Origin of the sequence: Methanofollis ethanolicus, assembly GCF_001571385.1 — an archaeon.
Taxonomy (GTDB): Archaea; Halobacteriota; Methanomicrobia; order Methanomicrobiales; family Methanofollaceae; genus Methanofollis; species Methanofollis ethanolicus.
This window is the reverse complement of the sequence record NZ_BCNW01000001.1, coordinates 1,114,863-1,570,683: the sequence shown is the minus strand read 5'-3', so window position 1 is coordinate 1,570,683 and position 455,821 is coordinate 1,114,863. Positions and strand designations below refer to the sequence as shown.

Genomic DNA, 455,821 nt, shown 5'->3' with positions numbered 1-455,821 from the left:
AAACGACCCTCCAGATCATGGAGATGATTGCCGAAGTCTACGTAACGGCCTTCGTTGCAGGACCAATTGCGATCATTATCATGCTGGTCGCACAGAACCTCTCAGGAAGAGGGCAGATGGGAGGCATCATGCCGCTGATGTACATCGGCCTTCCCCTCGGGGCAATCGCCCTGATCGTGATACTCTACTACCTGCTGCCGAGCGACACCCTGACGATCTCGCACCGCGAAGTCCGAGAGTCGGAGTTTACCGACGAGATCATCGAAAAAAGAACAGAGGATGAATATAACCCGGATTTTGTAAAAAACCTCGAGACACGGAAAAAGTGGCTGAAAGCCAGGGAGATCCTGAGACATCCATTCCGGTTTTACATCTCCGACTACCAGATAGGACTCTTCATCGGCATGCTCCTCTCCCTGATCGTCGCGTGGCAGTACCTGAGCGGAGGCCTTGCGGACCTCTTCCCCGCGTTTCCGCTCGAGATGTTCATCTGCCTCTTCGTCATCGCCCTTACGATCCCGGTTATCCTTGCCTACGAATCCCGCAAGATCTACATGAACAGAGTAGAAGCGCAGATGCCCGAGTTTCTCCGCGATATTGCTGATATGAAAGATGTCGGAATGACGCTCCAGAGCGCGATCGATATGGTGTCCACCTCAAAGATCGGAGTTCTCTCATCCGAACTGAAGATCGCTTCCGATGAGATGAAGTGGGGATACAGTACTTCAAGCGCACTTATACGCATGGAGGAGAGGATCGGTCTTGTCTCCGTCAAACGTGCCGTCTCGCTCATTGTAAAGGCAAGCGAGATCACGGATCACCTCAGGGACATCCTGACAATCGCCATCGGGGACCTGGAGCACTATCTGAAGATGAAACTGAAGCGTTTCAACGTATCGTTCGTGTATCTCGCGGTCATATACCTCTCGTTCGGGATTTATCTCTATTGCTCGTATCAGTTGAACGATGCATTCGTGGCAAGTTTCCGGGAGATGGATGTCACCTTCGACATAACCGGAAACCTGCAGGACATGTTCAGGGTGGGGATCATCATCGGGGGGTTCTCGGGGATCATGGCGGGCCAGCTGAGCGCGAACAACATCCTCGCCGGACTGAAGCATACCGTCGTCTTCCTTCTCGCCTCGATCGTGCTCTTCGTGTACATTCTGTGACGACCAGGAGGTGTGTAAAACAATGATCAGAACAGAGAAAACCAGATTGAACGGTACACTGCATCTCGATATGCCGCCGTGCGGCGGGATCTACGCTGCCTCAGCGGAACGTAGACACAGACGGGAGGACGCTGTCTCATCCGTCGTCGCACTGATGCTGCTTTTAGCGGTGATTGCAACATTCATTTCGCTGTACGCCACGAGTTACGTCCCAGGGCTCAAGGAACAGTCGGAGATCAACCAGATTAACTCCGTAAAAGAAACATTCATGGAGTCCTCAAACGACATCAGGCATATCGCCTCTGAAAAAATACCCGCATCGTACGGCCACCTGATACCCCTGGGGGCAGGAGATATCCTGATGAGCCCCGAAAAATCCAGCGGAACGCTCACTGTCACCGATCTCGGTGCGTTCGCAGAGATCCGCACCACACCTACCGGGGCGCCGATTGCAACCTGCCGCATGGTGAGCATCGCATTCGAACCGTCCTACACGTTCTGGGAAGACCAGGGGTATACCTGGCAGTACGGCTATATCAACGTCACGAAGAAAGGGAAGACAGTGCCGCTCACGGAGTTCACCATGGATGATGTATGTGCGAGTGGGAAGTTTTCCACGTTCGCCGATTCGTTCGTCACGTTCAACAAGAAAGGGGAGTTCAACGCCAGTTCGGGAAAAGAAGAACTCTCTTCCCTTACGGTCGATCTGGTGACCATCGTACCCGGCAACCCGTCGTTTGTCAGCGGAAACAGCCCCACAACTCTCCAGATACTCGCCGACGTCCGTGAAGCCGATCCCATACATACACATCACCTGAATTTCACCTTCATCAACAGCACCGACACCGTGATGACGGAATTTTCAAAGCATCTGGCAAAAGAGACAGAATCAAACCTGAATAAGTTTCATACGGACTACGATAACGTTCTCATGCCCAAAACCACCCGGGGAATCAACGGCAGAGACATCATAACGCTTGACATCGACGGCTCATCCCCCCCCGTGGCGGTAACCATCAGGACGGTGAACATATCCGTCTCGGCATCGTGACCGGAACTGAAGAGCCTTGAGTCGAGGATGTTGACCATACCTGGCCCCCGCATAACAGAGATATGGAGGACAAGATCACCATCTGAACGGTCCGCTCTCTGCCCTCCCGACTCCCTCGCATTTTCAGGGAGTGACCGAAGAGAGTCAAGAAACCAGAAGGTTTCGCTGGACGAGCGCCAGCGAGTTTGAGAAGATGTTTGATCTTCGAGATGCGAACGAGGTGAGCATGAGAAAGCCGTCAGGCTTTCGAGGAGCCCCCACTGCGAGCGTGCGGGAAGGCGTATCGATCAAAAACGCCCCGGAACAATTTTCATAGGAACTTCCGGAATGATCAGAACGGAAGATTTTGACATCATTGTTTCAGACTATGAGATGACAGCGCGAACGGGATCAGATCCCCTCTTTGAGCCTGAGAAGTGCCTGCAGCACTATATCCTGAAAGGCTAGTGGTGGGAAAAACCGGTTTGAACTTAACATCAGTGAATCCCGCGGCATCAAGTTCCCTTCATAGCGTTGATCCCCTTGACGGGAGAGGCGTCGATTTTCCCCACGGCGCCGATCCATTGTCTCTCGCCGGTTTCATTTGTCTCTACTGTTGTGTCGTTGCCTGGATACCAAAGAGATGTGGTGCAGATCTCTTTCGGAGGTGCCATTGGTGGTTCCTCCCGACGATCTCCCGGACGCGTGCGCACCCATGCCCTGGAAGATCAGCAGCGGCACCAGAAAGGATGCAATGCTGGTTTCTTCATGGGTTATTACATCTTTGTGCGTCATCGAAAGATCCAGGTATGGTGTCCGTAGTCTCTGCATAACAGAGTATTTCGACATCCTTTCCAGACGTCTTGCCCTGCTTTTTCACACTGAATATCGGAAAACCGGTCTCCATTCCCGGAACAGGTGTGCCCGGGCAGATGGCGGCATCGCACCTCCCGGGTTCCAGTACAATTTTTCGTAGGTCTACATTCTCATTCACGAAATCACCAGTACTATGCTTTGTTTCATCTTCTCATAATTCAGGGCAGGGAAAGCGATTTTCATACCTGCTGGGATCGAAATCGCCATTCTGACCTGTGCATTCAATATAAGTATCGGTATTGATGAAAGATGCCCGAAAAATATTCTAAAATTTTTCCTTTTCAAAATTATTCTGGAAGGAATCAGAAGAGGTACAAAGATATTTTCCATCGCCATATTTTTGGAAATAAGATCTGAACCGAATATCTTTCGAGTGAGATTCTTCACTCCCGTGTCCTCTTATTTTACTGTGCGAGGCGGCTTTTCCTTACGAAACGATATCCAGAAAAAGGTGAGTCGATGAAAGGAACAGAAAGACCCGCAACCCATGTAATCCCTGAACAGAGAGAGGCGAAACTATGAAAAAAATACCTGAAGTGAAAGATGATTTCGGAGAACTGTACGGGAAACTGCTTACGAATCAGGAGACAGATCTTTTTATTGCGGCAATAAAACTGGGGATCTTTCAGGAACTTTCTGACTGGAAAAGTCCAGAAGATCTGGCCGAACGGTTGCATCTCAATCAAAAAAACACCGCGGTTTTTCTGAATTCACTGGCGTCGCTGGACGTGATCGAGAAAAAAGGCGGCCTGTTCAGGAATTCACCGGCTGCAGCCGAATTTCTTGCAGAAAATAACGACGTCTATCTGGGGGATTTCTTTTTGTCATGCTACAGATGGTACAGCATGTCCCCCGATGATATCTGCGATCTTGTACGGGACGGCCCTGGAGAGAGATGCGTCTCTGATCTGGAATCCGAGGAGACCTGGAGGGAACAGGCGAGGTTGTCGGTGAATTACCAGCGTGCTGGAATGGCGCAACTGGCAGTACGTCTCGTGTCCTCGCTGCCTGAGTATCCGTCGTTCAGGAGGATGCTCGATCTCGGGTGCGGCCCTGGACTTTGTGGTACGTCGATTGCCATGAGTCATCCTTCCATGAAGGCGGTTCTCTTCGACCGACCGACTGTTGCCGGGGTCGCCGAAGAAGTGGTGGAAGAATACGGAATGGGCGACAGTGTTGCAGTCCTCGGGGGAGATTACATCGACGGCCCTATCGGCGGAGAATATGACCCGGTCTGGGCCTCGATGACGCTCAATTTTGCCGGAGATCGACTGAAAGAGGTGATAAAAAAGATCCATGATTCCCTTAACCCTGGAGGAGTTTTCGTCAGTTTTTCTGACGGGAAAACAAATGAGGGAACAAAACCGAAAGAGATGGTGATCGGAACCCTGATGTTCGCACTTTCTGGAGACGACATGGGGCTGAATGAAGGAGTCATCGCCGGTGCCATGATCGAAGCGGGTTTTGCATCGGTACAGAGCAGAACCGTGATGACGCCTATAGGGGAGGTTATGGTGGATATCGCAAGAAAGCGTCCTTGAAACCAGTATTAATATAATCGGGAGTATTAACGGATGGTAGATATGCTTAACAAATTCTTTCAGAATACCCGGAAACCGCGAGGCAGGCCCGGGAAATTAATGTTGATCTGTATGAACTCAGGGCACGCAAAACTGGCCTCATGGGGATTTTCACACCTCCACGTAAATGCCAATTCACATATTTTAGATATTGGCTGTGGTGGTGGGGCCAATATTGCAAAAATGCTAAAGGATTCGCCCGGCAGCATCGTGGACGGTATAGATTATTCAGAGGAAAGCGTTGCCTTCAGCCAAAAAATAAATGCGTTCGAGCTCGGGAAGCGATGTAATATCCGGCAGGGTGATGTATCGTGCCTGCCATATCCCGATCGGTCCTTAAATCTTGTTACTGCCTTTGAGACCATTTATTTTTGGCCGGATCTGGATGCCGCCTTCAAAGAGATAAAGCGGGTTCTTCAGCCGGGCGGCACTTTTTTTGTTTGCTGTGAGCTGGATAATCCCGATAATACCACATGGACGGATCGTATAGATGGTATGACAATCTATCGCGGTGAGGATTTAAAAAAACGTCTTTTACAAATTGGTTTTCAAAGTGTGGATTTACACAGGCATGAAAAAGGATGGATGTGTTTAGAGGCGGTTTATTAATTACTGACACATCACCGGATATGGCCCGGGTATCATGTATTAAGAAAGTCTGTTTGCCGGATGCCAAAAACCTGTATTTTATGCTGTTTCCTGGGCAGCCATAATAACCCGAACACTCACTTTAATTCCAGCAGCGACGTACCGCGAGGAAAAGTACTTGGAATGGCATGACCACCATGTTTGAGATCATCCTCTCACCGCAGGTTCGAGTATCTCAATGAGTCTTTTCATCATAAAGCAGATAGGCGGCCATTTTATCACCGTGGCACTCTTCCTCCCTGATCTGTACCCCGCGGTAAATGCGGTCATGCCGTCGATGAGCATAAACAGTTCGGTATCCCAGTTCGCATCCTTCATTACCTGCCCGGATTCCTCTGCCATCTCCTCAAACAGGCCGGCCAGATCGCTGCTCATCGCTTCCACCCGCAGGCCCTCATATGTGAATTTTTCCCTTTCATGGGAGAGGATGGTGAGTTTCACCTGTTTTTTTGCAGCCTTCAACTCCCTGAGAAGGGGACGGAGAGGTCGGGTGTCCTTTATTATGACGATGATGTCGTGCCCGGCGTACCTGATCAGCATTTTCTCCCTGCTCAGGATGCCCCGCTCACTGTGGATCGACCAGAAAGGCGACGGTGGTTTTGCCTCATAATTGAGATGTTTGAGTTCTTCGATCGTCTCGTCGAGTGAGGTGCAGTACCCCTCTTTTATTGCAGCAAATACATCAGCCGGATTTTCGGCCAGATAAAATGTCGGGGATCCTTCTTCCACGCCGACAAAACCTCGATCGCTCAGGGCATTCAGAACCGTATAGATACGTCCCTGGGGGACTCCCGAGATCTCGCAGATCTCCCTTGCGGTACCCATGCCCAGACCGACAATCGCTACGTAGGTCTTTGCTTCGTATTCGGTGAATCCATGTTTTTTCAGGTTGTCGATGAGCGCCTGCGACATTACAACCCACATGAGTTGTATTGAATTGAATACTTTGTGCTGGCAATCATTTCTCTGCTCTGTCACCCTGACGACCATATTCAGGATGGCTCTGGAGGAATATGATGAAAAAATCGGATACAGAAACTCCGGAAGGACGTGATCGGAATACCCGGAGGACGGTGATGATCGTCGCCCTCCTCGGGATGTACATGTCTGTGCTGGACGGCGTGATCATCTCGATCGCTCTTCCCACGATCACCTCGTACTTCAATGCGGATATCGCCTGCTCGCAATGGACGATGACCGGCTACCTTGTCGCCATAACCGCGGCAATGCTGATCTTTGCCAGGCTGTCGGATTCCATCGGGAAGAACAGAATGTTTCTTGCAGGGATGGCGGTTTTTACCATCAGTTCGCTCGGCTGCGCCCTTGCGCCGACTCTTCCCGTACTCATCGGGTTGCGGGTCGTCCAGGGCATCGGCGCCGCCATGTCGGTCTCGATCGTGATGGCGATCATCTTTGAACTCTATCCATTCTCCGAACATGGAAAGGCGATGGGTCTCCTCGGGTCGACCATCGCACTTGCAAGCCTGAGCGGCCCGATCCTTGGCGGGTTATTGCTCGATTTCTTCAGCTGGCATGCGATCTTCATGATCAATGTACCGATCGGCATCGTGCTCGTCTTATTCGGTCTCTCCTCGATGGACCTGGAAAAACCGGAAAAATCCGGGAAGGACAGGATGGACTGGATCGGGGCGGGAAGTTTTGCGGCTGCCATTGCATCGTCGATGCTCTTCCTCGGTTTCGTTGCAGAAGGAACGAGGACTGGTGCAGAGATCGCTGCAACGTTGTGCGCATGTATCATCTCCCTCGCTCTCTTCATCAGAACCGAACGTCGACATCCCCGTCCCCTGCTCGATCTTTCGATCTTTTCGGAACGTCTGTTCGTCGTGCCGCTGCTCTGCATGGCCCTTGTATTCACCGCCTATATGGTGTTAAGTATCTCGATGCCTTTCTATCTGGAAGGCGTCATGGCCTTCTCCCCTCTTCAGGTTGGACTGGTATTCGTGCTAATTGCAACGATCCTGACAGCCGGTGCCCCCATTGTCGGGAAGATCTATGATCGGCACCCCTGGAAATATTTTACCGGGATCGGGCTCTTCGTCGGGGCAATTGGTCTCTTCGCGTTTGCTTATTTTGCACATGCCGTGGACCTGAGTTTGTTGATCGTCGCCCTGCTTATCTTTGCAATTGGTTTTACTCTCTTCCAGGGTCCAATCAATGCCGAGATCATGCACGGTCTGCCGATAGACAAATCAGCGATCGCCTCGGCCATGAACAGTACAGGAAGACAGTTTGCAATGGCGCTTGGATCATCAGCGGCTTCGATTATCTTTGCGTTTCAGTTGCGGCAGGCAGGTTATACCAGTATCGTGACCAATGCAGCCCCATCTCTTATTGTGGACGCAACCACGGTTGCAATGACAGTCGCCGCACTACTCTGTTTTGCAGGGGTGATTTTGCAGGTACTGAAGAGAGATATCGGCGGGGAGATACAGGATGGAAAGATCAAAGCAGGAAAAGATGTATGCCCGGAATTTCAGGGCCATGATCTCCTGTAGTTGTAATGAAGGAGTTTGCAATCGTGTATCAGGAGGAAAGAATCAATGACGAAGGTATTTGAAAAAATTTTGATAGCAACGGACGGCTCGGTGAAAAACCAGCCTGCAGTGAAGAAAGGCCTGGAACTGGCCTGTGAACTCGGATCAGTTGTCTATGCCATATATGTGGTTGACGAGACTACCTTTCGATCGGTGGAGGCCGGAGCATCTTCAGGGGATCTGTATATAAATCTGAAGGAAGAGGGTGAAAAAGCCCTTGAATACGTAAAAGAAGTTGCAAATGGAAAAGATGTGGAGACTCATATATTGCCTGGCATGCCTGCCCGTGAGATCGCGGATTTCGCCGCAGATAACGATATTGACCTGATCGTTGTAGGTTCCCGTGGACGAAGCGAACTTGAGAAACTGATCCCGGGAAGTGTTGCCGAAGGCGTCATACAGATGGCGGAATGCATGATTCTTCTGGTAAAGAAGGACGAGACTCCATGAGCATATCCCAAAACTCTTATTCATTCTCCCAATCTCTGCATAGGGGCCCGGGAGAAAATTTCATGATTGGGTCAATGTCTTCTCGAATTCCATAAAATGCAGTGCGAAACCACCGCCTTCCCCTACCTCTCTGCCGGGGGACTGACGCCCCCAGGCCCCCGAAACAGGATAGGGTCGGGGAAGAGAGAGATCCTGATGAAGGAGATTGCCCTCCACCCCCTATCGCAATGATGGGGGGTGCGAGCGTTAGCGAGCATGAGAAGACGAAGTCTTCGAGGGCGGGGGGTGAAACACCCCGGACAAGACGCCAGAACAGGATTTTTCAGAACCAAATATCGATCATTCCATAGACGGGACATAGGGTAGGATCAGTTTTGGGATGACCTCCATGTTAACTGAAAAAGAAAATTTCCAGAGTGATGGATAGATGAAAGAGAAAAGACGTGAAGATATGTCCGATTGTGCGTTCAGAATAATGAAATTCTCATTTTTCAATATCAGGGATCCTCTTTGTCCTCCCGTTCGCCTGCTTGAAAAGTTCGAGATCGAACCGGGCATGACGGTCGTGGACTACGGATGCGGACCGGGAAGTTACGCAAAAGCGGCCTCTCAACTCGTGGGTAAAAAGGGCCATGTTTACGCAGTTGATATTCATCCTCTTGCGATTGAATCCGTATCCGCGCTTATTAAAGAGGGCGGCCTTACAAACGTAAGTGCAATCCTTTCTGAAAGATATGACTCTAACCTTGATGATCATATCGCCGATCTCGTCTATGCACTTGATATGATTCACATGATCAGGGATGCGGATACTTTTTTCAGGGAACTCAAACGAATTGCCAAACCCGGCGGGATACTGATTATTAACGACGGTCGACAGTCAAGAGAAGAAACGCTGGAAGACATACGGCAGTCAGGAATCTGGTCGGTTGAAGAGGAGAACAGAGACTTTCTGCGATGCCGTCCTGCCGACGGATCATGAGCCCATCCCAAAACTCTCGTTCATTCCCCCTTTCCCGACATGCTGGATTCAGGAGAAAAATCTCCTGTTCGGGTCGATGACTATCCAGATTCCATGATAAATTGTGCGGACCCCCGCTTTCTTCACAATCTGAACCGGGGGACTGCCTCGAAGACTTCGTCTTCTCATGCTCACTTCGTTCACACCTCAAAGGTCTTTGACCTTCTTGTCTCCCCCTGATCCCCGAAAATAGGATAGAATAGGAGAAGGATGAACCCTGCATATCGAAGGAGACTGCCATCCGCTCCCTATCGTAATGGTGGAGAACCGGGGAGGAAAACCTCCGGAAGTATTCATCCTCCCATCATTTTTTTCTTCACCTCAAGATAGAATGTTCAAAAATGTCTTGATTCACAATAATACAAATAGCGTACTCACGAGTACGCTTTGAGGTGCATCACTCAGAGTTCTGTTCATGTGTCCGACACAAAATTTATCAGTTGTCATCCCCTATGCCCGGCCGTAGGGGCGGCATATTTCACGCTCCATTCACCATAACCCCCCAGATATGAAGGAGGGACAGAATGAAAGATGAATCTAAAGATAAAGGAGCACATCGCTTTCTGGCGATCTCTATCGTCATCCCACTTCTGCTCATGCTGGCCGGGACGGCCGCGGCGACGGGCATGCCAGGCGTCCTCTGGGAGAGGACATTCGACACAGGGCTGAACGACTTTGGCAACGGCCTCCAGGAAACCGGCGATGGCGGTTTTGTCCTTACCGGGAAAGAGCAGAACTGCACGACGAGCGACATGCTCCTGCTGAGGACGGACAGAAACGGTACCGTCCTCTGGAACAGGACCTATGACTATGGCATCTACGATACGGCGAACGCCGTGAGAGTCACACCTGACGGCGGATACATCCTGGCAGGCTATGGACAGACAGAGATCGGGGGCGCAAAGACCGACGGCATGATGATGGTCAGGACAAACAGTGCGGGGACGCCCCTCTGGACAGGGCCGACAGGAAACATCAGCCCGACCTGGGAGGAGGCGAAGGACGTCCGGGTCTGCGACGACGGCGGGTTCATCCTGACAGGACGGGACAACCCGGAGAGCGGACCGGGCGCGGCATACCTGGTCAGGACCAACGAGACCGGCGAGGTGGAGTGGTCGGCACGCTTCCTGAGGATGTATGACGACGCCGGGTACTCGGTCCTCCAGACCGAGGACGGAGGGTACCTGGTCGCGGGCACATCTGCCGACCCGGTCAACGGGACCGTGGACGCATTCCTGAGAAAGACGAACGAGACCGGCGTTCTCCTCTGGGAGCAATACTATGCAGCGCGCGATCTGCAATGGCCCGCACAGGGAGCAAAGGGAGACTTCCAGGCCGTGAAGGTGCTCCAGACCGCCGACGGCGGATACGCCCTCGCGGGCAAGACCGTCTTCGAGCGGCCTGAGACAGCGGGCGCAGCACTGATCAAGACCGACGCCGAGGGCGAGGCCGCATGGTCGCGGTTCTACAACACCACCTGCACACAGGCTTTCTGGGCCGAGGACTTTGTCGAAACCTCCGACCGGGGCTTTGTCCTTGCATGCCACTTCGACCCGGTGGCAAACCCCCAGAACGTCATCTACCTCATCAGGACAGATGCAGAAGGAGAGATCACATGGCAGGACTTCTATTCCCTCGGCCTGCTTGAGAACGACCCGCACGCGATCATCCTGACCGAAGACGGGGGATACGCGATCGGCGGGGAGAGCGGGATCTGCAAGGGACCGACCCTCTTCACCGGATGCTCTCTCGACGCTTTCATCCTCAAGCTCGGAAAGGAACCGCCCGGACCTCCGCCGTCGCAACCCTTCTATGCAGACTTCGCGGCCTTCCCGCGGAGCGGCACCGCACCCCTGACCGTGCAGTTCATCGACCGCTCTGCCGGCGGGCCGACGACCTGGTCCTGGAACTTCGGGGACGGGGCAAAGTCGAATGAGCGTTACCCCGTCCACACCTTCACCAGGGCTGGGACGTACACCGTATCCCTGACCATCTCTGACGGGACGAGGAGCGACACCGAGACAAAGACCGGGTATATCACCGTCAGCGAGGAGCAACTGAAAGCGAACCTCTCCTTCATTCCCGCGGAGTCCGCATTCCCTGAAGGGGAGAACAGGACCTTCGACGTGGTGATGGACAGGGCGGACAAGGGAGTCGCCTTCTACTCGCTGGCCATCGACCTCACCAACCGCCGCGTGGGCGAGATCGTGAAGGTCGAGATGCCCGAATGGCTGGGTACCAGGTTCATGGTCTCGCCGGTGCCTGCCGACTCGATTGTCGTCTCCGGAATCCGGGGCGGCACCGATCCGGGAACAGAAAATATCACCCTCTGCAGGGTCACGGTGCGCGGGGACGCCGGCGGGCAGAGCGACCTCGTCCTCGGCGGTGCGCAGGTCGTGGGACCCGGACTTGAGGACTATGTCCTCGACACCGGGAAGGCGCGCCTCACGGTGACGGCCACACCGGCTGCACTCGGCGCGAACTTCACGGCCGAACCCCTGAACGGCACCGCCCCTCTGGAGGTGGCCTTCACCGACACCTCGACGGGGACGCCCATCTCCTGGGCCTGGGCCTTCGGGGACGGGAATGTCTCCACAGAGCCCGACCCGACACACACCTACGAGACACCAGGGCTGTACACGGTGAACCTGACAGTCTCTGACGGAACGGCATTCTCCTCCCTGGAGAGAACCGACTACATCAATGTCTCGGCACCGCTCAGGGCAAACTTCACGGCCGAACCCCTGAACGGCACGGCCCCGCTGGAGGTGAACTTCACCGACACCTCGACAGGCACGCCCATCTCCTGGGCCTGGGTCTTCGGGGACGGGAATGTCTCCACAGACCCCGACCCGACGCACACCTACGAGTCGCCGGGGCTGTACACGGTGAACCTGACGGTCTCCGACATCGACGAGATGGACACGGAAACCAGGGTCGATCTCATCAACGTCACAGCACCATAGGGGCCGGAAAGCCGGCCCCCCAATTTTTTTGTCGTTATTCTCCAGATGAGGGCCGGACAGGCGCTCTCCCGGCGGGGAGACAGCCCATTCCGCGGAGACACACGGCCGGAGACCGTCGGGCATTCACCTGTCCAGAGATTTAAAAGTCTGGGAAGACCAACGGGTAGTAGGTATCTGCATACCATTTCATCATGGGAGCATCAGCAATGGGAAAGGGAAAAGTTGTACTCGCCTATTCTGGCGGTCTTGACACGTCTATCTGCATCCCGCTCCTCAAGGAGCACTACGGCTACGACGAGGTCGTCACCGTCGTCGTCGATGTCGGCCAGCCTGCACATGAGATCGAGGAGGGGTCGAAGAAGGGTGAGCGGCTCGCCGACCACCACTACACCATCGACGCGAAGGACGCCTTCGTCAAAGAGCACATCTTCCGCGCGATCAAGGCGAACGGGAACTACGAGGGCTACCCGATGGGCACCGCCCTCGCCCGCCCCCTGATCGCCGAGGAGATCGTTAAGATCGCGAAGAAGGAGAACGCCGTCGCCATCGCCCATGGCTGCACGGGCAAGGGCAACGACCAGCTCCGCTTCGACTTCATCTTCCGCGCGAACGGTTTCGAGGTCGTCGCCCCGATCAGGGAGATGAACCTCACCCGCGAGTGGGAGATCGAGTACGCCGAGGAGCACGGCGTCCCGGTGCCGGTGAAGAAGGAAAAGCCCTGGTCCATCGACGAGAACTTCTGGTCCCGGAGCATCGAGGGCGGCAAGCTGGAAGACCCCGCCTTCCACCCGCCTGAAGAGATCTATGCCTGGACCGTCTCCCCGAAGGACGCACCGGACGAGCCCGAGACGATCACGATCGGCTTCGAGCAGGGCGTGCCCGTCTCCCTCAACGGGAAGGCGATGAAGGGCGGCGACCTGATCCGCGAGCTCAACGCCATCGCAGGCCGCCACGGCGTCGGCAGGAACGACATGATGGAGGACCGCATCCTCGGTCTCAAGGCCCGCGAGAACTACGAGCACCCGGCGGCGACCGTCCTCTTGGCAGCCCACCACGACCTCGAAAGGCTGGTGCTGACCAGGCAGGAACTCTCCTTCAAGCACGGCGTCGACGAGAAGTGGTCTGAACTCGCCTACATGGGCCTGGTCCACGAGCCCCTCTATGCCGCCCTCAACGCCTTCATCGACACGACCCAGGAGCGCGTCACAGGCCAGGTGGACTGCGTCCTCTTCAAGGGAAGCGTCCATGTAGCCGGGCGGAGTTCGCCGATGGCCCTCTATTCGAGCGACCTGGTCTCCTTCGACTCCCACACCATCGACCAGTGCGATGCAGTTGGCGTCTCGAAGTACTTCGGCATGCAGGCCCGCCTGCTGAAGCAGATCAGGAAGGAATAATTTTCTTTTTTTTTGAAGGGGGGTCAAGGGAGAAGAAGATTGGGTTTTCCCAATGTCTCCTGTCATCATCCCTACTTCATCAGATTGCGAGTTTTGGATCTTAGTTCACAGGCAATTTGACTTGATCAGAGATTTACGCGATGTTAGCCCTGTTTTTGGAGGATTAATTCCAAAGCCCTTTGCATAGTTTTGGTTTGCCTCTTCGAATAATGATAGATCCCCTTCAAAGAACGTAGAACCCTCAGCATTCTGCTTGAGATCTGCTAGAAAGATATAGACATGTGATGGGAGAGGAAAAATGGGATAATGTCCCTGATAGCGAAGCAAATTTTGGCGAAGGTATAGATGCCGGGACTGCAATGGACCCGGCGTCGATGAACAAAATTCACCTTTTTCGATCGCTTCTTCTATTGATCCGGTCAGGTATGCAAGCCCAAAGATATACTCGAATATATCTAGAGATTCGAAGAAGACAGCTCTGTTTGGGATCAGGACTTGCATGATCTCATACATCACCAGATATGGATAATCCTGATACCTCGTTTCAGTCCCGAATCTCTTCTGCGTGATATTGGTAATCCACTCTTGACAACATCCAATGACATTCCAGATGTTTATATCCAGATAGTACCGCACCTTCTCCCGTAAAGCTCCCTCGTATTGGTATTTCATTGGTCTACGAACGATCGCCTCCAGCGTGTTGAAATGTCTGGTGCGGACAGCAACGACGCCTGAAGCGTAGATTACAAGTAGAGCAGGGTAATGCCGTAAACGAAGTAGACCCTTAGTATCCACAAACCCAAGAGTAATAGGAGGCACATTGATTAACCGCTCGATCGTATCTTTGACGAGATCTGTAAACGTATCGTCATCATACTGCGCCACCGTGGCGACCATCGCTGCCAGAGGTGCGGCAACATCTTCATGTTCCCTGAGTATTGTCGTGTAGAACTCCTTACCATCAATGGTGTCGGTCTTATATCGACTTCTGTCGGCAAGGAACGCAAGCACACGATCGGTCTCTTCGTTGATGAGATCGGGAAGGAAGAGTTCAGGTTTTGTTTCTCTGAGGGCATCTTTGACCTTTTTCATCGCCGCTGTGGCAGAGAGGGTACTTCTGGGTTCATACCGTGAAAACCTCTCAATGATCACTTCGAGGGTTTTAAAGAATTCGTCCGCACTGTCAATATTGATCCCATTGGGTAAGAGAGCCTGGCAAACCTCAGGAGGAACTCTCCTCTCGTTTTTCCAGCTCCAGAACACTGGATACCGACGAGGGATGTCTGCGGCACAGAGGATCCGGGAGAGGTGCGTGTCATAAATCCCTGACCACCCACAGATCACAAGGCCATACTCTCCAAAAATCCTTCTCAGATAATCCTCAATTGCTGGAGGATAGTTCTTGAGATCCTCAGGCGTGATCCGGAGCGTGCCTCGCTCAAAATCTCCGTTGACCTTTAAAACCCGACATCTGTCCGGGAAGACTGACATCTGCTTTATGTCCGATTCCTCGGTAATGACCTCATAAGGAACTTTTTCTGCCTTCAGCGCCTCTTCCATGAGCGTGTCAAAGTTGGTGGTAATGATGAGCGAGATCATCGCAGACTTTACCAGTCTGGCAATGGCGCGATGGGCTTCAGTGGGGATCCCAGAGAGAGGATTCCTGTCATCATCAGTCTTATAGATGAATTTCTTCAGCCCATCTTTGCGGTTCTCTTCAGAAATGCCGAGTTCTCTCATGAGGCGCTGAAATGTCGCAGGTTCTCCAAAGGTATCCTTGAACCACGCAAGACACACCTTATTATTTTCTCCTCTCTCAATTTCCTCGCCCCTTCCTCTGGCAATAGCAAGGATCATATTCCCAGAGACATCACTTGCCGTCGGAAGGCCTGCAGCGACCGAGATCCCTGCCCCAAGAAGCAGGGCGTACCTCTTGGGGGAGGCATGCATAGCATACGCAACCGGGACAACCCCATCAGTGCTCATTTTCATCCTCCTTTGTGTCGTCATTTGCGTTATTCACTAACTGTCCAGGAATCACAGACCAACATGATGTCAGGGCGTTCCCGTTCAAACCCCCCTTTGACAGGAACCATTTTGGTGACGTCAACAAAATGGTCTGAAATATCATGTTTTGCGGTTTGAAAGGGTTTCCCCAGCAGAACCTGAAGATCCGGATATACCAGAACTCGAAACCACCAATATCGCGAATACAACCCTCAAAATACCGATGAAACCAGCGTACGATCTCATATTTTCATGGTTCGACAAGAGTATGATACTCAAACCCTTGATACATAATATCTTCGATTTATTTGTGAAAACAGATTGTTTCATCGCCTGGAAATACACTTGACCTCCAATGGCAATTGGGATCAGCAGGAACAATTTGGAAAGCAATCTGTTCTGATTAGCTGAACCCTCGAAACAGTACCGTCAAGCACAAAAAAAGAGAGACTCTCAGATCACAGCATCTTCTTCCCTGCCCCGTCCCCGGGGGAGCAGGTGAAGACGTCGGTGACCTTGAAGACGATCAGGGACTTCGCCGGGTACTTCTCCGACTTCGCCTTCACCATCGCCCGCATCTTCTCGTAGTCCGGGCCCGAGGTGAGGACCGCTGTGTCCCCCTTGACCTGGAGGCAGCCCTTCGTCTCCGGGCCCCAGAGGTATATCGCCGCCCTTGCGTTCTCCTGCAGGTTTGCCAGGCTTTTTTCCATGTAGTTGTCGGCGATCCAGATCGTCTCGTCGTCGACAAGCCAGACCGACTTCATCGGAACGACATTCGGCTCGCCGTCTTTCGAAGCAGTTGCAAACGGATAGACGGGCGCCTTCGAAAAGGCCTCTTTCATCTCAGGTGTCAACTTCACCATAGGAACCACACCCCTTTCTGGTCCTCATGCAGATGAACCTGACGGATGATAGGCAAAAAAAAGAAGAAACTCGGGCGCGAAATCAGGGGTTGAACAGGTGGATCCGCTCCCCCGCGCCCGGTCCGGGAGCACAGGAGTAGGCCTCCGTGATCTTCATGACGATCAGGCTCTTTGCAGGCGCCTGGGACATCTTGGCCAGGACGATCTCCCGCATCTTCTGGAAGTCGTCGCCCTCGGTAAAGATCGTCACGTCGCCCTTCAACTGGAAGCACCCCTTGATCTCCGGCCCCCAGACGTAGAGAGCGATATGCGGGTTCTCCTTCAGGTTTGCAAGGGTCTTTTTCATGAAATTGTCCGCGATCCAGATCGTCTCGTCGTCCATGAGCATGCAGAAACCGATCGGAACAACATTCGGGATGCCGTCTTTCGAGGCGGTCGCCACCGGGAAGACCCTGACCTTCGAAAAAGCCTCTTTCATCTCGTCTACCAGTTTGACCATGATGATCATATCTCTCTCACACTCAGCAGATATATACCTGCGTGTTACAAAAGTGTACTCTGGAATGCCAGATACAGAATTCTATAGCGGTGAAGACCCCACAGCCGCACCAGACGATCCTGTGCGTGAAATCAGGGACGAAGTGAGGGCACTCAGAGAAGAGGTGCGTGCCCTCTCTGAAGGACGCAGTCAGACCGGTTTCAACGGCCTCATCACCGCCATGCAGCGCGAATTCGGAAAGGTCGCCATCAACGCTCATCTGGAGAGCGCACGGGCAGGACTTGAACATGAACTGGACCGGGCATGCCCGGAGCGTGAGAAGTGCCTTGAAGTCTTTTTCCGCGAGATCATGGAGAGTGCCGGGACGATCACCGATGGCAGGGCCACCCGAGAAGCACTGGCAGGTTATCACCGCCGGATCCGGGACCTCAAAAAACAGGCACAACCAACCTGCACCCCCTGCTTCGAGGAGGCGACCCGGATCCTCGACAGGCAGGAAGAGATTGCCGGGTCTCTGGGGATCCTCAGGGACGAGGAGGACGACCCCTCCATCAGGTCGATATCGGTCGAGGAGACGGTGAAGAAGGTGCTCGAACCTACGGCAAGCATCCCGCGCCTCGGCATCCTGATGGAACTCGCCACGGACTCCCGCACCTTCTCGGGCCTCTCCGCGATCACCGGCCTGCGGGGAGGAAACCTTCTCTTCCACCTCGAAAAACTGGAAGGCGCGGGCCTGATCTCCCAGAGGTACGAACGGGGCGAGTACGAACTCACCGCTTCAGGATACCGTGTCCTGAGAGGCATCGCCCGGATCTCCGAATCCCTGCCGGGTTGCAGACAGAAGGGTGAACACACGGACAGAAAGATATAAACAATTCAGGAGGAGAGATAAGATCCATGTGCGCCCGTTTTCTGGACCGCTTTTTCAAACCAAAGCCGTATATCGTGGAAAGTATCCCGCCACCCTCGATCTCCCACGGCGCCGGGATGGTGGTCCCTGAATACAAGACCAAACCGTACTTCATCGTCGCATCGGTCGAGATGGGGAACACAACGACGAAATGTATCCTCACCGGCACCGACCTCGACACCGGCATGACCTATGTCATCAACAAGACGGTGAAGATGAGCCGCGACGTCAGGCCGCCAAAAGCCGGGGAAGATGTCTTCGGCGCAACCCTCGACGGCACAGAACTCACCCGCGAGTCTGTCACCGAACTGGTCCGGGACACCCTTATCGAGTGTCACAGAGAGGCGGGCCTCTCGATCAAGGACGACCTCGACTTTGTGGTGCGGAGCACCGGTGTCGTCGCCGCCATGGACTCTCCCGACCAGGTGGGCGATTTCGTGATCGCTCTCGCCAATGGCTGCCTTGCCGCGGGAGTCCCGCCAAAGAAGATGACGCCCCCGATGTCGAAGGAAAACCTCACGAAAAAACTGCAGCACTACAGTTTTGCCGACAAGGTCGTCTTTGTCGGGGCGGTCGCCGGCGTGATCCCCCCGGTCGGGAGTTCGGGGGTCGAGATGGTCGCCAACGAGATGGAGGGCGAACTCGCAATGGCCGGGATCAAGGAAGGTGCAAAGAGCACATCAGTGGATTTCCGCAACCCCTGTCTCTCGATAGACTTCGGGACGACTCTCGATGGGAGGATCACCTCCGACGTCGACCCGACGGCCGAGAACCCCTTTGCACATACCATCGGAAACTTCTGCGGCCTTGCAGGGGCGATCCCCGACTCCATCGTCAGGGGGACCGGCCAGGTCGAGGGGAGGACAGGCACGGCCCTCGACATGTTCGGCGACAAAAGTGTCATCGAGGGGCTGTCGCGGATCGGGAGGAGCGCGGCAACCGTCGAGGACTATGTGGAACAGGCACACCGTCACATCGACATCAGGATCGTCCCGCCCGACCGCGACCGTTTCGGCCGGGTGCCGGTCAGCGCGAAGGTCGCCCATGACTCGGGAGTCGCCCTGATCGGGTGCGATGTCGGGGTGAACGGGAGCGAAACCGGAGCACTCAATACGATCGGTGCAGAGATCTATGAGAAGTACGGCAAAGGACTGCTCGTCGATGTGATCGACCACGTCTGCGCCAGAATGGCCCTCAGGCTCATCGATGTTGCGGTCGAACACACCATGGTCCCGGAAAACGCCTCCATCGGTTTCACCGGACGGGCGGCGATATCAGGGAGAAAACCACAGTATATCCTTGACGGGATCACCGAGCGCGGCCTCTTCAAAGACCCAAAGAACCATGTAGTCTTTGTGGACGACGGGCTTGCACGCGGCGCCGCCCTGATGGGGCGGTGCATGAACTCCCTCGGCAAGCCGAAGAACCCCCTGGGCGGCGTGCGGGGCGGTCCGTGCATCATGGGCAGGCGTATTAAAATAGGAAAGTGAGGAATCCCATGGCAGAAGAAGAACTCTATGATCTGGTCATCCCGCCAGGTGTCCCGAGGAGTGTGATCCGGGACATCATCGGCAAGTACGACGTCGAACTGGTTGACAGCCCGCAAAGGCTCTCCTTTGCAAACATGGACGGCGACATGCGAAACCTCCTTGCCTTCCGTGGCAAACTGGACGTCATCCAGAAAGCGGAAAAGGACATGGTCGAGCAGGTCAAGGCTTTCATCGGCTCCGACTAATTCTTTTTTTTTTTGCAGGTAAGGGGTGCGGGGCTCGAATATCTGCAGCCCACGGTGCATCATAGATCTGCTTTAACGAGAAAATCAGGCTCTGGAGAAACTCTCTGAGTGAACACGGATCCACTGCCTTCCCCCATACCACACCCTCCGGGCGACTACCTCGAAAACCCACAGTTTTCTCGACTCCCTCCGGTCGTTCCCCCGGACCCCCGACGCAGGATTGGTCTGGGGAAGAGAGAAAGGAGATCTTAGGAGTAGACTGCCATCCCCGTCCTTATCTTAATGGCAGGGGGTCTGGGGGGCGGCAGCCCCCCGGAAGAGAGACAGGTACACTACCTTCCCCCCATTATAACCCAGGAGTTATCGTCCCCAGATCCCCTTCAGGATTGGCCCCGGGAAGACAGAGCAGAGATCCTGAGATGAGAGGTTGTCGTCCCACCCTCCTGTCATGAGCCAGACGGATACCGAGATATCTTTAATTTAAAAAAGAGACACCGAGGTCGCCACCCGGAGGCGCGGCCCCGTTCACCGGATTAGTTTGACGAGAAGTGCTTTCTGGGCGTGGAGGCGGTTCTCGGCCTGGTCCCAGACAATGCTCTGCGGCCCTTCCAGAACCTCTTCGGTGATCTCCTCGCCCCTGTGGGCGGGCAGGCAGTGCAGCACCACGGCGTCGGGTTCGGCACGCGCCACGACGTCGGAAGTGATCGTATAGCCCTGGAAAGCCCTGAGGCGCTCTTCCCGCTCGGCCTCGTTGCCCATCGAGACCCAGACATCAGTGTAGAGGGCGTGTGCGTCCTCTGCCGCCTCTTCAGGCGTGGCGAAGAAGGCGACCTTCGCGCCCCGCGCCCGGGCCTCTTCCAGGATCCCGGCGTCGGGGTTGTACCCCGGCGGGCACGCAATCCGCAGTTCCATACCCGTATAGGCCGCGGCGATGAGCATCGAGTTGCAGACATTGTTCCCGTCGCCGATCCAGGCAAGCCTCAGCCCTTCCAGAGAGGAGAAGCGCTCGCGCAGTGTCAGGAGGTCGGCAAGCACCTGGCAGGGGTGGGCAATGTCGGAGAGACCGTTGATGACCGGCACCGAGGAGTATTTTGCAAACTCTTCGATGGTGCTGTGCTTGTAGGCCCGGATCATGATGGCCGAGACGTACCTGGAGAGCACACGCGCCGTGTCCCTGAGCATTTCGCCCCGCCCGAGCTGGAGGTCATGGGGGTTGAGAAAGAGGGCATGGCCCCCGAGGTCGTGCATCCCGGCCTCGAAAGAGACACGCGTCCGCGTCGAGGCCTTCTCGAAGATCATGGCAAGACTCTTCCCGGCCAGGAGGGTGTGGGGAGTACCCTCTGCCCGGAGCGCCTTGAGTCTCCCGGCCTCGTCGAGGATATCCTCTATCTCGGTGGCGTCCGCGTCAAGAAGTGTCAGAAAATCCTTCTTCATCGTATTCCCTTCATGTGTGCAATCCTCCTGTCGAGGAGGGAGGTCTTGCCGATATCGTGCCTGTACCACACGCCGCCTTTCACCGCCGCCGCCGCCTTTTCGGCCTTTGTCTCGGCCTCTTCAAGGCTGTCTCCGAGCCCGACGAAGGCCATCGTCCGTGAGGTGAGAGTCGTCAGCTTCCCGTCCTTTTCGCCGACATTCGCATAATACAGCAGGGCGTCGCCATAGTCCCCGACCTCGATCGACGCTCCGGCGACCGGTGCGTCAGGATAGCCCTGAGGCACGAGGTACTTGCAGACCGTCGCCTGCTTTGCAAAGTCTACATGCGCGGGCGAGAGCGTCCCGTCGATGATCCGGCAGAGAACCTCAGCAAAGTCACTCCTGATGAGAGAGAGGACATTCATCGCCTCGGGGTCGCCGAAGCGCGAGTTGAACTCCACGACCTTCGGGCCGTCCCGCGTGTTCATGAACTGGCCGTACAGGATACCGCGGTACGGCTGGCCCTCGGCGATCATCGCCGCAACGGCGTTCCGCATGATCTCAAGGGCGTCGCGGTAGTCTGACGGTGTCACAAAGGGCAGGAGATGGTCTTCAAGGGAGTAGGTCCCCATTCCCCCTGTATTCGGGCCGGTATCCCCTTCGTACGCTCTCTTGTGGTCCTGCACAAGGGGCATCGGCACCAGATGGTTCCCGTCGACAAAGGCCTGGAGGGTGAACTCCTCGCCGATAAGCCGTTCCTCAAGGACGACGCCGCCGTGGAGGGTGCGGGCATATTTCTTCGCTCCCTCGCTGTCCACCTGCTCACCCATGACCTTGACTCCTTTTCCACCAGTCAGACCGATCGGTTTGACCACAAGGTCGCCGTCATAGGCGTCGATGTACTCGCAGGCCTCTCCGGGGTCCTGGAAGACGCGGTAGTGCGGACACCCGGCGATGCCGTGCTTCTCCATCATGGTACGGCAGAACGCCTTGTCCGTCTCAAGCCGTGCCGCCATCCGCGTCGGGCCGACACAGGGGACACCCTGTTCCTGAAGGGTGTCGGCAATGCCAGCCTCGAGTGGTGCCTCGGGCCCGATGATGGCAAAGTCGACATCGCTCTTCTTTGCAAAATCCGCGACAGCCCGTACATTGGTCTCTTTTTCGAGGAGAACGCCCTCAGAGAGAGACGCAATGCCGGGGTTGTGCCGCGCCATTGCTGTATAAAGTTTTACACCACTGTTGCAGGATAGGGCCCGTGCAATCGCGTGCTCCCGGCCGCCACCGCCCACAACAAGAATCTTCATGTCCATCATTATATGCCTCTCACCCATAAATGGTTACAGGTTCATCATCTCTGAGGCCGTCGTCAGCGGGACGAGGGGCACGCCCTCATGTGCAAATGCATCGGACGCCCCGCTCTCCCGGTCCACGACCGAGGCCACGGCAACGACCCGTGCTCCGGCATCCCTGAGCACCCTGACCCCGAAGAGTGCGGACCCTCCAGACGTCGTGACGTCCTCGACGAGGAGGACCGCTTTCCCCTTCACGTCACCGATGACGAGGTCGCTCTTGCCGTGATCCTTCTGCTCCTTCCTGATGATCGCGTACGGTTTCCCCGATGCAAGGGAGGTGGCGACCGCGAGAGGGACCGCACCCACCGCAACGCCCGCAACGACATCGAACGCGAACCCCTCTGCAAATGCCTCGCCGATCTGGCGGAGGAGGGCGGGGTCGGTGATCGCCGTCTTGATGTCGAGATAGTACGAACTCCGTGCCCCGGACGCCAGGACAAAGTCCCCGATCTCGAGGGCCCCATGCTCCCTGAGCATTTCTGCAATTTCCTTTACCATGGTACTTTCTTCACTCCGATGAGATATCCGATGATGTTTGCAGCACGGTGGAGGAGGGGCGTGAGGATGAGGATCCAGACAAAGACCCCGAGGGTTACGTTCTCCATGACCCAGCCGTACTGGAAGACGAGCAAGAGGCCGAGAGATCCGGCAACGAGGTCGTACTGATCGGCGATGAGCCATTCCTCCCCGCTCTCCTTTCCAAGCCGCCTTTTGATAAAACTCTTTACCATATCGCCAAGAAGCGCCCCGAAGGCAAGGAGGAACACTGTTATGAGCGTATGCTCGGGGAGAGAGGAGAGTCCGAAGGCGTCCCTCGCCACAATCTGAACGATACCGACGGCGACACCGCATGTGACCCCGAGGACAAAACCACGCCAGGTCTTCCCGTCGCCAAGGATCCTACGACCGTCGCTCCAGGTTTTCCCCATGTCCACCGGTGCACCGCCTCCAAGAGCGGCAGCGGCCGAATTAGGCACATAGGCAGGCAACATCACCCAGATCGCCACGACCAGACTTGATATCATCGAATCGATAATAATAATTATTCTCCCCACAATTTCTACTTAAGTTTAAATCTCAATTCGCTCTAAACATTGTGTCATCACTGTATGGCGCAGGTAACCAATATATGAAACGCTATTGTAAAGATATGCCGGTGGATGAGATATGCTTCTGAAAAAAACCAAGAGTCTTTGCCCTATTTGCAAAAGGGTGCTTGACGCAGACATTTGCGAGGAGGACGGGAAGGTCTGGATTTCCCGCACCTGCCCGGAGCATGGAGAGGCGAAACACCTCTACTGGTCGGATGTAGAGATGTACAGGCGTTTCGACGCATTCGAGGAGATCGGAAACGGTGTCTCCAACCCCCAGAGAGAAACCGCCCCTGACACCTGCCCGGCAAACTGCGGGATATGCTCCCGTCATCAATCGATGACCCTGCTCGCCAACATCGACCTGACGAACCGTTGCAACCTCAACTGCGACTTCTGCTTCGCCAATGCCCGGGCCTGTGGCTATATCTACGAGCCGTCGTTCGACGAGGTCGTCGAGATGATGAAGATGGTCAGGAGCGAAAAACCGGTCCCCGCCCCGGCCGTCCAGTTCTCGGGCGGCGAACCGACGATGCGCGACGACCTCTTCGATCTCGTCAGGAAGGCAAAGGAACTCGGCTTCTCGCAGGTCCAGATCGCAACGAACGGGATCAAGATCGCAAAAGATCCCGCATACGCGCAGGAACTCAGGGAAGCCGGCCTGAGCACGGTCTACCTGCACTTCGACGGCGTTACGCTGGAGACAAACCCAATCCTTCAGGCAAGCCTGAATGCCGTGAAAAATTGCGCGAAGGCCGCACTCGGCGTCGTGCTCGTCCCGACGATCATCAACGGGAGGAACGACCACGAGATCGGCGCCATCCTCAGGTTTGCCGCAGACCATGTGCAGGTCGTGCGGGGCGTCAACTTCCAGCCCGTGGCCTTCACCGGTGCCGCAAGCGAGGATGACATCAAAAGAGAGCGTATCACCATCCCCGACCTCGCCGAGAAGATAGAAGAGCAGACCGGCGGTATCATCAAGAAGAACTATCTCTACCCCGTTCCCTGCGTCGTCCCGATCTCCGACCTCGTCGAGACGTACACCGGAAAACCGCAGGTTAGGTTCACCACCCACCAGCACTGCGGCGCCGCGACCTATGTCTTCGTGACCGAGGAAGGTCTTGTCCCGATCAACGAGATGGTCGACGTCGACGGGTTCTTCGAGGCCATAAGGACGATGACCGACAGGATGAAAGACGGCGGGACCATCAACAAGTATCGTGCGCTCATCGAAGGCGTCAGGGACATGAGCGTCTCCGCATCGAGCGGCGAGCACGGCAGCGCGACGCAGTTCTGGACACTCCTCGGGAAGACGCTTGTTTCACAGAACTTCGACGCCCTGCGGGACTTCCACTGGAACGCCCTCTTCATCGGCACGATGCATTTCATGGACAACTACAACTACGATATCGACCGTGTCCAGCGCTGCTGCATCCACTATGCCACGCCAGACGGCAGACTGGTCCCCTTCTGCACCTACAACTCGGGGCCGGTGTACAGGGAAGAGGTCTGGAAGAAATTTTCCCGGCCCCTCCCGAAAGAGGAGTGAGTCAGGGGAAAGGCAGGTCGGTCCCGTCCCCCGTCTTCATCACCAGGGTCGCAATGGCAAGGTCCTGGATCGCAAGGCCTGTCGAGTCAAAGAGCGTGATCTCATCCTCTTTTTCCCTCTTTCTTCTCCCGCAGACAATGTCCCCGAGAGTGCCCGCGATCCTCTCCCCGGTGAAGAGTCCGGCGGAGACCGGCACATTGATCTCGCCGGAGTGAAGCGCCTGTTCGGGATCGTCCACAAAGACGCGTGAGCGGAGGAGTATAGCCGGGTCGAGTTCTTCCTTGCCGGGTGCGTCGGCACCGATGGCATTGATGTGCGTCCCCTCGTGGACCCACTCTGACCTGATGATCGGCGTCCTGACTGGCGTCGTCGTGACGATGACGTCGGCGTCGCAGGCCTTTTCCAGTGAGACGGCCTCACAGGTATGGCCCTCGCACCGGCGGCAGAAGGCCTCCGCATTCGCCGGGTTCCTGCTCCAGACTTTCACCTCCGTGATCTCCAGGACGTCGGCGATCGCGTCCACCTGGGCCGCGGCCTGCCTCCCGCTCCCGACGACGCCGAGGACGATCCGTCATTTCGGGGAGAGGTGGCGTGCAGCAACGGCGCCGGCCGCACCTGTCCGCAGGTCGGTAAGGGCCGTGGCATTCAGGACCGCCTCGGGCATACCCGTGGCGGGGTCGAGGATGACGGTGAGGGCCATCACCGTCGGCAGACCGATCATCGGGTTTTCCGGGTGGACATTGACGATTTTGACGCCCGCCATACCGATGCCCGGCAGGTACGCGGGCATCGTCCTGAAGTCCCCCTTCTCAAAGGTCACATAGATCTTCGCCGGCATCTGGATCCGTCCCTCTCCGTACTCCCTGAACGCCTCCTCAACGGCCAGGTTGACCTCGTGCGGAGGGGGGAGATCTTTTTGTGCAGGATAGTAGCGCATGGCCGGCAGATCGATCCGCCGGCATAAAATCCTTCTGCGACTCTTCACCTGCCGTGCCCGACTGACGATGGCAGACCGCAGGCGGAATGCTTATCATCTAAAGGGATATTTTAGGATCGGGGGATGTCGATGTCATATATCCACTACGCCCGGGGCCTTGCCGGCGCCTATTCCACTTTCCGGAATCGCCTTGCTGAAGACCTGGAATCGAACGGCATCAGTGTGCTCTTCGAGAGGGAAAAGGCCCTTTCGCCGATGACCATCAGTTGTGGGAAGGAAAAGGGGCAGATCGCGGTGAGACTCTCCGGCCCCGACCTTGAAGTCTCCTTCCAGGGCCAGGGGCTTACGACAGGAGAGGCGACACCGCTTGCCCTCCTCGTCGCCGAGAGGGTCACCGACATCGACGACGAGATGAGGGCGATGCTCGATGCCGGAGATGAAGGTCTGCCCGCCACGACAGATCTCGGCATGGAACTCCATGATATCTTCAGGGAACTCCTGACTGTCAGGGAGGAGATCGACCTTCTCAAGATCACGGGGGAAGATGTGGGGAGACCGGAAAGGCGAGTGGAAAGGGCTGAGAAGTTATACCAGGAAGCATCAGATGCCCTGAAAAAAGGAGAAACACTCACTGCCCGGGCGAAGATCCAGGCCATGCAGTTGATGGTCGAGAAAGCCGAGGCAAGTCTGGGCGAGATCGGCGGAGAAAAAATATAGATATCTTCATCCCCTCCCCCGCACGACTACTCTTACTGAGAGCGGCCGACATCGCCGCCCGACCGGGGATAGATCATGATTCGCATTGTACCCAAACCGACAGACACCCACGACGACAACTCGACTGCTGCGGTGCTCTCTGAACTCAAAAGGGCGGGAGCCGAATATGCCCTCCTTGACCTCGACGCCATCGACCCTCTCTCGGCGTCCATCGCCGGCGATCTCGTCTGGGTATGCGGCATGAAGCAGGATATTCACCAGTTCGAGTGCCTGGATATCCTCGCCCTTGAGAACCTCGTCGTCAACTCGCCCGACGCGATCGCGACCTGCGCAAGCAAGGTCAAGACGACGGCGCTTCTTCTCAAAAAAGGGATACCGTCACCTGAAACGCTCTTTACCGCGTCCCGGGAACTTGCCGCCGACTTCCTTGCACGGCATGGAAAAGCGGTCTCCAAACCGGTCTACGGTTATGACGGCATCGACGTCCGTCTCGTCACCACGCCCGACGAGTTCGGCGAAGCCCCCTATTATCTCCAGGAATATGTGCAAAACGACCGGGACTTCAGGGTCTTCGTCATCGAAGGAAAGGCAGTCGGTGCCATCTGCCGGCAGTCGGCCCACCTCACCCACAATATTCACCAGGGCGGGACGGGGACGCCGATCGAGATCGACCGGGAGATGCAGGAGGTCGCCGGCGGTGCGGCCGAGGCCGTCGGTGCCGATTACTGCGGCGTCGACCTGCTCGCCGAGAATGGGAGTTATACTGTCCTTGAAGTGAACGGCACGCCGAACTGGCACTGTATGGCTGCCCCTATTCCAAAAATGCTTGCCCGCCACCTGATCGAAAAGGAACGGGCGCTGAGGTCATAGACCGACCCGGGGGTTCGGGACATGCCCCCCCATTATAAAAAAATCAGGCAGAGGGCCCCTCACTGAAGGTGGGGGAGCAGTCACTGCTCAATACTCTTTTCAAGTTCCCGCTCGGTCTTCTCGGAGAGCTCCTTCATTCTGGCAGAGATGCGGGACGAGGCGTTATAGTCGATATCTTTCATCGCATTGGCGAGTTCCTGCCCGAGGACGAAGATCGCGTGTTTGTGTTCAAGTTTGCTCTTGTGGATCTGGGACGGGTTGATCTTGAGCGCGTAGTACTGCGGGAATTTCAGTTCGACATTCATCATCTCGAAATAATCCTTGATCTCGACAAGGATCTGATGCAGGGTAATCAGTTCTTCTTTATGCATGTCCAAACCCCGAAAGAGAAATAGGAAATTTTATTATAAATATATTTGCTCCGTTCTACGCCTTCCGAATTTTCATGAGCCTGAGAGATAAAGGCCTCTTCACGATATCCCTGAACTCCGGAGCGGCAATGAACTCCAGTCCTTTCGCAAGGAAGACATCGATGAGTTTCTGATCGACCGGGCGGTCGATGATCACGCCGGCCGTGTCCGAATCGACCTCTTCAACGGCGCGCTCGACATCGCCGGCCTTCGCCTCGCTCACCAGCGTATAATCCGAGGTCAGGAAACGTGCCATGCCCCTCCCTTCGACCTCCTGGATCTGCTGTTCGAGGGTCATGACAGGCTGTGCCGGGGGTATGCTCGCGGCCGCCTCTTCGGGCTCTTTCACCTCGCTGACAATGACCGGCATCGTCTCCTGAAGAGGGATCGCCTCTGCAGGGGCCTCTTCCTTTGTATCGGTCAGCTGGTCCCTGATGTACTCTGTCGGGACCTTGTTTCTCAGGGACTTGATGACCTCTTTCCGTGTCAGTTCCTCGACGCTCTTGCCCCGCGGACAGAAAGCGACATAGTCGACTTCAGCGACCTGAAGGAGTTCGCGCAGGATGAGGTCGCCGCCGCGGTCGCCGTCGAAGAAGGCCGTAGCCGTCTTGATCTCACAGAGTTTCGTAATAACTGCCGGGACCTTCGTCCCCTCCACGGCAACGGCATTCTTGATCCCGTACCTGAGAAGGTTGATCACGTCGGCCCGCCCCTCCACGACGATGATCGCATCCGAGTCGAGCACATTCGGGCCTGCAGGCACCCGTTCCTCGCCGAGGACACTGATCTTCTCGATCCGCAGCGACTCCCTGACAGTGTCGAGCAGTTCGGTGGAGTCGATCGCCGACTCATCAAAGTGGGTGATCAGCAGTTCCTTTGCCCTTTCCACGATCTGTTTCCTCTTCGTCACGCGGATGTCCTCGATCCGCTCGACTGTGGCATGCGCGACGCAGGGGCCGACCCGGTCGATCGTCTCCAGGGACGCCGCAAGGATCGCCGTCTCTGCACGGTCGAGGGAGGATGAGATGAGGATCTCTCCCCGGGTCTCACCCTTCTTACTCACGATATGGACATCTATCCTGCCGACCCGCCCGGTCCGCTGGAGATCGCGGAGGTCAAGGTCTTCGCCGAGCAACCCTTCAGTCTGGCCAAATATGGCACCGACTACGTCGGGTTTCTCGACCACCCCCTCTGCGTGGAGATTAATGTGAATGAGATACTTGGTCGTATCTGATGAATACATGATAAGCCTCCGGAATCTGTCATATGAGAAATACGATGACGGCCCATAGACAATGGTAGTAGATATATCCCGGAGTACTTATATATCCACCTTTGGGTCTGCGCGCACCATTGGGGATGAATCCAGAGAATTATACGGGAAGAAGAGAGGATAAACGCTGTATTGCCTGATCTCTTGATATGCCCCTCACCTCGACCCGCTTGATCGTCGAGGTGGCACCGGAAACAATGCCGACTGCAGACTTCGGAACGCCGATCGTCTCCGCAACCAGAGCGACGATGGCACGGTTTGCCTTCCCTCCCACTGCCTGAGCGGCGACCTGACAGATAAGGGCATGCCTCCAGGGGTTGTAGCCTGCAGGAAAAGAGTCATTCTTACTCCCGGCAGAGACGTCGAGAGTGAGCACGACACAATTGTCCGGGCCTGTTACTGCGTCGTCAAGAGAGATCACGGGAATCACCGGTGTTGCCCGGTGCTAACGACCATGGATCATCAGTGGCATGTGCCGTTCTTCACCTGGTCTTAAACCCTCGCACCGGGCGCGCCTGTCGCACATCCGGGTTGTCCCGCAGCTCATATCCAGGCTCTGCCAATCGATCGCCCGGGGACCTATGGATGTGCATGTATCGGCCTCTATAGTTTGGCGGTCAGCGTATATAGCCCTTGCCCGGGACCCAGGACCCGGCGGTGCCGGTGGCGATCTCGCCGTCCCGCACGACACAGGCGCCTCCCATGACGACGATCTCCGGGAAGACAGCCTCCATGCCCTCGTATGGCGTCCAGGTACATTTTGTATGGAGGGCGTCGGGATCGATCTTCGTCGTCTTTGCAGGATACAGGGCAAAGTCGGCCCTCTCGCCAGGCAGGAAACCGGCGGCAGGGGTGCCGAGGATCTGTGCGGGGTTTATGGCGGTCTTCTCGATGACCGATGCAAGGGAGAGCCGGCCCTCCCGCACCGCGGCCATGAGAAGGGGCACCATCGTCTCGACGCCCGGCATGCCCGAAGGAGCGTCGGCGAAGGGCGCGGCCTTTTCTCCGGCGGTGTGCGGGGCATGGTCAGAGGCGACGACGTCGATCCTCTCCCACCTACTCCAGAGACGTCGGCGCTCCTCTTCCGACCTGAGGGGAGGGTTCACCCGTGCATGGGTGTCGTCGGGTGTGAAACATTCCCGCGAGAGGAAGAGGTGGTGCGGCGTCACCTCGACGGTGCCGGCGGCGGCATCGACGGCGGCGGCCGTGCTCATGTGACAGAAGTGGACCCGCCCGCCTGGAGGGAGGAGGGATGAAACCGCCCTGACGGCCCGGACCTCGGTATCGGCAGGCCTCAGGCGGTCGTGGTCGGCAAGGGTCGCGGGTGTGCCGGGCAGGGGATCCTCGGCATGGACCGTGGCCAGGGCGCCGAGATCACGGAGAGTGAGAAACGCGTCCTTCAGGACATCTTCAGGGACGGCCGCGCCGTAACTGGACGGGCCGGCAAAGATCTCGCCGAAAGCCATCGCCCCTTCCTGCCAGAGCCCCACAAGGTCGGCGCCGGAGACGACACCGGCATTGATCGCGAAATGGCAGAGGGCATGGTCGCGGGCCTCGCTGACACGGGCGCGGAATGCCTCGCGTGTCGTGAGGGGGGGCACGGTGTTCGGTTGGTCGACGACGACTGTCACGCCGCCAGAGAGGGCGCTCGCGGTCCCGCTTGCCCAGTCCTCCTTCGCTCCCTGCGTGGCGCCGCCCCGGAGATGGGTGTGCATGTCCACGGCCGCGGGGACGCAGAGAAGGCCGGAGGCGTCGATCACCGCGTCGGCCCTCCCCGCGGCGCCGACATGGACGACCCTCCCCTCGCCCAGGGTGAGGTCCGCCACCCTGCCGCCCGGCAGGGTAACGCCCTTCAGGACGACCGTCTCCTCTTCTTTCATATCAGCAGACTCTGGGGACCGGGTCGCCGACCGGCGGTTCGATGAAACGTTCGCCACCGATCGAGGTCTTCATGACGACAGAGGAACCCTCGGTGACGCGGCCGATGACCGCGGCGTCTCTCCCATAGTGGTGCGACTTCAGGGCGGCAAGGACCGCGTCGACATCGCCGGGGGCGACGCCCATGACAACCTTCCCCTCGTTCGCGACCTCCAGGGGGTCGATGCCGAGCATGGCGGCGGCGCTCCTGACGTTCTTTCTGATCGGGAGGGCTTCTTCGTCGATCTCGACATGGACCCCGCTCTTTCTCGCCATCTCGTTGATCGCATTGGCAAATCCGCCGCGGGTCGGGTCCTTCATCGCGTGGATATCGCCGGCGGCAAGGGCGCGCTCGACCATGCCCCAGAGGGGGGCGGCGTCGGAGAGGATCTGCTCGCCGAGGTCGAAACCATCGCGGTGGGAGAGGATCGCAAGTCCGTGGTCGCCGATGGTGCCGGAGACGATGATCACATCGCCCGGTTTCAGGCCATTGTCCCTGACGATGTGGTTTGCGACGCCGACGCCCGCAGTGTTGATGACAATCCCGTCGAGGGCGCCCTTCTCCAGCACCTTGGTGTCGCCGGTCACGATCGATGCGCCGACCTCGCCGAGCGCCTCGTCCATGGAGGCAACGATCCGTTCCAGGTCGGAGACCTCAAAGCCCTCCTCGATGACCATGCCGCAGGAGAGGGCGATCGGGCGCCCGCCCATCATCGCAAGGTCGTTGATGGTTCCGGAGACGGCGATCCTGCCGATGTCCCCGCCGGGGAAGAATATCGGGTGGATGACGTGGTTGTCCGTCGTAAACACGATCTGCTGGTCGCCGACCGGGAACACCGCCCCATCGTCCAGGGACTCAAGACCGATACCGCCGGCATTGTTGTGGGTGAATTTCGTGAGCACCTTGAGAAGTTCGCCCATCACCTCGCCGCCGGCGCCGTGCATCATATTGACTTTCATGAATCGTTCACTTCTATCTCGATGTTGGTGACTACAATCTCTTTCCCCTCGACAATGTGCGGGAGACCTCCGCACGTGGGGCAGACGAACTTCTCGTCGCCCTCATAGCCACAGTCGCAGCGGGTGCGCACCTTCACGGTCCGGCACTCCATAGAGACACCTGCAAAGACAGGGTCGTCCTCCGCGATGACCTCAAAGAGAAACTTCACCTGTTCGGGGTTGACCATCGCAAATTCGCCGACGTCGACCTTGACCGCCTTCACCTGCGTTGCATGGTTCTCGACGGCAGCGCGCTGGGCTGTGGCAAAGATGTCGTACGCGATGCTGTATTCGTGCATTATTCTTCCATCGCTGCGTAGACTTCTTTAAAGAGTTCTCTTGTCGATAGGCCCTCCTCACGGCTGAGTTTCTGGATAGCAAAGCCGACATGGACGAGGACGAACTCGCCTACTTTGACGTCGACGAGATCAAGCCTTACCTCCTGCCTGAGGTCGCCGTAGTCGACGACACCGATGTTGTCGTCCTTGATCTCGATTACTTCGGCAGGAACTGCAACACACATTCAGCATTCCCTCTGGTAAGGTGTAGGGTGCTGATCATAAAAACACCTTCTGAAGTGACATGGCCGGGATCAAAGGGAAAATTCACGGTTGGACGGTGAAAAGAAGCCCAGGTAGGCAGAAATAGGGAGATGTTCCGGAATGAGGTTGATCAGTCCATGGCAGATCACAGATTTGCCTGAACCGGAAAATGCCCCGCACTTTCTACCGTCTTGACACGGTTGTCCACGCTCAGGATAAGGGCAGGGAAAGATAGAGCAGAAAACCCTGAGAGGGAGATTGCCATCCACACCTATCCTGTACCGGGGGTCCGGGGGCGGTAGTCCCCCGGCACGGGACACCGATCAACCGCCTTCCCCCATACTGTTCGCCGGGGGACAAAGCCCCCGGACAGTGAAAATCAAAGATTTTCTCGAACTTGCTATCGCTCGTTCCCCGCTCAGGATTGATTCGGGGAAGAGAGAACAGGAGGTTCTGTGGAGGAGATAGCCACTTCATTCATCTAAGAGTCGAAAAAAATTATTCCCCGCAGAGGAAGCGGCGGTAGGCCTCGGGGATCTCTTCGGCAGACTCGGCGACCGCACGGTCGAGGTCGGCAAGGTTCTGGAGGATCTGGTCGAGGTGGGCCTTCTGCACCCGGAGAATGGTGGCCGCGTCCTCGGGTCTGACTTTTCCCGAGTCCAGCAGGGCGGCGGTGTGGTCGATCTCCTGCGCGACGCCGCCGAGCGGCACCTTCATCCTCAGGGCGGCCTCCGCGACATAGGCGACAAGGGCACGTTCGGCCTTCCTCTGGGGGGTGAGGTCGTGGACAAGACAGGAGTAGCCGGACACGACACCGCGTTCATCACGTAGGGGGGAGATGCCGACCGAAACCTCGTGGATCATGCCATCTGTTCTAACGATCTCGGACTCGAAGCGCCGTCCCGCCCTGCCGCCGACGACAGCCTGTGCCGTCTCCTCCCACGTCCTGAAGAGGGGACCGGGGACAAAGTGCGAGACCGGCAGGCCAATAGCCTCGTCGGGCGTGATGCCGAGGAGACCGACGGCTGCAGTGTTCAAGGAGGTGACCCGGCCCTCCGCAGAGGCGCCGATGATGGCGTCCTCGGTCGTCTCAAGGATCGATGCAAGCCTGGACCTCAACTCGTCGATTCTCTTGATGTCGGAGACGTCGGTGATGATATGGATGGCCCCTATGACGCCGTGCTCAGGGTGGAGGATAGGGTCGATCAAGACCCTGAACCACCGGCCAAACATCCAGAGGGTGTATCTCTCCCTCTTTCCCGAGGTCTTCGACCTGACAAAGGGACAGCCCGCGATGAATGTAGGGGCCTGGTGGATCACGGCAGAACAGGGCTTCCCGACAACCTCTCCGGCAGCGACGCCAAGAACGTTGCCCGTGGCCCGGTTTGCCCGGAGAATGATACCCTCACGGTCCTGAATGAAGACAGGGTCTTCTATGGCGTCAAATATCCGTTGCCAGAGTAACCCCAGGTCAGAAAAGCCAAGGGCCCCTGAAGCGGCGCCGGCCCTCCCCTCATCAGTTTTCTCCATACGATCGTCCCTCCATAGATTATCTGGAAACCATTATTATAACTTTGGATTTCTGTTTGTTTTGATTTATTCTTAAAGAGATAATATATGCCATCATACTTGAGATAAAGAGAGAGATGCGGAATTGATCCGGAAAAATCCCTCGCCCGGCGGAGAGGACACCCCGGTCTACAGAAAAGCCGCGCCGCCGTGAAAGATGGAGGCAGAACCGGCACTCCGGTTCTACCCCGGATCGGGTTTACCGGACGGGAATCTCAATGCCCCGTGCCTGGGGCTTTTTGTACGGAACGTCCACGGTCAACAGTCCGTTGTGATAGGATGCCTTCGCTTTTTCATAATCGATCGGGCAGCAGGTGGCATAAGAGCCCGCATACCTGGTCCCCTCCTTCGATGCCTGGACAAAGAAACTGTCGTCGTGCATCCTGAGCGTGATGTCCTTCTTGTCGACACCGGGCAATTCTATTTCGATATGGAGATTTTCATGGTTTTCGTCCGGCATGGCATACACCGCCGGCGCGATCCTGATCTCGGTCATGATACCGTCCCCACGCCAGGGAGGGAATCATGTCATATATATCCTATCCCGAAGAGGCGATGAAGAGAGGTTCTATCCCTCTGCTCCTGCAGGGGTTGCCGCGGGCATCAGCACCCGTTGCAGCAGCCGTGCCTCTGCAGGATCTGGTCCAGGGCCCAGGACGCCCACCACCTGACGTCGGCGTCATCGTCCTTTAACACCTTTCCGAGTGCAACCTCGGCTTTGCAGTGCCCGATGGCGCCGAGAGTATAGGCCGCCCACATTCTGGTGGCGGCGTCAGCCGCAGAGAGCGCGGCGATGAGACCGTCGATGGCCGGCGTCCCGATCGCGGAGAGCCCCCACGAAGCGGCCATCCGCAGGTCGCGGTCGTCCTCGGCGAAGAGCCCGATGAAGGCCCCGACTGCCTCCTCCCCCATCAGCATGCCAATGGCAAGGGCTGCGTCCTCCCTGACCTTTTGCGATTCCCCGTGAAAGAGAAGGGCGGTGAGGCTGTCAAGGTCGTTGTCGACGGCGCATTCGAGCACTTCAGGGGAGGGTACAACATCGATCTCGACAGGAAGGGTGTCATCCGAGAACTCGGGTCCGGCGGAATTGTCCATGCATGTCTGTAGGCAGGGAGGGTATAAGAGAGGCTCGGGCCTGTCTTTCCGACAGCCTGCATCAGATGAGCACGGTGACAGGGGTGCTCTGCCAGGTATCACCAGTCATGCTGTCCCGGTTCCTCATCAAGGAGGATTCCGTGCGCGTATATCCGCAAGAGCCGCGGCAGGGAGGAAAAATTCCCGATCATGTAGAGAGAACGGCACAATATGTAATGTCAACTTAACACAAAGATCGATCAGGCATTTATTATGAGTATATTTCTCATCGTCTTCTGGTTCATCATGACAGCCTTCTGGGCCGTCCGTATCGAAGACAAAACACTGAAGTTCAACCACCCCGGCCTCATCGTCCTCGGCGCCGTCTTCTCGGCGGTCGCCCTGTACGTCAGGACGCCGGCATTGGTCCTGATGAATATCCTTCTCTACCTCGCGGTCTCCCTTGCAGTGAGCGGGATAGCCGCGTCGTACATCCACGGCGCCGAAAAGATGCGCGTCGTCGGCGGGACCATCCTGACCCTGGCCATCCTCGGCATCCCGATGCTCACTGCGGGGGCGCAGGTCATCGGCGCACAGGACCTCGCCGCCATACCGCAGGTCAAGACCGTGGACAATGTCACCGACCTCATCGATACAGACCACATCAGACTGACCTCGGCCAAGACCGCCCTCTGGAGGGCGGACAAGGTCATCGGAAACCTGGGATACAAGGTCGGTGTCTTCACACCCGACGTCCAGTTCCTCAGGGGCGAACTGGTCTGGCTTGTCCCCCTGGACTACACCACCCTGGACAAGGCCCTCATCTATGCCGGCGAGGGCACGGACGGCTATGTCATCGTCTCGTCGGAGAACCCGAAGGCAGAACCCAGACGAGTCACCGGCCTTCAGATGCACTACACCCCGCATGCGATCCTGGAGTACGACCTGACCCGTCATATCTGGGAGGACTACCCCACATATGTCATCCACCAGCCCGTATTCCAGCTCGACGAGGAGGGCAGCCCCCGCTGGGTCACCCTCCTCTCCCGGCCCGCGCTCTACGGCATCATTGGCGAGACTCCGGAGGGCATCGTCGTCACAGACCCGGTCACCGGCACCAACGAGTTCTTCGACCTCGGCACACAACCCGCATGGATCCAGAGGGTCTACGACGAGGACCTCACCGAGACCTACCTTGGCTGGTGGGGCACGTATTCGGATGGCTGGGTCAACTCCTGGTGGGGCCAGCGCAACCTGAAGTACCCGACAGGCGAGGTGTACGTCGAGCACGGCGAGGCCGGGGCGACCCTCTCCTCAGGCGACCCCGACGTCTACCTTGTCCAGGGCACCGACGGCAACCAGTACTGGTTCACCGCTATCACGACGCCGGGCAAGGACTCCTCGATGGTCGGTTACGTCCTCTGCGACGTCCAGGACGGCACCTTCACCTTCTACAACGCCCCCGGCTACTACAATGACTACGGCGCCGCGGCCAATGTCCAGCAGCACCAGAAGGTGGCGATGGCCACGGGCCTCGAGGTCGTGCAGCCGATCATGTACGTCCTCGACGGCCATGAGGTCTGGATCATCCCGGTCATCTCCCAGACAGGCGAGGTGATGGAGATCGGACTGGTCGTGGCCCACGGCGGCGAGACCTTTATCGGCACCAGCCTGGACGACGTCCTCTCCCAGTGGCGGGGGACCGCCGTCGAGACGCCAGACACAGATGAGGGCGAGGTCACGGTCCAGGAGATCGAGGAGATCAGGAAACTCCTCGACAGGCTTGAAGCGCGGCTGAAGGCGCAGAACAGGACATAACCTTTTTTTATACTCTTTCTTCGTGCACGCCGCGTCGGCTCCGGATCCGCCACGGCCGGCCGGATTCTGCCGCACGCACCCCTGCCTGCTGACGCACTCTTATATCCTATCCGATGACACGCGATCTGATCCAGAAGAGGATCAGAGGCCCCTTCCCCCCAGGGAGGCCTCCTCAGAGTGACCGGGAACTATGTTTGCAATCCGTTTTTACCGAATCTACGATATCGGAAAAGAGATCGACCTCGCCTCCCTCGAACAGGCTCTCTCGGAGAGCATGACCATCAGCCGGGCGCGGTTCGTCCGGGTGAAGCCACGGGCGATCATCATCAAGCATGCCCCCCTCCTGCTCAGGCTCGATCCCGTGACCCTTGAGCAGGACGGAAAGACCTACACCTTCCGCATCGACGCACGGGTGTACGATATCGGTGCGATCAGCATCTGCCTCATCCACGAAGAGTTCGAGGGCACCCCGCGGGAACTGGAGGAGACTGCCCTCCGCTTCGCAGGACAGAGAGGCCTGGACACCGCCTTCACCGCCACCATCGCCCGTCTCCTTGCGACCCTCAAACCGGCGATCGGCGCGAGGACGGTCGACGAGGAGTTCTACGAGGACTATGCCATCTTCATCACCCACGCCCTCGACGACTCCCTCGACCCGACACGGATACTGCTCGGGGATACGGTGGCATTCTCCGCGGAGACGCGGCAGGAGACGCTCAAAAATGCCCTCAGTTACAGCGAGGACGACCGGGCGATCCTCACACGGGACAGTGCCATCCTCGTCAACACGGAACCGCCCTCAGACCTGATCGAGCTGATCGAGTACGCCAATGTGCAGCTCCTCGAACTGCGCTTCTACGACGGCGAACTGACGCGCCAGATGGAGAAGATGTACGACGACATCGAGATGGCCGACCGCCTGTATTTCTTCTACCGGATCAGGCAGTACCGCGCGATCATGATGGGGCTGATGCAGACGCAGGCCGAGATCTCGGAGATCACGGAAAAAGTCAACAACCTGATCAAGGTGACCGAGGACGTCTACTATGGCCGCATCTATGCGATGAGCCTGCGGGTCATGAACTGCCAGCAGTGGAGCGACAGTGTCGGCAGGAAGATCGCCATCATCCGCCAGACATACGCGATGCTCTCCGATGGGGTAAACCTCCAGCACTCGAATTACCTCGAGTGGGTGGTGATCATCCTGATCGCCCTGGAGGTCCTGCTCTTCGTCGTCCCCATGGTCCCCCACTGAACCGTCAGGCAGGCAGGGGCGGCGCAGCGAGGCCCAGGCGGGCGGGCAGTCTCCCGGTCCATGCCCGGATCGCCCCCCAGTCCCGGGCGTCCTCGGTCTTCGCCTCGTCATATCGCATGAATAGGCCGAGCACCGGGATATAGGAGGGGTTCATCCTCCCGGCAAATATCCCCATCTCCCCCCTGATGGGGACGCGAGCGGTGATGGGCTCCATCGCTGCCTCCACCTTTTTGCAGTTCTCGTCGGTCAGATCCTTGCAGCTCATGCCGACGGCAAAAGCCGCGACCGGTTTTTCCTGGAGGAAGGCGGCGAAGCGGTCGACAAACTGCTTTGCCTCCTTCAGGATCTTTCCCATATAGATAGGCGAACCGATGACGACGGCGTCGTATCCGGCGACTGACGTCACCGTCCCGGCAGGCACGGCCTCGACAACGAGGCCATCCTCCCTGAGGGTGACGGCGATGGCGTCGGCGATCTCCCGCGTGGTCTCGTGCTTTGTCGCATACGCGACGAGGATGCGTGGCGGCATGCGGGAGAATTGGCGCCCTGCCATATATGTGTGGCGGCACGCGACCCCGCGTCTTTCAGGCCTCTTTTTCCGAACAATAGCGCGTGATGGCGGAGATAAAGTCGGGGCCGTATTTTTCCAACCTGACCACGCCAACACCGGCGATGTTCCCAAAGTTTTCCCTGTCGGAAGGGCGGAGACGGGCCATCTCGATCAGGGTTCTGTCGGGGAAGACAACGGAGGGCGGCACACCGTCGCGGGTTGCGATCGATGTCCGCAGCGCCTTCAACACGATGAACAGTTCCCTATCCCCGGCACTCAGGGCTTCGTCGACTCGCCTCTTCTTCGCGCCGCCTGCAGGCGCCGGGAGCATGACACGTACCTCTCCCCCCATGACCGCGGCGCTCGTCTCTGTCAGGCAGATGGCAGGAGATCTGTCGTCCGTCCGCCCCAGGTACCCCTGCCGGACCAGATCCTGAACCCATATCCGATACTGCTTTTTGCTCTGCTCAGTACCTGTTGCATAGGTAGGGAGGAGGTCAAAGCAGTTCTCTCTGACTTTTGCGTTCTTCGAACCTCTCAACACGTCGGCAATGAGATCGACCCCGAAGTGCGCCGGCAATTGCCCGACACATCCGAGGATCTTTCTCGCGTATTCTGTGCCGTCGATCATCTCCACAAGACGGTCGCAGGTGTCGCACATGCCGCAGTTTTCCCGGGCATATTCCTCCCCGAAGTAGTTCAGCAGGTATTTCCGCCGGCATCCGGTCGTCTCACAATAGTCGACGAGGTCCTGCAATTTACGAACCGCAATGCGGATGTGACGCTCGTCCTGTCCGCCGTGCTCGAGCATGGACCTGACCCTGCCATACTCTTCCGGGTCGTAGAAGAGGACGCACTCGCTCTCCCGGCCGTCCCGTCCTGCACGGCCCGTCTCCTGGTAGTAGGACTCGACGGTCTTTGGCAGGTCGTAGTGGACGACATAGCGGACGTCGGGTTTGTCGATGCCCATGCCAAAGGCCACGGTGGCACAGACGATCTGCACGCGGCCGGAGAGAAAATCGTCCTGGACCTTCTCCCTGACACCTGTCGAGAGACTGGCATGGTAGGCGAGCGCGTTGTACCTGTATTTCCTGAGTTCCCGGGCGATCTCTTCAGTTTCTTTCTTGGTGAAGCAGTAGACGATCCCTGATTCTTTCCTGTGCCGATTGATGACAGAGAGGAGGAGAGCCACCGGTTTCTCCTTCGGGACGACGCTGTACCGGAGGTTTGTGCGGTTAAAACTGCCGACGAATTCACGGGGCTCCGAGAGGCCAAGCTGCCGGGCGATATCTTTCCTGACCTCGGGGATGGCGGTGGCCGTCAACGCAACGATGGGGACGTCCGGGAAATATTTTTTCAGGCGGGAAAGTTGCCGGTAATCGGGCCTGAAGTTGTGGCCCCATTCGGAGATACAGTGCGCCTCGTCGATGGCAATGAGGCGGACGGGATACTGGCCGAGGGATTTCAGGAAACCTGACTGCATGCATTTCTCCGGGGAGATGAAGAGCAACCTGAGGGCGTTGTCTGCCATCTGCCTCTCGATCTCTGTCCTCTCCTGGTACGTGAGAGTGCCGGTGTAGGCGGCCGCGGGGATCCCCCGCAGGTTCAGGTCGTCGACCTGGTCCTTCATGAGCGAGATGAGGGGGGAGACGACAAGGGTCAGGCCGCCGAGGTACAGGGCGGGCACCTGGTAGCAGAGGGACTTCCCGCCCCCTGTCGCCATGATCCCCACCGTGTCCCGCCCCTCCAGGACTGATGTGATGATCTCCCGCTGGTGCGGGAGAAAAGAGGTATAGCCCCAGTATTTTTTCAGGAGTGCGTCGATGGCGGCCATGACATTTCTCTTCTTAGTGGGGGGAGAGGGGTGTTGAAGGTTGGGTTCGGGTGGTGAATGTGTGTCATCGCCTCTGTTTCATCAGGTTATTTCTTTCCCTCATTCCAGAGGCTGCACACTTCGTTGAAGATGAATTCCCTTGTATGCAGCAATCTGTTGCACATTCAGCACCAGGCTATGATTCCACCCAACCATCTCTCCCGATACCTTTTTCCAACCAGGAACTATATTGCCACTCCATGACTCGCTGGCTTGCCACCTCCACCCGTGAGAATGCAGAGATCGTGATAAAAAAACAGATCTGGGGTGTCCCGAAGAGTGACATCAGCCAGATCAACAGGATCAGGCCCGGCGACACCCTGCTCCTCTATGTCGGGCACGAGGAGATCGATAGGGACATCACCCTCCCGCCCGCGATCACCGGGTGCTTCGAGATCGTCTCCAGCGTCTATGAGGACACAGAGCCAATCTTCACCGCCCCCAGAAAACTCGGGAACGAGGTCTTCCCCCTGCGGTTCAGACTGAAAACGATCACGATCTTCGACCCACCCGTGGAGTTCACACCCCTGATCCCTCGCCTGAAATTCATCGCCGACAAAAAGCAGTGGTCAGAGCACATCAAGGGGCAGGCGATGCGGGCGATCACCGAGGAAGACCATGCAATCATCATGAAAGCGGCTATGAAAGCAGCAGAGGCGCCGCGGGGCTGAAAACCCGCTTGTTTCCCATCCTCAGATTCTCATAGAGCATATCCCAGAACTCTCGTTCATTCCCCCCATCTCTGCATGCAGGGATCGGGAGAGAATATCATGTTCGGGTCGATATCTTCCTGAATTCCCTGAAGAATCGTGCGAAACCACTGCCTTCCCCGACCTCTCTGCCGGAGAACTGATGCCCCCGGACCCCTGAAACAGGATAGGGTCGGGGAAGAGAGATCCTGATGAAGGAGATTGCCATCCCCCCTCTCGCAATGATGGGGGGATCGGGGGGTGAAACCCCCCGGACAAGACGCCAGAACAGGATTTTTCAGAACCGAATGTGCGTCCTTTCATCGGCGTGCATGAAGGTTCGGATCAGTTTTGGGATGGCCTCATACTGAAGGTATCTCCAGAGCCCGATCGGGACAATATCCGGCCCCGCTCCCTTCCTCTCCCCGGCACACGGGAGGGCCGGGAGGGGAGGACATTACCTTCAATCATATCGGTGCCCTGAGGGCGTTGAGTCCTGTCGGATTTCATCCTGTTTTTCCCGCGGACCCCGGTATGGCCCGGATCGCCGGATCTCCCTGGTATGGCCCGGAATAGGACGTGGTATCCCCTGTTTGGGGGCATATCCGGGCGTATTTGACCCGGGCCGTGTCCTGCGGGCCCACACCCGCGCGCTCTGATATGCAGGCACCGCAGGGACAGGATCCGGAGGATGTACCATGAAAACCCCTGAAGCGGTTTTCAAAGAACCGCCTGAAACTTCGTTTCATGAGCGATTCTCCAGGGTCGCCATAACACAGAGAGTCACACAGGGGCAGGTATGACAGGAAAAGAAACCGACAAGAACAAAGAGCGCCGGGGGGGAGATTTGAACTCCCGAGGTGCGAGCACCAGCGGCTTTCAAGGCCGCCGCCTTCCCGGACTAGACTACCCCGGCACGCCAGTACCTATTGTACTGCCACTTAAAAAAAGATGCTGTGGTAAAGGGGTTCAGATCTTCCTGAAAAGGAGGAAGACTGCACCGAGGGCAAGAAGCACAAGGCCGAGGGGCACCGGGCTCTGGGCCGTCGTCGGGACAGGGTCGCCGAACTTGCCCGCCACCGTGGCATCGACCGAGATCTTCTTGATATTCTCGGCCGCGACCGTCACTGTTCCGGTCTCGGTGTAGAGTTGAGGGGTGACCTTCACATAGACGGTGCCGCCTGTCGTCTGGAGTGTGACGCTCTCCGGCGCCGTGGTGCCCTGACTGTTCACCAGCGACCTCTCGCCCTTTTCGTCGATGTACTCGAGCACCCAGTCGATCCCGGTGGAGGTGCTGATCGTCACCGGGCCGCCGAGGGTATCAACGGCAAAATATGCCGGGTTCCCGCGGGAGGCCGGGGCCGAAGCCGAATAGGTGGGCCCGGACGTCTGCGTCACCGCCGGCGTGACCGGTGCCTCGCCACCCTTCACGGTGAACTGAGTCGTCCAGACATAACTGGCGTTGTCAGCAATCTCGGCCGTATAGGTGCCTCCCGTGCGGATGGGGATAGACGCAGAGAAAACGCCCGCATCAGTCTCGATCCACTTCGGGCCATAAACAGTCTCTTTCTCCGCGTCGGTCACGGTGAGCCTGAGACCGGCATCACCATACTTTGCAAGCGTGCCTGCCACTTCGAGGATCCCGTCATAGTTCTGCGTCTTCGGGGAGGTGACGGTAAGTTCATCATTCCTGTTCACGATCTTGAAGATTTTAACTTTCTTTGAACTGCCGCCAAAGATGTTCTCGCCACGTGACTGGACCTCCACCGAATAGGTGCCAGACCTGAGATTTTCGGTCTCGAAGGTCACCGTAAAAGTCCCGTCGCCCTGGATCACGACGGCCTGACGCTCGACCTCGCTCTTAGAAGATGTCGTGTCATAGAGGACGATGTCGACGACATAGCCGGGCTTCACCGCAATGGTCGTCCCGGTCGCCTCGAGGGTCTGGCCTGCGTTGATGAAATCGGGGGTTGTAATCTCGATGAATGCCGCCGCTGCCGGAGCTGCAAGGCAACAGAGGAGGCAGAGCAGGGAGAGTGCAATCCTCATCATAGATATTTTCATAATAGTATAGATCAACGAAATAAGTGTTAATGTTATCTATACAATCTATCAAGCCATTGGCAGCGTGGAAAGGAAAAGACCGTTATGAGGATGATATCCTCGATTCCCTGACCGTAATCTTTAAAAGTGGGGGATGCTCATACCGGCGTTGCCTGATGTGCGGTTACCGTTTTGAAGGTTATTTCGGGGCTCAAACTGAGGAGGTCCTTGCCGCTCTCAGGGGACAACTCGCCTGGGTGCAGGAGAACTTCGACCTCTCGCAGGTTGGGATGGTGAAGATCTTCACGTCGGGCAGTTTCCTGGACCCCATCGAGGTGCCGCCGGCTTTCAGGGAAGAGATCGCGCGGGCCTTTGCCGGGAAGGTTGTCGTCGTCGAGACGCGGCCCGAGTACGTGGAGACCGACGCACTCGCGGAGATGGTTGAGGCTCTCGGTTCCCCCATCCATGTGGCAATGGGGCTTGAGACGACAGATGACGCCATCAGGGAGAAGTCGATCAGAAAGGGCTTCAGCTTCGCCGACTTCATCGAGGCATCGAAGAGAGCGAAGGCGGCGGGCGCGGGAGTGAAGGCCTACCTCCTCTTAAAGCCGCTCTTCCTCACCGAGAAGGAGGCGATCGAGGACATGAAGACCTCCATCATGGACGTGGCGCCGCACTGTGGCATGATCTCGATGAACGCCTGCACCGTCCAGAAAAGGACAGAACTCGAGCATCTCTGGAAGGAGCAGGCCTACCGCCCGCCGTACCTCTGGAGCATCCTTGAAGTGCTTGGAAATGTCGATCCCGGCGTCCCGGTCTTCTGCGACCCGGTCGGAGGCGGCCATGCCAGGGGCCCGCACAACTGCGGGAAGTGCGACCGCGATATCATCGACGGCATCAACGAGTACGCTCTCACCGGCGACGTGGAACTGATCCGCGCCCTCGCAGAGATCGAATGCGCGTGCAAAAAAGAGTGGGAATATGTCCTCGGGCACGAGAAGCCCTGGTCTATGCCCCTCACTCGTTGATTTTTTCCGAGAGTTCGTCCAGTTTTTTCGCAAGCATCGGGAAGAAAGTGCCCGCATCGGAGACGATGCCGATCGCCTGCGAGGTGCCGCGGTCCATCAGCTTGGTCAGGGAGGCCGGGTTGATATCGACGCAGAGTGTCTTCACGCTCGATGGGAGACAGTTCCCGACGGCCACTGAGTGGAGGAGGGTCGCCACCATCAGCACCATCTTCGCGCCCTTGAGATGTTTTCTCATTGCGTCCTGCGCCTCCATGACATCGGTGATCACGTCAGGGAGGGGACCGTCGTCGCGGATCGAACCGGCAAGGACGAAGGGGATGTTGTTCCTGACGCACTCGTACATCACGCCGCCGGTGACGATGCCCTGTTCAACAGCGTTTTTAATCGATCCTGCCCGCAAAATTTCTGAGATGGCAATGATGTGATGCTTGTGCCCGTCGGTAACGAGCTTGGCGGTCTTGATGTCCATGCCGAGAGAGGTGCCGAAGAGGTTCGACTCGATGTCATGGGTCGCGAGGGCATTCCCGGCGAAGAGGGCGTCGATGTAGCCGTCATGGACGAGTTTCGCAAGGGCCGGGCCGCCGCCGGTGTGGATGATCGCCGGACCACCCACAAGGACGATCTTCCCGCCTGACCTTTTAATTTCAAAGATTTCGGTAGCGATCTGTCCAATCAAAGTCTCGGATGGGCGTTCAGGCGATACCGTCCCTTGCATGAACTCAAATTCGCTCTTTTCCCGCGGGCGTTCGGGGTAGTCCACCTTAACGCCGTCCTCGCCGACGACGACGAGGTCGCCCTTTTTCAGTTTGAAGATGGGCAGGCACTGTGCACGTTTCCTGTCCGTGTCCACGACAAGGAGGCAGTCCATCTCAATGTCATCGACAGGGATCCACTCGCCCTTGTATTTGACCCAGGTCGGGTGGTTGGTCGTCGAGTAGAACCCCTTCGGGACGATCCGATCTCCTGCAGCAGGAACCAGGGTCGCATCATCCACTACCGGGAGATGCGCACCAAGACGGTAGAGTTCGCTGAGGATCGCCTCAAGCTGCGTTTCGTCGGCAGCACTCACCTTCAGGCAGGCATAACTCGTGTCGGTCTTTTTCTTCCCTACGTCGAAGGTAAGAATCTCGAAGTTCCCGCCCATATCCATGATCCGGTCGAAGACAAGGGTCATGATACCTGAATCGATAATATGCCCTTCCAGTTCTATCTCCCGGGAGATCTGCATAATAATACTATCATCTGCGGCGGTTAATATGATTTCCTTTCTGGCATTTGCGGGGAATCCGGGTGAATTCAGGCAGAATGCCGCTTTTTTCCGGCGCAGATAAAACGCACCGCACGGGCAAGGTCGTCCTGTGTATTGACATTGAAGCCGAGCGCGGGTTCATCGAGGAGGAGGCGGGATTCTTCCTGTTCTTCCTCGATCCGCGCGCCGAGGAGGATGTTCACCCCGGCAGGACAGGCAGGGACGCCGTCGACCGTCTCCAGGTAAGCGGTGCGAAGAGACGAACCGCGGCAGCGGGCCGCCGGCACCCAGGCGGAGAGGGCGTCGGTGCCCGCAGAGAGGTACGCCTCCTGTATCCTCTCCACGATCTCTCTCCTGATACAGGGGATGTCGGAGACCGAGGTGAAGACCGGCCCCTCTTCGCCGAGTGCGGTCACCGCTTCGACGATATCTGCGACATATCCGCGCGCCCCGGCGGCATAGAGATCGATCCCCTGCGCCCGGCACCAGTTTCGGGTGTAGGGGGTCTGGGATGAGGAGACGACCATAACCTCGCACCCCGCGGCGGCGAAGGCGTCGATAACATAGGCGACCATCGGCCGCCCGCAGATGGTCACGAGAGGTTTTTCTCCCATATTAAGGCGGGAGCCCTGACCCCCGGCAAGGATCAGGGCAAGCATGCCGCGAGTGCCTCCACAAGGCGCGTGTTCTCGTCACGCCTCCGCACCGCAACCCTGATCATCCCGGGCAGGCCGAAAGAGGTGCAGTCACGGACAAGGATACCATAAGAGAGGAGGAGGCGTTCGGTAAGCCCGTCGGCAGGACAGGGAAGAGGGACCAGGATATAGTTTGCCGTGGACGGCAGGGGGGAGAGACCGAGGTCGCGGAGTCGTCCTGCAAGCCAGGCCCTCTCGGCCCGGATGAGCCTCCGGGATTCGTCAAGATCAGCATACCTGTCCAGCGCGGCCAGGGCAAAACTCTCGGCATAGGCATTCACCGTCCAGGGGAGGCGGCGCGCCTCGATCTCCGCGACAAGGTCCGGGTCGCCGAAGCCGAAACCGAACCTGATGCCGGGGACGGCAAAGGACTTGGTGATCGAGCGCGAGATGAAGAGCGCGGGATCTCTGACATCAGAGACGCTCGCGGTCGGATCGGCAAGTTCGATGAAGGCCTCGTCGACAAAGAGCCTCTGGTTGGGCTCGAGGGTGTCGAGGATCGCAAGCACCGCTTCCCGCGCGGTGAGCGCACCGTCAGGGTTGTTCGGGTTGCAGAGGAACCTGACAGCCGCGCCGGCCGCATCGCCGGTCACTCTGCCCCCACAGAGTCTGACTGCCATCTCATATTCCCCGAAGGTCGGAGGCCTGATCGCGCCGCTCTCGCCGGGCCTGATCGCGGCGACACAGAACGCGCGGATCACCTCGACAGACCCGTTCCCCACCGTGATCTCCGCGGGGTCACGGTGAAACACCTGCCCGATCGCCTCTTTCAGGGTTTCATATCTGTCATCGGGGTAGGACGCAATCGCCTCTTCCGGGATGGAGAAGGGGACCTGCGGAGGGAAAGGGTTGATGCTTGCACTAAAATCAAGAATATTTTCTCTCGAATGCCGCCTGTGCCACCAGAGTCTGCCGCCGTGTTCGGTCCGGCGGGGGTACGTCCCTGACATATTGACAAATATCACGCAAATTTGGCATTCCATGGCATATAAGAATACGCTTTCAGAAAAAATCAATTGAGAATCTTTTTATAGGATGCTCGTATTAGTTCATTCATCTGGTGCAGGATCAGACATAGAGCATCCCCCCGTCTGGCATGAGACAGACAAAAGTCTGACAAGTGTCAGACCTCAAGAGGCGGAAGATGGAGCGGATCACGATCAGACTCCCCAAACAGCAGGTCGATATGCTGCAAAGGCTTGTTGACGGCGGCGAATTTCCCACCGTGTCAGAGGCGGTACGACACGCGGTACGGGAACTCGTCGAAAAGCGTGGAGACCGGGTAATGAGGGAGAGCGACCAGGTGTCATTCAAGGTTTAGGAGGCACACGATGCAAACAATCATCAACGAGGCAATGAAAAACGCTGAACGCGAGAAAACGCTGAATAGTCAGGACGGTATCATCGGTGACGAGGACGATTTCCTCGGCCAGCCGCGCATCGTCATCGTCGGTTGCGGAGGCGCCGGCAACAACACCATCAATCGACTCTACCACATGCAGGTCTGTGGAGCCGAGACGATTGCGATCAACACCGACAAGCAGCACCTCGACATGATCCAGGCCGACAAGCGCATCCTCATCGGCAAATCGCTCACCAAGGGCCTTGGCGCAGGCGGATTCCCCGACGTCGGCAAGAGGGCCGCGGAGATGGCGCGCCCCACCCTGGAAAAACTCCTTGAGACCGCCGACCTCTGTTTCATCACGGCAGGCATGGGTGGCGGTACCGGCACAGGCGTTGCCCCCGTCGTTGCGCAGATTGCCAAGGAGCAGGGCGCCATCGTCGTCGGCATGGTCAGTTACCCCTTCCAGGTCGAGAAGGCACGCCTGCTCCGCGCGGAGGACGGCCTCCAGCAACTCGCCAGTTACGCCGACTCGGTGATTGTCCTCGACAACAACCGGCTCATCAACTATGTCCCCAACCTGCCCCTCGGCCAGGCCTTCTCGGTGATGGACCAGCTCATCGCCGAGACGGTGAAGGGCATCTCCGAGACGATCACCCAGCCTTCCCTCATCAACATCGACTACGCAGACGTGCGGGCGATCATGAGCAAGGGCGGCGTCGCCTGCATGCTCGTCGGCGAGAGCAAACAGCAGAACAAGGCCGAGAGCGTCGTCCACGAGTGCCTCTCCCACCCCCTGCTGGACATCGACTACCGCGGCGCCACGGGCAGCCTCATCCACATCACCGGCGGCAGCGACCTCACCCTCCAGGACGCCGAAGAGATCGCAAGTTCCCTCACCTACGAACTCGACCCCCACGCTGACGTCATCTGGGGCGCACGCGTGAACAACGACTACGAAGGCAAGGTCAGGGTCATGGCAATCATGACCGGCGTCAAGAGCGCCCAGATCCTCGGCGGCAGGCAGAGTAACTTCGTCCCCGCGAGCAAGCCCGCACCCATGCCGAGCGGCAGGTCGGCAGCCCCCCAGCGGAGTTTCGCACGGGACCAGACGAGCGGTCACCTCATCGATTTCCTCTGATATTTTCTTTTTTTCACGTACACCATGTCCGGGCCATCCATCACAACCGGCCGGATCGGTTCATCTCTCAAAAGACACACCAAAAAAATACGCCTGAACCGGCGCAGGTCCTGCGAAATGCTTAATACCAAAGATGACGCAAACTATTAGAAATCCTGGTATATCCACCGCGGATCTCCACGGTGCGGCAGGTGCGTCGGCATAGCCGGATGCGCCAGAGGGTATAGGAGTTGAATATCATGAACAGCGCTACGAACACAGATATCAGAGAAGCAGTCTCTGTTCTGGACGGCACTTTTATTGTATCATTTCTCTCTGGTTCCTCCCATTCTGCGGCATCTCCCGTGCATCATCAGACCCGGTGGCCTATACGGCGGTATCAGAACTCAAGGATTGGTAAAGCATGTTGGATGAACTGATCGAAAAGAGAAAAAAATCACTTTCCGAGTCTGAACAGCATAAAAATCGGCGCAACGAGCTTAACGCCCTTGCGAGCACCCATGCCCGTGAGCGGAACCAGCTCAACACCCAGACCCGGGAGTTTGTCGAGGAGGCCCAGAAAAATAAGGAACTCCGGGACCAGTCCAATAATGAGGTCCACCGGCTGAAGGACGAGCGGAACAAACTCAACGCCAAGGCCAACGAGTACTTCGAAGAGATCGAGTCCTTCAAGAAGGATCACTCCGCCTTCCAGAAGAATGCAAGCATCAAAGAAATCCAGCGCCAGATCGAGGCGATGGAGTTCCGCCAGCAGACCGAGGTCTTCTCCACCGACAAAGAGAGAGAGCTGATCGACAAGATCAAGCACATGAAGGCCACCATCAAGGAGCAGGAGGACGAACTTGAGCAGAACAAGGACCTCAAGACCAAACTCCAGAGCGCCCGTGACCTTCGTAAGGAAGCCTCAGACATCCATGACAGGGTGACCGAAGTTGCAGAACTCGCGCAGAAACACCACGACATGATGGTCGAGTTCTACCGGAAGGCCGACCAGTCCCGTGAGGCCGCCGACACCGAGCACAAGGCCTTTGTCGAGGCGCAGGAGGCCGCTGACGAGGAACACAAGGCATTCATCACCTGCCAGAAGGAACTCCGTGACTATGACAAAGTCATCTCCGGTCTCCGCAACAAGAAGAAGAAGACAAAGGTCACCAAGGAGCAGCGTGAGGTCAGGCAGGAGGCCGAGCGCATCTTCCAGCTCTTCAAGGGCGGGGAGAAACTCACGACCGAGGACATCCTCCTTCTGCAGCGGTCCAAACTCCTTTAATACTTTTTTTTGTGTATGCACAACCATTTATTAGTTTGAGTGTAATTTTCTAATCAGATGGCTGAGGGCACTACACTAATCCTGTGCATCGACCGGGACGACGACCTCGGGTACAAGGCAGGTCTTGCAAGTCCGGTAGTCGGACGGGAGGCGTGCCTGAACGCGGCCAGCGCACTTGCACTCGCCGACCCCGAAGATTCAGACGTCAACGCCATTTTTCAGGCGGTAAAAACCTATGACGAACTGAAAGAGAGGGGCGAAGAGGTCGAAGTTGCGATCCTCACCGGTAACCACATGCATATGCTCGAAGGGGACCGGAAGATCGCCGCAGACCTCGACGACGTGATCGCGCGGACCGATGCAGAGGCCTGTGTCCTCATCTCCGATGGGGCTGAAGACGAATATATCCTCCCTATCGTCCAGTCCAGGCTCTCCGTGACGAGCATCAGGAGGGTGATCGTCACCCAGATGCCGAACCTCGAAGGGACTTACTATATCATCAAAAAACTCCTCGACGACCCGAAGATCTCGCGGATGGTCCTGATCCCTCTCGGCCTTGCGATGCTCATCTACGCCACCGCCTACCTCATCGGCTACCCCGAGGGGGCGACGATCGTCGTCGTGGGCGCACTCGGTATTTATCTCCTCCTCAAAGGGCTCGGTTTCGACGAGTTCTTCAGTTACTCGGTCAATTCCCTGCAGGTCGCCCTGAGAAGGGGCAAGATCACCTTCGTCTCTTATATCACGGCGATCCTCTTTTTCATCGTCGGGGTGATCATCGGACTGTACAGTCTGCTCGTCTATTACACGGAGGAGGGGATACTGCTCTACCTGCTGACCTTCTTCTACGGCGGGATCGGGTGGTTCACGGCGGCAGGGATCATCGCCTCGGTCGGAAGGATCATCGACGTCTACATGAATGAAATCGAAGACCTGGGGAGGGTGATCGTCCTCCCCTTTTTCATCAGCGCCATCGGCATCATCGTCTACGGCACGAGCATCTACATGCTCTCCCTCTCGCACATTGAAAAATTCCCGTACCCAGAGTTCAACGGGCTCAATGTTGCGATGTACGCCATGGTCGGCGGTCTGTTCCTCGCCTTTGTCGGCGTCTACATCCAGTCCCTCATCAACCGCTGGATCGAGAAAAAAGGAGAGAATACTGCGATTACACCCTGAGGCACTATCCTTCATTCATTTTCCCTATCACTGCAGAATCTTTTATTTTCAGATCGATTATCCCCTGATTCCATGAAGATCGGTTCAGGCCGGTTAGCGGAGGACGAGGTTCCCGGTCTCCGCAACCTCGCCGTCGCCCTCGTTGCAGGAGACGGTCCGGTGGCAGGTGCCCGGGACTCTCCTCGACTCCAGCCCGAACACCATCCCCAGTCTGCAGGAGCACATCTGCGGCGCCTCGGTACTCACAACCCCGCCATGAATCGTAGAATTCACCCAGGCGGCAGGTACGGGTGGAGATGCAGATCGATACGTAGCAGGCGGTGCCGGGAGAGCGCCGCGACCAGCAACCGGCCCCGGAGGTCACGCAGTCGAGGTTTGTCGCGACGACGATCCGGTCGTGGCGGTCAGGTTTGTCGGCCAGACCGCCCGCCTGCACGGTATCGATCACTTTCCGGCCGGCAGCAGGAGGTTTGAGCAAGCCGGAGGCTTCCATCACCAGCGTAAAAAAAAGGATGAGGTCATCCCAGAACTGATCCTACCCTCTGTCCCGTCTATGGAATGATCGGTATGTGGTTCTGAAAAATCCTGTTCTGGCGTCTTGTCCGGGGGGTTTCACCCCCCGACCCCCCTCATTGCGATAGGGGGTGGATGGCAATCTCCTTCATCAGGATCTCTCTCTTCCCCGACCCTATCCTGTTTCGGGGGTCCGGGGACGTCAGTCCCCCGGCAGAGATCTGGGAGAAGACGGTGGTTTCGCACTGCATTTCATGGAATTCGAGAAGACATTGACCCAATCATGAAATTTTCTCCCGGGCACCTATGCAGAGATTGGGAGAATGAATAAGAGTTTTGGGATATGCTCGATCTTAAAAAAATGCAACGAGGGTTCAGGACTTGAAATATCCCATACCCTCGGGGAACACCGCCGTGTTCTGGAACTCCCGCCTGTCCTGGGGCGACGCAACGATCAGAGAGGGGATCTTCACCGGGAATTCATGCTCGGGGAACCAGAATGTCCCGCGGCCATAGTCCAGGCCGACACCAGGGACCGTCAGGACGGCATGGTCCATCGTGATCTCTTCGATAGTCGCTCCCTCGAAATTCACGACTTCAAGCACCTTCTCACGAAGGTCGCTCATGCCAAGGAGGTGGACGAGGATCTGGACGCCGTCATCGACGGTATAGGTGACATTGACCTTCGCATCGTGGTTATCGAGCTGGATCTCGACGCTCTGAACCGTGAGGTAACTGTACTTGGTATCGTCCGCCGCCGCGACAGGCACGACGATAACGAAGAGCAGGAAAAGCATCGCAAGGCCGTGCGCCAGGAACTTCATACTTAGGATCTTGAAACGGGATCATATATGCTTTCTGGTCGGGGAAAAAAGAGTATAATTTCTTTCATTTTGGATTTTGCGAGAGAATAATCTCGATACTGGACACATTCGTCTTGCCTGTGTCCGTATCGATCATCTCCGTCGAGGTGAGGATCTCCTTTTTGTTTACGCCTTCCAGGAACCGGTTGATCGCGATCTCGGCGGTGTCGACAGCCCGGGAGATCGCCTTCCCCCGCGCCTTGATTGCCACTTCATCCGCGCCATTGTTGAACTGGGTCACAACTGCGAGTACATAGTTCATGACCGGTTTGTTTCCGACGAATACTGTGTTGTCCTTTAACATAGTCCACCTCTGTTCGTGGTCTATCAGAGATACTTCTCCTTATAGATTAACTCAGCGTTTAGTACCGATGCCCCGGCAGCCCCACGGATAGTGTTGTGGCCCAGAGCTGCAAAACGGAGGCCTTCCCGGAGCCTTCCCACCGAAACAGTCATGCCATTACCGCGGTTGCGGTCAAGTCTCACCTGCGGGCGGTCGGGCTGATCGAGGTACTCGACCGACCGTGCCGGCTGAGTCGGGAGACCGGAGAAAGGTGCCCGGTATTCCCGGTATGCCTTCCGGACCTCGTCAAGCGGACGGTCGATATCCACCCAGACCGAGAGGGTGTGGCCGTCGATGACAGGCACACGGTTGCAGCAGGCACTCACCGAGAAGGTGGCCGGCTCCACTTCGGAACCATTGAAGGTGCCCATGATCTTCCTCGGTTCGCTGGCCATCTTCTCCTCCTCCCCCTTGATATAGGGGATGACGTTATCGTAGATCGCCATGCCGGCCACGCCCTCGAAACCGGCGCCCGAGATCGCCTGCATCGTCGCCACGAAGACCTTTGAAAAGTTGAACTGCCGCAGGGGCTCAAGGGCGAGGGTGAGCATGATCGTCGAGCAGTTCGGGTTGGTCACGATAAAACCGTCCCGCCCATGATCGTGCTGGAGATCGATCATGCCCAGATGGTCGGGGTTCACTTCGGCGATGACCAGCGGGACATCGGAGTCCATCCGGTGCGAACTGGCGTTGGAACAGACGCCGACACCGGCCGCCGCAACCCCCTCTTCGATACCCTTCGCGATATCTGCCGGCAGGGCTGAAAAAACGATATCGCAGTCTCGGACCGCCTCGACGGTGGTCGGACTGACGATAACATCGGCAGCCGAATCAGGGAAAGGCACATCCAGCCGCCAGTTGACAGCGTCGCCGTACCGCTTTCCGGCACTGCGCTCTGAAGCCGTCAGGGTCTGGAGGTTGAACCAGGGATGATCAGAGAGCAACTGTACAAACCTCTGGCCGACGGCTCCGGTAGCACCGAGAACTCCAACATTTATCATAGGTAACTCTACCTATATGCAACAGTTTATTAAAAGATTCCTTTTCCTCCTCTAGCCGCCTCTATTTTCGGTATCCGGAGAGTAGAGGGCAAAAAATACAGTATAAAGGAGCGGGAGAAAGACTTCCAGACACGAGAGGCACGCACGCAGACTCAGGAAGATACGGCGAGCAGAGACACTATCTCAGAACAGAAAGGAGAAAGAGAATAATGGGGTATATTTATTCCATGTGGATGGCGCCCGCAGGGCAGACGTCAACACATGTGCCGCAATCGGTGCAGGCGTCCTTGTTCACGACGGCGATACCGTCTTCCATCGAGATCGCCTCTGACGGGCATTCATCCACACAGGTCTCACAACCAACGCAGAGATCAGGGTCAACAACTGCAACCATGGTAATTACTCCTCTTTACTATTCTGTAAAAATAGTGAAATATCTTTCGATAAAGTCACTCTCAAGGCAGCCCGAGAACGTCTGTCATCGAATAGATACCAGGGGCCTTTCCCTTCACCCATGAAGCCGCCCTGACAGCGCCGCTCGCAAAGACCGCACGGTCGTAGGCGCGGTGCGAGAGTTCGATCACCTCATAGTTCCCGGCAAAGAGAACTGCATGGTCGCCGACGATGTCGCCGCCCCGGATGACGTGGACGCCGATCTCGTCTTTCCGTTCGGTCATGCCCTCGCGGCCATACTGATGGGGGCGGCTGCCGAGTTCCTCGTCGAGGATTCCGAGGATCGTCTTCGCGGTCCCGCTCGGGGCGTCCTTCTTGTAGCGGTGGTGGGCCTCTGTCACCTCGACATCATATCCTTCGTTGAGGAGACGGGCGGCCTCCCTGATCAGGCGCCAGAAGATGTTCACGCCGACGGAGAAGTTGCTCGATATGACGGCGGGCACATGCCCCTCGACCGCCACCCGGATCTCCTCCTGCTGTTCAGGTGTGAATCCGGTCGTGCCGACGATGAGCGCAACGCCGTTGGCGGCGGCCGCCTTGATGTTCCCAACGGCGGCGTTTGCCACGGTGAAATCAATAAGGACGTCGGGCTTCGTCGCCTTCAGAAATGAGTCGATATTTTTCGCTTCGACAACAGGCGCACCATAGAAGGTCCCGGCATGGACATCGATGCCGCCGACCAGTTCGAGGTCAGGCGCCTCGGAGACGAGACGGCCGAGGATCGTGCCCATCCGCCCGAGGGCTCCGGATATGACAACTCTAATCATAGTGCCCGAGCACCTCCGCAAGTTTTTCCGTCTTTGCTGGGTCGAGTTCGTCGAGAGGGAGTCTGACCGGCCCGGCGGCCATGCCGCGGAGTTCGGCGGCTTTTTTCACCGGGATCGGGTTCGTATCGATGAACATCGCCCTGAAGAGCGGAGAGAGGCGGTAATGGATACGCCGCGCTTCTTCCAGATCACCCTTTTTCACGGCCTCGTACAGGCCGACCATCAGTGCCGGTTCGATGTTCGCGGCCACAGAGATCACGCCGCTCCCGCCAAGGGTGAGGATGGGCAGAGTCAGGGCGTCGTCACCGGAGAGCACCTCGAAGTCCTTGTCCTGCGTATCCTCGATGATCCGCGAGACCTGTTCCAGGTTCCCGCTCGCCTCCTTGATCCCGACGATGTTCGGATTGTCGGCGAGTTCGACGACAAGGTCGGGCAGGATGTTCTGTCCGGTCCTGCCGGGAACATTGTAGAGGACGACCGGAATATCGAGTTCGGCAAGGGCGGAAAAATGTTTCACAAGACCGGAACGATTCGGCTTGTTGTAGTACGGGCTGATGACCAGTGCGCCGTCGGCACCGATGTCCCGCGCCGCCTTCGTAAACCTGATGGCCTCGGCGGTGTTGTTCGACCCGGTCCCTGCAAGCACCGGCACCCGGCCGTTCACCGCATCGACCGTCGCACCGATCACCTGCTCGTGCTCTTCAAACGTGAGTGTCGCAGATTCGCCCGTCGATCCGCAGGGAACAATTCCATGGACACCCCGGGCGATCAAAAACTCAATATTCGAACGGAGCCCCTCAAGATCAAGGCGGTGATCCGGGGTCCGCCTAAAAGGGGTAATGACTGCTGGAAACACTCCCTCAAACATGAGGTAGTGTTTACGCAGATACTCTTTTAGTATTTTGCTTTCTCGTGATGTAACCGCTGACCCTGTTCCGCACGCGCTTCGATTCGATGACCGAAACTTCGGCAACGATCTGCTTGTTTTCCGCGAAGTCGCCGGTAAAGCGACCGGGGTTTTTGTTCCGGATCTCGTTACCAAGGCTCTTAATATACGTCGGCTTTATTCCCATTCGCACCTATCCCTGAGATTTGTATTTTTAATGCGTCTTGACAGTTTAAGAATATTATGTGCGACCTCGTCCGGACCCTCGCCGAGGATCCGGACCATCGGTTCCTTGCCTGAGGTGCCGCGGTCATAAATCACGTCTGGAACGCCGGTCTTGCAGCACGAGGCGACGCCCCAGTCCATCGTCCTGATGCCGGGCGGCTCCTGGTCGCGGTCGAAGTACCTGATATCGAGCATCATCTCCTCAAGTTCATGGAGGATGGGCTCGGCAAACCTGATGTTCGCGGCAGCACGCACCCGCGAGTCGTAGCGCATCGCGGTCAGGACGATCCGCGCTACATGGTCGCTTGCGCCGAAGGCGACCTCCCCGACAGGGTGGACTGCCTTGCCGAGGCGGACGATCCGGCCCCTCACTGCTACGACGTCCTCTGGCCCGCGCGCCTTCTCCAGGGCATACGCAATATTCGTGCCGACTTCTGGGACGAGGCAGGGGTCCATCCCCTCGCACAGCAGGTCGACGGCCGCAGAGAGAGCCCTGATCACCTGGTCCCGTTCTTCCTGGCTCATGGCAGATCCTCTCGCACCGCGGGGAGATAATCCTAACGCAGGCCGAGTTCGTCCTTCCGTGCGACGAGAGAGGCGATGGCGATGCGATAGAACTCCTCAGGCTCGACGAGACCGTTCACCGCGGCGATCCTCTCCCTTTCGCACCCGGCGGCAAAGGCCTTCTCCTTCAGTTTTTTCTTCACGGTCTTCGGGGTGACGTCGGTGATCGACCCCCCTTTGACGCGGGCGCAGGCAATGAGAAAGCCACTGATGCTGTCTGCGGACTGGAGAGCGAGGTCGAGCCTTTCTGTGTACGGGCCGTAGAGGAAGAGGATATGGTTGTGCCGTTCGACTGCCAGACAGACCACCTCGGGTAGGCCCTCCTGCCTGAGGAGAGCGGCACCCTCGATACCGTGCCTGTTCATGTCGCCGCCGACGGCCTCGTAGTCGATGTCATGGAGGATACCGATCACCTCCCAGAGGTCCGCGTCCTCCCCGAAGGTTTCGGCAAGGCCGCGGAGGACTGCCGCCGTGGCGATGCAGTGCATGCGAAGCGAGTCAGATGCCACATGCCGATTGAGGAGGGTCAGTGCTTCGTCCCTGTCCATGCGGAGAGTGGGGCCCTGCCCGGAAAAAGATAGCGGAGAAGAAGAGATATAGAGGAAGGGAAAGAACAGGTGAGTATATGGACGCACGTATACTGGATGTGCTGACCGGAGCCGCGAGCCTGCTCGTCTTCATCGTCCTCCTCATTGCCCTGCCAGGAATGTTTCAGGGCATCGATCCGGGAAACAACAACCTGATCGGACTCGCCTATATCGTCGCCCTCGTGCTCTTCCTCATCACGATGAGCGGCGCAGGCTATGTCATCAACGAGAAGATTTCCTGACCGTATACAGATTCTGCTTCTTTTTCCATTTGTAGTACGAGAGGGGGTGGCTCACCTTCTCGCAGGCCTCGTCGCGGCGAACGCAGAGGCCGTGCGTCCGCATCGTCGCACACGACGGGGCGGTGTATTCGGTCCCGGCCCGGCCGGAGATATGCTCTACCTGGTACATCGTCATCGAGAGGTCGAAGTCGGGTGCCCTCTGGAAGACTTCGACGATCTGGGTCGTCGACAGCCCGATGTTGTGGAGGAAGGCGGTGAGGGCGAACCTGCCGACATGGGGGAGGTTGGTACCGGCGGTGACCGCCTTGATGAGGGTCGCAATGCAGGGCGGGAAAGAGGACTCGTCCACCTCACCGAACTCATCGAGGGCGCGCTGCTGGAGAGCCGCGGCGATCTCATCGGTATAGGGCCGTAAAATTCTGCAGACTTCCTCGGGGACGATGAGCGGAAGCCTCTCCCTGATGATCGCACGGATCCGCTCCTCGACCAGTTCCTGCATCTCCTCGGGCAGGAGAGAGACATGGCCGTTTTCGACTCGCCGGTTGACGAGACGCCAGCGCTCGTCATTGAGCGGGCCGATCAGCCCGACATAGGCAACCACCGGCAGGGTGGGCCGCTCAAGGTCGATCCCGACCCTTTCGGCGATACGGACCATCCGCTCCCTGTCCTCCCGCACGAACCAGGAGTATGCGCGCCGCGCCTCGAACTGCGAGAGCCTTTCGATGAGCATCCTGTCGTTGATGCAGGAGACGAGCATCCGTGCGAGGACATAGGTGAAGATGTCTTCCTTTGCGTCCCTGCCATAGACCCCGCACTCTTCGGGATTTTTCTGGGCAAGCGTGTCCCTGACCCGCCGGGAGGCGTGTTCAAGGAGGGACTTGCCCAGTTCAGACCTGAGGATCAGATCGAGGGTGCCGGACTCGTTCCTGACGTAGTCCTGTGCCTCCTCTAAAAAGGGATATCTGGCCAGGTCCTGGACATCGACCATGTTCAGTCAGCTTCGATGCGCGGCGCGAGCAGGTACTCGACATGCCCCTTCCCGCCGGCGAGGTCAAAGGCTACCTTCACCGGGTGGTCGATGCCCAGGGCGACGCGGACTTTCTCTGAGCGGCCCATGACCTTGCCCATATCCTTGAGATAGTCGAGGGAGAAGAGCGAGCGCGCTTCGGCAGGCTGAAGAGAGATGAGCTGATCGCGCCCGAGTTCGAGCTTGATGTGGTCGGTGTCGCCTTCAGCCATCATGTAAAATATCTCGGCCTTCGGGTCGATGCCAAGGGCGATCTTGTCTGAAATGACGTCCGCGGCCTTGATCGCGGTGGAGAGCGCGCTGCCGGTGAGTTCGACCTTGCCGGGGAGTTCGATGGCGGGGGGGTTCGGGTCTTTCCGGATTGTATTGATGTCAAGGAGCGTGACAGAATACTGGTAGCTCCCGAACGCGAGTTCCAGCCGGCGGCTGCCCTCAGGGAGGTTCAGAGATAAAATATCGCCTTTCCCCATCATCCCGAGGATATTTTTCATCTTTGCAATATCGATCCCGAGTTCGTCGGGAGTCGCCTCGTAGGTCTCGAAAGCGTCCTTGCCAAGGTCCAGAGAGACCATGGCGACATTCGCGGTGTCGACGGCGCAGGTTTTCACCCCGTTTCCATCGACGTGGAGCCGGCATTCGGTCACCAGCGCGGCCAGGGCGTCGATCGACTCCCGGAAGGTATCTGCATCAATCGTTGCTTTTAACATTACAAACCCCTTATAAGACTCTATTATACATTATATCATGATATTTTTTATTCTATCCGGTATCCCAACAGAGCCCTGAGGAGACGAGGCGAAAAAATCATGACATCACAATGGACACGGGACAAATACTATACCCGGGCAATGAGGGAGGGTTTCCGGGCACGGGCCGCCTACAAATTGCTGGAGATACAGAAGAGGCACACGGTGATCAGGGACGACGACAACGTCGTCGACCTCGGCGCCGCGCCGGGCAGCTGGCTGCAGGTCCTCAAGACCTTTACCCAGGGGACGATCATCGGCGTCGACCTCAACGCGATCGCCCCGATGGAGGGCGTGAAGACGATTGTCGGAGACTTCACGACGCCGGAGGTGCAGGAAGAGGTGCGCGGCCTCGCCAGCGGGATTGTCTCGGTCGTGACCTGCGATGCCTCTCCGAAGCTTTCCGGGGCGACGAGTTACGACCAGGCGCGGGCGATCGCCCTCGGTGAGGATGCCCTCGCCTTTGCGGTCACGATCCTGAAAGACGGGGGGAACTTCATCTGCAAGTCCTTCCAGGGTGAAGACTTCCCCGAACTCTATGCCGAGGTGAAGAAGCACTTCCTCTCCGTGCGCACCTTCAGGCCGCTGGCATCCCGGCGCGGGAGCAAGGAGATCTACATCGTCGCCAAGAATTTCCGGAGGCAGAAGGATGGTGCTGAAGGATAACTTCGGCCGCCCGGTAACAAACCTGCGGATCAGCCTCACGCCGCGCTGCAACCTCAACTGCATTTACTGCCATGCCGAGGGCGAGGTGAAGCCGCGCGAGGAACTGAGCCTTGAGGAGATCAAGGAGATCCTCAGGGTCGCGGAGAAGATCGGGATCAAGAGCGTGAAGTTCACGGGGGGCGAGCCCCTCCTCAGGAAGGATATTCTCGATATCGTCCGGGCCGTGCCGCGCGGGATCGAGTCGTCGATGACGACAAACGGCACCCTCCTCCCCGGCCTTGCCCATGACCTGAAGGCGGCGGGGCTCGCAAGGGTGAATGTGAGCCTTGACACCCTCAGGCACGACAGGTACCTCCAGATCACGAAAAAAGACCTCCTTGACCATGTACTCGATGGGATCCGCGAGGCCGTCGACGCCGGCCTGACGCCGGTGAAGTTGAACACCGTCATCCTGAAGGGGTTGAACGAGGACGAGGTCCCGGACTTCCTCGCCTTCGTCAGGGACAGCGACGCACTCATCCTCCAGATCATCGAATTGATGGAGTTCAACAACTGCACGATGCACGGCGACGTGGACCGTCTGGAGAAAGAGATCGCTGAAAATTCGACCGAGGTCCTCACCCGGCGCATGCACCACCGGAAGAAGTACTGCGTGGACGGCGCCGAGGTCGAGGTGGTGCGGCCTCTCCACAACACCGAGTTCTGCGCTTTCTGCAACCGCCTGCGCGTGACGTCCGATGGCTACCTCAAGCCCTGTCTCCTGCGGACCGACAACCACGTCGATATCAGGGGAAAGAAGGGGGAGGAACTGGAGGCCCTCTTCGAGAAGGCCGTCCAGAACAGGGAACCTTTCTTTAAATAATTCCTGTTCTATGGGGTCGGTGGTGGGGGGACCGACGGCAGCGCCCGAAGACTTCCATTCTAGAGCGTTCTATAGATCTGGAAAGAATGCGATCTCTTCTGCACGAAAGATCGGTTTTTCGAATCCCTGTCCTGAAAGACCCTGGCGGGGGGCGGCCGCTCAAAAACCCACAGTTTTCTCATGCTTGCTTCTTTCTTACCCTGCTATTAGGGGCCATTAGGATAGGGAGGTGACAATCTCCCTCCTCAGGATCTCTGCTCTGTATTCCCCTGAACAACACCGGGCGATTTCGAGAAGACGGGGTCTTCGAGGTGCGACCGAAGGGAGCATAAGAACATTTTTGATTTTCGGGGTGACGCCCGAAAGGAGTCGAGAAGATCGAAGACCTTCTCTGTAGTCCCCCGGCACAGACATGCTCGATCAGAAATTCTCCCGACCTCATGACCTTTTTTCGGGAGTGCCTCGAAAAACAGGGGCACATAGAGACAGATGCTAGAATACAATGGTTTTTAGTGTGGACAGGCAAACTGCTCTGTATGATGAATGAACTTCTGGAAGACGAGCACTTCAGGGCCCTGCTAAAGTATTATGAGAAGTCCCTCATCCTTGAGGAACCGAGCGACTTCCACCCGACCCTGTCCTTCTACCTCATGGACGCCCTGGCGCATATCGAGTACACCCTGAGCACCTATGTCTTCAACACCCAGTCGCCGAAGAACATGATGCACCGTGAGTACCTCCGCTGGCGGCTTGACGAGGAGAAAAAGGACGAGCGCGCCCTCTTCCCGGGATTTATCATGTGGCTGAAGGAAAACCAGCCTGAGAAATTCGCAAAGCTCCCGATGGTCTGGAAGGGCGTGTACGACAGGGCAAACCCAGCCACCTACCAGAGTTTCAGGATTGTCCTTGACCCGGAGAGCAAAAAACCGGTGCCCGCGGCGTTCTTCTCCGACGCCATCGACGAGTTCTTCTCCAGACCGTTCTTCAACAGCATCTACAACGGCGGTTCACTGGCGACCCTCTTCGAGGAGTACAAAAAAAGCGTGAGCGCCTGAGACCATGGACGTTTCCGCTCTCTGCAGGGACCTCGTCAGGATCCGGAGCGAGAACCCTCCCGGCGACACCCGCGATGTCGCTGAGTACATCCATGCCTTTCTGCTGGAGAGCGGGATCGAGAGTGTCGTCGTCTCCCGGGATGGGCGGCGCTGCAACCTGATTGCACCCGGCCATAACCCGGGCCTCCTCCTTGTCGGCCACCTCGACGTTGTCCCGGCCATCCCGACAGGGTGGCGCCACCCCCCCTTCGAGGGCGTCGAGGAGGAGGGGTATATCTGGGGGCGGGGATCGAGCGACATGAAAGGGGGATGCGCGGCCCTTCTCACCGCCCTACGGCGTGTCGCCGGCGAAGGGGACGCACCCTCCTGTCAGGTCGTCTTTGTCTGCGACGAGGAGACCGGCGGGTGTCATGGCATGGAATATCTCCTTGCAAAGGACGTGCTTCGGCCCTGCGACACCCTCATCGCCGAACCAACGCCCCGCCTCTCCCCCTGCATCGGGCAGAAGGGACTGGCGCGGCTCTCCCTCTCCTTTTCCGGCGAACCCGGCCACAGTTCCCTGTACCCGGAGATCGGGCGGAGCGCGATCATGGAGGCGCACGCGCTCATCTCTTTTCTCCAGGAAATCCATGAACGAGAGTACCCGGTGAGCGGCGAGATGGAGGAGATCATCGCCCGGTCGTCCGGGGTGCTCGAAGGGATCTTCGGGACACAGGGACTCGACCGTGTCCTGCGCCGCGTGATGTTCAACCCCGGCGTCATCTCCGGTGGGGAGAAGGCAAATATCGTTGCCGAGCGCTGCGACCTCGACCTCGACCTGCGCATCCCGTGGGGGTGCACGACCGGGGAGGTCGTCTCAGAGATCGCGTCGCATGCGCCCTCAGCGAGGATGAAGGCGACCTCGACCTCCGAACCCTCCTTTACGCCGCCGTCTGCCACGATTGCCACGCGCATCTCTTCAGAGATCGGGCGCGTGTACGGGGAAGAGGCCGTCCCTATCTTCCAGTGGGCGGCGAGCGATGCCAGGCACCTGAGAAAGGCCGGGTTCCCGACAGTGGAGTACGGCCCGGGAGAGATAAAAACGATACATGGCATCGACGAGCGGGTTTCTATTCCTTCGCTCAAGTGCGCCGAAGAGATCTACAGAGGTCTCATTCTCTCGTATTGTTGATTTCATCCGGGTTGAGAAGTGAAGACGTTTTATATAGTACGAATTTTGATACCTGTTCTCGTAGATATAGGATCGTCCGGGACAACCTTATAAACCCATATATACCGGGAGCAAGTACTCGTATTTGATGAAGTCCCTCCACATGCTGCTCGCCCTCCTTGTCTGTGCCGCCCTCCTGGTGGCGGGATGTACCACCGCGGCCGGGGATGGGTCACAGGAAAAACCGTTCTGGGCGAAGGATACGCCCGCCCCCACGTCGACCACACCAACCCCGACTGTGGACAGCGAATATGTCAGTCCTGCGACGCCATATCCCACGACGACCAACCGCCCGAGTCCGCCGGCACAGCAGAACCCCACTGTCACGCCGGCAGCGTCCTCATATCTGGAAGTGATCCACGAGAAGGTTGTGCTGGACTATGGTCATCCCGCGGCTGCATGGGCAATCAATGTGACACAGGCACCCCTTGTTGTGAACTTCTCCGTTCAGCCGAAGATGACCACCCGGACGGTCGTCTATGAGAGCAGTTATGGAAGCCATAAGGAAGAGAAAAAGACGGTGACCACCATCAGCGACAGAAGTCGGCTTGAGGTGACCGTGCGCGACGGGGACGGGAATATTGTGGCACAGGACGGTTTTGCCGGCCTGTACTCCGTGGACGAATCAAAGAAAATCCTCGTCATGAGCCCGGGAAAATACCATCTGGACATCCGGGGCACAGATGTCACCGTCGATCTCTCCGCGATGATCGGGCAGACCGGGCAGACCACAGGGGAGGTCTGACCCCACTCCTGTCTGCGGGAGGGGAATGAATATATGGGAGAACTACCAATTTTATAGAGCACATCTGCAGTGTCCCGGTAGGGTAGTGGACATCCTAGAAGCCTGCGGAGCTTTTGACCCGGGTTCAAATCCCGGCCGGGGCGTTTTTTCTTTTTTCTCACATCACATCCCGACCGTCAGGTTTCTTCTACTCGGGAACTTTCTCTATCCCTCTGTCCGGGGAGAGATCGCAACCACACATTCATATGCACACATGTTCATATGATCATGCATGGATGACGACCTCTGCACGGTCAGGTGCATCCACCAGGATGCCGTCGAGGAGGCAAGGGAGCACCTCATCGACGACCAGACCAGCCAGGCCGTCGCCGGGATCTTCAAGCTCTTCGGTGACCCCACCAGGGTCAGGATCCTCTCGGCCCTGAACGGCAGGGAAATCTGCGTCTGCGATCTCTCGGCCCTGCTCGGGATGAGTCAGTCGGCGGTCTCCCATCAACTCCGCCTGCTGCGCGGGGCAAAGGTGGTGACCTTCAGGAGGGAGGGGAAGGTGGCCTACTATGCCCTTGCTGACGACCACGTGACCGACCTGCTCAGGGCGGGGGCCGCACATGCACAGGAGTGAGGGCGGCGGCTGCAGCTGTGCGGCCTGCGGCCATGCCCACCATGACGGGAAGGCAGCTGCCCCGTCCGGCAGCTGCAGAGACTGCTGAAAACCAGAAAAAACCTTTAGCCTTTCACCATGAGAATACGCTTTGAACGTCCCGACCCTGCCGCGATCAGGGAGAGGGGATACACCCCCGCGGACCTCCATGTCCACTCCTCGTACTCGGACGCACCAACGCCTGTGCGGGCACTCCTCGCACAGGCAGAAAGACTTGACATCGGCCTCGCCATCACCGACCACAACGAGGTCCGCGGCGTCGCGGAGGCGCTGGAGCGGCGGCCAGAGGCCCTCGTCGTACCCGGCATGGAGGTCAGCACCGCGGACGGGCCGCACATCCTCCTCTACTTCCCGATGCTCTCCGGCCTGCAGGACTTCTATGCCCGCGAGATCAGGGAGAGGAAGGGGAAGAGTCCGTACCTCGCGGTGCGCCTGACCGCGGAGGAACTGGTGGAGAGAGGAAAAAACTATGACTGCCTCATCACCGCGGCACATCCCTTCGGCTATTTTTTCCTCGACAAGGGCCTCCTGAAGTGCACGGCAAAGCATGCCATCGACCCCGCGGTGGCCGGGCAGGTCGACGCCCTCGAAGTGATCTGCGGGGGCATGGGTAGGGCCCTGAACAGGCAGGCGGCCGACGAGGCGGTCCGCACAGGCCAGGGGATGACCGGCGGTACCGATTCCCACCTCCTCGGCCACCTCGGCGGGGTTGTCACCTGCTGCCAGGCCGACACGGCCGAAGAGTTCATCGAAGAGATCAGGCGGAAGAGGAGCCATGTCATCGGCGAGGAGACAGGCGCGTTCGGCAAGGTCCTCACCGGCGGCGCGATCCTGGGAGAGTTCCTGCCGTACGCGGTCCCCTCCCTCCAGGTCCACTACGAGCAGAACATGCCCAGGCTGAAGCGCTATTTTACACGCCGGCGTGAATAGGGGTCAGAGGAGAGGCGAGAAGAGGCGGGAGACCGACTCCTTCACCTTGATGACCCGTCCGCGGGCTGCATAGACAGCAGAGGTGAGTTCGCTGCAGTTCCGGATGTCCGCAAGAAAGATCTCGTGGAGGCGCCCGGCCACCGCGGGGTCGTAGACGAAGGCGTTTGTCTCGAAGTTCAACCTGAAACTCCGTTCATCCCAGTTCGCGCTCCCCACTGAGGCCGCAAGGCCGTCGACGACGATCGTCTTTGCATGGATGAAGCCGCGCTCATAGGTGTACGCCCGCACCCCGGCCTCCAGCAGTTCCCCGATACACGAGTAACTCGCCCAGTACACGAAGGGGTGGTCTGGTTTGCAGGGGATCATGACCCGCACGTCCACACCGGAGAGGGCGGCGATCCGCAGGGCGTCGGCGACGCTCCCGTCGGGCACGAAGTACGGAGTCTGGAGATAGACCGACCTCTGTGCCGAGTTGATCAGTTTGAGATAGGCCCCCTTCCCCAGGTACTCGTCCCCGATATTGAAGCCGCCGACAAAGCCCACCCTGCCGTCGATGACCGCGATTTTCCTGTGGTTGCGGCAGTTCATCCTGGGGTTCAGGTACGGGACGACCGAGGGGAAGAAACGGGCGAGACGGCCGCCGGCACCGACAAAGGCGTCGAAGAAGTCGCGGGGCAGTCGCGCGCACCCCGGGCCGTCGACGAGGAGGCGGACCTCGACGCCCTGCTGCGCCTTCTCCGTGAGGGCGGCGCCGACGACCCGGCGCCCGAGGGCGTCGTCCCTGATGATGTAGTACTCGATATGGACGAAGTCCCGCACCCCGGCGATGGCATCGAGGAGGGCGGCAAATTTCTCCTCGCCGTCCGTGTAGACGGTCACCCTGTTGTTGACCGTGAGAAAGGCCCAGTTGTTCCGCATCAGCATCAGGACCATGCCCAGGTAGGTCTTCAGACGGGGATCCCTGAAGGAGATCTCCCCTTCGGCAAGGCTCTTCATCTGCGCGGCGATCAGGGCCTGGACACGGGCGTCGTCCTCAGCCTTCGCCTTGAAGAGGCGTTCCCGGTGATAATTGTGGCCGAGGAAGAGGACAGGGACAAAGAAGAGATCATAAAAGACGAGCATATCCCAAAACTCTCGTTCACTCCCTCCATCCGTGCATGGGAACTCGGGAGAAAAGATCCTGATCGGGTCGATGTCTTCCCGAATTTCATGAAGAATCGTGCGAAACCACCGCCTTCCCCCAGATCTCTGCCGGGGGACCGACGCCCCCGGACCCCCGAAACAGGATAGGGTCGGGGAAGAGAGACCCTGATGAAGGAGATTACCATCCACCCCCTATCGCAATGAGGGGGGGGATCGGGGGGTGAAACCCCCAGGACAAGACGCCAGAACAGGATTTTTCAGAACCGAATGTGCGTCCTTTCATCGGCGTGCATGAAGGTTCGGATCCGTTTTGGGATGACCGCGATGTCTATCATACTCCTCACCTCGCGCGATGCCGGGCTGTCATGCTCATGATTTCATCGGCCACCCGTGCCATTTGCTTCAAGCACCTCCCCCTATATTTGCTGGCCGGAGTATCAAGGGAGAGATACACGCATCATAATATAGACATACCGTTCCCCCTCTCTTCCTTCGGGCCGTCACGTCATGGCAGGGGGAGAGAACAGGAGCGGCGATATATATCCCCCTTAGTCGTCATATCCGACGATTCTTCTCAGGTCTCTGGCATACTCACTCTTTTCCCTGCTCTTCGGGAGAAGCTGGAGGACTTCAAGCGCTCTCTCATAGCGCTGGGCAGCGTAGGAGTCATCAAAAAGAGTGCTATCGACCTGCACAGGTTCCCCAGAACATCCGGGGGTGCACAAGACCCTGAGGACCTCTCTCTCCTCCTTCGAACCTGCGGTGACGACCTTGCCATGCATGCAGAAGGCTTCGATTGAAACGAACCGGCCATAGATGCCGCCGTCGCACCGCCACATACGATCTCCTGAGGACCGGAACGTCTGCATTGTCTCCTTCAATGCCTTGATCCTGCGGGCATAGTCTCCCCGTGAGATATATTCCTGGACCTCCAGCCTCTCCAGTTCCTCGTCGGTGACAAGAACCCGTATCCCGTCCAGGGGTCGTTTCCGGACATGGATGATATTGCGGCATGCCGGGCATTTTTTCGTTGCCATCGGCTTTTCCTTCAAATACGCATCGCAGTATGGGCACAGAGGTTCGACCTTCCCGAGGGCCTCCAGGCCGTGGGGTATTTCCGCAACGATGCTGTCGATCAGGAGGTCATAATCGACCGGACCTTCAGATTCCCGGAAAAAAGGCATTTCAGACCTGATGCCGCAAGGACTATGAAAATTTACCATGAGAAACACCTGCGGCATTTTTCATCCCGATGCCCGAGACTTTGTTTCATGAGCAGGTTTCCGGAATGTATGCAGGACGCCAACGACCCGGAAAAACTCGAACTGCTTTTCTCTCTTTCCATTCGATCCATACTCTCTCTCTTTGCACTGTCAAGGAGGACTGCCACACCCTCTCTGTTACGTACTGTCTTGCCTGACGACCTGCATCTCCTGCTCTGCCGATAAAAATCATCAGAAAATGATTCCAATTACCTTATTGCGATAGAATTAAAGATTACAGATTCTCAGGCCATAGACATTAAAGATTCTTTTCCATATTTTATTGTTATAACTGATATATGTTACGATTTTTAAATTTTGGCCCAACATCACACCGCTCATTTACAGCCCCTAAAAAGAATACAAATCGATCCCGGAGCCACCATGATGCATTTTTTGCATCCAGATGGACGGCAGATCTCCGGGAAGATGGTACCCTGGCCCGTCACATCGCCGCCAGTATCACGGCCATCAGGGCCATCCCGGCGATCAGTCCATAGATCGAGAGGTGTGCCTCCCCGTATTCCCGCGCTGCCGGGAGGAGTTCGTCAAGGGCGACAAAGACCATGATGCCCGCGACCACCGCGAAGATGGCGCCTGACAGTGCGGCACCCATATACGGGGAGAGGAGGAAGAAGGCGATCAGGGCGCCGACAGGTTCGGCAAGTCCGGAGAGGAGGGAGTAGCCGATGGCCTGCACCCTGCTCCCTGTCGCGTAGTAGATCGGTACGGAGACCGCAATGCCCTCCGGGATGTTGTGGATCGCGATCGCGACCGCGATCGCGACCCCGAGGCCGGGGTCGAGGAGTGCGCTGGAGAAGGTCGCCATGCCCTCGGGCATGTTATGGAGGGCGATCGCACCGGCGGTGACGATGCCTGTCCGATAGAGTCCGGCAGACCCGCACCCCCTCCCGGCCTGATCGCAGATCTCCTCCACCCGCCTGACTTCGTGGGGGTTCTGGGGAAAGGGGACGAGGCGGTCGAGCACGGCAACGGCGGTCATGCCACCAAGAAAGGCGGCCGCGGTCTGCCACACACCGAGGCCCTCCTGCGCGAGAGGGAGGAACTCCACAAAAGAGACATAGATCATGACCCCGGCCGAGAAGCCGAGACCCACCGAGAGCGCACGGGTGTTTGTCCGGTTGGTGAAGAGGGCGGCAAGGCTTCCGATGCCGGTCGAGAGGCCGGCGAGCAGGGTCAGGCCGAAGGCCACCCAGACAGAGGCGGGATCAATCATCATGCAGGCAGGGGACGATCGCCCGCACCGTTCTAATACTCATCGGTGGCGTTTCTCGAAGCGGGACTTTATGCAGAACGCTGAGAAGTGCTCAAGTGTTCCTGCAGGACAGCCCCCTTTGCCGAAGTATTCGACCAATATTCCGATCTGCTCGATGGTCTCAGGATGGAGTTCGTGTTCCATGAAACACGCATCCTTATCGGCGACGTCCTCGGGCACCTTGATGAGCATCAGGAAGGACTTGAGGGTGTCGTGCCGTGACTTGATCACCCGCGCGATCCTCTCCCCATCAGGCCTGAGGGTTACTCCCTCGTACCGCCTGTACTCCACAAGGCCCATGGCGTCGAGTTTCTGGAACATCTCCACGACGCTGGAGGGGCTGACGTCGAGCTCACCTGCGACGTCCTTCGTACGGGCATAGCCCTTTTCAAGGGAGACATTCAGGATCGCCTCCAGATAATCTTCGGCCTTTCTGGTGAGGGTTGTCACACCCTGTATATTGACCATACTCCATCAAAAATAGTTGGTCAGGCCTCCTGCCTCTGATTGAGGAGGAGCCAGCCGACAAGGAGAGCAAAGGGCAGCAGGACCACTGCCGGGCTGTACGGCGGCATAAAGCCGGCGACGAACCCTTCGAGCGAGTTGAAGAATGCCTCGCTCTCCTCTCCCGCCGGGATGCCGCCACAGATCATACCGAAGATATCACACCCGGCGATCAGGCCGACCATCGCCGCCCCGAGGACGGCGGTAGCGCGCTGGTCGAGGTTCCCAGGGCCGCGGGCGCCGGCGAGCAGGAAGAGTCCGCCGAGGGCGACGACCAGACCGCCCCATGCCCAGCGGAAGAAGTCGCCGCCGGTGATCTCAAGGATGCCGATACTGACCGGCCCGGTGCCGCCTGCCCAGACAAGGACGTCGACAAGGCCGAGAACGAGTGCCGCCGCTCCGACGAGGGCGGCACCGATGGATGGGAGTGTATAGGACGATTTCATTTATGCCACCCCGAGGAGGATGCCGATGCCATGGATCGCCCCGCCATATGCGAAGACGACCACAGCAAGGACCGCAATGGCTGCCAGGAGCTGTTTCCAGCCCTCACGGAGCATGACCACGAAGGTGGCCACGCAGGGGAAGTAGATGGAGATGAGGACGACCGACGTGATCATCTGGTACGGCGTCATGGCGATGGTGGAGAGTTGTGCGACCGCAAGGTCCTTCCTGAGGAAGGCGGCGATCAGCGGCGCGACAGTCTCGGCCGGTACCCCGAACCAGGTGACGAAGAGGGGCGCCAGCAGAGTGGAGAGCGCCTGGATCACGCCGGCGAGGTACAGGAGATTGACGATGAGGATACCCAGCCATACGAAGGGGATCGCCTCCTTGAGGAAACCTTTTGTCCGGTTCCAGAGCTTCTTCCCCACGTTCTCGCATGTCGGCCAGCGGTACGGCGGGACGTCTATGAGGATCTCGGGGTTCTCCCCCGGGATCAGGCGGTCAAGGAGGAAACCGAAGATCCCGAAACCGAGCACGAGGTACAGCATCACCCAGCCCACCGATTCGGGGATGACGGCGAGCATGATGCCGAGTTGCGCACCGCACGGGACGAAGATTGCAAGGAGCGTCATCATCAGGAAACGCTGCTTCTTCGTCTCCAGCACCCTGGTCGCGGTGACGGCCGGGACATTGCACCCGAGGCCCAGGATCGTCGGGACGATCGCATAGCCGTGGAGCCCGATCTTGTGGAGGAAGGTGTCGGCCAGGACGGCGAGCCGCGGCAGATACCCCGAGTCCTCCAGGAGCGTCATGGTCAGGTAGAAGATGAGCACCGCCGGGAGGACGACGCCTATGGAGACGAAGAGTCCTGAGGTCAGGACGCCGAAGGCCTCGAAACAGTTGTCAGCAAGGGGGTCGCCGACGAAGAGGAAGTAGTGTATGCTGTCCGGGTCGGGCCAGACACTCTGGAGCCAGGGGAGCCAGTGGTTGTCGAAGAACTTGACCATGAAGCCGTCAGTGACCAGGTCGCCGGCGAACGAGCAGAAAATGCTCCAGAAGGCATACAGGACGGCAAGGGCGACCGGCAGGCCGGTGAGTGGTTTGACGGTGAGGTCGCCGAGGGCGTCGGCAAGGCCGCGGCGCGAGACGCCGGTCGAGACGACCTTGCGGGCGACCAGGTCGACGAGGTCCCAGCGCTGGTCTGCGGTGAGTCCCATCACTGGCACCCCCCGCACCCAGCGCAGCCTGAACACCCGCTCAGGCGGGCGGTCTCAGGCGACGAGCCGTTTGATCGTGCGGCGATCGCGTCGATATCAGCGGTTTGCGCCTTCCTGAGCGCTCCTGCCAGGTCCTTGATCCCCTCGCCTATCGTGGCCGAGGTCTGGACGACCGGGACGCCGAGGAGGTTCTGCAGGCGGCGGGCGTCGATTGCAATCGATTTCGCGCGGGCTGCGTCCATCATATTGAGGACGACGACCACCGGTGCGCCCCGCTCGATCACCTCGAAGCCCAGGTACAGCCCACGTTCCAGGCGTGTGGCGTCGAGGACGAGGAGGACGACGGCCTCAGGGTGTTCTTTCAGGATACGGACGGCCACGTCTTCGGCGGCGTCCCGCGGTTCGAGCGAGTAGGCGCCCGGCACGTCGATGATCTCGTAGGTCGTGCCGCCTTCGACGAGGGTGCCCCTCATGACGTCGACGGTCGTGCCCGGATAATTGGAGACGACGGCCTCGGCGCCGGTGAGTCTGTTGAAGAGAGCGCTCTTGCCGACATTGGGGTTACCGACCATCAGGACGGTATGGATATTCTGGTCCTTCTGATTCATGTGTGTTATTCTCCTGTGTATGTTAGACCTCGACCACAACCCGGGCGGCGATCTCAAGGCCCATGGCGACCTCGACCCCTTCCGCAAGGACGACCACCGGCCCCTTGATCGGTTGTCGGGTGATCATCTCCAGGCGTTTCCCTTTTCTGATTCCAAGGCAGTTTAAATCGTGACGGGAACCATGAAGTTCGATGACAAACCCGCTCTCGCCATATTCCATCTCTGTCAGTTTTTTCTGCGTCATACAACCTCTCGACGATAATCTGTGCCGCCATCCTCCTGCCGAGCACGACCTCGCCGTCGCCACTCTGGACGACGACGGGACCGAAGGTGGAGGAGACCATGGTGACGATACGACCGACCTGAACCCCGCGGAGGGCGAGGTGCTGGTGGAGTCCGTCCCGACCATGAATATCGATGATCCGTGCACGATCACCGGATGTGAGTTCAATCAGCTGCATGCAGGCTGTTCCTCGATAATAACGTGGATATTTCGAGTGATATGAGGCCTGCCCGAAAGATCTTCGGGATTGTTCAGGGAGCGAAACATCTTTCGGATTTCGATCATTTTTCCGAAAGAATTGATGGGTAAGAAAAACGGTCTGAGAGAGATACAGGCAAAAAAGGGTTCATCTGTCCTCCCGTACCGACACCGGGTGCGTGAAACATAAGGAGGGTGTGAAACACGGTATTGGTGTATGACCCCGGAGATCTATCGTCCCGACCACCATGGGACGTGCTTCCGGGCTCAATCCGAGGATATTGTGATAATTACCATGGTATTCCCCTGACATGCACGAGGCGCTGGTGAGGCCCGAGCAAAGGAGTATCACAGATTCCCGACGATCGTCACATGGTCTCACCCCCCGGCAGGGCGGCGATTCGATCCGGCGCCATGCCTGCCGTCTGCCCGAGAATCACCCAGAGGACTTCTGGAATGTCTTCGAGATCCCTCACCCCTCTGATCGAGGCGACAACGCTCATGCACCGTCCTCCGCGGGCATGTTCCATCTGCCCGGTTTCCCGGGCCACGTCTTTGCTGTGTTCATGTCTCTCCATCTATGGTCGGTCATTCGGGGGTGATGTACGTATCCCGAAAAATATTGGGAAATTTTGGCTTCGTTGAAATCCTCATGTTCAGGTTGATGTCTCTCTCCCTTCCATGAGAGCAGATACGGATCCTCCGCCTTCCCCCCTATGTCTGCCGGGGACTCCTCGAAAGCCTACGGCTTTCTCGAACTCGCTATCGCTCGTTGCCCCCGGACTCCCGGTTGCGATTAGCCTCGGGAAGAGAGAAAAGGACATCGTGAGGAGTGCCGTATCCCTGCCAATCCTCGCGCGGGGGTCCGGGGGCGTAGTCCCCCGGCGCGGGCACACAAGAAAAGGTTACCATGAGCATATCCCAAAACTCTCGTTCATTCCCCCCATCTCTGCATGCAGGGATCGGGAGAGACTATCATGATCGGGTCAATATCTTCCTGAATTCCCTGAAGAATCGTGCGAAACCACCGCCTTCCCCCACCTCTTCGCCGGGGGACTGACGCCCCCTGACCCCCGAAACAGGATAGGGTCGGGGAAGAGAGACCAGAGATCCTGATGAAGGAGATTGCCATCCGCCCCCTATCGCAATGATGGGGGTCGGGGGGTGAAACCCCCCGGACAAGACGCCAGAACAGGATTTTTCAGAACCGGATGTGAGTCCTTTCATCGGCGTGCATGAAGGTTCGGATCAGTTTTGGGATGACCTCCATGAAAATGATCTCGAAGAACGACTCTGCAGGTTCGCACGGGACTCTGACTCTCATTGAGCATCCTTTTTCAGAGATGGAATCTCCGCGCCTTCCCGGCCCTATCGCACTGCGGGGGTCCGGGGGCAACGAGAAGACCGAAGGTCTTCGAGGTAGTCCCCCGGCGCAAGCGTAGAGGAAGGCACGTCGATCAGCAGACCACAAAAAACAATTTTCATCGCGTATGCTTGAGTCCCCCGAGACTCATGCCCGATTCAACAAAGCCCTTTTTTGAATCGTTCATGAAACGAAACGTCAGGCAGTTCTTTGAAAACCACCCCGGTGGTTTTCACGGCAACTCCTCGCGTGAGAGTGCCCCTGGAGGAAATCGCTATCGATTCCTGTCCCTGACGACCAGGACGACACCGAAAAAAATGACACGCCTCTCTGCCGGGACACACCCTATCGGCCCCCCCCCACAGTCTGCACATTCAAATAGTAAGAGATTCAAAATATTTGAATAGGATATTATTTGAAGGACTGAGCATCATGGACACCATCGAAGAACTCAACCAGGAACTCGTAGAATTTTTCGACCGCTTTGCATCATGGGAGACGTCGGTCATCCAGTCGGGCCCCCTGACCGTCTCAGAGGCGCATGCGATCGAGATCATCGGCAACTACGGCCGGATGAAGATGAAAGACCTTGCCGAACGTCTCGGCGTGACCACCGGGACGACCACGGTCACCGTCGACCGCCTGGAGAAGGGGGGGTATGCCAGGCGGACGCCCTCGGAGCAGGACCGCCGCGCATACATCATCGAACTCACCCCCAGAGGCGAAGAGGCGTTCCTCGACCATCACCGCCATCATCTCCACCTGGCAGGCGAGATCGCCTCGGCCCTCAACGACATGGAGACCGGGGTCTTCATCTCGGCACTCAAAAAGATCAACAAACTGATGTGAGGGAGAAAGATGCAGAGACCATCATGGTGCACCGGGGAGACGGCCAGGATCGGCCTTGCCGCCTTCCTCCTCGCCGTCGCACTGATCGGCGGATACATCCAGGCCATCCCGTCCCTCCTCGTGACCGCCCTCACCATCGCCTCCCTCCTCCTCACCGCGACTCCCTTCGTCGTCGAGACGGTGCGGGGCCTCGCACGGAGAGAGCGGAATGTGGGCGAACTTGCCATCCTCGCCATCGTGGCGGCCGTCCTCATCGGTGAGTACACTGCCGCCGCCGAAGTCGGTCTGATCATGGCCATCGGTGAGATGGCAGAAGAGTTCTCCTTCAACCGCTCGAAGAGAGACATCGAGGCGATCGCCGTCGCAAACCCGAGCCACGCCCACCGCAAGGACGGAGACGAGTGGACCGAGGTGCGGACCGACGACCTCGTCGCAGGCGACGTGGTGCTGGTCAGGCCCGGCGACCTGGTCCCTGTCGACGGGACGGTCGTCGTCGGAAATTCGGGGATTGACGAGTCCAGGCTGACCGGCGAGAGCACGCCGGTGGAGAAAGGGACCGGCGGGAACGTCTATGCCGGAACCGTGAACCTCGACGGGACGCTGGAGGTGCTGGTGAGCAGGGCAGGCGAGGACTCGACCTACGGGAAGATCGTCACCCTCGTGAAAGAGGCCGGAGAATGCCGCCCGCCTGCCCGCCCCTTCATCGACCGCTTCGCCGCCGTCTATACGCCGGTCGTCCTCGCCGTCGCCGCGGCGGTCTGGGCCGTGACCGGCGACCTGCACCGGGCGATCACCCTCCTCATCGTCGCCTGCCCGTGTGCGCTCCTCCTCGCCACGCCCTCAGCGGTCCTGGCCGCGACCGGCGCCGCCGCGAAGAAGGGCGTCCTGGTCAAGGGCGGCGAATACCTCGAGGCCGCCGCACGGGTGGACACCTGCATCTTCGACAAGACCGGCACCCTCACCAGGGGAACCCCCGCCGTCACCGGGATGGTGCCAGCCGACGGCGTGGACGAACACACCCTCCTCGGGCTTGCTGCCGCGGCAGAGCGCGGCTCGCCCCACCCCTTCGCGCGGGCGGTCATGGCCGCCGCAGAGCGGGCCGGCATCGATGTCCCGGCGCAGAGCGAGGCCCGCCTCACCCACGGCATGGGCGTGGAGGCCCTGACCCTGGCTGGCACTGTGGTCATCGGCAATGCCCGGATGATGGAGCAGGCCGGGGTCGTCATTCCCCCTGCCGCCGCCGGGGCAGGGACGGCAATCGCACGCACCGGCGCCACGCCGTTGTACGTGGGCCGCGACGGTGAATTCGCCGGAGTCGTCAGGGTCGAGGACCAGGTCCGCCCTGAGGCGGCAAGGGTGGTCTCGGCCATCAGGGCTGAGGGGGCGGAGAAGGTCGTCATCCTCACCGGCGACCACGAGGCCGCGGCCATGAACGTCGCGGCGCAGATCGGCATCAGTGTCGGCGAGGTGAAGGCCGGACTCTTCCCTGCCGAAAAACTGGAGCATATCAAAGCCCTCCAGGACGAAGGGCACACCGTCTGCTTTGTCGGCGACGGCACCAACGACGGCCCCGCCCTCGCTCAGGCAGAGATCGGGGTGGCCATCGGGTCACGCGAGGACACCGTCGCCCTTGAAACTTCACACGTGGTCCTGATGCGCGGCGGGATCACCGCCCTCCCCTGGTTCCTCCGCCTCGGCCGGCGGACCAGCAGGACCATCACCGCCAACGTCGTCTTTGCCCTCGGGTTTGCGGCGGTGATGGCCGGGTGTGCCGCGGCAGGGCTCATCTCCCCGGCGACCGCCGCCATCGCCCATCAGGTCGGGACCCTCGTAGTCCTCGCAAACTCGGTGCGTCTTGCCGGGGCGGACCGGGGCTTCTCTGCCTGTGTGTCCGGGAAAACTTCGGATATCCCTACTCATCCAAACGATCGTCGGGACTCCTTCATCTAACCCGAAGCCCCAGATATCTTCTGCGCATCCAGGACAGGAGTCTGCCAGGACTCTCTATTCCCATTCCATTCCCTTCCATGCGCGATTTTCGGAGAATGATCGGACCATGCCAGGACCCCATACAATCGCATTTTTCAAGAAGGTCGACGCACTGCTCGGCGCCATCAGCCCGAACCACGATACCATGCTCCTGCGAGTCATTGCCGCCCTTATCCCGGCCCTCTGTTTTGCCGGCGACCTGATCTCTGGTTCCCCTCTCCTCGTCTCGATCGGGGTGGTCACCTATCTCTTCTGCCTGGTGCTGTACGCCGAAGGGCTGCTCAGGAGCGTCCTCATGATGCACCGCGTCAGTGCCGAACTCCTCATCGTCGCCGTGATGGTCGTCACCTTCCTCGACGGCCAACCTCTCAGCGGGGCGCTGGTCGCCTGGGTCGTCGGCCTGGGTCTCTTCATCGCCGCGTCCATCATCAAGAAGAACCGTACGCGGATCGAGGGACTGGTCAAAGAAGGAAAACAGACGGCACGGGTGCTTGACGGCGGCACCGTCAGGGAAGTCGGGGTACACGAGGTCTCTGCCAGCGACCTCGTGATCGTCCCGAAGGGGGCGATGGTCCCGGTCGACGGCGAGGTCACCGAGGGGTATTCCTCGGTCGATGAGTCCGCAGTCACCGGCGAACCCTACCCGGTCTTCAAAGAAGCGGGAAGCCAGGTCACCTCAGGCACCCTCAATCTCTCGGCACCTCTCCATGTCAGGGCAACACGGGATGGAGACGACACCTACCTTGCGGTGGTCACGCGAGAGATCCAGGGAAGCCTTGCCGAGAAGTCGCAGACACAGCGGCGTGCCGAGACAATGGTCCAGGTCTTCCTCATCGGGGTGACCGCGTATGCCGGGCTCCTCTACCTTGTCACCGGCAGCCTCGACCTCCCGGCGACCGCCCTCTCGGTGGCCTGTCCCTGTGCCTGGGCCCTGGCCACCCCGGCCGCCTTCGCAGCGACAATCGGACGCCTGGCCCGTGAGCATGTCCTCACCAGGGGCGGCGAACCCCTCGAGCGCCTGGTCGGGGCCGAGACCCTGGTGACCGACAAGACCGGCACCCTCACGCGGGCCGAACCAGACGTGGGGGGCCTCATCATGCTCAACGGCACCGACAGAAAGGACGTGCTGAGAAAGGCGGCCGCCGTCGAGGCCAGGTTTTCTCACCCGATCGCAACAGCGATCACGATCTATGCGGTGTCTGAGGGGACCGGCGCCCTGCCCGAGGTGATCAAGAGCGAAGAACTCCCCGGTCAGGGGGTACGGGCGGTCGTCAACGGGCAATCGGTCTTTGTCGGGAGCGGCGAAACCCTTCAGGCAGCCGGCATCACCCTGCCCCCCGTACAGTATGAAGGGAGGGCGGTCTGGCTTGCCGTCGAGGGCGAACCGCAGGGAGTCTTCGTGATCAGGGACGCTCTCCCGGAGACCGTGGGCGGGTTTGCCGACGCGGTGCGGACGTGCGGGATCAGCCGCGTGGTGCTGGCCACCGGCGACGGGGAAGAGGGAGAGGCGCGGCGGGTCGCCGCCGCGATCGGTGCCGACGAGTACCATGCCGGGTGCCGGCCTGAGGACAAGACCGCTCTGGTGAAGACGTTCCAGGTAAGCGGCCGCGTGGTGATGGTCGGCGACGGCGTCAACGACGCCCCGGCCCTCGCAGCGGCGGACGTCGGGATCGCTATCGGCGGCCACCGCAACCCGGGCCTCGTGGTGCGGTCGGCCGAGATCGTCGTCCTGGGCGACGACCCTGCCGCGGTCCCGGAGGTCCTGGCCGCAGGCAGGGCGATGAAACAGGTGATCAGGCAGAACTATGCCTGGGCAGTGGGCTTCAACACTATCGGCCTCGCTCTCGCGACCGCCGGTCTGCTCAATCCTGTCCTTGCGGCTGTCCTCCACCACGTCAGTTCTGTCTTCGTCGTAGGAAATGCCGCAAGGTTGTACTGGCCGGGAGGACGCCACACAGAAAACCCCAATAATCGCCCAGATTGCAAATCCTGAAATGTATAGGTGCGAATTTTCTCGCAGTCATGGGATCTTATATGTATCGAGGGGATTCACTCCTACTCATGCGATCTATGAAGGACACCATGCGAAAGGCCCTGCCCCTGGCGGGTACGGCCCTCGTCCTTGCCGCGTGTCTCCTTGCCGCCGGATGTACGGGGCAGGCACCTGGCGAGAAGGATAATGAAACTGTCCAGGGGATCGACCTGGACGGCACAACCTGGGACCTCGTCTCGTACGCACAGAACGGTTCGATGGTGAACGCCCTCGAAGAAACGCCGGTCACCCTTACCTTCGGCGAGAACACCACGGCCGGCGGTTCGGCCGGGTGCAACCGCTACTCCGCTTCATACACGGTGAACGGCACGGCGATCACCTTCGGCCCCGCAGTCTCGACGTTGATGTACTGCGGGAAACCGGGCGTGATGGAGCAGGAGAGCGCGTACCTCGGCCTCCTCGGCACGGTGAAGACTTATGAGGTCAGGGACGAGACCCTGACCTTCTTCGACGGGAACGGCACCGCTGTCCTGGTCTTCAAGAAGCATGTGCCGCCCGCACCCGAACCCATTGTCGGGACAGAATGGACCCTCGCGTCCTATCACACCGGCGATGCCATCAGTTCGGTCATCGCCGGCACGACCGTCACCGCCGTCTTCGGGGAGGACGGGAAGGTCACGGGTTCGGCCGGATGCAACCACTACTTCGGGTCGTACACCGTGGACGGTGCAGAGATGACGGTCGGCGCACTCGGGTCCACCGAGATGTACTGCGAGAAACCGGGCGTGATGGAGCAGGAGAGCACCTACCTCAGGCTTCTTGGAACGGTTGCCTCCTTCTCCATCGAGGGAGAGGAACTGACCCTGCTGGACGCAAACGGCACGAAGGTCCTGATGTTTGCAAAGGCCGCCCCTCCGGAACCGAAGCCCCTTGTCGGGACGAACTGGACCCTTGAGTCTCTCCACACCGGCGACGCCGTCAGTTCGGTCATCGCAGGGTCGGAGATCACCGCCATCTTCGGGGAGGACGGGAAGGTCGCCGGGTCTGCCGGGTGCAACCGCTACTTTGCCTCGTACAACCTCTCGGGGTCGTCCCTGACATTCGGCCCGGCAGGGTCTACGAAGATGACCTGCGCGGAGCCCGAGGGGATCATGAAGCAGGAGAGTACCTACCTTGGCCTCCTTGAAGCGGTGAAGAGTTATACCCTCGAGGGGGACCGCCTCTCCCTTCAGGATGAGAACGGTACGGCAGTCCTCGACTTCAGGGTGAAGGCCTGATAATACTCCCTTTTTTCATTCACCCCCTCCATCTTCCCTCCGTCTCATTTTTCTCTTCGATGAAGAGAAAGAACGGCACGTGTCCGACGATCCGACGTGTCAAAAAAGAGGAAAAATGTCTGTTTGCTCACCTGAGCACGAAAGACCCTGTCTGGATCGCCTTGCCGCTGTTCTTGTCGATGACCTTGTACTCCAGGGGGGCGTAGAGGTGGTTTCTCCCCTCTATGACCGGCATGGCCGAGAGGGGACAGATGCTTTGGTAGGACCACGTCAGTGGCCGTAGAACGGACCAACGACTGCCGCGAGCACGCGGCCATGACGATCATCACAGATCAAGGAGGGGATTTCCCCCTCCCGGCAGATCGTATCAGCACGACTAGAATATATGCTCAGGCTCCAGGTACCCGGAGGAGTACACCACGCCGGTCTTGAGATCAGAGAGAGTATATGCACTGCCGCCATCGATAGCGATTGCACCGCTTGCCCAGGTATCGATGGGATCGTCCGGGTCCCCGCGATCAACCTTGAAACCGAGTTGCGATGAAGGAGAATATGAAGGCGCCATGTAAAATTCACTGTAGATGATAAACCTCTCCCCTGGCTCCACGATCGGGTCTTTCAGTTCCTCAAGGGTCAGGCCGCTGCCGAATTTCTGCATCCGGTATCCGGTTGCATTTTTGGTAAGCGTAACACGAGATCTCCATGATCCTTTCAGGTAAGGGCTGCCCTCAACATATTCGAGGCTGACAGGGTCATCATAAGTCAGCGTAAACGCTCCCTGAGCGCCCGTACTACCGGTCATATAGAATTTCAGGTTCCGAAGGTCCAGGGTGCCGCCGCCGCTATTCTTAAAGACGACCCCGATCTGCTCAAATGTTCTTGGTTGACCTCCTCCGGAAGATATTCCGACCAGGTCCACCCGTGCGTCCGATCCCGTCTCGACATCGCCGGTAAGAGCGGTTGCAAAGGAACTGACGACCGCCGCAATGATGATCGTCACGACGAGCATCAGCATCACCCCAACGACCGGAGAAACTGCGTGTTCCCATTCCTGCATCTTCTGTATCACCATGTCGCCACCACATCCCTATCATACACCGTCTGACCGCTTGGCGTGTGGACGATCGTCACGTGGACGACAGACCCCTCCTGGAACCCGTATGCCGTCCGATCGGTCACGTCGAAGCCGAGGAACGGATTACGGTCCTTGAACCAGTACGGTTCGCCTGCCTTGAAGAGGCAGGTACCGAAGTACGGCTTACCTTTGCCAACCATCCCATATCCGGGAGTCAGGCAGCTTAAACCAGCACTTTCAAGATTATACCCGTTGACCTGAGGAATAAACGGATCCGAGTTCTCATCCCACTTGTCGGTCTGACCGATCGCACCGTCCAGCGTGTGCTTGATGACCTTCCCCGCATTCGCCAGAGGAACCCCGTTATAGGTCTCAGGGACCGTGTAGGTGGTAATGATCTTGAGGTCCGCGGAATTCAGCGTATCTCCGGAGACCATGGTCAGCACCACGCATTCGGGGGCAGGGCCGGGCGCATTAGTTTTCGCCCCGTTCCCAACTGCGTCCCCGGCACGTATGCTGATGTCGAATGCCGTAGTCGGTGCCGGTTCGGCCGAATCGCTCAGGCCACCTGAGAAACTGCTGACAAGAGCGGCGACGATGATCGTCACGACAAGCATGAGCATGACCCCGATCACGGGAGAGACCGCACTCTCTCTTTCGATGAAAAAGAGGAAGGGTCTCTCCGCTTCAGGGCTTATTCTCTCTCTGCACATTGTCATTCACCTATTCTGAAAGTAGCCTCACCGTATGATGAGCGTACCCCTCTGTATGGGCTTGCCGCTCAGTTGGTCGGTGATCGTGTAATCAAAGGGCACATTGGCCTGTACCTTGAACGTGCCGCCAGAACCCTCGGGAGACCAGGTGAGGAACCGTCCCTTCGTCGTATCGGCGGAGAGCGTGTTGTCGTAACAGTTGTCGGCGACAATCCTGAAAGAGTCACCAACGGTGATCAGTTCATCGCCTTTTCCCGGACGTGCGAAATAGGTGTCATTGCCGAAGGAATTTTTCAGCAGTTCCATCTTCGAAGTATCGACTGCCGCAGCAGTGCTGTTGAGTCGGGTGTTCATGTCGAAGTTAATCACGCTGTCCCCGTTTTTCAACTGGACGGTAATATCCCGCAGTGAAAAGGAATCCCCGCCCGAAAGACGGAATTCGATCCCATTGTTCGGCTTAAAGGAAGCAGGATGATCGGGAACCGAATTCGTCTTATCCGTATCCGTAATGCTGCATATGTACGATGCAGAAAGAGTAACCTGGGGTGCAAGCGTCTGGTCCTGCGCAACATTGCCGGAAAATGCACTCACCATCGCGGCGATGATGATCGTCACTACCAGCATCAGCATCACGCCGACGACCGGAGATACGGCTTCACCATCATGTACGCACTTTTCAATCATTGGACAATCACCCTGCCGCTGTAAAGACTCTTCTGGCTTGGGAGATGGATGATCTCGACATCAACAGCAGATCCTCTCCCAAAACCGAAGATTGCACAATTCTCCGGCGTCGTGACGTCAAAGCCGAGCACCGTCGTGGTACCTGCCGAACCTCCGGTACTGATGACGTCGCCTGAGGAGAACGTGTACTCGCCGAAGTTCGTGCCCGCTTCTCCGGGTTTACCGCGCGAGACATCGTTCAGGTACGGTATCTTCACAGAGGAAATCGCCTCACCATTGATGATCATATTGCTCACAGCCTTTGTCGAGGCCGTCACCTCGCCGCGCTGCATGGTCTTTTTTGTCGATGATGGAGGGGTGTAATAACTGATAATCCGCAGGTCGGATGTGGGGATACCGCTTCCGCCATGATGCTCGATCAACATGACATACTGGTTCTTGTCCGCTCCCCCATTGGATATCAGTTTCACGTCCATCGCCGCTGAGGGGGTGGTCTCGGTATTCCCAAAGGCATTCCCGGAAAAAACCGATACAAATGCGGCGATAATGATCGTCACCACCAGCATCAGCATCACGCCGATGACCGGGGATACCGCGTCGTACGTATCAGAACTCATTTTTTCTCTCTTCCTGATCTGCTTGTTCATAACACACTTCCTACAAGAGTGCCGGAGGAAATGACCGCTCCGGACTTTTTATCGCTGAGCGTGTACGTTGTCCTGCTGCTCACCTCAAACTCGCCGCTGGTGTACGGTGACCCTTCCATGCCACGGTCGGAGACGTACGCAACGCGTCCGTACCTGCTCGTACCGTCCTCGATGTAGCGGTCCGCGTGGATCACAAACCTGTCTCCGGCCTTGATTTTCGAATTGGCTACAGTCGGTGCTTTACTTGAGTCCCCGACACCGATCTTTTTCATGCGATACGTGAAACTAGACGAGAGACGGGCTTCATTCGGTACGGGGGTCTCACGATACTTCGAGGACGTTGCATCGGTATAGGAGATCGAGACCTCATCTCCCCCCGACAGCGTCGATTTCAGGTGAAGGTCTAGGTCCGAGAGCAGTAACGTCTCTCCACCCGTATTCTCGAATACCAGACCGATCTCCCCGAGGCCGCCGCTCTCTCCTTTTAACACCCCGACGTACTCGACCAGGGTTCCGGGTGCGGCGTCCGTGTCCGAGACAAAACCGGTAGAGAATACGCTCACCGTCGCGGCGATGATGATCGTGACGACGACCATCAGCATCACCCCGACGACTGGGGAGACTGCATCGTCTTTGCTTGAATTCACCACGGTACAATCACATCCCTGTCATAGAGGACCTTCCCGCTGCCGGTGTGGACGATCATGACGTTCACGGTAACCCCTTCACCAAACCCGTAGACGCTACGCACACCGGTTTCAAATCCAAGGAAGTTATCGCGGTCGAAGGAGAGGCGTCCCCCGGGCACAAGAGTAGCCGTCCCGAAGGTTTTTTCCGCAGTTCTCGTGGACACGATGCTGTCGTCATTGGTCACCTGCGGGGTGAACGGATAATCGGCGCTCAGGGTATCGAGGGCGTTATCTTTGGTCGGGGCGAGCGAACCGTCAATCGTGTGTTTGATGAGACACCCGCTCTTCTTCAGTTCACTGGTGCCCCACATCTCTGGAACGGTATAGGAACTGACGATCTTGAGGTCCTTCGTCGCCAGCGGATCGCCGCCGAGATGTTCAATCGTCACGTTCTTCTCGTTCGGACCGGCAAACATCATGATGGCCAGCGTTGCGGTCGGTGCCGTATCGCTGGAAGATCCCAGGCCCCCGGCAAAACTGCTGACAATCGCGGCGATGATGATCGTCACGACGAGCATCAGCATCACGCCGACGACCGGCGAGACGGCATCGTCCCCTGCACCGAAGCCCGGTTTTTTTCTGCCCCGCAGTAGGGGTGTACATATCCAGAATTGCAAAATCATGGCGTCGCTTCTCCCATAAACAAGTTAACCTAAACTATGACAATAAATTTGTAGTATGATATTTCATAGTCCCATATTTAATCTTTCTCTACTCTCGTGGCGCCATTCGAATTGTTTTGTTAAAATTATGCCAATCAATCACGCATATCGCTGTTGCATGGCGACATTGCATTGCGATGAAATAAAATAGCGTTAAATCAAATATTTTTGATATAGAGGAAAATTTCTGCCTCAGGGAGTCTCAAAAGTATGAATCAATATCGGCTCATAGCAGTCCTGTGCATGGCGCTCCTTCTCGTGGCTACGTTCGCTCAGCCGACTTCAGCGCGTTTTTCGACCCCAGAAGGATCCAACGCTGGAATAAGTCCGGGAGATACCGTTTTTCTGGGAGAAAGAAATGTGAACTTCTCGGCGTATTCCGACCCAATAAAAGGAGAACCGGTTCGTATCGTACGAATCGACGAGTCGGGGCAGCAGGTCGACCCTATTGCAATCACCGACAATGTTGCAAACTACATCCGCGGGAAATCAGGGCAGTATTATCCTGTTTACAGCGATGGAAACCGTAGTGGGAGCAAATACTGTCTGATACAGAACGCCGCCGACATTCTGGGCCAGATGAAGATACGCACCGTCGGGACAGACATCGAGCCCGATACAAATCCCAGTCAGCAGAACACCATCCCCTACCGGATGAGCATACAATTCCAGATGCCCGACCAGAATCTTCCCCTCAGCCAGTTCCGGGATTCATGGTATGAGTACGAACTCCAGGGCAATGTCAAAACAAGCAGCATAACCAATACCGCTGGAAATACGGTCTCTCTCAAAGGACTTTCCGTAAATCCCGCGACACCGGACAATACATATGTGTTCCGCCTCTCCGACCAGAGGGCAATCTCTTCGGGTAGCGATGCAACAATGGTGTTCCGGTTGACCCTGAACGATATGAATTACGAACTACCGTATTCTTTCAGGGTACAGGACTACCCGCTCGCACTCAAACTATCCGAAAGTTCCGTGCAGCGTAGCGACGATCTCATCCTCACCGTCCAGGGCACGCCCTTCATGCAGTATGACGTCACCCTGCCCGTTCCCGGGCCGGGAGAGGACTATCCCCTTTTCGAAGGGGGCGGGTGGGACGACCCCAAAATATCGGACTATCATGTCCGTGTCCACCCAGGGTGGGACGGCACGGTCAGGCTGAATATCCATATCCCGAAGAATGCCCCGACCACCAGTTACACCGCCTCTGCAACCGGTCCGGGTATCGTCCAGCCGGTGACAACGACATTCTACGTTGACACGAAGACCATGAACCTCATCTTTGATGAACCGGATGAGAACCAGTATGCCCTCGGCGATACAATCGAACTATCGGGAAAACTGACCAATATCGATAAAACATCTGCAACAACTCTCATTCCAATATATCTCTCCGTTACAGGACCCAATCTGCCTCCGAATGGTGCTCCTCTCACCAACCCGTCACAGGAAGTGGTGGACAGCGCACCGGATACATTCACCGTAACCTCATACAACCCGGTCCTTGGACTATGGAGTTATAGTTGGGATACCTCGAAGTTCGCCGGCGATGAAGGCACCTATACCGCCCATGCGAACCTCCAGCCGATAGGATATCTGAAAAGCAGTTATCCCGGTTCTCCAGGGTCCATTGACGGTGAGGTTCCGCCATCATGGGAGTACGAACTGAGCGCCCCGACCATTCACGCAAAGTTCGACGAAAAGACCGGAGGGGTGTTTGCCCGCGGGGATTATCTCTATTCCTGGTGGTATGGCCGGGGAAGCCCCGGCAAAACCAGTACACTAAGTTCCACCGGCCACATGAAGTGGTATATCTTCGGCCCCAATTTCCGGTATGCCGACTATAACTCTCGGTTCCCCCTCGGCGACGAAGGGTCGTACGGCATCACGCACTCGCGCAACTTCACCTACGACCTCACGCCGGGCGAATACTTCATCGTCTACCACCACCCCGGACACAACAACCAGTTCGACCTCCTCCCGGAGAACAACCTCTACTTCAGAGGAATACTGAACCAGATGTTCAATGCAGACGGCACGCTGAAAGCGAACCTGGGATCGCTCGATGCCAGAAACGCTGCCGACGCTCTGGTAAAGGCACTGGATTCCCCGACCATCGACGATACCTATGTGATGGACACCTTTACCGTCGAAGATCCCCTGATCAGGATCCGGTCGCCCGGCGACCTGGTCGTCGGAGATAAACTGGTCGTCGAGGGAGCCACCAACCTTGCCGGAAAGGGGACAACCGCCGACGGAACAGATATTGCCGATAAATTAACGCTGACGATCACCGCACTCAACCTCTACGAGGGAGGAAAGGCAAATACCGTCATGAATATCACGACCGATAATACCTATCCGGAAAAGTACGACCCTGCCACCGGAATCCGTCCATTCTCCTACGATCCCATCGACACCGCCTCCTGGTACCCCGGGCTGTACCAGATCACCGTCCTGTGCAAGGATGTCAGGTACAAGAGCACCAGCACCTTTGAACTCCTGGGCGAGGGCAGTCAGCGCACCACCACAGCCAACGATGCGCAAAACCCGTTCCCTCCACGGACCACGGCGACACCCGCCCCCGCGTCGTCTGTAGAGCCGACTTTTACTCCCACGTCCCTCCCTGCGACGCAATCTCCCGGCTTTGAGGCCCTCATCGCCGTTGCTGCGGTATTGGGCGTACTCATCACGAGGAGGAGGCGATAGCCGTGGACCTCGCTTTCGACGAGTCGCTGTTTAAGAAACTCATTGTCGTTCTTGTAATCGCCATCGTCGTCGTCGGCGCCGCTGCTACCCTCAGGTTCTCCGGCCTTCTCGGTAGCGACGGCGACACCCCGGATCCCCTCCCCGGTACTCCTGGGCCCGACACCAGACCAGATCCTTTCGAGGACAATCATGAGGATCAGGAAAAACAGATCGCCGGTCCGAAGTCCTATGCCTGGACCTATGGAAGGACGGGGATGACGATGGATCTCTACATCCCCAACTCTACTTACCAGCATTTTGTATCCTCGTCACACGGAACCTATGAAGACAAACTGCAGAGAATGGCGGAGTATGTCGTGACCGACGGTGACGACGGGATCATCAGTACCGTGGCAGAATGGTTCCTCGCCACGTCCCTGTCTCAGGGGTACGGCGACAGCGATGCCGTCGGCAATGTCCTTGCCTTTGTGGCGAGCCTCAAATACACCACAGACGAGGAGCGCCAGCAGAGCGACGCGTACCCGAACTACCCTGTCATAACTCTTGCCGCCCAGGAAGGGGACAGCGAGGACCACGCCATTCTTGCCGCCGCCATTCTCAAGAAGATGGGTTACGGCGTCTCCCTCCTGTGTTATCCGGCGACCCATGACAGGCGCACGATCATACCCGGGGCTACCGCCCTCGCCCTGACCACCGACGGCACGACTTCAGGGAGACTCTACCGGGCTGTTGCAGAGGTGCCGGCGGGCAGACTCGTCTACGATTCCAGGAACGGGACATGTCTCGTCACCCTTCCTGAAGGCGGCGATGCCGCATCAGGGTGGTACTCCGGCGACGCCGTCTGGCGCAACACCACATCCTCCGGTCACATCGATGTGCAGTATTATCCGGCGAACCAGACACTCGTCACAGGGACAGGCCTTCCCGACGCCCATACCATCGTCATAGAAGACGCCGTCTGGAACCAGCAGGTCATCGTCTCGACGGCCTGGACTGTAAATACCACGGAGAAAGGTATCCCACAGAGCGCATATGACGGAATGGTCCCGTACTTCAACGGCGGCGACGGCCTCTGGCTGGGATGGACTCTCTCGCGGGACGACCGTCTCGATGCCGACACCACCGTCGCCGGGAAACAACCCCTCGGGGAAGCGCCTCCATTTTCAGCGAACGAGAGTCTCACGGGGGCTCTTCGCGTCCCGGTCTTCGGACCCTCCTCACCATTGACGACCTGGCTGGAATCGGTGGAAGACTACTACACTGACACGTGGTACCCCGCCGGGATCACATGGACCTGCAATGACAAATGGCGGCTCCACGATAACATCCTTGAAATGCAGGACTCCCTTTTCGAGAAACCCGGGGCCTACTCTCTCCAGGGCGTCACCGATGTTATTGCCCCCGTCCCCTGGCGGGTCACGTACACGGTCCCAATCATGGACTCTGAGCGGTCTGAGAAAGATCTGACCCCGTACAGCGACGTCCGGTTCGCGCTCTACCGTATCGAAGACGGTACCGCCGTCTTTGACCGGACCTTCGGCTGGCAGACCATCTACGGCGCGGAACAGCGAAAGAACGAGGCCGTCTTCGGTGCCGGAGACTATGCACTGGCAGTCTTCGTCAGGAACTGCAAGGTGGACGTGGGCATTGAATATCACGGCAAACCGGCTGAAAAGACCTATCATGGGGGGATATGATGTTCGACTTCACCTCTCTCTTTGGAAAAAAGACAAAAGAGACCCCTTCGGAGAAAATTACCGCAGCAGAAGTTCCTGACCCCGGCCCTTTGATCCTGGACCTCCCCCCTGCAGACCCCGATAGAGAGATGGTCGAGCGCTACTGGCTTGTCCCTCCCTTCTCCTATGTCAACATCTTCCGCAGGGATCCTGCCGCTCTCGGGTACGAGATCGTCGAACCCCGCGTCACGGAAAAAGAACTGGTCGTCCTGGAAGAGACGTTTGAACAACTCAGGGCAACACTGATCTACGACACCGCCCGCAAGAGAGGCGAACTCGACCTCGATTCAGACCTCCTCAGGAAGGTGATCCGCTCCTTCGACCCGGAGATGCCTGACGAAAGAGTGGCGGTACTCGTATACTACCTGCGGCGCAACTTCCTCGGCTACGGAAAACTGGATCCGTTGATGAACGACGACAAGATCGAGGACATCACCTGCAATGGCCCTGATATCCCGATCTTTCTCTATCATCGGAAATATGCCAATATTCAGACAAACTGCATCTTTGACCGTGAAGAGTTGAACAAGTTCGTCCTCAAACTCGCCCAGAAGGCTGACAAACAGCTCTCCCTCTCGACCCCCCTCATCGATGCAGCCCTCCCCGAGGGGTCGCGTGCACAGATCACATACTCGGACATCATCTCTTCAAGGGGGAGTTCGTTCACCATCAGGAAGTTCAAGGCCGACCCCATGACCCCTGCCAACCTCATCGCCAACCACACCTATGACCTCGACCTGATGGCCCACATCTGGCTCGCGGTCGAGAACAGGAAGAGCATGATCATCTCGGGCGGGACGGCAAGCGGCAAGACCTCGACGATGAACGCTGTCTCGTTCTTCATACCGCCGGTGGCGAAGATCGTCTCTATCGAGGACACCCGTGAGATCCAGCTCCCGCATATCAACTGGTTGCCGATGCGGACGCGGGAAAGCGCCAATGTCAGCGGCACCGGCAACGTCGGCATGTTTCGCCTCCTCAAGGCGGCCCTGCGTCAGCGGCCAGAGTACATCATCGTCGGCGAGGTGCGAGGCGAGGAGGCGCAGACCCTTTTCCAGGCGATGAACACCGGGCATACCACCTACTCCACCGTTCACGCAGGAAACGTGCGGGAGACGGTGAACCGCCTGATCCATGACCCCATCAACGTACCGGTGGCCATGTTCAACGCTCTCGATCTGGTGCTGGTGCAGAGTCTTCTCTATGATGGCGGGAGGGGATTCCGCCGGTGCCTCTCGTTGAACGAGATCCGGGTCGTTGACGATGAAGTCCGCTGGGAACCGCTCTTTACCTGGGACCACAGGACAGATCGGTTCGTCAAGGTGTACGAGCAGTCGGCCGTCTTTGACGAGATAGCCTACCAGAACGGCTGGGATAAAGAGCAGCTTGAATCAGCTCTCGCTCATCGAAGAAACGCTCTTGAGGATATGGTCAGGAAAGGCGCGCTCTCCCCTTCGATGGTCGGGCAGATGATACAGGAAATGACGGTACAGGAACAGCAATGACAAAAACAGCAATGTCCGGTACCTTCAGGGATAAGATAGCACACTCATTGCTCTCGGCCCACATCCCGATCCCTGCCATGCGCTACCTGCAGTACGGTCTGCTCGTAACCCTGCTTGCAGGTTTTCTCTATATACTCTCGGTTCTCCTCCTCTCCCTCTTCGGGATCGAGGTCAACTTCCTCCCGGCCATCCCATACGGCATTACGGTTCTGATCGGCTTTATTGCCGTCATCGGGCTGTTGCTCCTCGGCATCTACCTCTACCCTCTCCTCCAGGCAGAGGGGCGTCGGACGCGGATCGAGGCCGACCTCCCCCACGCGGTCACCTACATGCAGGCCCTCTCGTCGACCTTCACGCTCTATGACATCTTCAGGGCGGTCTACGAGGCAGGAGACCTCTATGGCGAGGTCTCGAAAGAGTGCGGGCTCATCGTGCGGGACGTCGAACTCTTCGGGCTTGACCTCCTCACCGCAATGCGGAATGTCCAGGAGGTCACACCCTCGGCCAACTTCAAAGAACTGATCAACGACCTCACGCTGGTCTACCGGAGCGGAGGAAGCCTTGTCAGTTTCTTCAACTCCAAGTCCGAGACCTACCGTGAACTTGCACGGCAGGAGCAGGAGGCCCTCCTCCAGATCCTGGAGATGATAGCGGAGATCTACGTGACAGCGTTTGTTGCCGGCCCGATCGCGATCATCATCATGCTGGTGGCGCAGAACCTCACCGGACAGAGCCAGCTCGCCGGCATCATGCCGCTCATGTACCTCGGTCTCCCACTGGGAGCGATCTGTCTTATCTTCATCCTCCACGTCCTCCTCCCGCCCGACAACCTCGACGTCACGCACCGCGAGGTGAGGGACTCGGAGTTCAGTCCTGAGATCCTGGACCCCACGACCGGGGAAGAGCCAGACAAGAAGTTCCTCAAAAACCTTGAGTCCAGAAAACGCTGGTTGCGTCTTTGTGAGATCCTCCGCCATCCCGGAACGTTCTTCATCTCCGATTATACCGTCGGAGCGGTGATGGGGGGCGGGTTGCTCGTCGCCCTCTTTCTCAGTCTCCAGTTCGGTCACTTCAGGTCGGTTTTTCCCACGTATACGGCGGAGGTATTTCTATGTCTCGCCGTCATCGTGGCCGTGGTCCCGGTGATGATCGCATACGAGGTGCGCCGCCGATATGTCACGAAGATCGAGATGCAACTCCCGGAGTTCCTTGCCGAGATCGCGGATATGCGTGACATCGGCATGACGCTGCAGGGCGCCATCTTCATGATCTCCAACACCACGATGGGCGTCCTCTCCCGTGAGGTGAAGATCGCCGCCGAGGAACTCAGGCTCGGGTCAAGCGTCTCGGGTGCGCTCGTGCGGATGGAAGAGCGTATCGGCCTCGTTTCTGTGAAGAGAGCGATCTCGCTCCTGGTGCGGGCAAGCGAGGTGACCGATTACATCCGCGAGATCCTGACGATCGCAATCAACGACCTCCAGCACTATATCAAGATGAAGACAAAGAGGCTGAACGTCTCGTTCGTCTACCTGGCGGTGATCTATCTCTCATTCGGCATCTACCTCTACTCGGCCTACCAGTTGAATGTGGCGTTCATTTCGAGTTTCTCGGCGTACGACGTTACGTTCGACATCAGCGCAAACGTCAGGGAGATGTTCCACGTTGGCATCATCCTGGGGTTCTTCTCCGGGATCATGGCCGGACAACTCTCGTCGAACAGCATTCTCGCTGGATTCAAGCACATCTGCGTGATGCTTGCGGCGACGGTGGTTCTCTTCGTCTTCATCATATGAGGCAGGTAACCATGACAGACAGAATACAGCACGAGGAAGCGGTCTCTTCGGTCGTCGGCGAGATGATCATGATAGTACTGGTCATCATCCTTGTCGCTCTCTTTGCAACATCAGCGTTTTCCCTGCTCCCGGGCGACCGGGAGACGAGTATCGATATCGCTATAACGGGGGGATCGCCGGGTTCGGATACGATCAGTCTCTGGCACAAGGGGGGCGACTGGGTGGAGAAGAAAGACCTGAAGGTGGTCATCATCAGGAAGAACGGGGACAGAAAGGAGTACCGTCCCGATATCTACGATCACAAGGGCAACTGTACCGAAGCATTCGATCTCGGCGGGTCCCTGAAGGTAAACATGCCCGGCACCCCTCTCGCGGCCGGGGACACGGTACGCCTGGTCACGCCGAAGAGCGTCATCTGGTCAACAGGAGAAATAGGAGGGATCTGATATGAAAAAGGACGAGGCGGTCTCAACCGTGATCGCGCTGATGCTGGCCCTCGGTATCATCGCCACACTGATCGCGATCTACTCCGCGACATATCTTCCCGGGTTGAAACAACAGTCGGAGATCGAACACTCCCACGAAGTGGCGGACGCCTTTGTCAGGTTCGGTTCAGATATCGACTATGTTGTCTCCCATAAGACGAAGGCCCGGTTCGGTGAACCGTTCTCCCTTGGCGGGGGTGATGTCCTCTTGAGTCCGGTCAGATCGAGCGGGACGGTCGCCATAGAAGGGCAACCACTGGCAAACGTAACCGTCACCGGCATGGGGCAGACGAAGGGAACAGCATCCCTGGTGAACATCTCCTATACCCCCTCCTATACCACCTGGGAGCCGCAGGGTTATCTGTGGGAATACGGCTTCGTCGCCGTGACGAAGGACCGGAGGGCGACACCGCAGTCGTCGCGCTACACGACGATGAATGAAGCACGGGATAACAGCACCGACTTCCTCGGGTTGTTCATCGAAATGACCCACTCTGTCGACGGCATCGCGATCACGCTGGTGAATCTCACCCCGAAAAAAGACGAATCATTCATCACCGGGAGCGGAATAGCCACACTCCACCTGACCGCCCCCGAACCCCGGTCGGTTTCCCTGCCGGGGACAACAAAAATCGTCTTCGAAGACATCACCTCTGGCACTCAGATGCCCGGGATAGAGAATTATCTGAAAAAAATCTGCAATGAGATCAGGGGTACCGGTCTCGCTACATATACTGCCGAGGGATCGTTCCATACCCTTACGTTCGACCCCTCCGTGACCGTGACACTCAGGACCGTGAATGTCGAGGTGAACGTATGTTAAAAGTGGAGAAGGAGACGGCGGTCTCCCCCGTCATCGGCGTGATGCTCCTCCTTGCGATCGTGATCATCCTCGCCGCACTTGTCGCCTCCTTTGCCAGCGGTGCTGCCGACGCGAAGGAAAAAGCGCCCTCGGTTGACATCGCGGTGTACGCTGCAGGGAGCGAGAAGAATTTCACCCTCGTCTTCGAGCACCGGGGCGGAGACCCGCTACGGACCGGAGATCTCAGGATCAACACCTGGGTCCACCTGCCTGACGGTGGTCAGTGTCCTGCAACCCATGACCGGGATGTACTGAATACACTCTTCGGGACCGATATCTGGGCAGCGGGGTACAGTGCGAATACCGGGGACCGGAAGGCAACCGACGCATTCCTTGAACTTGACGGGAAGTTGCCCGATCGCATCAAAGAGTCGGCCGTTGTCGAAGTGGCGATCTACCACCTGCCGAGTGGTTCTCTCCTGCATAAGAGCAGTTTTCTCCTGAAGGAGCGGTGAATTGCATGAATGATAGTATGAATAATGATAATGCCGTGTCTGAGGTGATAGGCGTCATGCTTATGATCTCGGTCACGCTGATCATCGTGGGCCTGGTGGCGGTGTACGCCACCGGCGCGGCAGGTGAAAACGAGCAACCGGTCAGGGCAAATCTTGTCGCGTCGGGGGTGATCCTGGATGGAGATGGAGGTGTCGTCTTCGAGCACATGGCCGGCGACCCGCTTAACCTCGACCGACTGGAAGTAAGCCTGGGCATACGTGACGACCCTTCAAGCCATATTATTGTCAGGAATGAACCCGGCAAAAAGCAGTATATCCAGAAGTACTCGAAAAATGACAGTGATGTCCTCCTCGGAGACCGGTTCGTACTCTACGCTGATGGAAAGGACGATAACGGGCTCAACTGGCAGGGAGAAACCGGTGGAAAATTCACGATCCAGCCCGGCCACCACCTCACCTACCGCTTCATCGACCGGCGGACAGGTGCACCGATCTCGTCGGGTGAGATTGCGATCGATCTCTAGTTTATTCACGCCGGCCGTATGGCCGCAATCGCCCCGTAGTCGCCGTCTTCAAAGACGGCCGGGACGGTCCAGACGACATAGGCGCCGCACTCCCCTGCAAGGGGGTGCCAGGTGCCGCCGCCATCTCTTTTTCCCCGCACCGCCCCCTCAAGATACCCGGAGTCGGTCAGGAAACGGAGGATCGCACAGGGCGTCTCCGAGACGGGAGCACCGACAATCTCGTCCTCCCTCATACCAAAAAGAGCGCAGAAGTGTGCATTGACATGCCTGACCCTCAGGTCCGAACCGACCGTGACGGCAGGGTCAGGCAGGAAAGGAAAGAGTGTCGAGACAGGAAAGCGCACGGCGAGGCGGTAGACTCTGGCCGACCCGACGACCTGCATCTCGACTCTCCCGGCGACGACGAGCATGTTCAGGTACTTCGCGACAGAATTACGGTTGAGGTCGATCGTCCGGGAGATGTCGGAGATCGAGAGGCCATGGGTCTCCTCCTCCAGAAGACACAGTATCCTTTTTATTCCGTCATCGCACCCTGGAGACATCAGGAGTTGTTCCCTGTTCACCTGCATATCCATATAACTTTCATTATACTCACATAAATTGATTAACCTTATACGACGGAAATATGTCCATGCAGGAGATATAACATCCTCGATGCGCCGACGAAGACACCGGGGCCGCAGGGGCCCTTACTTCTTCAGGCCCGGTGCGTCTCCTCCCGCACCCGCCCTCTCGCGAGGGAGAAGAAGATCCCCGCAACACAGAGGCCTGCAAAGACCATGAAAGCCAGGTTCACGCTCGAAAGGAGTTGAGCGTGCTCGGCCGGGGTGATCGCCACCCTGCCGACGACGACCGAGATGATCATCATCACGACCCCCATCGAGAGCATCATGCCGACCTGGCGGGAAGTGGCAAGTGTGGCGGAGGCCACGCCGTAGAAGCGCCTCTCCACAGAACTCATGATGGCATTGGTGTTCGGCGAGGAGAAGAGAGCATAGCCCGTGCCGAGGACGACGAGGGAGAGAAGGATGTACAGGTACGGCGTCTCTTCGGTGAGGAAGGAGAGCATCGCAAGGCCGACGGCACTGATTGCCATCCCGACCGACGCAACGATGCGGGGCTCCACCCGATCGGAGAGGCGCCCGGCCGCGGGGGAGAGGACGGCCTGGACGACGGGTTGGGCCATCAAAACGAGCCCTGCCGTCTGGGGGTCGAGGCCGCGGTTGAACTGGAGGTACAGGGAGAGAAGAAAACCGACAGCGAATGTGGCGCTGTAGTTGATGAGGGCGGCGAGGTTGGAGAAGGTGAAGACATGGTTCTCCCGGAAGATCCGCACCTGAAGGACAGGGTTTTCCGTCCGCATCTCCAGCCTGACAAAGAGGGCGAGGCCGCCTGCCCCGAGAGCGAGGCATACCCACCCGAGAGCCGCCGGGAGGAGGGAGAGGCCGTACATCAGGGCAAGGAGGGTTGCCCCGTAGACGACCGAACCTGTCAGGTCGAAGGGTTCGTCGCGGGGCGTCGACCACTCGCCCCGCGACCGCAGGGTGAGGACGACGGCAAGGATACCGAGGAGGACGGCTGCCAGAAAGATACTCCGCCAGCCGAGGTGCTGGGTCAGCACCCCGCCGATGAAAGGGCCCATGGAGAGGCCCGTATAGACGGCGGCCACATTGATGCCGAGTACGCGGCCGCGCTCGCCGGCAGGGAAGATGGAGGTGAGCACCGCCACCGCGGTCACCGCGGTCATGGCGGTTCCGACCCCCTGGGCCATACGCAGCGCGACGAGGACGTGCACCGAGGGCGAGAGGCCGCACACGAGGGTCGAGAGGGTGAAGATGGTGATCCCGGCGAGGAAGATCTTCTTCATCCCATGGATATCGGCGAGTCGCCCGAAGGGGACGAGACAGATCGCCGAGGCAAGGAGATAGGTAGTCTGGACCCAGCCGAGCAGCACCGCATCTGCCATGAACTCCTCCCCGATGGCAGGAAGGGCGATGTTGATGGACGAACTCATGAAGGGCGTGAGGAACGCGGCGACTGTGGCGATGATGAGGATGTACCGCCGGTCACGGACGGGTATCTCCTGACAGGGAAGAAGACTCATATGAGGTCAGAAGACATTGGCCCTGACCGGATATGAATGCCGCGATAAAGTTGGCAGGGTAGCGGGAGTTTGTTCGAGCAGGAGGAGAAAGGGCGCCTTTCTACCACCCCTAAAAGAAGTGGAGTTGTGAATTGAGATCTGCTGGAGAAATATTCGATATGTTGAAACAATTGTATCTAGACAAAAAAGCATTAGAAGTCCCGCGTCTGAATTTCATCTCTAAAATTAATTTAATCAACGAAAGCAGATCAGATTCGGGATTGATAGCAATCGCACCCCCCGAAAAGAGTTACTTCCGGGAAGCATAACAAAAGTGTTATCTAACAAAAGCGTTACATAACTGATTCGAGCGACATGCTGCCAGTAGGAAGTCCCGCAACGGGGAATGATTTTATCGACAGGGAGATTGAAACCAAACTCATCCTTGATTATCTGGAAAAGGACCATATCCTGCTCATTGCCCCCCGCAGGTACGGAAAAACATCCGTCATGAAAAAAATAGAACACAAATTATCAGAGGATGATACCATCTGTATCTTTTTGGAAGTTGAAGACGTATCAACACCATCAAAATTACTAACAGAAATGATAATGGGTCTGGTATCATCAGAAAAATTGGAAAAAACAACAAAAATGATAACACGTATAAAAAAAGGATTTGGCTGGTTTAAGGATAATATCGAATCCCTTGAATTCGTTGAATTTAAAGCACAATTACGCCACAATATCGAATCTGATCTCCAGGAAGAATGGGACAATAAAGCATATCAGACGATGGAAATAGTTAAATCAACCAGCAAAAAAGTCGTCATCATTATTGACGAGTTCCCATATGCGCTCAAAAAAATGGAGGCGAAAGATAGGGAGGCGTTCTTAAGTTGGTTTAGAAAGGTAAGAATGACAATTCCCAATGTAAAGTTTGTTGTGGGCGGATCGGTCAGTATCGATAATATTGTGGATTCTGTGGGCGAATCAAAACTGATCAACGATTTTAAGCGAGTGAAAATATCCGGATTTAATAAAAAGATCGCATTGGGTGTTGTTGAAAGAACATTTGAAGAAGAAAAATGGAGTTATAGTCCGGAGTATGGGACCTATATCTTAGAGTGCATAGGCGATCCCTATATTCCCTATTTTCTCGCGATCTTTCTCAGTGCGATAAAAGATGAAACAATATATGGTGAAGAGATCTCTTCTGATTTGTTAAGAAGGATTTACGAGACCAAAATCCTGGGAAGCGAAGGGAAGCAGGGTTTTATTCATTACAAACAACGTCTAGCCACGGATTACCCCAAGATACAACAAAAAATTGCAAAGAGATTATTAGACAGTATATCACGAGTCGAAGTCTACCCTAGAGATCTGGCATACGAAATCTATAGAGAAGAATCTGGAAAGGATGATCTTGACGAATTCTGCAGTCTGCTCGCAGATCTTGCGCACGACTATTACATCGTCGAGACTCCGAGTGCAGATTTGAAATTCCACTCAAAACTCCTCAAAGATTGGTGGAGGATATACCATGGGTACTGAATCCCTTACGTTATTTCGTTTTTCTCCTGAAAAGATCCCCAAGGATAAGCTGCGGGAATTATTCGTAGGGAGAGAAAAGCAACTTGACAATCTGGTCAGAGATGTAGGCGAGGCCGCGAAAGAATACAAAACGAGATTTCATCTTATCATCGGCCCCAGAGGAATAGGAAAATCGCATTTTATGGTCATGGCATACTATGACCTGATAGAAAAATATGGTTCGACGGTCATCCCCATAAAATTTGCAGAAGAAGAATACTCAATTTATCGTGCATCTGATTTTTTTTTACGAGCACTTGACGAGTATAATAAAACATACAAAAAAGCCGACATAACAATTCCAACACACAAAGGCGAAGATTTTGTACTCGATTTCGCACTTGGCAAACTGGAAGAAATTTCCAGAACTGAAAAGAAACAATTTGTTTTCCTTATCGAGAACTTAAATGAAATTTTTCTGCAACTTGAAAAAAATGAAGTTGCAAAATTACGTTCAATTTTTCAAAAATATGATATCTTCTCCGTCGTTGCATCGGCTCCGATGATTTTTCCCGGCGTTTCTGAGCACGATGAACCGTTTTTCAATTTTTTCAGGATCGATCACCTCAGAGAGTTTTCTCTTGCGGAGAGCAAGCAATTCTTGAGGAGGATTGGCGAGGTAGAAAAAAACGAACAATTCCTTCAAAATTTTGAGAAATATGAGCCAAAACTTGAAGGGATATATCACCTCACTGGCGGTAGCCCAAGACTCGTCATAATCATCTATGAGATCATTAATAGTGGAAATATCGAAAATATCGAGACGATTTTTCTCAAGATGCTCGATGACTACACACCATATTACCAGAAAATATTCGAGATGTTGTCAGGGCAGCGGAGAATGATCTTCGATACTCTCATGCTTTCGCCGACGCCGCTGACCCCGAAGGATATCGCCGAGAAGACGCGTATCGATGTAAATACGATCAACACGCAACTTCGGAGACTGGACAATGACGGGTATATCAGGTCTCACCCGATGGGAAAACGGACTTCCTATGAGGTACGTGAAAGACTGTTCCGCCTCTGGAGAGAGATGAGACAGCCCTTCGGACGCAACAGGATATCTATCTTCATTGATTTTCTCTCTCTCTGGTACACTCCCGAGGAGAGAGAAAACATATTCAAGACAAAATTTGCCTTGTTAAAGGCAGGAGATACGTCAGTCCTCAGGGATGTAACGTACTTTTTCGATGCAATTCCCCCAGAACGAAAAATAGAACGCCTGAATGAGTATATATCAACAATTTATAAATTTGGCACAAAAGAAGACCTTGAATGTACATTTAACCGTTTGAAAAGAGAAGCAGAAAGATTGGACCCGAAACTGTCTATGTCTGTCCTTCATAATGAGGGAATAATTGCTTTACAATCTGATAATGGAGAAAAAGCATATACAGCAGCCGAATCATGTCTTGCTATCGATCCCAATGATACTAGGGGTCATTTTATAAAATCAATGGCCTGTTTGTTGCTGGGAAATCACGAAGACGCAATCGATTCGATGAGATGTGTGATTGAATCTTCATCGGGCGATCCTCGATTAAATACCTTCTTTGGAAACATGTTATTATTCGTAGGTAGAAAGGAAGAGGCTCTTGCTCAAGCAGATAAGGCCTTGAGTATTTCACCCAATAACATCGATGCTTTAACTCTCAAGGGCAATATATTAGACTACTTCAAAAAATACGAAGAAATAGTGGATATTGCCGAAAAAGTGCTCCATAATCAACCGGACAATATAGAAGCATTAACATTCAAAATACATGGGCTCTATTTCCTCGGAAAATCAAAAGAATGTCTGGAGACCATAGATTTGCTCTTGACAATACAGGCAGACAACAAGGATGCATTGTTTTTTAAAATGGTGGCACTGCATGATCTAGAGAAGTACGATGAATCACTGGCCTCAGCAGATGCCATACTCTCACTGAATCTCGATGACTGCGAAAAGAAAATTATTCTGGAAGTTCAACTGGTCGCCTTAATCAACCTCCAGAAATATTACGAGGCACTGGTTGTTGCCGATACGATCCTTGAAGATGATCCCGAATCTCTAGGCACGCTTGTTCTGAAACTTATGATAGTATATAATCTCGAAAAAAGAGAGGAAGCCGTCATACTGGCAGACCATCTCTATCCTGATGCGGACAAGATAAGTCCCGAAAGAGTATACCCCTATACTAATATCCTTCTATCACTCGGATTCGACGAGTACGGAGAAGGCAACTATGGATACGGCAAGAAGCATATCTCAAGAGCATATGAGATTGAATCGAAACGGCATGAAGAATTTGATTTGAAAGATGACACGATCGAGTCACTCAAAGAGATCATCGACACCGGCGATCCCGAACTCATCAGGATGGTGACCGATACCATCATCGAAGCGAAGGGAGAAAAAAACGAGGAATACCGCTGGTTCATAAAACCGATCACCGATGCGCTTATGATCATCGAGACCGGGGATACATCGCTCTACTACCGGATACTCCAGTCGGAGGAGAGAGATCTGGTTGCCGATATCGTAAAGAAAATTATGAAATCAGACGTTTTGATGCCTGATAGCAGCCGCGGCGGAGTATAGATCGGAGCTCCCAGCACAAAAATAACGACTCTGGAAAATGTCCCCACATTCAGTTGGGGAGCATTTCCTTCTCATTTATTTCTCTTCATTCGGCCGTATCGGGAAGATGTACGGCACGCCTTCACGCGTCTCGACCGCCGCCTCGACGCCGTAGACATCGGCGATCACCTCAGGCGTGAGGACGTCGGCGGGCGGTCCCCGCACATGGACCCGTCCGTGGTCGAGGACGATGAGATCGGTGCAGAACCGCGCCGCAAGGGAGAGGTCGTGGATCGCCATGACGACGAGACGGCCCTCCTCCTCTGCGAGACGGCGCACGACGTCGAGCACCTCCATCCCGTTCCGCAGGTCGAGGGCGCTCGTCGGTTCGTCGAGGAGGAGGAGAGGCGAACCCTGAGCAAGGGCGCGGGCGATCATCACCCGCTGGCGTTCGCCACCGGAGAGGGTGCCGACCTCCCTGAAGGCGAAGTCCTCGATGCCGAGGAGTTCCAGGGCCCGCACCACCTCGTCCTCGTCTTCCTTCCGTATCCGCCAGGAGATGTGGGGGCGGCGGCCCATCAGGACCGTCTCATAGACCGTTGCCCGTGAGTGGTTTGAAATGCCCTGCGGGACATAGGCGATCCTCCTCGCCACCTCGGGCCGCGGCAGGGCCATGATCTCCTCGCCGTCGAGGCCCACCGACCCCTCTGCCCTGAGGATGCCGTCGATGCACTTGATCAGGGTCGTCTTGCCCGACCCGTTCGGGCCGACGAGGCCGAGGACCGCGGGCCCCTCCGCGGCAAAGGTGATCCCGGAGAGGACCTGCCGGTCGCGGTACGAGAACGCGAGGTCTCTCACACGGAGGTGCACCATCAGGCCCCCCTCCCGCGCAGGAAGAGGAAGATGAAGAAGGGCACGCCGAGGAACGCCGTCATGATCCCGACAGGGAGGATCGTCGGCGCAAGGAGGGTCCGGGCAAGACTGTCGGCGCCGAGGAGGAGGAGGGCACCGACCAGGCCTGAGGCCGGGAGGAGGTAGCGGTGGTCTGCGCCGATGGCCATCCTGGTGATATGCGGCGCCACAAGCCCGATGAAACCGATGGTCCCGGTGAAGCAGATGATCGCGGCGGTGATGAGAGAGGCGATGAGCATGAAGATCGTCATCGATCTCTTCACCGGGACGCCGAGGCTCTCCGCGATGTCGTCCCCCTCGGCAAGGGCGTTGAGGTCCCATGCCCGCCAGATGAGATAGGGCGTGCAGATAGCGATGATGAGGGTGACGATGGCGAGACTTGCCCAGTCTGTCCGGCCGAGAGACCCGAACATCCAGAAGACGATCTCCTGCACCTCCTCGGACGTGCCGAGGTACTGGAGGAGGGAGGTGACCGCGGAGAAGAGGTACATCAGGGCGATGCCGGCAAGGATCATCGACTCGGCCCCGAGACCGCGGTACCGGGCCATCGCATAGATGATCCCGGCGGCAAGGAGTGCGAAGAGGAAGGCATTCACGATGATGAGGAGTTCCCCATCGACGAGGCCGGTGCCGAGGACGATCGCAATCGAGGCGCCGGTCGCGGCCGCCGAGGAGATGCCGAGTGTGAAGGGGCTTGCAAGGGGGTTCCGGAGGATGCCCTGCATCACCGTCCCGGCGGTGGCGAGGCCGAACCCTGCCATGACCGCAAAGAGGACGCGGTGGAGGCGGTAGTTCCAGACGATGCTCTCCGCCATGCCGGGTGCGGTGAAGAGGCCGGGAAAGAGGCCGGCAAGGATGGCCAGGTAGGCGTCCGCGACCGAGAGGTCGGCACTGCCGAGGGTGACGGCCACGCCTGCGAGGAGGACGAGGAGGACGAGGAGGACGGCATGGAAGAGGGCCCGCCTCCGCCGTGCGGCGGCGAACCCCTCCTGCAGGGTTCCGGTCTCCATCATACCGCCGGGTACGTGAATTGCAGCCCGATCAGGTCTGTCTCGAGGTGCTGGTACTCGTCCAGATAGGTCCTGTGAAGCGCTGCGGGATCGAGGTCGGCGAAACGCCCGGGGTAGGACCACTTCGCAAGATAGGCGATCCCGATGAAGTGCTCGGGGCCTCCGAAGATGTCGTTGTGGAGGAGGTAGACCCTCTTTTCCTTCACCGCGGTGAGACCGCTCCAGCCCGGCCTGTCGAGGAGAGCGGCATGGACCTCTGCAACCTTTCCGGGGTCCGTGTTCTGGTAACCGCCGTAGGCATAGGATCCCGCACCGATGAGTTTGACGATCACGTCGGGGTCGGCGGCGATGACCGCCTCGGGGTCGACCTCAGGGTACTCGGCGGCGAGAGAGGAGAAGACGTTCTTCCCGCCGGCACGGACGATCTTGTCCTCATATCCCGAACCGGCGGCGCCGGTCTTGTAGTCCTTCCAGTTCTCCAGGTACACCGTCGTCCTCTCCGCATCAGGGATATCCGATGTCCCGGCACCGATGGTATCGAGAGCCCCGGTGTAGAACCCGGCAAAGCGTTCGGCCTCGGCCTCGCGGCCAAAGATGGTGCCAAGGGCCCGAACCTCCTCGACATAGTTCTCCGGCCGGAAGCAGTCGAACCTGTAGACCCTGATCTCCGGGTTCGAAGCCTGGATTTTCTTCTGGATCTCGTCGCAGGCGTCCTTGCTGGTGGTGGCGTACAGGAAGACGGCGTCGGGGTGCAGGGAGACGACCGTCTCGTAGTCCGGCGACCAGACGCTCCCGACAACGGTGGTGTTCCTGTACTCGGGGAAGAACTCCGGTCTCTGCGCGGAGAACTTGTCGATGCCGACAATGCTCGAAGGCCCGATGCCGAGGGACCGCAACGTCTCCAGGGTCTCGCCGTTGAAGACGACGACGCGTGCGGGGGGCGTAACTGTCCTCTCACTCTTCAGATAGGTGGCGGCGGCGTCCTGCACGTCGGCAAGAGGGAGTGCGTCGGCGCCGCCCGCAAGGAAGGAGAGGACCATGCCGGCGAACTCGTCCCGCCCTGGGGCGCCGTCGCCGGGCACGAGCGCGGCCGCCGGCACGGCAAGGGCGAGGAGGAGGCAGAGGAGGAGATACACCCGCTTCATCGCCGGCACCTCCGGATCAGGGGGACGAACGCCAGCGCAAAGAGGACGGCAAGGGCGCCGGGACCGGGGGCCGCTGCCGCACCGCCGACGTCAAGGCGGGTGGGGGCGATTGTGCCGTTTGTCCGGGCACCAAAGTCCCACCACTCGCCCGTGATCTCTCCGCCGCCCGTCTGGGGCGCACGGATTCTATAGGTGACGGCGGTCTCGCCGAGGATGGCGAAGCAGACACGGTTTCCGTCCACCCGCGCCTGGTCCGCGGGGAGGGAACTGTTCACATAGACAAAGCCCGGCGGCAGGGTCTCGACGATACCGCCGGCCTCGCAACCGTTCAGGGAGAGAGTCACCGTCACCTCGGTACCCGGCGCGGGGGCGGCGGTGCCGACCTCGCGCACCGCGGCCTCCCTGCCCGCAAGGGCCGGGGCGGCGAGGGAGAGCAGACAGAGACAGAGGAGAAGTATTGCCACTTTTTTCATCGATCATCACCCGCAGGTAGTACTGCGTGAAATCTCTGTCACACCAGGTTAGATAATTTGTGGAATGCGAGCGATCACCCTCTCAGGAGATCTTCCCGACCGTGGCAAGGTACAGGACAAACCAGTCCCTCCCGTCGAGGCCGAGGAGAGCATTGAGGATATCGTCGTCAAAGGCACCGATGGCGCAGACCCCGCACCCGACCGCTTCCGCTGCGAGATAGAGGTTCTGGCAGGCATGTCCTGCCTCGATAAAGACATACCTGTACCCCCGCTCCCCGTATCTCCAGTTCATCCGGTAGATGTCGGCCGACCAGAGAAATGTGACGGCGCTCTCCGGGACCATCGACTGGGCCAGACAGGCGGCGGTGACCTCCGGGACGACCTCCGGTCCGGCATCCACCGTCACCAGACGATGGTCGAGGGCGGCATAGCGGTAGAGACCGGGGTCGAGGCCCTCCACCCTGTTGACGAGGAGGAAGGTCTCCAGGGCATGACGGGCACCGGCGGAGGGGACCGTCCGGAATGTCCAGGCAGTGCCCTCGACACCCCTCACCCCCTGCGTACACCAGAGAAGATATCCCAGTTCGGAAAGAGAGAGGGGGGAACGACTATAGGTCCGCACGCTCTGCCTGGTTGCGATCGCCTCCGTGAGGTCTATCCTGCGACGCGGGCACGTATCCGGTGAGGGGAGGTCGATACTCTCTCCCGGGGTGCTCCGCTCAAGGGACGGTTGCGGGAGCCCCAGATACTGGTCCGAAGGGTCAAGATACTGAAATTTTGTCTTTTCCATAAATTCCCGGCCTGTTCCTTTCATGACAGATCTCCGCACGGGAAGTGCACGTGACCGATATAAGATAGTGTGCCGGCGACGTGCCGTCGTGAAAAGAGTCATCATGCCGGGGGGCGAGGACTAGAGGAGGACTCGTGGAAAAATATGATCTGATCGTCGTCGGGGCGGGGCCTGCCGGACTTTTTGCCGCGGCCCGCGTCGGTGCCGGAGGGGGGACTGTCCTCCTCCTTGAGAAGAAGAAAAAGCCCGGGAGGAAACTGCTCGTCTCCGGGTCGGGGCAGTGCAATATCACCCACGCCGGGAGCGTCACGGAGTTCTTCACGCGCTACGGGAAGCATGGCCAGTTTCTCAAGCCGGCGCTCCGGGCCTTCACGAACGCCGACCTCATCGCGCATGTCACCGGGAGGGGCGTCCCCCTCACGACGGAAGAGGGGGGCAAGGTCTTCCCGACCTCGCGGAAAGCACAGGACGTCCTCGACCTCCTCCTCGCCGGGTACCGGGACGCGGGCGTGACGATACGGTGCGGGGAACCTGTCGTCGCCGTGGAAAAAACGGAGGACGGGTTTTCCGTCAGGACGGCGGCAGGCGAATACAGGTCGGCCCTCCTCCTCATCGCGACAGGCGGCGCCTCGTACCCGGCGACGGGTTCGACGGGCGACGGGTACGCATTTGCCGCGTCCCTCGGCCACACGATCGTTCGGACCGCCCCCGCACTCGCGCCGGTGACGGTCAGGGACTACCCCTTCGCCGACCTCGCCGGCATCTCCCTGCAGGGCGTGACCGTCTCCCTCTTCAGGGCCGGGAAAAAGATCGGCGACCAGAGGGGCGACCTCCTCTTCACCCACGAAGGACTCTCCGGCCCGGCCATCCTCGACCTCTCCCGCTTCATCGAACCGGGCGACACTCTCGTCGTCCCGGTCCTCCCGGAAGGGATGCGGGAGGAGATCACGGCGGCGCTGGCCGGGGGAGGCGGTGCGAGGGTCAGGGCGGTGCTCTCCCGTTACCCTGTCCCCGAACGTCTCCTCAAGAGGATCACCGACCTCTCCGAGGTCCCGCCGGAGACGACCTGCGCCCACCTCACGAAGGCGGCACGGACCTGCCTCCTCCAGCACCTCACCGCCTGCACCCTCACGGTCGACGCCCCGGGCGGATACGGCGTCGCCATGGTGACGCGGGGCGGTGTGGCCCTCGACGAGGTGGACCAGAAGACGATGGGATCGAAATGCGTCGACGGCCTCTACTTTGCCGGCGAAGTCCTCGATATCGACGGCGACTGCGGGGGGTTCAACATCCAGGCGGCATTCTCCACCGCCGCCCTCGCCGCCGGTGCGGTCCTGAGAAGGCTTTCTGAGATGAAGGAAGGATAGGTTCTGTAGTTCGATAGGTACAGAGCCTCAAAATTATTCACGAAGAGCATATCCCAAAACTCTCGTTCATTCCCCTTTCCCCGCATGCTGAACTCGTGAGAAAAGATCATGATCGGGTCGATGTCTTCCCGAATTTCATGAAGAATCGTGCGAAACCACCGCCTTCCCATCCCTCCTGCCGGGGGACTGACGCCCCCGGCCCCCCGAAACAGGATAGGGCCGGGGAAGAGAGAAGAGAGATCCTGATGACGGAGATTGCCCTCCATCCCCTATCGCAATGAGGGGGGATCGGGGGGTGAAACCCCCCGGACAGGACGCCAGAACAGGATTTTTCAGAACCGAATTGAGTCCTTTCATCGGCGTGCATGAGGGTTCGGATCAGTTTTGGGATGACCTCGAAGGAAAAACGACGCTCTTATCTATCCCCTCCTCCCATCCCCCTATCATGGCCCCGGCAATCCGGGCGAGGGGGATGACGGTGTCTTCCCCGGGAGACGACGATGTTTGAGAGAGTCCTCTTTGCAACAGACTTTTCCGATGACGCACGTGCGACGGCCGCACGCATCCCCGAGATACCGACGGCGCGGGACGTGATCCTGGTCCATGTCCGCGAAGCGGGGCGCACCCCGCGCCTCCCTCTCCTCTCCGGCCCTGTGTCCACGGTCGGGGAGGCGGAAACGGCGCTCGCACGGGAGAGGGCCACCCTCCTCGGGTGGGGTCTCGACGCCACCGACCACCTGGTCGAGGCCGCGGAGGGGGACATAACCGGCGCGATCCTCGACCTTGCCGGGAAGGAGCGGCCCTCTCTCATCGTCGTGGGTGCACGGGGCCGGAACATCATCAGCGGTTTATTCCTGGGCAGCGTCTCGGCAGGCATCCTGCGGAGGGCGCGGACCCATGTGCTCGTCGTCCACGCCCAAAAAATTGGCGGGGGAAAACTCTTCTCCCGCGTCCTCTGCCCGGTCGACTTCTCGAAGCCCTCCCTGCAGGTCGTCTCCCTGCTCCACCGTCTGAAAGTGCCTGAAGCGGTGCTCCTCCACGTGGTCACGAGCGCCGAGAGCGAAGCGGAGATGGACGCACGGATCAGGGACGCCGGGGATCGCCTCGCCGAACTGAAGGACCGCCTCGAAAGCGATGGTATAGGGGTGCAGACCCTCCTCAGGGTCGGGCCCGCGGCCGACGAGATCTGCGACGTCGCCGCGGGGGCGGGCGTCTCTCTGGTCCTGCTGCCGCGCCTCGGGCGGACTGACTATATCACGAACATTCCCATCGGGAGCACGGCCGCGGACGTCGCGAAAAGGGCGCGGGTGCCGGTCTGCGTCATCGTCCCGGCCCTGGACCTCGATATCGCGGTCAGGGAACTCGCCACCCACGAGTTCCCCCTGGTCGACGAGATCTGGACGCACTACCGCGGGCAGACGGCCGACCCCGCGACCGACCGGATCTTCGGCCTCTTTATCGAGGGCACCCTTGCGTCTGTGGCGCGGTGCCGCCGTCACCCCGACGGCTTCGAGGTCGACGGCGTCTTCACCCCGCCGGAGTTCAGGGGGCGGGGGTATGCGAAGAGAGTGGTCGCGGCGCTCGTCTCCTCCTGCGGTGGGGAGGCCCTGTACATGCACTCGACCCTCGACCTCGTCGGTTTCTACGGCGCCTTTGGCTTTGTAAAGATCCCGGAGAGCGGTCTCCCGACGACGATCAGGGATAGGTACGCCTTTGCCATGGGCGAGATGGCCGGGTCGAACGTGCAGCCGATGATGCGGCCTGCCGGCGGCGAGTCACCGTAACGCGTCCCTCGCCCTGCCGGAGAGAAGAACAACCCATATCTCCCGGCTTCACGCACTGATGAAGGTGAAAAAAACAGTCCCTCTTTCTCGCGGCATGAAGGTCGGCGTGCTCCTCCTCGCCGCCGCCGTCCTCATCGGCCTCTTCGTCTTCGCGGCGGTATCCCTCCTTCCCCAGGACGAGAGGAAAGAGATCGCCGTCATGACGACGGCAGACCTCCACGGCCACATCTTTCCCTATGCGAACGCAACGGGCGTGACCGTCGGCGGCATCGAGAGGATCGCGGGCGCAAAAGATGCGGTCGCACGGGACGTCGACGGATGGGTCCTCGTCTCGGCCGGCGACGACCTGACAGGCCCCCTGTACGCAACATACGGCGGCGAACCCGAACTGCGGTCCATGACCCTTGCCGGATACACCGCGGCCTGTCCGGGCAACCATGAGTTCGACTTCGGGGCGGCGCACTACCTGAACGCCACCCGCCACGCCGGGTTCCCCCTCCTCTCGGCCAATCTCAGGATCACCGACCCCGGCCTCGCAGCGGCGGTCAGGCCCTCCACTATCATCGAGGTCGACGGCGTACGCTGCGGGTTCTTCGGCCTGATCACCCCGGACCTCGCCGTCATCACCAGTCCCGGCCCCAACGTCACCGTCGACCCCGACTACGTGGGCGTGGCGAGAGAGGAGGTCAGGGTCCTCAGGGAGGACGGCGCCGGGATCGTCGTCGCCCTCTCCCACATGGGCACGGCCTGCGACGAAGACCTTGCCCGGCAGGTCGAAGGGATCGACCTCGTCGTCGGCGGGCACGACCACACCTATGTCTGCGAGAGCGTCGACGGACCGGGCGGGTGGACGACGGTCATCGTCCATGACGGCAGTCAGGGCGAGAGCCTCGGTGTCCTGAGGTTCGCGTTCACCGGCGACGGGATCGAGGACTGGCAGTGGGAGACGGTGCCGATGGACGGCGCCGTCGCGTCCGACCCGGCAGTCAGGGAGTACCTCGCACCCTTCAGGGCGGCGATGGAGAAGCAGGGCGAGGAGGCGATCGGTGAGAGCACGGTGGCAATCGACGCCGTGAAAGCGCACCTGCGCAGAGGGGAGATGCCCCTCGGCGACCTGATCGCCGATGCCGGACTTGCATGGTTCGGGGACGCCGACATCGCCGTCATCAACAGCGGCGGCATCCGGGGCGACCGCGTCTTCCCGGCAGGCCCGATCACCCACGGGATGATCTCCGAGGTCCTCCCCTTCGGGAACGAGGTCGTCATCGTCAGGATGAACGGGACCGAGGTCCGCCGCGTGCTTGAGATGAGCGCCTCAGCCCTCGGCCCCGATTTCAAGGGCATCCAGGAGTCCGGTTTCCTCCAGGTCGGCGGGGTGAGTGTGACCATCGACCCGGACAGGCCGGCATATGCCGCAATCTATGAGGGAAAAGAGGTGCAGGAGGTGCTGTGCGAGGGGTCGAGGGTCGGATCGATCCTTGTCCGTGAGGGCGACAGATGGGTGCCGGTCGAGGACGACAGGGAGTACACCGTCCTGGTCAACGACTACCTTGCAGAGGGAGGGGACGGGTATGCCCTCTTCGCCGCAATCCCCGATGAGAGGAAACTCAGGACAGGGATCACGGTCCTCGAAACCGTCGAGGCATATGTCAGGGCGCAGACGCCCCTCACTCCTGTCACGGAGGGGCGGATCGCCCTCGCCGACGGCGGGTCCCCCTCACCCGTGGTAGTTCCGGCGTGACTCTTCGAGGATCCCTCTTTTTTCTATCCTCTCCCCGGCACCGGCGCCGTGGAGGGTGCGGCTGCCGGTGTCCTGCCGCGCCGGGCAGAAGGGGCAGATCGAGTAGGGGACATCCCCCTCCTTCTCCCGCACAGGGCAATAGTACTCCCCGCCCTCCTCGTAGACCTCAAGGCCGCCGGGGAAGGGAGTGCCGGGCGGGTGCGCCGGACGGCCGCGGACGTACATCGTGAATGCGGCGAGGAGATAGGTGAGAAAGAGGAGGTCGGCCGGTTTTCCGGCTCCTTCCCTCGTCCGGCAGGCTTCAGCGACCATCGCCGCATAGGCAGGGAGGTCGGCCGCGACCTGTCCCTCGGGCGCCTCCTCCTCCCTGCAGAGGAGGAGGATGTCGTGGTATGCCCCGACAGTCTCCTCCCGCACCTTCGGTATGAGGCGGCGGCGGTAGGCAGGGTCGAGCACCTCTGTCTTCCTCTCGAAGTTCCGCACCATCGCCTCGATATCGGTAATCGAGTACAGGGCGAGCGCCCCGGCGACTGTCGCAAGCAGGTCGGCCTTTGTCCGGGCGGCGCCGAGCGCGGCGCAGGTCGCCTCGATCTCGCCGGGGGCGATCGCGGCCCTGCCCCGCTCTCGCCCGGCAGGCGCGAGCACCTCCTCCCACATGCGGGACAGGTCGGTCCCTCCGGTGGCAGCGGTCACGTCTTTTCGCTTCAGGATGCCTGAGAGCCATGCAGGCACGAACGATCTCACAGATCGAGATCGACGGCCGCAGAGAAAAGAGCGGCGGTACAGGCAGGGCGGCGTCACCGCTCGACATACCGCGCCGCCGCCCCCTCCCCCGCGTCCCTGAAGGCCCGCGTCACGCCGCCGGGGCCGAGTTTGATCCCGCCGAAGACCCGGGAGACGACGAGGGCATGACTGTCGAGGAAATACTTTTTCAGGACTTCGAGGAGGGCCTTGCCCGGATGCCCCACCTCACGGTCGTTCTTGAAGGACTCGACAGGGACGGCACCGTCCCGAAACCTGACGGCCGCACAGTGGTGGGCGGCATTCCGGTATTCCTTCCCGTGGGCCGCAAGGATGCCGTCAAGGTCCGAAGGATCGTCGATCTCGTAGAGGTGCGCGTAAAAACGTGACTTCTTTACCTCGTACTTGACTGCCGCACATTCCCGCATACTTAGAGAGGGGGAGGGGACGGTGAAGAGACGCACGCCTGTCGGGGAAAGGTATATAGAGTACAGTTGCCCTCCCGCCATCATGCATGGCAGATATGGTCTTCCGGCCCTGATCCTCGTTGTCGCCGCCCTCGTCCTCTTCGCCGGGTGTACGGGCGGGCAGGGAGGAGGGACGCCGACTCCGATAGAGACGACCCTCCCGACCATCACCCCCGTCATAAACGAGACGCCGACCCTGACGACGAACATGACGGCAAACGAGACTGTCACCGCCACCCCGCGGCCGCCCGCGGGACCTGTCGCCCTCACCCTGACGGCTGAGGACTTCGCCTTCGACCGCTCCACCATCGAAGTCCCGGCAGGAGCGAAAGTCACCATCACCTTCGAGAACAGGGACCCCGGTGTCGAGCACAACGTCGCCTTCTACGAGACGAGCGCGGCCGAGGACGTGATCTTCAAAGGCGACCTTGTGACAGGGCCGGGCACGGCGACGTACACCTTCACCGCGCCGTCTGAACCGGGAACGTACTTCTTCAGGTGCGACCCCCACGCCACGAGGATGCGGGGCGACTTCGTCGTCACATAACTGGTCATGGGACGGAGAGCGCCGTCGTATATCGGTCTCCTGAAGAGAGGGGAACTGACCCGGCGTGCCGCGGAGGCGTGGGAATGCCACTCCTCCTGCACCCTCTGCCCGCGGCAGTGCCGTGTGGACCGCCTCCACGGAGAGGTGGGCTTCTGCCGGAGCGGGAGTCTCCCGAAGGTGGCGAGTTTCGGCCCGCACTTCGGTGAGGAACCTGAACTCGTGGGGAGGCACGGGTCAGGGACGATCTTTTTTTCCAGCTGCACAATGCGGTGTCAATACTGTCAGAACTACGAGATCAGCCAGTGCGGCGCCGGGCGGGAGATCCCCTGCGACGACCTTGCCCGGGTCATGCTCGCCCTCCAGGACGACGGGTGCCACACCATCAACCTCGTCTCCCCGACCCACTTCGTCCCCCCGATCGTTGCGGCGCTCCTGACCGCCGCCGGAGAGGGCCTCGCCCTCCCTCTCGTCTACAACACCGGCGGCTACGACTGCGCGGCGACCATCCGCCTCCTCGACGGTATCGTCGATATCTACATGCCCGACGCCAAGTACGGCGACGACGAGACCGCACGCAGACTCTCCCATGCCCCGCACTACACCAGGTACATGCAGGAGGCGATCAGGGAGATGCACGGACAGGTCGGCGACCTCGCCGTCGATGAGGAGGGGATTACCGTCCGCGGCCTGATCATCCGCCACCTCGTCCTCCCCGACGGCCTTGCCGGAAGCCGCGAGGTCTTCCGCTTCATCGCGCAGGAGGTCTCGACGGAGAGTTACGTGAATGTCATGGCCCAGTATCGGCCGGAATGGCACGCCGCAGAGAGAGGACGCGGCCTCCCCGACGGCCTCGGCCGCGGGGTCACGAGGGCCGAGTATTACGAAGCCCTCAGAGAGGCCGAAAAGGCCGGTCTCCACCGGGGGTTCCCCCACCCCCCGCCCACAGGTTTATGAGGTCACAGGGAAATGCAGGTCTGTTTCCATGACCGAGATCAACCTCTTTGAGACTGTCAAGGGGCACATCTGCCAGTGCGCCTATGACCTCCGCCTTGCCCCGGATGTCGAGGCGATCCTGAAGACGCCGATGCGAGAGTTCAACTTCTCCATCCCAGTCAGGATGGACACCGGCCGGATCAGGACATTCCAGGCATTCAGGGTCCAGTACAACGACGCACGCGGGCCGACGAAAGGGGGGATACGCTTCCACCCGGACGAGACGATCGACACGATACGCGGTCTCGCGGCACTGATGGCCTGGAAATGCGCTCTCTTCAGCCTACCTCTCGGCGGTGCGAAGGGCGGGATCGTCTGCAACCCGAAGGTCCTCTCGGAGGGAGAACTCGAACGGTTGAGCAGGGGGTATATCATGGGAGTTTCCCGGATCATCGGGCCGCACACCGACATCCCGGCCCCGGACGTCTACACCGGTCCAAAAGTCATGGCCTGGATGATGGACGAATACTCGCGGATCGTCGGAAGGACGACCTTCGGGGTGATCACCGGCAAACCCCTCTCCGTCGGGGGGTCGGAAGGGCGGGACGACGCCACGGCGCGGGGCGGGTGGTACGTCGTCGCCGAGGCGGCAGAGGACGCGGGCATCGACCTCCGCGGGGCGACCGTGGCGGTTCAGGGTTTCGGGAACGTCGGCACCCATGCGGCCGTCCTCGGCCAGTACCTCGCCGGCGTGCGGGTGGTGGCGGTGAGCGACAGCAAAGGCGGCGTCCTGAACAGGAACGGCCTTGAGGTGAGGAGGCTCGAAGAGCACAAGGAGAGGACAGGGAGCGTCAGGGACTTTCCCGGTGCGGAGAATATCACCAACGAGGAACTCCTCGCCCTCGACGTGGACATCCTCATCCCCGCAGCACTGGAGAACACGATAACTGCCGAGAACGCACCACAGGTCAGGGCAAAGATCGTTGCGGAGTTTGCGAACGGCCCGGTCACCACCGACGCCGAAGCGGTCCTCAAGGAGAAAGGGATCGTGATCGTCCCCGACATCCTCTGCAACGCAGGCGGGGCCGTGGTCTCCTACTATGAGATGGTCCAGAACCTCAGCATGGACCACTGGAACGCCGCAGAGGTGGACAGGAGGCTGAAGACGATGATGACCTCCACCTATCACGCGGTCCACGAGACCGCCCAGAAGAAGAACTTCACCCTCAGGCAGGCGGCGTACACCATCGCCGTCCGCAATGTCGTCGAGGCGATGGTCGCGCGGGGGTGGGTCTGAATGGAGGGGGAGATCGTCGTCGTCCTCTGCACCGCCCCGACGCGGGACGCCGAGAGGATCGCCGACCTTGTCGTCAGGAAGGGCCTTGCCGCATGCGTGAACATCATGGGGGTCGGTTCCATCTACCGCTGGGAGGGAAAGATCCGGCAGGAGAGGGAGGAGTTGATGGTGATCAAGACGACAGGCGACCTCCTCGAAGACCTGACAGAGACGATCGGGGGGGCCCACCCGTACGATGTCCCGGAGATCATCGCCCTCCCGGTCGTCGGCGGCCATGCCGACTACCTTGCATGGGTGAGAAAGTCGGTCGGGCAGAGAGACTAAGTACAGGATGCGCCGATACCCGGCCATGTGCGGACGCTTCACCATCGCCACGCCCGAGAGGATAGGCGTGCGTTTCGGCGCGGAGGGAGATGGATCCCTGAAAAGACCGCGCTACAATGCCGCGCCCGGCCAGGTACTCCCCATCGTTACGGGGGACGGGAAGCGGCGTATCCTCCCTGCTCGCTGGGGGTTTCCGGGCACGCCCCTGATCGTTAATGCCCGCGCCGAGGACCTCTCCGAAAGGCCGGTCTTCGCCCGCCTCCTCGACGGCGGGCGGTGCCTTGTCCCGGCCACCGGTTTCTACGAGTGGGACGCCCTGAAGAGGCCTTTCTATTTCACCTTGAAAGAGGAACCCCTCTTCGCCTTCGCGGGGCTGTACGATCGGGGGTCGTTCGTCATCGTCACGACGGACGCGAACGTGCTCGTGGCGCAGGTCCACTCCCGCATGCCCGCGGTCCTGGGGCAGGAGAGGGAGGCGGCATGGCTTGCCGGGGACGACCCGGCCGGACTCTTCGGGCCCGTCCCGGCGGAGACGATGACCGTGGCCCCTGTGGGAAGCAGGGTCAATGACCCGGCAAACGACGACCCCTCCCTCATCGCACCCCTGGCACAGACGCGGTGGTGGTGAGTCAGGGGAGGGGCGACCGGCCGAGGTCGCGGAGACGGTCGAGGTACTGCAGCCGCCGCGCCTCATATATCGATCCCCTCCGGCCGTACGGCACGTATTCGGAGACCTTCCAGCCGTCCGCGGCCATCGCCGTCTTGGTCTGGTCGGCAAGGCCCATCAGAAAGCCGAACTCCACCAGGTCGCGACTCTCCGCATGTGCGGTCAGCCATTCCACGAGGTCGGGGTCATGGGTTCCCACCGAGAAGGAAGTGCGAGACGAGAGGAGGGAGGCGGCCAGGGCCCGGAACTGCTGCTGGATCAACTCGAAGTTGCGAGTGTCGCCGAGGTATGCCCCCTTGACGAGCCGTGGCCTGATCCCGGCCTCCTCTATCGCACCGAGGTCGTCGGCGGCCCTCCGGAGATAGGCCTGGACGGCCAGCGTCACCCGGTGCCCTTCCCCGGCCATACGTCCTGCCGCTGCAAGGGTGAAGTCGACAAGGTTTCGCCCCTCCATGTCGATCTCCACCCTGACCCCTCGCCTCTTCGCCTCGTCCATGATGCGTCCGAGGTGCGCCATGCACCCGTCCCTATCGAAGACCGCACCAAGAGCGGAGAGTTTCACCGCGACCGAGGCGTCGAGCGCGTGCGCCTCGACGGCCCTGACGGCGGCACGGCACTCTGATGCGGCCTCCCGCGCGGCGTCACGGTCCTGCACGTACTCGCCGAGGGGGCTGATGCTGCAGCCGATGCCCTGGCGATTCCTCTCGTCGCACCAGAGCACCGCCGCGTCGAGGTCGGGAAGAAACCAGCGCCTGTCAGGACCTGCCATGACCGGGAATGGGCAGGGCGAGGGGAAAAAGGTTGGGGCAGGAGGGTTCAGAGGGAGGTCCGTGCCTGCTCCCTGAGGAAGGAGAGGAGATAGTACGGCCCTCCCACCCCTTTGCCGGTCGAACCACTCGCCATCCACCCGCCGAAGGACTGGTACCCCGGCCAGGCGCCGGTCGTCGCCCCGCCCTCTCTGTTCGCATAGCAGACGCCCGCACGGATGGTGTCGAAGAAGGATCTCACCTCGTCCTCGTCTTCGGAGAAGAGACCGGCTGTCAGGCCGTACTCCGTGTCATTGGCGAGGACAAGGGCCTCCTCAAGCGTCGTGAAGGTGCGGGCGCAGAGGAAGGGCACGAAGAGTTCTTTTTTCATCAGCGGGTGGTCCTGCGGGAGGCCGGCAGCGATGGTCGGGCGCACATAATAGCCCCGGGCCAGGTCGCCGTCGCGGAGCACCTCGCCACCGGTGAGGATGTGCCCGCCGTCCTGCCTGCAGAGTGCGACGGCGTCCTCGTAGGTCCGCAGGGCATGGGCCGAGATGAGCGGCCCGAAGAAAGTGTCCCGCCGCCGCGGGTCGCCGACCACCAGGTCTGCCGTCCGCCGGATCAGCGCCCGGCCGAACTCCTCGACGACGCTCTCCTGGATATAGAGACGCGACGTGGCGCTGCACTTCTGCCCGCCATAGCCGAAGGCGGCCCGCACCACTCCATCAGCGGCCTTCTCAAGGTCAGCCTTCTCCGTGACGATGCAGGGGTTTTTCCCCCCCATCTCGGTGATCACGGGTTTCGGGTAGTGCTGCTTCACGGCGAAGGCGCGCTGAAGCCACATCCCGGCCTCATGCGACCCGGTGAAGGCGATGCCGTCGACGTCGGGGTGGGTGGTGACGACCTCGCCGAAGGTGGCGCCCGGTCCGGTGACGAGGTTGACGGCGCCCGGCGGGACGCCAGCCTCCTCGAATGCCTCGTACAGCCTGATGCAGGAGAGAGGCGCGGCGCTCGAAGGCTTCATGACGATGGTGTTCCCGGTGAGCAGGGCCGCAGACGCCATCCCGGCCGCAAGGTCGAGCGGGAAGTTGAAGGGCGATATGACGGCCCAGACGCCGTGGGGCCTCATCACGCTGTAGTTCATGCCGCCCCGCACCTCGGGCGTCATCCTGAAGACGAAACTGTTGGCCCTGTCGTAGACCAGACAGTGGTACCGGATCATGTCGATCGCCTCGCCGACCTCGGCGACGGCTTCGGTCCGCGTCTTCCCGGCCTCAAGGGTGATCAGGGCCGCAAGGGCGAAGATCTCCTCCTCCAGGATGTCGGCAACGCGCCCGATGGTCTCGACACGCTCCTCGGGATCGGTCCGGCTCCATGCCGGGAAGGCCCCTTTCGCGACCCTGATCGCGGCTTCGGCCTCGTTTTTTCCTGCCTTCTGGAAGTGGCCGATCACGATGTCCCGGTCGATGGGCGAGCGCACCACGAACTCGTCGACAGGGGCGAACTCCTTGCCCCCGATATAGAGCGGGTGGCGGTGGCCGAGGGTGCGTTCGATCTCTGCGAGCGCTGCCTCATAGAACTGGTGCATGCTCTCGTCCGATTCAAGGGATACATAGGTAATCTTCTGTTTCATCATCTTCACCTCTCAGAGGCCCTCCATCGCCGCGTCGGGGATGGCAGGGCCGGTATCGATCCCGGCAGCGTCGCGGGCTTTCGGTCCGGGCGGCCCGGTACCGATATGAGAGTCCATGGTGAAGATATCAAGAGGATATATAATATTCCCTGCATGCAATGTGCTCAGGCAACACCGGGAGTCGGTGATGTGATTAGAAGGAACAGAATTGAGGCACCAATACAGGTGAGAAATAGTAAAATCCAGTGATCACCCTCCTGATACCCTCGCTGGCACTCCCCTAAAGAGATGACCGACAGTGATTTCGTCCACACCCCTGTGAAGGTGTGACTCCATTATCCAGGTAAGGTCGTATCAGGTACGGATTTCAATCCACGTACACGTGAAGGGTGCGACCTCCTCATGGCCTCCTCGGGCATGCGCATCGGGGTTTCAATCCACACACCCGTGAAGGGTGCGACTCAGCCAGGGCGTTGAGGACCTGTTTTCGCAGATGTTTCAATCCACGCACCCGTGAAGGGTGCGACGGTCTTCGCGGTGATCTGCCAATCGCCCTTCACGTTTCAATCCACGCACCCGTGAAGGGTGCGACAGATCATCGTCCAGACCGGAGGGGGCCGATCTTAGTTTCAATCCACGCACCCGTGAAGGGTGCGACGGTCTTTCCGCACTCAGTCGCACGGCCCTGCTTTCAATTCACACATCCATGAAGGATGTGACGTCAATGCGGTGATCGTTTTAATCTGCCTCTGGCTATTTCAATCCACACACCCCTTGACGAGTGTGACATCGTACATCAACCCCTGCGCCATGCTATCACCCGTATCTAACCATCATCTATCCTGAGAACCGTATGGATCACATAGGCCTTCAGGTCATGATGCCTGAGGTTTCGTTTCCTGACCACACACGCTTTTTTACCGGGATCAATGAGAAAATATTTTCGTGATGTATATTGCAGGTCATATGAGTTGCCCCTATGACATATTACGCCCATTCAACAGAGAACCCGGATAAAACAGACTGGCAGAGTCTGGAGGATCACCTGAAAAACGTAGCGAACCTTGCATCTGACTTTGCCCGTGACTTCAATGCCGCGGAATACGCATATGCCGGAGGTTTGCTGCATGATCTCGGGAAATATTCATCTGACTTTCAGAAGCGCCTTGAAGGTGCCAATATACGAGTCGATCACTCCACTGCCGGTGCAAAAGAGGCACGAACACTCTATCACCCTGCCCAGAGCCGAATTTTAGAGTATATCATCTCGGGGCATCATGGGGGTCTGTTAAATTATGGAAGCGACGAGAGTGGGCTTGAAGAACGCCTCCATAAAACGTACTTGCCCGATTATTCTGCCTACAGAGATGAAATAGCACTTCCGGATTTGAAATCGGTTCGTTTCACCCCGAAACCAATTTCGAAAAAGATCGGGTTTTCGATCTCATTCCACACCCGCATGCTCTATTCGTGTCTTGTCGATGCAGACTCTCTGGACACGGAGGCATTTACACAGCCTGACAGGTCCTCTCTCCGGGGGCAGTATGAGCCATGGGATCTCCTCTTCAAAAAATTTGAGGACCACATGGCCGCAAAAATGTCGGGTGCCGAAGAGAACAGGATCAACAGGTACAGAAGAGAGATCTATGAGCAATGTCAGGAAAAAGCCGCACTCCCACCAGGGATGTTTTCCCTGACCGTCCCGACGGGAGGGGGAAAGACCCTCTCCTCCATGGCATTCGCCCTTGAGCACCTGAAGAAAAACGGCCTGAAGAGGATCTTCTATGTCATACCGTACACGAGTATCATCGAACAGAATGCCGATGTCTTCAGGAAGATCTTCGGGAGCCGGAATGTGCTGGAGCATCACAGCAACTTTGACCCTGAAACCCTGGACCGGGAAAATTTCGTTTCAGGGGCTGAGATCCTCAAACTCTCCTCTGAAAACTGGGACATGCCGATTGTTGTCACCACAAATGTCCAGTTTTTTGAATCGCTTTTTTCCAGCAAAAGATCGAGATGCCGGAAACTGCACAGCCTGGCAAAGAGCGTGATCATTCTTGACGAAGCACAGATGCTGCCAACAGGGTACCTGAAGCCATGCCTCTCCGCATTATCTGAACTTGTCCGGAACTACGGCTCGACTGTCGTGATCTGTACGGCAACCCAGCCAAAACTCGGCGAGCTCCTGGATGAGAGTGTCAGACCTGTCGAGATCGTGCGTTCGCCGGAGGAACTGTACGGGGCATTCAGGCGGGTGCATGTGAGGGATCTCGGAGAACTGGATGATGCAGAACTCTCGGCCAGGCTGAAGGAGCACCGTCAGGTGCTCTGCATCGTCAACACCCGGAGTCATGCGAAGAAACTCTATGACGCACTCCCAGGTTCTGGGGCATGCTATCACCTGAGCGCCAGGATGTGCCCTGTGCACCGGAGGAAGGTACTGGCCGAGATCAAAACTTTGCTGGAAGAAGGCGCCGAGTGCCGCGTCATCTCGACACAACTTATCGAGGCCGGGGTGGACATTGACTTTCCTGTTGTCTACAGGGCAATGACCGGCGTCGATTCTATCGCCCAGGCCGCCGGGAGATGCAACCGTGAGGGAAGGTTGGCGTCAGGCGAGGTCTATGTCTTCAGATCGACCGAGCCCCATGGCAGGGCGACCAGCTGGCAGCGACGGGTCGCCGAGATCGGCGAGATGGTCCTCGACGGTGCCGATGACCCGCTCGCTCTGTCTGCTGTGGGTGAGTACTTCCAGAAACTCTATTTCTATGAAGGAGACGACGGCCTTGACAAAAAGCGGATCTTGCCGTCACTTGAAGACAGATGCAGGGAACTTGCATTTCCCTTTGAAGATATCGATGCGGCATTCAGCATCATCGATGAGGGCACAAAGGAGATCATCATTCCGTATGATGATAATGCCCGGTCAATCATACAGGAACTTCAAAATGCCATATATCCAGGGAAAGTTGCACGAAAACTCCAGGGATACACCGTCAGCGTCTATCCAAATGAGTTCAAAGAACTGGAACGCGCTCGTGCCATCGACCTCATAGGCGACCGATTTTATGTACTGAAGGATAAAGACGGTTACTCCGAGGAAACAGGACTCTTAAATAGAAACTTTAATGGATCGGATGGGTCATTACTGATTATTTAGGCTGGTGATTGTCATAGGGTACGGAGTTCGGTTAAAGGTCTGGGGCGATTATGCCTGCTTCACGCGGCCTGAGATGAAGGTCGAGCGGGTGAGTTATGATGTGATGACCCCGTCGGCGGCACGGGGGATCCTTGAGGCGATATACTGGAAGCCTGCCATCTGCTGGAAAATTGACAGGATCCACGTCCTGAATCCGATCCGGTTCGACAATATCCGCAGGAACGAAGTACTGGGGAAAATTTCCGCCGGGAACGTGAAATCCGCACTCAAGGGAGGAGACGTTTCTCTGTGCCAGGACGCAACAGAGGATCGTGTCCAGAGAGCGTCTCTCGTCCTCCGCGATGTGTGTTACTGCATAGAGGCCCATTTTGACCTGACAGAGAAAGCAGGCCCTGAGGATACGGTCGAGAAGCATTACAACATTGCACTCCGGAGACTGAGGAAGGGGCAGTGTTTCCATCACCCGTACTTTGGATGTCGTGAGTTTCCTGTTCAGTTCGAATGCATCGAAGGGGAGATCCCCGCGTCCTGCCATCGTGGGAATCAGGATCTCGGGATAATGCTCTATGACATCGACTTCGCTGACGATATGAAGGCCGTCTTTTTCCGGGCCAGCATGGTCGATGGTGTGATCGATGTGCAGACGTGCCGGGATGGTGGGGTCTTCTCGTGATCATACAGTCCCTCTGTCGCTATTACGACATCCTGGAGAAGGACGAAGGTGTGAAAATCGCCAGGCCGGGCTATAGCCAGGCAAAGGTTTCTTTCGCACTTGTCATCTCCCGTGGCGGCGAGGTGTCGCATATTGTCGACCTCAGGAGCGACGGCAAGAAACCGCAGCCAAAAGGAATAGACGTGCCACTCCAGATCTCCCGTGCCAATGGGATTGTCCCGTATTTTGCATGCGACAACGCAAAGTACGTCCTTGGTGTAGAAAAACTGAAGATCAAAGATTTTGAGAAGAAAATCACAAAAAATACCAGAGACGAAGATTCACAGAACACTTTGGTTCTGGAAAAAAATGACAAAGAAGTTGTCCTGGTGTATAAACGTTCCAGAGATTGTTTTGAGGCTTTCAAGGCCCTTCACCACACGATACTGGACACTCTGGACGACGCCGGAGTCAGAAGTTTCCTGAAGTTTCTGGACATGTGGAACCCAGAATCTTTCCTTGAGCATCCAAAGATCGCCGAATATAAGGATGATATTCTCAATGGCGGGAATCTGGTCTTCGAGTGCGAGGGGAATTACCTGCACAAGAACAGCGCTGTACGGCAGGCCTGGGAGAATTATATGTCCTCTGAAAAAGAGGGGAGCGATTCGACGGGCCAGTGTCTTGTGAGTGGGCGAGTGGAACCGGTAGCCAGATTGCATCAAAAAATCAAAGGGGTCGACGGCGCTCAGATGGCAGGGGCTTCGCTTGTCAGTTTCAATGATCCAGCCTTCGAGTCATATGGCAAAGAGCAGAGTTTCAACGCGCCCGTCGGCGAAACCTCGATGTTCAAGTACACGACGGCGCTGAACTATCTTCTTGATCGGCAGAATCCAAACAGGGTCCAGATAGCCGACACAACAACGGTATTCTGGGCGGAAACACGTGAGAAGTCCTGCGAAGACCTGGCAAGCTTTCTGATCAATCCCCGTGAAGAAAAGGCAGATCCCACAGAAGAGACGCCTGAGAGTTCCACCGTAAAGGATAGTGCGACCATTCAATGGGTCGGCGACATTCTCAGAAAGGTGAAGGACGGGCAGAGGTTACAGGAAACAGATCTCAAAACCGACCCCGAGACAAATTTCCATATTCTCGGCCTGTCCCCCAACAATGCAAGACTTGCAGTGCGGTTCTGGTACGCAGACCATTTCGGAAACTTCGTCACCAGGGTGGCCCGCCATCACCTGGATATGGAGATCGTCAGAGATGACTCAGGACCGAGATATGTTTCGGTGTACCGTCTGCTGAAGGAGACCGTCCCCCAGAGTTCTTCTAACAAGGTAGATAGCAAGGCAGTTTCGCCGCTCCTCGGTGGTCTGGTGATGCGATCGATCCTGGGGAACACACCGTACCCGATCCAGATGTACGGTGCAATCCTGAACCGGGTGAAGGTTGAGAGGTCGATAAACTATGTCCGGGCCGGATTTATCAAAGCCTATCTGTTGAGACGTGCTCGGTCCGGATCATCGAATGCAAAGGAGGAATTGATTACCATGAGTTTGAATGACGAGAGTCCAGATGTGCCGTATCGCCTTGGAAGGCTGTTTGCCGTCCTTGAAAAGGCACAGAATGATACGAACAGGGAGATGAAGAGCACCATTAACAGTAAGTACTTCAGCAGTGCGTCATCGACACCGGCTGTTGTCTTTCCTGTTTTGCTGAAACTTGCACAGCACCACATTGCCAAGTCAGAGTGGGGATTCAAGTCGAGCCAGGCCATCGAGGATATTTTAGCGGGGGTTGACGAGTTCCCTGCATACCTGAATCTCGAAGACCAGGGCATGTTCATGCTCGGCTATTATCATCAGCGCAAGGCGTTTTTCAAGAAGAAAGAGGAAGTTGCACCAGAGGAGGCGTGATTATGAGCGAAATTATCCAGAACCGATACGAGTTTGTACTGCTGTTTGACATCGAGAACGGAAACCCGAATGGCGACCCCGATATGGGCAACATGCCACGGGTCGACCCGCAGACAGGGTATGGCATCGTCACCGACGTCTGCCTGAAGAGAAAGATCAGGGATTATGTCGAGATGGTCAAAGGCGACGAGCAGGGGTATGAGATCTACGTTAAATCCGGGGCTGTCCTCAATAATCAGCATAAGAAAGCCTATGACCATCTCGGGATAGAGCCCTCCAAAAACAAACCGAAAGACATGGAGCTGACGAAATTCATGTGCCGGAATTTCTTCGATATCCGTGCCTTCGGCGCCGTCATGACCACCGAGGTCAACTGCGGGCAGGTCAGGGGCCCTGTGCAGATCAATTTTTCCCGGAGCATGGATCCCATCTTCCAGCAGGAGGTGACGGTCACCCGTTGCGCGGTCGCCAACGAGAAAGACGCGGAAAAGGGCCAGACAATGGGCAAGAAGCAGATCGTGCCCTATGCACTGTACCGTGCCGAGGGCTACATCTCCGCGAACCTTGCCCAGAAGACGACCGGATTTACCGAGGACGACCTGGACCTCCTCTGGGACAGCCTGGTCAATATGTTCGAGCACGACCACTCGGCATCACGGGGGAAGATGTCTGCACGCAAGCTGATCGTCTTCAAGCATAACAGTGCGCTTGGCTGCTGCCAGTCCCATATCCTCTTTGACAAAATCAACGTGGAGCGTCTGTCAGGTGACCTGCCCCCGCGGTCTTTCGGCGACTACACGGTCACCATCGCCAAGGACATGCCTGACGGCGTCGAGATGATCGAAAAATTATGAGAGACAGAAGGTATGCCGATGACGAGCTGTTGTCTCTCTCCGGCATACAACACTTTTGTTTTTGCAGGCGTCAATGGGCGTTGATCCATGTCGAACGCCAGTGGGAAGACAACCTGCGGACAACCGAGGGCCACTTTTTGCACGAACGCGTGGATGATCCGTTCTTTTCCGAGAGCAGGGGCGACGTTGTCATATCACGGGCTTTTCCTCTCGTTTCATATACGCTCGGCTTCTATGGTGTGGCCGACGTGATCGAATACATCCGCTCTGAAGATGGCATCGTTCTTCCGGGTTATGAAGGTCTCTGGAGAATACATCCTGTGGAATATAAAAGAGGGAAACCGAAGATCGACGAGCGCGACGAGGTACAGTTATGTGCACAGGCAATGTGTCTGGAAGAGATGTTCGCTGTCGGAGTCGAGACCGGCGATTTTTACTACAATGAAATTCGCAGACGGGTTCCTCTCAGACTGACCAACGAATTGAGAGAGCGTGTTGTCTCTCTGTCCGAGGAAATGCACGATCATTTCAGGAAAGGGATCACTCCTGCTGCAGAGAGTTCAAAGAACTGTACATATTGCTCTCTGGTGGATGTGTGCATGCCAAAACTGACACAGAAAAAGATCTCTGTTGAAAGGTATGTCAGAAAACACGTGAGAGATGCGTGTGCAAACGATATCTGAAAAATGGCCGTTATTATTTTTGCAATTTTTTCGTAGCATTTATATTTTCTCGGGTGCATTCCAGGATCAGGGACACTTCGCTCATGAGAAAACTGCTGAATACACTCTACGTGACCACTCCTGAATCCTATCTCCTCAGGGACGGTGAGAATGTCGTGGTTAAGGTCAACAGTGAGGAGAGATTCCGGATTCCCATACACAACCTTGAGGGCATCGTCTGTCTGGGATATATGGGGGCAAGCCCTCAACTGATGCGACTGTGTGCGGATAATAACGTCGGTTTATCATTTCTGACGCCATCGGGAAGATTTCTTGCAAGAGTTCACGGGAGGGTGCGAGGAAATGTGCTCCTGCGAAGAACCCAGTATCGCGTGGCCGACAATGCCGGAGAGTCTGTGAATATTGCCCGGTGTTTCATCATTGGAAAGATTGTAAATTGCAGGACAGTTCTTGGACGAAGTCTCCGTGATCACGGCGATGCCATCCGGTGCGATACGATCCGGTCGGTGGATGCCCTACTGATCGAGAACCTCCAGAGTATTGATGACTGTACAAATTCTGATTCTCTCCGCGGCATCGAGGGGAACTGTGCAAAATTTTATTTTGGTGCGCTTGACGAACTGATACTCAAGCAGAAGGATGATTTTTTTATAACAGAGCGGAATCGAAGGCCTCCCCGTGACAACATGAATGCACTGCTCTCGTTTTTGTACACCCTGCTCGCCCATGATGTCGAGTCTGCCCTGGAAACGGTGGGGCTTGACCCCTATGTCGGGTTTTTCCACACGGACAGGCCAGGAAGACCTGGCCTGGCACTTGACCTGATGGAAGAACTCCGGCCTTTTATGGCGGATCGCCTTGCACTGAATCTGGTGAATCTAAAGCAGGTGAAGGGATCCGATTTTGTCAGGAAGGAGAATGGCGGCGTCCTTATGACTGACACAGGTAAGAAAGAGATCCTTGGGGCCTGGCAGAAGAGGAAACAGGATCCGATCACTCACCCGTACCTGAAGGAGAAGATACCTGTCGGGCTGATCCCCTATGTGCAGGCGATGCTGCTGGCCAGATTTTTACGGGGCGACATTGACGGCTATCCGCCGTTTTTTATGAATTGAGGTGTGTTGCATGATGGTGCTGGTCACGTATGACGTGAATACGGAATCCAATGAAGGGAAGAAAAGACTGAGAAAGGTGGCAAAGGAGTGTGTCAATTATGGACAGAGGGTACAAAATTCCGTATTTGAATGCCTTCTGGATCCTGCACAGTTTGCGAAACTGAAACATTCGTTGTGCGCCATCATAGACGATGAGAAGGATAGTCTCAGGTTCTATTATCTGGGAAAGAACTGGCAACACAGGGTCGAGCACTTCGGTGCGAAAGAGGGGTATGATCCGGAAGGATTATTAGTTGCATAACCTTTGCGAACCTGAAGTGATCATCTTTTCCCGGAGGCTTCGCAGGAGAAATGAATCGGTTATATATATGATTTTACCCCTGGGCCGGCAGGATAGGCATACCAAAAAAGAAATGAGAAGTTGTCTTCAAGATATGTTCTAATATATATTTTGTTCTTATATTGTTTAACTTATTCGCGATCTGCGAATTGGGGTTATGTATCTGGCGAATCCTATGCACATCTATTTATTGCGGGCATGACATTGATCTAGAGTGTTTGCGGTCGCACCCTTCACGGGTGCGTGGATTGAAACTCGTCGATACAACGGTCCGGTTCTGGAACTGGATCGTCGCACCCTTCACGGGTGCGTGGATTGAAACTGACGGAGACGGGCTTTTCGCCCCGATGCTGAACGGTCGCACCCTTCACGGGTGCGTGGATTGAAACTGACGAGATGGAAATCGAATCCGCAGCATCCAGAGTCGCACCCTTCACGGGTGCGTGGATTGAAACCAGTGCTCTGCGGCCCGCATCGGGGAGCGAGCCCTGTCGCACCCTTCACGGGTGCGTGGATTGAAACCAGATCTTTGAGACTGCCATCAGCGCCACCCCGCGTCGCACCCTTCACGGGTGCGTGGATTGAAACTCACATGCCCCATTCCCAATCGTCTTTCTGGACCGTCGCACCCTTCACGGGTGCGTGGATTGAAACGGACTGATGACAGCAGAACCGACCGGGATCTCGGGTCGCACCCTTCACGGGTGCGTGGATTGAAACCGTCTGTATCCGTCATTTTTTAGGCGACCTCCTCGTCGCACCCTTCACGGGTGCGTGGATTGAAACTACAGGGGGGCGCTCGAAGGCAAGGTATTTAACATGTCGCACCCTTCACGGGTGCGTGGATTGAAACTGAGACTATAGTCTCTGCGGCTTGCATCGCGGGGGTCGCACCCTTCACGGGTGCGTGGATTGAAACATGCGGAAAATCGAGAACATGCTCGAAATCCGCAGGGTCGCACCCTTCACGGGTGCGTGGATTGAAACGGGCGTGGCGGCAGAAGAGGCATTCGGATTTTTGGTGTCGCACCCTTCACGGGTGCGTGGATTGAAACCGTGTCCACAGCACGCCGATGACACCCCTGGAAGGTCGCACCCTTCACGGGTGCGTGGATTGAAACTAGACTGGCCCGACTCTGCAGTGTGGGACTATATCGTCGCACCCTTCACGGGTGCGTGGATTGAAACATGAAATCCTCGTAAATGCCGCGAGGAATGCCAGGTCGCACCCTTCACGGGTGCGTGGATTGAAACCCCGGGAGAGGATCAACTGTTTCGTCGGTCATCCGCCCGTCGCACCCTTCACGGGTGCGTGGATTGAAACTACCGCGCGCCGGGTGCGGGCCGCGTACTCTGGCCGTCGCACCCTTCACGGGTGCGTGGATTGAAACCGTAACCTTCAGATCAACGCCCTCTCTACCGACAGTGTCGCACCCTTCACGGGTGCGTGGATTGAAACTTGCCCCTCTCGCAGCGGTCACATGTCACCCCCCGGTCGCACCCTTCACGGGTGCGTGGATTGAAACGTCAAGGAGGGCCTTGTCGGCCCTGTTGATCCGTAGTCGCACCCTTCACGGGTGCGTGGATTGAAACAATTCAAGCGCGGCTCGACGTTGCCTGTCTACCGTCGCACCCTTCACGGGTGCGTGGATTGAAACTTCTCGCAGTCAATGATCGACACGACGACGATGTGTCGCACCCTTCACGGGTGCGTGGATTGAAACTGGGGCATGGATCTGCAGATCACGGTCCTCGAAGAGTCGCACCCTTCACGGGTGCGTGGATTGAAACGGGATCGAGATAAGGTTCACCGCTGGGGCGGCCTCGTCGCACCCTTCACGGGTGCGTGGATTGAAACCTGCATGGCCTCCAGATTCGTCACCTTCGCCCGGGTCGCACCCTTCACGGGTGCGTGGATTGAAACACTCGCTCACAGCGGGATGATGTGAGGGACCGGATCGTCGCACCCTTCACGGGTGCGTGGATTGAAACATGAGCCCGGTACACTCGGTACACTTTCCCCCTATGTCGCACCCTTCACGGGTGCGTGGATTGAAACCTCTCTGCTTCCTCGGCTTGCTCGCATTCTGGATGTCGCACCCTTCACGGGTGCGTGGATTGAAACAAGGGCGTAATCTGCGTTGAAGACCCCCTTCAGGGTCGCACCCTTCACGGGTGCGTGGATTGAAACTTCAGGTTGGTGTAGTACCCCTCGGTGGATACGAGGTCGCACCCTTCACGGGTGCGTGGATTGAAACCTCGGTGGTGCCGAGAGCCTCGCAGCGGTGCAGGAGTCGCACCCTTCACGGGTGCGTGGATTGAAACCGAACGGGAACCGTGCGCGCGCCCTGGCACTGAGTCGCACCCTTCACGGGTGCGTGGATTGAAACAGAGGAGCGGACATGCCAGAAAAGATAAAATCGATGTCGCACCCTTCACGGGTGCGTGGATTGAAACCGAAATGAAGAAGACTGCCGAAAAAGTGGGACTTTGTCGCACCCTTCACGGGTGCGTGGATTGAAACACTTAAACATCCTACTGGCAGAGACGTTACTGCAGGTCGCACCCTTCACGGGTGCGTGGATTGAAACAAACGAGATCCATGTTAATGGTGCGCCAGGCAAGTCGCACCCTTCACGGGTGCGTGGATTGAAACCGAGCAGAGTACCATGCCACATTGGCGGCGGGGGCCGTCGCACCCTTCACGGGTGCGTGGATTGAAACTTCAATGTCGATCATAGCGCCAACGGTCATGCGGTCGCACCCTTCACGGGTGCGTGGATTGAAACAGAGAGGGATCTCCGATTGCACGGTTATACAGCCGGTCGCACCCTTCACGGGTGCGTGGATTGAAACATTTATTCTGCCTCGCTAATTAATCTCAGATTATGTCGCACCCTTCACGGGTGCGTGGATTGAAACCTGTCGGTCGAGAAACAGAACCTCCCGTCCCTGTGGTCGCACCCTTCACGGGTGCGTGGATTGAAACTTAGAAGACGCGAGCCTTAATCTCGTCTGGGGCGTCGCACCCTTCACGGGTGCGTGGATTGAAACTGTCGAGCCAGCGGTCACACCAGGCATACACGACGTCGCACCCTTCACGGGTGCGTGGATTGAAACTTATTATCGACCCAGTTACAAATACCGCTGAGACCGTCGCACCCTTCACGGGTGCGTGGATTGAAACGAGTAATCTCGGCTCGCGGGTGGTGTGCTCATTTAGTCGCACCCTTCACGGGTGCGTGGATTGAAACTTCAGGCACAGCGTTACCGAACCCAAACGGCGAGTCGCACCCTTCACGGGTGCGTGGATTGAAACATCCGAATGCTTTTCAGGATGATTCTCTCAGATCGTCGCACCCTTCACGGGTGCGTGGATTGAAACCACAAAAAGAACAAAGAATGGGTTAAACAACACCGTCGCACCCTTCACGGGTGCGTGGATTGAAACCAGTTTAAGCAGCGGGCGATAGTAGATATCCTCGTCGCACCCTTCACGGGTGCGTGGATTGAAACTCGCAGTATCCTGGGGTAGGAGATATTCAGAACGAAGTCGCACCCTTCACGGGTGCGTGGATTGAAACGCTTTAATCCACGCCGCGGCTTCTGCGTTACTCATGTCGCACCCTTCACGGGTGCGTGGATTGAAACCTGGATTCGACTCGTATACTCTGCACCTGTACAAGTCGCACCCTTCACGGGTGCGTGGATTGAAACTCGGTGAGCGCGCGCGCGACCTCATGATCATACCTCGTCGCACCCTTCACGGGTGCGTGGATTGAAACAACTCGCTTGCCAGACAGACCCAAAATCTTAGGGTGTCGCACCCTTCACGGGTGCGTGGATTGAAACTGACAGGAAACCTAGAGGAGCATAGACTGGTAAAGTCGCACCCTTCACGGGTGCGTGGATTGAAACTAATGGCTAACCTCCGCGTTCAGAAGGACCAAATGGTCGCACCCTTCACGGGTGCGTGGATTGAAACGAGTTTCCGCAGGCCCCAAAACACGAAGCGCAGGGTCGCACCCTTCACGGGTGCGTGGATTGAAACTTAGAAGACGCGAGCCTTAATCTCGTCTGGGGCACGGTCGCACCCTTCACGGGTGCGTGGATTGAAACTAATCATCGACCCAGTAACAAACACGGCCGAGACCGTCGCACCCTTCACGGGTGCGTGGATTGAAACCTGTAAATTTAACCGCACTCAAATTCCCAGATACGTCGCACCCTTCACGGGTGCGTGGATTGAAACAGGGCGTTGGGTGGAGGGAGCGGAGATGAAGACAGTCGCACCCTTCACGGGTGCGTGGATTGAAACTCCTCGGGGCACCAGGCCCCGCCCCGGTTCCCCGGTCACACCCTTCACGGGTGCGTGGATTGAAACCACCCCTCTACAGGGATGGCGATCGTAGTTTTGTGTCGCACCCTTCACGGGTGCGTGGATTGAAACGAGCGAGGCTGCGGTGTAGGTCGGGTCTGTCGAGACGTCGCACCCTTCACGGGTGCGTGGATTGAAACACCGCGTCCAAGGGGAGAAGCACGTCGGCCGCCGCCGTCGCACCCTTCGCGGGTGCGTGGATTGAAACACCGCATCCGCCGCCGTTGCGAAAGGGGCGGTGAGTCGCACCCTTCGCGGGTGCGTGGATTGAAACAGTAGTCCCATCAGGGATTTGGTGTGCATCATGGTCGCACCCTTCGCGGGTGCGTGGATTGAAACCAGCCCCGGATACTTACGGGTCGTTCGTGATCGTCGCACCCTTCACGGTATGTGGACATTAAATAAACGACCCTGCCCCAAAGCCCCAACCCCGCAACCCTTATGCCCCTCCGCGGGCAACCTCGTCCCTCATGCAACTCCGCGACTTCGCCCTCGAACGCTTTTTCGCACAGCACGAGTTCACCGCCCCCCACCTCCTCTGCACATCCGACTGCGAGTCGGTGAGCGTCGCCGACCTCCTCGCCCACGAGGAGGGGGCCGTGGAGAGGTTCATGGACCTCCGCCTCAACTACACCGAGGCGCCGGGCGGCATCGAACTGCGGCAGGAGATCGCGGGCCTCTACGCCTCGGCCGGAACCGACAACATCCTCGTCTCCGCCGGGGCCGAGGAGGCGATCTTCCTCTGCATGAACGCCATGCTCTCGCCCGGCGACGAGGTGATCGTCCCCTGTCCGGCCTACCAGTCCCTCCACGAGGTGGCGCGGGGCGCCGGCGCTCGTGTCGTCCCCTGGATGATGCACGACGACGACGGCTGGAGGCCGGACATCGAGGCCCTCAAGGAGAGCATCACCCCGAAGACGAAGGCGATCGTGCTCAACACCCCCCACAACCCGACAGGTTCCCTCATGACGCGGGAAGAGTTTGTGGCCGTGCGGGACATCGCCGAAGACGCGGACATCCATGTCTTCTCCGACGAAGTCTACCGCGGCCTCGAATACGACCCGAAAGACCGCCTCCCGCCGATGGCCGACCTCTACGAGAAGGGGATCTCGGTCGGCGTCATGTCCAAGGCCTTCGGGCTTGCCGGCCTGCGGATCGGGTGGACGGCGACGGAGGACACCGACCTCCTCCGGAAGATGGCGGCCCTCAAGGACTACACCACCATCTGCGCAAGCGCCCCCTCCGAGTTCCTCGCCGCCCTCGCCCTCAGGCACCGGGACGCAGTCGTGGCGAGGAACCTCGGGATCATACGCTCGAACCTCGCCCTCCTGGATAGGTTCTTTGCGGATCACGCCGACGTCCTCGCCTGGGTCCCTCCGCGGGCAGGCGCGATCGCCTTCCCCCGCGTCCTGGCCGGGGAGGGCGCGGAGGCCTTCTGCCTCGACGCCATCAGGAAGGCCGGCGTCCTCCTCCTGCCGTCCACCAAATACGACGGTTACGACGACCACCACGTCAGGATCGGTTTCGCGCGGGCCGACATGCCGGTCTCTCTCGCCAGGTTCGGGGAGTACCTCGCCGCCCGCCCCACTTCTTAAATAGGATCGGGACGTGGACTGGGCAGGGCAGCGCCCTGCCGGTGACGCCCATGACGATCCACTCTCTTCACCGCGACGAACTCCTTGCCCGACTGGAGACGGGCGAGACGGGGCTGACGATCGGGGAAGCACGGAGGAGGCTTGCCGCCGGAGGCCCCAACGAGATCAGGAAATTGGAGCGGAAGAACTACCCCAGAGAGTATCTCCGGCAGTACGTCCAGTTTTTTGCGGTCCTCCTCGAAGTCGCCGCGGCCCTCTCCTTTCTCGCCGACGGCTATGCACCGGGCGAGGGCTACGACATCCTCGGGTATGCGGTCCTCGGGGCTGTCGTCATCAACGCCACCTTCGCCTTCTGGCAGGAGTACAAGGCCGACCGGACCGTCGAGGCCCTGCTCAGGCTGATGCCCTCGATGGTGACGGTGCGGCGTGCCGGTGCCGCCGGGACGGTGGACGCGAGAGAGGTCGTGCCCGGCGACATCCTCCTCCTCGAAGAGGGCGACAGGATCGCTGCTGACGCCGTCCTCATTGAAGCGCACTCGCTGTACGTCGACATGGCGACGCTCACCGGCGAGTCGAGGCCGAAGAAGAGGCTGACCGACCCCTCGGAGGCGAAAACCGTCCTGGACGCAAAGAACGTCGTCTTCGCCGGGACCACCGTCCTCTCGGGCAACGGGACCGCGGCCGTCTATGCCACGGGCCAGAAGACCGAGTTCGGCAGGATCGCCTCTCTCGCCAGGGAGGTGAAGAAGCGCCCGACCCCGATGCAACTGGAGATCATCAGGATCACCAGGATCCTGACGATCGCCGCCGTCCTCGTCGGCGGCGTTTTCTTCGTCCTCGGTTACCTCGCCGGTTTCGGCGTCCTCGTTGCGGCGATCTTCGCTCTCTCCCTCATCGTCGCCAATGTCCCGGAGGGCATGCTCCCGACCATCACCCTCTCCCTCTCCCTTGCCAGCCAGAACATGGCGCGGCGGAACGCCCTGATCAAGAACCTCGACTCCGTCCAGACACTCGGGAGCACGACGGTGATCTGCACAGACAAGACAGGCACCCTCACGCGAAACGAGATGACGGCAAAGGAGATCTTCCTCGCCGGCGGGGAGACCGTCACCATCACCGGCGAGGGCTACCTGGCCGCCGGCGAGTTCACGATCCGGGGAGAGAGGCCAGGGGTACGGGACCGTCTGGACCTTTTCCTCCGCGCCGGTCTCCTCAACTGCCGGGCGACGATCGAGGACGGCACCTCCTTCGGCGACCCGACAGAACTCGCCATCGTCGCCGCGGCGCGAAAAGCAGGGATCGGGCCGGGAGACTACGCGAAGGTGGAGGAGATCCCCTTCTCCAGCGAGAGAAAGATGATGTCCACCATCACCGAGAAGAACGGCAGGAGGTTCATCTTCACGAAGGGCGCACCCGAGGTTGTCCTCCGCCTGGTCTCCACATACGTCGACGGGGAGGGCCGGGTCGTCCCCTTCGATGAGGGGGAGAAGCAGAGAGTCCTCGCCCGGGCCGACGAGATGGAAAGGGCGGCGTACCGCCTCCTCGCCGTCGCCTATCAGGAGGGGGAGGAGGAGCGCGACCTCGTCTTCCTCGGCCTCGTCGGCCTGATGGACCTCCCGCGGGCCGAGGTCTACGAGGCGATCAGGACATGCCGCGTCGCCGGCATCAGGGTGATGGTCCTCACCGGCGACAACCCCGTCACCGCCCGCGCCGTGGCGGAGGAGATCGGTCTCTCTGTGGACCGGGTGATCACCGGCGACGACCTCGGCGCGATCTCCGGGGCAGACCTCAGGGACATCCTCCGCACCGAGGACGTCCTCTTCGCACGTCTCAAGTCTGACCAGAAACTTGCGATCGCGACCGCCCTCCAGGAGAACGGGGAAGTGGTGGCAATGACCGGCGACGGCGTCAACGACGCCCCGGCCCTGAAAAAGGCCGACATCGGGATCTCGATGGGGAAGAAGGGGACGGAGGTCGCCAAGGAGGCGGCCGACATGATCCTCGTCGATGACAACTTCTGCTCGATCGTCGCCGCCGTCGAAGAGGGGCGGACCGTCTACTTCAACATCAAGAAGTTCGTCACCTACATCCTCGCCTCGAATGTCCCGGAGATCGTGCCCTACATCCTCCAGTTCTTCTTCAAGATCCCCCTCCCCCTCTCGGTCATCCAGATCCTCTCCATCGACCTCGGGTCAGACATGCTCCCCGGCCTCGCCCTCGGCTCCGAACGGCCGGAGAGGGACATCATGAAGATGCCGCCTGTCGTGAAGAACGACCGCATCCTCGACCGCGAGGTCTTCAAACGCGGCTATTTCTTCCTCGGCATCATCGAGGCGACCGCGGCGATGTCGGCCTTCCTCGGTTTTCTCTTCCTCTCCGGCTGGCAATACGGCGACCTCTCGATCACCGGCACCGAACTCCACAGGCAGGCGATGACCATGACCCTCCTCGGGGCGGTGACCTGTCAACTCGCCAATGTCTGGACCCTTCGGTCCTGGGAGTTTTCCGCATTCGAGAGAGGCCTCTTCAAGAACCGCCTTCTCATCGTGGCGGTCGTCCTCGAACTGATCTGGATATTCCTGCTCCTGAATGTCGGCGCCGTCCAGGTGATCTTCAACACGGCGTCTGTCCCACCGCCCTATCTCCTCCTCCTCATCCCCTTCCCCCTGATCCTCTTCGCCTCCCACGAGTTCTACAAATACAGGATCAGGAAGAGGATGAACCTGCAGAGGACTGACACCACGGAACGGAAGACCGAGTTATGCGGGGAGAAAAAGTGACGGGGGCAGCAGGGCAGCATCGAGGCGACGACCCGCGGGCAGAATAAGGGAGATGAAAATTTCAGGAGATCTCTCACCGGGACGTGCAGGCGTTCTGCATCTCCCGGGTCACGATCAGCACGGGCACGTTCGACCTCCTGACCACTTCCTCGGAGACCGAACCCATCACGACGCCGGCGAGGTTGCTCCGCCCGTGGCTCCCCATGACGATGAGGGAGACGCCCTCGCGCTTTGCCATCGCCAGGATCTCGATCGAAGGCACGCCCTTGGCAACTTCCACCCGGGTCTTCATCCCGGCCTCGCGGATGACGCCCGCGATCCCATCGAGTTTTTCCCGGACATTCTCCCGCATCCTCCTCTCGATCTTCGCGTCGTACTCGACCATCCTGTCCCCTTCGAGCCATCCGATCTCGGTCTTGGCGAGTTCGAACTCGCGTTCGTCCAGGACGTGGACGACCACCACCTCCCCGGTGCCGGCACGGGCGAGTTGCCTCACGCAGTCAAGGGCCTTATACGAGCATTCGGAGAAATCCGTGGGGAAAAGCACTTTCCTGAACATGATAATCACACAATTCTCTGATCACCTGATATCGCCCCGGGGGAGATAAAAAAACCGGTCAGGCCGTGAAAGGTCCCTCAAAAAAAGAGAAAGAGGCGGGAAACCCTCCGGAAAACAGGGATTCATGACTCATTGGCCACCCCATGAAATGCACCCCTCACGACCGCCCTGACCTGTCCCTCGAGTCCCTCCACCGTCCTGACATCCCGCACGCGGTCGACGCCGTCCACCAGCACTTCGCCCGCGTATCCAATCCCGAGGTTCTCCATGCACACCCTGACGACCGCGGTGAGGCAGGCGAAGTTCGCCTCGCCTTTCCGGCCGCAGACGGCGAGGAGCACCCCCTTCGGCATTGGCCCCTTCTCGAAGAGGTTCTTCTCCGCATGGAGCGCCTGGAAGCGGTCGAGGACGATCTTCAGCCCGCCGGGAACGGTGTTGGTGTAGACGGGCGAGCAGACGACGAGGAGAGAGGCGTGCTTCACGGCACCGATGATCCCCGCCATGTCGTCGTCGAAGGTGCATCTGCCGGTGTTGTAGCACCGGTAGCAGCCGATGCAGGGGTGGATGCCCATGTCGTCGGGGTAGACCACCTGCACCGTCTTTCCGATGCCACGCACCTCGTCGTCCGCCCATCCGGCAAGGATGCTGCAGTTGCCGTCAGGGCGCGGACTCCCCTGGAGGACGACGCAGTCTCTGGCAGGGAAAGAACGCGAGGGTGCCTGGCGCGTGACGGCCGCAAGAAAGCGTTCACGGTGCGCCGTGAGTTCCTGCGCCCACTCTTTCGCCTTCTGTCGTGCAGACGTCTCCGCGTCGAGGGGGACGGTGGGGGAGTATTCGTACGAGTTGGTGCGGAAGGTCGCGACCGTCTCCCCCCCGGTGCGGAGAGTCAGGGTGAACCTGACCATGCCGGGGTACAGGGCCGAGAGGTCTTCCCGGCAGAGCGACAGGGTATACTCCCTGTCGATACTGCGCTCAAGAAGGAGGGCAGGTCCCCGCGCCATGTCAGAGACTATCAAATACGCCCATATAAGTGTACGCCGGGAGGGAAATTCCGCATCTCCGCAGATTGCGCAGAAAACAATAAATCCAAACCGCTCTGTGTACATATAATGTCACAGGACATCATCGAAAAGGCAAAGGGGTTCATTATGGACCCTGCAGCGGCATTCAGGAATGCACACAGTGACGAAATGGGCGAGGCACTCAAGTACTTCGCCATAATCCTCGCCATCAACTCCGTCCTCAGCGGCCTGATGGTCATGGTCGGCCTCGGCGCCTCTACCAGCATCCCCGGCATGGGTGTCGGCGTCGCCGGCGGCATCGCAGTGATCATCGGCAATTTCATCGGCGGGATCATCGGCCTCTTCGTCTGCGGCCTCATCGTCCACATCTTCGTCGCCCTTATCATCGGCGGCAACGGCATCGGGCAGACCATCAACGCCATGATCTACGGCGCAACCCCGGCCATGCTCTTCAGCTGGATCCCCGTCATCGGCATCCTCGCGGCGCTCTGGTCCCTTGTCCTCTACATCATCGGCATCAGGGAACTCCATGACACGACCACCGGCAAGGCCGCGGTCGCGGTCCTCATCCCGGTGGTCATCCTCATTGTACTGGTGATCATCGCCCTTGCGGCACTCGTCGCCTTCTTCACCATAAGTTCAGGAACATTCACCGCCGCCTGAAGAAGAATCGAGAACCCTTTTTTTCCGGCCTGAGGCGCTCTTCCCCTGACCCGGGCCTATCTCCCCTCGCCCCCGACGATCCAGAGGAATCCGGCACCGCAGGCAAGGACCGGCCCTGCGATCAGACCGGCCCAGAAGACAAGGCCCGCGACCCCGATCCCGACCATCGCCACGCCCCGGGCCCGCCCGGCCGTCTCCCTCTCCAGGCCGAGGTGAAGGGTCAGGAGACCGAGGAGGACGGGGACGAGGGCAAACGCAAGAGTGAGAAGGGCCGACGGGTCATACCCCGTCTTTGAGAGGGCGATCCCCATCTGGAGGAGGGTCATCGCACCGCCGCCGATAAAGAGGAGGGCAGCCATAAATGCCAGAAGCCCTGCCTGGCCGGGAAGGGTGCGGCAGCGGCCGCCGCGGCGTGCCAGCACGCCGATGCCCGCAAGGAGAGTGAGCGCAAGGGGGGCGATGACCAGGATCAGCGGTTGCCCCTCCCAGAGGTGGATGCCGACCGCCGAGAGGGGGACGAGCACCCACTCGGCCGCGGAAAATTCCTCGCGGTACCCGACGGCAAGCCCGAACGTCCCGCCGGTATCGGGTGCGAAGACGGCGACATAATATGTCCCTGTCACCGCGATCACCGACGAGTACGTCGCACCCGGGTACAGGGCTGCCGGGGTGAAGGGTTCGTACTCGGCCCGTTCAGGCGGCACTCCCGCGACCACGACGGCCCCCGCACCCGGCGGCACCTCCACAGAGTCGGGGAGGTCGCCCGACGGGGCGATGCCCGGCCCCATCACAACAACGCCAGGGACAAAATAGGACTTTTCCGGGGTGAAGAGAGAGAGGCGGAGTTCATCTCCTTCCTTCATCTCAAGCCGGTAATACCTCGCCTCCCCTCCCTCATCGACGGCGTCGTAGACGACCCATGATTTTGTCGGGTCGTCAATGGGGAGGGCGCTGTCAGGGTGGTCATTGCCGACGCCCCAGAGAGGAACATGGGCCGAGGCCACCACACAGGCAGAGACCAGGATGAATATGAAGACCAGGAAATCGCGTTTGCCGCGCATGGACGCCGATCGGCGGCACGCCATATGAAACCGACCCTGGCCCGGATCCTGTCACCAGCACCACCTCACTCTCCAGGTCAGCGGCCTCAGGGGGCATCAGAATAATTGTCGAGGTCATCCCAAAACTCTCGTTCATTCACCAATCTCTGCATGTAGGGATCGGGAGAAAATATCATGATCGGGTCGATATCTTCCTGAATTCCCTGAAGCATAGTGCGAAACCACCGCCTTCCCCTACCTCTCTGCCGGGGGACTGACGCCCCCAGACCCCCGAAACAGGATAGGGTCGGGGAAGAGAGACCAGAGATCCCGATGAAGGAGATTGCCATCCACCCCCTATCGCAATGAGGGGGGGTGCGAGCGTTAGCGAGCATGAGAAGACGAAGTCTTCGAGGGCGGGGGGTGAAACCCCCCGGACAAGACGCCAGAACAGGATTTTTCAGAACCGAATGTGCGTCTTTTCATCGGCGTGCATGAAGGTTCGGATCAGTTTGGGGATGACCTCGTCGATAAAAGATCATACCTCCCCCATTGCCCGACATAAAAAAACGTAAAATAAAACATGCCATGTAAATTTTCGCACGCATAAAAGGCATGTTCCAAAAACTCGATGACAGACATAGTAAAAAATTCACCGGGAACACTATCCCGAATTGAAGGCACAATCGCGCCAGACGTGGAACACGGCGCCATCTTGCCCATTGCAGGATAATTATATATTTACTGCCACTGAAAGGGATCCGTTTCCGGACCGCACACTGCCAGGAAAAATATCAGGCAGAGATCGGTGGCAGGTCCGGAGTACACTGTGCCACCTCACGGTGGCCCCAAAAAGGGGGGAAGAGCATGATAAAGAAAAAATATCTGGCGCCATTCATTCTCGCGGTCCTTCTGATCGCGGGGGCGGGTGTCGCCTATGCCGCCACCTCTGCCAGCACTCCCGGCGGCTTCGACAAAGTCGTCGTATTCATGGCGGCAGGGCAGTATGACCCGGCGGTTCCACCAGCAGAGGGCGACCTTGCCACGTGGTTCCACAAGGACATCATGGGAAGGACCGACGAAGATATCGACATGACCAAAGAAGAGGCAACGGCGTACTTCAACGAGACCTTCGGCCTGAACTCCACGAACAGTCCAGAACCAATGGCATACGGTGTGGACCCGAGAAACGATGATAGGGCCTACATCATCTCCGGCATGGCGGTCCCGCCGGAGGGCTGGGTCGTCCGTGACGGCGGGTTCATGGTTAACCTGACAGAGGAGACCACGCTGTACGGCACCTGGGGAGGCGAGGAAGGAAAGACCGTGCCTGCCGGATCCCTCTTTGTCTACGGGGACTACAACATCAATGTGAGTTCCATGGACAATGTCTCGCCCGACAACGAGTCGCCTGACAATGTCTCGCCGACGATGACACCGACGCCGGCCGAACCCATCATCATCCACTACCAGTCTGCCGAACCGATCGTTCCCGACATGGTGAACAACGGGACCACATTCCGCTGCACCGCCATCGCACCCTGGGGTGAGGGTATTGCACAGGGGATCTCGTACCCGCAGACCGTCACCGACAACACGACCGGCATCAACATGACACAGGCAAACATCAGGAACGTCCAGACCTATCCGGCGTACGCCCCGTCCATGGCCATGACATAGGGCCCGCATCTGTGTGCCAGGCAGACCACTCCTGTTCTCTTTTTTATAACCTCTCCGGATGATTGCAGGCCACTTCAGAAGAGATAAATCCGTTCACAGCGAGAGGAAAGAAGAGATCTCAGGAAGGAAGAACATGAGAGGTACACCATTCATGATTATCGCCGCACTCACCTGCCTCGTCCTCACCTGCGGCTGCACCGGAGGGGAGGCGACGGTCACCCTCGATACGGGCGACGTCACCGTGACAGGTCACAATGACACAGGCATGACCGTCGAGTGCCAGGTCCCGGTTACGGCGACAAATACTGGCACCGTCAAGGCCAGGGACGTGGGGGCCGCGGTGACAGTGCAGCAGGTGGGCCAGGGAGGAAACTGGACAGACCGTACCGTCGGGTCAGACCTCAAGTCCGGAGAAGTCACGTTCGGCACCATCGCGCCGGGGGAATCGATGACAAAAACCGTGACCGTCACGCTCACCGGAACCCCTGATTCCTATCAGGCGCTGAAGGCAGGGGAGGGTGTTGAGGCCGTGCCGCACCTGTCTCATGTCTCCTCCTGGAGCATCCCCCTGATAGACTCCCTGCTCTAAATTTCCCCCACGATCACCTTTGACACGAGGGTCAGATATCCCGGGGCACAGACACAATGGGCCCCGGTGACGACCCGTGATCAATGTGGTATCAGGTCTCCACCCGGGATCCGGGAGCGGCGAGTGATGCATGATGGAAAGGTCATGAAGCGCACGCTCGCGGCGATGGCGGAGAGCAGGCGGATCCTGGACAGGGTTATTGTAGATTCACACGCTGCCGTCCGCGGAGTGCCGTCCTGCTCCGGCAGACTGCCTGTACCGGATCAGGTCTGCGATGCACGCGTTATAGGGCGTGGGGATCCCGTGTTTCTCCCCCAGCGCGGCGACATACCCGTTGAGGAGGTCGATCTCGGTCTGTCTCCCGCAGGCGATGTCAGAGTACATGGAGGGATATGCCGCGGAAAAATCACGGATCTGGACGTCGAAGAGATGGGCAAGGTAGTCTTCGGCGGTCGCCCACGGCACCCTGACGCCCTCGGCCGCCATGACGGCGAAGGTCTCGTGGATGAGGTGGCCGATGACATCCCTGAGGTGGTCGTCTGCCGCCTCGCCCACCGGGATGGAGAGGAGGGCGCAGATCGGGTTGACAGAGAGGTTCAGGAGAGACTTTGTCCATTTTGCCGCGCGGATGTCCCCGCTTGTCCTGACCGCGATCCCTGCCTCCTGTACGAGGGCCGCAAGGCCGTCGAGGGCGTCGCCATCCACTCCCGACCAGAGGCCAAAGACCATCGGGCTGCTCTCGCTCTTCACCCTGACATGCCCGTCCCCGACGATGGAGAAGTTGGTGGTCACGGTGCCGCCGATGACGACCCCGGTATACCGGGCGATGGCCTCCTCGTTGCCGATGCCGTTCTGGAGAGTCGCCACAGGGCGTCCCCTGATGACAGAGGCGTACTCATCACAGATCGCCTGTGTGTCTGTGCCCTTCGCCGTGATCAGGATATAGTCGGGGTCGGGCGGCGCCTCCGCCGGACCTCCGACACAGGAGAGAGACGGAACAGAGAAATTTCCCCATATCCCCTCCATGACCAGGCCGTGCTCCCGGATCGCCGCGGCGTGCCCGGGCCTGCATGCCGCATAGACCTCGGCGACCGAGGCCATCTTCCCGGCAAGGGAGAGGCCGACCGCACCGGCACCGAGAATCAGGACGACCGGACGCTTTGTATGATTCATATCTCGTCACTGAGATCTTGGACCCGCGAGAGGATAACGTTTCTCGGGGCTATCCGGATCGCCGCACCAGAGCGAGGCGGCGCCTGAAGACCGCCCGGTCGTCGCCACAGGGGCAAAGCAGGCCGAGATCACCTGTACCGTCCCCTCTTCGGGGAGGAACGCTCAGGCATCAGGGAGAGGATGGCGGCGAGCGACTCCTCTGTCAACCGTCCCTTCTTTCCGACGACCTCGGTCTTCCGGATCGTACAGGCCTGTGAGACAAGCGCATAACTTTCGTCAAAGAGGTCAAGGCCGCCGCTCGCAAAGTCAAGGAGGTCCAGCGGTTTGAAGGGCGCGTCGACAGGTTCTTTGCTGGTCACCGGACAGACGCGGAGGGTACCGCCCTCACAGACGCCGGTGACGATGACAGGCCGGTTCTTCCGGGCCGACCAGTTCCCTATCCGAATGGGTGCAAGGACGACGTCTCCGACAAAGTAGTCTCCCATCTGAGAGAAATGTTCTCCCGGAAGAGGCATAAGATGACCGCTCCGCTGCAGGACCTGGAAAAGAAAGTCATTCAACAGGGAGCGTGTATTCGCTCGCGGGTTGGCCGGGGCATAAAAGGGACGGGCAGGAATGCTGTCAGAATAAAGTAGATTAATAGGTCAGAAGCACGCTCTGCCCCACCATACATAGCAACCATCGACCGACCGGGGCCGGGAATCTCCGATGCCCCGGCCGTCCCTGCGTGTGGGATGGTGATTGCGGGCTTCTCATCCTTCAATAGTGCCCTGTCATGACGTCTGATTGGTCTCGATCTCCTCAAGTGTTACGGTCTCCTCGGTAGTCATCGTCTCCTCGGTAGTCATCGTCTCCTCGGTAGTCATTGTCTCCTCGGTAGTCATTGTCTCCTCGGTGGTCATCGTCTCCTCGGTAGTCATCGTCTCCTCGGTAGTCATCGTCTCCTCGGTAGTCATCGTCTCCTCAGTAGTCATCGTCTCCTCGGTAGTCATCGTCTCCTCGGTAGTCATCGTCTCCTCGGTAGTCATCGTCTCCTCGGTAGTCATCGTCTCCTCGGTAGTCATCGTCTCTTCGGTGATCTCCGTCCCCGGCGGTACCCCCATTGTCTCGGTTTCCACAGGGACTCCGAATGTTTCCGTTGTTCCTACCGGCGGCATGGTCGTCTCCACCCCTCCGGGCGACACGGTGGTCGCGGGCAAGGGTTGAGTCGTCGTCTCCGGTCCTCCGGGCTGCGATCCTGTACATCCTGCAGTGACTGAGAGCATGCCAACAATCAGAAGCAGGATAAAAAACCAGGGTAGTATTCTTTTCATGGTCCCCCCGAGCAGAACATACCCCTCATAATATTTATAGAATATGGACGGGCACACCCCCCAATCCTGCAGATTGGGAGGGCAGGATATAGTATCGGTCGATTATTTCATCGAATATCCCCCAATGAACAAAAATTCACCATAAAATATCGCACAAAACAAAGGTATTCTGGATAAAAAAAAGATCTGGCCGCACTAACAAAACAGGGGCGACGATAAGATTGACAAAAAATTCCCGGTGTCATCCGGGCCTGGCGGCAGGCCGGCCATCCCGGACAATAGTATCTGGAAACGAGGCAATGGCCCGATGACCGCGATGATCAGAATCATGATCGACACCACCATCTTTCTCTCCCTGTGCGAGTCGAAAGAAGATCCGCAAGAGATATTCGGGAACATCATGAAGGTGCGTGCCTCCCCGGTCCTGCCAGACGTCACTTTGACGAGTACCTGCCTAACAGGGACAGGGCCCCTGACTCTCGCACACGGCGGATCCGGAATGCAGCAGCCCCTGAAGATGAAATGCCCTATTTCCGGGTGCAGTCTCCGGAACATTGCCGACTGCAACAGCGCGCGGGCACAACCGGAGTATCAGGGATCTGGTCGCCGATATCCGGATGATGATCGCAGATCCGACCGGCGATCCGATCTTCACCGCCCTTTCCCGCCTCTATGCCGACCCGGAGACCACGGCGATACAGTGGACACGGGCCCATTTTGAAAAGGCCAGTCAGAGAGAGATCCTCGGGAACCCCCCGAAACGCGAGAGAAAAGATATGATCGGCGACGAATTGATCCGGGAAATGGTCCTGGACCATATGCATGAAGATCTCATCCTCATCACCCGCGATATGACGTACAGGGACCATATCACCTATGTACGCAGGGAATATCAGGAGAGGACCGGCAGTCGCCTCAGGGTGGACGAACGCCTCTCATCAGCCCTGAGACAGATCGGAGAGGAGCCCTCCACGGCATTGCTCCGCTTTGAAGAGAAAAGGCCGGGGACGACAGAATAAAAAAAAGGAGAACCATTATTCCCGGTCGCTCAGTCCTCTCCGTGAAGAGAAATTTTTGTCCTGCTGCGACTATTCTCAGCCACCCGCGGGGGGCGATGCCGGTCACGCCTGCCCCAGGGTGTGGTCGGAGATTCGCACAGGGAACATCACTGAAACCACCGGGCCGCCCCGTCTGGTCGGTCCTCTCCCCCGACCGGACAGGGCCGGATGCGATCGTCAGCGCCGGGCCGGCGAAACAGCCCGCATGGATGCCCCTGCACCATTGTTTCGAACAGACGCGGGAAGTGTATCCTCCTTCCTGACGTGAAAGAGGTTGTTTTCGAAAGAGAAGCCACACGACCCCATGCAGAATGCGGAGAGGCAGAGTCGAGTACGAACCCTATAAATACTGTTCCTGAGAACATTTCTACAAATGGATGTTCATTTGCCCTTTTTTTTAAGAATCACATGAACGACGGGCATAGTGCATCAGATACAGGAGAGAGCATGTTCAGTAACGGCATAGAAATATTGGGCGCATTTATCCTTTACCTCGGCCTCATGGTTGTGATCGGCTTTGTCTATTACAACAAGACAAACACCGTCAGCGATTACATCCTCGGCAACCGGGGCCTGAACCGCTACGTCGCGGCACTCAGCGCAGAAGCATCGGATATGAGCGGGTGGTTGCTCATCGGTCTCCCCGGCCTTGCCTACCTCTCCGGCATGCAGGCAGGATGGGTGGCCCTCGGCCTTATCATCGGGACATTTCTGAACTGGAAATTCGTGGCGAAGCGTCTCAGGATATACACCCAGCAGGCCAACGATTCGCTCACCCTGCCCGACTTTTTCAGGAACCGGTTCAATGACAGGTCAGGCCTTATCAGCAGCATCGCAGCGGCATTCATCCTGATCTTCTTCCTGATCTACACCTCGGCGCAGTTCGTGGCCAGCGGGAAACTCTTCAACACAGTCTTCGGGATCGACTATACTGTCGCCCTTCTGATCGGGTCTCTGATCGTCGTCTCCTATACATTTACCGGCGGTTTCAAGGCCGTATGCCTGACCGATTTCATCCAGGGGACACTGATGCTCTTTGCCCTTGTGATGGTACCTCTCTTTGCGGTATTCCTCATTGGCGGCCCTGTCACCACGGTCAGCGGCATTGAGGAGATCAACCCGGCCCTGCTCGACCCCTTCACCGATGCACAAACAGGCGACCCCCTGACCTTTGTCGCGATCATCTCCATGCTCGCATGGGCCCTCGGCTATTTCGGCCAGCCGCATATCCTTGTCAGGTTCATGGCAATCAAAAGACCCGAGGAGATCGGGGAGGCCAGGTCGATTGCCATGGTCTGGGTCATCATCTCTCTCTGCGCCGCCGTTGCCATCGGGCTTATCGGCCGCGTCTTCTTAAGTCAGCCTCTGGTCGGCCCTGACGCGGAGACCGTCTTCATGGTGATGACCAGCGAGGTCTTCTTCTCCTTTGTCGCCGGGATCGTCCTCTGCGGTATCCTTGCGGCGATCATGAGCACGGCCTCGTCCCAGTTGCTGGTCAGTGCATCAGCGGTATCCCAGGACCTGTACAAATCATTCTTCAGAAAAGGTGCGAGTGACAGAGAACTGATCTGGGTCAGCCGTTTCTCCGTCCTTATTGTCGCCGTCTTCGCCATCCTTCTGGGCCTGGACCCGGAAAGCAGCGTCTTCAACATCGTCTCGTACGCCTGGGCAGGATTTGGCGCGGCGTTCGGGCCTGTCCTGCTGATGGGCCTCTTCTGGAAGAGGACGACACGCCAGGGCGCTCTCGCCGGTGTGATCGTCGGCGGACTGACTGTCCTCATCTGGAAACAGTTCGGTTTCTTCGGGCTCTATGAGATTATCCCGGGTTTTGTCCTCTCCCTCATCGCGATCTATGCCGTGAGCATGCTCACGCCGGAACCCGAGCCTGAAATCATCTCGATGTTCGAGCAGACCGAAGAAGAAGTACGGAAAGTGAACAACTAATCTTTTCCCATCTTTTTTTTACTGAAATGACATCGCAGGACCTGCGATGACTTCCTGTGGTCTCGAAGCCGCCGGGACCTGACGGCCTGCCCGGGAACACCGGAACTGTACGAGATTTTCAATGCGCATGATTCCCTCCCCCGACAGGAATACATCCTGCCATGATGGGGACATAGGTCCATTTGTCCCAGAATTACCAAAATTTCATTTTTAAAATACCAAAATTGTTGCATTCAAAAATAGAAAACAGTAAATACAAATTACAGATAATATTTATTTGCCGGGTGAGAACCATCATAGAGAGTACCACCACCATTTCCCGGGAAGAGCAGGGATTCCTGTACCATCTGGTCGACAGCATCAGCATCCCTGTTTTCTATAAGGACACCAGAGAGGTGTATCTGGGGTGTAATAATGCATTTGCCGTTTTTTGTGGCATCCATACAGAGGACATTATTGGAAAAACCGTATACGAACTTTTCCCGCCAGAAATGGCCGACACCTACCATTTCAGGGATGCCGAACTCTTTGCACGACCCGGGACCCAGCAGTACGAAACAGTCTTCCGGTCACAGGACGGCATCATCCACCGCGTCGTCTTCTACAAGGCGACATATACCGACGACCAGGGAGACGTCTGCGGACTGGTCGGCCTTGTCCTTGACATCACCGAACAGAGGGAGGCAGAGGAGAGTCTCCGCCGATCAGAAGAAAAATTCAGGGCGCTCTTCGAGACCATGACACTGGGCGTGGTCTACCAGGACACGGCAGGACGGATCGTCGATGCCAACCAGGCCGCAGAAAAAATTCTGGGCCTGAGCCAGGAATGCCTGCTCGGGAAGAGACTGACCGATCCCTGCTGGCAGGCGAGACGTACCGGGACCTCACGCCTTGAGGCAGCAAAAAACAGGGAACTGATCGGGATCAGAGACCCCGTCTCCGGCGAAGAGCGCTGGGTCATGGCCTCCACCATGCCTGTTGCAGAAAACAGCCCGGAACAACCGTACTCCTGCTTTACCACCCTGGAAGATCAGACCCTGGAGAAGCAGGCAGAAAGGGCATTGAAACAGTCTGAGGCGGAAAAGGCACTGATCCTGAACTCCTTGGATGAGACGATGATCTACCTCGATCTCGACTGCAGGACTATCTGGATCAACGATGCCGCCGCCCGCCAGCTGGAGACGACACGGGAGGAGATGCTTGGCCGGTGCTGTTATGATATTGTCTGGAAGAGGGAGGAGATGTGCCCCTGGTGCCGAATACCCCGCGTCATCGCGAGCGGAAAGCCGGCATCTGATACGGTGACTCTTGCAAACGGCCGCACACTCCAGATGACAACCTATCCGGTGCTCGATGGAAGGGGGAACCTGATCGGCTATCTTGAAAAGGGACTCGACATCACCGGGATCACAAAGACCCAGCGGACACTGGAAGAGTTCAATAAAAAACTCAATCTTCTCTCGTCCATCACGCGTCACGACATCCTGAACCAGGTCATGGCCCTGATGTTCTACGCGGACGAGATCGAAGCAGGAATACCGGCCGGATCGCCGGTGGCCGCACTGGTCGGGAAGGTCAAGGACGCGACGACGCACATCGAGCGCCAGATCGCATTTGCCAGGGACTACGAGGCACTCGGGGTACACGGGGGAGAATGGCAGAGTATATCCAAACTCCTGGAGCGTGCATCCCGGGTCATCCCGTCTGATATCCGGTATTCCTCATCTGTCAGCGACCTTGAGGTCTTTGCCGACCCGCTGCTTGAGAAGGTGTTCTACAATATCTTCGAGAACGCCCTGAGCCACGGGGGCCACGTCACCGCGATCACCGTCTCCTTTGTCGCGGGAGAATCCCCCGGGACGCTCGTCATCGAGGACGACGGTGTCGGCATCCCGGAAAAGGAAAAGGCACGGGTATTCCAGAAGGGTGTGGGTACAAAAACCGGGCTCGGCCTGTTTCTCTCAAAGGAGGTCCTCGGCATCACCGGGATAACCATAGCGGAGACGGGCAGGGAAGGGGAGGGTGCACGCTTTGAGATCAGGGTGCCCGGGGGGGCGTACCGGATTCACGGTGCATGAAGAGGTACGACAGGGTACTGCGGCGGCAGCAGTACGGTCTGCACCACGGGTTGACCGGCCGAGTTTTATCTCTATGCCTGACCTATATGACCGCATGACGCAGATCGGCATCATCGGGACGGGCAGCATGGGGGGCATGCTCGTCAGGTCATTCGTCGGGAGCGGGGCCGCGAGGCCGGACGCGATCCTCGCGTCCAACCGCACGGCAGCGAAACTCCAGGCTCTCGCCGTGGAGACAGGCATCGGCATCGGCAGGGACAACAGGGAGGTGGCCGGGCATGCGGACGTGGTCTTCCTCTGTGTCCGGCCTTCCGAGGTGAAGGACGTCCTTCGTGAACTGGAAGACAAACTCTCGCCGGAGAAATTGCTCGTCTCTATCGCTGCCGGCGTCCTGCTGGAGGACCTCCAGGCATGGACAGAGGCGCGGGTGGTGCGGGTGATCCCGGCCCTCACCTCCGAGGTGCTGAAGGGGGCCTCCCTGGTGGCCTTCGGCGACCGGGCGACGCCTTCAGACAGGGAGACCGTCCTCTCCCTCCTGAACGCGATCGGCCGGGCAGTTGAGGTGGAAGAGGAGGACTTCGAGGCCCTCACCCTCCTCACCAGTTGTGGTCCGGCGTTCATCGCCGCACTGATGGAGGAACTGGCGGGGGCGGCAGTGCGGCAGGGCGGGGTGCGGCCCGACCTTGCCGACCTCCTCGTGAAGGAGACCTTGATCGGGACGGCAGGTCTCCTCGAAGAGAGTGACGTCGGCCGCCTGATCGCCCGCGTGGCGACGCCGGGCGGGATCACGGAGAAGGGCGTGGCGGTGATCCGGGAGAGGGGGCCGGGGATGTTTGATGAGATGATGAGGGCGGCGCTCGGGGAAGAGGAGTGAGGAGGGAGAGAGTGCCCTCACGATCCAGAACACATTCCTCTTCCAGTGCTCCCCGAAGACTCCCACACCCCGGATATTTTTCGAGGTTTCAATCTCGATAGGATTTTTGAGTCTGCTAAGACTCAATACGGAGCGAAAGCACGTTTCAATCCCTATCGGGTTTTCTTTTCAGCTGCGACCCGGCTACTACATCTGCCGGTTCCTTTCCTCCTGCGGGTTTCAATCCCTATCGGGTTTTCTTTTCAGCTGCGACAGATGAAACTGGTCAGGGCCTCGGCGAGGTGATAGTTTCAATCCCTATCGGGTTTTCTTTTCAGCTGCGACCGCTAACAATCTGCATGATCAATTCCCCTTGTAGCCGTTTCAATCCCTATCGGGTTTTCTTTTCAGCTGCGACAATGCGTTTCACGACGTCCAGAGTTGGATCGGAGGTTTCAATCCCTATCGGGTTTTCTTTTCAGCTGCGACGCGGCTATTGCGTATTGCCCTGCTACGGGCCGACTCGTGTTTCAATCCCTATCGGGTTTTCTTTTCAGCTGCGACTCTGGAGCATGAGCGGATCGCCAACATCACTCTCAATGTTTCAATCCCTATCGGGTTTTCTTTTCAGCTGCGACGAGTCACAACCGGCGCGTTGTATCCCCCACCATACGTTTCAATCCCTATCGGGTTTTCTTTTCAGCTGCGACTTCTTTCCAAGAATCGTTGCCATACACCTAACGAGTTTCAATCCCTATCGGGTTTTCTTTTCAGCTGCGACAAGGTCCACGTCCCAGTACCATACGATTGGACGAAAGTTTCAATCCCTATCGGGTTTTCTTTTCAGCTGCGACGCAGATCTACTCGCTCCGGCGGCGTGCATGCCGCACAGTTTCAATCCCTATCGGGTTTTCTTTTCAGCTGCGACGCGACCCCGGAGAGCGTTGCCGAGGAGACCCTCGTGTTTCAATCCCTATCGGGTTTTCTTTTCAGCTGCGACCTCGGCTCCCTCTTCTCGATGGGGTCAGCGAACTCCGTTTCAATCCCTATCGGGTTTTCTTTTCAGCTGCGACCTGGTATGGTCCGAATTTGCAAAGTATCTGAGAACAAAGTTTCAATCCCTATCGGGTTTTCTTTTCAGCTGCGACAAGTGCAAGCGTAACGTCTACCTCGGCGAGGCTCGCGTTTCAATCCCTATCGGGTTTTCTTTTCAGCTGCGACCACACCACCATGATCACGAACCCTTCCCAGACTGTGTTTCAATCCCTATCGGGTTTTCTTTTCAGCTGCGACTCACCTCTGACCAGTACACCCTGACCGCGGGGGTGGTTTCAATCCCTATCGGGTTTTCTTTTCAGCTGCGACCCGGACCGCGGGGTCGATCCGGACCGTCATGCCGACGTTTCAATCCCTATCGGGTTTTCTTTTCAGCTGCGACTCACCTTCGCAATCGAGGGGCGAGTCTACGCAATACTGTTTCAATCCCTATCGGGTTTTCTTTTCAGCTGCGACACCTTTTTCCCATATCGGGGCGGCGTCCACCATGTCGTTTCAATCCCTATCGGGTTTTCTTTTCAGCTGCGACTACTGAGCGGGAGGGTAAGGCCCGACCGGGGATCAGTTTCAATCCCTATCGGGTTTTCTTTTCAGCTGCGACGGTTGCCAGAGGTCAACTGTAGAACCTGCGCGCATGCGTTTCAATCCCTATCGGGTTTTCTTTTCAGCTGCGACCCAACCGCGTCGTCTACGAGACCGACGAGGCCGGGAAGTTTCAATCCCTATCGGGTTTTCTTTTCAGCTGCGACAATACTGATATGGATGTACATCCGTTCTTCGGCAGTTTCAATCCCTATCGGGTTTTCTTTTCAGCTGCGACCCGCCTTCGCACAGACACCCGCCGGGGTCTCGGCCTGTTTCAATCCCTATCGGGTTTTCTTTTCAGCTGCGACTAGACTTCTATCACCGAGCAGGGGAACTCTGCCGGGTTTCAATCCCTATCGGGTTTTCTTTTCAGCTGCGACCTTACATCTGCGTGCATGAGCGCGGGAATATAGTTTCAATCCCTATCGGGTTTTCTTTTCAGCTGCGACCCAGGACTGAGAACCATGCAATGTATTGGTACCTAGTTTCAATCCCTATCGGGTTTTCTTTTCAGCTGCGACCAATCGCGCAGGCGGGCACCTGGCCGACCTACGAGATGTTTCAATCCCTATCGGGTTTTCTTTTCAGCTGCGACCCCGGTGGGCTTTCCCGTCGCGGGGCTGAGGAATCTGTTTCAATCCCTATCGGGTTTTCTTTTCAGCTGCGACCTCGCGAGCAATGCAGTGACCACGGCCAAGATCCTGGTTTCAATCCCTATCGGGTTTTCTTTTCAGCTGCGACCTGGGTTCGTGATCGGCCCCGATACTGTGATCTGGTTTCAATCCCTATCGGGTTTTCTTTTCAGCTGCGACTGTGATCGCTCCGGTCGTCCGGTCACGCTCGCACCGTTTCAATCCCTATCGGGTTTTCTTTTCAGCTGCGACTGAGCGCGAACCATAACCCCCCCGTATAGCGTCGTTTCAATCCCTATCGGGTTTTCTTTTCAGCTGCGACGACGGCCTGCGCCCCGACACCTCCGACGAGGAGGTGTTTCAATCCCTATCGGGTTTTCTTTTCAGCTGCGACCCACAGAAGATCTGTGCGGGGTTCTGCCCGTACTTGTTTCAATCCCTATCGGGTTTTCTTTTCAGCTGCGACCCCCGCCTTGACACGGAGCGACTTGACGACCGCCTGGTTTCAATCCCTATCGGGTTTTCTTTTCAGCTGCGACCGCCCCCCATTTTGCCTGCAAAAGCCGAACAAAGCAATGCATGGCAGAGAAAGGAGACGATCAGGTCATAGGGTGACAGCATACCCTGCCCATATAAACAGGCATGATACACCAGAACACCTATTGACCCATCGCACGATCAACTTTTCGCTACACCACATTGGAGAGCGACTCCGGCGACCGCTCCCCGAGATCCGTTATCTTTCCGATACAGCGGGCGCACAACTCATAGATCCGTACCCTGTCATGAGGTTCAATGACACACCTGATCTTTTCCTCCATCTGAACCCTCTGAACGTCAGTGACCTCAAGTTCAAAGATGCTGTACTGCTTCCACGCACCATACCCCTCAAGAATCCGGAACACCCGATTCCGAACCTTATCCTTGGAAATATCATAGGTCACCACCAGCCGCACACCCATCACCTCATGAACACCAGGGGATGATACACTTTCATCTCTCCGGTAATCGCTTTCCTGAGGAGGATCGCCTGCATGATTATCGCACGCCTCCGGGACACCTGGTACTTGAAATGCGGATGCCTGAACTCCTCCTTCATATATGAGTCATACTGGGAGAGGTATTTTTTAAAGGACGCGTCTTTCAGGTGGTTGTCCTCCTTGAAATCATCATGCGTGAGAACCCTCTGGTTCACCAGCCTCAGGGCAAAGGCGTCGCAAAAGATCGGCCTGAACTCCTCAAGGAGGTCCAGGGCGAGAGCCGGCCTCCCATGGCGATCCGTATGCATCACGCCAAGGAAAGGATCGAGGTTATACTGCCGGAGAGCCGAGATGACCTCGTTCAGGACCATGGAATAGGTCAGAGAAAGGAGGGCATTGATATGATCCTCCGGAGGCCTCCGTGTTCTTTTTTCAAAAGTCCAGCCCTCGATCAGGCACTCGTTCAGGGACGCAAAGTAGATGCCGGCCGCCTCACCCTCGACACTGCGAAGCGCACCCATGTTCTTCGCACCTCCGGCGCTCTGCTCCAGTTCCTTCAGCCTGGCAGAAGGAGGGACATGCTTTCTGGAGAGGAGAGTCCGTGAGTTCCGGATCTTGCCGCCGATCATGGCACGGGCAATCCTGAGGGCCCGGTTACCGGTGCAGCCGTACTGGTGGCGGCGGACCCCGGCAATCGTATTATGTACCGGGACAAAACTCCCCTCGTACCGCCCATAATAGGTGAAGTAGTTCACCGCCATGCCATTTTCCTGGCACTTCGTGAGGACCGAGGAGGAGACCGACACGCTCCCGAAGACATTGATCGTCCTCACCTTCTCCATGGGAAAAGAGGCCAGAACCTCCTTCTCGCCCCAGGGCGTGACCGTGATCCTGCCGCCCTCCGCCCGGACACGGCTCTTCTGTGCCGAGACATAGATCACGTCGTCATCAAACATACCCTCCGACGCCCGCACCACCCTGAATGCCTCGGCACCCTCGATCGCACGATCTGACTCGGGCATATTTATTTTACACCTCCTCCAGCAGGCGGGCCTCGTAGGGCATACAGTAGGTGACCGCACTGCACTTCCGGCATTTATTCGGGTTCTCCGAGAACGCCGGGACCTCATCGACTCTCATGGACCGTATCGCCTCGACCGTCGTCCTCACCCTCTCCCTGAGCAGGTCGGAGATCTCGATCAGGTACCGGTCATTGGTCTCGTAGAGGTACAGGTACCCCGCAGGCACCCGTTCCCCCAGGTACTCCTCCAGCAGCATGGCATACGCCGCCAGCTGGACCAGGTCATTCTCATAGTACCTCGACCCGTGCTTGCGTTCCACCGGGACAATGACATCACCGGCACGCTCGACGACGTCGATCTTCCCGTGCATGTGGAGGGCCTCGGAGCGGAGATAGACCTCCCGATACCACCCGCCCCGCCGACTCTGACGGTTGTGGAGGGCCCGGCCGTCGGCAAGGTAAAAGTTCAACCCCTGCGTCTGGTAGAACATCAGGTAGTAGAGGCGACGCGGGCAGTAGAGGAACTGGTTCAGGTCTGAGATGTTGACGAGATCACCTAACATTGTCACCTCACCGGACCTGATGCTCGAAGGCGGCACAGTCGGCATACAGTGCATCAAGATCGAGAGCGAGGCTCCCGCCCTTGAACGGGACCAGTTTGAGATAGTCGTCAAGGCCGAAGAGTTCCTTGGCAACATACCCATTGTGGGCGAAGTACCGACAGAACACCCCCTTATTCCGGATTGCCGTATTTAAGGCCGTGATGTCGAGGACAGGGACTGCGGGATCGCGGCTCCGGACATAGGGTCCGATGCCGCAGACGACCCGCGGCACGCGGTCCTGATCAACAAGCACCTCCATCTCCCGGAACGTCGCCCCCTCCATCTTCACCGTCCTTGGGCTCTCGACCCTGCCGCGGACAAAGACATACCCCGCTACCCGCCCCGAGATCTCGTGGCCCCATGACCGGCGATCCTCTGGAAGAGCCCGCAGGAACTCCTCGCGAGTCACGACCTCCAGGTCTGTCCAGCGGAGCAGGAAGAAGAGGTCGTAGGTCCCGGAACTCCCGTCAGTCGTGTTGAGATAGGCAAGGTCCATCCCTTTCCCCCGGAAACTGACCAGTTCATCGATCAGGTCGAGGAGGGGGAGATCGTCCTGCGTGTAGTTCTCAAGCGGTACAAGGCCGGGAAGCCGGAGCATCTCCTCTGGAGAGATCCCGGAACCGACGAAATAATGGTAGTAGAGGAGACCAAGTCCCCGATGCTTCACTTCGTCTTGCTGATCTGTTGGCACGCCGCCGGTGAGAGGAGGATACGCGCCTTTGATCTTTGCTCTGGCCTCCCGGGCCCCGATGCCGGATACGTGTCTACAGAGATACTCCCAGGCCTCCAGGTACCCGTAGCGCCAGCTGAAACTCTGCGCCACCCTCGGGTCCCGCATCGTCATACGGAGCCCGGCCTCAAGGTCTGACCTCGACACCCGCTCTACCGACGAGAAGTGGTCGACCGTCTCGCGCGGGGCATAGCAGACCGCCCGGTAGGCGATCCCGGGCTCAGGGTTCCTGAGCCGGCCGAACCTCTGCAGGAACTCACTGAGGTTGTGCGCAGAGAAGATCAGGCGCTGAATCGCCGTCTCCCCCTTGAAGTCGATCCCGACCTCGACCGCCTTGTTCCCGACAAGCACATCGAAAGGTTCGTCCATCGAACCCCTGTGGTATCCGCTCATCTCGCAGACGCGAAGATCAGTATGCTCCCGCAGGAAGTCGGCCACCATCCAGACTTCCGCAGGGCTGTCCAGGATGACCGCTGTCCTGCACCCCTCGCAGAACTCCAGGAAACGATCGATATCTGCAAGGATCGCCTCCCCCACGCCAAACCTCGTTCCCCGGACAAAGCGGAGGTCCACCTCGGGCATCACCGGCACCTCATCGGCGACAGGCAGATCGCACCGCGGCCCGGCGACCACAAGGTTGCCATGCATGACATCCCGGATTTTGGCAAGAGCACGCTCGTTCGGAGTCGCCGAGAGGAAGAGAAAACGCTTCATCCGTGCCGAATCGTAGAACGAGATCTCATGGAGGAGAAAGAGGATCATGTCGGTCTGTTTGAGGTCGAAGAGATGGAACTCATCGAAGACCACCGTCGAAACTGTGTTCCTCAGGAACGAAGCGAGATAACAGTTGGAAAAGTAGCCCTTCAACCCGTAGATAAAGATGTCAGGGTTGGTGACGATGACACCGCCCGACCGCGTCATAGTCCTGACGATCTGCTCCAGCACATCGCCCTTCGTGATCCGGTAGTCATACTCGTCCCTTCTCAGGCCAAGTTGTTCGGCGTCAAGGTACTCTATGGGCTTCGAGGGGTTCAGGCGGTCCCGGAGACGGCAGAGAGACCTGTACTGGTCCCGGGCCAGGGCGTTGGTCGGGTACAGGGCAAGGATCACACCGAGGCGGTCGCCGGTAAGGGCGGGCACGGCCCATGCATTGGTCTTTCCAGATCCTGTTGGGGCCGTAAGCGCAAGATAATATTCGTCCTGCGTCCCGATGGTCTCCCGGGCAATCACCTGATGACCGAAGGGAGGCATATCCCCGACCAGCGGTTCTGCATCATATCGCGGCAGGGAAAGCCCCTCGACGATCATGCCCGCCACCGCCGGAGGAACTGCAGGTCGGCCGGAAGACAGACCTCCTCACCATCGGTGCAGGTGAACGCACAATACGGTCCTTCAAACCGCCCCTGCTCGATCACGTCGAACGGGATCATCCGGGAGAAACGGATGTCTCCGATCGGCATACTGACCAGGTCGTCGACAAGGACCGGATGGTTCATCAGGAATGATCCGGCATGCCGCCTGACCGGCAGACGGTTCCACTCGATCAGGGCCTTGGTTCGTTTTTTCCCGACCCGCACATAGACCGGCAGGTCCGGGACTGCGCCGTTGAATGCCAGGACAAAGAAGCGGAACTTTGCACCGGGCTGGATCTGCTTCCGCGTCCCGATCTTCCCTGTCGGTGAGTTCATCTGCTTTTCAGGCTGGTTGCGCTGGACGTAATCGTCGCCACGAGCATTGGCATTCTCGGTGGTGAACCTGAGAGGGGTGATCGGCCGGGCGACCGAGACATAGATCTCGTCGGCAAACGCCGCCGTGTCCTCGACATAGGTCGGCTGTTGCCTCTTCGACCGCCGACCCGTCGCCCCGTTTACATAGGAACCCCGGGCATATCCCAGGGCGTAGTAGAGCGCCGTGTTCAGGATCAGGGGCTTTGTCACGTACCGGTTGCCGGGTTCAAGGGTGGCAAAGAAGAGCTCACCCATGAGCTCCAGCACACCCTCGTAGACCTGCATGTCCTGCTTCGCCGCCAGCGGCGTGGGTGCGACAGTCGCGGACATAGCACTCACTTCTTGGGCACGTCAAGATAGTCGTCCAGTTTTCCAAGCTGGGTCGTGAGCAGGGATGCAACCTCCGAGTCCTCCTTGATTGCGTCGAGGACCTCCGCGGTCGCCGCTTCGTCGACCTTTATGGAGGTGATCCGGTGGCGGGATGCAAGGTCTTCATAGCCCGTGACCGCCGCCGCCTTTACTTTTTCAAGGTCCAGCGTATCGGCGGACATCACCTTCTGGATCGCCTCCTGATCAGACGTGCCGGCGAGGGCAAGGATGATCTCGCGCGTCACCTCAAGACTCGACGGCCCTTCCCGTCCGCCTGCGTAGACACCGAGGATGTGGTTCCTGACCTTCCCGAAGCGTGTCCCCGTGGCGCCGTACCGGGAGTTCCGGTCTGTTATGTTCATGAAGAAGAGCACTTCCTCAAGAGTGACGTCTTTGAGAGTCACCACACAGGGGATGAGCACGCCCTCTTTGAAGAAGTCGGGCTCACGGATTCCAGATGTTGCGTTCTTCACGTAGGCGTCACCGGGTGCGTTCTGGAAGAACTCCTCGACAACCGTACTCAGGGACCGGATCGTGTACGCTTCGTCGTACATGACGCGGGATGTCATGCTGACAGCACCTTCAGATGCGGCGCTGCCAAAGAGAGCACACTCCGGGCACTTCTGGCACATCTTTGTCACTTCCATCGAGCACCCGTCCCAGTCAGCCTTTTTCTTCTTCATCTCGTCGGTGATCAGGGCCCGCTGAACCGCCTTTGCAGTGCGGCGGTCGCTCGCCACCTGCTTACGACCGAAGAGTTTCCCGACCGTCTCCTCGGTTTCCCCGATGCGGATGACTGCCGAGTTTGCCTCGGTGCCGTCGGTGGTGAACCGTGCCGCCGAGAGCAGTTCCCGGAGGACCAGAAGGTTCACGTACCGGTTCTTCGGCCTCTTCTCGGGTTTTTCAAGAATGTAGTCCTTGATCGTTGCACCAAATTTCTGGATCGCATCTTCGCTCATTTTAATTTCCTCCTTCTACAGTTTTCTTCTCTTCAACGGCTGTACTCTGTGCGGCGTTTTTTCTCTGGTAATACTCTTCACGCAGCTGGAGCGTCGCCGCGTAGAACCCGTCGGCGAGGTCGTTCTCCGCACGCTTCATCTTCCCGGCGTTGCCGTTAAAAAGTCCGTAAAAGACATAATCAACGAACGCTTCGGCAAATGCCTTTGTTTGCTCGGTATGATCGTGGTTACGCCGATTGACCCGGAAGAACTGGTCATCACCGGCGCGCTCCATCATCTTGAGCAACCGGCCCATAACGGCGTCGACGTAATCTTCGCGCTGGAACTTCTGCGTCCCCCGCGCGAGGACGGCCCGGACCGACTCCCTGAAGAGTCTCTCGATCTTATGCGGTTCAAACCCCTTCGGGATCACAACATCCATCCCGATTTGGGCAAGTTCATGGAGTGTCTGTATAGTCATAGGATCACCTGCAATCTGGTCAAGTTCGATCGCCCATTCAAGAAGCCGGACCGACTGGTTGTAGACCTTCTTATCAGCCTGCATCGAATAGCCCCGGACGCGGTTGATGAAAGCCCCGGTCTGGCCATCGCTCTCGGTGTTCTTTCTCCAGAGCGCCTTGAGGAGAGTGCTTCCCGGACACCGGTGGTTCCTGAGCGTCTGCAGATGTTTCGGGAACCACTTGTCCTCCAGGGCGTACTCATACCCGAGGGCGACGACCAGGGACGCGCCATGGAGGTCTGAGGGGAGTCTCGACAGGGGGATCGTGTCATGAAAGATGCGTTTTACCGCCGCGTGCGGTGCTTCAAGCAGGACCATCTCGTTGAACTCATCTCCGCCGGTCATACATATCGGGTTCTCCCCAACCACCACCCGGCACCCGGTTGCCGTGGCAAGCACCATCCCGAGATATGCACCGAAGAACCAGTACTCGGTCTCGTTGTCTTTCATTTTGTTGAAGACGACGTCGTAGGTAGTGTACAGGGTTGAATCAAATGCCGTGAAGCCCCCACCCGTATACCGGAAGAGTCCACGACCCCCAGCCTCGGCGAAGAGTTCTCGCACCAGTGCTGTGAGATCAAGAGTAGACCCGTTCAGGGCTTCCACCGCCAGGGCTCTGATGTTTGTCATCGCCTCGTCGTTGAACCGGCTCAGGAGATCAGAGAAGATCCGTGCGACGAGAGGCGTGTGGAAGTAGTCGGGAACCAACCGGAAGTAGAGTTTATCCTCGCCCTTCTTGATCTGGTGACCAATTCTCCTGAGCCCGAGTTCGACCTCGACCGGCACGGAGACCGAGAGTTTCGGCTCTGTTCCCCCAAGGACGGCGTGGTTCGAGAACGAATAACCGAGCATACTGACATCCTTCGAGGGGGCTATTTCCTCCGTGTCAAACGGCGTATCTGCGGTGAGGTGGCAGACTCCCTTCCCCCGACAGTAGGCGTCAAACTTCGAGACTTTGTTCTCAAATGCACCAAATGCCATCGACCCGTTCAGGTCGAGGTTCTCTGCAAACCAGACAAGAAGTTTGTCCTGATAGGGATAGAGGAGGCTTTCTTTGAAGGCTTCCATCGTCCCAGTCGGGATGCTGGAGAGGAACGAATCGACCAGGGATATGAGGTACGCGATCTTCCTGTCGGTCGTAAGGTCGGCGAAGCGGACACCGTCGAGAGAGGAGTCGAGCAGAACCCTGGCGATCACATAGGAATAGTTCCAGAACCCCCCGACCGCATGATGATCCTTCCCACGGTGCTCCCCGGCGTACTCTGCCATGCGGTGTGCAAGGTCCTCGTTGACCTGGAAGAGCCGGCAGGTTTCAAGGATGGGGTCGTCGGTGGGGAGGGCATGGGCCTCGGTGAGCGGGTCGATGACCGCTTTTCTCAGTCCTGCGACTGCCCGAGCATAGGAGATGATCCGGGCGTCCCACCCGATGTCGATACCGAAGTCTTCCCTGAGATGGTGCCGGTATCCGACCTGGCTTGCAAAGAGGCTTGGCCCGGTGATCGTGATCTCCGCCCCATCGACCGTCTGTCCGTCAAGCCTGACCGACTCCGGGACGAGGAGAGATTTCGATCTGGTCTGCTGAGGGGGCCGGCAGAGGATCTCCACGTTTACAGGTTCCACCGCACTCCCGTCGACTGTGATCTCAGAGATGGCCGAAGCCGGAATGTCGATGACCTCAAGGAGCGGTTGTTGCATCTCGGGTGCCGCGTTCCTGGCCAGGAGTTTGTGCTGTGCGAGGTCGATCTCGATCTGGCCGGTGTTCTCTGATTCTTCGCGGAGGACCGCCGCGGCCATGAACCCCTTCATCACGGTCGGGACGCCCGAGTAGAAGAAGGAGGCGTTATCGACCGAATACAGCCCCTTGCTCCCCTGAACTGTAATACTCTTGGAGAATTCTGCGGGACTTGAGATCGCCGCATGGCAGGAGTTGAGAACATGCTCGAACTCCCGGTAGATCTCGATCAGGGTCTCGCGGCCGGGAACGTCGAGGTCGATTCCTTTCGGTCCGACGTAGAGGACGCCAGTCTCGAAGATGAGGAAAGGATACAGACCCTTTTTCTTCGCCCATTCAGCAACACCGGTGTGCACAACATTCGAGAGGATGCCGGTCGACTCCTGGAACAGGTGATAGTAGAAAGAAAGCGACGGATCGATAAAGCCGAGGGCCTTGCGCATCGAACCGGTGACCCGGGGCCTTTCCAGACCTGCCAGAGCATCGGCGAGTTTCAGCCATCGGAGGTAATCCGTGAACTTCTGCGAGAGGTCGGCGTGATAACCGCATTTCGAGTGGAGGGCGACGGCAATGGACTGATAGTCCTCGGCGGTCAGGGCAGGAGCGTACTCGGTAAGCCGGAACTCTGCGGCGACCATATGGACATGCTCGGCCGAGAGGTCAAACTGTTCCTTCCACTTCTCGCCGACACATTTGTGAAGGTCGTGAACGGCAAAGAGAGCGATGGTTTCCCGCAACTCGTCCGGGGAGAGAGCGACATCGGAACCCATCTCTGAGAGACGTACGTTCAGTTCGACCATGGCCCAGACGCCATTCCGTATATGGCTCAGCATCGGCTGGTCGACCTTGCCATATTCTACACTCTTTGCCGGGCGAAGAGCGTACTGGGAGATCCGGATCACCGGATCGACCAGAGTAAAATAGTCACTCAGCACACGATACGAAGGAGGGATTGCCCTCCCTGTGGTCTTCTGAAAGACCATATTCACCTGCTCCTGAGAGAACAGGCTCATGAATGGATCACTACTCATTGACACCGTCCTGGACTGTGACATCCACCTGCCCGCACCCGCGGGCGACACTGGATCCGACACCTGAGAACTCGGCAAACATGGCGAGGATCAGGGTAGCGTTTCTAAACCCTATCGGGGCATTTGATGTGAAGGAATAGGTGCATCGACCGACAAAGCCCTGTTTGAAGATCGGACGGGAATGACCTCTCTTCGCGTCCATGACCGTGTTGACCTGCACGCTGTAGGTCGCGAGCCGGCGCAGGTCAGGTTTTTCGATGAGGTATCGCCCGAAATCGTCTCGGGAAACACCCATGCGAAGGTCGGCTGGAGAGAGATGGTTCCATTTTGAAAGGAGAGAATGGAACACGGCAATCCGGTGGGGATACATCTCCGTGACACGGGAATTCCGGTACTGAATGCATGTCGGGGTCAGAAAATCGAAGTTCAGAGAGGGTCGTTCATACCCCTGCGTCTGCCGTATGAGGTCGTCGACCGATACCATCTGGTCCTCGACCTGCTCGATGGAGAAGGAACCCTGATAGAGGGAAAGTTCCTTTCGATCTGTCAGAATGGGCAGGACAAGATGACGGAAGACCTCGTCGTCGTGGGGGTCGGTGATCCCGATACGAAGACGATAGAGCTCATGGGGCATCACCTGCTTCAGGTAGGGCCTCTCTGTCGATCGGAAGGGGCCGTGAAGGGCTCCAAGGGAGATTGACGTGATAGTCGAGTCATGGATGCGCTGACTCACTTCAGGGTCAGATTCCTTCATGAGTCCCAGCAGCGAAGAGTAAATTTGGTAGCTTTCGTGGACCGGTATCTCGAATGACTGGTCTGTCCTGAGTGCTAGATTCACCCGTCGCATGAACACTCCTTGACTTATGTCCTCATCAATCTTTTGATTCGTATAGTGACATTAATGTTGCAAAAAAAGTGCATGCACCGAGATATATTGCAAAAAAATGAAATCTAAATACCTTGCCGTCAGAGATAATGTATGAAAGTATACGTTTCACCCCTTGGTTTTGACACCTCCCATGTCCTCTCACTGATCGTGAAATATGGGATCGAAGCAGGGGACGGGATCATTATGCTGATGTCAGATACGAGGGATGAACGGGCCGACAGTGCATTTACGAGCGTGACAGAGATGGTCCGCACAATCGACGCCGGCATCGCGATCAGACGAGTCAACCTTGACCACCGTGATTTTTCCGGTATGGTCCTCGCATGCATTGAGGCGATTAAAGGTACGCTGCACGACACTCCGGGTGCGTCGATCATTGTAAATCTCTCTGGCGGGCCCCGCGAGATCCTGGTCGCCCTCACCATTGCATCTTTAAGCCATGCACCAAAGATCGCTCAGTTCACCTCATATTCAGATGTGAGCCGACAACTCTCTGAGATCGATCTGCCCTATCTCACCTCCCCCCTCCGGGACAGGGAACTGGCGGTCCTCAAGGATATTCAGGACTTCGGCCCCACGTCGATCTCAGATGTCGCACAACGTTTGCAGATATCTGAAAGTTCCGCCTCGCGGTATTGTGCGCGGTTGCTCTCGGACAGATTGATCGACCAGACGGCGCAAGGGAAGAGCAAATGTGCGAGTGTCAGGCCGTCTGCCGCCGTGGTTCTCTCGATATGCAAGAAGGCCTGAGTCGATCTGAGGTGCGGGGAGGAGTCCGGGTCTGCACCCGCGCCTTCCCCCTGTCCGCACACCGCCCGGGGTCGACCCTCTCACCGGCACCAAACTCCCGGCAGTCCGGAACCCCACACACTCCTCACCCCACATCCCACCACGCTCAACAGGAAGGACAGTCGTCTTTGCACCTGTACACCCCCGTGCACCGGCTTGCACCCGGAGAGTAAAACACAAAGGCATCCATTCGTTGCCGGTTTCACCAATCCGGGACATTTTACCCCCATCTTCCCCGTCATGAGCACTCGCACGCAGATCACACACACAGTCACCCCCTGACAAAGAGAGGTCCCCCGTGCTGTGTGTGCCTCTATTCTGGTGCACTAGAGTACTATGAGAGAGAGATCTCTCTCTCCTCTCTCTATATTATTCAATCCAGGCTCGATCCTCCATCTTTATGTGTGCACTTTTCCGGTGCACCTCCGGTGCACAGGAGGTGCGAAAGTGCCATCGACAGCAGGGACTCCTGCAGCACAGGCCCCGTCTTCCCATCTCTTTTCAGCGTGTTGCGGAGGTTACCGCCACTCAACGGACGGAACAGTGACGCTCGATTATAATTTAAGCCACGGCACGCCGTCATCATGGGATCGTTTTCATCATTCCGGGGATCGCACACACACCCACACACCCGGAGAGAGGTGCCAGGGACTGTGTGTGTTTTTTGCTGTACTTCAGTACATAGAGAGAGACGCGTCTCTCAATCTGTACATGTACCGGCAGTACGGGAGTCGATCCTCGACTTTTCTCTCTCGCAGCAGGTGCTGAAAAAACTGCAGGAAACCTGCTGCAAAGGCGTAAGTATCCCCGCACCTCACCGACAGTCCGCGGAGGGATGGCGCCGGGCCTCGATCCAGTTCCCGGCCCCATAGAGGAGGAACGCGGCGACAATCCCGGTGAGCGGCGGGATGCCGGGGGAATATATGGCGATAACCGACGCCGCGACATAGGCGACGACCCCGGTCCAGCGGACGGCGCACCGGGAGGCCTCTTCGAGAGGAGGGTACCGGCCGCGGTGGACGACGGCGAAGTCCGCAAGAATGATCCCCCCGATGGGCGGGACCAGGGTGCCGAGCATCTCCATATAGGGGACGAGCCAGTCGTACATCCCGAGGAGGGCGAGGACGGTGCCCAGGCCCGCCCCTCCGAGCGTGATCAGCCTGCGCCTGTTCGTCCGGAGAAGGTCGCACCCGGCCACCGAGACGTTGTAGATGGTGTTGTCCTGCGTCGTCCAGATGTTCAGAAAGAGCATCACGACGCCCCCGGCGAGCAGGCCCTGCATCGCAAGGACCTGAACGATGTCGCTCTCCCCGTAGACAAGAGCGCCGTAGGCGCCGACAAGGACCATCAGGCCGTTCCCGAGCAGGAACGCGAGGGCCGCCGCACCCACGGCAGTGCGCGGCGTGTCGGAAAACCGCGTCCAGTTTGTCGCCTGCGTCCCTCCGGCGATAAATGTCCCGACGACGATGGTCACCGCCTCGCCGACACCCATCGTGGCCGTGGGTGCGATGGAGAGGACGCCCGCCACACCCCCGGCGTCCCGCGTGGCGATTGCCAGGCTCACGACGATGAGGAGGCACATCAGGGGGACCGAGACCAGAGAGAGACGTTCGAGCCCGCGGTACCCGATGAACGCCGTCCAGCAGAAGGTGACGCCGAAGAGGACCATGAGCGGCGCCCTCCACCCGTCGCCGAGGTCCAGGAGACCGGTGAACAGAATGGCGATCGTCGCCGTCCCCCAGGCGTACCACCCGATCTGGGTGAACCCGAGAACCAGGTCTGGCCAGCGGCTGCCGACCCGCCCAAAACAGTACCGGCCCATGAGCACCGTGTTCAGTCCGCTCTTCTGGGAGACATAGGCGAGGGCCACGACATAGCCCGCAAGCAGGAGGTTCCCGAGCAAGATGACGGCGATCAGGTCGGGCCAGAAGGGGAAGGCGACGCCGATGGCACCGCCGCCCCACATCGTCGCCGAGAAGAAGGTGAAGCCGAGGAGGATGACGGCAGTGGAGAGAAAACCCCGGCGGGCATGGGTAGGGACAGGTGACTGGGGATAGTCCTCGATGCTATCGTCGCTACGTCCTCCCATAGAGTATCGCCGAAAGAGTGGGACGAAGGATAATTTCAGCATTATGATCCGGCATTTCCGGCAGAGGGGATAGGGATCGTGGGAATGGCCACACGTCCATCTTCTGCATGGAACACGGAGGAGAGAGGCGGGGTGCCGTCTCTTCACTTCCCGGAGACCTCTCGCGGGCGCGGATATGCCGCCCTCCTCACCCATCAGAGAGGAGAACCCGGGCAACCTATTTATTCCGATGATCCCCCTACCCCCGCGGGAGGGAAGAGATGATCGAGATATTGCCGGAGAGCAGGGGAGGCATCATCGGGTTCAGGATCAGCGGAGAGGTCACGGACGAGGACTACACGCACATATTCATACCGGCGATCGACCTGGCGACCGAACGCTATGGCACTGTCCGCGTGCTGGTCGACATCGTCGACTACAAGGGGGAGGACTTCGGGGCGATGGCCGACGACCTCGTCCAGAGCATAAAAGAACCTTCTGTCGAGCGCGAGGCGATCATCGGCGATGAAGAGTGGGAAAAACGGCTGCTCTCCGTGCAACCGGCGTTCTTCCTCTTCTCGAACACCGACGTCAGGTTCTTCGGGCCCGAACGCCGCCAGGAGGCATGGAGATGGATCGAGGAGGGGATGCCGCGCCGTGTGCAGGTGTCCGTTCCCGGCCCGCGCTGAAGAAGGGGAAGGACCGGGTCCCCCGAAACACAACGATTTTTCGATGATGGGAAACAGTCACGGCGGCAGGGCGGAGAACTGTCCGGGTGAGCGTGGGGAGAGAGAGCGGCATCTGCATCATCTCCCGGTCTGACAACCGATGGAGCTGTGTCATCACAGATGGCACGCATAGATGCTGTCCACGAGCGATCGGATGCACGGCTCTGAAAGAAGAGGTCACAGAAGAAGAAGTGCGCCGACCGGGACTCGAACCCGGGTTTAGGCGTTGGCAACGCCTAGTGATAACCACTACACTATCGGCGCTCTGCCACAGTGCAGAGAAATGTTGGCACTTTTTGCATATATGGATTGCCCCCCCACTGAGGGGACATTCCAGAATTCCCTCTCGCATGATGCTGGACGCCGGCGGCAGGAAGCAGATCGCCATCCCGGAAGAAGTAGAAAAATCCCCCGGCAGAAGAGGCGTCAGTCCCGAACTCGGATAAAATAGCGGGACCACTCCCGATCAGGGGAATGCCCTGTCGCAATGCGAGGGGAAGGGATTCGAACCCTCGAACTCCGCAAGAATAGACCCAAAATCCATCGCCTTTGACCGGGCCCGGCAACCCTCGCAGACGGGAAATGCAGTTACCCATGCGTCTTCGAGGATAGATCAAAACGTTCGATCTTCAGGAGAGTCTTCCCGTACGTCCGGCATGTGGACTTCAGCATCGCGAAGAACATACCCCACGAAACGTCTCCGGACCCCTGTGCCGGATGATGGTTCGGCATGACAACGCACCGCGATTGCATTGTCAGCACGCGGTGCCTGGCGCATTGCGCCACGCCCGCATTTCATCATCCCACTACCATTCCACGACTCAAATGCAATGGCCTGGTTCTCGCTCACGACTCGAAAGACGAGTTGGTGCAGGAGTTTATCTGGTTGGCGATCTTTTCATGGCACGGGGCACATCTCTGGATCACCTTCTCCCGGTTCACCGATCCTTTCACCTCTCGCGACCTCCCTCCGCGGCATCACGCCCAGATGTGCGGTCTTTTACGGGAAAAATGGAAAAAGACCCGCCCGAATGCAGCGTATGGCAGCGGAACAGTTGCTGTAAAGGCAAGAGCGGACACAGTGCAGGGAAATACCCCCGGCGGGGAAGGCCATTCTGATTTGATCAGGGATCGTATAAAAAGCGAAGCGCCGTTGAACAATTTTCAGCGGCATAAAGGCATTTAAGCAGGTCTTTCCCCGATACGAGCGACATGAATACTCATTTCTGGGACTCATCTACCTGGCATGTACACTTTGGGGGTCCGGAGAGTTATGAGAGGACCTCTTCTTCACTTTGGTTTGATATGAGAGATATGACAGACTATTTTCAAATAACACATCGTCGACTGTTCAAAATGGTAAAATAGCAGTTGAATAGGTCAGATTTTCATTAGTTTTTCCCGGCTGATACAACGATACTGGTATATAAGAAGGAAAAAAGACAAATAAACAACACAAAGGCCTGGGATGTGACTGTATGCCATTAAGTAAGAAAGAATTGGAGAAAAAGAACAAAGCGAAGATAGCCAAGGCAGACGATCTCTCAAAGCAGGCGGCAGCAGGTAGCGAGGCCGCCAAGAAGAAGCTCAAGAAGCTCAACAAAAAGATCAAATGAGCTGCCTGGTACTTCCAACTATTTTTACTGTTATCTTAAGGGCCACGTAAACAATCTCTGAGGTCATCCCAAAACTGATCATACCCTCTGTCCTGTCGATGGAATGATCGGTATGTGGTTCTGAAAAATCCTGTTCTGGTGTCTTGTCCGGGGGGTCTCACCCCCGGTCCCCCCATCATTGCGATAGGGGGTGGATGGCAATCTCCGTCATCAGGATCTCTGGTCTCTCTTCCCCGGCCCTATCCTGTTTCGGGGGTCCGGGGGCGTCAGTCCCCCGGCAGAGAGATAGGGGAAGGCGGGGGTTTCGCACGATTCTTCAGGGAATTCAGGAAGATATCAACCCGAACATGATATTCTCTCCCGATCCCTGCATGCAGAGATGGGGAGAATGAACGAGAGTTTTGGGATATGCTCTCTATGAAACCTTGAGTATCTCAGATATTATAGAGAAACACACGAAAAACGGCTCTGTAGAACTCCTATTCTGGAGTGTCTCGTCCGGGGGGCTGCCACCCCCCGGTCCCCCCGCCATGAGGATAGGGGGGTGGAGGGCAGTCCCCTCTTCAAGATGCACGTTTGCCCTTTTGATGTCCAATCCTGAGCGGTGTCCCGGGGCGTAGTCCCCCGGTGCGAAGATGGAGGAAGGCGGTTGGGCCACGTTCATACACGGAAAAGGTGAGGGTTTCTACAGAGCCCGAAAAACGGCATCATTATTTTCCTACAGAGAATGATGATCGGTTCATCACATACGTACTCTGTTTCAGAAGTGGCGTTTTTTGCAACTCGTTATTACCCGGAAACAAAGTGCGAGGGGAGGGATTCGAACCCTCGAACTCCTGCAAGAATGGACCCTAAATCCATCGCCTTTGACCTGGCTCGGCAACCCTCGCAGACCAGAAATGCAGATACCCATACGTTTCGCCGGTATAAATACCCTTGATCCCGGCCACGGCGCAAGCCCCCCAAAACCTCCCGGAGGCACAAAACATCTGATTTTATCAGCCCTCCCGACCCATGAAAATCAGGACTGAGGGCACATGTTCAAAGCGCTGGACTCCTACCAGAAGGGGATATATTATGTCCTTATCGGCCTCCTCGCCATCATCGTCGGTTTTTCCGTCATCGAACTGGCCCTGCTCGTTTTTAACGGCCTGATATTCGACGAATCTAGATTCAGACTTGAAAACCATGAAATCCTCGGCGTCCTCGGCCTCTTCCTCCTTGTGCTCATCGGCATCGAACTCCTGGAAACGATCCGGACCTATGTCGAGGACCACCGGGTCCACGTCGAGGTGATCATGCTCGTCGCTCTCATCGCCATCGCCCGGAAGATCCTCCTCCTCGATTCGGGAGAGATGGACGGCCTCTCCCTTCTCGGGATCGGCTTTGTCATCATCGCCCTCTCGGGAGGTTATTTCCTGGTCAAGAAGGCAAAGGCTATTGAATGAACAGATTATGGTCAGATAGATAACTCCGGAAAGATCAGGCGACGATCATCAGCCTCTTTCAAGAAAACCGTGCTTTCGGAAAGACACCCGGACAACCCGGAGACAGCAGGCCAAAAAAACTATAATGAGGGACATCTTCAGTCCCCTTCTGAGAATCCATGAGAACAGGCCTGCCCCTCCTCCTCAGCACCCTTCTTCTCTTCCTTGCCGGATGCACCGCGACAGAGACAGACAACGCGGCGGTCTTCACCCCGGGCGTGACAGAGATCCGCACCGCCGCCCATGCAGATGCCGACCCCGGGGTCACACCGACAGTGAAGCGGTATGACGTGGCCGTCTTCGATACCGACACTCTCCAGGCGCACCTCATGGATAAGGACACACTGGAGGTCCGGATCGACGGGAGGCCGTGCCTCGCCGTGCTTGAAGCGAAGAGAGACGTTCCTACAACCGTCCCCCCGGACACCTGATACTTCAGCGGCACTCTCTCAGCTGTCGAAAAAAGCATGGTCACTCTTTCAACGAGCAACACGGCCGTGATCCTGTGGGCGCGGATCGATCAGACCGACGTCTTCATCGACACCACAGGGACGCTCGACACCGACGGCCGACTCCTCCATGTCATCTATTCGTCCCAGGACACTGGCTGGACAGAGGAGCACACCAACCTCAGCGGATTCTTCCTCCTCCTCTCCACCCCCACGCCCGAAGAGATGGCCGCCCAGGAGACCGTCCATCTCGGCGACGACGACCTGGACCGGTATCCTGTCCTCGCCCGTCATCTCAGGTACGGCGGCAACAACCCTGAATTGAGCAATGCAGAAGCGATGGCCATCAGAGAAACACTTGATGGGAAGATTGTCGAGTACGGAGGGCGTCAGGCCGTGGCCTCTGTCGCACAGGCATGAAGGGGGGGGCGGGAGTGCCTCCCACCACCCTGTTCTCACCGCAGGAACTTCGAGACAAAAGGCGAGGTCTCGCCCCTCCTCAGGAAGTGGCCCGAAGGCCCCTCGCCGAGGAACTCGGAGAACCAGGACTCGTGCTCAACCTCCTCGTGGAGGATGGAGAGGGCGAGGTCATAGGTCCGGTGGTCCTTCCCCGCGGTGAGAGAGCAGACATGAGTGTACTGCCGCACCGCACACCTCTCCGCCTCCACGAGCACCTTCAGCATCGCCGTGGTGTCTGTCGGGTCCGCGGGCAGTTTTGCCGGCGGACACCCCGAGACATTGTGGAAGTCCACCATGCTCTCCGGCAATTTTCCGCCCAGTTCATAGATCCGCGGCACCAGGGCCTCGAAGTGGTTCCGGTCCTCAATCCGTGCGGTCTCCGCGATCTCCTTGATCGTCTCACCCTCCAGACCGATCAGGTTCACCCGCAGGATCGTGTAATAATAAAAGGTCGTCAGTTCTGCTGCGGCGTTCTTCACCAGGAGGTCGACGAGATGGTCCACGTCGACCCCCGCATCCTCCACCATCTTCCGTGCAATCTTTGCCATTGTACCCCCCGTGGGTGGGGAGGGTGGGGCCTCGTATTCATAAACATTCTCCCGCGCGACGGTCAGGCCGCGGCAGGGGGGCGGACGGCCCGGCCCCTCTCGGCGAGGAGGTTGAGTTCCAGGGCGGGGGCCGCCCTTCCCCAGGGCGCAAAGACCGCGTTTCGCAGCCGGTCCCTGAACCTGACCTTTGCCGAGAGGGTGATCCTGGCCCAAAGACTCACGGCCCCTGTCGGCGCCCTGGCCAGGAGGTACATGTACCGCACGCCGCGCAGTTCGTCCGCGTCGGTCCGCTCGAAGTCCCAGAGTGCGCCGCTCTGGTCGAAGTTGAAAGCGGCCACCATCTTCGGAACGAGTTTCGTGTACTCGACGCCGGTCTCAATCGCCCCCTCCACCGCGGGCGTCGCACCGACGAGGGGGATGAACTGGAGAGAGGCATTCAAACCCATCCGACTCGTCTCCTTCACCGGGTCGAGGACCCGCCGCGGGTACATCGTAGAGACCCGCGGCTGCCGTCCCCTCTCGTCGGGTTTCAGGACGACGATAAATCGCGCCGAGTGCAGCACCGTTTCCTCGCTCTCGGGCAGGAAAGAGCAGCAGAGCCGGACCAGGAAAAAATCATACCTCTTGATATCGGCCCTGACAAAGGGGTCGATCGTCTTCAGGTCGTCCCTCCCGAGCAGTCGGGCAAGGTTCTTCGTCTCCGGCCACCCGATTGCGACGGCCGGAAATGTCTCGGGCGCTTCCGGCATGCCGGTAACACGGCTGAACCGCGCCTTCTCCTCATCGGGCAGAGGCTCCGGGACAAAGGAGCCGATCTCCAGGATCTCCTCGTCTCTCAGTCTGTCGGTATGTCTTTCAAATGCAGGCCGCATGGAATGATACCCCGACGCCTCTGGGGAGTGGGGGAAGAAAAAAAGATCGGTCAGGCCCTCTCGGGGACGACCACATCTCCCTGTTTTGCCCCGGCCTTGCCGGTCCTGATATGGGCGAGGTGGGCGGGATAGCGGAGGATGCCCGTGGCCACGCCGTTGAAGATCTTTTCTATGCCTGAGATATCGTCTGATTTTTGTGGGATCGTTCCAACGCCTGTATACAGAGTACTTTTCTATCAGCCGGGTATGGTCTTTTCGCATCCCGGCCCTGACCGCCACCCTCATATCAGATCACTCCAAGAGAGGGTGCATGGAACCTCTTCCCGATTACAACGAACTCTGGCGGGCGGCGGTCGAGGCCGGCGGCAGGGAGAAGATCGACGACCCGGGTGCGGTCTGGGACCGCCGGGCCGGGGCATACGACCGTGTCAGAGGAGAGGAGAGAGGGGCGGCCGAGGTCTCGATGATGGCGATCGGTCCGGACGATACTGTCCTCGATATCGGGGCAGGTACCGGGCGTCTTGCCGTCCCGATGGCGCGGGTCGCACGGCACGTCACCGCCCTCGACCCGTCGGGGAAGATGCTTGCGGTCCTCGGCCGCCACATGGAGGAGGCGGGTCTTGGCAACTACACCTGCATGAAGGCACGCTGGGAGGACGTGACGCCGGGCGTCGACATCGGCCCCCACACGGTCGTCGTCGCCGCAAACTCCCTCGGCTTTGCCGACCTGAGACGGGAACTCGAAAAGATCGACGCGGCGGCGACGAAGGCGGTGTACCTCTTCTGGCACGCGGGAGACTGGCGGGAGCGCGACGACCAGAAACTCTGGCGTGAAGTCTTCGGTGCAGAAGGGGGCCGTGTCGGATATCCCGATTACCTTTTCGTTATTCACATCCTCCACGACCTCGGGATCTACGCGAACGTGCGGGTCTACGGGACGGAGACGGTCAGGCACTACCCCTCGCCCGAAGCGGCCGCGGCCGACTGGGCGAGGATGCACGAGCCCCCGGCAGGGAAGGAAGAGGTCGTCGTCGAGCACTTCAGGAAGGCCCTGGAACCGGACGGGGACGGGGGGTACGTGCTGGTCAGGAGGCGGAGGCGGGCGATGGTGTGGTGGGAGAAGTGAGGGGATCCGGGTCGGACACCGGGAATGCCCAAAAAACGGCTTTGTAGAAAACCTCATGCTCGGGTTGATGTATCCCCGTAATCCTATGAAGAAAAGTGAGGACCCACCGCCTTCCCCTAAAGCACGCGCCGGGGGCTCCTCGAAGACTTCGTCTTCTCACGCTCCCTCCGGTCGTCCCCCCTTGCGATTGGCCCGGGGAAGACAGAACAGATATCCTGAGGCGGAAGATTGCCCTGTCCCTGCCTATCCTGAGCGGGGGCTCCGGGGGCGTAGTCCCCCGGCGCGGGGCACCGATCCATCATCTTTCCCATAATCGAGGTCCAGGGCTTTTGTTCCCCATCTACTTCAAGAAAATGGATTCTACAGAGCCCAAAAAACGACTATTTTCCCGTTTCGCCGGAGGTATGATCCCACCGAACCGTGAAGCAGGCGGGACCGGAGAATCGTGCGCCAATACACGATCAAAGAGAGAATCAGGGGATATAGCAGGGATATGAGCGGCAGGAATGCCCGGAGGATGTATCACTCTGCCACCCCGGGGAACACCCGCCAGAGGGCTTCCGGAAAGGCCGATATAGGGGGTAATCGGCCTGAAATCATGAGGTTTACCATGAAAACCACGGGGATCGTTTTCAAAGCATGGGCATGCAGGACAGAAGTCTCACACCTCCGCCCCCTTCGCGTCCTCCATCTCCTCGATGAAGATCCGGTACCCCGCCACGGCGAGCGCCAGGAAGAGAGGGCCGAGAACGAAGCCGACGATGCCCATCGTCACGAGGCCGCCGAAAAATCCGATCCACATGATCACCGGGTGGATCGCGGCACGCCTGCCCATCATGAGAGGGCGGAAGTAGAGGTCCGGGAAGGCGCAGACGATCGGGTAGCCGATGAAGGCCGCCAGGGCCGCCCCCCTGACATCGCCGAGGGAAAGGGCGTGGATGCCGATGAAGAACATGATCAGGGAAGGCCCAAGTATCGGAATGAGCTGGAAGATCCCGGCCATCACCGAGAAGAAGATGATATGGTCGTAGCCGAGAAGCCAGAAGAAGGGGATGGCGAGGAAGAAGGTGATCACCGCCGTCGCCACGTGGACGATATAGATCGCATAGAGGGTGTCGACCGAGGTGGCGGTCATCCTCTCGACCGTGGCCCGCAGGCGGGCGGGGAGGGCGGCCGTCACCTCCGCGGCGACCGCCTCGCCCTGGAAAACGAACATGAAGAGGGCGAGGAAGAAGACGATGACATCGATGACGAGCATCGGCACCTCGGAGGCGAATGTTCCGGCCCAGTCGCCGAAACGGGCGACCTGTTCCCCGGCCCAGGCGGCGATGCCGGCCGACTGGACCGGCCCCACAGCCGTCTCCCCCTCGGCCCCGATCCAGGCGAGGATCCCCTGCACGATCCCGGCGAGATAATCGGCGTTCAGGGCCAGGACGGCGATCGTAAAACCCACCGCGACCGTAAGGGCGAGAAATACGGCGACGGCGGTGAGGAGGGACGCCATCTCCTCCCCCACCCACCGGCAGAACCATCTCTTCAGGGGCAGGATGACGACGGCAAGGGACGCGGCAATGACGACCACCCAGAGGAGGTTCCAGAAGGCGAGGGCCGTGACGGCAAAAACGGCGAAGACGAGGATGAGGGTCAGGCGGTCGTGCGTCATGGAATATACAGAGATACGGCCCTGACAGGAATAAAATAGTATGGGAGGCGGGAGACGGCCTCCGGCACTGCCGTCATCTGAAATTTCTTATAGGATGGTCGCAAATACCTCAATCAATCGTGAAACGCCCGAATTTGACTCTTACAAAACCGTATAAAAATCTTTATGGGTGTGCTCCGGTTAATTAGGTTAAATGAATAGACGCGGAGAGAGGAGATGCTTGCTGACTATCAACAGATCGTGATCGCTGCCGTCCTCTGCTGGGTCCTCTTCGTCACCGTCGATATCGCCTTCAGGTTGCCGGAGAAAGGAGGCGTGAGCGGTGCGACGGCCATCGGCCAGAGTATCGAGGAGCACGGCGGTGCCCTCGCGGGCGGGACGATGATGGGAAATATCGTCTCCTCGCCCGACGCCTCGGCCGGCACCCTCCTCGCCGCGTGCGGGGTTTATGTCGCCGGCCTTCCCGGAGGACTTGCAGCGGCCGCCCTTGTCTTTGTCGGAAACCGTATCTGCCATGACCCGGGCTATGCCGGCACCACCGGCGCCGTCCTTGCAAGCCTGATGGTCGCCGGCCTCGCCGGCATCGGTTTTGCCCCGGAGAACTTCATCGCCGGCATGGTCATCGCGATCCTGACCATCCAGGGCCTCTCGCACAGGCACGCAAGCCGCCTCCTCGCCCGCATCTGGGGGTGGCGGAGTTGATCGCCCTGTACGTCTGCGGGGTTGTCGCCCTCTTTGCGGCGGTCCGCTGCCTCGCCGAGAAGGAGACCTACCTGAAGCTCCCGTACCTGAATGTGATGAACTTCGCCGTCGCCGGGATCATCGTGCTCCTCATCGACCACCCCCTCTCCCTCCTTGCGGCCGCCGCCTACTTCGTGGGCTCGACCCTGGAGGCGAACGCCATTGCAAGCGCAAAGGCCGGGGGTGTGAAGCATGATTGAGTTCCTGCAGGTCGTCCTCGCTGCGATCGCCCTCCTCGGGGCCGTCGCCACCGCCGTCTCCCGCGACCCCTTCGACAAACTCATCGCCCTCGGCGTGATGATCGGCGGGATCATGCCCTTCATCGTCGACCGGGGCTACCTCGACGTCGCCGTCGCCGTCGCCCTGCTCGCACCTATCACGACGATCTTCGTCCTCGCGCTCGCCTGGAGGAGGGACGAACATGGCGCCTGAACTCATCCTCGGTCTCGCAATCCTCATCATCGGGGCCGTCGCCGCCGCCTTCCCGCGGCCGAAGACCTATCTCTCCAGGATCATCAGCCTGGAGATCCCGGGATGGGGCCTCCTCCTCGTCATGCTCGCGTACGACGAGACCCTCGCCCTCCTCACCTTCATAGCCGTAACCGCCATCTCCACCTTCGTCATGGTCAGGGTGGTCGAGAGGAGGGAAGCGCCATGATCAGCAGGATATCGAAGATCCTTTCTGAATACGAGAACCTCACCCTCCTCTACGCCGTGCTCGTCCTCCTCGTCCTCATCATCGGGGCCTTCTCCCTCCCCGCGATCGTCTATCACGGGGACACCCTGTACCCGAAGGCGATCGACCGGGCGAGCCACCTCGACCCGTACGACCGGGGCGGCGAACCCTTCAACACGACGACGGTGGCGGCGCAGTACCCTGAGAATTCGCCCTACCTCGGCTACGTGACGGCGTACCTCACGCCCCTCTCCCTCTTCCTGGCAGAGACCACGGCCCACCTCGGGACGACGATCGTCTCCCACCCCGGCGGGATCATCGACGAAATCCTGTACAACACGCGGGGGCTCGACACCATCGTCGAGACGAGCATCCTCTTCACGGCCTTTGCGATCGCCTCCTATCTCTTCAGGAGGCGTGACGGATGAGCTACGAGATCGCCCTTCCGGCCGTCCTGGTCGCGGTCGCGGTCGCCTTCATAGCGCTGGTGCTTGAAAAGGACGACCTGCACCGCCTCCTCCTCACCGACCTCGCCGAGATCACCGGACTTGCGATCATCGCCCTGGTGGCGACCGACCTCGCCGAGGCCCTGATCCTGCCCGGCCTGGTGGTCGGGATCTCAGAACTGATGGCCCTCTCCGAGGTCTACCTCGTCAAGGAAGGGCTGACCGCAGCCCCGAAGAGGATGATGCACCTCGAGGTGATGGACAGCGCCCCCGCGATCCTCGCCGCCGGCCTCGTAATCTACGGCATCGTCCTTTCCGGCTTCTCAGGCGGTGCGGTGGCCGGCCTCGGTCTCCTCTTCTGGTTCTTCTGCAAGGGGCACGACGAGGCATTCGCAATCCTGGAGACGGCCTCGGGCTATGCCTGGGCGCTCTGGATCGTCGCCTTCTTCGTCTTCATGATCGCGCCGCAGTACTGGCTCTTCGCGGTGATGATCGCGGGCGGCGCAATCCTCCTCAAGGTGATGGCAAAGATGGCACTTGTCGGCACAATGCGGGGTGGTCGGGATGTTTGACCTCCCCATCGAAGGGGCGGAACTGCTGGCTGTCGAGTTCGGCGACATCGTCGACTACTTCAGCGTGTACACGGCCGTCCTCTTCGTCTTCGCCCTCCTCTTCACAGGGCTCGCGATAATCAGCCGCCCGGAAAAGCCGGTGGACATCGTCTTCGGCGGCGACGCCTACTACACGAAGGAGATCCCGCCGGAACAACTCCGCTTCCAGAGGTTCATGGCCATCGCCTGCGGCCTCGCGACCCTCGGGGCAATGGTCTCCGGCGACCTCTTCAACTTCACCCTCTTCAGCTCGATGATCGGGATCACGAACATCGGGATCGTGGCCGCGGTGAAGAACAGGCACGTCCTGGAGGCCGCGTACCAGTACGGGATCGTGGCGATGGTCGCCACCGTGCCCCTCTTCGGCGGAGCGGCGATCGCGCTTGCGGCGACAGGCACTCTCTCGATCTGGGCGCTCGCCGGGGCCGGGGCCGTGCCCCTCCTCGCGAAGATGTTCCTGGTGGTCGGCGTGATGGGAGAGGGCATGGCGCCCTTCTACATCGGGAAGGCCGAGATCACCCGGGCGCCGGGCGCCCCCTACGTATTGATGATCCATGTGAGTTCCCTCCTCCTCTTCCTCAGAGTGGTGGAGATCGCCCTGACGGTGTGATGACAATGAAAAAACAGACTGCACGTGCGGTGACGGCGGCGGCGGGCATGGTCTGCGTCGCCTCCTCGGCGGCGTGGCGATTCGGCCTTGTCGAGACCTGGGTCTCGATCGTGCTGACCGTCGTCGCCTTTCCCTTCTTCCTTGTCGCCCTCGGCCTGTGGTGGAATGCAGCAGAAAAAGAGGGGGACACCCCTTTCATAGGGTACTAGACATGATCGAATATCTCATCTTCGCGGTCTTCGCCGGACTTCTCCTCCACGGCATCCACAGGAAGGCGATCGCACGGGTACAGGGACGGCCCGGCCCCCCGGTCTGGCAGGAGATCCTCCATGTCCTGAAGTTCTCCTTCAAGGAGACCTGGGTCCCGGCCACGGCCAGCGAGACGCTCTTCGTGGCGGTGGTGCTCATCGCCATCGCCGTCTGGAGCACCGCCCTCTTCATCCTCGTCACCGGCGGGAGCCTCCTCCTCCTCTTCGCCGTCTACATGCTCCACAAGATCGTGGAGCACGGCCTCGGCCTCTCCTCGGGGTCGCCGTACGGGAAGTTCGGGGCGATCAGGTCGGTGATGTCCGCGGCCTCCGAGATCCCGCTCTTCGCCACGATCGCCGCCGTGTACCTCGTCACCGGATCCCTGATGATCTCGGACATCCAGACATGGCAGGCGGCGCACGGCCCCCTCCTCCTTGCGGCCCCGCCGGCGGCCGCAGCACTCTACATCGTCGTGCTGGCGAAGATGCACTACAGCCCCTTCGCCGTCATCGAGAGCAAGGAGATCGTGAGCGGCAATGTCACCGAGCACTTCGGGGTCTGGCGTGCCGGACTGGAGGCGGCCTTCGCGCTCAAGACCTTCGTCCTCCTGTACGCCTTCATCCTCATCTTCCTGGCGCCGATGCCCCTCCTCCTTGCGGCCGTGACGATGGTGCTCCTCCTCCTCTCCCTCTCGTTCATCTGCGCACTGACGCCGATGCTCTCCCCCTTCGACACGGTCACCATCCAGATCGGGGTGGCCGGCCTCATCGTCGTCTATGTCCTTCTCGCGGGGGTGATCCCATGACTCTGATCAGAAACGCCGTCGCCTCCAGTGCGGCGGTCTACGGCGCCATCCTTGTCGTCCAGGCAGTCCAGCGCCCGTCCGCCGCCCCGATAGCCCTCGCCGCCGCCCTCTTCCTTGCGGCGGCAGGGATCGCCTTCGGGTCAGGGGACGATCGGAGACTGAAGAAGACGGAGATGGCCCTTCTCTGGACCTGCGTCGGGCTCTTCCTCCTGTACGGTCTCCTGAAAACAGGAGGTGTCCTGTGACCGAATACCTCTATGAAAAAGACCTCCGCCCCATGAAGTACAACATTCTCACAGCGCCGCGGCAGGACCGGACGGTGCGGGCGATGGCCGCCCGCCTCGGCGTGCGGGTGCAGGTCTTCAGGCGCCACCTCATCGAGCGCCTCGACATGTCCAACCTCGAAAACATGCCCGCGAGATGGGAGGCCGCGCTTGCGATTCCCGCAGGCGACGACGCCCTTGCCGCCGCCCTCGGCTGCGACCTCTTCGTGCGGAAGATCGCCGTCTTCACGCCCGCGGAGATGGAGGCCGCATACAAAAAAGCCCGCACCCTCGCAGACGGCGGCGCGACCCTGGACGCCGCCGTCGAAGAAGGAAAGAAAGCCCTCAGGGAGGTGATCGCCCCATGACAGACCTGCTCCAGAGACTCAAGAACGCCGTGCGGTCGCGCTCGATCCATGTGGCCTACGTGGACACAGGGTCATGCAACGGCTGCGACATCGAGGTGCTCGCATGCCTCTCCCCCCGCTACGACCTCGAACAGTACGGGATCTATGTCCACAACAACCCGAGAGAAGCAGACGTCCTCCTGGTGATCGGGTGTTGCACACCCCAGTGGGAGGACAAACTCAAGGGTCTCTGGGAAAAGATCCCTGAACCCAAGGTGGCGATCGCCATTGGCAACTGCCCGATCTCGGGTTGCGTCTTCAACAGGGAGGGGGGGTACGTCAACCCGCCTGCTTCGAAACACATCCCGATCGCCGCATCCGTCCCGGGATGCCCGCCCCGCCCAACCGAGATCATCAGGGCGATCCTCTCGCTCGCGCCGACGATCTTTGCAGACTACGAGGAGAAAAAACAATGAAAAAAACGGTCGATGTAGCGATACCGATCGGCCCTGTCCACCCCTGCTGGAAGGAGCCGGTCAGGATCAAGTGCGAGACCAGAGGAGAGCACGTCCTCAGCGCCGAGGTCGAGATGGGCTACATGAAGAAAGGGATCGAGCGGATCATGCGGGGGAGGCCCTGGCAGGAAGTAATGTTCCTTGCCGAACGGGTCTGCGGGATCTGCTCGGTCGTCCACAACATGGTCTTCATCGAGGCAATGGAGACGATCTCCGGGATCACGCCACCCCCACGGGCGGCGTACCTCAGGGTGGTCGCCAATGAACTCGATAGGATGGCAAGCCACCTCATCGCCAACTTCTCGTACTGCTACACCATCGAGCACGAGACCCTGGGCATGTACCTCCTCAACGAGCGTGAGCACGTGCTGGACATGCTCGAACGTCTCACCGGCAACCGGGTGAACACCGCCTACATGATCCCGGGCGGCGTCCGCTACGACCTGCGGCCCGCAGACGAAAAAATCATCAGGGAGACGCTCGACCTCCTCGACACAAACCTTACTCGCTACGCAAAGATGTTCGAGACCGGGCCGATGATCGCCCTCAGGAGCAAAGGCGTCGGCATTCTCACGAAGGACCAGGCCCTCGAAGCCCATGCCGTCGGCCCGACGGCGCGGGCAAGCGGGATCGCCGTGGACTGCCGGAGCAACCACCCGACCTACCGGGCGATCGGCTTCTCCCCGATCGTACGGGATGAGGGAGACAATTATGCACGGATCATGGTGCGGTTCGAGGAACTGAAGCAGAGCATCGGCCTTATCAGGCGCTCCCTGGCAATGATGCCCGACGGGCCGATACGGGGCGGCGGCATCTGCAAGGGCGGCGAGGTGCGCTACTCAGGCGAAGCGCCGCGGGGCGAACTCACCTACTTCGTCAAAGCCGACCGTTACGGGCGGGTCGAGGAGATCGCCATCCAGACGCCGTCGATCATGAACATCGACGCCTGCACGCACTACATGCTCAAGGGCGTCACGTCGATCGCGGACGTCACCTCGACCTTCATCAGTTCTGACCCCTGCATCGCGTGCAATGAGAGGTAAAAGGCATGGGAATCTCGATCTTCTGGTATCTGCGGGAATTTCTCCGGGCCGACTGGCTCAAAGATTTCTTCTTCGTAAAGACGGCGCCCCTCGTCGACCCGCCGTACTTCAGGGGCTATCCGGCCCTCACCGGGAAGGAGTGCACCCATTGTCTCTCCTGCATGATGATCTGCCCGACGCCGGGCGCGATCGAGGTGCTGCGCGACGGCGAGACCTGGACCCCGCACATCTACCCCGGCCACTGTATCAGGTGTGGCCTCTGCGTCGAGGCCTGTCCCGAGGACGTCCTCGACGCAGGACGGGTGCTGGAGACGCAAAAACGCGATGGGACCGACATCACGGTCAGGTACCAGGTGACCGTGAACCCCGACACCTGCGTGCGCTGCGGCAACTGCGTCGTCGCCTGCCCGGTGAACAAGGAGGCCGACCCGCAACTCGGTGCCGGCGGCACCTCGGCAAACGACGAGGTGATCATGAAGATCCACAACGGCAACCTCTGGGTCGTCCATGACGAGAAGTGCACGGGCTGCAAGACCTGCGAGAGCGTCTGCCCGACCAGGGCGATCAGGATTGCACGGGTCGCCGAAGGGCGGCAGGGGGTGGAAGAATGAAGTTCCTCTTCAACACCGGCAGGACGGCGGCACAGGGTATCGGGCTCGACAGGAAGGCCGGGGCAGAGTATGCCCGGGCGACCTCGCGCTGCATGATGAACCCGGTCGACATGATGGACCTCGACGTCGAGGCCGGGGACCACCTCCAGGTCAGGGGGCCGGCAGGCGAGGTCGTCCTCTCGGTCGTCCCGGCCGAGGGGACGCCACGCGGCATGGTCTTTGTCCCTCTCGGTCCCTATGCAAACCATATCCTCGGGGGCGAGACCCACGGGACAGGGATGCCTGACTTCAAGACCATGACAGTCGAGATCGAACCGACCCTGAGGGAGGTGCCGACCGTTGCAGATCTGATGGACGAGATCGGCGGGGCGGCCTATTCCCCGGAGGAGACGTCATGATCCACACCGACATGGTCTGCCCCTTCTGCGGCTGCCTCTGCGACGATATCGTCGTCGAGACCGAGGGGAACGCGGTCGTGCGGGTGGACAATGCCTGCACCCTCGGCACCCACAAACTGATGAACGCCTCGATGGACCGCCTGAAAGGCCCGATCATGCGGGACGGCGCAGGGTGGCGGGACGCCACCTATGACGAGGCGATCGAGTACGCCGCCGGCGTCCTCCTCGACGCCGACCGGCCCCTGCTGTACGGTTGGTCGAGCACGCAGGGGGAGGCCCAGGGCCTCGGCGTCTCCATGGCCGAACTCCTCGGCGGCGTCATCGACTCGACCACCTCGGTCTGCCATGGCCCCTCCATCCTGGCCATCCAGGAAGTCGGCCATCCCGGGTGCACCCTCGGCCAGGTGAAGAACAGGGCCGACCTGATCATCTACTGGGGTTGCAACCCGACCGAGGCCCACCCGCGGCACATGAGTCGGTACACCACCTATGCCGACGGTTTCTTCCTCCAGAACTCCTTCAGGGAGAGGAAACTCATCGTCGTGGACGTCAGGAAGACCGAGACCGCGAGTATCGCCGATGAGTTCGTGCAGATCACACCGGGCGGCGACTATGCGGTCTTTTCTGCCCTGCGGGCGATCGTGCGGGGACGCGGCGACGTCGTGCCGCCGACCGTCGCCGGCGTGACGAAGGAGCAACTCGAAAAGATCGCGGAGATGTGCAAGAGTGCGAAGTTCGGCGCCTTCTTCTTCGGCGTCGGCCTGACCATGGCGCCGGGCCGGTACAAGAACATCAGGAACGCCATTGAACTGGTGGACGAACTGAACAGGTACACGAAGTTCACCCTGACGCCCCTGCGGGGTCACTACAATGTCTATGGCTCGAACGAAGTCTTCACCTGGATGACAGGATACCCCTATGCTGTCGACTTCTCCCGGCAGATCGCCTTCTACAACCCCGGCGAGACGACGGCGGTGGACATCCTGGCACGGAAGGAGTGCGACGCCTGTCTCATCGTGGCAAGCGATCCCGGTGCCCACTTCCCGCGGAAATGCCTGGAACACCTCACATCCATCCCGACGGTGCTCATCGACCCGGCGCGGACGGTGACGACGCCCCTCTGCCGGTGCCAGATCCCGACGGCCGTCACCGGCATCGACGCCTCGGGCACGGCCTACAGGATGGACGGCGTCCCGATCCATGTGAAGACATTCCTTGACCTTGGTTATCCCACTGACACCGAGGTCATCGGCAGAATCTTCGAGAAGGTGCAGGAGGTGAGACATCCATGAGCGAGTTACTCGTCAAAAACGCCTATGTGATCGACCCGATCAACCATATCGACGGCGAGGTCATGGACATCGCCGTCAGGGACGGCAGGATCGTCGAGGACGTCGGCCCGAAGGCGACCGTGATCGATGCCAGAGGCTGCCTCACTCTCCCCGGCGGCGTCGACTCCCATACCCATGTCTGCGGCACGAAGGTGAACTTCGGGCGGTACATGAGCCCCGAGGACATGCGGGCAGGCAGGGAGGCGCGGCGCGGGGTGAAGCACGCCACATCGGGCTACTCTGTCCCGACGACCTACGCGAACTCGTACCGCTACGCCGTCATGGGTTACACCACCCTCCTCGAAGGGGCGATGGCGCCCCTCGAAGCCCGTCACACCCACGAGGAGTTCTCGGCCACGCCCCTCCAGGACATGATGGCAAACACCCTCTTCGACGGGAACTGGGGGGTTATGAACGCGATCCGGGACGGCGACCAGGACAGGGTCGCTGAGATCGTCGGCTGGACCCTCTCCGCGGTGAAGGGTTTCGGGATCAAACTCACCAACCCCGGCGGCACCGAGGCATGGGGGTTCGGGAAGAACCTGACCTGCATCAACGACGAGGTCCCGAACTTCGGGGTCACCCCGATCGAGATCATCCAGGCGATGATCCGTGCCTGCGAGACCCTCCGCCTCCCCCACTCTGTCCACCTCCACTGCAACAACCTGGGCAACCCGGGCAACTACGCCTGCACGCTCGGGACCTTCAACCAGATCCCCGACCTCAATGAGAAACGCCAGACCCTGTATGCCACCCATGTCCAGTTCCACAGTTACGGCGGGTCCGACTGGAAGACCTTCTGCTCGAAGGCCGAACCGGTGGCGTACACGGTGAACAACCTGCCCCAGATCGTCATCGACATGGGGCAGGTGATGTTCGGGAAGACGACGACGATGACCGCGGACGGCCCGATGGAGTTCAACCTGTACCGCCTCCACCACGACAAGTGGAGCAACCACGATGTCGAACTGGAGACAGGGTCGGGGATCATCCCGGTCTTCTACCGGAGAAAGAACCTGGTGAACTCGATCATGTGGGCGATTGGTCTGGAACTGGCCCTGCTGGTGAAGAACCCCTGGCAGTGCATGCTCACGACCGACAACCCGAACGGGGCGCCGTTCGTGAAGTACCCGGAGATCATCGCCCTCCTGATGAGCAAGAAATACCGTGACGCCGAGTTCGCGACTGTCCACCCGGACACCGGGTCACGGGTCGTCCTCCCGGCCCTTGACCGCGAACTCGACTGGAACGAGATCGCCGTCATGACGCGGGCAGGGCAGGCGAAGGCTCTCGGGATCACCGGCATCGGGAAGGGCCACCTGGGCCTCGGGGCCGAGGCCGACATCGCGGTCTATCCGATACGGGTCGGTGAGGTCGACCCCGCACAGGAGTACAGGAAAGTGATCGACGCCTTTTCCCGGACGAAGTATACGATCAAGCGGGGACGGCCGGTCACGCGGGACGGCGAGATCCTGGTCCACGGTGAGAACACGACGATCTGGGTCGACCCGAAGATGGGGCCCGGCCACGACATCAGCCAGGACACAGAGTTCGTGAAGATGTTCGACCGTTATTACTCGGTGCGGATGAGCAACTATCCGGTGCAGGACGAGTATCTGAAAAGAAGCCTGCGTATGGAGACGGAGGCGGTCTTCTGATGCGGATCACTCTCTCGATGCGGGAGCGGAAGAACCCGTACATCCCCATCGAGGCCGAGAAGATTGTCCCCTCCATTCTCATGAAAGGGACGGACGTCACCGTCTACGAGGGGAACAAGGCGCGGCGCCTCGCCGATCTCTTCGAGGTCGTCGTCGAGGGAGAGGCCGCCTCGGCCGACGAGGTCGAGGTCGTCCTCCGCGGCGACACTTCCCGCGTGAAACGGGTCGGCGAGTACATGGACGGCGGCAGGATCACGGTCGAAGGGGACATCGGGATGCACTGCGGCAACTTCATGTCGGCCGGGACTATCGAAGTGAGGGGCAATGCCGCGGGATGGTGTGCCCGCGAACTCCACGGCGGGACCGTCATCTGCCGCGGGAACACCGGCCACTACTGCGCCGCCGGGTACCGCGGCGAGAAGAAGGGGATGGCCGGGGGGACGGTGGAGGTCTTCGGGGATGCCGGCGACTTTGCCGCCGAACACCTCTCGGGCGGCGAGGTGGTCATCCACGGGAACTGCGGGGACATGCCGGGTGCCGAGATGAGAGGCGGGACGCTCACCATCGGCGGCGACTGTTCCCGTCCCTGCGGGAATATGAAAGCAGGCACCTGCACGGTCCTCGGCACGGTCCGCGACCTGATCCCGACCTTCGAGCGAACCGGAGAGACTGCCGGCCCTGACGGCAGAACCCTCACCGCATTTGTCGGGGATATCGCAAACAGAGGAAAGGGAAGACTTTTCATCAGGAGTTTTCAATATCTGGAGTAATGATCCGGCATGCATGCGGTTATGAGGCGCCGTTGTACTGCAAAAAGTGCGGGCGCCCTCTCGAATATACCGAGCGCAGGGGGATATTCTGCTCCTATTGCGGGCGGCAGGTGACGATGCTCTGCCCGAAGTGCGGCAAGCGCTGGTGACTCAGGCCATTCTGCTCCTGACCCACCGGGCGTACTCGGAACGCAATTTTCTTTTTTCCGCATCGTTCAGGTCTTTTCTGCCGGTGTCCTCAAGAAAATCCGCAAGTTTGCAGACGATGGTCTCCGCGTCGCGGTGGTCCTCAGCTTCGAGATAGACGACGGACCGGGTCACGTCAATCACCTCGCCGCAGACATGGCAGAGTTTCCACCGCTGGTAGGGATCGACGTAGGTGAAGGTGAGGCACCCCGGACAGCGGATGACGTGGTACATCAAGGGGAGATCGGCACTGCTCTGTGAAAAAGATTCCTCTCTGCACCGGAACAGGATGGGGGTCTATCGCCACGCGGACAAAAGCGCAGCCGCGGAGTGTCACCCGACCCATCCTGTTCCCGCGTATCCGGCCGTCCTACCAGCGCCAGAGGCGCCCTCTCTTTCCGGCAGCACCGCCTGTTCCGTGGACGATGATCTCCACCCGTACAGGGCCTGCGGCTTCGGCGGCCATCTCTCCCCCCCTCGTAAAGGCCGGGCCGTACTTCTTCCCCCGGTGGATCTCTTCCTTGATCTGCGCTCCATAACTGTACCAGGTCATCTCTTTCACACCTCCGCGGACGGTATCCCCGCCCGCATGCACCAGAGGGGAGAGAGGGTGGTATTAAAGGTATCCGTCAGGCCGGGACCGATGAGTATTAGTCCAGAGGAGGCGGATTGATCTTTATGCACATCCAGGTAATCCCTGTTGTGGGCCTTCCTATCATCCATCCCGGGGACCATCTTGCTGAGATGATCTGCAGCACGATCGCCTTCGAGGACGGAGACATCCTCTGCATCGCCTCCTCGGTCTACTCCAAGGCGCACGGGCATATTCGCAGGCTCGACGAGATCGCTCCCTCGGAAAACGCACTGCGCATCGCCCAAAAGACCCGTGAGGACCCGCGGTTCGTCCAGGCTGTCCTTGACGACACGACCGACGTCATCCTGGAAGAACCCTTCATCCTCTCTGAGACGGTCACCGGCCACGTGGGCGTGCGGGCAGGCATCGACCACTCCAATATCGAGGACGGCATGATCATCCGCCTTCCCCCCGACCCGATGGGCGCCGCCGAGGGCATGCGCCGGGAGATCGGCCGGATCTGCGGGAAGGACGTCAGGGTGATCATCACCGACACCTGCGGGCGTTCGTTCAGGCGGGGCCAGACCGGCGTCGCTATCGGGTGGAGCGGCATGACGGCGATCCGGGACTTCCGCGGCGACCACGACCTCTTCGGCCACACCCTGGAGATCACGGAGGAGGCGGTGATCGACGAGATCGCCGGTTTCTCGAACTTCATGATGGGCGAGAGCAACAACGGCGTCCCCGCGGTCGTCTTCAGAAACTGCGGGGCGTGGGCCGGGCACGACAGCCTCCACTTCAGCAAGAAGGAAGATATCATCAGGCAGTCGCTCGGCCGGAACTAAACCTTTTTTTCGTGGCGGGACGGCGGATCGGATGCCATGAGATCGGAAACTCTCTGCATGGTCTGAAGGGCATCACGCATCTGACGAAACGATGGCGCCCCCCTCTCTGCAATCTTCCTGTCCCTGTCGGGTGATGGGGGGAAGGCAGTAGATCGGTTTTCTCCTCCGGGGGACTACAGCAAAGGTCTTCGACCCCTGGCAGATCGGAGATCTACCGGAACAGGAAGATCTTCGATCTTCCGTGCGTTGCACATCGAAGATGTGCGTGAACAGGGAAATGCTTTGCATTTCCCGTATTCTCGACTCCCTTCGGTCGTCACTCGAAAATCAAAGATTTTCTCGAACTCGCTATCGCTCGTTGCCCCCGGCCCTCGAAGATCTTCGATCTTCTCATGCTCGCTTGTGCTCGCACCCCACTCAGGATAGACGGGGATACGGTTATCTCCCTCCTCGGGATATCCTGCTCACCCTTCCCCCGTCCTATCCTAATTTCGGGGGTCTGGGGGCGGCAGTCCCCCAGCGGAGAGTGGCGGGAAGGCAGTATCGGTATCATAACGACACTCCGCCCTCGGTGTTCCGGGTGACGTATACAGGGAAGTCCGTGCCTCACCGCACCCCCCATCCCGCGCAGCGCAGAAAAAAACAGCACCCCCTCTTGCGTCACGCCCGACGAAAATCCAGGGCCGCCGCCGACCCGAAAAAAAGGTATTCAGTAGAAGGTGTTCAACACGAAGATGAAGACCCCGACCGCTGCCGCGATTGCGAGCACATAGGTGGGGTTGATGTGGAACGCCCGGCGGTCCTCGCTGTCATAATAGTTCACGAGACCTGCAGACGATACAAGCCGCCCGCCACTCTTTTTTGCCATGGGTTCTGGTTTCTCATTCAATATATATAAAATCGGTGTCAACGGATGGATATGCACGAGCAGGTGTACCGGGGCCTGGCCCTCCTCGGCGCGGACTTTGAGCCGTCCCGCGTGGCGATCGTCGTCGAAAACGGAAGGATCACGAAGGTCGAGGACGACCCCGCCGCACCGGACCTCTGGATCTGTCCCGCATTCTTCAACGCCCATACACACCTTGGCGACACCGTGGCGATGGACTGCGCCACCTGCGGCGACCTCACCGCACTTGTCACCCCGCCGCACGGCCTCAAGCACCGCATCCTCGCGGCAACACCGCGAGACCGTCTCGTCGCAGGCATGCGTGCGAGCATCGGGGCCATGCGGGCGACCGGCACGGCAGGCTTCGCCGACTTCAGGGAGGGCGGCCCTGACGGGGTGTCGGCCCTGAGAGAGGCGCTCCGCGGCGAGGCGGCAACCCCCGTCATCTTCGGCCGCGAAGGAGGTGAGATGGTGGCCGACGGCATCGGGATCAGCAGCGTCAGGGACGTCGCCGGCGTCGAGGCGCAGGTGGCCGCCGCACGGGCCGCCGGAAAGAAAGTGGCCTTCCACGCCGGGGAGCGCGACCCCGACGACATCGACGGCGCCCTCGCCTTCGAGCCCGACCTCCTCGTCCACTGCACCCATGCCACCGACAGACAACTCCGGGCGATCGCCGATGCAGGGACACCAATCGCCGTCTGCATGCGCTCGAACTGGATCCTCGGCGTCACCCGCGGGCAGGACCACCCGCCCCTCCGGCGGATGGCCGAACTCGGCTGCACCTTCTACCTCGGCACCGACAACGTCATGTTCGTCCAGCCCGACATGCTCCGCGATATGGCATTCTGCGAAACAGTCTCGCGCCTCCCTGCCGATCAGGTGCTGCGCGCCGCCGTCGGGGGCGCCGCCCTCGCGGGCAGATCCTGCCTCCTGGACACAGGGAATCGTGCGAATTTTGTCATAATAAACCCCGGATCTGCGAATCTCCGGTTCAGCACAGACCCTCTGGCCTCGATCGTCCGGAGAGTGGACGGAAATGCCATCCTAGAAACTGTTATAAATCCATAAAAGGAATTATGTTGCAAGTTTCATTTTTGGAGGTGCAGTTATGTTCCAGAAAATCGTCGTCGCCGTCGACGGGTCAGAGATAAGCCAGAAGGCATTCGAGGTCGCTCTCTCGGAGGCGAAAATGTGGAATGCCGCGCTTCACGTGATCTACGTCGTCGAGACCAGCAGGTTCTCATCCCTTCCCATGGACAATACCATGGAAGTCATCTACTCCCTGCTGGAGAAGGAAGGCCGGGAGATCTTTGAGAAGAGCACCGCACAGGCTGCCGCCGAAGGGATATCCATCGTCACCCATCTCAGGGACGGACACGCCGGGACCGAAGTCCTCGCCCTTGCCGAAGAACTGCAGGCCGACCTGATCGTCATCGGGTCACGCGGCAAGAGCGGCATCGACCGTCTGCTCCTCGGCAGTGTGTCCGCCCATGTCGTCCAGGACAGCAGGTGCACAACAATGGTGGTGAGATAATTCCCGAAACGGCAGATGACATGCATGTCATCGACTACATGACAAAGGATGTCGTCTCTGTCGAAATACCCAGCAACCGGGACGACATCCTCAAGATCCTGAAACGGACCGGGATCTCGGGCGTGCCGGTCCTTGAAAAAGGAAAGGTCGTCGGCGTGGTGACCAGGAAAGACCTCCTCAGAAAGTCGGAGGAGACCCAGGTCGCCCTCCTGATGTCTCACAACCCAATCGTGATCCGGGCGGACGCCACCATTGTCGAAGCCGCCACCCTGATGAGCAAGGACAATTTCCGCAGGCTGCCGGTCGTGGACGACGACGGGAAACTCGTCGGCCTGATCAGCGTCGCCGACATCATTGCCTCCGTTGCCCAGCTCAGGATCAAGGACGAGATCAAGGACCACTGCGTGAGTACCACCTTTGCCCTCTGGGAAGAGACGCCCCTCCCCCTCGTCGGCAGGATCATGGAGATCTCCGACGTCGAGGCCGTCCCGATCATGGACGACAAAGGCAGGGTTGCAGGGATCATCTCAGAACGCGATCTCATCCGCAGTTCGCATATCGAGGACTCTGTCGAGGTCTCCGACTTCTCGAACGGGACCGACGACGACGAGTGGACATGGGAGAGCATCAGGGACATGCATGTCATCAGTTACGGTGTCTCGAAGGTGAAACTCCCGGAAAGACCGGTCAAGACGGCCATGGTCAAAAACGTGATCACCGTCCCGAAGAACGCAACGGTGAGCGAGTGCGCTCTTCTGATGAAGCGTTCCCGTCTCGACCAGCTCCCGGTGGTCAACGGCGACAAAAAACTCATCGCCATGCTCTTTGACCGCGACCTCATCAGGGTGCTCTGTGAGGAACCCGGGAACAACAACCTTTAAATTTCTTCGTGTCCCTTATAACAGATAACGCTTTTACCAACTTTTAGCGTGTAATTTTTGGGGGTATTCCAATGCCTGAGATTAATCAGGAAATATTAAAGGGCACCACGACAGTGGGGCTCGTATTCCATGACGGCATCGTCCTTGCGACCGAGAAACGTGCGACGATGGGTAATTTGATCGCCAGCAAAAAGGCAAAGAAGGTCTACCAGATCGCCGATCGCATCGGGATGACGACCGCCGGCGGCGTCGGCGACGCCCAGCAGCTCGCCCGTCTCATGCAGGTTGAGTGTAACCTCTACAAGGTCCGCCACGGGAAAACCATCACGGTTGTGGCGGCGGCGACACTCCTCTCCAACTATCTCCAGCAGAACCGGTATTACCCGTACTATGTCCAGCTCCTCGTCGGTGGCGTGGACAGGAACGGCCCGAGCGTGTATTCAGTCGACGCCATGGGAGGCGCCTCGAAGGAAGACGACATCGTCTCGACCGGATCGGGCTCGCCGATGGCGTACGGCGTACTTGAAGACCGTTTCACGGCCGGCATGGACGAAGAACAGGCTGCAACACTTGCGATCCGGGCCCTGAAGGCTGCGATGCGCCGTGACTCGGCGTCGGGCGAGGATATCAGTGTTGTCGTCATCATGAAAGACAAGTATGAAGAACGTGCTGTTGAGGTCACAAAAGGAAACAGCCCAGAATTAGCCCACTAAATTCTTTTTTAGGACGATATTAATGCTCATAGAGGACAGACTCAAGGAACTCAGAGATAAGATCAATACCAAGGTCCCCGCGGGGATCACCATCTCTGACGTCGAATTCGAAGGCCCGGAACTGGTCATCTATACCGATGATCCGAAGAAATTCGCCGACCAGGAGGACCTGATCAAGGTCCTGGCACGGGACCTTCGCAAGCGTATCGTCGTGCGGCCGAACATCCTTGAAGACCCGGAGACGGCGGCCACGAAGATCAAGGCGGTCGTGCCGGACAATGCCGGAATATCAGATATCTTTTTCGACCCCGACACCGGCGAGGTGCTCATCGAAGCAGAAAAGCCCGGTGTCGTCATCGGCAAGAACGGGGCGACCCTCCGCGATATCACCAAGAACACCTGCTGGACGCCGAAAGTGGTCCGCACCCCCCCGATCGAGAGTTCGAGCGTCAAGCAGGTCCGCCAGTTCCTCAGGTCGGTCAAGGACGAGAGGAAGACATTCCTCCGGACCATCGGACGCCGGATCCACCGCGACGTGATTGCAAAGGACCAGTGGGTCAGGGTGACGACCCTCGGGTGCTGCCGGGAAGTCGGTCGTGCGGCCTTCCTCCTCACGACGCCGGAGAGCAAGGTGCTCATCGACTGCGGCGAAAAGCCGGGAAGCGCCACGAGCACGCCGTACCTCTATGTCCCGGAGATCTCTCCGCTGACCTCTCTCGACGCCGTGGTCCTCACCCACGCCCACCTCGACCACTGCGCCCTCGTGCCCCTGCTCTTCAAGTATGGCTACGACGGCCCGGTGTACTCGACCCCGCCGACGCGTGACCTTGCCACCATGCTCCAGCTCGACTACCTCGACGTGGTCAAAAAGGATGCAGGGAGGCAGCCGTACACTTCCAATGAGGTGAAGGAGTACATCAAGCACTCGATCACCCTCAACTACGGGTCTGTCACCGACATCGCACCCGACATCAAGCTCACCTTCCACAACGCGGGCCACATCCTGGGATCGGCCATCGCTCACTTCCATATCGGCGACGGTCTGTACAACATCGCCTTCACCGGCGACTTCAACTACCAGAAGACCCGGCTCTTCTCACCGGCGGTCTCAAGTTTCCCCCGTCTCGAAGCGCTCTTCATGGAGAGCACCTACGGCGGCGCGAACGATTTCCAGCCGCCGCGTGAAGTGGCCGAGGCCAAACTCTACGAGATCGTCACCAGGACGATCAACCGCGGCGGCAAGGTTGTCATCCCGGCCTTCGCTGTCGGCAGGTCGCAGGAGGTCATGCTCGCCCTCGAAGAGGGGATGAGGAAGGAGAAGATCCCGAAGGTGAAGGTCTACCTGGACGGCATGATCAAGGAGGCAACGGCGATCCACACCACCTATCCCGAATATCTCAACGTCGACCTCCGCAACCAGATCTTCAGGGACGGCATGAACCCCTTCCTCGCCGACTGCTTCATCCAGGTGGACTCGTCCGACCTGCGGGAGAAGGTCATCGGCGGCGACCCCTGCGTGATCGTCACAACGAGCGGTATGCTCAATGGCGGCCCTGTGATGGAGTATCTGTACGCCCTCGCACCCGACGAGAGGAACACCCTCATTTTCGTCGGTTATCAGGCCGACGGTACCTTCGGGCGGCGCCTCCAGAAGGGCTGGCGGGAGATCCCGATCGGCAACCGCGAGACGATGGTCCTCAAGCTCGATATCGACACGGTGGACGGGTTCTCCGGTCACTCCGACCGGAAGCAGTTGATGGGGTTCATCCAGCACCTCCAGCCGCGGCCCGAGAAGATCTTCACGATCCACGGGGACGAGGGGAGCACCATCGACCTTGCAAGCTCGATCTACAAGCGTTTCCACATCGAGACGCGTTCGCCCCTGAACCTCGAAACATACCGCATGGTATAAAGACAGCATGAAGCAGCGCCTCCCCCTCCTGCTCGGCGTCTTTGTCGTGATGGCGCTCTCGAACGCGATCGTGCCCGTGCTGCCAGCCCTCGCCGATGGGCCGGCTTTGCAGGGCGCCCTTTTTTCCGCATACTTTCTCGGGGCTTTTCTCACGGTCCTGCCGGCAGGAGTCCTCTCCGACAGGGTGGGCCGGGTGCCCCTGATACGGGCCGGCCTTGTCCTGACACTCGCGAGCGGTGCGGCGATCCTTGCCTTCCCCGACCCTCTGGTCCTCCTTGCAGCACGGGGCATCGAGGGGATCGGTGCAGGTCTCTTCGTGCCCGCGGCGATGTCCTGGATCAATCTCCAGCCCGACCACGAGCATATGAGCGGCAACTTCATCGCCGCCCTGAATGTCGGTCTGGTCTCCGGCCTTCTCGGGGCAGGCTTTCTCAGCGACGTGGCAGGGATCATGGGCGGGGTTGCGGTCTTCACCGCGGCGACGGTGGTGCCGCTCGTGTTCTCGGCCCTGATAGCAGAAGCGAGCGCTCCCGAAGGGAGAAATGGCGGGCTCGTCGGGATCGGAAAGAACTATTTCTGGCTGTATGTCTCGGCGATTGTCCTTGTCGGCGCGACCGGGGCGGTGACGGCGATCTATCCGGACTTCACCGGCGAGACGCCGGCAACCCTGAGCCTGCAACTGGGGATGATGAACGTGGCGACGGTCGTCGCCTCCATCGCTGCGTCACGGGCCCACCTGGCACCGATCCCGACGATACGGGCGTCGGCCGTGGTGATGGCCGCGGCGGTCGCCTTCTCCTATCTCACTCCGCTCGCGTTCGTGGTCGTCGGCGGGACCGCCGGCGTGGTGATGATCGCCCAGATCAATTACCTTGCGGCAGACCAGGCGAGACAGGGGGCGGTGATGGGCCTCTTCAATGCATCGAGTTATGCGGGGATGACTCTCCTTCCCTTTATGGCGGGAGTGGTCTCGGAAATACATGGATTTATGATGGCATTTGCCGTCACCGCCGTCCTTTCGGCCGTGATGGCCGTCACCATCGGGCGGTGCAGGTGCCCGGTATCACACTGAAAAATCGGAGATTACCATGACAGAAAAGAATGCATTTGAAAACCTGAAAGGGTCGGGTGTCGATGAAAAATTTGCGTCCATCGGAGTCTCGACCGGGGTACAGGTCGACATCCTCGAACTCCAGCGTCTCAGCCGCAGGTACGGTTTCCGTGCCGTCGTCTATTTCGAGGAGGAGATGGCACAGGCGGGGGACCTTGCAGCGGATGAGAAGGAGTATGCGGACGTGCCCGAGAGCGACCGTCCCTTCGTCTCCGTCGACGACTTCCTGAAGTTTGCCCGCGAGTACGACCCTTACTCCTTCGACATCCGCCTCAAAGAACTCCCGATCATGATCGAGGTCGTGGCGGTGGGGGAGATCGCGGGCACGCCCTATGTGACCGGCCTGATGCCCTTCCTCGACGAACTCGACACCTTCGAGGACCCCGAGGTTATGGGGTGAAGGAGCCCGAAAAAAAATCGCGTGTGAAGAGACCCCATAGTATTCCTGTTCTGGAGTACGTGCCGGGGGCAAGCCCCCCTGACCCTCCACCTTCAGGATAGGGACGGGATGGTTATCCCTTTTTCTGGGTCTCCTGTTCTGTCTTCCCCGGCTCTATCCTATAGATCGTGCCGGAAACTGTTTTATGAGTGACTTTCCAGAGCAATTTTTCCCATGTGTGCGGTGGGATTACACATTCAAGGCGAGGATTCATCCCTCATATTCGGCCGGGATCGGAACCGGTTCGGGACAGCAGTTCACGTACTTCATCAATGTATGAGAATAGTTTTCAGGGAGGATATACAGCATATATCTCCCCTTTTTTTCTTTTTTCACAATACCGAGTTTGACTAAATATTTGAGGTCTGCATGAACCGTGGCTCTAGATAGATCCACTCCCTCGGCGATTTCATCGAGAGGTATACCCTGATTTCCACGGATGTGTGTTAAAATCCTCCTCAGACTATCATTTCTCAGGACAGTGATGAGGATTCCCTCTTCGACCGGGTACGGAGAACCGGCGGTGAAATAGTGTTTCCTTCCTCTCCCCTGTATTGTTCTCAGCAAACCCTCTTCTTCCATTATGTGAATATGATATCCAAGCGTTCCTCTCGCTAAAGACAGAGTTCTCAGTATTTCCCTGAAATGTACCCCTGGATTTTCTTTGATGAAATGAAATATCTCAAGCCTTGCCGGGTTGTCGAGAGCATTCTTTTTACATACATTTCTATATCCCAGGTATAGAGAAGCCTTCAGAGAGATAAGCGCCTCAATCGGAGTCGCTGTTAATTGCGGGAGTACGCACAGGAGTAGAGCGAGCCACAGGGGGATCGGATCGATATCATGAACAGTCTCGCCTGAAATTGGTGATCCAGGGTCGTTCCCAATATTTTGAGAGGGGTGAACCGTATATCCCAAAGCACTGGCAATCGGAACCAGCAACACAAAAAAAAGGATCGATAGTGCGATTATCCTCAACAATCCACCCGACTTAGTGCTGGTAAAGATTGAGGTTGTATGTTCTCTGGGATGATACCCTATCACCATATACATCGAAAGTCCAGATCCCCTGATCTACATGACTGCTATCTGGAACAATGTCAATATGAATCTTGCCATCTTTAACCCCGTCATCATTGTCATGGTACGTGCCAATCTCACTCCATGAAGGGGCATATAGAGTCAAGGCCAGAGACTCGGAGGTCGAGTACCAGTTAAGGTGCACTTCAAGGCACTCGGCTCCGCTCTCGACATAAAACTGATGTCTGTTGGTTTCGCCCTGTTCGATCGTGTCGGCCAGTCTTTGAATCATCTCCGGAGCATCAAATACAGAAGGGCAAACAGTGTATCCGGCATCATCTTTTGCCGACACAGGAGGTACGGCCAGAAAGGCAACGACCAGCAGGAGGGCAAAAACCATGGGTCTACTTCTTGTTGATACCATGATGGGTAGTTGTAATCCTACATCATATGAGTTTTGTGGGACAAACACCGAATCAAACTTTTTCCTTGTTCACTTCTCTCTTCAGAAACGAATAAATTTGCCAATAAATGCTATCATGTGGCATGCCCGAGGTGAGCGCACAACTCATGCTGGATTCAGCAGCAACACCGTCATTCATCTTTTCATTTTGCTTTTTTATCTCTAGTCTTCGGCGAGATGATGATCCATCCTAAAGAGGTGCCAAGAATTACCCCGAACCAGTATGCCCGGGGAATAAAGAGAACTTTTGTCTGTGGAGCGCACACGCGAACAGGATAGATCGCCAGCACCATGATGACGATAAGGATGAGAGCAAAAATCAGTCGTTTCGAAGGTTTTGAAGAGATATCTGATGCGGATTCAGCCTGAGTACCCTCATTATGCTTTCCGATCTGGTTTGATCCGCGTGCTAGTGGCCCGCATATCAGCATGTATATTGTGCCTACGGGCAGACCTGCAATGTAGACAACGGGATCTATTAACTCTCGCCCTCGCCGACGATCACTCGCCTCGTTGTACTTCGAAGGCCTTGAAAGACTGCGTGTTTCTCACTTTTTTTTATATTCGTACTGCAGTGCTCATCATCCAATATGATTGGATTTTGAGAGGAGTCTACGTGGTTTTATGGATTCTAAAGTGGACTGAACACTCCAAAATGCGATACTCGCACGCACTTTCGAATTGTATGACGGAGTGGACATCTTCATGATTGCTGCAAAAATCATCCAGAGGTATAATTACGATGTGTGTATGCTCTGTTCCTGTTGATGATGAAGCGCGCTCTCTGCCCACAATTGGCATCCGGCTGAATGGTCGGAGCATTGGCCTATGATAATACGGGATCATGCTTTTTTCTCCTGGCCAGAACCTCCCTGTGCCCTGATGAGTCGGTGATTGTCCTAGAAATTATTTAAAGAAGAGTGCCGACGTATCCATCGGTGACGCTGCGTGCGGCGCCCCGTGAGAGGCCGGGCATATTCGTTCTGCACGCGAAACCCGACCCTCACATCTGCCAGGAGGCGATCGGGTTGTTGGGTGTCATCATGGATAGCCATTGCGGTCCGTCGCTCTCCCGGGGAAAATGGATCAAAAAGAGGGAAGATCATGAAACAAAAAAGAACAAAAGATCTAGGTATTGCGTTTGTCACACTGCTTTTCATGACTTTGAGTTTTGTACCAGTAGTTGGAGCGTTTGAATTCTCTGCGAACGAAACTCAACTTCAGATCCTGAATGATCTTCAGGGTCAGGACATATCATTGGGTGAACTCTATGAAAATGTTCAGCCTGAACTGATGGCAGACATCTCTGAGGATATACAGGAAACGTTGTATTCGACAAAAGTGGTGTGGCCTAATTACACCAATGTCAAAGTCCACGCAGAGGTTGATCCTGCGAAAACAGGGGAACAAGAAACGTAATTTCTCAAAGCAGGAGAGCGCGCTGTCATTCCAGTAATTCTTCGTCACATCTCGGATCTCTCAGCATCGGGAAGAAAACTTGATTATCGTTCTGAATCTTGGGTTGTGGTTCCTCCTTATCTCAAGATGCCCTATGGGGAGATCACAACAGCACATTATAAGATGGATAGCGATGGTCGAACAGGGACACTAGTCGCCTTTTCCGCAGAAACAGTCGGTGAAAATGGGGTTTATAACCTTAAAGCAGAAAAAAGTATGACTGTCTCTGAAGCAGGAGATTATTTCTGCGAGGGAGTCCACTATTTCACTGCTCCACCGGGATACAGCCCAGCCGAGGAAACAACGATAACTCAATCTGAGGTTGTAACGGTTGTATAGAAGGAATGATCTCCAACTATTTTTTTTCGGTGATATTATGCCACAAATGTACGATGGAAACAGTCCAGTAAAATATCTCTCCCTGATGAAGGGGGCGCTTCTCCGCCCGGCAAAAATCTTCAGGGATGTAAGGGAGGAGACTGACAGGACAATTCTCAGTTACGGCGTCCTGATCATAGGCCTCAATCTCGTCCTGACCTTTCTTCTCTGGACGACCGGACGGATGCCGGGTCTTCAGGTGGCGGCGGTGGTCGCATCCCTCCTGCTGGTGCCGCTCGGTGCTCTCTGGCTCCATCTCTGGGTCTACGCCTCCGGCGGGCGGGAGGGGATGGGGAGCACCTTCAGTCTCGTCCTTGTCGCCCTGACCCCCACGGCCCTTCTCGGCTGGATACCCGGTCTCGCCCTGCTCGGTTTCCTGTGGTCTCTTGTCCTCCTCTTCGTGGGACTGCGGGAACTGCATCACTTCTCGACGTCACGGGCGGCCGCCGTCCTCCTCCTCGCCTGCGGCATTCCCCTCGCTCTTCTGGTTGTAATCGCCATACTCCCAGGCTTCACGGCCTTCTGGCCGACGATCTGGCAGGTCACATGGGTCTGAAAGACGAGAGCATTGTCGTATGTTGCACCTCGTCAAACTGAACGAAAGAGACCGGGCACAAGGAGTGGGAGCATCGTGAGGGACCCATCTATACAGCCTCGTTTCGATCAGTCCTGTCGACGATGACAGGTACGTAGTATGAGAAGTGGAGGCGAGCCCTGTGGGCTTGCCCCGAGCACTATTGGGGGGATGGCAGTGATTCTGCGCGCACATTTTTGAACAAAAGGGCATGGTTCTGGGGAACGACCAGAGGGAGTCGAGAAGATCATCGGGTCTTCGAGGCCAGTCCCCCGGCAAAGGGTTTTGGGAAGGCAGTAGATCGGCACTCCGCCGGGGGAACGAGAAAATCGAAGATTTTCGCTGTGCGAGCGCCAGCGAGTTCAAAAAGGTCGAAGATTTTCCTGTTCACGCACATCTTTGATGTGCAGCGGGTCGAAGACCTTCGAGATGCGACCGAAGGGAGCATGAGAAAGCCATCAGGCTTTCGAGCAGTCCCCCGACAACCAGCATGGGGAAGGCGGCGGATCGGTGTCTCACTCCAAAAGAGAACTCCAGCTCCGAAAACGCCGTATCGCAGGAACCAATCTCCCCCTACCCCTCACTCTCCTCAAGGACCGCCAGAGCAGCAGCAGCAGCAGCCTTCTTCGCTTCGGCCTTGCTCCTGCCGGTGCCCGGGGCCGAGAAGAGGTCGGGGACGGTGACCGCACAGACAAATGTGGGGGCATGGTCAGGGCCCCGGCGGTCGAGGACATGGTACTCGGGCAGGTCGCCGGCGTGGTCTTTCTGGACGCGCTCCTGGAGTCTGCCGATGGTGTTCTCACCGGTGTCGAAGTGGAGGATGTCGTCGGCGACAAGGCCGAGCACGATCTCCCGCGTCCTGTCCAGCCCCACGTGGAGGTACAGGGCGCAGATGAAGGCCTCGAAGACGTCGGCGATGATCGACGTCGTGAGGGCCTGGCCCGTTCCAAGGAGGATCAGCCTCTCAAGCCCGATGCCGGTGCCGGGCACGATCGTGCCGAGGTGCTCGTTTTTCACCGCCTCCATCCTCTTCGAGAGGGCGCCCTCGGAGCAGTTGAAGGTGGAGAAGAGGTACTCGGCCACGATGAAGTTGAGGATGCGGTCGCCGAGGAACTCGATGCGTTCATAGTCGGGGCAGGGGAGCTGGCCGCAGGGGTGCTCGTGGGCGTACGAGCGGTGTGTGAAGGCCCGGTCGTAGCAGGCAAGCGCCTCGTCGGTGACTCCGGTGATGCCGATCGGTTGTTGTGCAAGAAAAGCGAGAAAGTCCTGTTTTCGTGTCCATTCCATCTGCAGACCACCCTGGAGAAGACGACGGGTACAGGTGCGGTCGACCCGCCGGGAGGGAAAAACCTATTCTTCTGTAAAGAATAGGATTCCAGTGACTATGAAGATGCTTATCGGCGGCGCATGGGTGGATGCGTCATCAGAGAGGACGATGGACGTCGTGAACCCTGCCACCTGGGAAACGATCGAGAGAGTGCCCCTCGGCGGCCCTGAGGATGGAGGCGCCGCGGTCGAGGCCGCAGGGGAGGCGCTCGCCGGATGGGCCGGCACGACCTCCCTCGACAGGGGGAAGGTGCTCTATCGCACCGCGGGCCTGGTGCGCGGCGAGGTCGACACCCTGGCGGCGACCCTTGTCGCCGAACAGGGCAAGCCCCTGCGCGAGGCAAAGGACGAAGTGCGGGGCTTTGCCCATATCCTGGAGTACTATGCCGGCCTTGCCTCCTCCCTCGTGGGGGAGACGCTGAACACACAGGCGTACGGCCGGATCATCGTCGAAAAAAGACCTCTCGGTGTTTGCGTCGGCATCGTGCCCTGGAACATGCCGGTGATCATCGCGGGCTGGAAGATCGGGCCTGCCCTCCTTGCCGGCAATACCGTCGTACTCAAACCAGCCAGTACCACGCCTCTCACGACCCTCGCCATCGGCGACCTCTTCTGCCGGGCAGGTCTCCCGGCAGGAGCCCTCAACATCGTCACCGGTCCCGGGGAAACCCTCGGCGAGGCGCTGGTCACCCACCACGGCGTCAGAAAGGTCTCCTTCACCGGGGAGATCGGCACGGGCAGGCACGTGGCCGAGGCCGCCGCGCAGACGATGAAGTATGTCACCCTGGAACTCGGCGGGAGCGACCCGATGATCGTCTGCGACGACGCCGACCTTGAAGCAGCGGCCGCAGGGGCGATCGCCGGCCGGTTCTATAACTGCGGGCAGACCTGCACGGCAGTGAAGAGGCTCTTCGTCTTCTCCAGTGTCGCCGACAGGTTCAGGGCCCTCCTCACCAGGAAGACAGAAGAGATCAGGGTCGGGAACGGGATGGAAGCCGGCGTCAGGATGGGACCGCTGAACAATGCCCCCGGCCAGGAGCGGATGCGGAAGGTGGTCGAGGATATCGAGAGCGAGGGCCGGGTCCTCACCGGGGGGAAGGTGCCGCCGGGAAAGGGTTTCTTCTTCGAACCGACCGTGGTCACAGGCCTTGCACCCGACGCCCTCCCCCTCCGCGAGGAAGTCTTCGGGCCCGTCCTCCCGGTCGTCGAGGTGGAGAGCCTCGACGAAGCGATTGTGCAGGCGAACAGCACGAAGTACGGACTCGGGGCATCGATCTGGACAAAGAGCCTGGAGCGGGCCGAGCGGGGCTGCAGGGACCTGGAGGCCGGCATCGTCTGGGTGAACCAGCACCTCAAGATCCCGCCTGAGGCTCCTTTCGGCGGGACGAAGGGGAGTGGTATCGGGCGGGAAAACGGTCGTGCCGCACTGGACAGGTACACCGAGGAAAGATCGATCCTTATCAGGACATAAAAGGGCAGGGCGCTGCCGGAAACCCTTCCCCTCCACTCAGGTCGGGAGGAATCGTGGTTTGTGGGAAGATGAAGGAAATAGGGAAGAGAGTGCGCTTCAGTCTCTGAAGAGCACGTGGGTGGTCATCGACTCCGCGCCGAAAAACGCCTTGCAGAACTCAGCCATCTGCTTGGGGCCGTATTCCTTGCAGGAGAAGATATCGAGATAGGCAGCGTTGGTCTCGTTGGCAAAGTGACCGGAGACAAGGGAGGTCTCGATGAGCTGCATCATAGAATAGCCGGCGACCTTCTCGCACGGGCCGAAGTGGACGACGGTCGGTTCGCCGAAACGCTTCATGTCGATGAGGTCGCAGAGTTCTACGATGAACTGCTTGATCTTGTCGGCGTCTCTGATGGTGGCCGGGTTGCAGTTCTTCAGGTCGACACTCGTGTACAGACCCCAGGATCCCTGAGCGTTAAACTTCTTGATGATCTCGTCGTCTGAGAGAGTATCCCAGTAGTTCGTGGTCTCGTTCAGGGTGAGCATGTCATTCTGGTTGTGAATCTCGGTTGCGGTCATATTCATCACGATCCCCTCCGGGAGAGTTCCCTGGAGGCTATGATGTAATAACAACATCAATTGAAGATTTAAAAATATCTATCCAGATACCCCACAGGGAATGAGATAAAACGGGCAGATTAGAGAATAAAATGAGAATTAATGACCAATAATGAGGGATTTCTGGAATAGATGACAATATTATGCCGAAACCGATCTACCCCGGATTTACGCCGCGTTTGATCCTCCTGTACACAGCAGGGCACGCCCATGGCCCCGATTGGTTTTGCGCTCTATAAATGGCCAGATTTACATTCGGCACCATCAGACTCATGGAAAAAAGGATTTGAAGGGTTTAATTTGGCTAAAATAAGCCAATTCTATTTTAATTTGAAATTTTAAGTTTCCAGAAAGAATTATCAGAGATTGTATGGCCATTCCTTCATTGTATCAGGCAAATGGAAAAACGTCCACATACCCATGAATTCAGTATGAAAAATAAATTGAAAATAATGTGTTCATCGATGAACATTATCGTTCATTTGCTACCTGCCGGTGCGGCAGGGCATCCAGTTCGGGGGCGGAACCGAACGCGGCCACATACCGCGCCACGGCCCGCGGCGCACCGTCAAGAAGACGGCGGACGGTGTTATAGACACTCGGGCGGACGGCAGGATCGACCGAACGCATGACCCCGAGAAGGACGGCGACAAGGGGGGCCTGGTGCTCCTCTTCCATCCTGTCAAGGGCGCCGAAGACCTCCAGGGCGCTGACCGTGTTGTACTCGTTGATCCCGGCAAGACGTCCAAGCACCCGGGCAAGATACTCCCTCCCTGCCGGGGTCTCCAGGGAGACCATCCTGTTGCGGACGAACCTCCCGTAGAGCGCCCTCTGGTCATTGCTCTGCTCGATCCTGAAGGACGGCGACGCCTCTACCCGCCGCACAAGGTCGATACATTCGGGCGCCGTGACGCCGGCGACGACGGCAAGGAACATTTCCCAGGAGACCAGGTCGGCCCGGGATTCTTCCTCGAAGATATCGAGCACGGCCATCCGGTCGGGCGCCGACGAGTCCATATAGGCTGCAAAGGCGGCAAGACGGTCGGTGGTGCAGGAGGCCCTCTCAAACTGTTCCCTGATCAGGGCGTGCACCGCCGGGGTGTCGAGGGGGGCGAGGAGGCCGAGGACCACATTCTTCACCTGCCGCGCCTTGACCACGGCCGGACTCCGGTCGGCAGGCGCCCCGGCGTATCGGAGGTACAGGAGACGGAGGGCCTCTTCGTGCCGGGAGGCGATGCCCCTCTGGAGACGCCGCCGGGCCTCGTGGAGGGCGGTGTAGCGGTGTGCATAACGGGGGTCGTCGACCGACTCGAAGATGGTCAGGAACTCCCCGCCGACCGCGGCCATCAGGGCGTCGTCGGAGAGGAGGTCGGCATAGAGGTCAGAGAAAGCAGGCGAGGGGACCGCAGCGGGGTCGTCGAGGAGTCCGACCATCTCTGCCTCTGCAAGGTTCTGGAATGCGCAGAACCTTCCAATCATATCGGGGTCATGCCTCGCCCGGAGATGACGTTCTTCCGGCGTGGCATCGTCAATCAGTTTCCCGTAGAATGAATAGCCGCGGTTTGCCGCGACGAAGGCCGGCCTCTCCACGTCAGCAAAGACGACCTCCTCGTGACGGCCGGCGACCAGGTGTGTCGCCCCCGCGATCTCCCGGCCCCCCCTGTCCATCAGGGCGACCACGCACGGGAACTCCCAGGGCTCCACGCCCGCGGGCGTCTCCTGGTCGAGGGTGAGGGTGCAGGTGCGGGACGCGGGGTCGTAGGAGTGCGCCATCCGCACCGTAGGATAGCCTGTCTGCTTCAGCCAGAGATGGGCCATGCGTGCAAAACTCCTTCCTGCCACCTCCTCCATCGCATCGAGCCAGTCCTGCCTCGACGCGTTGCCGTGGGCGAACCGCCGGTGATAGAGGTCGAGGCCGCGGGCAAAGGCCTCCTTCCCCATGACCGTCTCGATCATCCTGACGAACTCGGGGGCCTTGACATAGGTGACGCCGTTGATCAGTTCGTTCGGGTCGTTGAACCCGTCGGGCTCGATCGGCATCGAGGCCGCCCCGGCGTCGAGGGCAAAGATCCCGGTCTCCGGGTCGACGAGGTCGACGACGCTCTGGAGGCGGGCATAGTCCTCACCGAAGAGGAAGGCGAAGTGCGCGTTCTCCACGTGGACAGTCACCGCCTCGTTGAGCCAGAGTTCGAAGGGGCTCCTGCCGGTGACCTCGGAACCGTTCAGGTTGTGGTAATACTCGTGGACCTTCACCCGCACCATGTATTCGTAGGCGCGGTCTGTGATCCGGCGGGACGGTATGATCCTGTTGGCCGTGATCGTGGTGTTGCCGACATTTTCCATGCCGCCGTAGTCGGAGTTCTGCATCGCAATCTCGCGGTAGACCGTGCCGGTGTAGGCGTAACCTGGCGTGATATCTTGCACCTTGCGGGCGAGGTCGGCACGGAGGGCCGAGACCCGCCCGGCGTCCCCGTCCTCTTTCGCCCTGTCGCGTTCGTGGCAGAGGGCCCAGAGATCGGCACGGAGATCGGTGTGGCCGTATTGGGCGGGGCCGGTGAAGAGATAGACCCAGAGAACGCCGTCGGCAAGCACTTCCAGAGAGGCGCGGGCAGCCGCGGCGTCGGCGCCCGGCGGCGCGAGCAGTTCGAGTGCGAAGGTCCGGCCGTCCGGATACTCGAAGTCGCGCGAGAAGGTAGCGTACGTCCCCACGCCGAGGAAGAAGAGGTACGGCGCCATCGGTGTCGTCGTGTTGTCGTAGGTGATGACGCTCCTGCCATCGCCCATCGGCTTCCTCCCGGATAGGGCGTCCCCGTTGGAGATGATATTTGTATAGCGCTCGTCGGCGATGATCGTCGTCGTATAGGTGCACTTCGCCGTCATGTCGTCGAAGCAGGGGACAAGTCTCTGGAAACCCCACTGCTGGCACTGTGTGATCTGGGTCGGCGGCGCACCTGCCGGCGTCTCGTCGTAGTACAGGCCTTCAAGGAGCGTCCGTGACGGCCTGCAGCGGGTCCGGGTGAGGAGGTGGAGGTCGGCGCCGGGTCCGACAGGGTCGTCGAAGGAGAAGACGAGGACGTGACGGTCCCGGTCATAGGTGATGTCGGCCGCGGCCTCCTCGCATGAGGCCGCCACGACTTCAAGGTCGCGGGCATTCAGGTCAAGACGGCTGACCGGCCGGTCGCGCACACGGACATGCAGGCGCGAAGAGACGTCGGTGACATCGTCACAGACAGAGAGGGTGAGGTCCATGTGGACGACCTCGACAGGCAGTTCCCCGAAATCTTCAGGATAATAGGTAAAAATACGCGTCATCGACTCGAAAAAAGATGGGCCGGGAAAGGGGATTACTGTTCCGACAGCAGACCCTGCACCAGGGACCTGACCCTGCCGAGGGGAACTCCCCGGTCTGTCAGGACACAGAGGATACTGTCGCCATGGGGGACGGTACAGAGACGGCCGACGGGCGTCTCAAGGATGAAGTACGAGAGGCTGCCCGCGCCCAGGGAACCGAGGAGGGAATCGGATTCCCAGAGAGAGGCCTCAATATCGGCACATGCAAGCCCTTCCGGACAGGTGCCCGCAAGAATGGTCATCTCCTCCTCGGTGCACCGTGCCACCAGGCGGACGCCGTCTTCCTCACGAGAGAGGGGAGAGGAGACCGGCACTCCGGCCGCCTCGCTCCGGGAAAGACCCGCCGAAGTATCCTCTTTCTCTTCGTCGTGGACAGGCACGTCCTCTGCCTGACACCAGGCGACGGCGGCGGCGAACTCCTCGTCGTCGTACTTGCAGAGAGTCAGTTCGAGAACCTCCATGGAGGAGAGATATTCACGCGCCGCATTTCCCCTCAGCGTGATGCCGCCGTACCTGAAGAAGTACGCGACCACGTCACCCCTCCTGATCAGGACAAAACCCCTGCCGTCCCTGACGGCGACCTTCACCGCCCCGAGAAAACGCACCGTATGTGAGTAAACCCAGGACAGGGGGGCTTGCATCGTTCCAAGGCTGGTTCCTTCAGGCAGATCGTCGATCATAGCACAGATTCGATAAGATCGCGGTTCTTCTTCATCTCATACCTGACGCGCCCGGCATTCGCACCGGGCTCAAGGAGCACCATCAGCACAGGACCGTTCCCGAGAGGCGTGGCAAGGATGTTCCCGCCGTCCGCTTCGAGCATTGCGTCTTCGTAGCCGTCGGCACCGATCCCCGCGGAGAGGCGTTCCCAGACGTCCCGCACCGTGGGGACAAGAGATGCCGCTGTTTCCCAGTCGGCAGTCCCGGCCTCGCCGAGAACTTCGCCGTCAGGCCCCGCTACGCAGGCGGCAACGGCCCCGGCGACGAGCAGTTTGCTCAGGGTAAAGTTAATCAGCAGAGTATCTCCCTCCAGTCATCTTCATTATTCCGGGGAAAGGGTCCTCTCCCTCACCCACCCGGCGACCCCCTTGTCGGGGGTCTGACCGATCGCCCGGACACGGGCACGGGCCCGTGCCGGGAGGAGGAACCCGGCAAAATAACCGGATCTCTCCTTCGACGCCAGAGCGGCGATGTCGCAGAGCGGCATAACCTCCACTCATTTGCCGTCTTCACGCGAGAGGGCGTCAAGGATCTTGTACGAGTTGAGCATCCTGTTGAATGAGGTGGCAAGTTCGCCAATCTCGTCGTTGGTCATGATCTTCACCTCAGAGTTCCGCAGGTCGCCCATGGAGACGCTCCTCGCCACCTCGGAGAGCTGAGTGATGGGACTTGTGATGCTTGTTGCAAGGAAGAAACTCCACATCACCACAAGGCCGAGAGTCACGAGAGTGAGGAGAAAGACAGTCGCAGGCAGGCCGATTGCTGCCACGATACCCTCGGTGTCGCCCATGGAAATGAGGCCGATGAGCGCGATCGGGAGCACTGCCACAAAGAGCATGCTCACGAAGAGTTTGTAGAAGATCGGGATCTGGAGGGTGATGCTCCGCCCCGTCGTGCCGGACTTGATCGAACCTTCCATACTCAGATATTTACGTGCTCCAAATTTAAATATTTTGATTTTGTGTTTGATGCATTTTTTACCAAATTATAAATTAATAAGTATTTGCTCGACGTAAGCAGGTATCAAAAGACGTAATGATAAAAATACGGCTCAGGAAAAAAGGAAAACGGGAGATTACTCATTCGCGGCCTTAGATGCAGGATTACGGGACGAACGCCCTATCAGGGAGAGCACGGCAGGCATCACGATGATCGCACCGATGAGAGAGAAACCCACCGTGATCACGGTGACCACGCCGAAGTTCTGGATGATATTAAAGGTCGAAAGGATGAGCGCCGAGAAGCCAAAGACCGTGGTCATGCCGGAGACGGTGATCGCCGTCCCTATCTGGGAGACACTCTGCTGGATCGCATCATAGAGCTCTCTCCCCTTCTCACGTTCCTCATAATACCGCTCCATGATCAGGATGGTGTACTCCGAGGCCACGCCGATAGTCATCGAGCCCAGGCAGGCCGTCAGCGGAGTGTAGTCGATCCCGAGAGCGTACATGATCAGCCCGTTCCAGCCGACGATCATGATGATCGGGACCAGCGGCGACACGGCCTTCCCGATCTTCCGGTATACGAAGAAGAGGAAGGCCAGGATCAGCCCGAAGCCGAGGATTGTCATCTGCGTCTTCCCTTTTTCGATATCGTCGATCAGGGATGAGAACAACTCCAGGCTGCCCGTCGGTTCGGCAACAGTTCCGACAGGCGGTTTATCCCAGGTGATGTCCCTCTGAATCGTCGTGATCAGGTCCTTGGCCTGTTCCATCTCCATCTTGGTGAGGGAGAACTGGACAATCGCCTCCGTGTTCCCGGCAAGATATTTTCTCTTGGTATCCTCGGGGATCCGGTCGAGGACGGCACGTGCCTCGGCATCGGTCTGCGGCATCATGTCATTATTGTACCGCAGTATCTCGGTGACGATACTTGTGGCGCCGGTGATCCTGGCATTTTCCTTCACCTCATACTCTGAGAAATCCTGCATCCATCGCAGGCTTTCGGGGGAGGTGACGCCATCACCCCGGATATAGATCGGCAATGTCTGGGTCGAACCCATGGTTCGGGTGATCTTTTTCAGGTCCACGACAGCCGGCATGTCCGAGGGGACGAAAGTCTGTTCGTCCGTGCTGATCCTGATCTCGTTGTCCATCTCGACGCCGACGACGGCGACGAGACCGAGAATGAGGAGGATAGGAATGGGATTCTTTGCGATCTTCACGGCGAGGTTGCCGAGGAACTGGTTGTATCTCTCGGTCGCCCCGCCTTTGGCGGCACTATCCTCCTTCTTCGGCCTGTACTTCACCAGAACGCCAAAGGTCGGGACAGCGATGAGGGCGGCAAGATAGCACATCACCACACCGATGACGCAGACCATCCCAAAACTCCGCACCATGGGAACAGGCGAGATCCCCATCGCGATAAAGCCCATGGAGGTGGCGAGCATCGCATAGAGGACGGACGGGCCGGTCTTCGTGATCGTCGTGATCACTGACTCGTCGATCGAGGCGCGGCGCCGCTCCTCCTCGAAGCGAGAGTGGAACTGGATCGCATAGTCGATCCCGATCCCGATGAGCACGGGAAAGGCACCGATGGTCGCCATGTTGATGTGGATCCCGGCGATCCCCATCAGCCCGAAGGTGAGAATGAGGCCGGTGGCCACGACCGCCACCGGGAGGAGGCGGTACCTGACATGGGAGAAGAGGAGGCCGACGGCAAGGACCATGAGGAGCATCGCGGCCCCGATGAGGACGCCCATCGAGGCGCCCATCTCCTCTTTCATCTGCTTGGCAAAGGCCGGGTCTCCGCTGAGTTTCACCTTGACGCCCGGCGGGGGATTGGAGATTGAAACGGTCGACGAGATGGAATTGAGCACGCTTTCCCTGACATCCGAAGAGACACCCGGTTCGAGGGTGACGATCCCGATGGTCATCATATTCGAGGGGAGATAGCGCTCCAACATCTCGGGCGGGACAAGGGCCTTAGCCCTCTGCACCTCTGCGGCAGACGTCGGCAGGGCGCCGCCGTTCACCTGTTTGACCACATCGACGATGCTCGTCGTCGAGTCGACATAACGCTCGCCAGCGATGTCTGTCTGGACCCTGTCCATATAGGCGAGCACGTCTGGATTGAGGACATTGTCGGCCTCGAAGAGGAGCATGATTTTGTCCGACATGAACGCATCGGAATATTTGTCGAAAAGCATCCCGCGGGGGGTGGTCTTGTCCAGATAGGTATCTGACCCGGTCTCCATCGAGACGATGCCCGTGCCGTAGAAAGCAAGGAGCAGGACCGCGACGAAGAGACCGGCGACAATGGCAGGATGCCTGACAATCATATTCGCAATACTCTGATAGGGCGATTTCACACCGAAACCTCCGTCATGCTCAGATATTGTCCCGGAGTACAGATATACCATTTGTTGCGATCAAGACAACAATGTATGGCGGAGAACACAGGAACCTCCTTCACCCTCTAATACGTACAGGAGGAGAGGATGGAAAGGTCAGGGAGAATTCCCGTTCTGGTGCCTGTGCCGGGAGATACCCGGTCACCAGAATAGTCCGGGGACTTGCCCCCGGTCCACTCCTCGGGGAAGGCAGGTGGTCGCCGTCCTTCTCCGGGGGGCATCGCTCGAAAATCCACGGTCAACGGAAAATCAGAGATTTGTCATGGACCGAAGGTCTTCGAGTAGTCCCCCGGCGGAGAGTGTGGGGAAGGCGGCGGATCCGCACATCCCTCTGTGATATCAAGGAAGAGACATCGATCTGATCTTGAGCGGTCCTTCAAAGCCGATGCAAGCGTTCCTCAACTCCACTGCATCCCGCGTTTCAGGAAAAATTCCTCGTAATCCTTGTAGGCCATGATATACTCGGCATGGGGCCAGATGAGGGGGTAGACCACATAGGCGAAACCCTCCGACCACTTCGGGTGGCCCTTGATCCCGTCGATCATCACCATCTTGTCGTCCCGCAGGATGCCTGAAGAACGGAAGAGGTCGACCCACTCTTCAAAGCGTGCGATGGTGGAGATGTGCTCGGGAAACATGTACTCGTGGGCGATGTCCAGGACCCAGCCGAGGTACACCTCGGCCCGGTCATAGTCGCCGATATGGATAAAGTGGCGCGCCAGCTGGCAGGTGAAGTGCGGCCAGGGGCCGTAACCGCCGTTGTTGCGGTCCCATGACTCGGGGTAACGGTTGAGGCCGCCCAGCTCGCGGTCCCAGAGGGCGGCGTCCAGCCTCCTGACCGTGTTGATCACCCGCAGGTCACGGTTTTTCAGCAGCCCGAAATAGGCCGGTGCGTACTCGGCCACATCAGGCTCAAAGATCACCGAGGCAAAGGGGTCGTAGCCAAGGGGCTTGCTCCCCTTCTCCTTGATCCGGATCGCCTTGACAAAGGTGCGCCTCCTCGCGCTGTACAGGCACCGGAGGATGCTCTGCTTGATCAACTCGGCCTGCCGCGCCCAGTCCCCCACCTCTTTCCCGAGGTGCTGGCCCATCTTCACCGCTTCGAGGATGCCGGCGCAGCAGGCCGAATTCGCATAGATCTCAAACCCGTGCTCGTAGGCAGGGTACTCATGGATGCTGTTGATCGTGTGGACCAGGTGGATCTCGTCGTTCTTGTTCCGCAGGATGAAGGTGACAGCGTCGACCACATTCTTCCAGAACTCTTCGGCGATATCGTAGCCGTGGAGTTCGGAATATTTGCCGAGTGTGTAGAGGGCGACACCATTGCAGTCGATCTGGAGTTCCTTGTAACTGGTGTCCATGCCGTCTACATTGCACCGCTGGGGGAACTCGCCTGTCGGCTTCTGGGTCGAGAGAATGAACCTCAGGGCCCTCCTGCTCTCCTCGACAAGACCGGCCCGCAACGCCCCAAGCGTGACGATCGAGTGGTCCCGCACGTAGATGAAAGGATAGCGCGTTCCAGGCGGGCTGGCATAAAAACCACCGTTCGCATGCTGGTTCTTCTTTATAACCTCGATGCTCGACTGGCACAGCTTCCCGGCTTCCTGCAAATTCATACGCCACCATCACTGGAACTTGAAAATACAGGCCACCTTCTTCATCATCTCGTCCACTTCAGCTCTTTCGAGGCCTGCATTGACGATGGCGTCGTCGTTGTAGACGGTCGCCCCAGCGGGATTGGCATCGCTTGCAAGGTGGAGCGAGGTCTTCTTGCCGGCCATCTCGGCACGCTTCGCTCGCAGGCAGTGGTGAAAGAGACAGAAGATGTTGGAGACTGCAAGGCTCCTCCGCATCTCGATGAGCATTCCGAACTCCTCGGGTTCTTCCCCGAACTCCTCGACGAACTCCTGGACAACACTGAAGAACGGACAGATATGGAGGACGTTCACCCCGCCCATCGGGTCCCCTTCAAGGCCTGCCCCCTCCCGTTCACCGAGCGCCGAGGCGATGGCTTCTATCCAGGCGATCGTCTTTTCAGGCCCCTGCGACCTGACACTCTCGACAATTGCCAGAAGAAACGACGTCACCAGAACCTGTTTCACATCCATCACGATACCCCGGGGTGCATCCCATCAGGGATTGCATTGATTTTATATTTTTTTCAGTATCTTTACGACCGCCCGGTTCCAGCCCTCAGGGCCGACGCCGTTGGCATGCACCACCTCCGGACCAGTTTTTTCGTATGAACCGTCGGATTTCTGCACCAGAATGGGAATGTCCATCGCCGCAAGCATGGGAAGATCATTTCTGCTGTCGCCAAGGCCGACAGTCGTCACCGTCCCATACTCCTCCCTGAAGAGAGCGGCAAGGAGAGAGACAGCCCTGCCCTTGTCACTGTCCCCGGTCAGGTGGAAGTACCGGCCGCCTCGCGTGTGCCTGAAACCCCGGGCCTCGATCTCCGCAAGAACTCTATCGACACAGGCGGGATCGGGGACGACGAAGGGTTCGTCGTACTCCCGCATCCTGGCCAGACGTGCCGATGCATGGTCCAGTCCCGCATCCCGGGCGACCTCCTCGACGGACATGTCCCCGAACCCGACGACTTTGCACCCGGTCTTCGACCGAATGTCCCTGATGGCCGCCCGCAGATTATCATAGGGCGCGCCGAGTTCGATCGCCAGGTAGTCACCGGTCTCGCGGGTGCGGCCGACAGGCACGGTGAAGTAGCCGCGGGGGATGAAGACCGCTCCCCCGTTCTCGCTGATGAACGGGTCCGCAACACCCAGTTTATCCCTGACGACCTCGATCTCGGCCCTCGTCTTGCTCGTGCAGATGACAAGAGGGCACCTCTTCAGGGAGAGGAGGCGGAGTGCCGGGGCCGCGGCGGCAAAGGAATAGGTATCGTGGTCCAGGAGTGTCCCGTCCAGGTCGGTGAATATGACGCAGATGCTCTCCATCTCCGGCCCCTACTCCCTGATGATATGCTCATCCTCGATGATCGTCCTGATCAACTTGTGCCTGAGCCGCGGTATGGCCGAACTGGCCCTGAGCCAGTCAGGGATCTGCGCATGTGCAGGTGAGACCAGATACTCGTTCCCGGCCTCCACGATGACCCTCTCGAAACGGTCGATGTAATGCTCCTCTTCGTGCCGGTTGTACCGGATCTGGTTGCAGATCGCATCGGTGTGGTACTGCCGCAAGCGGTCCTGCGCCGTCCTCTTATACAGCACCCTGAGGCTGGTGAGAAAAGCCGGCGAGATCTCGTAGCCGTCGACTTCGGTCATCGCCCGCAGGAGAGTGACCAGGATATCCCCGGCCATCTTCAGCAGTCCCTCGGTCCTGCTGGCGCCGATCAGTTTGTGTTTGTGGTCATAATAGCCGAGGTCGGTCTGGCAGATCCGTTTCTTCACCACCGACCTGTACACCTCGTAGAGGGTGCCGATCTCAAGCCCCCAGTCCATGGGGATCCTGATGTTCAGGGCCAGGTCTGAGGTGAGGGCGATCTCCCCGGCAAGAGGGTACCGGAAACTACGCAGGTACCGCAGGATATCGGACTGATGACCGGTTTTTACCTGGAGGGAATCGATCAGGGGGTGGAGGAAGAGGCGCGTCACCCGCCCATAGAAGGTGGCGCGGCCGTCGCCCAGGCGGGCATAATACCCCTTGTTGAAGAAGTAATCCAGGTCAGGGTCCACCAGGGGGAAGGCGAGTTTCATCGGGATCTCGCAGGAATAGTTCAGGATGTCGGCGTCGTGCATGACGACGGCATGGGCGTCCACCGATGCGGCGCCAAGGGCCAACCAGGTGTCCCGCCCCTTGCCCTGAAGACTGAGGTCTATCCCTTCCTTCCCGAGGTCACCGATGATTGCTTCGATGCCCGGGCTGTTGCACCACATAACCCGGTGAGGAAGTTCCAGCAAGTCGAAGAAGTGTGTCGCCGACCTGAACTCCTCCTCTGACCGGGCATAGAGCGCCACCAGCACATTGTTCAGGAATGTCGCCTTGTTCAGTTCGGCGACGATGCCGGGCAACGCGCCATGACTGAGGTCGCCGTAGGCCAGTGGCAAAACCAGGTTGATTGGCCTCTCCTCCTTGAGATCCTCGAGAAACCTCAGGGTTCTCGACTTTTCATACCCAAAATCATGGATCGTCGTGATCGGCCCCTGATCGAAATCCATCGAAAACCCCCTCCGAGCAGGCGCATATATCACGACTTTTATATTTATACCCACCCCCTGTGGCAGGACATGGACGACTGAATTGAAAAGACAGAACAGGATAAGGCAATCAAACACCATGAAAGGCGATAAAAACGAATGCGAGGGAAGGGATTCGAACCCTCGAATGCCTGCGCAATTAGGCCCTGAACCTAACGCCTTTGACCTGGCTTGGCTACCCTCGCGCTAATAACTGTTCTCACTCAACTGAAATAAAGATATGCCTTGCCCCTGCCTCCCGGCCGCCTCACAAAGGCAAGATGAGGGGTGATAGGCGGGGCCTCGCAGGAAGGGACATGAGGGTATGGATACGGACTCCTGTCAGCCGAAAAAACCGCCAAATTCTTCTCCAATGCCGGGAGGGTGCTTTGTATCATAAATATTTCCCGTTAGTATTATAGTGCCGGCGGATGCACACATATATTAATGGATGATTCAAGGTACGAGTCACTGAAGATCGAAAATATTGTTGCATCCGGTGTCATAGCCGATTCCATCGATCTCGGGGAGGTCTCGAAAAAGGTTCCGAACTGCGAGTTGAACACGAAGCGCTTCCCCGGCGCAGTCTACCGGATCGAAAAACCGAAGATCGCCTCCCTGATCTTCTCCTCGGGCAAGGTCGTCCTTACCGGGATCCGGAACAAGCAGGATCTTTACGACGGCCTCAATATTATCGTCCAGTCCCTCAAGGAGGCAGGGGTCGACACCTACGACGAACCGAGGGTCGGGATCACCAATATCGTCTGCTCGTACGACATCGGACGGTACATCAACCTCAACAAGGTCGTGATCACCCTTAACCTGGAGAACATCGAGTACGAACCCGAGCAGTTCCCCGGCCTCGTCTACCGGATCAAGGACCCGAAGATTGTGGCTCTCCTCTTCTCCTCAGGCAAGATCATCCTCACCGGCGGGAAGAACCTCGAGGACATCAAGCGTGGCCTCGACTTCCTCGAGCAGAAGCTCGAAAGCATAATGTGATTTTATAGGCCCTGTAAAAATTCTCCTTTTTTGAGTGGCGCAGGCGGGATGATTTCCCGTTCTGTTATGCTCGCCGGCGCGTGCAACGTGTAAATTTCCGGTTTAACGGCCCTGTAGAAACCCTCGCGGGAAAGTACTTCCTGAAGCGATAGGGAGAAAAATTCTGTTCAGAAGTGCCTGGGCTGGGGGGGCTGCCGCTCGAAGACCTCACGGCCGCTATCTCTCCCTCACCCCGTACCCCCTGCCATTACGATAGAGGCAGGGGTGGCATAATCCTCCAGAACTCCGGCCTTTTCTTCCCGGGACCAATCCCGAGCAGGGAACGAGCGTCAGCGAGTTCGAGAAAATCTTTGATTTTCGAGTGACGACCGGAGGGAGTCGAGAAGACGAAGTCTTCGAGTAGTCCCCCAGCGGAGAGTGAGGGGAAGGCGGTGGACCGGCGTTCTCCAGACTAGAGTATGGATAAGACAACGGACTCCTTCACTCCACGATCAGAAGGGCACATCTGTTGGGGAGTGCGAGGCTTCTTCCCGCCCCTTCTCACCAGAACCGGCGGGTGAGGACGTAGTTCCTCTCCGCCTTCAAGATCTCCCTGTACATCGCATCCTCGTCCCTGCTTTTTCCAAGGACCCGGGCGGCAGTCTCCGGGCCGACGCCCCGGGCAGCAAGGGCGATCACCGCGGGCTTCCCGTAACTGAGGACAAGATTGGCATTCCGCAGGACACGCGCCTCGACGGTCCGGTCTTCGGCACTCTTCTTCGCTTTCTTGATCACGCCGATCTGCTCCTCTTCCCAGGGTTTGAGGGCGGCGATCAGGCGTGCCGAGCAGAGGGGGCACTGCGGGCGGTCGGGAACCCTCTCGACATGGGTCCGACTCGTCCACGTCTTGCAGTGCATGCAGAAGAGCACGACCTTGTCCCCGGCAAGGCGGCGTTTCAGGGTCGAGATCACCGCCTGATCGGCGGTCGGCGGCGGGACCATGTCGCGGGAGGAGGAAAGGCCGTCGGCGCCGAGGCTGGAGAGGGGACCGATATGGAGGGCGACCTCGCCGGCCTGCACCGCGGCGAAGACCTTCTGCGCCCCTTCCACGTCCATGGTGGCGCGGAAGAGTTCGGTGTACGCCTCGTCGGCCACCACCGTCCCTTCGAAGGTCTCGATCAGGCGGTGGAGGCTGATCTTCTCGTAGTCGGCGTCGGCGTCGATCGCCCCGAACTTCTTCGCGACCTGCACGAGTTTCCACTTGAAGAGGGATGTGTGGCGGAGGGCGAGGCGGAGGATGCCGCCGACATGCGTCGGGTCGGTGGTGAGGAGGAACTCCCGCACCTCCGCGGCGCGGACGGTCTTCGGGAGGCGGAGCATCGCGCGGTAGGCACCGCTCTCGATCCCGACCGTCGTCCCGTAGCGTGCCGAGATCAGGACGGAGAGCACGCGTGCAATCGCCTCGTTCGCCCGGTGGCCGGCGCAGATGTTGCAGACCACGCCCTCGTCCGAGTTCTCCAGGGTGATCAGGCGGTCAGTCGGCACCGGCGTCCTGTTCCTGTCCATCTCCCTGAGATAGGCGTCGGCGAAGGCGAGCGCATCCCCGTCGTCGGTGTAGGCGGCGAGGTCGCGCGTCCGGCGCAGGCGGCCGACCTCGTCGGCCACGGCAAAGGGGACGGGGATCTGCTCCCCCTCCCAGGAGGGGAGTTCGCCCTTCGCCTCGCGCGCCGGTTCCACAGTGAGGCGGCCGTCCTCGAAGTCGAGCACCCGCCAGAGTTTCCCCCGCGTGATGAAGACCGCACCCGTGTGGACGAAACCGACGACAAAAGACTCGTCCAGGGTGCCGACCGTCCGCCTGGCGACCAGGTCGTAGACAGGCACCTTCCTCTCGTCATGGATCATCGAGAGGTTCGCGGAGAGGTACCGGCGGGCGCGGGAGGTGGTGACGATATGGCGGGCCTGACCCTCCCCGTCCAGCCTGATCAGCCTGTGCTCTTCAAGCTGCGTGCAGACGGCGTCGAGGAGGGTGCCGGCGTCCGCGAAGCACCCCGAGCGTTCGAGGATGGTGTGGACCTTCTCCACCGCGATCTCGCCGTACTCCACCGCAAGGGCGGCGACGGCATTGGCGCAGACGTCCGCGGCATTCAGGTAGGGAGCGATCACCTCGATCTCGCCGGCCCGCGCCCGCCGCATGATCACGAGAGATTCGAGGAGGTCGTCGAAACCTGTCGCAAGCACCGTCCCCCGCGAGACCGCGTACAACTGGTGACCGGCCCTCCCGACCCTCTGGACCAGGCGGGCCACCTCGCGGGGGCTCCCGAACTGGACCACATGCCCGATATGTCCGATATCGATGCCGAGTTCCATCGAGGAGGTGCAGATGAGGCTCCGCACCGCGCCGGCCCGGAACCTGTCCTCGGCATCGACACGCACCTCCTTCGAGAGAGAACCGTGGTGGACCTCGACATCGCCCCTCTCCATGAGAGCGTGGCCGAGGGCCTCCGCGGTGACGCGGGTGTTCACGAAGACGAGGGAGGAGGGTTCGGCGTCGATCATCTCCCCGACACAGGCCGTCTGCTTCGAGAACTCGCCGCCGCAGAAGCGGACCGAGAGGTCGAGTTGCTTCGCGACCGGCACCTCGACAAGGGTGAAGGGGCGTGCGCCGCAGAGGTACCGGCCGATATCGTCGGGGTTGCCGACCGTCGCCGAGAGGCCGATCCTCTGGAACTCACCCGCGTACTCCTGTATCCTTTCGAGGGCGACGGCGAGTTGAGCGCCGCGCTTGCTCCCGGCGAGTTCGTGGACCTCGTCGACGATCACGTGACCGACATGCGCGAGGTGCTGCCGCAGCCTCTTACCCATGAAGAGAGCCTGCACGGTCTCGGGGGTCGTGATCAGGAGGTCTGGCGGCGAGAGGGCCTGCTTGCGGCGGACCGTCTGGGGGGTGTCGCCGTGCCGCACCCCGACGGTGAGGCCGAGCCTCCCGCACCACCACTGGAGGCGCTCCAGAATGTCGCGGTTGAGGGCGCGCAGGGGCGTGATGTACAGCGCCCTGATGCCGGGTCCATCCTCTGTGAGCAGGGCGTTGAAGACCGGGAACATGGCGCTCTCCGTCTTGCCCGTGCCTGTCGGGGCGATCAGGACCAGGTTGTCGCCGGCGAGGAGGTGGGGGATCGCCCGTTCCTGCGCCTCGGAGAGTTCGGCAAAGCCCCGCTCGTCAATGAGCGCCCGCACCCGCGGGTCGAGGAGGTCAAGCGCCGCGCTGTTCCCTGATCTCTGCAAGGGTTCCGATGTAGGTCCCGTCACGCAGCCACACCTCGGCATCGTCGTCGTCGATACACCGCACGAGCGGCCCGAGGCCGCTCTCTTTCAGTTCGAGCACGTCCACGCCGCCGGAAAACTCGCAGGCCGCGGGCACGGCAAGGACTCTCGTCCCGTCCCCCCATCCCTCGCCGGTGAGGGGCGAGTACAGGTAGGCGGGTTCTGCCCGCAAGGAGCACCCCACCTCGTCGGAGAGGGAGACAACCGGGTGAAGGTGGCCGATCACGAGGAGGCCGCCGGCGAGGTCGGGAGCAGGGTTTGTATGGCCATGGAGATAGCCGGCCCCGTCGATCCTGGCGCCCGCCGCAGGGAGGAGTTCGCCGTCCTTCAGAAAACGTGCGATCCCGCCGTCATGGTTGCCGGGCAGCACCTTCACCTCGGTCAGATCCCTGAAGGAGTCGAGGATCGTCGGGAGTTCGTCGTACTCCTGCCTGCTCGTCACGGGCACCGTGTGCTTCACGTCGCCGAGGAGGAGGAGCAGGTCGGACTCTGTCTCCCTGACGGCGGCAAGGACCCGCGTCGCTCTCTCTCTGCTCCTGCTCTGCACATGCACGCCGGCGCGGGCAAGGCCGGACTCGATCCCGAAGTGGAGGTCTGCGACGACGAGCACGCGCATCGTGTTCTCCATCAGGAGGGCCGGGACGTCCGGGAGGAATTCCGGGTGCATCAGATCAGCCTCACCTGCCCGGTCGAGGGGGTATAACACTCCCCCTCCTCCAGCAGGGCATAGAGGGCCGCTTCGGCCGCAGCCCGGCCTATGCCCCTCTCCCCGGCCCGGGCAAAGAGGTCCTCTTCGCTGCCCCGCCGGCCCGGACACTCTTCGAGAAGGGAGAGGAGCAGGGCCCGCGCATCCTGGGGGGCGCCGCCTGCCTGACCCTCCGGCACGCTCGAAAGCGCCGTCCTGACCATCCGGGCCATCGCAGTGACCTCCCCGCCAGCGCCGTCGGCGGCGGCACGCGCCTCGATCCGGCCGAGAGTGAGGTCTGCCGTCCGGAGCACCCAGAGGTCCCGCACCGGCTTTTCCACCCGCACCACCGCCTCGGGTACCAGCGTGACCTCCCCTCCCGAGACGGCGAGGGCCCCGCTCACCGCGACAAATGCCGGCGGCTCGATCGAACGGAGGGCATCGGCAGCATCGCCGCGCCACTTCGCGGCGACAGTGACCGTGCCCGTCGGGTCGGCGACGCGGGCGGTGACCCGGCCACCCGCGGCCCTGACCGCCGTCAGGGCGCCTGTGAAGAAGACCCGCCGCCCCCGCGCACCTGTCGGTGAAAGGAAGGTCTCGCCGTCAAAAACGGTCGTCCGCGCCATCTCCCCGGCAAACAGTCTGACTGCCGCGGGGAGAGAGACAGCCCGACCATTCGACGCATCCATACCGTAGCGTGTACTCCCTGCCCACATAAAGATCAGGATGACAGCATATTCATGTCTGGAGAAACAACCACTCTGTGATGGAGGGCAACAACACCATCTGGATCGAGAAATACCGGCCGCAAAAACTTGCGGACATGGTCGGACACCCGGAGATCGTCGAGCGTCTCCGGTCATACGTGAAGAGCGGCACTCTCCCCCATCTCCTCTTCACAGGTCCTGCCGGCGTCGGCAAGACCACCGCAGCAGTCGCGCTTGCAAAGGAGTTCTTCGGCGATACCTGGCAGATAAATTTCAGGGAGATGAATGCCTCCGACGAGCGCGGGATAGACGTGGTCAGGAACCAGATCAAGGGTTTCGCCCGGACATCCCCGCTCGGCGGCGCAAGTTTCAAGATCCTCTTTCTGGACGAAGCCGATGCCCTCACGACCGATGCCCAGGCCGCACTCCGCCGGACCATGGAGAACTATGCCCAGAACTGCCGGTTCATTCTCTCCTGTAATTATTCCTCGAAGATCATCGACCCCATCCAGAGCCGGTGCGCCATCTACCGCTTCAGGCCCCTCGACGACGCGGCGGTCGCGGAGCAGGTGCGGCGTGTCGCCGTGACCGAGGGCGTGACCCTCACCGACGACGCCGTGCAGGCGATCGTCTATATCGCCGAGGGCGATATGAGAAAAGCGCTCAACGCCCTGCAGGGTGCGGCGATCATCTCGCGGGAGATCGACGCGGGTATGGTGTATGAGACGACCTCGACGGCGCGGCCCGACGAGATCAGGAACCTCCTCGACCTCTCGATGCAGGGCGACTTCCCCGCGGCCGAAGGAGCGCTCCGCCGCCTGATGCGCGACCGGGGGATCGCCCCGAACGAACTGATCAACCAGTGCTTCAGGGAAGTCGTCCGTTCTGATATGGAAACCGGCCTCAAGGTCGCCTTCATCGACCACCTCGGCGAGGCCGACTTCAGGATTTCGGAAGGAGCGGACGCCGCCATCCAGATGGAGGCACTGATTGCCCTCTTTGTCCTTGCCGCCCGGAAAAACGAATAAAATATTTTCACCCCCCGGACAACCACCTTGATGGAGGAGCCCCCTCATATATGGTATCAATGTCACCCCGCCAGAACACTGAAGTGACCGATGTCGTCAGCGACTGGGAGACATTCCTCAAGCGGCAGTACAACCGGAAAGAGCGGGTCGAACTCTCGAAGGAATTCCCGCACAAGCGCTCATTCTACATCGATTACAGGAACCTCGAAGCATTCGGGAAGCGCGGTCTCGCTCTCGCCGACGAACTCATCGAACGACCCGAAAAGGTGATGAACGACGTCAAGGACGCCCTCGTCCGCCTCGGCATCATCGAGGAGAAGGACAGGCGCCTCGTCCACGTCAGGTTCATGAACCTCACCAGGAAGACGAAGATCCGGGACATCAGGGCAAACCAGATCAACACCTTCGTCGCCGTGGAAGGGATCCTCAGGAAGACGACCGAGGTCAGGCCGAGGATCGTCGCGGCGGTCTTCAAATGCCTGGAGTGCGGGCAACTCACCCCGCCGTACTCCCAGACCTACGGCCGGTTCCAGGACCCCTTCCGGGTCTGCGCCACCTGCCAGAAGAAGACTCCCCTCGAACTTGTGCCCGAGAAGTCCGAGTTTCTGGACGCCCAGAAACTGCGGATCCAGGAGTCGCCCGAGGGCCTGCGGGGCGGCGAGCAGCCGCAGACCATCGACGTGGACGTGACCGACGACCTGACAGGCAGTTCCGCGCCCGGCGACAGGGTGGTGATCACCGGCATCCTCAGGTCTTTCCAGCGGATCAACGCGGGCACGAAGTCCACTCTCTTCGACATCTACCTGGAGTGCAACGCGATCGAGGTGGCCGAGAAGGAGTTCGAGGAAGTGAATATCTCCGAGGAGGACGAGGCCGAGATCCAGGAACTCTCAAATGACCCGAAGATCTACTCGAAGATCGCCCGGTCCATCGCCCCGACGATCTACGGAAACACGGACGTAAAGGAGGCAGTCGCCCTCCAGCTCTTCGGCGGGATCCCGAAGGAGATGCCTGACAGTTCCCGTCTCCGCGGCGACATCCACATCCTTCTGGTCGGCGACCCGGGTATCGCAAAGTCCCAGCTCCTCAGGTATATCGTGCAACTCTCTCCCCGCGGCATCTACACCTCGGGCAAGTCCTCGACCTCGGCGGGCCTGACCGCGACCGCGGTGAAAGACGAGTTCGGCGACGGCCGCTGGACCCTGGAGGCGGGCGCCCTCGTGCTCGCGGATATGGGTATGGCCGCGGTCGACGAACTGGACAAGATGGACAAGGAGGACAGATCGGCCCTCCACGAGGCGATGGAGCAGCAGTGCTATGATGACCAGACCGAGATCCTCACCGAGCACGGCTGGCGGCTCTTCAGGGACGTTGAAGAGGGCGAGCGTGTGGCGACGCTCACGCCGGACGGCAGGTTGGCGTACGCCGTGCCGACGGCCTATGTGGCTGCCGAATACGACGACGACATGTACTTCATCGCCTCCAGGCAGGTCGACCTCGCGGTCACACCCAACCACAACATGTACGTGGACCTGAACAGGCGTGCCAACGAGTGGGAGGGCTTCGGCCTCAGGCGGATGGAGTCCCTGCCTGTCCAGAGGAGGATGCGCTTCAAGAAGGACGCCATCTGGGAGGGGAGATATGTCGAGACCTATGAACTGCCGTCGGTGACCATTTACAAGAACCAGAACCATGGCGGAGAGGAGTCGGGCGCCATCGCCCTGAAGATGAACGACTGGCTGGAGTTCCTCGGTTATTATCTCTCCGAGGGCTCTGTCCAGTACACAAACGGCGTCCCGTATCGCGTCCACATATCCCAGAGAGACGGAGTACGTGCTGCGAAGATGACGGCGTGTACTAACCGTCTGGGATTCAGGTGGAGTTATAACGGCCAGAACATCGCCATCTCCTCGAAGCAGCTGGCGACCCATCTGGCAGTGTTCGGGAAGTGCCATGAAAAATATGTCCCGCAGTACGCGAAGGAGGTGTGCCCCGAACAGATCCGAATCCTCCTCGACGCCCTCGTCCTCGGCGACGGCTGGGTCAGGAAGGGGACAGGCCAGACCGCGTATGTCACCTCCTCGCGGCAGCTGGCAGACGATATGACCGAGCTCCTCCTCAAGGCAGGGATCTCGGGCAACGCCACCGTGGTCCACAGACAGGGGGATGAGGTGCGCGTTCCCGAGGGTCGGCGTGCGATCCTGTCCCATGACATCTATCAGGTCTCCTTCATCAGGGAGGGGCAGAACAGGCCGAGCATCAACACCAATGGCCTCAGGCATATCACGAAGGGCCATTATGCCGGCATGATTTACTGCGTGGAGGTGCCTGACCACGTCATCTATGTTCGGCGGCATGGGAAGCCGGTCTGGTGCGGGAACACGGTGTCTATTGCGAAAGCCGGCATCACGGCGACCCTCCGCTCCAGATGCGCCCTCCTCGGTGCCGCAAACCCGAAGATGGGCCGCTTCGACGAGTACGCTCCCATCTCCGAGCAGATCAACATGCCTCCCTCCCTCCTCTCCCGTTTCGACCTCATCTTCATCATGACAGACAAGCCGGACGCAGCCCGCGACCTTGCGATCGCGGAGCACATCCTCAAGTCCCACGCGGTCGGCGAACTGATCGAGAAAAAGAGGCGGATGCCGGTCGAAGGGGTGGACGACGCCTATATCCAGCAGCAGCTCAAGCCGGTGACGCCCGACATCGAGCCCCTCCTCTTCCGCAAGTACATCGCGTACGCGAAGCGGACCTGCTTCCCCACGATCGTCCCGGAGGCGCGAGAGGCGCTGCGGGACTACTATCTCCAGCTCCGTAAACTCGCCGACAACAACAAGCCTGTGCCGGTGACGGCGCGGCAACTTGAGGCACTGGTCCGCCTCGGCGAGGCGAGCGCCAGGATCAGGCTCTCGCCGACCGTGGATATCGAGGACGCCCAGAGAGTGATCAAGATCGTGGACACCTGTCTCCGTCAGGTGGCCTATGACGCCGAGTCGGGTACCTTCGACATCGACAAGTGGACGACCGGGATCTCGAAGAGGCAGCGGGACATCATCAGAACGGTGAAGGAGGTCATCAAGGACGTCGGCGGCGACGACGGTTCCGCAAACGTCGAGCAGGTGATCGAGGAGATGACCAGGCAGGGCTTTGCAAAGGACAAGGTCGAGGCGACTATCAAGATGCTCAAGAACGAGGGCGAGGTGGTCGAACTCCGGCCGGGCATCATCAAACTCTTCGCACGGGAGTACTGACGATGGAAGACGGCGTCACCGACGTGGTCGGGGAATGGGTAAACTTCCTCTCCCGGTACTGCCGGCGCGAACTCGCCGAGATCGAGAGGGAGTTCCCCTTCAAGCGTTCCCTGTACATCGACTACCGGACCCTGCAGGCCTCGGGCAGGTCCGGCCTGCGCCTCGCGGACGAGGTGATCGAACGCCCCGGCAAAGCGACAGGCGACATCAGGGACGCCCTCCGCCAGCTCACCGCCATAGGCGAGGAGAAGGCCGGGAAGGTCAATGTCCGCTTCCACCATATCGAGCGTGTCACCGGCATCAGGGACATCAGGGCCTACCACATCAATCGCTTTGTCTCGCTGAAGGGGATCATCAGGAAGACGACCGAGGTGCGGCCGAGGATCGTCGAGGCTGTCTTTCAGTGTCCGGGCTGCGGCTCAACGACGACGGTGCGGCAGGGCTACGGGAACTTCGAGGAGCCCGAGGAGTGTCCGAACCCGGAGTGCAACCGGCGCAAACTGAAACTCCTCCAGGCAAAGTCCCGGTACGTGGACTCGCAAAAGGTGCGGATCCAGGAGTCGCCCGAGGGCCTGAGGGGCGGCGCCCGGCCCCAGACTCTCGACGTCGAGGTGACCGACGACCTCACCGGGGCGATCGCACCCGGTGACAGGGTGGTCCTCAACGGCATCCCCCGCTCCAGGCAGAGGGTGAACTACGGGACAAAGTCCACCCTCTTCGACATCTCCCTGGAGTGCTCCTCGATCGAGGCGCCGGAGAGGGAATTTGAAGAGGTGAACATCTCCGATGAGGACGAGGCCGAGATCCACGAACTCTCCCGGGACACGGGACTGTACGGGAAGATCACCGGCTCGATCGCACCCTCGATCTACGGGAACACCGAGGTGAAGGAGGCGATCGCTCTCCAGCTCTTCGGCGGGGTGGCGAAGGACCTCCCTGACGGCTCCCGTCTCCGCGGCGACATCCATGTCCTCCTTGTCGGAGATCCGGGAATCGCGAAGTCCCAGATCCTCAGGTACGTCGTGCAGATCTCTCCCAGGGGCGTGTACACCTCGGGCAAGTCCTCGACCTCGGCAGGTCTCACGGCGACCGCGGTGAAGGACGACTTCGGCGACGGGAGCTGGACCCTGGAGGCCGGGGCCCTTGTCCTCGCGGATATGGGGCTCGCCGCGGTGGACGAGATGGACAAGATGCAGAAGGAGGACCGGTCGGCCCTCCACGAGGCGATGGAGCAGCAGAGTATTTCGGTCGCAAAAGCCGGGATCACGGCGACCCTCCGCTCCCGCTGCGCCCTCCTCGGCGCGGCAAACCCGAAACTCGGGCGGTTCGACGCCTTCGTCCCGATCGCCGAGCAGATCAACATGCCGCCCTCCCTCCTCTCCCGTTTCGACCTCATCTTCGTCCTGACAGACAAGCCCGATCATACGCGGGACACGGCGATCGCCCGGCACATCATCTCGGCCCACCGGGTCGGGGAACTGATCATGCAGAAGCAGGAGGGCCCCCTCACCCCGGCGCATATCGACCTCCTGGCGAGCGAGAGCACGGTGGTGGAGCCGCCGATCGCGCCCGAACTCCTGCGGAAATATATCGCGTACGCGAAGAGACATGTGACGCCCCTCATCACCGACGGCGCAAAGGAGATGCTCATCACGTATTATCTCCGGCTCCGCGACCTCGCCGACGAGAACAAGCCGGTGCCGGTGACGGCCCGGCAACTCGAAGCGCTGATCCGCCTCGGCGAGGCGAGCGCCAGGATGCGGCTCTCGCGGACGGTCGAGCCCGAGGACGCGGAGCGTGTGATCATGATCGTGGACGCCTGCCTGCGGCAGGTCGCCTACGATGCCGAGACCGGCACCCTGGACATCGACAAGTGGACGACCGGGATCACAAAGAAGAAGAGGGACATCATTCGCACCATCAGGGAGACGATAAAGGCGCTCGGCGGCGATGACGGCACCGCAAAGACCGAGGAGGTCGTCGAGATTCTGGTCCAGCAGGGTTTTGACCGCGACGAGGTGCAGGAGAACCTCGACAAGATGGTCCGCTTCGGCGAGGCGATGCAGCCGCGGCGGGGGATCGTGCGGTTGATCTGAGGATCGAGCCCCTCTCTTTTTTCCGACGCGTATATGAATCGGTCATAAATCGCGCATATTGGTTTAGAATGCACCATCACCAGAACAGTCCAGCAAAAATATGCAGGAAGACTGCCGGAAGATAACGGAATAGATATATTACACCGATCTCATCAATTGCTTGATGGACCCGGTTGACGTCGTCCTGACGAAGGACGCATTCACGGCTCTCGCATCTGAGTCCAGGCTCAGGATGCTGAAAGACCTGAATGTACGCAGGATGACGATCGCCGAACTGGCCGCCGACCTTGACCTGGCAAAGTCCACGGTCCACCATCACCTCCGTGTTCTCGTCGACGCCGGTTTTGTCGCCGCCGAGGATGACGGGCATGCCTGGGTATACTACGCCCTCACCCCGGAGGGGCATGCTCTCCTGTATCCACACGACGGCGTCAGGATCAGGATACTCCTCGCCACCGCACTGGTGACATTCGTCGGGGGAATCGCTGCCCTGGCGAAGTTTCTGGTTGTGTTGTTGTCCGATGAAACCCCCGGAATCCCCATGTTGGGGGGCGGAGGCGCTCAGGTACAGGAGGCCCCGCCGTGGGATCTGCTGATCCTCGGGCTCGCACTGACGCTGATCGGCAGCGTCCTCGTGGGGTATGCATATCTCCGGTGGCGAAAGCGCCGTAGGATCGATCAGGACATTTCATAGTTCTAATATATATTTTTCGAATCCGTTCGATCGGGATCGAACACTTTCCCCGATTTCATGGCATTCAAAGACCGAACCATCGGTGAGGATGCCCGGATGGCATCCGAAATCTGCGCGGGTCGTGTCTGCCCCTGAACGTGCGGGCCGAGTGACCTTTGCAGATCCCTGGAGATGATCGGGTGTGCCGGGGGCAGCCGTTGCAAACGATCGTTCGGGGTGTTTGGGAGGTATGGTTCATGAAACAATCATGGAAGAAAGAATCATGCATACTCTGTTTTGCTCTTCTTGCTGGAAGTTTCCTGGTCTATCCGGTCCTGGCAGCGGACACTGCCGTAAACCTTGCAGTTCCCTACCATGGACAGGAAACAGAGTGGTATTGTGGTCCTGCATCGGCTCAGATGTGGATTGACTATCACGGAGATTTGATCAGTCAGGATACGTTATATCAGTATATCCGAAGTCACAATCTTGAGGGGTCTGTGTGGTACACTGATCCAGTGGGACTGGCAAATTGTGTACAACACTATGTGAGTAACCTTGTAGTCGACGAGCATTCATGGGATCATGCAGATGCTGCCATAATAGGGCAGGCGATTGACATTGTCAACCGTGGTATTCCGTCTGCTTCTTTAACAGAAAACGGTAATCACTGGATGCTGGTGAAGGGTGTCAATTATTTTGAATATGGGGGACATGTCTACTCGGTCAACGGGTTATGGGTTCATGACCCGGATAGTTGGCTGCTTCAGCCTATCAATGGATATCTCACTGTCGACGACTGGATGAACAATTTCACACCCGTATCTTTCACCGGTTCTGAACAGAGCCGGTGGTATGACCGATATATCACAGTACAGGGATACTGGGAGAGATCGACTCCGAATTATGCCGGTGAAACAGAGAACTGGCGTTTGATGGACGATTCTGAGGACGACATCCCTCTCACAGAAGACACGGACATCTCTGGATTTGCATGGGACCAGATGAAAAGGTGGGGTTGTTTCCAGGAAGAACTTGAAGGCTGCAAGGCCGGAGAGATGATCTACGTTCATTCACTGAATGGGTGGCGCGATTACTACCTGATACCTTTTGAAAAAGACGGTACGACCAGGGTGATCGCTTCCGTCTTCATTAAGAACAACGGCACCATCGCCGATTTCGGCGGATGCGTCGGGCTGCCTTCTGATTATTCCGGTTCATTCCGGTTCCTTCCGACCCGGGAGGAGGCCCTGAAAGCCCTGGATGAAAAAGAGTATCAGGGTGTCATCCCCGAACACCCACGCGTGGTCTGGAAACCATGCGTTCAGAGCTGGTCGGAGTGTCATCCGTTCTGGGAGTTCGAAACAACGACCGGAAAGACCGTCTATGTCGGCTACAACCGGACCGGGATTCAGGTCTATGATGAGTTAACCCAGCCAACACGGGGGGGAGGGAGTTAATACCCTCTGATTATTTTTTGAGGTGGGGCCATGACCGAAAAAAAAGTTTTTTATGCCCTTGCGACCGTGTTCATCGCTGTGCTGTGCACGGTTGGGGGAGCGACGCTGTTTCTCCTCCCATACCCTCAGGCCGGAGAGGGACTTGACGTTTCCTTCGAGACCCTCCCCTCCGAAGAGATTCCCGCGGTCGTCGATGCGGCTCTCACACCGCCGGACCCACCCGTCCCTCCAGACCGGGCCCCCGACCTTTCAGGTGCCGTCGCGGGGGACGTGGCGACCGTCCGGTCCCTGACCGACGGCGCCCCGCGCTATTACCTTGTCCCGCTCACCCGGGACGGCGGTGCCGTTGCGATCGCGCGGGTGTATCTCCGGGACGACGGGGGTCCGAAGATCGGGTCCTGGACGCTGGGTGCCGACGACCTGACGGCATGGCGGCGCCCGTCCCTTGCCGATGCAGAGGACGCCCTCCGCAGTGCGGGGTACCGCGACGGGAACTGGACCGCCCGCTGGGTGGAGATGAACTCTGAGCAACCGATCGGGCCGTACTTCTGGGAGTTCGGGAAAGAGACGGGGGAGACAGTGTACGTCGGCTATGACCGCTACGACGACTGGGTCAGGGTGTACACGACAGTCACGCCGAAGACGAAAGCAGGGGGGTGAATGCCAGTTGTACGTGAACAATACAACAGCGCATGCCTATCAGGTATGGCATCTCTGGGGATGATCGTGACAGATTTCTATTATAATGGCTCTGTCGAAATTCTCTGGATAGCCATCTCTGCGGGGGGCTGGCCGCTCGAAGACCTGCGGTCAACGGCACATCAGAGATTTGCCAGAACAAGAAAATCTTCGATTTTCCGTTCATGGCAAATGAAACATTTGCCTGCTCAGAGAATCTTTGATTCTCTGTGTTCTCAAGCTCGCTTCGCTCGCATCCCCCGAACCCTCGAAAGCCTCTGGCTTTATCATGCTCACTTCGTTCGCACCCTGCATCAGGATAGAACCGGGGATGGCAACTCTCCCTTCATGCTCATAGATTTTGCCTTCCGGACCCTATCGCAATTCTGGGGGGCGACCGGAGGGAGCTCGATAAGGTCGAAGACCTTCGCTGTCCGGGGGATGCGACTGCAAGGAGCTTGAGAAAATCTATGATTTTCGAGGGAGACCCCGGCGCGAGCGTGGGGGAAGGCACGTCGATCAGAAAATGCCCTGGAACAATTTTTCATGGGGTATGCTTGAACCGGGGGTTCCTGTGCGATTCTACAAAGTCATTATCCAAGAAGAGTGCCTGTCGTCGGGGACGTCTTGCTGGTGAGTGTCCCCCGGGAGGCCGGGCATGTTCGTTCTGCACGCAACCCGGCCTCCCGTCTGCCCGGAGACGATCGGAATGTTCGGTGCCGCCAGATATAACTGTTGCGATCCTTTTGCCTTCTCTCCAGGGCGGGGGGATACATCGACCTGTGTATGGATGAACGTCGTCACCTCACCTCTTCGTCTTATCTCTTCCTATGCCTGTGTCCGCTTCCTGAGGTTCGATCCGCCGTGAAAAGAGTCCCGCGTGTCGACAGATAGACGATCTGCACAGAAGACTTTTATAATCCCATGCCGATGTCTCGCGTATGCGTGGCAGATCGGCAATTGAGAAGGTTTTGACCGTCTATTGCCCCGGTAGGAGGCGCTGAGTGGAGCGGACGGTCCCTGCATGGGCCCCCGGTGCCGTCCTCGCCCTCGCCGCTCTCGGCTACCTCCTCTTTTTCGCGGGCGCTCTCCCTGCCGCCGCACAATTCTCCCTCCTCTGCGGGAGCGGTGCGGCGGCGGTCCTTGCCGTGCTCGCATACAGGCAGGGACAACCGGTGCGTCTGATCGCTGTCTCCCTTTTCGTCGGTGTCGTTCTCTGCGTCGCCGCATACTCAGGCGTCCTCCTCCTCGCCGCATGGCCCGAGGTGCACCCCGGTTCTCTCGCCTACACCGTCGCCATCACCGGGCTTGCAGGCCACACCGGCACCGTGGCCACGACAGTCCTCGTCCCCCTGCCAGTGACCGACGAGGAACTCCTCTACCCCGCGTCCTCTCTTGAAAACCAGACCTTCGGCGCCTGGACGACGGCGATCACCGGGACAGACCGCGGCGACATGCTCGCCTTCACCACGAACGAGGAGAACCTCACAGACATCGACGCCGGGTTTTACCGTTTCGAGACGGAGATCAACGGGACGCACCGCCCGCTGCGGGAACACCTCTCGCCGGTCGTTGGGGAGGTCGACAGCGGTTACCTGACGGTGGTGGCGGTCGACGGCCTTGCGGCGCCGGCGCAGGTCTCCTTCGACCTCAGACTCTCCACCGGCGGTGGCCTCTACCATGGCATACCCGAAGACTATTACCTGACCGGAGTCGACGAGACCGTGCCGGCAGGGGCCGGGCCAGTAACGGTGACGGCGACTGTCAGCAGATACCAACCCGGAGATCCGGGCGAGAGCGGGGAGTGGGTGCCTGTATGATGAGGCCCGCGGCATTCGCGGTTGCCGTGGTCGTCGTGCTGGTCTATGGCGCTCTCCTCCTTCTCTTTGCCATTGCATCGGGGATCGGGCCCTCGGAGGAGGCTGCATCGCCCGGCGTCTCCCTCTCCTCCCTCTGGGAGGAGGCGATGGGCCGCCTCGACTGCGTGAACGAGACGACCGTCCTCTCCGGCCTGGAGATCAGGACGGACCGTGGCGTTCCCGAGACGGTCACCCTCAGGTTCCAGGGGCGCGACAGGGAAGGGACGCCGATGAGTTATGCGGTCGCATGGCAACAGAACCCCGGCATGGAGACGTCTCTCTCTCCTGCCGCTCCCGCAGGCCCCGGTCTCCATCCTCTCCTTCTCCTCAGCGCCCTGGACAAACTCAACGCTGTCGATGACTCACTCCTGATCCGGGCCGGACCGGCGCGGAAAGAGAAGACCTATGACCGCGAGGTCGCCCTGCTGGAGAATGGGTCTTTTCGAGCCTTTGATTCTGTCGCCTTTCCTGCGGAGACGACTGTCTGTCCGGTCACGTTCCTGAGACCGGGCGACGTCCGCCCCTTCCTCACCGCCTTCCTCCGCGACGACCTCCTGAAGGCGACGGCATACGCCTTCCCGGGAGGTGACGGCCATGCGGCCTGAGTATCTGTTTCTCCTCCTCCTGCCGACAGTCCTTGCCGCAGGATGCGTCGGGGATGCCGCGCCCCCGGTCGTCCCGGAGAACTGGTCTGCAAACGTCACGGTCGAGAGTGAGGGCGCCATCGTCACCATCGCCATGGTCGTCGCCGGGGACGGACGTTTCCGTGCCACATTCCCCGACGGCACCCTTTTCACCGACGACGGTCGTCGCTTCTGGACCTCCGACCCGGTCGAGGGAGAGATCTCGGTGGTCCCATCAGAATACAGGGGCACCGTCCTGGACGAGCGTACCTGGTTGATCTGGAATGTCTTCGAGGCACGGAGAGTGCTCGAAGGTGCCTATGAAAAGGGGGACCTCACGTACGAGGGCATGGAAACAGAAGACGGCCGCACCGTCAGGGTCGTCGGGATCGCAGGGAACGAGTCCCTCGGCGAGGCTCCGACCCGCTTCAGGGACCCTGTGTACCGGATCAGGGCGTCGGCCGATGCAAAAACCGGCGTCCTTGTCGGTGCGACCTTCTATGGCCGGGACGGGCGGGAACTGGTGCGGTTCACCTTCAAGGACATGGTCGCCGACCCTGAGGTCCCGCCCGGCACTTTCTCCTTCGTCCCGCCGCCAGGGACGGACGTGACGCTGGCGCAGACCGTTGCTGTCACGCCGATGGTCTTCTTCGAGCGTGCCGAGATCCCCGAAGAGGTGCCAGTCCCCTCGTACCTCCCTCCGGGCTATGCCTTCCGCGAGGGGGCTCTCCTGCCCGGCAGGTATGCGGTGCTCACCTTCACGGACATCGCCGGGGACACCCTCACCCTCGTTGCCCGTCCCGCCGACCTCCCTGACCCTGCCCCTCCCCGCGGCACGCCTGAAGAGGTGCCTGCCGGGAATTTTTCCGGACGACTGTACCGGGACAATGGGTCCGACATCCTCGTCTGGACGGAGGGAGAGACCAGGTTCACGCTCACCGGCGTCGCCGGGGAGGACGAAATGGTGCGGGTCTCGGCGTCGGTCGAAACCTTCTCATGACCCTCTATCAGTGTCGAACTATTTCCCTGTCGAGGACCTCCGCAACCGCAACGAGTTCGTCGAAGATCCGGTCGGCATCCTTCTTCATCTCCACGACCGCGGCCGCAAGACTCCCGCCCCGCAGGTAAATGAGTTTTTTTCTGCGGTACAGGAGGCCGGTGGCGACGAGGTTTCGCACGTGGTGGTTCACCCGCGCCGGCGTGACCGCAAGTTTCTCCGCGATCCTCGCCGACGAGACGCCGGGTTCCTCCGCGACCTCCTCCAGGATCTGGAGGACGACCCTCTCTGCCGTCGTGTCGAGGTCGCGCCCGTGGGTGAGGCCGAGACTCTCGCAGAACCACGAAAATTTCTCTTCTGTCCCCGGTACCTGCGGCCTTTCGACGGCCCTGAGGGAGATGCGCTGGTCGATCATGGTAACACCCTGAAGAACATGTACCATCCCGTTTGAACCGATATCATATATAGTAAATTGATATCATTTCAACGTAAATGCGACACATATATATAGAACTGCAAACCACAGTATTAATCGATCCTTCAACACGGATCCCTGAAGTGATAGAATGACAAAAATTCAGCCTATCGGTGAGAGAGTTCTCATGAAACAGGAGAGGTCCGAGGAAAAGACGATAACCGGGATATATCTCCCTGACTCTGCACGGGAGAAGCGGAAAGAAGGGACAGTCGTTGCTGTCGGTACCTTTGAAGACGGACGCCCTCTCCCCGTCGCCGCCGGGGACCATGTCATCTACGGAGGCTATTCGGCCGAAGAGATTGAGATCGACGGCGAGAAGCACCTCTTTGTCGGGTGGAAAGACATTCTTGCGAAGGTGGAGTGAGCGTCTATGACATCATCAAGCAAACAGATCATGTTCAGGGAAGATGCGAGGAAGGCCCTCCTCGCCGGCGTCAACAAGGTCGCTGACACCGTCAAGATCACACTCGGCCCGAAGGGGCGCAACGTCGTCCTCGACCGGGGCAGCAGGCCCCTCGTCACCAACGACGGCGTGACCATCGCGAAGGAGATCACCCTCCGCGACCGCTTCGAGAATATGGGGGCGAAACTCGTGAAGGAAGTCGCCTCGAAGACCCAGGACACCACCGGCGACGGCACCACCACCGCGACGATCCTCGCGCAGGCGATGCTCGCCGAGGGGATGAAAAACATCGCCGCCGGCGCGAACCCCGTCGATGTGAAGCGCGGCATCGACCGTGCGGTCTCCTCTGTCGTCGACGGACTCAAGAAGCAGAGCATCCCGGTGAACGATAAGGAGAAGATCGTCCAGGTCGCCACAGTCTCCGCCAACAACGACGAGGAGATCGGCGCCCTCATCGCCGACGCCATGGAGAAGGTCGGTTACAACGGCGTCATCTCCGTCGAGAACTCAAAGACGATGGAGACCACCCTCACTGTCGAGGAGGGCATGCAGTTCGCCCGCGGCTACATCTCGCCGTACATGGTCACCGACCAGGAACAGATGGTCTGCGAGTTCGAAGACCCGGCCGTCCTCATCACCGACCGGAAGATCTCGACTGTCAAGCAGATCGTCCCGGCCCTGGAGATGGCGGCGTCCGAGGGCAAGCCCCTCCTGATCATCGCCGACGACGTTGACGGCGACGCCCAGGCCGCCCTGATCCTCAATATCATCCGCGGCGCCCTGAAAGTCTGCGCCGTGAAGGCCCCGGGGTTCGGCGAGGAGAAGAACGCTGTCCTCGACGATATCGCCGTGCTTACCGGTGCGACGGTCATCTCCGAGGCGAAGGGGCTGAAACTCGAAGACTTCACCGACGATATGCTCGGCCATGCCCGGAACGTCAGGATCGACCACGACAAGACCGTGATCGTCGGCGGGAAGGGTGCGAAGTCTGCGATCGAGGAGAGGGAGGCGCTCCTTGAGTCCAGGATCAAGATCGCCGACACCGAATACCGCAAGAAGAACCTCCAGAAGCGTCTCGCCAAACTCGGCGGCGGCGTGGCCGTGATCAGGGTCGGGGCCGCAACCGAGACCGAGCAGAAGGAGACGAAGATGCGGATCGACGACGCCCTCAACGCCACCAGGGCGGCAGTCGAGGAAGGCGTCGTTGCGGGCGGCGGTGTCACCCTCTTCAGGGCGCAGAAAGCACTCGACGGTCTGAACCTTGAAGGCGACCAGACGATCGGTGCGAGCATCGTCAGGCGTGCCCTGGAAGAACCCCTCAGGCAGATCGCGGCGAACGCCGGTGTCGAAGGCGCCGAGGTCGTCGCACGGGTCCGGGCCGAGGCAAATCCGAATGTCGGCTACAACGCCAAGAAGGACTGCTTCGAAGACCTCGTCGCCGCCGGTGTCCTCGACCCGACGAAGGTCGTGCGGAGCGGTCTGCAGAACGCCGCATCCATCGCGGGGATGCTCCTCACCACCGAAGCGGCCGTCACCGACTTCGACGACGAGAAGGACGAGAAGACTCCGGCCATCATCATCTGAAGGCCGGGTATTTCAGTCCTCAGCCCCTCTTTTTTTTCTCCCGACCGCCGGTGCATTCTCTCCACGGCGTGGAAAAACTAATGTCGACGGCGTGTCCAGAGTGATGTGATCAAAAACTGCGTACAGGCGATGAAGTCCGCCGTCAACCGCCCCACCAGGGCTGATGACTTCTGCATGGACTCTGCCGTATGACCGAGAACGCTATCACCGAACCCTACATCCGTTATATCGCCGACCGGCGCTGCCCGGACGGTGGCTACTGTTTCTACCGCCTGAACGAACCAAATGTTGCGGACACCTTCTTTGCACTCGACACCCTCCGTACCCTCGGTGCCGGGACCGGCGACCCGGCGACCGCCCGATGGTTGCGCACCCGCCAGCAGGAAGACGGGTCGTACCAGTTCTTTGGGACCGGGTATTATGCTCTCCTCGCCCTTGCGGCCCTTGGCACCCCGCCCCGGCATGACCCCCTTCCCTGGATACGGTCGGCCGCACCTGCGCTATCTGGAGCGGAGAAACCGGTGGAGTCGGAGAGCGCGCTCACCCGCCAGTACCTCTATGCGCACCTCTGCCGGAGCCTCGGGATCGCTGTCCCGCCGCAGGTCAGGTCCGGCCTTCTCGCGGCTGTCCGCGCGTCGCGCACGCCGGATGGCGGATACCCCACACTTGTCGAGGCATTTCACGCCATGGCCATCTGCACCGCCCTCGGTGCTTTTCCCGACGGCAAAGAGGCGGCGGCCTTCCTTCAGAGGTGTACGCACCCGGAGTACGGCTACGTGAACGTGCCCGGCACCTCGCCCGCCTACTTGGAGCACGTCGCCGCCGGCGTCGCCGCCGCACGGGTCCTGGGCATCTCACCCTCCCCTGCGGCCGGAACTTTCGTCCTCAGGTGCCTGACGCCCTCCGGCGGGTTCTCCCGCTCGGTCTTCGGGGGCACGGCGACCCTGGAGACGACATGGATGGCGGTCAGGACTCTCCTGCTCGCCGACGGCCGGGAGGAGATGCAATGACCTCGATGATCGTTGCCCTGAAAGGCGAGATCCTTGCCCGGATCGACGAGACCCGCTGGAAGATCGCCGCAGGTTTCGACGCGGAGGAAGAACTCGCCGCCCTCACCGAGGAGGTCACACGCCTGTGCGACGAAACCGACGCCCTGTACTGCGACGCCATGTGGGGCATGTGGTAAATGGCGGTTCTGCGATGAGGTCTGCCATGCCTCCTGAACGCCTCCCTCTGAACAAAGATCAGGCACGCCGCCTCCGTGTCACCTGCCGCCATATCGACAGCCTTCTCTGCGATATCGAGAGTGTCCTGCACGCCACGGAGTCCGGGGCGGCGTTTCCCCGGTACGTATCCGACATCACCCCCTCAGAGCGCCGCACCATTGAGGACTCCGTCGTGCAGGTCAGGAAAGAACTTCTCCGGGTGCTGGACACCTGCGGGGTCCCCGGCGATGCGGCGGTGGCCATACCTGCCTCCCGCGCCGTCCACACCGCACTTGTCGCCGCAGATATCGCCGCCGCCGGGCTGGACGGCATCGCCGGCGAACTGCACCGCATGATCACGGCACTCGACAGGTGCGTCGTCGGGGAGGCGGGGCAGGCGGGGCAGGCGTCTGCACCCCATTCCCCGCCGCTGGTGCGTCGGGGGATTTCTCCGGGTCCCTCCTCACCTGCCCCGGTCGAAACTCTCATCCCCCCTCCCCTCCCATTCTTCTCCATGATTTCGGATCGTGAACAGGCGGTCTTCGAGGCCGGGATCAAACTCGGCGCCCTGTACCACCAGTGGGTCGGCACCCCGATCTCGCGAGCGACGGCGTCGAGCGTCGAGACAGCGATCGAAGGGGCTGTCGGCCTCCAGCCGTATGTGACGGCGATCAGGGTGCGGCTGAACCGCGACCTCATGACCGAGAACCCCTTCGGCTACTCGGAACTCACCGGTGCGATGTTCTCCGCGGAGATCACCACCGTCTACGGGAAGGCCCGGTGCGTCGCCGCCCTCGCATACACCGGCGAGTACCCCCTCATGTCCATCAGGTCCATCGATGAAACTCCCTGAAACCCCGATCACCGACGACCACATCCACTTCAATCCCCACCGGGGCCGGGGCGTGGAGGCGGCGAAGGACTTCAAGAGGGCCGGCGGGACGCACGTCTTCTACGTCTCCCTGCCCGCCTACTCCCTCGGCATCTGCCCGACGACCGCCGACGACTTCGCCGCCTCCTTCGAGGAGACCCTGCGGATCGCCGACCTCGTCAGGACAGGCGCCGGGATCACCGTCTTCCCCATCCTCGGCGTCCATCCGATCGAGGTACTGAAGTACGCCGACCGCCTCGGCCTTCCGGCCGCGGAGGCGCTCGCCTGCGCCGGCCTCGACGTCGCCTCCCGCCTCGTCGCCGGAGGCCGGGCCGTCGGCCTGAAGAGCGGCCGCCCCCACTTCCCTGTCACCGGGGACGTCGCCGCCGCCTCGGAGCGGGTGCTCGTCCATGCCCTCGAACTCGCGGCCGACCTCGGGTGCGCCCTCCAGGTCCACGCCGAGAGCGGGCCGTGCGCCGACATCGTCGACCTCGCGAAGAAGGCAGGCATGGACCCCGGCCGGGTCGTCAAGCACTATGCCACCCCCGACACACCTCTCATGCCCTCTTTCCTTGCAAAGCAGGAAGGGCTCGCGGATATGGCAAGGGCAGGCCGGCGCTTCACCCTGGAGACAGACTATATGGACGAGAACAGCAGGCCCGGTGCCGTCCTCGGCCCGAAATCCGTGCCGAGGGTCACACGCCACCTCCTTGAGACCGGTGCGATCACTGAAGACGACGCCTGGCGGATCCACGCCGAAACACCCGCCGCCGTGTATGGCGTCGAGATCACCCTCTGACTCCAGCCTCCCTTTTTTATCCGACCCCGCCAATACAGTACACAATGTACCTCAAGATCCACCGGACACCCAGTGGCGAGGTGGTGGCGGTCTGCGACGACGACCTGCTCAACACCACCCTCCGCGACGGTGATCTCTGCATCTGCATCAACGGGGATTTCTACGGAACGACGCACGCCACCGGGGATGATGTGCGTGCCGCCCTCAGCCACACCGCCAACGCAAACCTGATCGGAAAGGAATCGGTCGGCATCGCCGTCGCGATGGGACTGGTTTCCGAGAACACCTTTATGACCATCTGCGGCGTCCCGCACGCCCTTATCATTGCGGTCTAGAACAATGGTCGACATACTGCCAAGTGTCTGCCCCCGCTGCGGAAAGCCCTCTGTCGGGCTCTGCAGGGAGTGCCGTGCCGCGGAAACCGCGTGGCTCATCTGCGACCCCCGGGTGGAGAGCATCTACTGCCCGGTCTGCGACTCGCAGAAGCACGGGAAGACCTGGAGCGACACGATGGTCGATCGCGAGACCCTCATCCGGGAACTCGCGGTCTCGGCCCTCCACCTCCACGCCGACGTGCGGGGATCGGAGATTGTCATCTCCTCCTATGACCCGAGCCCGAACCGGACGATCGCCCGTATGGATGTCTCAGGCACCCTGTACGGCGTCCCGGTCTCGGGAGAGTGCACGACGAAAATTGTCTGGCGCAAGGAGCAGTGCGACCGGTGCAACCGGATCAGCGGCGGGTACTACGAGGGGATCATCCAGGTGCGGGCGACCGACCGGAAGTTGAGCGGCCGTGAAATGGAGACTGCGGCACGGATCGCCGAGCAGACCGAGGACGTCCTCCAGGAAGGCGGGGCCCGCCTCTCCTTTGTCTCGAAGATCGACGAGACGAAGGACGGCCTCGACATCGTCGTCGGCTCCAACCAGATGGGGCAGGCAATTGCGAGCGACATCACCGCGGCCCTCGGCGGGCGCCTCACCACCCACCCGAAACTCGTCGGCGAGAAGGAGGGGAAGAGGCTCTTTCGGATCACGTTCCTTGTCCGCCTGCCGAGGTACCAGAAAGGAGACGTGGTCGTCCAGAGGGGCCGGTACGTCGAAGTGCGCCAGACCGGGCACGGTCAGCTCCAGGTCTTCGACCTCCAGGACGGCACGAACAGGTTCATCGCCGAAGATGAAGCGGAAAGGCTTGTCGGCAATGTCGGCGAGGCCGAGACTGCTCTTGTCGCGTACCTGTACGACGACATCGTCGGTATCCTGGACCCGAAGACGCAGGGCGCGGTGGAGTGCCGGGTCGTCCCCTGGCTGCACCCCGAAGAAGGCGGGACGGTCCTGGTGCTCCGCGACCCCGAGACCAGACTGTTCGTCCTTGTCGGATGAGCATGCGGGTGCGGAAGGTCTCCCCTGGCGACCTCGCCGCGGCAGTGCGGGAGGCGTGGGCCGACCCCTGTCGCCGCCCCTATGTCGAGGGAGGCGTCGCGTATGTGCCGGTGCGTGACGGCTGGCCCGCCGACCTCGACCTTCCTGAGCGACAGCCATACCGCGGCCGCCCCTTCCAGATGATCGGCGACACCGCCGTCCTCCATGGTGCCCGCCCGACGCCGGCAGAGGTGGAGGAGATCCTCGCATGGCGTCGCCCTGCCTGCGTCCTGTACCTGCGAACGATCGACGGAGTGAAACGGCTCCCCGGCGTCGAGGTGCTCCATGGCGAGCCCCATCCCGTCCGTAACCACGAGAACGGCCTCTGCTACTGGCTCAACCCCGCGGAGGTGATGTTCGCGCAGGGAAACCTGGAGGAACGCGCCCGCATGGGGAGGGCGGTGCGTCCCGGCGAGAGGGTGGCAGACATGTTTGCGGGGATCGGCTACTTCACCCTCCCGATGGCCGCAGCCGGAGCGTCGGTGCATGCACTGGAGATCAACCCGGTCTCTTTCGGCTACCTGAGGCGGAACGTGGAGGAAAATGGTCTGGATGGGCGGGTCGGGCCCGAGTGTGGCGACTGCCGCGACCTCCTCTTCGGCACCTACGACCGGATCGTGATGGGTCATTTCGAGGCCCCGTCCTTCCTCCCCGACGCCCTGGCCCATGCAGGGCCGGGCACTGTCCTCCATCTCCACGCCCTCGGTGACGCCGGGGCCGCGATCGACACGGCAACTGCTGCGGCAGGATTCTCCGCATCGGTCGCCACCCGCAAAGTAAAGAAATATGGGCCGCATATATGGCATGTCGTACATGACGTGGTGCTCGATGAGCGGCGGACAAAGGCTTGAAGGAAAAACGGTTGTTCTGGCGGTAACAGGCAGCATCGCCGTTGTCGAGACGGTGCGGCTCGCCCACGAACTCCGGCGGCGGGGTGCCGTCGTGCAGGCCGTCATGAGCGCGGCCGCCTGCGGGATCGTCCACCCCGACGCCCTCACCTATGCCACGGGCCGGGAAGCGATCACCCGGTGCACCGGCATGGTCGAGCACGTCCTCTACTGCGGGGAGGGGGGGTGCGCCGACCTCCTCCTCGTCGCCCCGTGCACCGCGAACACGATCGGGAAGATCGCCCACGGCATCGACGACACGCCTGTCACCACCTTTGCGACGACCGCCCTTGGTCGGGGTATGCCGGTGGTCGTCGTGCCCGCGATGCACGAGTCGATGTACCGCCACCCCGGCGTCGTCGAGAACCTGGCAAAACTGGAGTCCTGGGGAATCGACGTCGTCCCCCCGCGGATCGAGGAGGAGAAGGCGAAGATCGCCGGTATCGAAGAGATCGCCCTCCACGTCGAGCGCGCCCTCCTTGGCCGTCCCCTTGCGGGAAAACGTGTCGTAATTACGAGCGGCGCCTGCGCTGAACCCGTCGACGACGTGCGGGTGCTCACCACCCGCTCCACCGGGCAGATGGGCCGGGCCCTGGCCCTTGAAGCCTACCGCCTCGGGGCCTCGGTGACGGTCGTCCATGCGGGACACGTCCCCTGCGTCGAGAATGTGCATGTGGAGACGGCAGGCGAGATGATGGAGGCGGTGCTCGCCGGGGTCGGAAAGGGGGCCGACTACTATCTCTCGGCGGCGGCGGTCTCCGACTTCGCCCCCGCACGGGCGGCGGGGAAGATACCGAGCGGTGCGCCTGTGGAGATCGCACTCCGCCCCCTCCCCAAGGTGCTCGACGCTGTCCTCCGGATTTTTTCCGGGACGGTCGTCGCCTTCAAACTCGGGTGGGACGAGGAGGCCAGGGCCGCGGCAATGCTCGACGCCGGCGTCGCCATGGTCGTTGTGAATACACCGCCGGCGATGGGGGCCGCGGGCGGGGAGTTTGTGCTTATGAGAAAGGATTCGAGGAGAACTGTTACAGGAACGAAGGAAGAGGTGGCAGAGGCGATATGGTCCGCACTGCTGTAGCCTTCTCGCCCGGACACATCTCGGGATATTTCAGAAAGGTTGCCGGGACAACGCCGGAGACGACAGGCAGTCTCGGCGCTGGCCTTGTCATCGACGAGGGTGTGAGAGCCGAGGCCTCGGCCGCCGGTACGTCGGCGGTGGTGGTCAGGTGCCTCGGCGCCCACGGAGAGGTCATATCCGAATCCGCGGGTTCTGCCCCGCTTGAATATGTGATGCACGAACTCGGGGTGACGGCGAGAGTGGAGACGGCCTGCCGTCTCCCTATCGGCGCCGGCTTCGGCCTCTCCGCAGCCGCTCTTCTCTCCTCGATCACCGCCCTCAACGCTCTCTTCGACCTCGGCATGGACAGGCCTGCGATCGCCGCCCTTGCCCACCGTGCGGAGGTCGTTCACAACACCGGCCTTGGCGACGTCGCCGCGTGTCAGGGGGGTGGGCTTGTCTGCAGGCAGACGCCGGGTACGACCGGGACGATCACGCGGGTTCCTCTCGACGAGACTGTCTGGGCCCTCTCCTTCGGCCCCCTGCCGACGCCCGAGGTGCTTGGCTCGGCCGAAAGGCTGGCGCAGGTCGCCGCGGCCTGTCCGGACACCTGCCCGACCGACCTCCATGATTTTTTCCGTCTTTCGCGTTCTTTTGCCGAGAAAAGCGGTCTTGTCAGGCCTGAAGTCCGGGCGGCCCTTGCAGCGTGCGACGCTGCGGGCGTTCCCGCGAGCATGACGATGCTCGGCCTCGGCGTCTTTGCCACCGGGGAGGGGGCAGACGAGGTGCTCGCCGCATTCGGCGACCCGATCCCCCTCAGGGTGGCACGCGAGGGCTTCCGCCTTCTTGAGGTGCGGCCATGACGACCATACCGAAGGACCACCCCAGGTACGCCGCCCTTCTCCTCCGCGACCGCCTTGCCGCGGCTATGCGGGAGGGCGTCCTCGCCCCGGAGGGCCTGATCGCCCAGGGCCGCGGCGAGGCCTTCGACTATCTCCTCGGGGAGAAGACGACGGAGAGCGCCGCCCGTGCCGAGAGGGTCGCCGCGGCGATGCTCCTCTCTGCCAGACGGCCGGTCATCTCGGTGAACGGGAACACGGCCGCTCTCTGTGCCCACCAGATCGCCGCCCTCCAGGAGGCGAGCGGTGCGGCCGTCGAGGTGAACCTCTTCCACAGGACAGAGGAGAGGATGGAAAAGATCACGGCCCTTCTCCGCGCCAACGGCGTGGACGTCCTCACCGGCGAGTCCGAACGTCTCATCCCCCTCGCCCACGACCGGGCGCTCTGCCTCCGGGACGGCATCGGGGTCGCGGATCTCGTCCTCGTCCCCCTTGAAGATGGCGACCGGTGCGAGGCCCTGAGGGCGATGGGCAAGGACGTCATCGCCATCGACCTGAACCCCCTCTCCCGGACTGCGCGGACCGCGACCCTCGCGGTCGTGGACGAGGTGACGCGGGCAGTCCCCGCGATCACCGGTCACTGCCGCGTTCTCTCGGCTGGCGAAGCGAGGCAGATCGCCTCGTCTGTTGATAACACTCCCTTCCTGAAGGAGGCGCTTGCCGCGATGATGCGGCACCTTGAGGTGATCAACGATGCTCTGGAGTGAAAAATATCGACCGACCGATTTCTCCGGGATCCTGGGGCAGGAGAGCGTGGTGCAGACCCTCAGGTCGGCTGCCGACGATGGGAACGTCCCTCACCTCCTCGTCGTCGGCAGGCCCGGCACGGGGAAAAGCATCGCCGTTGAAGCCCTAGCACGGAGGCTGTACGGCACGCACTGGCAGGAGAACACCACGGTCTTTCCCACTGCCGACATCTTCGAGCAGGGGAGGAAGTACCTGGAGGCCGAAGAGCGCTTTGCGCATCTCTACCGGAAGGATGAGAGCGTCCTCTCGAACTTCAAGCATATCGTGAAGTGGTATGCCGGGATCAGGCCACTCGACGCGGTATTCAGGCTGGTGGTCTTCGAAGGGGCGGCTGCACTGACCAGGGAAGCCCAGCAGGGGCTCCGCCGGCTCATGGAGCGCTACTCGGGGACGTGCCGGTTTGTCTTCCTCACGACGAACGGGAGCGCGATCATCCCCGCGATCGCTTCAAGGTGTCTCCCTCTCACCTTCGGCCCTGTCCCCGACCCCCTGGTCAGGCGGCGTCTCGAAGAGATCCTGAAGGCCGAAGGCGTCCCTGCCGGAAAAGTATCGGCCGACGACCTCGACCTCATCGTCCCGGCGGCAGCCGGCGACCTGCGACGTGCGATCCTCCTCCTCCAGCTCTCCGCTGAGTCTGAGGGACACATCGACCTCGCCGATACGGCTGCGTCCGAGACAGAGAACGTGGCAGCCTCGGCCTTCGGGGCCCTGATGAAGGGCGACCTTGCCGGGGCAAAGGCGCGCACCGAGGCACTGCTCATTGACTATGGTCTGACCGGCGAAGAAGTGGTCAGGGAACTTGCACGGGCGGCCGACCGCACCTATAATGACCCGCGGATCGCCGTCGCCCTTGCCGATGCCGATCTCCTGATACGGAGGGGCGGCAATGAATTTATCCAGATAAATGCCCTTCTTGCACGAATTTCACAGGAGGTGTTTTCCTGAAGCGCGATTATGAGAAGATTCAGAAACACTACGACGGTGTGGCCGAGATCTATGACAGCCGCTATGGTGGCGACGTCGGGAACCGGTACCACGGCCATATCAGGGACCACGTGATGAACTGCCTTCCGAAGGGGGGCGCCCTCCTCGACCTCGGTTGCGGGACGGGCCTGTTCATGCAGCACTATCTCAACGCCGGCGGCGGGACGGCGGTAGGGCTCGACCTCTCGCCTGAGATGGTAAAGGCGGCCCGTCACCAGAACCACCTCGACGATGTCGTGGCAGGGACGGCCGACCGTCTTCCTTTCAGGGACGCGTCCTTCGATGCGGTATCGAGCATCCTTGCCTTCAGTTATGTCCCCGACCCGGAGGCGATGCTCTCCGAGGCGTACCGCGTCCTCCGTCCCGGCGGCCGCATCGCTATCTGCACCCTCGGCCACAATGTCTTCACGTCGATCCTTCCCGCGATCTACCGTCTCGGCGAGAAAGCGCACTGGAGTCGGATCGGGGTCGGGAGCTTTGGCGAGCACTACTACTCGGATCAGCAGATGCGTGAACTCCTTTCGGCGGCCGGGTTTACCGATCTGAAGGTCCACCGCTGCTCCTTCGCCCACGTCAACATGAAAAAGCCCATCTTCGATGCCGTCAGGAAGGCGGAGCCTTTCGTCGAGAAGAAACTCTCGTACCTTGCCTTCAATGTCTGCGCGAGCGGGAAGAAGGAGAGATGATTTTTTTATTCATGGGGTCATCCCAAAACTGATCCGAACCTTCATGCACGCCGATGAAAGGACTCACATTCGGTTCTGAAAAATTCTGTTCTGGCGTCTTGTCCGGGGGGTTTCACCCCCCGATCCCCCCTCATTGCGAGAGGGGGTGGAGGGCAATCTCCTTCGTCAGGATCTCTGGTTTCTCTTCCATGACCCTATCCTGTTTCGGGGGTCCGGGGGCGTCAGTCCCCCGGCAGAGAGGTAGGGGAAGGCGGGGGTTTCGCACTATGCTTCAGGGAATTCAAGAAGATATCAACCCGAACATGATATTCTCTCCCGATCCCTGCATGGTATGACGGAGGGTTCGGGGATGATCCCTCATCCCCGTACCAAAAATGGAGGATTTTTGCGATTTTTTGAGAAATGGATTGTGTTTTTTCCCCTGCTCACTTCTTGTCCTTGCCCGACTTCGTGGCCTTGTTGTTCGGGTTGAGTTGATTCGCCCTGTTGTCCGCTGCCGCTTTCTGCGCCGGGTTGTTGGGGTTCTTTGCATCTGCACACTGGTTCTTCGCCATACAATTCCCTGCATGTCAGGATTGTATATATTTCTTCGGAAATGATATCCAGAATAACGCTCATAATAGCGCCATTTCCGGAGTGGCGCAAAGATCAGGGCGTCGATGGCCCTGGAAAAACCCTCCTGCCCGGCGAGGGATGCGCGGGCCCTCTGGGGTGATCAGGGCTTCTGCTCTCCATGAGTGATACCTGCGTAGGATCGTGGTAGGATGAAGGATCTGTGCTTACTCTTCTGGACCTGAATACTTCTCCTCTGAATAACGCAGGATGATAAGCAGAGCCAATTTTTAAGTGATATGAGTTTTCTCAACTGGTTAAGGGCAGGACACCCAGTTCTGTTTCCACTCCGGATACCGGTGAAAAATACTCTTCGCCACAAAAACTACCAGAAAGAATTCCCACAATTATCCTATCGTGGTCGGACTCAACGTGATAAACCGGTGATCCGCTGTCTCCAGGCTCAGCAGTGTATGAAGCAAAGTACTGATCATACAAGTAACGCTGTGTAGATGGATAGAATACAATATCCTTTCTTTGGACTGATCCAGAGGTCGTGCCCGTTGTTCTTCCGGATTTGAAAACAGTTAGGCCAGGCCAAGGGTCATAATGTCCTTTTACACTCTGATCCACACCCTGCGAGTGAATTTTTGCTGCAACGTTGCTGTATGGCACCCAGGCTGCATCAGCGTAAGAAGATGAATATGGCCATCCTGGATCAGCGCCTACAGACCCACAGGCATTTGAAGAACCGGTCGTCGGTTGATAGACAGTTTCTCCACTCCCATCCGAACAATGCGCTGAAATAACATAACCCCGCGTGCCAGAAGAGGTCTGTGCAGCCCACCCGAGTGTTGAACTTGCTATATCACTCCCTAAGAGTGTCTGAATCTGCATACCTCCAATTAATGGTCGAATTCTGTCTAAGATTGTCTGAATCTGTATATCCCCAGTTATCGGTCGAGATTTGTTACTCGCACTGTAGAGGACAAGACTGTCCGGACGGACAGAGACACTCCTGAATTTTACGGGGATACTCTCGAAGCCTGCATCTTTCCCCTTTTTGTCGAGGATTTCGTACAGTTCCTCCATGGTGGCCGTAATGTTATCTTCGGGCCAGTCTTCCGGAATACCTACATCGATGTATCCTTCAACGTCATATCCATAGCCGATAACCGGTCCCTTGGGATACAGGCGAGGTTTTGCAAAAGAATCAAAGTTATCGTCAGTAAAGTGATCCAACTGACTATACCATGAGATCCAGGGGTGTGAGGTCTTTGTATCGCTAAAGTCCGGAAGACTTCCATAAATACCCAGAATTTTTTCATGGGATCTCAGTTCCTCAATGACATCAGCACGTTCTTCAGGTGTCAGATCTGTACGTTCATCTACGTAGTTCTGTTCACTGTCATTCTGTTTCGCTGCGGCAGGTCCCACAAATGCCGAGGCCAGCAAGGCCAGGATAAACAGGACCGACAGAATTCCGGTTAATCTTTTCATTTTCTTCACCTCTGCAATTTTTGTTCCGGGATGCCAAACTCAAAAAGGATGATTTCCCTTTAGAGTGGGGAAATACTCCCTATGGGGGGGTTTAGTGCCGGGAACATCTCATCGATAATTCCCGGCATCGCATCGAGGCAAGCCCCTGAATTTTGCATCACCACCACTAAATATGGTGCATAATATATTTGTGGTTTCTGAGCAGATCGTTTATCTGTCAGGGGGTGGAGGTGCGAACTCTTGCGGGAGATTTCAGGAGAATGATCAGGGGGCCGTCGCCATCGAACATTCAACATCTCTCCAGAGTTGATTTTTCAATGTCGTTGTTGCAGCCTTTTGCCAATCAAGGGACAAAGGATAATAATTCTGGAGAGTTCCTCGATCACAATTTTGAACTGCTTTCATAGTATTGGCCGGATCTGTTCTTGATTCTCCAGAGACCTCTGGGTGCGGTCCTGTGTGCAAACCCTATCCCCGTCTTCCTAATCACCGATCGGGATAAAGTCAGACCGTGACATCAAAAGGAACACGGCAAGAACAAAGAGCAACGATCCTGTCGCAAGGAGCATGAGACCTGTCGTAAAGAGAGATGAAGCGGCAAGAGATCCCAGAGCGACACCGGCCTCAGGAGACGGAAGATTGCTGAGAATATCGACACCCAGTACGGCGAGTCCACACGCCCCTATCCCGAGTGCGGTGGTGAGGATGATCTTCACCTGCTGTATTTTCGATGGATGCAGGAGCGCATACCCTTTATACGATATCTCATAATAAACCCACTTGTGATCGTTTTCTTTGCGCCTTACGAGGTTTGATGCAAGCATTTTTGCAAGGTGGGTGTAGGCAGAGGACTTCGGGATATTGAGGATTTTTGAAATCTCGGAGACCGTCATAGGGCGTGCTTCGAGATTTTTCAGGATAGATATGCGAGTCTCGGACGATAGTGCTTCAAATGTGGTGATGTCCAGGAGAATCTCATCTGACAATAGTATGCCTCGATCTGTTCGATTAAACCTGCTCTGCATATACATTTTGCGAAATAATCCCTAATGTCTGAAAAAATATCTGTCATGGGTGTCTGCCCGAGAAGATATCGAGAACGAGACCTGCGATACCGCCGATGAACGCACCTATGACGGGGTAGAGAATGTTGTTCATGATGAACGGGATATGCATTCCCGGCATGAACAGGTCTACAGATGCATAGAAGATCTCGACAGAGCGTGTGATAGGTAGCGCGAGGAAGTACCCCCCTTCCGAAAATGGCGACGGATCCATAATAAAGAAGTCAAGCCATATGACTCCCAGAAAACCCCAAAGGGCACCCAGAAGCACCCCTGCCTGCGGGAGCGTCATTTCCCGCAGTTCAAAAAGAAGAGAGAGGAGTTTATCCATCGATGGCACTCACACAGAGAACTTCGGAGGCATTTGCACCATCTGTTCCGTAGAATATCCATGCCGGGGTGAGATACTCCTGGGTTATGTCTGGTTCTTCAGCATAATAGCCCAGCGTGACCCGGTTGATCTCGATAGTTCCTGTCAGCGATAGTGGTCTGTTGATGGTTTCTCCCTTCCTGAGTTTTTCGAGCGCAGCACCCGCAGTGATGAGCGGGACATTTTCAGCCTTTTCTACCGTCCGCCATATCTTCTGGACATGGAGCACCTTGCCATTTTCACCGAGATCGACGATGATCTCTGCCCCGGGCCCGACAACAGGCATACCGTCCAGTTCCTGCCCGAAGATTATGTGCACCCACATGGGTGTTTTTCTGGTCTCTTCAAGACTCGTCGTGTTATACTCTCGAAGATATATCGTTTCCGCGTGGGTAACGACGGCATCGTCGGGGATGCCGCTGTATGCACCAAGAATTTTCTCTGCAATGGTCAGACCCTCCTGCTCAGTTGGCAGGTTTTCTCTTGCTGCCATGATGTTGGGTTCCTTGATCTCCTGGAAGGTCTCGCAGTCGATCACCCTGTAATTCGGCGCAGTTTCGGGGCCGGAGGGGAGGGCACTCGCCATAACAATATTCAGATCCTGTCCCTGAAGTGACTCTGCAGGATGCAAACTCGAATGGGCTACCTCCGCAAAGAGACCGAGGCCCACGCTGCATACAATGATTCCAAAAATTAAAACTCCCAGATACTTCATGTTTCATCTCCTCCCTAGCATGCCCAGGAACTGTAATACCCATTGTTGTCATCCGGATCCTCGTCAGGCTCAAGATGACCCTGCCCCGGCAACTGATCGCTTGTCATTTGCAGCTGGGTGTCGGCGATGGCAACTGCCGTCACAGAAGATCCGAACGAGTTAAGCGTGCTGTAATACCACGCGCTTGACATGCAGTAATCGTTATCAATCGCGTATGAAAAGAAACTGGTCGGAAGTGACGTTGTCCCCGTGACGGTTGTTTCAAAACCCAGTATCCCGTGCGCTGTCTTGAGAGCGTTGCCCCATTGGCGATCCTTGAGGACCAGACACGAATATATGACCGTCCATTTATTGGCATTATCCCATTTCTTGTACACATGATCTCGATTCACATATCCGTAGGGATAGTTCGAGAGGCAGATGCTTGACATGGTGCCTGGCATAACTCCATGCCCATAATGCCAGTGGAAATGTGCACCGTCTAGACCCTGATATCCTCCACTATCTGTTCCAAAATCGGCCCGTACGGCGCTTGCATCACTATGCGAGAAAAACTCTGTCCATCCCGCCCCCTGCAGGCGTTGACTGACAATGCCACAGACGGCGTTTCCGTTCGTAAGATCCGTTGTCCCGGGATCATCATAGTTCATGATGTTGGTTATGCTGTAACTCCACGCAGATGCTGGCAAACATAAACTGCTTACTAACAGCAGAGTCGCCATGAAAATTTTCATTCTCGTATGATCCATTCACATCACCATTTGCTGATATTTCCCACCACTCATCCTATTCCGGAAGATATTACGACAAATATCGGGCACAATCGCAACTTGAATGGCGTGTTCCCAATTTTGGCTTCTTAGTGGGCAAATAGAGAGTATCCACACACGCAGAAAACCATACTTAAAATGTTCGCTTATTTCGAACAAAAGAGATCGAGTTATATCCTCCTTCGGCCCTGGAGAATCCCTCTGGTGGATGTGTCCTCCAAGTTCTCTGAGAGGATGTGCGGACCCTTGCCTTCCCCTCTGGCCCGCCGCGGGACTACTCGGGGAAGCCTAATGGCTCTCTCCTGCTCACTTCGTTCGCACAGCGAAGACCTGAAGAACCTCTTAAGTTAGTTAGTGCTCGTTGCTCCCAATGGAGCCGAAGAAGAGTGAACGGGAAACTCCGAAGAGGAAGGGGGTACCCTTCACTCGCTCTTCCGGAGCCGGGCGATGACCCGCATCTTCTTTTCTATCGCCGCGTCCGCGGCGGCCCTGACCTTCTCCTTCATCTCGTCGAAGTCGCGGGGTTCCGTGTCCACGACCTTCTTCACTGGGGTGTAGGCCGATTCCCTGAACCGCGGCTGGAAGTCGCGCTCTTCACCGCCAGATATGAGGACCGAGGTGGCCGGCCCCTCCTCGACGTGGCCGATCGGCTCGATCGGGACGCCGGCCGAGCGGACGACGGCCATGACCTCCTCCGCGTGCTCCGGCGGCACGACGATGAGGAGGGCGTCCAGGGAGACGCCGAGGTAGTCGATCTGGAGGGCGTCGAGCATGGCGAGCACCTTCGGCTCGACAAGTTTCCTGAGGTTTTCCTCGTCGACGACGATCCGGCAGTCTGCGGTCTCGGCCATCTCATAGACGTCGCCCCGCAGTCCGCCGTTGGTGACGTCGGTCATGGTGTGGATGTGGGCGAGGACGGGGCTCTTCAGGAGGGCCTCACAGGCCTTGAGGAAGTGGAGGTTGATCGTCTCCTCGACGACCTCGTGGTAGCCGAAGTAGAGCGCCGTCGTTGCGATGGTGCCGCCGCCCGCGCCCGCGGTCATGAGGAGGACGTCGCCGGGCCGCGTCTCTTTCCTGGCGGTGAGGTGGTCGGCGACGCCGACGGCCCCGACGCACCCGGTCATGCGGTCGCCGAGGACCATGTCCCCGCCGATGCGGAGGGTCGACCCGGTGACCAGGGGAACGTTCATCGCCTCGGCGACGGCGGCGATCCCGGCGGTGTAGTCGAAGATCTTGGCGACGTCGCCGTCGTCCGCGACATGGATGTCGGAGAGGAGGGCGACGGGTTTTGCCCCCATCACGTAGGCGTCACGCAGGGTCGCCCGCGTCACATGGAAACCGGCGAGGAAGGGGAAGTCGGAGAGGCGGGAGTGCATGCCGTCGACGGTGGTGATGATATATTTCCCGTTCGCCGCAACGGCCCCCGCGTCGTCCATCTCGTCGACGCCGACCGTGGCTGCGGCCTTCCCGATGATCCGCGGGAACTGCCTGTGGGCGAAAAAGTCGCCCTTCCCGCGGGACCCGACGCCGAACTCTCCCATGGTGACACCGGCATGTTCGAAGGCGAAGAGATCGCCGGTAAGGCCGGTGGTATTTTTCACCTCTTCGAGGACGGCTTTTGCGAATGTCTCGACATATTCAGGGGAAGCGTCTGTCTTGATCCTGAGGATCTCACATTTGAGGGCTGCGACGACGTCGTCTTCGCCCCTGCCCGCAGAGAGTTCCCTGCGGACAAATCCCTCGATATCCATAGAAAAGGATCGACGGGAAGGGTGTTAAAGGCAGTGATGGGTGTCCTCCCCGGCCTGCACGAGGATTCATATTTCTGGAGCGCAAGGGTGGGGTGGGCGGTCAGCGTCGCCCGGCACGGGGGAGTACGAAGTATGAGAAAATATACCCTGACTGCAGCGCTCTGGGAGGAAGAGAGGAGTTATGTTTCGAAATGCCCGGAGATCGGTGTCGCGAGTTGCGGGGACACGCCTGACGAGGCCCTGGTCCACCTCAAGGAGGCGGTCGAGCTCTATCTGGAGAATGCGAGGGCGCTTGGCATGATGGAGGACATCGCCCCGGCACTGCGGTCGCCGCGCAAGTTTGCGGCGACTTTCGAGGTGATCGAGTGAGTCGTCTCCCTGTCCTCTCCTCCGACACGGTCTTCAGGGCGCTGAAGAGGGCGGGCTTCGACTATGCGCCGCGGCGGAGCAAGGGGAGGCAGGTCGCCCTGTACCGTGTCGACGAGGTCGGGCGGCGTCTCCTTGTGATCCTGCCGAAGAGGAGCGTTCTACCGGTGGGAACGCTCCTCTGCATCCTGCAGCAGGCGAACATCCAGAAAGAGCGTTTTGTCCTCCTCGTCAGCGAGGCCGCGCCGGTCTCGTGAGCGGGAAGGTATTCGTGGGATGTCGTCTCCATAGATGGTGATGGATCTTCCCGTCTGTGCATGCACGATCGCCGGTTCCGACTCGGGGGGAGGTGCCGGTATCCAGGCCGATCTCAAGACTTTCGCCGCGTACGGCGTCTGGGGGACGTCGGCGATCGCGGCGGTGACGGCGCAGAACCCCGGTGGCGTGGCCGGGGTGTGGCCCCTCTCTCCCGACGCCGTTGCCGCCCAGGTGAGGGCGGTCTTCGAGGCGTTCCCTGTCGGCGCCGTGAAGACCGGGATTCTCGCGGATGCCGGGGTCATTCACGCGGTGGCCGCCGCCCTCCCCTTCGGTGTCCCGCTCGTCATCGACCCGGTGATGGTGGCGACGTCCGGTTCACGTCTCCTTGAAGAGGACGCGGTCGCCGCCCTGGTCGCCGCCCTGATCCCCCGCGCGGCGGTGGTGACGCCGAACCTCCCCGAGGCTGAGGTGCTGGCGGGTTTCCCGGTCGAGGGACCGGACGGGATGCGAGAGGCGGGGCGGGCGATCCTCGCGATGGGTGCCGGGGCCGTGGTCGTGAAGGGCGGCCACCTCCCGGGCGACCCGACCGACATCTTCATCGATGCGACAGGGGAGGTCGTCCTCTCCGGTCTCCGTCACCCCTATGCCGTCCACGGTACGGGGTGCTCTTTCTCCGCGGCCCTTGCGGCGGGACTCGCCCGCGGCATGCCTCTCCGGGACGCCTTTGTCGCGGCAAAGACTTTCATCGACGGTGCCATCGCCCATGCCGTCCCCGACCTCCGGGGTCGCCGGTCGGTGAACCCCCTGTGGGAGTGCGGCAAGGGAGACTTCCCGTATGTGTGACAATAACCTTTGAAAAACATAATTTGATTATAATTATATCTTTTTTCGATTTCTGGATATTATAGTGTCCACACGGAAATACATACCATTATATATCGTGGTGCAATGATGATGCCGTCTCCCCCCTTCCCTTCACCCGGATTTTGCGAGAGCGATCGATCCGCCGCAGGATCGGGTCTGCCCTGTATCCCGCATATCTATCCCTGATCCGGAAATGGAGCCAGGTTTTTCTCCCCCCGTCCTGCCCGGCCCAGGGGAGCCGATATGCCCGTGCCCTCCCGGGAATTCTGGCCCAATATCCCGGTATTTATCGCCTGAATATCAATATAACCGGTCCATGTCTCTAGATAAGAATCGGAATGTTTATATCCTCAATCCTGACACCTTATGATATCCAGCCTCAGATGAGGTCTGGAGGTGAAAACGATGAAACAGTTCGCACAGAATGAAGAAGCAGTGTCGCCGGTCATCGGCGTCATCCTCATGGTCGCCATCACGGTGATCCTCGCGGCCGTCATCGCCGCATTCGTCTTCGGTATGGCCGGCAACATGTCGTCCTCCAAGAGTGTTGCCGCCACGGCAACTCACACCGTTGATGGAGACAAGCAGGTGATCTCCGTCACATACCAGGGTGGCAAGGATTCAGGCCTTGTCGAGAACGTCAGTGTAAACGTCAATGACGGTAAGAAAAAGGCTGTGTTCCCCGGTAATGTTACCGTTGGTGACTCTTTGAAGATTAATTCGAGTGTCGATACCGGCAACAGGAACCACGTCGTTGTCACGGCAACGTTCACCGACGGCGGTTCTCAGGTCATCCTGGACACCTACGTCTGAACCCCAATCTCCTTTTTCTTTTTGAGGACGGAGACCTATGGTCCAATCCAATGAGCACGAAGATGCGGTCTCCGCGACCGTCGCCACCGTTCTCATGGTCGCCGTCACCGTGATCCTCGCCGCCCTTGTCGCTTCCTTCTCCCTCGGCACCATGGGGGGCATCCCCGACAACGGTATCGTCGGGGCGAAGGCCGTCAGGATGGATGACGGTGCGGTCCTGGTCACCTATGTCGGCGGCGACGGTGCCGACGCAGTCGACCACCTGAACTGGACGATCGACGGCACGGAACAGACCGACCGTCTCGACGCCACTGTCGGGTCGTCGGCCGTCAATACAACGGTATCCGCGGATCCCGGGAAGAAACACCGGGTCATGGTCGTCGCGACATACAGCGACGGGTCGTCGCAGGTCGTCCTGGACGCCATGGTCTGAGCAGGGGATATGGGGCCGGTATCCTCCCCTGCGCATTTCTCCCCTCAAAAAAATGATTGGATGATTGTTTCAGTGAACAGCGTGAAACCTATGCCTCGAACCATGTGGAGATGTGATATGTACAGGATCAACCGGCCCTTTCTCGCCTCCCTCCTCGCCCTTACCCTCGTCCTGCCTGTAAACATTTATTGTATCGGGAACGTCCTGGGTGCAGGCCTCCAGTTCCCCCTCTTCCGGTACCAGCAGACCTACCTCGGGACAAGCCTCATCTTCCTCACCCGCGACCTCGACTATGTGACCACAGGCATCCTCGCAGGTCGCACCGCCCTCTCCATCTGTCTCGGGGTCGTCGGCACCCTCCTCCTCATCGCCGCTATCACCTTTCTCATCATCAGGTGGCAGGAGGAGTATGAAGCCGCCAGAAAAATTCTTTCCCTTCTCCTCGCCGGCGCCGGCGTTGCGTACCTCGCGTCATGCGTCGCCCAGTACGGCCCCCTCTTCCACGGCCCCGCAGGGTTCTGCATCCCGATCGGTGTGCCCCTGATCTTCGGGGTCGCATGGTGGGCATACAATGCCGGGGAAGACGATGAATCCGGCGGGGCCGGCGATCTTCCGGAACCTGAAAGTGATGAAGTCCCATCTGGAGATTCCAGATAACCCGTGGCGGCGGCGAGGAGGCGGACCCGGTGTTCGCCACTCTCTGCCCGGACACTCTCTCCTGGTCAGGTGCTTCCAAACTATTATCAGACGATACGGCGATAATAATAATCGTCCGATTATGATATTCAAAGTCGTCGTTACTCCCGATCCTGAAGACGGCGGGTTTATCGTCAGTTGCCCCGCGCTTCCCGGTTGCCACTCGGAAGGGGAAACCCTGGAAGAGGCGCTGGAAAATATCAGGGACGCCATTCGGGGATGTGTCGCCGCGCTCAACGACCGTGCCCGGAGACAGCAGGGCAGCAGAGTTATCGATGTGTCTGTGTAACAGACCATGGCGAAACTCCCTGTCATATCCGGTTCAGCGGCAGTCAAGACCTTTCATAAATTCGGTTTCACCACGTCCCGGCAGACGGGAAGCCACATGATCCTGGAGAAGGCCGGGCTGGACGTCACCCTCTCCGTCCCTCTCCATACCGAATTAAAAAGAGGGACACTACGAAACCTCATCAAAGATGCAGGTCTCACCGCCGATGAATTTGTGGCGATGCTCTGAACCGCCCGGAGATCAGGCTGTAAGGGCCCGCAGGAGACTTCTCTCATGTGTCGCTGTCCTCATTGCGTGCCCCTGATCTTCGGGGTCGCATGGTGGGCGTACAATTGCCGGGGAAGACGATGAATCTGAAGAGGACAGGTAACTGGTGTGACACCGACCCCGGTCCCCTCTTCTTTCGTCACCTGCATCAGAACTCAAATCGTATCTTTTCTTATAGTCACTAATCCCATCCTCCTGCCATGGGGAATTGCAGGGACTGTATCCTCCTGTTTGCAGTATTGTTCGTTCTTGCAACTCTGATCTCCTATCCCTCCATCTATCTGAACGACGAGTTCATCTCGGCAAACCAGCTCAACCACCTTGTCGAGGGCACCTCCCCCCTCCACACCTATGAACCGTACGGCTACAGCGCCTATGCCGAGTCCCACCACAACGTCCTCTGCTACACCCTCGCCCTCCCCGTCGTCTCTCTCCCGGCGTACTACCTCTTCTCTTTCTTTGGCGACTCATTCCGCCTCGCCGTGCTCCTCCTCTGGTCTGCCCTCCTCCTTTCTATCCCCGTGATGGTCGAGGTGTGGTACCCGCACTACGCCCGCTGGCGGGGCATCCCCTGGACCTATGCGGCGATCATCTCGTGGGGCGTCCTCTTCGTCCTGAACATGGCGCTGTACCGACCGTTCTGGTTCGTGCGGGGCGTGCAGCCCGGCGACCTCCAGGTCTACCCCGAGGTCGCCGCCATCGTCTTCACCGGCGGGGTGGCCTTCGCCCTCTTCGGCGTCGTAGCCTACCTGATCTTCAGGGAGATCTTCGAGAGCGAGCGCTGGGGCCTCTTCGGTCTTGTCGCCGTCGTCACCTCCTCGTCCTACCTCTTCTGGGCAGGGAACGCGAAGGACCACATGCTCGTCGCCCTCTTCTTTGCGGCGGCCCTCTACCTCTTCACCCTCTACCTCTCCCGCGACGACCCCCTCTGGCTCTTCGCCTCCTTCATCGCCGTCGGGTGGACGGCCTGGGCCCGCCCGGAACTCGGGCCAGCCCTCGCCGCCGGGTTCTTCCTCTTCGCCCTCGCGGTCTCGGTGCGGCAGGGGTGGCGCAGGACCGGGACGGCGGCCCTCGCCGTCCTCGGCGTCCCTTTCGGCGCCCTTCCCCTCTTCGTGAACAACCTGGGCCTCTCCGGCAACCCTCTCGTCCTCCCCTGGGTGGCCGGGTACTCGTCGCAGGTATATTCCAACATCTCCGCCGGGACAGAGACACTTCAGGCCACGATCGTCAGGCAGTTCGCCCTTCCCGCAGGAGACCTCCTCTCCGGCCTCTACGGTACCTTCGTCAATCCGGTGTACGCCCGTGCCGCCGGCATTCTCCAGGTCTCTCCCCTCTCTCTCTTTGTCCTGCTTCTTCTCTTTGCCGTCGGCTATGCCATCTATAAACGCGGGACGCCCGGCATCTCTCTCAGGGACGCCAGGTTCCTTGCCTTCTTCGCCATGGCGACCCTCCTCGTCATGGCGACCCTCCTCGTCATGGCGACGTACCTCCGGTCCCTCCCCTGGATACCGGCGAGTCCGGGCATCGTCCCTGACATGCGCTACCTCTCGCCGGCGTACCTCCCGATGCTCGTCCTCGGCGTCTACGCCCTGAAGTATGCCGGTTTCGGCGCTGCCGAGGTGCGGGAGTCGCTGCGGACCCTCTTCTGGCTCGTCCTCGCCGACCTCCCCCTCATCTACGTCGTCCTGCAGGCCCTCTCCGGCAGGGGGGAGGCCGGGCAGGTCTCCTTCATGATGTACCTCACCTACCTCTTCCTCGCCTGTGCGGCGGCGCTCTACCTCGCCGTCGTCCTCGGGAAGGTCAGGCCCTCCGCCCTCGCCCATGCCGTCCCCGTGCTCATGCTCTGCACCCTCGCCTGGGAACTCGTGGTGGACTTCAGGTTTGCCACCCTCTGCTGGGACGGGTATCACTTCTGGATCCCCGCGGTGCAGTATGTGTGGTACATCCAGTACTGGATCTTCCCGCTCTGAGAGTGGACACCGGCACCACGTCCTTTCCCGGAGAACACTTATCAGGAGATACTGCAAAGGGAAACACGAGGGATGAAACATGGTCGGCACGCCGCACGTTCTCGTTCCGTACGACGCCATCAGGGTGATATGCAGAAAGCATCATATCAGAAAACTCTCTCTCTTCGGGTCGGTGCTGCGGGACGACTTCGGGCCAGAGAGCGACATAGATCTCCTTGTCGAGTTCGACGAAGGTCATATTCCCGGATTTTTCCGTCTCCATGAGATCGCCGAGGAACTCTCCCGTGCGTTCGGAGGAAAGACGATCGACCTCCTCACCCCGCAGGATCTGAGCCGATATTTCAGGGACGATGTCGTTGCCGCCGCCGAGGTCTGCTATGCAGAAGCAGACGGATGAAACCGTTCCTCTCAGACATGCCCTTGATGCCGCGAAAAAAGCAGTGTTTTTCCTCGATGACCGAACCCGTACGGATCTGGAAACGGATGAGATGCTCGGTTTTGCCGTCGTCCGCCTCCTTGAGATCATTGGAGAAGCTGCGAAACTCGTCTCACCGGAACTTCGAGAGAAGCACCCCGAAATACCATGGAGTGCAATGGTCGGCATGAGAAACCGTCTGATCCATGGATATTTTGACGTGAACTACGATGTTGTCTGGGACACCGTGAAATCCGACCTCCCACCTATGATAGACGATCTGGAACGTCTGCTGGCCACCATGATATCTGAGAGTGATAGGAATCTGGCGCCGTGACCAGAGCGTATATCGCCTGTTTTGATATGGCAATGAAACCGACAGGGGAAGGCAATGACGAAAGTGATCGACGCAGTGTATGAATCCGGCGTCCTCAAACCCCCTCGAAAAGATCGACCTGAAGGAGGGAACGCAGGTCAAGATCACTATCGAAGAACCATCCGCCGTCATCGAAGATGCATTCGGTCTTCTGAAAGGAAAGGACACAACAGAAGCGCTGAAAAAGATGGACGATGAATGGGATCTTTATTGATTCGAATGTCTTCCTCAAAATCCTTGAGGGCGCCGAGGAGATCCATAGACATTTTTTCGCGCTCAGCCAGAAGAAACTCCTCTATCGAAATGCGATTGTTGGGAGCGAGGTCATTCATGTCTTCATACGATTTATATGCCGGCAAGAAACCCGGGGAAATAAAAATAAACCCCGGTATTATTGCCGGGATCAAAACCGAACTCCAGAAAATCGAGAAACTTCTTGACCTTGCCCGGACCATTCCAATCACCTATTCTGAAGAGGAAACCGCGCGAGAACTGATGAAAGATTACGGCCTTTTGCCAAACGACGCCGAGAAAAAAGCCAGGATCTCCAGCCCGATCAGAGGCCATAACATAATTCCGTTCATGTGGTCCCGCCATTTCTGTCATCGCCATTGTCAATGCCTGTCATAGGGAGGAGAAGTCGGCACCCTGAAGGATATACTGCTTGGTATGAAAATGGGCGGCCCATATCCAATATATTTTCACAAGGAGGATTCATGAGACCATATTTAAAAAATGCGGTGAATATACCAGATTAATAGGGAAAAGCCTATTTTTACGTCTGTAATATTTCATAACGTCTTTTGGTGATACAAATGTCAAAATTCTGTCAAGAATGTGGAAAAGAACAGATCAGCCAGAACGCGGAGATCTGTCCGAACTGTGGGGTCAGGATCAAGAAAAACCCTGAGAAAAGTTCAGGTATTGCAGCAATCTCTTCCTTTGTCTTTGCCGGTCTGGGGCAGGTTTATAACGGAGATTTTGGTCGAGGATTTCTGATCCTTGTAGGAACCGTGATTGGTTCTATGTTCTACTTTATCCCGGGCCTGATCGTGTGGGCCTATGGTATCTATGATGCATACACAACGGCAAAACGGATGAATGCCAGGGAGATCCCCTATCAGGAGACGAACGCTCTCCATATGATCCTGTTCGTGGTCCTCTGGTTTGTGGGAATAGTAGTATTCTTCATTCTGGCCGCTATCGTGGCTGCATTTGTCTTTGGAATGAGCGGGTCAACATACTACTGATCTTTTCCTTTTTTTTATCAACGGTGGTATCACTTCTCCGAGATTGGATCTCCTCTTCTGCCCGCATCTCGCCCTATCCCTATTATCGTGATCCGCAACGGTCTCGATGCAGGGTTCCCCTTCCCTCCTGTCCTGTCAGTGTCAGAACCCCGCCACCGGCACGCCCCTGGTCCCCCGTGCCTGCGGCAACAGCACGGTGACAACGAAAAAAGAAAAGTCCTACCTGATGTATTCCTCAAGCACCGCCGCCGCCTCGCGCTCCCGCGGCCCGCCGCACTTCCGCACGATCGCAAGGTGGTGATCGATGAGGGCCTTCAGCGCGGGGTCGCGGCTCAGCACATAGCGCGTGCCATGGACCGCCGCCTCGACGATCCCGGCGAAGCCCCGGTTGTGGGCCCTGAGAACCTGCCCGACGACCCCTTCCCCGAGGGGCGAGAGCGTCACAAAGGCCGTCTCCGCCGTCTCGTGCTCCACCGTCGCGGCAAAGGCCGCCCACGCCTCGCACTCTTTCAGGCGCTCCACCCGCCGCCCGCCCGCCTCCAGAGGCGTGAAGGCGTCGAGGGGAAGGTCGTCGAAGGCCGTCCGCACCCAGACGACAGGATCGTGGGTGAGGTTTGCAACCACCCACCCGTTCGTCCTGATATTCGCCTCCGTGTGCGAACCCCTGAAGAGGACCATTGAAAGGGTGCCGTTCCGGCAGATGATCCCCATCGGCGCGGCATTCCCGCCTGTCGTCGCGATCACCTCGTTAATCCCCTCGTTCAGGAATCCCATGACCACCCCTCCAGCAGGGCGAGGAAGATCCCCGCGATCATGATGTCGGCAAGAGACCCCGGGTTCACCCCCGCGGCAAGGCACTCCTCGTCGAAGGCGTCGAGGGAGACCTTCCCGGCCTTCACCTCGCGGGCGCGGCGCATCGTCTCCTCCGCCCTCGCCTGGCCGAACTTCTTTGCGACAAAGGTGTCGGGATAGGTGCAGAGCAGGTCGAGGAACGCGGCAACGATCGCCGCCTTCCCTGCGCCGTGGGAGACGAGGAGGTTCTTCGTCTCCCGGCAGAGAGCGAAACCGTTCGTCCACTCCCGCGCCACCATGTCCCTCTCCGCCGAGTAGGCCATCACGTCGTACAGGGTCATGCCCCTTTCCCTGAGCGTCGCCGCGGCCGACGGGTCTTTCACGTCGATCTCGTCCTTCGCAAGCACCCGCACCTCTGTCGCCCCGAAGGCCCGGTAGAAGGCGACGGCGTCCTCCACCGTCGTCTCCCGCACCACCTGCGCCGCCCCGTCCGCGCCGCCCGCGGCGACGAGGGGCATCAGCAGGATGAAGGCGCCAAAATGGGTGTTCCCGCCGGTATGGCAGTTCGTATCCACCACCGCCTCCTCGATGAGGGCGCCGAGCTCTGTACCTCCTCTCTCGGCCCTCTCCAGGGCCGGGCGGGCAAAGATCGTCGAGGCCAGGAAGTGCTCCAGGCGGGTGTCGGGATAATCATGCCCGCGATCCACATTCCCCGGCTTCGGGGATGCGGAGACCTCGAGCATCATCGCCATCTGCGCGAGGTCAGATCTCGTCTTCGTCCGGCACTCCATCAAAGACCCTCTCCATGATATCTCCGGCAAGCCGGCGCTTCTGCCGCATGTACTCCGCGCTGGAAAGTCCTGCCTCCTTCATGGAGAGTTCCCTGAGCATGCAGGGGGAGCTCGACTTGCAGCAGAAGGCAAGGGAACCGAAACACGTTGTCTTCCCCCCTGCGATCGGCGTCCCTGCCACCGCCTCTGTCTTGATCTGCATGTAGTCCTCGCGGGAGAGCCCTATACTCTCCAGGAAGGGGATCAGGGGACAGTGCTTCACCGGCATGCAGCAGAAAGCAAGGGACCGCACATCCCCGCCGCGGCAGAGTTGTTTCGGGGCGTTGTACCACCCGCTCTCCTCGGCCTTCCTCTGGATCGCGGCATCGATCCCGGCAAGGGTCCGCTCGTCGGACCGCCTGGCCATAGAGACCATATCGGCCCCGTGGGCGAACATCTCCATCGCACGGTCGAAGGAGGTGATCGAGTTGTTCGCAATGAGCGTAAGGGGACAGGCATTCCTGATCTGCCGCAGTCGGGCGTAGCCGAAGTCCATCAGGTCGGCGTGGATGATGTCGGCCCCGGCCTTCCAGAGGAGGCGGGCAAGACGGCGGTCGTCGGCGGCGACCCCGGCCCTGACCTTCACCGAGACCGTCACGTCCCGCGCCTTGAGCGCCCTGATAATCTCCGCGAGGCGCCGGGGCTCCCTGAGCAGTGCTTCACCGCACCCGAGCGCCGTCATCGGAGGCTGGCGGCAGTGTGCGTCGACCTCGTACACGACCGCATCGCCGATCTCATCGGCGATGGCCGCATAAGAGGCGGGACTGCTCCCCCGCAGGTTCAGGCCGGTGACGACCCCGCTTCCCTGCAGGGCGGCGACCTGTGCCTTCAACTCTGCCACGGGGTCGTCGTACAGGAACTCGGGCCGTCCGTCGGCCGCCATCGCCCTGCTCGCCTCCATCGTCTCTTCGTCGATAGAGTAGCCGCCGATGAACGCGGCGCCGATATGCTCCTTTCTGGCCAGCACATAGGCGGCGTCGGTCACCCCGGCCATTGATGCGATGACCACCGGCGTCTTCATCACCTGGTCGTTGATGATCAGTCCGCAGCGCTCGTAACACTCGATCATGCTTCCCTCAATATTTGCCCTCACATCTCAAAGCCCTTTTGTTAAAGACTATTGAGAATATAGGCATCACTCTGGCGTTCCAGCTGTATCCCTGAGGAAAAATCGCCGATGGCGATCCCGGCCTCCGACCCCCATTACGTGAGGAGGGTCTCCCAGGGCATCAGGTAGGCCTCGTTCTTCCGGCCGCTCCCGCCCCGAAACTCCACCGCGAGGTAACCCCGTCGCCCTTCCGCCCGAGGAAGCCGGTGATCGCATCGACCTGGTGGACGCCGCATCTGTCCTCGTGGAAGTGCCGGGAGAAGTAGATCTTCTTCCCTTTGAGGAACTTGCACTCGATGGCGCAGTAATACCGCGGGTCGAGGGAGTCGACGAGGACGTCGACGTACTGCGTCGAGTACTTGTGCTGTTTGAGGCGGTAGGCAAAACCCTGGAGGGCATGGCCCTCGAAAAATGCGTTGACGCAGTGGACAATGTCCCGCTCGAAATCACCCATCTGTATTCAATGTGGACATGGCAGCGAAAAACCAATCGGTAATACTTTTAAAGAGTAAAGGTAGTACACAGTACCATATGAAGAGAACCGGATTGTTACTTGTCGGCCACGGCAGCAAACTCCCCTACAACAAAGAACTCATCGAGAGCACAGCAGCGATCATCGCGGAAAAACACCCTGAGTTCCTCGTCCGCCCCGGTTTCATGAGCATGAACCAGCCCTCGGTCGAGGAGACCCTCGCCCTCTTCAAGGAGGACGAAATCGACCGTCTCGTCGTCGTCCCCCTCTTCCTCGCAAAGGGCGTCCACATCCTCCAGGACATTCCCGAACTCCTCGGCCTCCCTGAAGGCGGGAAGAAGGGCAGCTTCGCTCACGCCTCCGGCGCCATCCCCCTCCTCTATGCCGACCCGATCGGCGGCGACCCCCTCCTCGCCGACCTGATGGTCAAGAACGCCGAGGTGGCGCTCAACGCGAAAGCCTGAGATGGCATGAAGATACTCGTCCTCGACACCATCCACGGTGGCGCCGTCCTTGCGGAGGCGCTTGCTGTTGCAGGCCACGAGGTCGATGCGGTGGACGTCTACCGGGGGATCGAGGGGATACCCGCGGAGGAGGCCGCGCGGAGGCGCTACGACCTCGTCGTCGCTCCGGTCCACCTCGACCCGGCCCACCCCCTTCTCAGGGCGGCGCCGCGGGCCGTTACCCATCACGAGGCGGTGGCCATGCTCCTTGCAGGGAAGAGGCCGTCGCCCTTCGTTGAGATCACCGGCACGCGCGGTAAGACGACGACGGCAACCGCCCTCGCCCACGTCCTCCCGGGCCCCGGCGTCCTCCACACCTCGATGGGTACCTTTGTCTATCCTGAGCGGCGCCCCCTCGGGAAACGCTCGATCACCCCTGCCTCGACGCTCGCCGCCGCCGCGGAGGCAAAAAAGATCGGCGGATGGTGCGTCGCCGAGGAGTCGCTCGGCGTCTCCGGGGCGGGCGACCTTGCAGTCCTCACCTCAGGGGACGACTACCTCTTCGCCGCCGGGACGAAACACGCCCTTGCTGAGAAGGTGCGCTCCCTTGCGATGGCGCCGCAGGCGCTCGTCCCGCCGGGAGTGAGCGTTCCGTCCGCCCGCAACGCCGGCGAGATCGCCGCGGTCGAAGGAACGGTATGCACCTACAGATACGGCGACATCGAAGGGTCGTTCGAAAATCCCCTCCTCGCTCTCCGGGGTTACCGGACGCCCCTCCAGATCGCCGCGGCGGCGGCCTGCCTCCTCGACGCGGATCCGGCAGGGCTTGCGTCCTTCCGGCCGCTGCCCGGCAGGATGGCAGTCTCGTGGAAGGGCGGCACCCTGGTCGTCGACGTCGCGAGCAGCGGCGCGTGCCGGGAAGTCGCCGTCGACGCCGCCGCCTATGCCCGCTCCCTCGGTGGTCGGGCCCCGTTCGTCCTGGTCATCGGGACAGAGGGGCAGACCATCTGCGAGGGTTTTCCCGAGAAGGAGGTGGCGGCGGCGATCCGTGCGATCAGTCCCGACGAGGTTGTGCTTGTCGGGGACTACCCCGACCTTGCCGGCACCCCTGCCCTGAACCTGGACGAGGGGTATGCAATTGCAGAAACACGCGCAGACGGAGGGACCATCATCCTCGCCGTCAAGACATGGAGGTAAGATGCACTATATTCAACCACGGCCCAGTTCGATTGTAGCGGCCCTGTACACCGCCCGCGACCTGGAGGTGGACGTCGCCATTCTCCACGGCCCCTCCGGGTGCTCGTTCAAGCACGCCCGCCTCCTCGAAGAGGACGGGATGCGGGTCCTGACCACCTCGCTCGCCGACAACGAGTTCATCTTCGGCGGCCAGACCGTTCTCGAACGGGTGCTGAGAGAGGCGGAGAAGGAGTTTCACCCGAAGAGGATGGCGGTCGTCGGCACCTGCGTCTCGATGATCATCGGCGAAGACCTGAAGGCGGCGATCGACTCCTCCGGCGTCACGACGCCGACGATCGGGATCGACGTTCACGCCGGGTTCAGGGAGAACATCCAGGGGGTGATCGCCGCCCTCGAACCGGCCGCGGAGGCCGGGTGGATCAGCGCCGACGAACTTGAGAGGCAGAAGCAGTTGCTTGCGGCCGCAAACGAGGTCGAACGCCTGCGGGGCGCCGCCTCGAAACCGTACATCGAACCCTCGCGCGGCGACCTCAAACACCTCGCCGCCCGCCGCCTCGTCGCCCTCGCCCGGAGCGGGAAGAAGGGCGTCGCCGTCATGAACGCCAAGAAGGAGACGGCGTACATGTTTGCCGACGAACTCATCGCCCTCCACGACGCCTGCCCTGAGGCAGAGATCACTTACGTCGCAAACCTCGAAGACCGCGGCCTCCCGAAGGTGCGGACAGACGCCGCCAACGTCCTCGCGGGCATGCGGGACCGCGGCCTCGACCCCGCCCTCCTCGGCGCCCTCGACGAGTACGGGGCGAACGGAGACACCGTCGGCGAACGCCTCCGGGAGATCAGACCCGACTTCGCCTTTCTGGTCGGCGTGCCCCATGCCGTGCCGCAGGAGTACACCGCCGGCATCGAGACGATCTCTGTCACCAACGGCCCGCGGCAGGTGGCGCCCCTGAAAGACCTCGGCCACGCCATGGTCGTCGTCGAGGTGGACCTCCACCCGAAGACCCTCGGCGTCAGGTCGATCGTCGAGAGCGAGTTCGGCGCCGTCCTGCGGAGCGTCGCCGGGGGTGAGTGAACGTGAAGGCCCTCCTCGTCACCGGCGACCGCTCGGGTAGCGGGAAGACGAGCATCACCCTCGCTCTTGCCGCCCTCCTCTCGAAGGACGCCGTCGTCCAGACCTGCAAGGTGGCGATGGACTACATCGACCCGTCGTACCTCACCGCAGTCACCGGTCGCCCCTGCCGGAACATGGACAGTTTCGTCATGACGCCGGGACAGATGCGTGCCGTCTTCGAGCACGGGGCGAAGGGTGCCGATATCGCCCTGGTCGAGGGAGTGCGTGGCCTGTACGAGGGCGCGGAGGCGATCGGCGACGCCGGGAGCACGGCCTCGGTCGCAAAGGCCCTCGACCTCCCTGTCGTCCTGGTCGTGGACGCCCGGAGCATCACCCGGAGTGCCGCCGCGATCGTGAAAGGCTTTGCCGCCTTCGACCCCGGCGTGCGGATCAGGGGCGTGATCCTCAACAACATATCGAGTCCCGGCCACAGGGAGAAGACGGTCAGGGCGGTGGAGCACTTCTGCGGCGTCCCTGTCGTCGGGGCGATCCCGAAGAGCGAGGGTATGCGCCTGACGATGCGCCACCTCGGCCTCGTCCCCTACCGCGAGGGGCAGGAGACCGGCGACTTCCTCGACCGCATCGAGGCGGTGAAGGAGGTGATCGGCGGTTACGTCGACCTTGACGCCCTCAAGGGGCTGATGGAGGACTATCGCTTCACCGGCGAGGCCGGGCCGTTTGCACGGACCCACGAGACCGACGTGCGTGTGGCCGTCGCCTACGACGAGGCCTTCACCTTCTACTACAACGACCTCTTCGACGTCCTGCGGGCCGAGGGCGCCGAGGTCGTCACCTTCAGCCCCATTCACGACCCCCTTCCCGAGGCCGATGGCTATATCCTGGGCGGCGGCTATCCTGAGATGCATGCCGCGGCCCTGGAGGCGAACGCCCGGACGCGGGAGGCCCTTGCCGAAGTGTCAAGGAACGGCGTCCCCATCTATGCCGAGTGCGGCGGGCTGATGTACCTCACCGATAGCCTGGTCCTCAAGAAGGGCTGGCAGGAGAGTGACCGCGAGGAGTCGTACGAGATGTGCGGGGTCTTCTCCGGGGAAAGCCTGATGCCGTCCCGTCGCACCCTCGGCTATGTCGAGGGGGTCGCGGGCCAGGCCTCGCCCTTCGGTGCCGGGCCTTTCAAGGGACATGAGTTCCACTACTCGGAGGTCGTCCTGGACCTCGATACCCGCTACGCCTACGCACTCTCGCGGGGCACCGGCATCGCGGGACAGAAGGACGGGGCAACGAAGGCCCGGACCCTTGCCAGTTACACGCATCTCCACCCGGTCGCCAGCGCCGGTTTCATCAGAGGATTTGTCAGGCAGTGCCGGGACAGGGAGGAAGGACCGTAAAAGACTATACCTTCCCGGCCCAATAGAAATTTATGATCATTTATCTTGACGGGAAGTTTGTCCCCGAGTCTGAGGCGAAGGTTTCGGTCTTCGACCACGGCCTCCTGTACGGGGACGGTGTCTTCGAGGGTATCCGCGCCTACAACGGCCGGGTCTTCAGGCTGGATGAGCACATCGACCGTCTCTACGATTCGGCAAAGACGATCGACCTGAAGGTTCCCATCACGAAGGAGGAGTTCAAGGAGGCGCTCCTTGAAGTCCTGCGGCGGAACAACCTGAAGGACGCCTATATCAGACCGATCGTCACCCGCGGCAAGGGTGACCTCGGCCTCGACCCGCGCAAGTGCGCCGTGCCGACCGTGATCATCATCGCTACCGGATGGGGTGCGATGTACGGCGACCTCTACGAGAAGGGCCTGACGGCGATCACCGTCTCGGTCCGGAGGAACGCCTGCGACGCTCTCCCGCCCAATGTCAAGAGCCTCAACTACCTGAACAATATCCTCGCCAAGATCGAGGCCAACTACAAGGGCGGGGACGAAGCAATCTTCCTCGACCCCCAGGGCCACATCACCGAGGGCTCGGGCGACAACCTCTTCCTGATTAAGGACGGCGCCCTCATCACCCCGCACACCCTGAACAACCTGCGTGGCGTCACCAGGCATGTCGTCCTCGAAGTCGCCGCCTCCCTCGGCCTCACCGTCGTGGAGCGCGACCTCGGTTACTTCGATGTCTACACGGCCGACGAGGTCTTCGTCACCGGCACGGCCGCCGAGATCGGCCCGATCACCCGGATCGACGGCAGGGTCATCGGGAACGGCATCCCCGGTCCGGTCACGAAGCAGTTGATGGCCGGGTTCTCCACGGTCACCGGAAAGGAAGGCACCCCCATCTACTGAGGGTGTCTCGGCCTCTCTTTTTTTTCTCTCTGTCTTCACGGGTTTTTGCTGTCTTCGTGGGGTGAGGGTGCCCTCTCCTCGCCCATACCTGGACGGCGACGGCCCTCCCTATCGGCGGCGGGCCGGCAGGCGTTCCACCGCGTGCGAGGGTGAGGACCTGGAAGAGCGCACCGATGGCAAGGAGGTCAAGGCCGAGGCCGAAGAACGGGTCTGACTGGAGGATGAGAATTTTGTCCGGGGTGGCGGTGAGGCTGTAGATGAGGGCGACGAAGGCCATTATCGCCGTGCCCCGCCACATCCAGAGCGCCCTGACCGGGGCGAGGACGCCACCCTCTCCCCCTCCTGTTCCGAGGACATATGAACCCGCGACAATGAGGACGATGCCGGCGACACCCCCCGCGCCCGGCACCTCGCCGAGGAGGAGATACGACGTCCCGATCAGGAAGATGGGGGTGAGGGAGAGCATGGGGACGGCAAGGAAGATATCGGTCTCGGCAAGCGCGCGGTAGGTGAGCCAGACCGCCGCCGCGTTGAGCATCGCGGAGGCGGTGAGGGCCGGGAGGAAGAGGGGGCCGGTCTCGGGCAGGCCCCGAACGCAGGCGAGAGCGAGGAGGATCAGTCCCCCTGCAAGGAAGGCCCGACCGGCGAGATGGACGGGCCGGTAGTCCTGGAGGTAGCGCTTGACGGCGATGGAGTAGAGCGCATGCGCGAGGGCCCTGAGGAGAGCGAGAGCGATCCAGATCATCGGCAGTGCCCGGTGGGCCGGCCGCGATATAAATATGGAGAGGCCGGGCCCTGCCGAAGGTTTAAGTACCATTATCTGGATATAGAGTATGGCACTTCTGCTGCCATAGTGTAGTGGCCAATCATGTCGGCCTTTCACGCCGACGACTGGGGTTCGAATCCCCATGGCAGCATCCGATTTTTGGTACGAATTTTCTATATTTTTCTTTCTCTTGCCAGAGGCACACCCGCCCTGCGCGACGCCGACCGGACCTGCAGAAAAGGGGAGGAACCCCTCCCCCAGTATCCGGGCAATCTGGCCTTTATTCTTCGTTTCCCCGCCCTCGATCCAGGCGGAGTGGGCTTCATTCTGAAATCTGTTATTTCTCGGGTATTGTGTGCATTCAATGAGAAATGGTGACGCTCCATCTGAACCTGGAGGGCGTTTCCGGCAGGATGAGGGGTAAGGGGGGGTAGTGCCGGGAGGAGAGGAAATATGGCCCGGGAAAGGGGGCGGAAATCGGCGCGAATCGTGGGGGTTTCAGGCGGCCGATCGCCTGTTCGCCCCCGGCGCCGGGGCGGCGAGGCCCGGGGGTTCGCTGCCGTCGCACCGGCCGGGAAGACCCGTTACTGCTGCACCACCCGCTGTCCCCCCTCTTTTCTCACCCCGGGAAATTCTTTTTGTGATCAGGAGAAAAAAGGCAGATATATTCATCTGCACGCCCAGATTACCAGGAACAACGAAATATCAGAGGAGTTGACGACGCGGATGGCAGAAACTGACTGGCAGGAGATCCCGGGAACTGAGGGAGCACACATCCTTCCCCTGACGAGGAGACCGGACGTTTGCTGCTCAAACGCCTATCTGATAGCGACAGAGCACGAGATCGTCATCATCGACACCGGGGCCGATGAGGCGCAGATGGAGACCATCGTCTCGACGGTCGAGGCACTCACCGCAGAAAGGCCCCGTCCGATCTGCCTCTTCCTCACCCACTGCCATCTCGACCATTGTCTCCAGGCGATCAGGCGGCGGTCCTGGATCAAGGAAAAGGGCGTGCGTGTCTTCGCCCATGCCGAGGGGGCGGAAGCACTCGAATCGGGAGATGAAATGCTGACACTCGCCAATATCTTCAGGTGGGAGATCGAGCCCCTCCCGGTCGATGGACACCTCCATGCACAGGACGAACGCGAGGTGGCCCTCGGAAACAGTGAGACGATCACCTGTGAACACGACGAGCATGCCGCCATTCCGGTTGACCGCCTCACCTTTCCGTCGGGAAACCGGATCTCGGTCTACGCCACCCCCGGGCACAGCCCTGACTCCATCTGCATAAAGGTCGGTGAACACCTCTTCATCGGCGACCTTCTCTTCTCGGCAAACCCGGGTATCGCAGGTCTCCACCGCTGGAACCCCGATGCCCTGCTCACCTCTATCCAGGGGGTCCGCCAGGTCCTGACCGACGGCGGGATCACCCTCTGCTGGAACGGCCATGGGCGGGAGATCGCGGCGCCCGCCGCCTTGCGTGCCCTCGGGAAACTTGAGGACGACCTTGGGCGCATGAAGGCGATCGGGAACTTCGATAGCGAGCGACTGCGTGAATCGGTCGATTACGCGCAGGACATGCTCGCCGAGGCAAACCGGTTGTTTCCGGTCATCGCAGGCAGGATCTATTATCTCTCCTATTATCTCGAAATCCTCGGCGAGGTCGAAGAGGCGGCGAGGTATCAGGATCTCATCGAGTCCGACCAGATCGACAGATTCCTCACCGACTTCGACGCTTTCTCGACAGAGTTCAGGGAGGGCAGGAAGATCGACATCCAGTTCGTCCTCAAAGCGGTGCAGGTCTCGGCAAAGATCGAAGGGGCCTTCGGTCAGGGGTGCAGTGACCCGGCCGTGGACACGTCCCTGGTGCGCCGGGCCAGTCGCCTGCTCACCGATTGCCTGCATACGGTCTGCGCCTTCGACCCCCCTGACCCCGCAGTGCCGGTCGACCTCGTCCCTCTGATGACCGAGTTCGTCGGGCGCCTCTCCGACTCCTCCCATCTTGAGGAGGGACTCGTCGCCGCGGCCGAGGATGAAAAGGCGTTCAGGTCCGCTCTTGCACAGAGAATCGCCCATCTTCCCCTCTTCGAAGGGGTTCGCATCACCTTTGTCCGTGACGCCGACTCCCTGATGGTGTTGGCTCGCCCGGAAAGACTCTGTGACGGAATCACCGGGGTGATCGAGGACCTTGCTGCCGCGGGAGCGGACGAGATCACCATCTCGGCCTTCAGGACCGACGGGACCGTCTCCCTCGCCGTTCAGTCCGGGGCCCTGCATACCGATCTGCCGCACATCAGGGTCTGGCGCAGGCGTTTTGCCCGCTGTGGCGGTCGGTGCGACCTCAGGACAGTTCAGGAGATGCCGACCCTTGTTCTGGACTTCACGAAACCCCAGTAGGCCGTTACAGAGAACTTTCACGAGAAAAGGTAGTGCACACAGAAAGAGCCGATGATTTTTTTCCCTGGCGTTCCTCACAGGTCAGGACAGGATCTGACCCGTACCTCTCTTTTCCCGGTCGGGGGGAGTGTGCTGAAGAAACAGAGTCCCTGTTTTCGCCACCCCATCCTTATATATCCTCCCCCGCACAGGGAAGATCCGACCTCATAAATGACACCATACGATCCCGTCACCGTCAGAGAGTCCCTGCGGTTCGTCCTCGTCGCCGTCATCCTCGCCGTGGCCGCCGGAGGAGCGATGGTGATTTTCCTCGCGGTGCAGAGCGTGGGAACGACACTGGTCTGGCAGGACCAGCCGCCTCTCCCCTTCTTCACCCTCATCGTCGCCACCGCCGGAGGGCTGGCTGTCGGTCTCTGCCTCCACCTCTTCGGGGACCACGTGGGCCTCCTCCAGGAGACGATCGCGGAGTTCCGGAAGTCCGGGAGGTTCGAGCCCGCCCACCTTCCCGTTGCCCTCCTCGCCGTCTACCTCTCCCTCATCGCCGGCGCAAGCCTCGGGCCCGAGGTTGCCGCCATCGACCTCGGCGGCGGCATGGGCACCGCGGCCGGCGAGCGCATGCGGGGCATGGCAACGCGGGTGCGTGACCTCTCGACGGCCGGCATTCTCGGGAGCCTCGTGGGGTTCGGCGTCTACGTCATCCTCACCGGCCCTGCCGGCGCCCTCTACCCCGTCCCGCCGTACGCGTTCGCCCTCCTCGACCTCGTCGCCGCCGCCGCCCTCGGCATCGTCGGCGGCGCCGCCGGCGTCGCCTTCATCGCCGCCTACCACGTCTTCCACCGTCTTTTCTCCCCCCTCGCCGGCCGCCACCTCCTCAGGGGCGTGATCGGGGGCGTCGGCCTCGGCATCCTCGGGACCATCACCCCCGTCGTCCTCTTCTCCGGCCAGACCGAGTTCAGGGAAGTCCTCGCCAGCGGTGCGGCGCTGGGCGGCCTCATGCTACTCGCCCTCGTCGGCGTCAAGATCCTCGCCAGCACCTGGTGCATGGCCACCGTCTTCAAGGGCGGCCCTGTCTTCCCCCTCTTCTTCGCCGGCGGCACCCTTGGCATGGCCGTAAACCTCCTCGTCCCCGCCGTCCCCCTCGCCATCACCGTCCCCGCCGCCATGGCCGGCATGACCGTCGCGGTGCTGAAGGCCCCCTGGGTGGTCGTCCTCCTCGTGGTGATGGTCATCATGCAGTGGACCGTCGTGCCGGCCGTCGCCGTCGCTACCATCGCCGGGTACCTCACGACACGGTGGGCGGTGCTCTGCTCTGGTGAGGGAGAATGACGGAGCAAAGGATCTCCACGCCAGTCGAACCGTCCACCGGATACCGGCCTTCAGAGGGACACCTTTCTCTCCCCTGAATCTTTTCGAGTCTGGTCCGGGAATGGGATCTGCTGCTGCACCTCCCTGACCACCCGGCGGAGGGGTATGTCAAGGGTGAGAGCGATCTCCTTCATGTCCTCATATTCGGGTTTGACCGCCACCACCCGCCCATGGATGCGGGAGGTCTTCACCCGCACCGCGAAAGTCCGCTCCCCCACCCTGACGTCCACCGGGCGGCGTGACCGCTCGGCGACAAGCCGCGGCTCTTCACGGATCCTCACGCCGAGGGTGCCGGTCTCTTCCATGAGTATCCTGGTCAGGTCTCGATACCTGGCATAGTCGGTGATCACCGAGATCACCTGTACAGGCCTGTTCTTCTTGCCGAGTGCCGATGTCACGAAGACGTCCACCGCACCGGCCGCAAAGAGACGTTCGACCGTATAGCCGATCACCTCCCCGGTGACGTCGTCGATGTTCGTCTCCAGAATGACGATCCGCTCCTCCACCAGGTCGTCGACCTCTCCCTCGACAACCCACAGGAGAGTCGGCTGCCCGTTGTTTTCCGGGAGACCCCTACCATATCCGACGCGGATGGGGACCATCGCGGGGAAGCGGTCCACGACGTCTGTCATATGTGCAAGCAGAGCGGCGCCGATTGGGGTGGTGAGTTCTCCGGTGAAAGGACTTTCAGAGACCGGGATCCGGTGCCTGACACAGATTTCGAGGGTTGCCGGTGCCGGGCTCCCCAGGGCCGGCGGGGTCGCATACACCGGACAACCTGAGAGGCTGGCGTCTTCCAGAAGGAGAAAGGGGCCGAGAATGGTGAATATCGTGTCGGCAGGGGAGGACCTGCCTGAGAACCTGACCTGCCGTTCGGCCAGGATGAGATCCTCCAGGACGGCCCTTGCCGTCGTCGCCGCGCCGTCGGAGAGACCGATGACAGCGATCACCTCGTTCATCGCCGCCGCAAGGCCGTCATCAAAGATTGTTCTCTTTTCCGGAACCTGGATCGCGATCCTCTTCGCCTTGATGCCGGTTTCTGTCTCCGTGATGTCGACGTCGAACCCCGAACACCCGGGCAGTGCAGCGATCGCCCTGGCAAGGGAAAAAAGGGGGAGGACCGAACCGGTGAGGTCCGCAAGGGCGGCGATAAACCGGTCCCCCGACATCCCCCCGGCACGGGGATCGATGAAGAGCACCTTCATGCTTCGGGCGGGAACGGTTCGTTGATCTTTGTATACACCTGCTGTGCGAGTTTTGCCACCTCGAAAGCCTTCTCGCCGGCGCCCGGGATGGCGCGGGTCAGGAAAGCCCCGTCTTCAGCGCCGACGGCGGCGTCCTTCGCATCCATCCCGACGAGACTCGCGACCGCCGCGGGCACGGTGATGTTGATGATCGTGTGCCCGATGTACTGGAGTTCCTGCGTCAGCACGGCGCCACAGAAGAGGGCAATCGGCCAGTCAGGATTGTCGCGGTTCTTCCCCTTCAGGGCGAAGTCGGGCACCTCTTTTCCGCTGAGGTTCTCGACGTGGTACGTCTTTCCGTCGATGGCAACGTCGTACGAGACATTGGAGTCAAAACCCCAGTATCGTGCTGTGAACTTGTCGGTCCGGCGGCCGTGAGCCTTGATCTCGGTGAACTTCAAGACGATCTTTCGGCCGGTGAATGCCGAAAGTATCGCAGAACCCCGCTTTTCGACATAGGCCTGTCTTTCCTCGTCGAGGATGCGGGTGGCGTCGGCGACGGTCTTTCCTCCTGTTATGATATCGTAGGTGTGGGCGGCCCGACGATAGATCGCCCTGTCCCGCACTCCCTCGGAGGCGAGGATACAGGCCTTCGTGACCTTGCCGCGGGTCACCTGTTCGGCCTTCCTGGCAATGGTGTTGAGGCCGCAGAGGGCCATCTCTGGATCGATGAAGGAATTCATCTTGTAGTCGCGGATCGCCTCCGCAACGGCAAAGACATCGCCGTTGTGCTGGAAGAGGAGCCTGAGGGCCGGGACACAGTCGCCCTCGAGGTGACCGAGGGGTGGGTTCACCGGGCCGCCAGAGAATCCGGCTCCTATCGATGCCGACTCTTCGAAGGCGGCAAAGATCTCTGATAATGCCATCGACCCGATGACCGAGGGGCCGCCGATGTCCTTGAGGATCAGCCCGAAGTCGCCGATCACCTTGGCGGTGTCGTACTCCTCGTGCGTCCCCCTGATATGGAGTTTTTCAGGCAGGTGCGCCGCGTCCCTGGCGCCTTTGCCCGCGAGATAGGACGAGTCGACGCGGCCGAATTTTCCGAACTCTTCACCGAGGATGGCGTCCGGGTGGACGATCTCCATGGTGACCGCAGCACCGATGAGGGCCGGCCAGAGGGCGAGCGGGGTGATGCCGGCACCGGCCATGCTCTTCATCATCGCCTCGGTGCCAACTTTTGCGGCGTTGTAAGCAAGTTCAGGGATGTTGTAGTCCTCACCCAGGGCCGAGTGGCCGTAGATCGTCCCTCCCGATATGAAGGGCGGGAGGATGGAGCCGTCGACACGGGTGAGTTTTTTGTCCATCAATGCCTGATAGATCGCCTGATAGGCCGGAAACGCCTGGATCCTGTGGGTGGACTTGCCGGTGACGAGGGCGATCGCGCTTGTCCGTGCCGCACCCGCGTGGATCCGCGCGATTGCCCCGAGTTTCCTGTTGCCGAGCGGCACACCCGACCTGGCGCAGGAACCCGAGAAGTATGCCAGAGATGCCACGATGAGAGCGGCGTTGGCCGGTTCGGCCCCGGCGTTCATCGCCGCCCTGACCGCTTTTTCGACGACCATGTCCAGAGGCAGTTCCCCGGCCGAGGCGTCGACGACGGTCATGCGTCCCATCAGGGACATCTCTGGCCCGGCGACCGAACAGAACAGATCCTCGGCAATCGAGTTTGCGGCTGCAAAGACCGGAATGACAAGAGAGCCATGCCCTTTCGTCGCAGCCTCAAGTTTGTCGTTGGTCATCGAGTCAGGTTCGAAGGTCGCGGCCATTGTCGCTGCAAAGACCACTTTGTCCTTTTCGTGCGTATCTGTCATTTTTAGCACTCCCTTTTTACCACAATGGAGTGATCGGGTCGCCCCCCTACATATACCTTGAGAATAGTGCAGGAATCAGGATCCGTCTTGGTTTGTCTTCATTGTGGTTTCTGGAAATCTCAGGTCTGAAAAGGCGGGAATCCACGATTCTATCGGCAGAAAGGAAAGATAAATCGGCTCTGTAGAAATCCTCCTCCATCGGTTGATAGTACGTGCCGATCCTCTGCCTTCCCGTTCGCCGGGGGACTTTTGCCCCCGGACCCCCGCGCGAGGATTGGTTCCGGGAAGAAAGGGTCGGAGTCCTGGAGGAGGAGGCCATCCCTGCCCCGATCTTAATGGCAGGGGGTCTGGGAGGAGGGAGCGATAGCGACCGTGAGAAGACCATGAGGTCTTCGAGCGGCAGCCCCCCTGGACCAGGCACGTCTGAACAGAATTTTTCCCCCTATCACTTCAGGAAGTACTTTCCCGCAAGGGTTTCTACAGAGCCGATAAATCATTTTTCTCTTCCGAGGGTCTTCGATCCCTTCTGATCCCTGCAGGGGGATAGATTTTAATATCGCTTCCAGTATCTTCTCCCCATGACAGGGGGTATCGCGGCCGACCTGAGGGCCATACGCAGTATCATTTTCTGCCTTGCCGCGGTCCTTGCTCTTCTGACAGTCCCCCCAGCCATGGGCGCCCCTGCAGATGGCAGCGGCGAGATCCAGGTCCTCACCGGCACGATCGAGAACGACGCGATCGCCATCTACACCCTCCCCGACCTTGAGGCCGGCGACACCCTCACGGTGGTGATGAACGGCACCTCCGGGAATCTCGACCCCTTCGTTGCCATCGGCGGGCCTGAAGTGCTGGAGGAAGGATTCAGGGAGAGGTACAACCGGACGGTCGAGACGGCCCTCGCCGGTGCGACAGACCCCCTGGTCGCCATTCCCGCGATCGCCGACGAACTCTTCTATGCCTGGGACGACGACAGAGGCACCGGGTATGCCGCCTCCCTCACCTGGGATGTGCCGGAGAGCGGCGACTACGTCCTCCTCGCCGCCGGCACACCAACGGCGGACACCTTCGGGGATTATACCCTCACCGTCGGAATCAACGCCCAGCCCGGCACACCGCCCACGGAAGGGGCCGAGATCGCCGTTCCCGACAGACTGACTGGCCGCGTCGGGGTGGCCGAGGTGACGGGCACCCTCTCGGAGAATAAGACCTCCACCTTCTACATCCTCACCGACCTCCTCCCCGGCGACACCATCTATGCCTACATCGAGACACCCGCTGACGACATCGCCCCCATTCTCGTCCTCTCCGACTATGGCGACAAACCCGTCAGGAGCGCCAACCTCCTCGCACCAGGGAAAAACGCCTCTCTCCAGTACACCGCCGACTCGGAGACCGGCGGCAGCAGACTGACCGTCCTTCGCCATCCTGCGGCCGACCCCGCGGCAAACAGCACCTACCGCCTCCTCGTCGGCCTCAACGAACCTGCCGTCCTCACCGGAACGGCCGAGCCCGGCGGCAGGACCGTCATAAAACAGCCCATCATCGTGAAGGCCGCCGTCGAACTGGACCAGATCACTGGCGTCGACCAGAAGAGTGAGAACTACGGCGTCGTTGCGAACATCATGTTCACATGGAAAGACCCGGCCCTCGCCTTCAGCCCGGACACCTGCAACTGTTCATCCAAGATCTACCGGAGCATCGAAGACTTCGTAAAAGCCGAAGGGACGCGGTGGCCCGAGTTCACCATCAACAACCAGCAGGGGAACCGCTGGACTCAGAACAGGCTTATCCAGGTCCGCCCCGACGGCACGGCCACCTACTTCGAGCGCTTCTGGGTGACCCTCCAGGCGCCTGACTTCAATTTCCGGAACTTCCCCTTCGACACCCAGCACTTCTTCCTCAGAATCGATGCCCTGTATCCCGAGGAGTACTTCCTCTATGCCGACTGGGAGGGGCGGACCGTCGTCGGTACCCAGCTCGGCGAGGAGGAGTGGTACATCACACGGTACTGGACCAATGTCACCTCCACGCGGATCGAGAACACTTTCTCCCGTTTTTCCTTCGACTTCGAGGCACAACGTCACCTCACCTACTATCTCCTCAGGATCTTCGCCCCGATCTTCATCCTGATCCTCCTTGCCTGGGTTACCTTCCTTCTCAAGGACTACGGGAAGAGGGCCGACGTGGCGAGCGCTAACCTCCTCCTCTTCATCGCCTTCAACTTCACGATCGCAGGCGACCTGCCGCGCCTCGGCTATCGCACCTTCCTGGACTCCGTCCTGATCACCACCTTCATCGTCAGCGGCCTTGTCGTGATCTACAACCTGTACCTGAAATGGCTCGCCACTATCGAGCAGAAGGAGGTCGCTGAAAGAATCGACCGGGTGATGGTATGGTTTTACCCGTTCGCCTACCTCATCGGTCTCGGCGTCACGATCCTGCTTTTCCCGTGAGGGCCGAAAAAAGGGCTCTGTAGAAACCCTCACCTTTTCCGTGTATGAACGTGACCCAACCGCCTTCCTCCATCTTTGCACCGGGGGACTTTTGCCCCCCACCCCCCTATCCTCATGGCGGGGGGGCCGGGGGGTGGCAGCCCCCCGGACGAGACACTCCAGAATAGGATTTCTACAGAGCCGAAAAAAGGAAGAATATCAGAAGGGCAGAGGGGTGCTCATGCCCCCCGCCCCTCAGGACGGTTTACATAACTTTGGTCTCCCAGGCCGGTTCAACCCCGTAGAAGTGATACACCCGTTCGAACCACGCAAGGTCGTCGGACTTCGGCCAGTGGCCCTTGTCGAAACTCGGCGCCGTCTCGAAGGTCTCTTTCCTGACCTTCAGGGTGAACTCGTCCTCTTTCGGGTCGCGGGAGAGCGCCTGCCAGGGCACGGGGTAGAGTTTCTCCCCGAGGCCCATGATCCCGCCCGAAGAGAGGACACCGAAGGTGACCAGCCCCGAGGCCGTATCGATCATCAGGGAATGGATCACGCCGAGATGATCTCCTGTCGCATTTTTTACCGAACTCCCGAGAATCCTGTCGAGCGACTCCATCCTCGGATAGACAACCGTTACCGGGCTTGCAAAAGCCATACTCTCTTCCCCCCCTCTGCGGTCGACCTTGGCCGTCCGTAGGATGATGCCCCTGTTGTCATGGGGAGATAAGAAGATTGTGTCAGATCGGGTGGCACCTGCATAGTATTATCTACCCGGGTGCCGTGATCGGTCGGTCAAGGTGCATGTCGATGCCAGGGAATGACGGGACAAAATGGGGCGTCCTTGCCATCGTCTGTATGGCTATTTTCATCATGGTCATCGACACGACCATCATGAACGTCTCCATCTCGGCCCTCGTCGTCGACCTGGACACCACGGTCCCGGCGATCCAGGCGGTCATCGCCATATACGCCCTGGTCATGGCCTCCTTCATGATCATCGGCGGCAAACTCCAGGACGTCATGGGGAGGAAGAAGGTCTTTCTGGTGGGACTCGCCCTGTACGGCGTCGGCACGTTCACCGCCTCGATAAGTCAGAACGTCTTCACCCTCCTCCTCGGGTGGGCGATCCTGGAGGGCCTCGGCGCCGCCCTCATGCTCCCGGCGACGACGACCTTTATCACGGCCACCTACGAAGGGGCGAAGAGGGCCTTCGCCTTCGGCATGTGGGGTGGTGTCGGCGCCGCCGGCATGGCCTTCGGGCCGATCATCGGTGGCTACCTCACCGCGTTCTACAGCTGGCGCTGGGCCTTCCGCCTGGAACTCGTGGTCGTCTTCATCGTCCTCATCTTCTCGTACCTCCTCACCGAGGCGAAACCGACCGCCGCATGGCGTGACCTCGACATTGCAGGGACGCTCCTCTCCTTCGGGGGGCTCGGGTCGATTGTCCTCGGCATCCTGATCATCCGCGTCCCCGAGTTCTGGGGAGTCGTCCCCATCATCCTCGGCATCGGGATACTCTGCCTTGCCGTCTTCTATCTCAGGCAGAAGCACAGGAAAGAGCAGGGGGAGATGCCCCTCATCGACGTCGTCATCTTCGGGAACAGGACCTTTACGGCGGGCAACGGCGTGAGCATCGTCCAGAACGTCGCCATTGCAGGCTTTCTCTTCATCATCCCGATCTTTCTCCAGAGCGTCACCGGCATCGACGCCTTCACCACCGGCCTCACCATCCTGCCCATGTCCCTCGCTATGTTCGCCCTCTCGGTGGCGGCGTCGCGGCTCGCCGCCGTGGTGGCGCCGAGGACGCTCATCCTCATCGGTTTTGCCGTCGCCATTCTCGGAACGGTGATGCTCCGCGGCATCTTCTCCGCGGTGATGGTGCCCGGCGAGGTGATACCGGGCTCGGTGGTCTTCGGGATCGGTATGGGCATCGTCTTCTCCCAGGTGACCAACCTCACCCTCTCCTCGACGTCGAAGGAGCAGGAGAGCGACGCCTCGGGCATCCTGAACACGGCCAAGCAGATGGGGACGTCTTTCGGGACGGCCATCGTCGGCGTCGTCCTCCTCCTCTCCCTGGTCTCCGGCATGGTCTCGGGCATTGCCGGGTCGACGTTCGCGACCGGGGCGTCGGAGGAGGAGATCACGGAAGAACTGGTGGCATGGGCCGAGAAGATGAAGACAGGGGCACCGCCGCCCGACGTCCCGGAGGAAGACATGCCCGAGGCGACCGCGGTCGTCGATGCGTCGGTCAGCGGAGCGATGCAGTTCTCCTTCGACGCCATATCAGTCCTCCTGGCCCTCGGCCTGATCGCGACTTTCTTCATCCCCTCCTCCCGGCGGAAGGAGGAGGGGGCCTGACCCCCTGAAAGACCGTGGAGACGACCATGCCGTCGTCCCTTTTTGAAACCGTTCTCGTCCCGACCGATTTTTCCCGGCCTGCCAACGAAACCCTGCACCTCCTGGCAGGGATGCCGGGCATCGGCGAGGTCGTCCTCCTCCATGTCATCAGGAAGGTCGAGGGGGATCAGGCGGCACGGGAGAGGACTGTCAGCGAGGTCGAGACAGGGCTTGACCGGGCCCTTTCCCCCCTCGAACGCGCCGGTGTCCCTGTGCAGACACTCATTCATTTCGGCAGGCCATGCCGGGAGATCTGTGGTGCCGCGACAGATGAGCAGGTCGGCATGATCATGATGTCGCGGTATGGAAAGATGGAGGTCATCCCAAAACTGATCATACCCTCTGTCCTGTCGATGGAATGATCGGTATGTGGTTCTGAAAAATCCTGTTCTGGTGTCTTGTCCGGGGGGTTTCACCCCCCGGTCCCCCCCCCTCATTGCGATAGGGAGGGGATGGCAGTCTTCTTCGATATACAGGGATTATCCTTCCCCCGTCCTATCCTATTTTCGGGGGTCAGGGGGCGTCAGTCCCCTGGCAGAGAGGTAGGGGACGGCGGGGGTTTCGCACTATGCTTCAGGGAATTCAAGAAGATATCGACCCGAACATGATATTCTCTCCCGATCCCTGCATGCAGAGATGGGGGGAATGAACAAGAGTTTTGGGATGACCTCATGGACTATCTCAGGCAGGTGCCGCTCGGTGCCACCACGTCTGAGGTGACACTTCATACGAGAGTCCCGGTCCTCGTCGCCTGCACGGAGATCCACCTGACCGTCTCGGTGAGGGAACTCGGCGTCGACGAGTTCTACCTCGCAGAAAAGATCTGGCTCGACTACCATGCGACAAAGTCAGACCCGGCGACGGACCCGGATCTTCTGTGTCTTCGTCGAGGACACGCCGGTGAGCGTCGCACGGTGCAAACGCCACCCCGACGGGTGCGAGGTCGATGGTGTCTTCACCTGGGAAGAATTCCGCGGGAAGGAGTATGCCCGGAATGCGATGGAGGGACTGGTCGCCGCCTGCGGGTCAGATGACCTGTATATGTATGCGGTCGTGCCCCTCGTTGCCTTCTACGCCTCGCTCGGTTTCGTGCCCATCAAAGAAAAAGAATTGCATGCGTCGGTCAGGCAGAGGTACGCGTGGGCGCTGGGGAACCTGAAGGGCACGAACGTCTGCCCGATGAAGAGGATGAGTGGGTAAAGTTCTGCCCTATTTCGCCCGTCCATGTGCCTGGTACAGGGTGCCCTGGGACTCTTTCCCTCCTGTCCCGGCGCGGGGGCAAATATATCGTGCATGACCGATATATGCTGGCCGGGGTGGGAGCATGGAGGCGAAAGAGGAGCAGGACACGGCGTCCCGCATCCTGAGGACGCTGAGGCTCAGGCCTCGGGGGATGACGATCACAGAGGTCGCAAAAAAGACCCGGATCAACCGGAACTCGGTCTCGAAACACCTTGAGGTGCTGCGGGTTGCGGGGCAGGTCGATGCGGCGGTCATCGGCAATGCGAAGGTCTACGCGATCGCCCAGCGCGTCCCCCTCTCCTCCTTCCTCTGTTTCACCAGGAACATGATCCTGGTCCTCGACAGTGCCTTCCGGATCGTCCAGGTCAACGACCGCTTCCTCGACCTTGCCGGCGTGGAGAAGAGGGCAGTTATCGGGCTGTATATCGAGGACGCTCCCCTCCCGATCATCTCTGACAGAGGGGTGCTGGGGACCATCCGGGATGTCAGGCGTGAGCAGGTCCACACTGATGTTTCCTGCAGGCTGGATGACGGGGAGTTCTTCTTCAGCATGCAGGTGATCCCGACCGTCTTCGACGATGGCGAGCGGGGGTGCACCGTCGTCCTCGAGGACATCACCGCGAGAAAACAGTATGAACGGGCGTTGCAGCTCAGCGAGGCGAAGTTCCGGGCCATCGTACAGGACCAGGCAGAACCTCTCTGCCGCTTCCTGCCGGGCGGCAGGATCACCTTCGTGAACCGTGCCTTCTGCGAGACCTTCGACGTCAGCGAGGAGGACCTCGCCGGCACGACCCTGTGGCAGTTCGTCCCCCCGTCCATGCATGCCTGGATCGTGAAAAAACTCCGCAGACTCGGCCCGGGCAATGCGGTCTGCACCCTCGATATCCCGGTCGCCCTGCCGGACTCTGCGGAGACCCGCTGGTTCTCCTGGACGATCCGTGCAATCGTCAACGGCGACGCCATGCTCAGGGAGTACCAGGGCACAGGGACCGACATCACCGCGGCCCGGCACCTGGAGGAGAAAAAACACCATTACATCGAAAAGATGGAGTTCCTGGCACGGACGGCGATGGAGTTCGTTAACCTCGCGCATGACGCCGACATCTACGCGCTCATCGCCAGGCGGATCGCCGAACTCGTGCCGGGCGCGGGCATTACGGTCCTCTCCTACGACGAGGACGACGGCCAGTTTCTGGTGCGGGCGATGATGGACGAGAACTTCAGGGACGGGGTAAAAGACATCGTGGGGCGGGAAGTGGTCGGCGTGGCCATCCCCTTGATCGGTGCCCTTTCGTCCCCGTATTTCAACGACATCAAGACCCTGCTGGAGAACGGGACGGCCGACTATCGTCTTTCCCGCGAACCCGGCGACGGAGGCATCCCGATGTCCGCCATCACGGTGGGGCGGTTCTCCGAGGAGGTCTGCCGGGATATCCTCAAACGCTGGGACTTCATCAGGGCGTGCATGTTCGCCCTCCTCTGGGAGGGGCAGGTCTTCGGGAACATCATGGTCCTCCTCCCCCGCGGCCGTGACCTCACGGAGAGGGAGGTGGTCTATTCATTCGTCAAACAGGCGTCCATCGCTCTCAGTCGGCAGTTCACGGGGGAGCGTCTCCAGAGGAGCGAGAGGCGGTTGCGGGACATCATCGACCTTCTGCCCTACCCGGTCGCCGTCATCGACAGGGAGGGGTATATCCTCTTCCTGAACAGGAAGTTCACCGCAGTCTTCGGGTACACCCTCGATGATATCCCTGACTGCGACACCTGGTTCAGGACCGCCTTCCCTGACCCTGCGGAGCGGCAAAAGGCTGTCAGGGCCTGGACATCAGACCTCGACACTGCCGGCACCGGCGAGGTCAGACCGCGGTTCTTCAGGGTGCGGTGCCGGGACGGCAGGACAAAGGCCGTCCTCTTCAGGCCGGTGATGCTCAGCGACAGCACCCGCTATGTCGCCTGCGAGGACGTCTCCGAGGCCGAACGCATCCACGGCGTCCTCCTCGCCGAGATTGCCAGCCTCAGAAGGAGGCAGGGGCCGAAAAAATTCTCCGGATAAATCTATGCCATGCACAACGGGTTCGTAAATCTCTATGTGTTCCGGGGGCGAAGGGTCTGCCGTGGCATAGGGGGGTGCCGCAATGGAACACAACACAGAAGGAAAGACCAGAATGGATCTGGCCGGACTGCTGGATGTCGTGCAGAACGGTGATATCGCCAGCAGTCTCCGGGCGATGAACGACCTCCGGGCGGTTGGCGATGAGGCCGTCGGCCCGCTGGTTGCGTCCCTCAGGGAGGGAACGGGCGCCGGACGCTGGAGGGCGGCGATGGCGCTTGCCCGCATGGGACAAAACGCCGTGGACCCGCTGATCACAGTCGCCACCGGCAGCGGCGGCGACGGTGTCACGGACCCTGCCATCTGGGCCCTTGCCAATATCGGAGATCAGAAAGCCGTGCCGCACCTGATCGACCTCCTTCGCCGGGAACAGTCGGTCTGCTGCCGCGTCCTGACAGCGGCGGCGCTGCTTAAACTTGGCGACCCTGTGGGGATCGCCGAGGTGAACCGCCATTACGCGGAGCACGGCGAGGACTACCAGGGAATGGTGATGGAGGCCTTCGAGGGGACCTGAACCCCTCCTGCCTCTGTCAGACGTGTTGTTTTCCCGGCCCTGTTGAATGGGCATGAGTCCTCCGGGACTCAAGCATACGCGATGAAAATTGTTTTTTTGTGGAGCATATCCCAAAACTCTCGTTCATTCCCCTTTCCCCGCATGCTGACCTCGGGAGAAAATCTCATGATCGGGTCGATGTCTTCCCGAATTCCCTGAAGCATAGTGCGAAACCACCGCCTTCCCCGACCTCTCTGCCGGGGGACTGACGCCCCCGGACCCCCGAAACAGGATAGGGTCGGGGAAGAGAGACCAGAGATCCTGATGAAGGAGATTGCCATCCACCCCCTATCGCAATGATGGGGGGATCGGAGGGTGAAACCCCCCGGACAAGACACCAGAACAGGATTTTCAGAACCGAATTGAGTCCTTTCATCGGCGTGCATGAGGGTTCGGATCAGTTTTGGGATGACCTCATGGTAATACCTCGGTCTCAGATCGATCTCTTCCCCGATCGCATGACGAACTGCAGGACCCCACCGCTTTCCGCCGGATCTTCAGCCCGCGTATTATCTTTCCACAAGGGGGCATGCCCTGATGCACATGCCGCACCGCAACCCGCCGAGATCGCCGAACATATACGCGGCACACGCCTGACGGTCTATGCCATCGGGGGTGATCGCCCCCACAGGACAGGCTTCGATGCACCGCGTGCACCCTGCACACCGGTCTGAAAGGAGGCCGCCTTTCGGATGACCGGGATCGAGAGGTGCGTCGGTGAGGACCGCGGCCAGTCTCACCCTGGGCCCGAACCTGTCCGTGATCAGAAGGTGGTTCTTTCCGAAAGATCCGAGGCCGGCACGCCATGCAGCATATTTTATCGACAGGTCGGCCATCAGCGTCTTCCTGTCGGCATACCAGTACCCGAACTCGCTCCCCTCGCACGGGACGATCGCCGCATCATATCCCTCATCTTCGAGGCTCCGGGCCAGAGCGAAGGCAGCGACGCGGAGGGTTGCAGTCCCGGCCATCAGGGTGTTTGTGTATTGTGCCCTGCCCCGGGGAAGGGGTTTGAAAGCCCCCTTAGGCACTGTCACGCCGATGACAACGACGGAGGCGAGGCCGGGAAAAACATCCTGCGGGCGCTTCCCGAGATATGCCGGGTCTAAAAATCCTTCGGCCGCCGCCACGCCGAAGAGGTCGATACCCATTTTTTTTGCATCGGCGGCAAGGCGGGATGTAGGTAAAGTCTGCTTCATACTCTTCCCTTTTCTTTCTGGTGCCAATCTATAAAAAAAATAGATGAATTTGAGGTGATATTGTCTATCGAATCAGGCCACAAACCCGGCGTACGTGAATGGCGCTTCACGCACGGTATGTGCGGAAGAGTGTATGGCACAGATCACAATTGTGTATTTTGCAGAGGGACGTGCAAAAAAAAGGCAGGGTAAGGATCTTACCTGGCCGGGATGATCAGGGAGCGCTCGCCCGCGGGCATGAACTCGCGGATCGCACCCTTTGCAAACTCGCGCCTGGGTTCGGCGAAGTCGAACTTCAGGGACGGGTCGGCGAAGGTGATCTTGATCAGGGGCTCGAGGCAGAACGCATCGCCGCGGCCGTAGTGGGAACCGGCGACGATAGCGGAGTACTCGCCCTGGTGACCGACGTTCATGGCGTAGTTCGGGTAGTTCGGGCCACGGAGTTCGCCCATCAGACCGCGGTCGGGCTCCATGGAGAGGGAGTTTGCCGAGCCGCACTGGTCCTGCAAGTCGTAGCCGAAGAAGCCGAGCCTGGACCATGCATCCTTGTGGATGATCATGGAAAGGTACCAGCCATTGAGACCGGCGTTGGAGTTGCCGGTTGCAATCGAGGTGGAGAGACCGGAGGCTGCTGCCATGACACCGGCGCGCTGGGAACCGCCGAAGTGGTCTTCCATCATGGTCGGGAACTGCTCGTACTGCTCGAGGGCGTTGAGGGTGACCTCGGTAGCGATGTCGTTGACGACGTCCTGAGTCGGCTTGACCTTGTCATCTGCGGACGGGTTTCTCCAGTCGACGTTGTACTTGTCCTTGATGTAGTCCATGCCGTAGTAGGTGAACTCATCGAGGATGTTGTCGGTGTACGCGGCGGTCGCGTACTGGGTGAAACCGACACCGCCGGACATGTAGGACCCGAGCCAGATCTGGTCGAAGAGCATGCAGCCTGCACCGACGACTTCGAGGGATGCCTTGGCCGGGTCGTTCGGGTACTTGCGGTCGGTCTGGATCATATCGGCGAAGTGGCCGAACTTGATGCCGCCGGGCTCGTTCGGACCGCGTGCACGGCGGGCCGGGAGGATGGATGCCATCTGGATGACGCCGGCGTGCTTTGCAGCGAAGGAGAGGTCGGCGACTGCCGCTTCACCGGCGCACATGCGGTATGCAGCGATGAAGGACATACCGATCTGCATTGCAGACCAGCGGGAGGTCGTACCGCCGTCGCACGTCCTGGAGACGATGGACGGGATGTGGATTGCCTGGAACATCGACTTGCCGACCTCGGCCTTGAGGTCCTCGGCCTGCTTCTTCGGGAAGAGCTTCTCGATGTTGATGAGGAACTGGGGCTCGATGTCGTCGGCGAGTTCGTCGTCGCCGGTGAAGACCTTCACGTAGCAGTCGTCGGTGAGGGCCGGGTGAGTCTCGACCATGTGTTCCTGGACGACTGCGCCGCCGGGCATCGCGTGGTTGAGGATGTGGAGGTACTCGTTGATCGTCTCAGGGGTGACTTCCTTGCCCAGACGCTTCTGCAGGGTGGCGTGGGCCATGTCCATGCCGACGATAACAGTCCGGCGGATCTCGTCCCACATCTGCTGCATGGCAGCGTTGTTGACGAAGTGCAGGTCGTCGCCCTCGACGAAGACGCCGGTGCCGGAGACCTCGTAGGTCATCAGCTGGCGCTGGCCCATCGGGATACCGCCAAGGTGGCAGCGCTCGGGGTCGTACATGGAGATACCACGCTGCATCTCGACGGCGCGGGACTCCTTCATGAACTCGCACTTTCTCGGGGACTGGCGAACGCCATTGAAGTTATAGAACTCAGTCTTCTCAGACTGCACATCCTGTCCCTGGAACTTCTCCTTGAGTGCCTTCAGGAACAGTTTCTGTGCTCTCTCAATCTTTGCCATCGCTATTCACTCCTCCTTGGGCATGAAACCGTATTTGGTCCTCAGCGTGTGGATGCGCTGGAGGTATTCGATGTACTCGGGGTCTTCACGGAGCGCAGTTCCGACAAGGGAGTGGAAGATCGTGCTGTGCTCCTTGAGCCACTTTGCGTCCATCGGCTTGCCGACCTCGACCGCACGGTCAAGGGGAACGCCGACCTGGTCCTTCACGTACCGGACAACGCCGTCCTCACCAAGAACGCAGCGCTGAAGGGCGTCGAACATCATGCCGTCCTCTGCAAGACGGAGGGAGTGGCCGTGCACGGTCGCACCACGCATGCTGACGAGGGCGGGGTCGAACATCTCGGTCTCGATCAGGGTCTTTGCGTACTGGTCGAGGTCGCGCTCGCGGCACTCGACGATCTGGCGACCAGAGAGGGTGCCGGGGTCGATGGCGCGGAAGCGGTACATTTCTGCGTAGGTCCGCTGGTACGGCTGGGACGGGGCGTTGAACATCGAGTCCGCAAACTGGACGTACCTGACACGGTCGCCGGCCTTTGCGCCCTCAGTGGGCTTGACAAGCTTGCGCATCGGGTCTGCGGGTTCCTGCTGTTCGGCCAGGGGCGGGTGGGCGCTCGGGTAAGCCGCACCGGGTGCGCGGTGGCCGAGGACCAGGACGACGTCCTCGTCAGTGACCTCACGGAGTTTTTCGAGTTTGTAGTTGGGATTCATCTGGTTGCGCCTGTTCTGGGCAACGATAGAAGTTCCCGGACCATACTGTGGAGTGTATGCCATTTTGTCACCTCAATCGGTTAAATCTGGTGTATATTCTGTCTGGAGATATCCTGACAGTCTTCCCCCTGCTCCGGGCGGGTGGGAATCGGGATGATGATCGGTTCGTCTTTCTTTCTGGGATCGACGAGTCCGATGACGAGTTCGTTTGTCTCGGGACCATATTTTGCATAGTCCACAAGGGTCGGAGTGCTCTTCATGAACCGGCCTTTCTGGAGGGTGTACGGGATTTCAGTGAAGAACTCGTCGCACATCGCCTGCACTGCTGCGATCACCTCGTCGTCTTCGACTTCAAGGGTGACCGTGCCGGTCTGGATCTTCATCTCGAATTCGGCGCCACAGACCTGGATCGTCCGCCTGTTGGTATTGGGATTGGCCTGACCACGGGCCGGGCCGTACGGGATAATGGCCGGGAGGCCGGGACCGTTGATCACGATCCGGCGGATTCCCGGAACCCTCGCGACCTGGCTCAGCAGGCCTTCTGTCGTCTGGGGCGACAGGAGACGGAGGGGAACGATCCTGCACTGGGGGAAGGCTGACTCAGGCAATCAGATCCACGCCCTTGGCGATCTGGTCTATTGGCTTGTTGAAGACGTCGATCTTGCCGTAGGTCTCGCCCATCATCTTGGACGTGCCTTCAGGTGCGAACATCTGGGTGCCCGCATCGAGGGAGGCTGCGGCGACCACACACGGGATCGCAACGCCGTTGGCGTGGCGGGTCACGACGTGGTTGCCGTTGAAGATGCCCGGACCGCCGCCACCGTAGATCGAGTGGCTGAAGAAGGAGAAACCAACGGCGGTACCCATCATGCGGCCGAAGTCGGAGGACGGCAGGCCGGTCTCGTGTTCGATGAGGTCGTTGAAGTACAGCAGGGTCGAGGAGACTGCCTGGGCGAACCGGCCTGCACCACAGTTGACGATGGTGGCTGCAAGGGTGCCGGCAGAGACGTAGGCGTTCCAGAGCATCGGATCCTTGGTGTCGTAGAACTGGAAGTACCCGCCCTTCTTGCCCGGTGCAATGACCTTGTCCTCGATCGCACGCTCGACGAGGGACTGGACGACGGAACCGACTGTGCCAGTCTCGCCGTTTGCCTTGACAAGGTCGTAGACCATGTTGTTGGCGTTGAGGCCCTGGTAGGCGTAGCAGAGGAGCTGGTTGCGCTCGAATGCGCCGATTGCCTGGCCCATCTCGAACTCACCGGCGGTCTCGAGGGTCGACGCAAGGGCGGCGCCCTGGAGGGAGTTTCTGCCGGTCATCATGACGAAGTGGTTGACCGGGACGTTACGGAGAGCAAAGCCGATGCCTTCGTTGTTCTGCGGAATGGACAGGATGGAGGTGACAAGAGCACCCTGCATGTCCATGGTGTGCGGGTAGGCGCCCCAGCAGGCGGCCTTGACCGTGGAGGCGTTGAAGGCGTCGATGTTGAACTGGTCGACGATCGCGTAGGTGGTCGCTGCGGCAACGGCGGTGATCGCTGCGTCGTACGTGGCGGCGTTCACGAGACGCTTCTTCGGAACCTCGACGAGAAGGAGGTTGCCCTTGTTGAACTCGAGGATGTTGGTGTCGTCACCCTCCTCGACCTGGACCATTTCCTTGATCCTGGCAACGATGGCGTCCTTGTTCTCCATAATCGGGAGGTTCAGTTCGCGTCCCCTGATCTTGCCCTTACCGAGCTTTCCAATCTTGAGAGCCTGCTCTATGCCCCCAAGGTTGACATTAATCGTTCTCTTAGTCAGGTCGATGATCTTGCTGGTCGCCGGGTTCACCAGCGGGCTGATCTTGTCGAGGGTAACGCCGCTTTTCAGCAGCTTACCGTCATCTGAATAGAGATCGATTGTTTCTGAATATGCTGCCATATCAGTTCATCCTTTTACCCTTTGTGCAGGAATGTTTCTTCATGGAGAATTTCACCCGGTTTTTCAGATGCAACTCTCCAGAGTCTCTACTGCAAGCCCCGAATAGGGACATTATATCTTTTCTGGAAGGCGCATATAAACGTTCCTAATTTTTTTTAGTAAATTAACATTGTGTCATACATTAAAATAGAATATTATAATTAAGTAATATTAATTTGAGGTCATCTTGGTGGCCAATATAGATATACATCAAATATATCCGATTTCAATCTAGATAGGCTTTTTCATAGGTTCATTTTTAGATACAAAATAGGAATAAAAGTAAATTAATTATCATAGGATAATATTTATCTATAATATTACGCGATCCCGGAGATTGCCATCATGATCGGAACCGGGTCATTCGGGAGGCGGGCGGGCGTTTAAATGGGCTCAATCCTATCAAGGGAGAAGAACTGCCTTTAAAATGGGACGATATGATATAATGACCTTTCGGAGGTGTGGCGCCGGATTGCCGGGGCCATGAGGGAGATAGCGTGGACTCCTAGACTGTGATCCAGAACAGGCACCTGACGATACAAACGATCCTGACGATGGCGGTGGACGATGCAGAAAAAATGAAAGGAAAAAATGTTTAAAATGTTTAGAATCTGGGCTTTCTGTGCTTGGGGAGGCAATCCCGGCAGTACACAGGTCTTCCTTCAGTCGGCTTGAAGGGTACTTCGCATTCCTTACCGCAGTCTGAACAGACTGCCTTGAACATCTCACGGGGACCGCGGGAGAAGTTGTCCCTCGGGCCACCTACTCTGTTGCCGTACATTATGTTACCTATGCAGTTTTGACGCTGCATGCATATGTTAGGGCCGGCAGTATAAATATCCATGCATCGTTCTCAAATTATGTAACTGAGTGTGGAATCCCAAAATATGTCTCATAACATTGACCAATTCATAATAGTGGCAGGCAGATAAAATCCGGCACCGTACATGCGAAATGCTCAAGGGCTTCGGGTACGATCTTTTGCTGAGAGAAGTATGAAAATACTGGGAATCAATGGGAGCCCTCGCGGGCAGGAGAGCATGACCGGACGCCTTGTCGATGCCGTGCTCTGCGGTGCGCGAGAGGCCGGGGCAGAGATCGAGTTCATCGACGCCGCAGCCCTCAGGATCAGGCCATGCAGTGCATGCACCCTCTGCTATCAGACGGGCGAGTGCCCGAAGCAGGACGACTTTGCAGCCCTCTACGAAAAGATGCTCGAAGCCGACGGGATAGTCTTCGGTTCGCCAAACTATATCGACAACGTCTCCGCGCAGATGAAGGCGGTCTTCGACCGGATGGCCGACGCCGTCCACTGCCAGTTCTTTGCCGGGAAGTATGGGTGCGCCGTTGCGACCGCCGGGGGGGCCGGTGCCGACGATATTGCGACGTACCTGAACCACGTCCTCCAGATCCTCGGGGCCGACACGGTCGGCGCGGTGGCCGCGGTGATGGTCGCAGGCCCTGAGGCCTTTGCCGCTACCGAGAAAGAGGCCTTTGCGCTCGGGAAGAACCTTGCCGCGGCGATCACGGACTGCCGCACGTACCCTGAACAGGAGGCACTCCACGCCGAGATGGCGGCAGGGATGAAAGCACTGGTCTTCGCCAACAAAGATGTCTGGAAGCACCAGTATGATCATTGGGTTGCACAGGACAGGAATTAAATATCGTAGTGTTTAAGTGACCTCGGGCAGGATATGTGTACCATGCGTATCCTCCCCGTCCTCCTTCTCATCGCCCTTGCACTGGCCGCGTTCGCGGCAGGGTGTACGTCATCGCCGGTAGTAACGCCCGATGTGACGCCTGTGGTTACCGCGGCCCTCCCGCAGACAGGCGACGATCAGCCCGCGATAACTGTCGGCGTGCTCGGCCTCACCCCGCAATATAGTGTCGACAAACCCTTTTCCTATCTGGCGCGAGTACGGGCCACCAGCCCGGGCACAGTCGAGGCCACCGGCGTCGTGGTCGTGGTCACGCTCGTCGACACAGAACTCAACACAGTCAACGACACAAAAAACATTGCCATCGAGCGTTTTGTCCCTGGCGATACGAAGATCTATGACGTGCGCCTGACCGGGAAATCTGACCGTGAGTACCACGTCGAAACCGAAGTCCTCTTCAACCAGGCCTAGAACTCTCCTCTTTTTTCCCGACCTCTCGCCGCATCCTCGCCGTGTGCGACCCCTCCCAGTAGAGGCGCCGACAGATCGGGCACCAGAAAAAAGAAAGCCCTTCCGGCTTTCGTGGCGCATAGGCCGCACCGAGTACCTCCTTTTTCTGCGCCGGACGGAGGGGCGTGTTGCAGACCGAACAGCGGTCGAAGGTGAACTCCTGCCTGATCAGGCCCCTGTCCACGAGTTGCCTCTCCTGCTCCATGACGTCTGCCGACCTGATGTACACACCCCGCCCCCCTGCCCGGCGCGCCAGTTCGGCGTCCCGCGTCAGGAGGATCCGCCCGTCAGTCTCGGCGATGGCAAGGAGCACCGTGTCCTCTCGCGGGTTTCCCGGCGTGAGGGCGTTCGCCGAGAGGGTGTCGTACCCCATCAACCGCAGGTGCCGTGTCAGCACGCCGAGCATCCTGTCGGCGAGGAAGCGGGGCCGCTTCCCCTCAGACCGACCTGACAACCGGGATCCTCTCCCCGCACCGGCCGCACCGGTCCCCGTCGAGGTCGACGAACCTGCTCGAAAAACCGGCCCTCTCGATGAGCAGCGCCCCGCAAGAGGGACAGTACGTGTTCTCGTACGGCCCGGGCGGGACATTGCCGAGGTACGGGTAGCGCACGCCGAGGTCCTTTGCCTGCCTGTAGATCCGCTCAAGAGTCCTGAAGGGCGTCGCCTCCAGGTCGCGCATCTTGTAATCAGGGTGAAACCTGGTGAAGTGCATCGGCGTGTCTGGCCCCAGGTTGTCGAGGACCCAGGTGATCAGGGCCTTCATCTCGTCTTCCGAGTCATTGAGGCCGGGGATAACGAGAGTCACCGTCTCGATGTGCATCCCATGCTCGCGGGCGGCGAGTGCGGCGTCGAGCACGGGCTGGAGTTTTGCCCGGCAGACTTTCTTGTAGAAATCCTCGGTGAAGGCCTTGATGTCCACCCTGAAGGCATTGAGCATCGGCGCAAGTTCGTCGAGCGCCTCCTCCGTGATGTAGCCGTTCGTGACATAGACCGTGCCAAGGCCGCGCGCCCGCGCCTGTGTTCCCATGTCCAGGGCGTACTCGTGCCAGATCGTCGGTTCGTTGTATGTCCAGGCAATGCTCGCGGACGCCGAAGCGAGCGCCCTCTCCACCCCGGTCGCGGGCGGGATCTCCATCAGCCGGAGGTCGGCGAGGGACGCCTGCGAGATGTGCCAGTTCTGGCAGTGCTGGCACCTAAAATTGCAACCGACACCGCCGAGGGAGTACGAGAGGGTACCGGGCAGGAAGTGGAAGAGCGGCTTTTTCTCGATCGGGTCCACCGCCTCTGCGGCGACCAGGCCATAATTTGCCGCATACAGGGTGCCGCCCTCGTTGACCCGCACCCCGCAGATTCCATGTTTGCCCGCGGCGATCGTACAGCGATGAGCGCAGAGTGAACATCTGACTGTGTCCCCCTCGACCCGTGCGTATTGGTGCGCCTCATGCATGCCCCCGCATGGGAGTTTTCCTCCATTAAAAGGTATGGGCCTCCGGGCGACCGATCTCAACAAGATATATGGGCGTAATTCCTAAACATATAAGGTTAGATCACCATGACGAAGATCGTGCTCTCCCTGGGAGGTTCGATACTGGTGCCCTCCCTCGAATCTCATACTATCTCCCGGTACGTCGAGGTATTGAAGAAAATGGCCTCCCGCAGTCAGGTGTTTGTCGTGGTCGGCGGCGGAGGCGAAGCCCGGCGCTATATCAGGGTCACGCGCACCCTCGGCATCAACGAGGCTGCATCGGACGAGATCGGGATCATGATCACCCGGATCAATGCCTCTCTCCTGATGTATGCTCTCGGTGACGCCGCATACCCCGCGGTTGCCACCTCCTATCAGGAGGCCAGAGTCTTTGCCGAGTCTGGCAAGATCGTGGTCATGGGTGGCGTTACCCCCGGTCAGACAACCGATGCGGTCTCTGCCGTGCTTGCCGAGACGGTGAGTGCCGACGTGGTCATCAACGGCACGTCCGTCGACGGCATCTACAGTGCCGACCCGAAGAAGGACGCCCACGCACGCCGGTACGACCGGATGACCCCGCAGGAACTCCTCGAGATCATCTCGGCAGCCCGCCTGGACGCCGGGTCGAACACGGTCATCGATATCGTGGCCGCCAAGATCATCGAGCGCTGCGGGATCCCCCTTGTCGTCATCGACGGCAGGAGGCCGGAAAACCTTTCCGAAGCGGTCTGCGAGGGCACCTTTACGGGTACCGTCGTCAGCGACACCGCATGCACCCTGTTTCCCTTCTAATCCCCCACCACCATAATTATTTTAGGAAAGACGCCGATAGTATTTCCTGCATCCGGGGTAGTAGGGTAGCCTGGTCCATCCTAGAGCGTTTGGGACGCTTTGACGGCAGTTCGAATCTGCCCTACCCCACTTTTATGGACCGATCACGTGCTTGTTTGATATATCATGCCCTCCGCGGGCGCTATCCTCCGACAATCGAGAACGGGATCAGTTACGGCGATCCCTTTGAAGTGCTTGTCCTGACAATCCTCTCGGCCCAGACCACCGACCGCTCGGTCGAGGCGGTGCGCCCCCTCCTCCTCGCCCGGTATCCGACGCCCGCCGCCCTTGCCGCCGCGGACGAGGCGGAGGTCGCCGCCATCGTGAGGCCGACCGGTTTTTACCGGGTGAAGGCACGCCACATCATCGGCGCCGCCCGGCAGATCACCGACACCTTCGGGGGCGAGGTGCCGGCGACCCTCGACGGCCTCCTCTCCCTCCCCGGCGTCGGGAAAAAGACGGCGAACATCGTCCTCTCCAATGCCTTCGGCATTGACAAGGGGATCGCGGTGGATACCCATGTGCGCCGGATCTCCCGTCTTCTCGGCCTCACCGACGAGAGCGACCCGGAAAAAATTGAAAAAGACCTGACCGCGCTCTTCCCGCAGGAAGTCTGGGGCGAGGTCAATGCCCTGTTTGTCCAGCACGGGCGTGCGGTCTGCATTGCGGGCAGGCCGCGCTGCGACGTCTGTCCGCTCGTCCCCTGGTGCCGGTTCTTCAAAAATGAGGGTCAGGGGAAGAAGATATCGACAACGACATAACATCCCCAGGCGACCGCCGCAGAGGCCGGGACGGTCATGACCCAGGCGGCCACGATGTCTCGCACAATCCCCCACTTCACGGCCGAGTAACCCTTCGTCGCCCCGACGCCCATGATCGCCCCGCTCATTGCATGGGTTGTGGAGACCGGGACACCGAAGGCGGTGACGAGGGAGAGGACCGCCCCTCCCGCAGTCGATGCGCAGAAACCCTGGTACGGGCGCATCCGCGTGATCTTGTTTGCCATCATGTCCACAACCCGCCACCCGCCAAGGAGGGTGCCGAGGGAGATCGCGGTGCAGGAGATGAGGATGACCCAGAGGGGGACGGCGAACTCGGTGAGGATACCCCCGGCAACGAGCATCGCCGTGATGATGCCCATCGCGTTCTGGGCGTCGTTGCTTCCGTGACCTATCGACTGGAAGGCCGCGGCCACGATCTGGAGCTTCTTAAAGCCATGGTTGAGGATGAGCGGGTTTGAATGAGCGAGGCGCCTGATGATGACGACGCCGAAGGCATAGGCGACCATGAACCCGAGCATCGGGGAGACAACCATGAAGACAACGACGCTGACGATCCCGGAGATGGGGAGGAGGCCTGTGGCCACCAGAATCGGGATCAGGATGGTGATGCCGGAGAGGGCGCCGATAGCCAGGTACCGGTTCCATGCCTCGCCGGTGGCGAGGGCAAGATAAACTGCGGCCGCCATACCGCCGATCGCCCCGATCACGACCATGACGACCAGTTCGACGAAGAGCATCTCCGATGGCCAGAGGATCGACTCGATCCCTGCCCGCGCCGTTGCGGCGCCGAGGATGCCGCCGATCAGGGCGTGACTGCTCGATACCGGGATCCCGAAATATGAACACCCGAAGACCCAGAGCACCGCTCCGATCAGGGCCATGAGGATCAGATGAGGAGTGAAAACGGCGGGATCGACGATGCCCCGCCCGATCGTCTGTGCGATCGCGGTCGTGAAGAGGAGCGGACCAACAAGATTGAAAAATGACGCAAGGAGCACGGCCTTGAAGGGGGAGAGCACCTTGGTCGCCACGACCGTGGCTATGGAGTTTGCGGCATCATTGAGGCCGTTGACGAAGTTGAACATCAGGGCCAGCATGATGCCGAGAATTATGACGACTTCCATGATCACTCTTCAGGAATGTCTGATTGCGATGTCTGAGAGTACGTTCGCCACGTCCTCGCACTTGTCGGTGGCGACCTCAAGGTTCTCGTAGATATCCTTGAGTTTGATGATCGTGATGGCGTCGTTGGTGGCGAAGAGGTCCTTGATCGCGTTCCCGAGCACGACGTCGGCAAGGTTCTCAAGCCGGTTGATCTCGATGCAGTGCTTCTCGACGGTGCGGGGGTCGTCCATCTTCCGGATCAGCCGTACCGCCGTCTGGACCTCCTGTGTTGAGAGGAGAATGAGCCGCGCCAGTTCTTTCATGACATCGTCGGCCTCGGTGACGCCGTAACCGTACATCTGCTGCGTCGTCCCGTCGATGTAGTCGAGGATGTCGTCGAGGGCGGTGGCGAGCCGCGAGATCTCCTCGGGTTCCAGGGGGGTGATGAAGGTGAGGTTGAGTTGCTCGTAGACCTGGTGCGCAATCTCGTCGCCTTTGTGTTCGATCTGCTTCATCTTGTGGCACTGGTTCTGCACGTCGACGTAGTTGTTGACGAGCGCGTTGAGGAGCAGCGCCCCATCATTGACTGTATCTGCCAGTTTCTCGAACAGGTCGAAAAATGCCTTGTCCTGTGGCACAATCCATTCCTTTAGACCCACAATACACCCATCTTCTATCAGTTGCCTTCTGGCAAAAAACCATCCTTCTGTAGGGGGATGTCGGCGGTGCAAGACGCGGGGTATGTTCCTGGCTTTCCCGGGTTTATCATGCGGTAAAACACGAATCATTACCATCCGGGCCGGTGCCGCAGGGCGCCTCAGCCGCGGCGGGGGTACGCGGTGCCACGCAGTATGCGCTGGCACTGGAATTTTTCCGTCATAAACCCGTTTTAGGCCTGAAGTCCCGATATTCTCAGCGATCGGGAGAAAAAATGTCATGAACAGTATTCTTGAGGTAGCACGACCCCTCCGGGGTGACATCTCCCTGACCGTGTGACCGAAAATGGCCTTGAAAACCTGAGTGCCTACGGCCTCCTCGCGACCATCGGGGAGCAGGAGATGGAGGGCCAGATCGGGCTCAGGACTGTGGCGTACATCGGCGACATGCGTGAAGAGGGATGTGGACTGGAGGAACCTTGTGTAAACTGGAGATATCTCTTCAACCAGTTGTCTTTAAGAGACTATTGCCCAACAGCGTTCTCTATAGAACCGACGTCCTCTGGAAAGAGTTCCTTTCCTTTTTCCGTGTATTGGATCACACCCAGTTGTCTGAGGAAATCCAGATCGCTATCGACTTCCCATCCCTCTGCAAGTTTGCCGTTCGCGATCCGCCAGATGAACACCATCTGCATTGTTACCCTGTTGCCGGTAGGAGGCAATGTGACGCCGAACAGATTCCATTTGCCCGTATGGGTCCCGGTAACTCTCACACAGACCCATACCCTGTCCCCTTCGGCAATCATATCTTCGATCTTCTCATACCAGTCAGGGAAACCTTCGAAGGCGAGTTGAAAAAGTTGTCTGAAACTTTCCAGACCTCGCTGCTGATGAGTGTGGTCGATATAATCCAGTGCCACCAGATCCTCGAACAGATCCAGATTTCGCGTATTATAGGCATCGATAAACCTTCGGACAAGCGCCTTATTCTCTTCCGACGACATGGAACATTGCCTCTCCTTGAATATTTATTTCCTATTTAAAAGGTGCCGTCTTTTCGAGCGTCTATTTTTTCCGTCCGCCGGCCATGCTCCTTCGCTCTCTCACCTTTTCGAACTTGAGATCTGCCTCAAAAACCCGCATCCGGCGACGCCTGCACATCGCCGTCTCCCCGGAAGTCCACGACCACTTGAAAAACCGCGTCGGCAATATCAGCAGATTCCTCGATGCATTAACACGAGAGACTATTCCAGATTCGATCTGCAATAGTTATTTTCACAAAAACAGAGATGGACCGAGCGGGAATTGAACCCGCGGCCTCTTCCATGCCAAGGAAGCGATCTTCCCCTGATCTATCGGCCCAGTGCTACCTCATATTGTTGAACGTGATCCCATAATAAAGATTGGGCCAGGCTACTCCCCTAACCCTCCCTCATACAGTCCTGGAGGCGGGAGAGCACGCGGTCCCGCGCATCATCCCTGTCCGGTGCCCACCCCCTCCCGACCATACCTTCAATTGCGCACAATGAAAAACTCTACCTATGCCGATTTCCGGCCCTTTTCGAGGGCACCCTGCGGTTGATGAAGAGGAACCCGTCCATGAGACCGGTGCAGGAGGCGAGGTCTACAGAAGGCTGAACCGGAAGTGCATGGTCTCGATGTACATCGGGCATGCCATCTCATACGCCGTACTCCTGGCGGGTTATCTCCTCCTGACGACCTTTTCGCAGGAATTCCTGGGCTCGTACTACGGTCTAGTTCAATACGCCGCTCTGGCGGTCCTGGCGATCGCCCTGGTCTATAGCGCGGCGGCCCCGCCGGTCTACTACGCCCGGTACAGGTACCAGATCACCGAGGACAGAGTGGATGTCCGCTGCGGAGTCCTCGTGATACGGCACATCCTGGTGCCGATCGAACGGGTGCACCAGGTGGAAGTCTCCCGCGGCCCGATCAACACCATGCTCGGTCTTGCGGATGTCACCATCACCACCGCAGGCGGGGATGCGACCATCGAATACCTGGAGATCGAGGAGGCGGAGAAGGTCGCAGACCTGCTCAACAAACTGATCGGTCGCATGCTCCTGGACAGGATCAAAACGGCCCCAGCCGCTACCGCCACCGCCGGGCCTGCGGATGAGTGAGTGGAGAGCAGATCTGGAGGAAAATAGAGTGGAGAATCAAAACGGGCTACACCCGACCGCAACAGACGCGGAATCATCCTCTATCGACCAGACCGCCAACGGTCGGCAGTGCGAAAAGGACTTCCCCGACGCGGATGAGGAACGCGCCGTCCCACAGGCACCTCCGTGTTCAGAGGAAAGGAGCATGGCCGGCGAAAAATTCAGGTGTCACCCCAGCATTATCGTGGAAAATTCGGCCAGGACGTTCTTCTCAATAGTGATCTTGCTGATTTTCCTCGGTGCATGGATCGACAGCACCGCCGTCCGGGGTATACTCGCGCTCTCTCCTATCGCCCTCCTGCTCTTCTACTCCAGGCAGTGGAAGAGGACGACCATCCAGTTTAATGAGACAGATGTCGTGGTCGAGAGGGACACCCTCTTTCAGATGAAAAAGACCCTCCCCTACACAAAGATGGCATCGGTCAACGTGAACCGGGACATCGCAAACAGGGTGTTTGGGACATCGAAGGTGCTGATCAACATCAACTCCGGGGCCAGCGCCACGACCCCGGAAGCAGTCCTGACGTTCAGGCAGGACGTGGCTGAGAGGCTGAGGTCCGAGATGTCGCAGCGCCTCTACGACCATGCGATCTCCCCGGACGAGGAGGAGACGATCGAGTCCCTGGCAACGTTCACTCCGCTGGACGTAATTATACATGGACTCTTCAGCGTCTCGACCTACCAGACCATACTGGGCTCGATGTTCCTGGCCTACTCGGTCTTTGAACTCTACCTCTCCATGGTAACTGAGGTCGAGTTGGGTGCGGGGGCGATGGTCTCTCTCGTGATGTTCATCACAGTCCAGATCATGCCATCGGTCTCGCTGATGTTCCGGTACTACAACTACAAGGTCTACCGCCGGGGCGACACGGTCTATCTCCAGCATGGTCTGATCAGGACCTACAGGACCTCTTTCAGTGTCTCACGGATCAACGCCGTCCGCGTCAAGAGCACGCTCGCCGCCAGGATTCTGGGGCGGTCGTGTATCGAAGCCGAGGTGGTGGGACTGGCCTCGGAGAGTGACGACAGTTCGCGCCCTGTCCTCTGCCTGCTCAAAGACGATGCGACCCAGCAGAGGGTCTTCCGGGAACTGGTGCCGGAGTTCGTCTATGAACGCGATCCAGAGAGACAGCCGGAAGGCGCAAAGAGTGTGCTCCAGATACGGGCGGTCGTCGCGGCCCTGGTGCTGGCGGCGGTGATGTGCATCCCATCACTCTACGTCTCCCGCGAGGCCGCCGCCCTCTCCGGGATCACCGGCATCCCGGGCGTGGTCGTGCAGTGCATGCTGCCCCTGGGTACGGCGCTGGCAGTCCTTGCGACACTCTATGCCGCGCACGTCTCCTTCAGGGTCACGGAGTTTGACGCCGGTGAAAACCTCTTCACGTTCGTGAACGGCGCCGTCGACCGCGAGACCGCGGTCATGAACTACGATAAGGTGCAGATGGTCTGGATCGCAAAGGGCCCGATCGCCAGAGTGTTCGGTGTCTCCCGGGGGAGCGTGTATATGCTCTCTTCTACCGGGAGTTCGAGCATCACTTCAGGGTATTTTCCCGAGGGCCACCTCAACAGGCTAAACGAGATCGTGATGGACCGTATCGCCAGCGGAAGGTATGATTACCGGCTGAACAGTGTCTGACCTGACCGTAAGCCTCCTCCCCCCAATGAGTGCCTGCGGGCGGAAATCCGTGTCCGGACATGGGGGAAGAGGACTCTTTTTCTTTTTTACCCGAATTACCGAAACATTACCGCGCAAGGGCGCGTGAAACGGATAAATGTCCGGACCCAGAAATGCATTCCAACGATGAATCCCACAATGGTGTTCTTTTTAAAAGCGAGTGGACCGAGCGGGAATTGAACCCGCGGCCTCTTCCATGCCAAGGAAGCGATCTTCCCCTGATCTATCGGCCCGATGCTACCCTACGATATTGAATGCCATCAGATAAATGGATTTGGGCCGGGGCCCCCGCTGCTCATGCGGATTGTGCCCTCTCAGCAAGATCTGCGAGGACGCGCGCCCGGGCCTTCGCCATGTCTGTGTGCCCGACCGCTTGCCCGTGCCGCATGACCGGTTTGAGGAGCGGTACCGCCCCTTCGGGTGCGTGCGCACCCGTCGGCAGGATCACCCTGGCGCCGCCGGGGAGGAGGTAGACCTGCTTGACCCCGCTCCACTTCCCGCGTTTCGCGCAACTCTTCCCCTCGATCTCGACAATGTCCAGGGAGAAGTCGATCACCGGCGCATTGGCGATCGCCCCGCCGACGCCGAAGGCGTCCACCAGGTCGCGGTAGGCGCGGATGTCCTCCCGGGTGACCCCACCGGAGAGGAAGATGCCGACGTCCTCGTGGCCGTGACTGTCGAGTTCCCAGCGCACCTCTTCGAGGATCGCACGCATGTTCCCCCGGCGCGACCGCGGCGTGTCCAGGCGGACCGCCCCGGTAAACCCGAGTTCTGCCGCCTTCAGGCACTCCTCCTTCTCGTCGCCGAAGGTGTCGCAGAGCATCAGGCGCGGCACATCCAGGGCCGAGTGACGGTCGAAGGCGGTCCATGCCTCTTCGGGCGTGGCATGGCACATCACGAAGGCGTGCGGCATTGTCCCGACGATCGGCATCCCCTCCGGCGCCGTGGTGTTCGAGACGCCGTCGACACCGCCTATCCAGGCCGAGCGCTCGATCATCTGTGCGATCGCCGGGTGCTGCCGGCGCGACCCGAAGGAATAGACCTTACAGTCACCCGCCGCTTCCTTGACATGGGCGGCGGCGGTGGCGATCCCCGAGGCGTGACAGAGGAAGCCGAGGAGGGCCGTCTCGTACCGCCCGAAGTCGCGGTACCGCCCGGTGATCCGCATCACCGGTTCGCGCGGGAGAAACACACTCCCCTCAGGCATGGCTTCGACGTCCACCGGCACCCCTTCGAGGAGGGCGACGGCATCGTCAAGGCCGCAGAAGACCCCCCGGTCGTACGGCATCCCGACGGTTGTGACCTCCATCGTCACCAGCGGATTCTTCCCCTCCTTTGCAAGAACCTCCTCGCACCTGGCGAAGTAGATGTCCGTGCACTCCCCCCGGGCAATCGTGTCGTCATCGACGATATGGAATCTGCTCATCTCTATCCCGGCATCAGCGTATGGCAGGACAAGGGTAAAAAGATGGGTTTTACTCCTCAGGGATCCCTCTATACATGATGGCAGGCATGCACACAGGGCGGAGGGGACAGTGATGCTCGGGATCATCGGCGGCACCAGTCTTCTCTACTGCAACCTCCCGAGACTCGAAAAAAGGACTGTCTGGACACCATATGGCCCGGCAGAGGTGATGGCAGGGGATATCGCCATCATGCTCCGCCACCAGGGGGGGAGGCCGCCGCACCGGATCAACTACCGGGCAGAGGCCGCGGCTCTTGCACTCTCCGGCGTGGACAGGATCGTCTCTTTCGGCTCGGTCGGTTCCCTGAAGGCGGAGATCCCGCCCGGGACAGTGGTTATTCCGACAGACTACCTCAGCCTCACCGATATCCCGTCCTTCCATGATCATGCCATCGAGCATGTGATGCCTGCCCTCGACGAGGGCCTTGTCCGGAAACTTTCGGAGGCCATTCCCACGGCACAGGTCGGCGGAGTGTACGCCCAGACGCGGGGGCCGCGGATCGAGACAGTGGCGGAGGTGCGCGGCCTTGCAAAGGTCGCCGACGTCGTCGGCATGACGGTCGCAAGCGAGGCGACCCTGGCACGAGAACTCGGCATCCCGGTCGCCGCTGTCTGCACCGTGGACAACTATGCGAATGGATTATCTGACGAGGTGCTGACCTACGAACACATCCTCGCCACCTCGAAGAAATACGCGCACAGGACCGAGGATCTGGTCGAATCGATTGTGCGGGTTTGTGGAAGTGACTGATTATGACTGGTACTGAGAGAAGCGTGCTCATCAGGGATGTTGAGCTGAACGGAACGCGGGTGAATATCAGGGTCGAAAACGGGCGTTTCGCCGCGATCGGGGAGAAGGCCGGCGGTGATGCCGACAGGATCGTCGACGGCGGCGGTGCGGTCGCCCTGCCAGGGCTGTACAACACCCACACTCATGCGGCGATGACCCTGCTGCGCGGCTATGCCGACGACATGCCCCTCCAGCAGTGGCTGTCCGAGAAGATCTGGCCCCTTGAGGCGCACCTGACAGCTGATGACGTGTACTGGGGAACGAAGCTCGCCTGCCTGGAGATGATCCGGTCGGGGACTGTCGGCTTCAATGACATGTACTTCTTCATGGAGGAAGCGGCCCGCGCCGTGGACGAGATGGGCATGAAGGCCCAGCTTTCATATGGGTTCATCGACCTCTTCGACGAGGAGAAGAGAGAGAAGGAGATCCACGCGACGGAGAAACTCATCGACCGGATCAAGGGGATGAACAACCTGCGGATCAGGGCGGCCGTCGGCCCTCATTCGGTGTACACTGTCTCCGAGGAGGGACTGCACTGGTGCGCTGAGTTCTCCCGGCAGCAGAACGTCGGTCTCCACGTCCACCTTGCCGAGACCGAGCAGGAGGTGCATGACTGTGTCGAGAAGACCGGCATGCGCCCGGCGGCCTTGCTAGACCGGTGCGGCTGCCTGACACCCCGCACGGTCGCGGCCCACTGCTGCTGGCTCGACTCCGACGACTGTACCCTTCTTGGCGACCGCGGCGTCTTCGCCTCCCACAACCCGACGAGCAACATGAAGCTTGCCGTCCACCGTGCTATGCCGTACGAGTGGCTGAAGGCACGGGGCGCCGGGGTCTGCCTGGGCACAGACGGCTGCGCCTCGAACAACAACCTCGACATGTTCGAGGAGATGAAATTCGCCGCCCTGCTCCAGAAGTTCTACTGGAACTCGCAGACCCTCCTCCCGGCATCCGAGGCCTTCCAGATGGCGACGGCAAACGGCGCCGCGGCCATGGGCTTCGAAGGCGGCGTCATCGCCGAGGGCGCGCCGGCAGACCTCATCCTCCTCGACCGTCGTGCGGTTTCCAACACTCCCCTGTACAACCCTGTCTCGAATGCGGTCTATGCCTGCTCCGGCGCCGCGGTGACGACGGTGCTCTGCAACGGCCGGGTGCTCATGGAGGACCACCGCATCCCCGGCGAGGCCGAGATCATCAATGGTGCGCAGAAGGCGGCAGAAGGGCTGATCGCCCGGAAGCAGGCCGAAGAATAATCTTTTTTTCGGGGGGGGTGGGGGCTGAAGGCCTGTTTCGATCTCCACTGCTGGGGATATATTGCCGGGCAGGATGCCGACCCCCACCGTCCCCACAATCTAAACAGAGGAATCCTCGAAAGCCAGACGGCTTTTTCATGCTCCCTTCGGTCGCACCTCGAAAAACTTCTGTCGTTCCCTGCGCTCATGATTGGTCCTGAGAAGAGTGAACAGAATATTCTGAGGAGGAAAATAACCATCACGCCCCTATCCCGAGCGGGGAACGAGCGTCAGTGAGTTCGAGAAACCGTAGGTTTCGCTGTAGTCCCCCGGCTCGGGATACCGATCAACTGCCTTCCCCGTACAGGTCGCCGAGGGACTGCTCAAAGACTTCGTCTCAGTGCACATCAAGGATGTGCCTGAACGAGAAAATTTTCGATTTTCGGCTCTGGAGAATCGGGCATGGGTCTCGGGGGATTCAAGCATACGCGATGAAAATTGTTTTTGTGGTCTGCTGGTCAACATGCCTTCCCCCACGCTCGCGCCGGGGGACTTTTGCCCCCGGACCCCCGCAGTGCAATAGGGCCGGGAAGGCAGAATGCGGACCTCCCATCTCTGAAAGGGGATGCTCGATGAGAGTCAGAGTTCCGTGCAAACCCGGAGAGACGTTCTTCGGGATCATTTTCATGGTAAACCCTTGTGGGAAAGTACTTCCTGACGTGATAGGGGAAAAAATTCTGTTCAGACGTGCCTGGTCCAGGGGGGCTGCCGCTCGAAAAACTACGTTTTTCTCGACTCCCGTCGGTCGCCCTCCCATACCCCCTGCCATTAAGATGGGGGCGGGATGGCCTCCTCCTCCAGGACTCCGACCCTTTCTTCCCGGGACCAATCCTCGCGCGGGGGTCCGGGGGCAAAAGTCCCCCGGCGAACGGGAAGGCAGAGGATCGGCACGCACTATCAACCGATGGAGGAGGATTTCTACAAAGCCCGATTTTCCGTTTTCTCATGCTCATTTCGTTCGCACCTCGAAAGCCAGACGGCTTTCTCGTTGCCCCCGGACCCCCGAAATCAAGATAGGACCGGGAAGAGAGAAGAGAAGACTGCGGGGGAAATTGCCATCTCTCCAATCCTAAAGCGGGGTCGGGGAGCGGAGCAGTCCCCGGTGGTTGTGGGGGGATGGCGGATGTATGAGCCGTGTCCAGCACCCTATGTCCATATCCCATGCCGGGTAAATCCTCTCACTCTTACTCCCCGAAGACGATCCCGCGCAGCATCCCTTGCGTCTCCTCGGGCGTGCCGGTCGTGTTGACGACATAGACCCGCGCCGCCCCCAGCAGCGCTGCAAAGAACCGTCTCCGGAGATTTTCCTTGAAGGGCGTCCTGACAAGGAGGTGGGGGTTGTAGTAGCCCGCAGCCGCGAGCACGTCAAGGGCGGTGCCGGGACTGCAGGCCGTGACCGTCTGCGCCTCTCCGGGATCGCGGTGGAGGAGGACGACCGTCCTGATCGTGGTCATCGGGAGGATGCGCCCCTTCCCAACGACAGACCGCAGGTCCACAACGGCGCGGCCCTCAGTGTCGAAATCGGCGCGGGCGACGAGGTCGGTATATTCCGGCCAGATGGTGGCGAGATCTGCCCTGATGTAGAAGTTCTTCTCAGAACCATAGGCAAAAACCTCGTCCCCGAAGATGCGGGCGAATGACCAGTCGTCGGCGACCACCCGCACCCGCGGGTCGCGGAGGAGACCGTACGTCTGGGTGGTCTTGCCCGCGCCTGACGCCCCCAGAATGCAGCACCCCCGACCGTCAGCGTCGATGCAGGCCCCGTGGATGGAAGCGATCCCGTGTCCGTCCTCCAGGGTGTCGCCTGCCACAGAGAGGGCGAGGGACTTCACCCAGCCATAGTAGGTGACATTGAGGAGGAACGCCGTCCTTGTCGCCGGGTCATAGAAGACCGTGTCTTTCGAGGCCGCCGGATCGCGGAGGACATAAAGGCGACCGTGAGAGCGGATCGACTGGGAGATGAAGAAGAAATTCTCCTCCCAGCGCTCCTTGACACTGCGGTCGCCGGTGAGAAGTTTGATACAGCAGCCGTAGATATCGGACTTGATCTCGTACCTGACCTGTGCGGCGTACCGTGCCGCCAGGTCGTCCTTCTCCTCGATGGAGATCAGCCTGAGGGTGTAGGGCATGCATTCGGGTGGTGCGGCATCAGGTTAAAGGTTCTCTTCCCTTTTTTGCACGGGAAAATAGGTGGTTTAGAGGGACAGGGCGGCCCTGTCGCTATTCAGGCTGCGAGCAGTGCCCTTTTTTTGATGATATTTTGTTCTTTCACCGCCTCGACGATGTACGTGCACGCCTCAAAGGCCGCGTCTCTCTCCGGTGCGCCCGCGGCCACCAGGAGGATCACGTCACCGACAGTGACCTCGCCGATCCTATGCACGACATCTGCACAACTCAGCCCGAAACGCCTGACCGCCTCTTCCCGGATCGATTCCAGGCTCTTCGTCGCCTGCTCGATATCCGCCTCGATCGAAAGCCCGGTGGCGCCCTCCTCGGCCCGCACCCGGCCGACATAGGTGACGACCGAGCCTGCCAGAGCAGCGCTCGATGCCCTCATCGGTGCACTGGTGTCGATCTCGCTGCGTGTGATCCCGACCATACTACTCTCCTCCATCCCCCTGTGGGACATCTGCCCCAGGGAGTCAGGAGTCATTACCGGAAGCAGTACATAAAAATGATCTCCTTGACGCCTGCCAGGCCGTCTGAAAAAAAGGGATGCCGATCTCTCAGGCGGTCTGGATCTTCGAGGCCCCTTCGAGGCCGAGTTCGGGGATCGCCATCTCGCGCATCTTGAACTTCTGGATCTTTCCCGTGACCGACATCGGGAAACTGTCCACGAACTTGTAGTACCGCGGGATCTTGAAGCGGGCGATCTGGCCGGTGCAGAACTCGACGATCTCCTCCTTCGTGAGGGCCTGCCCGTTCTTCGGCTTTACCCAGGCCATCAGTTCCTCGCCGTACTTCTCGTCGGGCACGCCAATCACATATGCGTCGGCAATCTTTGGGTGGTGGTGGAGGAACTCCTCGATCTCCCGTGGGTAGATGTTCTCGCCGCCCCGGATCACCATCTCCTTCAGGCGCCCGGACATCTTCACGTACCCCTCCTCGTCCATCACGCCGAGGTCGCCGGTGTGGAGCCAGCCGTTCTGGTCCAGGGTTGCGCGGGTGGCCGAGGGATTGTTGTAGTAGCACTTCATCGCCATATAACCGCGGGCGCATATTTCGCCGATCTCGCCGTAGGGGACGATCCTCTTTGTGTTCGGGTCGATGATCTTGATCTCGGTGTGCGGGAATGGCCTGCCGACAGTCGTGACCCTGCGCTCCAGGGGGTCGTTCACCGTCGTCATGGTGATGCCGGGCGAGAGTTCGGTCTGCCCGTAGACGATGACGATATCCCGCATATTCATGAGACTGTTGACCTGCTTCATCACCTCGATCGGGCAGGGGGAACCGGCCATGATCCCGGTGCGAAGGGTGGAATAATCGTATTTTCTAAAGTCCGGGTGGGAAAGTTCGGCGATGAACATCGTCGGCACGCCGTGGACGGCGGTGCACCGCTCGTTCTGGATCGTCTTCAGGACAGCCTCGGCATTGAAGACCGGGGCCGGGATGACCATCGTCGTGCCGTGGGTGACCGAGGCCATGTTCGAGAGGACCATGCCGAAGCAGTGGTAGAAGGGCACGGGGATGCAGAGGCGGTCCTTCTCGGTGAACTTCATCCCCTCGCCGATGATGTAGCCATTGTTCATGACGCCGTGGTGGGTGAGGACGACGCCCTTCGGGAAACCGGTCGTCCCGCTCGTGTACTGGATGTTGATGGCGTCGTCGAAGTTGAGGGTCTCCTCGCGTTCCTCCAGTTCGTCGGGGCTGATCGCCTCCCCCTTCTGGAGCACCTCGTCCCAGGAGAACATGCCGTTGTACGGGATGTCGCCCATGAAGATGATGTTTCGGAGGAAGGGGAACTTCTCCGAGGAAACTCTGCCGGGCCGCGCCTCGATCGCCTCGGGGCAGGCCTCGTAGACCATGCCGACATAGTCGGAGGTCTTGAAACGCCCCTGCACAATGAGGGTCGAGACCTCGGCCTGTTTCAGCGCGTATTCGAGTTCGAAGACACGGTAGTCGGGGTTGATGTTCACCAGGATGGCGCCGATCTTTGCAGTCGCGAACTGGGTCATCGTCCACTCCGCGTAGTTCATCGCCCAGATCGCAACCCTGTCCCCGCGCCCGACGCCGAGCGCCATAAGACCACGTGCAAGAGAGTTTACCTGAAGAAGGAACTCCCTGTATGTCCAGCGGATGTTCTGGTGCACCGATACCAGGGCTTCGTTGTCCGGGTACTGGGTAGCAATCCGGTTCAGCATGGCGCCGATGGTCTCCCCCATCAGCGACATCGCCGAGTGTCCGCATGCATAACTGCCCGTAGCCATAATTTTCCCAGTACATGAGGAAGGGAGACAATATATGATTAGTGCTCCCGAACGCAATTTTTAAATGAGGGGAATGCCGAATATATACGATGCCAGTGTGGGGTCGTGGCCTAGTCCGGAATGGCGACGGGCTCCAGCGGTCTTTGCGTGTGATGAACAATGGGTCTACTGATGATGATGATGACCCGTTGGAGCACTGATGCAACATTCGTGCTCCCCGCGCATGTCGGAGAGACCCGTCGATCGTGAGTTCAAATCTCACCGACCCCACGTTTTCTGATCCTGTTCAATGGTTCTATTCGTATTCTCTGCGATTCTTACGTGATACTGTCGTTTCCAAATGCCTGTACATCTTCTATGACAGGAGCCGTGTCGTCCGAAGAGAACGTGGGGTTCTGGTTGACCACTGAGATCGAGGCGCACATGAGCACGGCGCCGTATTTTCATGACCTGGCCCGGCACCTGCAGTGCTGGAAGGACAGCGCGCAGATCTGGCAGGACAATCCGCAGGGCGCACCGGCCGGGAAAGGCGCCCCGGGGGCTGCGGGTGGTCGGCGTGCAGTCAGGGATGATCCTGACAGAAGCCACCTTTGCCGTCTCCGGGATCCCGGGTTTGAGGCCCCTTCATCTTTCGCCCTGGCCCTCCGTTCCCCTGGCGCCCGTCACTTTATGTATGAGTCCACCCTATCTTTATGCAGCATATTGAAGGGATTGTCCATGTATCTTATAGGTGAAGCTCTTGTAGGAACCGGCGCGGAACTCGCGCACATCGACCTTGTCATGGGGGACAAGCAGGGTCCGGTCGGGATGGCCTTTGCGAACAGCATTTCTCAGCTTTCCGCAGGCCACACCCCGCTCCTTGCGGTCATCCGCCCGAACCTTCTCACCAAGCCCGTCACCCTCATCATCCCGAAGGTGACCCTGAAGACGGGCGAACAGGTGAAAGAGATCTTCGGTCCGGCCCAGGCCGCCGTCGCGAAGGCTGTCGCCGACTCTGTTGAGGAGGGTGTCTTCGAGGGTATCGACCTCGATGAGACTGTCATCCTTGCGTCGGTCTTCATTGCGCCCGAGGCAAAGGACTACAACAAGATCTACCGCTCCAACTACGGCGCAACCAAGCTTGCGATCCGCCGCGCTCTCCAGAAGTTCCCTGACACCGAGACCCTTCTCTTCGAGAAGGACCGGGCCGCCCACGCGGTTATGGGCTTCAAGGTGCAGCGCCTCTGGAACCCGCCGTACCTCCAGGTCGCTATGGACCTCGTGGACATGAAGAGGGTCGAAGCCGTGCTCACTGCCGTCCCTGAAAACGACCATGTGGTCTTCGAGGCAGGCACGCCTCTGATCAAGCAGTTCGGCCTCAATGTTCTCGGCGAGATCAGGAAGATCCGCCCGACTGCGTTCATCATCGCCGACCTCAAGACTCTCGACACCGGCAACCTCGAAGCACGGATGGCCTCGGACGCCGGTGCCGACGCCGTCGTCATCTCCGGTCTCGCACCGAACGCCACCATCGAGAAGGCGATCGAGGAGACGAAGAAGACCGGTATCTACTCGGTCATCGACATGCTCAATGTCAAGGACCCGGTCGCCCTCATCGCCTCCCTGAAGGTCAAGCCCGACATCGTGGAACTCCACCGCGCTATCGACACCGAGGGGCAGGAATACTCCTGGGGCAACATCCCGGAGATCAAGAAGGCAGCGGGCGGCAAGCTCCTTGTCGCAACCGCCGGCGGGGTCAGGGCGGAAGTCGTGCCGAAGGCGATTGCATCGGGCGCAGACATCCTTGTCGTCGGCCGTGCAATCACCGCAAGCAAGGACATCCGCCGCGCTACCGAGGAGGTCCTCAGCAGGATGAACTCCGAGGAGATCGACCAGTTCCGCGTGATGACCGATTTCTAAATCTTTTTTTTTGGGCGCTGTGAATTTTCTTCCCCGACGTGTCACTCCCTGTCGGTGAAATTTTCGATCTCTCGCTCACGTTACGTGCACCTCCGCATTGAGATGGCCTTGTCCATCCTGAACGGGGTTGTGAGACGCCGAACGATCGCCTTCTCCGGGAACACTATTTCTACAAAGTTTATTTCCCTCATTTCACGATCTCTCTACCTGGAGAAAGGATGACGGGATATGATTTTGATGGCCGCAAATATCTGAAAGCCTCGAAGCCTCAGAAAGAATGGGGAACAAAACTGATCGAATCCATCGACTTCAGAGATGATGATGTCGTCCTCGACCTGGGATGCGGCGATGGTTTCCTGACGCGAATGATCAAAGAGCGCATCGGGCAGGGGCGAGTGATAGGCATCGATGCATCCGACGGCATGATCGCAAAAGCCCGCGAGTATGAAACGCCAGGTCTTGAATTCAAACTTCAGGATATCGATGATCTCGACTATAGGGAGACTTTTTCGGTCATCATATCCAACGCCGCGTTACACTGGGTGAAGGATCATGATAAACTGTTGAAAAACTGCTATGCCGCCCTCAAAGAAGGTGGAATACTCAGATTTAATTTTGCAGGGGATGGGAACTGTTCTCATTTCATCACCGTCGTCAGGGAGGCGATGCGGCAGGATGAATTCTGTCATTATTTCAGGAATTTCGAGTGGCCCTGGTATATGCCGGGTACGAAGGAGTATGAGCGTATCGGTTCTGCCGCGTTATATTCTGAGTTCAGGGTCTGGGACGAAAACGCAGACCGATATTTCCGCGATGAAGATGAGATGATACGCTGGATCGATCAGCCGTCACTGGTGCCTTTTTTGCAGTACATCCCTGATGCCGATGTCAGGGAAGATTTCAGGGCAGAGATGATCGGAAGGATGATCGAACGGACAGAGGGCGAAGACGGCAGGTGTTTTGAGACGTTCAGACGGATCAATGTTTTTGCACGGAAATAATCGAACCTCAGGTCTTTGATGTGCCCGGATTGCGTCCTTCGAGTCGTCCTCCGGCGACCACCACGATAGAGAAAAAAAATACGCAGGGGTCTTCCCAACCTGCGTCCGTTTCTTTCATTTTCCCTTCAGTATCCTCTCTCCTCCCCCACCTCGACGCTTCCGCCCGGTTCGAGAATGACAACCTTCATATCGGTCGTCCGCTCGATTGCCGCCTTGAAGCCGGTGAGGTCCTGCTCGATCGCAGGGAAGGAGTTGTAGTGCATCGGGATGACCGTCGGCGCACCGACAAACTCCGCGGCCATCATCGCTTCCTGTGGCCCCATTGTGTACCGTCCCCCAACAGGGAGGAGGGCGACGTCGGGGCGGTAGAGGTCGTGAACGAGTTTCATGTCAGAGAAGAGGCCGGTGTCCCCCGCGTGGTAGACATTGACACCGTCCATCCTGACAACGAAACCCGCGGCCACTCCACCGTAATAGCCGCCGCCCGCTTCCTCCAGCCAGGAGGAGTGCAGCGCCGGGGTCATCGTGAAAGAGACGCCCTCCACCTCGATCGTGCCGCCGATGTTCATCGGTTCTGCGGGCACGCCCCGGTCCCGCAGGTACTTCGCGATCTCGTTCATTGCCACGGTCGGTTTTCCGAAGCGCACGGCTTCGCCGAGGTGATCGGCATGTCCGTGGGTTACTGCCACGATGTCAGGTACGGCCCTGATAGGGCCGGACGGCACGAACGGATCGATCAGTACGCTCCTGCTGCCCTCAAGGAGGAAGCAGGCATGACCAGGCCATGTGATCTTCATGCACTCCCGTCTGTACCGGGAATAAAAAAAGGGGGTGGTCGGGTGGTCGCGAGATTCGTTCAGGTCACGTCGATCAGTTCGGCTTCTGTCGCATCGATCGCTTCAGAAAGGCCGTCATTGACGAGGCCGCGGGTCATCTGCTCGGTGAGGTCGCGGTCTTCGAGGACGTCCTTGATCCGCTCCAAGAAGGGGTCGAGCGTTGCGTCCTCTTCCATGGCGATCACGTGCCGGTATTCCCTGAGGGACGAGGAACTGATCCCGAGAAGTGCCGAGATCTCGTTCATCGTCTTCTCCGATGCGACCAGCTCGGAGAGGTACTTCCGGTCGAAAGGCATGTCGAAGTCCGAGTCCCTGAAGAGCTTCAGCCTCACGCGTGCCCGCGCCACAGTCTTTGCAAGTTTCTCATTGCCGAGTTCACGCGCGATTTCGGTGTCGTTTCTCTCTTCATTGAAGGAGATGACCAGAGTCGCAAGCTGGCGGGGGGAGAGTTTGGTCTGGAAGAACCCCAGATCCAGAATCTCGCGCATGATCAGTGCGACCTCGCGACCAACCGCATCGCGGTCCCTGAGACTCCCATGGATCTTCTTCATCGGCTCGACTATCTCCGTCTTGCTGGTGATGTCCTGGAAGAGTGCAAGGAGTTCCTTTTTTCTCTTGTCTGCTGGCATGGCAATACCACACTAGGTCTGCATAACAATACGCCTCATGATATTTAATTATTATCAATTGAACATTTTTGGATCCCTGTAGATTTAGGGAGCTATGAGTCTTATTTTTTTTATCAGACTATCTAAACACCTTTCGTCAAAAAAAGTAAGGTTTATAATTACCTCATTATATCCGCCGATTTCCGGATTCTCGCGCAGGCAACCAGTTCCTGGAGGGGCCCTGTTCCCCTTAATAAGTAAGGAAACACGGCCAAAACTCTGAGGATACGTTCTTTCTCTCGCCCCATAAAGATAGTGCCGAAGAGCACACAGGCCCCATGCGGCGCTGTCTCTCTATGGGGATTGGCCTTTGCTCATCAGATGATATCGCAGAAAAGTGGCTTTTTAATCTCCCAGTTTAAATAGTATAGCGGGACTGATTGCAGTGAGTGATATCTACGATAAAGTCATAGAGCTGGCAAAACGCCGCGGTTTTGTCTGGCCCTCCGCAGAAGTCTATGGTGCGGTTGCAGGGTTCATCGATTACGGCCCCCTCGGTGCGATGATGAAACGCCGGATCGAGGCGATCTGGAGGCATTACTATGTCATCAGGGAGGGCTACTACGAGATCGAGTGCCCGACCGTCGGGACAGAATCTATATATGTTGCCTCCGGGCATGTGAAGGGCTTCGCCGACAAGATGTGCCAGTGCCCCCACTGCAACGAGTACTTCCGGGCCGACCACCTTGCCGAGGCTTGCGGCATCCACAACGCCGGTATTCTCTCGAAAGAGGATCTTGCGAAGGCTGTCGCTCCTGCCAGGTGCCCGGCCTGCGACGAAGTCTTCGGCAGCGTCGAGGTCTTCGACTTCAACCTGATGTTCCAGACGACGATCGGTCCGGGTTCGCAGAGGCGGGGATACCTGCGGCCTGAGACGGCGCAGGGCATGTTCACCGACTTCTCCCGTCTCTCCCGCTTTTACCGGATGAAACTCCCCTTCGGTGCGGTCCAGATCGGCAAGTCGTACAGGAACGAGATCTCTCCCAGGCAGGGCATGATCCGCCTGCGCGAGTTCACCCAGGCCGAGGCCGAGATCTTCGTCCACCCCGAGGAGAAGAGACACCCGAATTTCTCCCGCTATGCCGACTATACAGTCGATCTCTGGGGGATCGAGCAGCAGCAGAAAGATCTGCCCGCGATCACGAAGACGATGCGCGAGGCGGTGGACGAGGGGATCATCGCCAACGAGTATATCGCGTACTACCTGGCCCTCACCCACGAGCTCCTGGTCACCATCGGGATCGACCCCGCACGGATGCGTTTCAGGCAGCACCTGCCCGACGAGAGGGCGCACTATGCGATCGACTGCTGGGACGCCGAGGTTCTCTCCGACCGCTTTGGCTGGGTCGAGACAGTCGGCATCGCGGACAGGACAGACTACGACCTGCGCGCTCATTCGAAGGAGAGCGGCGACTCCATGACCGTCTTCGTCCCCTTCGCCGAGGCACGGAAGGAGAAGAGGTTGCGGATCGTCGCGGACATGGGCACTCTCGGGCCGAAGTACCGCGGTAAGGCGAAGAAGATCGCCGACGCCCTTGCAGAGGCCGCGCCCGGCCCTGACGGCGCCGATGTTGTCGTCGACGGTGAGACCTACCACATCCCCGGTGACCTCTACACTGTCAGCGAGGAGGAGGTCGAGGTCCGCGGCGTCGAGGTGCGGCCTCATGTCATCGAGCCCTCGTACGGTATCGACAGGATGATCTACGGCGTCCTCGAACACGCCTACGGCGAGGAGATGGTCGAGGGCGAGGAGAGGCGCGTGTTGCACTTCGCACCCTGTGTCGCCCCGGTCCAGGTTGCCGTCTTCCCACTCGTGAACAAGGACGGCCTCGACGCCACGGCGCGGGAGATCGCCCTCGACCTCCAGGACGGCGGCATCCTTGCCGACTACGATGACAACGGTGCCATTGGCAGGCGGTACCGCCGCCAGGATGAGATCGGGACTCCCTTTGCCGTCACCATCGACTACGAGACGAAGGAGAAGGGCACGGTCACCCTGCGCGACCGCGACTCCATGGAGCAGGTGCGCCTCCCGATCGCCGACGTTCATGCAACGCTCATGTCGCTCGTCTCCGGTCACACGCGGTTTGCAGACCTGAAACAGGCATGAACTACCTCACCCACCCCCTCATCAGGCCGGAAAGCCTGGAGGAGCGGCGTTATCAACTCGCCATCGCCCTGAAGGCGATGGACGCCCACACGATGGTGGTCCTCCCGACGGGTCTCGGGAAGACCGCCGTCGCCCTGATCGTGGCGGCGTCGCGGCTGTACCGCGAGGGGGGGAGGCTGCTCGTCCTCGCGCCGACAAAGCCCCTGGTCGAACAGCACCTCCGCTATTTCTCCGAGCGCCTCGCCCTGCCTGAGGGCGCCTGTGCGATCTTCACCGGCGCCACCGGCCCCGACGACCGGAAAATGGCGTGGGACGGTGCGCAGGCAATCTTTGCGACGCCGCAAGTGATCAAGAACGACCTGATCGCGGGGAGGTACTCGCTCGACGATGTCACTCTCCTCGTCGTGGACGAGTGCCACCGGGCGGTCGGGAACTATGCCTATGTCTTTCTTGCCCGGCGTTACCTATCGACGGCGGCAAAACCCCTCCTCCTTGCGATGACCGCAAGTCCGGGCGGCGACCACGGGAAGGTGGAGGAGGTGATGGAAAACCTCGGCGTCGTGCAGGTCGAGACGAGGACCGAGTCAGACGCCGACGTCCGCCCGTACGTCCACGAGCGGGAGATGGAGTACCTCTCGGTGGACCTGCCCGGCGAACTTGGCCTTGCCATCGCCGACCTGAACATCCTCCTCGATTCCCGCCTGGCCGCCCTGAACAGGGCCGAGTTCCACGCCCCTGTCCGGGACAAACTCTCCATGAAGGCTCTCAACCGTCTCAACGCCGAGATCCAGGGACGGATCGCACAGCGCGACCAGGCGGGTTTCATGGCGGCCTCGATCTATGCCGAATTGATGAAACTCCGCCACGCCGTCTCCCTTGCCGAGGCGCAGGGGAGTCGCGTCCTCACCGCGTACCTCGAAAAACTCGCGTCCGAGGGGAGGTCGGGGAGCGGGACAAAGGCAAGCATACGTCTTGCAGCCGACCCGGTCTTCCAGCGTCTCTGCGACCGGGCGGCGTCGTGGGACGGCGAACTCCACCCCAAGGTCGGGCTGGCCGTTTCTCTTGTCGCAGAACAGGCGCGGGAGCACCCGGAGAGCCGGACGATCCTCTTTGCAAGTTTCCGGGACACGGTCGGCCTCCTCGTCGGCGCCCTCGCCGACGCCGGCATTCATGCCGAGCGTTTTGTCGGGCAAGCGTCCCGTGACGCGGAGAAGGGGCTCTCCCAGAAGCAGCAGATCGATGTCCTGAAGAGGTTCAGGGAGGGGGAGTTCCCGGCGATCGTCTCGACGTCGGTCGGCGAGGAGGGTCTCGACGTCCCGTCGACCGACCTTGTCGTCTTCTACGAGGCGGTCCCGTCGGAGATCAGAAGTATCCAGAGGAAGGGGAGGACCGGCAGGAGCGGCGCCGGCAGGATCGTCGTCCTCACCACGAAGGGTACGTCGGACGAGGTCTACCGCTTCGTCTCCCAGCAGAGAGAGAAGGCGATGATCAAGGGTATCCGCAAACTCAGGGATTCCGGCGCGCCCGCTCCTGTCCAGATGAGCATCGGGGCATTTGCCGCGCCGCCCGCACCGGCACCGTCGGGACCGGCGATCACGGTGGACGACCGGGAGATGGCGTCCCGCGTCGCCGAGACTCTCTCAGACCTCGGGCTTCGGGTCACCCTGACGCGCCTGGAGGTCGGTGACTATGCCGTCGGCGACCGCATCCTTGTCGAGAGGAAGACGGTGCAGGACTTCGCGGACACTCTGGTCGAGCGTGACCTCCTCGGGCAGGTGCGGGAGCTGGCGGCCGCGGCGGTGAGGCCGGTGCTGATCGTCGAGGGCGAGGGCGACCTGTATGCGGCGCGGGACATCCATCCGAATGCGATCCGGGGTGCCCTTGCAGCGATCACGGTGGGGATGGGGGTCTCTGTCCTCTTCACGCGGTCGGCCGAGGAGACCGCGGAGATGCTCGCCGTGCTCGCAAAGCGCGAGGAAAGCGAAGGGGGCGGTGAGCGGAAGTTGCCGTCGGGAAAGACTTTTGCAACTGCAGTCGAGCAGCAGGAGAACGTGATCGCCGCCTTCCCCGAGGTCGGGCTGAAGAGTGCCCGGGCTCTCCTCGAACATTTCGGGTCTGTGCAAGCGGTCATCGACGCGGAAAAAGAGGACCTGATGAAGGTGAAGGGGATCGGAGAGAAGACTGCCGGGACGATCCTTGACCTCAGTCGCCGCCCTTATGGTTGACGGAGCATCCGGAGGGCCTCGGCACCGGCGAGCACGGCTTCCATAAGGGTGAGGCAGCGCCGCTCGTCCTGCTCGCCTTCGACGCGGGCGCAGAGGGAGGCGATCGCCCCTTCGATCCCGGCCTCGGCCGACCCTGCAGGCCGGGGTACGGCGGCGGTCGCGGGCGTTGCGACGGGCGCCGGGGCGCGCTCACCCTCCGCACCTCTCTCGGCACAGACAACGCAGAATGTCTTCCCCCTGTACTCGAAGAGAGGAGATCCGCATGTTTTGCACTCCTTTGCAAGCATTTTGCCTCCTTTCAGGAGGTATTCGGCCATGATGTCCTCGGGTTTTTTCTCTGCCATGTGGGTCACCGATTCCTCTGATAAATGAATGTATATAAGACTGGCAATGATATAGTATAAAGGGTGATTGAGTATGGCCACTCCACAAGAAACGATAAATGTCTGTATCCAGATGCTTCAGCATATTTCCGAAGATAACACAATCCCACGGAACATCCGCAGGGTTGCCGACGAAACAAAGACCCTTCTTATGAACGAGGAAAAGAGTATCGGGTTCAGGGCAGCAGAGGCCATCTCCACCATTGACGAGATCAGCAACGACCCGAACATGCCGGTTCACGCCCGCACCCGCATCTGGGAACTTGTCTCGCAGCTTGAGAGCATCCCTCTCGACTGAACTTTTTTTTCGTATATTATCTTTTTCAGGGGATGACCGTGCACAGGACGGTCCGCTCCCGGTGCTCCCTGACGTCGAGTTCGAGGAGGACGATCTGCTGCCAGGTGCCGAGGCGTAACGCCCCGTCCTGGACAGGGACGACGAGCGACGGGCCGACAAGGGACGCCCGCACGTGCGAGCGGCCGTTGCCGTCTCCCCAGCGTGCGTCGTGGGCATAGGCGATGCCGGAGGGGGCGACGCGTTCGAGGGCGTCTGCAAGGTCGCGGAGGACGCCGTCTTCGTATTCGATGGTGGTGAGGGCGGCGGTCGACCCGATGAGAAAGAGGGTGCAGGCGCCGGTCACGGTGCCGCTTGCGGCGACGCACCGTCGCACCGCGAGGGTGAGGTCGACGATCTCTCCTTCGCCATGGGTGGTGACGGTGATCTCTTCCTGGTAGACCATGCGGTGTCCTCGGCGGGAGGGGGGAAAAGGGTGGCGGTGCCGGACCAGAATGTTCTTCGTGCCGGAGGAAAAATGTCGGGGTGAGGCGGGGGTTTTCTCTCGCCGGTCGTCGGGGACGGGGGATGTGTCGGAAGGAATAACCCTTCCGGGAATGATAAGGAGAAGAGTGTTCCCCACACGCGTGGGGATGAACCGGTGTACCGGAAGGACATGAGTCACCCGATCACGTGTTCCCCACACGCGTGGGGATGAACCGACTATAGAGGTTTGCAGGTATCCGAGCGTATCGTGTTCCCCACACGCGTGGGGATGAACCGAGTCTGACGGCTACGTCGAGCGCATCGACGGAGTGTTCCCCACACGCGTGGGGATGAACCGCCTTGCCGGAGTAGACATCGAGGCCCGCGGTCGTGTTCCCCACACGCGTGGGGATGAACCGATCATGCCCATGGTGGCGGAGGTGGCGCCGAAGTGTTCCCCACACGCGTGGGGATGAACCGGTCATTCGTGTCCCGCCCACTGCCACGGTGTTGTGTTCCCCACACGCGTGGGGATGAACCGTGTCCGACCAGATCACCGGCGCCGAGGTTACGTGTTCCCCACACGCGTGGGGATGAACCGAATACAGCGCACGCATGAGCGTTGGCGCTATGGTGTTCCCCACACGCGTGGGGATGAACCGAGATCGCCTACACCATTTCTGACCTCTACCGCGTGTTCCCCACACGCGTGGGGATGAACCGGTAAATATTTGGGATCGTCTGTCTTGCCCGAGGTGTTCCCCACACGCGTGGGGATGAACCCCGCTTTCATAAGTCTGATTGGTCCGCCGTTTCGTGTTCCCCACACGCGTGGGGATGAACCGATTTCCTGATGGATTCGCTGCTCTCTGATGGGGTGTTCCCCACACGCGTGGGGATGAACCGCGGCAGACGTGTCCTGAATGTTGGTGGGTGTGGTGTTCCCCACACGCGTGGGGATGAACCGAGCGCGTGGACGCCGTGTTCAACAATTTCGAGGTGTTCCCCACACGCGTGGGGATGAACCGATTTTCCCACCAGATTTTCACAACACCCGTAGGTGTTCCCCACACGCGTGGGGATGAACCGATATATCAGAAAATCGTCGGCCAAATCGGCATGTGTTCCCCACACGCGTGGGGATGAACCGGAAGCCGAGTCGCGCACCGCGTTCGAGAACAAGTGTTCCCCACACGCGTGGGGATGAACCGCGGTCGGTAGTTTCCTTCCGCTTTCGACTACGGTGTTCCCCACACGCGTGGGGATGAACCGATGAGCTGCGCTGCAGGGTCTGCTATTTCCGGGTGTTCCCCACACGCGTGGGGATGAACCGGCATTTCTGACGACGTTCTTAGGTTTATTCGGGTGTTCCCCACACGCGTGGGGATGAACCGCGCGCGTGCTATCTGGTATTCGTTTCGGTGGTGTGTTCCCCACACGCGTGGGGATGAACCGTGACCTATAAGGACTTGATTACTCTAAGCGACGTGTTCCCCACACGCGTGGGGATGAACCGCAATTGTTTAAATAGCATCAATGCCTCGCGTGGTGTTCCCCACACGCGTGGGGATGAACCTACTTTGCAAATTCGGACCATACCAGTGGGATCGTGTTCCCCACACGCGTGGGGATGAACCGAGGCAATCGAGAAAATCGATAATACTACAAATGTGTTCCCCACACGCGTGGGGATGAACCGCCATATAATTCAACATCCGTTCTCATTATCGAGTGTTCCCCACACGCGTGGGGATGAACCTGTCCATCTCCTTCGAGGATTTCATCGCCTTTGGTGTTCCCCACACGCGTGGGGATGAACCGCCCCGTAGGTTGTAGCGAATTCCTTTGTCTGCGTGTTCCCCACACGCGTGGGGATGAACCGATTCTCCTCCAACTGTTACCTCGGTGGTTTTCGTGTTCCCCACACGCGTGGGGATGAACCGACACAAGCGCGGCCACTGCGCCGGTAGTAATAGTGTTCCCCACACGCGTGGGGATGAACCGATTACCGAGTTTAGAGTCTCAATTTTCTCGCGGTGTTCCCCACACGCGTGGGGATGAACCGATGCAATCGCAACCCTCAGATTCTCCGCCCCGGTGTTCCCCACACGCGTGGGGATGAACCGATCCTCCATCGAGCCGTTCCAGGTGGACGCGCGTGTTCCCCACACGCGTGGGGATGAACCGAACCAGGAGACCGAGAGCATCCCCCCGGAGGAGTGTTCCCCACACGCGTGGGGATGAACCGGTGTACGCGGTCTCGCGGCCGTGGTGCCGGTAGTGTTCCCCACACGCGTGGGGATGAACCGGCGCTGATCGCATGGCCGAGCGCCCGGACGGTGTGTTCCCCACACGCGTGGGGATGAACCGAGGCCGCACCCGGGCGTGGCATGCGGCGATGGGTGTTCCCCACACGCGTGGGGATGAACCGTCAGAACAGGCGCGACCGCGACGGAACCAGAAAGTGTTCCCCACACGCGTGGGGATGAACCGGTCGCCAGCCATTGTCTATCGGGTTTTTTAGTGTGTTCCCCACACGCGTGGGGATGAACCGGGATTCAGGGGGTCTGCTCCAGGATGGCCCGTGTGTTCCCCACACGCGTGGGGATGAACCGCCGATAAACCCGAGTCCGATATTGTTTGTTGCGTGTTCCCCACACGCGTGGGGATGAACCGTGGGGTACCTGCCTTACAGACTCGCTATTCATGTGTTCCCCACACGCGTGGGGATGAACCGTCAAACAAACCCGAAAAACAAGATCCTATCTCGTGTTCCCCACACGCGTGGGGATGAACCGTCAACGATCGATATACCATCCTGGAAGCGAATGTGTTCCCCACACGCGTGGGGATGAACCGGATCGCCAACGGTCGGCGGGGTTACGACTACAGTGTTCCCCACACGCGTGGGGATGAACCGCAATCTCGTCGTATGCGGGGGCGTCGGCGGCGGTGTTCCCCACACGCGTGGGGATGAACCGGCGAGGGTCGGCAAAAAGTCGCCCTCGCTCCGGTGTTCCCCACACGCGTGGGGATGAACCGGGCGGATCAGAAATCGAACAACCCCGTAGCCCGTGTTCCCCACACGCGTGGGGATGAACCGTAGCAGTTTTTCCGGGGAGTCACGAACGAGAGGTGTTCCCCACACGCGTGGGGATGAACCGAGCAGAAACACGCGATAATTGTTTTCTGCAAAGTGTTCCCCACACGCGTGGGGATGAACCGTATATGATTAAAGTAAGAGATTCTGATACTTAGTGTTCCCCACACGCGTGGGGATGAACCGAGGCCGCCGACGCGGGTCGGCCGCAGCTTCTTGTGTTCCCCACACGCGTGGGGATGAACCGGAGAATATCGGTGCAGAAAACGCATCGATTCGGTGTTCCCCACACGCGTGGGGATGAACCGGAGAATATCGGTGCAGAAAACGCATCGATTCGGTGTTCCCCACACGCGTGGGGATGAACCGTGATCGAACAGTCGAGTAGGCCGACCCCATCGGTGTTCCCCACACGCGTGGGGATGAACCGATCGTGGAACTCCCCGGCACTGTCGAATTTCTGTGTTCCCCACACGCGTGGGGATGAACCGTCTCCTGACGCCGGGGCAAGAGTTACCAGGCTGTGTTCCCCACACGCGTGGGGATGAACCGGTGAGAGCACCCCCGACAACCCTTTTACTGGCGTGTTCCCCACACGCGTGGGGATGAACCGTGCGTTTGCCTCGGATCATCAACTCGCGATCAGTGTTCCCCACACGCGTGGGGATGAACCGCCCCCCTCGCCGCCTCTCTGCAGCAGAAACAGGTGTTCCCCACACGCGTGGGGATGAACCGACCGGGTCTGCAGCTCCCTAGAGCACCGTGGAGTGTTCCCCACACGCGTGGGGATACAACAATCTTCTACACCCTCTCTCCCATCGGGGCGATCTCTTCCCCGCCACAAAAAAAGAAGATTAAATATCGTCATCCTCGGGACGGATGACCGCGAAACCGACGACCGTGTCGCCCTCGTCCATCTTCATGACCCGCACGCCGCGGGTGCCCCGCTTCTGGATGGAAATACCGGAGACCGACGTCCTCATCACGATCCCCGAGGCGCTCATCAGGATGATCTCGTCGCCGTCCGAGACCGCCTTCGCCGAGACGACGCCATCGCCATAGGGAGGCTGGATGTTCCGCACACCCATCGTGCCCCGGCCGTGGCCGCGGAACTCGTCGAACTCCGTCCTCTTGCCCATCCCCCTCCCGGTAACCGTGAGCAGGTGGTCGCGTGAGACCAGGCTCAAGGCCACCAGGTGGTCGCCCTCCCGCATCCTGATCCCGATGACACCCTGCGAGTTGCGGTGGAGCGGCCTGACCGCATCCTCCGCGAAGCGGAGACTCTGGCCCTTCAAAGTCGTCAGGAGCACCTCCTGCACCGTGTCGGTGACCTTCACGTCTACCAACTCGTCGCCCTCCTTCAACTTGATCGCGAGGATACCGCTCGGCCGCGGGCGCGAAAACTCGTTCAGCGGGACCTTCAGCACCATGCCTCCCTTCGTCGCGAAGAAGAGGAAGTGCTCCGGGTCGAACTCCCGCACCGGAATGACCGCATTGACCCGCTCGTCCTTCAGGTCAAGGAGGTTCACGATCGCCTTCCCCTTCCCGGTGCGCGTGCTCTCCGGGATATCATAGACCTTCATCCAGTAGATCCGGCCGAGGTTCGTGAAACAGAGAAGATAATCGTGGGTACTCGCCACAAAGACATCAGTGACGACATCGTCCTCCTTCGTCGCCATGCCGATGACACCCTTCCCTCCCCGGCGCTGCATCCGGTAGGCATCCAGAGGCATCCTCTTGATATAGTTCGTCGCCGTCAGGGAGACGAGCGCCGGCCTGTCCTCGATGAGATCCTCCTTGTTGATCTCCCCTGCCGCCGCGGCGATCTCTGTCCGCCGCGGGTCCGCAAACTGTTCCCTGATCGCGACGACCTCTTTTTCGATCTCGGCAAGGATATGCGTGCGGTCCTGGAGGATATCCTGCAGGCGGGCAATCTCCTTCTGGAGACCCCCCCGTTCCTCCTGGATCTTCTGCTGCTCAAGGGCGGCGAGGCGGCGGAGCTGCATCTGGAGAATGGCGTTTGCCTGCGCCTCGTCAAGGCCGAAACGGGATATTAGAGTCCCCCTCGCCTCGTCTGCACTCGGGGACGCCCTGATAGCGGCGACCACGTCGTCGATGCTCGAAAGGGCCAGGATCAGGCCGTTGAGGATGTGGACTCTCTCGTTCGCCTTCCGCAGGTCGAACTCAGACCTCCTGCGCACCACCTCGATCCTGTGGTCGAGATAGTAACCAAGGAGGGCGGGCAGGCTGAGCACCATCGGTCTGCCGCCCACGATGGCGAGGTTGATAATCCCGAAGGTATTTTCCAGGGGAGTGTGCTTGTAGATCTGGTTGAGGACGACCTGCGGCATCGCGTCCCGCTTCAGATCGATGACAACCCTGATCCCGTCCTTGTCGGACTCGTCCCGCAGGTCGGAGATCCCTTCGATTCTCTTATCCCGCACGAGGTCCGCGATCTGCTCCACCAGATTTGCCTTGTTCACCTGGAAGGGTATCTCGGAGATGATGATCCGCGGCGTCCTGCCCTCTTCCTCGATCTCGGCAACGCCCCGGATGACGCATTTCCCCCGGCCGGTGAGGTATGCCTCGCGGATGCCGGCACGGCCCATGATAACCCCGCCGGTCGGGAAGTCCGGGCCCGGGAGGAGTTTCATCAAGTCGTCGACCGGTATATCCGGGTCGTCGATATAGGCACAGAGAGCGTCGCAGACCTCGCCGAGGTTGTGCGGCGGCATATTCGTCGCCATACCGACGGCGATCCCCGACGACCCGTTCACGAGCAGGTTCGGCATCTTTGCGGGCAGGACAGTCGGTTCCTTCGTCGACTCGTCGAAGTTCGGGGTGAAGTCCACCGTCTCCTTCTCGATATCCTCGAGCATCGCCTCGGCAAGGGGCGTGAGGCGGGCCTCTGTGTACCGCATCGCTGCAGCGGAGTCGCCGTCAATGGACCCGAAGTTACCCTGCCCCTCGACCGGCATGCAGCGGTACGAGAAGGGCTGCGCCATCTTGACGAGGGTATCATAGATCGCGGAGTCGCCGTGCGGGTGGTACTTCCCCATCACATGGCCGACGATGCTCGCGCTCTTCTTCGTCGGCTTGTCGTGGGTGTTGCCCATCTCCCCCATGCCGTAGAGGATGCGCCTGTGGACCGGCTTCAGACCGTCCCGCACGTCGGGGATGGCCCGGCCGATGATCACCGACATGGCATAGTCGATGTACGAGGCCTTCATCTCGGTCTCGACCGTCACCGGGATAACAGACCGATGCGCCTCGTCTCCCTCAGATGTCAAGGTTCTTCACCTCCTGTGCATGTTTCCAGATAAATTCCCGTCTCGGCTCCACGTCGTCGCCCATCAGTTTCTCGAAGATCTCGTTTGCGTAACTCGCGTCCTCGATCCGCACCTGCTTGAAGACCCTGTGTTCGGGGTCCATCGTCGTCTCCCAGAGTTGTTCGGCGTTCATCTCACCGAGACCCTTGTAGCGCTGAACCGTGATCCCATTCTCGCCCATCTCGGCGAGGATCGCCTTCATGTCCTCTTCGCGATAGGCGTACCTCTCCTTCTTGCCCCGCGCCACGCGGAAGAGAGGAGGCTGGGCGATATAGACATAGCCGCGCTCGATCAGTTCGGTCATATACCTGTAGAAGAAAGTGAGGAGGAGCGTCCTGATATGCGCCCCGTCCACATCGGCATCGGTCATGATGACGATGTGGTGGTAGCGGGACTTCTCGGCGTTGAAATTCTCGCCGACGCCGGTGCCCATCGCCGAAAAGAGCGCCTGGATCTCGGCGTTCTTCAGGATCTTGTGGGGCGAAGCCTTCTCGACGTTGAGGATCTTGCCCCGCAGGGGGAGGATGGCCTGGAAACGCCGGTTTCTCCCCTGCTTTGCGGAACCGCCTGCCGAGTCACCTTCGACGATATAGATCTCGCTCTTTGCGGGGTCGCGCTCTGAGCAATCCGCGAGTTTTCCGGGGAGTCCGGTGCTTTCGAGGGTGCTCTTTCTCCGGGCGAGGTCACGGGCGCTCTGTGCCGCCTCACGCGCCCGCGCCGCAAGGAGGGCCTTGCCGACGATCGCCTGGAGCACCTTCGGGTTCTCCTCGAAGTATTCGGTGAGGGAGGAGTAGACAAGGGAGTCGACGATCCCCCGCACATTCGAGTTGCCGAGGCGCATCTTCGTCTGTCCCTCGAACTGGGGGTTGGCGACCTTGAGGGAGATGACGGCGTTCAGTCCTTCCCTGACATCGTCGCCCCGGACAGTACCGCCGTTCTTGAGGAGGTTGTTCTTCTTTGCCGAGGCATTGATCGCCCGGGTGATCGCGCTCCTGAACCCTTCGAGGTGGGTGCCGCCTTCCCGCGTGTTCACCGAGTTGACGAAGGTAAAAACCTGTTCCTTGTAGGTGTTCGTGTACTGGAGGGCGACCTCGACCTCGACCCTGCTCTCCTCATCCTTCCGGTCGACGGCGATAGGATCCTCGTGGATACGCTCGTCGCTCTCGGTGAGGTGGCGGACGAACTCCGTGATCCCGCCTTCATAGCGGTAGCGGTCCTCCTCACCGCTCCTCTCGTCGCGGATATCGATTGCAAGCCCGGAGTTGAGGAAGGCCAGTTCCCGCATCCTGTGGGCGAGGACGTCGTAGTCGAACTCGACCGTCTCGAATATCGCGGGGTCGGGCATGAAGGAGACCCTCGTTCCGGTCAGGCGGTCGCCGAAACGTTCCAGGAAGAGGGCACGGTCTTCGATGCCCTCCCACTCACCCTCGACGCCAAAGACCCGGATGTACCGTGCCTTCATCTCGTCGAGGCTCTCCTCCCGGGAGGTGAGAGGTTCGGTCATCAGTCCGCGCGAGAAGACTATCTCATAGACCCGACCGTCCCTGAAGACCGTCGCTCTCAGGATGGTCGAGAGGGCGTTAACGACCGAGACGCCGACGCCGTGCAGGCCGCCGGAGACCTGGTACGTGTTCTTGTCGAACTTGCCGCCCGCGTGGAGGACGGTGAGCACCACTTCGATGGCGCTCTTCCCTGATTTCATCGTGTCGACCGGGATGCCGCGGCCATTGTCCTCGACGGTGCAGGAACCGTCGGCGCCGATGGTCACCCTGATCTGATCACAGAACCCTGCAAGCGCCTCGTCGATGGAGTTGTCCACGACCTCGTAGACAAGGTGGTGGAGGCCCCGTGTGTCGGTCGAGCCGATGTACATGGCGGGACGCTCACGCACCGGTTCGAGGCCCTTCAGGACGGTGATATGGGAGGCATCATAGGAATCTCTCATAGCTGCCCTCCATAGAATAATAAGGGATGCAAAGTTCGTGGATTCACACAATATATTGGGTGTGAAACCACTTTAAGGTACTCGAAAATACACGATCTCTTTCCGGGAGGGGGTGCCATCACAGCCCGGCAAAAAGGTTTCAGTCGTATGTCCCGACCTGCGGGTCGGCGATTCCGAGGGAGCGGTCGACCTCGACAAGCAGGTGCCTGAGAATTCTTTTGACCTCCTCGGCGTCTTCCCTGTCCATCGTACCGGGCTGGTGCCAGATGACGCGCTTTCTCAACTGCTCGATAAGGGCGTCCACCTGCGTGCCGGCAAACTGTGCGGGCACGATCAGTTCGTCGAGGTGGTCGGCCGCCCCGTAGAAGGCCTGCTCGGGGGGGAGGGAGACATGCCGGGCGAGCGCCACCAGGGGGATCACAAAGCCTCTGCCGAATTTGCTCTCCATGGAAGGGAGATGGGTCTCCTCCCAGAAAAAAGTATCACCGGGGGGCCCGCACTACCCCGGATTCTGTGCCCTCGCCTTCAGACAAGCCACGTAAGGGTCGAGGTGGCGATGATGAGGGCGAACGTTCCGGCAAGAAACGCCCATTCGACCACCTTCAACGGTTTTTTCGTGATGAGGAGGCGGGAGTCCTTCCCATAGCCGCGGCAGAGCATGCTCGTGTAGGTCCGTTCCCCCTGCTCGAAGGACCTGATGAAGATCGTTCCGACCTCGTAGGCGAGCATCTTCAGGCGGTAGCGGTGGGGCAGGGTACGGTCGAGGGCGTCGAAGCATCTGGTCTGGAGGGCCGCGTTGACCCGCACGTACATTCTCCCGAAGAGGAAGAGATAGCGGATCATCATCCCCAGGATGAGGGTGAACTCGGACGGGAGGCCGAGGCGCCCGGCACCTTCGAGCATGCCCTGCATCGTCGTCGTGGACGAGAGCAGGATGATGAAGGAGATGCAGACCAGGAACTTTGCCGCGAGGATGGAGGCGAACTCCACGGACTCGGCATAGATCGCGATGCCGAGGGGGAGGGGGACGAGGGGGTGAAACTCGGCGTAGTGCGGGTTGGTGAAGAAGATCTGGAAGACGATGAGGAAGAAGCCGAAGGGCAGGACCAGGAGCAGGCGCTTGAAGTATTCTTTCGGGGAGATCCGGGAGAGTGCCCAGAGGCCCGCGAAGAATGCCAGGAAGACGGCACAGGGAAGGTAGACCCCGGTCGTGTACGGGAATGCGACGGTGGCGATGATGAAGGCGAAGACGATGAGGATCTTCACTCGTGCGTCGCAGCGGTGGACCATGCTTGTCCCCTGCGCCACCTGCTCGATCGCGAAGAGTTCCTCGATCATGGCCTCCCCCGGTATGCGGAGAGGAACGCCGCCTCGACCTCGGCATAGGTGTAGCCCTCGTCGAGAGAGACGCCGGCCTCGCGCAGGGACCGTATCAGCCTCTGGAGCACCGGTATATCGAGGCGGGTCCGCGTCAGGAGGTCGGCCTGCGAGAAGATCTCAGGCACGGTCCCCTTCTCCACGACGGTGCCGCGGTCCATCACATAGACATAGTCGGCCAGTTCTGGCACCAGGTCGAGGTGGTGGGTGGAGAAGATCACCGTCATGCCGAAACGCTCGGGCAGGGTGTTGATAAAGGAGATGAGGTCGGCGACACCCTGCGGGTCGAGCCCCGCCGTCGGTTCGTCGAGGACGAGCACCTGGGGCTCCATGGCCAGGATGCCGGCAATGGCGACGCGCTTCTTCTCCCCGCCGGAGAGCTGGTGGGGCGGGCGGTCGCGCATCTCGTCGAGACCGAGGAGGCGGATTGCGCTCTCCACCCGATGGTGGATCGTCTCCTCGTCGAGACCCAGATTTGTCGGCCCGAAGGCGATGTCCTGCTCGACCGTCGGCGCGAAGACCTGGTCGTCAGGGTTCTGGAAGACGATGCCGACCATCTTGCGCACTTCCCTCTGGTTCGCCTTCGTGATGGGTTCGCCGTGGATGAGCACCTCGCCCGACGTCGGCTTCAGGATGCCGTTGAGGTGCTTGAAGAGGGTGCTCTTTCCCGCGCCGTTCGCACCGATCACCGCGATCCGTGCTTTCCTGCCGGCGATGAAGTCCACGTTGTTCAGGGCCGGGGGCCGGTTCGGGTAGGCGAAGGTGAGGTTGCGGGTCTCGATAATGTGCATCAGTATCCTGTTTGGTAAAAAAAAGATATAGAGTCAGTGTTTTGAGGCAGTGACTGCCTTGCCGGCACCGAGGACGAGGAGCAGGGCAAGGAAGATGCCGACGACGACGGCGATGACCTCACCCATCTTGCCGGCGTCCTCTCCCATTGAATAGTCGGGCATGGGAGCTTCGTACTCGAAAGTGCCGGCACCGATTGCCTCGGCATCTCCATCTTCAGGGGAGGGGCCGGTGAGCTCCTTCACGCCCTGGACGACAAGGGCCGTGCTCTCCAGGCCGTCGGGGTCGCCCGCGGCAAAGAAGACGGCGGTGACGCCGATCAGGATGGCAACGACGACTCCGAGGGCGACGAACTGCTTTGTCTCCATTATACCGCCACCCCCTCGACTGTCTTCATGAGGTCAGGCCGCGCCGAGGCGATGAGGTAGATCGCGCCTGCCGTGATGATGGCCTCGATGATCCCGATAGCCGCATGGTAGGTGCCCATCGCGATCATGCCCTCGACGAGAGGGAAGGTGCCCGCGAGGAACATCTCGACTGACGCTGCAAGTGCCGGGATGACGCAGGCGAACCAGGCGGCGATGCCTGCGGAGAGGTAGGTGTTCCCCGCAATGCCCATCACTCCTTTGTAGGTGTAGAAACCGACGAACCCACCGATGACGCCCATGTTGATGATGTTGGCGCCCATTGTCGTGAGTCCGCCGTCCCCGAAGACAACACCCTGGACAAGGAGCACGAGGGTGAGGATGAAGACCGCGGCATAGGGGGAGCCGAGGAGGATTGCCGCAAGGGCCCCGCCGACAAGGTGGCCTGTTGTTCCCATGCCGACCGGGAGGTTGAATGCCTGGATGGCGAAGATCCCGGCGGCAAGGACGGCGATGAGAGGCACTTTCTCGTCGTCGAGTTCGTTCCGTGCCCACCTCAAGGCGAGGCCGACGAATATCAGAGCAATGACCCAGTAAATGGCGCTCTGCCAGAGGGGAATAAAGACGTCTGGAATGTGCATGGTGACCATACTTCAGTAGCACGTTACAGGATATAAGTATTATCCATTCGCGCCGATTGCAAGTTCTTTCAAAAAAGCGCGTACTGAAGGCCCGACTATTGTGCCAAGCGACATAATGATGGATGGTTTCGTGAGAAGACGGCGGGCAAGAATGCCGGGGCGGTCCATATCGCCATAGCGCACGATCAGGTCGGTGATCGCGGGGTCGGCCATCTTTGCGATGAGAGCGTCTGTCTGCGCCGCGGAGAGTTCCTGCCTCAGCCGGGAAAGACGCATGCCGAGGGCGAGTTCGCGGCCGACGTCGGCCTGCCACTTCTGCTCGTACCCGGCGAGGGCGGCATCGGAAAAGTCGTCTCTCTCGCAGCAGGAGAGGGCGACGCTGGCCGCGTGCCGCGCCGAGCGCACACCCGTATAGACGCCGCCGCCCGAGGTCGGCTTTGCAAGCCCCGCGGCGTCGCCGACAAAGAGAGTCCGGTGGCCGTACGTCCGCGGCATCGGGCCGAGGGGGATTGTGCCGGTGACAAGGTGGGTGCAACTCGTCATGTACGGCCCGGCGAACTTCTGAAAGTCCTCCTTCACGTTGCGCATGCCGCAGAGGCCGACCCGTGCCCGGCCCTCGCCCGTCGGGATCACCCAGCCGAAGAACTGCGGGGCGGCGGCGGGGTGGACTTCCACGAAGCGGGCATCCATGTCGAGGGGGACGTCGGCCTGGATGCCGGATAGATAGACCGGCGACCGCGCCATGCCGAGCATGCGCGCCATCCCGCCCCGCGGCCCGTCTGCAGCGATATACAGCCGCGCTTCGACGTCCCTTCTCCCGAAAGCCCCGCGGGTCATAAGACGTCCTTCTTCTCTCCCGACAACGGCGGTCTTCGGCCAGAACTCGGCCCCGGCGTCTGCTGCGGCCGCCGCCATCTCGGCGTCGAGGCATGCGCGGTCGACGACCAGAGCCTTTGTTACTCCGGCGTCGAACCTGAGTTCAGTCCCGGTGCTGGAGACGATCCTTGCCCCGCTGACCTTGTTCAGGATCGGACGCTCAGAAACCCGGCACTCTTCAAGGGCCTCGACCGAGAGGAGACCGGCGCACTGGACCGGAAAACCTGGTGATGCGTGTTCCTCGATGCAGAGGACAGAGAGACCCGCCTCCGCACAGGCGCGCGCCGCCGCACTCCCTGTCGGCCCGGCCCCGACCACCGCAACGTCGTACATGCAGAATTACTCTGCCCCCCTCCCTACTTGAACGTCACTATAAACATGGGATTCGTCCCTAAGGATGGAGAGAAGGATGACAATCGACCTCTTCATTCCATTCTCCTGCTTGCCTTCCCGGAGCCAATCTTGAGTGGGGGACCGGGGGCGTAGTCCCCGGTGACCTGTATGGAGAAGGCAGTGGATCAGTGCATTCCTCCGGGGGGTTGTTGCCCCCCGGTCCCCCGTGTTAGGATAGGCAGGGGTCTGCAATCCCCTCTCCAGAATCTCTGTTCTGTTTTCTTTGGATCAATCCAGAGTAGGGGTCCAGGGAGATACGAGCGGAGCGAGCTTGAGAAAGCGGAAAATGCAGAGCATTTTCCGGTTCTGGCACATCTTCGATGTGCCACGAAACGTAGGTTTTTGAGTGAACCCCCCGGCATCGGTCCAGTCGTGGAAGTTCTCTCCGGAGTTGGGGCAGACAGATCCATCGGCACCTCTTCCCAAAAATCACCAGAGGTCTGGGGATATGGTCATGGCTTATTGCTCCGCCGCGCCAACAAGATCAGGATGTCTGAAGTGCCCGTATTCAAGTGGAAGCAGTGCCTGGTCATCAGGGCCGATGTCAAGATGAGTTGCGGCAAGAAGTGCGTGCAGATGGCCCATGCCGCCATCGGCGCCTACGAGCACGCGGGAAAAGAGGCGAAGAAGGCGTGGTACTCAGAGGGGCAGAAGAAGGTGGCGCTGAAGGTCCCGGGCGAGCGCGACCTGCACACCCTGAAGATGGCGGCCGAAGCCGCCGGCATCCCCTGTTCCCTCATACAGGACGCGGGGCTCACCGAGATACCGCCCGGCACCGTCACCGCCCTCGGCCTCGGCCCGGCGAAGAGCGAGGACCTCGACCGCATCACCGGCGGGCTGCAACTCCTATGATGCACACGCCCTATCCCGTGGAGGACACCCTCGGGATATCATGGTACGCCACGGAAACGCCCGGGATCGGCGGCGTCCTGCGGAAGGAACCCGAGGACTTTAGAGTCGAGGAGATGCCCCTCGGCGGGCCGTCAGGCGAGGGGCCGTACCTCCTCTGCAAACTCACGAAGCGGAACTGGGAGCACCAGCACGCCATGAAGTCCATTGCGGCGGCCCTCGGCATCTCGCACAGGCGGATCTCCTGGGCCGGCACGAAGGACAAGAACGCCCTCACCACCCAGTACATCACCATTTATGGCGGCGAGGCGGAGGCCGTGAAGGAACTCCATATCAAGGACATGGAGATCGAGCCCCTCGGCATGACCCAGCACGCCCTCTCCCTCGGCGCCCTCGGGGGGAACAGGTTTGCGATCACGATCCGGGACTGCACCGCCCCTGACCTTGCCGGCACGGTTGCGTCCTGTGTCTCTGCGGCGGCGGCAGGTTTTCCAAACTACTTCGGCCTCCAGCGTTTCGGTGTCGTGCGGCCTGTCACCCACCTTGTCGGCCGGGAGATCCTGCGGGGTGACTACGATGCCGCGGTCGACACCTATGTCGGCCTCGCCTGCCCTGACGAGACGCCCGAGGTGCAGGAGACGCGGCGGGCCTATATCGAGACCCGCGACGCGAAGGCGGCGATCGCCGCCTTCCCCGCCCACCTCGGCTTTGAGCGTTCGGTACTCTCGTACCTGGCCACCCACCCCGGCGACTCGGGTGGGGCTCTCCAGAACCTCCCGCCAAAACTCCTCTCCATGTTCGTCTCGGCCTACCAGTCCTGGCTCTTCAACCGCGTCCTCTCCCTCCGCTGCGCCGACGGCACCGGACTCGACGAACCCCTGCCCGGCGAGCGTCTTGTCTTCACAAACGGCAGGGAGGACATCGTGACCGAAGCGAACCGCCGGATTGTCTCCGTCCATATCGGCCGCGGCAGGTGCGCCGTGGCCCTCTTCCTCCCCGGTGCCGGGTCGTTCCGCACCGAGGGAAGGAACGACAAGAGGATGGCGGCGCTCCTTGCCGAGGACGGGATCACCGCGGACCATTTCGAGCGTGCCGGTGCGTTCGTGCACCTCCACTATGCCGGAACCCTCCGGCCCATCAACGTGAAAACAGAGATTGCGACCGAGGTGACGGGGCAGGACGTCGCCCTTGCCTTCACCCTCCCGCCCGGCCACTATGCGACGACGATCTGCCGGGAGTTTATGAAGGCAGATCCCCTGGCGATGATCTGACGGCGGCGAGGGTGCGGGCCCCCTCGATAGCGTCATAGAGGTTGCCCACCTCGTCGGCAAGGCCGATGCCGATCGCCTCCTCGCCCCGTATCAGGCGGGCGGATTCGATCTCCGAGCGCTTCACCGGCCGCTGCGCCGTCACGTCGGCGATGAAGTCGTCGGCGCTCTCGTTCACGAGTTGTCTCGCATAGGACTGCTCTTCTGCGGTCAGGGGGCGGTACGGAGAGGTCATGTCCTTCTGCTCTCCCGACTTCACCACCTCGACCTTCCTCCCTTCTGTTTCCATCCACTCGCTCTCGTCGGGGAAGAGCCAGATCACCCCGATGCTCCCGGTCATCGTATCCGGCGAAAGGTAGATCCTGTCGGTGTGCGCCGAGATCATATAGGCAGCCGAAGCGGCGACATCTCCCATCGAGGTCACGACCGGTTTTTTCGCCCGTGCATACTCCAGGTCGCGCACGATCTCCTGCGCCGCCGCCGGACTGCCGCCCGGGCTGTTGACGCGCAATACGATCGCGCTGACAAAGGGGTCGTCGGCCGCGGCGCGGACTTCGCGCCCGACATACTCGCTCCCTGCATACCCGCCACCCGAAAAGTCGCCAGCAAGGATCGTCCCCTCGACGCGGATGACGGCGACGTCGCCCTCACCGATCGGCGACATGAACAGTACGGCGACAGCGACGGCCGCAGCGACGAGGACGGCGACGGCAAGAATGCCGAGATTCTTTTTCAGCCTCCGGCGCCTCTGTGCGCGTTCGATATCGGCAAGGAGGCTGTTCATCACCACTCAGTCCCCGTAATTGACGGCGTATTCGGTCACCAGATTACTCCCGCAGAGGTAATGGCGCAGGAGTCTGAGCCGGATCATCTCGTCCTCCGACTCGATGTGCATCCCGCCGACAAGGGAGGGAGTGTCCTCGCCGCCCACGATGAAGGGGAGGTGGATGAGCCGGATCTCATCGACCAGACCATGCCTGAGCATGTGCCAGTTGAGGGTCGGCCCGCCCTCGATCATCATCTTTTTGACGCCGTAGTCTCTCCTGAGGACTGCCATCAGTTCAGGGAGGTCGATGTGTGTCTTCCCGCAGACGACGACGTCGACACCCTTCTCCCGGAGGGCGGCGACCTTCTCAGTGGGGGCCTGTTCGGAGACGGCGATCACCGTCCGGGCGTCGCGGTTGAGCACGTTGGCGGTGAGGGGGATGTCGGCCATGCTCGATGGGATGACCCGGATCGGGCTCTTTCCCGGCGCCAGTCTGACGGTCAGGAAGGAGTTGTCGATGGCGATGGTGTGCGACCCGACCATGATGGCATCACACTCTGCGCGGGTCTTGTGGAGGAGGATCTCAGTCTCATGGGCCATGTGTTTCATGAGAATCTTGCTGGAAGCGCCTCTTTTGAGCGTCAGCTTCCCGTCGACCGTGATCTCCGACATCATCAGCACGTGGGGCCGTAGTGATGGAGCAGACATAATCTCAGTTTAATATCACCCCGGGGTTTAAAAGAGGGTATGGTCAGGTATCCCGGCGAAGCAATGCTTATCCTCATGGCAGTTCCACTATCCTGTCATGAATATAACGGCGCTGAGGCCGCGTCTCATATCAAAACTCGAGCCGATCGCTGATTTTTTTGTCAGGGCCGGCATCAGTCCCAATCAGATCTCGTATCTCTCTCTTCTTGCCGGGATCTGCTGTGCGGTCGCCTTTGCCGAGCGCCTGTTTCTTCCAGGCGCCCTCCTCCTCCTTGTCTCGGCCATCCTTGACCTGGTGGACGGCACCGTGGCGCGGAAGAAGCACTGCCAGACGAAGTTCGGGGCGGTCATCGACTGGGTCTTTGACAAATATGTCGACGCCCTTGCTCTCCTCGGCATCGGGCTTTCCGGTGTGGCGGTCGTCTCCGGGTACTTCCCTCTTCCGCCTGCCGCGGACTTCGCCGTCGTCGCCGTCGCCATCTTCGGTTCGATGATGAACACCTTCATCAAACCGGTGGTCTATGCCGAGGTCGGGTTTACGGAGAGGGTGGACGGGAAGATCCACGACCCCCTTGAGGGCGTCGGTTTCTTCGGCCGTCCCGAGACCCTGATCGCTCTTATCGTCGGCGCTGTTGCGGGTTTCCCCGGGCTTGCAGTGATCCTCATTGCGGTCTGCACGAACATCTCGGCGATCCAGAGGATCGCCTACCTCTCAAGGTCGCTCCCCTGAGGCCGGGAGATCGCGCCGGTGAGGTCGTCGCGGAAGGCCTGATACAGGCCGTCTGCCATCGCCGCAAGGCCGGGCATGATGATAAAGAGGGCGTACGCGATGACGATCAGGGCCACCAGCGCCCCGAGTTCGCAGAGGACGTTGTGGGCCCAGAAAAAACTCTCGTAGCCGTATTCTCCGTTGCTTGCGATCTCGGGGAGGTACGGGAACCACTGTCCTGTATACGCGAGGATCACGAAGATGTTTCTCCCGATGTTGAGGAGATAGATCGTCGGGACGATGAGAAGGGCGGCGATGGCTTTCTGCCGCAGGTCGGTCGGGACGGCGGCGGCGACGCCGAGCATGATAGCGATGCTCTGGATGCCGGTGCACCCGAGGATGATCTGGACCTTCAGGCCGTTCCTGGCAAACATGTCCCATTCAGGCATGGTATAGGCGATACCAAGAGCAGAGAGGCACCAGCCGATCTGGTCGATGACGATCTGGATCAACCAGGGACCGAGGGGCGTGTAGGCGAAGGGGAGGTACAGGAGAACGGCGACGGCAGCGGCGCGGGTGAGGTGGGTGATATGGTCGTCCCCGGCGAGCAGTCTTTTCGCTGTCACGTACAGGAAGGGGATGGAGAGGAGGGCGAGTGTCGGGTAGAGAAAGTTGTTGATGGAGAGGAAATAGGGAACCTCTGCAAAGAGGTAGAGGGACATTGAGAGCCAGCCGCCGATGCCTGCATACGGCCGGTGGCGTCCGGGTATGAGGAAGAGAACAAATAAGGCGAACGCTGCAAAGAGAAGGTATTCGTCCATCACCCACTATTTGTCCCACTCACCTAATTAAGAGTTCTTAAGGCGGCCGATCTCGCCCTTCAATCTGCGGCAGAACCCTTCTATACCGTGCATGATCCGCCAACCAAGTCTTAATCAGGCATGCCTCCCAATAATATCTGAATGATATTCTGTCCAAAGTGCAACACCATGATGATCTCGTCCGGGGGGCAGATGAAGTGCCGCAGGTGCGGCTATATCCAGGCCATTGAGAGTGAGGCCGGGATGAAGATCACGACCACCCGCGTGGAGAAAGAGATCACGATCGTGGACGAAGAGGAGAAGGTAAAGACCCTCCCGACGATCCAGGTCAGGTGCCCGAAGTGCGAGAACAACCTCGCCTTCTGGTGGCTGCGCCAGCTCCGCTCTGCCGATGAGAGCGAGGTGCGTTTCTTCCGTTGCACCGAGTGCGGGCACACCTGGCGTGAATACGATTAAATCCTAGGAATACCAATCTATAGAAACAGCGGGAACACACAGGTTCCTGTCCCTCATTTTCGGGCGAGGGTTGCCAAGCCAGGTCAAAGGCGCAAGGTTGAGGGCCTTGTCACGTAGGTGTTCGAGGGTTCGAATCCCTTCCCTCGCATTACTTCTGATACATTTCTGATCCTCTTACGAATGTCGTTTTAGAGCATCATTCTGCTCTTCTGGAGAAATTGTTCTGGTTTTGAGTGTTTGTAGAAATCCTCATCCCAAGGGTATCCCCAGAGCCCGGATCGGGGCAATTTCCAGCCCCGCTCCCTCCTCCTCCCCGGCACCAGGGGAGGCCGGGAGAGGGAAACATTACCCACAATCATACCCAGGGCCTGAGGGCGTTGAGTCCTGCCGGATTTCGTCTTGTTCTGCCCATGGCCCCCGGTATGCCAGGATCGCAGGATCTCCCCGATATGGCCCCGAATGGGATGTGGGATCCCCTGATCGGAGGCAGATCCTGGCGTATTTGACCCGGGCCATGTCCCACGGGACCACATCCTTATGTTCTAACATGAGGGCACCACAGGATAGGATCTGCGGGACGTCTCCCGGGCCAGACTTTGTAGAATCGGGTACGAAACGGAGTTTCAGGCGGCATTCATGGAGGTCATCCCAGAACTGATCCGAACCTTCATGCACGCCGATGAAAGGACTCACATCCGGTTCTGAAAAATCCTGTTCTGGCGTCTTGTCCGGGGGGTTTCACTCGAAAATCAGAGATTTTCTCACGGTCGCTATCGCTCCTTCCCCCCGACCCCCATCATTGCGATAGGGGGCGGAGGGCAATCTCCTTCATCAGGATCTCTCTTCCCCGACCCTATCCTGTTTCGGGGGTCCGGGGGCGTCAGTCCCCCGGCGGAGAGGTGGGGGAAGGCAGTGGTTTCGCACGATTCGTCGTCATGGAATTCGAGAAGACATCGACCCGATCATGATCTTTTCTCCCGATCCCTGCATGCAGAGGTGGGAGGGAATGAACGAGAGTTTTGGGATATGCTCATGGTAAACCTTCATGCTCATGTCGATAGATCCACCTTATCCCTGAGAGGAGTGCGTATCCCTGCCCTATCACAATGGCTCTCGGCAGTCTGGTCGGGACGAAACCTCTCACCCCGCCGGCGTCGTCATCCTCTTCCTCTTTTTGACCGAACGGTACACCCCGCGCGGCGCGAAGACCTCGAAGCGTGCTCCCCTCCCGTGCTCGCCGGTCTCCGTGATCGTGAGGCCGGTGATGGCCAGGATCTCCCGGGAGAGGTAGAGGCCAAGCCCGGTGTTCTTGTAATACTCCCGCCGGAAGATCGCCTCCTTCACCTTTGCGGGGATGCCGACGCCGTCGTCCTCGCAGACGATGGTGAGCCCCTCCTCCCCTTCTCGACCGGAGAACCGGATCTTTGTGAGTTTTTCGCCGTACCTGAGGGCGTTGTCCACCAGGTTGAAAAAGACCTTTTCGAGAAGGGGATCGGCATAGACCTCGACCTCGTCGAACTCGATTGAGAGTTCGACCCTGCCGAGGTCAAGGCCGCGGACGGCGCGGGCGATGACCCGGTGCACGTCCTGCCACTGCGGCGAGGTGACGCCGATATTCTGGTAATCGCGGGTGAACTCGATCTGGCGCTGTATCGCCCAGGTGGCCGTCTCCTCCCGGGCAATATAGTTGAGCAGCGTCGGGTCTGTCGTCTCCATCCTGGCGAGTTCGATGTACCCCCGCAGCACCGTGATCTGGTTGAGGATGTCATGCCGCGTGATGCTGGAGAGGAGGTTGAGCTTTTTGTTCGCCGTCTGGACCGCCGTCTCCGCCTGCTTGCGCTCTGTGATGTCCCGCGCCACGAGGACCACCGAATCTTCCGTCATTGGGGAGATGACGGCGGCAAACCAGACCTCCCGGTTCCTGACCCGCATACCATACTCGATCGCAACCGGCTCCCCTGTCTCCAGCGCCTGCAGGATAGCGCCGGGGACCGCTTCTGCCTGCATGGATGGGAACACCTGGTCAAGCGTCTTTCCGCACAACTCGCCGGCCGGCCTGAGGAAAGGGGGCGGGTTCGTCGGTGCGACCTTCAGACAGCGCCCCTCCGCATCGAGGACGATGACGATGTCGGTCATGCCCGACAACACCGCTCTTAACTCAGTTTCCGAAGCGCTGAGCGCCTCCTCAGCCTGCTTGCGCTCGATGTACCCCCCTATCCGCTGGGCGATACTGGTGATAAGGCTCCGCTCTTCTTTTAAAAACGGCCCCTCGTCACGCTCAGGCCGTTCTTCCAGGTACCCGACCTCTATTGTCCCCGCCTCTCTGCTGTTGACAAGAACTTTCTGGCACTGCATCCACCCTGTTTTTCTGAATCTGGCAGTCTGGTACACCCTCCCGTCCAGGGTGATCCGGGCGGCCGTCACTCCCGGATATTGCCATGCGTCGGGTATGATGTCCACGACCTTCTGCATCTGTGCATCGAACCCTGTTTCGGGTCTGCCCAGGATCTTTGAGATCGTGTACAGGCATTTCAGTTCTTTGACCCGTTCGTTCAGGTCGTACGTCTTTTTCTTCAGCGCCTCTTCGGCGTCCCTGCGTGCGGTGATGTCGCGGACGATCGCCTGCACGAATATATCCTCTCCCAGCTGGATCCGGTTCAGGCTCACCTCCGCGTAAAAAGGTCGCCTGTCGTGGGTGCGACAACTGCACTCAAAGAATTGCGCCTCCCCGGAAAGCGCCCCCCTGATCTTCCCGGCGACCTTCGCCCCCGAGTCAGAGCCGTCTGGCTGGAGAGGCGGTGCAAAAATGGAGAGCGGGCTGCCGACAAACTCGTCCCGCGTGCACCCGAACATTTCCAGGGCCCGGGGATTGCAGTCGGTGATCATGCCGTCATGCATGAGAAAGATCGCGTCATAGGCATATTCAAAGAGCGACCTGTACTTGACCTCGCTCTCCTGCAGTGCCCGTTCAGCATGCCTGAGGTCGGTGATGTCGTGGATACCCTCGATTGCGCCGACGTTTTCCCCCGATTCGTCGTACAGGGGGGCTGCAAATGCCTGAAGGATCACCTCCCTCCCCCGCGGCCGTGCGTCGGCGCTCTCTGCAATGAGGAAACCGCCGCGCCATTTGACCCGCCTATACCCCCGCCTCTCCATCTCCTCCGGGGAAGCGGAGACGAGGTCGAGAAGGAAGGGCCTCCTGTCTCCGTAGAACGGGACGGCATACGCATGCTCACCCTCCCCGATGATCTCGGCCGCCGGGACGCCGGTCATCTCCTCGATCGCCCTGTTCCAGGCGATCACCTTCCCTTCACGGTCGACGGCGAAGATCGCATCCGGCATGGAATGGATCAGGTCGGCAAGATGAAGTGCCTCCTCGGCCTTTTTCCGCTCGGTGATATCCACGATAGCCACAATGATCTGGCGTGCCCCCGACATCATCGTAGTGGTGACGAGGACGTTCCTGACATTCCCATGCCTGTCCCTGAAATGACACTCGAAGACCCGGGGAGTGGACTCAGACGCAGTCCAGCGCAGGCGGTGATACTCCATCATCCACTCCAACTCTGCCGGGTCCGCGATAAAATCCGTCCAGCTCATCCTGCTTTCCACGTCTTCCTTCGTACAGCCGCTGATCTTCTCGAACTCCCTGTTGACGAGGGAGATCGTGGTATCCTCCTCGACGATGATCAGGGGGCTCCCACTGTTCTCGAAGAGTGTCCTGTACCTCTCCTCCGACGCCTTCAGTGCCTCCTCTGCCTGTTTGAGTCTGGAGATGTCTGTGATGACGTTGGCAAGATAGAGAGGCCTTCCGAAATCATCGGGTATCACAAAGAAGTTTTCAATGATCGGGATATGGTCTCCCTGCGCGTTGACGAGAGTCAGCTCGCCCACCCACTGCCCCTCTTCGAGAACGGCGGGGATGATCTCTTTTTCCAGCCTCTCCGAGATCTCCGGGGGATAATACCTGAAGACCGACGTGCCCTGGATCTCCTCCGGTTTCGCCTTTCCGAGCATCCGGCAGGTTGTGGGGTTGACATAGGTGATGGTGCCTTCCCGCGTCGCCATACCGAAGCCCTGCCCTGACGTTTCGGCAAAACGCTGAAATATCCGGATCTGTTCTTCTGCCTGTTTCCGATCGGTGATGTCTTCGAGAGTCTCCACGGCGCCGATTATCTCCCCCTCTTCGTCCCGGATCAGGGCGGCGGTGAAGTACAGCCATGTTCCCTCTTCGCCCAGGGTGGGAAAGAAGTCGGTCGCCTCGTAGGCGCCCCCGACCAGGCCCGACAGTGCGTACTTCCCCTTATACCAGCGAGCGATCATGCTCTCCTCGCCTTCGCCGTCGATGAGCAGGTCTGCAAGACACGGTCTTTCGTCCGGGTAAAATGCCCTCCAGTGCTCGTTCGTGCCGACAATATCTCCGGTCTTGATGCCGCTGTACGCTTCCAGCGCCCCGTTCCAGTACACGACGCGATGGTTTCTGTCGATCGCGAACTGGGGGATCGGAGACCCTCGTGCGATCGCATGCAGGCGGGCAGACTCTGCCTGTCTGTATCCGGTAATGTCCCTGAGTGACTCGATCCCCCCGATGATATCTCCCCGACTGTCATAGAGGGGGGAGGCCTTCCCCCACAGAGATGCCCCGCGTCCCGTGTTGAGAGATGGGATGGACATCTCGGCAACAACTGTGTCACCTTCGCGCCTGAACATCTCGTACTCCGCCTCAGGTTCGGCGTCCGGTGTCATGACCAGGTCGATCAGGACTGGCATCGGTTTCCCGTAGAAGGGGACGGCATATGCGTGGTCCCCTTTCCCGAGCATCTCCTCCTTCCGCGTCCCGGTCATCTCTTCAATGGCGCGGTTCCATGCGATGACCCTGCCGCCGCGGTCGATGACGAAAGTGGCGTCGGGAAGAAAATCGATGATATCGAAGAGTTTCTGGTGTGCCGCCTCTGTTTCCTCCTCCGCTTTTTTCCGCTCGGTGACATCCCTGATAGATTCAATCGCACCTATGACGTTCCCCTTTGTATCGCACAGCGGGGACGCAATGAACCAGAGATAGGCCCCCCTCCCGTCATAGAGATGGGGGATGAAAAATTCAGAGACAAGTCTGGTGCCGCTCTGTACGACATGGGGATATTTCTTCTCGATCTCCTCGTCTTCCTTCAGGACAAGGTCGATCAGGATGGGCCGTCTCTCCCCGTAAAAGGGGATGCCGTACTCGAAGTCTCCCTTCCCAAGGATCTCTTCACTCCGTACGCCGGTCATCTCCTCCATCGCCCTGTTCCAGGCGATCACCGTCCCTTCGAGGTCGATGGCGAAGGTGGCATCCGGGAGGAAATTGATCACGTCGGCCATCCGCCGTCTGGACTCGGCGAGTTCGTCCCGCGTCTGTTTCCGCTCGATGGCCAGTTTGATCTTGTGCTCCAATTCGGCGAACTGGGAGACCGGATCCCCCCCTTTCTGGAGATAAAAATCGGCCCCGCTGTTCAGGGCCTCGATCACCATCTCTTCCCTGCCCCTGCCGGTGAAGAGGATGAAAGGGAGTTCGCCGAAATGTGCGCGTATATGTTTGAGGAGTTCAATGCCGTCCATTCCCGGCATCTGGTAGTCAGAAATGACGCCGTCATATTTCCCGGCCTGCATCATGGCGATCGCCTCCGCCGCTGAGAGTGTGGTGTCGACAGAGAGATGTCCCGACTGCTCAAGGAAGAGCCTACCGATCTCAAGGAGCGCCGGCTCGTCGTCAACGTAGAGAACAGAATACATGTGTGCCTGGTTTGTGTCCGGCGGTCACTATCTCCAGTCCCCTATATCAGTCTGCCGATGACGGCGCCCGCCTCTGCGGACTCTGTTCTGGTCTCTGTCCGGGATAGATTCATGATGCCTGAAGGATCAGCACCTGTCGGCGGGGTTGGCGGGATGAGTCTTGTGATCGCTTTTGTCGGGTCGAAAAGCGCCGTGATGGCAGGCGACATGCGGGAGATCTTTTTCTGGGGCGACGAGACCGCCGTCCAGGCCCTGGAAAAAGAACTGTATGGAGGCGGCCTCGTAGCCGACAACGACCTGTACAGGCGGGCCGAGGCTCTCGGGGTGGGCGTCGTCGTCAGGGACGGCCGGGAGAAAGTGAGAGAACAGGACGGCGTCCTTGTCGGTGAGGTGAGAGAGACGGTGGGCGGGACCGTCAGGGCACGGAGGCTCTATGCCACGGCAGGGCGGTACGCCATCGCCGAGTTCGAAGGATCGTGCGGCAGACTGACCGGGAAAGGTACGGGCAGCACCTTCGTCGTCCTCGGGAACAGGGCCGCACAGGCTATTGCCCTCGCCTCCATCAGGGAGGGGTGGAAGGACGGCGGTACGGAGGACGCGGTCAGGGTGATCATCCTCGTGATGAAGACGGCGGCGGCGGCAACTGCATCGGTGAGCAAAAGGTTTGTCCTGATCAGGACGGAGGCCGGGGCTGATCTCGATACTCTCCTTGCCCGGGACCTCGGAGAAGGAGAGGTCGCCATGAAAAACACCTCCGGTATTTTTCGTAAAAATGCCTGAATAGTCTTCCCGTTCAAAAGGGGTCTGAGGGAAAAACCCTAGTATCTCGGGTATTCCCTTCTGGGGCGTGGCGGTTGTGCTTCTTCCACCCGCAAGGTGCGTCCGACGAATTCGGTTCCATTCGTGGCGTCTCTTGCCTTCTCGGCCTCCTCCTTTGTGCTCATCTCGACGAACCCGAACCCCTTGTCCCCAATAATTTTAACGCTTTTTACATCTCCGTAGCTGGAGAAGAGGTCTTTCAAATCTTCTTCGGTTACCGAATATGTCAGGTTTCCGACATACAACCTGCTGCTTTCCATTTCTATCCCGCCGCTACATGATCCTTCGCGGTGATAATAGTATGTGCTCCCTTGCCGGGATGGTCATCTTCTGAACGGTACCCGGGCGAGAGGTCGCGGAAAAAAGGGGTGAGGATGGGCGGGAGAGACTCTCGCACTTCGGTCGATGGATACTCTGTACCGTGCGGGGTGATGCGTGGACCTGCTGTCTTTCCCATCATTGAGTCTTCGATTTTTGAGGCTGCGGAGGGGAGCGTCGATCAACCGCCTTCCCCCTAAGCACAGACCGGGGGCTTTGGCCCCCGGACCCCCACCTGCGATTGACCCCGGGGAAGACAGAGCGGAGATCTGGAGGGGTAGATTATAGCGTCGTTCCCTCCTCGATTAGAACATAGGGTGGACGGCAATGCTCCCCCTTAGCATGGTTCTCTTCGCGCTTCCCCGTTCAATCCCGGGGTCCAATGGAACGACCGGAGGGAGTCGAGAAAGTCTATGATGTGCCACAGACTGAAGGGTTTCAAGAGGGGGACAGCGCCCCCCGTCCTGCCACTCCAGAAAAAAGAAAATATTATGGCAGACCGATCGACCGTGCCCGGCAGCGCTGCCAGACAACGCGGCCGACAACCTTGAAGGTCTGCTCAAGTTCGTCGAAGTTCGGGATGTTGTGCTCCTTCAGGATCTTCTGGCCCGCGTCCATGCACTCGCCGCCAAGGAGGGTGCCGACGACGAGGTTGTTTGTCTTTTCGGTGAAGGAGATGATCTGCTTCGCAAAGTCGGCCGAGTCCAGGACAAGGTTTGGGAAACCGACGACGAAGGCGATGTCCCAGAGGTCGGAGTGCCGCGCAAGGATGTCGAAGACCTGCTCGAAACGCTTCTCCGAGGCGTCGCCGAGGAGGTCGAGGGGGTTCGCGTGGCTCCAGTAGTCCGGGAGGATCTGGTTGAGTTCTTCTAGGATCGCGGGCGGGAGTTCGATCAGGTCGACACCGTACATCTCGGCATAGTCCGAGGAGAGGACGGCAAAACCACCGGCATTGGTGATGACGATCGCCCGCCGTCCCCTGGGATAGCCGTTTGGAGAGGAGCAGAGTTCGGCAACCTCGAAGGCGCCCCGCAGTGCTCTGACCGGGATCACGCCCGCCTCCCTGAAGGCCTCCATGTACACTTCATACGAGCCCGAGAGCGAACCCGTGTGGGAGGATGCCGCCTTCTGTCCCTTCTGCGAGGAGCCTGACTTGATCGCAACGACCGGCTTCTTCTTCGCCACCTCGCGCACGATCTCCATGAACTCCCGTCCGTCAGGGAGTTGCTCGATGTAGAGGATGATCGACCGTGTGCTCTTGTCCTGCCCCACAAAGGTCAGGTAGTCGAGGAAGTCGAGGTCGGCCTGGTTGCCCACCGAGAAGACCGCCGAGAAACCGATGTCCTGCTTGAGGCTCCAGTCCACGACGGTGTTGATGATGGCTCCGGACTGCGAGATGAAAGCGACCGAACCGGGGTTCGGCGACTCGTGCACATAGGTGGTGTCCAGGCCCCGCGGCGGGATGATCATGCCAAGGCAGTTCGGGCCGATGATCCTGATATTGTACGAGCGTGCGATCTCGAGCATCCGGTCTTCGAGCACCTTGCCCTCGGCCCCGGTCTCTTTGAAACCGGCGGTGATGACCACGACAAGGGGGATACCCTTCTCGCCGCACTCCTGCATCACCTTCGGCACCTGGACGGCAGGGACGGTGATCACGGCAAGGTCGACCGGGTTCGGGATCGACGTCACTGTCGGGTAGGCCTTGAGTCCCTGCACGTCGGTGCGCTTGTTGTTCACCGGGTAGATCTGGCCGGGGAAGTGGAGGAGATTGTGGAGGACGGCAAAGCCCATCTTCGTCGGGTCAGAGGAGGCGCCGATGACCGCAACCGAGCGGGGGGTGAAGTATTCGGGCGGGACGTGCGTGCGTTCCTTCCTCACCGGCGGGCGGTACTCGTCATCGATGATGACCCTGGCGTCCACGGCGCAGGCGCCTGACTCGTAGAGTCTCAGGGGGTTGATGTCGAACTCCACTACCTGCGGGTTCTCCTCGAAGAACCGTGCGACGCCGCTGATGATCGTCACCAGGGTCTCCTCGTCCTTCGGTTTCATGCCGCGGTACCCGCTGATGAGAGGATAGGCCTTGATCTCATGGACCATCGACCTGATCTCACACTCCTGAACAGGGATGATGCGGAGGGTGACGTCCTTCATGAGTTCGACGAGAGTCCCGCCCATGCCGAAGGTGATCACCTTGCCGAAGGCCGGGTCGGTCTTGCCGCCGAGGATCAGTTCGAGGCCAGGCTTTGCCATCTCTTCGACGATGACACCCTTGATATCGGCGTCAGGGTTATATTCTTTCGCTGACTCGACGATCTTCGTAAAGGCCTTCTTTGCTTCGTCTGCACACGAGATCCCCACAACCACGCCGCCCGCATCGCTCTTGTGCACGATCTGGGGGGAGATGATCTTCATGACGACCGGATATCCACAGGCCGACGCCGCTTTTGAGGCCTCTTCAGGACTGGTTACAATCTTGAAGCGGGGGGTCGGAACGCCATACTTCTGGAGGAGTTCGTACCCCTCTGCCTCGCTGAGCATTCTTTTTGCCATAAACTTCCTCTCTCCTGGGTGGGAATTGTTCCTGACAGCGGGAATTGTGTCCGAACCGCACGCTCCTCCATGATCCTGATAATGCATATACTGTTCCAGATGGGGGATTAGCGGTTCTGAACTCGTTCATATTCCGTTCATGCGCAGGTGTGAAATATGTATTGGGTTGATACCATAGTGTCGGAGTCTCCCCTTTAAGACCTTTTTGAATTTGTGGAAGCGCGTGTCGGCGATCGTCGATGATTTGGCATGCCTGAGCAGGGGTTCGTGGTGCATGCAGGGGAGATTTCGTGCAATTCCGGGAATTTTTTTAAAAACCGTGTCTTATAGGGGCGATGCGCGATCCATCACTGATGATCATGTAGTTTCCCCGGCGCGCTCCAATTCCATGTATCTAACTCCGTTTCTTGAAAAACTGAAAAATTCTTTGAACCACAAAATATTTAATAAAACCATCACATTCGATCATGTAAAATCGGAGGTGAGCATGACAGAACAGGATTTTGCTGTGCCCCTGGAGGCGCCGCGATATTATGAACCTGACCCCTCGTACAGGGAGAGATCATGGATCGGAGATTACCGGGCGGCGTACCAGAAGTATCTTGAGGACCCCGGGGAGTTCTGGAGGACTCGCGCAGCAGAGATCGAATGGTTCGAGCCGTTCGACCGCATCATGGACTGGGACTTCCCCTATGCGAAGTGGTTCCTGAGCGGGAAGCTTAACATAACCCACAACTGCCTCGACCGCCATGTGCGGGACGGACGGGCCAACAAGGTCGCCGTCTTCTGGAGAGGAGAAGAGGGTGAGGAGAAGGTGTACACCTACAGCCAGCTCCTCCGGGCGGTCTGCCGCTTTGCAAACGCTTTAAAAAAGATCGGCGTCAGGAAAGGGGACCGGGTCTGCATCTACATGCCCGTCGTCCCTGAACAGATCGTCGCCATGCTCGCCTGTGCACGGATAGGGGCCGTCCACTCTGTTGTCTTCGGGGGCTTTGGCGTCGGCGCCCTCAACCAGCGGATCCGCGACTCGGGCTCGAAGGTCGTGGTCACGGCCGACGTCTCCATGCGACGGGGCAAGGCGATCCAGCTCAAGTCCATCGTCGAGGAGGCCGTCGTCAATGCCCCGAGCGTCGAGGCCGTCGTCGTGCTGCGGCGCGACCGCCCGAAGGTCGAACTCCACTCAGAGATGGAACTCGACTTCGACGAACTGATGGAGAACGAACCTGCAGTCTGCGAGCCCGAAGTGATGGACGCCGAAGACCCACTCTTCCTCCTGTACACGAGCGGGACGACAGGCACCCCGAAGGGGATCATCCATACCTGCGGCGGCTACGCGGTCGGCACCCAGTACACGACGAAGTACGTCCTCGACCTCAAAGAGGACGACGTCTACTGGTGCACCGCCGATCCCGGCTGGATCACCGGCCACAGTTACGTCGTCTACGGCCCCCTCCTGAACGGGTCCACGGTCTTTGTCACCGAGACGACGCCCGACTATCCTGACCCCGGCATCTGGTGGAAGATCATCCAGAACTACGGCATCACAGTCTTTTATACGGCACCGACCGCGATCAGGATGTTCATGCGGGTCGGCGAACAGTGGTCCGACAGGTACGACCTCAGTTCCCTCCGTATCCTCGCCTCGGTCGGCGAACCCCTGAACCCTGAGGCCTTCGAGTGGTTCTACCGCCACATCGGGAAGGACCGCTGCCCGATCGTGGACACCTGGTGGCAGACGGAGACAGGAATGCACATGATCACGACGATGGTCGGCGAACCGATGCGACCGGGTTTTGCCGGGCGGCCGATCCCGGGTGTCGTCGTCGATGTCGTGGACCGCGACGGTAACCCGGTCGAACCCGGCAACGGCGGCTACCTCGTCCTCCTGGAGCCCTGGCCCGCAATGCTCAGGACAGTCTACAAAAATGACGAGCGGTACCGGAAGTACTGGACGACCATCAACCGGGTGTATACGGCCACCGACCTTGCGGTGAAGGGACACGACGGCAACATCATGGTCATCGGCCGTGCCGACGACCTGATCATCGTCGCCGGGCACAACATCGGCACCGCCGAGGTGGAGTCAGCCCTCGTCTCCCACGACGCGGTCGCCGAGGCGGCGGTGATCGGCATCCCCGACCCGGTGAAAGGCAACCAGATCAAGGCCTTCGTCATTCTCATAGAGGGACATGCCGGCAGCGACCGCCTCAAGGCCGACCTCCGCTACCATGTGCGGATGACCGTCGGCCCGATCGCGATGCCCTCTGAGATCGAGTTCGTCGACTCCCTCCCGAAGACGCGGAGCGGCAAGATCATGCGGCGGGTACTCAGGGCAAAGGAACTTGGTATGGACCTCGGAGATGTCTCGACTCTGGAGGACTGAGTACCCAACTCTTTATATAGCTTTTTTACGTCATTTATAACATGCACGGTACCCCAGAGGAATCCCTGAAAATAGAAAATATCGTTGCCTCTGCCAAAGTAACCGATTCCCTTGACCTCCCTGTCATTTCATCCCGGATACCGGGGGCAGACTACAACAAGAAACGTTTCCCTGGTGTGGTCATCAGGATGCAGGACCCGAAGATCGCGGCTCTGGTCTTTGGATCCGGCAAGGTTGTCCTGACCGGTGCAAAGAGCGTGGACAGCCTCACCCGGGGCCTTGAGATCCTCGGCGGCAAACTCCGTGACCTCGGGATTGCGATCGACGAGCACCTCACCTACACCATCCAGAACATCGTCACCTCTGCCGACCTTGGAAAGCCCATCAACCTGAACAAGATCGCTATCGGCTTCAACCTCGACCGCATCGAATACGAGCCCGAGCAGTTTCCCGGCCTTGTCTACCGTCTGGAAGATCCAAAGGTTGTCGTTCTCCTCTTCGGATCCGGTAAACTGATCATTACCGGTGGCAAGCAGCCAGAGGATGCACGGCTCGCGGTGCAGAAAATTATCGCCGATCTCTCGAACCTCGGTCTCCTCTAAACTATAACCTTTTTTAATTACCTGCCCAATATAATAGGGCAGGTGCTTCCCCTGTCTGGCGCGGTCTTCCGACTCTTTCTTCATGACCAGCACCCCGAGTGGTTCAGGGATTGTTTTTCGGTGTCACGTCATGAAATAAAAATTATATCTATGGCTAATATTCATATATTACAAATAATAACATAATATAGGCAATTGGGTGAACACAATGAGAGCAGAAGAAGTCCTGTACTTTACGCAGAGAGAAGAAGAGTTCGCCACCCTCCTCATCGATATCGGGATCAAGCGCAATGTCTCCAAGGTTCTGGTGTACCTCGCCAACACCGATGAGGCCACGTCCCGTGAGATCGAGCGCGGCACCGACCTCCGCCAACCCGAGGTCAGCATCGCCATGCGCTATCTCAAGGAGAAGAAGTGGATCAACTCCCGCGAAAGCAAGGCGGAGAGCAAAGGGCGGCCTGTCAAGATCTACACTCTTGCAAAGCCTATCAACGAGATCATCGACGTCATCGAGAAGACCAAGAAAAAAGAAGTTGATACCCAGCTTGCCTTAATCGAAAAGGCAAGAGGGCTTATCTCCTCGTAAGGATCCTGCATCCCCCTGCTTCACCGATCAGGACCGATATCTTTTCCTGGTATTCGGTGAACAACCCGCAGGTCAGGACGCCGGGGACCGTGTTCAGGCGGGTACCAAGCCCTGCCGGATCCCCGATTATTCCAAATGCACAGTCGATGACAAAGTTTCCGTTGTCCGTGATGACCGGGCCGTCTTTTTTCACTCCCTCCCTCAGGACAGGGACGCCGCCCAGGGCCCTGACATGCTGCGCGACAAGGGCCGACGCGTACGGAACGACCTCCACCGGCACCGGCACGGAGAGGTTTTCTGCGAGTTTTGACCCGTCGACGACGATAAGAATACGCTTAGAGGCGTCGGCGACGCACTTCTCCCGTGTGTGCGCTGCGCCGCCACCCTTGATCAGGTTGAAGGCGGCGTCCACCTGGTCGGCACCGTCGATGGTGAGGTCGATCTCGGGGCAGTCGGTGAGGTCTGCCACCCTGATGCCGGCGGCCCGTGCCCTGAACGCCGACTGATACGAGGTCGGCACGCCGACGACGGAGATCCCTTCGTCCCTGATCCGTTCTCCTATCCTCTGGATCGCATAGTTTGCCGTCGACCCGGTGCCGAGGCCGACCACCATGCCGTCCTCGACTCGCCCGGCCGCGGCGACGCCGGCGAACCGTTTCACTTCAAGGTTGTCCTGTTTTGTCATCAGAAAAGTATGGGTACGGCGGGATGATAAGGTGTGCCGCCGCCCTTCTCCGGGGGGCAAAGCCCCCCGGTCCCCCCTTCATTAGGATAGGGGGTGGATGACATCTCCCCCTCGGGATATCCTCGTCTCACTTCCCCGATCCTATCCTAAATCAGGGGTCCGGGGGAACGACCGGAGGGAGTCGAGAATGTCGAAGACCTTCGCTGAACGAGCGATAGCGAGTTCGAGAACACAGGGAATTGAAGATTCCCGGTGAAGGAAGACCTTCGATCTTCCGTGAATCTTGATTTTCGGCGTAGTCCCCCGGCCGAGAGTGTGAGGAAGGCGGTGGATCCGCACATTCCTCACTGAGATCAAAGAGGAGACATCTACTTGAGTATGAGGGTTTCTGCAAAGCCGAGAATTCAGGATGCCCTCTATCCAAAGAGATCGCGGACGCTGTCTTCGCCCTCTGCCGCCGTGCAGTCAAGGGTGATCGGCGTGATGGAAACATTTCCCTTCCTGATCGCGTGGACGTCTGTCCCTTCCTCCGCGTCCTCCACAAGGGGCCCGTTGATCCAGAAGTACGGCCTGCCCCTCGGGTCAAGGCGCCGTTCCACTCCGGTGTGGAAGAGTTTGCGCGCAAGGTGCGTCACCTCATACCCCCCCCTGACGCTGGAAGGAATGTTCACGTTGACGACGTCTGTCCCCTCAGGGAAACCGCGGGTAAGGATCTTCTCACAGACGTCCCTGACAACCTTTTCAGAGTCGTCGAAACTGTTCCCGACATGGCGGGGGTCGTCGAACTTGTCCCCCTGGTCCCAGACCTGGAGAGAGAAGGCAATCGAGGGTACACCCTGGTTCGACGCTTCCATCGCCGCCCCCACTGTTCCCGAGGTCATGATTGACTCGTACGAGAGGTTCTCCCCGATATTGATACCGCTGACCACGAGATCAGGCTGGAGTTTCAGGGCAAAGAGACCGATGATCACGGCGTCAGTCGGTTTGCCGCCGACCGCATAGGCGCGGACGCCGTCCACCGTGATCTCTGTCGCCCGGATCGGCTCGAAGATCGAGATGGAACGTCCGACCGCGCTCTGCTGGGTTGCCGGGGCGACGACCGTCACATCGGCGATCGGGGCGAGCGCCCTGTATGCCGCCCATATGCCGTTGGAGTAGACGCCGTCATCATTGGTGAGGAGGATTTTCGGTCGCATCGTTGTTGAAGGGATAGGGCCGCCTGGCAGATAGTCGTTTGCGATCAATATCTACAAAACCGGCCGGCGACAATCCTCTAGGGAATGAGGGCATTTCTTGCAGAATATACGGTCTTCCACGACCCGGCCCTGGCGGCCGAGGGGAAGGCCATGATGGCGGTGCTCAGCGGGAGTTTCTCGCGGTGCGGGTACGAGGTGGTCACTCCTCACGGCGGCGACCTGATGGCCGAGATCGAGGACCTCGCCCCTGACTGCGACGTCGGCCTTGTGATCGCCCCCGATTCTCTCCTTGCTCCCCTCACGAAGAGGGTCGAGGACTGCACCGAGAACCTCGGGTGCAACTCGTTGAACGTCGCCCTGTGCGCGAATAAAAAGCGTTCCCTGAAGGTCCTCGCCGCCCACGGCATCCCTGTCCCGGAGGAGCGGATTGACGGCCTGAAGGTGGTCAAGCCGGTGTACTCCTGCGACACCGCGAATACCCGTCTCACCGAGGACGCCCCGGGCGAGGGCGAGATGGGTCAGGAGTACATCGAGGGTGTTCCTGTCTCCGTCAGCCTGGTCGTCAACCGCTATGTCGGCGAGGCCTGCCTCTTCTATACCGGACGACCACCCCTCGTCCTCTCCCTCAACAGGCAGCATATCCCCCTGAAAGATGGTGTCTTTACCTACCTGGGCGGGGAGACTCCCATCGACCACCCGATGAAGGAGGAGATTATCGAAACAGCGGTGAAGGCGGCGACTGTCCTCGGCTGCCAGGGCTATGCCGGCGTCGACCTCGTCGTCGCGGACAGGCCCTATGTCCTGGAGGTCAACCCCAGGCCGACGACAAGTCTCGTCGGCATCGCCGCCTGCATGAAGGAAGAGATCGCGCAGGTGCTTGTCGACGCCTCCCGCGGCATGGCGCCGGAGACGGTCAGCCTCGACGGCCGCGTCCGTTTCGACCGCGAAGGGAGGGTGGAGAGGCTATGATCGGGATCGACGTCGGCGGCGCGAACCTGAAGGTCGTCAATGGGGACGGCGCCCATATCCACTACTGCCCCCTCTGGACAGAGGCGCCCCTCGCGGAGATGCTCAGGGACTATGCCGCATCAGGAGAGAACGCGGCTGTCGTCATGAGCGGCGAACTTGCCGACAGCTTCGAGGACAAGGCCGGGGGGATCAGGTTCATCGTCAATGCAGTGAAGGAGACCTTCCCTGACGCCATCTTTTACGGGACAGACGGGGAGTTCCACGATGGCGCCGTCCCCGAACTTGCCGCCGCAAACTGGCTCGCTTCTGCCGATTACCTGCGGGGTCGGTATCCGGGCGCCGTCCTCCTGGACGTGGGGAGCACCACCGCGGACATCATTCCCCTCGGCCGTTTCGACGACCTCCGCGGCCTCACCGACCTCCTCCGCCTCCAGCAGGGCTACCTCGTCTATACGGGGATGCTCAGGACGAATGTGGCGACACTCCTCCATGCCGTCGAGGTCAACGGCGTTTTCACTCCTGTCTCGACAGAATACTTCGCGTGCAGCGGCGACGCTCATCTCGTCCTCGGCCAGATCTCCCCTGAGATGTACACCTCGGCGACGCCTGACGGCGGGCCGGTGACAGTCCAGGCCGCGATGAGACGGTTGGCGCGGGTCGTCTGCACCGATCCTGGAGAGATCGGGGACGAGGCGATATATGGCATCGCCAGGCAGTTCTGGACGGCGCAGTCAGGGATGATCCTCAGGGCCGTTTCCGAATGTGCGGCGACCCGGGGCAATGGCACCGTCCTCTGCGCAGGGATCGGGTCGGCCCTCTTCACGAAGATCTTTGGCGGGACCGACCTCAACAGGGAACTTGGCGGGATGGCCGACGCCCTTCCTGCCTATGCGGTCCGGGAGGTGGCGTCACGCGACGGCTCACCCTGAGTCTCCTCGTCCTCCTGGGATCGGTCCTCGTGACCGCGGTCTGTTACCTTCTCGGTCTCCCGTTTTTCTTTCTCTTCCTCTTCGTCCCGCTCGTCCCCTTCCTTTCGCCGCAGCGGGTGAAGAGGTGTCCTGTCTGCGGATGGGAAACCGCAGGCCCTGAGAACTTCTGTCCCGGGGACGGCACCGCCCTCGTACCTGCCGACCGCGACCGGGATGAGTGAAAGAAGTGAGTTCGGCAGACGCAGGCCGTAGAGGAGGGTGGACGGCACCGGGCCTGCCCGGCGTGCGGCATAGTTCCGCACCGATCCCCTGTCCATGACAACCCCCATCTCAGAGAGGAGACGGGCGGCATGGTTGACAGTGTGTTCCTCGGTGAGGACGAGGCAGAGGTCGACGACCGGGGACCCCACGCGCGTGTCAGGATAGAAGGGTGCGTCTGCGGTACAGAGGGTGCCGCACTCTGTACAGTGGAAGCGTTTCACCCAGACCACGACCTCTTTCTCCCCTTGCCTGCCCCGTATCCTGGCGAAAAGGCGTTTCTTCATGTCGTGGGCCCGCACCTTGCCGCCGCAAAGATGGCACCGGGCGTTTTTCGAGAATTCGACACCTTCTGCGGCAGATATCGCAGCGACGACCAGGTCGGCAAGCATCGGGGGGACACGCACCTGCATGGGAAGATCTGCGCGCCCTCCCTATTTGAGGGTATCAGCCGGGGGCGGTAAACCAATACTCCTGTCGGTTAAACAGTCTTTGAAGATCAAACCGCGGGCTACAACTGCTTCTTCCACCACTATTCATCAAAAATTATCGGATCCGGCACTATGCTTATATAATCCAACCTCGACCTTGTAGATATCCGAGGTTATTCCATGGAGAACATGAAGTATGTCCGTACGACATGCCCGTACTGCGGTACAGGGTGTTCCTTCAACCTCGTTGTCAAGGACGGAAAGGTTTGCGGCGTCCAGCCGTACCACCGCTCCCCGGTCAACGAGGGAAAGGTCTGCCCCAAGGGCACCTATGCATGGGAGTTTGTGAACCGTGAGGACCGCCTCACCACGCCCCTGATCAAGAAGGACGGAAAGTTCGTCGAGGCGACCTGGGACGAGGCCTACGACCTCATCGCCAAGAAGCTCAAGTCTTACAAGCCCGACGAAATTGCCTGCCTCTCATCGGCCCGTACCTCCAACGAGGACAACTATGCATTGATGAAGTTCGCCCGCGGCGCCCTCAAGACCCGCCACATCGACCACTGCGCCCGTCTCTGCCACGCTTCGACCGTCGCAGGGCTTGCCGCCTCCTTTGGCTCCGGTGCAATGACCAACTCGATTCTCGACATTGCAGAATCAAAGTGCGTCTTTGTCATCGGGTCCAACACCTTTGAACAGCACCCGCTCATCGGCCGCAAGATTGTTCAGGCGAAGATGAACGGCGCGAAGGTCATCTACGCCGACCCGCGTCTCACCGCCACCGGCAAGCAGGCTGACCTGTACATGCAGTTCCGGTCAGGCTCGGATGTCGCCATCCTGAACTGTCTCATGGGTGAGATCATCCGCAATGGCTGGGAAGACAAGGAATGGGTACAGAACCGTGCAAAGGGCTATGAAGAGCTGAAAGCAGTCGTTCTGAAGGACGACTACCTGCCCGAGAACGTCGAGAAGATCTCCGGCATCCCGGCAGAGCAGCTCAAGACCGCTGCAGAATGGATTGGGACCGCCGAATCGTCTGCCCTTCTCTACTCGATGGGTATCACCCAGCACACGGTCGGTGTCGACAACGTCAAGTCCACAGCAAACCTCCAGATGCTCACCGGTAACATCGGGAAGCGCGGAGGCGGTGTGAACGCACTCCGTGGCCAGAACAATGTGCAGGGCGCCTGCGACATGGGTGCGCTGCCTGTCGTCTTCACCGCCTACCAGAAGGTCATCGACCCGGCCGTCCACAAGAAGTTCGCCGACGCATGGGGCTTCCCCGACGGCATCTGCGAGCCGAAGAACGGCTACGAGGTCACCGTCATGATGGACGTCCTCACAGACAAGCCCGGTGAACTCAAGGCGATGTACATCATGGGCGAGAACCCGATGCTCTCCGACCCCGATCTCACCCACGTCGAGCACGCCCTCAAGAGCCTGGAGTTCATGGTCGTGCAGGATATCTTCCTGACCGAGACCGCCCAGCTCGCCGATGTCGTGCTCCCGGCCACCTGCTATGCAGAGAAGACCGGCACCCAGACCTCCACCGAACGCCGTGTCCAGATGTGGCACAAGGCCCAGGAGGCACCCGGCCAGGCCAAGCTCGACTGGCAGATCCTCGCCGAGGTCGCTGCAAAGATGGGCTACGCCGAGCAGTTCGCCTGGAAGACGTCAGAGGATGTCTTCAACGAGATGCGCTCACTCACCCCGTCCTATGCAGGGATGACCTACGCACGGCTCGAGCGGCCCGAAGCACTTCACTGGCCCTGCCCCACCGAGACGCACCCCGGTACCCCGATCCTCCATATCGGCAAGTGCTCCCACCCCGATGGCATGGGTGTCATGCACCCCATCGAGTGGAAACCGCCAGCAGAGGTTCCGGACGCGGAGTACCCGCTTATCCTCACCACCGGCAGGTGCATCTGGCACTGGCACACCGGCTCCATGACCCGCCGCTCCGCGCACCTCGACGCCGAGGTTCCGACCGGCTGGATCGAGCTCAACCCCGAGGATGCCAAGGCCCTCGGTATCGCCGATGGCGAGATGGTCAAGGCGACCTCGCGCCGCGGCACCGTCAATGTCCCCGCGAAGGTCACGAAGGACATCATGAAGGGCGTCACCTTCATGCCGTTCCACTTCGCCGAGTGCGCAGCAAACGTCCTCACCAACAATGCCCTCGACCCGATCGCCAAGATTCCGGAGTTCAAGGCATGTGCTGTGAAGGTTGAGAAGATTCAGGAGGCCTGAAAATGTCAGCAAAAGGCGATATGTATTACGCATGGTCGACCGATGCGGACCTCCTTGCAAAGGGCGAGTGCGGCGGTGCCGTCTCCTCGCTCCTCAAGTTCGCTCTTGAGAGCAAGATGGTCGACGCGGTCCTTGCCGTGAAGAAGGGTGCGGATATCTACGATGCAGTCCCGGCCCTCATCACCAACCCCGAAGAGATCGCAGAGACCGCCGGCTCCCTCCACTGCGGGACGCTCCTCCTCTCCAAGCTCTTCAAGAAGTACCTCAACGGCGCCAAGGACATGAAGATCGCGGTCACCCTCAAGGGTTGTGACGTGATGGGCATGTACGAGCTTGCCAAGAGGCAGCAGATCAACCTCGACAATGTCGTCATGATCGGTCTGAACTGCGGCGGGTCTGTGAGCCCGGTTGCCGCTCGGAAGATGATCGCCGAGAAGTTCGGCGTCGACCCCGACACCGTCATCAAGGAAGAGATCGACAAGGGCCAGTTCATCATCGAGACTGCCGAAGGCCACAAGGGCATCAAGATGGACGAGCTCGAGGAAGAGGGCTATGGCCGGCGTGCCAACTGCCGCCGGTGCAAGATGAAGGTCCCCCGCCAGGCAGACCTTGCCTGCGGCAACTGGGGCGTCATCGGCGACAAGGCCGGGAAGGCGACCTTCGTTGAAGTTTGCTCCGAGAAGGGCGCACAGTTCCTCGACGCTGCTACGAAGGCAGGCAAGCTTGCCACCGAGGCACCGAACCCGAAGGGTATCGAGATCCGCGGCAAGGTCGAGAACGCCATGCTCAAGCTCGGCGACTCCTGGCGTGCGAAGGACTTCGCAAGCCTCGGCGAGGGCAGCGACCGCCTGAAGAAGATCGTGACGGAAACCTCCCGGTGCATCAAGTGCTACCAGTGCATCGAGAACTGCCCGATCTGCTACTGTGTCGAGTGCTCCACCAAGAAGCCGTATCTTGTCAAGCCCGGCGAGGTGCCGCCGAACTTCATGTTCCACCTGATCCGGTTCGCCCACATCTCCGACTCCTGCATCAACTGCGGGCAGTGCCAGGAACTCTGCGCGATGGACATTCCGAACGCGCTCTTCATGCACGCCCTCCAGGTCGACCTCCAGGAGATGTTTGGCTTTGTGCCGGGCGTCGACATGACCCTCCCGGTGCTTGCACTGGTCGAGGAGAACGAAGAGCGGGCCCGCCTTACCGGTACAGGCAGCGACCAGATCTTCAACATCTTCCAGAAGGAGTAAATCCTTCTTTTCCTTTTTTTCTGTGGGGCGCACCAGCCTCTTTTCCCATGATTTTTGGCAGACCGGGCACTGTATCGTGCCTGAGGGCCGTGGGAAAAATCGGGCTTGACAGTCTTCTCATGCTCCCTCCGTTCGCAGCTCCCGGCCCGCGAAGACCTAATGGTCTTCTCGAACTCGCTGAATCTCGTTCCCCGACTCCGGATTGGACCGGGGAAGACGGAATCGGATTCGCTGAGAGAGAACTGCCCTCCCCTCCCTATCCTGATAGTGGGGATCCCCCGGCACCGGCACTCCAGAGCAGAAATTTTCCAGTGTCCTCTCCGGTGAGCGATCACTCTACGTTACGAAGCCCTGAAATTTTGCTCTGGCTCTTCTCCCCTTGATCTCCGCATCCGCGGTTCCGTTCACCGGACGCCGACAACGACGGCATAGATGCTGTGGCGGTAGGGGTGCGTGATCTGCCTGAAGCCGGCGTCCTTCATCTTCTGCAGGTAACCGGGGAGGGTGTCCAGGCAGGTGGCGTTCCTCTTCCTTTTTGCGAGCATCAATTCTATTTCTCCGATGGGAAGGCCGTTTTCCGCCATCGCCTGCCGCCAGAGACGGCAGTCTGCATCCTCCTCTTCCGGCGTCACCCCCCGGAAGACGTCGCCGTTGACAAAGACCCCGCCCGGCCTCAGGGTCTCGCGGATGCGCCTGACGACGGCGGCACGATCCCGGTCAGGGAGATGGTGGAGGCAGAGGGAGGTGAGGACGATATCGAACTGCCCCTCAGGCCAGACGTCTCTGAAGTCGCCTTCGAGAAACGAGACCGCTCCGAGGGCCTCTTTTCTCCGCGCCACGGCGAGCATGGCCGGGTCCATGTCGATGCAGGTGACTGCCGCCGCCGGGTTGGCGCGGAGCACCATCTCTGTCACATAACCGGTGCCGCTCCCGAGTTCGAGGACCGAGACCTCTTCTCCGGGAACAGATGAGACGACCGCTCCAAAGAAACTTTGTGCATCAGGGACAATTCCAATGATCAGGTCCTCGTAGGCGTCGGCGCGGTCGTGGAAGTGCTCTTCGCCCTTCATTTTCTCTCCTTTTTGAGAAACATTTCGGCATAGGAGGCAACGTGCCCGGTCGGTTCCGGATAGGCGAACTGCATCCCCTTGTTCCCGCAGATCATGCAGAGGGGCCGGGCGGCAGGGTCCATCTCTCCGTCAGGGGTGAAGTACCGGTCGTTACCTTCGAGGTGCTCGACCTTCCCGATGACGAGCACATATTTTTCCCTGCAGATCTCCTCGACGAGGCGGCACTCCATCCATGCGATGCACCCCTCGATGCCGGGCGGGCGCACGGCCTTCGAGGGGTGGGGCGTGAGACCCGCTTCCGCAAACTCGTCGATCTCAGGAGGATAGTTCCGGGCGCAGACCATGACCTCGCGGCTCATGTCGGCGGTCGGGACATTGACGACGAACTCCCCTGTTGCCCTGATATTGTCGAGGGTGTCCCGCTTCACCCAGGAAGCAAGGACGATCTCGTCGAGAGGCCGCAAGATCGGGGTGATGTTTCCCCAGGGGGCGGCATTGAGGACGCCCCCGGGGGAGATGGTCGAGATGAGGACGACTGGCAGCGGGAGGACGCCCTCCCGTCTGTGTGGCTGCAGTTCCATGTTTCACATGTTATCGGGATTTGTTAATACGTCTTCTGAAAAACATATGAGTGCGTAGGCGCACCGGGGCGGCGGGTCCGCAGAGATCACCTGTCTCTTCAGGGAGGCGCTCAGTCGATGAGATCGTCCTCGTCATACGTCCCGGTGGCGACGAGGTCCTCGTCGATGTCGTCTGGGTATGGGAGGTCGACCACCTCGGCACCGTCGGGCAGGGTGTCACCGATTGCAAAGAACATCGTGTCCGGGTACTCGCGTTCCTCCATCTTCCCGGTGACCAGCCGCACAACCACGATCATAGCATCTTCTTCCTCTGTCAAGCAGAATATAAACGCGGCGATCTGTGTGCGTCAGATACTCTTCACGGCATGGGTTTAAGGGGGGAGAGAGACAGGGGGGTGCATGGACGCGACCATGCTCATTGGCTTTTGCGCCGGTCTCTGTACCGCCGTCTCCTTCTTCCCCCAGGTGGCACGGACACTGCGCACGCGCTCGGCCCGCGACTTCTCGGCCCTGATGCTCTTCCTCCTCTTCACCGGTCTCATACTCTGGTTTGTGTATGGTGCCCTGCGGGACGACGCGGCGATCGCCGTCACCAACGGCGTGACCGCTGCCATGGTCGCCGTGATCGGGGTGGTGAAGATGCGGTCGGGGTGAGTGGCAGAGTATATCTGGCGCGTCTCAGATCTCTTCTCCTGCGGAGTATCATATGACAACCCACGAGTCACAGGAATACGAGGTGAAGGGCGTCCCCCTTGTCTGCCCGATCTGCGGCAGGAACCGTTTCTGGACGCGCACAACCCTGATGAACACGGCCGGGGCGACTCTCTTTGGCCTCGACTGGGCAAACAGGAACGCGGTCAATTACATATGCGAGCACTGCGGCCATATCCTCTGGTTCTGGCCTGAGGAGTAGATTTTTTTTATCCGGGGAGATCCCGACGTCTCATCTGCGGGATGCTCTCTGATGCTATGAAAGGCAGGGGTGATCAAAAGAGTTCTGGAGAGGTTGACCGGCATCTCCACACGATGGACTGAGCGAATCCCCTGAACCTTTTTTACTTCCTGCCCCCTCTGACACATTCTTCCAGGAGTGCGTTCGTCCTCCTCTGCTCGGCAAGCATCTCCTGCTCTGTCTTCAGGAGCGCCTTCATCAGGTCGAGGGCGAGCATGCTCCTCTTGAAGAGTTCCTCCTTCCTGTCCCCGAAACGTGCCTCGAAGCCGGTGAACTCCCCGGTGGGGTCAGAGACTTCGACCGTCAGGTCCTCGACCGCGATCACCGGTTCGCCCCGCGCCTGGACCTCTTCGAGAAAGGCTGCAAGGTCGTCGGCATCCCCCTCGGCCACCATCTCGACCGTGCCGTCGGGGAGGTTTCTCACATATCCCGCGACGCCGCTCCTGGCCGCACACCCGCTGACATAACTCCTGTAGCCGACACCCTGCACCCGGCCGCGTGCGACGGCATGCACACGCAGTCTGCCTGTTCTCCCGGCAAGGGGGTTCCTGCTCTCCTGCATGGGAGGTACTATGGAAAAAGAGATTTATGGGGGTGACGGTCAGTCTGTCGGAATGGTGCGTGCGGCGCTTGCCTTGAAGGAGGCGGTAACGATCATCCCGGCGGCGAGGCCTTCTTCATCGGCAGAACGCCTGGTAACGAGCGCCGTGAGTGGGAAACCGCAGTCAAGGTGGAGACGGACGAGCGCCCCGCCGAGGGGCACGATGCCGGTGACCGTCGCCTCGAACCTGTTCCGGGCCATGCCTGTGCCCTCGCCGGGGCGTGCGATCGCGACGTCGGCCGCCCCGACGACCACCGCCACTCTCTCTCCGGCAGAGGAGTCTGAGATGGCAGAGATATCGGCATCGCCGACCCGCACCCTGGCAAGGCCGCCCGCGTTCTCTGTCACGGTCCCGTCGAGGATGTTCTCCATGCCGACGAAGCGGGCCACGTCGACGGACCGGGGATCTTCGAAGACCTCCCGCACAGGCCCCTCCTGCGCAAGCCTGCCGTCGATGACCACCGCAGCCCGCGTGGCGAGGCGCAGGGCCTCCTCCCGTGCATGGGTCACCTGCACGATGGTGAGGCCCCTTTGCCGGTGGATACGCGCGATATCGATCATCAGCCTTTCCCGCGTCAGAGGGTCCAGTGCGGAGAAGGGTTCGTCGAGGAGGAGGATCTCGGGCTCCACGGCGAGGGCGCGGGCGATCGCCACCCGCTGCTGCTCGCCGCCGCTCATCGTTCCGGGATAGCGGTCGGCAAGGCGTTCGATCCCGAAGGACGCAAGCAACCTCTCCGTCCGGCTGGCGACCTCCTCCTTCGTGAGTCTCTGCATCCTTGGGCCGAAGGCGATGTTCTCCCGCACGGTCATGTGGGGGAAGAGGGAGTAGTCCTGGTAGACCAGGGCGATCCGCCGCTTCTCCGGCGGCACTGTCGAGACGTCCTCGCCGCGGATGAGCACCTCTCCCGCGTCAGGGAGGTGGAGGCCCGCGATCGCCTCCAGGACCACGGTCTTTCCCGCGCCCGACGGCCCGATGATGAAGTAGTAGTCCCCTTTCTCGATGGAGAGGGAGACGTCCTTCAGGGAAAAGTCGCCAAGGGCGAGGGAGACATGCCTAAACTCGATCATATTTCCTCCCGATAAAGCGGCTTGCTGTCCGCAGGACGATAAAGACGGTGAAACAGGCGAGGATCATCACGAAAGCGACGGTGCTGCTCTCCTTGATCCCGCTCGTCGTGAACCGGTAGTAGATGAGGGTGGAGATGACCATCGGATAGTAGGCGATCATGATGATCGCGGCGAACTCCCCGATCGCCCTCCCCCAGGCAAGGATGCTCCCGTTGAAGATGTCGCGGGCTGCAAGAGGGAGGACAACAGTGCGAAAGGCCGTGAACCGCGAGGCCCCGAGAGTCCGGGCCACGTTTTCGAGGTGGATAGGCACCTTCTCAAAGCCCTCCCGCACCGCGTTGACGAAGTACGGCGAGGCCACGAAGACCATGGCGACGACGATGCCCGGGTAGGCGTCCTCGAAAGAGATGCCGACTGCATAGAATGGGGCGCCGATGAGGCCGCGGCGCATGAACAACAGGTAGACGAGGATGCCCGCCACGGTGTGCGGGAGGATGAGGGGGATGTCGACGATGCTCTCCACGACCCCTTTGCCGCGGAAGTCGGTCCGTGCGAGGACATATGCAAGGGGGATGCCGAGGATGAGGAGGATGAGGACGGCGTTCAGCCCTGCTCCCATCGTCAGGACGACGGAGTCGACCACCTTCGCGTCAGAGGCGACCTTGAGGAGATGGGGGATATCGGAGAGTTCCTTCACGGTCATCGAGAGGAGGGAGAGGACGGTGAGGCCAAGGATCACGCCGCCGATGAGAGAGAAGGAGACCAGGCAGAGGTCACGGAGTACTGAGGTCTGGGCCATGGTAAAAAAAAGGAGAGTTCAGGGGGAAGCGGTGAGGGCCTTCAGTTCGGCCGGGACAGTGCCGAAACCGCCGGCCGGGACGATCGGGGGCTGGCCCTGCGCGTTCATGACCGCCTGCCCTTCGCTGCCGACGAGCATCTGGACGAATGCGATGCCGCCCTCAGGGTTCTCCGCGTTCTTCGGCACGGTCGCGCCGTAGACGATCGGCTTTGCGGTCATGAGGCCGCCGGCAGTCTCGATCGTCACCTTTGCATAGTCGTCGGCGTACGTCACCGAGGAGAGGTCGATCGCCTCAGGGAGTTCGACGAAGTTGAGGCCGTTCTGTTCGGCGACCGAGCGGTACTCCCAGGCATAGTCGATGCCGCCGTTCTGGAGCATCTGGACAAGTTCGACCGACTTCGGTCTGATCTGGAAGGTGTCCTTCGGTTCGGGGGAGGTGGCGAGGAGCGTGTAGGTGCCGTTCTCTTCAGTCACCGTGATGTTCGAGTGCTCGGAGACGACCCTGTCGAAGATGGTGTCGTTACCATAGTGCTGCTCCGCGAGCTGGATCGCCATCAGGGAGCGGTAGCCGCAGGGGTCGAGGTTCGGGTCGGAGCAGGCCCACTGAACGTCGGGCTTCTCCAGGATGGTGTACCAGGTGTCGGCGTTGACCTCACCGGCGTACTTGCTCTGGTTGGTGTAGCAGAGCACGATCTGGTTCTTCGCAAAGGTCACGTACCAGTCGGCAGAGGTTGGCATCATCAACGTGGGGATGAGGGTGTAGTCGGCCGATGCAAAGACGTCGGCGCTCTTGCCGAGGTCGGTGATGTCCTTGACGAGTTTAGTCGAGCCGCCGGGGACGAGCCTGACGTCGACGCCCGGATGCGCCGTCTCATACTGCTTTTCGAGTTCTTCGAAGGGGGCGGCGAGGCTGCCTGCATGGTAGACAGTGATAATCTGACCGGCCGCGGCGGCCGTCGTCTCTACCGGTGCGGTGGTTCCCGCAGGTGTCTGGTTGCCACTGTCGGACTGCGGGGTGGTCGTGCAGCCGCAGAGGAATATGGCGGCGCAGAGGATCAATACCGTTGAAAAGGTCACAATTTTACTATTCATGAGGTATAAACTCGATATAATTCCTGATAACTCTTTTTATGTGTGTCGAGTTAAGGAAACGCCATTAACCGGGTCATCTGTACGGTCACGGCAAGTCTTAACCCTCCCTGCGCCGAACATTTCCGTACTATGTGGAAGGCGCTGGACATAGAGGAATGGAAGAACCAGCGGCGGTCCGACCTTGCAGGGGCGAAGGACGCCGTCGCCGGTATCGTCGATGCGGTGCGGAAGGACGGTGACGAGGCGCTCTACGCGCTCACGAAGAAGTTCGACCACATCGACCTTGAGGACCTTGCCGTCGCCCCCGAGGAGTTCGAGGGCGCGTACGAGGAGGTGGACGACGCCATGGTCGAGAGTCTTGCCGAGGCCGAGGCGCATATCAGGCGTTTCCACGAACTGCAGCGCAATCACTCACTCTGGCTCGACGAGGTGGAACCGGGCGTGATCCTCGGGGTGAAGACGACGCCCCTCGACCGCATCGGCGCCTACGTGCCGGGCGGCAGGGCCGCGTATCCGTCGACCGCCCTGATGACGACGGTTCCGGCGCAGGTGGCTGGTGTGGCAGAGATCTGCGTCTGCTCCCCGCCCCCGATCCATCCCCTCACCCTGGTGGCCCTCGATATCGCCGGTGTGGACGAGTGTTACCGCGTCGGCGGCGCACAGGCGATCGCGGCGATGGCTCTCGGCACGGAGACGATCGACCCGGTCCAGAAGATCGTCGGGCCAGGGAATGTCTTTGTGACGGCGGCGAAGATGATGCTGCGTGAAGAGGCCGAGATCGACTTCCCGGCCGGCCCCTCGGAGATCGGTATCCTTGCCGACGCCACGGCAAAGCCCGCGTTCGTCGCGGCTGACGTCCTCGCCCAGGCCGAGCACGACCCCCATGCCGGGTGCATCCTGGTGACCACCGACCCCTCCCTCCCGGCGAAGGTCGGTGCAGAGATCACGAGACAGATGGCCACGGCAGAGAGGCGCGCCATCATCGAGAAGGCCCTCGATCACTCGGGTTATGTAGTCGTCCGCGACCTCGACGAGGCGATCGCCGCTATGGACGACATCGCACCCGAGCACCTCTCCATCCAGGTCGCCGACCCCATGGCGGCCCTCACCTTGGTGCGGAACGCGGGTTCCATCTTTGTCGGGCCGTACACCGCCGTCGCCTTCGGGGACTACGCCTCAGGCACCAACCATGTCCTGCCGACTGCGGGCTATGCGAAGGTCTACTCCGGACTCGACATCCACCACTTCTGTAAGACCTCGTCCGTCCAGATGATCAGCAGGGAGGGTCTTGAGTGGCTCGGCGGTATCGTGGAGAACCTCGCCTCTGCCGAGGGCCTCCACGCCCATGCAAACTCTGTCAGGATCCGCAGGCGGAAGGACGCCTGAACCCTCTTTTTTTCGGTTCATCGGGCTCTGTTGCATTCCTCTTCTGGAGTGAACATGAGGGGCTGCTCACACCCTTGCCCCGACGGGATGGATCGGCAGAGGACGGAAACCCCCTCAGAACAATCACCGGCCGCCTTCCCGCCCCTATCGCAATACGAGAAACTTTACCCTGCTCTCTCTCGCCGGGGGGAGACCCCCGGACCCCCCCCACGGCGAAGATAGCCGAGGGGCGGCGAATTGCCCGGTTCCCGGCACCTTCAAGGCCAGGAGAAGAGGAATTAAGGGTTTCAAAAGAGCCGTTCATCGTTCATTCCAGTGGGGACATTGACAAGCGGGAACCCCCGGGATAGGGCCGGGGGCGTCTCCGGAACTTATTTTTTCGGGTTAGTTTAACCTGTTCATTTACATTCCCGGCATTGTACAGGAATAATCATGAACAACCCCCCTACACCGGGAGCGGTGCGCTACATCGTTGTCGACAGGGAAAGCCGAAAGACCCTCTGCATCACCCCCTCCTATGAAGAGGCCTGTCAGGCCTGGCAGGAGGAGATCGGCTACGCGGCCGAGATCCATGCTGTCCCGGCTTCGTCGCGGGTGGCGTTCGTCGGGAGAAGGACGAGGGTTGCCGACCCGGAGATCTGTCGCCTTCCCTGGCGGGGCGTTGTGTTCCCTCCTTCGGTCGCAGAGTGATCCCTGGGGCAGGCCTTCACAGGGCCCGAAAAAAATGGGATGGCTCTGGAGAACTCCCGGTCCAGAGCACGGGCGGCAGGTGCGGCCTGTTTGATTTTCCCTTTTTCTCGACTCCCTTTTGTCGTCCTCTCGAACCCTTCACGTTCGGAAGGGTCAGATAAAAACCCTTCAGAATCGCCAGACCGGGCCGCCGCTCCGCCATCCGTTCTTCCGGGTGCCGGGTTCGGCCTCCTTCTGGTCGTCGGCCGCCTCGAGCAGGGTGGCGCTCGTAAGGTCCGCCAGGTGGACGGCCCATGCCTCCGGCGTGTGGCAGGGCACCTCGCCATGGGGGCCGTGGTGGGCCTGGACAATATGAAGCAGGTGGGAGAAGCGCTCCTCAGGAATGCGGCCACGGAACCGGGTAAGATAGGAGACGCCGATGGTGACATGGCCGACGAGGTCGTACTCGGCCCTCGCTGTGAAGGCAAGCCCGGCCTCGTCGAAGCAGAACGCCTTCCCGATATCGTGGAGGAGCGACCCCGCAACGATGAGGTCACGGTCCAGAGAGATGCAGGCAGCATCGCAGGACGCCGCCGCGATCCTGGCCGTCTCCAGGGTGTGTCCGGCAAGACCGCCGCGATACTCGTGGTGCCGCGACTTCGCGGCAGGTTTCACGAAGAACCCGTCCGCGCCGGCGATCGCTTCGAGCACCAGGTCCCGCAGTGCGCCATCGGCGATATCGCCGGCCATCGCCAGCACACCACCCTTCAGTTCGGCCTCGTTCACCGGCGCACAGACGAAGTCCGCCGCAGAGACCTCGTCGGGCGGCACCTCTGCGAGGTCGGCGATCCCTTCGTTCACCGAGACCTGCACCGCGCCGTTGTAGGCCTTTGCAAAGCCCCGGATACGGTAGACAGCCCCGACCTTCAGTTTTTCTGCCGCCGTAGAAACGGCCTCACCGTACCCCTGCACGCCCCAGATGTTGCAGGCGAGAGACCCGGTCCTGTCGGCGACCTGCGCCAGGATATAGGGACTCCCGTCCCTCTTCTGCTTCACTTCGGCAGACCTGATGAGAAAGATCCCGTCGACCTCCTCCCCATCGGCGATATCCCCGACAAAGGTTTCCTTCCGGTTGGCCATTAGAACTCCACCTCAAGCACCGCCTCTTCCTCCTCCTTCAGGTCACCCTTCACTTTCTCCTTATCGAAGGCATAGGCGGCCGCAGGGTCGTACTCCGCGTACAGCCCGCACTTGTCCAGCACATCCACGAACTCGCGGAGGAAGATGCGGGGGATGACGTCCACCCTCCCGCCGAACCCCGTCGTGACACGGTCGATCATCCCCTGCATAAAGCGGTGGGAGACGCGGTTCCGGTCCACCGGTGCGGCGGCGTCGGCATAGACCTCGCAAACCTTCAGGGCCGCTTCCTCCAGCTTCTGGAGGTCGAAGGGACGGAGGCGGATCTGCGCCTGGAGGGGGTTGGCATAATCGTCCGCGCCCACGATCTTCAGGCGGTCGTACAGGGGCGGCAGAGAGCGTATCCCCTTCGACCCCTCGAAGAAGGCCGGCGTGCCGGTGAAGAGGAAGTAGCAGTGCGGCATCTCCCCCCGGTCGACGGCGTCGACGATCTGGCGGAGGTTGCCGTAGCCCTTCGCCCGGAGGTTCGAGGGCAGGGCCTGCACCGTCTCGACCTCGTCCACCGCCACTGCAAGTCCGGCATACCCGGCCGCCCTGATGATCCGCATAAAGCCCCGCAGAAATACGAGCGCCGAGACCTCGTCCACCTCACCCTTCACGCCGGCCGCCTGCCTGAACCTCCTCCCGACATGGGGTTCGCCCGAGAGCCAACCGAGCGCCGCCTGCGCAAGGGGGAAGTCTCCGGCACAGTTTGCCGTGTAGTAGACGCGGAGCGCCGCCGCAAGGGCCGGGTTCACCGCCGAGATGTCGGCAAGGGCCGCCTCGATCCTCTCCACCGTCCCGGTCTTCAGGGCCTCGTCCTCCTCGGAGACCCCGTCAACCTCGATGATCCTCTCCTCGATCGCGAAGATCCAGTCGTCCACGATCTCTTTGAGCGCGTTCTCGTGCTCCGCAGTCCTGAGAGACGAGAGGATCCGGTAGTACAGCGCGCTCTCTTTGTGGAGAGGGGTGTCTGCCGAGATCATCACATGCGCGGTGACAAACCTCTTTTCCCGTGCGATCTCCAGTGCCCGCGCCACCAGGAAAGTTTTCCCGCTCCCGTAATCCCCGCAGACGAATTTGATGTCGGCCCCTCCCGATGCGGCGAAGTCGAGTTGTCTGCCGATCACCTCTTCTTCCACCGACAGGCCGACGGCAAGACGTTCCAGCCCCGATGCAGGCACAGTCCCGCGCCTGAGCGCATTGATGATCCCGATACTCTCTGTCTTTCTCCCGTCCATCAACTCACTTCCCGCAGTAGACATATATCTCGCCGTGCTCGCCCATGCCCTGTTTCTCGATCAGGGGGACGCCGGCGTCGTTCGCTTTTTTGATCAGGCGATTGACCACACCGCTCACCCGGCGGGTGCCGAGCACCTTGCGGAGTTCTTCCTCATTGGTCTCGCGGTGCTGGCGTAAAAAGGCGACCAGCGCTGTTTCGCGTTCGTCAAGACCCAGGTCGGGCTCTTCGACATCGTTTTTGCTCAGGTCGGTTCCTGCTGTGCCGGCACTGGCACCTGCAGCCACCCCACCGCCTCTGCCTTCAAAGGGAAAGACCGGAAGCTCGGCGACCGTCGCCTCCTTACACCGCCATATGACATCGAAGAAGGCGTCCGTGCAGGTGCGGGAGAGGTCCAGCCCGTGGAGGCAGTACTCCTTGCAGCGCACATAATCGCCCCCGGCCAGCGCCACCCCGGCCGCACGGAGGCAGACCCGCGCAAAGACCTCGGTCCCCTCAGGGCCGAGGTGGCCGGTCTCGGTCGAGAACCTCCTGACGAGCGCGTCGAGGAGCCGCCGCCTCCCCGCCCCGCTCTCTTCGTCACCGCCGATGACGGCCTCGGCCACCTTCACGAGGTCGGCGGTCCGCTGCGTGTTTGTGAGAATATGAATGAGGATCTTCTCGCACTCCCGTGTCTCGCCCTGCCGCGCCAGAAACCGTGCATACTCGATCCCGCCGTTGAGAAAGTCAAGCCTGTACGCCCGGTACAGCCAGTCCCGCGCCGTGTCCATGTCACCGAATGAGGCATAGAACAGGCCCGTCCTCGTAAGGCTGACGACGTTCGGGTCCCGGGAGACGGTTTCCAGGTAGCACGCCGGCACGGTCTCCGGAGAATACGCCTTCCTGAGAAACTGTTCATAGGCGGCGACGGACATCTCCAGGGTCTCGGGATCGTCCATCCCGGCGACCCCGTCCCGGATCAATGCCTCGTAGCACTCCCTCGCAAGCTCGGTCTGCCCTGTCGCCGCGATGAGTTCGCAGGCGACGAGCTGGTGGATCGGGTGAGGGCTCCGGGCGAGGAGGCGTTCACAGGCCTCCAGGGCCTCGCGGCACCTCCCCTCCGACGTGAGGAGGAGGACATAGTCGAAGAGAAGGTCGTTGTCGGATATGTCCCCGAGGTACCGGGGAAAGATCTTCAGGGCCTGAGGCCGGTCGAAGGCAGAGAGGGCGGCGAGGTACTGCCGCAGGAACGCCGGGTCTCCTGTCCTCCTGAAGGTCTCGACCGATGCCGCCGCGGCGTCCCGGTGACGACCGGCGACCATCAGGGCGTCGATATACTCGGCATCTGCCCCGGTCCCGCCGAGGAGATCCTGGTAGGCTGAGAGAGCCTCCTCCCCCCTGCCGCACTCGATGAGGGCGCGGATGAGGGAGCGGGCATCATCCTTCTTTCCCGAGACCCGTGCGAGCGCGGAGAGGATCGGAATAGCCGACATCTGGTCGCGTTTCCCGGAGAAATATGCCGCGTAGGCCCTGAGAGCCTCTTCATTTGCCGGGTCGAGTTGGACCGCCCGGGCATAGGCGGCGACCGCCCGCCCGTCCCCCCGCGCCGAGAGCACCCGGCCGAGAAAACTGTGAAGGTACGAGGACTCGGGCATCTTCCTGAGGAGGTCCCTGAGGTGTGCCTCGGCCTCGTTGTATTCCGCGAGGGCAAAGAGGTTTGTGGCGACGAGTATCGCGAGGGAGGTGTCGTCCGAGCCTTTCAGAAGGCGCGTGCACAGGTCGATCGACTCCCTGTACTTCCCTGCCTCATAGAGGGCGAAGGCTTCCTTCCCGGCATCGGTTGGTGGTTGATCGGTCATGCGTGATTGCGAGTACTTCACCGCACGCCCCAATAAGGGTAGTGAAAAAAGTTTACCTCTCCCGGCGTCAGGCACTCAGGCGTTGAGGAGTTCCTGCAGCATGCGGGAGAGTTCGTCGATTCGATATGGCTTCCCGATACTCCCGAAGAGCCCGAACGTCTTCGGGTTCCTGACAACCGGGTCGTTCAGGTAGCCGCTCGATACCACCACCTTCACCGCCGGGTCGAGTTCGCGGAGGCGGGTGAAGGTCTCCTCACCGCCCATCCTGCCGGGCACGGTCAGGTCGAGGATGACACCGTCGAAGGGCTTCCCCTCTCTGAGCGCCTCCTCAAAGCGCGTCACCGCTTCTTCGCCGTCCTGTGCCGTGGTCACCGTGTAGCCGAGATGCCGGAGAATGTCGCTGGTGGTTTCAAGAATACCTGCTTCGTCGTCCATCAGCAGGATCGACCCGATCCTGCCCGACGTTATGACTTCGGGCTTCATCTCTGCATGTACACTATGTGCAGATGATGGCAGATAAAGGGAGAAGATTGTCCCGGCGCCGGTTTCGGACGCCACGTCCATCCAGCCGCCGTGATTCTTGATGATGGGCAGGGCGACCGCAAGGCCGAGGCCTGAACCATGCTTTTTGGTCGTGAAATAGGGGTCGAAGATCCGCCCCAGATGCTCCTTCTGGATGCCGACGCCCTCGTCTTTCACCGTGATCCGCACGTACGAACCTATCGGAAGAGGGACGGGGTCGTTCCCGGACACCTCCACGACCTGTGTCCCGATAGTCACTTCACCGCCGCCGGGCATCGCCTGGTCGGCATTGATGATCAGTGCCTGGATCACCTGGAGGATCTGGGCAGGGTCGGCGTCCACCGGCATCGGCCCGGGCCCGAGGTCGAGCCTGCAGGTGCTCTTCGAGCCGCGGAGAGCGTAATTTGCCGCTTCACGGATGATGTCGGCGACATCCAGCGTGTCTTTCCGGGGTTCTGTCCTGTCGGAGAAACTGAAGAGTTGCCGCGTGATCTCGCCCGCCCGCATCGTCGCCGCCTCGGCCTCGGTCAGGCGGTGATAGACGAAATCGTCGGGTGAGAGTTTCATCCTTGCGAGGTTGAGATTGCCCATGATCAAGGTGAGAATATTGTTGAAGTCGTGCGCGATCCCGCCGGCAAGTTCGGAGAGGGAGAGGAGTTTCTCTGTCCTGACAAACTCCTCCTCGGCTTTTTTCACCTCGGTGATGTCGCGGCCGACGGCCTGATACTCCGAGACGTCACCGTCAGGGGTGAAGATGGCCCGCAGCGTCCACTGGTGCCACCGCACATCCCCGTCAGGGTGCCGGGCGGCGCCTTCAAGGGTAACGCTCTGCCGGCCACCCGCAAAACGCCCGGCAAGGGAAGTAAAGAGATCTTCGCAGCCTTCGGGGAGGAGTGCGGCGACAGAAGACCCGAGTATCTCGTCCCTGCTGCGGCCGAAGGAGCGGCAGCACGCCTCGTTCACGAAGGAGAGGTGCAGGTCGGACCCGAACCGGCAGATCCATTCGGTCTGGTCCTCGACCACGCCGCGGTAGCGCGCCTCGCTCGCCCGGATCTCCTCCTCCATCTGTTTGCGCGCCGTGATGTCCTCGGCGAGGACGACAAGCCCCCTCTTCCTGCTGTCCGCGAGCGGCCGGGCATTCCAGAGAAGGACTTTCGCCTCACCATTTTTCGCCCGGATCAGGAGTTCCATGTTCTCGATCCGTCCACAGGAGGCGATCCTCTCACGGATGTCGTGCGTGAGAGTGTCTCTGGAGACGGTGTCCGGGATGAGTGTCTCCCAGACCCTATCGATGCGCTTTCCGACCATCTCGTCCCGGTCGAACCCTGTGATCTCGGTCGCCGCCTTGTTCCAGACACTCACGTCCCCTTCCTCGTCGATGACGGTGAGGAGCATCATGGCGTTCTCGATGACACTCTCCCTGAACGAACTGAGCGCCCGTACATGCTCTTCCGCGCGTTTGCGTTCCGATATCTCCATTCCGAGGAGTTCGTTTGCCCGGGTCAGTTTCTCGGTCCTTTCGAGGACGAGTTCCTCAAGGTGCGTCCGGTACTTCGCAAGTTCCTCCTCGATCTCGATCCGCTCGGTGATGTCGGCGAAGGAGAGCATGATGCAGAGAGGTTCGTTCTCCTCGTCTGTCACCATGTTTGCCGATACGCTGGCATGGAAGCGTTTTCCTCCCTTCTTCTTCCCGACCAGTTCGCCCATCCATCCGCCGTCCCTGTCGATGCGGTCGAGGATCTCGGCGATCTGCTTTTTTTGCACCCAGAACCGGTCAAGCGGCTTTCCCACCACTTTCTGGATATCCTCATAGCCCCATTGTTTCAGGGCTGAGTGATTTGCAAAGACGAGGTCGCCCTCGAGATCGGTGATGATGATCGGGTTGATCGAGGAGGTGACAGCGCTGTCCATGACCCTGAGGGCCTCTTCGATTCTCTTCCTCTCCGATATGTCGATCGCCGACCCGATGAGTTCGACTGCCTTCCCTTCTTCGTTTCGGATTACCCGTACTTCAGAGTGGACCCAGCGGTACTTCCCGTCCTTGTGCCTGATCCTGTACTCGAAGGTCCGCCTGCCCTCCTCGAGGAGTGCACTATATTCCTCGCCCTGGACGCGCGGACGGTCAGCAGGGTGGATGTAGGTGGACCAGAATGTGGAGTCGAAGAGGATCTCCTGCGGCTCGAAACCGATGAGGCCGGTGATGTTCTCGGTCACAAAGGTGATCGGGCCCATCCCGCGTCCTGTGGTCGAGGGTTCCGCCGAGAAGATCGCCACCGGGCTTGAGGAGAGGATGTGCTGGAGACGCGATTTTGTCGATTCGAGTTCGACCTCGAGACGCCGCCGCTGGAGCGCCACCGAGGAGAGGTGGGCGAAGGTCTCGATCGTCGAGACCGATTCCAGGCAGACCTCATCCCTGAGAACGACGACCACGCAACCGAAGAGTTCGTCGCCCCGTGCAATCCCCATGACATATTCTTTCCTGCCGGTGCCTTTTGCGAAGGTATCGACAATCGTACCGACCGGTCCGGCGAGGAGGCTGGACTTCCCTCTTCCTTCCAGCGGCAGGACCACGCCCCTGCCGAGGTCTTCGATGAGGTCGGCCGGGACAGAGACGGTCATGCCCCTGCAACTGCGTGCCAGGGAGTAGAGGCGGGGAGAGTGGTCCTCGTCGATACCGGAAACCGCTCGCACGGTGAGTGTCGTGTCCAGGTCGTCGTACCGGGAGACTATGGCGAGTGACCCTTCGAGGAGACTGCAGAGGCGGTCCGCGATATAGCGGTAGATCTCCTCTTCGGGCGGCAATTCGACGAATCCCATGGCCGCACTGGAAAGGAATGAAAGTTCTCTGACGTACTGGATCTCCCTTTCTTCGGCGTGTTTACGTTCACTGATATCGTGAATGACGCCCATGACCCCGACAGGCGACCCGTCACCTGCACGCAGGGGATTGATCCGCACTTCCACCCAGACCCGACTGCCATTGGGACGGTGCGCCTCCAGTTCCATGACGCGCGCGAGGGGTTCCCCGTCGTCTGCGACCGTCAGGATCTCGCATGCGGCCCCGGAGAAGACGTCGCCGTCGCCCGCGGCGAAGCAGTCGGTCACCGGGCGGTCAACCAGCCCTGCGGCAGGCCAACCAAGGAGACGTTCGGTCGACGGGCTCACATAGGTGAACCTGAGGTCAGGGTCAAGGGTGAATATGACGTCGGTAGCGTTCTCGGCGATCAGCCGATAGCGGTGCTCGCTCTCCCTGAGTTCGACCTCGGTCTCGTTCTGCTCGGTGATGTCGATGAGAGAGATGATGGAGTATGTGGTCTCCGGGATGAGGGAGACATTGACGATCATATCTCTCGGGGTGCCGTCCTTTGCATATGCCCTGCATTCATAGGACTTCGGTATGTCCCCGGCCCCGGCGCGCCTGAGTTCGTGGAAGTGTCTGACCATCTGGCGGTCTTCCTCGTCGACGCAGGAGGTCCACATGAAGCCGTTCCTGAGATCGTTGGCATTATACCCGAAGAGGCGCTCGAACTCGGCGTTCATCCTGACGATAGTCCCCTCGTTGTCGAGAAGGAAGGTAGCGGTCCCGGTGGTCTCAAGGAGTGTCTGGTAGGTGACCTCCGACCGCCGCGCCGCCTCCAGCGCCGTCTGCTCCCCGAGGTACACCCCGATCACTCCGCTGACGGCGTGGAGGAAGGCGTCCCCACCTGAGGGCACCTCTTCTTCTGCCGCGTGCCTGATGCGGAGTTTCCCCCCGGCACTGTCCGGAGGGATGGGAATGATCGTCTCTATATCTTTCTTTTTTCGGCGCCCTGCCTCGGCAAGGGGTATGCCCGGGGCCTCTATCCCGATCCAGGAAGACCAGGGGGCCGCCTCCAGCACCAGGCGCGCGGCCCCTGCAAGGACGTCTCCGGCATCCCGCGTTCCGTCGATACAGAGGGCGGCGAGGGCGGCAAGGGCGGAGAGGCAGGATGGCCACGCGTCCATACCTGCGCCGTCTGCTGCGCCGGGCATCTCCCTCTCCCTGCACCATGCCCACTGGACCTCTGAGAGCGAGCCGTCCGGGAAGAAGGTGCCGCAGAGCCTCCATGCCCCGCCCGGCGAGGGGACCACGGCCGTCGGTTGCGCCGCGGAGAGTTCGCCGAGGCGTGCGTCCACTTCGGATGCCGCCGTGCCGGGCAGGAGTTCCCGTATGTTCTTCCCGCGGACAGCCTCCTTTCTGGTGCCTGTCATCTCACAGAACGTCTCGTCGGCCGTGACGACCGCAAGGTCTGGCCCGGTTGTGCAGGTACATATGCCGCAGGCTGTGGTCAGGTTTTTCAGCCTCTTCTCGTTCCGGAGGAGTGTCTCCTCGGCCTGTTTGATCCCGGTGATCTCGCGGAAGATGTCGAGTCTCAAGCCCTGCAGTGCGTTCCCGGAGATGACGTGACTGGAGTAGGTAATCCACCGTGACCCGACACCGCGCAAGGGCCACTCCGGCCCCCTGCACTCGCGGGACTTCCGGTAAACCGCCTCGATCCTGACCCTGAAGGACTCCGGTTCCTCAAAAAGGGGAGAAAGTTCGGATTCCATGACCTCCATGACGTCTCTCCCGACGATTTCGCCGGGAGAGAGCCCAAAAATACGGCCGAAGGTCTCGTTGGCGTAGATGATCGTCCTCTCCTGACCGCTGATGAGGATGCCGTCCCCCGATCGGTCCATTGTCAGGAGCAGGTGGGAGATACCTGACTCCAGACGGTCAATGTTCGAACTCTCCACAGTATATCCGCTCCCACGTCCCGTATGGACGAGGTAGCCATCAGCACTTATAATGGTTATGTATTTCCCATTTGCCGCCACCCCTATCTTTATTGCCGGGAGTATCCTCTGTTGCGCTGTTTCTCTTCAGGGATCTCTGCAGGAAACAGTCTTTCACGCGCTTTCGTCTTTCGGATGCGGCGTGCGGGAGGGAAAAAGAGGTCTTCAGGGGGAGAGGAGGGAGAGGACCGCGGCGGCGAAGGCCTCCGAGGCAAAGGGTCCGTTTGCCGTGACGACCTGCCCGTCCACGACGACGGCATCGTCCGTGAGTGTCGCGCCGCCCCGCTTCATCTCGCTGGCCGATCTCGGGCTGTTGAAGACGGTCGCTTTCTTGCCTTTCAGCACGCCTGCACGGGCGAGGACGACCGGGGAGAGACAGATCGCGGCGACGACTTTGCCCTCGGCGGCGAAGGCCTGCACGAGACCGATAAGATCGTTGTTGCCCCAGAGAAAGTCCTGAGACCCGATGCCGCCGGCGATGACGATCCCGTCATACGTCTCAGGTGCGACCTCTGCAAAAGTCACCGTCGCTTCGGCCGCACCGCCGAGCATCCCCTCGCATGTGCCGGTCTTCGTCGAGGCGATCACGGTCTCCACGCCGGCCTCGGCGCATGCCTTCTGCGGGACGAAGAGTTCTTCGTCGCGGAATCTATCCGGTGCAATGGCGAGTATGAGTTTCATACCACTCAATGGGAGATTTTTCCCAATAACTCTATCTATGCAGACAGACGGTTGGCGCGCCTTCATTCCTTCGGTGCGGGCGCGCGTACCCGCCGGTGCATCTATCGGTCGGAAAAAAAGGGGAGATCACTGGTGACCGCGGAGGTGGCCGGGGAGGGCGGTGCCGGGCCTGTACTTCTCCGCCATTGCAAGGGCGGTCTCGCGGAGGGCCTGGTGGTCGGTCAGGCAACTGGCGGGGGGCGCTTCCTTCCGGAGTATCTGGGAGGTGTTCTCCGTGATCTGGATCAACTCGGTTGCGATCACGGCGTTGAGCCAGATGAGGTCTTTGAGCATCTCTTTCTCGTCCGAGTCCATGAATCGGTATGGGTCCTTCTCCTTTATGGCTCTTTCAGAACCCGGGAAAGATTATGCCGGAGACGGCCCAAAATATACTCTATGGGATATCTTCAGGAGATCACGACAAAAGGACGGATGGCCAATCCGTTTTTTGTTCTGATGGGTATCGACGCCGTATCTTTCGGCGAGGGCGAGGCCGTCCTCTCTATGGAGGTACGGCCTGACATGCTCAATGGTGCGGGCTGGCTTCAGGGCGGTGTTTACACCGCCCTTTCCGACGAGGCGATGGCCCTCGCCCTCACCACCCTCCTCGACGACGGCGGCCGCATCGCCACGATCTCCGAGACGACGCAGTATTTCAAGGGGGTGCGGGACGGCACCGTCAGGGCAACGGGCCGTGTCGTCAGAAAAGGTCATGCCGTCGCCTTTGCCGAGGGCGAACTCACCGGCGCCGACGGCGCCCTGCTCGCGCGGACGACCGCCTCCTTTGCAGTCATGGGGCAGAAGTCGTGAACAGGACAAACAGAAAAGGAATATCTCCTACCTTTAGAGGATACCTGGAGAAATGCGGTTCAGTCTGTGCCGGGCTTCTCCTCTCCCCCTCCACTACAACTATAATCCTCCGGTGAGATATATTTGTATACGACGAGATCCGCGGGGAATTTGTTTTGAAGTATATATTCGTTACTGGCGGCGTAATGAGCGGCCTTGGCAAAGGCATTACTGCGGCATCGATAGGGAGGATCCTCAAGAACCGGGGCTACCAGGTCACGGCCATCAAGATTGATCCCTACCTGAACATCGATGCAGGCACGATGAACCCCGCCCAGCACGGCGAGGTCTTCGTGCTCAGCGACGGCGGCGAAGTCGACCTCGACCTCGGCAACTATGAGCGGTTTCTCGACATCGAACTGACGCGGCCCCACAACATCACGACCGGAAAGATCTACAAGACTGTTATCGAGAAAGAGCGTCACGGCGACTTCCTCGGCAGCACGGTTCAGATCATCCCGCACATCACCGACGAGATCAAGGGCCACATCGCAAAGACGGCCGAGGCCTTTGAGAACCACGGTCACAAGGCCGAGGTCTGCCTCGTCGAGGTCGGCGGGACAGTCGGCGATATCGAGAGCATGCCGTTCCTGGAAGCGGTGCGGCAGATGCGCGGCGAACTCCCGGCACAGGACACCGCACTCGTCCACGTGACCCTGGTCCCGGCAGACACGATGGGCGACCTCAAGACCAAACCGACCCAGCACTCGGTCAAAGCGCTGCGTGAACTCGGTCTGCGGCCGGACATCATCGTCTGCAGGAGCGACCGCGTCCTGCCCGGCCATTCCAGGCGGAAGATCTCCGACTTCTGCGATGTCCCGATCAGCGCGGTCATCAGTGCGGCCGACGCACCCGACATCTACCAGGTGCCGATGGAACTTGAAAAAGAGGGGATCGCAAACGTCATTCTCGACACTCTCGGCCTGGAAAAGCGCGGCGTGGACTCCGAGTGGTACCACACGGTGACGGCCGAGTACACGAACAGGGCGACGATCGGGATCGTGACCAAGTACGGGATCGAGGATGTCTATCTCTCGATCAAGGAGGCGCTGAAGCATGCCGGCCGCGCCCTCTCGACAGAGGTGCGGATCCGGTGGCTGGACGCCGAGACCTTCGACGACCATGACCTTGCCGAACTCGACGGCATCCTTGTGCCGGGCGGGTTCGGTTCGCGGGGCGTCCCGGGCAAGATCCGCGCTATCCAGTATGCACGGGAGAACCGGATACCCTTCCTCGGCATCTGCCTTGGTTTCCAGATGGCGGTCGTCGAGTTCGCCCGTGACGTCCTCGGCTACAAGGACGCCATCTCGGAGGAGTTCGGGCCTGGCACGCAGGTCATCGCCATCCTGCCCGAGCAGGAAGAGGTGAAAGACCTCGGCGGGACGATGCGTCTTGGCGACTGTCAGGTCGATGTGGCGACCGGCACGACGGCCTGGGACCTCTATGGGAAGACCGGGATCGTCGAGCGCCACCGCCACCGGTACGAGGTGAACCCCGAGTATATCGAGGAGATCAAGACGGCGGGTCTGGTCTTCTCCGGGAAGAACGGGAACAGGATGGAGATCCTGGAACTGCCTGGCCACCCGTTCTTCTTTGCGACCCAGTTCCATCCTGAATTCAGGTCGAGACCGACACGGCCGTCGCCGCCGTACCTCGGCTTCGTGAACGCGTGCAGGGAAAATAAAGAGATAAAACAGTAGAGGAAGTGCAATGGTGAAGGTAGAGAAGTTCATCGAGACCGCGATCGAGGAGATCAAGCGGGAGGCCGGGGACGAGAAGGTTGTCGTCGCCCTCTCCGGCGGTGTCGATTCGTCGGTGTGCGCAGTGCTTGCAAGCCGCGCGATCGGGAAGAACCTGATCCCCATCTATGTGGACACCGGTCTGATGAGGAAGGGCGAGAGCGAGCGGATCTGCGAACTCTTCTGCGACCTCGGGCTGAAGAGGGTCAATGCGGCCGACGAGTTTTTCGCGGCCCTGAAGGGGATCACCGACCCCGAAGAGAAGAGGAAGGCCATCGGCGAGAAGTTTGTGCGGATCTTCGAGCGCGAGGCAAAGGCGACGGGTGCGAAGTACCTCCTCCAGGGGACGATCTACCCTGACAGGATCGAGAGCGAGGGCGGGATCAAGAGCCACCACAATGTCGGCGGCATGCCCATCGACATGCTCTTCGAGAAGGTCATCGAACCTCTCCGTGACCTGTACAAGGACGAGGTGCGGGAGGTTGCCGGGGCCGTCGGTCTGCCGGCCGAGATCCAGCAGAGGATGCCCTTCCCGGGTCCGGGCCTTGCGGTCCGCGTCCTCGGCGAGGTCACGCCCGAGAAGATCGCGGTCGCCCGCGAGGCGAACGCCATCGTCGAGGAGGAACTGGTGGAGCGCTACCAGCCGTGGCAGTGCTTCGCCGCTCTCCTTGGCCGGGGGACCGGTGTCAAGGGCGACATAAGGTGCTTCGGCTGGGTCGTCGCCATCAGGGCGGTGAACTCCCGCGACGGCATGACCGCCGACCCGCTGGAGGTGCCGTTCGGGGTGCTCACCGAGATCGCCGGCCGGATCACCTCGGAGATCGCGGAGGTCTCCAGGGTCGTCTACGACATCACCCCCAAGCCCCCTGCGACTATCGAATATGAGTGAGGCGACAGAAACATGAAGTTATCACAGAATTATCGTGAACTGGACGCCCGCTACTACATGCCCGCCTTCTCGCGCGCGATCGAGATCGTGCGCGGAAAGGGGGCACATGTCTGGGATGCGGACGGGAAGGAGTATATCGACTGCGTGGCCGGGATCGCCGTCTGCAGCACTGGCCACTGCCACCCCGCGGTGGTGGAGGCGATCTGTTCGCAGGCGCAGGACCTGATCCACTGCTCGAACCTCTACTATGTGCCGCACCAGGCCGAACTCGCCGAGAAGGTCGTCGAGATCTCCGGTTTCAAAAACGGCAAGGCCTTCTTCTCGAACTCGGGGGCCGAGGCAAACGAGGGTGCGCTGAAACTCGCCCGCCTTGCAACCGGCAGGAAGAAGTTTGTCTCCTTTACCCACAGTTTCCACGGGCGGACGCTGGGGTCGCTTGCTGTCACCTTCAAGCCGAATATCCGCGAACCCTTCGAGCCCCTCGAACCGGCCTGCACCTTCGTCGAGTACGGCGATCTCGACGCCCTGGAGAAGGCGGTGGACGCCGACACCGCGGGCGTGATCGTCGAGGCGATCCAGGGCGAGGCCGGCGTCATCCCCGCACCCGACGGTTTCCTTGAGGGTATCAGGGATGTCTGCGACAGGAAGGGCGCCCTGATGATCGTCGACGAGGTCCAGACCGGAATGGGCAGGACCGGAAAGTGGTTCGCCTTCCAGCACACGAAGGCGGTGCCCGACATCGTCACGATCGCGAAGGGTATTGCGAGTGGTTTCCCCATGGGCGCTCTTGTCGCCCGCGAGGGCCTTGAGTTCAAGAAGAGCGAGCACGGCAGCACCTTCGCCGGTGGCCCTCTCGCCTGCGCCGCGGCCCGTGCGACGATCGGTGTCATCGAAGGACTTCTCCCGTCGATCCCGGAGAAGTCTGACCGCTTTGCCCGCGGCCTTGCCGCCCACAACCCCAGGGTGCACGGCCTCATGATCGGTTTCACCCTCGGCGAGCGCTGTCCTGCCGTGCAGGCGTACTGTGCCGAGCACAGCGTCCTGATCAACTGTGCGGCAGACGGGAACATCCGCCTGGTCCCGCCTCTGGTGATCTCGGACGAGGAGATCGATACGGCCGTCGGGGTCATCAATGCCGCGCTTCGTTAGACGGCAGTACGCCGCGGCCGGCGGGTACGTCTTCGCAAAGAGCGCGGAGGAGATCGCCCGCGAGAACGGGCTTGACCGCGTCGCCCGCCTGGCCAGCAACGAAAACCCGTTCCCGCCGTCTGATGCGGCGGTCGCCGCCGGCCTCGCCGCCCTGAAGGAGGGGAACCGATACCCTGCCGGCCACCCCGACGCCGTCTTCAGGGCGCTGAAGGCGGTCCACGGGGATCATGCGTTCATCATCGGCAACGGGATGGACGGCGTGATCGAGACTGTCATGCGGACGGTGGTCGACCCCGGCGACCGCGTCGTCGTCTCCACCCCGACCTTCTCCTTCTACGGTCTTGCGGCGGCGGCGCAGGGTGCGGAGGTCGTGAACGTCCCGCGGGAACCTGACTTCTCGGCCGATGCCGGACGTTTCATCGAGGCGTGTCGCGGCGCGAAACTCGCCTTCCTCTGCACGCCGAACAACCCGACCGGAAACGCCGTCCCCGTCGAGACGGTGCGGGAGATCCTTGACGGCATCGACTGCCTCCTCTTCCTGGACAACGCCTATATCGAGTTCTCCGATATCGACTACCGCCCCCTGATGAAGGAGTACGACAATCTCATCGAGGGGCGGACCATGTCGAAGGCCTATTCCCTGGCAGGTCTCCGCTTCGGGTACGCCTTTGTCCCCGACCGCCTCCTCCCCCACCTGGACAGTGCTTCCACGCCCTTTGCCGTGAACACCGTCGCCCTTGCGGCGGCTGGTGCGGCCCTCGCCGATCAGGCGCACATCCGCGAGGCGGTTGCGCATGTCAGGGGGTGGAGGGACCGGTTCATGGCCGAGATCCCCCTGCCTGTGACGCCGTCGGACGCGAACTTTATCCTCGTCGACGTCGCACCTCTCACCGGTGATGAGGCGATGGAGCGCCTCGCCGCCCGCGGTGTGATTGTTCGGTCGTGCCGGAGTTTCCCGGGCCTTGAGGACCACTATATCAGGGTCAGCATCGGGGCTGACTGGGAGAACGAACTGTTTCTACGCGGGATTGCAGGACTATGATGATCGGCATTACCGGTACGCCGGGCACGGGGAAGAGCACCATCGCCGGGATCCTGGAGAGCCGCGGCCATATGGTCGTCCGCGCCGGCGAGACGGTGGGGCCGTTTGTCCTTGGCGACGACCCTGCGCGCGATACGAAGATCGTGGACGAGGAGGCATGGGCGGCGGCGTTCACACCGGTAGACGGTTTTGTCGAGGGCCACCTCGCCCACCTCCTCCCCTGCGACCGTGTCGTCGTCCTCAGGTGCAGGCCCGACGTTCTTGAGACGCGCCTCGTGGCCCGCGGCTATGCCGGGGCGAAGGTGCGGGAGAACGCGGAGGCCGAGGCTCTCGACGTGATCCTTGTCGAGACTCTGGAGACCTTTGAGCGGGACCGGGTGCTTGAGATCGACACGACGACTGTCCCCCCCAACGAGGCCGCCGATCTCATCACGGGCTTTGCCGCCGGGACTGTGCCTCCCTCGTCGGGTTCGTTCGACTGGTCGGCGTACCTGCTGGAGGGGCTATGACCCTCGACCGCTTCCGCCCCTATGTCGCCGGCCTCCTCACGCCGGCGGTCGCCGCGGCCAGGGCCCTCCGCCTGACGCCGAACTTCTTCTCTGTCGGCGCTCTCCTCGCCGCCTTTGCGGCCGGCCTCGCCTTCTATGAAGGGATGCTCGCCGTCGCCATCGTCCTCGTGGCGGTCAACGCCGTCTTTGACGCGCTGGACGGTGCCCTCGCCCGGGAACTCAAGATCGCAAGTCTGCGCGGCGACTTCATCGACCATGTCTCCGACCGCTACGCAGACATCGTCATCATCACCGGCATCTTTGCCGGGGGTGCGGCCTCGTGGGAGATCGGGGTCTTTGCCCTCACGGGCGTCCTGATGTCCTCGTACATGGGCACGCAGGCACAGGCCCTCGGTGTCGGCCGCTACTACGGCGGTGTCCTCGGTCGTGCCGACAGGCTTGTCCTCCTCATGATCGCCGGCGTCCTCGACCTCGTCCTCGGGACGATGGTCTATGGACTGCCGTACCTCGGCTGGCTCCTAGTCTTCTTCGGGGTCTTCGGCCACTACACCGCTATCCAGAGGATTGCGTATATCTGGAAGCGGATCTGAAACTTTTTTTTGGGGTGAGGAGGATCGGCGGCGGCCGACCCTTCCACCTTCGCACCTGATTTGCACCAGGGTGGTGGAAATGATCCGGCCGCAGAAGGGGAGCGTTTCTGAGGTTTATGTGCGTACAGAGTATAGAGAGAGAAGTGTGTACAGATACCCCCGATCCCCCCTCATTGCGATAGGGGGCGGATGGCAGTCCACTCCTTGATCTCCTTTTCTCTCTTCCCGGTTCAATCCTGAATCGGGGGTCCGGGGGCAACGAGAAGACGAAATCTTCGAGCAGTCCCCCGGTAGAGCGTTCGGGGAAGGCAGAGGGATCCGTGCGGATCTTCGTGCAATCAACAAAATAAAGGCTTTGTAGAATCGCGCAGGAGTCCGGGAAGGGGACGCAAGCATACCCCATGAAATGTTTTTCATGGAGCATATCCCAAAACTCTCGTTCATTCCCCCCATCTCTGCATGCAGGGATCGGGAGAGAATATCATGTTCGGGTCGATATCTTCCTGAATTCCCTGAAGAATCGTGCGAAACCACCGCCTTCCCCGACCTCTCTGCCGGGGGACTGACGCCCCCGAACCCCCGAAAATAGGATAGGACGGGGGAAGGATAATCCCTGCATATCGAAGAAGACTGCCATCCGCCCCTATCCTCATGGCGGGGGGACCGGGGGGTGAGAGCCCCCCGGACGAGACACTCCAGAATAGGATTTCTACAGAGCCAAAAAATCCCATTTTTCCGGCTTTGTAGAAATCCTCCTCCATCGGTTGATAGTGCGTGCTGATCCTCTGCCTTCCCGTTCGCCGGGGGACTTTTGCCCCCGGACCCCCGCGCGAGGATTGGTCCCGGGAAGAAAGGGTCGGAGTCCTGGAGGAGGAGGCCATCCCGCCCCTATCGTAATGGCAGGGGGTATGGGAGGGCGACCGACGGGAGTCGAGAAAAACGTAGTTTTTCGAGCGGCAGCCCCCCTGGACCGGGCACTTCTGAACAGAATTTTTCCCCTATCACGTCAGGAAGTACTTTCCCGAGAGGGTTTCTACGGAGCCAAAATAAAAATATTCCGACCCCTTCAGAACCACGCGTCGAGCGTCTTCTGTCCCGCCGTCTTCCCGAGGCGGTCGAGGGCCGCCTCGACCCGGTCCTCTGAGAAGGAATACTCGCCACAGAGCATAGCCGTGATCCCCTCCCTGTCCGGACTCTTCCAGGCGAGGTGATAGTCGTCGGTGGTGGGAGGGTCGAGGAAGAACGAGCGCACCGGCTCGGGGTCGAAGTCCGGGGCCTTCTCCCGGATCGTCTCCGCGAAACCGCCCTTCTTCACGATCTTCAGGGCCGTCTTCGCCCCCACCCCCCTGATGCCGGGGTTGAAGTCGGTCCCCACCAGGATCCCGACCTCCACCAGTCCCTCGCGCGTGAGGCCGAGACCGTCGAGCACCGCCGCAAGGGAGACCGACTCCGGGCGCACCGTCACCTGCCGCCCCCGCATCTTCCTCTTCCCCGAGATCGTCAGGTTCCGCAGGAGACGCGGCGCCCCGAAGAGGAGCGAGTCGTAGTCCTGCGAGGCCGCCGTCGAGACGTCGCCCTTTTGCGCCATGTATGCCGCCTGGGCCTCGCCCTCGCTCGGCGCCTGGACCCAGGGGATGCCCATGAACTCAAGGAGACGCCGACCGGACGCGATCATCGCGTCATCGATCCGTGTCGAGGCGCGCGCCTGCTTGTAGGCTTCCACGGTGTCGCCGCATGCAATGGCCTCCTGCCACCTGACGCCTGCCGCCTCACGCACCTCTCGGCGCTTCTCGACCGTCGTACTCTTCAGTTCGGGAGGTGCGCCGTCAAAGACATAGACCGGGCGTATCCCCTTCTCCAGGAAGTTGATATTCCGGAAAAACAGGCCCGAGAGGTGGGAGGTGACCCGTCCTTCCGCGTCCATCAGGGGGGTTCCGTCAGGCTGCCTGATGATGGTCAGGAACTGGTACAGCGCATTGAAGGCATCGATGCCGACCGCGCCCCGCACGTCGTCAAGCTCCATCTCCTGACAGAACTCGCCAAGTATATCACGTAATGCAACGCCCATGTATAATCTCGCAAAAAGGGTTTACCTGTACATCCTGCGGGTGATATCACTCACCATATCGTCGATGTGCCTCACGGTAGTGTCATATTTCTGTGCCATTGTGGTGGAGAGCTCTTCCAGGTTCACCCGCATCGTCCGCTCGCGCGCAATGATGCTTGCCTCGAGTTGCTGGATCTTGTACCCGAGCGAGAGAAAGAGGCCGCCAAGGGAGAGCATCATCAGAGTCGTCGCCACAGCCATGGTCAGGTCCTGCCAGACCCGCCAGACTAAGGTGAGGGTGGACAGGACAAGGACGATGGTGAGGACAATGTCAACGAGGGCTTCTCGGATCTCCATGCTTTTAGATGATAAGGAACTATTAATTAATCTAACGATATCAGAAGAGGTCAGAAATGGATATTCGGAATAACATGCCCCTGATGGTGATGCCGGTGATGCTGATCGTGGTCGAGGTGCTCGGCATCCTCCTTGCCCTGCCGATGCAGGCGGCCGGCGTTGCGGCCTTTGAAGACCCGACATCGGTTGCAAACCCCTTTATATTTCTCGGCCTCCTCCTGGCCTTCACCCTCCTCATGCTCGGTCTGATCAGGATCGGCGGGAAGAAAGTGATCCTCGGACTGGTTGCGCTCTCCATATTCCTGACTTTCTACTACATCTTCTGGACTCTGTCGGCCATCGCTCTCGGCGTCTCCTCTGCCGCGTTCATCCTGCCCCTCGCAGCCGCCGGTGCAGCCACGGCCGTCCTCTTCCTGTACCCCGAGTGGTACGTCATCGACACCCTCGGCATCCTCATCGCCGGAGGCGTCGCCTCCATCTTCGGGATCTCCCTTGCCGTCCTGCCGGTGGTCCTCCTTCTCTCTCTCCTTGCCGTCTATGACGCCCTCTCGGTGTACCGGACAAAGCACATGATCGCCCTTGCCGAGGGTATCATCGACCTCAAGACGCCCATCCTCTTCGTCATACCAAAGAAGAGGGATTTTTCATTCAGAAAAGAAGGGATGAACCTTCAGCAGGAGAAGGAAGAACGCGGGGCATTTATCATGGGCATGGGCGACCTGATCATGCCGTCCATCCTCGTCGTCTCGGCCCAGGTCTTCGTCCCGACACCGGCCCTCTGGTTCATCTCGGTCCCGGCGCTCGGAGCAATGGCCGGGTCAGTCGTCGGTATGGCCGTCCTCCTCAAGTTCGTCCTCTCCGGCCGTCCACAGGCCGGACTCCCGCCCCTCAACGGCGGTGCCATCCTCGGCTTCCTCCTCGGCTGCGCCCTGAGCGGGAGCTGGGGCTGGCTCCTGATAGCGTGAGAGGATCTCGGCGAGCACCGTGTCCACGCCCTCTCTGGTGGCGGTGGACATGGAGAGCATGCCCTCCTCTCCCGCACGGATATCGGCCTTGTTGGCGACGACGAGAATCGGCACCTCGGCCATCACCCTGATCGCCTCAAGGAGATGGTTCTGATCCTCTATCGGGTAGCCGCAGTACTCGCTCGGGTCAAGGATGAAGACGATCAGGTGTGCGGAATTCACGATCGCGGCGATCGCCTGCTCTTCGACGGCATTCCTCTCTTCCTCGGGCCTGTTGAGAAGGCCGGGGGTGTCGAGGAACTGGATCCTGTGGCACCCATCATAATGGTGGCCCAGTACCACACCCTTCGTGGTGAAGGGGTACGACGCGATCTCCGGTTCGGCCGACGAGACCAGCCTGATAAAGGAGGACTTGCCCACATTCGGGTAGCCCGCGATCACCACGGTGAACTCGTTGTCCTTGACGTCAGGGAGTTTGCGCAGGACATTTCGCGCCACATTCAGGAAGAGCAGGTCTTTGTTGATCTGGTGGACGATCGAGGCGATCCTCGCCACCGCCCGCTTCCGCACTGCTGCGGTATCCTCGGCCCTCCTGATCCGCCTTCCGCCGTGTTCAAAGCCCATCCTCTTCGTGTGCATCGCTGCCCACCCCACATTCCCGAGGGCCATCTTCAGCCTTTCAATACCGAAGAGCGCCTCGACGGTATCGCGGTAAAAGGGCGGCTGGTCCTCGAAGACCGGAAACGACTGGATGACATGGACCAGTTTGTCATGGACGGCGCTTGAAACTGCCCTGACAAAATCTTCATTCGCACGGTCTTTGTTCGTCTTTGTCCGCATCTTTGCGGCGGCTCGCCGGAAACTCCGGTCAAGCACTTCGTCCGCCGTCGGTACGGTCGGTATTCTCTCAAAATCCACGACACCCACAACCAAAAATATTGATGCTCAGTGAGACCAAACTCTGTGTATGGATTTATCGCTCATACAGAAAGAGATACTCATCACCCTCATCACCCTGTACCACCGACATTCCCGCGCGATCAAGGGGGAGGAGATCGCCGACGTGCTCAAGCGCAACCCCGGGACGGTCAGGAACCAGATGCAGTCTCTCAAGGCTCTCAGCCTCGTCGACGGCGTCCCCGGCCCGAAGGGAGGGTACAACCCCTCGGTACAGGCCTACCGCGAACTTAATCTCACGAACTATGACCAGGAGTCGCATGTCCCGATCGCCAGGAACGGCACCGAAGTCGAGGGAGCCAATGTGGCGGAGATCGACTTCACCACCCTCTGCCACCCCGACATCTGCCACGCGCTGATCCGGATCCTCGGGAGCGTGAAGGTCTTCGATATCGGGGACCAGATCACCATCGGCCCGACCCCGGTGAACAAACTCCTTGTTAGGGGGGAAATATTCGGAAAAGACGAGGTAAAAAGTTCACTCCTCATTTCCATCATCGAGATGATCTCCCTCCCGAAAAAATCGGTCAGACACTATATGAGCGCCCCGCTCCTCGCCCTCTCCTCCGACGACACCCTCAAATCCGCGGCGTCCTTTTTTGCACAGCACCGCATCCATGGGGCGCCGGTGATGGACGGTGAGAGGCTCGCCGGGATCGTCACCCTGACCGACCTTGCCGACGGACTGGACCAGGGACTTGACCTTGCCACACCGGTCACCGCGGTGATGACCTCGGATGTCGTCGAAGCCGATGCCGACACCCATCTCTACGAGGTGATCCGGCGCTTTAAAGAACGTGAAATAGGGCGTCTCATTGTTGTAGAGGGTGGAAAGCCCATCGGGATCATCACCCAGTCGGACATCATAGGTGTCTTCCCCGCACTGTAAGGGAGGCAATAATTGGCGGTACACTGATCTGGCAACCCACAACTATAAATATGGGTATTCACATCAAGGGGTGTGTTATTTCAACCCACTCTTCCCTCTGGGGGACGGGGTTGAGGAGCGAGGTGAAAACAGATGAGCGAACTGCCAATTGCACCAGTCGGAAGGATCATCAAGAATGCCGGTGCTGAGCGTGTCAGTGCCGACGGGAGCGAGGCTCTGGCCGCTCTGATGGAAGACTACGGCACGGTTCTCGCGCGGGAAGCGATCAAACTCACCCGTCATGCGGGAAGAAAGACCGTCAAGTCCGTGGACATCAAGATGGCCTCCGAGATTCTCAAGTGAACACCCGGCGGAAAACGGCGGGATACTAAATTCTCCTTCTTTTCAAACAATTTATATATCCCCGAAACCCACCCAGAAACTATGAGTACGATCTTTTCACGGGGCCTTGCACGCAAAAAAGTGATGAGCAATGACGGAATGATCATCGGCCAGATCAAGAACCTCATGGTCGATCTTGATACCGGCGAGGTGATCGACCTGATCGTCAAACCTGATGCCTCCTTTGACACGGCAGGATACAGGATGGACGGCGAACACATGCTTATCGCCTTCGAGGCGGTCAAGGACGCACGCGACTACATCGTGGTCGACCGGTACCTCTCGAAAAAATAATTACCCGAATAATTTCTGATATTTCCGGATAATTTCAACAAACCCCTCACCATATCTCTTTTCAGAGACATAATCGGCTGTTGCCTTCGTTCCTGGCGTGGCGTTGTCCACGGTGGCCCCGATGCCGGCATGGCCGATCATCTCCCTATCGTTCTCAGAGTCACCGATAGCAAGGAAATCGGCGGGGGAGAGGCCCATCAGGAGGGAGAGATCGGAAAGGGCCGTTCCCTTCGAGATGCCCTGGTACTGGAGGTGAATGGCAAAGCCGGTGTCGATCGCCCTGACCGGCATGTCGGCGATCACCCCGGCCACCTCGGCGGGTTCGACGGTCCGGGCAAATGCGATGTCGGCAAAGCGGTTGTCAGGGGAGTACAGGGTGAGAGTCTGTCCCTCCGCGGCAAAATGTTCCTCGATCCGGTGGTACGCGTCCCAGCAGACCGACTGGCGGCCTGCCACATGGACCTGGCCGTCGAAGCAGAGGCGGTACACCCCGCCGTTCTCGCCGATGATCGTCCCGTCGGTCCCGATCATCTTGCACAGTATGTCCAGGGAGCAGATGGTATTCCCGCTTGCGATGACCACGGGGATGCCGGTATCGACAAGGTCCCGGATTGTCTCGATGGCGGCGGTGGAGATCCGCCGCCGTGCATCGGTCAGGGTCCCGTCGAGGTCGGTGACGACCGCCTTCAGCACTGGCCGACCACCTTCAGGGCTTGAGGCCCGACGTCTCGACGACGAACGCCGCCTCGCCTTCAGGCAGGTTCGGGCTGTCGACGAGTTTTGCGATCCGCCGGCCGCCCTTGCTCTTCCTGAGGTAGAGCCTGAACTTCGCAGCATGTCCGACGATGTTGCCGCCTATCGGTTTCGTGGGGTCGCCGAAGAAGACGCCGGGGTTCGACTGGACCTGGTTGGTGACGAGTGCGACGGCATTGTACTCCTCGGCGATTTTTGCAAGGTCGTACATGTGCCGGTTCAGCTTCTGCTGCCGCACCGACAGGGTACCCCTGCCGGCATATTCTGCCCTGAAGTGGGCGGTCAGCGAGTCGATGATGATCAGCCGTACGGGATAGTCACTGTCCTTCATCTCGTTTGCAAGGTCGCGGGCGCTGTCGACGAGGAGCATCTGGTGGTCGGAGGTGTAGCCCTTTGCAACATGGATCCGTTCCAGGAACTCCATGAGCGGGGGTGTATCGTAGCCCGGGATCTCGAGCCCTGCCACCATCTGCTCGATACGTTCGGGGCGGAAGGTGTTCTCGGTGTCGATGTAGACGCAGGACCCGTGCAGCCCGCCGAACTCCTCGGGGAGCTGGGCGTTGACCGCCATCTGGTGGGCGATCTGACTCTTGCCCGACCCGAACTCACCGTAAAATTCCGAGATGGACTTTGTCTCCAGCCCGCCGTCGAGGAGGGCGTCGAATTCGGGGACAAGGGTCTGAAGTTTTTTCACTTCTTTCCTGTCTTCGAGGACGGCGACGCCGGTCTTGAACCCGCCGATATCGGCGAGTTCGCGGGCTGCCTTAATAATCTTCTTTGCGCTTGACTCTCCGATCTCTGCCGCCTCGGCGAGGTCGGCCGGCGAAGCTGTGGCAATGCCCTCAACAGTTGCATAGCCTGCCTCCCGAAGCTTGTCCGCCGTTGTCGGCCCGACGCCGGGGAGGTCTTCAAGGTCCATGGATACGTTTGGCATGTTTTCCCTCACTCCTTCAGATATTTTGGCCGCACACCAGCAGAAAAGGTGCGGAAGGCCCGGAAACACCCGGTTGATCGTGGTCTCCGGGCATACATATCACTTTCGCACCTGACATATACTTCCCTCTCCGTGTGCGGGGTGAAAGTGAAATGTTCTCAGCATGTCTCGTCGAAGAGTGCCGCAAGGCGCCTTTCAAGGGCCTGCCTGTCTACCTCTGCCGGTTCGACGGCCTGCGGGATGATCCGCGGCCCCCGCCGCGTCCCGGTCACCGTCACTTCCTGGCCGGGGAGGATGTCGCCAGGGAGGAGGTAGGCCTCGGTGCCGTTGTCGAGGGTCATGCCGAGGGCCGAGGGGACGGTCGTCCCCTGAAAGACAATCTCTTCCTCGTCCTCTTCACCGGCCCCGAGGAGCATGCTCCCCCTCCCGACAGAGACCTCTGTCCCGCCGCTTCGCCCCTCCTTCGCCCTCGCATGGTAGACACGGAGGTCGTCGCCGGGCGCAAGGCCGAGGAGGGCGCGGTCACCCCAGAGGACGAGGCGCACCGTCCCCGAATCGTCGGAGAGGTCGAGATTCTGCACATAGGACCGCTCTCCGGTGCGAGTCTGGAAGCTCCGCGGCGGTTGCACCGCCGCCACCCGCCCTTCCAGGGAGACACATTCCCCGGCCTTCACCTCTGCGGCCGGGGTGGTCCGGACCTCGACCTCCTCAGGGGAGGGGGTGACGCTGCCCCGGTCGTCGAGGGAGAACTCCGGCCCCCCGGCCTTCACGGCCCCCCGCGCCCCTCTGATGCACACCACGTCCCCTGCCGCAGAGGCCGCGAGCACCGCCGGATCCCAGCAGACGAGGCGCGCCGTCCCGCTTCCGTCGCCGATGACAGCCGTGACCATCGCCCCCCCTGTCCCGTCTCCCCGCGTGAACTCTCGCAGGTCTCCGATGCCGAGGATGCGTACCACAAGGTCGCCGGTGCCGACCGGGGAAGCGCAGGTACGTTCGGTCTCCATCGGGCAGTCGATGAGCACCGTGGACTTCCGCAGGGCGAGGGCCGTGACGCTCCCCCCCCGCGGTGCAAGCCTCCCGATCACCTCGAGTACCTCGCCGGGCTCGATCTCCCCGGCCGCCCCGGCTTTCTCGTCCCAGAGAGTCACCTCGATCCGTCCGGACGCGTCGCCGAGGAGGAGGTTGGCGCGCACTCCGGTCTCCCCGTCCTTCCCGGCGAACTCCTCGGGTTCGCCGGCAGAGAGCACCTTCCCGAAGAAGGAAACGATCGAGGGGCCGGGGGCGATGCCGGCGATCCGCTGGTGGTGGCGGCCGCAGTCGGTGACGACGAGGAGCGAAGCGGCGTTCTCGTCGAGGAGACCGCCCGCCGCCTTCATCCGTTCACCGACCCGCTTTTCAAATTCCTCGCGGCTGATCAGGTCGTCGACGAGTGCGTAGTGAAAGTTCACGGTTGTCCGTTCACTCCTTCCAGGCCGGAGTCTCCATGGCGGCGGTGACGTCGTCGAGGGTCTCGGCGCGGCGCATCAGGGCGTGCTTCCCGTTGCTCACCGCCACCTCCGCACAGCGCGGCCGGCTGTTGTACTGCGAGGACATCGCATAGCCGTAGGCGCCCGCGTCGAGGACTGCGATAACGTCGCCGGCCTTCGGGGTCGGGAGGGCGCGGTCATGGGCCAGGATGTCGCCGGTCTCGCAGATCGGGCCCGCCACCGTATAGGTGCCGTCGGCCGGGAGATCGGCGCGGTCCGCGACGAGTACCTCGTGATAGGAGTCGTACATCGCCGGCCGAATGAGCAGGTTGAAACCGGCGTCCACATTCACGAAAGTCTTGTGGGCCTTCTTCACCGAGTTCACGCGGGTGAGGAGGACCGAGGAGTCGCCGACGAGCCAGCGGCCGGGCTCCACCCAGAGGGCCGGGTCGATCCCGCACTCCCTGATACCCTTCAGGAAGACCGGCATCACGGCGGCCGCATAGTCCGCGGGCGTCGGCGCCGGGTCGGTGTCATGGTGATACGGGATGCCGAGGCCGCCGCCGATGTCGAGGAACTCCAGGTGGACGCCGAGGTCGGTGACCTCCTTCGCGACCCGCACCATCACCTCGGCCGAACGGGCGAAGGGTTCGACCTCCAGGATCTGGGAGCCGATGTGGCAGTGGATACCGACAGGTTCGATATGCTCGCAGGCCAGGGCCTCCCTGTATGCGCCGATGATCTCCTGCGCCGGGATGCCGAACTTGCTCGTCGCAAGCCCGGTAGCGATCTTCGGGTGGGTCGGGACTTCGAGGGCCGGGTTCACCCTGAAGGCGATCTCCGCGGTCTTTCCCGCCTCCCCGGCAACGGCGTCGAGCTGGTGGAGTTCGTCCAGAGAGTCGACCGAGACCCGCACTCCTTTTTCGACGGCGAGGGCGAGGTCTGCACGGCTCTTGGAACTCCCGTTGAAGAGAAGACGTTCGGGTTTCATCCCGGCACGAATGGCCAGTTCGAGTTCGCCCGGCGAAAAGACGTCTGCACCGGCCCCTTCGGCGGCGAGGGCCCGGATCACCGCAAGGTTGCCGTTCGCCTTCGCCGCGAAGAGCACCTGCACGTCAGGGTAGTGGGCGGCGAGGGCCGCGTGGAAACGCCTGAAGTTGCCGGTGACCCGGTCGAGGTCAGTGACGTACAGGGGCGTGCCGTATTCCTCTGCAAGGGAGACGCAGTCAACGCCGCCGAGATGGAGGCGGCTGTCCCTGACTGTCAGGTGTGACGGGAGTTTCATGGTGCAATCCTCCTGATGCGTTCGAGCGCCTCCTCGATCCGTTCGACCGAACGGGTGATGGCGAAACGCACGTACCCGTCCCCGCTCTCGCCGAACCCGACGCCCGGTGTCACGACGATGCCGGCCTCGTTGAGGAACTGCGCCGCCGTCTTCATGCAGTCTTCGACCGGCATCCAGACATAGAAGGTCGCCTTCGGCGCACGGACGTCGAAGCCGAGGTCGTTGAGGCCCTTTACGAGGACGTCCCGGCGCTCCTGGTACACGGCGCAGGCGTCCGCGACGCACTGCTGGGAACCGGTGAGCGCGGCGACTCCCGCTTCCTGCACGGCGTCGAAGACGCCTGAGTCCACGTTCGACTTCACCCGGCCGAGCCCCGCCAGGATCTCCGGGTTGCCGACGGCCATGCCGATCCGCCACCCCGTCATGTTGTAGGTCTTGGAGAGAGAGTGCATCTCCACGCCGACTTCCTTTGCCCCGTCGATTTCCAGGAAGGAGGGAGCTTTGTAGCCGTCGAAGGTGATCTCCGAGTAGGCGTTGTCGTGGACGACGACGAGGTCGTTGTCGCGGGCGAAGTCCACGACCTCCTCGAAGAACGCCTTCGGGGCGATCGCCGCGGTCGGATTGTTTGGGTAGTTGAAGAAGAAGAGTTTCGCCTTCTTCAGGACATCCCTCGGGATGTCGTCGAGGACAGGGAGGAAGTTATTCTCCGCGGTGAGGGGCATGAGGTGCGTCTTCCCCTCGGCAAAGAGCGTCGAGGTCTTGTAGACCGGATAACCGGGGTCGGGGACGAGGACGTAGTCGCCGGGATTGACGAAGGCTTCCGGGATATGGGCGATGCCGTCCTTCGAGCCCATCAGGGCGAGGACTTCCCTGTCCGCATCGAGGGAGACGGAAAAACGTTTCCCGTACCACTCTGCAACCGCCTTGCGGTAGGCGGCCATTCCCTCGTAGGCAGGGTAGTGGTGGTTTTTCGGTTCCTTCACCGCCCTGACTATCGCCTCGACGATATGGGCCGGCGTCGGGAGGTCAGGGTCGCCGACACCGAGGTCGATGATGTCGACTCCCTCTTTCCTCTTCCGGGCCTTCATTGCATCGATACGAGCGAAAAGGTATGGCGGCAGGTTTTCCAGTCTCTGCGAGTACATCGCTCTACTATTGCAGGGCTAGAATAATTAATTTCGTGCCCGGCCATAGAAGCCGGGAAAAACTGTCGAAATGACGCCCTCACTCTGTCCGGGGGCGCAGGGAATATTCAGGGCGCGTGTGTCGGGTCCCGGGAGGAGGAGATATTGCAGACGAGGTCGCGAGGGCAGGGGGCGCCGTCGTCATCAGCAATATTTCCCTGGGCGCGGACCTGCATGCAGATGTCGCACATCCGCAGGCTCATATGCCCGACATTTTCGCAGACGAGGTCCTCGGCAAGTTGCCTTATGGACGATACCGCATTGTCGCCCAGTTCTATCGAGCAGCCGCGTTTTTTGGAGGCGTACTGGGAGACGGAAGCCGGGGTAATGTCGAGCATGGTCGAGACCTTCCTCTGCGACAGCCCTTTTTCCATCAGTTCCTGCACGAGGCATGCACGGATGCATGGGAGGATAAGCCAGACGCCAGTCTCGCAGGGGAGTTTCATGAGATCACAATCCATAAATTGAGAGAGTTCGGATTAACAATTGTTAATGGGTATATCATATAAGAGTTGGGAACATGCCAGTACACCTACAGGCAGGGCGTGACCGGGAAGGGAAAATGTGATGGATCTGCAAACCTATACAGGAATTCAGGTACGAAGAGGGGAACCGAGGGAGATCGACGACGAGGTCTGCGTCGAGCATCGCTACCTCCTCGTGATGAACGGCGCCCCGGTCACCAGAATAGTGGCGTCCGACGATGCCCTCAGGGAGTACGGGGCGGGTTTTGCGATCACCGAGGGTCTTGCCACCGAGGTCGTCTCTGTCGAGGTTACCGGGGACGAGATCAGGATCGAAGCGGTCCCTGCCCCGTCCTGTGAGCAGGTGGTCGAGTCGTCGGGCGGGACGGCGTATCTCCGTGAGATCCCGCGGGTCGTATCGGACCTGCGGATCGGCATCGACGATGTCTACCGGATGACCGCCGCCATCGAGTCGGACGAATGGCAGAGGACGGGGGGTCTCCACTGCTCCGTCCTCTTCTGCGATGGGGAACTCTGCGCGAAGGCCTGCGATGTCGGCCGTCACAACACGGTGGACAAGGTGATCGGGCACGCCGTTCTCGCGGGTCTCGACCGGTCGCGCTGCGTCCTTGGCTGCACCGGCCGTCAGCCTGCCGGGATGGTGGCAAAGGCGGCCCGTGCCGGGATACCGATCGTCATCTCGCGTGCCGCGTCCACCTCCGAGGGGATTGCGACCGCACGAGAGGCCGGGCTCACCCTTGTCTGCTTCTCGCGGGGGGAACGTTTCACCGTCTACACCCACCCGGAGCGTATCGAGGGTGTCGGCCGGATGGACCGGGACGAATGAGGAGACCGGAATGACAGGGATAGACAGGGGATCTGAAGGACAGAAAGAGGGACTGATCATGCTCGGGTGCCCGGAAGCCGCGGCACAGGTGAGCGTGGCCCTCCACATTGCACACGGCCTCCGAAAGATGGGCCTTGTACCGGTCGTCGCCGGCAACCCTTCGGCGCGGTCGCTCGTGGCGATGGCCGATCCCGACCGGCATTATGTCGGAGAGATGGTTGACCTCGACGCCTGCATTGAAGCGCTTGTGGCACATGAAAAGGACTATGCCGTCTCTTTCGTGCTCATACACAGGGAGAGCGGCGTTAGTTATGCGGGGACGGTCGGCAGCGTCTCTGCCGGGCGCCTTGTGGCGGTCGTCTTCGGGAAGGAGGCAGGGGAACTTGCCGGACTCATCGACTTCCCGTGCGAGCGGGTGGTGGCGAAGGCCGTCCATAATGTTCTGCCACTCTCAAAGGACATTGACAGGGTGATGGGATGGGATGCGTAGAGGCGCTTAACTATGAAATTCTCCTCAGGAACTGTTCCTTCAAGGAGTACAGGGAATTTATCAAGAAGAACTACCGGGAGTACCATGAGGTGATGCCCGGGTACCGCATCTTTGACCTCGCTCTTATCGGCGTCCCCCCGATCCCGATCGGTGTGGACGGCGATTATGTGATCTTCCCGTATACGAAACCGTGCCACGGCACCTTCGTGCTGAGGGTCGAAGGGAAAGAGGAGATACAGAAACTGAGGGCGAAAAAATGAAAGTCATTGTGAGATCGTTTGCGACATTTAGAAAGATCCTGGAGAACGAGAGGGAGGTCGAGTGTCCGGAGGGTGCGACGGTCGGGGATATCGTCGAGATGCTCATTGCAGAGAGGCCGGCCCTCAGGGACGAGATCTTCGCCGCACCCGGCGTCCTCCAGGACCATGTCAACATTCTGAGGAACGGGAGGAACATCCACTTCGAAGAGGGCCTGCAGACAGTCGTCGCGGACCGCAACGTGATCTCGCTCTTCCCGCCTGTCGGCGGCGGATAAAAAAGAAAAATAGAAGTCAGGTGCGCTGGGCAGAGACAGAAGGGTTGTGGTCCACGCCCCCCCAGTATGAACCACATCCCTGTTCCGCCAGCAGGATCCGGAGTGATCGAAAAGAATCCATCCTGCTGATATCCTGCACGCCCTCACAGGGCGGGACAGTGATGAACTCCGGCAACCAGCATGTGTGGCCATCTGCCAGTCTGCAGAGGTGCGACCCCCTGCATACCGGTCTTTTGAACCTTATGGCAGACCTAGCAAGCCTGTACTTCCCTTTGTACCTGTTTGTGCCCCGTCATAGACGAAGAAACGTGTCCCCCCACGTCCACGAGTCTTACCCGCTCAGGGGCATTCCGCTAATATCCCGCTGTGATGATAAATGTTTCGCATGGCCGGGCCCATTACCTTTACCCGCACGAAAAAATTGACGAAAAATATTCAGTTTCATCAACAGAGGTTTAAAAATATATTGATACATCAACAGGCACCTGAAAAGCATCTTTCTCGTACTATCCCGGCACTCTCTGTCGCCAACTTCCTCCATCTCCCCTCTGCGGTTGCGGCGCATCAGGGAGTTTCCGGGCTGTTCTCCGGGGAATTTCCGGGAAATAAGGGATATATGAAATATAGCGTCATGACAATTCCAGGATCCTTTTTCCCCATGCCGGACAATGCCTTTTTTACGCGAAGGGATCGGTCCGTGCCGAACACTATGTACAGGGAGATGCAACAGGTGTAGGAGAGCATGATCGACCTCCTATCCCTTCTTGTGCTTGTGCTGATCGGCATCTGTGCCGGCCTTCTCTCCGGCATGCTCGGCGTGGGCGGCGGCTTCATTATGGTCCCGGTGCAGTTCTGGCTCTATTCCACATCCGGCTATTCGGACGAGGTCGCTCTCAGGCTCGCCTTTGCAACAAGCCTCGCCGTCATCCTCCCCACCGCCCTGAGCAGCGCCGTCGGCCACCAGAGGAAAGGCGCCGTCGTCTGGCGGGCCGGGACGCTCCTCGGTGTTGCGGCCGTGCCGGCAGCAGTCTTCGGCGCATGGCTTGCCACACTCCTCCCTGCCGCGCCCCTCGAAACTTTTTTCGGCCTTGTCGTTCTCGCCGCAGGAGCACGCACCTTCCTCGCCCCCGCAGAGAGTAATGGGGTGCCAGAGGTCCCGGCAACGCGGTACCTCCTCTGGGGCGTCCCGGTCGGCCTGGTCTCCGGCCTTGCAGGCATCGGCGGCGGCGTCATCCTGGTACCTATCCTGACCGTGGCCCTCCGCTTCCCGATGCACCGCGCCGTCGCCACCTCAACGGTCGTGATGCTCGCCGCCGCCAGCGGCGGTCTTGCCACGTACATGGTCCTCGGGCAGGGAGTTGTTGGCCTCCCGCCCCTTGCTGTCGGCTACGTGGACTTCTTCCAGGCCGCTGTGCTGGCCGCTGCGAGCATCCCGGCGGCGCAGGCGGGTGCCCTCATCTCTCACCGCATGCCGGCGCGGCTCCTGAAGGGAATTTTTGTCGTGCTCACCACCTATATCGGTCTGCGGATGATCGGGGTCTTCTCCATCCTCGGTCTCCCCCTCTGATGAACACTCATATAGGAGGATGACAATCCTCCCTCATGGCCACTCTCTCCGATCCTGTCCGCCTCGTCGTTTCTGTCGTCCTGACCCTCCTTGCCGGTTTCGTCGGTTCGATCTTTACGGCGCCACAGATCCCCGGATGGTATTCCGGGCTTGCAAAGTCCCCGTTGAACCCGCCTGCATGGGTCTTCGGCCCCGTCTGGACTGTCCTTTTCATCCTGATGGGTATCTCACTCTTTCTGATCTGGCGTGAGGGGACAGGACGACCTGAGGTGCGGGTTGCCCTCCTCGCCTTCGGCGTGCAACTTGCGCTCAACATTCTCTGGTCCGTCCTCTTCTTCGGCCTGCAGTCGCCTCTTCTCGGGTTTTGTGAGATCCTCCTCCTCTGGGGTGCGATCCTCGCCACCATCGTCCTCGCCGCCCGCGTCTCGAAACCGGCCGCATGGCTCCTCCTGCCGTACCTCCTCTGGGTGAGTTTTGCCACCTACCTCACGTGGGCGGTCTGGACCCTCAACCCGTGATCCTGCCGGAAGGGAAATATAGAGAGAAAAAACACTCTTTTTCACGCACATCGCCCTCGTCATCGTCGGTGCCGTCTTCCTCCTCATCGCCTTCAGGCAGACACTCGGCGTAAAAATTTCCATCTGGCAGATCATGCTCGGCGGAGCGGTTGCCATGCTCCTTTCAGGCTCGGTCGACCCGGTGTCGGCATTCCTGGCGATCGATCCCGACGTCATGATCTTCCTCTTCTGCATGTTCCTCGTCGGCGTCGCCCTGGAAGAGAGTGGCTACCTCGTCACCCTGAGCACGACCCTCCTCTGCCGTGCAAAAACGGTAGGGGGCCTCATCGTCCTCCTCGTCATCTTTGCCGGCATCGGTTCCGCCCTCCTGATGAACGACACCCTCGCCGTCATCGGGACACCCCTCGTCCTCGGGTACGCGGTGCGCTACGGGATCAGGTCGCAGGCCCTCCTCCTTGCCCTTGCCTTCGCCGTGACCACGGGGAGCGTCGCAAGTCCGATCGGGAACCCGCAGAACCTTCTCGTCGCCACGAAGGGCGGTTTTGCCGACCCGCTTGCGGCGTTCCTCACCGTCCTTGCGCCTCCGACCGTCCTCGCCCTCCTTCTCGTCTGCGCCGTCCTCTTCGCCGTCTTCAGGGAGGAGTGGGGAAAAATGCTCGACGCCCCGGCACCGCCCGCGTGTATCGGAGACACCGCCCTCACGACCCTTGCCCGGACCTCCCTTATCGTCGTCGTCGCCCTGATCATCGCAAAAATCGTCATCTTTGCGGTCGCACCCGGGACCGACATCCCTCTCATTGCCATCGCCGTCGCCGCCGCTGTTCCCCTCCTGGTCCTCTCTCCCCGCAGGACTGAACTCGTGAAGAAAGTCGACTGGGCGACGCTCGTCTTCTTCGCCGCCCTCTTCGTCGTCATGGCCGGCGTGCGGGAAAGCGGCGCCCTCACCGACCTGATGGCAGGTACCGGCGAGGCCGCACCATCCATCCCGACGATCATGGTCGGGGGCATTATCCTCAGCCAGTTCATATCCAATGTCCCTTTCGTCGCTCTCGCCCTCCCCATCCTCACCAATGCCGGGACAGGAGAGGCCGGGGTGCTCGCCCTCGCGGCCGGGAGCACCATCGCCGGGAATCTGACCATTGCCGGGGCTGCGAGCAACGTCATCATCGTACAGGGCGCCGAAAGGCGAGGGGTCACCCTGGATTTCTTCGGTTTCATGAAGATCGGCATGCCTCTCACCCTCCTCCAGGCGGCGGTCTACACCGGGTGGCTGCTCCTGATCTGAAGTGTCACGCATCATTCGGTAAAAATATATGAGAAAAGGCGCCAGTTCTTCACTGGTGACCTATGGATCGGTATCAGTGCATGGTCTGCGGGTATATCTATGACCCGGAAAAGGGAGACCCCGACAGTGGGATTGCTCCCGGAACATTCTTTGACAACCTCCCCGAAGACTGGGTTTGCCCGGTCTGCGGTGCACAGAAGAGCAACTTTGTTCGGATGGACGAGTGAGAGGGGCTTGATCCCTTCGGGGATGCTCCAAACGTTATTTTTGCCATAAGGCGAAGACTTATAGAGGAAAAGGCCGAGTGAGGAGAGACTATGGAAAAATATCAGTGTATGATCTGCGGTCATGTCTATGACCCGGCAAAGGGAGAACCGAAACAGAAGATCGAAGCGGGCATTGCATTTGCAGACCTTGCCGACGACTGGATCTGCCCGGTCTGCGGGGCTGCGAAGACAAAATTCAAACCGGTGGCATGACATGGCCGTACGGGAGATTGTGCCTGATGTCTACTCGGTGGGTGTCGTCGACTGGGACCTGCGGCTCTTCGACGCCCTGATCGGCACCCCCGAGGGGACGAGTTACAATGCCTTCGTGGTCAGGGGGACGGAGAAGACCGCACTCATCGACACCGTCGACCCGAAGTTCGATGAAGAACTCCTGAAGAACCTGATGAAGCTCGGCATGTCGTCCCTGGACTACATCGTCATCAACCATGCCGAACAGGACCACTCGGGCACCCTGCCTCTCCTCCTGGAGATGTTCCCCGGAGCGACGGTCATCGCTGACGAGAAGTGCTGCGACCTCCTCGACCGCCTCCTGCAGATCCCGCCCGAGAGGATCCAGATGGTGAAGGACGGCGACACCCTTGACCTCGGCGGAAAGACGCTCGAGTTCCTTGTCACGCCGTGGGTCCACTGGCCCGAGACGATGCTCACCTTTGAGAAGGAGGACGGTATCCTCTTTTCCTGCGACCTCTTCGGCTCCCACCTCGCCACAAGCGAACTCTTCGTGAGGGATTTCACGACGGTCTACCACGCGGCGAAACGCTACTACGCCGAGATCATGATGCCCTTCAGGACGAGCGTGAAGGCGGCGATGCAGAAGACAGCCGAGAGAGATGTGGCGATCATCGCTCCGAGCCACGGCCCGCTGTACCGCGACCCCTCGCTCATCCTCGGTGCCTATGAGGACTGGACCTCGGACGCCGTGAAGAACCTCGTTCTGATCCCGTACGTTTCGATGCACGGGAGCACGGCGAAGATGGTCTCGTTCTTTACCGACGCCCTCATCGAGCGGGGGGTTGAGGTGCGGCCGTACGACCTGACGCGAGCAGACCTCGGCGAGGTGGCGATGACATCCGTCGACGCGGCGACGATCGTCATTGCAGCGCCGACCGTCCTCTTCGGCCCTCACCCGGCGGCAGTCCATGCGGCCTATCTCCTCGGCGCCCTGAAGCCGAAGACGAAGTTCGTCTCGGTCATCGGCTCCTTTGGCTGGGGCGGCAGGGCCGTGCAGTACATCACCGATACCCTCGCTCCCCTCAAAGCTGAGATGATCGATCCCGTCTATGTCCGCGGTTATCCCGGACCGGAGGACCTTTCCGCGCTCACCGACCTCGCCGACACAATTGTTAAGAAGCATGAGGGCATAGTGACAGAACCGTAGAAGGGAGGATCACGGATGACCGAACTGCTGGACGTTTATAAATGTGAAAAGTGCGGGAATGTCGTGAAGATCGCACATGCCGGCGACGGGCAGCTGGTCTGCTGCGGAGCGCCGATGGTGAAGATGGAGGAGAAGACCTCCGACGTCGGGAAGGAGAAGCACGTCCCCGTCCTCGAGAAGACGGAGACGGGGATCAGAGTGAAGGTGGGCGGCGTCCCGCACCCAATGGAGGAGAAACACTATATCGAGTGGGTCGAGGTGCGGAAGGGGCGTAAACTCTATGTCCACAAGCTCAAGCCCGGCGACGCCCCCGAGGCCGTCTTCCACATCGACGACGTCAACGCAAAGACCCGGATCTACTGCAATATCCACGGCCTCTGGACGAACAGGAAATAATGTTGCAGAGCCGCTCAGGAAATGGTTTCTTGAGCGGTTCTCGATCTCTTTTTTTAGAGGGGAATCTGGGAGGGTTTTCATACTTCTCCGGGGATTTTTCCGCGTTTAATGGTGCAAGTACGGACACGCTGCCTTCATCCACCGACGAACGCGAGTGAGTTCGACAGGTCAACTCTGCAGGAACCTTCATACCCGGGATCGATTCATTTGCCTGGTCCTATGAGATGAAGTGTCAATCCACCATCTTGCCCTACAGTTTGCCGGGGGACCAGTAGGGAAGGTAGTGCATGTGTATCTCCTCCGGGGGGCTCTGCCCCCGGTCCCCCCACCATTAGGATAGAGGGCGGACTGGCTCCTCCTCTGGATATCGTGTTCACTCTTCCCCGGACCAATCCTGAGCGGGGGTCCGGGGGCAACGAGAAAGCCAGCTGTCGAGGACAGAATGAAGTGAGGTCAAGAAACCAAAGGTTTCGCTGTAGTCCCCCGGCAAACTGGAGGGGGGGGGAGGCAGAGGTTCTCTGTCCCTGTGAATCGCGGGGGAGACATCACTCAGGGCATGAGAATTTCAACAGAGTTTCACCCCTTTTTTTCCACACCCCGGACCTTTTCGCAACCTTTAACTCCCCGCCCCCGCATCTCCGGAACGATGGACACCCCCGTATTCAGGGAGAGGATCGCCGCTTCCTCTTCAGTCTTCGTCATCGGCGTCGCAGGCGACAGCGGGTCGGGGAAGACGACCTTCACCCGCGCGATCAGGGAGATCCTGGGCGACGACCTCGTCTCCACCATCACCCTCGACGACTACCACCGCTATGACCGGCAGGAACGGCGTAAACGGGGGATCACCCCCCTGATTCCCGAGGCGAACGATCTCGACCTGCTGGCAGACCATATCCGGGCCCTGAAACGGGGCGAGTGCATCATGAAACCGGTCTACAACCATGACAACGGGACTTTTGACCAACCTGTGTCCTTCCGGCCCTCGAAGGTGCTCATCCTCGAAGGCCTCCACACCTTCTTCACCCCCGACCTGCGCAGCCTTATCGACGTCTCCATCTTTGTGGACCCTGACCCGTGTGTCAAAAGACTCTGGAAACTGCGCCGTGATATGGAGGGGCGGGGATACGCGAGAGAGGAGGTCATTGCCGAAATGAAGGCGCGGGAGTCCGACTATGCGCGGTATATCGCCCCGCAACGCCGCTTTGCTGACGCCGTGGTGAAGATCGCCTATTCGGGCTACGGCGCGGAGGCAAGCGAGGTGAGGAATATCTACCGGGTCACAGTGCTCCAGAAAAAACTTGTTCGGCAGATGATGGAGATCGGGCTCTCCATCGATCTCGGGGAACTCCTCACGCTCTCTAACCGGCCCTTTCTCCTCGAGTACGGGATATCAAACGTCGACGGTCAGGAGATGAGCGCCCTCACCTTCGACGGCGAGATCAACCACTCGGCGATCCGGAGATTGGCGAGGAACCTCGGACGGCAGACAAAGGCCGAGGGCATCAGGGTCTACTGCGACAGGCAGTACGTCACCGCCGGCGAGGTTGCCGAACTCATCCTTGCCTGGCGGATCCTCAACCGCTGGTTCGTGCTGCAGGGGGATACACAACGCACAGAATAAGAAAAGGATAAGTCCTCCAGAGCAGAGATCTGTAATCAATGGACCGATTCGAGTATTTCTCCAGCGTCTCAGGGGATATGGGGAAGATCCTGAGGTTCATGGGCCTGATCGCCGCCATCCCCCTCATCGTCACCGTCGCTTACTCGGAATGGGAGATGTTTGTCCCGATGGGCCTCGTCCCTCTCCTCTTCATCATCGTCGGCAGCCTGCTTGCGCAGGTGCCGCGGCCGGCGCGGGAGCCGCGCCTCTCCGTTGCGCTGATGGCGGTTGCCCTGATCTGGCTCATTTCGGCATTGATCGGATCGGTCCCCTTCATTATCGGCCTGCACATGTCGGTGACAGACAGCATCTTCGAGGCAATGTCTGGCTGGACTGATACGGGCCTGACCCTCCTCTCCGATGTCGGCGCCGCCCCGAAAACCCTCCTCTTCTGGCGTTCATTCATGCAGTGGCTCGGCGGCATCGGGATCGTCGCCTTCACCGTCGCCCTCGCGAGCAGGTCCGGCCTTGTCCAGCGCGGGCTGTACCGCTCTGAAGCACGCTCCGAGGCCTTCATGCCGAGCGTCGTCGGCACCGGCATGGCCATGTGGCGGATCTATATCATCATCACCCTCCTCTCTTTCGGGCTCGTCCTCCTCTCAGGCGTGCCTGTCTGGGATGCAATGAACCTGACCATGACGGCGATCGCCACCGGCGGTTTCTCGGTTACGTCAGGGGGCATATCAGACTACAACAACGTCCTTCTCGAACTCTCTCTCGTGATCGTGATGCTCGCCGGAGCCATGCCCTTCAAACTCTATTACCTGATGTATCATCACAGGACCTTCAGCATCTTCGGGGACCGTCAGGCCTTCACTCTCCTGATCCTCGCCCTCAGCGGTTTTGTCGTCCTCACCCTCGACCTCTTCGTCCTCACCGGCACAGACCTGCTGACCGCGATGCGCCGGGGGATATTCATGGCGGCGGCCGGGATATCGAGTACAGGTTTCCAGACTGCTTCTCCCAGTCTATGGCCACCGGTAACGACCCTCTTTCTGATCATCCTGGTGCTGATCGGGGGTTCGTCGGGTTCGACCGCCGGCGGCCTCAAGATCTCCCGTGTCCTCCTCGGCCTGGAGAGTCTTCTCTGGTGGTTCAGGCGGATCTTCGTCTCCGGCAAGGCAATTATTCCCTTCAGGCACGAGGGACGGACGGTGCAGAAGAACATCGCCGAGGTGGAGGTCTCGAAGAACATGCTCATCATCATCATGTACTTCCTGACGATTTTTCTCTGCACTGTTGCCGTCCTCCACTTCGAGCCTCAGACCTCCTTCGAGTCTTCGAATGTCATCTTCGAGATCACCTCCGCCTTCTGCAACAACGGAATCTCCACCGGTTTTGTCAACCCCGATATGAATCTCCCCACGAAATGGGTTTTCATCTTCCTGATGTGGTTCGGGAGGCTGGAGATTGTGCCGGTGCTCGTCCTCTTCGTCGGCCTTGTCAAGGGGTTTGACTGAGTGTCAGGATCGGGGGTGGAGGGCAGTCTCCCCCCTCTGGATCTCCGTTCTCTCTTCCCGGGGCCAATCCTATTTTCGAGTGACGACTGCAAGGAGTCGAGAAGGGCATCGATCAGAACAGGGGATTTTCTCCCGATTCCCCATGCAGAGATAAGAGGAATGAACGAGTGTTCTGGGATGACCTCAGGAAGTCTGACCGTGTCCCGGACAACCTCAGGCAATTTGTATTAAAACCAACGCACTATATATCTGATGCAGGCCCATGAAAGAGGGATGAAACAGATCGCCCTGTACGGCAAGGGAGGGATCGGCAAATCCACCACGTCGGCAAACCTCTCAGCGGCTCTCGGAGAGGTCGGCCTTGACGTCCTGCAGATCGGCTGTGACCCGAAGCACGATTCTACCAGGATGTTGATGCACGGGGCATGGATACCGACCGTCCTCGACCTTGTCAGGGAACGGGGCGAAGGCGAGATCACCACCGACGAGGTGGTCTTTACCGGGTATGCGGGTGTCAGGTGCGTCGAGGCCGGCGGCCCCGAGCCCGGCATCGGCTGTGCTGGCCGGGGGATCATCGCCACCTTCCAGCTCCTCGAACGTCTCGGGGCCCTGAAAGGTGACGTGATCGTCTATGACGTCCTGGGTGACGTCGTCTGCGGCGGGTTTGCGATGCCGATGCGGGAGGGATATGCGCAGGAGGTCTATCTTGTCACGTCCGGGGAACTGATGGCCCTGTACGCCGCCAACAACATCGCCAAGGCGATCGCACGGCTTTCCCAGAGGTCGCGGAGTTCGTGCAGCCTCGCCGGGGTCATCTGCAACGCGAAGAACACCGAGGGCGAGGAGGAACTTGTCCGCGAGTTTGCCCGGCGGATCAACTCCGAGATGGTCGCCTATATCCCGCGGTCCCGGACCGTGCAGCTTGCCGAGATCCACAGGCAGACGGTGATGGAGTATGCCCCTGCATCGGAGCAGGCCGCCGTCTACCGGAGTCTTGCCGCACAGGTGACAGCAAACACCCGGAGTTCGATACCGACACCCCTTGAGATGGATGAACTTGAAGACCTCGCCCTCCAGTTCACGCCGGTATGAGGGCTGCACCCTCACAGGCGCTCTCTCGGTCACCACACAGGTAGAGGACGCCGTCACCGTCGTGCACGGTCCTGCCGGGTGCGCCCACCACAATTTTTCTCTCCTCCATGCCGTCATGGCCGACCAGGGCTGTCTGCGCCTCCCGTCAGTGGTCTCCACCGACCTGGGCGAGCGCGATATCATCTTCGGCGGCGAGGAGGCGCTGGAGAGGACGGTCAGGCGGGTTGTCGACGGCGGGGCGGCTGCGGTCTTTGTCCTCACGACCTGCATCGCCGGGACGATCGGAGACGATGTCGCCTCTGTCTGTGCCACCGACTTCGGCGTGCCTGTCGTCCCTGTGCCGACGGCCGGTTTCCTCGGCGGTGTCTTTACGGACGGGCTGCATGCGGCCCTGACGGCCCTTGCCGGTGCGGCGGACCCGGTGCCTGCCGAGACAGAGACGGTGACGATCATCGGGGAGAAGAACCTGGAGTTCGAGGTCGAGGAGAATTACAGGGAGGTCGAAAGACTCCTTGCTGCCCTTGGTGTCGATGTCGGCCTGCGCTTTGTGCGAGAGGTCAGGTTCGCCGACCTCGCGAAAATCGGGGCCGGGCGGCTGAACATCCTCAGGGAACCTGCCCTCGCCCCTGTCGGCGAGGCACTGAAGAAGCGTTTCGGCACCCCGTACATCTCGTCATTTCCCATCGGGATGGAGGGGAGCATCAGCTTCCTGAAGGAAGCAGGGTCGGCCCTCGGCATGCCGTCGGACGACGCCGTCGCCGCGGAGGAGGAGAGGCAGCAGGAGATGCTCGCCTCCTTTGCAGACATGCGGGGGGCGGCCTTCTCCCCTGGCCCCATGACCCTTCATGCCGTGGAATATGCACCTGTGCGCCGGGTTATGGAGGCGCTCGACCTGAAGGCCGACACCGGCGGCGCCGGCCTTGCCCTCCCGTACAGTCCGCCTGTCGGGACGGCCGGGGTCAGGCGACTGCTCCACCGCTGGAGGAGGCAGATCCATGCCTGAACGTCTCTGCTCAAACCCGGTCTGGCCCTGCGCAATGTGCGGCGCCGCGTCCTGCCTTTCCGGCTTTTCCGGCCTTGACGTGGTGATCCACGGCTCTTCGGGCTGTTACTTTTATCCGGCCTCTCTTCTCCAGACGCCCATCCATGCCACCCTCATCGTGGAGGAGGAGGTGATCTTCGGGGCGGAGGAGCGCCTGCGCCGGGTGGTCGGCGAGATCGCGGGTACGGGCAGACCAGTGGCGGTGGTCCAGAGCTGCGTCCCTGCCGTGATGGGGGAGGACATCGGAAAGGCCCTTGAGGGGATAGAGGCGTTTGTCGTCGACAGTCCGGGTTTTACCGGCGGCATGGAGGAGGGGTACAGGCGGGCGATCTCCGCTCTTGCCCCGACCGTCGATCCCGGCGAAACCGGCGTCACCATCGACGGCCTGAACCCGATCGACCCCTTCTGGCGGGGGAACATGCTGGAGGCCGAAAGACTGGTCGGCGCGGCCGGGGGGACCGTCGCCGCTGCCATCGCCGCGGGCCCTCTCAACAGTCTCCGCCGATGCGGTGCGGCCGTCCTCCAGACCAACCCGGGCCTTGCGTCCGGTATCGGGACACCTGCCGGATCCCTCCTCGGCATCCCCGCGACAGAGACGGCCTTCGAGAGACTCGCCGATCTCCGCGGCCTCGATGTCGGGGCCGTGCTCGACGAAGCCGACGCCGCGGAGGAGAGGATCGGCCGCGCCTCAGACAAGTTCCTCTCCCGCTCTGACCCCCCGACTGTCGCCGTCTTCGGGGAGGCGGCATACGCCACCTTCGTCTCCGACGCCCTCGTCCGTTATCTCGACGCCGAGGTCGTCGTCCGTGCCCCGCGGAACGGAGAGGGCGCGGTCACCTCCCTCAACGCGATCAGGGACATGATCCTGGAGACCGAGCCCGGCCTGATCCTGGGGTCGTCCTTCGAGCATGCGGTCGCCCCTGATGTCCCCTACGTGGGGATCACCTTCCCGCAGCGCGGCCGGGTCCGCCTGCGGGCCCGCACCCTTGCCGGGATCGAGGGCTCGCTCTCCCTGATGGACGACGTCCTCAATGCCTGCCAGGAGACGAAAAGGTTATGAGAGAGCGGCCGCAAGGGCAGCGCAGGCGAGAACGAGCAGAATCAGGTATGCGTCCTCCGGTGTGACGCTCCTCTTGCCGTACCGCGTCGGGTGGTCTGTGCAGCCGAATCCCCGGCACTCCATCGCCTCCGAGACCTGCCGCGCCCGTGAAAGGACCAAGACCGTCGCCGGGACAAATAGCGCCAGGATCTTGTGCCTATTTTCCAGCAGATTTCCCCTGTCGAATTCAAGGCCCCGCGACCTCTGGGCGTCCATGATCCCGGCGACGTCTGCGGTGAGAGCCGAGATGGAGCGGAGCGCATAGCCCAGGGAGAAGGCGAGGGTGTTCGGGAGGCCGAGAGAACGCATGCTCCCGACAAATTCTGAGAAGGGCGTCGTCATGATGAAGAGGAAAGAGTAGCCGCCGATGGCAAGGAGGCGGAGTCCCATTGCAAGGGCGAAAAGGATGCCGCCTTCAGAGAGGATGAGCTGGAGGGGTCCGATACCGGTGGTGACGTAGACAGCGCCGGAGACGGCGCGGGGGAAGAAGGCGTCGATGATCAGGACGAAAAGAAAGAGGGGCGTCAGAAAGCGTAGCGACCGTACAAATGGTCTGAATAGGTGGGAGAGTGTAGCGATGAGGGCGACACCTGCACAGAGGGCGAAGACGGGCAGGGGCTCTTCGGTGAGGAGAGCAGTCGCACTGACGATGACCAGGGCCGCGGTCTTTGTCGCCGGGTCGAGGCGGTGGAGCCAGGTGTTCCCCGGCACGAAATAGACGCCTTTTTTTGTCATCCTTCGTCTCCCTCCGCCACGATCCGTCCCCCCCTGAGAGCGACCCTCCGGCCGCCACAGAACGCGGCGAACTCCGGGTCATGGGTGGCGACGAGGACGGCACACCCGGCGCCGGTGCGGTCTCTCAGCAGGGCGGCAAGTTCGGTCTTGCGTGCAGGGTCGAGGCCGAGCGTCGGTTCGTCCAGGACGAGGACGGGCGTGTCCATGGCAAGGATGCTCGCGATGGCGACGCGCTGCTTCTCCCCCACCGAGAGGTTGAGAGGGGGCGTGTCCGTGCCTATCCTCTCAAGGCCGAGTATCTTCAGCGCCCTTTGCACGCAGAGGCCGGTTTTTTCCGGGGCATATCCAAGGTTTTCAGGTGCAAAGGCGATCTCGTCCCTGACCGTCTCCGCGAAGAGTTGCGTGTCGGCGTGCTGGGCAAGGAGCCCGATTGAGCGGGCGGCCGCGGCCACGGTGAGGGAAACCGTCTCCCGACCGTTCACGATAACCTTCCCCCGGTCCGGTCGGAGAAGCCCGTTCGCATGCCGCAGGAGAGTGCTCTTCCCCGAGCCGTTCGGCCCGGTGAGGAGGACGATCTCGCCGGCACCGACCCCGAAGGTCACGCTGTCGAGGGCCGGGTGGTCCTGGCCCGGGTAGGTATAGGTCACTCCTTCGAAAGCGAGGAGGAGGTTTCCGGTGCCGGGTGCGGTGACGGCCGAAAATGCCTCAGGTAGGGGTCCGGCAGATGCCACGGGAGGGCCGTCGGATACGACCGTCCCGTCCCTGATGCCGACGACACGCGTGCAGACTTGCAGGAAGGGGGCGGTGCGGTGCTCCGCGACGACGATGGTCAGGCTCCTCTCCCTGTTCAGGTGGGAGAGGACTGCAACAAGCCTCCGGGAGGCGTCGACGTCGAGCCCTGATGTGGGCTCGTCGAGGAGGAGAACGGAGGGCTCCATCGCAAGGACCGCCGCGATCGCCACCCGCTGTTTCTCCCCCCAGGAGAGGGCGTCCACATCCCTCTTCAGGAGATAGTCGATCCCCATCGTCCCGGCCGCATGACTGATCCGTGCCTCCATCTCCAGGTGGGAGAGGCCGATCTGTTCGAGCCCGAAGGCGAGTTCGGCCTCGACACTGGTGGTGAAGAGCTGGTGGTCGGGGTCCTGGAAAACTGTCCCGACCTCAAGGGCAAGGCGGCAGACCTGACAGTCCCTCACCTCGTGGCCGCGGACGACGACCCGGCCCTCTGCCGTCCCCCGGTGCGAGTGGGGAATGAGGCCGTTGATGCACCGCAGCAATGTGGACTTGCCCGATCCCGAGGGGCCGGCAAGGAGGACGAACTCCCCCTCCCTGACGGCAAAGGAGACGCCCTTGAGTGCTCGCCTCTCCTGCCCCGACCTGTCGGGCGGATAGGAGACCGAGAGTCCCTCGATGAGGATCGCGTCAGGTACCATGGCCTCCGATCACTCCGGCCCTGAGGAGGCGGCCGATGACAAGAGCGCCGATCGCCCCACCGATCCCGCCGCAGATCAGAAAGGTCACCGAAGAGATGCCGATGCCGAGGATGATGAAGGTGGCCGGGACACCGAGGAGAATGTGGACGCTGTAGTTCACCGCCATCTTCGCGATGTTGCCGGCCGCCCCGGCGATGAAGCCGACGGCCGGGTTTTCCATGCGGAAGGCGAAGAGAACGGAGACGGCGTCGACGACGAGGCCCATTGCCACGTACTTGAAGACATCGAAGAGGTGGAGAGGTTCAAGGCCGAAGAAGGAGAATAGGAGACCTGAGATCAGCCCGATATAGGTGGCGGCCCCGGGCTTTTTGACGAGCCCGGCACCGATGATGAAAGGGATCGCGATGAAGATCCCGGAGTGGCCCGGCACGTGGAGGGGGATCTTGACCATGGTCTTCGCGACGAAGACAAACGCCCCGCAGAGGGAAAGGAGGGCAGTCTCATACAGGGAAAAGTAGGGATCTTTCACCGCCATCATGCCACCTCCGCGTACTGTGTCGTGAGTTTCAGGGAGAAAGTGTCGGGCTGGGGGCGGTCCACCGCGATGAGGAGGTAGACCGACCCGACGGCGCTCCCGCCCGTGTGTGTGAGGTAGAACCGCCCGGTCTCGGGGGCGTCGCGCGTGACTCCGCCCTTCCTCTGGGCCGGGTCGGTCGTGATATGGAGAGCGTCAAGCCCGCTCCCGTCCCGCTCGAACACGAAGGTAACGGTGCCTGTCGGGATCTCGTCGGGGCCGAGGCCGTGGGTGTTGGAGAGGCGGACCATAGCCGGGTTGCCAGCCTTGAGGGGGACTGTCCAGGGCATGTCCTCGCCCACGTCGGCCGTGCCCTGGACAAAATACCCGCATGAGCCATAACCGTCCTGCCTGTTCGTCCATGCCGCCCCACCGAAGGGCCGCGCCCCGTAGACGGAGACGGCGGCCGTGCCGGCAAGGTCGGTGAACTCGTAGTCGACGGCGACAGACTGTACTTTGAAGAGGAAGGGGTTGCCCCCCTGCGGTGTTTCGTTCAGCATGACGTACATGAGGTACCACTGGCCATCGGGGTCGCCTGTCAGGGTGTTCAGGGAGAGGGGATGGGCGTACGGCCTGTATTCCGCGGGGCCGTACAGGAAGTCGGACCGCGTGAAGGTCATCTCTGACGAGATGATCGGGAGCGGTGTCTCGTCATCGGTCATGCAGAGGGACTCCGCCATGATCTGGACTGCCACCGCAAGGACAGCGATCACGGCCAGAACGGCGAAACCGGCGATGACGCGCGTCCGGAACTCCATGTCAGTCTCTCTTTACTCCCCAGAGTTGCCCGTCCTTCTCTTCGACGTAGAGGACGGCCCTGCCACCGATCGGACAGGGTTTGACAGACTTGCCCTCTTTGCACCAGATTGTTCCGCCGTCGACCGGTCTGCCGTCAAGGGTGCAGATCATATCGATGCCGGCGCCGAGAAGAGTGTCGACCTCTGCGGGGCCTGTGATCTCCCTGACCCGACCAATCTGGAGGAACCTCCCGTCGTTCCCTGTGGAGGCAAGTCCGATCCCGGCCATAGACCCGATCACGCCGTCCTCTGTGCCGCCGAGCCCTTCGAGCCTGATGCCGAGGTTGCGGGAGAGTGTCCGCGCTTTCTCCTGGGTAAGCACGGTACATTTTGCGTCCTTGCCAAAGGCGACGAGGGCAGGAGAGATCTGTTCTGCCGCGGCGACCGCAAGGCCGGGGTCGCTTCCCTCGACGAAGTCTCCGAGCATGATCTCCTTTGTCGTCTCGAAGATCTCCGGGATGTTGGCCTTCCCTTCCCCGGGGAGGTGGACGACCGCACAGGAGTTGTGGGAGGTGTAGGGGATCGCTTCATTGAAGAAGAGCTGGTGGCGGGTGACACCGTACACGGTATAGGTCTCCGCGAGGGCGGCGGCGACGGCCCGTGCAAGCCGCCCGGTCCCGCGTGACTCGAGGTTGTCGGTGTCGTCCATTGCAACATAGACTGTCATAGAAATCTCCTGTACTCGTTTTCGCTGTTGCTCGGATAAAAACCTGCGGAATTGGTCCTGAAAAGGGGGAAGATACGACGTGCGGCTGGAGGCCGCCACGCCCGGGTTAAATAGATCATTTAAACTCCTCGCGGCCACCGAGATGCCGCCCGATCTTTTCTGTGATACGGATAAACTCCTCATCAGACGGGAACCGCCCCGCGAAGGCGACTCTGCTACAGACCTGCAGGGCGTCGCGCACCCACGGTGCCGCCGCATCGTCTCCTGCAAGGAGGACCAGTGCCTCCTCGTCGGTGATTTCGGTCCCCCTGCCGTGGCTCTGCGAGATATGCACCCTGAGCGCCCGGGCTGCACCCCGGTATGCGAGGGTTGTCTCCCCCTTCCTGAACTCCTCACGCGCCCGCGCAAGGATGGCGGTCGGTGAGGGGGAGGCTGTGTCCTGTTTCTCTTCCTCCTCTCCCTGCCCTGAGCCCTCGGACGGCCCGCCTGCCCGCAGGGCCGCCGCCAGCACGGCGACGAGGGTCGCCATCAGGGCGGCAAGGGGCAACCAGTTCAGGTGCCTGTGGAGGGCCACCTCTGTCACCTCCCCGCCGACGACGGTGGCATTGATCCAGGCCGCCGCCTCCCCCCACGCCAGGGTTATGGTACTCTGTTCTTGGGTTGTATTGATGACTGTCCGCCCTCTGGAGAGTCCTTCGGTGGTGAGGGTGGCCGCATAGTCCTCGAATGTTGCGTTTTCTTCGAGCACTGCAGGCACCCTGAGGGGTGCGCCGGTCTCAAGGACAGCATAGGCGAGCGTCTCCTCCATCACTCCCCTGACAGCCGCCTCATCTCCCCCGCGCCTGTAGGCGAGGGCGAAGGCGCCGGAGTCTGGATCTGCAGACCGGCCGGCCTGTGCAAAACCCTCTGCCTTGAGCAGGCGGTAGAAGTCCCTGACCAGGGTGTCGGCCTCTGCTCGTGCAAGAAGATCGTTTTCTGCCTTCTTCTTCAGACCTGTCTCACTCTGGAGCACTTCCTTGAGAGCGGCCGCGTCCTGTGCCGCCTGCCCGGCCTGGATCTCACGGTCGGTCGTGCCGCCCCTGCCCGGGGGCGGCGACCGCTCCCCTGTCTCTCCGGCATTTTCTGGTACAGAACTGACAGGCCCACCGGTCTCTTTCTCCTCGACCTGTTCCACCTCCTCGACAAAGTGGATGGTGATCCCCCTGAGGGCTGCGGCCTTCCCGTCTGCGGAGGCGAAGGTAACCTCAAGACTGCAGGTCGCCGGGGTGTCGAAGGTGCCGAGGGCCACCGGGACGGCGGTCGTGCCAGGATTGAGGACGACACCCCGTACCTGCGTCCGTCCCGTCGTGCTCCCCTCCGGCCTGAGCGCCACGGTGAGGGTGCCCCTCGTCTCCGTGCCGGCGGTGTTCGCGGCCGACACCTCGATCCCGGCCGGGGTACCGACCTGGAAGGTGTACTCGCTCTCCGCCACGGTGAGGACGACCTCCCCGGCGCTGCAGGTCTGGACGGCCGTGAGGAGGAACAGAAGGAGGAGGACCTTCCTGATCACGGGAGGATCCGCCCCCGCCCGTACCTGAGCCAGCACTCCGCGAGGAGGACGAGGGCCGCGGCGGCGAAGAAGAGTGCGGCGATGTCTGTCTCCTCGGGCTCCCGCGCGATCGCACCCGGGAGGGAGGCATAGATCTCCTGCAGGGTGCCGCCGTCCACAGACCGATAATAGGTCCCGCCTGTCGCCTCCGCGATCCTCCGCAGGGTCTCCTCGTCGAGGTCCGCGTACTGCATCGTCCCGTCCTCTGTCGGCCCGAAGGCGGCGGGGGCGGCAGAACCGAGCCCGACGGTGAAGACCTGCACGTTGCGCTCCTGCGCGAAGGCCGCCGCCTCCAAGGGCGTGATGATGCCCGCGTTGTTCACGCCGTCGGAGAGGAGGACGACGACCTTCTTCCTGTTCGGGATGGCGTCGGCCATGTCCACCGCGAGGGCGAGGCCGTCGCCGAGGGCGGTCGGGCCGTCCTTCAGTCTGACGGTAGCGAGTTTGCCCTCCACCCGCGCCAGGTCCGGGGAGAGGTAGGCGGCGCTCATCGCCCCGGCCTCGAAGGTGACGACGCCGGCATAGTCGCCCTCTTCGAGGCCGGAGAGGAGGGTGCCTCCGGCGGCCTTTGCGGCCTCAAGCCTGTTCGGAGGATAGTCGGCCGCGGCCATGCTCCCCGAGGTGTCGATGGCGAGGACGACGCTCACCCCCTCGTGGACGCCGGCGAAGGGGACGTGCGGGCCGGCAAGGCCGGTGACGATGAGGCCGATCGCAAGGAGGGTGAAGAGGAAGAGGGCGAGAGGCCGCTGTGACGGCCGCGGGAGGGCCGCCTTTACGAGGGCGACGCGGGAGAAGGGGAGTGCCTCCGTCTTCCGCCTCTTCTGCGCCCGCAGGTACAGGATGTAAAGAATGGGGAGGCCGAGGAGGCCGAGGAGCCAGAGGGGATGAGTAAAGCCTGGCATCTACCTCCTCCTCCCCGTTACGGCATCGGAGAGGTCGTCCCCTGCCCTGAGGGGCAGGAGAGGTGTCCTGCAGGTGCCGGCGCCGATGGCGAGGGCACGCGCCTCCTCCTCTGCGGCCTCCCTGTACCCGGCCCTGAAGACAGGGTCTGAGGTGTCGGCGAGGATCTGCTCTCCTGTCTCCGGGTCCTCCAGGGAGATGAGGCCGACATCAGGGACCGCGTCCTCCGCGGCGTCGACGACCCTGACGAGCACGGTCTCGTGGCGCCGCCGCAGGATGGCGAGGTCGTCGAAGAAGGGGTCTCCGAAGAAGTCCGAGACGACGGCGACGGTGGAGCGCCTCGGGACGGCGGCGGCGATGAACCTGAGGGGTGCGGCGATATCTGTCCCCCCCGAGAAGGGGAGGCGGTCGAGGAGTGCGGAGAGGACGGCGGCGATGTGCCTCTTCCCCCGCCGCGCCGGGATGAACGTCTCCACCCTGTCTGAGAAGAGGCAGAGGCCGACCCGGTCGCCGTTCTCCCCCGCGCCGAGGGCGAGCGCTGCCGCCGCCTCGATGATCGCCTCTTCCTTGCCTGCCGTGCCGCAAAAACCGGCAGAGGCCGAGACGTCGACGGCGAGGTACAGGGTCGTCTCCCTGTCCTCCGCGTACTCCCGCACATAGGGGACGCCCCGGCGTGCGGTCACCTTCCAGTCGATGGTGCGGACGTCGTCGCCCGGGACATAGGCCCTGATCCCGGCAAACTCGACCCCCTGCCCGGTGAGACAGGAGCGGTGCCTGCCTGCCTGCATGCCGCCGACAGGGAGGAGGGCCTGGAGGGGCACCGGCCGCACCCCCCGGATCAGGGCGGCGATGTCCTCCTCCATCACGGTACCTCGACGGCCTCAAGGACGGTGTCGACGACCGTATCGGTACCTGTGCCCGCGGCCTCGGCGGCATAGGTGAGGAGGATACGGTGGCGGAGGGCGGCGTGGGCGACGGCCTTGATGTCATGGGGGACGATGTAGCCCCTGCCGGCGAGGAGGGCACGGGATTTTGCTCCGAGGACGAGGGCGATGGTCGCCCGCGGCGAGGCCCCCCATGTGACGGTGTCTGCAAGGTCGAGGCAGTACGCGGCCGGGTGGCGCGTGGCGTCCACCACCCTGGCCGCGTACTCCCGCACCGCGGTGTCGGCGTGGACGGCCCGTGCCGCCGCCCGCACTCTCTGGAGGTCCCGGACAGAGAGGACGCAGGCCGGGGCGATGCTGGTTCCTGAGGCGTACCTGTCCAGGATCTCGACCTCGTCCGCGACTGTCGGGTAGTCGATGAGGAGTTTGAAGAGGAAACGGTCTGTCTGCGCCTCAGGGAGGGGATAGGTGCCCTCTGACTCGAGGGGGTTCTGGGTGGCGAGGACAAAGAAGGGGTCGGGGAGGGGCAGGGTCTCGCCCTGGATCGTCACCTGCCTCTCCTGCATCGCTTCGAGGAGCGCGGACTGCACCTTCGGCGGCGCCCTGTTGATCTCGTCCGCGAGGATGATGTTGTGGAAGACCGGGCCCCTGACAAGGGAGAAGGTGCCGTCCTTCTGGTTGTACACCGTCGTCCCCGTGATGTCCGAGGGGAGGAGGTCGGGGGTGAACTGGATGCGGGCGCAGGAGCAGTCGATGCAGGAGGCGAGGGACCGGACGATGAGGGTCTTTGCAAGTCCGGGCACCCCTTCGAGGAGGACGTTGCCCCCTGCCACGAGGGCGGTGAGGAGGCCGTCGATCGTCTCCTCCTGTCCGACGATCACCTTCTGCATCTCCTCCTTCACCGGGAGGAGCATCTGTCTGCACGCCTCCGCCTCCCCGGTGAGGTCATCTCTCTTCGAATCGGTTATCTCCACGGGATCACAGCCATATGACATCAGGTATGGCGAGTGGCCGTTATTACACTGTTGATTTCCCCATATTGGTTCAATAAATCCTGTTGACTTAACTATCTCTGTAGTCAGCCTTTTTTCGGATATAGATCGCACCAGACCGGGATGCTACGGCGGCCGGTATGCCCGGAGAGCCAAAGCGAAAACTATAAGGTTTCAGGAGTTATCAAATTCTTTTGTTTGATTAACACTTTCTGTTAATCAACAAATATAAACCTCGGAGCAAGCACGATCGGGAGCAGGTACTCCATGGCCCATCGACCGGAAAGAGATCAGCGGCATTCCGGCCGCGGGCATACCTTCTGCACTGCATTGCCATATCCAGGTTCGGGTTCTCACCCTCCTTCCCCTGCTCCCCTGATCGGTATCTGTTCTCCTCTTGCCTTGCTATTGTATGGAGTTTTTCCGCCCGCACCGCATTTCTCGTTGTTTCTATGGATGTAGGGGGAAGGGCCGCAACCTGGTCACCCCTATCGACCTCATTCGGTTGCACGTTCAGTCTCCGGAGTTTCGTCCGCTTTCATCTTCAGGGGACGGTGGAACGCTCCGGTGTTCTTCCATCTAGAGGTTTTCCCTTCTTCTCTGTCGGATACCAGATCATGCGGTTTTGCAGATCCTGTTGTGAAGAGATGTCTCCGAATCAGCAGGTGTGGTCTTTCCCCCTTGATCGAGATGTGCTATGAAAAAGGGGCAGAGAGGGTAGAGGGCAGCGTCGCGTTTGTGCAGGGTCTCAAAATGGCCGCGTTTTTTCACAGGGGCCTTTGCCTAGCGTTTACCCGAACCGGCTTTCAAAGTTTGGGTTATATTTTTCTACGATAGAATTGATTTTAGGCCTGATACGCAGTTTTTGATCTTTTTATTTTGTCTTTATTCTGTAGTATCGAGAATATAATATCGGATGATTTTTATATCTCGTCCGCTTCATGATATTTTTGTTGATTGATCCGCTCAGTTAATCAACAATTGTTGACTTGCGTGACCCGGTCGAAAAAATGAGCAAAGAGGTGAAAACCATGAAAGAAAACACTGGTATCAGGAGCCTGGTCATGGTTGCCGTGGCCCTGATGATGCTTGCGATCACGGTCGCACCGGCGGCTGCGTTGACTCCACTGCCGTACAGGCATTGCTTTATTTCAGTGGCAAACGACAACGGAGTGAGATTTAATCTGGACGGCGCCACGTACGACGGACCGGACAAAACCTACTACATGAAGTTCGACGGCGGCGGCCTCAACGCCCTCCATATCACCACCAGCCCTAACAGCGCTTATGGGCAGGTAACCAACTCGACGGTCGATACCGGCACGTTCTACGTCTCGGACACCGGCGGCAGGGGCTATGACGACGACATCATTCTGATGTTCGCTACGAACAGTTCAGACACCGACTTCACTCTCGCTATTAACTCGAGTGGCTACCAGTGGACGCCGACGGGCGATGGTTCCATACCTGTTGTAGACCCCGTAGACGACTACATGGCAGGAGCGCTGAATGACACCTTCACAAATGTCAACTTCACGTATGGTTACCAGATAAACAAATCGTCGAGTGTTATGGTGTATCCCATCTTCTACGGCCAGAACATGAGCGACACTACCAACACATTCAAGTTCATGTTCATCGACCTGAACGTCGGTGCGCTCGGCGTCAACAGTTCCTTTGAAGGTAATGGCATGGCGAAGGTTGATTACACCCTCAGCAACTTCGACGGCTTCTGCGCCTTCAATGCCTATGCCTGGTGCAACCAGTCCAATCAGGATCAGGGCATCTCCTGGACCAACAGGGTCCTGGATGCGGGCAGCAGCGGTTACACCGTGAGCCTTTGAGCGTGTAAATCCCGAATTCCTCTTTTTTTATCTCTCTCCATCGGTCGGTGCGTCCGTCAACCGCATCGCATGTTAACTAAATTTGATATACTTGTCTGAAAATAATAAGATATTTATTCTGTTGTTTCCCGATAGTACAATCATTACCTATTTGGGGCAATTAAATAGGATCTATTACCTTGAGTCGGTATATTATTCGATATTTTATCCTCAAACGGGAGGAATCACAGGTATGATAACAGATTATTCCGGACGCGGCGGTGGGCGCCTGCGGTGGATCGCCGCAGCGCTCATCCTGCTCTTTCTGATCATCAGTATCGCCCCGGCTTCGGCCGAGCCCCTCGAACAAACGCGCCACGTCTTCATCAATGTGTCAAATGATGGAGGTATAAAGTACGATCTCGATGGCGGCGTGTATGGTACAGGAAACAACGGCACTTACTACATCAAGGCCGACGGCGGAGGTTTGAACGAACTCCACATCACCGCCGACACCAGCGCCGATCGTGGACAGGTGACGACGAGCAACGACCAGTCCGGCGTCTTTTACGTATCCAACACCGGCGGCCGCGGCTTTGACGACACCATCGTCCTCCTCCTTGCCGTGAACGGCACGGTCCCGGACGACTTCGCCGTGCACATCAAGACGAGCGGCTACACCTGGACGCCTTCCTCAGTCGTCAACCAGCTCCCGACCAACTACACCTACGTCGATGGTGCGGTGGACGAGACCTTCACGAAGGAAGACTTCCTGTACGGTCCGCAGACCTGGAAGCCCGGTCCGGGCAATGCCGAGCCCTATCTGCCGCCCGGCCTGCCCCTCTACGAGTACCAGGACGTGAGCGACACCAACAACACCTTCAGCCTGATGTTCATCGACCTGAAGGTCGGGAACATCGAACCTTCGAAGTTCAGCGGCGCCACCTTCACCGACAACGGCGATGCAAAGGTGGAGTACTCCTTCGAGAACCTTGAGACCTTCGCCGCCTTCAACGGCTACGGCTGGTGCCTCGCCTCTTTCCAGGCCCAGGGCATCTCCTGGACCAACATGGTGAACGCCGCTGGCGGGACCAACGCGGGTACGAGCGGGTATTCCGTCGCCGGCATTCCTCCGGTTCTGACCTCGATCAATGTCACTCCTGCAAGCGCTGACGTCGGGATCGGCACCTCGATGCAGTTCACTGCCACTGCCCTCGACCAGAACGACCGGCCTATGAGAGACATAGCCATCGCATGGTCGAGCAGCGACGAGACGGTCGGCACGGTAAATGAGACCGGCTACTTCACGGCCCTTGCCACAGGCACGACCACGCTCACCGCTGCGAACGGCACTTTCGAGGGTACTGCCGATGTGACCGTCACCGGGGCGGCCCCCTCCGGCATCCAGCCCCTCCCCGACTACAACAATGTCTTCTTCACCGTCGTCAACGACGCCGGCGTGAAGTACAACGCCTTCGGGAACAACACCTACAATGTCAGGTTCGAAGGCTACGACCGCGGCCTCAACGCCCTGCATATCTCCACCGACCCTGCGGCAAACTTCGGTCAGGTGACCGTCTCCGAGAACCAGAGCGGCACCTTCTATGCGACCGACTCTGGCGGCAAGCACTACGAGGACGAGATCATCCTGATGGTCGCGGTGAACGGCACGGTCCCCGACGACTTCAGGCTGCGTGTGAAGGCCGACGGCTACACCTGGACCCCGAACCCGGTGAGCAACCAGGCCCCGCCCCTTGACACCGTGACCTACCAGCCCGTTGCCCTCGACGAGGTCTTCACGAAGGAGGACTTCAGGTACGGCCCGCAGATCTGGAAGCCGACCGGCAACGGTTTCGACTACCCGATCTATTTCGGTCAGGACATGAACGACACGTCGAACACCTTCCAGATGATGTTCATCGACCTGAACGCCGGCGTGCTCGCCCCGAACGCTGACCTCGAAAATCGGGGTGCGGTGCGGATCAATTACTCCTTCGAGAACCTGGAGTCCTTCGCGGCCTTCAATGTCTACGGCTACTGCAAGAACTCGAACAACGGCGACAATATGGTCGCCTGGAGCAACGCCCTCCTGACGGGCGCGACGGGCAAGGAGACGAGCGGCTACTCGGTTATCGGCGCAGGGTCCGGCCCCGCTCCCTCCAGGATCGAGGTCGCCCCGGCCATAGCCGCCCTTGCCGTCGGCGACGACCAGCAGTTCACCGCCACGGCCTATGACGCCGCCGACAACGCCATGACCGGCATCACCGTTGTCTGGTCGAGTTCGAATGAGACCGTGGGCACGGTGAACGCCAGCGGCACCTTCACCGCCATCGCCGCCGGCACGACGAATGTCACCGCCTCGTACGGTGCGGTCGAGGGCACGGCGGCGGTGACCGTCACCGAGCAGTCGGGCGGCCTTGCCGACTCGGCGTGGCCGATGGCAGGGCATGACCTGAGACATACCGGGCAGAGTCCCTATATCGGACCGAGCGACCCGATGCAGAAATGGTCGTACAAGACGGCCGGTTTCCTCACGGTTCAGCCTGTGATCGACCGGAACGGAACGATTTATGTCGGCTCCCGGGACAGAAAACTCCACGCCGTCAACCCCGACGGCACGCTGAAGTGGTCGTACGCCGCAGGTCACCAGATCTATACGGCGGCGGCGATCGACAGCAACGGCACCGTCTACTTCGGCTGCCGTGACATGAAGATCTATGCCGTCAACTCCGACGGCACTCTGAAGTGGACTTTCGCGACCGGCGGCGCCGTCTCCTCGGCCCCGGCGTTCGGGTCCGACGGCACGATCTATGCCGGCTCCGCCGACAAGAAGATCCACGCCCTCAATCCTGACGGCACGGAGAAATGGTCGTACACGGCCGGCGGTGCCGTCTCCTCGGCCCCGGCGATCGGTTCGGACGGTACGATCTATGCCGGTTCGGCCGACATGAAGGTCTATGCTCTGAACCCAGACGGCACCCTGAAATGGTCGTACACCACCGGCGGTGCGGTCAACACAGCCCCTGCGATCGGTTCCGACGGCACGATCTACACCGGTTCGGCCGACGGCAGCCTCTATGCCCTGAATCCCGACGGCACCCTGAAGTGGTCGTACGCCGCCGGCGGCGCCGTTGCGTCCCCGGCGATCGGTAGCGACGGCACGATCTACGTGGGTTCGGCCAGCAAGACCGTCAACGCCGTGAACCCCGACGGCACCTTAAAGTGGTCCTATACGACCACCGGCACCATCACGGAGGCACCGGCCGTCGATGCCGAAGGTACCGTCTATATCCCGTCCACCGACATGAACGATCGGAACCTCTATGCGATCGGTTCAGACGGCACCCTGAAGTGGTCGTTCGCCAATCCGAATACCACCTCGCGGTTCTTCTACGCACCCTCCATCGGTGCGGACGGCACTATCTACGTCGGGTCGAGCGACAGTAAACTCTATGCGATTACCGAGAACACCGCGCCCAAACTCACCACAATCTCTCTTGTGCCGAAGAACCCCCTCGTCCTCAAAGGGGATGGACTCTCGCTCAATGCAACGGCCATCGACCAGTACGGGAACCAGATGGAGGGGTTCGTCTTCGCCTGGACGAGCAGCAACGAGACGGTCGGCACGGTGAGCGCCACCGGGCACTTCACCGCCCTTACCGCCGGCAAAACGGTGGTCACCGCCTCAAACAGCACGGTGAAAGGCAACACCACCATCACCGTCCACCCCGACAGTCCGATCACCCTGTACGTCGATGCCTCCGGCGGAGGAGATTTCACCACCATCCAGGCGGCCGTCGACGCGGCGTTCGATGGCGACCGCATCATCGTCAGGGACGGCACCTATGTTGAAAATGTCGTCCTCGACCGGTCGGTGTACCTTGGATCGATGAACGGGTCGTCATCGACGATCATCCGGCCGGCGGATACGAACGACAACATCGTCACGATACGATCAGATAATGTCACCGTCGAGGGATTCTCCCTCACCGGGACGGACCTTACTTATTCTGTCGGTAAGTGGTACGTGCGAAATGCCGTCTATTCCTATGAATGCGATAACCTTACCATTGCAGGAAATGATGTTTTCGACGACTATCTGGGCATTAGCGTCAGGATGGCGCACAACTCCACCATCACCGGAAATACCATTCATGATGTGACCTACAGAGGGATCTGGCTGGATGGTCAGGCGTCCCTATGGGACAATAGCGTCAGGGGATCAAGCGGGAACACGATCTCCAACAATGTTCTCTATAACATCACCGATGCAACAGATCTCTTCGGTCCGATATGCGTCAGGTATGCCACGGATAACACTATCACAGGGAACGAGATCCATGACAGCGGCGACTATGGATTGTCCATACTTTCCTCGGAATCGAATATCGTCTCAGGAAACCAGTTCAGAAATATCAGTGTCGGAGGCATTGAGGCGTATTTCGCCACCGACAACCTCTTCGTCTCCAACACGTTCACGGGCGGGCAATATGCAATGTTCATCAGGAGAGGCGGTTCAAACATCGCATACCTCAACACGTTCAACACACCATCTGCACATGGATGGATAGCCAATCAACCTGCTGCATCCTGGCAGTGGAACTCCACCGAACCAGTGACCTATATGGTCCACGGTGAGGCGCGGCCCTCGTACCTCGGAAACTTCTGGGGCTCCTCCTTTACCTGTAACGACTCGAATACCGACGGTATCGGCGACGAACGCTTCGTCATCACGACGTCGTCGTCGACACAGATCGACAATTACCCCCTGTGCGGCCCCTGGAAGGACGGCGTTATTCTCGCTCCGGCCTCGATCGTCCTTACACCGCAGACGTCTTCGCTTACCCCCGGCGACGTCCTGACGTTCAGCGCCGTCGCCTATGACGACAACGGCGCTGAGATCTCGCCCCTCGCCTTCGGGTGGACGTCGTCCGACGCCACCGTCGGCACGGTGAACGCCACCGGATACTTCACCGCCCATAAGATCGGCACGACCACGGTCAGCGCCGGGGCGAATGGTGCGGTCGGCACGGCCACAGTGACGGTGACGCCGCCGCACGGTGACCAGACGAAAGACTTGCCCCTGAACGTCCCGGGCTGCAACATGACGACGAATGGCGATGGGAAGCAGGAGGTCCGGGTCAACACCTCCGCCACCAACGCCACCGTCTCCGGGAACACCATCCGGATTGAGGAGGGCACCTTCAGCCTCAACATCAGGACTGAAGGCGCTCCCACCGTCGTGAACGGCACCGTGAACGGCACGGTCGCCGGGATCACCCTCACCACCACGCCGATCACCACGGTCCTTGACGGCATCGGTACGGTTACCGCCTCCGTCTCGGCGAACCTGACCGGCATCCCCTCAGGCGCCGGCCTGCAGACCACCGTCTCCGCAAACGTCTCGGCCGACGCACAGAGCGCCTTCCAGATCGCCGCCTCCAGCGACGGTCTGAACGTGAACGCCGTCGCCTACACGATGAATATCGTCAAGACGAACCTGACGAACGGCCAGGACGTCTCCAACGCCACGATCCGCATGACCGCGAGTCCGGCATGGGTCAACGCCCACGGCGGCGTCGATGCGGTGCGGATCATCCGGTGGGCCGAGGACGGCACGAAGGAAGTCTTGAAGACCGTGCTCGTCGGCACCGACGCCGACGGCAACCTGGTCTTCGAGGCGTATTCCCCGAACGGCCTCTCGGTCTTCGGCCTGACTGCAGTCTCACCCACAACGAGCGGCGGGGAGACTGGTTCCTCACACTCGTCATCCAGCGGTGGAAACTCAGACGTCGCCGCGATCTCGGGCTCCATCCCTGCCGGGGAAACACAGACCTTTGTGGTGAGAGAAACAGCGATCACCAGGATCACGGTCGCTGCCTGGGACGCGATCGATGACATGCTGGTGACGGTGGGGAAGGCCTCCCTGCCGACGGGCATGGACGCCCCCGGCCAGGCGACCTTCGAGGTCATCGAGACCACACTCTACCGGGCCGACCCCTCCGTGATCGACGGCATGACCCTCGAATTCGCGGTGCCGACGGCCTGGATCAAGAAGCACGGCCTCTCCGCCGACAGCATCGTCCTCCTCAGTTACGAGAAGGGTGCCTGGAAGCCGCTCAAGACCTCTTTCCTGAAGGAAGAGAACGGCCAGGCCCTGTACTCGGCCGAAGCCTCCGGCTTTTCGTACTTCGCGATCGCCGCGGGCACGACCGCCTCTGCCGGTCAGCAGGCCGGAGAGACGGTCACGCCGACCGTGACGGCGACCGACGCCGCGGAGACGACCGCCCCGGCAACCACTACCCCGACGACACAGAAGTCGCCGGTACCGTGGTTCCTCTCTCTTGTCGCTATCGGGGCCCTCTTCCTCCTGAAGAGGGATTGAATCCTCTTTTTTTCTGGCCAGGCAAGGTTAACGAGATCTGATGAACATTTTTCAGATCATAAGAATAATCTGTACACAATCCAGAATATGGATGTATAACCTTCGTTTCTGCTTGATACCATGACCTAAAGGAGATTATCATGAATCAGGGAATAAAATCACGACATGTGTTTCTGGCTCTGGCCATGCTTCTGGCTGCCGTCTGCATCGCCCCCGCGGTTGCCGACGACGTCGGCGGGATCACGATGCCTGGCACCAGCAATTTCGATCTCATCCTCTCAGACGGGATGACCAAGTTCTTCAAGTTCGAAGGCGGCGGACTCAACGCCCTCCATGTCACAACCGATCCCGAGTCCGAGCCCTATGGGCAGGTAACGACAACTGAAGAACAGTCTGGTGTCTTCTATCTCTCAGAAACAGGCGGGCGCGGCTTTTTTGACGATATGATCCTGATGGTCGCTGTCAATGGCGCCGTTCCTGACGACTTCGCCCTCCATATCAGGGCGAGCGGATACAGGTGGACCCCGACACCGGCGTTGAACATGCCGCCCACAGCGGATCAGATCGAGTACGTCGACGGGGCCTATGAGGGAACGATCACGAAGGAAAACTTCAAGTACAGCCCACAGACCTGGAAGCCTGCCGGGAACAATCTACCCGGGGCATATCCCATCTACTATGGTCAGGACGTCTCCGACGGTTCGAACCCCTTCCATACCGTCTATATCGACCTCAATGTCGGTAATATTGGCAAAAATTCCCAGATCGATGGCCTGAAGGATATGGGTGCCGTGAAGATCGAGTACGAGTTCGAGAACTTCGGAACCTTTGCAGCTTTCAATTCTTATGGTTGGTGTAACCAGTCAAACCAGGGTCAGGGCATCTCCTGGACAAACCGGATTGTCGGTGAGGGGTCGAGCGGCTACGCGGTCATCGGGACGGCGCCGCAGGGAGGCGACGTGGCACCGGGCAGCGGTGAGGGTTCAGATACAGGTGCCTCTTCCGGATTATCTGGATCTGAGTTCACCAAGCAGGAAAGCGGGGAGGTGAATGGTCATGTGGCCCTTGTAACGACCAACAGTGCCCCGGCCCTCCTTGACGGGGGAGGGAGTGCGACACTATCCCTTGTTCCTCCGGCCGGTACGGAAACCGTGAAAAAGGCGACCCTCTACCTCTTCGTGGACGGGTCGAAACAGGATGACATAGGGATTGACCCTGCCCTGAGATTCACGCTCAATGGGCGGTCGGTCTCTCCCGACCGCACAGTCACCGACCGCGAGGGCGGGAAGGACGCCCCGGTCGCCGCCACCTATTCCTTCGACATGGACCGTCTCCCTGAGGGCGCCCTCTCCATCGAGGTCACAAACACAGGTACGCAGGGTGCTGTCTGCACCCTTGACGGCGGTGCCCTCCTTGTCGTGTGCGAGGATCCGGCCCTCTCCCAGGTCATCTGGCAGGTCGCCGAAGGGTGCGATGCCGTCGCGATCGACGACGATAACGGGATCTATGAAGAAGACGTCGTGACGAAGATGATCCTCGACGAGCATCTCGACCTCGACTGCGTCGGTGCGGCGAGACTGTACGTCGTCGGCACCGGGCCCGGTGCATGGACCGACGGCGGCGGCAGGGTCGGCCTCAATGATCGGGAGTGGCCCGGTGCCTTCGGTCGGAACGGTTCCATGCTGCTGGCCGACCTCGATGCCACCCGCTCGCTCCTCCCCCGCGAGAACACCGTCACCGTCCGTGCGCAGAAAAATGTCGGGGACGGCGGGGTCCTGGTGAACCGTCTTGCCGTCCTGGTCACAACCCGCGGCACACCTGTCAGTGCCGATGCCGGGGTAGCTGCGGGAACTGTCCCGACAATGACGAAGGCATTCCTCATTGACAACCCTGTGGTATCCCAGGTTGCGGTGACCCTCCCCGAACAGCGTTCCCCCTTCCTGGTGACGGTGGAGGATGCGGAGACGGCCGGCGGAGGTGCGCCGCCCGAGGGTGAGGTCTACCGCTACCTGAAGCTCAGACTCGAGGGTGCGAAGGCCGAACCCACATTTCTTGCCCTCACCTTCCGTGTCCCCTCTGCATGGATCGCCGACCATGGTCTGAAGGCAGAGGATATCGTGCTGATGCGCCGGGTCGGAGGAGAATGGCAGGCCTTCCCGACTGTTGCCGGAGAGGAGAAAGATGGGTCGGTCGAGTTCACGGCACAGGCTGAGAGGCTCTCGCTCTTTGTGATCGGCGGGAAGGCTGGAAATGGAGCAATTGTTTCAGAGACGAAGACTACACCGGTAGCGAGTGCGACCACCGCACCTCAGAAGTCGCCGGCAGGCTGGTTCCCTCTTGTCGCCGCCTTCTCTCTCCTCATGTTGCTACGGCGGCACTGACAGGATACTCCCCTCTTTTTTTCTGTCGTCTCCTCTTCGGCCCTCCGCGGCGGCGTTAACCACACACAATTAACTCTTCAGGCAATTCAGAATATTAATATCGTTGTCTTGCAAAAAGTAGCCCTGAATATCCACAAAATGTTAAAAAAGTTTGTTTAACTCCCCCGTTCCCCACGGGAATTCTAGAAATGAAAGTCTGAGGACTGAAGAACATGACAATATGTACGACTGATTTAGGCCGCATGCAGTGGAAATGGGGGTTGGCCCTCCTTCTCCTCCTGCTTTCGGCTTTCTGTATTGCCCCGGCGGTGGCCGAACCGCTGGAACTGAGTGAGACCGCTGGTTCGGATGCTGATTCCAGCACCTACAAGGTGATTCCTTCGAATAGTAATGTTATACTACACGTTTCAAATGATGGTGCTGCCCGTTTCAACGATTACGGCAACAACACCTATCATTTCTTCAGCCCGACTCAGAGTGGCACACAGGGTCTGAACGCACTTCATATTACGACTGATGCTTTGAACTTCAGCAGCCAAGTTGTATTCAGCAACGACCAGTCTGGTGTCTTTTATATCAACGACACAGGTGGCCGCGGCTGGGACGACAATGGCATCCTGATGCTGGCAGTCAACGGCACCATTCCCGATGACTTCAGAGTCAACATCAAGGCGAGCGGTTATCAGTGGACACCGGTTCAGAAGGGCAATTTCCCGGCATTCGAGAACATCACCTATGTGCCTGAAGCACTGGACGAGACGTTCACAAAGGATGATTTCCTTTATGGACCACAGATCTGGAGGCCCTGTCCGGCGGTCAATTACCCGATCTTCGACAGACAGGACATGACCGATACCGGGAACACCTTCTCAATCATGTTCATCGACCTGAACGCAGGTATCCTCGGAAAGAATACGCTTTCACAGCCTGACTTCTCCGGACAGGCGATCAACGACAAAGGTGCTATTAAGGTCGAGTACTCATTCGAGAATCTGGAGACCTTTGCAGCCTTCAACGCCTATGTCTATACTGTTTCCTCGAACCAGGGTCAGGGCGTCCGCTGGACTAACCCCCTGAGTGCGGGTGGTGCGTCTGGTTATGCTGTGACCGGCATCAAGCCAATTCTGACCTCGATCAATGTTACTCCCGCTGTCGCCGACCTGAAGGTGAACGAAAAGCAGCAGTTCACCGCCGCTGCCCTCGACCAGAATGACCGGCCGATGACCGGCCTCACCTTCGAGTGGTCGAGCAGCAATGAAACTGTCGGGACCGTGAACGAGACCGGATACTTCACTGCACACGCGGCGGGCACGACGACGGTCACCGCAACAAACGAGACTGTCGAGGGTACCGCGGATGTGACGGTGACGACAGCGCCTACAGGTGCGGATCTCCTCTATGATGGAGATGTTTTCCTCCCCAAAGGGGAAGCCACTGTGACTTCAAGTCAGGGTTCTTCCTACCAGATCCCATACCGGACTCCACTTGGCGCCCTCGACACCGTTGCAAAGGCTGAGAGCTTCACCTATAAGGTCACCGACAGGAAGTGGATCGATTCTGGCATCCTGATGCTCGATGACATCGATTCTTACCCATTCATCAAGAGCCAGAAGAGCTGGACCTGCTACGTGAACGATGTGGCCCTTGATGATTACGGCAAGCCGAGCACCGACGGCCTGAACAAACGTGTCCTCGTCGACGGCGACAGGGTGAACTTTTACTACGGCCCAAAAGGTGCGACCACTCCGGAGAACGCTGAAGCAGCGGTACTTATCACGGCACGCCTCACAAATGCTGACATCGTCTACAATGGCGAAGTTACGCTCGGCGCGGGCAACGTCACCGTGACCGCAAGCCAGGGCACCACGCACAGCATTCCGGCCCTCACCCCTCTCGGCGCCCTTGATGCCGCCGCACAGGAAAAAGGCTTCCTCTATAACTTCACCAATAAGAAGTGGCAATATGGCCAGTTGCTCCTTGATGACATCGGCACCTATCGCTACAACAAGGTGAATGACACCTACAAGGAGGCCTGGGCCTGCTCTGTGAACGGTGAAGCCCGTTCAGCCGCCTATAACAGTGCCGACCAGCCTCTCCAGAATGGTGACGTCGTACTCTTCCTGTATGGTCCTGACGGCTCGACGACACGGGAGAACGCCCTGGCAATCATACAGGCCACCGTTAAGGTCGCATCCGCACCCGGTGACTGGGCTCTCACCCTGAAGGGCAAGACCACCGTCTCGTTCACCAAGGCACAGTTTGAAGATGCGGTGGACTGCGGCCATGTCGCCACCTACACTGACGGAGACGGCGAATGGAAGGGCGTGCCCCTCTGGTACCTCGTGGGAGCGGTCGACGACGAGGATACCGGCAGCCACTACACATTCAACAACGAACTGGCAGCCGAAGGGTACTCGGTGAAGGTCACCGACCGGAACCTGACACATCCGTACGACATCAACTTCCCGAGCGCAGCCATTGCCAGGAACAACAACTATATCGTGGCCAACACCCTCAACGGGCAGCCTCTCCCAGAACTGACCTCAGGAGGCAAACCCTGCTGGCCGCTCCAGATGGTGGGTTCTGATGTCACGATGGGCAAAAAGATCGGGAACATCGGCGCGATCGAACTCGTCGGCCTCCCCGAACCCTCCGAAGGCTGGACCCTCACCCTGAAAGGCGACATCGAAGACACCTTCACCCAGGCGTACTTCGAAGAATCTGTGCGGTGCCACGGCGTCACCTACACAGACGAGGCCGGTGAGTGGAAGGGCATGCCCCTCTGGTACCTCACCGGATGGGTCGACGACCACACCATCCACGGGTCTGGCGCATTCAACACCCAGCTCGCCGCAGACGGCTATACCGTGAGGGTGAGTGCATCTGACGGTTTCAACGCCACCTTCGCCAGTGCAAATGTCGCAAAGAGTTCCGACTATATCGTGGCCAACACCCTCAACGGGCAGCCTCTTGCAGAAGGGGACTTCCCGCTCAAACTTGTCGGAAAGAACGTCACATCCGGGAAACAGAAAGTCGGAACAATCAGTGAAATCTCACTCGTCGGCCTGCCGGGAGGACCGAAGCCCGGTGAATGGACGCTCACCCTGAAGGGTGAGATCACCGACACCATCACACAGAGCGAGTTCGAGGCGGCCGCAGCATGTTCGCACCACACCGTCACCTGGACCGACGACAAGAACCGCGAATGGTCGGGTATCCCGCTCTGGAGCCTTTGCGGCTGGGTTGACGACTATACCATCCACGGGTCTGGCGCATTTAACAGCAAACTTGCTGCACAGGGCTACACGGTGATCGTCACCGGGTCAGGAGACTACAGCAAGGAGTTCAGCAGCAAAATCGTTTCCCAGAACAACGACTTCATCATCGCCAACAAACTGAACGGAACCCTTCTGACCAACGAAAATGGTTACCCTGTCAGGCTGGTCGGTTCTGCGCTGACCGAAGGGTCGCAGAGTGTGGCAAGTATCGAAAGCATCGAACTGACCGCGTTCCAGAAACCGACCGAGATCCCTTCAGTGCGGATCGTCAAGTACGCTGCCGACCGCACGACGGTCCTCAGCGAGAAGACCATCGACTACAGGTACATGGAAGAAAAATTCCCGGTGTACGGTGACGGCGAGACGCACTACTACTTCGAGGGACTGAACTTCCCGCCCGCGGACCCCTGGGATCAGGCCGAGACCTATCCAGGTGGTTTGAAGATCGATGAGCAGATCAAGGGAACCTCCGTGCGTGACCTCTGCAACCTCGCCGGCGGCATGGGCCCTGACACTGAGATCACCTTCGCAGCCCCTGACGGATGGGAGACGTCCCTCCATTACGGCAACATCTATGCCCCCGAGGAGCAGCAGGGCGAGGCTGTCCTGGTGTGGTACACCGGACGGCAGGGCTATGTCCCCGACTATGCCGACGGCTACCGGCTCTTTTTTGCGCCCGACGACCACGTCTTCGGGCAGTGGAACATGCACGAGTGCATCGACGAGAAATACTGGCACTACAACTCAGGTCTCCCGTCCTGCGCCGGGCTCTCGGCCAAATATATCTCTGAGATCAGGATCTACGACGTAGCAGAACCCACCTGGAACCTCCAGCTCGACGGAGCAATCGACAAGACCATCAGCAAGGGCTACTTCGAGAGCGGTCTTGCCTGCACCATGGGCGCCAACCACGAGAAGTCCTACACAGACAGCAAGGGCAGAGAATGGTCAGGCATGCCTCTCTGGTTCCTCCTCGGCTATGTCGATGACGAGAACTTCCATACAGGTAAGTCATTCAATGACACCCTCGCGGCCGAAGGCTATGCCATCCATATCGTCGGTAAAGACGGTTCGGAGACTATCATAGACAGCCGCGACGCGATGTACAGCGACAAGTACATCCTTGCCAACTCTCTGAACGGCATGCATATTGCCGGTGACGACGAGAACTGGCCCCTCCGCCTTGTGGGCGAGAATGTCAGCGGTATGGACACCATCAAGGGTGTCGTCAAGGTCTCCTTCATCCCGCCGAACCTGCAGGGTAACATCGTCTCCCTCGGGAACATCAGTGCTGGCGGCGAGAAGGCACTGGATCTTGAGAAGGGTGCAGTCTCAAAAATAACCATCAAGGCCGCCGGAGACGTCAGGGATGGAGAACTGGCCATTGACGTCCCCGATGAACTCCCGAACTACATCGACACACCTGCTGAGAACATCTTCCAGTACCTCCATATCGTCTACCCTGCCCCTGAAAACACCATCGACGAGGCAGTCATCGCCTTTGACCTCCCTCTCACCTGGCTGAACTCCCACAGGATGGCGGTCACCGATGTGAGGCTGCTGCGGTACACGAATGGTGCATGGCAGGGTCTCCCAACAACATTTATCAAAGAGGAGAATGGAAGGGCGTACTTTAGTGCAACCACACCAGGATTTTGTTACTTCGCGGTCGGCGGCGTTGCGGCCCCAGCCCCGACTCCGTCGCCCTCGTACAGCCACTCATCCTCTAGCGGCAGCACCTCCGCGGTCTCAGCTGTTTCCGGCTCCATCCCGGCAGGTGAATCGAAGTCCTTCTCCGTGACCGAGACCGCGTTCTCAACGATCACGGTCAGCGCCTATGACCGGATCGAACACTTCCTCTTTACGGTGAAGAAGGCAAGCCTGCCGAAGGGCGCCCCGGCACCAGAGGGTGCGGTCTACGAGATCCAGGAGGTCACACTTTACAAGACCGACCCTTTGGCGATCGAAGGAGTTACAATCGAGTTTGCCGTTGAAGCCGCGTGGCTGAAGGCCCAGGGCGTTTCGGCCGGCGACGTGGCCCTCCTGCGGCACGTGAATGGAGAGTGGATCCGTCTGCAGACGACCTTTATCGAGGAGAAGGAAGGCAAGGCATATTATTCGGCCGAGTCCCCGGGCTTCTCCTTCTTTGCCATCACGGCAGAGAAAGGTTCGGCAGTGGCCCCCGACGATGTGCAGGCACCGGTGGGAGAGGTCACGGCCCCGACACCGGCGATCAATGAGACAACGGCAGCGACACCCACTCCCACGACCCCGCAACAGTCGCCGGTCTTCTGGGCCCTGCCCTTCATCGCCTTCGGCGCCCTTCTCCTCCTCAGGAGGAGATGATATTCTCTTTTTTTGCCTTGGAAGGTGATGAAAAAATGAGAAACCATAACTTTGTTCTGATCGCCCTTCTCGCCATTTACCTTGTAGTCCTGCCGACGACGGCGACGAGCGACATCCATATCGTCAGGTATGCCCCAGACGGCACGACCATCCTCAACGAGAAGACGGTGAACTATATCTGGATGGAGACGAACCTCCCCGTCCTTGGTGACGGGACGACCCATTACTACCACCAGGGCCCGACCTTCAACGAGTCAGACCTCTGGGATCCGGCCGAGTACCAAAATGTGGAGAGCAGGGACTATGGCGCCGTGAAAGGAACGGCCGTCAGGGATCTCTGCGGCCTCGTCGGCGGTATGGGGTCAGGCGACACCCTCAAAGTGAAGGCAGAGGACGGGTTTTACAAGAACTTCTCCCATGCAACTGTCTATGCCGAGAATCCAAGGAAGGGGACGATGGGCCTTGCATGGTATGTCGGTGAGGACTCGGTCACCGGTGACCCGCAGGGATCGGGCTATGTCCCGGAGTATTATGACGGCATGCGCCTGATCTTCTTTGCCGACGCCTCGACAAATCCCTGGGGTAGGCACGTCTTCGGGGACACCGACATGAAAGAGACCCTGCCCGAGGGCGAGTGGCACTTCTTCAGCGGCACATGGCCGTCGACGAGCGGTCTTTCGGTCAAGCAGGTGAGCGATCTTGAGATCTATACCGGCCACGAGACAAATGGAGGAGAAAACACCCCCGAAACGCCGACTCCACAGGCCCCCCTTGGAATTGCCGCGGTTCTTGCCGCTCTCGTCGCAGGCATCCTTCTCCGGAGATGATGATACATATGAAGACGACCCTATCTGAACGACATCAGACATTTCTCTTTGTTTTTGTCGTTCTTCTGGTTGTTGAGGCAATGACAATCCCGGTGTCGGCCATTGCGACGACAGAACTGAAGATCACCAAAATCGCCTCTGACGACACCACCGTCCTCGCCGAAAAAACGGTCGACTGGCAGTGGATGCGGGACAATCTCCCTGTCCAGGGGGACGGAGAGACGATGTATTACACGCAGGGGCCGATCTTTGAAGGGGCATGGGATGAAGTTCACCCGGGCGAGACCTATGACGGCTGGAACCCGACCGAAGACGTGAACCTGGTCTATAAGGACCACGGTCAGTTCATGGGCACAGACGTGAAGGACCTCTGCAACCTTGTCGGCGGTGCCGAACCGACCGATATGGTAACCATCAAGGCATCGGACGGACTGACGAAGACATGGCCGGCGGAGTACATCTACACCCCCAACCCCAGGCAGGGACCAATAGTGATCGCGTGGTACCATGGCAAGGACACCGGCTACGTGAATGAGAACTTCCGGGAAGGCATGCGCCTCTACTTCCTTACCCCTGAAACGAATGAGCAGGGGATGCATGTCTGGGGCAACTGGGACATGCACGAGTCCTGGGATGAAGAGTATTGGTACTACTACAATGGTCAGTATCCCTCTGCGAGTGGTGTTTCAGTCCAGATGGTCAACCAGATCACCATCCACAGCCAGCTTTCCCCCTCTCAGGGAGGATCCGGCGGGTCAGGTGGTTCTGACAGCAGCGTGAGCAGGCCCCACGGATTCAAGGGTTCTGACCTCACGGTCGCCGACCATGGCACAGTGAACGGCACGGTGCAGGTCATCCCCTCTGATGGAGGTTTCTGCACCCTGAAGAGTGGTGATTCCTGCACTCTCTTCCTGAACACAACCGGCATGGGGAAGACCTCTGGTGTGCGCCTCTACCTCTTCGGGACGAACAACACGGGCAGTCCGTCTGACGACGGTACCGACCTTGAGGTCTCCCTCGGGAACACGAGACTCGCTGCCAATGCGTACTATGCCGACGACGCTGACGGCCGCAACCCTACCGTCGAGACCTGGTGCTATGCCCTGAAGACGCTGTCGCCGGCGAACCATACCCTCCATGTCAGGAATGCAGGTCAGAAAGAGGGTTTGGTCACCCTCTCCGGCGGCGTCCTCGTCGCACCGGTCGCCGACACATCGGGCAACCACACCTCCTGGTGGATCGCCGAGGGTGCCGATGTCATCCAGGCAGACCCCGCATGGGGGGTCACCGAGGACGACGCCTGCACCACCGCCGACTTCACCGACCCGATAGGGAGAGACGACCGGACTGTCGTTGCTCTGTCTGTCGTCAGCACCGGTGCGGCCGGGAATGACACGTTTACAAACCGCGTCGCCCTCAATGGTGGTGAGTGGACCAACCTCCTCACCGGTGGGGAGGACGCCGTCAGTATCTGCAGGGCCGATGCGACGCCCTATCTCAGGGATGCCGGGAACAAAGTCGAGATCGTAAGTATCCCGACCGGCGATCCTGGCGACTACATGGAGAACAGGCTTGTCCTCATTGCCGCAACCCGGATGTCTGTCCGGGCCCTGCCGATCACGACCGCGACAGTGCCGCCGACAGAGACGGTTACAACAGCTGAAATCACCACTGCTCCCGTAACAGTAGAGACATCTGTGCAACCGACAGAGCCCGAAACCTCTTCGGGTTTCTTTTCCGGGTTGTGGGCGATGATCGCCGGGTGGTTCGGCATTGAGGAGAATGAAAAAACCCCGGCGCCGGTCGGGACAGAACAGGACGTCGGCGGCCCGACCCTGACCCCCACACCTGTGGCGACGCCGGCGGCCTCCCATGCCGCGGTCACCGTCATCACCCACCCCGCAGGTGCGCAGGTCTTCCTGGACGGTGACTACACCGGTCTGGTCACCCCGGCATCTCTCCCCAACCTCCCGGCAGGAGTCCACACACTCAGGATCGAACTGGAGAACTATCGTCCCTACGAGACCTCCTTCGACCTCGACGAGGACACAGATGTTGCCGTCTCCCTCGATCCCTGCAACCAAAATCTCCATGTCGACCCCCTCTGCCTCACCCTTGCCGCTATTCAGGGGATGAACTCCCGCTCCGGTGGCATCTATGTGGAGGCGAGCGACGACGGGGCAGACATCTACATCGACAACAAAAAGATCGATGCACAGACCCCGCAGGTGGTCAACGGCCTCAAAGAAGGCCTTCACCGCGTGAAGGTGAAGAAGGCGAAGGCCTCCTATGAAATCGACACGAAGGAGGTCTGGGTCTCTCCGGGCGTGGTCATCCCTGTACGCTTTGACCGGAACGAGCATGGGATGCAAAAGACACTCACTGTCGACATCCCGGGATACAAGGGCGAACCTTGTTCGGTCAACGGTTACTATACGGGGAAGAAGGTGCCTGCGAAGATAAAGTTCGGCGGCCTGAGTTCCTTTGTCGCATTCAGCAGGAACAGTTCCTATATCTCGGTGCCCATCTCCGACTTTGTCGAAGACGGGAGCACCCAGACACTCCGACCGGAGACCGGGGGACTGACCGCCCTCAGGGTGGACTCTACCCCCCAGGGCGCCGAGATTTTCGTGGACGGCTTTGACACCGGGCGTGCGACCCCGTACGTCGTTGAGAATGTCTCTCCCGGGCGCCACAGAGTCATGCTCACCAAACCGGGCTACCTGCCGAAGGAAGATGTGGTCCTCGTCCCGAAGGGGAGTGATGAGGTGGACGTGAAGTTCATGCTTGCGTCCTATGCCAGTGGTTCCCTGTACGTGAACAGCACGACTGAAGGAGCGAAGATCTATCTCTACGGCCAGAACACCGGCGAGGTGACGCCCCACCTCTTCACCGGCATGGACCTCGGCAGGTACTCGGTCAAGGTCGTCGGCCGTTCTGACTCACGGACAGTCGATGACGTGCTGGTCAGACCCGACGAGGTGACAACGTGCGAGGTCAGGTTGAGGAGATGAGAGGGGCAGGAACTTTCCTCCTCCTCCTGATCATCCCCTCAGCCGTTGCTGCCGGGAATGCCACCTTTCTCTGGGGGCCGTATGTCACCGGTACCGACGAGACGACGGCCGTCGTCTCCTGGAAGACCGCAGGGCCGTCCAGCGGGAATGTCTCCTATGCGACTGCCGATGAGTTTGAAAATGCCGGGGAGTACGTCCACACCGTTGCCGAACCTTCTGGTGTGACCCTCCACCATGTGCGGCTTACGAACCTCACAGCCGGGACGATGTATCATTATGTCGTCACTGCACGGGATGCAAGGGGCCCTGACTGCCGGTTCATGACCGCAGGTCAGGGGCCTTTCGCCTTCGCGGTGTACAGCGACACGAGGGGACAGGTCCCCCTCTTCACCCAGATGGAGAGGCACAGACTCGTTGCCGACAGGATCGCAGAGGAGGAAAACCTCTCCTTTGTCATCCACTGCGGCGACTTCGTCACCTTCGGGAATGACCTCGCTGAATGGGACGAGTACTTCGCGGCGGCGAGGGGGATGCTTGCGAACACCACCCTGGTGCCGTCCCTCGGCAACCACGAGGGGAACAGGACGCCGTACTATGACGCGTTCGGCGTCCCCGAGTGGTACTCCTTTGACTGGGGCGACGCGCATGTCGTCGTCCTGGACTCGAACGACTGGGCGAAGGGAAGGATCGACGAAGAGACTGCCTGGCTGGAGGCCGACCTCGCCCGGTCTTCGGGCCGGATCTTCGTCGCCTTCCACCACCCGGTCTACTCGTCCAATGAACGCCACTGGGGCGGCGACCGCGTCCTGCAGCGGGAATGGGCGCCCCTCTTCGACCGCTACAACGTAACGGCGGTCTTCAACGGGCATATCCATGCCTATGAACGCTATGATATCAACGGCACGCCGTACTTCGTGATTCCGTGCGGCGGCGAGGAACTCTTTCCTCTTGCCAAGAAGAAGGCGCCGGGTTTTGAAAACGGCCTCGACCACACCCTCGCGTACCTGCGGGTCAGTGTGGACGGAGAGACGGTGACGGTCGACATGGTGCCTGTGGCCAGGATCTCAGAGGACAACAGGGAGGTTGTGAGCCTCTACCCCCTGAACAGCACTTTCGAGACAATTGAAATGACGCCGAAGGCAGAAGGGGAGAACGCTGCACAGGCCCCTCTCTCTCCCTTCTGTGCATGCGCGGCGGCTGGTATGGTCGCCCTGCATCTGAAAAAAGGAAGATGATTGTATGAATGTAACAAAGAGTGTATTTCTGCTCCTGTTCCTCTGCGCCTGTATCGCAGGGGTGCAGGCCGCACCGACGACCTCGGTGCATATAGTAAAGATTGCAGACGACGGCACCACCGTGCTCAATGAGACGACCGTTGACTACCTGTGGATGGAGGCAAACCTCCCCGTCCTCGGCGACGGCACGACCCACTACTACCACCAGGGCCCGGTCTTTGCCGATGACAAAGAGACCCAGTGGGACAGGAATGAGACCACGAACTTCAAGGACCGCGGTGCGGTGAAGGGTACCGACATCAAGGACCTCTGCGGCCTGGTCGGCGGGATGCAGCCCGACGATGAGATGATGGTCAAAGCAGGTGACGGGTATCATATTGAGTTCGGGTACACGAACGTCTATGAACCCGATCCGCGCCAGGGGCCGATAGGGCTCTGCTGGTACAATGGCGAAGATGCAGCTGTTGGCGAGCGTCAGGGCGTCGGCTATCCGCCGGACTATCATGTTGGGATGCGCCTGGTCCTCTTTGCCGACAACTCCACCAACCCGGAGGGCAAACATGTCTTTGGCAACCAGGATATGCGCGAATGTTTCCCGCCTGAGCGCCTCCACCTCTTTAACGACCTCTATCCTTCGACTTCAGGCTATACCGTGAAATGGATCGACGAGGTCAGGGTCTATGAGGGGGGGTATAGTGGAGCGAAGAATGTTCCGGTTAAGTCACTCCAGGGATCTGCTGCAATTGAGACACCAGAGGTCCCGACGACCGCGCAGGCCACTCAGAGCCCTGGCCCGCTCTTTGGACTCCTGGCCGGACTTGGTGTTGCCTGCTTTGCATGGAGGATGCGGGGATGAAAACTCGTTTCGTCCGTTTGATGGCAGTTTTCGCTCTGATCTGCGCTGCAGCCGCCTGCGGGTGCACCGGGACTACCAACCCTGCCAGTCCGGTAGGTGAGGACATATCCTGGAACCTCACGATCTCTGACGGCACCAATGAGGAGGTGCTCTCCTTCTCCGAGATCAAAGAACTCCCTGCCTGGGAGGGCTATGGCTATGCGGTCTCCACGGTCGGAATCAAGTACGGACCGTACACGGTCAAGGGCGTAACCCTCGCAACGCTGCTCGATCGCGTTGGTGGGTCTGGAGACGGCGATCAGGTAGGGATATCAGCACCTGACGGCTACTACTGGGTCTTCGATGACGAGCAGATGGCCGGAAAGGGTTTTGTGACCTTAGATCAGAACCTCAAAGAGAAACCTTCTCCTGCTCTTACTGTGGTCCTTGCCTATGAGTTCAACGGAACGGCGATCCCCGACGGAGACGGCGGTCCCCTGCGGATGGTGGTCGGCACCGATGAACCGGACACTATCACCGAGGGGAGCGCCTGGGTGAAGTGGGTGGATAGGATCGAGGTGAAACGCCCATGAGGGGCATCCCCCTCATGTTCCTCGCTCTTGTGGGATTGTGTGTCCTTGCGACCGGGTGCATCGGTGGTGACGATACCCCGACAACCCTGAAGATCGTCCCCGCAGGGAGTCTTCTTCTTCCTATGGAAGAAATTGAGGCAGAGTTTGAGGCATCCCACCCTGGTGTGGACGTGCAGGTCGAGGGGCACGGCTCTATCCAGTGCATCAGGCAGGTGACCGACCTCCACCGCGACATCGACCTGGTGGTCGTTGCGGATGAGGAACTCATCCCTGACCTGATGTACAGGTCGGTCGAGGGCGGGGAGGGGAATTACACCGACACGTACACCCCCTTCGCCACTAACAGGGTCGTGATCGCTTTCACGAACCAGAGCAGGTATGCCGACGCGATCACCTCAGAGAACTGGTATGAAGTGCTGTCGAGGCCCGACGTCGTCGTCGGGATCTCGAACCCGATGCTTGACGCCGCAGGCTACAGGGCGCTGATGGTGACGACTCTTGCAGAGAGATACTACGGGGACGACGAGATCTTCGACGCCGTCCTCGGGAACCATCTCAGGCCAAATGTGACAGTGGAGGAAAAGGACGGCGTCACGTCCATCACCCTACCCGAGGTGCTCAAGCAGGAGACCGGGAAGGTCAGGATCCGCGACGGCAGCATCTTCCTCCTCTCGCTCCTGGACGCCGGCGGGGTGGACTATGCCTTCGAATACCTGAGCGTTGCGGAGGAGCACGGCCTGAAGTACGTCACCCTGCCGCCTGAGATAGACCTTGGGTCTGCGGCATGTCAGGATAATTACCGTACGGTCGTCGTCAGACTCGGCTTCCAGCGGTTCGGCTCCATAGGAAGCGACCGCGTCGGGACCCCCATCGTGTATGCGGCGACTGTCCCGAACTCCGCCCCCCACCCCGACCTTGCCCGCGAGTTCATGGCATTCATGGTTGCAGAGTTCGGGAAGGGGCATGAGGGATGGCCGGCGCCCCTCCCTGCCTGAGGGCAGGGCATATCTCGCAAGATCTTTTTTTCTACGCCATTTATGGCAGGGGTTTATTCCCTGACCCGCGCTGCGATATGGTCGCCGACGTCCGCGGTCTTCGCCGCGCCACCGAGGTCGCGGGTCACCACGCCATCGTGAATCGTCCCCTCGATCGCCCGCACGATCCCTTCTGCCGCCTCGTGCTCACCGAGGTGGTCGAGGAGGAGGCCGCCGGCCCAGATGGTGGCGATGGGGTTCGCGACGCCGAGGCCCTTGTACTTCGGGGCCGACCCATGGATGGGCTCGAACATCGAGGTCCCTTTCGGGTTGATGTTGCCGCCCGGCGCGAGGCCGAGGCCGCCCTGGATCATCGCACCGAGGTCGGTGATGATGTCGCCGAACATATTCGGTGTGACGACGACATCGAACCACTCCGGTTTCTTGACAAACCACATCGTCACGGCGTCGACGAAATTGAACTCGGTCGAAACGCCCGGGTGACGACTCGCGACCTCGGTGAAGACCTCACGCCAGAGGCCGTAGACGTCGGAGAGGACGTTTGCCTTGTCGACCGAGGTGACCCGCTTCTCCCGGCGTTCGGCCAGGTCGAAGGCGTACTCCATCACCCTCCTGCTCCCCTCCCGCGAGATGACGCCGATCTGGTAGGCGATCTCCTCGGCGTCGCTCTCGACATCAAGGCCGAACTTCACCGAATACAGGTCCCGGACGACTTCAAGTTCCTTTTTCTCCGTCTTTTTGAAGCGCGAGCCGATTCCGACATAGAAGTCCTCCGTGTTCTCCCGCACCACGACAAAGTCGATGTCCTCGGGCTTCTTCCCGGCGAGAGGGGTCTGGACGCCGTTCAGGAGTCTGATAGGCCGCAGGTTCACATACTCGTCGAAGGCGAACCGCATCTTCAGGAGGATACCCTTCTCCAGGATGCCGGGCGTCACGCGGTCGTCGCCGATGGAGCCGAAGTAGATCGCCCGGTATCTGGAGAGCTCTTTCAGTTCATCCTCGGTGACGAGTTCCCCGGTCTCCAGATATCTGTCGGCCCCTATGGCAAACTCGTCCCACTGTATGTCGAATCCATATTTCTCTCCTGCAGCGTCGAGGACCTTCTTTCCTTCATCCAGGATCTCCGGTCCGATGCCGTCTCCGCCTATTGCTGCGACTTTGTACACAGTTCTACCTCCTTCATCTGTTTTGCATATTCAACCAGCCCTCCCGCGTCCACGATCTCCTGCATGAAGGGCGGCACCGCTTCGAACGGGTACCTGGCCCCTTCAGACTCCAGGGATCCACCTGCAAGGTCGACCGTCAGATCGTGCCCTTCAAGGAGCGCCCCGGTGTCAGGGCAGATGAGGGGGAGGAGACCGGTGTTCACCGAGTTCCGGTAGAAGATCCGGGCAAAGGACTCTGCCACGACGATCTTCACCCCCGCCCCGAGAAGGGCGAGAGGGGCGTGCTCCCGCGAGGACCCGCAGCCGAAGTTCCTGCCGGCGACGACGACATCGCCCTCCTTCACCGCGATCCTGAAGTCGTCTCTCGTCCCCTCGAAGACATGTTCCGCGAGCTTTTTCGGGTCGTACTCGGTGAGGTACCTCCCGGGGATGATCGCGTCCGTATCGATGTCGTTGCCGAACTTCCAGATCCGCATCGTCACACCTCCCTCGGGTCGGTGATCTCGCCGGTGATCGCACTTGCCGCTGCCGTCGCTGCGGAGCAGAGATAGACCTCCGCCTCGGTGCTCCCCTGCCGCCCTCTGAAGTTCCTGTTCGACGTGGAGAGAGACACCTCGCCGGGGGCGAGGAGGCCAAAGGACCCGCCCATGCAGGGGCCGCAGCAGGGTGCCTCGACGAGCGCACCTGCTTCAACGAACTTCTCGATCAGTCCGGCCCTGAGGGTCTTCATGTACTCGTCCCGCGATGCCGGGATGATGAGCACCCGTACATCGTCGGAGAACTTCCGGTCGCCGAGAATTTCGGCAGCCTCGGCAAAGTCCTCGTACCGGCCGTTCGTGCAGGAACCGATGAAGACCTGGTCGACGTGGGTGCCGGCGACCTCATCGACATCGACGACATTGTCCACGTTGTGCGGGACCGCGACCTGGGGCACGAGATCAGTGACATCGAACTCGCGCATCTCCGAGTACGTCGCGTCCTCGTCGCTTTTGAGGGGGAAGGGCCTGACTTCGGGGCGGCGTTCCCGGAGGTACTCCCAGGTGATCGCATCAGGCGGGACGATGCCGGCCTTCGCCCCCATCTCGATCGCCATGTTCGAGCAGGTCATCCGGCCAGGCATCGGCATCGACTCGAAGGTCTCGCCGGTGAACTCCAGGGCCTGATAGGTGGCGCCGTCCGCACCGATGTCGCCGGCGATCGAGAGGATGAGGTCCTTTGCCCCGACACGGGGAGCGAAGGCACCGTTCACCTCGACCCGGATCGAGTCCGGCACCCTGAAGTAGAGGGCGCCGAACTTGAGGACGAAACCCATGTCTGTCGAACCGATGCCGGTCGCGAAGGCGCCGGCAGCGCCGTAGGTACAGGTGTGGGAATCCGAACCGACGACGATCTCGCCCGGTGCGGCATGCCCTTTCTCCAGGACCACCTGGTGGCAGACGCCCTCCCTGAGGTCGTAGTTGTGAATTCCCTGGCGAAGTGCAAACTCCCGCATGAACTTCTGGTTCTCGGCTGCCTGAATGGAATCAGCCGGGACCTGGTGGTCGAAGAGCATTACGATACGTGCCGGGTCAAAGACCCTCTCTCCGCCCATCTCCCTGAACTTTTGAATGGCAAGGGGGCCAGTGATGTCATGGATCATCGCGCGGTCCACGGCCGCCATCACCACATCGCCTGCCTCTATCTCCTTCCCGCACCGGGTGGAGAAAATTTTCTCTACGAGAGTTGCTCCCATGCTGTGATCACCAAAATAAGGAGTTTTTCGCAGTTAAGTTATTTGGGGTCGGCGGCGGCCGGTGCAAGGATCGGAAAAGAACAGAGATAAAAATCTTTATGGATATCCGGGAGTACCTCCTCTGAATGCCCGAAGAAACGCTCGTCCTGGACCGGAACCGATGCAAAGTGCTCGCTTCTCAGACTCGGGTGGCGATCCTCAAGGCCCTTGACCGGCGCCGGCTGAGTCTCAGTGAGGTTGCCGGAGAATGTGATCTCGCCCTCTCGACCGTGCATGAGCAGATGACTCATCTTGTGGAAGCGGGCTTTGTGGTCTCTGAGAACGACGGGCACAGGTGGGTGTATTACGCGCTTACTCCAGACGGGAAGGCGATCCTCCATCCCAACAAGCAGGTGAAGGTGCTCGTCGTCCTCGCAACTGCGGCCCTCACGGTTTTTGCCGGACTGAGTACAATCGCTCTGTACCTGTATGACCTCCTGGGGCCGAAGGACCTCGGCTGGTATCAGGATGGAGACGCGAACCTATCTCCTCTCATCGTCGGGATCGCTCTTCTCGCAATAGGGGGGCTCCTGGGCTACCTGGCCTTCTGTCGCAGGAGAGGGAAAATTTCGGCGTGACTGGTGTCGAGCCTCGATTCTTCTTTCGGAAATTTCCGAAGGTTTTCCGTGGGTTTATGTGTGTCTCCCCCTATGTATCCTTGTGTGCGAGTTTCTCCTCCCCAATCTCAGAGATCCAGGCTCGCACCAGGCCTGAGGACAGAAAAGGTTGCCCTTTCCTTTGGGTCGCACCCATCTTCGGATAAATAGGTGATATCATGGCGCAAAAAAACAGGAGAGCATATGCTCTCGGTATGATCCTGGTACTACTGTGTATCTTTGTAATACCCTGCGTGAGTGCATACAATGATTGCCTTGTTGATCGAACACGAGCATATCAGGATCCGACAGAACCGGCCCTAACAAATTACATCAATGCCAGAATGGATGAAACAAAAAGTTCTATTTACAATATATTCTGGGTGCAGGGTGTATCCGATTACTCCTATTCTAGCACAGATCAGGATTTTATTGGCCATATTAATGGTTTGTCGTCCAGTACAAACATCGTTGCGGTTCAGTCCCATGGAGGTACATCTGGTTCCAGTTCCCATCTGACTTTCGGAGATAGCAGTTATCTGAGTGCATCTGACGTAGATTCCTATTTGGACTCTGGCGGCTACTTTATCTTTGCTGGTGCGTGTAATTCTGCAAAATATTCAGATCTTGGCGATGCCTTTGTGGATAAGGGATTTAACGCGTATCTTGGTTATTCAGATTCAGTTCAGACCATATTTACTGCTAAGTTCTGTTCTGAATTCTTTGGGAGAGCGAAATATCTTGATATCCCAATATCAAATGCTGCTGAATATGCGTTAGGTAGAGTTGAAAATGAACTTGGTTCTCCGGGTGGTACTGAGAATTATGAAATTATTGGGGATACGAATCTTTGTTTGGCCCCCTCGAATTGGTGAGGTGAAATGATGCGTAAAATCATAATTGCAGTTATTATCGTTTGTATGGTTATAGTGGCCGTACCTGTACTCTCATCTGCATCACCTGATAGGGTAGGAGCGGAGATAACACCAAAAACACCATTATACCTGGACCCTGTCGATGAAGCGGTTTCCATCACTAAGGAGGATGCAATAAAGAGTGCAGAGATGAGCATTCCAGATATAACGATTAGAAAAGTAACTGGGGGGCTCATCCAGGATCACGTTTATGGGAAGATCTGGCAATTCAGTGTCATTACCGGAGAGGGTGACAATCTACTTGTAGGGATTGATCCTAAAACTGGAGAACTTGATTTCTATTATGGAAAAGCAGATAAAAAGACCGTGACGAGAGAAGAGATCACGGTTGATGAGGCAAAGCAAATTGCCGATGATTATATCAAGACCCAGAATATCAAAGGTGAACTCCTCTTTGATGAGGTTGAATACAGGCCTCCTCGTGCAAAAGATTTGGCTGGAAAATATTCTGTTCACTTCTGGAGGATCATCAAAGGAATTCCCTGTCTTTCGGATGGTGTGCGTGTGGGCGTCAATCCTGAAACCGGCGACGTCATGAGTTATCAGAAGACCTGGACGATGCCTGAAGAAAAGATCGCAGTCACTGCGATGCCCGGCATACAGGACAGCCAGGCGCAACAGATTGTACGGGACCTGATGAAGGAGAAATATTCTACCGATATCACGGTCATCTCCTCAAGACTTGTCTGGGTTGATATGGATTATCTAACAGGGACGAATGATTGTCATGATATCAGGTTGACGTGGTGGATACGTTTCAATGATTCGTATCTCCAGGAAAATGAAGCCGAACCCGGATCGGCATGGATCGATGCACATTCTGGTGAATTCCTCAAAAAAGCCTATTTTGTATAGATTCTAGGGTTATGGTGCGGGAGGGTTCTCAGATCCTTCCTGCACTATGATCTGGAACGGCCTTTTCCTCTCTCCACCTGTCCCAACAGGATCCTCAAAGACAAAAAAATCCAGAACTCGTCCATTTATTCTTACTCATATCAGGAAAGATCTGAGTGAATAGGAAAAGGGGATCGATCTGGAGGGTCTTTCCAGAGCTCGCCCTTCTATAGTTTTATACAATCTTGTAGCGAGAGTTTCCCCCATGCTCAGGTGTCCGAAGTGTGGGAGCATCGACCTCTATGAGGTGCTCGGCGGCTATGCCGGGACGATGTACAGGTGCAAGAGGTGTGGGTACACCGGGTCTTTTGTCGTCGAGTCGGAGGAGGAACTCCCGCCGCCGCCCGATGAGGATGAGATAAACCGGACACAGATGCGGTACTCTTTCTATGACGGCGTAAAAATCGCCGCCATCTTCTTCCTCGCCCTTATCCTGCTGGAATATATCGTCTGAGAGGGGCAGGGAGGGGGCATGTCAGTGCCTGTTCCGGAGTCTCACCGCACATCCATCCTCATGAAACAGAGGTAGGCGGTGAGGAAGAGCACGCCCGGAAGGGCGAGGAGCAGGGCGATGTTCCCCCAGAGGCCTGCGAGGACATCCGTGAAGTGCGGCGGCGTGGCGTCCGGGTCGGTGACAACTATTCCGAACGGGCCCTGCGGACTGTTCTGCATCTTTACGACGCGATAGGGATCGATGACCGCCTCCGTGATCTTTTTATAATTGGTCTGCGGGGAAGCCGCCTCGACGATGGCGGTGACGGCCGCTTTCTTCTCATAGTATACCTTTGCTTCGGCCTCGTACGTCTTCATCGCCTCTTTCTCTCCCTGAGGGTCCTGTTCATCCGTATCGACCGGGATCATGGCCCCGCTTTCAGACATTATGATCTTCTGCACGTACGGCGGATCTGGTCGCTCACCCGCCCATGTGTCGATGGCGATCTCGCCTGCGAGAGGCAGGAGGGATGAGAGGATGATGAAGACGACGAGGGTGGCGATGAGCGCGCTCCCGCTGTCCCGTGCAAGAGTGGAGAGGGTGAGGGCGAGGGAGAAATAGATGAGGAGGAAGAGGATCGAGACCGCCCCGAAGGTGGCGATGGCGGAGAACTCGTCGACGGTCGGAATGATGCCGGCGATGAGGAGCATTGCAAGGGAGACAAGGAGGGCCAGACCGATTGCGAGGACAATTGCCGCTCCCCCGCCGATCGCCTTGCCGTTGATCACCTCGTCACGGTAGATCGGGTGGGAGAGGAGGGTCTTGAGTGTCTTCATCTCTTTCTCTTTTGAGACCAGGTCGAAACCCGCCACGATCGCAAGGACCGCCTCGATAATGATGCTCTGGTCTGAGATGGAGGAATATACGGAGAGCACAGAAGGTCTGTCGGGCATCCACCCGGTTACTCCGCTGCTTTCGACAGCCGCTATCTTTTCCTGGTACGCTGCAAGGTCTCTGTCGTACTCTCCGATACCCAGGGAGATCCCGATGACCGAGATGATCAGGAAGAGTGCCAGGATGACAAAGAAGCGTTTGCTGGTGAGGTGGTCGGGAAACTCCTTCTGCACTATGATCATACATCTGGAAACATTCATACATCGCCCTCTGAGACTGGTATCCGTGAGCCGGTCTCGACCGACATTATCCTTTTTTTTGATGGAACGCCCTATCAGGACCCGGGGCAACCGTGTCCCGGGAAATGGGACAACGACGCCCGGAGAAGTCCGCCAGAACCCCCCTGACCGGACGACATAATTAGTACAAATGCGAACAATATTCTATGGCATACATGAACTGGTCAGACGACCTCTCGGTCGGTGTCTCCGAGATCGACGAACAGCACAAGAAACTCGTCGCCCAGATCAACACACTCCACGACGCCATGCGCTCGGGGCAGGGGAAGGACGTCCTCGAAAAGATCCTCGGAGAACTTGCGGCGTACACGCAGTACCACTTCACCGCCGAAGAAGAGTACATGCAGAAGTTCGGGTATCCCGCCTATGCCCCCCACAAGAAGGAGCACGTCGCCTTCGTCACAAAGATTGCTACTTTTCAGGAGGCATATGCCGCTGAAAAACTCGGCCTCTCCATCGAGGTGATGACGTTCCTGCGTGACTGGGTTGCAGGCCACATCAGGGGGAGCGACACACATTATACCGCGTGCTTCAGAGAACACGGCCTGGCGTGACATGACCGGGCCCGTGTTTTCTCCGGGGAGATAACGAGACGCATCGGGCAATGAGTGAGAACGAGAGGGTATCTATCCCGACGCGATGAAGCCTTTGATGCGAGCAGTGATCTGTGCATGATATGGCAATACTCTCCTCTGCCTCCCCTCCTTCTCATATCGGCAGCTCTGACGGCGGTCCTGTCGGTCATCGCATGGAAAAATCGGCAGTCGCCCGGCGGAAAGGCGCTGACGATCTTTCTTTCCGCCGCCACACTCTGGAGCGCCGCCTATGCCCTGGAACTCTCTGCTGCCGACCTGGAATCGAACCTCCTCTTTACCGATATTGAATATTTCGGCATTGCGGTCGTTCCCCCGGCATTCCTCGCGTTCGCCCTCTCCTATACAGGGCGGGAACATCTGCTTACCAGGAGTCGCGTCCTCCTTCTTGCGCTCTTCCCGGCACTCACCATCATCGCGGTGCTCTCCAATGACCTTCATCATCTGTACTACACCGGGTTCACGTCCTCTATCGACGGCGGCGCCGTGATCTGGCTGTTCCATTACGGCCCCCTCTTCTGGATATACTGGATCATCGCCGCACTCCTGATCCTCGCTGCACTCGTCCTCCTGATCACGCATCTGCTTGATGCCCCGGCAGCCTACAGGAGCCAGATCGGTCTCCTTCTCATCGCCTGCATCGTGCCGCTCATCGCCGATGTTCTCTACGTCCTGAAGACCGGCCCTGTCCCCGGACTTGACCTGACACCGGTGGGTTTTCTCGTCACCGGTCTGACCCTGGAGGCGGCGACGATCAGGTACCAATTCTTTTCCGTCACGCCTGTGGCGCGTTCCCTTCTGCCCGGGGTCATGACCGACAGCATGATCGTGCTCGATGACTCCGGGCGGATCGTCGATGTCAACTCCTCTGCCGCTGTGATCGCCGGTCTTCCCGAAGAGGCTGCGATAGGGATGCCTTTCGATCGGGTCTTTCCCTCTCTGAAGTCGGTTGTTGCCGGGTGCACCGAAGAGGCCGGGAGGAGCGAGGCCGAGGTGGAGATGACGGTCATCGGCCAGGCCAGGGTCTTCATCAGTCGGTGCCAGAGGATGAAGGAGACTTCACGCAATATGGCAGGGTATCTTGTCGTCCTTCACGACGTCACCGACCTGTTGCACGAAAAAGCGGCGTTGAAAAAGGTCAATGAAAAACTAGGTCTTCTCGCGGATATCACCCGTCACGACATCCTCAATCAACTCACGGCGGTCACCGGATATATGGACCTCGCTATCGAATCGGAGGATATTGCTGAGATCAGAGGGGATCTCGGGAAGTCGCGCGCCGCGGCGGAGAATGTACGTCACCAGCTTGAATTCGCCCGAGACTATTCTTCTCTCGGAAGAGGAAGTCCGCAGTGGTTCGATCTTGTGGCTGCGGCGCAGTCGGCACTTGTCTATGCCGGGCAGAACGGCATGCGGACCGGTATATCCTGCACCGGCGTGACGATCTACGCCGACCCCCTCATCGAGCGGACCCTCTTCAACCTGGCGCACAATGCCGTCGCCTACAGTGCGACGGCAACCGAGTTCAGGATATCGTGCACGATCGCCAGCGATGGACTGGTCATCGTCGTGGAGGACAATGGCATCGGCGTTCCCGATGAGGAGAAGGAGATCATCTTCAGGCGTGGTGTCGGGAAGCACACGGGCCTCGGCCTCTTTATGGTGAGGGAGATCCTCGGGATCACCGGCATGACGATCAGGGAGATCGGGACGCCGGGACAGGGGGCAAGGTTCGAGATATCGGTTCCGCCCGGGTGCTTCAGGACCGATCACGCAGGAATAGACGCCGTCACCGTGTGAGACGGCAGAGGTCGCGGCTGATCCGGAGCACGAGGAGGTCTTCGTCCTCCGCCTTCTCCTCCGCGGCGAGGAGCACGATATAGCCAAGGCAGGCGAAGAGTTTCCGCACCTCGTCGGGATCGGTGAGGGAGGAGACGAGGAGGAGGACGCGGCCGAAGGGTGCAAGCACCCGCCCGACGTCGGCGGCAAAGCGCTCGATCGTCGCCCTCCCTGTCGGGCCGCCGTCCAGTGCGTATTCGAGCCAGTCATCGATCCTCTCCTCCGGCTGCGTCGGGAGGTACGGCGGGTTGAAGAGGACGAGATCGAAAGGGCCGCGGAGACCTGCCATCAGGTCGGTCCGGACTGTCTCGACGCCCCTCTCCCACCCCGCCCCGACGGCGTGGGGGTTGATGTCGGTGGCGACGACGCTTGCTGCCCGGTCGAGGAGGGACGTCGAAACCGCGCCGCTCCCGCACCCGACTTCGAGGACGCGGTCGTCGGGCCGCACCTCCGCGAGGGCGGCGTCGCGGAGGAGAAACGTGTCCTCCGCAGGTTCGTAGACCTGATCGTGCTGGTACTCCATTCTTGCCTCTCGGGTTGGGTCTCCTCCGACTTATCCCTGTGGATTTTAAAAGACCCTCTCCCCTCTTGCTGCCAGGTTATATCCCTCTCATTTCGGATATTTTTATCATATTGATGGCGCGCCGGGGCTCTGCGACGCTTTTTATCTCATCCTTGAATTATTTTCAGTATTTCATCTTCCAATGGTGTGATGAACCATCTTCATCCATTCGAATGTTAAATAATTGCATCAATACCTCTAATAGTCGTATCGGTCACCCCTCGGCCACCGGCCCCTCCTCCACACCGGCCGGCACTGCCGCCATGCAGACCAAGAGGAGGCCGACAAGGGCAGCACCACCCGGCCCGATTACTTTTTTCCATTCCATGATTTTTTTCACCTCATTCATGCACATCCCCGGAAGGGACGCGGTCCAGAACTGCCGCACCCGACGCACAGCAACTTTCATGTGAAGAGGGGAGTCGAAACGTTCAGCCTGCTCTCAGAGATAGTCGACGTGAGCAGAAACCGGCCCTCTCCGGACCCATGCGGAGAGCAGGAGACGCTCAGCGTCCCGGAAGAGACACCTTGCGACTCCCGGGTAGTGCTGTGCGGCACCCCCACGGGGTCCCAGACAGTCAGGGTGAAGACGGCCGTCTTCACACCGCCAAGTTCATTTTCCATTTCATTTCTCCATGTGGCGGTGAAGGTGCTCGTTCCCGTTCCCGTCTCGATTGAAGAGAGAGAACTCGAAGAGACTGCGTTTTTATCGAAGTCGGCAGAAGCCACACCGAGGTGGAAGGTACCATGGGAGTCGTTGTCATGAAAGACGACCCTGCCGCCGGACTCGAAAGTATCCACGATAACGTCCTCCCTGGCGTACGACATCGCATATGCCAGGGCACCGGCAAGGACGAGGACCAGGACAATGCTGCACAGTATTTTGCCATTCACACAGATCACCCTTCAGACATAGTCGAGATCGGTGTAGTCAAGGGCCGATGCCGTCTCCCTATCGAAGAGGTCGTGCGTCTCGCACCACAGTTCATACTGAGCATCGCCGCCGCCCTGCGAATTGAAAGTCACACTGATTTCACCGCTGGCCGCGGAGTCGACCTTTTTCTCGGTCGTGTGCGCCACGCCATGCGCATCATAGACTGTCAGGCGGAAGATTGCCCCCTGCCCGTCATATTTCCTGTCGCTGGCATGGGTGTACGTCGCCGTGAAGGTGTTCTGTCCTGCCGGAGCGGTAAGAGGTCCCACAACGGACACGCCTGCCGTATCGCCGTCGCCGTCCGTGGATATATTCCCCACAGGTATTGCGGGCAGAACCCCGATCCCGTCCGGGTCTCCGGGCACGGCACTCACCGATATACTCGTGGCTGCAAGCAGCAGTGCCGCCAGCACAAAGCCATAGTCTTTTTTCATCTTCACACCTCTTTCTGCATCTCCCCGGAAGGCCGCGGACTGCAATGGTCATCCTGATATCATCCATTAACCGATCAGTCTCCGGGCAACCGTGCATGCAGGTTCAGGTGCCCGGCCACTCGTGGGACGCCTGTTCGGGTATCCACGGTCCAGAATATCTCTGTCGTTATATATGTCTGTTCTGTGCAGATCGTCTACGCGTCGGGGGAACCCCATGAAGATCCGGAGTGCTCTTCTCACCTGAGATCAAGCCTCTGGAAGCGGATATAGGCATAACCGAGGAAGATGGCCGGGACGAGGAGGAGTGCCACTATGTTCTTCCAGAGGTGGCCGAGGACCTCGGTGTAATCGGGTTCGCTGTCGGGTCGGTAATAGTCGGGATCGTCGGGGGGGCTGTGCATGATCAGATACTTGTTTGGCTGGGTGACAGCCCGGGTGATCTCGTTGTAGTTGATCTCGGGCGAGAAGAGGTGGACAGTCTGGACGACGGCGTCCCTCATCCCATGCTGCCGCCGCCACTCTTCCTGGTAGGCGTACCACTTTTCCATATCGGAGTCGTCGGCAACGGTCGGTTCTTCCGGTCCATCCCCGACAACGGCGTCGGCGGCGGCGACCCCGGCAGCGGGCAGGACGAGGGAGAGGAGGAAGAAGACAATGAAGGCATACATCAGCGCCTCCCCGCTCCGATCGGCGACGACCGACATGGCAAGGGCGATCGCAAAGCACCCGGCAAGATAGAGGAGGGTCGCTACCCCGAAGATGACGATCATTCCGCACTCTCCGGGGAGAGGGACATGACTGGAGATGAGGAGAAGGGAGAGGGTAATGCCCATGGCAAGCACGGTCGCAAGGGCAAGCGTCGCCACGCCGCCGAGGGCCTTGCCGGTGATCACCTCGTCCCGGTACACCGGGTGGGAGAGGAGCACCTTCAGGGAGTGATCCTCCTTCTCGCGGGAGAAGAGGTCGAAACCGACGGCGATGCCAAGCACCGCACCGAGGAGGGAGACAGTCTGCCCCATCCTGAAGAAGACGTCCAGAACTGTCGGTTTCACCAGCCAGAAGGGAGAGACACCGGTGGTGCCGAAGGTCAGCATCTTTGAGTAAGAGTTAAGGGCGGTATGGTAACTCTGAATGCCCTGCAGGGCGCCGATGAAGGCGATGATGAGGAACATGCCGAGGACGAGGAGGAAACGCCGCCCCCGCAGGGTGTCGGCGAACTCCTTCCTGGCAATGATGAGAATGCGTCCCGTCTCCATGATCTCCCCTCAGGTCGCATCCGGCCGGTAATAGCAGGAAAGCACGTCGCCGGTGTGGGCATCGATATCTGCGTAGGTGTAATGCGGGCATGTGAGAGAATGGTAGTGGTCGTCGTCGAAAGAGATCTGCCAGATCAGCGGGACACCATCCGGATAGTCGGGGTACGCCCGCGGGACGGCCCACCTGAGGCCGGTTTCATGGATGGTCAGGCCGGGAAGGTCGCCGTAGGTCTCCTGAAGATATTTTTTCAGTACCTCTTCGGCCTGTGCAGACGATACCGACGGATCCGTTGCGACGCGGCACGCCTCCTCGTCTGTCTCCCTGTCAATGCTGAACTGGCGGATCTCCCCGGTGACCGCATCGACCTCGACGGTATGGCCATCGGTAGCGGAGGGCACGCTGTGAATGAGACGGCCGTACCTGATGAAGTACGTCCCGGCAACTTTTCCGGTGAGCGGCGACTCTTCGGCATCATATCTTTTCACCAGCAGTTCCAGAGGTTCCCCGTCGCTCCGGTTCCCGATATACCTCTCTGCAATCGTACATGCCTCCTCCATCGTGATGGCAGGGTCGACCGGTCTCCCCTGTTTCCCGGCATGAACGGCAAACTGATAGATCTCGCCGGTGTTGGCGTCGACCCAGACCTGGGCGTTCCGTGTGCCCGGCATGCCGAGATCGGCGCTGAAGTCGTCGACCTGCCAGGAGCGCCGGGAATGGGGTTGGTCGATGAGCCTGAATTCAGCCGTGTCGACCCCGATGATCGCGGGGAAGGCGGCGATGGCGATCGCCTTCGCCTCATCTCCGGTGATCCCGGTCGCGTTCGCGATGGGAGTCGTCGCCGGGATGTCGGTAGTGGGAGGATTTGGAGGCGGTATGGGGTTTCCCGCACCTGAAAGGCCGGGGACCGCGATAAGGATAAGGGCAAGGACTGCACAGATTATGATAAGAATCCCTATAATTTTTTTGCTCATTTTCTCTCTCTCCGGAAATACTCATTAATTTGCCATAATTTTGAAAAATGGGTAAATTTGGATCTGGTTCAAGTAACCAATGTAAATTCCTTTTTTTATCCTGCTCCTGTGTTTGTCCATAAGTAGGGCAGCGACCTTCGCGTTGGTCAATAGATGAGGTCGTTGCTTCTGTAAGTTGCATAATGGTTAGGATTTATGGTCTCCGCCGTGGCAAAAGCATAGTATGTGCCGCTTGGAGGGTGGGATGCGAGGTTTTCCTGTGGCTCGACGTAATTTGTGTTATACAGACTATATGCAGTCTGCTGTACTTTTTGACCAGTTCTCTTGTCTATCAGTTTGACCACGACTTCCATGTGATATGCAGTTCCCGATGCTCTTCCCCATCCCCCATACCTGATCCAGTTCGGTTCACCGGAGAGATATGCGTAACAGTTGAGGAAATCATCGCCGCTTCTGTCAATCCCGATGGAGAGTACGGGATCTGAGGACAGAATCCCATCATTCGCACTTGCGGGAACGAAAACAAGGCTTGCAAGCAGCAGTGTCGCCAGTGCAAAGCCTAGACCATGTTCTGTTTTCATGTTCAACACCTCTTTTTCATCTCCCGGAAAGAGCAACAGATCGCAACGGCTATCTCTGATGACATCCAACAACCCGATCGCCTCCGGGTACACGAGGGGCCGGGCGCCGTGTGCAGAACGAACAGCTCGACACCTCGCGGGACACCTTTTCAGGCATCCACGACCCAGAATATCTCTGTCGTTATATATGTCTGTTCTGTGCAGATCGTCTACGCGTCGGGGGAACCGTACGCCCCGCACACCCGTGCCGTCCCACAAGAGGGGTCCGACCCCGCAAAAAAAAGAAAATTTTCTGATCCTTACCTGTTCCCCCACGTCTCCAGCGCCTGCGCCAGTTCGTAGCGGTCCTTCGCGAACTCCTCCGCCGACGCACCGGGTGTCGGAGGAAGATGACCCGCACCCGGCGGGAGCAAAACCGATGGTGTTATCCCGTCGCCTCCCCATCGGTATCGCATGGAGAAGCGCCTCCTTTTTTCCATCCTCGTCCTGTCCTGTATCCTGACCGCACCCCCCGCCGCCGCCCTTGGAGGATACACCGTCACCCCGGCCTATGACATCCCCGACCAGGAGTACCATGACTTCGACGAGATCTCCTTCTCTGATCTCCCTCCCAGGATGATGATCATCGAACTGGCACTCTTTCTCTCACCGGCACTCATCCTTCCGGCGGAGATCCTCTCCTCACTCTTTCTCGTCTCGTGCCTCGGGTTTCACCGGGTCACCAGGCAGACCATCCTCGACCATAAAGAAAGACGTGAACTCTATGAACTGATCCGGGGCAATCCGGGAATATCCCTTTCCACTCTTCGAGAAAAGACAGGACTGAATGACGGGACGGCACGCTACCACCTCGGACTCCTGAACCTCCACGGTATGATCGTCTGCCGCTCCTATCACGGGTCCAGGTACTACTATGCCAGGAACAAAGACTACGGCAGAATGGAGGCGGCCCTCCTCACCTACCTCCACACTGAAAACGCCCGCGTGATCCTCGACCTCCTCTCCCGAGACGACGACCTCTCGCACCACGACCTGATGGCGGCGACCGGCACCGCAAGTCCGACCATATCCTGGCAGATGAAACGCCTCATCGCCGACGGGGTCGTCGCGTCGTACCGCGAAGAAAAAAAGACGAAGTACCTCCTCACCCCCGCCGCCGTGGAGGCCCTCGGGACTGCGAGGAGGGAGGCGGACCAGAGGACGACACCGGAGTCCGGGCCCGTCCCCGGATGACGACTCACTCTTCAGGCACGCAGAGATTCGCGATCATCGCGAACACCATCAGGGACAACTCCTCCGGCCGCATCGAGAGGATCTCCTCAGGGAGTTCGCTGACCGCCCTCTCCACGTTCTCCGCACCCAGGGCGGCACGGCCGCCGCGAAGACCATTCCGCACCGTCTTCCGCCGGTGGGAGAAAAGTTCCCGCACCACGTCCGCATACACCCGCCTGTCCGCGATGAAGTACGGGGGCTCGTGCGGCGTGAGGCGGACCACCGTCGAAGCGACCTGCGGCGGCGGGGAGAAAGCCCCGGGCTTGAGGTTGAAGCAGAGTTCCACGTCGGCGTACGTCTGGACCATCACCGAGAGACGCCCGCACTCTGGCGTCCCGACCCGCGCCGCCATCCTCTCGGCAAACTCCCGCTGGTACATCAGCACCGCAGACTCGAAACCCGCGTCAAGGAGGCGGAATGTGATCGGGGACGACGCAGAATAGGGAAGATTCGCAACGACGATATCAAAGGACGGATACGGGATCTTCACGGCGTCGCCGTGAACCAGTTCAAACCGGCCAGACGCCATCTCCACGGCAAAACGGGAGGACAAATCCTCGACCAGAGCGCCGTCGAGTTCGATTGCAACGACACTCGCCCCGGCCGAAAGAAGTTCGGCGGTCAGCACCCCCTCGCCAGGCCCGATCTCGAGCACCCGCCGTCCGGAAACAGGAGCGAGGGCGACGATCCGCCTGACTGCCCGCGGGTCGGTGAGGAAATGCTGGTCGTGCCGGGCCTTCATTTTGCCGTAAAGAGACGGTACTTCACCTCAGGGTCCTCGAGCTCCTCGAGCACCCGTCCGACGATCAGCTTCACCGGGCCTGGCAGGGACTTGATCCGGAGAGAGATATCTTCGAAGCTCTCAAAGGGCTTCTTCTCCCTTTCCTGAATAAGTTCCCACATCAGTTTCTTTCC

At 59.6% G+C, this 455,821-nt stretch carries 431 protein-coding genes, 12 tRNA genes, 3 pseudogenes, 4 CRISPR repeat arrays and 1 riboswitch (2 of these 451 only partly in view); of the genes and pseudogenes, 236 read left to right on the top strand and 210 right to left on the bottom strand.

The window, feature by feature from the left end; translation table 11 throughout:
* Positions 1–1,172 carry the 3' portion of a type II secretion system F family protein gene (locus tag MEFOE_RS07750; protein ID WP_067050612.1) on the top strand. It extends 631 nt beyond the left edge of the window, so 1,172 of the gene's 1,803 nt are visible here — the last part of the coding sequence; its start codon lies off the left edge, out of view; its stop codon occupies positions 1,170–1,172.
* Between the two features lie 22 nt (positions 1,173–1,194).
* Positions 1,195–2,223 (top strand): hypothetical protein, encoded by a 1,029-nt coding sequence (locus MEFOE_RS07745; RefSeq protein WP_153015903.1) that lies wholly within the window; start codon positions 1,195–1,197, stop codon positions 2,221–2,223.
* A 494-nt stretch (positions 2,224–2,717) separates the two neighbouring features.
* Here the strand turns inward: MEFOE_RS07745 and MEFOE_RS13990 are convergent, their stop codons facing one another.
* Positions 2,718–2,876, bottom strand: coding sequence for a hypothetical protein (locus MEFOE_RS13990; protein WP_160329511.1), 159 nt, complete (start codon positions 2,874–2,876; stop codon positions 2,718–2,720).
* A 316-nt stretch (positions 2,877–3,192) separates the two neighbouring features.
* On the bottom strand, positions 3,193–3,414 hold the full coding sequence (locus MEFOE_RS07740; RefSeq protein WP_067050606.1) for a hypothetical protein: 222 nt from the start codon (positions 3,412–3,414) through the stop codon (positions 3,193–3,195).
* A gap of 182 nt (positions 3,415–3,596) precedes the next feature.
* Here MEFOE_RS07740 and MEFOE_RS07735 point away from each other — a divergent pair, with 182 nt between their 5' ends.
* Together MEFOE_RS07735 and MEFOE_RS07730 are read left to right on the top strand one after the other, a co-directional pair.
* Positions 3,597–4,619, top strand: coding sequence for a class I SAM-dependent methyltransferase (locus MEFOE_RS07735; protein ID WP_067050603.1), 1,023 nt, complete (start codon positions 3,597–3,599; stop codon positions 4,617–4,619).
* A gap of 33 nt (positions 4,620–4,652) precedes the next feature.
* A complete protein-coding gene (locus MEFOE_RS07730; protein ID WP_067050600.1) occupies positions 4,653–5,267 on the top strand; it encodes a class I SAM-dependent methyltransferase in 615 nt (204 codons plus the stop codon).
* A 186-nt stretch (positions 5,268–5,453) separates the two neighbouring features.
* Here MEFOE_RS07730 and MEFOE_RS07725 read toward each other — a convergent pair whose 3' ends face one another.
* On the bottom strand, positions 5,454–6,218 hold the full coding sequence (locus tag MEFOE_RS07725) for a TrmB family transcriptional regulator (RefSeq protein WP_067050597.1): 765 nt from the start codon (positions 6,216–6,218) through the stop codon (positions 5,454–5,456).
* 164 nt (positions 6,219–6,382) lie between these two features.
* Here MEFOE_RS07725 and MEFOE_RS07720 point away from each other — a divergent pair, with 164 nt between their 5' ends.
* The 5 genes from MEFOE_RS07720 to MEFOE_RS07700 all read left to right on the top strand — a co-directional run bounded on the left by MEFOE_RS07720 (position 6,383) and on the right by MEFOE_RS07700 (position 13,692).
* Positions 6,383–7,822: an MFS transporter gene (locus MEFOE_RS07720; RefSeq protein WP_160329509.1), complete on the top strand. Its 1,440-nt coding sequence runs from the start codon at positions 6,383–6,385 to the stop codon at positions 7,820–7,822.
* Positions 7,823–7,867: 45 nt separating this feature from the next.
* Positions 7,868–8,311: a universal stress protein gene (locus MEFOE_RS07715; RefSeq protein ID WP_067050592.1), complete on the top strand. Its 444-nt coding sequence runs from the start codon at positions 7,868–7,870 to the stop codon at positions 8,309–8,311.
* A 427-nt stretch (positions 8,312–8,738) separates the two neighbouring features.
* Entirely contained in the window at positions 8,739–9,293 is a 555-nt protein-coding gene (locus tag MEFOE_RS07710) for a class I SAM-dependent methyltransferase (RefSeq protein ID WP_067050589.1), read from the top strand.
* 563 nt (positions 9,294–9,856) lie between these two features.
* On the top strand, positions 9,857–12,298 hold the full coding sequence (locus MEFOE_RS14625) for a PKD domain-containing protein (protein ID WP_083523381.1): 2,442 nt from the start codon (positions 9,857–9,859) through the stop codon (positions 12,296–12,298).
* 206 nt (positions 12,299–12,504) lie between these two features.
* Positions 12,505–13,692, top strand: a complete 1,188-nt coding sequence (locus MEFOE_RS07700) for an argininosuccinate synthase (protein ID WP_067050583.1) — start codon at positions 12,505–12,507, stop codon at positions 13,690–13,692.
* A gap of 105 nt (positions 13,693–13,797) precedes the next feature.
* Here MEFOE_RS07700 and MEFOE_RS07695 read toward each other — a convergent pair whose 3' ends face one another.
* From MEFOE_RS07695 to MEFOE_RS07685, 3 genes are all read right to left on the bottom strand, one after another.
* On the bottom strand, positions 13,798–15,678 hold the full coding sequence (locus MEFOE_RS07695; protein WP_160329508.1) for an SIR2 family protein: 1,881 nt from the start codon (positions 15,676–15,678) through the stop codon (positions 13,798–13,800).
* Positions 15,679–16,157: 479 nt separating this feature from the next.
* Positions 16,158–16,562: a pyridoxamine 5'-phosphate oxidase family protein gene (locus MEFOE_RS07690; protein WP_067050577.1), complete on the bottom strand. Its 405-nt coding sequence runs from the start codon at positions 16,560–16,562 to the stop codon at positions 16,158–16,160.
* An 82-nt stretch (positions 16,563–16,644) separates the two neighbouring features.
* Entirely contained in the window at positions 16,645–17,061 is a 417-nt protein-coding gene (locus MEFOE_RS07685; RefSeq protein ID WP_067053122.1) for a pyridoxamine 5'-phosphate oxidase family protein, read from the bottom strand.
* Between the two features lie 64 nt (positions 17,062–17,125).
* On the opposite strand from MEFOE_RS07685, the gene MEFOE_RS07680 reads away from it, so the two are divergent.
* Genes MEFOE_RS07680 through MEFOE_RS07670 form a run of 3 tightly spaced genes read left to right on the top strand, consistent with a single transcriptional unit; the run spans position 17,126 to position 19,706 of the window.
* Entirely contained in the window at positions 17,126–17,932 is an 807-nt protein-coding gene (locus MEFOE_RS07680; RefSeq protein ID WP_067050574.1) for a winged helix-turn-helix domain-containing protein, read from the top strand.
* 26 nt (positions 17,933–17,958) lie between these two features.
* Positions 17,959–19,461, top strand: a complete 1,503-nt coding sequence (locus MEFOE_RS07675) for a methanogenesis marker 14 protein (protein ID WP_067050571.1) — start codon at positions 17,959–17,961, stop codon at positions 19,459–19,461.
* Positions 19,462–19,469: 8 nt separating this feature from the next.
* Positions 19,470–19,706 (top strand): hypothetical protein, encoded by a 237-nt coding sequence (locus tag MEFOE_RS07670; RefSeq protein ID WP_067053119.1) that lies wholly within the window; start codon positions 19,470–19,472, stop codon positions 19,704–19,706.
* 525 nt (positions 19,707–20,231) lie between these two features.
* On the opposite strand, the gene argF is transcribed toward MEFOE_RS07670, so the two are convergent.
* Genes argF through MEFOE_RS07650 form a run of 4 tightly spaced genes read right to left on the bottom strand, consistent with a single transcriptional unit; the run spans position 20,232 to position 23,496 of the window.
* On the bottom strand, positions 20,232–21,140 hold the full coding sequence (argF, locus tag MEFOE_RS07665; protein ID WP_067050567.1) for an ornithine carbamoyltransferase: 909 nt from the start codon (positions 21,138–21,140) through the stop codon (positions 20,232–20,234).
* Positions 21,137–22,429: a phosphoribosylamine--glycine ligase gene (purD, locus tag MEFOE_RS07660; protein WP_067053115.1), complete on the bottom strand. Its 1,293-nt coding sequence runs from the start codon at positions 22,427–22,429 to the stop codon at positions 21,137–21,139. Before purD ends, argF begins: the two co-directional genes overlap by 4 nt.
* Before the next feature lie 27 nt (positions 22,430–22,456).
* The gene (gene pyrE, locus MEFOE_RS07655) at positions 22,457–22,969 is read right to left on the bottom strand and encodes an orotate phosphoribosyltransferase (protein ID WP_067050564.1); all 513 of its coding nucleotides are present in this window, start codon (positions 22,967–22,969) and stop codon (positions 22,457–22,459) included.
* The gene (locus MEFOE_RS07650) at positions 22,963–23,496 is read right to left on the bottom strand and encodes a CDP-2,3-bis-(O-geranylgeranyl)-sn-glycerol synthase (protein ID WP_083523379.1); all 534 of its coding nucleotides are present in this window, start codon (positions 23,494–23,496) and stop codon (positions 22,963–22,965) included. Before MEFOE_RS07650 ends, pyrE begins: the two co-directional genes overlap by 7 nt.
* A gap of 142 nt (positions 23,497–23,638) precedes the next feature.
* On the opposite strand from MEFOE_RS07650, the gene tes reads away from it, so the two are divergent.
* Positions 23,639–25,111, top strand: a complete 1,473-nt coding sequence (tes, locus tag MEFOE_RS07645; protein WP_067050561.1) for a tetraether lipid synthase Tes — start codon at positions 23,639–23,641, stop codon at positions 25,109–25,111.
* A gap of 1 nt (position 25,112) precedes the next feature.
* Here tes and MEFOE_RS07640 read toward each other — a convergent pair.
* Positions 25,113–26,048: pseudogene (locus MEFOE_RS07640) on the bottom strand (ornithine cyclodeaminase family protein).
* Between the two features lie 129 nt (positions 26,049–26,177).
* Here MEFOE_RS07640 and MEFOE_RS07635 point away from each other — a divergent pair.
* Both MEFOE_RS07635 and MEFOE_RS07630 read left to right on the top strand, forming a co-directional pair.
* On the top strand, positions 26,178–26,765 hold the full coding sequence (locus MEFOE_RS07635) for a hypothetical protein (RefSeq protein WP_153015901.1): 588 nt from the start codon (positions 26,178–26,180) through the stop codon (positions 26,763–26,765).
* A 75-nt stretch (positions 26,766–26,840) separates the two neighbouring features.
* Complete coding sequence (locus MEFOE_RS07630) at positions 26,841–27,635, top strand: ATP-grasp domain-containing protein (RefSeq protein WP_067050556.1); 795 nt, start codon at positions 26,841–26,843, stop codon at positions 27,633–27,635.
* A gap of 80 nt (positions 27,636–27,715) precedes the next feature.
* On the opposite strand, the gene MEFOE_RS07625 is transcribed toward MEFOE_RS07630, so the two are convergent.
* The 10 genes from MEFOE_RS07625 to MEFOE_RS07580 form a co-directional block, all read right to left on the bottom strand.
* On the bottom strand, positions 27,716–28,006 hold the full coding sequence (locus MEFOE_RS07625; RefSeq protein ID WP_067050553.1) for a UPF0058 family protein: 291 nt from the start codon (positions 28,004–28,006) through the stop codon (positions 27,716–27,718).
* Between the two features lie 55 nt (positions 28,007–28,061).
* On the bottom strand, positions 28,062–29,288 hold the full coding sequence (dnaG, locus tag MEFOE_RS07620; RefSeq protein WP_067050550.1) for a DNA primase DnaG: 1,227 nt from the start codon (positions 29,286–29,288) through the stop codon (positions 28,062–28,064).
* Between the two features lie 130 nt (positions 29,289–29,418).
* Positions 29,419–29,739 (bottom strand): DUF167 domain-containing protein, encoded by a 321-nt coding sequence (locus MEFOE_RS07615; protein ID WP_067053109.1) that lies wholly within the window; start codon positions 29,737–29,739, stop codon positions 29,419–29,421.
* Between the two features lie 196 nt (positions 29,740–29,935).
* Complete coding sequence (gene pyrC / locus MEFOE_RS07610) at positions 29,936–31,198, bottom strand: dihydroorotase (protein ID WP_067050548.1); 1,263 nt, start codon at positions 31,196–31,198, stop codon at positions 29,936–29,938.
* Position 31,199: 1 nt separating this feature from the next.
* Complete coding sequence (gene hypE / locus MEFOE_RS07605) at positions 31,200–32,195, bottom strand: hydrogenase expression/formation protein HypE (protein WP_067050545.1); 996 nt, start codon at positions 32,193–32,195, stop codon at positions 31,200–31,202.
* A complete protein-coding gene (locus tag MEFOE_RS07600) occupies positions 32,192–32,533 on the bottom strand; it encodes a hydrogenase maturation nickel metallochaperone HypA/HybF (RefSeq protein ID WP_067050543.1) in 342 nt (113 codons plus the stop codon). Before MEFOE_RS07600 ends, hypE begins: the two co-directional genes overlap by 4 nt.
* Complete coding sequence (locus tag MEFOE_RS07595; protein ID WP_067050540.1) at positions 32,533–32,757, bottom strand: HypC/HybG/HupF family hydrogenase formation chaperone; 225 nt, start codon at positions 32,755–32,757, stop codon at positions 32,533–32,535. Before MEFOE_RS07595 ends, MEFOE_RS07600 begins: the two co-directional genes overlap by 1 nt.
* Before the next feature lie 517 nt (positions 32,758–33,274).
* Positions 33,275–34,306 (bottom strand): PAS domain-containing protein, encoded by a 1,032-nt coding sequence (locus MEFOE_RS07590; RefSeq protein ID WP_067050537.1) that lies wholly within the window; start codon positions 34,304–34,306, stop codon positions 33,275–33,277.
* Between the two features lie 238 nt (positions 34,307–34,544).
* Complete coding sequence (locus MEFOE_RS07585) at positions 34,545–34,841, bottom strand: Hsp20/alpha crystallin family protein (RefSeq protein ID WP_067050534.1); 297 nt, start codon at positions 34,839–34,841, stop codon at positions 34,545–34,547.
* Positions 34,842–34,948: 107 nt separating this feature from the next.
* On the bottom strand, positions 34,949–35,440 hold the full coding sequence (locus MEFOE_RS07580; RefSeq protein ID WP_067050531.1) for a HEAT repeat domain-containing protein: 492 nt from the start codon (positions 35,438–35,440) through the stop codon (positions 34,949–34,951).
* Positions 35,441–35,692: 252 nt separating this feature from the next.
* Here MEFOE_RS07580 and MEFOE_RS07575 point away from each other — a divergent pair, with 252 nt between their 5' ends.
* The gene (locus tag MEFOE_RS07575) at positions 35,693–37,237 is read left to right on the top strand and encodes a hypothetical protein (protein ID WP_067050528.1); all 1,545 of its coding nucleotides are present in this window, start codon (positions 35,693–35,695) and stop codon (positions 37,235–37,237) included.
* Between the two features lie 190 nt (positions 37,238–37,427).
* Positions 37,428–38,492 (top strand): RMD1 family protein, encoded by a 1,065-nt coding sequence (locus MEFOE_RS07570; RefSeq protein ID WP_067050525.1) that lies wholly within the window; start codon positions 37,428–37,430, stop codon positions 38,490–38,492.
* Between the two features lie 4 nt (positions 38,493–38,496).
* On the opposite strand, the gene MEFOE_RS07565 is transcribed toward MEFOE_RS07570, so the two are convergent.
* Both MEFOE_RS07565 and recQ read right to left on the bottom strand, forming a co-directional pair.
* Positions 38,497–39,021, bottom strand: a complete 525-nt coding sequence (locus MEFOE_RS07565) for a flavodoxin domain-containing protein (protein WP_067050522.1) — start codon at positions 39,019–39,021, stop codon at positions 38,497–38,499.
* Positions 39,022–39,076: 55 nt separating this feature from the next.
* The gene (gene recQ, locus MEFOE_RS07560; RefSeq protein ID WP_067050519.1) at positions 39,077–40,876 is read right to left on the bottom strand and encodes a DNA helicase RecQ; all 1,800 of its coding nucleotides are present in this window, start codon (positions 40,874–40,876) and stop codon (positions 39,077–39,079) included.
* A gap of 239 nt (positions 40,877–41,115) precedes the next feature.
* Between recQ and MEFOE_RS07555 the strand changes: the two genes are divergently transcribed.
* Positions 41,116–41,586, top strand: coding sequence for an EVE domain-containing protein (locus MEFOE_RS07555; protein ID WP_067050516.1), 471 nt, complete (start codon positions 41,116–41,118; stop codon positions 41,584–41,586).
* 850 nt (positions 41,587–42,436) lie between these two features.
* Here MEFOE_RS07555 and MEFOE_RS07550 read toward each other — a convergent pair.
* Together MEFOE_RS07550 and MEFOE_RS07545 are read right to left on the bottom strand one after the other, a co-directional pair.
* Positions 42,437–42,520: transfer RNA gene (locus MEFOE_RS07550), tRNA-Ser, on the bottom strand.
* A gap of 53 nt (positions 42,521–42,573) precedes the next feature.
* The gene (locus MEFOE_RS07545) at positions 42,574–43,656 is read right to left on the bottom strand and encodes a hypothetical protein (protein WP_067050513.1); all 1,083 of its coding nucleotides are present in this window, start codon (positions 43,654–43,656) and stop codon (positions 42,574–42,576) included.
* Between the two features lie 41 nt (positions 43,657–43,697).
* Between MEFOE_RS07545 and MEFOE_RS07540 the strand changes: the two genes are divergently transcribed.
* Positions 43,698–44,675: an archaeosine biosynthesis radical SAM protein RaSEA gene (locus MEFOE_RS07540; RefSeq protein WP_067050510.1), complete on the top strand. Its 978-nt coding sequence runs from the start codon at positions 43,698–43,700 to the stop codon at positions 44,673–44,675.
* On the opposite strand, the gene MEFOE_RS07535 is transcribed toward MEFOE_RS07540, so the two are convergent.
* The 3 genes from MEFOE_RS07535 to MEFOE_RS07525 form a co-directional block, all read right to left on the bottom strand.
* The gene (locus MEFOE_RS07535) at positions 44,665–45,903 is read right to left on the bottom strand and encodes an ornithine cyclodeaminase (RefSeq protein ID WP_067050507.1); all 1,239 of its coding nucleotides are present in this window, start codon (positions 45,901–45,903) and stop codon (positions 44,665–44,667) included. The genes MEFOE_RS07540 and MEFOE_RS07535 overlap by 11 nt on opposite strands.
* A gap of 68 nt (positions 45,904–45,971) precedes the next feature.
* Positions 45,972–46,583, bottom strand: a complete 612-nt coding sequence (locus tag MEFOE_RS07530; RefSeq protein ID WP_067050504.1) for an NTP transferase domain-containing protein — start codon at positions 46,581–46,583, stop codon at positions 45,972–45,974.
* Positions 46,571–47,584 carry a pyridoxal phosphate-dependent aminotransferase gene (locus MEFOE_RS07525; protein ID WP_235809589.1) on the bottom strand — a complete coding sequence of 338 codons (1,014 nt, stop codon included), beginning with the start codon at positions 47,582–47,584 and terminating at the stop codon, positions 46,571–46,573. Before MEFOE_RS07525 ends, MEFOE_RS07530 begins: the two co-directional genes overlap by 13 nt.
* A gap of 179 nt (positions 47,585–47,763) precedes the next feature.
* Here MEFOE_RS07525 and MEFOE_RS07520 point away from each other — a divergent pair, with 179 nt between their 5' ends.
* The 4 genes from MEFOE_RS07520 (at position 47,764) to MEFOE_RS07505 (ending at position 51,548) form a co-directional block, all read left to right on the top strand.
* Positions 47,764–47,940, top strand: a complete 177-nt coding sequence (locus tag MEFOE_RS07520; RefSeq protein ID WP_067050499.1) for a ribbon-helix-helix domain-containing protein — start codon at positions 47,764–47,766, stop codon at positions 47,938–47,940.
* A gap of 10 nt (positions 47,941–47,950) precedes the next feature.
* On the top strand, positions 47,951–49,102 hold the full coding sequence (gene ftsZ / locus MEFOE_RS07515; RefSeq protein WP_067050496.1) for a cell division protein FtsZ: 1,152 nt from the start codon (positions 47,951–47,953) through the stop codon (positions 49,100–49,102).
* A 403-nt stretch (positions 49,103–49,505) separates the two neighbouring features.
* On the top strand, positions 49,506–50,369 hold the full coding sequence (locus tag MEFOE_RS07510; RefSeq protein ID WP_067050493.1) for a coiled-coil protein: 864 nt from the start codon (positions 49,506–49,508) through the stop codon (positions 50,367–50,369).
* A 57-nt stretch (positions 50,370–50,426) separates the two neighbouring features.
* Complete coding sequence (locus MEFOE_RS07505; protein WP_067050490.1) at positions 50,427–51,548, top strand: DUF373 family protein; 1,122 nt, start codon at positions 50,427–50,429, stop codon at positions 51,546–51,548.
* A gap of 887 nt (positions 51,549–52,435) precedes the next feature.
* Here the strand turns inward: MEFOE_RS07505 and MEFOE_RS07500 are convergent.
* The 9 genes from MEFOE_RS07500 to MEFOE_RS07460 form a co-directional block, all read right to left on the bottom strand.
* Positions 52,436–52,885 carry a hypothetical protein gene (locus MEFOE_RS07500; RefSeq protein WP_067050487.1) on the bottom strand — a complete coding sequence of 150 codons (450 nt, stop codon included), beginning with the start codon at positions 52,883–52,885 and terminating at the stop codon, positions 52,436–52,438.
* Positions 52,886–52,949: 64 nt separating this feature from the next.
* The gene (gene albA, locus MEFOE_RS07495) at positions 52,950–53,228 is read right to left on the bottom strand and encodes a DNA-binding protein Alba (protein WP_067050484.1); all 279 of its coding nucleotides are present in this window, start codon (positions 53,226–53,228) and stop codon (positions 52,950–52,952) included.
* 23 nt (positions 53,229–53,251) lie between these two features.
* Positions 53,252–54,268, bottom strand: coding sequence for an aspartate-semialdehyde dehydrogenase (gene asd / locus MEFOE_RS07490; RefSeq protein WP_067050481.1), 1,017 nt, complete (start codon positions 54,266–54,268; stop codon positions 53,252–53,254).
* A gap of 220 nt (positions 54,269–54,488) precedes the next feature.
* Positions 54,489–54,662 carry a 4Fe-4S binding protein gene (locus MEFOE_RS07485; RefSeq protein WP_067050478.1) on the bottom strand — a complete coding sequence of 58 codons (174 nt, stop codon included), beginning with the start codon at positions 54,660–54,662 and terminating at the stop codon, positions 54,489–54,491.
* A 61-nt stretch (positions 54,663–54,723) separates the two neighbouring features.
* Positions 54,724–55,488 carry a 4-hydroxy-tetrahydrodipicolinate reductase gene (gene dapB / locus MEFOE_RS07480; RefSeq protein WP_067050476.1) on the bottom strand — a complete coding sequence of 255 codons (765 nt, stop codon included), beginning with the start codon at positions 55,486–55,488 and terminating at the stop codon, positions 54,724–54,726.
* The gene (gene dapA / locus MEFOE_RS07475; protein ID WP_067050473.1) at positions 55,481–56,356 is read right to left on the bottom strand and encodes a 4-hydroxy-tetrahydrodipicolinate synthase; all 876 of its coding nucleotides are present in this window, start codon (positions 56,354–56,356) and stop codon (positions 55,481–55,483) included. Before dapA ends, dapB begins: the two co-directional genes overlap by 8 nt.
* A gap of 10 nt (positions 56,357–56,366) precedes the next feature.
* A complete protein-coding gene (locus MEFOE_RS07470; protein ID WP_067050470.1) occupies positions 56,367–56,561 on the bottom strand; it encodes a 30S ribosomal protein S17e in 195 nt (64 codons plus the stop codon).
* Positions 56,552–57,124, bottom strand: coding sequence for a thiamine-phosphate synthase family protein (locus tag MEFOE_RS07465; protein ID WP_067050467.1), 573 nt, complete (start codon positions 57,122–57,124; stop codon positions 56,552–56,554). Before MEFOE_RS07465 ends, MEFOE_RS07470 begins: the two co-directional genes overlap by 10 nt.
* A 32-nt stretch (positions 57,125–57,156) precedes the next feature.
* On the bottom strand, positions 57,157–57,711 hold the full coding sequence (locus tag MEFOE_RS07460) for an HDIG domain-containing metalloprotein (protein WP_067050464.1): 555 nt from the start codon (positions 57,709–57,711) through the stop codon (positions 57,157–57,159).
* 77 nt (positions 57,712–57,788) lie between these two features.
* On the opposite strand from MEFOE_RS07460, the gene MEFOE_RS07455 reads away from it, so the two are divergent.
* The gene (locus MEFOE_RS07455; protein WP_067050461.1) at positions 57,789–57,992 is read left to right on the top strand and encodes a hypothetical protein; all 204 of its coding nucleotides are present in this window, start codon (positions 57,789–57,791) and stop codon (positions 57,990–57,992) included.
* Here MEFOE_RS07455 and MEFOE_RS07450 read toward each other — a convergent pair.
* Positions 57,973–58,980 (bottom strand): DNA primase large subunit PriL, encoded by a 1,008-nt coding sequence (locus tag MEFOE_RS07450; RefSeq protein WP_067050458.1) that lies wholly within the window; start codon positions 58,978–58,980, stop codon positions 57,973–57,975. The two genes, MEFOE_RS07455 and MEFOE_RS07450, sit on opposite strands and share 20 nt — an antisense overlap.
* Positions 58,981–58,982: 2 nt before the next feature.
* The gene (locus MEFOE_RS07445) at positions 58,983–59,726 is read right to left on the bottom strand and encodes a DNA polymerase sliding clamp (protein WP_067050455.1); all 744 of its coding nucleotides are present in this window, start codon (positions 59,724–59,726) and stop codon (positions 58,983–58,985) included.
* 99 nt (positions 59,727–59,825) lie between these two features.
* Here MEFOE_RS07445 and MEFOE_RS07440 point away from each other — a divergent pair, with 99 nt between their 5' ends.
* The 8 genes from MEFOE_RS07440 (at position 59,826) to MEFOE_RS07405 (ending at position 65,894) form a co-directional block, all read left to right on the top strand.
* Entirely contained in the window at positions 59,826–60,431 is a 606-nt protein-coding gene (locus MEFOE_RS07440) for an RlmE family RNA methyltransferase (protein ID WP_067050452.1), read from the top strand.
* Positions 60,415–61,293 (top strand): GTP 3',8-cyclase MoaA, encoded by an 879-nt coding sequence (gene moaA / locus MEFOE_RS07435; protein WP_067050449.1) that lies wholly within the window; start codon positions 60,415–60,417, stop codon positions 61,291–61,293. The genes MEFOE_RS07440 and moaA overlap by 17 nt, the downstream gene beginning before the upstream one ends.
* 536 nt (positions 61,294–61,829) lie before the next feature.
* On the top strand, positions 61,830–62,348 hold the full coding sequence (locus tag MEFOE_RS07430) for a hypothetical protein (protein WP_328585445.1): 519 nt from the start codon (positions 61,830–61,832) through the stop codon (positions 62,346–62,348).
* Between the two features lie 4 nt (positions 62,349–62,352).
* A complete protein-coding gene (locus tag MEFOE_RS07425; protein ID WP_067050446.1) occupies positions 62,353–63,519 on the top strand; it encodes a M20/M25/M40 family metallo-hydrolase in 1,167 nt (388 codons plus the stop codon).
* Positions 63,520–63,646: 127 nt separating this feature from the next.
* Positions 63,647–64,303, top strand: a complete 657-nt coding sequence (locus tag MEFOE_RS07420; protein WP_067050443.1) for a hypothetical protein — start codon at positions 63,647–63,649, stop codon at positions 64,301–64,303.
* A gap of 71 nt (positions 64,304–64,374) precedes the next feature.
* Positions 64,375–64,446, top strand: a tRNA-Arg gene (locus tag MEFOE_RS07415).
* Positions 64,447–64,574: 128 nt separating this feature from the next.
* Complete coding sequence (locus MEFOE_RS07410) at positions 64,575–64,925, top strand: ArsR/SmtB family transcription factor (RefSeq protein WP_067050440.1); 351 nt, start codon at positions 64,575–64,577, stop codon at positions 64,923–64,925.
* A 117-nt stretch (positions 64,926–65,042) separates the two neighbouring features.
* Positions 65,043–65,894, top strand: a complete 852-nt coding sequence (locus tag MEFOE_RS07405) for a PHP domain-containing protein (RefSeq protein WP_067050437.1) — start codon at positions 65,043–65,045, stop codon at positions 65,892–65,894.
* Positions 65,895–65,897: 3 nt separating this feature from the next.
* Here the strand turns inward: MEFOE_RS07405 and MEFOE_RS07400 are convergent, their stop codons facing one another.
* The 10 genes and pseudogenes from MEFOE_RS07400 to MEFOE_RS14620 all read right to left on the bottom strand — a co-directional run bounded on the left by MEFOE_RS07400 (position 65,898) and on the right by MEFOE_RS14620 (position 73,332).
* Positions 65,898–67,016: a phospholipase D-like domain-containing protein gene (locus tag MEFOE_RS07400; RefSeq protein ID WP_067050434.1), complete on the bottom strand. Its 1,119-nt coding sequence runs from the start codon at positions 67,014–67,016 to the stop codon at positions 65,898–65,900.
* Positions 67,017–67,585: 569 nt separating this feature from the next.
* On the bottom strand, positions 67,586–68,260 hold the full coding sequence (locus MEFOE_RS07395; protein WP_153015900.1) for a hypothetical protein: 675 nt from the start codon (positions 68,258–68,260) through the stop codon (positions 67,586–67,588).
* A 484-nt stretch (positions 68,261–68,744) separates the two neighbouring features.
* Positions 68,745–69,539: a zinc transporter ZupT gene (gene zupT, locus MEFOE_RS07390; protein ID WP_235809588.1), complete on the bottom strand. Its 795-nt coding sequence runs from the start codon at positions 69,537–69,539 to the stop codon at positions 68,745–68,747.
* Positions 69,540–69,575: 36 nt separating this feature from the next.
* Entirely contained in the window at positions 69,576–70,025 is a 450-nt protein-coding gene (locus tag MEFOE_RS07385; RefSeq protein WP_235809587.1) for a metal-dependent transcriptional regulator, read from the bottom strand.
* A gap of 38 nt (positions 70,026–70,063) precedes the next feature.
* Positions 70,064–70,525, bottom strand: coding sequence for a hypothetical protein (locus tag MEFOE_RS07380; RefSeq protein WP_067050425.1), 462 nt, complete (start codon positions 70,523–70,525; stop codon positions 70,064–70,066).
* Positions 70,526–71,740 carry a nucleoside recognition domain-containing protein gene (locus MEFOE_RS07375; protein ID WP_067050421.1) on the bottom strand — a complete coding sequence of 405 codons (1,215 nt, stop codon included), beginning with the start codon at positions 71,738–71,740 and terminating at the stop codon, positions 70,526–70,528. It abuts the gene before it with no gap.
* On the bottom strand, positions 71,740–72,348 hold the full coding sequence (locus MEFOE_RS07370; protein ID WP_067050418.1) for a FeoB small GTPase domain-containing protein: 609 nt from the start codon (positions 72,346–72,348) through the stop codon (positions 71,740–71,742). The genes MEFOE_RS07375 and MEFOE_RS07370 overlap by 1 nt, the downstream gene beginning before the upstream one ends.
* 22 nt (positions 72,349–72,370) lie before the next feature.
* Positions 72,371–72,592 (bottom strand): FeoA family protein, encoded by a 222-nt coding sequence (locus MEFOE_RS13985; protein ID WP_067050415.1) that lies wholly within the window; start codon positions 72,590–72,592, stop codon positions 72,371–72,373.
* A gap of 16 nt (positions 72,593–72,608) precedes the next feature.
* Positions 72,609–72,809 (bottom strand): annotated as a pseudogene (locus MEFOE_RS14755) (FeoA family protein); the annotation flags it as partial.
* A 388-nt stretch (positions 72,810–73,197) separates the two neighbouring features.
* Complete coding sequence (locus tag MEFOE_RS14620; RefSeq protein WP_268872619.1) at positions 73,198–73,332, bottom strand: hypothetical protein; 135 nt, start codon at positions 73,330–73,332, stop codon at positions 73,198–73,200.
* A 1,292-nt stretch (positions 73,333–74,624) separates the two neighbouring features.
* On the opposite strand from MEFOE_RS14620, the gene MEFOE_RS07355 reads away from it, so the two are divergent.
* From MEFOE_RS07355 to MEFOE_RS07340, 4 genes are all read left to right on the top strand, one after another.
* Positions 74,625–75,041 (top strand): MarR family transcriptional regulator, encoded by a 417-nt coding sequence (locus MEFOE_RS07355; protein WP_067050409.1) that lies wholly within the window; start codon positions 74,625–74,627, stop codon positions 75,039–75,041.
* A 9-nt stretch (positions 75,042–75,050) separates the two neighbouring features.
* The gene (locus MEFOE_RS07350) at positions 75,051–76,991 is read left to right on the top strand and encodes a heavy metal translocating P-type ATPase (RefSeq protein WP_067050406.1); all 1,941 of its coding nucleotides are present in this window, start codon (positions 75,051–75,053) and stop codon (positions 76,989–76,991) included.
* 106 nt (positions 76,992–77,097) lie between these two features.
* The gene (locus MEFOE_RS07345; RefSeq protein WP_067050403.1) at positions 77,098–79,023 is read left to right on the top strand and encodes a heavy metal translocating P-type ATPase; all 1,926 of its coding nucleotides are present in this window, start codon (positions 77,098–77,100) and stop codon (positions 79,021–79,023) included.
* A 77-nt stretch (positions 79,024–79,100) separates the two neighbouring features.
* Positions 79,101–80,300: an META domain-containing protein gene (locus MEFOE_RS07340; protein WP_067050400.1), complete on the top strand. Its 1,200-nt coding sequence runs from the start codon at positions 79,101–79,103 to the stop codon at positions 80,298–80,300.
* Positions 80,301–80,676: 376 nt separating this feature from the next.
* Here the strand turns inward: MEFOE_RS07340 and MEFOE_RS14195 are convergent, their stop codons facing one another.
* From MEFOE_RS14195 to MEFOE_RS07310, 6 genes are read right to left on the bottom strand one after another with little or no spacing between them, the layout of a single operon-like run.
* Entirely contained in the window at positions 80,677–81,372 is a 696-nt protein-coding gene (locus tag MEFOE_RS14195) for a type IV pilin (RefSeq protein ID WP_067050397.1), read from the bottom strand.
* Positions 81,366–82,088, bottom strand: a complete 723-nt coding sequence (locus MEFOE_RS07330) for a type IV pilin N-terminal domain-containing protein (RefSeq protein WP_083523497.1) — start codon at positions 82,086–82,088, stop codon at positions 81,366–81,368. The genes MEFOE_RS14195 and MEFOE_RS07330 overlap by 7 nt, the downstream gene beginning before the upstream one ends.
* Positions 82,089–82,115: 27 nt before the next feature.
* Positions 82,116–82,772, bottom strand: a complete 657-nt coding sequence (locus MEFOE_RS14190) for a type IV pilin N-terminal domain-containing protein (RefSeq protein WP_067050390.1) — start codon at positions 82,770–82,772, stop codon at positions 82,116–82,118.
* Positions 82,769–83,419 (bottom strand): type IV pilin N-terminal domain-containing protein, encoded by a 651-nt coding sequence (locus tag MEFOE_RS07320; RefSeq protein WP_067050387.1) that lies wholly within the window; start codon positions 83,417–83,419, stop codon positions 82,769–82,771. The genes MEFOE_RS14190 and MEFOE_RS07320 overlap by 4 nt, the downstream gene beginning before the upstream one ends.
* A complete protein-coding gene (locus tag MEFOE_RS13980) occupies positions 83,416–84,021 on the bottom strand; it encodes a type IV pilin N-terminal domain-containing protein (RefSeq protein WP_235809649.1) in 606 nt (201 codons plus the stop codon). The genes MEFOE_RS07320 and MEFOE_RS13980 overlap by 4 nt, the downstream gene beginning before the upstream one ends.
* A gap of 41 nt (positions 84,022–84,062) precedes the next feature.
* Positions 84,063–84,731, bottom strand: a complete 669-nt coding sequence (locus tag MEFOE_RS07310) for a type IV pilin N-terminal domain-containing protein (RefSeq protein ID WP_067050381.1) — start codon at positions 84,729–84,731, stop codon at positions 84,063–84,065.
* Positions 84,732–85,130: 399 nt separating this feature from the next.
* On the opposite strand from MEFOE_RS07310, the gene MEFOE_RS07305 reads away from it, so the two are divergent.
* The 8 genes from MEFOE_RS07305 to MEFOE_RS07270 are packed head-to-tail and all read left to right on the top strand — an operon-like array spanning position 85,131 to position 94,845.
* Positions 85,131–87,485 carry a PGF-CTERM sorting domain-containing protein gene (locus MEFOE_RS07305; protein ID WP_153015898.1) on the top strand — a complete coding sequence of 785 codons (2,355 nt, stop codon included), beginning with the start codon at positions 85,131–85,133 and terminating at the stop codon, positions 87,483–87,485.
* A gap of 2 nt (positions 87,486–87,487) precedes the next feature.
* The gene (locus MEFOE_RS07300; protein WP_067050375.1) at positions 87,488–89,182 is read left to right on the top strand and encodes a hypothetical protein; all 1,695 of its coding nucleotides are present in this window, start codon (positions 87,488–87,490) and stop codon (positions 89,180–89,182) included.
* The gene (locus MEFOE_RS07295; RefSeq protein WP_083523376.1) at positions 89,179–90,726 is read left to right on the top strand and encodes a type II/IV secretion system ATPase subunit; all 1,548 of its coding nucleotides are present in this window, start codon (positions 89,179–89,181) and stop codon (positions 90,724–90,726) included. Before MEFOE_RS07300 ends, MEFOE_RS07295 begins: the two co-directional genes overlap by 4 nt.
* On the top strand, positions 90,723–92,519 hold the full coding sequence (locus MEFOE_RS07290; protein ID WP_067050369.1) for a type II secretion system F family protein: 1,797 nt from the start codon (positions 90,723–90,725) through the stop codon (positions 92,517–92,519). The genes MEFOE_RS07295 and MEFOE_RS07290 overlap by 4 nt, the downstream gene beginning before the upstream one ends.
* 11 nt (positions 92,520–92,530) lie before the next feature.
* Complete coding sequence (locus MEFOE_RS07285) at positions 92,531–92,965, top strand: type IV pilin N-terminal domain-containing protein (RefSeq protein ID WP_067050367.1); 435 nt, start codon at positions 92,531–92,533, stop codon at positions 92,963–92,965.
* 1 nt (position 92,966) lies between these two features.
* Positions 92,967–93,827 carry a hypothetical protein gene (locus tag MEFOE_RS07280; protein ID WP_067050364.1) on the top strand — a complete coding sequence of 287 codons (861 nt, stop codon included), beginning with the start codon at positions 92,967–92,969 and terminating at the stop codon, positions 93,825–93,827.
* Positions 93,821–94,321, top strand: a complete 501-nt coding sequence (locus MEFOE_RS07275) for a type IV pilin N-terminal domain-containing protein (protein WP_083523374.1) — start codon at positions 93,821–93,823, stop codon at positions 94,319–94,321. Before MEFOE_RS07280 ends, MEFOE_RS07275 begins: the two co-directional genes overlap by 7 nt.
* Before the next feature lie 5 nt (positions 94,322–94,326).
* A complete protein-coding gene (locus MEFOE_RS07270; RefSeq protein ID WP_083523373.1) occupies positions 94,327–94,845 on the top strand; it encodes a type IV pilin in 519 nt (172 codons plus the stop codon).
* A 5-nt stretch (positions 94,846–94,850) separates the two neighbouring features.
* On the opposite strand, the gene MEFOE_RS07265 is transcribed toward MEFOE_RS07270, so the two are convergent.
* Complete coding sequence (locus MEFOE_RS07265) at positions 94,851–95,420, bottom strand: helix-turn-helix domain-containing protein (RefSeq protein WP_067050355.1); 570 nt, start codon at positions 95,418–95,420, stop codon at positions 94,851–94,853.
* Between the two features lie 122 nt (positions 95,421–95,542).
* The gene (locus MEFOE_RS07260) at positions 95,543–96,949 is read right to left on the bottom strand and encodes an MFS transporter (protein ID WP_067050353.1); all 1,407 of its coding nucleotides are present in this window, start codon (positions 96,947–96,949) and stop codon (positions 95,543–95,545) included.
* Positions 96,950–97,303: 354 nt separating this feature from the next.
* On the opposite strand from MEFOE_RS07260, the gene MEFOE_RS07255 reads away from it, so the two are divergent.
* Both MEFOE_RS07255 and MEFOE_RS07250 read left to right on the top strand, forming a co-directional pair.
* The gene (locus MEFOE_RS07255; protein ID WP_067050350.1) at positions 97,304–98,482 is read left to right on the top strand and encodes an ATP-binding protein; all 1,179 of its coding nucleotides are present in this window, start codon (positions 97,304–97,306) and stop codon (positions 98,480–98,482) included.
* Positions 98,472–101,108 (top strand): winged helix-turn-helix transcriptional regulator, encoded by a 2,637-nt coding sequence (locus MEFOE_RS07250; protein ID WP_067050347.1) that lies wholly within the window; start codon positions 98,472–98,474, stop codon positions 101,106–101,108. Before MEFOE_RS07255 ends, MEFOE_RS07250 begins: the two co-directional genes overlap by 11 nt.
* Before the next feature lie 75 nt (positions 101,109–101,183).
* Here MEFOE_RS07250 and MEFOE_RS07245 read toward each other — a convergent pair whose 3' ends face one another.
* From MEFOE_RS07245 to MEFOE_RS07225, 5 genes are all read right to left on the bottom strand, one after another.
* The gene (locus MEFOE_RS07245) at positions 101,184–101,960 is read right to left on the bottom strand and encodes an ABC transporter ATP-binding protein (protein ID WP_067050344.1); all 777 of its coding nucleotides are present in this window, start codon (positions 101,958–101,960) and stop codon (positions 101,184–101,186) included.
* A complete protein-coding gene (locus MEFOE_RS07240) occupies positions 101,960–103,009 on the bottom strand; it encodes a FecCD family ABC transporter permease (protein WP_083523496.1) in 1,050 nt (349 codons plus the stop codon). Before MEFOE_RS07240 ends, MEFOE_RS07245 begins: the two co-directional genes overlap by 1 nt.
* Positions 103,009–104,154: an ABC transporter substrate-binding protein gene (locus tag MEFOE_RS07235; protein WP_067050338.1), complete on the bottom strand. Its 1,146-nt coding sequence runs from the start codon at positions 104,152–104,154 to the stop codon at positions 103,009–103,011. Before MEFOE_RS07235 ends, MEFOE_RS07240 begins: the two co-directional genes overlap by 1 nt.
* Positions 104,151–104,627, bottom strand: a complete 477-nt coding sequence (locus tag MEFOE_RS07230; RefSeq protein ID WP_067050336.1) for a hypothetical protein — start codon at positions 104,625–104,627, stop codon at positions 104,151–104,153. The genes MEFOE_RS07235 and MEFOE_RS07230 overlap by 4 nt, the downstream gene beginning before the upstream one ends.
* Before the next feature lie 82 nt (positions 104,628–104,709).
* Positions 104,710–105,441: a SagB/ThcOx family dehydrogenase gene (locus MEFOE_RS07225; protein ID WP_067050334.1), complete on the bottom strand. Its 732-nt coding sequence runs from the start codon at positions 105,439–105,441 to the stop codon at positions 104,710–104,712.
* 110 nt (positions 105,442–105,551) lie between these two features.
* Here MEFOE_RS07225 and MEFOE_RS07220 point away from each other — a divergent pair, with 110 nt between their 5' ends.
* The 3 genes from MEFOE_RS07220 (at position 105,552) to MEFOE_RS07210 (ending at position 110,309) form a co-directional block, all read left to right on the top strand.
* Positions 105,552–106,784: a BaiN/RdsA family NAD(P)/FAD-dependent oxidoreductase gene (locus MEFOE_RS07220; RefSeq protein WP_067050331.1), complete on the top strand. Its 1,233-nt coding sequence runs from the start codon at positions 105,552–105,554 to the stop codon at positions 106,782–106,784.
* Between the two features lie 500 nt (positions 106,785–107,284).
* Positions 107,285–108,568 carry a GNAT family N-acetyltransferase gene (locus MEFOE_RS14685; protein ID WP_083523372.1) on the top strand — a complete coding sequence of 428 codons (1,284 nt, stop codon included), beginning with the start codon at positions 107,285–107,287 and terminating at the stop codon, positions 108,566–108,568.
* A gap of 58 nt (positions 108,569–108,626) precedes the next feature.
* Positions 108,627–110,309, top strand: a complete 1,683-nt coding sequence (locus tag MEFOE_RS07210) for a bifunctional metallophosphatase/5'-nucleotidase (protein WP_067050328.1) — start codon at positions 108,627–108,629, stop codon at positions 110,307–110,309.
* Here the strand turns inward: MEFOE_RS07210 and MEFOE_RS07205 are convergent.
* Together MEFOE_RS07205 and MEFOE_RS07200 are read right to left on the bottom strand one after the other, a co-directional pair.
* Complete coding sequence (locus tag MEFOE_RS07205) at positions 110,286–111,041, bottom strand: DUF2115 domain-containing protein (RefSeq protein WP_067050326.1); 756 nt, start codon at positions 111,039–111,041, stop codon at positions 110,286–110,288. The genes MEFOE_RS07210 and MEFOE_RS07205 overlap by 24 nt on opposite strands.
* A 65-nt stretch (positions 111,042–111,106) precedes the next feature.
* Positions 111,107–111,478 carry a YigZ family protein gene (locus MEFOE_RS07200; RefSeq protein WP_067053097.1) on the bottom strand — a complete coding sequence of 124 codons (372 nt, stop codon included), beginning with the start codon at positions 111,476–111,478 and terminating at the stop codon, positions 111,107–111,109.
* Between the two features lie 82 nt (positions 111,479–111,560).
* On the opposite strand from MEFOE_RS07200, the gene MEFOE_RS07195 reads away from it, so the two are divergent.
* From MEFOE_RS07195 to MEFOE_RS07175, 5 genes are read left to right on the top strand one after another with little or no spacing between them, the layout of a single operon-like run.
* Complete coding sequence (locus tag MEFOE_RS07195; RefSeq protein WP_067050324.1) at positions 111,561–112,064, top strand: plastocyanin/azurin family copper-binding protein; 504 nt, start codon at positions 111,561–111,563, stop codon at positions 112,062–112,064.
* 6 nt (positions 112,065–112,070) lie between these two features.
* Entirely contained in the window at positions 112,071–113,018 is a 948-nt protein-coding gene (locus tag MEFOE_RS07190) for a radical SAM protein (RefSeq protein ID WP_067050321.1), read from the top strand.
* Positions 113,019–113,046: 28 nt separating this feature from the next.
* Positions 113,047–114,294 carry a Glu/Leu/Phe/Val family dehydrogenase gene (locus tag MEFOE_RS07185; protein WP_067050317.1) on the top strand — a complete coding sequence of 416 codons (1,248 nt, stop codon included), beginning with the start codon at positions 113,047–113,049 and terminating at the stop codon, positions 114,292–114,294.
* The gene (gene cutA, locus MEFOE_RS07180) at positions 114,295–114,618 is read left to right on the top strand and encodes a divalent-cation tolerance protein CutA (RefSeq protein ID WP_067050314.1); all 324 of its coding nucleotides are present in this window, start codon (positions 114,295–114,297) and stop codon (positions 114,616–114,618) included.
* A 7-nt stretch (positions 114,619–114,625) separates the two neighbouring features.
* Complete coding sequence (locus tag MEFOE_RS07175) at positions 114,626–115,246, top strand: SOS response-associated peptidase (RefSeq protein WP_083523371.1); 621 nt, start codon at positions 114,626–114,628, stop codon at positions 115,244–115,246.
* 1 nt (position 115,247) lies between these two features.
* Here the strand turns inward: MEFOE_RS07175 and MEFOE_RS07170 are convergent, their stop codons facing one another.
* Positions 115,248–116,054, bottom strand: coding sequence for a proline dehydrogenase family protein (locus MEFOE_RS07170; protein ID WP_067050309.1), 807 nt, complete (start codon positions 116,052–116,054; stop codon positions 115,248–115,250).
* A gap of 47 nt (positions 116,055–116,101) precedes the next feature.
* Positions 116,102–117,667 carry an aldehyde dehydrogenase family protein gene (locus tag MEFOE_RS07165; protein ID WP_235809586.1) on the bottom strand — a complete coding sequence of 522 codons (1,566 nt, stop codon included), beginning with the start codon at positions 117,665–117,667 and terminating at the stop codon, positions 116,102–116,104.
* 361 nt (positions 117,668–118,028) lie between these two features.
* Positions 118,029–118,322: direct repeats of the CRISPR family, unit length 32 nt; unit sequence GTTTCAATCCACGCACCCGTGAAGGGTGCGAC.
* A 321-nt stretch (positions 118,323–118,643) separates the two neighbouring features.
* Here MEFOE_RS07165 and MEFOE_RS07160 point away from each other — a divergent pair.
* From MEFOE_RS07160 to MEFOE_RS07120, 9 genes are all read left to right on the top strand, one after another.
* Positions 118,644–120,827 carry a CRISPR-associated helicase/endonuclease Cas3 gene (locus MEFOE_RS07160; RefSeq protein WP_067050306.1) on the top strand — a complete coding sequence of 728 codons (2,184 nt, stop codon included), beginning with the start codon at positions 118,644–118,646 and terminating at the stop codon, positions 120,825–120,827.
* A gap of 4 nt (positions 120,828–120,831) precedes the next feature.
* Entirely contained in the window at positions 120,832–121,500 is a 669-nt protein-coding gene (gene cas5c / locus MEFOE_RS07155; RefSeq protein ID WP_268872618.1) for a type I-C CRISPR-associated protein Cas5c, read from the top strand.
* Positions 121,497–123,398 carry a type I-C CRISPR-associated protein Cas8c/Csd1 gene (gene cas8c, locus MEFOE_RS07150; RefSeq protein ID WP_067050303.1) on the top strand — a complete coding sequence of 634 codons (1,902 nt, stop codon included), beginning with the start codon at positions 121,497–121,499 and terminating at the stop codon, positions 123,396–123,398. Before cas5c ends, cas8c begins: the two co-directional genes overlap by 4 nt.
* 2 nt (positions 123,399–123,400) lie before the next feature.
* Positions 123,401–124,252, top strand: a complete 852-nt coding sequence (gene cas7c, locus MEFOE_RS07145) for a type I-C CRISPR-associated protein Cas7/Csd2 (protein ID WP_067050300.1) — start codon at positions 123,401–123,403, stop codon at positions 124,250–124,252.
* A complete protein-coding gene (cas4, locus tag MEFOE_RS07140; protein WP_067050297.1) occupies positions 124,249–124,935 on the top strand; it encodes a CRISPR-associated protein Cas4 in 687 nt (228 codons plus the stop codon). The genes cas7c and cas4 (MEFOE_RS07140) overlap by 4 nt, the downstream gene beginning before the upstream one ends.
* An 83-nt stretch (positions 124,936–125,018) precedes the next feature.
* On the top strand, positions 125,019–126,050 hold the full coding sequence (gene cas1c / locus MEFOE_RS07135) for a type I-C CRISPR-associated endonuclease Cas1c (protein ID WP_067050294.1): 1,032 nt from the start codon (positions 125,019–125,021) through the stop codon (positions 126,048–126,050).
* A 10-nt stretch (positions 126,051–126,060) separates the two neighbouring features.
* Positions 126,061–126,351, top strand: a complete 291-nt coding sequence (gene cas2 / locus MEFOE_RS07130) for a CRISPR-associated endonuclease Cas2 (RefSeq protein ID WP_067050289.1) — start codon at positions 126,061–126,063, stop codon at positions 126,349–126,351.
* 262 nt (positions 126,352–126,613) lie between these two features.
* Positions 126,614–131,107: a CRISPR direct-repeat array (repeat unit 32 nt; unit sequence GTCGCACCCTTCACGGGTGCGTGGATTGAAAC).
* Between the two features lie 131 nt (positions 131,108–131,238).
* Entirely contained in the window at positions 131,239–132,363 is a 1,125-nt protein-coding gene (locus MEFOE_RS07125) for an aminotransferase class I/II-fold pyridoxal phosphate-dependent enzyme (protein WP_067050287.1), read from the top strand.
* A gap of 50 nt (positions 132,364–132,413) precedes the next feature.
* Positions 132,414–135,143, top strand: a complete 2,730-nt coding sequence (locus MEFOE_RS07120) for a cation-translocating P-type ATPase (RefSeq protein WP_067050285.1) — start codon at positions 132,414–132,416, stop codon at positions 135,141–135,143.
* A 73-nt stretch (positions 135,144–135,216) separates the two neighbouring features.
* On the opposite strand, the gene MEFOE_RS07115 is transcribed toward MEFOE_RS07120, so the two are convergent.
* A complete protein-coding gene (locus tag MEFOE_RS07115) occupies positions 135,217–135,702 on the bottom strand; it encodes a universal stress protein (RefSeq protein WP_067050280.1) in 486 nt (161 codons plus the stop codon).
* 122 nt (positions 135,703–135,824) lie between these two features.
* Complete coding sequence (locus MEFOE_RS07110; protein ID WP_067050277.1) at positions 135,825–136,703, bottom strand: flavodoxin family protein; 879 nt, start codon at positions 136,701–136,703, stop codon at positions 135,825–135,827.
* 108 nt (positions 136,704–136,811) lie between these two features.
* Between MEFOE_RS07110 and MEFOE_RS07105 the strand changes: the two genes are divergently transcribed.
* Complete coding sequence (locus tag MEFOE_RS07105) at positions 136,812–137,387, top strand: YIP1 family protein (RefSeq protein ID WP_067050274.1); 576 nt, start codon at positions 136,812–136,814, stop codon at positions 137,385–137,387.
* A 56-nt stretch (positions 137,388–137,443) separates the two neighbouring features.
* Here MEFOE_RS07105 and MEFOE_RS07100 read toward each other — a convergent pair whose 3' ends face one another.
* Together MEFOE_RS07100 and MEFOE_RS14615 are read right to left on the bottom strand one after the other, a co-directional pair.
* Positions 137,444–138,448, bottom strand: a complete 1,005-nt coding sequence (locus MEFOE_RS07100) for a hypothetical protein (RefSeq protein ID WP_067050272.1) — start codon at positions 138,446–138,448, stop codon at positions 137,444–137,446.
* An 86-nt stretch (positions 138,449–138,534) separates the two neighbouring features.
* Positions 138,535–138,660: a hypothetical protein gene (locus tag MEFOE_RS14615; RefSeq protein ID WP_268872617.1), complete on the bottom strand. Its 126-nt coding sequence runs from the start codon at positions 138,658–138,660 to the stop codon at positions 138,535–138,537.
* 634 nt (positions 138,661–139,294) lie between these two features.
* On the opposite strand from MEFOE_RS14615, the gene MEFOE_RS07095 reads away from it, so the two are divergent.
* Both MEFOE_RS07095 and MEFOE_RS07090 read left to right on the top strand, forming a co-directional pair.
* Complete coding sequence (locus MEFOE_RS07095) at positions 139,295–140,107, top strand: hypothetical protein (protein WP_067050269.1); 813 nt, start codon at positions 139,295–139,297, stop codon at positions 140,105–140,107.
* A gap of 151 nt (positions 140,108–140,258) precedes the next feature.
* Positions 140,259–140,696: a hypothetical protein gene (locus MEFOE_RS07090; RefSeq protein ID WP_153015897.1), complete on the top strand. Its 438-nt coding sequence runs from the start codon at positions 140,259–140,261 to the stop codon at positions 140,694–140,696.
* Between the two features lie 207 nt (positions 140,697–140,903).
* Here MEFOE_RS07090 and MEFOE_RS07085 read toward each other — a convergent pair whose 3' ends face one another.
* The 3 genes from MEFOE_RS07085 to MEFOE_RS07075 all read right to left on the bottom strand — a co-directional run bounded on the left by MEFOE_RS07085 (position 140,904) and on the right by MEFOE_RS07075 (position 143,134).
* Positions 140,904–141,869, bottom strand: a complete 966-nt coding sequence (locus tag MEFOE_RS07085; protein WP_067050263.1) for a ketopantoate reductase family protein — start codon at positions 141,867–141,869, stop codon at positions 140,904–140,906.
* Between the two features lie 128 nt (positions 141,870–141,997).
* Positions 141,998–142,354, bottom strand: coding sequence for a type II toxin-antitoxin system PemK/MazF family toxin (locus tag MEFOE_RS07080; RefSeq protein WP_067050260.1), 357 nt, complete (start codon positions 142,352–142,354; stop codon positions 141,998–142,000).
* A 288-nt stretch (positions 142,355–142,642) separates the two neighbouring features.
* Complete coding sequence (locus tag MEFOE_RS07075) at positions 142,643–143,134, bottom strand: hypothetical protein (RefSeq protein ID WP_153015896.1); 492 nt, start codon at positions 143,132–143,134, stop codon at positions 142,643–142,645.
* 665 nt (positions 143,135–143,799) lie between these two features.
* Here MEFOE_RS07075 and MEFOE_RS07065 point away from each other — a divergent pair.
* Positions 143,800–144,201: a hypothetical protein gene (locus tag MEFOE_RS07065; RefSeq protein ID WP_153015895.1), complete on the top strand. Its 402-nt coding sequence runs from the start codon at positions 143,800–143,802 to the stop codon at positions 144,199–144,201.
* A 486-nt stretch (positions 144,202–144,687) separates the two neighbouring features.
* Positions 144,688–146,184, top strand: coding sequence for a sodium/proline symporter PutP (gene putP / locus MEFOE_RS07060; protein ID WP_067050248.1), 1,497 nt, complete (start codon positions 144,688–144,690; stop codon positions 146,182–146,184).
* A 260-nt stretch (positions 146,185–146,444) separates the two neighbouring features.
* Here the strand turns inward: putP and MEFOE_RS14425 are convergent, their stop codons facing one another.
* Positions 146,445–146,627: a hypothetical protein gene (locus MEFOE_RS14425; protein WP_235809666.1), complete on the bottom strand. Its 183-nt coding sequence runs from the start codon at positions 146,625–146,627 to the stop codon at positions 146,445–146,447.
* Here MEFOE_RS14425 and MEFOE_RS07055 point away from each other — a divergent pair.
* Both MEFOE_RS07055 and MEFOE_RS07050 read left to right on the top strand, forming a co-directional pair.
* Positions 146,544–148,262 (top strand): PAS domain-containing protein, encoded by a 1,719-nt coding sequence (locus MEFOE_RS07055; RefSeq protein WP_235809648.1) that lies wholly within the window; start codon positions 146,544–146,546, stop codon positions 148,260–148,262. The genes MEFOE_RS14425 and MEFOE_RS07055 overlap by 84 nt on opposite strands.
* 94 nt (positions 148,263–148,356) lie before the next feature.
* The gene (locus tag MEFOE_RS07050; protein WP_067050242.1) at positions 148,357–149,136 is read left to right on the top strand and encodes a pyrroline-5-carboxylate reductase family protein; all 780 of its coding nucleotides are present in this window, start codon (positions 148,357–148,359) and stop codon (positions 149,134–149,136) included.
* 142 nt (positions 149,137–149,278) lie between these two features.
* Positions 149,279–151,927: a CRISPR direct-repeat array (repeat unit 37 nt; unit sequence GTTTCAATCCCTATCGGGTTTTCTTTTCAGCTGCGAC).
* Positions 151,928–152,077: 150 nt separating this feature from the next.
* Here the strand turns inward: MEFOE_RS07050 and cas2 (MEFOE_RS07045) are convergent.
* Genes cas2 (MEFOE_RS07045) through cas6 form a run of 8 tightly spaced genes read right to left on the bottom strand, consistent with a single transcriptional unit; the run spans position 152,078 to position 161,408 of the window.
* Positions 152,078–152,350, bottom strand: coding sequence for a CRISPR-associated endonuclease Cas2 (gene cas2, locus MEFOE_RS07045; RefSeq protein WP_201785183.1), 273 nt, complete (start codon positions 152,348–152,350; stop codon positions 152,078–152,080).
* Positions 152,350–153,390, bottom strand: a complete 1,041-nt coding sequence (gene cas1d, locus MEFOE_RS07040) for a type I-D CRISPR-associated endonuclease Cas1d (RefSeq protein ID WP_235809584.1) — start codon at positions 153,388–153,390, stop codon at positions 152,350–152,352. The genes cas2 (MEFOE_RS07045) and cas1d overlap by 1 nt, the downstream gene beginning before the upstream one ends.
* Before the next feature lie 7 nt (positions 153,391–153,397).
* Positions 153,398–153,952, bottom strand: coding sequence for a CRISPR-associated protein Cas4 (gene cas4 / locus MEFOE_RS07035; RefSeq protein ID WP_067053086.1), 555 nt, complete (start codon positions 153,950–153,952; stop codon positions 153,398–153,400).
* A 7-nt stretch (positions 153,953–153,959) separates the two neighbouring features.
* Positions 153,960–156,029, bottom strand: a complete 2,070-nt coding sequence (gene cas3 / locus MEFOE_RS07030; protein ID WP_153015894.1) for a type I-D CRISPR-associated helicase Cas3' — start codon at positions 156,027–156,029, stop codon at positions 153,960–153,962.
* Positions 156,026–156,778, bottom strand: coding sequence for a type I-D CRISPR-associated protein Cas5/Csc1 (gene cas5d / locus MEFOE_RS07025; RefSeq protein WP_067050235.1), 753 nt, complete (start codon positions 156,776–156,778; stop codon positions 156,026–156,028). The genes cas3 and cas5d overlap by 4 nt, the downstream gene beginning before the upstream one ends.
* A 5-nt stretch (positions 156,779–156,783) precedes the next feature.
* Complete coding sequence (gene cas7d / locus MEFOE_RS07020; protein WP_067050232.1) at positions 156,784–157,776, bottom strand: type I-D CRISPR-associated protein Cas7/Csc2; 993 nt, start codon at positions 157,774–157,776, stop codon at positions 156,784–156,786.
* Between the two features lies 1 nt (position 157,777).
* Positions 157,778–160,990 (bottom strand): type I-D CRISPR-associated protein Cas10d/Csc3, encoded by a 3,213-nt coding sequence (gene cas10d / locus MEFOE_RS07015; protein WP_160329503.1) that lies wholly within the window; start codon positions 160,988–160,990, stop codon positions 157,778–157,780.
* Between the two features lie 40 nt (positions 160,991–161,030).
* Positions 161,031–161,408: a CRISPR system precrRNA processing endoribonuclease RAMP protein Cas6 gene (gene cas6, locus MEFOE_RS14420; RefSeq protein ID WP_235809647.1), complete on the bottom strand. Its 378-nt coding sequence runs from the start codon at positions 161,406–161,408 to the stop codon at positions 161,031–161,033.
* On the opposite strand from cas6, the gene MEFOE_RS14415 reads away from it, so the two are divergent.
* Together MEFOE_RS14415 and csa3 are read left to right on the top strand one after the other, a co-directional pair.
* On the top strand, positions 161,379–161,738 hold the full coding sequence (locus tag MEFOE_RS14415; RefSeq protein ID WP_235809665.1) for a hypothetical protein: 360 nt from the start codon (positions 161,379–161,381) through the stop codon (positions 161,736–161,738). The two genes, cas6 and MEFOE_RS14415, sit on opposite strands and share 30 nt — an antisense overlap.
* 279 nt (positions 161,739–162,017) lie before the next feature.
* Positions 162,018–162,677 (top strand): CRISPR-associated CARF protein Csa3, encoded by a 660-nt coding sequence (gene csa3 / locus MEFOE_RS07005; protein ID WP_067050222.1) that lies wholly within the window; start codon positions 162,018–162,020, stop codon positions 162,675–162,677.
* Between the two features lie 853 nt (positions 162,678–163,530).
* Here csa3 and codB read toward each other — a convergent pair.
* A complete protein-coding gene (gene codB / locus MEFOE_RS07000; RefSeq protein ID WP_067050219.1) occupies positions 163,531–164,805 on the bottom strand; it encodes a cytosine permease in 1,275 nt (424 codons plus the stop codon).
* A 260-nt stretch (positions 164,806–165,065) separates the two neighbouring features.
* On the opposite strand from codB, the gene MEFOE_RS06995 reads away from it, so the two are divergent.
* Positions 165,066–165,473: a SpoIIAA family protein gene (locus MEFOE_RS06995; protein WP_067050216.1), complete on the top strand. Its 408-nt coding sequence runs from the start codon at positions 165,066–165,068 to the stop codon at positions 165,471–165,473.
* Positions 165,474–165,704: 231 nt separating this feature from the next.
* On the opposite strand, the gene MEFOE_RS06990 is transcribed toward MEFOE_RS06995, so the two are convergent.
* Together MEFOE_RS06990 and MEFOE_RS06985 are read right to left on the bottom strand one after the other, a co-directional pair.
* Positions 165,705–165,776, bottom strand: a tRNA-Gly gene (locus tag MEFOE_RS06990).
* A gap of 224 nt (positions 165,777–166,000) precedes the next feature.
* Positions 166,001–166,085: transfer RNA gene (locus MEFOE_RS06985), tRNA-Gln, on the bottom strand.
* A 157-nt stretch (positions 166,086–166,242) separates the two neighbouring features.
* Between MEFOE_RS06985 and MEFOE_RS13705 the strand changes: the two genes are divergently transcribed.
* Both MEFOE_RS13705 and MEFOE_RS14105 read left to right on the top strand, forming a co-directional pair.
* Positions 166,243–166,698, top strand: a complete 456-nt coding sequence (locus MEFOE_RS13705; RefSeq protein WP_153015893.1) for a hypothetical protein — start codon at positions 166,243–166,245, stop codon at positions 166,696–166,698.
* A gap of 292 nt (positions 166,699–166,990) precedes the next feature.
* A complete protein-coding gene (locus MEFOE_RS14105) occupies positions 166,991–167,128 on the top strand; it encodes a hypothetical protein (protein ID WP_162839749.1) in 138 nt (45 codons plus the stop codon).
* An 805-nt stretch (positions 167,129–167,933) separates the two neighbouring features.
* Here MEFOE_RS14105 and MEFOE_RS06975 read toward each other — a convergent pair.
* A tRNA-Leu gene (locus MEFOE_RS06975) sits at positions 167,934–168,018 on the bottom strand.
* A 147-nt stretch (positions 168,019–168,165) separates the two neighbouring features.
* Here MEFOE_RS06975 and MEFOE_RS06970 point away from each other — a divergent pair.
* The 3 genes from MEFOE_RS06970 (at position 168,166) to MEFOE_RS06960 (ending at position 169,484) form a co-directional block, all read left to right on the top strand.
* Positions 168,166–168,576 (top strand): phosphate-starvation-inducible PsiE family protein, encoded by a 411-nt coding sequence (locus MEFOE_RS06970; protein WP_067050210.1) that lies wholly within the window; start codon positions 168,166–168,168, stop codon positions 168,574–168,576.
* A 158-nt stretch (positions 168,577–168,734) separates the two neighbouring features.
* Positions 168,735–169,046, top strand: coding sequence for a hypothetical protein (locus tag MEFOE_RS06965; RefSeq protein WP_067050207.1), 312 nt, complete (start codon positions 168,735–168,737; stop codon positions 169,044–169,046).
* 36 nt (positions 169,047–169,082) lie between these two features.
* Positions 169,083–169,484 carry a hypothetical protein gene (locus MEFOE_RS06960; RefSeq protein ID WP_067050204.1) on the top strand — a complete coding sequence of 134 codons (402 nt, stop codon included), beginning with the start codon at positions 169,083–169,085 and terminating at the stop codon, positions 169,482–169,484.
* A 35-nt stretch (positions 169,485–169,519) separates the two neighbouring features.
* On the opposite strand, the gene dps is transcribed toward MEFOE_RS06960, so the two are convergent.
* Positions 169,520–170,071, bottom strand: coding sequence for a DNA protection during starvation protein (gene dps, locus MEFOE_RS06955; RefSeq protein WP_067050201.1), 552 nt, complete (start codon positions 170,069–170,071; stop codon positions 169,520–169,522).
* Positions 170,072–170,133: 62 nt separating this feature from the next.
* Entirely contained in the window at positions 170,134–170,943 is an 810-nt protein-coding gene (locus tag MEFOE_RS06950; RefSeq protein ID WP_067050198.1) for a hypothetical protein, read from the bottom strand.
* Positions 170,944–171,253: 310 nt separating this feature from the next.
* On the opposite strand from MEFOE_RS06950, the gene MEFOE_RS06945 reads away from it, so the two are divergent.
* The gene (locus MEFOE_RS06945; RefSeq protein ID WP_067050195.1) at positions 171,254–172,069 is read left to right on the top strand and encodes a class I SAM-dependent methyltransferase; all 816 of its coding nucleotides are present in this window, start codon (positions 171,254–171,256) and stop codon (positions 172,067–172,069) included.
* 661 nt (positions 172,070–172,730) lie between these two features.
* Here the strand turns inward: MEFOE_RS06945 and MEFOE_RS06940 are convergent.
* A complete protein-coding gene (locus MEFOE_RS06940) occupies positions 172,731–173,732 on the bottom strand; it encodes an AI-2E family transporter (RefSeq protein ID WP_067050191.1) in 1,002 nt (333 codons plus the stop codon).
* Positions 173,733–173,948: 216 nt separating this feature from the next.
* On the opposite strand from MEFOE_RS06940, the gene MEFOE_RS06935 reads away from it, so the two are divergent.
* Genes MEFOE_RS06935 through MEFOE_RS06845 form a run of 19 tightly spaced genes read left to right on the top strand, consistent with a single transcriptional unit; the run spans position 173,949 to position 184,955 of the window.
* Positions 173,949–174,434: a hypothetical protein gene (locus tag MEFOE_RS06935; RefSeq protein WP_067050188.1), complete on the top strand. Its 486-nt coding sequence runs from the start codon at positions 173,949–173,951 to the stop codon at positions 174,432–174,434.
* Positions 174,422–174,673, top strand: coding sequence for a DUF2109 family protein (locus tag MEFOE_RS06930; protein WP_083523366.1), 252 nt, complete (start codon positions 174,422–174,424; stop codon positions 174,671–174,673). Before MEFOE_RS06935 ends, MEFOE_RS06930 begins: the two co-directional genes overlap by 13 nt.
* Positions 174,666–174,905 (top strand): EhaD family protein, encoded by a 240-nt coding sequence (locus MEFOE_RS06925; protein WP_067050185.1) that lies wholly within the window; start codon positions 174,666–174,668, stop codon positions 174,903–174,905. The genes MEFOE_RS06930 and MEFOE_RS06925 overlap by 8 nt, the downstream gene beginning before the upstream one ends.
* The gene (locus MEFOE_RS06920; protein ID WP_067050182.1) at positions 174,895–175,131 is read left to right on the top strand and encodes a DUF2107 family protein; all 237 of its coding nucleotides are present in this window, start codon (positions 174,895–174,897) and stop codon (positions 175,129–175,131) included. Before MEFOE_RS06925 ends, MEFOE_RS06920 begins: the two co-directional genes overlap by 11 nt.
* Positions 175,128–175,577 carry a DUF2106 family protein gene (locus MEFOE_RS06915; RefSeq protein ID WP_067050178.1) on the top strand — a complete coding sequence of 150 codons (450 nt, stop codon included), beginning with the start codon at positions 175,128–175,130 and terminating at the stop codon, positions 175,575–175,577. The genes MEFOE_RS06920 and MEFOE_RS06915 overlap by 4 nt, the downstream gene beginning before the upstream one ends.
* Positions 175,574–176,167, top strand: coding sequence for an EhaG family protein (locus tag MEFOE_RS06910; protein WP_067050174.1), 594 nt, complete (start codon positions 175,574–175,576; stop codon positions 176,165–176,167). Before MEFOE_RS06915 ends, MEFOE_RS06910 begins: the two co-directional genes overlap by 4 nt.
* Positions 176,160–176,816, top strand: coding sequence for a hypothetical protein (locus tag MEFOE_RS06905; protein WP_067050170.1), 657 nt, complete (start codon positions 176,160–176,162; stop codon positions 176,814–176,816). Before MEFOE_RS06910 ends, MEFOE_RS06905 begins: the two co-directional genes overlap by 8 nt.
* A gap of 5 nt (positions 176,817–176,821) precedes the next feature.
* The gene (locus tag MEFOE_RS06900; protein ID WP_153015892.1) at positions 176,822–177,025 is read left to right on the top strand and encodes a hypothetical protein; all 204 of its coding nucleotides are present in this window, start codon (positions 176,822–176,824) and stop codon (positions 177,023–177,025) included.
* 2 nt (positions 177,026–177,027) lie between these two features.
* The gene (locus tag MEFOE_RS06895; RefSeq protein ID WP_067050164.1) at positions 177,028–177,870 is read left to right on the top strand and encodes a respiratory chain complex I subunit 1 family protein; all 843 of its coding nucleotides are present in this window, start codon (positions 177,028–177,030) and stop codon (positions 177,868–177,870) included.
* Complete coding sequence (locus tag MEFOE_RS06890) at positions 177,867–178,115, top strand: hypothetical protein (RefSeq protein WP_067050162.1); 249 nt, start codon at positions 177,867–177,869, stop codon at positions 178,113–178,115. Before MEFOE_RS06895 ends, MEFOE_RS06890 begins: the two co-directional genes overlap by 4 nt.
* Entirely contained in the window at positions 178,112–178,501 is a 390-nt protein-coding gene (locus MEFOE_RS06885; protein ID WP_067050155.1) for a hypothetical protein, read from the top strand. Before MEFOE_RS06890 ends, MEFOE_RS06885 begins: the two co-directional genes overlap by 4 nt.
* On the top strand, positions 178,498–178,956 hold the full coding sequence (locus MEFOE_RS06880; protein ID WP_067050152.1) for an NADH-quinone oxidoreductase subunit B family protein: 459 nt from the start codon (positions 178,498–178,500) through the stop codon (positions 178,954–178,956). Before MEFOE_RS06885 ends, MEFOE_RS06880 begins: the two co-directional genes overlap by 4 nt.
* On the top strand, positions 178,953–180,038 hold the full coding sequence (locus MEFOE_RS06875) for a hydrogenase large subunit (protein ID WP_067050149.1): 1,086 nt from the start codon (positions 178,953–178,955) through the stop codon (positions 180,036–180,038). Before MEFOE_RS06880 ends, MEFOE_RS06875 begins: the two co-directional genes overlap by 4 nt.
* 5 nt (positions 180,039–180,043) lie before the next feature.
* Entirely contained in the window at positions 180,044–180,649 is a 606-nt protein-coding gene (locus MEFOE_RS06870; RefSeq protein ID WP_067050146.1) for a 4Fe-4S binding protein, read from the top strand.
* Positions 180,646–181,047 (top strand): molybdopterin dinucleotide binding domain-containing protein, encoded by a 402-nt coding sequence (locus MEFOE_RS06865; RefSeq protein WP_067050142.1) that lies wholly within the window; start codon positions 180,646–180,648, stop codon positions 181,045–181,047. Before MEFOE_RS06870 ends, MEFOE_RS06865 begins: the two co-directional genes overlap by 4 nt.
* Positions 181,044–182,339 carry a formylmethanofuran dehydrogenase subunit B gene (locus MEFOE_RS06860; RefSeq protein ID WP_067050139.1) on the top strand — a complete coding sequence of 432 codons (1,296 nt, stop codon included), beginning with the start codon at positions 181,044–181,046 and terminating at the stop codon, positions 182,337–182,339. Before MEFOE_RS06865 ends, MEFOE_RS06860 begins: the two co-directional genes overlap by 4 nt.
* Entirely contained in the window at positions 182,336–184,036 is a 1,701-nt protein-coding gene (locus tag MEFOE_RS06855; RefSeq protein ID WP_067050136.1) for a formylmethanofuran dehydrogenase subunit A, read from the top strand. The genes MEFOE_RS06860 and MEFOE_RS06855 overlap by 4 nt, the downstream gene beginning before the upstream one ends.
* A complete protein-coding gene (locus MEFOE_RS06850) occupies positions 184,036–184,806 on the top strand; it encodes a formylmethanofuran dehydrogenase subunit C (protein ID WP_067050133.1) in 771 nt (256 codons plus the stop codon). The genes MEFOE_RS06855 and MEFOE_RS06850 overlap by 1 nt, the downstream gene beginning before the upstream one ends.
* Positions 184,806–184,955: a DNA helicase PriA gene (locus MEFOE_RS06845; RefSeq protein WP_067050129.1), complete on the top strand. Its 150-nt coding sequence runs from the start codon at positions 184,806–184,808 to the stop codon at positions 184,953–184,955. Before MEFOE_RS06850 ends, MEFOE_RS06845 begins: the two co-directional genes overlap by 1 nt.
* 1 nt (position 184,956) lies before the next feature.
* Here the strand turns inward: MEFOE_RS06845 and MEFOE_RS06840 are convergent, their stop codons facing one another.
* Positions 184,957–185,226 carry a DUF1922 domain-containing protein gene (locus tag MEFOE_RS06840; protein ID WP_067050126.1) on the bottom strand — a complete coding sequence of 90 codons (270 nt, stop codon included), beginning with the start codon at positions 185,224–185,226 and terminating at the stop codon, positions 184,957–184,959.
* 136 nt (positions 185,227–185,362) lie between these two features.
* Complete coding sequence (locus MEFOE_RS06835) at positions 185,363–185,554, bottom strand: hypothetical protein (protein ID WP_153015891.1); 192 nt, start codon at positions 185,552–185,554, stop codon at positions 185,363–185,365.
* Between the two features lie 116 nt (positions 185,555–185,670).
* Between MEFOE_RS06835 and MEFOE_RS06830 the strand changes: the two genes are divergently transcribed.
* Positions 185,671–186,411: a coenzyme F420-0:L-glutamate ligase gene (locus tag MEFOE_RS06830; RefSeq protein WP_067050120.1), complete on the top strand. Its 741-nt coding sequence runs from the start codon at positions 185,671–185,673 to the stop codon at positions 186,409–186,411.
* 709 nt (positions 186,412–187,120) lie between these two features.
* Here the strand turns inward: MEFOE_RS06830 and MEFOE_RS06825 are convergent.
* Positions 187,121–187,279 (bottom strand): preprotein translocase subunit Sec61beta, encoded by a 159-nt coding sequence (locus MEFOE_RS06825; RefSeq protein WP_067050118.1) that lies wholly within the window; start codon positions 187,277–187,279, stop codon positions 187,121–187,123.
* 51 nt (positions 187,280–187,330) lie between these two features.
* Between MEFOE_RS06825 and MEFOE_RS06820 the strand changes: the two genes are divergently transcribed.
* The 7 genes from MEFOE_RS06820 (at position 187,331) to MEFOE_RS06790 (ending at position 193,848) form a co-directional block, all read left to right on the top strand.
* The gene (locus tag MEFOE_RS06820; protein ID WP_067053078.1) at positions 187,331–188,365 is read left to right on the top strand and encodes an amidohydrolase family protein; all 1,035 of its coding nucleotides are present in this window, start codon (positions 187,331–187,333) and stop codon (positions 188,363–188,365) included.
* 40 nt (positions 188,366–188,405) lie between these two features.
* Positions 188,406–188,831 (top strand): universal stress protein, encoded by a 426-nt coding sequence (locus MEFOE_RS06815; protein ID WP_067050114.1) that lies wholly within the window; start codon positions 188,406–188,408, stop codon positions 188,829–188,831.
* Positions 188,832–188,851: 20 nt separating this feature from the next.
* Positions 188,852–189,712: a CBS domain-containing protein gene (locus tag MEFOE_RS06810; RefSeq protein ID WP_067050111.1), complete on the top strand. Its 861-nt coding sequence runs from the start codon at positions 188,852–188,854 to the stop codon at positions 189,710–189,712.
* A gap of 71 nt (positions 189,713–189,783) precedes the next feature.
* Entirely contained in the window at positions 189,784–190,425 is a 642-nt protein-coding gene (gene psmB / locus MEFOE_RS06805; RefSeq protein ID WP_067050108.1) for an archaeal proteasome endopeptidase complex subunit beta, read from the top strand.
* Positions 190,426–190,447: 22 nt separating this feature from the next.
* Positions 190,448–192,337, top strand: coding sequence for a beta-CASP ribonuclease aCPSF1 (locus MEFOE_RS06800; RefSeq protein WP_067050105.1), 1,890 nt, complete (start codon positions 190,448–190,450; stop codon positions 192,335–192,337).
* 7 nt (positions 192,338–192,344) lie between these two features.
* Entirely contained in the window at positions 192,345–193,409 is a 1,065-nt protein-coding gene (locus tag MEFOE_RS06795) for an MFS transporter (protein ID WP_067050102.1), read from the top strand.
* A 16-nt stretch (positions 193,410–193,425) separates the two neighbouring features.
* Positions 193,426–193,848, top strand: coding sequence for a hypothetical protein (locus tag MEFOE_RS06790; protein ID WP_067050099.1), 423 nt, complete (start codon positions 193,426–193,428; stop codon positions 193,846–193,848).
* A 249-nt stretch (positions 193,849–194,097) separates the two neighbouring features.
* Here the strand turns inward: MEFOE_RS06790 and MEFOE_RS13350 are convergent, their stop codons facing one another.
* Complete coding sequence (locus MEFOE_RS13350; protein WP_160329501.1) at positions 194,098–194,865, bottom strand: winged helix-turn-helix transcriptional regulator; 768 nt, start codon at positions 194,863–194,865, stop codon at positions 194,098–194,100.
* Positions 194,866–194,878: 13 nt separating this feature from the next.
* A complete protein-coding gene (locus MEFOE_RS06780; protein WP_067050093.1) occupies positions 194,879–195,331 on the bottom strand; it encodes a peptidase in 453 nt (150 codons plus the stop codon).
* Between the two features lie 1,143 nt (positions 195,332–196,474).
* On the opposite strand from MEFOE_RS06780, the gene MEFOE_RS06775 reads away from it, so the two are divergent.
* Together MEFOE_RS06775 and MEFOE_RS06770 are read left to right on the top strand one after the other, a co-directional pair.
* Entirely contained in the window at positions 196,475–196,789 is a 315-nt protein-coding gene (locus tag MEFOE_RS06775; protein WP_067050090.1) for a hypothetical protein, read from the top strand.
* A 424-nt stretch (positions 196,790–197,213) separates the two neighbouring features.
* A complete protein-coding gene (locus MEFOE_RS06770) occupies positions 197,214–197,762 on the top strand; it encodes a YIP1 family protein (protein ID WP_160329500.1) in 549 nt (182 codons plus the stop codon).
* A 591-nt stretch (positions 197,763–198,353) separates the two neighbouring features.
* On the opposite strand, the gene MEFOE_RS06765 is transcribed toward MEFOE_RS06770, so the two are convergent.
* Positions 198,354–199,067, bottom strand: a complete 714-nt coding sequence (locus MEFOE_RS06765; protein ID WP_067050083.1) for a ribonuclease III family protein — start codon at positions 199,065–199,067, stop codon at positions 198,354–198,356.
* Between the two features lie 97 nt (positions 199,068–199,164).
* Here MEFOE_RS06765 and MEFOE_RS06760 point away from each other — a divergent pair, with 97 nt between their 5' ends.
* The gene (locus tag MEFOE_RS06760) at positions 199,165–200,577 is read left to right on the top strand and encodes an aldehyde dehydrogenase family protein (RefSeq protein ID WP_067050080.1); all 1,413 of its coding nucleotides are present in this window, start codon (positions 199,165–199,167) and stop codon (positions 200,575–200,577) included.
* 96 nt (positions 200,578–200,673) lie between these two features.
* Here MEFOE_RS06760 and speD read toward each other — a convergent pair whose 3' ends face one another.
* From speD to MEFOE_RS06705, 12 genes are all read right to left on the bottom strand, one after another.
* Positions 200,674–201,102 carry an S-adenosylmethionine decarboxylase gene (gene speD, locus MEFOE_RS06755; RefSeq protein ID WP_153015996.1) on the bottom strand — a complete coding sequence of 143 codons (429 nt, stop codon included), beginning with the start codon at positions 201,100–201,102 and terminating at the stop codon, positions 200,674–200,676.
* A gap of 543 nt (positions 201,103–201,645) precedes the next feature.
* Positions 201,646–204,486, bottom strand: coding sequence for a M1 family metallopeptidase (locus MEFOE_RS06750; RefSeq protein ID WP_067050077.1), 2,841 nt, complete (start codon positions 204,484–204,486; stop codon positions 201,646–201,648).
* A 32-nt stretch (positions 204,487–204,518) separates the two neighbouring features.
* Entirely contained in the window at positions 204,519–205,205 is a 687-nt protein-coding gene (locus MEFOE_RS06745) for a hypothetical protein (protein ID WP_067050075.1), read from the bottom strand.
* Positions 205,202–205,408: a roadblock/LC7 domain-containing protein gene (locus MEFOE_RS06740; protein ID WP_067050072.1), complete on the bottom strand. Its 207-nt coding sequence runs from the start codon at positions 205,406–205,408 to the stop codon at positions 205,202–205,204. The genes MEFOE_RS06745 and MEFOE_RS06740 overlap by 4 nt, the downstream gene beginning before the upstream one ends.
* 159 nt (positions 205,409–205,567) lie before the next feature.
* The gene (locus MEFOE_RS13975; protein ID WP_160329499.1) at positions 205,568–205,732 is read right to left on the bottom strand and encodes a hypothetical protein; all 165 of its coding nucleotides are present in this window, start codon (positions 205,730–205,732) and stop codon (positions 205,568–205,570) included.
* Positions 205,733–205,741: 9 nt separating this feature from the next.
* Positions 205,742–206,164 (bottom strand): HAMP domain-containing protein, encoded by a 423-nt coding sequence (locus tag MEFOE_RS06735; protein WP_067050068.1) that lies wholly within the window; start codon positions 206,162–206,164, stop codon positions 205,742–205,744.
* 156 nt (positions 206,165–206,320) lie between these two features.
* Positions 206,321–208,555, bottom strand: a complete 2,235-nt coding sequence (locus MEFOE_RS06730) for an efflux RND transporter permease subunit (protein WP_067053072.1) — start codon at positions 208,553–208,555, stop codon at positions 206,321–206,323.
* A 440-nt stretch (positions 208,556–208,995) separates the two neighbouring features.
* Positions 208,996–210,213, bottom strand: coding sequence for a glycoside hydrolase family 15 protein (locus MEFOE_RS06725; protein ID WP_067050064.1), 1,218 nt, complete (start codon positions 210,211–210,213; stop codon positions 208,996–208,998).
* Positions 210,214–210,222: 9 nt separating this feature from the next.
* Positions 210,223–210,705, bottom strand: a complete 483-nt coding sequence (locus MEFOE_RS06720; protein WP_067050061.1) for a hypothetical protein — start codon at positions 210,703–210,705, stop codon at positions 210,223–210,225.
* A gap of 42 nt (positions 210,706–210,747) precedes the next feature.
* Positions 210,748–211,554 carry a mannosyl-3-phosphoglycerate phosphatase gene (mpgP, locus tag MEFOE_RS06715; protein ID WP_067050058.1) on the bottom strand — a complete coding sequence of 269 codons (807 nt, stop codon included), beginning with the start codon at positions 211,552–211,554 and terminating at the stop codon, positions 210,748–210,750.
* 9 nt (positions 211,555–211,563) lie between these two features.
* On the bottom strand, positions 211,564–212,775 hold the full coding sequence (locus MEFOE_RS06710; protein WP_067050056.1) for a glycosyltransferase family protein: 1,212 nt from the start codon (positions 212,773–212,775) through the stop codon (positions 211,564–211,566).
* 139 nt (positions 212,776–212,914) lie between these two features.
* Positions 212,915–212,999, bottom strand: a tRNA-Leu gene (locus tag MEFOE_RS06705).
* 241 nt (positions 213,000–213,240) lie between these two features.
* Here MEFOE_RS06705 and MEFOE_RS06700 point away from each other — a divergent pair.
* Positions 213,241–213,795 carry a TATA-box-binding protein gene (locus MEFOE_RS06700; RefSeq protein WP_067050052.1) on the top strand — a complete coding sequence of 185 codons (555 nt, stop codon included), beginning with the start codon at positions 213,241–213,243 and terminating at the stop codon, positions 213,793–213,795.
* A 540-nt stretch (positions 213,796–214,335) separates the two neighbouring features.
* Here MEFOE_RS06700 and MEFOE_RS06695 read toward each other — a convergent pair.
* From MEFOE_RS06695 to MEFOE_RS06685, 3 genes are read right to left on the bottom strand one after another with little or no spacing between them, the layout of a single operon-like run.
* Positions 214,336–217,080: a DEAD/DEAH box helicase gene (locus tag MEFOE_RS06695; RefSeq protein ID WP_067050048.1), complete on the bottom strand. Its 2,745-nt coding sequence runs from the start codon at positions 217,078–217,080 to the stop codon at positions 214,336–214,338.
* Positions 217,025–217,762, bottom strand: coding sequence for a metallophosphoesterase (locus tag MEFOE_RS06690; protein ID WP_067050045.1), 738 nt, complete (start codon positions 217,760–217,762; stop codon positions 217,025–217,027). The genes MEFOE_RS06695 and MEFOE_RS06690 overlap by 56 nt, the downstream gene beginning before the upstream one ends.
* Positions 217,762–218,469: a hypothetical protein gene (locus MEFOE_RS06685; protein ID WP_067050042.1), complete on the bottom strand. Its 708-nt coding sequence runs from the start codon at positions 218,467–218,469 to the stop codon at positions 217,762–217,764. The genes MEFOE_RS06690 and MEFOE_RS06685 overlap by 1 nt, the downstream gene beginning before the upstream one ends.
* 77 nt (positions 218,470–218,546) lie before the next feature.
* On the opposite strand from MEFOE_RS06685, the gene MEFOE_RS06680 reads away from it, so the two are divergent.
* From MEFOE_RS06680 to MEFOE_RS06640, 9 genes are all read left to right on the top strand, one after another.
* Complete coding sequence (locus MEFOE_RS06680) at positions 218,547–219,515, top strand: replication factor C small subunit (protein WP_067050039.1); 969 nt, start codon at positions 218,547–218,549, stop codon at positions 219,513–219,515.
* A gap of 59 nt (positions 219,516–219,574) precedes the next feature.
* Entirely contained in the window at positions 219,575–222,766 is a 3,192-nt protein-coding gene (locus MEFOE_RS06675) for an LAGLIDADG family homing endonuclease (protein WP_067050036.1), read from the top strand.
* Between the two features lie 2 nt (positions 222,767–222,768).
* Positions 222,769–224,862, top strand: a complete 2,094-nt coding sequence (locus MEFOE_RS06670) for a minichromosome maintenance protein MCM (protein ID WP_067050033.1) — start codon at positions 222,769–222,771, stop codon at positions 224,860–224,862.
* A gap of 163 nt (positions 224,863–225,025) precedes the next feature.
* Positions 225,026–225,556, top strand: a complete 531-nt coding sequence (locus MEFOE_RS06665) for a winged helix-turn-helix domain-containing protein (protein WP_067050030.1) — start codon at positions 225,026–225,028, stop codon at positions 225,554–225,556.
* A gap of 236 nt (positions 225,557–225,792) precedes the next feature.
* Positions 225,793–226,995 (top strand): C39 family peptidase, encoded by a 1,203-nt coding sequence (locus MEFOE_RS13345; RefSeq protein WP_083523362.1) that lies wholly within the window; start codon positions 225,793–225,795, stop codon positions 226,993–226,995.
* A gap of 30 nt (positions 226,996–227,025) precedes the next feature.
* Entirely contained in the window at positions 227,026–227,655 is a 630-nt protein-coding gene (locus tag MEFOE_RS06655; protein ID WP_067050025.1) for a hypothetical protein, read from the top strand.
* 1,022 nt (positions 227,656–228,677) lie between these two features.
* Positions 228,678–229,493: a hypothetical protein gene (locus MEFOE_RS06650; RefSeq protein WP_067050022.1), complete on the top strand. Its 816-nt coding sequence runs from the start codon at positions 228,678–228,680 to the stop codon at positions 229,491–229,493.
* Positions 229,490–230,137, top strand: coding sequence for a hypothetical protein (locus MEFOE_RS06645; RefSeq protein WP_067050019.1), 648 nt, complete (start codon positions 229,490–229,492; stop codon positions 230,135–230,137). Before MEFOE_RS06650 ends, MEFOE_RS06645 begins: the two co-directional genes overlap by 4 nt.
* Positions 230,127–231,155 (top strand): outer membrane lipoprotein-sorting protein, encoded by a 1,029-nt coding sequence (locus MEFOE_RS06640; protein ID WP_067050016.1) that lies wholly within the window; start codon positions 230,127–230,129, stop codon positions 231,153–231,155. The genes MEFOE_RS06645 and MEFOE_RS06640 overlap by 11 nt, the downstream gene beginning before the upstream one ends.
* 7 nt (positions 231,156–231,162) lie before the next feature.
* On the opposite strand, the gene MEFOE_RS06635 is transcribed toward MEFOE_RS06640, so the two are convergent.
* Positions 231,163–231,594, bottom strand: coding sequence for a winged helix-turn-helix transcriptional regulator (locus tag MEFOE_RS06635; RefSeq protein ID WP_235809583.1), 432 nt, complete (start codon positions 231,592–231,594; stop codon positions 231,163–231,165).
* Positions 231,595–231,718: 124 nt separating this feature from the next.
* Between MEFOE_RS06635 and groES the strand changes: the two genes are divergently transcribed.
* From groES to MEFOE_RS06565, 14 genes are all read left to right on the top strand, one after another.
* On the top strand, positions 231,719–231,994 hold the full coding sequence (gene groES, locus MEFOE_RS06630) for a co-chaperone GroES (protein WP_067050013.1): 276 nt from the start codon (positions 231,719–231,721) through the stop codon (positions 231,992–231,994).
* A gap of 6 nt (positions 231,995–232,000) precedes the next feature.
* Positions 232,001–233,617 (top strand): chaperonin GroEL, encoded by a 1,617-nt coding sequence (gene groL / locus MEFOE_RS06625; RefSeq protein WP_067050010.1) that lies wholly within the window; start codon positions 232,001–232,003, stop codon positions 233,615–233,617.
* A gap of 116 nt (positions 233,618–233,733) precedes the next feature.
* Positions 233,734–233,797, top strand: a riboswitch (Fluoride riboswitch).
* An 8-nt stretch (positions 233,798–233,805) separates the two neighbouring features.
* Entirely contained in the window at positions 233,806–234,627 is an 822-nt protein-coding gene (locus MEFOE_RS06620; protein ID WP_067050007.1) for a prenyltransferase/squalene oxidase repeat-containing protein, read from the top strand.
* Positions 234,624–234,803: a hypothetical protein gene (locus MEFOE_RS06615; RefSeq protein ID WP_067050004.1), complete on the top strand. Its 180-nt coding sequence runs from the start codon at positions 234,624–234,626 to the stop codon at positions 234,801–234,803. The genes MEFOE_RS06620 and MEFOE_RS06615 overlap by 4 nt, the downstream gene beginning before the upstream one ends.
* Positions 234,804–235,336: 533 nt before the next feature.
* The gene (locus MEFOE_RS06610) at positions 235,337–235,675 is read left to right on the top strand and encodes a dihydroneopterin aldolase family protein (protein ID WP_067053066.1); all 339 of its coding nucleotides are present in this window, start codon (positions 235,337–235,339) and stop codon (positions 235,673–235,675) included.
* Positions 235,662–236,492 carry a TatD family hydrolase gene (locus MEFOE_RS06605; RefSeq protein ID WP_067050001.1) on the top strand — a complete coding sequence of 277 codons (831 nt, stop codon included), beginning with the start codon at positions 235,662–235,664 and terminating at the stop codon, positions 236,490–236,492. The genes MEFOE_RS06610 and MEFOE_RS06605 overlap by 14 nt, the downstream gene beginning before the upstream one ends.
* A 44-nt stretch (positions 236,493–236,536) precedes the next feature.
* On the top strand, positions 236,537–236,827 hold the full coding sequence (locus MEFOE_RS06600) for a DUF424 domain-containing protein (RefSeq protein WP_067049999.1): 291 nt from the start codon (positions 236,537–236,539) through the stop codon (positions 236,825–236,827).
* 4 nt (positions 236,828–236,831) lie between these two features.
* On the top strand, positions 236,832–237,875 hold the full coding sequence (locus MEFOE_RS06595; protein ID WP_067049996.1) for a 60S ribosomal export protein NMD3: 1,044 nt from the start codon (positions 236,832–236,834) through the stop codon (positions 237,873–237,875).
* A gap of 2 nt (positions 237,876–237,877) precedes the next feature.
* Positions 237,878–238,765 (top strand): class I SAM-dependent methyltransferase, encoded by an 888-nt coding sequence (locus MEFOE_RS06590; RefSeq protein WP_067049992.1) that lies wholly within the window; start codon positions 237,878–237,880, stop codon positions 238,763–238,765.
* Positions 238,743–239,879 (top strand): bifunctional phosphopantothenoylcysteine decarboxylase/phosphopantothenate--cysteine ligase CoaBC, encoded by a 1,137-nt coding sequence (gene coaBC / locus MEFOE_RS06585; RefSeq protein ID WP_067049989.1) that lies wholly within the window; start codon positions 238,743–238,745, stop codon positions 239,877–239,879. The genes MEFOE_RS06590 and coaBC overlap by 23 nt, the downstream gene beginning before the upstream one ends.
* On the top strand, positions 239,861–240,721 hold the full coding sequence (locus tag MEFOE_RS06580; RefSeq protein ID WP_067049986.1) for a pantoate kinase: 861 nt from the start codon (positions 239,861–239,863) through the stop codon (positions 240,719–240,721). The genes coaBC and MEFOE_RS06580 overlap by 19 nt, the downstream gene beginning before the upstream one ends.
* Positions 240,718–241,464 carry a 4-phosphopantoate--beta-alanine ligase gene (locus MEFOE_RS06575; protein ID WP_067049983.1) on the top strand — a complete coding sequence of 249 codons (747 nt, stop codon included), beginning with the start codon at positions 240,718–240,720 and terminating at the stop codon, positions 241,462–241,464. Before MEFOE_RS06580 ends, MEFOE_RS06575 begins: the two co-directional genes overlap by 4 nt.
* The gene (locus tag MEFOE_RS06570; protein ID WP_067049980.1) at positions 241,451–242,449 is read left to right on the top strand and encodes a replication factor C small subunit; all 999 of its coding nucleotides are present in this window, start codon (positions 241,451–241,453) and stop codon (positions 242,447–242,449) included. The genes MEFOE_RS06575 and MEFOE_RS06570 overlap by 14 nt, the downstream gene beginning before the upstream one ends.
* Positions 242,395–243,174, top strand: a complete 780-nt coding sequence (locus MEFOE_RS06565; protein ID WP_328585460.1) for a class I SAM-dependent methyltransferase — start codon at positions 242,395–242,397, stop codon at positions 243,172–243,174. Before MEFOE_RS06570 ends, MEFOE_RS06565 begins: the two co-directional genes overlap by 55 nt.
* A gap of 425 nt (positions 243,175–243,599) precedes the next feature.
* Here the strand turns inward: MEFOE_RS06565 and MEFOE_RS14610 are convergent, their stop codons facing one another.
* The 7 genes from MEFOE_RS14610 to MEFOE_RS06540 form a co-directional block, all read right to left on the bottom strand.
* Complete coding sequence (locus MEFOE_RS14610) at positions 243,600–243,728, bottom strand: hypothetical protein (protein WP_268872616.1); 129 nt, start codon at positions 243,726–243,728, stop codon at positions 243,600–243,602.
* 307 nt (positions 243,729–244,035) lie between these two features.
* Positions 244,036–245,226 (bottom strand): S1 family peptidase, encoded by a 1,191-nt coding sequence (locus tag MEFOE_RS13700; protein ID WP_153015889.1) that lies wholly within the window; start codon positions 245,224–245,226, stop codon positions 244,036–244,038.
* A gap of 482 nt (positions 245,227–245,708) precedes the next feature.
* Positions 245,709–246,251 carry a winged helix-turn-helix domain-containing protein gene (locus MEFOE_RS06560; protein WP_235809646.1) on the bottom strand — a complete coding sequence of 181 codons (543 nt, stop codon included), beginning with the start codon at positions 246,249–246,251 and terminating at the stop codon, positions 245,709–245,711.
* A gap of 43 nt (positions 246,252–246,294) precedes the next feature.
* A complete protein-coding gene (locus MEFOE_RS06555) occupies positions 246,295–246,621 on the bottom strand; it encodes a hypothetical protein (protein ID WP_067049971.1) in 327 nt (108 codons plus the stop codon).
* A complete protein-coding gene (locus MEFOE_RS06550; RefSeq protein ID WP_153015888.1) occupies positions 246,614–247,375 on the bottom strand; it encodes a hypothetical protein in 762 nt (253 codons plus the stop codon). Before MEFOE_RS06550 ends, MEFOE_RS06555 begins: the two co-directional genes overlap by 8 nt.
* A 14-nt stretch (positions 247,376–247,389) precedes the next feature.
* Positions 247,390–248,124 (bottom strand): DUF6345 domain-containing protein, encoded by a 735-nt coding sequence (locus tag MEFOE_RS06545; RefSeq protein WP_153015887.1) that lies wholly within the window; start codon positions 248,122–248,124, stop codon positions 247,390–247,392.
* Positions 248,125–248,567: 443 nt separating this feature from the next.
* Positions 248,568–249,896: an AIR synthase-related protein gene (locus MEFOE_RS06540; protein WP_067049963.1), complete on the bottom strand. Its 1,329-nt coding sequence runs from the start codon at positions 249,894–249,896 to the stop codon at positions 248,568–248,570.
* 132 nt (positions 249,897–250,028) lie between these two features.
* On the opposite strand from MEFOE_RS06540, the gene MEFOE_RS06535 reads away from it, so the two are divergent.
* The 12 genes from MEFOE_RS06535 to MEFOE_RS06480 all read left to right on the top strand — a co-directional run bounded on the left by MEFOE_RS06535 (position 250,029) and on the right by MEFOE_RS06480 (position 256,857).
* On the top strand, positions 250,029–250,265 hold the full coding sequence (locus MEFOE_RS06535; RefSeq protein ID WP_067053063.1) for a type II toxin-antitoxin system HicB family antitoxin: 237 nt from the start codon (positions 250,029–250,031) through the stop codon (positions 250,263–250,265).
* Positions 250,262–250,519, top strand: coding sequence for a type II toxin-antitoxin system HicA family toxin (locus MEFOE_RS06530; RefSeq protein WP_067049960.1), 258 nt, complete (start codon positions 250,262–250,264; stop codon positions 250,517–250,519). Before MEFOE_RS06535 ends, MEFOE_RS06530 begins: the two co-directional genes overlap by 4 nt.
* 34 nt (positions 250,520–250,553) lie before the next feature.
* Entirely contained in the window at positions 250,554–251,363 is an 810-nt protein-coding gene (gene thiD, locus MEFOE_RS06525; protein WP_235809580.1) for a bifunctional hydroxymethylpyrimidine kinase/phosphomethylpyrimidine kinase, read from the top strand.
* A 426-nt stretch (positions 251,364–251,789) separates the two neighbouring features.
* Positions 251,790–252,197 carry a type IV pilin gene (locus MEFOE_RS06520; protein WP_067049954.1) on the top strand — a complete coding sequence of 136 codons (408 nt, stop codon included), beginning with the start codon at positions 251,790–251,792 and terminating at the stop codon, positions 252,195–252,197.
* 37 nt (positions 252,198–252,234) lie between these two features.
* On the top strand, positions 252,235–252,630 hold the full coding sequence (locus MEFOE_RS06515) for a type IV pilin (RefSeq protein WP_067049951.1): 396 nt from the start codon (positions 252,235–252,237) through the stop codon (positions 252,628–252,630).
* Positions 252,631–252,747: 117 nt separating this feature from the next.
* Entirely contained in the window at positions 252,748–253,287 is a 540-nt protein-coding gene (locus tag MEFOE_RS06510) for a hypothetical protein (protein WP_067049948.1), read from the top strand.
* Positions 253,288–253,408: 121 nt separating this feature from the next.
* On the top strand, positions 253,409–253,615 hold the full coding sequence (locus tag MEFOE_RS06505) for a type II toxin-antitoxin system HicB family antitoxin (RefSeq protein WP_067049945.1): 207 nt from the start codon (positions 253,409–253,411) through the stop codon (positions 253,613–253,615).
* Positions 253,616–253,621: 6 nt separating this feature from the next.
* Complete coding sequence (locus tag MEFOE_RS06500; protein ID WP_067049942.1) at positions 253,622–253,843, top strand: type II toxin-antitoxin system HicA family toxin; 222 nt, start codon at positions 253,622–253,624, stop codon at positions 253,841–253,843.
* Positions 253,844–254,082: 239 nt separating this feature from the next.
* Entirely contained in the window at positions 254,083–255,852 is a 1,770-nt protein-coding gene (locus tag MEFOE_RS13340) for a glycosyltransferase family 39 protein (RefSeq protein WP_083523361.1), read from the top strand.
* Between the two features lie 79 nt (positions 255,853–255,931).
* A complete protein-coding gene (locus MEFOE_RS06490; protein ID WP_067049939.1) occupies positions 255,932–256,249 on the top strand; it encodes a nucleotidyltransferase family protein in 318 nt (105 codons plus the stop codon).
* Positions 256,230–256,604, top strand: coding sequence for a HepT-like ribonuclease domain-containing protein (locus MEFOE_RS06485; protein ID WP_067049936.1), 375 nt, complete (start codon positions 256,230–256,232; stop codon positions 256,602–256,604). The genes MEFOE_RS06490 and MEFOE_RS06485 overlap by 20 nt, the downstream gene beginning before the upstream one ends.
* A gap of 79 nt (positions 256,605–256,683) precedes the next feature.
* Positions 256,684–256,857 (top strand): antitoxin family protein, encoded by a 174-nt coding sequence (locus tag MEFOE_RS06480; protein ID WP_235809579.1) that lies wholly within the window; start codon positions 256,684–256,686, stop codon positions 256,855–256,857.
* Between the two features lie 131 nt (positions 256,858–256,988).
* Here the strand turns inward: MEFOE_RS06480 and MEFOE_RS06475 are convergent, their stop codons facing one another.
* Positions 256,989–257,255, bottom strand: coding sequence for a hypothetical protein (locus MEFOE_RS06475; RefSeq protein WP_153015886.1), 267 nt, complete (start codon positions 257,253–257,255; stop codon positions 256,989–256,991).
* A gap of 203 nt (positions 257,256–257,458) precedes the next feature.
* On the opposite strand from MEFOE_RS06475, the gene MEFOE_RS06470 reads away from it, so the two are divergent.
* The gene (locus tag MEFOE_RS06470; protein ID WP_201785181.1) at positions 257,459–257,893 is read left to right on the top strand and encodes a zinc ribbon domain-containing protein; all 435 of its coding nucleotides are present in this window, start codon (positions 257,459–257,461) and stop codon (positions 257,891–257,893) included.
* Between the two features lie 219 nt (positions 257,894–258,112).
* On the opposite strand, the gene MEFOE_RS06465 is transcribed toward MEFOE_RS06470, so the two are convergent.
* The 4 genes from MEFOE_RS06465 to MEFOE_RS06450 form a co-directional block, all read right to left on the bottom strand.
* Positions 258,113–258,667 (bottom strand): DUF447 domain-containing protein, encoded by a 555-nt coding sequence (locus MEFOE_RS06465; RefSeq protein WP_067049930.1) that lies wholly within the window; start codon positions 258,665–258,667, stop codon positions 258,113–258,115.
* Positions 258,655–259,476 (bottom strand): triphosphoribosyl-dephospho-CoA synthase, encoded by an 822-nt coding sequence (locus MEFOE_RS06460; RefSeq protein WP_067049927.1) that lies wholly within the window; start codon positions 259,474–259,476, stop codon positions 258,655–258,657. The genes MEFOE_RS06465 and MEFOE_RS06460 overlap by 13 nt, the downstream gene beginning before the upstream one ends.
* Positions 259,448–260,584 carry a methanogenesis marker 9 domain-containing protein gene (locus MEFOE_RS06455; RefSeq protein WP_067049922.1) on the bottom strand — a complete coding sequence of 379 codons (1,137 nt, stop codon included), beginning with the start codon at positions 260,582–260,584 and terminating at the stop codon, positions 259,448–259,450. Before MEFOE_RS06455 ends, MEFOE_RS06460 begins: the two co-directional genes overlap by 29 nt.
* 160 nt (positions 260,585–260,744) lie before the next feature.
* Positions 260,745–261,077 (bottom strand): hypothetical protein, encoded by a 333-nt coding sequence (locus MEFOE_RS06450; protein WP_235809578.1) that lies wholly within the window; start codon positions 261,075–261,077, stop codon positions 260,745–260,747.
* Positions 261,078–261,154: 77 nt separating this feature from the next.
* On the opposite strand from MEFOE_RS06450, the gene cfbA reads away from it, so the two are divergent.
* Genes cfbA through ilvE form a run of 5 tightly spaced genes read left to right on the top strand, consistent with a single transcriptional unit; the run spans position 261,155 to position 266,094 of the window.
* Positions 261,155–261,559, top strand: coding sequence for a sirohydrochlorin nickelochelatase (cfbA, locus tag MEFOE_RS06445; RefSeq protein WP_067049919.1), 405 nt, complete (start codon positions 261,155–261,157; stop codon positions 261,557–261,559).
* A gap of 6 nt (positions 261,560–261,565) precedes the next feature.
* On the top strand, positions 261,566–262,735 hold the full coding sequence (gene cfbE / locus MEFOE_RS06440) for a coenzyme F430 synthase (RefSeq protein WP_067049916.1): 1,170 nt from the start codon (positions 261,566–261,568) through the stop codon (positions 262,733–262,735).
* A gap of 1 nt (position 262,736) precedes the next feature.
* Positions 262,737–263,810 (top strand): Ni-sirohydrochlorin a,c-diamide reductive cyclase catalytic subunit, encoded by a 1,074-nt coding sequence (cfbD, locus tag MEFOE_RS06435; protein WP_067049913.1) that lies wholly within the window; start codon positions 262,737–262,739, stop codon positions 263,808–263,810.
* Positions 263,811–263,812: 2 nt separating this feature from the next.
* Positions 263,813–265,195: a Ni-sirohydrochlorin a,c-diamide synthase gene (gene cfbB / locus MEFOE_RS06430; protein ID WP_067053057.1), complete on the top strand. Its 1,383-nt coding sequence runs from the start codon at positions 263,813–263,815 to the stop codon at positions 265,193–265,195.
* Between the two features lie 32 nt (positions 265,196–265,227).
* On the top strand, positions 265,228–266,094 hold the full coding sequence (gene ilvE, locus MEFOE_RS06425) for a branched-chain-amino-acid transaminase (RefSeq protein ID WP_067049910.1): 867 nt from the start codon (positions 265,228–265,230) through the stop codon (positions 266,092–266,094).
* On the opposite strand, the gene MEFOE_RS06420 is transcribed toward ilvE, so the two are convergent.
* Positions 266,063–266,839: an EamA family transporter gene (locus MEFOE_RS06420; RefSeq protein WP_067049907.1), complete on the bottom strand. Its 777-nt coding sequence runs from the start codon at positions 266,837–266,839 to the stop codon at positions 266,063–266,065. The genes ilvE and MEFOE_RS06420 overlap by 32 nt on opposite strands.
* Positions 266,840–266,938: 99 nt before the next feature.
* Between MEFOE_RS06420 and MEFOE_RS06415 the strand changes: the two genes are divergently transcribed.
* The 3 genes from MEFOE_RS06415 (at position 266,939) to MEFOE_RS06405 (ending at position 270,586) form a co-directional block, all read left to right on the top strand.
* Positions 266,939–267,011: transfer RNA gene (locus tag MEFOE_RS06415), tRNA-Glu, on the top strand.
* A 575-nt stretch (positions 267,012–267,586) separates the two neighbouring features.
* On the top strand, positions 267,587–269,260 hold the full coding sequence (locus MEFOE_RS06410) for an MBL fold metallo-hydrolase (protein WP_067049904.1): 1,674 nt from the start codon (positions 267,587–267,589) through the stop codon (positions 269,258–269,260).
* 210 nt (positions 269,261–269,470) lie between these two features.
* On the top strand, positions 269,471–270,586 hold the full coding sequence (locus tag MEFOE_RS06405) for a chloride channel protein (protein WP_067049901.1): 1,116 nt from the start codon (positions 269,471–269,473) through the stop codon (positions 270,584–270,586).
* Positions 270,587–270,636: 50 nt separating this feature from the next.
* On the opposite strand, the gene MEFOE_RS06400 is transcribed toward MEFOE_RS06405, so the two are convergent.
* Positions 270,637–271,830, bottom strand: a complete 1,194-nt coding sequence (locus MEFOE_RS06400) for a LarC family nickel insertion protein (protein ID WP_067049898.1) — start codon at positions 271,828–271,830, stop codon at positions 270,637–270,639.
* Positions 271,827–273,680, bottom strand: a complete 1,854-nt coding sequence (locus tag MEFOE_RS06395; protein WP_067049895.1) for a hypothetical protein — start codon at positions 273,678–273,680, stop codon at positions 271,827–271,829. Before MEFOE_RS06395 ends, MEFOE_RS06400 begins: the two co-directional genes overlap by 4 nt.
* A 578-nt stretch (positions 273,681–274,258) precedes the next feature.
* Here MEFOE_RS06395 and MEFOE_RS06390 point away from each other — a divergent pair.
* Positions 274,259–276,133 carry a ligand-gated ion channel gene (locus tag MEFOE_RS06390; protein ID WP_067049892.1) on the top strand — a complete coding sequence of 625 codons (1,875 nt, stop codon included), beginning with the start codon at positions 274,259–274,261 and terminating at the stop codon, positions 276,131–276,133.
* 244 nt (positions 276,134–276,377) lie between these two features.
* On the opposite strand, the gene MEFOE_RS06385 is transcribed toward MEFOE_RS06390, so the two are convergent.
* Entirely contained in the window at positions 276,378–276,767 is a 390-nt protein-coding gene (locus MEFOE_RS06385; protein ID WP_067049890.1) for a PRC-barrel domain-containing protein, read from the bottom strand.
* 146 nt (positions 276,768–276,913) lie between these two features.
* On the opposite strand from MEFOE_RS06385, the gene MEFOE_RS06380 reads away from it, so the two are divergent.
* From MEFOE_RS06380 to MEFOE_RS06360, 5 genes are all read left to right on the top strand, one after another.
* The gene (locus tag MEFOE_RS06380; protein WP_067049887.1) at positions 276,914–278,470 is read left to right on the top strand and encodes an MFS transporter; all 1,557 of its coding nucleotides are present in this window, start codon (positions 276,914–276,916) and stop codon (positions 278,468–278,470) included.
* A gap of 26 nt (positions 278,471–278,496) precedes the next feature.
* Entirely contained in the window at positions 278,497–278,871 is a 375-nt protein-coding gene (locus MEFOE_RS06375; protein ID WP_153015885.1) for a universal stress protein, read from the top strand.
* A 475-nt stretch (positions 278,872–279,346) separates the two neighbouring features.
* Positions 279,347–279,709: a GNAT family N-acetyltransferase gene (locus tag MEFOE_RS06370; RefSeq protein ID WP_235809577.1), complete on the top strand. Its 363-nt coding sequence runs from the start codon at positions 279,347–279,349 to the stop codon at positions 279,707–279,709.
* Positions 279,710–279,833: 124 nt separating this feature from the next.
* Complete coding sequence (locus tag MEFOE_RS06365) at positions 279,834–281,804, top strand: PAS domain S-box protein (RefSeq protein ID WP_067049881.1); 1,971 nt, start codon at positions 279,834–279,836, stop codon at positions 281,802–281,804.
* A gap of 82 nt (positions 281,805–281,886) precedes the next feature.
* A complete protein-coding gene (locus MEFOE_RS06360) occupies positions 281,887–282,375 on the top strand; it encodes a HEAT repeat domain-containing protein (RefSeq protein WP_067049878.1) in 489 nt (162 codons plus the stop codon).
* A 548-nt stretch (positions 282,376–282,923) separates the two neighbouring features.
* Here the strand turns inward: MEFOE_RS06360 and MEFOE_RS06355 are convergent.
* The 6 genes from MEFOE_RS06355 to MEFOE_RS13335 form a co-directional block, all read right to left on the bottom strand.
* Positions 282,924–283,613 (bottom strand): 4Fe-4S binding protein, encoded by a 690-nt coding sequence (locus MEFOE_RS06355; protein ID WP_067049875.1) that lies wholly within the window; start codon positions 283,611–283,613, stop codon positions 282,924–282,926.
* 197 nt (positions 283,614–283,810) lie between these two features.
* Positions 283,811–285,517, bottom strand: a complete 1,707-nt coding sequence (gene mcrA / locus MEFOE_RS06350) for a coenzyme-B sulfoethylthiotransferase subunit alpha (RefSeq protein ID WP_067049872.1) — start codon at positions 285,515–285,517, stop codon at positions 283,811–283,813.
* A 6-nt stretch (positions 285,518–285,523) separates the two neighbouring features.
* Entirely contained in the window at positions 285,524–286,288 is a 765-nt protein-coding gene (mcrG, locus tag MEFOE_RS06345; protein ID WP_067049869.1) for a coenzyme-B sulfoethylthiotransferase subunit gamma, read from the bottom strand.
* Positions 286,289–286,305: 17 nt separating this feature from the next.
* Positions 286,306–286,833: a methyl-coenzyme M reductase operon protein D gene (gene mcrD / locus MEFOE_RS06340; RefSeq protein ID WP_067049866.1), complete on the bottom strand. Its 528-nt coding sequence runs from the start codon at positions 286,831–286,833 to the stop codon at positions 286,306–286,308.
* Positions 286,826–288,142 carry a coenzyme-B sulfoethylthiotransferase subunit beta gene (gene mcrB / locus MEFOE_RS06335; protein ID WP_067049864.1) on the bottom strand — a complete coding sequence of 439 codons (1,317 nt, stop codon included), beginning with the start codon at positions 288,140–288,142 and terminating at the stop codon, positions 286,826–286,828. Before mcrB ends, mcrD begins: the two co-directional genes overlap by 8 nt.
* Positions 288,143–288,785: 643 nt before the next feature.
* Positions 288,786–288,962 carry a CxxC-x17-CxxC domain-containing protein gene (locus MEFOE_RS13335; protein WP_083523494.1) on the bottom strand — a complete coding sequence of 59 codons (177 nt, stop codon included), beginning with the start codon at positions 288,960–288,962 and terminating at the stop codon, positions 288,786–288,788.
* Between the two features lie 214 nt (positions 288,963–289,176).
* Between MEFOE_RS13335 and MEFOE_RS06330 the strand changes: the two genes are divergently transcribed.
* On the top strand, positions 289,177–289,842 hold the full coding sequence (locus tag MEFOE_RS06330) for a flavodoxin family protein (RefSeq protein ID WP_067049861.1): 666 nt from the start codon (positions 289,177–289,179) through the stop codon (positions 289,840–289,842).
* Positions 289,843–289,875: 33 nt separating this feature from the next.
* On the top strand, positions 289,876–290,310 hold the full coding sequence (locus MEFOE_RS06325) for a hypothetical protein (RefSeq protein ID WP_067049858.1): 435 nt from the start codon (positions 289,876–289,878) through the stop codon (positions 290,308–290,310).
* Here the strand turns inward: MEFOE_RS06325 and MEFOE_RS06320 are convergent.
* Together MEFOE_RS06320 and amrS are read right to left on the bottom strand one after the other, a co-directional pair.
* Positions 290,297–290,803 carry a Mut7-C RNAse domain-containing protein gene (locus MEFOE_RS06320; protein ID WP_268872615.1) on the bottom strand — a complete coding sequence of 169 codons (507 nt, stop codon included), beginning with the start codon at positions 290,801–290,803 and terminating at the stop codon, positions 290,297–290,299. The two genes, MEFOE_RS06325 and MEFOE_RS06320, sit on opposite strands and share 14 nt — an antisense overlap.
* Complete coding sequence (amrS, locus tag MEFOE_RS06315) at positions 290,787–291,797, bottom strand: AmmeMemoRadiSam system radical SAM enzyme (protein WP_067049852.1); 1,011 nt, start codon at positions 291,795–291,797, stop codon at positions 290,787–290,789. The genes MEFOE_RS06320 and amrS overlap by 17 nt, the downstream gene beginning before the upstream one ends.
* Before the next feature lie 105 nt (positions 291,798–291,902).
* On the opposite strand from amrS, the gene pyrH reads away from it, so the two are divergent.
* The 3 genes from pyrH to MEFOE_RS06300 all read left to right on the top strand — a co-directional run bounded on the left by pyrH (position 291,903) and on the right by MEFOE_RS06300 (position 293,407).
* Positions 291,903–292,607 (top strand): UMP kinase, encoded by a 705-nt coding sequence (gene pyrH, locus MEFOE_RS06310; RefSeq protein WP_067049849.1) that lies wholly within the window; start codon positions 291,903–291,905, stop codon positions 292,605–292,607.
* Positions 292,608–292,661: 54 nt separating this feature from the next.
* Positions 292,662–292,736 (top strand) — tRNA-Pro (locus MEFOE_RS06305).
* A 26-nt stretch (positions 292,737–292,762) separates the two neighbouring features.
* Complete coding sequence (locus MEFOE_RS06300; protein ID WP_235809576.1) at positions 292,763–293,407, top strand: endonuclease III domain-containing protein; 645 nt, start codon at positions 292,763–292,765, stop codon at positions 293,405–293,407.
* On the opposite strand, the gene MEFOE_RS06295 is transcribed toward MEFOE_RS06300, so the two are convergent.
* The 4 genes from MEFOE_RS06295 to MEFOE_RS06280 all read right to left on the bottom strand — a co-directional run bounded on the left by MEFOE_RS06295 (position 293,377) and on the right by MEFOE_RS06280 (position 296,550).
* Entirely contained in the window at positions 293,377–294,552 is a 1,176-nt protein-coding gene (locus tag MEFOE_RS06295; RefSeq protein ID WP_067049843.1) for an inorganic phosphate transporter, read from the bottom strand. The two genes, MEFOE_RS06300 and MEFOE_RS06295, sit on opposite strands and share 31 nt — an antisense overlap.
* Positions 294,553–294,561: 9 nt before the next feature.
* Positions 294,562–295,191, bottom strand: coding sequence for a DUF47 domain-containing protein (locus MEFOE_RS06290; RefSeq protein ID WP_067049840.1), 630 nt, complete (start codon positions 295,189–295,191; stop codon positions 294,562–294,564).
* A 521-nt stretch (positions 295,192–295,712) separates the two neighbouring features.
* Positions 295,713–296,192 (bottom strand): ester cyclase, encoded by a 480-nt coding sequence (locus tag MEFOE_RS06285; RefSeq protein WP_067049837.1) that lies wholly within the window; start codon positions 296,190–296,192, stop codon positions 295,713–295,715.
* A 286-nt stretch (positions 296,193–296,478) separates the two neighbouring features.
* Positions 296,479–296,550 (bottom strand) — tRNA-Ala (locus tag MEFOE_RS06280).
* Positions 296,551–296,729: 179 nt separating this feature from the next.
* Between MEFOE_RS06280 and MEFOE_RS06275 the strand changes: the two genes are divergently transcribed.
* Together MEFOE_RS06275 and MEFOE_RS06270 are read left to right on the top strand one after the other, a co-directional pair.
* Positions 296,730–297,329 carry a PH domain-containing protein gene (locus MEFOE_RS06275; RefSeq protein WP_067049834.1) on the top strand — a complete coding sequence of 200 codons (600 nt, stop codon included), beginning with the start codon at positions 296,730–296,732 and terminating at the stop codon, positions 297,327–297,329.
* 184 nt (positions 297,330–297,513) lie between these two features.
* On the top strand, positions 297,514–299,004 hold the full coding sequence (locus MEFOE_RS06270) for a PH domain-containing protein (RefSeq protein WP_067049831.1): 1,491 nt from the start codon (positions 297,514–297,516) through the stop codon (positions 299,002–299,004).
* Positions 299,005–299,204: 200 nt separating this feature from the next.
* Here the strand turns inward: MEFOE_RS06270 and MEFOE_RS06265 are convergent.
* Positions 299,205–299,276, bottom strand: a tRNA-Ala gene (locus MEFOE_RS06265).
* Between the two features lie 62 nt (positions 299,277–299,338).
* On the bottom strand, positions 299,339–300,469 hold the full coding sequence (locus tag MEFOE_RS06260; RefSeq protein ID WP_067049828.1) for a nicotinate phosphoribosyltransferase: 1,131 nt from the start codon (positions 300,467–300,469) through the stop codon (positions 299,339–299,341).
* A 112-nt stretch (positions 300,470–300,581) separates the two neighbouring features.
* On the opposite strand from MEFOE_RS06260, the gene MEFOE_RS06255 reads away from it, so the two are divergent.
* Both MEFOE_RS06255 and MEFOE_RS06250 read left to right on the top strand, forming a co-directional pair.
* Positions 300,582–301,259 carry an MTAP family purine nucleoside phosphorylase gene (locus tag MEFOE_RS06255; RefSeq protein ID WP_067049825.1) on the top strand — a complete coding sequence of 226 codons (678 nt, stop codon included), beginning with the start codon at positions 300,582–300,584 and terminating at the stop codon, positions 301,257–301,259.
* Positions 301,260–301,261: 2 nt separating this feature from the next.
* On the top strand, positions 301,262–302,551 hold the full coding sequence (locus MEFOE_RS06250) for an amidohydrolase family protein (RefSeq protein WP_067049822.1): 1,290 nt from the start codon (positions 301,262–301,264) through the stop codon (positions 302,549–302,551).
* Positions 302,552–303,774: 1,223 nt separating this feature from the next.
* Here the strand turns inward: MEFOE_RS06250 and MEFOE_RS06245 are convergent.
* From MEFOE_RS06245 to MEFOE_RS06235, 3 genes are all read right to left on the bottom strand, one after another.
* The gene (locus MEFOE_RS06245) at positions 303,775–304,719 is read right to left on the bottom strand and encodes an aldolase (RefSeq protein WP_067049819.1); all 945 of its coding nucleotides are present in this window, start codon (positions 304,717–304,719) and stop codon (positions 303,775–303,777) included.
* A gap of 95 nt (positions 304,720–304,814) precedes the next feature.
* The gene (locus tag MEFOE_RS06240; protein ID WP_160329497.1) at positions 304,815–305,189 is read right to left on the bottom strand and encodes a molybdenum cofactor biosynthesis protein MoaE; all 375 of its coding nucleotides are present in this window, start codon (positions 305,187–305,189) and stop codon (positions 304,815–304,817) included.
* 127 nt (positions 305,190–305,316) lie between these two features.
* Positions 305,317–307,017 (bottom strand): AMP-binding protein, encoded by a 1,701-nt coding sequence (locus tag MEFOE_RS06235; RefSeq protein WP_067049812.1) that lies wholly within the window; start codon positions 307,015–307,017, stop codon positions 305,317–305,319.
* Positions 307,018–307,116: 99 nt separating this feature from the next.
* On the opposite strand from MEFOE_RS06235, the gene MEFOE_RS13695 reads away from it, so the two are divergent.
* From MEFOE_RS13695 to MEFOE_RS06225, 3 genes are all read left to right on the top strand, one after another.
* A tRNA-Trp gene (locus tag MEFOE_RS13695) sits at positions 307,117–307,287 on the top strand.
* Positions 307,288–307,734: 447 nt separating this feature from the next.
* Positions 307,735–308,916 carry a bifunctional 5,6,7,8-tetrahydromethanopterin hydro-lyase/3-hexulose-6-phosphate synthase gene (locus tag MEFOE_RS06230; RefSeq protein ID WP_067049810.1) on the top strand — a complete coding sequence of 394 codons (1,182 nt, stop codon included), beginning with the start codon at positions 307,735–307,737 and terminating at the stop codon, positions 308,914–308,916.
* Between the two features lie 218 nt (positions 308,917–309,134).
* Positions 309,135–309,917 carry a class I SAM-dependent methyltransferase gene (locus tag MEFOE_RS06225; protein WP_067049807.1) on the top strand — a complete coding sequence of 261 codons (783 nt, stop codon included), beginning with the start codon at positions 309,135–309,137 and terminating at the stop codon, positions 309,915–309,917.
* 125 nt (positions 309,918–310,042) lie between these two features.
* On the opposite strand, the gene MEFOE_RS06220 is transcribed toward MEFOE_RS06225, so the two are convergent.
* Together MEFOE_RS06220 and MEFOE_RS06215 are read right to left on the bottom strand one after the other, a co-directional pair.
* The gene (locus MEFOE_RS06220; protein WP_067049805.1) at positions 310,043–310,714 is read right to left on the bottom strand and encodes a metal-dependent hydrolase; all 672 of its coding nucleotides are present in this window, start codon (positions 310,712–310,714) and stop codon (positions 310,043–310,045) included.
* 59 nt (positions 310,715–310,773) lie between these two features.
* The gene (locus MEFOE_RS06215) at positions 310,774–311,382 is read right to left on the bottom strand and encodes a response regulator receiver protein (protein ID WP_067049803.1); all 609 of its coding nucleotides are present in this window, start codon (positions 311,380–311,382) and stop codon (positions 310,774–310,776) included.
* Positions 311,383–311,806: 424 nt separating this feature from the next.
* Between MEFOE_RS06215 and glyS the strand changes: the two genes are divergently transcribed.
* Positions 311,807–313,531, top strand: coding sequence for a glycine--tRNA ligase (glyS, locus tag MEFOE_RS06210; protein WP_067049800.1), 1,725 nt, complete (start codon positions 311,807–311,809; stop codon positions 313,529–313,531).
* Positions 313,528–315,756: a DEAD/DEAH box helicase gene (locus tag MEFOE_RS06205; RefSeq protein ID WP_067049798.1), complete on the top strand. Its 2,229-nt coding sequence runs from the start codon at positions 313,528–313,530 to the stop codon at positions 315,754–315,756. Before glyS ends, MEFOE_RS06205 begins: the two co-directional genes overlap by 4 nt.
* Here the strand turns inward: MEFOE_RS06205 and MEFOE_RS06200 are convergent.
* The gene (locus MEFOE_RS06200; RefSeq protein ID WP_067049795.1) at positions 315,747–316,100 is read right to left on the bottom strand and encodes an Sjogren's syndrome/scleroderma autoantigen 1 family protein; all 354 of its coding nucleotides are present in this window, start codon (positions 316,098–316,100) and stop codon (positions 315,747–315,749) included. The two genes, MEFOE_RS06205 and MEFOE_RS06200, sit on opposite strands and share 10 nt — an antisense overlap.
* Positions 316,101–316,173: 73 nt before the next feature.
* On the opposite strand from MEFOE_RS06200, the gene MEFOE_RS06195 reads away from it, so the two are divergent.
* The gene (locus MEFOE_RS06195; protein WP_067049792.1) at positions 316,174–316,437 is read left to right on the top strand and encodes a UPF0147 family protein; all 264 of its coding nucleotides are present in this window, start codon (positions 316,174–316,176) and stop codon (positions 316,435–316,437) included.
* A 25-nt stretch (positions 316,438–316,462) separates the two neighbouring features.
* On the opposite strand, the gene MEFOE_RS06190 is transcribed toward MEFOE_RS06195, so the two are convergent.
* From MEFOE_RS06190 to MEFOE_RS06150, 9 genes are all read right to left on the bottom strand, one after another.
* Entirely contained in the window at positions 316,463–316,879 is a 417-nt protein-coding gene (locus tag MEFOE_RS06190; protein ID WP_067049789.1) for a secondary thiamine-phosphate synthase enzyme YjbQ, read from the bottom strand.
* Positions 316,880–317,045: 166 nt separating this feature from the next.
* A CRISPR array of direct repeats spans positions 317,046–320,795; the repeat unit is 29 nt; unit sequence GTGTTCCCCACACGCGTGGGGATGAACCG.
* 58 nt (positions 320,796–320,853) lie between these two features.
* Complete coding sequence (gyrA, locus tag MEFOE_RS06185) at positions 320,854–323,289, bottom strand: DNA gyrase subunit A (RefSeq protein ID WP_067049786.1); 2,436 nt, start codon at positions 323,287–323,289, stop codon at positions 320,854–320,856.
* Positions 323,279–325,273 carry a DNA topoisomerase subunit B gene (locus MEFOE_RS06180; protein ID WP_067049783.1) on the bottom strand — a complete coding sequence of 665 codons (1,995 nt, stop codon included), beginning with the start codon at positions 325,271–325,273 and terminating at the stop codon, positions 323,279–323,281. Before MEFOE_RS06180 ends, gyrA begins: the two co-directional genes overlap by 11 nt.
* A gap of 139 nt (positions 325,274–325,412) precedes the next feature.
* Complete coding sequence (locus MEFOE_RS06175) at positions 325,413–325,721, bottom strand: hypothetical protein (RefSeq protein ID WP_067049780.1); 309 nt, start codon at positions 325,719–325,721, stop codon at positions 325,413–325,415.
* A gap of 77 nt (positions 325,722–325,798) precedes the next feature.
* Positions 325,799–326,611: a cobalt ECF transporter T component CbiQ gene (cbiQ, locus tag MEFOE_RS06170; protein ID WP_067049778.1), complete on the bottom strand. Its 813-nt coding sequence runs from the start codon at positions 326,609–326,611 to the stop codon at positions 325,799–325,801.
* A complete protein-coding gene (locus tag MEFOE_RS06165; RefSeq protein WP_067049776.1) occupies positions 326,608–327,441 on the bottom strand; it encodes an ATP-binding cassette domain-containing protein in 834 nt (277 codons plus the stop codon). Before MEFOE_RS06165 ends, cbiQ begins: the two co-directional genes overlap by 4 nt.
* A 33-nt stretch (positions 327,442–327,474) precedes the next feature.
* Complete coding sequence (locus MEFOE_RS06160; RefSeq protein ID WP_328585444.1) at positions 327,475–327,807, bottom strand: PDGLE domain-containing protein; 333 nt, start codon at positions 327,805–327,807, stop codon at positions 327,475–327,477.
* Positions 327,807–328,445 carry a cobalt transporter CbiM gene (gene cbiM, locus MEFOE_RS06155; RefSeq protein WP_067053054.1) on the bottom strand — a complete coding sequence of 213 codons (639 nt, stop codon included), beginning with the start codon at positions 328,443–328,445 and terminating at the stop codon, positions 327,807–327,809. The genes MEFOE_RS06160 and cbiM overlap by 1 nt, the downstream gene beginning before the upstream one ends.
* Positions 328,446–328,484: 39 nt before the next feature.
* Entirely contained in the window at positions 328,485–329,654 is a 1,170-nt protein-coding gene (locus MEFOE_RS06150; RefSeq protein ID WP_067049771.1) for a geranylgeranyl reductase family protein, read from the bottom strand.
* Between the two features lie 549 nt (positions 329,655–330,203).
* On the opposite strand from MEFOE_RS06150, the gene pth2 reads away from it, so the two are divergent.
* Positions 330,204–330,566 carry a peptidyl-tRNA hydrolase Pth2 gene (gene pth2, locus MEFOE_RS06145; protein ID WP_067049768.1) on the top strand — a complete coding sequence of 121 codons (363 nt, stop codon included), beginning with the start codon at positions 330,204–330,206 and terminating at the stop codon, positions 330,564–330,566.
* Positions 330,563–331,834: a tRNA pseudouridine(13) synthase TruD gene (truD, locus tag MEFOE_RS06140; RefSeq protein WP_067049765.1), complete on the top strand. Its 1,272-nt coding sequence runs from the start codon at positions 330,563–330,565 to the stop codon at positions 331,832–331,834. The genes pth2 and truD overlap by 4 nt, the downstream gene beginning before the upstream one ends.
* On the opposite strand, the gene sppA is transcribed toward truD, so the two are convergent.
* Positions 331,803–332,615: a signal peptide peptidase SppA gene (sppA, locus tag MEFOE_RS06135; RefSeq protein ID WP_067053051.1), complete on the bottom strand. Its 813-nt coding sequence runs from the start codon at positions 332,613–332,615 to the stop codon at positions 331,803–331,805. The genes truD and sppA overlap by 32 nt on opposite strands.
* Positions 332,616–332,621: 6 nt before the next feature.
* Positions 332,622–333,305: a dihydrofolate reductase family protein gene (locus MEFOE_RS06130; RefSeq protein WP_067049763.1), complete on the bottom strand. Its 684-nt coding sequence runs from the start codon at positions 333,303–333,305 to the stop codon at positions 332,622–332,624.
* A 97-nt stretch (positions 333,306–333,402) separates the two neighbouring features.
* On the opposite strand from MEFOE_RS06130, the gene MEFOE_RS06125 reads away from it, so the two are divergent.
* Complete coding sequence (locus MEFOE_RS06125) at positions 333,403–334,035, top strand: CDP-alcohol phosphatidyltransferase family protein (RefSeq protein WP_067049760.1); 633 nt, start codon at positions 333,403–333,405, stop codon at positions 334,033–334,035.
* On the opposite strand, the gene artA is transcribed toward MEFOE_RS06125, so the two are convergent.
* Positions 334,011–334,835, bottom strand: coding sequence for an archaeosortase A (gene artA / locus MEFOE_RS06120; RefSeq protein ID WP_067049757.1), 825 nt, complete (start codon positions 334,833–334,835; stop codon positions 334,011–334,013). The genes MEFOE_RS06125 and artA overlap by 25 nt on opposite strands.
* Positions 334,836–334,976: 141 nt before the next feature.
* On the opposite strand from artA, the gene MEFOE_RS06115 reads away from it, so the two are divergent.
* Together MEFOE_RS06115 and MEFOE_RS06110 are read left to right on the top strand one after the other, a co-directional pair.
* Entirely contained in the window at positions 334,977–335,291 is a 315-nt protein-coding gene (locus MEFOE_RS06115; RefSeq protein WP_067049754.1) for a transcription factor S, read from the top strand.
* Between the two features lie 63 nt (positions 335,292–335,354).
* Positions 335,355–335,439 (top strand) — tRNA-Leu (locus MEFOE_RS06110).
* Between the two features lie 992 nt (positions 335,440–336,431).
* On the opposite strand, the gene MEFOE_RS14410 is transcribed toward MEFOE_RS06110, so the two are convergent.
* Positions 336,432–341,060, bottom strand: a complete 4,629-nt coding sequence (locus tag MEFOE_RS14410) for a PAS domain S-box protein (RefSeq protein ID WP_067049752.1) — start codon at positions 341,058–341,060, stop codon at positions 336,432–336,434.
* Between the two features lie 111 nt (positions 341,061–341,171).
* Between MEFOE_RS14410 and MEFOE_RS06100 the strand changes: the two genes are divergently transcribed.
* Positions 341,172–341,840: an MJ0548 connectase family domain-containing protein gene (locus tag MEFOE_RS06100; protein ID WP_235809575.1), complete on the top strand. Its 669-nt coding sequence runs from the start codon at positions 341,172–341,174 to the stop codon at positions 341,838–341,840.
* Between the two features lie 38 nt (positions 341,841–341,878).
* Here MEFOE_RS06100 and MEFOE_RS06095 read toward each other — a convergent pair whose 3' ends face one another.
* The gene (locus tag MEFOE_RS06095; RefSeq protein ID WP_067049749.1) at positions 341,879–342,139 is read right to left on the bottom strand and encodes an RNA recognition motif domain-containing protein; all 261 of its coding nucleotides are present in this window, start codon (positions 342,137–342,139) and stop codon (positions 341,879–341,881) included.
* A 547-nt stretch (positions 342,140–342,686) separates the two neighbouring features.
* On the bottom strand, positions 342,687–344,750 hold the full coding sequence (locus MEFOE_RS06090) for an acetate--CoA ligase family protein (protein WP_067049746.1): 2,064 nt from the start codon (positions 344,748–344,750) through the stop codon (positions 342,687–342,689).
* 487 nt (positions 344,751–345,237) lie between these two features.
* On the opposite strand from MEFOE_RS06090, the gene acs reads away from it, so the two are divergent.
* The 3 genes from acs (at position 345,238) to MEFOE_RS06075 (ending at position 348,321) form a co-directional block, all read left to right on the top strand.
* Positions 345,238–347,133, top strand: a complete 1,896-nt coding sequence (acs, locus tag MEFOE_RS06085; protein WP_067049743.1) for an acetate--CoA ligase — start codon at positions 345,238–345,240, stop codon at positions 347,131–347,133.
* 41 nt (positions 347,134–347,174) lie between these two features.
* Positions 347,175–347,735, top strand: coding sequence for a TATA-box-binding protein (locus tag MEFOE_RS06080; RefSeq protein ID WP_067049740.1), 561 nt, complete (start codon positions 347,175–347,177; stop codon positions 347,733–347,735).
* 208 nt (positions 347,736–347,943) lie between these two features.
* Complete coding sequence (locus MEFOE_RS06075; RefSeq protein WP_067049738.1) at positions 347,944–348,321, top strand: ArsR family transcriptional regulator; 378 nt, start codon at positions 347,944–347,946, stop codon at positions 348,319–348,321.
* Here MEFOE_RS06075 and rpiA read toward each other — a convergent pair.
* A complete protein-coding gene (gene rpiA / locus MEFOE_RS06070) occupies positions 348,308–349,006 on the bottom strand; it encodes a ribose-5-phosphate isomerase RpiA (protein ID WP_067049735.1) in 699 nt (232 codons plus the stop codon). The two genes, MEFOE_RS06075 and rpiA, sit on opposite strands and share 14 nt — an antisense overlap.
* Before the next feature lie 416 nt (positions 349,007–349,422).
* A complete protein-coding gene (gene surE / locus MEFOE_RS06065; RefSeq protein ID WP_067049732.1) occupies positions 349,423–350,202 on the bottom strand; it encodes a 5'/3'-nucleotidase SurE in 780 nt (259 codons plus the stop codon).
* Between the two features lie 84 nt (positions 350,203–350,286).
* Here surE and MEFOE_RS06060 point away from each other — a divergent pair, with 84 nt between their 5' ends.
* Both MEFOE_RS06060 and MEFOE_RS06055 read left to right on the top strand, forming a co-directional pair.
* Positions 350,287–351,171, top strand: a complete 885-nt coding sequence (locus MEFOE_RS06060) for an ATP-grasp domain-containing protein (RefSeq protein WP_067049729.1) — start codon at positions 350,287–350,289, stop codon at positions 351,169–351,171.
* Positions 351,168–352,100, top strand: coding sequence for a hydantoinase/oxoprolinase family protein (locus MEFOE_RS06055; protein WP_067049726.1), 933 nt, complete (start codon positions 351,168–351,170; stop codon positions 352,098–352,100). The genes MEFOE_RS06060 and MEFOE_RS06055 overlap by 4 nt, the downstream gene beginning before the upstream one ends.
* On the opposite strand, the gene MEFOE_RS06050 is transcribed toward MEFOE_RS06055, so the two are convergent.
* Positions 352,058–352,771: a hypothetical protein gene (locus MEFOE_RS06050; protein WP_201785180.1), complete on the bottom strand. Its 714-nt coding sequence runs from the start codon at positions 352,769–352,771 to the stop codon at positions 352,058–352,060. The genes MEFOE_RS06055 and MEFOE_RS06050 overlap by 43 nt on opposite strands.
* 198 nt (positions 352,772–352,969) lie before the next feature.
* Here MEFOE_RS06050 and fdhF point away from each other — a divergent pair, with 198 nt between their 5' ends.
* Together fdhF and MEFOE_RS06040 are read left to right on the top strand one after the other, a co-directional pair.
* Entirely contained in the window at positions 352,970–355,039 is a 2,070-nt protein-coding gene (gene fdhF, locus MEFOE_RS06045) for a formate dehydrogenase subunit alpha (RefSeq protein ID WP_067049723.1), read from the top strand.
* Positions 355,040–355,041: 2 nt separating this feature from the next.
* Positions 355,042–356,283, top strand: a complete 1,242-nt coding sequence (locus tag MEFOE_RS06040) for a Coenzyme F420 hydrogenase/dehydrogenase, beta subunit C-terminal domain (protein ID WP_067049721.1) — start codon at positions 355,042–355,044, stop codon at positions 356,281–356,283.
* A gap of 404 nt (positions 356,284–356,687) precedes the next feature.
* On the opposite strand, the gene MEFOE_RS06035 is transcribed toward MEFOE_RS06040, so the two are convergent.
* From MEFOE_RS06035 to MEFOE_RS06025, 3 genes are all read right to left on the bottom strand, one after another.
* Positions 356,688–357,353, bottom strand: coding sequence for a class I SAM-dependent methyltransferase (locus MEFOE_RS06035; RefSeq protein ID WP_067049718.1), 666 nt, complete (start codon positions 357,351–357,353; stop codon positions 356,688–356,690).
* Entirely contained in the window at positions 357,350–357,934 is a 585-nt protein-coding gene (locus MEFOE_RS06030; protein ID WP_067049715.1) for a flavin reductase family protein, read from the bottom strand. Before MEFOE_RS06030 ends, MEFOE_RS06035 begins: the two co-directional genes overlap by 4 nt.
* 110 nt (positions 357,935–358,044) lie before the next feature.
* Entirely contained in the window at positions 358,045–358,230 is a 186-nt protein-coding gene (locus tag MEFOE_RS06025; RefSeq protein ID WP_067049712.1) for a hypothetical protein, read from the bottom strand.
* Positions 358,231–358,333: 103 nt separating this feature from the next.
* Here MEFOE_RS06025 and MEFOE_RS06020 point away from each other — a divergent pair, with 103 nt between their 5' ends.
* Positions 358,334–358,588 carry a SemiSWEET family sugar transporter gene (locus MEFOE_RS06020; RefSeq protein ID WP_067049709.1) on the top strand — a complete coding sequence of 85 codons (255 nt, stop codon included), beginning with the start codon at positions 358,334–358,336 and terminating at the stop codon, positions 358,586–358,588.
* A 52-nt stretch (positions 358,589–358,640) separates the two neighbouring features.
* On the top strand, positions 358,641–358,847 hold the full coding sequence (locus MEFOE_RS06015; RefSeq protein ID WP_067049706.1) for a hypothetical protein: 207 nt from the start codon (positions 358,641–358,643) through the stop codon (positions 358,845–358,847).
* Between the two features lie 142 nt (positions 358,848–358,989).
* On the opposite strand, the gene MEFOE_RS06010 is transcribed toward MEFOE_RS06015, so the two are convergent.
* The 4 genes from MEFOE_RS06010 to wtpA (MEFOE_RS05995) are packed head-to-tail and all read right to left on the bottom strand — an operon-like array spanning position 358,990 to position 362,446.
* Positions 358,990–359,448, bottom strand: a complete 459-nt coding sequence (locus MEFOE_RS06010; protein WP_083523358.1) for an acylphosphatase — start codon at positions 359,446–359,448, stop codon at positions 358,990–358,992.
* A 39-nt stretch (positions 359,449–359,487) separates the two neighbouring features.
* On the bottom strand, positions 359,488–360,555 hold the full coding sequence (locus tag MEFOE_RS06005) for an ABC transporter ATP-binding protein (RefSeq protein ID WP_067049703.1): 1,068 nt from the start codon (positions 360,553–360,555) through the stop codon (positions 359,488–359,490).
* Positions 360,542–361,354 carry an ABC transporter permease gene (locus MEFOE_RS06000; RefSeq protein WP_067049700.1) on the bottom strand — a complete coding sequence of 271 codons (813 nt, stop codon included), beginning with the start codon at positions 361,352–361,354 and terminating at the stop codon, positions 360,542–360,544. Before MEFOE_RS06000 ends, MEFOE_RS06005 begins: the two co-directional genes overlap by 14 nt.
* Before the next feature lie 18 nt (positions 361,355–361,372).
* The gene (wtpA, locus tag MEFOE_RS05995; protein ID WP_067049698.1) at positions 361,373–362,446 is read right to left on the bottom strand and encodes a tungstate ABC transporter substrate-binding protein WtpA; all 1,074 of its coding nucleotides are present in this window, start codon (positions 362,444–362,446) and stop codon (positions 361,373–361,375) included.
* Between the two features lie 129 nt (positions 362,447–362,575).
* Here wtpA (MEFOE_RS05995) and hisD point away from each other — a divergent pair, with 129 nt between their 5' ends.
* Together hisD and MEFOE_RS05985 are read left to right on the top strand one after the other, a co-directional pair.
* Positions 362,576–363,832: a histidinol dehydrogenase gene (gene hisD / locus MEFOE_RS05990; protein WP_067049695.1), complete on the top strand. Its 1,257-nt coding sequence runs from the start codon at positions 362,576–362,578 to the stop codon at positions 363,830–363,832.
* A 432-nt stretch (positions 363,833–364,264) separates the two neighbouring features.
* Complete coding sequence (locus tag MEFOE_RS05985) at positions 364,265–364,522, top strand: hypothetical protein (RefSeq protein ID WP_067049692.1); 258 nt, start codon at positions 364,265–364,267, stop codon at positions 364,520–364,522.
* A 168-nt stretch (positions 364,523–364,690) separates the two neighbouring features.
* Here the strand turns inward: MEFOE_RS05985 and MEFOE_RS05980 are convergent, their stop codons facing one another.
* The 6 genes from MEFOE_RS05980 to MEFOE_RS05955 all read right to left on the bottom strand — a co-directional run bounded on the left by MEFOE_RS05980 (position 364,691) and on the right by MEFOE_RS05955 (position 375,106).
* Positions 364,691–365,641, bottom strand: coding sequence for an HD domain-containing protein (locus MEFOE_RS05980; RefSeq protein ID WP_067049689.1), 951 nt, complete (start codon positions 365,639–365,641; stop codon positions 364,691–364,693).
* Entirely contained in the window at positions 365,641–366,918 is a 1,278-nt protein-coding gene (gene brxD / locus MEFOE_RS05975) for a BREX system ATP-binding protein BrxD (protein WP_083523357.1), read from the bottom strand. Before brxD ends, MEFOE_RS05980 begins: the two co-directional genes overlap by 1 nt.
* A gap of 4 nt (positions 366,919–366,922) precedes the next feature.
* On the bottom strand, positions 366,923–368,755 hold the full coding sequence (locus MEFOE_RS05970; protein ID WP_067049683.1) for a tetratricopeptide repeat protein: 1,833 nt from the start codon (positions 368,753–368,755) through the stop codon (positions 366,923–366,925).
* Between the two features lie 75 nt (positions 368,756–368,830).
* Positions 368,831–374,032 carry a PAS domain-containing hybrid sensor histidine kinase/response regulator gene (locus MEFOE_RS05965; protein WP_067049681.1) on the bottom strand — a complete coding sequence of 1,734 codons (5,202 nt, stop codon included), beginning with the start codon at positions 374,030–374,032 and terminating at the stop codon, positions 368,831–368,833.
* A gap of 204 nt (positions 374,033–374,236) precedes the next feature.
* Positions 374,237–374,752: a DJ-1/PfpI/YhbO family deglycase/protease gene (locus MEFOE_RS05960; protein ID WP_067049678.1), complete on the bottom strand. Its 516-nt coding sequence runs from the start codon at positions 374,750–374,752 to the stop codon at positions 374,237–374,239.
* A gap of 126 nt (positions 374,753–374,878) precedes the next feature.
* The gene (locus MEFOE_RS05955; RefSeq protein WP_067049675.1) at positions 374,879–375,106 is read right to left on the bottom strand and encodes a hypothetical protein; all 228 of its coding nucleotides are present in this window, start codon (positions 375,104–375,106) and stop codon (positions 374,879–374,881) included.
* A gap of 81 nt (positions 375,107–375,187) precedes the next feature.
* Between MEFOE_RS05955 and MEFOE_RS05950 the strand changes: the two genes are divergently transcribed.
* The 7 genes from MEFOE_RS05950 (at position 375,188) to MEFOE_RS05920 (ending at position 381,558) form a co-directional block, all read left to right on the top strand.
* Entirely contained in the window at positions 375,188–375,601 is a 414-nt protein-coding gene (locus tag MEFOE_RS05950; RefSeq protein WP_067049673.1) for a PaaI family thioesterase, read from the top strand.
* A 155-nt stretch (positions 375,602–375,756) separates the two neighbouring features.
* A complete protein-coding gene (locus MEFOE_RS05945; RefSeq protein WP_067049670.1) occupies positions 375,757–377,340 on the top strand; it encodes a CTP synthase in 1,584 nt (527 codons plus the stop codon).
* 10 nt (positions 377,341–377,350) lie between these two features.
* Positions 377,351–378,268, top strand: a complete 918-nt coding sequence (guaA, locus tag MEFOE_RS05940; RefSeq protein ID WP_067049667.1) for a glutamine-hydrolyzing GMP synthase — start codon at positions 377,351–377,353, stop codon at positions 378,266–378,268.
* Between the two features lie 12 nt (positions 378,269–378,280).
* Positions 378,281–379,417 carry an aspartate aminotransferase family protein gene (locus MEFOE_RS05935; protein ID WP_067049666.1) on the top strand — a complete coding sequence of 379 codons (1,137 nt, stop codon included), beginning with the start codon at positions 378,281–378,283 and terminating at the stop codon, positions 379,415–379,417.
* Positions 379,401–380,459 carry a histidinol-phosphate transaminase gene (gene hisC, locus MEFOE_RS05930; RefSeq protein WP_067049663.1) on the top strand — a complete coding sequence of 353 codons (1,059 nt, stop codon included), beginning with the start codon at positions 379,401–379,403 and terminating at the stop codon, positions 380,457–380,459. Before MEFOE_RS05935 ends, hisC begins: the two co-directional genes overlap by 17 nt.
* Positions 380,456–380,968, top strand: a complete 513-nt coding sequence (locus tag MEFOE_RS05925; RefSeq protein ID WP_067049657.1) for an adenylate kinase family protein — start codon at positions 380,456–380,458, stop codon at positions 380,966–380,968. The genes hisC and MEFOE_RS05925 overlap by 4 nt, the downstream gene beginning before the upstream one ends.
* Positions 380,965–381,558 (top strand): CDP-alcohol phosphatidyltransferase family protein, encoded by a 594-nt coding sequence (locus MEFOE_RS05920; protein ID WP_067049654.1) that lies wholly within the window; start codon positions 380,965–380,967, stop codon positions 381,556–381,558. Before MEFOE_RS05925 ends, MEFOE_RS05920 begins: the two co-directional genes overlap by 4 nt.
* A gap of 1,066 nt (positions 381,559–382,624) precedes the next feature.
* Here the strand turns inward: MEFOE_RS05920 and fen are convergent.
* Complete coding sequence (gene fen / locus MEFOE_RS05910) at positions 382,625–383,626, bottom strand: flap endonuclease-1 (protein WP_067049647.1); 1,002 nt, start codon at positions 383,624–383,626, stop codon at positions 382,625–382,627.
* 21 nt (positions 383,627–383,647) lie between these two features.
* Positions 383,648–383,962, bottom strand: a complete 315-nt coding sequence (locus MEFOE_RS05905) for a hypothetical protein (protein WP_067049644.1) — start codon at positions 383,960–383,962, stop codon at positions 383,648–383,650.
* 56 nt (positions 383,963–384,018) lie between these two features.
* Here MEFOE_RS05905 and MEFOE_RS05900 point away from each other — a divergent pair, with 56 nt between their 5' ends.
* A complete protein-coding gene (locus MEFOE_RS05900) occupies positions 384,019–384,927 on the top strand; it encodes a presenilin family intramembrane aspartyl protease PSH (protein ID WP_067049641.1) in 909 nt (302 codons plus the stop codon).
* Between the two features lie 81 nt (positions 384,928–385,008).
* On the opposite strand, the pseudogene MEFOE_RS13330 reads toward MEFOE_RS05900, so the two are convergent.
* Positions 385,009–385,803: pseudogene (locus tag MEFOE_RS13330) on the bottom strand (NOG1 family protein); the annotation flags it as partial.
* A 91-nt stretch (positions 385,804–385,894) separates the two neighbouring features.
* Between MEFOE_RS13330 and MEFOE_RS05895 the strand changes: the two are divergent.
* The 3 genes from MEFOE_RS05895 to MEFOE_RS05885 all read left to right on the top strand — a co-directional run bounded on the left by MEFOE_RS05895 (position 385,895) and on the right by MEFOE_RS05885 (position 387,448).
* Positions 385,895–386,773, top strand: a complete 879-nt coding sequence (locus MEFOE_RS05895; protein WP_067049638.1) for a CBS domain-containing protein — start codon at positions 385,895–385,897, stop codon at positions 386,771–386,773.
* 132 nt (positions 386,774–386,905) lie between these two features.
* Complete coding sequence (locus MEFOE_RS05890) at positions 386,906–387,115, top strand: histone family protein (RefSeq protein ID WP_067049635.1); 210 nt, start codon at positions 386,906–386,908, stop codon at positions 387,113–387,115.
* Positions 387,116–387,196: 81 nt separating this feature from the next.
* The gene (locus MEFOE_RS05885) at positions 387,197–387,448 is read left to right on the top strand and encodes a PRC-barrel domain-containing protein (protein WP_067049632.1); all 252 of its coding nucleotides are present in this window, start codon (positions 387,197–387,199) and stop codon (positions 387,446–387,448) included.
* Here MEFOE_RS05885 and MEFOE_RS05880 read toward each other — a convergent pair whose 3' ends face one another.
* The 6 genes from MEFOE_RS05880 to MEFOE_RS05855 all read right to left on the bottom strand — a co-directional run bounded on the left by MEFOE_RS05880 (position 387,449) and on the right by MEFOE_RS05855 (position 393,516).
* Entirely contained in the window at positions 387,449–388,141 is a 693-nt protein-coding gene (locus MEFOE_RS05880) for a phosphoglycolate phosphatase (protein WP_067049629.1), read from the bottom strand.
* 13 nt (positions 388,142–388,154) lie between these two features.
* Positions 388,155–389,135, bottom strand: a complete 981-nt coding sequence (gene radA / locus MEFOE_RS05875) for a DNA repair and recombination protein RadA (RefSeq protein ID WP_067049625.1) — start codon at positions 389,133–389,135, stop codon at positions 388,155–388,157.
* A 158-nt stretch (positions 389,136–389,293) separates the two neighbouring features.
* A complete protein-coding gene (locus tag MEFOE_RS05870) occupies positions 389,294–390,583 on the bottom strand; it encodes an OB-fold nucleic acid binding domain-containing protein (protein WP_067049622.1) in 1,290 nt (429 codons plus the stop codon).
* A gap of 10 nt (positions 390,584–390,593) precedes the next feature.
* Positions 390,594–391,886, bottom strand: a complete 1,293-nt coding sequence (gene lysA / locus MEFOE_RS05865; RefSeq protein ID WP_067049618.1) for a diaminopimelate decarboxylase — start codon at positions 391,884–391,886, stop codon at positions 390,594–390,596.
* A complete protein-coding gene (locus MEFOE_RS05860; RefSeq protein WP_067049616.1) occupies positions 391,883–393,031 on the bottom strand; it encodes an LL-diaminopimelate aminotransferase in 1,149 nt (382 codons plus the stop codon). The genes lysA and MEFOE_RS05860 overlap by 4 nt, the downstream gene beginning before the upstream one ends.
* Positions 393,032–393,138: 107 nt before the next feature.
* The gene (locus MEFOE_RS05855) at positions 393,139–393,516 is read right to left on the bottom strand and encodes a transcriptional regulator (RefSeq protein ID WP_201785179.1); all 378 of its coding nucleotides are present in this window, start codon (positions 393,514–393,516) and stop codon (positions 393,139–393,141) included.
* A gap of 121 nt (positions 393,517–393,637) precedes the next feature.
* Between MEFOE_RS05855 and fdhD the strand changes: the two genes are divergently transcribed.
* Genes fdhD through MEFOE_RS05835 form a run of 4 tightly spaced genes read left to right on the top strand, consistent with a single transcriptional unit; the run spans position 393,638 to position 395,406 of the window.
* Entirely contained in the window at positions 393,638–394,381 is a 744-nt protein-coding gene (gene fdhD, locus MEFOE_RS05850; RefSeq protein WP_067049613.1) for a formate dehydrogenase accessory sulfurtransferase FdhD, read from the top strand.
* A gap of 10 nt (positions 394,382–394,391) precedes the next feature.
* A complete protein-coding gene (locus MEFOE_RS05845) occupies positions 394,392–394,871 on the top strand; it encodes a DUF1890 domain-containing protein (protein WP_067053044.1) in 480 nt (159 codons plus the stop codon).
* A complete protein-coding gene (locus tag MEFOE_RS05840; protein WP_067049610.1) occupies positions 394,859–395,131 on the top strand; it encodes a DUF1894 domain-containing protein in 273 nt (90 codons plus the stop codon). Before MEFOE_RS05845 ends, MEFOE_RS05840 begins: the two co-directional genes overlap by 13 nt.
* Positions 395,128–395,406 (top strand): ubiquitin-like small modifier protein 1, encoded by a 279-nt coding sequence (locus tag MEFOE_RS05835; RefSeq protein ID WP_067049607.1) that lies wholly within the window; start codon positions 395,128–395,130, stop codon positions 395,404–395,406. The genes MEFOE_RS05840 and MEFOE_RS05835 overlap by 4 nt, the downstream gene beginning before the upstream one ends.
* A gap of 564 nt (positions 395,407–395,970) precedes the next feature.
* Here the strand turns inward: MEFOE_RS05835 and MEFOE_RS13690 are convergent.
* Positions 395,971–396,150 carry a hypothetical protein gene (locus MEFOE_RS13690; RefSeq protein ID WP_153015884.1) on the bottom strand — a complete coding sequence of 60 codons (180 nt, stop codon included), beginning with the start codon at positions 396,148–396,150 and terminating at the stop codon, positions 395,971–395,973.
* Here MEFOE_RS13690 and MEFOE_RS05825 point away from each other — a divergent pair.
* The 12 genes from MEFOE_RS05825 (at position 396,149) to MEFOE_RS05770 (ending at position 407,154) form a co-directional block, all read left to right on the top strand.
* Complete coding sequence (locus MEFOE_RS05825; protein ID WP_067049601.1) at positions 396,149–396,973, top strand: sulfite exporter TauE/SafE family protein; 825 nt, start codon at positions 396,149–396,151, stop codon at positions 396,971–396,973. The genes MEFOE_RS13690 and MEFOE_RS05825 overlap by 2 nt on opposite strands.
* A 35-nt stretch (positions 396,974–397,008) precedes the next feature.
* Complete coding sequence (locus MEFOE_RS05820) at positions 397,009–397,491, top strand: TspO/MBR family protein (RefSeq protein WP_067049599.1); 483 nt, start codon at positions 397,009–397,011, stop codon at positions 397,489–397,491.
* Positions 397,492–397,540: 49 nt separating this feature from the next.
* Positions 397,541–398,776 carry an SLC13 family permease gene (locus tag MEFOE_RS05815; RefSeq protein ID WP_067049596.1) on the top strand — a complete coding sequence of 412 codons (1,236 nt, stop codon included), beginning with the start codon at positions 397,541–397,543 and terminating at the stop codon, positions 398,774–398,776.
* A 62-nt stretch (positions 398,777–398,838) separates the two neighbouring features.
* On the top strand, positions 398,839–399,003 hold the full coding sequence (gene rd / locus MEFOE_RS05810; protein ID WP_067049593.1) for a rubredoxin: 165 nt from the start codon (positions 398,839–398,841) through the stop codon (positions 399,001–399,003).
* Positions 399,004–399,093: 90 nt separating this feature from the next.
* Positions 399,094–399,255 (top strand): rubredoxin, encoded by a 162-nt coding sequence (locus MEFOE_RS05805; protein WP_067049590.1) that lies wholly within the window; start codon positions 399,094–399,096, stop codon positions 399,253–399,255.
* A 1-nt stretch (position 399,256) separates the two neighbouring features.
* Positions 399,257–400,444: an FprA family A-type flavoprotein gene (locus tag MEFOE_RS05800; RefSeq protein WP_067049587.1), complete on the top strand. Its 1,188-nt coding sequence runs from the start codon at positions 399,257–399,259 to the stop codon at positions 400,442–400,444.
* 15 nt (positions 400,445–400,459) lie between these two features.
* The gene (locus MEFOE_RS05795; protein WP_067049584.1) at positions 400,460–400,840 is read left to right on the top strand and encodes a desulfoferrodoxin; all 381 of its coding nucleotides are present in this window, start codon (positions 400,460–400,462) and stop codon (positions 400,838–400,840) included.
* 646 nt (positions 400,841–401,486) lie between these two features.
* Positions 401,487–402,461: a phosphoribulokinase gene (locus MEFOE_RS05790; protein ID WP_067049581.1), complete on the top strand. Its 975-nt coding sequence runs from the start codon at positions 401,487–401,489 to the stop codon at positions 402,459–402,461.
* Positions 402,462–402,499: 38 nt separating this feature from the next.
* Positions 402,500–403,960: a TrkH family potassium uptake protein gene (locus MEFOE_RS05785; protein ID WP_067049579.1), complete on the top strand. Its 1,461-nt coding sequence runs from the start codon at positions 402,500–402,502 to the stop codon at positions 403,958–403,960.
* A gap of 273 nt (positions 403,961–404,233) precedes the next feature.
* On the top strand, positions 404,234–405,052 hold the full coding sequence (gene cfbC, locus MEFOE_RS05780; protein ID WP_067053041.1) for a Ni-sirohydrochlorin a,c-diamide reductive cyclase ATP-dependent reductase subunit: 819 nt from the start codon (positions 404,234–404,236) through the stop codon (positions 405,050–405,052).
* Positions 405,012–406,055, top strand: a complete 1,044-nt coding sequence (locus MEFOE_RS05775; RefSeq protein ID WP_067049576.1) for a nitrogenase component 1 — start codon at positions 405,012–405,014, stop codon at positions 406,053–406,055. Before cfbC ends, MEFOE_RS05775 begins: the two co-directional genes overlap by 41 nt.
* Positions 406,048–407,154 (top strand): nitrogenase component 1, encoded by a 1,107-nt coding sequence (locus MEFOE_RS05770; protein ID WP_067049573.1) that lies wholly within the window; start codon positions 406,048–406,050, stop codon positions 407,152–407,154. Before MEFOE_RS05775 ends, MEFOE_RS05770 begins: the two co-directional genes overlap by 8 nt.
* Here the strand turns inward: MEFOE_RS05770 and MEFOE_RS05765 are convergent.
* The 9 genes from MEFOE_RS05765 to MEFOE_RS05725 form a co-directional block, all read right to left on the bottom strand.
* Positions 407,149–407,928, bottom strand: coding sequence for an energy-coupling factor transporter transmembrane component T family protein (locus MEFOE_RS05765; protein ID WP_067049571.1), 780 nt, complete (start codon positions 407,926–407,928; stop codon positions 407,149–407,151). The genes MEFOE_RS05770 and MEFOE_RS05765 overlap by 6 nt on opposite strands.
* Positions 407,925–409,361: an ABC transporter ATP-binding protein gene (locus MEFOE_RS05760; RefSeq protein WP_067049568.1), complete on the bottom strand. Its 1,437-nt coding sequence runs from the start codon at positions 409,359–409,361 to the stop codon at positions 407,925–407,927. The genes MEFOE_RS05765 and MEFOE_RS05760 overlap by 4 nt, the downstream gene beginning before the upstream one ends.
* Positions 409,351–409,899: an ECF transporter S component gene (locus tag MEFOE_RS05755; RefSeq protein WP_328585443.1), complete on the bottom strand. Its 549-nt coding sequence runs from the start codon at positions 409,897–409,899 to the stop codon at positions 409,351–409,353. Before MEFOE_RS05755 ends, MEFOE_RS05760 begins: the two co-directional genes overlap by 11 nt.
* Positions 409,896–410,693: a hypothetical protein gene (locus tag MEFOE_RS05750; protein WP_067049565.1), complete on the bottom strand. Its 798-nt coding sequence runs from the start codon at positions 410,691–410,693 to the stop codon at positions 409,896–409,898. The genes MEFOE_RS05755 and MEFOE_RS05750 overlap by 4 nt, the downstream gene beginning before the upstream one ends.
* Position 410,694: 1 nt before the next feature.
* Positions 410,695–411,399: an ABC transporter substrate-binding protein gene (locus tag MEFOE_RS05745; protein WP_067049562.1), complete on the bottom strand. Its 705-nt coding sequence runs from the start codon at positions 411,397–411,399 to the stop codon at positions 410,695–410,697.
* Positions 411,400–411,514: 115 nt separating this feature from the next.
* Entirely contained in the window at positions 411,515–412,948 is a 1,434-nt protein-coding gene (locus MEFOE_RS05740) for a hypothetical protein (protein WP_067049559.1), read from the bottom strand.
* Positions 412,945–413,889: a vWA domain-containing protein gene (locus tag MEFOE_RS05735; protein ID WP_067049557.1), complete on the bottom strand. Its 945-nt coding sequence runs from the start codon at positions 413,887–413,889 to the stop codon at positions 412,945–412,947. Before MEFOE_RS05735 ends, MEFOE_RS05740 begins: the two co-directional genes overlap by 4 nt.
* Complete coding sequence (locus MEFOE_RS05730; RefSeq protein ID WP_067049554.1) at positions 413,890–414,750, bottom strand: DUF58 domain-containing protein; 861 nt, start codon at positions 414,748–414,750, stop codon at positions 413,890–413,892. It lies immediately after the preceding gene.
* On the bottom strand, positions 414,750–415,745 hold the full coding sequence (locus MEFOE_RS05725) for an AAA family ATPase (protein WP_235809573.1): 996 nt from the start codon (positions 415,743–415,745) through the stop codon (positions 414,750–414,752). The genes MEFOE_RS05730 and MEFOE_RS05725 overlap by 1 nt, the downstream gene beginning before the upstream one ends.
* Positions 415,746–416,935: 1,190 nt before the next feature.
* Between MEFOE_RS05725 and MEFOE_RS05720 the strand changes: the two genes are divergently transcribed.
* The 10 genes from MEFOE_RS05720 to wtpA (MEFOE_RS05675) all read left to right on the top strand — a co-directional run bounded on the left by MEFOE_RS05720 (position 416,936) and on the right by wtpA (MEFOE_RS05675) (position 439,475).
* Positions 416,936–417,607 (top strand): hypothetical protein, encoded by a 672-nt coding sequence (locus tag MEFOE_RS05720; RefSeq protein ID WP_153015883.1) that lies wholly within the window; start codon positions 416,936–416,938, stop codon positions 417,605–417,607.
* Between the two features lie 232 nt (positions 417,608–417,839).
* Complete coding sequence (locus tag MEFOE_RS13325; protein WP_083523355.1) at positions 417,840–423,971, top strand: outer membrane protein assembly factor BamB family protein; 6,132 nt, start codon at positions 417,840–417,842, stop codon at positions 423,969–423,971.
* A gap of 185 nt (positions 423,972–424,156) precedes the next feature.
* Entirely contained in the window at positions 424,157–426,352 is a 2,196-nt protein-coding gene (locus MEFOE_RS05710; protein WP_160329496.1) for a DUF3344 domain-containing protein, read from the top strand.
* A 521-nt stretch (positions 426,353–426,873) separates the two neighbouring features.
* Positions 426,874–431,976 (top strand): PGF-pre-PGF domain-containing protein, encoded by a 5,103-nt coding sequence (locus MEFOE_RS05705; RefSeq protein ID WP_067049542.1) that lies wholly within the window; start codon positions 426,874–426,876, stop codon positions 431,974–431,976.
* A gap of 35 nt (positions 431,977–432,011) precedes the next feature.
* Positions 432,012–432,803: a hypothetical protein gene (locus tag MEFOE_RS05700; RefSeq protein WP_083523491.1), complete on the top strand. Its 792-nt coding sequence runs from the start codon at positions 432,012–432,014 to the stop codon at positions 432,801–432,803.
* A gap of 80 nt (positions 432,804–432,883) precedes the next feature.
* Positions 432,884–435,817 (top strand): PEGA domain-containing protein, encoded by a 2,934-nt coding sequence (locus MEFOE_RS05695; RefSeq protein ID WP_067049536.1) that lies wholly within the window; start codon positions 432,884–432,886, stop codon positions 435,815–435,817.
* Positions 435,814–437,052, top strand: a complete 1,239-nt coding sequence (locus MEFOE_RS05690) for a purple acid phosphatase family protein (RefSeq protein ID WP_067049533.1) — start codon at positions 435,814–435,816, stop codon at positions 437,050–437,052. Before MEFOE_RS05695 ends, MEFOE_RS05690 begins: the two co-directional genes overlap by 4 nt.
* A 4-nt stretch (positions 437,053–437,056) precedes the next feature.
* Positions 437,057–437,908 (top strand): argininosuccinate synthase, encoded by an 852-nt coding sequence (locus MEFOE_RS05685; RefSeq protein ID WP_067049531.1) that lies wholly within the window; start codon positions 437,057–437,059, stop codon positions 437,906–437,908.
* Positions 437,905–438,480, top strand: a complete 576-nt coding sequence (locus MEFOE_RS05680; protein ID WP_083523490.1) for a molybdopterin-dependent oxidoreductase — start codon at positions 437,905–437,907, stop codon at positions 438,478–438,480. The genes MEFOE_RS05685 and MEFOE_RS05680 overlap by 4 nt, the downstream gene beginning before the upstream one ends.
* A complete protein-coding gene (gene wtpA, locus MEFOE_RS05675) occupies positions 438,477–439,475 on the top strand; it encodes a tungstate ABC transporter substrate-binding protein WtpA (RefSeq protein ID WP_067049525.1) in 999 nt (332 codons plus the stop codon). Before MEFOE_RS05680 ends, wtpA (MEFOE_RS05675) begins: the two co-directional genes overlap by 4 nt.
* Before the next feature lie 53 nt (positions 439,476–439,528).
* Here wtpA (MEFOE_RS05675) and MEFOE_RS05670 read toward each other — a convergent pair whose 3' ends face one another.
* From MEFOE_RS05670 to MEFOE_RS05660, 3 genes are read right to left on the bottom strand one after another with little or no spacing between them, the layout of a single operon-like run.
* Positions 439,529–440,641 (bottom strand): isocitrate/isopropylmalate dehydrogenase family protein, encoded by a 1,113-nt coding sequence (locus MEFOE_RS05670; RefSeq protein WP_067049522.1) that lies wholly within the window; start codon positions 440,639–440,641, stop codon positions 439,529–439,531.
* Positions 440,620–441,117, bottom strand: coding sequence for a 3-isopropylmalate dehydratase small subunit (locus tag MEFOE_RS05665; protein WP_067049518.1), 498 nt, complete (start codon positions 441,115–441,117; stop codon positions 440,620–440,622). Before MEFOE_RS05665 ends, MEFOE_RS05670 begins: the two co-directional genes overlap by 22 nt.
* 2 nt (positions 441,118–441,119) lie before the next feature.
* A complete protein-coding gene (locus MEFOE_RS05660; protein ID WP_067049515.1) occupies positions 441,120–442,373 on the bottom strand; it encodes a 3-isopropylmalate dehydratase large subunit in 1,254 nt (417 codons plus the stop codon).
* A 125-nt stretch (positions 442,374–442,498) separates the two neighbouring features.
* On the opposite strand from MEFOE_RS05660, the gene MEFOE_RS05655 reads away from it, so the two are divergent.
* The 4 genes from MEFOE_RS05655 to MEFOE_RS05645 all read left to right on the top strand — a co-directional run bounded on the left by MEFOE_RS05655 (position 442,499) and on the right by MEFOE_RS05645 (position 445,291).
* Positions 442,499–442,990: an ArsR/SmtB family transcription factor gene (locus MEFOE_RS05655; protein WP_067049513.1), complete on the top strand. Its 492-nt coding sequence runs from the start codon at positions 442,499–442,501 to the stop codon at positions 442,988–442,990.
* Between the two features lie 197 nt (positions 442,991–443,187).
* Positions 443,188–443,883, top strand: coding sequence for a hypothetical protein (locus MEFOE_RS13685; protein ID WP_153015882.1), 696 nt, complete (start codon positions 443,188–443,190; stop codon positions 443,881–443,883).
* 6 nt (positions 443,884–443,889) lie between these two features.
* Complete coding sequence (locus MEFOE_RS05650) at positions 443,890–444,798, top strand: YcdB/YcdC domain-containing protein (protein ID WP_067049510.1); 909 nt, start codon at positions 443,890–443,892, stop codon at positions 444,796–444,798.
* Positions 444,799–445,042: 244 nt separating this feature from the next.
* Positions 445,043–445,291: a hypothetical protein gene (locus tag MEFOE_RS05645; protein WP_067049507.1), complete on the top strand. Its 249-nt coding sequence runs from the start codon at positions 445,043–445,045 to the stop codon at positions 445,289–445,291.
* A gap of 41 nt (positions 445,292–445,332) precedes the next feature.
* Here the strand turns inward: MEFOE_RS05645 and MEFOE_RS05640 are convergent, their stop codons facing one another.
* Entirely contained in the window at positions 445,333–446,406 is a 1,074-nt protein-coding gene (locus tag MEFOE_RS05640) for an ABC transporter permease (protein WP_067049504.1), read from the bottom strand.
* 212 nt (positions 446,407–446,618) lie between these two features.
* Between MEFOE_RS05640 and MEFOE_RS05635 the strand changes: the two genes are divergently transcribed.
* Positions 446,619–447,017: a bacteriohemerythrin gene (locus MEFOE_RS05635; RefSeq protein WP_235809572.1), complete on the top strand. Its 399-nt coding sequence runs from the start codon at positions 446,619–446,621 to the stop codon at positions 447,015–447,017.
* A 117-nt stretch (positions 447,018–447,134) separates the two neighbouring features.
* Positions 447,135–448,856 carry a histidine kinase N-terminal 7TM domain-containing protein gene (locus MEFOE_RS05630; RefSeq protein WP_067049498.1) on the top strand — a complete coding sequence of 574 codons (1,722 nt, stop codon included), beginning with the start codon at positions 447,135–447,137 and terminating at the stop codon, positions 448,854–448,856.
* Here MEFOE_RS05630 and MEFOE_RS05625 read toward each other — a convergent pair.
* From MEFOE_RS05625 to MEFOE_RS13970, 7 genes are all read right to left on the bottom strand, one after another.
* Positions 448,846–449,418 (bottom strand): HemK2/MTQ2 family protein methyltransferase, encoded by a 573-nt coding sequence (locus MEFOE_RS05625; protein ID WP_067049495.1) that lies wholly within the window; start codon positions 449,416–449,418, stop codon positions 448,846–448,848. The two genes, MEFOE_RS05630 and MEFOE_RS05625, sit on opposite strands and share 11 nt — an antisense overlap.
* Before the next feature lie 444 nt (positions 449,419–449,862).
* Positions 449,863–450,351, bottom strand: a complete 489-nt coding sequence (locus tag MEFOE_RS05620) for a hypothetical protein (RefSeq protein WP_067053036.1) — start codon at positions 450,349–450,351, stop codon at positions 449,863–449,865.
* Between the two features lie 12 nt (positions 450,352–450,363).
* Positions 450,364–450,825, bottom strand: coding sequence for a hypothetical protein (locus MEFOE_RS05615; protein WP_153015881.1), 462 nt, complete (start codon positions 450,823–450,825; stop codon positions 450,364–450,366).
* A gap of 236 nt (positions 450,826–451,061) precedes the next feature.
* A complete protein-coding gene (locus MEFOE_RS05610) occupies positions 451,062–452,081 on the bottom strand; it encodes an ABC transporter permease (RefSeq protein WP_067049490.1) in 1,020 nt (339 codons plus the stop codon).
* A 9-nt stretch (positions 452,082–452,090) separates the two neighbouring features.
* A complete protein-coding gene (locus tag MEFOE_RS05605; RefSeq protein ID WP_067049488.1) occupies positions 452,091–453,053 on the bottom strand; it encodes a PepSY domain-containing protein in 963 nt (320 codons plus the stop codon).
* 146 nt (positions 453,054–453,199) lie between these two features.
* On the bottom strand, positions 453,200–453,727 hold the full coding sequence (locus MEFOE_RS05600; RefSeq protein WP_067049485.1) for a hypothetical protein: 528 nt from the start codon (positions 453,725–453,727) through the stop codon (positions 453,200–453,202).
* 206 nt (positions 453,728–453,933) lie between these two features.
* Positions 453,934–454,089, bottom strand: a complete 156-nt coding sequence (locus MEFOE_RS13970) for a hypothetical protein (RefSeq protein WP_160329495.1) — start codon at positions 454,087–454,089, stop codon at positions 453,934–453,936.
* On the opposite strand from MEFOE_RS13970, the gene MEFOE_RS05595 reads away from it, so the two are divergent.
* Complete coding sequence (locus MEFOE_RS05595) at positions 454,088–454,867, top strand: winged helix-turn-helix transcriptional regulator (RefSeq protein ID WP_067049482.1); 780 nt, start codon at positions 454,088–454,090, stop codon at positions 454,865–454,867. The genes MEFOE_RS13970 and MEFOE_RS05595 overlap by 2 nt on opposite strands.
* Positions 454,868–454,871: 4 nt before the next feature.
* Here MEFOE_RS05595 and rsmA read toward each other — a convergent pair whose 3' ends face one another.
* Entirely contained in the window at positions 454,872–455,648 is a 777-nt protein-coding gene (rsmA, locus tag MEFOE_RS05590) for a 16S rRNA (adenine(1518)-N(6)/adenine(1519)-N(6))-dimethyltransferase RsmA (RefSeq protein WP_067049473.1), read from the bottom strand.
* A protein-coding gene (locus tag MEFOE_RS05585; RefSeq protein WP_067049470.1) for a DUF655 domain-containing protein crosses the window boundary here: on the bottom strand, positions 455,645–455,821 show its final stretch. The gene runs 387 nt beyond the window's last position; only the last 177 of its 564 coding nucleotides appear in the window; its start codon lies beyond the right edge, outside the window — the gene reads right to left on this strand; the stop codon is at positions 455,645–455,647. Before MEFOE_RS05585 ends, rsmA begins: the two co-directional genes overlap by 4 nt.

Excerpts from the sequence above, each read along its gene's own strand:
- MEFOE_RS07745 (WP_153015903.1), top strand. The coding sequence starts at position 1,195 with ATGATCAGAACAGAGAAAACCAGATTGAACGGTACACTGCATCTCGAT.
- MEFOE_RS13990 (WP_160329511.1), bottom strand. The coding sequence starts at position 2,876 with ATGGCACCTCCGAAAGAGATCTGCACCACATCTCTTTGGTATCCAGGC.
- MEFOE_RS07740 (WP_067050606.1), bottom strand. The coding sequence starts at position 3,414 with ATGGCGATGGAAAATATCTTTGTACCTCTTCTGATTCCTTCCAGAATA.
- MEFOE_RS07735 (WP_067050603.1), top strand. The coding sequence starts at position 3,597 with ATGAAAAAAATACCTGAAGTGAAAGATGATTTCGGAGAACTGTACGGG.
- MEFOE_RS07730 (WP_067050600.1), top strand. The coding sequence starts at position 4,653 with ATGGTAGATATGCTTAACAAATTCTTTCAGAATACCCGGAAACCGCGA.
- MEFOE_RS07725 (WP_067050597.1), bottom strand. The coding sequence starts at position 6,218 with ATGTCGCAGGCGCTCATCGACAACCTGAAAAAACATGGATTCACCGAA.
- MEFOE_RS07720 (WP_160329509.1), top strand. The coding sequence starts at position 6,383 with ATGATCGTCGCCCTCCTCGGGATGTACATGTCTGTGCTGGACGGCGTG.
- MEFOE_RS07715 (WP_067050592.1), top strand. The coding sequence starts at position 7,868 with ATGACGAAGGTATTTGAAAAAATTTTGATAGCAACGGACGGCTCGGTG.
- MEFOE_RS07710 (WP_067050589.1), top strand. The coding sequence starts at position 8,739 with ATGAAAGAGAAAAGACGTGAAGATATGTCCGATTGTGCGTTCAGAATA.
- MEFOE_RS14625 (WP_083523381.1), top strand. The coding sequence starts at position 9,857 with ATGAAAGATGAATCTAAAGATAAAGGAGCACATCGCTTTCTGGCGATC.
- MEFOE_RS07700 (WP_067050583.1), top strand. The coding sequence starts at position 12,505 with ATGGGAAAGGGAAAAGTTGTACTCGCCTATTCTGGCGGTCTTGACACG.
- MEFOE_RS07695 (WP_160329508.1), bottom strand. The coding sequence starts at position 15,678 with ATGAGCACTGATGGGGTTGTCCCGGTTGCGTATGCTATGCATGCCTCC.
- MEFOE_RS07690 (WP_067050577.1), bottom strand. The coding sequence starts at position 16,562 with ATGGTGAAGTTGACACCTGAGATGAAAGAGGCCTTTTCGAAGGCGCCC.
- MEFOE_RS07685 (WP_067053122.1), bottom strand. The coding sequence starts at position 17,061 with ATGGTCAAACTGGTAGACGAGATGAAAGAGGCTTTTTCGAAGGTCAGG.
- MEFOE_RS07680 (WP_067050574.1), top strand. The coding sequence starts at position 17,126 with ATGCCAGATACAGAATTCTATAGCGGTGAAGACCCCACAGCCGCACCA.
- MEFOE_RS07675 (WP_067050571.1), top strand. The coding sequence starts at position 17,959 with ATGTGCGCCCGTTTTCTGGACCGCTTTTTCAAACCAAAGCCGTATATC.
- MEFOE_RS07670 (WP_067053119.1), top strand. The coding sequence starts at position 19,470 with ATGGCAGAAGAAGAACTCTATGATCTGGTCATCCCGCCAGGTGTCCCG.
- argF (WP_067050567.1), bottom strand. The coding sequence starts at position 21,140 with ATGAAGAAGGATTTTCTGACACTTCTTGACGCGGACGCCACCGAGATA.
- purD (WP_067053115.1), bottom strand. The coding sequence starts at position 22,429 with ATGGACATGAAGATTCTTGTTGTGGGCGGTGGCGGCCGGGAGCACGCG.
- pyrE (WP_067050564.1), bottom strand. The coding sequence starts at position 22,969 with ATGGTAAAGGAAATTGCAGAAATGCTCAGGGAGCATGGGGCCCTCGAG.
- MEFOE_RS07650 (WP_083523379.1), bottom strand. The coding sequence starts at position 23,496 with ATGATATCAAGTCTGGTCGTGGCGATCTGGGTGATGTTGCCTGCCTAT.
- tes (WP_067050561.1), top strand. The coding sequence starts at position 23,639 with ATGCTTCTGAAAAAAACCAAGAGTCTTTGCCCTATTTGCAAAAGGGTG.
- MEFOE_RS07635 (WP_153015901.1), top strand. The coding sequence starts at position 26,178 with ATGTCATATATCCACTACGCCCGGGGCCTTGCCGGCGCCTATTCCACT.
- MEFOE_RS07630 (WP_067050556.1), top strand. The coding sequence starts at position 26,841 with ATGATTCGCATTGTACCCAAACCGACAGACACCCACGACGACAACTCG.
- MEFOE_RS07625 (WP_067050553.1), bottom strand. The coding sequence starts at position 28,006 with ATGCATAAAGAAGAACTGATTACCCTGCATCAGATCCTTGTCGAGATC.
- dnaG (WP_067050550.1), bottom strand. The coding sequence starts at position 29,288 with ATGTATTCATCAGATACGACCAAGTATCTCATTCACATTAATCTCCAC.
- pyrC (WP_067050548.1), bottom strand. The coding sequence starts at position 31,198 with ATGAAAGAAGAGGAGACGGTCGTCCTGAAGGGCGTTACCCTGCCGGGC.
- hypE (WP_067050545.1), bottom strand. The coding sequence starts at position 32,195 with ATGAAAGTCAATATGATGCACGGCGCCGGCGGCGAGGTGATGGGCGAA.
- MEFOE_RS07600 (WP_067050543.1), bottom strand. The coding sequence starts at position 32,533 with ATGCACGAATACAGCATCGCGTACGACATCTTTGCCACAGCCCAGCGC.
- MEFOE_RS07595 (WP_067050540.1), bottom strand. The coding sequence starts at position 32,757 with ATGTGTGTTGCAGTTCCTGCCGAAGTAATCGAGATCAAGGACGACAAC.
- MEFOE_RS07590 (WP_067050537.1), bottom strand. The coding sequence starts at position 34,306 with ATGGAGAAAACTGATGAGGGGAGGGCCGGCGCCGCTTCAGGGGCCCTT.
- MEFOE_RS07585 (WP_067050534.1), bottom strand. The coding sequence starts at position 34,841 with ATGACCGAGATCAGGATCGCGCCGGCGGTGTATGCCATGCCGGACGAA.
- MEFOE_RS07580 (WP_067050531.1), bottom strand. The coding sequence starts at position 35,440 with ATGGACAATTCCGCCGGACCCGAGTTCTCGGATGACACCCTTCCTGTC.
- MEFOE_RS07575 (WP_067050528.1), top strand. The coding sequence starts at position 35,693 with ATGAGTATATTTCTCATCGTCTTCTGGTTCATCATGACAGCCTTCTGG.
- MEFOE_RS07570 (WP_067050525.1), top strand. The coding sequence starts at position 37,428 with ATGTTTGCAATCCGTTTTTACCGAATCTACGATATCGGAAAAGAGATC.
- MEFOE_RS07565 (WP_067050522.1), bottom strand. The coding sequence starts at position 39,021 with ATGCCGCCACGCATCCTCGTCGCGTATGCGACAAAGCACGAGACCACG.
- recQ (WP_067050519.1), bottom strand. The coding sequence starts at position 40,876 with ATGGCCGCCATCGACGCACTCCTGAAAAAATACTGGGGCTATACCTCT.
- MEFOE_RS07555 (WP_067050516.1), top strand. The coding sequence starts at position 41,116 with ATGACTCGCTGGCTTGCCACCTCCACCCGTGAGAATGCAGAGATCGTG.
- MEFOE_RS07545 (WP_067050513.1), bottom strand. The coding sequence starts at position 43,656 with ATGATGAGGATTGCACTCTCCCTGCTCTGCCTCCTCTGTTGCCTTGCA.
- MEFOE_RS07540 (WP_067050510.1), top strand. The coding sequence starts at position 43,698 with ATGTTATCTATACAATCTATCAAGCCATTGGCAGCGTGGAAAGGAAAA.
- MEFOE_RS07535 (WP_067050507.1), bottom strand. The coding sequence starts at position 45,903 with ATGCAGATCTCCCGGGAGATAGAACTGGAAGGGCATATTATCGATTCA.
- MEFOE_RS07530 (WP_067050504.1), bottom strand. The coding sequence starts at position 46,583 with ATGCTTGCCCTGATCCTTGCCGGGGGTCAGGGCTCCCGCCTTAATATG.
- MEFOE_RS07520 (WP_067050499.1), top strand. The coding sequence starts at position 47,764 with ATGGAGCGGATCACGATCAGACTCCCCAAACAGCAGGTCGATATGCTG.
- ftsZ (WP_067050496.1), top strand. The coding sequence starts at position 47,951 with ATGCAAACAATCATCAACGAGGCAATGAAAAACGCTGAACGCGAGAAA.
- MEFOE_RS07510 (WP_067050493.1), top strand. The coding sequence starts at position 49,506 with ATGTTGGATGAACTGATCGAAAAGAGAAAAAAATCACTTTCCGAGTCT.
- MEFOE_RS07505 (WP_067050490.1), top strand. The coding sequence starts at position 50,427 with ATGGCTGAGGGCACTACACTAATCCTGTGCATCGACCGGGACGACGAC.
- MEFOE_RS07500 (WP_067050487.1), bottom strand. The coding sequence starts at position 52,885 with ATGAAGTTCCTGGCGCACGGCCTTGCGATGCTTTTCCTGCTCTTCGTT.
- albA (WP_067050484.1), bottom strand. The coding sequence starts at position 53,228 with ATGTTAAAGGACAACACAGTATTCGTCGGAAACAAACCGGTCATGAAC.
- asd (WP_067050481.1), bottom strand. The coding sequence starts at position 54,268 with ATGATAAATGTTGGAGTTCTCGGTGCTACCGGAGCCGTCGGCCAGAGG.
- MEFOE_RS07485 (WP_067050478.1), bottom strand. The coding sequence starts at position 54,662 with ATGGTTGCAGTTGTTGACCCTGATCTCTGCGTTGGTTGTGAGACCTGT.
- dapB (WP_067050476.1), bottom strand. The coding sequence starts at position 55,488 with ATGATTAGAGTTGTCATATCCGGAGCCCTCGGGCGGATGGGCACGATC.
- dapA (WP_067050473.1), bottom strand. The coding sequence starts at position 56,356 with ATGTTTGAGGGAGTGTTTCCAGCAGTCATTACCCCTTTTAGGCGGACC.
- MEFOE_RS07470 (WP_067050470.1), bottom strand. The coding sequence starts at position 56,561 with ATGGGAATAAAGCCGACGTATATTAAGAGCCTTGGTAACGAGATCCGG.
- MEFOE_RS07465 (WP_067050467.1), bottom strand. The coding sequence starts at position 57,124 with ATGAGCCAGGAAGAACGGGACCAGGTGATCAGGGCTCTCTCTGCGGCC.
- MEFOE_RS07460 (WP_067050464.1), bottom strand. The coding sequence starts at position 57,711 with ATGGACAGGGACGAAGCACTGACCCTCCTCAATCGGCATGTGGCATCT.
- MEFOE_RS07455 (WP_067050461.1), top strand. The coding sequence starts at position 57,789 with ATGGACGCACGTATACTGGATGTGCTGACCGGAGCCGCGAGCCTGCTC.
- MEFOE_RS07450 (WP_067050458.1), bottom strand. The coding sequence starts at position 58,980 with ATGGTCGATGTCCAGGACCTGGCCAGATATCCCTTTTTAGAGGAGGCA.
- MEFOE_RS07445 (WP_067050455.1), bottom strand. The coding sequence starts at position 59,726 with ATGTTAAAAGCAACGATTGATGCAGATACCTTCCGGGAGTCGATCGAC.
- MEFOE_RS07440 (WP_067050452.1), top strand. The coding sequence starts at position 59,826 with ATGACATCACAATGGACACGGGACAAATACTATACCCGGGCAATGAGG.
- moaA (WP_067050449.1), top strand. The coding sequence starts at position 60,415 with ATGGTGCTGAAGGATAACTTCGGCCGCCCGGTAACAAACCTGCGGATC.
- MEFOE_RS07430 (WP_328585445.1), top strand. The coding sequence starts at position 61,830 with ATGATGAATGAACTTCTGGAAGACGAGCACTTCAGGGCCCTGCTAAAG.
- MEFOE_RS07425 (WP_067050446.1), top strand. The coding sequence starts at position 62,353 with ATGGACGTTTCCGCTCTCTGCAGGGACCTCGTCAGGATCCGGAGCGAG.
- MEFOE_RS07420 (WP_067050443.1), top strand. The coding sequence starts at position 63,647 with ATGAAGTCCCTCCACATGCTGCTCGCCCTCCTTGTCTGTGCCGCCCTC.
- MEFOE_RS07410 (WP_067050440.1), top strand. The coding sequence starts at position 64,575 with ATGGATGACGACCTCTGCACGGTCAGGTGCATCCACCAGGATGCCGTC.
- MEFOE_RS07405 (WP_067050437.1), top strand. The coding sequence starts at position 65,043 with ATGAGAATACGCTTTGAACGTCCCGACCCTGCCGCGATCAGGGAGAGG.
- MEFOE_RS07400 (WP_067050434.1), bottom strand. The coding sequence starts at position 67,016 with ATGCTCGTCTTTTATGATCTCTTCTTTGTCCCTGTCCTCTTCCTCGGC.
- MEFOE_RS07395 (WP_153015900.1), bottom strand. The coding sequence starts at position 68,260 with ATGGTAAATTTTCATAGTCCTTGCGGCATCAGGTCTGAAATGCCTTTT.
- zupT (WP_235809588.1), bottom strand. The coding sequence starts at position 69,539 with ATGATGATTGATCCCGCCTCTGTCTGGGTGGCCTTCGGCCTGACCCTG.
- MEFOE_RS07380 (WP_067050425.1), bottom strand. The coding sequence starts at position 70,525 with ATGAAATCGTCCTATACACTCCCATCCATCGGTGCCGCCCTCGTCGGA.
- MEFOE_RS07375 (WP_067050421.1), bottom strand. The coding sequence starts at position 71,740 with ATGGGACTCACCGCAGACCAGCGCTGGGACCTCGTCGACCTGGTCGCC.
- MEFOE_RS07370 (WP_067050418.1), bottom strand. The coding sequence starts at position 72,348 with ATGAATCAGAAGGACCAGAATATCCATACCGTCCTGATGGTCGGTAAC.
- MEFOE_RS13985 (WP_067050415.1), bottom strand. The coding sequence starts at position 72,592 with ATGACGCAGAAAAAACTGACAGAGATGGAATATGGCGAGAGCGGGTTT.
- MEFOE_RS14620 (WP_268872619.1), bottom strand. The coding sequence starts at position 73,332 with ATGAGCGTTGTCGCCTCGATCAGAGGGGTGAGGGATCTCGAAGACATT.
- MEFOE_RS07355 (WP_067050409.1), top strand. The coding sequence starts at position 74,625 with ATGGACACCATCGAAGAACTCAACCAGGAACTCGTAGAATTTTTCGAC.
- MEFOE_RS07350 (WP_067050406.1), top strand. The coding sequence starts at position 75,051 with ATGCAGAGACCATCATGGTGCACCGGGGAGACGGCCAGGATCGGCCTT.
- MEFOE_RS07345 (WP_067050403.1), top strand. The coding sequence starts at position 77,098 with ATGCCAGGACCCCATACAATCGCATTTTTCAAGAAGGTCGACGCACTG.
- MEFOE_RS07340 (WP_067050400.1), top strand. The coding sequence starts at position 79,101 with ATGAAGGACACCATGCGAAAGGCCCTGCCCCTGGCGGGTACGGCCCTC.
- MEFOE_RS14195 (WP_067050397.1), bottom strand. The coding sequence starts at position 81,372 with ATGGTGATACAGAAGATGCAGGAATGGGAACACGCAGTTTCTCCGGTC.
- MEFOE_RS07330 (WP_083523497.1), bottom strand. The coding sequence starts at position 82,088 with ATGTGCAGAGAGAGAATAAGCCCTGAAGCGGAGAGACCCTTCCTCTTT.
- MEFOE_RS14190 (WP_067050390.1), bottom strand. The coding sequence starts at position 82,772 with ATGATTGAAAAGTGCGTACATGATGGTGAAGCCGTATCTCCGGTCGTC.
- MEFOE_RS07320 (WP_067050387.1), bottom strand. The coding sequence starts at position 83,419 with ATGAACAAGCAGATCAGGAAGAGAGAAAAAATGAGTTCTGATACGTAC.
- MEFOE_RS13980 (WP_235809649.1), bottom strand. The coding sequence starts at position 84,021 with ATGCTGATGGTCGTCGTCACGATCATCATCGCCGCGACGGTGAGCGTA.
- MEFOE_RS07310 (WP_067050381.1), bottom strand. The coding sequence starts at position 84,731 with ATGATTTTGCAATTCTGGATATGTACACCCCTACTGCGGGGCAGAAAA.
- MEFOE_RS07295 (WP_083523376.1), top strand. The coding sequence starts at position 89,179 with ATGATGTTCGACTTCACCTCTCTCTTTGGAAAAAAGACAAAAGAGACC.
- MEFOE_RS07290 (WP_067050369.1), top strand. The coding sequence starts at position 90,723 with ATGACAAAAACAGCAATGTCCGGTACCTTCAGGGATAAGATAGCACAC.
- MEFOE_RS07285 (WP_067050367.1), top strand. The coding sequence starts at position 92,531 with ATGACAGACAGAATACAGCACGAGGAAGCGGTCTCTTCGGTCGTCGGC.
- MEFOE_RS07280 (WP_067050364.1), top strand. The coding sequence starts at position 92,967 with ATGAAAAAGGACGAGGCGGTCTCAACCGTGATCGCGCTGATGCTGGCC.
- MEFOE_RS07275 (WP_083523374.1), top strand. The coding sequence starts at position 93,821 with ATGTTAAAAGTGGAGAAGGAGACGGCGGTCTCCCCCGTCATCGGCGTG.
- MEFOE_RS07270 (WP_083523373.1), top strand. The coding sequence starts at position 94,327 with ATGAATGATAGTATGAATAATGATAATGCCGTGTCTGAGGTGATAGGC.
- MEFOE_RS07265 (WP_067050355.1), bottom strand. The coding sequence starts at position 95,420 with ATGGATATGCAGGTGAACAGGGAACAACTCCTGATGTCTCCAGGGTGC.
- MEFOE_RS07260 (WP_067050353.1), bottom strand. The coding sequence starts at position 96,949 with ATGAGTCTTCTTCCCTGTCAGGAGATACCCGTCCGTGACCGGCGGTAC.
- MEFOE_RS07255 (WP_067050350.1), top strand. The coding sequence starts at position 97,304 with ATGCTGCCAGTAGGAAGTCCCGCAACGGGGAATGATTTTATCGACAGG.
- MEFOE_RS07250 (WP_067050347.1), top strand. The coding sequence starts at position 98,472 with ATGGGTACTGAATCCCTTACGTTATTTCGTTTTTCTCCTGAAAAGATC.
- MEFOE_RS07245 (WP_067050344.1), bottom strand. The coding sequence starts at position 101,960 with ATGGTGCACCTCCGTGTGAGAGACCTCGCGTTCTCGTACCGCGACCGG.
- MEFOE_RS07240 (WP_083523496.1), bottom strand. The coding sequence starts at position 103,009 with ATGGAGACCGGAACCCTGCAGGAGGGGTTCGCCGCCGCACGGCGGAGG.
- MEFOE_RS07235 (WP_067050338.1), bottom strand. The coding sequence starts at position 104,154 with ATGAAGCGGGTGTATCTCCTCCTCTGCCTCCTCCTCGCCCTTGCCGTG.
- MEFOE_RS07230 (WP_067050336.1), bottom strand. The coding sequence starts at position 104,627 with ATGAAAAAAGTGGCAATACTTCTCCTCTGTCTCTGTCTGCTCTCCCTC.
- MEFOE_RS07225 (WP_067050334.1), bottom strand. The coding sequence starts at position 105,441 with ATGAAAGGAACAGGCCGGGAATTTATGGAAAAGACAAAATTTCAGTAT.
- MEFOE_RS14685 (WP_083523372.1), top strand. The coding sequence starts at position 107,285 with ATGTTTGAGAGAGTCCTCTTTGCAACAGACTTTTCCGATGACGCACGT.
- MEFOE_RS07210 (WP_067050328.1), top strand. The coding sequence starts at position 108,627 with ATGAAGGTGAAAAAAACAGTCCCTCTTTCTCGCGGCATGAAGGTCGGC.
- MEFOE_RS07200 (WP_067053097.1), bottom strand. The coding sequence starts at position 111,478 with ATGCGGGAATGTGCGGCAGTCAAGTACGAGGTAAAGAAGTCACGTTTT.
- MEFOE_RS07195 (WP_067050324.1), top strand. The coding sequence starts at position 111,561 with ATGCATGGCAGATATGGTCTTCCGGCCCTGATCCTCGTTGTCGCCGCC.
- MEFOE_RS07190 (WP_067050321.1), top strand. The coding sequence starts at position 112,071 with ATGGGACGGAGAGCGCCGTCGTATATCGGTCTCCTGAAGAGAGGGGAA.
- MEFOE_RS07185 (WP_067050317.1), top strand. The coding sequence starts at position 113,047 with ATGACCGAGATCAACCTCTTTGAGACTGTCAAGGGGCACATCTGCCAG.
- cutA (WP_067050314.1), top strand. The coding sequence starts at position 114,295 with ATGGAGGGGGAGATCGTCGTCGTCCTCTGCACCGCCCCGACGCGGGAC.
- MEFOE_RS07175 (WP_083523371.1), top strand. The coding sequence starts at position 114,626 with ATGCGCCGATACCCGGCCATGTGCGGACGCTTCACCATCGCCACGCCC.
- MEFOE_RS07170 (WP_067050309.1), bottom strand. The coding sequence starts at position 116,054 with ATGGCAGGTCCTGACAGGCGCTGGTTTCTTCCCGACCTCGACGCGGCG.
- MEFOE_RS07165 (WP_235809586.1), bottom strand. The coding sequence starts at position 117,667 with ATGATGAAACAGAAGATTACCTATGTATCCCTTGAATCGGACGAGAGC.
- MEFOE_RS07160 (WP_067050306.1), top strand. The coding sequence starts at position 118,644 with ATGACATATTACGCCCATTCAACAGAGAACCCGGATAAAACAGACTGG.
- cas7c (WP_067050300.1), top strand. The coding sequence starts at position 123,401 with ATGAGCGAAATTATCCAGAACCGATACGAGTTTGTACTGCTGTTTGAC.
- cas4 (WP_067050297.1), top strand. The coding sequence starts at position 124,249 with ATGAGAGACAGAAGGTATGCCGATGACGAGCTGTTGTCTCTCTCCGGC.
- cas1c (WP_067050294.1), top strand. The coding sequence starts at position 125,019 with ATGAGAAAACTGCTGAATACACTCTACGTGACCACTCCTGAATCCTAT.
- cas2 (WP_067050289.1), top strand. The coding sequence starts at position 126,061 with ATGATGGTGCTGGTCACGTATGACGTGAATACGGAATCCAATGAAGGG.
- MEFOE_RS07125 (WP_067050287.1), top strand. The coding sequence starts at position 131,239 with ATGCAACTCCGCGACTTCGCCCTCGAACGCTTTTTCGCACAGCACGAG.
- MEFOE_RS07120 (WP_067050285.1), top strand. The coding sequence starts at position 132,414 with ATGACGATCCACTCTCTTCACCGCGACGAACTCCTTGCCCGACTGGAG.
- MEFOE_RS07115 (WP_067050280.1), bottom strand. The coding sequence starts at position 135,702 with ATGTTCAGGAAAGTGCTTTTCCCCACGGATTTCTCCGAATGCTCGTAT.
- MEFOE_RS07110 (WP_067050277.1), bottom strand. The coding sequence starts at position 136,703 with ATGGCGCGGGGACCTGCCCTCCTTCTTGAGCGCAGTATCGACAGGGAG.
- MEFOE_RS07105 (WP_067050274.1), top strand. The coding sequence starts at position 136,812 with ATGTCACAGGACATCATCGAAAAGGCAAAGGGGTTCATTATGGACCCT.
- MEFOE_RS07100 (WP_067050272.1), bottom strand. The coding sequence starts at position 138,448 with ATGCGCGGCAAACGCGATTTCCTGGTCTTCATATTCATCCTGGTCTCT.
- MEFOE_RS14615 (WP_268872617.1), bottom strand. The coding sequence starts at position 138,660 with ATGCTTCAGGGAATTCAGGAAGATATCGACCCGATCATGATATTTTCT.
- MEFOE_RS07095 (WP_067050269.1), top strand. The coding sequence starts at position 139,295 with ATGATAAAGAAAAAATATCTGGCGCCATTCATTCTCGCGGTCCTTCTG.
- MEFOE_RS07090 (WP_153015897.1), top strand. The coding sequence starts at position 140,259 with ATGATTATCGCCGCACTCACCTGCCTCGTCCTCACCTGCGGCTGCACC.
- MEFOE_RS07085 (WP_067050263.1), bottom strand. The coding sequence starts at position 141,869 with ATGAATCATACAAAGCGTCCGGTCGTCCTGATTCTCGGTGCCGGTGCG.
- MEFOE_RS07080 (WP_067050260.1), bottom strand. The coding sequence starts at position 142,354 with ATGGGAGACTACTTTGTCGGAGACGTCGTCCTTGCACCCATTCGGATA.
- MEFOE_RS07075 (WP_153015896.1), bottom strand. The coding sequence starts at position 143,134 with ATGCTCTCAGTCACTGCAGGATGTACAGGATCGCAGCCCGGAGGACCG.
- MEFOE_RS07065 (WP_153015895.1), top strand. The coding sequence starts at position 143,800 with ATGATGATCGCAGATCCGACCGGCGATCCGATCTTCACCGCCCTTTCC.
- putP (WP_067050248.1), top strand. The coding sequence starts at position 144,688 with ATGTTCAGTAACGGCATAGAAATATTGGGCGCATTTATCCTTTACCTC.
- MEFOE_RS14425 (WP_235809666.1), bottom strand. The coding sequence starts at position 146,627 with ATGGATGCCACAAAAAACGGCAAATGCATTATTACACCCCAGATACAC.
- MEFOE_RS07050 (WP_067050242.1), top strand. The coding sequence starts at position 148,357 with ATGACGCAGATCGGCATCATCGGGACGGGCAGCATGGGGGGCATGCTC.
- cas2 (WP_201785183.1), bottom strand. The coding sequence starts at position 152,350 with ATGGGTGTGCGGCTGGTGGTGACCTATGATATTTCCAAGGATAAGGTT.
- cas1d (WP_235809584.1), bottom strand. The coding sequence starts at position 153,390 with ATGCCCGAGTCAGATCGTGCGATCGAGGGTGCCGAGGCATTCAGGGTG.
- cas4 (WP_067053086.1), bottom strand. The coding sequence starts at position 153,952 with ATGTTAGGTGATCTCGTCAACATCTCAGACCTGAACCAGTTCCTCTAC.
- cas3 (WP_153015894.1), bottom strand. The coding sequence starts at position 156,029 with ATGATCGTCGAGGGGCTTTCCCTGCCGCGATATGATGCAGAACCGCTG.
- cas5d (WP_067050235.1), bottom strand. The coding sequence starts at position 156,778 with ATGTCCGCGACTGTCGCACCCACGCCGCTGGCGGCGAAGCAGGACATG.
- cas7d (WP_067050232.1), bottom strand. The coding sequence starts at position 157,776 with ATGAGCGAAGATGCGATCCAGAAATTTGGTGCAACGATCAAGGACTAC.
- cas10d (WP_160329503.1), bottom strand. The coding sequence starts at position 160,990 with ATGGTCTTTCAGAAGACCACAGGGAGGGCAATCCCTCCTTCGTATCGT.
- MEFOE_RS14415 (WP_235809665.1), top strand. The coding sequence starts at position 161,379 with ATGGAACACGGCAATCCGGTGGGGATACATCTCCGTGACACGGGAATT.
- cas6 (WP_235809647.1), bottom strand. The coding sequence starts at position 161,408 with ATGTATCCCCACCGGATTGCCGTGTTCCATTCTCTCCTTTCAAAATGG.
- csa3 (WP_067050222.1), top strand. The coding sequence starts at position 162,018 with ATGAAAGTATACGTTTCACCCCTTGGTTTTGACACCTCCCATGTCCTC.
- codB (WP_067050219.1), bottom strand. The coding sequence starts at position 164,805 with ATGGGAGGACGTAGCGACGATAGCATCGAGGACTATCCCCAGTCACCT.
- MEFOE_RS06995 (WP_067050216.1), top strand. The coding sequence starts at position 165,066 with ATGATCGAGATATTGCCGGAGAGCAGGGGAGGCATCATCGGGTTCAGG.
- MEFOE_RS13705 (WP_153015893.1), top strand. The coding sequence starts at position 166,243 with ATGACAACGCACCGCGATTGCATTGTCAGCACGCGGTGCCTGGCGCAT.
- MEFOE_RS14105 (WP_162839749.1), top strand. The coding sequence starts at position 166,991 with ATGCCATTAAGTAAGAAAGAATTGGAGAAAAAGAACAAAGCGAAGATA.
- MEFOE_RS06970 (WP_067050210.1), top strand. The coding sequence starts at position 168,166 with ATGTTCAAAGCGCTGGACTCCTACCAGAAGGGGATATATTATGTCCTT.
- MEFOE_RS06965 (WP_067050207.1), top strand. The coding sequence starts at position 168,735 with ATGAGAACAGGCCTGCCCCTCCTCCTCAGCACCCTTCTTCTCTTCCTT.
- MEFOE_RS06960 (WP_067050204.1), top strand. The coding sequence starts at position 169,083 with ATGGTCACTCTTTCAACGAGCAACACGGCCGTGATCCTGTGGGCGCGG.
- dps (WP_067050201.1), bottom strand. The coding sequence starts at position 170,071 with ATGGCAAAGATTGCACGGAAGATGGTGGAGGATGCGGGGGTCGACGTG.
- MEFOE_RS06950 (WP_067050198.1), bottom strand. The coding sequence starts at position 170,943 with ATGCGGCCTGCATTTGAAAGACATACCGACAGACTGAGAGACGAGGAG.
- MEFOE_RS06945 (WP_067050195.1), top strand. The coding sequence starts at position 171,254 with ATGGAACCTCTTCCCGATTACAACGAACTCTGGCGGGCGGCGGTCGAG.
- MEFOE_RS06940 (WP_067050191.1), bottom strand. The coding sequence starts at position 173,732 with ATGACGCACGACCGCCTGACCCTCATCCTCGTCTTCGCCGTTTTTGCC.
- MEFOE_RS06935 (WP_067050188.1), top strand. The coding sequence starts at position 173,949 with ATGCTTGCTGACTATCAACAGATCGTGATCGCTGCCGTCCTCTGCTGG.
- MEFOE_RS06925 (WP_067050185.1), top strand. The coding sequence starts at position 174,666 with ATGATTGAGTTCCTGCAGGTCGTCCTCGCTGCGATCGCCCTCCTCGGG.
- MEFOE_RS06920 (WP_067050182.1), top strand. The coding sequence starts at position 174,895 with ATGGCGCCTGAACTCATCCTCGGTCTCGCAATCCTCATCATCGGGGCC.
- MEFOE_RS06915 (WP_067050178.1), top strand. The coding sequence starts at position 175,128 with ATGATCAGCAGGATATCGAAGATCCTTTCTGAATACGAGAACCTCACC.
- MEFOE_RS06910 (WP_067050174.1), top strand. The coding sequence starts at position 175,574 with ATGAGCTACGAGATCGCCCTTCCGGCCGTCCTGGTCGCGGTCGCGGTC.
- MEFOE_RS06905 (WP_067050170.1), top strand. The coding sequence starts at position 176,160 with ATGTTTGACCTCCCCATCGAAGGGGCGGAACTGCTGGCTGTCGAGTTC.
- MEFOE_RS06900 (WP_153015892.1), top strand. The coding sequence starts at position 176,822 with ATGAAAAAACAGACTGCACGTGCGGTGACGGCGGCGGCGGGCATGGTC.
- MEFOE_RS06895 (WP_067050164.1), top strand. The coding sequence starts at position 177,028 with ATGATCGAATATCTCATCTTCGCGGTCTTCGCCGGACTTCTCCTCCAC.
- MEFOE_RS06890 (WP_067050162.1), top strand. The coding sequence starts at position 177,867 with ATGACTCTGATCAGAAACGCCGTCGCCTCCAGTGCGGCGGTCTACGGC.
- MEFOE_RS06880 (WP_067050152.1), top strand. The coding sequence starts at position 178,498 with ATGACAGACCTGCTCCAGAGACTCAAGAACGCCGTGCGGTCGCGCTCG.
- MEFOE_RS06875 (WP_067050149.1), top strand. The coding sequence starts at position 178,953 with ATGAAAAAAACGGTCGATGTAGCGATACCGATCGGCCCTGTCCACCCC.
- MEFOE_RS06870 (WP_067050146.1), top strand. The coding sequence starts at position 180,044 with ATGGGAATCTCGATCTTCTGGTATCTGCGGGAATTTCTCCGGGCCGAC.
- MEFOE_RS06865 (WP_067050142.1), top strand. The coding sequence starts at position 180,646 with ATGAAGTTCCTCTTCAACACCGGCAGGACGGCGGCACAGGGTATCGGG.
- MEFOE_RS06860 (WP_067050139.1), top strand. The coding sequence starts at position 181,044 with ATGATCCACACCGACATGGTCTGCCCCTTCTGCGGCTGCCTCTGCGAC.
- MEFOE_RS06855 (WP_067050136.1), top strand. The coding sequence starts at position 182,336 with ATGAGCGAGTTACTCGTCAAAAACGCCTATGTGATCGACCCGATCAAC.
- MEFOE_RS06850 (WP_067050133.1), top strand. The coding sequence starts at position 184,036 with ATGCGGATCACTCTCTCGATGCGGGAGCGGAAGAACCCGTACATCCCC.
- MEFOE_RS06845 (WP_067050129.1), top strand. The coding sequence starts at position 184,806 with ATGATCCGGCATGCATGCGGTTATGAGGCGCCGTTGTACTGCAAAAAG.
- MEFOE_RS06840 (WP_067050126.1), bottom strand. The coding sequence starts at position 185,226 with ATGTACCACGTCATCCGCTGTCCGGGGTGCCTCACCTTCACCTACGTC.
- MEFOE_RS06830 (WP_067050120.1), top strand. The coding sequence starts at position 185,671 with ATGCACATCCAGGTAATCCCTGTTGTGGGCCTTCCTATCATCCATCCC.
- MEFOE_RS06825 (WP_067050118.1), bottom strand. The coding sequence starts at position 187,279 with ATGGCAAAAAAGAGTGGCGGGCGGCTTGTATCGTCTGCAGGTCTCGTG.
- MEFOE_RS06820 (WP_067053078.1), top strand. The coding sequence starts at position 187,331 with ATGCACGAGCAGGTGTACCGGGGCCTGGCCCTCCTCGGCGCGGACTTT.
- MEFOE_RS06815 (WP_067050114.1), top strand. The coding sequence starts at position 188,406 with ATGTTCCAGAAAATCGTCGTCGCCGTCGACGGGTCAGAGATAAGCCAG.
- MEFOE_RS06810 (WP_067050111.1), top strand. The coding sequence starts at position 188,852 with ATGCATGTCATCGACTACATGACAAAGGATGTCGTCTCTGTCGAAATA.
- psmB (WP_067050108.1), top strand. The coding sequence starts at position 189,784 with ATGCCTGAGATTAATCAGGAAATATTAAAGGGCACCACGACAGTGGGG.
- MEFOE_RS06800 (WP_067050105.1), top strand. The coding sequence starts at position 190,448 with ATGCTCATAGAGGACAGACTCAAGGAACTCAGAGATAAGATCAATACC.
- MEFOE_RS06795 (WP_067050102.1), top strand. The coding sequence starts at position 192,345 with ATGAAGCAGCGCCTCCCCCTCCTGCTCGGCGTCTTTGTCGTGATGGCG.
- MEFOE_RS06790 (WP_067050099.1), top strand. The coding sequence starts at position 193,426 with ATGACAGAAAAGAATGCATTTGAAAACCTGAAAGGGTCGGGTGTCGAT.
- MEFOE_RS06780 (WP_067050093.1), bottom strand. The coding sequence starts at position 195,331 with ATGGTATCAACAAGAAGTAGACCCATGGTTTTTGCCCTCCTGCTGGTC.
- MEFOE_RS06775 (WP_067050090.1), top strand. The coding sequence starts at position 196,475 with ATGAAACAAAAAAGAACAAAAGATCTAGGTATTGCGTTTGTCACACTG.
- MEFOE_RS06770 (WP_160329500.1), top strand. The coding sequence starts at position 197,214 with ATGTACGATGGAAACAGTCCAGTAAAATATCTCTCCCTGATGAAGGGG.
- MEFOE_RS06765 (WP_067050083.1), bottom strand. The coding sequence starts at position 199,067 with ATGGAATGGACACGAAAACAGGACTTTCTCGCTTTTCTTGCACAACAA.
- MEFOE_RS06760 (WP_067050080.1), top strand. The coding sequence starts at position 199,165 with ATGAAGATGCTTATCGGCGGCGCATGGGTGGATGCGTCATCAGAGAGG.
- speD (WP_153015996.1), bottom strand. The coding sequence starts at position 201,102 with ATGCTCACCCTGAACGAGACCACGAACTACTGGGATACTCTCTCAGAC.
- MEFOE_RS06750 (WP_067050077.1), bottom strand. The coding sequence starts at position 204,486 with ATGACGCGTATTTTTACCTATTATCCTGAAGATTTCGGGGAACTGCCT.
- MEFOE_RS06745 (WP_067050075.1), bottom strand. The coding sequence starts at position 205,205 with ATGATCGACGATCTGCCTGAAGGAACCAGCCTTGGAACGATGCAAGCC.
- MEFOE_RS13975 (WP_160329499.1), bottom strand. The coding sequence starts at position 205,732 with ATGCCGCTCTGCGACATCGCCGCTCTGGCGTCGAAGGAGAGATCCGGT.
- MEFOE_RS06735 (WP_067050068.1), bottom strand. The coding sequence starts at position 206,164 with ATGGAAGGTTCGATCAAGTCCGGCACGACGGGGCGGAGCATCACCCTC.
- MEFOE_RS06725 (WP_067050064.1), bottom strand. The coding sequence starts at position 210,213 with ATGAATTTGCAGGAAGCCGGGAAGCTGTGCCAGTCGAGCATCGAGGTT.
- MEFOE_RS06720 (WP_067050061.1), bottom strand. The coding sequence starts at position 210,705 with ATGGATGTGAAACAGGTTCTGGTGACGTCGTTTCTTCTGGCAATTGTC.
- mpgP (WP_067050058.1), bottom strand. The coding sequence starts at position 211,554 with ATGGAGAGCATCTGCGTCATATTCACCGACCTGGACGGGACACTCCTG.
- MEFOE_RS06710 (WP_067050056.1), bottom strand. The coding sequence starts at position 212,775 with ATGGATTTCGATCAGGGGCCGATCACGACGATCCATGATTTTGGGTAT.
- MEFOE_RS06700 (WP_067050052.1), top strand. The coding sequence starts at position 213,241 with ATGGATGATTCAAGGTACGAGTCACTGAAGATCGAAAATATTGTTGCA.
- MEFOE_RS06690 (WP_067050045.1), bottom strand. The coding sequence starts at position 217,762 with ATGCACCCGGAATTCCTCCCGGACGTCCCGGCCCTCCTGATGGAGAAC.
- MEFOE_RS06685 (WP_067050042.1), bottom strand. The coding sequence starts at position 218,469 with ATGGATGCGTCGAATGGTCGGGCTGTCTCTCTCCCCGCGGCAGTCAGA.
- MEFOE_RS06680 (WP_067050039.1), top strand. The coding sequence starts at position 218,547 with ATGGAGGGCAACAACACCATCTGGATCGAGAAATACCGGCCGCAAAAA.
- MEFOE_RS06675 (WP_067050036.1), top strand. The coding sequence starts at position 219,575 with ATGTCACCCCGCCAGAACACTGAAGTGACCGATGTCGTCAGCGACTGG.
- MEFOE_RS06670 (WP_067050033.1), top strand. The coding sequence starts at position 222,769 with ATGGAAGACGGCGTCACCGACGTGGTCGGGGAATGGGTAAACTTCCTC.
- MEFOE_RS06665 (WP_067050030.1), top strand. The coding sequence starts at position 225,026 with ATGGACCCGGTTGACGTCGTCCTGACGAAGGACGCATTCACGGCTCTC.
- MEFOE_RS13345 (WP_083523362.1), top strand. The coding sequence starts at position 225,793 with ATGAAACAATCATGGAAGAAAGAATCATGCATACTCTGTTTTGCTCTT.
- MEFOE_RS06655 (WP_067050025.1), top strand. The coding sequence starts at position 227,026 with ATGACCGAAAAAAAAGTTTTTTATGCCCTTGCGACCGTGTTCATCGCT.
- MEFOE_RS06645 (WP_067050019.1), top strand. The coding sequence starts at position 229,490 with ATGATGAGGCCCGCGGCATTCGCGGTTGCCGTGGTCGTCGTGCTGGTC.
- MEFOE_RS06640 (WP_067050016.1), top strand. The coding sequence starts at position 230,127 with ATGCGGCCTGAGTATCTGTTTCTCCTCCTCCTGCCGACAGTCCTTGCC.
- MEFOE_RS06635 (WP_235809583.1), bottom strand. The coding sequence starts at position 231,594 with ATGGTACATGTTCTTCAGGGTGTTACCATGATCGACCAGCGCATCTCC.
- groES (WP_067050013.1), top strand. The coding sequence starts at position 231,719 with ATGACAAAAATTCAGCCTATCGGTGAGAGAGTTCTCATGAAACAGGAG.
- groL (WP_067050010.1), top strand. The coding sequence starts at position 232,001 with ATGACATCATCAAGCAAACAGATCATGTTCAGGGAAGATGCGAGGAAG.
- MEFOE_RS06620 (WP_067050007.1), top strand. The coding sequence starts at position 233,806 with ATGACCGAGAACGCTATCACCGAACCCTACATCCGTTATATCGCCGAC.
- MEFOE_RS06615 (WP_067050004.1), top strand. The coding sequence starts at position 234,624 with ATGACCTCGATGATCGTTGCCCTGAAAGGCGAGATCCTTGCCCGGATC.
- MEFOE_RS06610 (WP_067053066.1), top strand. The coding sequence starts at position 235,337 with ATGATTTCGGATCGTGAACAGGCGGTCTTCGAGGCCGGGATCAAACTC.
- MEFOE_RS06605 (WP_067050001.1), top strand. The coding sequence starts at position 235,662 with ATGAAACTCCCTGAAACCCCGATCACCGACGACCACATCCACTTCAAT.
- MEFOE_RS06600 (WP_067049999.1), top strand. The coding sequence starts at position 236,537 with ATGTACCTCAAGATCCACCGGACACCCAGTGGCGAGGTGGTGGCGGTC.
- MEFOE_RS06595 (WP_067049996.1), top strand. The coding sequence starts at position 236,832 with ATGGTCGACATACTGCCAAGTGTCTGCCCCCGCTGCGGAAAGCCCTCT.
- MEFOE_RS06590 (WP_067049992.1), top strand. The coding sequence starts at position 237,878 with ATGCGGGTGCGGAAGGTCTCCCCTGGCGACCTCGCCGCGGCAGTGCGG.
- coaBC (WP_067049989.1), top strand. The coding sequence starts at position 238,743 with ATGAGCGGCGGACAAAGGCTTGAAGGAAAAACGGTTGTTCTGGCGGTA.
- MEFOE_RS06580 (WP_067049986.1), top strand. The coding sequence starts at position 239,861 with ATGGTCCGCACTGCTGTAGCCTTCTCGCCCGGACACATCTCGGGATAT.
- MEFOE_RS06575 (WP_067049983.1), top strand. The coding sequence starts at position 240,718 with ATGACGACCATACCGAAGGACCACCCCAGGTACGCCGCCCTTCTCCTC.
- MEFOE_RS06570 (WP_067049980.1), top strand. The coding sequence starts at position 241,451 with ATGCTCTGGAGTGAAAAATATCGACCGACCGATTTCTCCGGGATCCTG.
- MEFOE_RS14610 (WP_268872616.1), bottom strand. The coding sequence starts at position 243,728 with ATGGCGAAGAACCAGTGTGCAGATGCAAAGAACCCCAACAACCCGGCG.
- MEFOE_RS13700 (WP_153015889.1), bottom strand. The coding sequence starts at position 245,226 with ATGAAAAGATTAACCGGAATTCTGTCGGTCCTGTTTATCCTGGCCTTG.
- MEFOE_RS06560 (WP_235809646.1), bottom strand. The coding sequence starts at position 246,251 with ATGCAGAGCAGGTTTAATCGAACAGATCGAGGCATACTATTGTCAGAT.
- MEFOE_RS06555 (WP_067049971.1), bottom strand. The coding sequence starts at position 246,621 with ATGGATAAACTCCTCTCTCTTCTTTTTGAACTGCGGGAAATGACGCTC.
- MEFOE_RS06550 (WP_153015888.1), bottom strand. The coding sequence starts at position 247,375 with ATGAAGTATCTGGGAGTTTTAATTTTTGGAATCATTGTATGCAGCGTG.
- MEFOE_RS06545 (WP_153015887.1), bottom strand. The coding sequence starts at position 248,124 with ATGGATCATACGAGAATGAAAATTTTCATGGCGACTCTGCTGTTAGTA.
- MEFOE_RS06540 (WP_067049963.1), bottom strand. The coding sequence starts at position 249,896 with ATGGATATCGAGGGATTTGTCCGCAGGGAACTCTCTGCGGGCAGGGGC.
- MEFOE_RS06535 (WP_067053063.1), top strand. The coding sequence starts at position 250,029 with ATGAGAAAATATACCCTGACTGCAGCGCTCTGGGAGGAAGAGAGGAGT.
- thiD (WP_235809580.1), top strand. The coding sequence starts at position 250,554 with ATGGTGATGGATCTTCCCGTCTGTGCATGCACGATCGCCGGTTCCGAC.
- MEFOE_RS06520 (WP_067049954.1), top strand. The coding sequence starts at position 251,790 with ATGAAACAGTTCGCACAGAATGAAGAAGCAGTGTCGCCGGTCATCGGC.
- MEFOE_RS06515 (WP_067049951.1), top strand. The coding sequence starts at position 252,235 with ATGGTCCAATCCAATGAGCACGAAGATGCGGTCTCCGCGACCGTCGCC.
- MEFOE_RS06510 (WP_067049948.1), top strand. The coding sequence starts at position 252,748 with ATGTACAGGATCAACCGGCCCTTTCTCGCCTCCCTCCTCGCCCTTACC.
- MEFOE_RS06505 (WP_067049945.1), top strand. The coding sequence starts at position 253,409 with ATGATATTCAAAGTCGTCGTTACTCCCGATCCTGAAGACGGCGGGTTT.
- MEFOE_RS06500 (WP_067049942.1), top strand. The coding sequence starts at position 253,622 with ATGGCGAAACTCCCTGTCATATCCGGTTCAGCGGCAGTCAAGACCTTT.
- MEFOE_RS13340 (WP_083523361.1), top strand. The coding sequence starts at position 254,083 with ATGGGGAATTGCAGGGACTGTATCCTCCTGTTTGCAGTATTGTTCGTT.
- MEFOE_RS06490 (WP_067049939.1), top strand. The coding sequence starts at position 255,932 with ATGGTCGGCACGCCGCACGTTCTCGTTCCGTACGACGCCATCAGGGTG.
- MEFOE_RS06485 (WP_067049936.1), top strand. The coding sequence starts at position 256,230 with ATGCAGAAGCAGACGGATGAAACCGTTCCTCTCAGACATGCCCTTGAT.
- MEFOE_RS06480 (WP_235809579.1), top strand. The coding sequence starts at position 256,684 with ATGAATCCGGCGTCCTCAAACCCCCTCGAAAAGATCGACCTGAAGGAG.
- MEFOE_RS06475 (WP_153015886.1), bottom strand. The coding sequence starts at position 257,255 with ATGGCGATGACAGAAATGGCGGGACCACATGAACGGAATTATGTTATG.
- MEFOE_RS06470 (WP_201785181.1), top strand. The coding sequence starts at position 257,459 with ATGTCAAAATTCTGTCAAGAATGTGGAAAAGAACAGATCAGCCAGAAC.
- MEFOE_RS06465 (WP_067049930.1), bottom strand. The coding sequence starts at position 258,667 with ATGGGATTCCTGAACGAGGGGATTAACGAGGTGATCGCGACGACAGGC.
- MEFOE_RS06460 (WP_067049927.1), bottom strand. The coding sequence starts at position 259,476 with ATGGAGTGCCGGACGAAGACGAGATCTGACCTCGCGCAGATGGCGATG.
- MEFOE_RS06455 (WP_067049922.1), bottom strand. The coding sequence starts at position 260,584 with ATGATCGAGTGTTACGAGCGCTGCGGACTGATCATCAACGACCAGGTG.
- MEFOE_RS06450 (WP_235809578.1), bottom strand. The coding sequence starts at position 261,077 with ATGGGTGATTTCGAGCGGGACATTGTCCACTGCGTCAACGCATTTTTC.
- cfbA (WP_067049919.1), top strand. The coding sequence starts at position 261,155 with ATGAAGAGAACCGGATTGTTACTTGTCGGCCACGGCAGCAAACTCCCC.
- cfbE (WP_067049916.1), top strand. The coding sequence starts at position 261,566 with ATGAAGATACTCGTCCTCGACACCATCCACGGTGGCGCCGTCCTTGCG.
- cfbD (WP_067049913.1), top strand. The coding sequence starts at position 262,737 with ATGCACTATATTCAACCACGGCCCAGTTCGATTGTAGCGGCCCTGTAC.
- ilvE (WP_067049910.1), top strand. The coding sequence starts at position 265,228 with ATGATCATTTATCTTGACGGGAAGTTTGTCCCCGAGTCTGAGGCGAAG.
- MEFOE_RS06420 (WP_067049907.1), bottom strand. The coding sequence starts at position 266,839 with ATGATCTGGATCGCTCTCGCTCTCCTCAGGGCCCTCGCGCATGCGCTC.
- MEFOE_RS06410 (WP_067049904.1), top strand. The coding sequence starts at position 267,587 with ATGGCAGAAACTGACTGGCAGGAGATCCCGGGAACTGAGGGAGCACAC.
- MEFOE_RS06405 (WP_067049901.1), top strand. The coding sequence starts at position 269,471 with ATGACACCATACGATCCCGTCACCGTCAGAGAGTCCCTGCGGTTCGTC.
- MEFOE_RS06400 (WP_067049898.1), bottom strand. The coding sequence starts at position 271,830 with ATGAAGGTGCTCTTCATCGATCCCCGTGCCGGGGGGATGTCGGGGGAC.
- MEFOE_RS06395 (WP_067049895.1), bottom strand. The coding sequence starts at position 273,680 with ATGACAGATACGCACGAAAAGGACAAAGTGGTCTTTGCAGCGACAATG.
- MEFOE_RS06390 (WP_067049892.1), top strand. The coding sequence starts at position 274,259 with ATGACAGGGGGTATCGCGGCCGACCTGAGGGCCATACGCAGTATCATT.
- MEFOE_RS06385 (WP_067049890.1), bottom strand. The coding sequence starts at position 276,767 with ATGGCTTTTGCAAGCCCGGTAACGGTTGTCTATCCGAGGATGGAGTCG.
- MEFOE_RS06380 (WP_067049887.1), top strand. The coding sequence starts at position 276,914 with ATGTCGATGCCAGGGAATGACGGGACAAAATGGGGCGTCCTTGCCATC.
- MEFOE_RS06375 (WP_153015885.1), top strand. The coding sequence starts at position 278,497 with ATGCCGTCGTCCCTTTTTGAAACCGTTCTCGTCCCGACCGATTTTTCC.
- MEFOE_RS06370 (WP_235809577.1), top strand. The coding sequence starts at position 279,347 with ATGCGACAAAGTCAGACCCGGCGACGGACCCGGATCTTCTGTGTCTTC.
- MEFOE_RS06365 (WP_067049881.1), top strand. The coding sequence starts at position 279,834 with ATGGAGGCGAAAGAGGAGCAGGACACGGCGTCCCGCATCCTGAGGACG.
- MEFOE_RS06360 (WP_067049878.1), top strand. The coding sequence starts at position 281,887 with ATGGAACACAACACAGAAGGAAAGACCAGAATGGATCTGGCCGGACTG.
- MEFOE_RS06355 (WP_067049875.1), bottom strand. The coding sequence starts at position 283,613 with ATGAAGCAGACTTTACCTACATCCCGCCTTGCCGCCGATGCAAAAAAA.
- mcrA (WP_067049872.1), bottom strand. The coding sequence starts at position 285,517 with ATGGCAAAGATTGAGAGAGCACAGAAACTGTTCCTGAAGGCACTCAAG.
- mcrG (WP_067049869.1), bottom strand. The coding sequence starts at position 286,288 with ATGGCATACACTCCACAGTATGGTCCGGGAACTTCTATCGTTGCCCAG.
- mcrB (WP_067049864.1), bottom strand. The coding sequence starts at position 288,142 with ATGGCAGCATATTCAGAAACAATCGATCTCTATTCAGATGACGGTAAG.
- MEFOE_RS13335 (WP_083523494.1), bottom strand. The coding sequence starts at position 288,962 with ATGTACGGCAACAGAGTAGGTGGCCCGAGGGACAACTTCTCCCGCGGT.
- MEFOE_RS06330 (WP_067049861.1), top strand. The coding sequence starts at position 289,177 with ATGAAAATACTGGGAATCAATGGGAGCCCTCGCGGGCAGGAGAGCATG.
- MEFOE_RS06325 (WP_067049858.1), top strand. The coding sequence starts at position 289,876 with ATGTGTACCATGCGTATCCTCCCCGTCCTCCTTCTCATCGCCCTTGCA.
- amrS (WP_067049852.1), bottom strand. The coding sequence starts at position 291,797 with ATGCATGAGGCGCACCAATACGCACGGGTCGAGGGGGACACAGTCAGA.
- pyrH (WP_067049849.1), top strand. The coding sequence starts at position 291,903 with ATGACGAAGATCGTGCTCTCCCTGGGAGGTTCGATACTGGTGCCCTCC.
- MEFOE_RS06295 (WP_067049843.1), bottom strand. The coding sequence starts at position 294,552 with ATGGAAGTCGTCATAATTCTCGGCATCATGCTGGCCCTGATGTTCAAC.
- MEFOE_RS06285 (WP_067049837.1), bottom strand. The coding sequence starts at position 296,192 with ATGTCGTCGGAAGAGAATAAGGCGCTTGTCCGAAGGTTTATCGATGCC.
- MEFOE_RS06275 (WP_067049834.1), top strand. The coding sequence starts at position 296,730 with ATGCCGATTTCCGGCCCTTTTCGAGGGCACCCTGCGGTTGATGAAGAG.
- MEFOE_RS06270 (WP_067049831.1), top strand. The coding sequence starts at position 297,514 with ATGGCCGGCGAAAAATTCAGGTGTCACCCCAGCATTATCGTGGAAAAT.
- MEFOE_RS06260 (WP_067049828.1), bottom strand. The coding sequence starts at position 300,469 with ATGAGCAGATTCCATATCGTCGATGACGACACGATTGCCCGGGGGGAG.
- MEFOE_RS06255 (WP_067049825.1), top strand. The coding sequence starts at position 300,582 with ATGCTCGGGATCATCGGCGGCACCAGTCTTCTCTACTGCAACCTCCCG.
- MEFOE_RS06250 (WP_067049822.1), top strand. The coding sequence starts at position 301,262 with ATGACTGGTACTGAGAGAAGCGTGCTCATCAGGGATGTTGAGCTGAAC.
- MEFOE_RS06245 (WP_067049819.1), bottom strand. The coding sequence starts at position 304,719 with ATGCCCTACACCCTCAGGCTGATCTCCATCGAGGAGAAGGACGACCTG.
- MEFOE_RS06240 (WP_160329497.1), bottom strand. The coding sequence starts at position 305,189 with ATGGTCGGGATCACACGCAGCGAGATCGACACCAGTGCACCGATGAGG.
- MEFOE_RS06235 (WP_067049812.1), bottom strand. The coding sequence starts at position 307,017 with ATGGCTACGGGCAGTTATGCATGCGGACACTCGGCGATGTCGCTGATG.
- MEFOE_RS06230 (WP_067049810.1), top strand. The coding sequence starts at position 307,735 with ATGTATCTTATAGGTGAAGCTCTTGTAGGAACCGGCGCGGAACTCGCG.
- MEFOE_RS06225 (WP_067049807.1), top strand. The coding sequence starts at position 309,135 with ATGACGGGATATGATTTTGATGGCCGCAAATATCTGAAAGCCTCGAAG.
- MEFOE_RS06220 (WP_067049805.1), bottom strand. The coding sequence starts at position 310,714 with ATGAAGATCACATGGCCTGGTCATGCCTGCTTCCTCCTTGAGGGCAGC.
- MEFOE_RS06215 (WP_067049803.1), bottom strand. The coding sequence starts at position 311,382 with ATGCCAGCAGACAAGAGAAAAAAGGAACTCCTTGCACTCTTCCAGGAC.
- MEFOE_RS06205 (WP_067049798.1), top strand. The coding sequence starts at position 313,528 with ATGAACTACCTCACCCACCCCCTCATCAGGCCGGAAAGCCTGGAGGAG.
- MEFOE_RS06200 (WP_067049795.1), bottom strand. The coding sequence starts at position 316,100 with ATGGCAGAGAAAAAACCCGAGGACATCATGGCCGAATACCTCCTGAAA.
- MEFOE_RS06195 (WP_067049792.1), top strand. The coding sequence starts at position 316,174 with ATGGCCACTCCACAAGAAACGATAAATGTCTGTATCCAGATGCTTCAG.
- MEFOE_RS06190 (WP_067049789.1), bottom strand. The coding sequence starts at position 316,879 with ATGGTCTACCAGGAAGAGATCACCGTCACCACCCATGGCGAAGGAGAG.
- MEFOE_RS06180 (WP_067049783.1), bottom strand. The coding sequence starts at position 325,273 with ATGAGAGATTCCTATGATGCCTCCCATATCACCGTCCTGAAGGGCCTC.
- MEFOE_RS06175 (WP_067049780.1), bottom strand. The coding sequence starts at position 325,721 with ATGGAGAGCAAATTCGGCAGAGGCTTTGTGATCCCCCTGGTGGCGCTC.
- cbiQ (WP_067049778.1), bottom strand. The coding sequence starts at position 326,611 with ATGATCGAGGAACTCTTCGCGATCGAGCAGGTGGCGCAGGGGACAAGC.
- MEFOE_RS06165 (WP_067049776.1), bottom strand. The coding sequence starts at position 327,441 with ATGCACATTATCGAGACCCGCAACCTCACCTTCGCCTACCCGAACCGG.
- MEFOE_RS06160 (WP_328585444.1), bottom strand. The coding sequence starts at position 327,807 with ATGGAGACAAAGCAGTTCGTCGCCCTCGGAGTCGTCGTTGCCATCCTG.
- cbiM (WP_067053054.1), bottom strand. The coding sequence starts at position 328,445 with ATGCACATTCCAGACGTCTTTATTCCCCTCTGGCAGAGCGCCATTTAC.
- MEFOE_RS06150 (WP_067049771.1), bottom strand. The coding sequence starts at position 329,654 with ATGTACGACGTTGCGGTGGTCGGGGCCGGGCCGACAGGGAGTGCGGCG.
- pth2 (WP_067049768.1), top strand. The coding sequence starts at position 330,204 with ATGTCTGAAGTGCCCGTATTCAAGTGGAAGCAGTGCCTGGTCATCAGG.
- truD (WP_067049765.1), top strand. The coding sequence starts at position 330,563 with ATGATGCACACGCCCTATCCCGTGGAGGACACCCTCGGGATATCATGG.
- sppA (WP_067053051.1), bottom strand. The coding sequence starts at position 332,615 with ATGAACAGCCTCCTTGCCGATATCGAACGCGCACAGAGGCGCCGGAGG.
- MEFOE_RS06130 (WP_067049763.1), bottom strand. The coding sequence starts at position 333,305 with ATGTCTGCTCCATCACTACGGCCCCACGTGCTGATGATGTCGGAGATC.
- MEFOE_RS06125 (WP_067049760.1), top strand. The coding sequence starts at position 333,403 with ATGAATATAACGGCGCTGAGGCCGCGTCTCATATCAAAACTCGAGCCG.
- artA (WP_067049757.1), bottom strand. The coding sequence starts at position 334,835 with ATGGACGAATACCTTCTCTTTGCAGCGTTCGCCTTATTTGTTCTCTTC.
- MEFOE_RS06115 (WP_067049754.1), top strand. The coding sequence starts at position 334,977 with ATGATATTCTGTCCAAAGTGCAACACCATGATGATCTCGTCCGGGGGG.
- MEFOE_RS14410 (WP_067049752.1), bottom strand. The coding sequence starts at position 341,060 with ATGTATTCTGTTCTCTACGTTGACGACGAGCCGGCGCTCCTTGAGATC.
- MEFOE_RS06100 (WP_235809575.1), top strand. The coding sequence starts at position 341,172 with ATGATGCCTGAAGGATCAGCACCTGTCGGCGGGGTTGGCGGGATGAGT.
- MEFOE_RS06095 (WP_067049749.1), bottom strand. The coding sequence starts at position 342,139 with ATGGAAAGCAGCAGGTTGTATGTCGGAAACCTGACATATTCGGTAACC.
- MEFOE_RS06090 (WP_067049746.1), bottom strand. The coding sequence starts at position 344,750 with ATGGCAAAAAGAATGCTCAGCGAGGCAGAGGGGTACGAACTCCTCCAG.
- acs (WP_067049743.1), top strand. The coding sequence starts at position 345,238 with ATGACAGAACAGGATTTTGCTGTGCCCCTGGAGGCGCCGCGATATTAT.
- MEFOE_RS06080 (WP_067049740.1), top strand. The coding sequence starts at position 347,175 with ATGCACGGTACCCCAGAGGAATCCCTGAAAATAGAAAATATCGTTGCC.
- MEFOE_RS06075 (WP_067049738.1), top strand. The coding sequence starts at position 347,944 with ATGAGAGCAGAAGAAGTCCTGTACTTTACGCAGAGAGAAGAAGAGTTC.
- rpiA (WP_067049735.1), bottom strand. The coding sequence starts at position 349,006 with ATGACAAAACAGGACAACCTTGAAGTGAAACGGTTCGCCGGCGTCGCC.
- surE (WP_067049732.1), bottom strand. The coding sequence starts at position 350,202 with ATGCGACCGAAAATCCTCCTCACCAATGATGACGGCGTCTACTCCAAC.
- MEFOE_RS06060 (WP_067049729.1), top strand. The coding sequence starts at position 350,287 with ATGAGGGCATTTCTTGCAGAATATACGGTCTTCCACGACCCGGCCCTG.
- MEFOE_RS06055 (WP_067049726.1), top strand. The coding sequence starts at position 351,168 with ATGATCGGGATCGACGTCGGCGGCGCGAACCTGAAGGTCGTCAATGGG.
- MEFOE_RS06050 (WP_201785180.1), bottom strand. The coding sequence starts at position 352,771 with ATGCAGGTGCGTGTCCCCCCGATGCTTGCCGACCTGGTCGTCGCTGCG.
- fdhF (WP_067049723.1), top strand. The coding sequence starts at position 352,970 with ATGGAGAACATGAAGTATGTCCGTACGACATGCCCGTACTGCGGTACA.
- MEFOE_RS06040 (WP_067049721.1), top strand. The coding sequence starts at position 355,042 with ATGTCAGCAAAAGGCGATATGTATTACGCATGGTCGACCGATGCGGAC.
- MEFOE_RS06035 (WP_067049718.1), bottom strand. The coding sequence starts at position 357,353 with ATGAAGGGCGAAGAGCACTTCCACGACCGCGCCGACGCCTACGAGGAC.
- MEFOE_RS06030 (WP_067049715.1), bottom strand. The coding sequence starts at position 357,934 with ATGGAACTGCAGCCACACAGACGGGAGGGCGTCCTCCCGCTGCCAGTC.
- MEFOE_RS06025 (WP_067049712.1), bottom strand. The coding sequence starts at position 358,230 with ATGATCGTGGTTGTGCGGCTGGTCACCGGGAAGATGGAGGAACGCGAG.
- MEFOE_RS06020 (WP_067049709.1), top strand. The coding sequence starts at position 358,334 with ATGGACGCGACCATGCTCATTGGCTTTTGCGCCGGTCTCTGTACCGCC.
- MEFOE_RS06015 (WP_067049706.1), top strand. The coding sequence starts at position 358,641 with ATGACAACCCACGAGTCACAGGAATACGAGGTGAAGGGCGTCCCCCTT.
- MEFOE_RS06010 (WP_083523358.1), bottom strand. The coding sequence starts at position 359,448 with ATGCAGGAGAGCAGGAACCCCCTTGCCGGGAGAACAGGCAGACTGCGT.
- MEFOE_RS06005 (WP_067049703.1), bottom strand. The coding sequence starts at position 360,555 with ATGATCGAGTTTAGGCATGTCTCCCTCGCCCTTGGCGACTTTTCCCTG.
- MEFOE_RS06000 (WP_067049700.1), bottom strand. The coding sequence starts at position 361,354 with ATGGCCCAGACCTCAGTACTCCGTGACCTCTGCCTGGTCTCCTTCTCT.
- wtpA (WP_067049698.1), bottom strand. The coding sequence starts at position 362,446 with ATGAATAGTAAAATTGTGACCTTTTCAACGGTATTGATCCTCTGCGCC.
- hisD (WP_067049695.1), top strand. The coding sequence starts at position 362,576 with ATGTGGAAGGCGCTGGACATAGAGGAATGGAAGAACCAGCGGCGGTCC.
- MEFOE_RS05985 (WP_067049692.1), top strand. The coding sequence starts at position 364,265 with ATGAACAACCCCCCTACACCGGGAGCGGTGCGCTACATCGTTGTCGAC.
- MEFOE_RS05980 (WP_067049689.1), bottom strand. The coding sequence starts at position 365,641 with ATGGCCAACCGGAAGGAAACCTTTGTCGGGGATATCGCCGATGGGGAG.
- brxD (WP_083523357.1), bottom strand. The coding sequence starts at position 366,918 with ATGGACGGGAGAAAGACAGAGAGTATCGGGATCATCAATGCGCTCAGG.
- MEFOE_RS05970 (WP_067049683.1), bottom strand. The coding sequence starts at position 368,755 with ATGACCGATCAACCACCAACCGATGCCGGGAAGGAAGCCTTCGCCCTC.
- MEFOE_RS05960 (WP_067049678.1), bottom strand. The coding sequence starts at position 374,752 with ATGAAACTCATACTCGCCATTGCACCGGATAGATTCCGCGACGAAGAA.
- MEFOE_RS05955 (WP_067049675.1), bottom strand. The coding sequence starts at position 375,106 with ATGGACTCGGACGAGAAAGAGATGCTCAAAGACCTCATCTGGCTCAAC.
- MEFOE_RS05950 (WP_067049673.1), top strand. The coding sequence starts at position 375,188 with ATGGGATATCTTCAGGAGATCACGACAAAAGGACGGATGGCCAATCCG.
- guaA (WP_067049667.1), top strand. The coding sequence starts at position 377,351 with ATGGTGAAGGTAGAGAAGTTCATCGAGACCGCGATCGAGGAGATCAAG.
- MEFOE_RS05935 (WP_067049666.1), top strand. The coding sequence starts at position 378,281 with ATGAAGTTATCACAGAATTATCGTGAACTGGACGCCCGCTACTACATG.
- hisC (WP_067049663.1), top strand. The coding sequence starts at position 379,401 with ATGCCGCGCTTCGTTAGACGGCAGTACGCCGCGGCCGGCGGGTACGTC.
- MEFOE_RS05925 (WP_067049657.1), top strand. The coding sequence starts at position 380,456 with ATGATGATCGGCATTACCGGTACGCCGGGCACGGGGAAGAGCACCATC.
- MEFOE_RS05920 (WP_067049654.1), top strand. The coding sequence starts at position 380,965 with ATGACCCTCGACCGCTTCCGCCCCTATGTCGCCGGCCTCCTCACGCCG.
- fen (WP_067049647.1), bottom strand. The coding sequence starts at position 383,626 with ATGGGCGTTGCATTACGTGATATACTTGGCGAGTTCTGTCAGGAGATG.
- MEFOE_RS05905 (WP_067049644.1), bottom strand. The coding sequence starts at position 383,962 with ATGGAGATCCGAGAAGCCCTCGTTGACATTGTCCTCACCATCGTCCTT.
- MEFOE_RS05900 (WP_067049641.1), top strand. The coding sequence starts at position 384,019 with ATGGATATTCGGAATAACATGCCCCTGATGGTGATGCCGGTGATGCTG.
- MEFOE_RS05895 (WP_067049638.1), top strand. The coding sequence starts at position 385,895 with ATGGATTTATCGCTCATACAGAAAGAGATACTCATCACCCTCATCACC.
- MEFOE_RS05890 (WP_067049635.1), top strand. The coding sequence starts at position 386,906 with ATGAGCGAACTGCCAATTGCACCAGTCGGAAGGATCATCAAGAATGCC.
- MEFOE_RS05885 (WP_067049632.1), top strand. The coding sequence starts at position 387,197 with ATGAGTACGATCTTTTCACGGGGCCTTGCACGCAAAAAAGTGATGAGC.
- radA (WP_067049625.1), bottom strand. The coding sequence starts at position 389,135 with ATGCCAAACGTATCCATGGACCTTGAAGACCTCCCCGGCGTCGGGCCG.
- lysA (WP_067049618.1), bottom strand. The coding sequence starts at position 391,886 with ATGAAACTCCCGTCACACCTGACAGTCAGGGACAGCCGCCTCCATCTC.
- MEFOE_RS05860 (WP_067049616.1), bottom strand. The coding sequence starts at position 393,031 with ATGTACTCGCAGAGACTGGAAAACCTGCCGCCATACCTTTTCGCTCGT.
- MEFOE_RS05855 (WP_201785179.1), bottom strand. The coding sequence starts at position 393,516 with ATGAAACTCCCCTGCGAGACTGGCGTCTGGCTTATCCTCCCATGCATC.
- fdhD (WP_067049613.1), top strand. The coding sequence starts at position 393,638 with ATGGATCTGCAAACCTATACAGGAATTCAGGTACGAAGAGGGGAACCG.
- MEFOE_RS05845 (WP_067053044.1), top strand. The coding sequence starts at position 394,392 with ATGACAGGGATAGACAGGGGATCTGAAGGACAGAAAGAGGGACTGATC.
- MEFOE_RS05840 (WP_067049610.1), top strand. The coding sequence starts at position 394,859 with ATGGGATGCGTAGAGGCGCTTAACTATGAAATTCTCCTCAGGAACTGT.
- MEFOE_RS05835 (WP_067049607.1), top strand. The coding sequence starts at position 395,128 with ATGAAAGTCATTGTGAGATCGTTTGCGACATTTAGAAAGATCCTGGAG.
- MEFOE_RS05825 (WP_067049601.1), top strand. The coding sequence starts at position 396,149 with ATGATCGACCTCCTATCCCTTCTTGTGCTTGTGCTGATCGGCATCTGT.
- MEFOE_RS13690 (WP_153015884.1), bottom strand. The coding sequence starts at position 396,150 with ATGCTCTCCTACACCTGTTGCATCTCCCTGTACATAGTGTTCGGCACG.
- MEFOE_RS05820 (WP_067049599.1), top strand. The coding sequence starts at position 397,009 with ATGGCCACTCTCTCCGATCCTGTCCGCCTCGTCGTTTCTGTCGTCCTG.
- rd (WP_067049593.1), top strand. The coding sequence starts at position 398,839 with ATGGATCGGTATCAGTGCATGGTCTGCGGGTATATCTATGACCCGGAA.
- MEFOE_RS05805 (WP_067049590.1), top strand. The coding sequence starts at position 399,094 with ATGGAAAAATATCAGTGTATGATCTGCGGTCATGTCTATGACCCGGCA.
- MEFOE_RS05800 (WP_067049587.1), top strand. The coding sequence starts at position 399,257 with ATGGCCGTACGGGAGATTGTGCCTGATGTCTACTCGGTGGGTGTCGTC.
- MEFOE_RS05795 (WP_067049584.1), top strand. The coding sequence starts at position 400,460 with ATGACCGAACTGCTGGACGTTTATAAATGTGAAAAGTGCGGGAATGTC.
- MEFOE_RS05790 (WP_067049581.1), top strand. The coding sequence starts at position 401,487 with ATGGACACCCCCGTATTCAGGGAGAGGATCGCCGCTTCCTCTTCAGTC.
- MEFOE_RS05785 (WP_067049579.1), top strand. The coding sequence starts at position 402,500 with ATGGACCGATTCGAGTATTTCTCCAGCGTCTCAGGGGATATGGGGAAG.
- cfbC (WP_067053041.1), top strand. The coding sequence starts at position 404,234 with ATGAAACAGATCGCCCTGTACGGCAAGGGAGGGATCGGCAAATCCACC.
- MEFOE_RS05775 (WP_067049576.1), top strand. The coding sequence starts at position 405,012 with ATGAACTTGAAGACCTCGCCCTCCAGTTCACGCCGGTATGAGGGCTGC.
- MEFOE_RS05770 (WP_067049573.1), top strand. The coding sequence starts at position 406,048 with ATGCCTGAACGTCTCTGCTCAAACCCGGTCTGGCCCTGCGCAATGTGC.
- MEFOE_RS05765 (WP_067049571.1), bottom strand. The coding sequence starts at position 407,928 with ATGACAAAAAAAGGCGTCTATTTCGTGCCGGGGAACACCTGGCTCCAC.
- MEFOE_RS05760 (WP_067049568.1), bottom strand. The coding sequence starts at position 409,361 with ATGGTACCTGACGCGATCCTCATCGAGGGACTCTCGGTCTCCTATCCG.
- MEFOE_RS05755 (WP_328585443.1), bottom strand. The coding sequence starts at position 409,899 with ATGATGGCGGTGAAAGATCCCTACTTTTCCCTGTATGAGACTGCCCTC.
- MEFOE_RS05750 (WP_067049565.1), bottom strand. The coding sequence starts at position 410,693 with ATGGAGTTCCGGACGCGCGTCATCGCCGGTTTCGCCGTTCTGGCCGTG.
- MEFOE_RS05745 (WP_067049562.1), bottom strand. The coding sequence starts at position 411,399 with ATGACAGTCTATGTTGCAATGGACGACACCGACAACCTCGAGTCACGC.
- MEFOE_RS05735 (WP_067049557.1), bottom strand. The coding sequence starts at position 413,889 with ATGCCAGGCTTTACTCATCCCCTCTGGCTCCTCGGCCTCCTCGGCCTC.
- MEFOE_RS05730 (WP_067049554.1), bottom strand. The coding sequence starts at position 414,750 with ATGGAGGAGGACATCGCCGCCCTGATCCGGGGGGTGCGGCCGGTGCCC.
- MEFOE_RS13325 (WP_083523355.1), top strand. The coding sequence starts at position 417,840 with ATGATAACAGATTATTCCGGACGCGGCGGTGGGCGCCTGCGGTGGATC.
- MEFOE_RS05710 (WP_160329496.1), top strand. The coding sequence starts at position 424,157 with ATGCTTCTGGCTGCCGTCTGCATCGCCCCCGCGGTTGCCGACGACGTC.
- MEFOE_RS05700 (WP_083523491.1), top strand. The coding sequence starts at position 432,012 with ATGAGAAACCATAACTTTGTTCTGATCGCCCTTCTCGCCATTTACCTT.
- MEFOE_RS05695 (WP_067049536.1), top strand. The coding sequence starts at position 432,884 with ATGACAATCCCGGTGTCGGCCATTGCGACGACAGAACTGAAGATCACC.
- MEFOE_RS05690 (WP_067049533.1), top strand. The coding sequence starts at position 435,814 with ATGAGAGGGGCAGGAACTTTCCTCCTCCTCCTGATCATCCCCTCAGCC.
- MEFOE_RS05685 (WP_067049531.1), top strand. The coding sequence starts at position 437,057 with ATGAATGTAACAAAGAGTGTATTTCTGCTCCTGTTCCTCTGCGCCTGT.
- MEFOE_RS05680 (WP_083523490.1), top strand. The coding sequence starts at position 437,905 with ATGAAAACTCGTTTCGTCCGTTTGATGGCAGTTTTCGCTCTGATCTGC.
- wtpA (WP_067049525.1), top strand. The coding sequence starts at position 438,477 with ATGAGGGGCATCCCCCTCATGTTCCTCGCTCTTGTGGGATTGTGTGTC.
- MEFOE_RS05665 (WP_067049518.1), bottom strand. The coding sequence starts at position 441,117 with ATGCGGATCTGGAAGTTCGGCAACGACATCGATACGGACGCGATCATC.
- MEFOE_RS05660 (WP_067049515.1), bottom strand. The coding sequence starts at position 442,373 with ATGGGAGCAACTCTCGTAGAGAAAATTTTCTCCACCCGGTGCGGGAAG.
- MEFOE_RS05655 (WP_067049513.1), top strand. The coding sequence starts at position 442,499 with ATGCCCGAAGAAACGCTCGTCCTGGACCGGAACCGATGCAAAGTGCTC.
- MEFOE_RS13685 (WP_153015882.1), top strand. The coding sequence starts at position 443,188 with ATGGCGCAAAAAAACAGGAGAGCATATGCTCTCGGTATGATCCTGGTA.
- MEFOE_RS05650 (WP_067049510.1), top strand. The coding sequence starts at position 443,890 with ATGATGCGTAAAATCATAATTGCAGTTATTATCGTTTGTATGGTTATA.
- MEFOE_RS05645 (WP_067049507.1), top strand. The coding sequence starts at position 445,043 with ATGCTCAGGTGTCCGAAGTGTGGGAGCATCGACCTCTATGAGGTGCTC.
- MEFOE_RS05640 (WP_067049504.1), bottom strand. The coding sequence starts at position 446,406 with ATGATCATAGTGCAGAAGGAGTTTCCCGACCACCTCACCAGCAAACGC.
- MEFOE_RS05635 (WP_235809572.1), top strand. The coding sequence starts at position 446,619 with ATGAACTGGTCAGACGACCTCTCGGTCGGTGTCTCCGAGATCGACGAA.
- MEFOE_RS05630 (WP_067049498.1), top strand. The coding sequence starts at position 447,135 with ATGATATGGCAATACTCTCCTCTGCCTCCCCTCCTTCTCATATCGGCA.
- MEFOE_RS05625 (WP_067049495.1), bottom strand. The coding sequence starts at position 449,418 with ATGGAGTACCAGCACGATCAGGTCTACGAACCTGCGGAGGACACGTTT.
- MEFOE_RS05615 (WP_153015881.1), bottom strand. The coding sequence starts at position 450,825 with ATGAAAAAAGACTATGGCTTTGTGCTGGCGGCACTGCTGCTTGCAGCC.
- MEFOE_RS05610 (WP_067049490.1), bottom strand. The coding sequence starts at position 452,081 with ATGGAGACGGGACGCATTCTCATCATTGCCAGGAAGGAGTTCGCCGAC.
- MEFOE_RS05605 (WP_067049488.1), bottom strand. The coding sequence starts at position 453,053 with ATGAGCAAAAAAATTATAGGGATTCTTATCATAATCTGTGCAGTCCTT.
- MEFOE_RS05595 (WP_067049482.1), top strand. The coding sequence starts at position 454,088 with ATGGAGAAGCGCCTCCTTTTTTCCATCCTCGTCCTGTCCTGTATCCTG.
- MEFOE_RS13970 (WP_160329495.1), bottom strand. The coding sequence starts at position 454,089 with ATGCGATACCGATGGGGAGGCGACGGGATAACACCATCGGTTTTGCTC.
- rsmA (WP_067049473.1), bottom strand. The coding sequence starts at position 455,648 with ATGAAGGCCCGGCACGACCAGCATTTCCTCACCGACCCGCGGGCAGTC.